Origin of the sequence: Streptomyces sp. DT224 (assembly GCF_049844595.1) — a bacterium.
Taxonomy (GTDB): Bacteria; Actinomycetota; Actinomycetes; order Streptomycetales; family Streptomycetaceae; genus Streptomyces.
Map to the genome: position 1 here is coordinate 1 of NZ_JBNCLI010000003.1, position 454,321 is coordinate 454,321.

A 454,321-nucleotide genomic window follows, 5' to 3' on the forward strand; every position below is an offset into this window, starting at 1 on the left:
CTGCGCGGGCGGGGGGGGGGGGGGGGGGGGGGGGGGGGGGGGGCGGCGCGCCCCCCCCCCCGCCCCCGGGCGGCGCCCTGAAACCGAGCCCCGCCGGCGTTCGAGGCGCGGGGGCCCGGGGCGGGGGCCCGGTTTCGGGAAGGGGCAGGGGAACAGGGCCGCCCGCAGGTGCACCCCCACGGCCCCGCGCCCCCGCCCGCTAGACTGTGCGAGTCGTCATCATGCCCGTTCAGGGGGAAGCCGGTGCGAATCCGGCACTGACCCTTCCCCAAGCTCTCGACTCCGCTCGAGCAGGGGAGACCCCATCCGTGAACCGCCGCGAGGCGGAAGTCGGAATGCCCTGTCCGCGTCGTGACCGGCTCACGCCGCCGGAACCCCGGCGGCCGGCCCCGTCGAGGTAAACGGAGCCGGAGCCTGGTGCCTGTGTGTGCCGGTGTCCGGTTCCCCAGGAGAGGCACCACCCGCCATGACCGTACGCCGCAGCGCCGCCGCGCTCGCCGTCACCGCCGCCGCGCTCTGCGCGGCCGCCGCCCCGGCCGCCGTCGCCGCGCCGTCTCCGTCCCCCTCCCCCTCGGCCGCACTGCCCTCCGGGCTCTACGGCACCGGCGACCCGACCTACGACGGGGTGTGGCGGCAGTCGCTCGCGTTCCTCGCGCAGCAGGCCGTGGGCGTGACCCCGGCCACGAAGGCCGTCGACTGGCTGACCGGCCAGCAGTGCGACAGCGGCGCGTTCCCCGCGTACCGCCCGGACGCCTCCGCGCCCTGCACCGACAAGACCATGGTCGACACCAATGCCACGGCCGCCGCCGCCCAGGCCCTGCGCGCGGTCGGCGGTCACCAGGACGCCCTCGCGAACGCGGTCAGCTGGCTCAAGTCCGTCCAGAACGAGGACGGCGGCTGGGGCTACACCGCCGGCAGCCCCAGCGACGCGAACTCCACGTCCATCGTGATCGGCGCCCTCGCCCGGGCCGGCGAGAAGCTGGGCGACGTGACGACGCCCGGCGGCAAGACCCCCTACACCGCACTGCTCGCGTTCTCCATCCCCTGCGGCGGCAAGGACGGCGGCGCCTTCGCCTACCAGCCCGACAAGGCCGGCAAGCTCGCCGCCAACGGTGACGCCACCGCTGCCGGTGTCCTCGGCGCACTCGGCAAGGGCCTGGTTGTCTCGGACAACGCGGCCGTGAAGGACCCCTCCTGCCACAAGGGCTCCCCGCTCGCACCGGAGCAGGCCGCGCAGAACGGCGCCTCCTACCTCGCCACCGCCCTCGCGAAGAGCGGCCACCTCGACGCGGCCCCGATGCCCGGCGCCGAGGACAGCGAGCCGCAGCCCGACTTCGGCAACACCGCCGACGCGGTCGTCGCCCTGTCCGCCGCCGGCCACAAGGACAAGGCGGCCGGCTCGGTCGCCTGGCTGAAGAAGAACTCCGCCGCCTGGGCGAAGCAGAGCGGCCCCGCCGCCTACGCCCAGCTGATCCTGGCCGCCCACGCGACCGGCGCGGACGTGCACGACTTCGGCGGCGCCGACCTCGTCTCCCAGCTGAACGCGACCGGCCCCGAGCCGGCCGCCGTGAAGAAGCCGGAGCCCACGGCCACGGAGGACGAGGAGAAGAAGGACAGCGGCGACGGCGACGGCATCGGCGGCGTCTGGTGGTTCGTCGGCATCGGCCTCGCGGTCGGCGCGGGCGCCGGGTTCCTGATCAGCGGCCGCCGCAAGAACCAGCTGTGAGGGGCTGCCGGGTGGCCTCGGGCCGGACGAGCGGACGCGGTCCGATGCGTGCGATTCCAAGGCGGAGGAGGGAGTCGACGCGGAGCGTCGCTGACCGACGACAACGCCGGAAGCGTGCGTGCCGGGGCGTGGCCGCCCGGTCCGAGGCCACCCGGCAGCCCCACCGCCGCGTCGCACGGGCCGCCGCGCTCCTGGTCGCCGGTGCCGTCCTGGCCGTGCTCGGCGCGGGCACGGCGCAGGCGGCGGGCTACCGCTACTGGTCGTTCTGGGAGGGCACGGCGAGCGGCTGGTCGTACGCCACGCAAGGGCCCTCGCTCGTCCGGCCCGAGGACGGCTCGGTGCAGGGCTTCCGGTTCTCGGTGAGCGCCGACTCTCAGGACGCCTCCGAGCCGCGCCGCGCCCCCGACTTCGCAGAGGTCTGCGCGGACACCCCGGCGAAGGACGGCAGCAAGCGCGTCGCGGTCGTCATCGACCCGGGCACCGCGGCCGACGCGCCGGACGGGGAGACCCCGCCCCCGCCGCGTACCGCGTGCGCGCGGGTGGCGAAGGACGCGAGCAGCGCGGAGGCCCTGGCGGCGGTCGCCAAGCCGCTGCGCTACGACGCGAGCGCGATGCTCTGCGCGATCTCCGGCTACCCGGCCACCGGCTGCGGCGAGCAGGTCTCCGGCGACAGCGACAGCGGCACGGACGACGGCGGCAAGACGCCCACCCCGGCCGCCTCCGCAGCCTCCACCGGCGGCCACGGCGACGACGGCGGTCCGTCGGCCGGGGTCCTCGTCGGGATCGGCGCCGTGCTGCTCCTCGGCATCGCCGCAGTCGCGCAGGCCCGCCGCCGTCGCGGATGACCGGCCCGACGGCCGGCCGCACGGACACCGCGACACACCGGCTTCCCGCCTGGCGCGCCCCCGCCGCGACCCGCTCCAACGCGGTGCCGGCCGGGGCGTGGTGGCTGTGGGCGCTGGGCCTGGCCACGGCCGCGTCCCGGACCACCAACCCGCTCCTGCTCGGCCTGCTGGTCGGGGTCGCGGGATACGTGGTGGCCGCCCGCCGCACGGACGCGCCGTGGGCCCGGTCGTACGGGATGTTCATCCGGATCGGGCTCTTCGTGATCGCGGTCCGGCTGCTGTTCTCCGTCTTTCTCGGCTCCCCGATCCCCGGCACGCACACCCTGTTCACGCTGCCCGAGCTGCCGCTGCCCGCATGGGCGAAGGGCATCCGGATCGGCGGCCGGGTCACCGCCGAGCAAATGCTGTTCGCGCTGTACGACGGGGCGAAGCTGGCGGCCCTGCTGATCTGCGTCGGCGCGGCGAACTCCCTCGCGAACCCGGCCCGGCTCCTGAAGTCGCTGCCCGGCGCGCTGTACGAGGCCGGGGTCGCCGTCGTCGTGGCGATGACGTTCGCGCCGAACATGGTCGCCGACGTACTGCGGCTGCGCACCGCCCGCCGGCTGCGCGGCCGGCCGACCGGCGGCGTGCGGGCCGTCCTCCAGATCGGGCTGCCGGTCCTGGAGGGTGCCCTCGAACGGTCGGTCTCCGTGGCCGCCTCCATGGACGCGCGCGGTTACGGGCGTACCGCCCGCGTCCCGGCCGCCGTCCGGCACACCACGAACGTGCTGACGCTCGGCGGGCTGCTCGGGGTGTGCGCCGGTACGTACGGGCTGCTGGCCGCCGAGGGCGCCGGCTACGGGGTGCCGCTGCTCGTCGCCGGTCTCCTCGCGGCGATGGCGGGTCTGCGGCTGGGCGGGGCGCGCTCGGTGCGGACCCGCTACCGGCCCGACCGGTGGGGCGTACGGGCCTGGCTGATCGCCGCCTCCGGCGCGGCGGTCGCGGCGGCGATGATCTGGGCCCAGAACGCCGATCCGGCGGCGCTGCACCCCGGGGTCGTACCGCTCACCGCGCCCGTGCTGCCGCTGTGGCCGGCGGCCGCCGTTCTGCTCGGGCTGTGTCCCGCGGCGATCGCGCCCGTCCCGCCTCCCCCCACAGGCTTCCAGGAGCACGCGTGATCCGGTTCGACGATGTTTCGGTACGGTACGAGGGGGCCGGGCGCCCCACCCTGTCGGGGGTCGACCTGACGGTCCCGGAGGGTGAGCTCGTGCTGCTCGTCGGCCCGTCCGGGGTCGGCAAGTCGACGCTGCTCGGCGCCGTCTCGGGTCTGGTGCCGCACTTCACGGGCGGCACCCTGACCGGGCGGGTCACCGTGGACGGGCGCGACACCCGTACGCACAAGCCCAGGGAGCTCGCGGACCTGGTCGGCACGGTGGGCCAGGACCCCCTCGCGCACTTCGTCACCGACACCGTCGAGGACGAGCTGGCCTACGGCATGGAGTCGCTGGGCCTGGCCCCGGACGTGATGCGGCGGCGGGTCGAGGAGACCCTCGACCTGCTGGGCCTCGCCGGGCTGCGCGACCGCCCGATCGCCACCCTGTCCGGCGGCCAGCAGCAGCGGGTCGCGATCGGCTCGGTCCTGACCCCGCACCCCCGCGTCCTGGTCCTGGACGAGCCGACGTCCGCGCTCGACCCGGCGGCGGCCGAGGAGGTCCTCGCGGTCCTCCAACGGCTCGTCCACGACCTGGGCACCACGGTCCTCATGGCGGAACACCGCCTGGAGCGCGTGGTGCAGTACGCGGACCAGGTCGTCCTGCTCCCGTCGCCGGGCGCCGCCCCGGTGATGGGCACGCCCGCCGGGATGATGGCGGTCTCCCCGGTGCACCCCCCGGTCGTCGCGCTCGGCCGCCTCGCGGGCTGGGAGCCGCTGCCCCTCACGGTCCGGGACGCGCGGCGGAGGGCCGGCGCCCTGCGCGACCGGCTGGCGGAGGTGGCGCCCAAGCACCCGGCCCCGGAGTCGCCCGGCTTCCCGGCGGCACCCCTGTCACCCCGCCCCGCTCCGAGCCGGGGCGCCCTCGCCCGGCTGTTCCGGCGTGCCCCGCACGAGGCTCCCGCCCCCGCGCCCGTCACCGGCGCCCCCGCCGCCCGCGTCGAACGGCTCGGGGTGCGGCGGGGCCGGATCGAGGCGTTGCGCCGGGTGTCGCTCACCGTCGGGGCCGGCGAGACCGTGGCCCTGATGGGCCGCAACGGCGCGGGCAAGTCCACACTGCTCGGCGCCCTCGTCGGCATGGTCGAGCCCACCTCCGGCACCGTCCTGACCGGCGGCCTGCCCCCGCACCGGACCCCGCCGCGCGAGATGGTGCGCCGGGTCGGCCTCGTACCGCAGGAGCCGCGCGATCTGCTGTACGCGGACACGGTCGCCGCCGAGTGCGCGGCGGCGGACGCGGACGCCGGGGCGGAGCCGGGCAGCTGCCGGGCCCTGGTCTCGGAGCTGCTGCCGGGGGTCGGGGACGACACGCACCCCCGCGATCTGTCCGAGGGGCAGCGCCTCGCGCTGGCCCTGGCCCTGGTGCTCACCGCCCGGCCGCCGCTGCTGCTCCTGGACGAGCCGACCCGGGGTCTGGACTACGCGGCGAAGGCCCGGCTGGTCGGGGTGTTGCGCGCGCTGGCCGCCGAGGGGCACGCGATCGTGCTCGCCACCCATGACGTGGAGCTGGCCGCCGAGCTGGCGCACCGGGTGGTGATCCTCGCCGACGGGGAGGTCGTCGCGGACGGCCCGACCGCCGAGGTCGTGGTGTCCTCGCCCGCGTTCGCCCCGCAGACCGCCAAGGTCCTCGCCCCGCAGGAATGGCTCACCGTCCCGCAGGTCCGCGCGGCCCTGGGGGGTGGCGCGTGAGCGAGGTGGAGAGGCGGGGCCGCCCGGTCCGGCTGGGCCCCCGGGCGGTCGTCGCGCTGGTGCTGATCAGCGCCGTCGGGGTCGCCGCCTTCGGGTGGCCGCTGCTCGCGGACCGGGACTCGGGGCTCGCGCACGCGCAGGACGCCCCGTGGCTGTTCGCCGCGCTGCTGCCGCTGCTGGTCGGGGTGGTGGTCGCGATGATCGCGGACGCCGGGCTCGACGCGAAGGCGGTCGCGATGCTCGGGGTGCTGGCCGCGGTCGGGGCGGCGCTGCGCCCGCTGGGGGCGGGCACGGCGGGCCTGGAGCCGATGTTCTTCCTGATGGTGCTGAGCGGGCGGGTGCTGGGGCCGGGGTTCGGCTTCGTGCTGGGGTCCGTGACGATGTTCGCGTCCGCGCTGCTGACCGGTGGGGTGGGGCCGTGGATGCCGTTCCAGATGCTGTCGATGAGCTGGTTCACGATGGGCGCCGGGCTGCTGCCCGGCCCGGACCGGCTGCGCGGTCGCGGCGAGCTGCTGATGCTCGCGGCCTACGGGGCCCTCGCCTCGTTCGCGTACGGGACGATCATGAACCTGTACGGCTGGACGATCGTGCCGGGCCTCGCCTCGGGCATCTCGTTCCAGGCCGGTGACCCGTTGGGCGACAACCTGGTCCGCTTCCTCGCGTACTGCGTGACGACCTCGCTCGGCTGGGACCTGGGCCGGGCCGTGCTCACGATCGTGCTGACGCTGGCGGTCGGGGCGCCGCTGCTGAAGGCGCTGCGGCGGGCGACGCGGCGGGCTTCCTTCGAGGCCCAGGTCACATTCGGCGCCCGTGGCGAGTGAGGGCACCCACAGGACCTCGGTCCTGTACGAAGCGGCATAGGAGCCGGGCACGGGGCTTGCCGGACCTCGGCACACCCGGCGCGACCTGCTATGGAGCGGTTTCGGAGGGTTCAGGACCTTCGGCCCCGGGTGCGAGGCGGGGTCGTAACAGGGGTCGTTGCCACGGCTGAACGGCGCCGCTAAGACTGGATCTCGTCGCCGAGCACCGCAGGGTCCTCACCGGGATCGCGGTCTACGAGCGCCGGTCCACGCAGGATGCGGACCGAGCCCGCGACTCCCCCGTTCCCGACAGTCAGGTTCCCTGTGACGTTCGCCCGTAACCTCATCGCCAAGCCCCGCACCACCCGTCGCAAGGCCGCCATCGCAGGCGCCTCCGTGCTGCTGGGCGCCACCGGCATCGGCCTGGGTGTCTCCCCGGCCATGGCGGCCCCGTCCGCCGCACCGACCTCCGCCGGGAGTGCCCAGGACACGGCGAAGCAGATGATCGGTGACGACGCCCAGTTCCAGTGCTTCAGCAACATCGTCAGCCACGAGAGCGGCTGGAACCCGAGCGCGACCAACGCCTCCTCCGGCGCCTACGGCCTGGTCCAGGCGCTGCCCGGTTCGAAGATGGCGTCCGCCGGCTCGGACTGGAAGACCAACCCCGGCACGCAGATCAAGTGGGGCCTGGACTACATGAACTCCCGCTACGGCAGCCCCTGTGGCGCCTGGTCCTTCTGGCAGGCCCACAACTGGTACTGAGCCGGCCCGGCCCGAGCCAGTGACCCCCGAAGCCCCGACCGCACCGCGGCCGGGGCTTCGGCGTGTCCGGACGCGGCACCCGGGGCCGCACCCCCGCCCGCATACCGAACAGGGTCGTGCTGTGCGCGGCGCTGCCCACCGCGCAGAACTCCTTCATCCACGCCCGCGAGTACGGCCTCGGCACCGGGCCCGCCCGCGACGCGATCGTCGCCTCCACGCTGGTGTCGATGGTCACCCTGTCCGTGGCCGCCTGGGCGCTGGGGCCCTGCGCCGTCCGGGCTACACCTTGCCCGCCACCGCCTCGCGGACCGGCTCGCCCTCCGGGAGCCCGTCCTCCCCCTCCCGCAGCCGGCGCGGCCCCGCGAGCACGTACGCGATGAGGAACCCGAGCGCGACGACGGCCGCCCCGCCCACCGCGTCCAGCACCCAGTGATTGGCCGTCGCGACGATCGCGGAGACCGTGAACAGCGGATGCAGCACCCCGAGCACCTTCATCCACACCTTCGGGGCGAGCAGCACGATGATCACCCCGCACCACAGGGACCAGCCGAAGTGCAGCGAGGGCATCGCCGCGTACTGGTTGGTCACCGCCGTCAGCGCCCCGTAGTCGGGCTGCGAGAAGTCCTGCACCCCGTGCACCGTGTCGATGAAGCCGAGCCCGGGCATCAGCCTCGGCGGGGCCAGCGGGTAGAGCCAGAAGCCGATGAGCGCGAGGAGTGTGGCGAAGCCGAGGGTGGACCGGGCCCAGCGGTAGTCGGCGGGGCGGCGCACGTACAGCACGGCGAGGATCGCCAGCGGGACGAAGAAGTGGAACGTCGAGTAGTAGAAGTCGAAGAAGTCCCGCAGCCGGCCGACGCCCGCGACGGCGTGGTTGATCCGGTGCTCGATGTCGATGTGCAGCCACTGTTCGAGCGAGTGGATCTGCCGCCCGTGGCGTTCGGCGGTGCCCCGCCCGGCCGTGGCGGCCAGCCTGACCTGTCCGTACGCGGAGTAGACGACGCGGATCAGGAGGAGTTCCAGGAGCAGGTTGGGGCGGCTGAGCACCCGCCGCCAGAACGGCAGCAGCGGCACCCGGCCCCAGCGGGCCGGGACCGGCTTCGCGTACGCGGTGGGCACGGGCCGCCGCCAGTACGGGGAGGTGCGCGGCAGGAACGGCGTCACGCAGGCGGCCCCGACCGCGGCGATCAGCAGCACGTTGTCGCGTACCGGGAACACCGCTGCGACGTTCGGGAGCAGCATCGTGCCCGGCAGGGTCGTCACCAGGACCACGACGGCCGGCCACACCAGCCGGTCCGAGGCGCTGCGGCCCGCCCGGCCGACCACGGCGAGCAGCACCCAGAGCAGCTGGTGCTGCCAGGCGGTCGGGGAGACGGCGACGACGACGCAGCCGGTCACGGCCGCGGCGAGCAGGAGCTGCCCGTCGCGCGCGTACCGCACGGCGCGGCGCAGGCCGATGGCGCAGACGGCGGCGGCCAGCAGCAGGAACAGCGCGATCTCCAGCGGCCCGGCGAGGCCCAGGCGCAGCAGCGCGCCGTGCAGGGACTGGTTGGCGAGGCTGTCCGCCTGGTCGCCGAGGCCCGCCCCGGCGACGTGGTACACCCAGTACGTCCACGAGTCGTGCGGCATCGCGGCCCACGCCAGCGCCGTGCACGCGGCGAACGCGCCGGCGGCGGTGAGCGCGGAACGCCGTCTTCCGGTGAGCCACAGCAGGAGGGCGAACAGCAGCACGGCCGGCTGGAGGGCCGCGGCCACCCCGATGAGCGCCCCGGCCTCGCGTTCCCCCCGGACGACGAAGAGGCCGACGAGGACCAGGAGGACGGGCAGGATGCTGACCTGGCCGAGGTGGAAGGCGTTGCGCACCGGCAGCGAGACCATCAGCAGGCTGATCGCGACGGGCGCGGCGAGCAGGGCGGTGCGCCGGCCGACCGGCCCCGGCAGGGCGCGGGCGGCGACGAGGCCGAGGGCGGCGACGAGCAGGAGCGAACCGAAGGTCCAGGCGACCCCGAGGCTCTGTTCGGCGGTACGGGTCAGCGGCTTGAGGACGAGCCCGGAGAACGGGGTGCCGGTGAACCGGTCGGCGTCGTACAGCGAACCGGGCACATGGAGCACCCCGTTGTCACCGATCCAGGTCTCCAGATCGGTGAGCCGTTCGCCCGGCGGCTGCCGCAGCACCACCGCCATCTGCCGGACGGCCAGCGCGGCCACGACCAGCCAGAGCACCGCCCGTACCGTTCCGGTTTTCGCTCCCGCCGTCGCGCTTGCACTGCCACTGTGTTCCGCGTTCGCCACGCTGCGCCGACCCTCCCAAGGTCTTTCGCCGGCTGGTTGTCCGGCATGTGTGAAACCTTCGCATTGTGCTCCTGGGTAGACCCAACCAACCTCCTTTACGCCTGACTGTCACCCGGCTTTGGACCGAAAGTCCGCCCGCCCGGGTGCACGGTACGGCCGGAACCGGCAGCGGCCCACTCACGTCTGAGCCCGTGATCAGCAACGACGGGGAGGACGGAAGATGCGGCGCGCGGGGAGAAACGGAAGGACGGGGGGCTGGGCGGTCCGGGCGCTCTCCCTGCTCCTGATGCTGGTGTCGCTGCAGGCGGGGTCGTTGATCGCACCGGCGTACGCCTGCGGCTGCGGGGCGATGGTGGTGGACCAGAACAGTCGGATGGTGGTCGACCAGGAAACGTCGGCGGTCGCCTGGGACGGCCGCACCGAGCAGATCGTCATGCAGCTGAGCGTCCGGGGGAACTCGCGAACCGCGGCCTGGATCATGCCGGTGCCGCACCGCGCCACGGTCGAGCTGGGTGACGCGGCGCTGTTCTCCGAGCTCAAGTCCCTCACCGCCTCGGTCACCGAGAGGCGGCACCACTTCTGGCCGGGCGACGAGGACTGGCCGTTCGGCGAACCCCGGCACCCCATCGTCTACGACGCCGGCCCCAAGGCGAGCGCCCCGGTCGATGTGGTCGGCCGGGAACGGCTCGGCCCGTTCGACGTGGCCCGGCTGGCCTCCACCGACCCGGAGGCGCTGGGGAAGTGGCTGAAGGAGAACGGCTTCGAGCTGCCGGACCGCCTGACCACGGCCCTGACCCCGTACGTCGAGCAGAAGTGGGAGTACGTGGCGGTGCGCCTCGCCCCGGAGGAACGGTGGGCCACGCTGAACGGGACGCTCGACCCGCTGCGGCTGCGGTTCGCGAGCGACCGGCTGGTCTATCCGATGCGCCTGTCCCGGCTGGCCGCCACCCCGCAGTCCCTCAGCCTGTACGTGCTGGCCGACCACCGCATGGAACCGCGCGACGCGATCGGCGGACGGCCCCCGAAGGTCGCGTACGCGGGCCGCGTCGACCCCGCGAAGGAGCCGTACGAGGCGCTGGCGGCGGTCACCGGGGACCAGCCGGTCTTCGTGACGGCGATCGACCAGTACTTCCCGTCGCCGGAGCGGATCGACGGCGACCACGAGCTGCGGGCGACCGCCGAGGACACCCCGTACCGGACCGTGGTGTACCGCGACGCGCTGCTGACCTGGGGCGGCATGCCGGCCTGGCTGCTGACGCTGGTCGGCGGCGCGGTGCTGGTGGTGGCCCTGCCCCTGTTCCTGGTCGTACGCGCCCGGCGGCGGCGCCCGGTACCGCCCCCGCCGCCGGTCTTCACGCCGCCGCCGCTGAGGTGAGTCGCCGGACAGGCCCTCGTGTCCCCAACCTCACAGGCCCTGGTCCTCCGAGGGAGTCTCCGCCTGCCACCCGGCGAAGAGCGGGACCTCCTCGCCCGGGTCCAGGACGGCGATGCCGAAGGGCCGGTCGAAGGCGACGTGCAGGCGGCGCGGGGGCGGGCCCGGCTCCGCCCCGGCCGGTGCGGGCAGCGCCGTCACGGCGGCTGCGGACAGGCCCTCCTCGGTCACCTTCAGCACGGCCTCCTGCACCGCCTCGGAGAGCATGAGCGGGGTGGCCGAGAGCCCGGAGAAGTCGGCGGCGGGGGTCGTCGCGAGGCGGATCCCGAGCGCCGGCAGCTGGTCGGTCGCCCGGATGTGCGCACGGAGAGTGAAGCGCGGGACCGCGATAGTCAGGACGTCCACGTGCAGAGCGGTCCGCGCCTCCTTCGGCGCCCAGGCCGCCGGGAGCACCTCGGCCGCCCCCTCGCCCGGCCGCCCCAGCACGAGGCGCACCTTGACCGGCGGCGGCCCTCCCCGCTGCCCGGAGCAGCGCAGATCCAGGACGAACGCTCCGCCGGTCATCCAGACGTCCATCGCCGGGGGCTTCCCGAACATCGTGGGCACCTCCCGGGTGACGCCCGCCGCGTCGGTGAACGGCCGGTCCCGGGTCACCTCCCGGATGAAGGGGATCGCCCAGTCCGTCCTGAGCGCGAGCGCGTTGACGAGCACCAGCAGCGTCTGGGCGTTCACGGCCACCGGCAGCCGCTCGATGAGCCCGCCGGTCGTCTTCCTGACCCAGGCGTCGGCCCGGTCCGGGTCCATGGGCCCGAAGCCGATGTCCGGCAGCGCCTTCCGGAGCCCGCGGCGCACCGGGGTCCGGGTCCACACCCGGGTCGCCACGCCCAGCCCGTCGGTGGCGGCCAGCGCCCGGGCCGTGGCCGTCGCCGCCCCGGCCGCCTCGTCCCCGGCCACCCCGAGCACCGCCCGCAGCTCCTCGGCGGTCTCCCCGCGCGCCCCGGCCGCGAGCGCGGCCAGCGCCAGCCACAGCCCGGCGGGCGAGCAGACGAAGTCACCGCCCGGCCCGGCCAGCTCCCGGATCCACCGCTCGCCGAGCCGCCGGACCACGTGGGCCCCGTTCTCCTGCGCCACCGCGCCGCCCCCTCGAAATCGCTTGGCTCACACATGTGTGCGGTAGCAAGAATGGCCCAATGACCTGGACCGTGGCACCCGAACCCTTCGATACCCCGGACGCGGCCCTGCTCCGGCGGGACTACTACGCCGAGGTCGCCGGCCGCTACTGGGGGCGTCCGGCGACGGCCGATGAGATCGAGGACGGCCTCACCGACGACGGCGCCGCGCTGCTGACCGCGCCGACCGGTGACTTCGTCGTCGGCCGCTGTGACGGCCGGGCGGCCGCCTGCGCGGGCCTGGTCCTCGTGGCCGCGGACACGGCGGAGCTGACCCGGGTGTACGTCCGCCCGGAGTTCCGGGGCACGGGCGGCGGCGGGCTGGTGCTCGCGGCGCTGGAGGAGCGGGCCCGGGCGCTGGGGGCGGCCCTGCTCCGGCTGGACACCCGGCACGACCTGGTGGAGGCGCGCGGCCTGTACGCGAAGCACGGCTTCCGGGAGGTGCCGGCGTTCAACCGGGGGCCGTACGCGGAGCACTGGTTCGCCAAGGAGGTGGCCCCGGAGGCCCGGGCCTTCCCCGTATGACCGCAGGTCAATCCCGCTGCGGGTGCCCCGCCGCGTGGTCGCGCTTGGGCTCCGGGCTGTGCGGGCGCTCCTTGCTCGACCCGCTGGTCTCCCGCGTCAGCTCGGAGACCAGCGCGACCAGGTCCGTCGGCCGGTCCGGCCCCCACCAGTCGCCCAGCAGCTCGGCGAGGGAGTCCTCGCGGGCCTGGGCGAGCTTCACCACCGCCTCCGCGCCCGGCTCGGTGAGCACCATCTGCACCCCGACCCGCCGGACGAGCCCGCGCCCCTCCAGCTGGCGGGCCGCGTCGTTGATCACCCGCAGCGGCACGGGGGCCACCTCGGCCAGCCGGGCGGGCTCGACCGTGCCGTGGCGCTTGATCCGCAGCAGCATCCAGCTGGCGGCGGGCAGCAGGTCGAAGCCGGCCTTCTCGGTGATCTTGACGTAGACCTCGCGGCGGCCCTCCCGGGTGGCCAGCACGGACAGGGCCCGGGCGCACTCGTCGTACGAGGAGCGCTCGACCGGGTTCGCCGCCAGGGTCTCGCTCGGGTCCGGCGCGGTCACCGATCCGCGCAGCTTGTCCTCCTTGAGCAGCCAGGCGAAGAGGAAGGCGACCAGGACGACGGGTGCCGCGTACAGGAACACATCGGTGATCGACGTCGAGTACGCCTGGAGCACCGGCCCCCGCAGGGAGTCCGGCAGCCGGCCGATGGCGCGCGGGTCGGCGGCCAGGCTGTCCGCGTCGACACCGGGCGGCAGCGGCCGGCCGGAGAGCGCCGTGCCGAGTTTGTCGGTGAGCCGGTTGGTGAAGACGGTGCCGAAGATCGCCACGCCGAACGAGGCGCCGATGGACCGGAAGAACGTCGCGCCCGAGGTCGCCACGCCGAGATCCCGGTACGAGACGGCGTTCTGCACGACCAGGACCAGGACCTGCATCACCAGGCCGAGGCCCGCACCGAACACGAAGAAGTAGGCGCTCATCTCCCAGGTGCCGCTGGACACCGTCAGCCGGTGCAGAAGCAGCAGCCCGATGGCCGTGATGCCGGTGCCGGCGATCGGGAACACCTTCCAGCGCCCCGTGCGGCTGACGATCTGCCCGGACACCGTCGAGGTGATGAGCAGCCCGAACACCATGGGCAGCATGTGGACACCGGACATCGTCGGCGTGATGCCGTGCACGACCTGGAGGAAGGTCGGCAGATAGGTCATCGCGCCGAACATCGCGAACCCCACGACGAAGCTGATCACGGCGACGAGGCTGAAGGTCCTGATCCGGAACAGCTTCAGCGGCAGCACGGGCTCGGTGGCGCGCCGCTCCACGGACACGAACGCGACCAGGAGCACCACGGCGAGCACCGCGAGGCCGATGATCTTCCCCGAGCCCCAGGGCCAGGTGGTGCCGCCGAGGGAGGCGACGAGGACGAGGCAGGTGGCGACCGAGGCGATGAGGAAGGTGCCGAGGTAGTCGATGGTGTGCTTCGTCCGGCGGACCGGGATGTGCAGCACGGCGGCGATCACGAGAAGGGCGACGACGCCGATGGGGAGGTTGATGTAGAAGACCCAGCGCCAGCTGAGGTGCTGGGTGAAGAAGCCGCCGAGCAGCGGCCCGAGGACGCTCGTCGCGCCGAACACGGCACCGAAGAGCCCCTGGTACTTGCCGCGTTCGCGCGGCGGGACGATGTCACCGACGATCGCCATCGACAGCACCATCAGACCGCCGCCGCCGAGCCCCTGGAGGGCGCGGAAGCCGATCAGCTGGGGCATGTTCTGGGCGATGCCGCAGAGCGCGGAGCCGATCAGGAAGATGACGATCGCGGTCTGGAACAGCTTCTTGCGCCCGTACTGGTCGCCCAGCTTCCCCCAGAGCGGGGTCGCGGCGGTCGAGGCCAGCAGATAGGCGGTGACCACCCACGACAGGTGTTCGAGCCCGCCGAGGTCGCTGACGATGGTGGGGAGCGCGGTGGAGACGATGGTCTGGTCGAGTGCCGCGAGCAGCATGCCGAGCAGCAGTGCGCCGATCGCCACCAGGACCGACCGCGTGGAGTGTTCTGCGCCGGGGGCGCTGGGGGCCGGGGGGCTCTGCTGCTGGGCCATGAAACGTCTCCTCGGGTCCGCTACACCCCTATCCTGTCCGTTCTGCTCCGTTATGGCCTGCCGGGGGCCCATCCGATTGGGCTTCTCGGCGGCGGGCTGCATAATCGCAGGCAGTTCAAGGGGAGGGGACCCACGATGGCCGGACATATATGCCCGGGGTGCGGTACGGAGAGCAGACCGGGCGCCGGTCCGGGCTGCGCCTGCGCGGGCCGGAACACCGGCACGCAGGGATACGTCACCGATCCGGAGCGGGCCGCCGAGCAGCAGCGCGTCGCCGACGAGCACCACGCCGGCCGGTCCGCGGAGATGGCTGCGGCGGAGGACTTCGACCCGCTGCGCATCCGCCCGTACGTGACCCTGGGCGGCGACACCGCGACGGCGTCCGCGGCGCCCCCGCCGGGCGCCCCGCAGGTCTACGGCCCCGAGGGTGACGCGGCGAACACCATGCCGCTGTTCCTGCATCCGGCCGGCGCTCCGGACGCCGGCGCCCCGGCCGACGAGGCCGGCCCCGCCGTCCTGCTCACCGGCCCGGACGCGGTGGCGCCGCGCCGCCGCAAGCCGTTCGCCGCGGTGATCGCGGGGGCGGCCGTGATCGCGGTCGTCGGCACGGCGGCCTTCGTCGGCGGGCTGTTCGACGGGGACGGCGGCGGGGAGGCCGATCTGGACCAGGCCCTGCCGTCCACGGTGGCCAGCCTCCCCGAGGAGAGCGACGAGGCCGCCCCCTCCGCCTCGCCCTCCGCCTCCGCTTCGCCCAGCCGTTCCGCCTCCCCCACGTCGTCCGCATCGGCCTCGCCGTCGCCGTCCGCCTCCGCTTCGGCCTCCGCCTCCCCCTCCCACTCCGCCACCGCGTCCTCCGCGGCCCCCGGCGCGGGCGGCGCGGCATCCCCGTCGGCCACCGCGAGCAGCAGCGGCCCGGCCGAGGGCGTCGCCCCGCCGCCTTCGTCGTCGGACGACGCGGGGACGCTGAGGCGGGGCGACCAAGGGCCCGAGGTGGCGGAATTGCAGAACCGGCTTCGGGAAGCCTGGGTATACAACGGTCCGGTCGACTCCGAGTACGGAGAGCGCACGGAACGAGCCGTGAGCGACTACCAGGTCTGGTGGAACATCCAGGGCGATCCGAAGGGCGTCTACGGCCCCAACACCCGGAGCCGCCTGGAGAAGGAGACGACGGGAAGCGGCCGACACTGACGGCGGCCGGCGGGCCTTCCGCCCACCCGCCCCGGACGGGGATTCGCATTCGCGACCGCGTTTTTGTATCGTGGAGAAACAAAGTGGCCCCTGCGCGCACACCCTGACCGGCGGGCGGGGGCCGCTTGATCTCCCGCGCCGCTCACCTGCGCGGCGTTCGCTTCCCCCCGCTCTGGAGCCCGCCCATGCCGGCCACCGCCCTCACCGCCCAAGCACTGCTGCTCGACATGGACGGCACCCTGGTGAACTCCGACGCCGTCGTGGAGCGCTGCTGGCGGCGCTGGGCGCTGCGCAACGGGCTGGACCCGGAAGAGGCGCTGAAGGTGGTCCACGGCCGCCAGGGCTACGCCACGATGGCGGTCCTGCTCCCGGAGCGCCCGATGGAGCAGAACCACGTGGACAACAAGGTGATGCTCGCCGAGGAGACCGCCGACACCGACGGCGTCGTCCCGATCGGCGGCGCCCCCGCGTTCATGGACGCCATCGCCGCCCTGCCGCACGCCCTGGTCACCTCGGCCGACCTGGCGCTGGCGACGGCCCGGATGGGCGCCGCCGGACTGCGGATGCCGGACCTCCGCGTCACCGCCGAGAGCGTCGGGGCCAGCAAGCCGGACCCGGAGGGCTTCCTCAAGGGCGCGGCGGCGCTGGGCTTCGCGCCGGCGGACTGCGTGGTCTTCGAGGACTCCGAGGCGGGCATCGCGGCGGGCCGGGCGGCCGGCATGCGCGTGGTGGGCGTCGGCCCGCGCGCGGGTGCCCACGCGCCGGACGCCCATGTGGCCGACCTGACGCAGCTGCGCGTCGAAGCGGCGGCGGACGGCGCGATCACGCTGCACATCGAGACGCGGTAGTCTCCCGGCGGGACGCGCGGCGCCCCGCCCACCACCCGCGCCGGGACCTCCCGCGCCCGCCCCGGGGCCGCTGACCCCACGTCAAACACCAGCCCCACGAACTTCCGTACGGCCCCCGCCCATCCCGGGCGGGGGCCGTACGCATGCGCCCCCGCGCAGGTCACGGACGTCCGGCGCGGCACCGGACCGGCTCACCGCGCCCGCGCGCACGGATCCGTACGCCCCCCGCACCACGAACCCCTTCGTCAGATCCCTTGATGTGACGTGCCCATGTCGCCACCCTGTTACCTGGCGCCCACCCCACGGAAACCCGGCGCCGCCACGATGGCCGGGCCGTTCACGACAGCCCGGTCACTTCCCCCCACATCCAAGGGAGTTCGCATGTCAGGTGTCTACGCGCGTCGCATAGCCGTCCTCGCCACGTCCGCCGCACTCGCCGCCACCACCGGCCTGCTCACCGCACCGAGCGCCCAGGCCGCCATGCCCACCCCGGTCTCCGCCTCCACCGCCCGCACCTATCTGAGCGAGCTGACCGTGAAGGCGGAGGGCTCCTCCAGCGGGTACAGCCGGGACAAGTTCCCGCACTGGATCACCCAGTCGGGAGCCTGCAACACCCGCGAGGTCGTCCTGAAGCGGGACGGCACGAACGTCACCCAGGACTCCAGCTGCGCGGCGACCGGCGGCAGTTGGTACTCGCCGTACGACGGCGCCACCTGGACCGCCGCCTCCGACCTGGACATCGACCACATGGTGCCGCTCGCCGAGGCGTGGCGCTCGGGCGCGTCCAGCTGGACCACCGCCCAACGGCAGGCGTACGCGAACGACCTGACCCGCCCGCAGCTGATCGCGGTCACGGACAACGTCAACCAGGCCAAGGGCGACCAGGACCCCGCCTCCTGGATGCCGCCGCGCGCCGCGTACAAGTGCACCTACGTGCGCGCCTGGGTCCACGTGAAGCACTACTACAAGCTGTCCGTCGACTCGGCCGAGAAGTCGGCCCTGCAGTCCGCGCTCAGCGGCTGCTGAGCCGGGGAACACCCGGCCGCGCCCCCAACCCCGGTGGCCCCTTTGGCCGTTGCCCGAACGACGGGCCGGCCGGCGGGGCCACCGACGTGTTTTCGGCCTACTACGACTGTCCATGACAAGCCGCTCGGCGCCGTACGGCCGACCGGCGGGGCGGCGGCCCGCCAACGGGGCCCGAGAGGCACAGAACTCCAGCGGGGCTCCAGTGAAAGCCGGGGGTGCCGTGGTGGGAGCGCCGGCCGGCACAACCGGACACCCGTGGCCGGAAAACTGCGCCGCCATTGGTTCAGGCCAAGTAACGGAACGAGGCTGCCCAGTTCGCGGCGTTATTGGCGCACCGAACGGCTCACAACAGCCCATCGGATTTCAGCCAATCGACAAAACGTTGAACTTGCAAGTATTGGTGAGGTCTACCTAATCTTTTGCGCCCAGTCGGTTCACGTCCCCGCCAGACCGAAGGAGCCTCTCCCCCATGACCCCACACCTCCACCGGGCACAGCCCCACGTCCTCGCGCTCTTCCGCATCGTCGTCGGCGGCCTCTTCGCCTGCCACGGCGCTGCCTCGGTCTTCGGCGTCCTCGGCGGCGCCCACGGCGGCGGCTCCATAGCCGCCGGCACCTGGCCGGGCTGGTACGCGGCGGTGATCCAGCTCGTCGGCGGCACCCTCGTGGCCCTGGGCCTCGGTACCCGCCTCGCCGCCCTGATCTCGTCCGGCTCCATGGCCTACGCCTACTTCACGGTCCACCAGTCCCACGCCCTCTTCCCCATCCAGAACGGCGGCGAACCCTCGGCCGTCTACTGCTGGGTCTTCCTGCTGCTCGTCTTCACCGGTCCCGGCGCCTTCGCCCTGGACAGCCTCCTCACCGCCCGCACCCCGGACCGCCGGGATCGGAACCACACCCCGGAACAGAGCTCCCCCGTCGCCGTCTGATCCCTCTCCCCGCTCCACCCGGGCCCGCCGACCGACCGGGCCCCGCACATCCCTCGCGCACCGCCGGAAAAACCGCTCCCCGGCGGTGCGCACCCGGCCCGGCCTCGACCGGGGTGCCCAACATCACGCATATATATGGATCACCGGGTGAACGGCAGGCGTACGCTGTACAGCTGACCCTGCCGCTCCTGCCGCTCCCCTGCGACGTCGCGGCGTTGTTATCGATCGGGGAGTAGAAGGTGCTCGAGAGTGTGGGTGCGCTGACCGGCAGCCCATGGATCTACGTCGCGGTCGCCCTCTCCGTGCTGCTGGACGTCTTCCTCCCCGTACTGCCCAGCGGCGTGCTGGTGATCACCGCCGCCACGGCCGCCGCGGCCGGCACCACCGGTGTCGCCGCCGACGCGGCGGGCGCCGCCCGCCAGGTGACCGAGGTCCCCTCCCTGCTGGCCCTCGTCCTGTGCGCCGCCACCGCCTCGGTGCTCGGCGACTTCGCCGCGTACCGGCTGGCCCGGCACGGCGGCGAGCGGCTGGACCGGGCCATCGCCCGCTCGCGCCGCCTGTCCTCCGCACAGGAGCGCCTCGGCGCCGCCCTGAGCCGGGGCGGCGGCATCCTCGTCGTCATCGCGCGCTTCGCCCCGGCCGGGCGCTCGGTCGTCTCGCTGGGCGCGGGCGCCTCGCACCGCAAGGTGAAGGAATTCCTGCCCTGGTCGGCCGTCGCCGGCGTGGCCTGGGCCGGTTACAGCGTGGGGCTCGGCTACTTCGGCGCCCAGTGGCTGGGCGCGAGCTGGCTGGGAACGGCCGTCTCGGTGCTCGCCCTGTTCCTCGCGGGCTCCTTCGCCGCCCTGCTCATGCGGCGTCCGGCCGCCGCCGCTGCCGCCGCGCCCCCTATGGCGTCCTGACACCACCCCGTATCTCCAGGCCGTCGAGCAGCCGGGTGGTCGCCTCGGCGACCTCGTCCACGGCACGGTCGAAGACTTCCCTGTTGTGCGCGGCCGGGGCACGGAATCCCGACACCTTGCGGACGTACTGCAGGGCGGCGGCCCTGATGTCGTCCTCGGTGGCCTCTTCGGGCAGGGCGGGCGGTCGGAGCGTCTTGATACTGCGGCACATGTCTCCAGTGTGACCCGGGCCACTGACAACGGCACGGAGCCGGCCGGGAGGGGCCGGTCAGATGACCGGCTTCCGTGCCGTGCACAGAGCCCAGATCACGAAGGTGTCGATGGCGAGGGAGACCACGGCCCAGACCGGCTGGTAGGGCAGCCACATGAAGTTGGCGATCATGTTGAGCGCCGCGAGCCCCACACCGGCGCCGCGCGCCCAGGCGGAGCCCCTGAGGATGCCCCAGCCGACGATGGCGATGAGGACGCCGAGGATGAGGTGGATCCAGCCCCAGGCCGTCACGTTGAACTTGAAGACGTAGTCGTTGATCCGCGCGTAGACGTCGTCCGACGCGATACCGGCGATGCCCTTGATCGCGTCGAGCACCCCGTCCACCATCAGCAGCACACCGGCGAACATGACGCCACCGGACGCCCAGGGGTTCTCGTCCCCCGGACGCGGTGCGGAGGGCGACGAGGACGACGAGGACGACGAGGGGGTGCCCGGCGGGGGCGCGGTCTGTGCCATGAGGACTCCAGGGCCGGTGGAACGACAGGTCAGACCGACCTTGCGCCGCCCTTCCCGGCGCGGCTACGTGGCCGCACCCGTGCGGGTGACGCTCCCGGCCTCCGCCCCGGCCCCGCTCCCCGCCTCTTCCGCCGCACCGCGCGGCCGCCCCGACGTCCCCAGGACCACGAGCACCGTGGCGACGAGGAGCACCACCGCCACGACCCGCAGCCCGTCGGACATCGCCGGGGCGAAGGCGGCGGCGTGCGAGGACCCGGCGCCGTCCGCGCCGGCCCGGGAGGCCAGCACGGTGCCGACGACGGCGACGCCGAGCGCCGCCCCGATCTCACGCGCCGCCGTGTTGAGCCCGGAGCCGAGCCCGCTGCGGTGCGCGGGCAGCCCGACGATGACGGCCGAGGTCAGCGCGGGCGCGCAGAGCCCCGTACCGGCGGAGATGACGAGCAGGTACACCGCGTACAGGGCGTACGGGGTGCCGCCGTCGGCGGTCGAGACGAGCAGCAGGCCCAGGCCGATGACCGCGAGCCCGCCGCCCGCCACCGGCCGGATGCCGTACCGGTCCTGCCAGCGCGCCCCGAATTTCGGCATGACGGCCATCCCGACGGTCAGCGGCACGATCGCCACCCCGGCGAGGCCGACCGGGAAGCCCTTCACATACTGGAGGTACTGGGAGTTGACGTAGAACAGCGCGAACAGCCCGAAGAAGGCCGTGGCGATGCCCAGTGTCCCGGCGCGCACCACCGGCGAGGCGAAGATCCGGGGATCGAGCAGCGGCCGTGCGGCGCGCAGCCCGTGCACGGTGAAGACGGTGAGGAGTACGGCTCCGAGGCCGAAGGCGGTCAGCACCCGCGCCGAGCCCCAGCCCTGCGGAGGGCCCTCGATGATCCCGTACACCAGGGCGGTGAGGGCGGTGACGAGCAGCAGCGAGCCGAGCGGGCCGGGCGCGGCGTCCGTCCGTTCGGGGCTGCGCGGCGTGAGGCGGGCGACGGCGAGGGCGAGCAGCGCGGCGAGCGGCACCATGGCCCAGAACAGGGAGCGCCAGGTGGAGAACTGGCCGGCGAGGCCGCCGCCGACGTTGCCCGCGAGGCCGCCGAGGCCGGCGGCGAGCGTCCAGGCCGCCAGTGCCTGGGATCTGCGGGCGGGCGGGGTGAGGGTGATCAGGAGGGACATGGTCGCGGGCATGATCAGCGCGGCCCCGGCCCCGCACACCCCGCGTCCGGCGACGAGTACGGCGGGGACGGTGGCGAGCGCGCTGGTGGCGGCGCCCGCCGCGAAGAGGCCGAGGCCGGTGAGGAGGGCGCCCTTGCGGCCGAAGCGGTCGCCGAGCGCACCGGCCGGGATCAGCAGCCCGGCGAAGACGATGACGTACGCGTCGACCGACCACAGCAGTTCGCCGGCGGACGGATGAAGGGCGGAGGCGGCGAGCTGGGGGATGAGCAGGTTGACGGCGGCGACCATGCCCTGCGCGACGAGCACACAGGCACAGAGCACGTACTGCGCGGCCGGGGTGAGACGCGGGGGCTTCTGGGCATACGGGGACAACGCTCCTCCTGGGAGCCGTGGCGGGTGGGATGTGCTGTCCACCGTAGAGTTGGCGCGACTTGCTTTCCAATGCATCTTTGACAAGGGATGTATGCGCGTGACGCAATCCGCTCTTGACCTCAATCTTCTGGTCGCCCTGGACGTCCTCCTCGACGAATGCAGCGTCTCCGGCGCCGCCGCCCGGCTGCATCTGTCCGAGCCCGCCATGAGCCGCACCCTCGGCCGCATCCGCAGGGCGCTCGGTGATCCGGTGCTGGTGCGCGCCGGACGCGCGATGGTGCCCACGCCGCACGCCCTGGCCATCCACGGCGAGGTGCGCGCGGTCGTGGAGCGGGCGCGCGGGGTCTTCCTGTCGGGCGGCAAGGTCGATCTGCGCGCCCTGTCGCGGACGTTCACGGTGCTGGCCCAGGACACCCTGGCGGCGGTCTCCGGCCCGGCGCTGTTCGCCCGGATCGCCCGGGAGGCACCGGGCGTACGGCTCCGCTTCCTGATGGAGAGCCATGTGGACGGGCCGTTCCTGCGCGAGGGCGCCGCCGATCTGGAGGTGGGGGTGATCGACACGCGTTCCCCGGAGGTCCGCCGCGAACACCTCTACGAGGACCGGATGCTGGGCGTCGTGCGCCCCGGCCATCCCCTCCTGGACGGGGAGATCACCCCGGCCCGGTTCGCCGCCGCCGACCATCTGACGGTGTCCCGGCGCGGCCGGACGAAGGGGCCGGTGGACGCGGCCCTCGCGGAACTCGGCCTGGCCAGGCGGGTGGTGGCCAGTGTGGGTACCCTGCCGTCGTCGCTGTTCATCCTGCTCAGCAGCGATCTGGTCGGCCTCACGTCCCTGCGGACGCGCCCGTTGACCGAGCCCCTGGGTCTGCGGACGTTCGAGATCCCCTTCCCGCTGCCGCCGCTGGCCTTCGGGATGGCCTGGCACCCGCGCCACGACGCGGACCCGGCGCACGCCTGGCTGCGGCAGTGCTTCCGGGACCTGGCCCGCGAGGAGGCGCCGGACGGCGGCGGCGGAAATTCGCTGTTCCCCGTCGCCACGGGCGGTTAACCTCCCTTCACCCGACGACCGGAGGAGGGGAAGTTGCCCGGTAGCCCGCGCACGCGCTGACGTCGTGGACCGACCCGTCATCGCGTGCTGCCTCCGAGCGCGGCACAGCGAGCCTTTCCCGCCGGCCCGCCGGCACACACCTCTGTGCGCGGTGGCGGCGGAGCTTTGCCGTCCGCAGCTCAAGGGGCCCCCGTGCATCCCGTTTCCCGTACCGCCTCCCCCGCACTCCGGCGGGATTCCGCTTTCCTGCGTCTGTGGGCCGGGCAGACCGCGTCCCAGTTCGGCGAGCAGGCACTCCTGGTCGTCCTGCCCCTCGTCGCCGTCGTCTCGCTGCACGCCGACGCGGGCGCGCTCGGCCTGCTGCGCGCGGTGGAGCAGGCGCCGGTCCTGCTGCTGTCGCTGTTCGCGGGCGCGTGGGCCGACCGCCGCCGCACCCGGACGGTGATGGTGGCGGCGGACCTCGGCCGGGCGCTGGCCCTGGCGGTGGTGCCCCTGGCGCTTCTGTTCGGCGTGCTGGGGCTGCCCGTCCTGCTCGTGGTGGCCGCCCTGCTCGGGGTGGGCAGCGTGTTCTTCGACGTGGCGTACCAGGCGTCACTGGTGCGGCTGGTGGACCGCGGGCTGCTGATGCGGGGCAACAGCGCGCTGGAGGGCAGCAGGTCGGCGGCGCGGATCGGCGGCCCGGCGCTCGGCGGGGCGCTGATGTCGGTGTTCTCGCCGCTGCTCGCGGTCGTCACCGGTGCGTGCTTCTTCGTGCTGTCGGCCGTGTCGATCGGCCGCATCCGCCGCCCGGAACGCGTGCCCGCGCCGGCCGCGGCCCCCGCGCCCGTCCTGCGGCGCATCCACGAAGGGCTCCGCTTCGTGGCCCGGCACCCGGCACTGCGTGCGGTGGGGCTGGCGTCGGCCCTGTTCCAGTTCTCGCTCGCCGCGCTGATGACGGTCTATCTGCTGTTCCTGCCGCGCGAACTGGGCCTGTCCGGCGCGGAGGTGGGCCTGGCGCTCGCGGCGACAGGCCCGGGGGCGGTGCTCGGGTCGCTCCTCGCGGCGAGGCTGCCGGAGCGGCTGGGGTACGGCGTGGTGCTGGTGGGGTCGGCGGTGCTGGCGGACGGCGTGATGCTCGGCGTACCGGCACTGCACGGCTCCGGGCCGCTGGTCCTGCCCGCGCTGATGGCCGTCAACCTGGTCTTCGGTACGTTCGGCCAGCTGGTCAACGTCACGGTGATGTCCGTACGGCAGGCCGTCACTCCGGTCCGCATCCAGGCGCGGGTGGTGGCGACGATCAACTTCTCGGGGATGGGCCTCACCCCCTTCGGCTCCCTGCTCGGCGGGTTCCTGGCGGGCACGTGGGGCCTGCGCCCGAGCCTCCTCGTGACGGCGGTCGCGCTCGCCCTCTCCCCGCTGTTCATGGCGCTCTCCCCCTTGGCCCGCCTGGGGAAAGTCCTTCCCGTCGCAGCTCAGGGCGGCCCGTCATATCCGCCGCGCCCTTCGCACCGGCCGCGTACGCCGCCTTCGGTCTGATCTCGATGCTCGGCGACGGGCGGCTGAGCGGGAATCCGGACTTCCTGGTCCCGCTCAGCCACCTCATGGCTGCGACCTGGTGACGCTGTTGGGGGCGGCCCTGGCGCTGGGCGGGCGCTTCGCGGCGGGCGCGCGGTGCGCGTCCGCGGCCACGCCGGTCCAGGAGCTCGCGCTCGTCGTGGTCCCCCTGACGGCCGGGGCGCTGCCCCCGCCCGCCGCCGCCCCGTATCTCCTCGCCCGGCCCTGGCCGTCGTGGCGGCGGGGGTGGCGCTGCGCCTGTGGCGGCTGCGGGACGGGGCGAGCACCGGCTGAGGAGAGGCCCCGGGGTCACGCGGCCCCGGGGTCACACGGCCACACGGCCACACGGCCACACGGCCACACGGCCACGCGGTCACGCGGTCATGCGGTCACGCGGATCTTCGACTGCCCGTGCCCCAGCTTCTCCCAGTCCTCCATGAACCGCGCCCGCAGCCCGTACTCGGCGGCGAGGGCGGTCAGGGTCTCGGTCCGGCAGGAGAAGTCCTCGCGCAGGACGTCGAAGTACGCGTCCGGCAGGAAGTCCGGCGTCAGGTCCTTGGTGAGCGTCAGGTGCGGCACCTTGGCCTGGAGCCCCTGCGCGGTCAGGGTCTGCTTGGCGGCGATCAGGATGTCGGGCGAGATGTCGATGCCGTAGTAGTGCCCGGTCGCGGGCCGCCCGCTTCGGATACGGCGCGATGCGGTCCGGCCGGCTCGCGGCGTGGCGGACCTTGTGGGCGAGGGCCCCCTCACCTCCGCCTGATCCGGCGCACATCGCGCACGCAGGCGTTGGCGGCCCCGGCGGCGAGGATGACGGCCGAGCACACCAGGAGGATGCCTCCGCTGGACCAGTACGCGGACGCGGTCGCGACGACGAGGTAGCCGAGCGGGATGGCGATCTGCTCACCCAAGGAGTTGAAGGCGTTGAGGCGCCCCAACTCCTGGTCGGGAACTTGCTGTTGCATCACGGTGGACCAGGCCACGATGGCCACGTCCATCCCCGCCCCGGCGACGACGGCCGCCCCCAGCACCCAGAGCAGCGGCAGCCCGAGCCCCATCGCGGCCAACGGCAGGAAGAGGCCGGAGCTCGTCACCACGGCGACGAGCACCAGCCGTTGCGGCTTCCACAGCAGACAGACGACTGTCCCCGCCAGCAGCCCCGCCGCGAACGCCCCCTGCACCAGCCCCCAGGAACCGGCGCCCGAGTAGCTGCGCTCCGCCACGAGCGGGCCCAGCAGCTGGTACCCGGCCAGCCAGGCGGCCACGACCGCCGTACCGGACAGCGTGAAACTCCACAGCCAGACCCGGGACCTGAACCCGGCCCACCCGACACGCAGATCGGCCACCAGCCCGGCGCCCGGCCCTCCGGCGGACACGGTCCCCGCGAGCCGCAGCCCCGCCAGCAGGAGCGCGGCCACGACGAAGGTCACGGCATCCCACCCGAGCGCCCAGGCCGGCCCGGTCAGGGCGACGACGAACCCGCCGACGACGGGGCCGACGACCTTGACCGCGTTCCTGGGCACCCGGACCAGCGCGTTGGCCTCCTGGAGCCGCTCCGGCCCCACGAGTCGGGGCACCACCCCCTGGGCCGCCGGCCCGGTGAACGCGGCCGCCGCCCCCGAGGCGCACGCACACAGGCTCATCGCGGCGGTGGTCGCCGTCCCGGTCGCCACGAGGACCGCCACGACCGCCTGTGCGGCCCCCGCACCGAGGTTGCCGAGGAAGAGGATCCGGCTGCGCGAGGCCCGGTCCGCCAGCACCCCGCCGACGAGCAGGAAGACCAGGGCCGGCACGGTGCCGGCGGTCAGCACGATCCCGAGCGACCGCGCTCCCCCGCCCTGCTCGATCACGGCGAACGCCAGCGCGACCGGGGCCATCGCGGACCCGGTCGCGGAGATCAGATGGGCGAGCAGGAACCGCCGGAAAGCGGGCGACCGCAGCGGGGGAGGCGATGTCCTCTCCCGGTCACCGACAGCCATCAGCCCTTCGCGCACGTCACCCATGGCGGCAGGGTAGGGGCGGCACGGCCAAGGAGTCACCCGGGTTACAGGGGCGTTCGACGCACACACACGCCCGTCAGGCCACGCCGAACCACGCCTCGGCGAGCGCGGGCAGCGTCTCCCGGGCGGGACGCGGCATCTCCCGGAGGTACCAGGGAAGATTGCTGTACACGTGCAGCAAGGTGTACGCCAGCAGCGCGGACGGGTCGAAGGTCCGCCCGTACGCCTTGCTCAGCCGCCCCAGCAGGTCCGGGTCCCCGCAGGTGACGAACAGGCCGACGGCCACGAAGTCGTACGCCGGATCCCCGGTCATGGCGGGCTCGAAGTCGATGAGGCCGGTCAGCCGCCACCCGTCCGCATCGGCCAGCAGGTGCTGCCGCATCACCTCGGTGTGCAGCAGGACCGGACGCGGGGCGCGCGGCAGCGGGACCGATGCGAGGAAGTCCGGGATCTGCTCCAGCCAGCCGTCGGACAGCCCGCGCGCCCGTTGCCGCTCGACCACGCCGGCGGACTGCCGGTCCAGGAAGCCGCCCCAGTCCGCCGGCCCGAGGACGTCCGCGAGAGGCGCCGGGTCGAGGGCGTGCAGCGCCGCCAGCATCTCGCCGGCCTCGGTGACGATCCGCTCCCGGTGCGGGCGGGGCACCCGGCCCCAGGCGGGCGCCAGGTCCTCGCCACGCAGCCGGGACATCAGCACGTACCGCCACCCGTCGCCGGCCGGCCCGGCCCCGTACAGCCGGGGAGTCGGCACGGGCAGCCGCCCCCGCACGTGGGCGAGGACCCGTTCCTCGACACGCGCGGGCCGCCCGTCGGCCTCCGGGAACAGCTTGAGCACGTGCGCGTCGCCGACCGCGTAGACGGGTACGGACCCCTCGGCGAACCGGACGACCGGTGCGCCGCCGACGCCGATACGCCGGCACAACTCCTCGACGGCGGCGTGGGGCAAGGTCCGGTCGGCATCCTGGTCGGGCGACATGCCAGGGACGCTAAGGCACGGCACGGCCCGGGACAACGCGTTACCGGCCTCGCCCGTGGTCGGGGTCCGCGTCCAGGCCGGGCAGCTCCTCGTGCCCCTCCGAGTAGTGGTTGACCCACCCGCAGAGCGCACAGGCGTACCGCCCGGCCAGACCGTGCACCTCGGTGCCGCACCGCGCGCAGTCGGTGCGGGTGATCTCGGGAATCGTCGGTTCGGGCTCGCTGGTCACACCGGGACTGTACCGAGTGGAGCGCTCTCCGCGGAGTCCGCGTACGGACTGATCATGGTGTCGGCGTACACCTCGGGCGGCCCCTCCAGGAAGGTCGGCAGGTTGCCGAGAAAGGCGCGCAGCGCGGGCAGGGCGTTGTGCCGGTCCAGGTCCTCCCGCGAGCGCCAGACCTCGTACAGGAAGAACCGCCCGTCCTCCTGCTCGTGGAGGTGGTACGCCAGGTTGCCGGGTTCGCTCCGGGTGGGCCCGACGAGGGCGGACAGCGTACGCCGGACCTCGTCTGCGAATTCCGGGCGCGGCCGCAGGAAACCGTAAAGAGAAAGGGAGTTGGTGCTCTGCTGTGTCATGCCCCCACGCTAGAATCTGACACTGATGTGAGGTTCAAGGGCCCGCGATGCCCGGAGTATGTGAGGTGCACCACATGAAGATCGGCGACCTGGCCGAGGAGACCGACACCTCGGTCCGGCTGCTGCGCTATTACGAGGAACAGGGCCTCCTCGCCTCCCACCGCCTCGCGGGCTGCCACCGCCGCTACGACGCCGACGCCCCCGCTGTGGTCCGCCGCATCCGCGCGCTGCTGGACGCGGGCCTCCCCACCCGGACCATCCGCGATCTGCTCCCGTGCGTACGGCAGGACGGCACGGTGGCCCTGTGCAGGCTGGACACCCTGGAACAGCACCTCCGGGGCCTGGACGACCGCATCTCCGCGCTCCAGGACACCCGCGCGGCCCTGGCGGACCTGGTCACGGCGGCCCGGGCGGAGGGGGCGTGAGGACCACGCTCCGAGGCGTGCCGGTGATCCGCAAGAGGAAGACCGGAGGGCCGCGCGGTCGCCGCAGCCCGCGACGGTGACCGTACGGGGCGGGCGTTCCGTACCGTGGTGAACAGTGCGCAGGCGGCGTCCGCCAGGGCCCGCTGGACACGGCGGAGTTCGCGCGCCACCGGACGACGGCGGACGACCGGCTCCCCGGTACGGGCTACGAGACGGGCGTAGACGCAATCGGCGACAACGGCGCCACGAAACACAGAGCGTCGAAGTGCCGCCCGGCGAAGAAGTGCCGGAGCTCACCAATCCGCTGCCATCCGAGCCGCTCGTACAGCCGGATGGCAGCGGCGTCCTTGGTCAGGACCTCCAGCACCAACGGCAACCCGTGCGCCCGGGCATACCCCTCCGCCGCACCCATGAGCCGCGCACCGGCGGAAGCGCCACGCGCGTCCCGCCCCACGAAGAACCGGGCCAGCACCGCGACGTCCGCGTCCCCCGCACCCCCGCTCTCCCGCCAGAGCCGCGCCACGTCCTCCCCGCGCCGGGCCCGGTTGACCGCGACGTGCCCCACGACCCGCCCGTCGAGCTCGGCGACCCAGGCCGCGATGAGCCCTTCCGGCGACAACCACCCCTCGGGGTCCGCCACCCCTTCGACGGGATACCCGTCGGACTCATGGACACCGGCGAGCACGGCGGCCGCCGCGCCCAGATCAGCGTCCCCCCGGAGACGAATCAGGACTTCGGACACGGGTCTTCCTCCACGGGTGCGGGCCACCACTGCCGGACCACCTTGCCATCCCGCCCCGGTGACCACGACATGGGCCGGCTCCTGGACGCCGGCGGCCGCTCCGGGCGGCGAAGCCACCTGCCACCGCCTCGTGCAGCGGTTGAGCCGATTCCCCCCGAACACCGCACCAGGAACGGCTGGTTCACCCTGGCACCCGACCATGCCCACTTGCGCGCATCGCCGCGAGACCGCACCGTTCACCTACTACTGCTCGTCGTTTCGGCGCTGATCAGGGAGGGGCGGCACCTCGTGGGCTCAGCAAGCGAGTGGGCACGTGCGACGTTCGGCAGCGCGGCCGATGAACTGACGGACCTGATCCCGGCCTGCCTCCTGCGAGCCCACACAAGGGCCCGCAGCGGGCACGAGGGCGTGCACACCCAGACCCTGGAGGCGTACGGGCACGGCCTGTACGCCGCACAGTACGAGGAACTGACCAGCGGCCTGGCCCACTTGGCGGACGCCTCCGCCGTACGCCTCCAGGGCCGCACCGCAGTCATCGTCTCCGGCCACGTCATCTACCCGATCCGCTACGCGAAGAAGGACGTCCCGGTCACAGCCGCCCGCCTTCGCCGGGCGACGGGCTTTCGCGCGGAACTCATCCGCCGCCACGGCCCGGAGCCGAGGCAGCAGATGCTCGACCTGGGCCTGGACGAGCTGGAAGAGCCCGAAGCCCACCCCGACCTCGCACTTCTCCCGGAAGACATCCGCCTGGTCCTCGTCGCCTACGCCTGCTCCATGCACGAAGGTGTGATGCGCGCCGAATGGGGCTCGGCAGAGCTACGCCGCGAGGACCGCTACCTGATCTGGCACCGCCACGAACCCCTGCCGCTCGCCGCCCGCGCTGTCTGAGGCGCGCCTCCGGCACTCGTCATCACCCGCGAGCAACCCCGACCTCCGCCGGAACGGCGACCCGCCGGGCCGTCGCCAGGTACCCGGCAAAGCTCACACCCGGCCTGGCCTCGGCCCACCCGTCCGCCACCCCCTCGACCGGAACCAACACGGTCGTGCCCGGAACGGGGCAGTTCACCCGGTCCGTCGCGCCGGGAGGCACCCCGTAACGGCAGTGCACCTCCACGACGGACACCACTTCCAACGGAACCGGTGGCAGGCCCTCCCCTCCGCCGTGATGCTCCTCGCGAAAGTCGATCCCCTCCGCGCGCTCCCCGCCGACGAGGTCGACGTAGTCCTCGGGATCGACCTCCATCAACGTCCACGACACGACGTCCCCGGGCGCGAAGGGCTCCCCACAGCACTGCATCTGCCAGTCATCGATCCAAACCGTCAACGTCATCCGGCCATTGTGCGCCGTGCGGTCCGGGTCAGCGCAGCCCGAACCGTTCGGCCCAGGCGGTCACATCGGCGGTCGTCGCGTTGCCGCCGCAGACGACCAGGCCGAGCTTGGCACCGTCACCCACGCGCTCGAGCACCTGGCGCGCCGCGGGCAGCAGGCATCCGGCGGCGGGCTCGGCCCAGACCTTGGCGTGGTCAGCCAGGTCGAGGGTGCCCCGCACGGCCTCGGCATCGGTCACGGTGAGGACGTCGGTGACCAGGGCCGAGACGTGTTCGTAGGTGAGTGGTGAGGCGCTCGGGGCGCTCAACGTCGAGACGATCGAGGACAACTCGACCGGCACCGGTCCTCCGGCGGCCAGGGCTTCCGACATGGCTCGCGCGCCTTCGGTCTCCACGCCCCAGATCCGTACACCCGGACGGCGCGCGTGCAGTGCGGTCGCGACACCGGAGATCAATCCCCCGCCACCGATGCTGACGAGTACGTCGGTGAGCTCACCGGCATCCTCCGCCAACTCCAGGCCGACCGTGCCCTGTCCCGCGACGACGACGGGGTCGCCGAAGGGGTGGACCAACGCGAGCCCCGAATCCTGGAGTTCGTCCACGAGGGCGAAGGCGTCACCCATGGTGTCGGCGAGGATGACGCTCGCCCCGGCCGCCTCGGCGACCTCCACGGCGCGACCGGGAGCGGACCGGGGCATGACGACGGTCGCCTTGATGTCCAGCGCACCGGCCATCTCCGCGACCGCGATGCCGTGGTTGCCCCCGCTCACGGCGACGACCCCCGCGGCCCGTTCGGCCTCGCTGAGCGCCAGCAGCTTCGCCGTCGCCCCGCGCGCCTTGAAGGAACCGGTGCGCTGGAGCAGTTCCAGCTTCGTGGTGACGGGCGCGCCCAGGAACGCGGAGAGCCCCGGGCTCGGCACGGTCGGCGTCCGCACCACGTAAGCGGCAATCCGCTCGGCCTCGGCTTCCACGTCAGCGACGGTGATCAGCACATTCCCCTCCACGCTCAGTAGGTCGATAGGAGCAACCTACCGACCTTCCCCGAAGCTCCCCTCCCCGGTAGAGGGCGAGTACCTCGGCGAGATCGCCGTGCGGAGGTCTGCGAGATGATCGCATCATGAGTGAGATCGTCTTGATGTCGGACCCGAAGGTCGCCGCCAGTCTCGGAGTGCGGTGAACGTCTCGTGGACGTGCGCACCACCGGTTCGCTGCTGGTCGACGCACGCAAGCAGGACCCGGCAGACTCCTTCGCCCACCTGCGCGAAGGCGTGCTGGAGCGGCTGCTCAAGGCCCAGGCGGGGCTTCCACAGAACCTGCGGCTGCTGTTCGTCGAGGGCTTTCGGCCCCCTTCTCTTCAGCGGAAGTACTTCGAGGAGTACGCGAGCCAACTGCGGGCTGTCCACCCGGAATGGCCCGCCCAGCGGATCCACTCAGCAGCGAGCCGGTACGTATCACCGCCCGGCATCGCCCCGCACAGCGCCGGTGCGGCCGTCGACCTCACCCTGGCCGACGCCGCTGGAAACGAACTGGACCTGGGCACACGGATGAACGCGGACCCGGAGGAGAGCGAAGGCGCCTGCTACACCCATGCCGACAACATCAGCGAAGAAGCCCGTGCCAACCGAAAACTGCTGGGCTCCGCGCTGACGGCGGCCGGGCTCGTGAACTACCCCACGGAATGGTGGCACTGGTCCTTCGGCGACCGCTACTGGGCTCTGGCCACGAAAAATCCCACCGCTTGCTACGGCCCGAAAGAGATCAACCCACTCGGGTAGCCGGCCGGCCTGGCCTGTCCGACGCGGCAAGTCCTCAGCCACCGGCAGATGCTCTTCCGGCCAGGGCTCACAGCCGCGCTATCAGATCCGCCATGACAGCGAGGGGCAGCGACGGATTGGCGGCTGCCGCCTCCCTCACCTGCCAGTCGGCATCGGTGAGTAGCTCTTCGATGATCGACGGCGGAAGTTCCGCGTGACTGGCGGCTACACGCCTCGTCCGTGCGTCTGCCAGGCAGGCGAGCAGCGCCGGTGCCGACGCATTGCGATGCCGGGCGATCTCGCGGAACGCCTTCCGCACCGGTGGATCGTGCCGGGCAACGTCTTCCAGAAGTGCCGGAGTCGCATCCGGATTGGCAGCCACCCCGGCAACAACCCGGACTCCGTGCCGGTCCAGCATGGTGCGCAGTCGGCCTTCCGAGAGGCCCGGGTGCGGAGCGATGGACTTGACCACTTTTGCGTCGGAGTCGACGGCGAGTGCGTCGCGTGTGGCGGGTGGCAGATCTCGGCGTTGGGCTACGAGCATCCGCACGGCTGGGTTCGGCGACTCGGAAAGCTCCTCGACCTCGTCGGGGGATGCCGAGGCAATCCGCGGCAGCAAAGTGGCCCCGATCTTGGTAGCGCCGGCCAGGTGGGTCAGCAGATCGAGCGGTATGAGCGGGTTATGGGCAAGCCTGCGCCGTACTTCGTGGTCACGATCGGTGGCCAGTACGCGTATCAGGGCCTCATCGGTCGCCGGATTCCCGGCGAGGTCACCTCGAACACCGGGATTCGAATCCACAGCAAGCCGAGCGCAGACCTCCGATGGCAGATCGGGGCGGCCGGCAAGCGCCCAGCGCAGCAGCAGCGAAGGGTTGCCGACGAAGGCCGCGACGGAGTCCGCTGGTGTCGCCGGGTTCCGAATCGCCATCTGCTGCATGTCGTGCCTGGTGGACTCGTGGGAGCCGTCGCAGGAGGCGCCGGACGGCAGATCGCAGTCGAGTCGCGAGCATGGCGGATCGTGCGCGAACGGCGTCTCTTCACGGTCGCAGACCAGGCACCGCTGTGCGGGTGGCAGCCCGTCGCCCGTGAGCAGCGCCGCCAGTACGGCCGGTGGCGTCGCCTCGTTGGCCGCCACCGCGCGACGGACCTCGGCATGCGGATGCGCCGCGAATCTGGTGGCCGTCTCCGGTGTCGTCCACAACGCGAGCTCCGCGACGACCTGTACGTCCGAGTCGGTGGCCAGCGTCTCCACCACGTCGGGCGGAAGGCCGGAGCAGGCGGCCAGCTTCTGCCGACGCTCGACGACTGGATCTTCCGCGAGGAGGCGCGCCCACTCCGGGCGTCCTGCACGCTCGGCCAGCAGGGCGAGCGCGACGTCCGGTTGCGTCGCGGGATCAACATCTGCGGCGGTCAGCAGGCCGGCATACGCGAGCGACACAGCGCTTTCCTCGACACGCGAGGCCAGCACCCTCGCCTGCGCGTGGCCGAGGTCGGCCCGATGCGCGAGGGCCGCAGCGATCTCGGCGTCCGCGACCGCGATCAGCCGGTCGACCAGCTCGGACGGCAGGCTTACGTTGGCGGCAAGCCCGCACAGAACATGGTTCACAGAGGCATCCTGCCTGGAACGGCACCGAGTGGCTTCCGGATTTCGATGCCAGGTGCTATTGGCAGAGAGGTGGCCCGGACCTGCGGTCGCACGTGCCCGTCTGGTCACTCCCGGGGCCTGCGCCGACGAGGCCGAGTACGCCGTGCGCGAGGTGCGACAACACCCGAAGCCCCAGCACCCCGACGTGACAACATGACGTGCACCCGCTGCGACCAGCCGATGCGCCCGGAGGAGTCCGAGGTGCACACCGTCTCCGGCGCCACCGAGGCGGGCGCCACGGTCCGCGTGCACCGGACACGGTGCGAGCCGCCGATGGGCGGCGACGCGGGTGGCCCCGCACTCGGTCTCCGAGGTATGCGGCCGTGGGCCGGGACACGCCCACCTGCTCCTCCCATGAGCGGCGCTCTACGTGCTGGGGGCACGGAATCCGGTCCCTCAATCGAGTGAGCGACAGGAAGGATCCCGTGGGGATGTGGACTCCATGCGGATTCCAGGCACGGGAAGACCCCTCGACCGAACCGGTCGAGGGGTCAAAAGCAGGCTCTGGCCTGCTACTTGTCCTCGGTGGGCGCGGACGGTTTCGAACCGCCGACATCTGCTTTGTAAGAGCAGCGCTCTACCCCTGAGCTACGCACCCGTGGATGAAGGAACAGGGTACATGGCTCGCGGGGCGTGTCGACAATCGGTTCGGGTGGGCTTACGGGGGATAGCCCCACCCCGGAGACGGTAGCCGTCCGGATCGTCCGGGGTGGGCGGCGCTGCCTACCGTGGGGGGCACATCGCAGCGTCGGCCCAGGGGGACCTGATCACCATGACCATCCGTAATCGCAGCGCGCTCGCGGCCGTCGGCGGCGCCGTACTGCTCGTCGCGGCGCTCACCGGGTGCGGGAGCACGGACGTGGACGACGCGCCCGTCGAGCACAAGTCGTTCGCGTTCGAGGGGAAGGCGCTCACCATCGATGCGGAGGACTCCGTGGTGGACGTCGTTCCGGCCGACGTGGACGAGGTCCAGGTGACCCGGAGGGTCGACGGATGGGTCGTCCTCGGGAGCGGGCCGGACCCCGTGTGGAAGCTGGAGGGGGACACGCTCACTCTCCGGGTGAAGTGCAGGGCGATGATCAGCGACTGCGAGGCGCGGCACGAGGTGAAGGTGCCCCGCGGGGTCGCGCTGACCGTGGACGCGGACAACGGCAAGGTCACCGCGTCCGAGTTCACCACGCCGCTCAACCTCCACTCCGACAACGGCGGCATCCTCGTCCGGGACGTCAGCGGGCCCCTGGAACTGAAGAGCGACAACGGGTCCGTCCGGGGTGAGCGGATCTCCGCTCGGTCCGTGGTGGCGCGGTCGGACAACGGGTCCGTGGATCTCGATCTCAAGCACGTCCCGGATCTCGTGGACACGGTCAGCGACAACGGGCGCATCGCCATCGACCTGCCCGCCGGCGCGACCTCGTACGCCGTCTCCGCGTCGGCCGACAACGGGCATGTCGACGTGAAGGTGCCCCGCAGTGACAGCAGCCGGCACGTGGTGAAGGCCCACAGCGACAACGGCGGGGTCGCCGTCCGGCACGCGAGCTGAGAAAGGAGCACGGTCACGGCCGCGGCGTGAACTAACCGGCACGTGTGTTCGTCCTTACTGGTGGGAGAATGTATCCGGCAGGGCGAATCGGCACGGGAGAGGCATGTGACGGCGACAGACGCGCAGCCGCAGGCGGGAGTCGCCGGAGCGGTACGGGAGCGGAGTCGGCGTCGTGCGGACGGGGCGGGTCCGCGTGGCCGGTACGTTCCCGGCCCGCATGAGCGGTATGCCCGGCGCGCTTCGGGCCTGCGCGACCTGTGCGTCCTCGTTCTCGCACCCCTCCCCCTCCTCGCCGTCGCCCTCCCCCTCGCCGTCACCGGCGGCGGTACGCGGCGGTGGTTCGGGGGGCGCGGCGAGGGGCAGCGGGCCGAGGCGCAGGCGGCGAAGGACGCGGCCGCCGAGGCGTTCTACGAGCTGGACACCGCCCAGCGCGACCTCAAGATCTCCATTGAGACCATCACCGCGGTCGACAGTTCGCCGGCCGCCCGCAAGGCCGTGGACGACTTCGCCGCGCTCGGCCGGCGCATCGACGAGGCGAGTCACGCGTACATCACCGCCGTCGATGCCCACGACCTCGACCGCGACGATCTGGAACCGGCCGTCGCGTCCCGGGCACGGGCCGAGCTGACCTCCGCCAAGGAGCAGCTGATACGGGTCAAGGGGGAGCTCGACCGGTTCGGCTCCGGGCTCGGGCCGCTCCTCGGCAGCGCCGAGACGCAGCTCGCCCGGCTCGCCCCGGCCGTCGAGCGTGCGCGACAGGCGCTCCTCGGCGCGAGCAATGCTCTCGATTCGGTGCGGGCGTCCGGGCTGCGGGCGGACGATCTCGCCGCCCGGCTCGCCGCCCTCGCCCCCGAGCTGACCAAGCTCAACCAGGGCGCCGGGCGCCATGGCGTGCCCGAGACCTTGCAACGTGCCGACCGCGTGCTGCGCGACGCCGAAGCCGTACGGGCCGAGGCCGAGAAGCTGCCCGAGCGCGCTGCCGAAATCGACCGTCGGCTGGTGACCCTGCGTACCCGCGCCCAGGCGCTGACCACCCGGTCCGCCTCTGTCGAGCCCGTCCTCAGCGAGCTGCGGCGCCGGTTCTCCGCCGCCTGCTGGCAGGACCTCCAGCCGGTCCCGGAGCAGGCCGCGGTCAATGTGCGCCGGGCCGAGGAGAAGCTGAAGGAGGCGGCCCAGGCCCGTGACGAGCAGCGCTGGGCCGACGCCACGTCCCGGCTGAGCACCGTGCGGGCCCTGCTCAACGCCACCGACGAGGCGGTGTCCGCCGCCGGTGACCGCCTGCGCCGGCTCGATGACGTCGCCAAGGACCCGCAGCAGGAGATCCAGCGCACCCGGTTCGCCATTCGCGACGCCCAGCGTCTCGCCATGGCCGGGCGCCACACCCCCGAGCCGCGGCACGCCCGGCCGCTGGACGACGCGGTGGCCCGTCTGGACCAGGCGATCACGGCCCTGGAGAACCGCCACCCCGACTACTGGCACTTCCTCACCGTGACGGAGGGCCTGCGCGGGATCGCCGCCGATGTCGTCGCCGACATCCGCGAGGAACGCGGCGCGGGGAGCCACTGACGCCGTGCGGCGTCGAGGGGCGTGATTCCGGCGTGCGTCGGGGGAGGTGATTCCGGCGTGCGTCGGGGGCCATGACCTGGCGTGCGACGGGAGGCGTCGTCCCGGCGTGCGGCGGGCGTGACCCCGGCGTGGCGTGACTCCGGCGTGCGTCGGCGCGGGTGCGGTGCCGCCCCTGCCCGGCTCGCTCCGGCCTGGACAGCCAGGGCCCCGTCGCCGATAACCTGGCGTCATGCCTCGTTACGAGTACCGCTGCCGCTCCTGCGGAGACACCTTCGAGCTCAGCCGTCCCATGGCCGAGTCCTCCGCTCCCGCCTCCTGCCCCGCCGGGCACGAGGACACCGTGAAGCTGCTCTCCACCGTCGCCGTCGGCGGCACGGCAGGCGGCGCCTCCCGGCCCGCACCGTCCGCAGGAGGCGGCGGCGGGGGCGGCTGCTGCGGCGGAGGCTGCTGCGGCTGACCCGCCGCCCCGGACGCGCCGAAGCCCGGGAGCCCCCGCCGCCCCCGGGCGCCTACCGCCTGGCCCCTGGGCGGGCTACCGCTTGCGCGACAGCGTCAGCCCGTCCGACACCGTCAGCAGCACGCTGTCCATCCGGGTGTCCGCCGACACATGGTCGTTGAACTCCTGGATGGCCTTCGCCGAGCCCGTCGCGTCCGGGTCCGTCACGCGTCCGTGGAACAGCACGTTGTCCGTGGTGATGACCCCGCCCGGGCGCAGCCTCGGCACCAGTTCCTCCCAGTACGCGATGTAGTTGCCCTTGTCCGCGTCCAGGTAGGCGAAGTCGATGTGGGGTTCCTCCGGCATCGCGCGCAGGGTGTCCAGGGCGGGGGCGATGCGCAGGTCGATGCGGTCGGCGACGCCCGCCTTCTCCCACGCCTCGCGGCCGTACGCCGTCCACTCCTCCGAGACGTCGCAGGCGATCAGCCGTCCGTCCGCCGGGAGGGCCTGGGCCATCGCGAGGGCGGAGAAGCCGGTGAAGGTGCCGACCTCCACGATGTGCCGGGCGCCGGTCAGCCGCACGAGGAACGCGAGCAGCGGGCCCTGCTCCTCCGCCGACTGCATGCCCGCGTGCTCGGGCAGCCGCGCGTAGGTCGTCTCGACCAGTTCGCGCTGCACGGCGTCGAGTGGCGGGTTGTGCGCCAGCATGTACGCGTACAGCTCATCGGTGATCTTGGTGGAGTTTCCCTTGGTCATCGCACAACTCTACGGTCGCCCGCGCGGTTTACCGGGCCTCCGAGGCCCGCAGGAAGCGGCGCAGGATCTCTTCGCCCGCCGCCACGCCCCGTTCGGCGGTGGCCTCGATGTGCGCGGCGTTCCAGCCCGCGTCGGCGAGTTCGCCGTGGCCGGGACGCCAGCCCTGGTCGGCGGCGAGCAGGAGGTCCGCGTCCAGGAGGGAGTCGCCGGCGGCGAGGGTGTGCGTGGCGCCGGTGCGGCGGGCGACCTCGCGCATGGCGGCGCTCTTGGTGAGCGGGCGCGGTACGGCGTAGATCTTCCGGCCCTGGAGCGATACGGTCCAGCCGCGCGGCTCGGCCCAGGCGGCGAGCTCCTTCGTCCACTCCGGGGGCAGTTCGGCGCGGTCGACGACGAGGTAGGCGAACAGGTCCTCGGCGACGCGCTCCTTCAGCAGCCATGCGGGGTCGGCGGTGGCGACGAGGTGGGCGCGCACCTCGGCGAGCGGGGCGCACTCGTCGGCGAGCCGGCCCGCCACCGTCCGCTGCCAGTCGGGGTCGGACTCGCCCTTCACCAGGATGTGGCCGCCGTTGGCGCAGATCGCGAACTCGGCCGGGGCGCCCGGGAGCCGGATGCGGTGGTACTGCTCGCGGGTGCGGGTGGTCGTCGGGACGAACACCGTGGAGGCGGCGGAGGTCAGGTCGGTGAGCAGCCCGGCGGCGGTCTCGGTGACGTAGGACAGGGGCTTGTGGTTGTAGACCTCGACGCACAGCAGCCGGGGCGCCCGCTCGTCCTCCATGGTGAGCTGGAGCGCGGCCGAGGAATAGATGAGGGTGCGGTCGAGGTCGCTGGCGACGAGGGTGACCGGGGAGGCCGTCACGCGGACTCCACCGCCTTGCCGTCGGCGCCTGTCGCCCCGCGTGTGTACTTGGGGTGGATGAGCCCGACGCAGGTGTACGGGAGCGAGTCGACCTCCTCGACGGGTACGCCGCGCTGCTCGGCCAGGAGCCTGATGTGGTCCAGGTCCGGGCCGGCGCCGCGCCGGGCGAGGATCTTCCAGGGGACGCGGCGCAGCAGGACCCGGGTGGTCTCGCCGACGCCGGGCTTCACGAGGTTGACGTCATGGATGCCGTACTCCTCGCTGATGCGCTCCACGGCGGCCCAGCCCTCCCAGGTGGGGGCCCGGTCGGCGGCCAGGAGCTCCTTCACCTCGGCGTCCACGGCGTCCGCGACCTCGCCGAAGCGCTCGGCGACCATGTCGAGGAAGAGGCCGGAGACATCGGAACCGGCCAGCTCGCGGTAGAACTTCGCGCCGTGGAAGTCGTACGGACCCACCAGGTCGGCGCGCAGGACCGTACGCGAAATGAGGCCGGAGACCGTGGAGTTGAGGCATGCGGAGGGGATGAGGAAGTCCTCGCGGGTGCCGTAGGTCCGCACGCAGCCGCCCGGGTCGGCGAGCACCGCGATCTCCGGGTCGAATCCCGCTACTCCCCCGGCCTTCTCGAACTCCGCGACGGCGGCGGCCAGTTCTCGGGTGATCGCGCCCTTGCCGGTCCAGCCGTCCACGAACACGACGTCGGCCGGGTCGTGGTGCTCCGCCAGCCAGCGCAGCGCGTTGGCGTCGATGCCGCGTCCGCGCACGATGGAGACGGCGTAGTGCGGCAGGTCGACGGAGCGCCGCGCCCGGGCCCAGCGGCGCATCAGCACGCCGACCGGCGTACCGGCCCGGGCGAGCGAGACGAGGACCGGGCGCGGGCCGCGCTCGGCGAGGACGGTCTCGGTGACCGTGCCCACGGCGCGGGCGATCCGGGCGGCCGACAGCGCGAGGGCGCTCTTGAAGAGTTCCTGGTACTCGGCGGAGGGCTGGTACTCGACGGGGAGCGATTCCGCGTAGTGCGCGCCCCCGCTCTGTATCGCCTCCTCGCGCTCCTCCGTGGGCGCTTCGAGGCGGGTGTCCGAGAGGTCCTGGAGCAGCCAGCCGACCTCGTCCGGCGCGTACGAGGAGAACGCGGGGCCCCGAAGGGGCTCGGGCAGCTGCATGGGGGCTTCTTCCTGGCGTTCGGAGGCGGGCGCCCCCGGTACGTACGAGGGGATCACCGCGAGCAGGACCTGCTCGGTGTGCGGGGCGAGGCGGTCGAGCAGGCCGCCGGGGGCGTGCAGCGCCGGGGTGTCGGCGGCGGAGTCGACGACGAGGACGACGGCGTCGAAGCCGGCGCCGGCGACGTTGTACGCGTAGCGCTCGCCGGGACCGTCGGCCGGGTCGTCGTGGGCCGGGAAGACCAGCCGGGTGCGTATCGCGTAGCCCGGGTCGTCCACGGCGAGGACCGGGGAGCGGGTGGTCGTGGAGTAGCGGACCTCGGCGTCGGTGCGCTCCTCCAGGGCGGTGGCCAGGCGCAGCGGTGCGTACATCAGCTCTTCGAAGCCGAGGACGAGGACGCGGCGGGGCCCGTCGCCGAGCGTCCGCGCGACGTGGTCGGCGAGTGCGGGGAGCGCGGGCTCCAGGAGGGCGCGGTGGGCGTCGGTGAAGCCGTGGCGCCCGCCGTCGGGGACGCCGGCGGGCCAGGGGAGGTCGAGGCGGGTGTGGGGGCGCGGGTGCGGGGGCCCGTCCTGGGGGGCCTCCCCGTCGGCCTCCCGCTCGGCGACCAGGGCCTGGCCCTTCTCCAGGACGCCGTCCGGGAGGGTGACCGTGCCGGTGTTGCGGGCCACCAGGTCGACGCGGGCGCCGATCTCCGCCGCGAATTCCGTCAGGCGGCCCCGGTCGGCCGGTGAGCGCATGTCGACCAGGGCGACGATGACGTAGTGGTCGCGGGGGTAGCGCTCGTGGAGGGCGCGGATCGTGTTGAGGACGGTGTTGCCGGTGGAGAACTCGTCGTCCACCAGGACCAGCGCCGAGCCGGGCCCGGCCGCCGCCAGCAGCTCCGGGTCCTCGGGGAGCAGCAGGTGGGAGGTGGCGTGCGAGTGGGCCTCCTCGAAGCCGCCCGCCCGGGCCACGCCCGGCACGGGCCTGCGGGTCGAGTGGAGGTAGGGCGCCCGGCCGAGGCCGTCGGCGACCGAGTGGCCGAGGCCGGTGGCCGTCTCCGCGTAGCCGAGGACGACCGCCCGCCGCGCGCCGTCCTCGCCGAGGAGTGCCCGCACCCGGCGGCCGAGCTCGACGCCGGCTCCGTACACCACGGAGGGGCGCTGCGGCACGTGCTTGCCGAGCACGTTGGACACGAGCAGGTGTGCCCGCTTGGGGTTGCGCCGCAGGGCGAGGCCCAGCAGCTCGCGCAGCTCCCCGTCGCCCGCCAGCCCGACGCCCAGTCGCTCCGCCACCCAGCTACCCGACCACACCACGTCCGTCGTCCCTCTTTCCACTCGTCTGCCGGATCCGGTGCCGTGCTCGGCACCGGGTCCCTCTCCGATCGTCCCGCCGGTGCCCCTCACTCCGCGAGGCAGGCCGCCAGCAGGTCCACGAAGCCGACGTCCTCCCGGGCCACGCCGAAGACTTTGGCGCGGATCAGGGTGCGCTCGGCCCAGGCCCGGTGCGGTTTCACCTCGTTCATCTTGTTGGTGTAGGCGGAGCGCAGCACCCCGCCGCCGTCGCGCTCGGGCCGCAGGATGTCCTGGGCGTCGCTGAACTCCTCGTGGCTGACCACGGACAGCGCGTGCACGGGTGCGACGTGCGAGGGGTGGATGCAGGTCTTGCCGAGCAGCCCGTTGGCCCGGTCCAGGTCGATCTCGCGCAGCAGGCCGTCCAGGTCGTGCGCGATGAGCGCGGTGCGCAGCGCCTCGGCCCGGTTCTCCTGGAAGGGGCTGTTCCGCAACTGCGGCTTGAACATGCGCTCCTGGCGGGGGAAGTACTCCCAGACGGGGCCCGTGACCGTGAAGCCCGTCCCGTCGGCCCGCCCGAGCACGTTGACGACGTCCGCGATGACGTGGGCGACGATGCCGACGTCGTACGCCGTCATGTCGGGGGAGCGCCGCAGTCCGTAGGCGGAGCAGAAGTCGGTGACGCCGAGGCGGAGCGCGAGGACCCGGTCGCGGTGCGCGGTGACGGTCTCGGCGATGCCCCGGAGGGTTTCGCGGCGGGTCTCCAGGTGGAGGAGCTCGGGCGATTCGAGCACCGGCATGGCGAAGAGCCGACGGCCTGCGGCGGCCTCGGCCTTGGTCAGGGCCTCCATGAACGGCATGCCGCGGGCGCGCGTGAACTTGGGGAGCACGAAACCGGACAGCAGCCGGACGGAAGCGCCGAGGCGGCGCACCAGGTCGGTGATCTGTTCCGGTTCGCGGACCCGGATGAACAGCAGCGGCGGTTCGATCGCGCGCGCGTCGAGGTCGGCGAACTGCCTGACCAGGTTCTCCTCGGCCCCGGGAACCTCGGAGTCGTCGATCGAGTCCTCCAGGCACAGCACCATCGAGACGACTCCGCGCCCGGCCAGCTTGACGATGTCGTCGGCGAGCCGGGGGCGGGTGGCGGGGCTGTAGAGCGTGGCGCCGAGGGCGGCGGAGAGGAGGGGGGCCGGCGAGTCGGCGTCGAACGCACAGGGTTCCTGGAAGAAGAGCCCGCCCTTCGCAGCAGCTGCAATATGCCCGAAATGACGCATGCAATTCCCCCCGTACTCTCTGACCGGCCGGACAACGTGTGGCCGGTAATAGTACGTACGAACGGGTGTCGGCAGTTCCCACTCGGGGTGAATTCCGGGTGTCATGACCGTTTCGCACGAATTTCAAAAGTGGCGGAGTGGGTGAATCCGCCCGGTCCCCGGGACACGGACTCCGCCCCCCGCGTTGTCCGCACGGGCGGCCAGCAGGCAGGATGACCGGCATGACGCACGCGATGGTGAAAGGCTCGAACGTCCCCCTCGACGCCATGGCCGTACGGGCCGTCCTGCGCTGGACGCCGGGCACCGGGGTGCCCGATGTGGACGCCTCGGCCCTGCTGCTCGGCGCCGGCGGGCGCGTGCGCTCGGACGAGGACTTCGTCTTCTACAACCAGCCTCGCCATCCCTCGGGCCTGGTGCGCAGGCTGCCCAAGCGCAGTCTGCCCGAGGGCCTGACGGACACCATCGAGGCCGACCTGAACGCGCTCGACCCGTCGGTCGACCAGGTGGTCATCGCCGCGTCCTCGGACGGGGCCGCCTTCGGAGCCGTACGCGATCTGCGGATCATGATCCACGACGCGGCGGCGGCCGGCGGCGAACCGCTCGCCGTGTTCGATGTGCGCGCGGAGACCGGCGAGGAGACCGCGATCATCTGCGGCGAGCTGTACCGGCGCGGGGACGGCTGGAAGTTCCGGGCGGTCGGGCAGGGTTATCCGACGGGGCTCATCGGCCTCGCGACCGCGTTCGGCATCTCGGTCGACGAGGCGGAGCCCGAGCCCCAGCAGCCCGCTCCGGCACCGCCCCCGGTCCCGCCCGCCCCGGCTCCCGTACCGGACTCGCAGGCGACCGTGCTGCACCAGCAGCCCTCCTACGGCTACCCGCAGCCCACCGCCGCCCCGGCGCCGCAGCCCGCGTACGGCTATCCCCAGCCGGCCTCCGCGCGGCCCGCCTACGGCTATCCGCAGCCCGCTCCGGAGGCGGCGCCCGCCCCCGACCCGAATTTCGTGCTGCCTCCGCAGGGGCCCCAGTTCATACGCCCCTGAGAACGCCGCGCACGACCTCCCGGAACAGCCCTCAGGCGCGGCTCTTGTAGCCGCGCCCCCACTGCATGCCGAAGCCGTACATCCGGTCCAGCTCGGACTGGAAGCCGTAGACGAACTTCACCTCGCGGCGCACGATCAGCTCGTCCTTGATGTTCTCCACCGTGAACACCGCGCAGGAGCGGGCCTGCGGGGCGCGTTCGTCCAGCTCGATCTCGATGCGCGGCCCGTTGCCCGGGTAGAGCGTCACCTTGGCGTGCGTGCGGTCGAAGGCGGGCGTCTGGTCGTAGATGTAGACGAAGAACAGCAGCCGCTTGATGTGCTCGCGCTGATCGAGATTGACGTAGAGCGTCTCGCCGGAGGGGGCGCCGAAGCGGTCGTCGCCGCTGAGCCTGATGTAGGGCGGCCCGTTCAGATCGCCGAGCAGATTGCCCAGGGGCTGCACCACGCCCCGGGTGCCGTCCGCCAGCTCGTACATGCAGCCGAGGTCCAGGTCGACGTTGACCATCCCCTGGGTGTGCGCCTGGACGGCCTCCGGCTGGAAGAGCTTGAAGGGGCGCAGCAGCCGGCCGCTCTGCCCGGAGCGGCCCCCGATGTCCGAGGTGCGCATGCGCCAGGAGAGGTTGACGCGCAGGTTGCCGCTCAGCGCGCCCTGCTTGGTCAGCGAGACCGTGGCGTGCCGCCGGGTGAGCACGATGGAGTTGGTGGCCGCGCTGCCCGACTCGAACTGTGATTCCCGCCCCGGCCACAGGCTGTTCCAGAACGCCATCCCCGACCCCGCCCTCTCGGTCCCTCACCCGTCGCACGCGGCGCATCCGACGCACGCACCACTGCGGGGCGGCTCCGGGCCGCCTCCGGGTGTGTCCCGGAACCGTCGCCGTACGAGCCGCCCCGCCAAGAGCGTTCCCTCAATTCCTACCGGGTCACACCCCGGCAGTCACTTCGCTCTTGCCTTCCTCGGCCTCCAGCGCCTTGTTGCGGCGGACGGAGGACCAGAAGGACCAGGCGATCAGGACGACGCCGACGAGACCGGTGATGATCTCGTTGATCTCGTACTGGATGGTGACGAGCAGGATGACGGCCAGCGCGCCGATCGCGTAGTGCGCGCCGTGCTCCAGGTAGACGTAGTCGTCCAGGGTGCCCTGGCGGACCAGGTAGACCGTGAGCGAACGGACGTACATGGCACCGATGCCGAGGCCGAGCGCCATGAGCACGATCTCGTTGGTGATGGCGAAGGCGCCGATCACGCCGTCGAACGAGAAGGACGCGTCGAGGACTTCCAGGTAGAGGAACATGAAGAAGGCGGCCTTGCCGGAGAGGGCGACCGCGGAGATCTTCTTGCCGCTCCGCTTGGCCTCTTCCTCCTGCTCGTGCTCGCGCTCCTCCTCCTCTTCGAGTTTGTCCTCGAAGTAGCCGGAGAGCCCGCCGACGATGAGATACGTGATCAGACCCGCGATACCGGCGAGCAGGACGGTCTCCGCCTTGTCCACATGTCCGCCGCCGTGCTGGTGGGCGTGGGTGGCGACGGTCATCGCGGAGATCAGCAGGACGATGAGCGCGATGCAGACCGACAGCATGTCGACCTTGCCCAGCTTGGCCAGCGGGCGCTCCAGCCAGCGGAGCCACTGGATGTCACGGTCCTCGAAGATGAAGTCGAGGAAGATCATGAGCAGGAACATGCCACCGAAGGCGGCGATCGCCGGGTGGGCGTCCGTGACCAGTTCCTTGTAGCGGTCCGGGTCGTTGAACGAGAGATCGATGGCGTCGATCGGATTCAGGCTCGCCGTGATGGCCACGATCACGACGGGGAAGACCAGCCGCATACCGAAGACCGCGATGATCACGCCGATGGTCAGGAAGATCTTCTGCCAGAAGGCGGACATCTTCTTCAGGATTCCGGCGTTGACCACGGCGTTGTCGAAGGACAGCGAGATCTCCAGGACGGAAAGGATCGCCACCACGCCGAAGGCTTCCCACCCCCCGTAGAACCACGCGGCCACGAGGCCGATCACGGTGATCGCGAACGACCACCCGAAGGTTTTCAGAAGCACTGGCTACCCCATCATGTGTGTAACGGGTCTCCCCCGACGTGCACGGGGCTCCCCCGCGCCGTGCGCGGCTTTACGAAACGTTGACCCCGAAGTCTAGAGCGATGCCTCGGAGCCCCGATGCGTACCCCTGACCAACTGCACGGAACTTCCACTCGCCGTTGTAGCGGTAGAGCTCGCCGAAGATCATCGCGGTCTCCGTGGAGGCGTCCTCGGTGAGGTCGTACCGCGCGAGTTCCTGGCCGTCGGCCTGATTGACGACGCGGATGAAAGCGTTGCTGACCTGGCCGAAAGTCTGACCGCGATTGTCGGCCTCGTGAATGGAGACCGGAAAGACGATCTTGTCGCAATGGGCCGGCACCTGCGTGAGGTTCACGATGATCGACTCGTCGTCGCCGTCGCCCTCACCCGTGAGGTTGTCACCGGTGTGCTCCACGGAACCGTCGGGGCTCGTGAGGTTGTTGTAGAACACGAACCACTCGTCGCCGAGGACCCGGCCCGACTGGCACAGCAGCGCGCTGGCGTCCAGGTCGAAGTCGGCCCCCGTCGTGGATCGTGCGTCCCAGCCGAGCCCGACCAGCACCTGGGTGAGATTGGGTGCGGCCTTGGAGAGGGAGACATTGCCTCCCTTGGCGAGCGTGACGCCCATGGTGTGTCCTCCCCGAGTCTATGAACCGTCTTTGTACCGGACGGAGCCGCCGGCCGAACCCGTACGGCCGGAAAAACTGTCCGTCGAGCGCGTCCGGCGCCGCACGTGGTGCGGCGCCGGACGGAAATGCTGGTGCCGGGGCCGGGGCCCCGGGCAGGTCAGACGTTGACGCCGAAGTCCTGCGCGATGCCGCGCAGACCGGAGGCGTAGCCCTGGCCGATGGCGCGGAACTTCCACTCCGCGCCGTTGCGGTAGAGCTCGCCGAAGACCATGGCGGTCTCGGTCGAGGCGTCCTCGGACAGGTCGTAGCGCGCGAGCTCGCTGTTGTCGGCCTGGTTGACGACGCGGATGTACGCGTTGCGGACCTGGCCGAAGCTCTGCTGGCGGCTCTCGGCCTCGTAGATCGAGACCGGGAAGACGATCTTGTCGACGTCGGCCGGTACCGTGGCCAGGTTGACGTTGATGACCTCGTCGTCGCCCTCGCCCTCACCGGTGAGGTTGTCACCGGTGTGCTCGACGGAGCCGTCGGGGCTCTTGAGGTTGTTGAAGAAGACGAAGTTGCCGTCGTTGGCGACCTTGCCCTCGGCGTTCGTCAGCAGAGCACTGGCGTCGAGGTCGAAGTCCCCGCCGGTGGTGGTACGGGCGTCCCAGCCGAGACCCACGATGACCGCGGTCAGGTTGGGCGCGGCCTTGGTCAGCGAGACGTTGCCGCCCTTGCTGAGGCTGACTCCCACGAGTCCTCCCATTGGTTTCTTGGGGGCCGGCCGGTGCCGGCGCCTCCACGTCGTGTTGACATCCGATCAACGAGTGGATCCTAGTGACCGGTTCCCGGCCGAAACAGGCTTTCCGCCCCCGGGTCGGCCCGCGATCCGCCCGAAGCGGATCAGAGGGAGCCGAGCGCCTTGACGTAGTCGTTGAGGTCGCGTGCGTCGGGCAGGCCGTTGACGACCGTCCAGCGCACCACGCCCTCCTTGTCGATGATGAAGGTGCCGCGCACCGCGCAGCCCTTCTCCTCGTCGAAGACGCCGTAGGCCCGCGAGGTCTCGCCGTGCGGCCAGAAGTCGGAGAGCAGCGGGTACTCCAGACCCTCCTGCTCGGCGAAGACGCGCAGGGTGTGGATCGAGTCGTTGGACACGGCCAGCAGCTGCGTGTCGTCGTTCTCGAACGTGGGCAGCTCGTCGCGGAGCGCGCACAGCTCGCCCGTGCAGACGCCGGTGAAGGCGAACGGGTAGAACAGCAGCACCACGTTCTTCTCGCCACGGAAATCGGAGAGCTTCACGGTCCGGCCGTGGTTGTCCTTCAGCTCGAAATCCGGGGCCTGGGTGCCGACCTCGATCGCCATGAAAACGCGTCCCTTCGCTACGTCACCGGGCTGGGCTGTCCGGGTGACCCCCACCCTACGCAGACCGCCCGGGCACCCGTGCGGCACCCGGGAAAGCTTCCCGCGTATGTGCGGATCAAGCCAGTGGGTGACCGGGGTACGGATGTGCGGGCCGGACGTACGAAGGCCCCCGGGATACGGATGTGCGGGGACGTACGAAGGCCCCCGATCGGCGTGATGCCTGTCGGGGGCCTTCAGGGGTTGGTGGGGTCAGCGCTTGGCCTTGGCCGCTTTGGGCGTGACGAGACGGCTTCCCGACCAGTCCTTGCCCGCGTTGACGCTCTTGGTCTGGGCGAGCCCGGCGGTCTGGGCGGCCTCGTTGATGTCGCTCGGCTCGACGTATCCGTCGCGGCCGGTCTTGGGCGTCATCAGCCAGACCACGCCGCCGTCCTCGAGCAGACCGATGGCATCCACCAGCGCGTCCGTAAGGTCGCCGTCCTCGTCGCGGAACCACAGCAGGACGACATCAGCGATGTCGTCGTAGTCCTCATCGACGAGGTCCTGGCCGGTAATGGCCTCAATGCCCTCACGGAGCTCCAGCTCGACGTCGTCGTCGTAGCCGATCTCCTGGACCACCTGTCCGGGCTCGAACCCCAGGCGTGCCGCCGGGTTGGTCCGCTCCTCCGCGTGGTCCGCGGTCGCGCTCACGGGTTGCCTCCTGATCATGTTTCGGAAAATGCTTCAGCCACGCGCGTGCGCGGGGCGTTGGCCGTAGTCCACACGGGAGCGGCGGATCGCGCAAGTACCCAGCGTACGAGACCGCCTAAACGGTGACGTTTCCTGTCACGTCGCCGCCCTTCAGGCAGCCCTCCCGCGAGGGCTCCGCGTCCTCCTCCACTCCTGTCGCGTCCTACGTCCTTGGACAGCTTATGCCGTTTCGGTCCGGCATTCGGAGCCGAGCAGCTTTTGGGAACACTTGCACACCTTGGACGTATGGTGGCGTTCCGTCCCTTCTCACCCCGCCTGCCCCATCCTGTCCGCCACCTTCTGCCTGCACCGATACCCACTCGGCGGCCGTCCATCCACCCCGGCGGAACCGGGCGGGGGACGCGTGCGCGGTTACCTCTCGGTAGAGATGACGTACGCGTTTCAGCGGTACACGATGGGTTGGCGTACACGTACCTCTCGTCCGGGGGCAGGACTCCCGTAGCAGGCCCCGAAGCGCAGCACCGAACAGCGAAGGAACAGCGTGGCTTCCGGATCCGATCGCAACCCGATCATCATTGGCGGCCTTCCGAGCCAGGTCCCGGATTTTGATCCCGAAGAGACCCAGGAATGGCTCGACTCCCTCGACGCCGCCGTCGACGAGCGAGGCCGTGAGCGGGCCCGCTATCTCATGCTCCGGCTCATCGAGCGAGCGCGCGAGAAGCGCGTCGCCGTGCCGGAGATGCGCAGCACGGACTACGTCAACACGATCGCCACGAAGGACGAGCCGTTCTTCCCCGGCGACGAGGAGATCGAGCGCAAGATCCTCAACGCGACCCGCTGGAACGCGGCCGTGATGGTCTCGCGCGCCCAGCGTCCGGGGATCGGCGTGGGCGGCCACATCGCCACGTTCGCCTCCTCGGCCTCGTTGTACGACGTCGGCTTCAACCACTTCTTCCGGGGCAAGGACGACGGTCTGGGCGGCGACCAGATCTTCTTCCAGGGGCACGCCTCGCCCGGGATCTACGCCCGCGCCTTCCTGCTGGACCGGCTGAGCGAGGCGCAGCTCGACGCGTTTCGCCAGGAGAAGTCGAAGGCGCCGAACGGGCTGTCCAGCTATCCGCATCCGCGGCTGATGCCGGACTTCTGGGAGTTCCCGACGGTGTCGATGGGCCTCGGCCCGCTCGGCGCGATCTATCAGGCGCGGATGAACCGGTACATGGAGGCGCGCGGCCTCGCCGACACGTCGAACTCCCATGTGTGGGCGTATCTCGGTGACGGCGAGATGGACGAGCCGGAGTCGCTCGGCCAGCTGTCCATCGCCGCGCGCGAGGGCCTGGACAACCTGACCTTCGTCGTCAACTGCAATCTCCAGCGCCTCGACGGCCCGGTACGCGGCAACGGCAAGGTCATCCAGGAGCTGGAGTCCCAGTTCCGGGGCGCCGGGTGGAACGTGATCAAGCTGGTCTGGGACCGCTCCTGGGACCCGCTGCTGGCACAGGACCGCACGGGCATCCTGGTCAACAAGCTGAACACGACGCCGGACGGGCAGTTCCAGACGTACGCGACGGAGACCGGCGCGTACATCCGGGAGCACTTCTTCGGGGACGACCCGAGGCTGCGCGAGATGGTCAAGGACATGACCGACCAGCAGATCCTGCACCTGGGGCGCGGCGGACACGACCACCGCAAGGTCTACGCGGCCTATGCGGCGGCCAAGGCCCACAAGGGCCAGCCGACGGTGATCCTGGCGCAGACGGTCAAGGGCTGGACCCTCGGGCCGAACTTCGAGGGTCGCAACGCGACCCACCAGATGAAGAAGCTCACCGCCGAGGATCTGAAGCGGTTCCGGGACCGGCTGCACATCCCGATCGCGGACAAGGAGCTGGAGGGCGGCAACCCGCCGTACTACCACCCGGGCCGCGGCTCGGAGGAGATCCAGTACATGCACGACCGCCGCAAGGGCCTGGGCGGTTACGTCCCGACCCGGGTGGTGCGCGCGAAGCCCCTGCCGCTGCCCGAGGACAAGACGTACGCGGCGGCGAAGAAGGGCTCGGGCCAGCAGTCGATCGCCACCACCATGGCGTTCGTCCGCATCCTGAAGGACCTCATGCGGGACAAGGAGATCGGCAAGCGCTTCGTGCTGATCGCACCCGACGAGTACCGCACGTTCGGCATGGACGCCTTCTTCCCGAGCGCGAAGATCTACAACCCGCTCGGGCAGCAGTACGAGTCGGTGGACCGCGACCTGCTGCTCGCGTACAAGGAGTCGCCGACCGGGCAGATGCTGCACGACGGCATCTCGGAGGCGGGCTGCACGGCCTCGCTGGTCGCCGCGGGCTCCGCCTACGCGACGCACGGCGAGCCGCTGATCCCGGTGTACGTCTTCTACTCGATGTTCGGCTTCCAGCGCACCGGTGACCAGTTCTGGCAGATGGCGGACCAGCTGGCGCGCGGCTTCGTGCTGGGCGCGACCGCCGGCCGGACGACGCTGACCGGCGAGGGGCTCCAGCACGCCGACGGGCACTCGCAGCTGCTGGCGTCGACCAACCCGGCCTGCGTGGCCTACGACCCGGCGTTCGGGTACGAGATCGCGCACATCGTGCAGGACGGTCTGCGCCGGATGTACGGCGGGACCCCCGAGGAGAACGAGGACGTCTTCTACTACCTCACCGTCTACAACGAGCCGATCCAGCACCCGGCGGAGCCCGCGGATGTCGATGTCGAGGGCATCCTGAAGGGCGTCTACCGCTACAGCGGCGGGCAGAAGGGCGAGATCCCGGCCCAGATCCTGGCTTCCGGTGTGGCGGTGCCGTGGGCGGTCGAGGCGCAGCGCATCCTCGCCGACGAGTGGAACGTGAAGGCGGACGTCTGGTCGGCGACCTCCTGGAACGAGCTGCGGCGCGAGGCCGTGGACGTGGAGCGGTACAACCTGCTGCACCCGGATGAGGAGCAGCGCGTGCCGTACGTGACGCGCAAGCTGTCCGGGGCGCAGGGGCCGTTCGTGGCGGTGTCGGACTGGATGCGGTCCGTGCCGGACCAGATCGCCCGCTGGGTGCCCGGGGCGTACCAGTCGCTGGGCGCGGACGGGTTCGGGTTCGCGGACACGCGGGGCGCGGCGCGGCGGTACTTCCACATCGACGCGCAGTCGATCGTGCTCGCGGTGCTCACGGAGCTGGCGAAGGACGGGAAGGTGGACCGGTCGGCGCTGAAGACGGCGGTCGACCGCTACGAACTGCTGGACGTGGCCTCGGCGGATCCGGGGGCCGCGGGCGGCGACGCGTAGCGCGGGCGCGGAGACCGGCCCGGTGCGGGGCGGTGGGACCCGGGGAGGGTGCCGCCGCCCCGCGGCGCGTCCGGAGCCGGTCAGTTCTCCCACACCTTGAAGGCGCGCACCTGGTACGGCGACCGCGGCAGCCAGGTGCCGCCGCCCGGGTACGTCTCGAACTCACCGGTCTCCGCGCACTCGGCGGACTGGTAGGTGGTGACGGGCCGGCCGGTGCGGTTGGCGAGGGCCTGGGCGGTGGTGCCGGGTGGCAGCGGGACGCAGCTCTCGATGTCGATGGCGGACAGCTCATGGGTCTGCCGGGCGCCGGTGAAGTCGGGCTTCGCCCAGAGGCACAGCTGCCCGCTCCCGCAGTCCCCGAGCCGGACGGGCGCGGCGGGCTTCGCGGGTGCGGTGGCGCCGGCGGGTGCGGTGGCGCCGGCGGGTGCGGACAGGAACAGGGCGGTGACGGCCAGGACGGCTGCGGCGACGGTCGTACGCATGTGAGTGGAACCCCCGTGTGATGGACATGCCGTGGAACTGCGGATGCGGGTCCTCCACCGATGTGGAGCTCCCGGAACCCACCCTGCATGGTTACGGAGAGTAATCGGAAGGGTCGGAGCCCGAGACCACTCCGAAAGGTGACAACACCCACAGGGTTGACGCGAATGGCGCGGAGCGTGCCACAAGGCCGTACGCAGGGTGAGGCGATCACGGTGTCCTTCCGCACAGTCGAGTGATCTGGGTCACTCCGCTCCCGAACGGGCTCCGCCCGTCTCCTAGGGTGGTCCGGAGTGACTTCCTTCGACTCCTCCCCCAGCCTCACCGCCTGGCGCGCCCTGCTCGCCGTCGCGGTCGTTTTCGTGATGCTCGCAACGACCGGCTGGACCGCCGTGCACCACCAGCGCTCCGGCGACTCCCGCGCGCTCGCGCTGGCCGCCTGGGCCAAGGGGTCGATAGCGGGGCAGCCGCTGCCGGACGCCGACAGCGCTCCGTACAAGCTGGCGCACTTCTTCGCCACGCTGACACCGGGGCAGCGCGCGCACCTCGCCGACAGATACCCGCTCGTCGTGGGGAACCTCAACGGCGCCCCGGTCACCACGCGTTACCGCGCGAACCGGCGGGCGATCGGGCAGGCCGGCGCGGTCGAACGCACACGCGTCCAGGACACCAGACTCTCCGCGTCCGGCCGTGCCGAGGCCCAGCACCGCCTGGACCGCTTCCGTTCGATGCTCGCCCGGGACCGCCACTTCCTGGCGTTCGACCCCTCGGGGCGCGGGCTCGCCGCCGAGGTCTTCGGCGACCTGGACCGGGCGCGGCGGATCTCGCTCGTCGTGCCCGGGGTCGACACGAATCTGCTGACCCTGGAACGCACCGGCGCCAAGACCAACGCCGCGCCCGTCGGCATGGCCAAGTCGCTGTACGCCGCCGAGCGCGGCGCGAACCCCGAGGTGCGCACCGCCGTCATCGCCTGGGCCGACTACACCACGCCCGCCGGCATCGGCATGGACGCCGCCCTCGGCAACCTCGCCGAGCGCGGGGCGGTCCGGCTCGACGCGCTCGTCCGGGCTCTCCCGGGACCGGCTCCCGTCTCACTGTTCTGCCACAGCTACGGCTCCGTTCTGTGCGGGGTCGCCGCGAGCAGGCTGCCCGGCCGGGTCGAGGACATCGCCGTGGCCGGCAGCCCGGGCATGCGGGCGGACAACGCCGGACAGCTGCACACCCGGGCGCACGTCTGGGCGATGCGGGACAGCGGCGACTGGATCGAGGACGTGCCGAACCTGGAGTTCGGGGGCCTCGGGCACGGTGCCGATCCGGTGGACCACGACTTCGGCGCGCGGGTCGTCTCCGCGGACGGCGCGCTCGGCCACAGTGGCTACTTCGAGCCGGGCACCGAGAGCCTGGACAACTTCGCCGCGATCGGAGTTGGCGCATACACGTCGGTGACCTGCGCACCGGCCGACAGCACCTGCAACGACGGGGTGTACGCCAACTCGACAGCCTGACACGCGTAGAGACACCGCCTCCGGCCTCCGGAAGCGGTGGACTCCGAGAGGGGACGGGGCGGGCAAGTGCCGCATACGATGAGGCGCATGGGTGATGTGCTGGCCGGAATTCATGCCACCTGGGAGTTCGACGCCGACTCCGTGCTCATCCGCTACGAACGGGGCATCCGCTCACCGAGGCTCCTCCAGAGCCTCCGTGAGCGTCGCGTTCCGCACGCGGCGCTGTCGTCGGTGACGCTGACCCCGGGCAGGCGGGGCACGGTGGTGCTGCGTGCCGTGCCGCGCCCCGGGGCCGACCCGCTCCTGGAAGCCGCCGCCGGGCAGCTGAAGGACGGCTGCGACCCGTACCGGCTGGTGCTCCCCGCCGCCCGCGAGACCCTTGCCGAGTACTACGCGGACGAGCTGCGGTCCTGCCTCGGCGCGGACGCGGGTGATCCCGCCGACCGTTTCCTGGTCGCGGCCCCAAAGGCCCCGATGCAGTTCAAGGCGTACGACGGGCGGGCCGGCTTCGACGGTGAGCGGATCTCCTTCCGCTGGTTCTGGACGGGCGCCTCGTCGGAGAAGTGGAAGGCCGGCGACCAGACGTTCCCGGTCACGGATCTGTGCGGGGTCGAGTGGCGCTCGCCGGAGGGTCTGGAGGGCTATCTGCGGTTGCTGCCCAAGGGCCCGGACACCGCCGTCCCCGCGTCCGGAGGGCTCACCGCTCCCGCGACGGGCGGGACGGTCACCGGCCTCCAGCCGGTGATACCCAGGCCCGCCCGGGCCGACCAGGACCCCGCGGCGGTGATCTTCGGGCTCGGCTACGGCCCGGTCCACGAGTCGCTGCCCTTCGCGGCGGCCGTCCTGGAGTCCGTACGCAGGAAGCAGTCCGCGCCCCCGGCCGCCGCCGCCCTCGCCGCCGCCGCCCGGCGGGATCCGGCCGACATCGCGGAGCGCATCCACCACCTCGGGGAGCTGCACCGGGCGGGCCTGGTGACCGACGAGGAGTTCAGCGCCAAGAAGGCGCAGCTCCTGGCCGAGCTGTAGCCGGCAGCCGCCCCGGATGACCGAGCCGACACCCGCTTCCGCCCCCGCGCGCACCACTGGTTCCCGGCGGTGGACGAGCTTCCTGCCGCAGGCCGCCGCCGTGGTCCTGACGGTGCTCTTCCTCCCTGTCACCCTGGCCAATCTCCTCAATCAGTACGGGCTCGGCGGCGTGGCCGCCACCACCCTCGCCGTCACCCAGGCCGGGCCTCTGCTGCTGATGGCGCACCGCCCTCTGTGGGCCTGGTGGATCGTCTTCCCGGCGGACGTCGCGGGTGCGCTGGTGCTCCTGGGGCAGCCGGCCCGCGCGTACGACGTGTGGCCGTGGCCGCCCGCGCCCCTCGTCGCCTCTCTCTTCCTGCTCCTCGCACTGGCCCTGCGCAGGTCCCGGCGGGTTCTCGTCGCCGTCTGGCTGGCGACCGGGGCGGCGAGCCTCATCCTCCATCTGGTCCGCCCGGACCGGAGCGACGGCACCGCGCTGCTGCTGCCCCTGTGCGCGGCCGTGGTGCTGGTGATCGGCGCGGCGGTACGGGAACGACGCGTCGCACAGCGCCGGCTCGCCGAGCAGGAGACCGTCAGCGAGGCGGAGCGCGCCCGGCGGACGCTGCTGGAGGAACGGGCCAGGATCGCCCGGGAGCTGCACGACGTGGTCGCCCACCACATGTCCGTGATCACCGTCCAGGCGGACTCCGCGCCCTACCGGCTGCCGGAACTGTCGGACGAGGCACGCGAGGAGTTCGGGACGATCGCGGCGAGCGCCCGGGAGTCGCTGGCCGAGATGCGGCGGCTGCTCGTGGTGCTGCGGGGTGACGGCGCGGAGGGCGAGCGGTCCCCGCAGCCGGGGATCGACCGCTTGCAGCAGTTGGTGGAGTCGACGGTACGGACGGGGCTTCCCGCAGAACTGTCCCTGGCCACCGATCTGGGTGACGTACCGCCGGTCGTTGACTTGTCTGCGTACCGGATCGTGCAAGAGGCGCTGGCGAACGTCATACGGCACGCACCGGGTGCCCGCACCCGGGTCTCGGTCGCCCCGGAGGAGGGGCAGTTGACGGTGCTGGTCGTCAACGGCCCACCGGGGCGGCCCGTTTCGCCGCTGGAGACGGCGGGAACGGGCCATGGTCTGGTGGGGATGCGGGAGCGCGTACGGTTGACGGGCGGCTCGCTGGACGCCGGGCCGCTGCCGGACGGGGGGTTCCGGGTCGCCGCGCGGCTGCCGCTGTCCCCGGCCGGGCCCGACGACGCCCCCCTGAGTCCGGAGGAACCGTGACCATCCGTGTGATCATCGTCGACGACCAGGCCATGGTGCGGGCCGGTTTCGCGGCCCTGCTGGCGGCCCAGGCGGACATCGACGTGGTCGGTGAGGCGCCGGACGGGCGCCAGGGCATCGAGGTCAGCCGCCGTGTCCACCCGGACGTGGTCCTGATGGACGTCCGGATGCCCGAGATGGACGGCCTCGCGGCGGCCCGCGCACTCCTCGACCCGCCGCCGGGCGTGGTCCATGTGCCCAGGGTGCTGATGCTGACCACGTTCGACGTGGACGACTACGTGTACGAGGCGCTGCGGGCCGGGGCGTCCGGCTTCCTGCTGAAGGACGCGCCCCCGGCGGACCTGATCGCGGCGGTCCGGGTGGTGGCGGCCGGCGACGCGCTGCTCGCGCCCTCCGTGACGCGCCGTCTGATCGCCGACTTCGCGAAGCAGGGGCCTTCGGCGGCGTCCCGGGGCGGGGCGACGCTGCGCCTCAACGGGCTGACGCCGCGTGAGACGGAGGTCCTGGAGCTCATCGCGCGCGGCCTGTCGAACCAGGAGATCGCCGGGAAGCTGGTGCTCGCCGAACAGACGGTGAAGACGCACATCGGCCGCGTCCTGGCGAAGCTGTCCCTGCGCGACCGGGCGCAGGCGGTGATCTTCGCGTACGAGGCGGGGCTCGTCGTCCCCGGCTCCGCCTGACGCACCCTGTCAGACCCCCTACCCGGGTACCACACGGCGGTTGGCTCCCCGGTGTGACGCCCGCGCACCCACCGCGTTCCTACCTTCCTCCCGTCGCGCCGAACGGCGTGCGGGGACCGGCTGGTTCGGCCGGAGAGGGAGGGCGGGGCGGATGAGGCGTTACGCGAGGACCCTGGTCACGGCCGCGCCGGCGGTCACCGCGGTGTCGGGGACGGCGGGCTGGGTGTCGGGCAACGCCCAGCAGGCGGTCACGGGTCCGCCGCCGGGCACGGCCTCCTGGCGGGCCGACCACACGCTGGGCCGCGAACTGCCCGACCCGGAGGAGGATCCACCCGCCGACGTCGCCGCGTTCTTCGCGGGGTTGAGCGAGGCCCAACGACAGGCCCTGGCCGCAAGGCATCCGCTCGTCGTCGGCAACCTCGACGGCGCCCCCGTGGAACCCCGCCCGCCGCTTCCTGGCGTTCGACCCGCGCGGCCGGGGGCAGGTCGCGGAGATCTTCGGCGACCTAGCTTGTTCTTTATCTACCAAGATCTTCCGGGCTTGCCGATGGCCTTGAGGGTCTCGGGGCGCTTGACGGTTTTGCCGACGTCGTAGCGGGGTGCCCGGTGTCTGTTCTTGACGCCGGGCGGCCGTCCGGGGCCGGCGCCTCGGGGTTTGGGTACACGGGCCGGGCAGGCGAGGTGAGCGCGGATGTTCCGAAACCCCCGGCGGACCCGGGCCGGAGTGAGCCGGCCGGAGGCGGCGGGCTTCTCCCAGGGCCGGCGGAGGTCGGTAGCCAGCGGCCGGGCGAGCCGGAGCTGGGTGTGGGCGACGATCACGATCCAGGTCCAGCGGTCCGCGGCTTCGGGAGTACGGACTTTCGGAGTGGTCCAGCCGAGGGTCTGCTTCGCGAACCGGAAGGTGTGCTCCAGATCGAAGCGGCGGAGAAATGCCTGCCAGAAGCGGTCCACATCGTCCGGGGTGGCACCGGTCTCGGATGACCACAGCCACACCGGCGGGGCCTCCCGGTCCTTCGACAAGTACTCGACCTTCAACCGCATCAACGTCCCCTCAACCACCGGACGTTCACCGTCGTGGTCGAGCCAGGAGGAGCGGTGCGTGAGCCGGGGATGGGCCCGGTCCCACGCCTGGGCCTCGGCCTTGCCGTGGTTGGTGGTGCTGGTGACCGTGGTGATCGCGGGCTCGGGCCAGGTCTCCGGCTTGGTGAAGCGGAACTCCGGTCCGTGCTTGGGCGGCCGGCCGTTGACACCGGGCATACGCGGCGGCTTCGGCAACCGCATCACACGGTCAGAGCGAACCCGGCCTACCAGCTCGACCGGCAGGTCGCGCAGGACCCAGGCCAGGCGGGTGACGTCGTAGCCGGCATCGCTCACGACCACGATGTGCGGGTCCCCGTCCTACCACTGACCAGCGGCGATGAGCCGCTCAACCACTCCTCTCAGCTGGGCGGCGGTGACCGCGGTCGCGTCGTCGGCGGGTCCCAGCCGGACTGAGTCCAAGACCGCGGTCCAGGATGTGGCACCCGGCTCCAGCACGGCGACGAAGGAGTAGGGCCAACCGGGATGAACTGCGAGGCCGTCTTCGCACGTCCGTAGACGTGGCAGAACAATCGCTCCGCCGAGCACGCGCGTCCGACCGCAACCACGGCGACACATCGACCGCCAGGACCAGGCGCCCGCCATCGAACCGCGGCAGCGACAGTCCGGCCAGCACGGCCCGCAGCCGGCCGACGTCGATCCGGCCGTTGTTCAGGCCGCCGTACATCGCTCCGTGCCCACGACGATGCTCAGGCAGCAGCGTCAGGTCCACCGGGGACCTCACCGCACCGTCCGCACACAGTACGGCGTCGGCCAGTTCGAACAACTCATCCCGCCGGGCGGTCAGACACTCGCAGAACTCGCCCCGGAAGCGTGACGCTTCCGCGAACGCTTCCCTGGGGACAGCTTCAGGCAGCAGACTCACCTCACGGTCTTCGTCGTGGTCCCGTGCACCTTGGTCGGAGCACATGATCAGACGAAGGCCGCCTCCACGTCCGGTGAATCCCCAGGCGAGCGAATCCGTTCGAGGGACCGTTCGAGGTCGTGGCACCATGTACGGCATGACGACCAACCGAAAGGTCCATGCCGCGTAGACGGCCAGGACGCATCCGGGCCAGCATCCCGGACCGACAGCAGTCACAGCACTCAAGGACGGCCATCGACCGCCTCTCCTCGCGAGCGTTGTCCGAGATAGTTCGCCTTGAACGCACTCGGAACTATCTCCAGCCGGGTGACACCAGCGCGGCATTGCGCCTGTGGAAGGACTACGTCCATCGCCCTGCACGCGAACTCGGGCACGACGACGAGTTCGGCAACGTGCACTGGTACTGCTGCGGCAACCCTCTCGATGGCCGTTCCCTACTCGACGGCGTGATCCAAGCAATGTCACCTCTCGGAGCCCGCGAACTCCGAAAGATCATCGAAGATCTGGACTCCTCCATGGGCCCGTCTTACCCGGCCACAGACCACCGAAGATAAAGAACAAGCCTAGGGGCGTGTTTCGAAAGTCCCGCCTGTCCGGCGACGCCTGGCACGCACGCTCGCCGCACCTGACGCCGCTCCTTACCGGGCCAACCTTGGCTGACGCGGCACTGGTGACCGCCCGGCGGGTGTCCGTGGTGGTGCCCGGATCCGGCATCGACGCCGGCACGTTCGACCGTACGGCCGATGTCTACGGCACCCCGGCCGACATGGCCAGGTCGCTGTACGCCCGTACGGGGCCGGGCACCGCCGTGATCGCCTGGGCCGGGTACACCACACCGGTGGGCCTCGGGCTCGACGCGGCGCGGGGGACGCTGGCGGAGGTCGGCTCCGCGCGGCTGGCCCGGTTCACGGACGGGCTGAGGGCCGCCGGGGCGCCCGTCGCCACGGTGTTCTGCCACAGCTACGGCTCGGTCGTCTGCGGCCTGGCCGCGCACCGGCTGCGCGTCGCCGACCTGGTGGTCCTCGGCTCACCCGGGATGCGCGCGGACAGCGTGGCGGGTCTGCGCACCGGGGCGCGGGTGTGGGCGGCGAAGGACCCCGGCGACTGGATCGACAAGGTTCCGCACGTCCAGTTCGCCGGGCTCGGCCACGGCGTGGACCCCGCCTCGCCGGGGTTCGGCGCCCGCCGGGTGCCCGCGGACGACGCGGAGGGGCACACGGGCTGCTTCGCGCCGGGAACGGAGTCGTTGCGCATGTTCGCGGCGATCGCGACGGGTTCGTACGCCTACTGACCCAGCTGCTCCGCCAGGCCGACGATGACGCCGTCCGGGCCGCGCAGGTAGCAGAGCAGGTAGCTGTCCTCGAACCGGGCGATGGAGCCGACGAGTTCGCCGCCGAGAGGGCGCAGCCGGGCGACGGTGTCCTCGATGTCGTCGACGGCGAACATGACGCGGTGCGTGCCGAGCACGTTGTGCGGCCGGTCGCGCGGGGCGTCGATCAGCGCGGGGCTGAGGTACTTCGCCAGCTCCAGGCGGCTGTGCCCGTCCGGGGTCCGGAGCATGGCGATCTCGCAGTGGGTGCCGTCCAGGCCGGTGCACCGGTCGGCGAAGCCGCCCTGGACCTCGCCCTTGCCCTCCAGCTCCATGCCGAGCTCCTGGAAGAACGCGACGGCCGCGTCCAGGTCCTCGACCACGATGCCGACGTTGTCCATCCGCTGGATCGCCATGCTGTTGCCTCCTCCGTCGCTTCTCCGTAGGGCCTGTCCGGCCATTCCCGTCGTCCGCCCGGAGGGCGGACGGGAACGGCCGGACAGGCCCTGGGGACGCTACCCCTCCCTACTCGCGAGCGAGGGAGGTCAGGCTCATGTCCTGGTAACGATCCCCCGCGACCTGTCCGGCGATCGGCTCGAGGAGGGTCAGCTCGTCGTCGGTGAGCGTGAGGCGGGTCGCACCCACGTTCTCCAGGAGGCGGTGGCTCTTGCGGGTGCCCGGGATGGGGACCACGCCGATGCCGTGCACCTGGGCGCGTTGCTGCACCCAGGCGAGCGCGACCTGCCCGGCGGTCGCCCCGCGGCCGGCGGCGATCTTGCGGACGGGCTCCAGGAGCGCCGCGTTGGTCTTCGCGTTCTCGCCGGTCATGCGGGGCTGCGAGGCGCGGAAGTCGCCCGGGGCCAGCTCCTTGCCCGCGTCCGCGAAGGACCCGGTGAGGAAGCCCCGGCCCAGCGGCGAGTACGGCACGACCGTGACGCCCAGTTCGGCGGCGGCGGCGAGCGCGCTGCGCTCCACGTCCCTGCTGAAGAGGGACCACTCGGACTGGAGGGCGGCGATCGGGTGCACGGCGTGCGCCTCGCGCAGTTCGGCGCCGGTGACCTCGCTGAGCCCGAGCTGCTTGACCTTGCCCTCCCGGACCAGCTCGGCCATGGCGCCGACGGACTCCGCGAACGGGACGGCGGGGTCGTGGCGGTGCATGTAGTAGAGGTCGATCACGTCGGTGTCCAGGCGGCGCAGACTCGCCTCGACGGCCTTGCGGATGTACGCGGGGCTGTTGTTGACCCCCCGGTAGCCGGGGTCGTCGTCGCGCCGCTCGATGCCGAATTTGGTGGCGAGGGTGATCTCGTCGCGGTGGGCCCCGACGAACGGCGCGAGGAAGGTCTCGTTGGCTCCGCTGCCGTAGATGTCGGCGGTGTCGAAGAGGGTGACGCCCGCGGCCAGCGCCGTTTCCAGCGTCTCGCGGGCCGACACCTCGTCGGTGTCGCCGTAGAACTCGCTGATGCCCATGCAGCCGAGGCCCTGGACCCCGACCTGAGGGCCGCCGCGGCCGAGTTCCACGGTGGCGATCTTGTTGTCGGTCATCAGGCACCGGGCCCTTCCGGCGCCCTACGGGCGCCCGCATAGAAGTCGATCTTGTAGTCCAGTACGGCCAGGGTGTCCTGGAGCTCCGCGATCCGCGTCCGCACGTCGCGGCGGGTCGCCTCCAGCAGTTCCTGCCGTTCCTCGAAGGTGTGGTCGCCCTCGCGTATGAGCTCGGCGTACCGGACCATGTGCGCGACCGGCATCCCGGTCAGCCGCAGCTTGGTGACGAAGGCGAGCCAGTCGAGGTCCCGGTTGCTGAAGCGGCGCTGACCGGTGTGCGACCGGTCGACGTGCGGCATGAGCCCGATCCGCTCGTACCAGCGCAGGGTGTGGGCGGTCAGGCCGGTGAACGCCGCGACCTCGCTGATCGTGTAGCGGTCCTGCCCCTCGGGGCGCGGGTGCGCCGAGGGGGCGGAGGCGCAGATATCGGCCGGGGTCGAAGTGGTCTCCATCACCGTCATGCCTCCACGCTATGACGTTGGAGTGCACTCGAAGCAAGCGCGACCGGGTGCGGTTTCCCACAGGTGGAACCTGGAATCTACTCTCGTACGCATGCAGAGCCTGGCGATGATCGAGAACTGGCCCGTCCCCACCGCCGCGGCGGCCGTCGTACGAGCGGACGGCACGGTCGTCGGTACGCACGGCCCGACCGCGCACCGCTTCCCGCTCGCCTCCGTCACCAAACCGCTCGCGGCCTACGCGGCGCTGGTGGCGTACGAGGAGGGCGCCGTGGAACTGGACGAACCGGCGGGCCCCGAGGGCTCGACCGTGGGCCACCTCCTCGCCCACACCAGCGGGCTCGCGTTCGACGAGCACCGGGTGATGGCCCCGCCCGGCAACCGGCGCCTCTACTCCAACGCGGGCTTCGAGGTGCTGGGCGACCACATCGCGAAGGCCACCGACATCCCGTTTCCGGAGTACGTGCGACAGGCGGTCCTGGAACCGCTCGGGATGACCGCGACCACCCTGGACGGCTCCCCCGCCAAGGACGGCGTCTCCACGGTCGCCGACCTCGCGCGCTTCGCCGCCGAGGTGCAGGCCCCCCGCCTCCTCGACCCGCGCACCGTGCTCGCCGCGCAGACCGTCGTCCACCCGGGCCTGAAGGGCGTCCTCCCCGGCTACGGCCACCAGAACCCCAACGACTGGGGCCTCGGCTTCGAGATCCGCGACTCCAAGTCCCCGCACTGGACCGGCACCGCCTCCTCCCCCGCGACCTTCGGCCACTTCGGGCAGTCGGGCACGTTCCTCTGGGTCGACCCGGCGGCGGGCGCGGCCTGCGTCGCGCTCACCGACCGGGCCTTCGGTCCGTGGGCGGTCGAGGTGTGGCCGCCGTTCACCGACGCGGTGCTGGCGGAGCTGGCGGGCTGACCGGGGGCGGCACGCGCCGTCTCGTTGACGAGCTCACGACATGACGCGGTTCCGCCAGCGGGACCGCGATTGCGGGGGTCTCCGGGGGCGCAGACCCCCTCCATGACACGACCAGGACACAGACTCCGGTATCTCCCGGCGGCGACCGCGACCGCGCTCGCGCTCAGCGGCGCGCTGCTGGCCTCCCCGCCCGCCTCCGCGCTCGGCACGGCGACGGCGGGCCCGGCGGCGGCCGGGCAGGCCGCCCACGACATCACCCTGGTCACCGGGGACGTGGTCCATTACACGGACCGGCCCGGTGACCAGGACGACGTCACCGTCGACCGGGCCCCGGGCGCCCACGGCGGCGTGAGCGTGCAGAGCTACGGCCACCACACCTATGTGATCCCGACCGAGGCGATGGGGCTCATCGCTTCCGGGAAGCTGGACGCGAAGCTGTTCGACATCACCGGTCTGGTGGCCATGGGCTACGACGACGCCCGCTCCGGCGGCATCCCCGTGATCGCCACCGCGCCCGGGGGCCGTGCGGCCGAGCCGCCCGCCGCGCCGGACGGGACCTCGAAAGTGCGCAGGTTCGACGCGGTGGACGCCACGGCGATGAAGGCCGACGCCGGGCACGGGCGCGCGTTCTGGAAGGACATCGCCCCGGCCGCCCCGGCGAAGGCGCGCGGGTTCGTCGCGGGCAGCGGCATCGGCAAGCTGTGGCTCGACGCCAAGGTGGAGGCGGCGCTCAGCGACTCGGTCGCCCAGGTGCGCGCCCCGGAGGCATGGGCGAAGGGTTTCGACGGGACGGGCAGCAAGGTGGCCGTCCTCGACACCGGGATCGACGCCACCCACCCGGACCTCAAGGACGCGATCGCCGCCGAGAAGAGTTTCGTACCGGGCGAGACGGCCGACGACCGGCACGGCCACGGTACGCATGTGGCGTCCACGATCGCGGGCTCGGGCGCCGCGTCCGGAGGCAAGGAGAAGGGCGTCGCTCCGGGCGCGAAGCTGTACATCGGCAAGGTGCTGTCCAACGCGGGCGAAGGCGCCCAGTCGGGCATCCTCGCCGGGATGGAGTGGGCGAAGGAGCAGGGCGTCGACGTGGTGTCGATGAGTCTGGGCACCGACAGCGCGTCCGATGGGACGGACCCGCTCTCGCAGGCCATCGACCGGCTGTCCGCCGACGGCGGCCCGCTGTTCGTGGTCGCCGCCGGGAACAACCTCTCGGTGGGCTCGGTCGGTTCGCCGGGCGCCGCGGCCTCGGCGCTGACGGTGGGCGCGGTCGACGGGCGCGACGCCCGGGCGGGCTTCTCCAGCCAGGGGCCGGTGCCACGTTCCTACGCCATCAAGCCGGACATCTCCGCGCCGGGCGTGGACATCACCGCGGCGGCGGCGCACCCGGCGGCGGGTGCCTCGATGTACCAGTCGATGAGCGGTACGTCGATGGCCACGCCGCATGTGGCGGGCGGTGCCGCGATCCTGCACCAGGCGCACCCGGACTGGGACGCTGACCGGGTCAAGAACGCGTTGATGTCCACGTCGAAGAAGCTCAACGGCCTGACCCCCTATCAGCAGGGAACCGGCCGCATGGACGTGACCGCGGCCGTGGAGTCCACGATCGTGGCGCCCGGGTCCGTGCCCGCCGCGGCCTTCACGTGGCCGAACGCGGACGCGGCGCCGGCGGACCGGACGATCACGTACCGCAACACCGGTACCGCCGATGTCACCCTGGACCTGAAGACGGACACCACCGGCCCGACAGTGTCGCTGTCCGCGCCATCGGTGACCGTCCCGGCGGGCGGCACCGCCGGCGTCACGCTGCGGCTCGACCCCACGGGCCTGCCCGTGTCCACGCCGGCGAACCTGCTGTCCGGCCTGGTCACCGCAGTGGACCACGCGACCGGCGAGGCCGCCGCGCATACCGCGTACGCCCTGTTCAAGGAGCCCGAGGCGTACGACTACACGATCGAGCTGACCGGCCGGGACGGGAAGCCCGCCACCGGCACGGTCGCGCTGACCTTCCCGGGCAGCCCCGCGCCCGGTTTCGTGGAGGTCTACGGGCGGACGACGCTGCGTCTCCCGGCACGCACCTACAGCGCGTTCGGCTTCCTCGACGTGAACGGCGACGATCCGGACGCCCTCGGCATGGCGGTGCTCGTCGCCCCGGACGTCGCTGTCGGCCCCGGCCACAGCGACGCGACGGCGCGCCTCGACGCCACGAAGGCCCACCGGGTGAGCGCCGTCGCGCCGCGCGAGACGGAGAACGGGCAGATGGTCGTCCAGTACCGGCGCAGCCTCGCCGGCGGGGGCGCCATCGGTTCGGCGTTCGTCCTCGACAGGACCTATACGGAGCTGTACGTCTCACCCACCCCGCAGGCCGAGGGCGGCGTCCAGGACCTCCTGGTCCACTGGCAGTTGCGGCAGAAGTTCCTCGATGCCTCGACGCTCACCGGCCACACGGTCGAGCTCACCGGGCAGGACGGCACCGCCCACCACGACGGTCACCGGCTGCTGCGGACCGTCTACGCGGGCGCCGGCACCCCGGCCGACTACGCCCGGCTGCACGCGAAGGGCCGTGCGGTGATCGTGGACCGCGGCACGTCGAGCCCCGACGAGCGGGCGCGGGCCGCCGCAGACGCGGGCGCCGCCATGCTCATCACCGTGGACGACCAGCTGGGGCGGCTGTACGAGACGTACGGTGACAACCACGGTCTGACGCTCGCCAGTACGGGCGGCACGGACGGGGCGCGCCTGATCAAGGAGGCGAAGACCGGCTTCGGCGTCCTGAGCCTGGACGAGCACCGCTACCCGGAGTATCAGTACGACCTGCTCCAGTACCGGAAGGGCTCGATCCCGGACCAGGACCTCGTCTACCGCCCCGGCACCGCCCGGCTCGCCCGCGTGGACACGGCGTTCTACGCGCTCCGCAAGGAGTCGGGGACCCGCGAGGGCCTCGGCCACCGCCTCTTCTCCCCGGCCTGGGGCCAGGGCGTCGGCGGTACGCAGAAGGAGGGCTACCCGGCCACGCGCACCGATTACGTCACGCCCGCGCCCACCGGGCTCGGCGTGTGGAACGAGGATCACCGGTTCACGCTGAGCGCGCTCGGCGCCGACTCCGTCCTGGAGGTCGCCCCGGGGCAGACGTACACCGCGGGCAAGCGCCACCACGGTGACTGGTTCAAGCCGGTCAACGCGCCCCGCTTCGGCGAGGGTCTGTGGCGGCCGGCCCGCACCAGCAACGGGATCTCCTGGAGCGTGCCGGCCTGGTCCGGCGGCTCGGACGGACACATCGCACGGTCGCCCGGCGGCACCGCGGCCTCCGAACTCCGGCAGGGTGACACGGTGGTGGCCAAGGGCGCCTACGCGGGCTACTCCAGCGGTCTGAAGCCGGCCGAGCAGGAGTACACGCTCTCGCTCAAGGCGGACCGGGACAACGGCACCTGGGCCGGTTCCACCGCCACCGACACCACCTGGACGTTCCGCTCGGCGGCCCCGCCGCAGGGCACGCCCAAGCAGGAGATCCCGGTCCTCGACCTCGGCTACGACGTCGACACCGACCTGCGCGGGCAGGTCCGCGCGGGCAGCCGGGTGGATCTGGGGCTCAGCTCATCCAGCTACACCAGCGGTGTCACCGCCACCGGGGCCGCGCTCCAGGTGTCGTACGACGACGGCAGGACGTGGCAGCCGGTCACGCTGGAGCGGTCGGACGACGGGAAGTGGCGCACGGCCCTCTCCACCCCGCGCCGCCCGGGCGGCTGGGTTTCCTTGCGGGCCACCGCGCAGGGGCCGGACGGCCTGAAGGTCACCCAGGACGTCATCCGGGCGTTCGGCCTGAAGTAGCCCGTGGCGGGGCGGGTCCGGACCGGTCCGGACCCGCCCCGTCCTCAGCGGTCGTTCACCGTCGCCACCCGGCCCGCGTACCGCTGGGTCCAGCCGGTGCCGGTGTCGGCGGTGAGCACCACGTCGTAGTAGCCGTGCTCGGTGGGCCACTCCACGACCGCGGAGTGGCCGCCGGGGACGGTGACCTTACGGGTGCCGCCCGCGTAGTCGTTGGCCTCCAGGGTGTACCGGACGGGGTGGCGGCCGTCGTTGTGCAGGCCCAGGCGGACCACCGGGCGCCTGCCCCGGACCAGCCGGGCCTCGACCCGCGGAAGGCCGATGCGGCGGGTGCTCGCGTCCTCGGGGACGACCTGCCCGGCGAAGGAGCGCAGGAACCCGTCGGGGCCGTACACCGAGAAGGCGTACCTGCCGTCGGTCGCGGTCGTGTCCCAGGTGTACGAGCGCGGGGCCGCCGCGCTCACCGTGTGCGGGATGTTCTCGAACGGGAGGTACCGGTCGGGGAAGACCTGGAGGCTCACGGCCTTGCCCTCCGGACCGCCGGTCAGCGTCATGGTGGCGGTCACCGTGCCGGCGGCCCGGTCCTCGGTGAGCACGGCATGCGGGTGGAAGGAGAGTCCGCGCGGCTCCATCCGGTCGCGGGGCGGCTTCGGCGGGGTGCCGGTGACCGGATCGGCGATGACGACCGGGCCGGGGCGCGGGTGCGCGAAGTCGATCGCGCTGGTCAGGTCGCCGGCGATGGAGCGGCGCCACGGGGTGATGTTCGGGCAGGTGAACGGCTTGCCCAGGTGCGCGGCCCAGGTCTCCAGGAACTTCACGGTCGAGGTGTGGTCGAAGACCTCCGAGGCGACGTAGCCGCCGCGCGTCCACGGTGAGACCAGCAGCATCGGAACGCGGGGCCCGAATCCGTAGGGGGTGGTGCCGGAGTACTCGCCGGGGGTGCCCGCCTCCGGACGCGGCGGCAGGACGTGGTCGAACTTCCCGTCGTTCTCGTCGTACGTGATGATCACGAGGGTGTGGTTCCAGATGTCCTCGTTGCTCTGGAGCGTCTTGAGCACCTTGTTCATGTACCGCTCGCCGTGCACCGTGTCGAAGCCCGGGTGCTCGCTCCACGCCGCGGGCATGACCACCCAGGACACCTCGGGCAGCGGGTGCTCGGCGCCCGGCTCGCAGGCGGCGATCAGGTCGCGCAGGACGGCGTCCAGGTTGGCCTCGGAGTCGTCGTTGGGCGTGGTGGCGCCCGCGTAGACGAAGGAGTTGGCCTTCCAGACCCTGCCGGTGCCCGGTTCGAGCTCGGCCGGGTCGGCGGTGCGGGGGTCGAAGGCGGCGAAGCTGTTGGTGACGTTGCAGCCGTACTCGCCGACGTATCCGCTCTGGAGGCTCTTGCCGACGCCGTTGCCGCTGTTGTCGGAGTAGACCCGCCAGTTGATGCCGGCCTGCTGGAGCTGTTCGGGGACGGTGGTCCAGCGGCGGGTGTAGTTGTTCTGCCCGGCGTTGCCGGTCTCGCCGCCGGCCGTGCCGCTCATCAGGTAGTAGCGGTTGGGGATCGTGGGTCCGTGCAGCGAGCAGAAGTTCATGTCGCAGACGGTGTACTGGGAGGCGAGCGAGTACATCCACGGCATGTAGTCGGGCGTGTAGTACCACATGCAGTGGTCGCCCTTGTCCTGCACCCAGGTGTCCCAGCGCCCGCCGTTGGCACCGTAGAAGTTGTGCTTGTCGCTCCAGGTGGCGGTCGAGACGGCGGGTGTCACGATAGCGCCGGTGGCATCACGCTGCTGGAAGACGGTAGTGCCGTCCTGGAACGTCAGGACCTGCTTGTCGTCGTGGCCGCGCACCCCCTTCAGCTGGCCGAGGTAGTGGTCGAAGGAACGGTTCTCCTGCATGAGGATCACCACGTGCCTCAGGTCGGAGATATCGCCCTTGAATCCTCTGGGCAGGCGGTATTCGGCCGCCTCGGCCTGTGCGCCGCCGAGCGCCTCGGCCACCGGCCCCGCGGCGAGGGCGCCGAGCGACACGGCGGCCGTCCGCAGCATCCCGCGGCGGCTGATGCGCATCTCGTCGGTGAGCTTGCCGGTGTCATCGGCTTCGGTGTCCGCACACGGGATCTCGCTGATCTGAAGGGTCATCGGGGCACCTCTGGGGGAGAGTGGTTCACAAGGGGGAGGAACGTCTGCGCGCCTGCGAAAACTAGGCCGCCGGTGCGAACGGCGGGCGAACCGGGGACGTATTCCTGAGGCACCGGCAGATTTACATGGGCACGCCACGCAGTCGAGATCCCGCACGGTGATAGCCGAAAGTCGTGCCCCATTGGCCGGTCCGCCGGTCTTGCCGGGACGCTGGCCGCCGGTCACGGACGGCCGCTACGCTCCCCGCCCATGACCGACGACATAGTCCGTGCCACCGGGTCCGACGTCCCCGCGCTCGCGGGCGTGCTGGCCAGCGCGTACGCCGAGGACCCGGTCTGGTCCTGGCTGATGCCCCGCGACCGCGACCGGCGGCTGCGGCTGCTGTTCACCGCGCACCTGGCGCAGCAGATCCCGGCGGGCCGGGTGTGGACGGACGAGGATCGCACGGTGGCGGCCGTCTGGGCGGAACCCGGCGCCTGGAAGCTCCCGGCGGCCTACCTGCTGCGCAACGCGGGCACGCTGCTCCGGGCGGGGCGGGCGCAACTCCCCCGTACGGCCGGGCGCTTGCTCGCCCTGGAGCACCGGCATCCGGCCCGCCCCGCGCACTGGTACGTCGAATACATCGGCACCCACGCCGACGCACGCGGTACGGGACGCGGCTCGGTGGTCCTCGGCGGCCTGCTGGAACGGGCGGACGCGGACGGCCGCCCGGTCTTCCTGGAGTCGAGCAACAGCCGCAACCTCACCTTCTACCGCCGCCACGGCTTCGAGGTCCGCGAGGAGATGACGTTCCGCTCGGGGCCGCCGATGTGGTCGATGTGGCGGCGGTAGCCCGCCCCCGCCATCGGATCTCCGTCACCCATCGTGTTTACGGGGCCGGTTTCCGGTTACGACAAGTAGTGACAGACCATCAGTACCCGACGGAAGGCAGGAACATGAACGCCCTCATCGTGCTGATCCTCGTCGCGGTCCTCGCCCCGCTCGCCTTCGTGGCCCTGGCCCCGAAGGTGCCCGCGCGGCGCAACGCGTTTCCCGGCCGGAGCAGCGGCCGAAGCCGCCGGCGTCCGGCGGCGGTGCGGCTGAGTGAGATCCCGCGCCAGCAGGCCGGCCGGCACCACGCCCGCTGACGCGGGCCGGTGGCCGGGGTGCCGGTCAGTCGCACAGCTCCCAGACCAGCACCTCGGCCGCGTCCGCCGCGACCAGTTCGAGGCCCCGTTCAGCGGTGACGCGGGCCGCGTCGCCCGCCCTCAGCTCCTCGGCGCCGATGCGTATCGTGCCGCACACCACGTGGACGTAGACCCGGGGGGCGTCGGGGACCTCCGCACGCCCGCCCTCCGGGAGACGGCGCACATGGAGCATGGCGCCCGCCTCGGGGAGGGCGTACGGGGTGGAGTCGGCGATGCCCGGGACGGTCGTGTACGAGGGCTCGCCGCCGGGCTCCAGGGGCGCGAGCCACATCTGAAGGAACGTCAGCGGGCTTTCACCGTCGTTGCGTTCGACGTGGCGGACGCCGGCAGCGGCGCTGAGGTGCTGGACGTCACCGGCCCGGACCACCGTGGCGTGACCGGCCGAGTCGCGGTGCGTCAGCTCGCCCTCGACGACCCAGGTGACGATCTCCGTATGGCTGTGCGGGTGCTCCTCGAAGCCCGCGCCGGGCGCGAGGCGCTCCTCGTTGCAGGCGAGGACCGGGCCGAAGCGGAGGTTGTCGGGGTCGTAGAAGGTGCCGAAGGAGAACGAGTGCCGGGAAGCGATACCGGCTGCCGCGTCCCCGCCCTCGAACCGGTCGCCCGCGCGGTGTACGGAAATCACCCGTCCACGGTAGCCCGCCGGCCCCCGCACGGCCCCGCCGGCGGTGGAACGGGTCCGCGGTCGCGCCCGCAGGACAGCGGAGAGCCCTCGGAATCCCTTGCTCCGGGCCCGGACCCGGCCGCCACCGGCCCCGGCCATCCGGGCGCGCGTCCGGATAGGGCAGTCTTGTCTACGTGCCCCGACCCGATCCTGAGCAGCCCGCTGCGAACGACGCCCACCTCCATGCCGCGACCCTGAAGCGGCTTGAGCAGTCCTCCGGCCGGCTGGCCGCGAACGCGATCGCCCGCATGGACGAGACGTTGCCGTGGTACCGGGCGATGCCCCCGGAGAACCGGTCCTGGATCGGCCTGGTCGCCCAAGCCGGTATCGCCGCGTTCACCGAGTGGTTCCGGCATCCGGAGACCCCGCAGGCGATCTCGACCGACGTCTTCGGGACCGCCCCGCGCGAGCTGACCCGGGCGATCACGCTGCGGCAGACCGTCGAGATGGTGCGGACCACGATCGAGGTCATGGAGGCCGCGATCGACGAGGTCGCCGCGCCCGGCGACGAGTCGGTACTGCGGGAGGCACTGCTCGTGTACGCCCGCGAGATCGCGTTCGCGACCGCCCAGGTGTACGCGCAGGCGGCCGAGGCCCGGGGCGCCTGGGACGCCCGCCTCGAATCGCTCGTGGTGAACGCGGTGCTGTCCGGCGAGGCCGACGAGGGCGCCGTCTCCCGGGCCGCCGCCCTCGGCTGGAACTCCCCCGAGCACGTCTGCGTGCTGCTCGGCACCGCCCCGGACGGGGACAGCGAGCTGACCGTGGAGGCGATCCGGCGCGCCGCCCGGCACGCCAAGCTCCAGGTCCTCACCGGGGTGCTCGGCCACCGCCTGGTCGTCATCGCGGGCGGCAGCGACAATCCGCTCCAGGTCGCCAAGGCCCTGATCGGGCCGTACGCGGCGGGCCCCGTGGTGGCCGGACCGGTGGTGGCGGACCTGCTGGCCGCGACCCGGTCCGCGCAGGCCGCGGCCGCCGGACTCAAGGCGTGCGGAGCCTGGCAGGACGCGCCGCGGCCGGTGCTCGCGGACGATCTGCTGCCGGAGCGCGCGATGGCGGGCGACCCTGCCGCGCGCGAGCAGTTGGTGGAGGAGATCTACAGACCGCTGGAAGAAGCGGGCTCCGCGCTCCTGGAGACGCTGAGTGTGTATCTGGAACAGGCGAGCAGCCTGGAGGGCGCGGCCAGGATGCTCTTCGTGCATCCCAACACCGTGCGCTACCGGCTTCGACGTGTGACAGACGTCACCGGCTGGTCACCTTCCGATGTGCGCTCGGCGTTCACTCTGCGAATCGCCCTGATCCTGGGGCGCCTGGCCGACCGGGATACGCAGTCCTAGACTTTTGTCGGACATCAACAATTCCCCCTACGGTTCTTCGTCCCTGTCCCCACGGGCATTCCGGACCGTTCACAAGAGAGAGTGTGAGGGTGCTCGTACTCGTCGCTCCCGGCCAAGGCGCTCAGACGCCCGGCTTCCTGACTCCCTGGCTCGACCTCCCCGGTGCCACCGACCGCATCGCGGCCTGGTCCGACGCCATCGAGCTCGACCTCGTCCGCTACGGCACCGAGGCCGACGCGGAGGAGATCCGCGACACCGCGGTGGCCCAGCCGCTGCTGGTCGCCGCCGGTCTGCTCTCGGCCGCCGCACTCGGCGCCTCGCCGGACGTCGTCGCCGGCCACAGCGTCGGTGAGATCACCGCCGCCTCGTTCGCCGGTGTCATCGGCGAGGAGGCCGCGCTCCGCTTCGTCCGTACGCGTGGGCTCGCCATGGCCGAGGCCGCCGCGGTCACCGAGACCGGGATGGCGGCGCTGCTCGGCGGCGACCCCGAGGTCACCGTTGCGCACCTGGAGAAGCTCGGGCTGACCCCGGCGAACGTCAACGGGGCCGGCCAGATCGTCGCCGCGGGCACCGCCGCGCAGATCGCCGCGCTGACCGAGGACAAGCCGGAGGGTGTGCGCCGCGTGGTGCCCCTGAAGGTGGCCGGCGCCTTCCACACGCACCACATGGCACCCGCGGTCGAGCGGCTGCGCGCGGCGGCCGGGGACCTGGACGTCTCCGACCCCTCGGTCACGTACGTCTCGAACGCCGACGGCAAGACCGTCGCCACCGGCCACGAGGTCATCACCCGGCTCGTCGGCCAGGTCGCCAACCCGGTCCGCTGGGACCGGTGCATGGAGACCTTCAAGGAGATGGGCGTCACCGCGCTCATCGAGGTCTGCCCCGGCGGCACGCTCACCGGCCTGGCCAAGCGGGCGCTGCCCGGCGTCCCGACCCTCGCGCTCAAGACCCCCGACGACCTCGACGCGGCCCGCGCGCTCATCGCTGAGCACGCGGGCGCCTAAGGAGCCCGAGAGCATGTCGAAGATCAAGCCCAGCCAGGGCGCTCCGTACGCGCGGATCATGGGTGTCGGCGGCTACCGCCCGACCCGGGTGGTGCCCAACGAGGTCATCCTGGAGACGATCGACTCGTCCGACGAGTGGATCCGTTCCCGCTCCGGCATCGCGACCCGCCACTGGGCCTCCGAGGAGGAGACCGTGGCCGCGATGTCCGTCGAGGCGTCCGGCAAGGCCATCGCGGATGCCGGGATCGCCCCGGAGCAGATCGGCGCGGTCATCGTCTCGACCGTCTCGCACTTCAAGCAGACCCCGGCCATCGCGACCGAGATCGCCCACAAGGTCGGCGCCGGCAAGCCCGCCGCCTTCGACATCTCGGCCGGCTGCGCGGGCTTCGGCTACGGGCTGACCCTGGCCAAGGGCATGATCGTCGAGGGCTCGGCGGAGTACGTGCTCGTCATCGGTGTGGAGCGGCTGAGCGACCTCACCGACCTGACCGACCGGGCCACGGCCTTCCTGTTCGGCGACGGCGCCGGGGCGGTCATCGTCGGCCCCTCCAAGGTGCCCGCCATAGGCCCGACGGTCTGGGGCTCCGAGGGCGACAAGTCCGAGACGATCAAGCAGACCGTGGCGTGGAACGACTTCCAGCTCGGCGATGTCACGAAGCTGCCCCTCAACGACCGCGGCGAGGTCAAGTTCCCCGCCATCACGCAGGAGGGCCAGGCGGTGTTCCGCTGGGCCGTCTTCGAGATGGCGAAGGTCGCCCAGCAGGCGCTGGACGCGGCCGGGATCTCCCCGGAAGACCTGGACGTCTTCATCCCGCACCAGGCCAACATGCGGATCATCGACTCGATGGTGAAGACGCTCAAGCTGCCGGAGAGCGTCACGGTCGCCCGTGACGTGGAGACCACCGGCAACACCTCCGCCGCCTCGATCCCGCTCGCCATGGAGCGGCTCCTGGCGACCGGTCAGGCCAAGAGCGGCGACACCGCGCTCGTCATCGGCTTCGGGGCGGGTCTCGTCTACGCCGCGACGGTCGTTACTCTCCCCTAGGCACACCGGGCTTTTCGCCCGGACGCCCGAACCCAGCAGAAACACATCGAAGGAGCGCCGAAATGGCCGCCACGCAGGAAGAGATCGTCAAGGGTCTCGCCGAGATCGTCAACGAGATCGCCGGTATCCCCGTCGAGGACGTCCAGGCGGACAAGTCCTTCACGGACGACCTGGACGTCGACTCGCTGTCCATGGTCGAGGTCGTCGTCGCCGCCGAGGAGCGCTTCGACGTGAAGATCCCGGACGAGGACGTCAAGAACCTCAAGACCGTCGGCGACGCCACGGACTACATCCTCAAGCACCAGGACTGATCCAGCCGGTTCGTGTGTCGCCACCCGGCGGTGGCGCCGCTGATTCACGACCCCCTACACGTGGAGAAGATTTTCCAGTGAACTCGACCAATCGCACCGTGGTCGTCACCGGTATCGGCGCAACCACTCCGCTGGGTGGCGATTCCGCATCGACCTGGGAAGGTCTGATGGCCGGGCGTTCCGGCGTCAAGCCTCTTGAGGGCGAACGTTTCGCCGAACTGCCTGTCCGGATCGCAGCCCTGGCGGCCGTCGATCCCGCTGACGTCCTGCCCCGTCCGCTCGCCCGCCGCCTGGACCGCTCGGCGCAGTTCGCGCTGATCGCGGCCCGTGAGGCGTGGGCGGACGCGGGTTTCACCGGCAAGGCCGGTGAGGACGAAACGATCCGGCCCGAGCGGCTGGGTTCGGTGATCGCCTCCGGCATCGGCGGCGTGATCACCCTGCTCGACCAGTACGACGTGCTGAAGGAGAAGGGCGTACGCCGCGTCTCCCCGCACACCGTGCCCATGCTCATGCCCAACGGCCCGGCCGCGAATGTGGGCATCGAGGTGAACGCCCAGGCGGGCGTCCACACCCCGGTCTCCGCCTGCGCCTCGGGCGCCGAGGCGATCGGGTACGCCGTCGAGATGATCCGCACCGGCCGCGCCGACGTGGTCCTCGCCGGCGGCACCGAGGCGGCGATCCACCCGCTGCCGATCGCCGCCTTCGCCAACATGATGGCGATGTCCAAGAGCAACGACGAGCCGGAGAAGGCTTCCCGCCCGTACGACGTGGGCCGCGACGGCTTCGTCCTCGGCGAGGGCGCCGGTGTCGTCGTCCTGGAGTCCGCGGAGCACGCGGCGAAGCGGGGCGCCCGGGTCTACTGCGAGGTGCTGGGCCAGGGCCTCTCGGCCGACGCCCACCACATCGCACAGCCGGAGCCGACGGGCCGCGGTATCGCCGCGGCGATGCAGAACCTGCTGGACCAGACGGACCTCAAGGCGTCGGAGATCGCCCACCTGAACGCCCACGCGACGTCCACCCCGCAGGGTGACCTCGCGGAGGTCAAGGCGCTGCGCGCGGTGCTGGGCGATGACCTGGACCACGTCGCGATCTCCGCGACGAAGTCGATGACGGGTCACCTGCTCGGCGGTGCGGGCGGCATCGAGACCGTGGCGACGGTCCTGGCGCTGCACCACCGGATGGCTCCGCCGACGATCAACGTGGACCACCTGGACGAGGAGATCGAGGCGGACATCGTCCGGGACGCGCCCCGGGCGCTGCCGGAGGGGCCGATCGCGGCGATCAACAACTCGTTCGGCTTCGGCGGCCACAACGTGGTGCTGGCGTTCCGCAGCGTCTGACGCGCGAAGCGCGTCGCCTGTAGGTGAAGCCCGTACCCCTCCCGTGGGGGTGCGGGCTTCGTCGTTCTCGGGGGCTCTGCCCCCGGAGCCCCGGGGTCAGACGACCTGGTGGAGCCAGCGGACCGGCGCGCCCTCGCCCGCATGGCGGAACGACTCCAGTTCGTCGTCCCACGGCTTGCCGAGGAGCTTGGCGATCTCCGCCGCCAGGTCCGTCTCGCCGCTCGCGGAGCGGGCCAGCGCGGCGCGGAGACGGTCCTCGGGGACCAGGATGTCGCCGTGCATGCCGGTGACGGCGTGGAAGATACCCAGCGCGGGCGTCGAGCTGTAGCGCTCGCCCTCCGCCGTGGGCGACGGCTCCGCCGTCACCTCGAAACGCAACAGGTCCCAGCCGCGCAGCGCGGACGCCAGCTTGGACGCCGTGCCGGGCCGCGCCTGCCAGGAGAACTCGGAGCGCCAGGTGCCCGGCGCCGCCGGCTGTCTGATCCAGTCGAGCTGCACCCGCCCGCCGAGGACTCCCGCCACCGCCCATTCGACGTGTGGGCAGAGCGCGCGCGGTGCGGAGTGAACGTACAGGACTCCACGTGTCGTCACCGGGACCTCCAGTGTGGGACGAGGTTCGCCTTCCCCAGCGGCCTGTCATCAGTAAACATCATCGGGAGATATTCTCCGGAAAAGCGACAGTATGTGACGCGGTGTGATGTTCGGATGCCACCCGAGTGGAGCCGGGCGCGGCGAAAGCCACTGGTTCGACGGGGAAAAGCTACCGCGCCCCGGTGTCGGAGGTGTGACGTACCGTCGGTCCCGGGGCCCTTCTTCGCTCAGTCTTCACCCGGCGGAGCGGCGGGGCACGAACAGGAGGAGACCAGGCAATGCCGGATCGGTCCGTACGGCACCGCTCACGCACCGCACTGGCGGGGCTGGCCGCTCTGGCCTGCCTCGGCTCGGCGGCGCTGGCCGGCTGCGGCTCGGGGCCCGACGGGACGACGAAGGGCCCGGCGGCCGAGCGCCGTCCGTCCCCGGCGGCGGGCCCGGTCTGGGACCCGCGTCCGAAGTCGATCGCGGCGGTCGGGGACTCCATCACGCGCGGCTTCGACGCGTGTTCGGTGCTGGCCGACTGCCCGGAGGTCTCCTGGTCGACCGGCACGGACAGCTCGGTGCGCAGCCTGGCGGTACGGCTCCTGGGCGCGTCCGGCGCGGCGGACCACAGCTGGAACCACGCGGTGACGGGCGCCCGGATGGCGCAACTGCCGGAGCAGATGGCGCTGGCGGCGGACGATGACCCGGACCTGGTGACCGTGATGATCGGCGCCAACGACGCCTGCCGGGACTCGGTGCGGTCGATGACCCCGGTGGCGGACTTCCGGAGGTCGTTCGAGACGTCGTTGCGCGAGCTGCGTGCCGGGGCGCCGAAGGCTCAGGTGTACGTGTCGAGCGTGCCGGACCTGAAGCGGCTGTGGTCGCAGGGGCGCGCCAATCCGCTGGGCAAGCAGATCTGGAAGCTGGGCATCTGCAAGTCGATGCTGTCCGGCGCGGACGACATGGGCGCGGCGGCGGTGGCCCGGCGCACCGCGGTGCAGGAGCGGGTCGTGGCGTACAACGAGGCGCTGCGCGAGGTGTGCGCGAAGGACCGCCGCTGCCGGTACGACGGCGGGGCGGTGTTCGACTACCGGTTCACCGGCAAGCAGCTCAGCCAGTGGGACTGGTTCCACCCCGGACGCAACGGACAGGCCCGGCTCGCCGAGATCGCCTACCGGAATGTCACGGCGGTGCGACCGCCCGCGTAGAGTCGCTGATCATGGAGACGGGTTCGGGCACGGTGATCGGTACGGAGCATTTCGGCACTCTCGCGGACGGCACCGCAGTGCACCGCTGGACGCTGGAGCGGGACGGCACGCGGGTGCGGGTCCTGACGTACGGCGGCATCGTGCAGTCGGCGGAGGTGCCGGACCGGGACGGCGTACGGGCCGGGATCGCCCTCGGGCTGCCCGACCTGGCCTCGTACCAGGAGTACACGGCGCCGTACTTCGGCGCACTCGTCGGCCGGTACGCGAACCGGATCGGCGGGGCGTCCTTCGAACTGGACGGCCGCAGCCACCACCTCACGCGCAACGAGGGCCGCAACCAGCTGCACGGCGGGGCGCGCGGCTTCGACAAGCGGGTGTGGGACGCGCGCGCGATCTCGGACGGGGTGGAGCTGTCCCTCGTCTCGGCGGACGGCGAGGAGGGCTTCCCGGGGCGCGTCGAGCTGACGGCGGCGTACACGCTGGACGAGGGCGGGGCGCTGCGCATCGCGTACCGGGCGGTGACGGACGCGCCGACCGTGCTGAACCTGACGAACCACACCTACTGGAACCTGGCGGGCGCCGACAGCGGCAGCGCGCTCGGGCAGCGACTGCGGATCGCGGCCGGGGCGGTCACCCCGGTGGACGCGGAGTCGCTGCCGACCGGCGAGTTCCTGCCGGTGGAGGGCACGCGCTTCGACTTCCGCGAACCCCGGCCGGTGGGCAAGGGGTACGACCACAACTTCGTGCTCGACGGCACGGACCCGGCGGCGGAGCTGTACGACGAGGGGTCCGGGCGCGTGCTGACGGTGACGACGACGGAGCCCGGGCTCCAGCTGTACACGGCGGACCACATGGACGGGCGGCCCTTCGGCCCGTGCGCGGGGATCGCCCTGGAGACCCAGCACTTCCCGGACTCCCCCAACCGGCCGGAGTTCCCGAGCACGGTACTGCGGCCGGGCGAGGAGTTCGCGTCCACGACGGTGTACGGGTTCTCGGTGCGCTGAGCGGTTCTCGGTGCGCTGACCGGGCAGCCGCTCAGTCCTCGGCGGCCGTCTCGCCCTTGACCGCGTCGTCCGGCCCTTCGTCGCCGACCAGGCCCCGCGCCAGCAGGGTCGCCCCCGCGACGGCCCCGGGCATGAGGAACACCGCGACGAACGGCAGCATGAACGCCAGCCCCAGCGGTACGCCGAAGCCGAGGGTGCGCAGGCGGTTGCCGCGCAGCAGGGCGAGGCGGTCCTTCAGCACCATGCCCCGGCGCTGGAGCGCGACGGCGGTCAGCTCCTCGGCCAGGAAGTACCCGGTGACGCAGAAGCCGAGGACGGGGACGACGGTCTGCCCGGCGACGGGCACGAATCCGAGGGCGAAGAGCACGATCGCGTACAGCCCGACCCGCACCAGGATGCGCACGCTGTCGCGGGCGGAGATCCACAGCTCCCGCCAGAGCGGCAGTCCGCTTTCGGGGACCGTGCCGCCCTCGGTGCGGTCGACCTCTTCGGACAGGGACTCGTAGAAGGGCTGCCCGACCAGCAGGGTCACAGCGGTGAAGGTGATCACGGCCAGGAACAGGCCGAGGACGAAGACCAGCACGATCAGGGTGTTGCGCAGCAGGCCGAGCCAGGGCGAGGACCAGTCGTCGGCGAACGGCGTCGCCCACGCCACCAGGTCGTCGGCGCCGTAGCCGAGGCCGAAGAGGGCGCCCGCGTACAGCACGAGGGTGATCAGACCGGGCAGCAGTCCTATGCCGAGCCACTTGCCGTGGCCGAAGACCCAGCGCTGGCCCTTGATCAGAAAACCGAGCCCCGCCCCGAGATCACGCATGGCGTCAGCCTAGCGGCGTCCGGGACGGGGCTCGGTTCAGTGGGGCGGGGGCGGTCAGGCGACCGCGAGCTCCACCTTGATGTTGCCGCGCGTGGCGTTCGAGTACGGGCAGACCTGGTGGGCCTTCTCGATGAGCGCCTGCGCGGTCGCCTTGTCGACGTTCGGGATGGTCGCGGTGATGGCGACCTCCAGGCCGAAGCCCCCGGCCTCGGTCTTCCCGATGGAGACGGCCGCGGTCACCGTGGAGCCGGAGATGTCGGCCTTCTCCTGGCGGGCGACGACGCCCAGCGCACCCTGGAAGCAGGCGCTGTAACCGGCGGCGAAGAGCTGCTCCGGGTTGGTGCCGGCGCCGCTGCCGCCCATCTCCTTCGGCGGGTTGACGACGACGTCGAGCTTGCCGTCGTCCGAGGCGACGCGGCCGTCACGGCCGTTCTCGGCGGTGGCGACGGCGGTGTACGCGACGGTTATGTCCTGAATGGTCATGCTGAGGATTCCTCCTGCTGATGCGCCGCGACTCGCGCCCACGATCGCGGCGGCCTGGGGTGAGCCTAACGGGTACGGGAAAGGGTGGTTCAGCCGAGGGAGACGATCATCTTCCCGGTGTTCTCGCCGCGCAGCAGACCGAGGAAGGCGTCGACGCCGTTCTCGATGCCCTCGACGACCGTCTCGCGGTACTTCAGCTCGCCCGAGGCCAGCCAGCCGGCCACCTCCTGGACGAACTGCTGCTGGAGGTCCTGGTGGTCGCCGACGAGCATGCCCTGGAGACGCAGCCGCTTGCCGATGACCAGCGCGAGGTTGCGCGGCGCGGGGGTGGGCTCGGTGGCGTTGTACTGGGCGATCATGCCGCAGATGGTGGCGCGGCCGTGCACGTTGAACGAGGAGATCGCGGCTTCCAGGTGCTCGCCGCCGACGTTGTCGAAGTAGACGTCGATGCCGTCGGGGGCGGCCTCGCGCAGCTGCTCGGCGACGGGGCCGTTCTTGTAGTTGAACGCGGCGTCGAAGCCGTACTCCTCGGTGAGGAGCTTGACCTTCTCGTCGGAGCCCGCGGAGCCGATGACCCGGGACGCGCCCTTGATCTTCGCCATCTGACCGACCTGGCTGCCGACCGCGCCGGCGGCGCCGGAGACGAAGACCGCGTCGCCCTCCTTGAAGGACGCCACGTCGAACAGGCCGGCATAGGCCGTGAGCCCGGTCATGCCGAGCACGCCGAGGTAGGCGGAGAGGGGGGCGATCGAGCCGTCGACCTTCACCGCGTGCTGGGCGGGGACGCTCGCGTACTCGCGCCAGCCGAGGCCGTGCAGGACGTGGTCGCCCACCTGGAAGCCCTCGGCGTTCGACGCGACGACCTCGCCGACGGCGCCGCCGTCCATGGGGTGGTCGAGCTTGAACGGCGGGGTGTACGACTTCACGTCGTTCATCCGGCCGCGCATGTACGGGTCGACGGAGAAGTGCAGGTTGCGCACGAGGACCCGGCCCTCGGCGGGGGCGGTGACCGGGGCCTCACGCAGCGCGAAGTCCTCGGCCTTCGGCCAGCCGTGCGGGCGGGCGGTGAGGTGCCATTCGCGGCCGGAAGCGGGAAGAGCTGCAGACATGGGCTCGGGGTCTCCTCGTGTGGGGTGTCGGTTCCAACGGAAGCAAAAAGCTTCACTACCTGAAACAACCATGCTCCTGGATATTTCATGTTGTCAAGCAACTGCGTATCCTGTGTGTCATGGCCACCTCGCGCACAGACCCCCTGACCCTCGAAGTCATCGAGCTCATCGGCAGCGTCGTCGCGCGTTACTACGAGGAGTACGACCAGGCCGCCGCCGAGCACAGCCTCACGGGCGCGCAGGCCCGTGTCCTGGGGCTGCTGTCCGTCGAGCCGCTTCCCATGCGCAGGATCGCCCAGAAGCTGAAGTGCGAGCCGTCCAACGTGACCGGGATCGTGGACCGGCTGGAGGCGCGCGGCCTGGTGGAGCGGCGCCCGGACCCGGCCGACCGGCGGGTGAAGCTGGCCGCGCCGACCGAGCGGGGCGCGGCGACGGCCGCGCAGCTGCGGGACGCGCTGGACTTCGCGCGGGAGCCGCTGGCGGGGCTGTCCGCGGCGGACCGGACGGTGCTGCGGGATCTGCTGCGGCGGATGCTGGGCGCCTGAGCGGACAGCGGGCACGATGGGGTCCATGAGCGCCGCCGCCCCTTCCGGGCCCCGCTTCGGACCCCGCTTCGGGCCCCGTGAGTTCCAGCTCGTGCTGTTGCGCCGGATGGCGGACCACCAGCCGGGTCTGGTGGAGGACGCCCGGCACGAGCTGGGCGCGTCGCTCGCGGAGATGCGGGAGGCGAACCGGCGGTGGCAGGCGATGGTCCGGGCGCCGCGCGGGCGGGGCGCGCTGCGGCGCTACCGGTCGGTGCTCGGCGAGCCGGAGTCGACGGGCCGCCGGGTCCTCGGTGACCTGGAGTTCGACGTGCTGCTGTGGCCGGTTCCGCTCTGGCCGGAGCTGCGGTTCGAGGTGATGGTGGCGCCGGGCGGCGCGGTGTGGAACGAGTGGCTGGTACGGGCGCGGGGCGCGGCCGCGCCGGTGCTGCGGACGGTGGACGACCTCGTGCCGTGGTCGTGCACGGTGGACGAGGTCGCCCGGGCCTTCGCCCCGGCCCGGCCGATGGAGGGGAGCGCGCCGACGCGGTGGGCGTTGGGGATCGGGACCGGGGCGAGTGCGTGTGTCGCGGAGTTCACGTGGGGGTTGCTGCAGCGGGTGGTGCCGGGGGGCTGAGGGGGCCTCAGCCGTCGGCGGGCTGGGACCTGCCGTCCGGGCGTTGCGCCTTGCCGGCCCGGGCGGTCCGGTTCGGCCGGGTGAGCGCGCGCGGCGCGCTCGACACGCCGTCAGGTTGTCCCTCATCCGGCTCAGTCCAGCGGGCGTGGGGGCCCCGAACGGCGCAGGCTTTCAGGAGAGCCGGCTGTCCGTCGGTCGCCCTCAACGCTCTCGGGAGGAACCCGCCGTGACCGTCAGCCTTGAGCAGTTGCGCCGTTGCCATGTCGCCGTCGACCTGGGGGCCTCCCGTACCCGGGTGTACGTCAAGGGGCCCGGCCTCGTCGTGGACGAGCCGAGTGTGGCCGCCGTCAACACCCGTACGGGCTCACTCATCGCCGTGGGCGCGCTCGCCGAGCAGATGACGGGCCGCACCCCGGACTACATCCGGGTGGCCCGGCCCGTGTCCGGCGGGACCGTCGTGGACATCGAGATGGCCCAGCGCATGCTGCGCCACCTGCTCGGCGAGAAGCTCCGGCGCCAGCTGCGCCGCAAGCCCTGGCTGCGCGCCGCCGCGTGCACCCCGCACGACAGCGACCCGCTCGCGCGGCGGGCCTCCGTGGAGACCCTGGTCGGCCTCGGCGCCCGGCGGGTGGAGCTGGTCGACACCCTGATCGCGGCGGCCGTCGGCTGCGGGCTGCCCGTCGAGCAGCCGACCGCGACCATGATCATGGTGTGCGGGGCCGCGACGACGCAGATCGCGGTGCTCTCGCTCGGCTCGATCGTGACGGCGGTGCGCCTCCCGGTGGGCGGCGACGCGATCGACCACGCGGTGATCCAGCACCTGCGCCAGCACCACGAACTGATGCTGCCGAGCCAGTCCGTGCGCCCCCTCCAGCTCGCCCTGAGCGGCAACGGGCTGACCGCGCAGGGCCCCTCGGTCACCGAGATCCACGGCCGGGACGTCGCCACCGGTCTCGCCCGGTCCGTCCAGGTCGACACCGCCGCGATCCGGCAGGCGATCCACCGCCCGCTCACCGCCGTCCTGGACGGTGTGGGCAAGGTGCTGCGGGACTGCCCGCCCGACCTGGTCGCCGACCTCGCGGACTGCGGGATCACGATGGTCGGCGGGAGCGCCCTGCTGCCCGGCCTCGACCAGATGCTGCGCGACGCGACCGGTGTGCCGGTGCACATCGCGGAGCGGCCCGACACCTGCGCGATCCTCGGTCTCGGCGCCATGATGGAGGGCGAGATCAGCCCCCTGGTGCTCGACCCGCTGGCGAGCTGACCAGGGCGGCGGGAGCGGCGGATGACAAACTGGCCGCCCGGGTCGCTCCCGGACCGCGGCCTGCCCAGGTCGCCGCTGCTGCCGCGGCTGCTGGAGGCCGTGCTGAGCGTCGGCTCGGCCCTCGAACTCCGGGCCACGCTCCAGCAGATCATCGACACCGCGACCGCCCTGACCGATGCCCGGTACGGGGCGCTGGGCGTACTGGACCCCGTACGCGGCACGATCCGCGAGCTGTACGTGTGCGGGATGAGCGAGGACGAGCAGGCGGCGATCGGTGACTTCCCGGACGGGCACACCGGCATGCTCGGCGCGCTCGTGGACGCACCGGGTCCGCTGCGCTGCGACGATCTGACGGCCGATCCGCGCGCCACCGGCATTCCACCCGGGCACCCCCCGATGCGCTCGTTCCTCGGCGCCCCGATCCGGGTGCACCACGAGGTCTTCGGCAACATCTACCTCGCCGAGAAGCACACCGGGCACTTCACCGGGACGGACGCGGGGCTGCTGAAGGTCCTCTCCGCGCAGGCGGGCATCGCGATCGGCAACGCCCGGCTGTACGAGAGCGCCCGCCAGCGGGAACGCTGGATCGAGGGCGCGGCGGCCGTCACCCACACTTTGCTCACCGGCGAGAACATGGCCGACGCGCTGACGACGGTGGCGGAGCGGGCGCGGCTGCTCAGTGACGCCTCGGCCGCAGTGATCCTCCAGCCCACCGAAGCGGGCGGGATGGAGATCGTGGTCGCCTCGACGCACGAGGACCCGGCCGGTCTGGTGGGCACGGCGATCGCCCCCGGCTCCCCCGTCCTCGAACAGCTGCTCGGCGGCGAGGCGGTGTTCATCGAGGACTCGGCCACCGATCCCCGGATGACGACGCCGGTACGGTCGCGGTTCGGGCCGAGCTTGATGCTGCCGTTGCAGAGCGGGGGCCGGCTCATCGGGACGCTCGCCCTGCCCCGGCGGCGCGGAGCCCGCCCGTACACCGGTCTGGACCGGCTGCTGGCCGCCCAGTTCGCCTCGCAGGCCGCGCTGGCCCTGGTGCTGGCGGACTCGCAGCAGGACCGGGAGCGGCTGGCGGTGTACGAGGACCGCGACCGGATCGCGCGGGACCTGCACGATCTGGTCGTCCAGCGGCTGTTCGCCACCGAGATGATGCTGGAGTCGACGCGCCGGAGGGCCGGGGCCGGGGAGACGGGCGAGCTGCTCGGCACGGCCGTCGATGAGCTGGACTCCACGATCCAGGAGGTGCGGACGGCCATCTTCGCGCTCCAGCAGCCGCCTGCCGAGGCCCCCGCCACCTTCCGGGGGCAGGTGCTGCGGGAGACCGGGGGCGCGGCGGCGGTGCTCGGCTTCCAGCCGTCGGTGCGGTTCGCCGGGGCGGTGGACGCGCTGGTGGCGGAGCCGGTCGGCAAGCGGCTGCTCGCGGCGCTGCGCGGCGCGCTGGCGGCGGCGCACCGGCGGGCCGGGGTCTCGGCGATCGAGGTGGAGGTGGACGCGACGGCGACCCTGCCGGACGGGCGGGGCGCGGTCCGCCTCACGGTGGCGGACGACGGGCGCGAGCCGGACGGCTCACCGGCCCGGACGATGACCTGGGAGGCACCGCTGTGAGGGCGCCGGTCACGGACCGGGCGCGGCCCGCAGCGCGACCCGGGTGTGGGAGTGCGCGACGCCCGCCTCCCGCTTGAGGCGGCGCAGAAGGGTGTCGAGGGCGGCGGTGTCGGCGGCTGCGGCGCGTACGAGATAGTCGTGACCGCCCGTCACGTGCACCACTTCGGTGATGCCGGGCAGCGTCAGCACCGCCCGTTCGAACGTCTCGTTGGTGGTGTCCATCCGCAGGGTCACGTCGATGAAGACGACGAGCCCGGTGCGGGTGTCGGCGGCCGGGTCCACGATCACCGTGAAGCCGCGGATGACACCGTCCTTGCGCAGCCGCCGGACCCGGTCGGCCGCCGCGTTGGCGCTGAGTCCGACCCGTACGCCCAGGTCGCGGTACGAGATCCGGGCGTCCTCCTGGAGCACACCGAGGATTTCCCTGTCCAGACGATCCATGGTCCCTATTGTCTCAGCTTCGACACATATGCGAAGAACGGGGACGCGTCCCCCGTATGGAGCAGGCCGACGGGCCCACGGTCCGTGGCCGTCCTTGACTGGCCGTGTGGACACAGCCGCGAAGCAGTCACCCGCACCCGTGAACGCCCCGGGCTCCGCCGCCTACCGGAATCTGATCATGGCCACGATCGGCTTCACGCTCACCTTCTGGGCGTGGAACCTGATCGCGCCGATGTCGGGGGACTACAAGGACCGCCTCGGCCTGAGCTCGTTCCAGCAGTCGCTGCTGGTGGCGGTGCCGGTGCTGGTCGGCTCGCTGGGCCGGATCCCGGTGGGCGCGCTGACCGACAAGTTCGGGGCACGGCTGATGTTCCCGCTGACCTCGGCGCTGACCATCCTGCCGGTGCTGCTGCTGATCCCGGCGAAGAACTCGTACGGGGCGATGCTCGCCGTGGGGTTCCTGCTGGGCATCGGCGGCACGACGTTCGCGATCGGCATCCCGCTGGTCAACTCCTGGTTCCCGCCCGCCAAACGCGGTCTCGCGCTCGGCGTCTTCGGCATGGGCATGGGCGGCGTCGCGCTGTCCGGCTACTTCACGCCGCGCATCGCCAAGCACGGCGACAACCTGCCGTTCCTCGTGGTCGCCGGCGCCCTCGTGGTGTACGCGGCGCTCTCCGGGCTGCTCATCAACGACCACCCGGGCCGCACGGTGCCGACGGATTCGCTGGCCCACCGGCTGGGCTCGGCGGGCCGGCTGCGGGTCACCTGGGAGCTGTCCGCGCTGTACGCGATCGGCTTCGGCGGCATCGTCGCGTTCGGCGTGTACCTGCCGACGTACCTCAAGACGTGGTACGAGCTGACGCCGACCGACGCGGGCACCAAGGCGGCCGGGTTCGCCCTGGTCACGGTCATCTTCCGGCCGATCGGCGGCTGGCTCTCGGACCGGATCCACCCGGCGCTCGTCACCTCGGTGGCGCTGGGTGTGGCCGCCCTGATGGCGATCGTCCAGGCGTTCGACCCAAAGCTGGACCCGACGGGCACGGTCGCACTGCTGGTCATGGCGGCGGGCCTGGGCACGGCGAGCGGCAGCGTGTTCGCGCTCGTCTCGCAGGTCACCCCGCAGGCGAAGGTGGGCAGCGTGACCGGCATCGTCGGAGCGATGGGCGGGCTCGGCGGGTTCGTGCCGCCGCTGGTGATGGGCGCGATCTACAGCGGCAAGGGCTCGTACTCGATCGGCTTCATGCTCCTGTCCGACCTGGCGCTGGCGGGCTGTGTGTACGCGTACGGCCGCATGCGGAACGTGCGGCGGGACGAGTGAGGGGCGCGGCGCTCGCGGGCCGTGAGGCGTGGGGCCGGCGAACCCGGCCGGCCCCGTACCCCGGGGCACCGCACGCGGGTGCGTGAGGCGTGGGCCTCATTCGAGCCGGTTCCCAGGGCCGGGGGCACCGTATCGATCTAGGGTGCGCAGGATGATGCCACTTCTGCCCGCACTCCAGGACCCGTCCGGTCCGGCAGCCGCCCGCGAGGCCGTCCGGTTCGACGACGTCACCCTCACCTACTCCGGGCTGGCCCGCCTCACGGACGCCCTGGCCGCCCGGCTCACCGGCGCGGGCCGGGTCGCCGTCTGGGCCGCACCGACCGCGCGCACCGTCGTCGCGGTCGTCGCCGCCCTCCGGGCCGGGGTGCCGGCCGTCCCGCTGAACCCGAAGACGGGGGAACGGGAGCTGGCCCATATCGTCGCGGACAGCGCGCCCTCGCTGGTGCTCGCCTCGCCCGACGACGTCCTCCCGCCCGCCCTGGCCGGCCTGACGCGCCTGGACGTCACCACCACGCCCCCGGGACCCGCGCCCGCCGCCGCCCTTCCCGAACCGGACCCGGAGTCCCCCGCGCTCGTCGTGTACACCTCCGGGACGACCGGCCCGCCGAAGGGCGCCGTCCTGCCCCGCCGGGCGCTCGCCGCGTCGCTGGACGCGCTGGAGGACGCCTGGGGGTGGACCGCCGACGACGTCCTGGTGCACGCACTCCCCCTCTTCCACGTGCACGGGCTGATCCTCGGCGTCCTGGGCCCCCTGCGCCGGGGCGGCTCGGTGCGCCACCTGGGCCGGTTCTCGCCGCAGGGCGTGGCCAGGGAACTGGGCGCGGGCGGCACGATGCTGTTCGCCGTACCGACGATGTACCACCGGCTCGCGGAGTCACTGGCCGACCCGGACGCGTCGGCCGGGCTCGCGAAGGCCCTGGCGGGCGCCCGGCTGCTGGTCTCCGGGTCGGCCGCGCTGCCGGTCCACGACCACGAGCGCATCGCGGCGGCGACCGGCCGCCGGGTCATCGAGCGGTACGGCATGACGGAGACCCTGATGAACACGGGTGTGCGGGCCGACGGCGCCCCGCGTCCCGGGACGGTCGGCCCGCCCCTGCGCGGGGTGGAGCTGCGCCTGGTCGAGGAGGACGGCACCCCGCTCACCGGCGCGGACGCGATCGGCGAGATCCAGGTGCGCGGCCCCAACCTGTTCACCGGCTATCTGAACCGGCCCGACGCGACGGCCGCCGCGCTCACCGCCGACGGCTGGTTCCGGACGGGCGACATGGCCACGCTCGACCCGGACGGTTATGTGCGCATCGTCGGCCGCAAGGCCACGGACCTGATCAAGAGCGGCGGCCACAGGATCGGCGCCGGCGAGATCGAGAACGCGCTGCTCGACCACCCCGGTGTGCGGGAGGCGGCGGTCACCGGCGAACCCGACGCGGACCTGGGCGAGCGGATCGTGGCCTGGGTGGTGCCCGCCGACCCGGCCGCCCCGCCCACCGCCGAGGAGCTGGCGGACCATGTCACGGCCCAGCTCGCCCCGCACAAGCGGCCGCGCGCCGTCCGCTACCTGGACGCGCTGCCCCGTAACGACCTGGGCAAGATCATGAAGCGGGCGCTCCATGACTGAGCGGCTGACGGCGCGCGGGGCGATCGCCGCGCTCGCCGACGGCTTCACCGAGTCCGCCGCCCCCGCCGGGGACACCGCCGGCGACGGCCCGCTCGGCTGGACCGGCTACGCCGAGTCGCGGGCCCGGGCCACCGCGCGGACCGGCGAGCAGGAGTCCGTCGTCCACGGCACCGCCACGGTCGGCGGCCACCCCTGCGTGCTGATCTCGTTCGAGTTCGGCTTCCTGGGCGGGTCGCTCGGGCAGCGCACCGGGGACCGGCTCGAAGCGGCGTACGAGGAGGCCGTCACCCGGCGGCTGCCGCTCGTCTCGCTCATCGCCACGGGCGGCAGCCGCATGCAGGAGGGCATGATCGCGCTGACCCAGCTCCAGCGGGTGGCCCGCGCCTCGGCCCGGCTGCGGGCGGCGGGCCCGGCACAGCTGGCGGTCCTGCGCGACCCGACGACGGGGGGCGGCTGGGCCACGCTGGGCGCGGGCGCGGATGTGATCCTGGCGGTGCCCGGGGCGCAGATCGGGTTCGCCGGGTCCCGGGTGCGTCCCGCCGGCGCCGACCCCGCCGCGTACACCGCCGAGGGCCAGCTCGCGGCCGGTTCGGTCGACGCGGTCGTGGCGCCCGGGGAGCTGCCGGCCGTGGTGGGCCGCTGGCTCGGCCTGCTCGCCCACCGGGACACCCCGCCCTCCCCCGCCCCGGTCCCGGCGGCGCTCGCGGCGACGGACCCGCCGGAGACGGGCTGGGACGCGGTGCTCCGCGCGCGGGCGGCGGACCGGCCGCGCGCCGGGGCCTATCTGGACGCCTACTTCGACGCGCGCCTTCCGCTGAGCGGCGACCGCTGCGGGGGCACGGACCCGGGGCTGCTCTGCGGATTCGGGCTGCGCGAGGGGCGTGCGGTGGCGTACGTGGCGCAGTGCGGCACGGCGACGCGCCCGGCCGGTTACCGGACGGCGGCCCGCGTGATCCGGCTCGCCGACCGCTTGGGCGTCCCGGTCCTCACGCTGGTCGACACGCCTGGCGCGGCCAACGACGCGGAGGCGGAGCGGGCGGGTGCGGGGGCGGCCATCGCGGACGCGTTCGCGGCGGTGGCCGCGGCCCGGGTCCCGGTCACGACGCTGGTGATCGGTGAGGGCGGCTCGGGCGGGGCGCTCGCGCTGGCCGCTCCGGACAACACCCACGTCACGCCGGACAGCTACTTCTCGGTCATCGCGCCCGAGTCGGCCGCCGCGATCCTGAAGCGCGCCCCGGACCGGGTCCGGGCCACGGCCGGACAGCTGCGGCTGCGCCCGCAGGACCTGGTGGAGCTGGGCGTGGCCCGGTCGGTGGCCGGCCCGCGAGCCGACGGGCAGGGGACGTGAAGGCTGGCTAGCGTGGACAAGGGGTACTCACTCGTACGAGGAGATGACCACGATGCCCGCAGAAGCGACCAAAGGCACACCGTGCTGGGCCGACGCGACGTTCACCGATCTGGAGGGCGCCAAACGCTTCTACGGTGAGCTGCTGGGCTGGACGTTCGGCGACTCGCTGCCGGAGTACGGCAATTACACCCAGGCCCAGGTGGACGGCAAGGCGGTCGCCGCGCTAATGCCGCCGGGCCCGGGCGGGATGCCGACCGGCTGGTGCCTGTACCTGGCCTCGCCGGACGCGGCGGCCACCGCGTCGGAGATCCGCGCCAACGGCGGCACCGTCCTGGTGGAGCCCATGCGGGTCGGCGAGTTCGGCACGATGGTGCTGGCCACCGACCCGGGCGGGGTGACCTTCGGCGTCTGGCAGCCCGGCAGCCATCGGGGCTTCGAGGCCGACAGGGTCCCCGGCGCCTTCGCCTGGGCCGAGGTCTTCACCCGTGCCCCGGAGAAGGCGGACGCCTTCTTCCCTGCGGTCTTCGGGTACGGCGTGCAGCGCATGGTGGACGACGGGGCCGACTTCACGCTCTACGACCTGGGCGCCGACCCGGTCCTGGGCCGCATGAAGATGACGGACGACTTCCCGGCGGAGGTGCCGCCGTACGTGAACGTGTACTTCGGGGTGGACGACTGCGACGCGGCGGTGGAGAAGGCGAAGTCGCTGGGTGCGACGCTCAGGTTCGGCCCGATGACCATCCCGTTCGGCAGGTTCGCCGCGCTCACGGACCCGCAGGGCGCACCGTTCTCGCTGTTCGACAGCGGTACGACGGGCGGCGAGATGCCGAAGCTGGAGAGGGAGGCGTAGGCCCTCCTACGCCTCGGGGCTGCGCGCGTCGTACCGGGCGAACCCGGGCCATCGCAGCGCGAGCAGCCCCACGGCGACGGCGCACGCGATCCCGCCGCCGGTCACGGCGAGACCGGGGGAGGTCAGGTCGGCGGCGGACCCGGCGAGGAAGTCCCCCAGCCGGGGTCCGCCGGCCACCACCACGATGAAGACGCCCTGGAGCCGTCCGCGCAGCTCGTCCGGCACGGCCGCCTGGAGCATGGTGTTGCGGAAGACCATGGACGTGGTGTCGGCGGCCCCGGCGAGCGCGAGGAACAGGATCCCCAGCCAGAGCTGCCGGGTCAGCCCGAAGACGGCGACGGTGGCGCCCCAGCACGCGACGGCGACCAGGACCGCGAGACCGTGCCGCCGGACGCTCCCGAGCCAACCGGAGAACACCCCGCCGAGGAGAGCCCCGAGCGCCGGTGCGGCGACGAGCAGTCCGGTGGTCTTCGCGTCGCCCCCGTACCAGAGGACGGCGACGACGGGGAAGAGCGCGCGGGGCTGGGCGAGGACCATGGCGCACAGGTCGCTGAGGAAGGTCATCCGCAGGTTGGGCCGGGTCCCGAGGAACCGCAGGCCGTCCAGGACGGAGGCCCGCTTCCGGTCCGCCGCGCCGTCCCGCTCGGGCAGCATGGAGGGCAGCCGCCACATCGCGTAGAGGGAGGCCGTGAAGGTGACGGCGTCGACCCCGTAGGCGGCCCGGTACCCCCACCAGCCGACGATGAGGCCGCCGAGCATGGGCCCGACGAGCGTGCCGGTGGTGCTGGTCATCGAGTTCAGCGCGTTGGCGGCGGGCAGCTGCTCGGCCGGCAGCAGCCGGGCGATCATCGAGCTGCGGGCGGGCGAGTTGAGCGCGAAGCAGACGGCCTGGAGCGCGACGACCCCGTACAGCACCCCCACCTGCTCGACCCCGGCCACGGTGACCCCGACGAGCGCCACCGACAGCAGGAACGAGCCGAACGCGCTGACCAGCCCCAGCTTCCGCCGGTCCACGGTGTCCGCCACGGCACCGCCGTACAGCCCGAACACCACGAGCGGCACCAGCGAGCACGCCCCGATGAGCCCCACGGAGAACGCCGACCCGGTCAGGTCGTACACCTGCAACGAGACCGCGAGCGCGGTCATCCCCTGCCCGATCCAGGACACGGTGTTCCCGAACCAGAGCCGCCGGTAGCCGGGGGAGGTCCGCAGCGGGGTCAGGTCGGCGAATATTCGGGTGCGGGATACATCGGATTCGGTCGTTTCGGTCACGGAGCATGGTAGCGACCGGCCCGGAAGAGAGGGCTCGTCCCCTACGCCCGCCACCAGCGACGGAACGTGATGAAAGCGCTTCCGCTGGTACTCTGTCGGGGTGACGAGCAACCGCCCTGACCGGCATTCCACCGCGGCCGACGGCGTGAGACAGCGAGCCGTGACCCTCAGCGACGTGGCGCGGGACGCCGGGGTCTCCCCGGCCACCGCGTCCCGGGTGCTCAGTGGACGATACTCGGTACCCGACGCGACCCGGGCCCGGGTGGAGAGGTCCGTACGGAAGCTGGGGTACGTGGCGAACATGCACGCCCGCGTCCTGGCCGGCGCGCTGTCCCGGATCGTCGCCGTACTGACCTCCGACGTCACCTCCGCCTTCTACGGACGGATCGTGGAGGGGATCGAGCAGGAGGCGGTCGCGGCGGGCCGCATGTGCATCCTCGTCACCACGCAGAACGACCCCGGCCGGGAGAGCGCCATGCTGTCCCTGCTGCGCGAGCAGAACGCCGAGGTGGTCGTCCTGGTCGGCGGCGTGGACGCGGAGAACGAGGCGTACCGGAACCGGATGGCCGAACTGGCCAGGACGCTGGACGCGGCCGGTTCCCGGCTCGTCCTCATCGGCCGCCCCTCACCCTCCCCGGACGCCCCGGTCACCGTCGTCGAGTACGACGCCGTGGGCGGAGCGCTGGCGATCACCAGCCATCTGCTGTCCATGGGGCACCAACGGGTACTGTTCCTCGGCGGCACGCCGGGCAGCACCACGACCAGTGCCCGCGTCGAGGGATACCGCAAGGCGCTCGCCGGCTTCGGGATCGAGGCGGATCCCGAACTCGTCGTCCACGGCCGTTCCACGCGGAACTTCGGGTACGAGACCATCACCCGGCTTCTCGACGCCGGACGGCCCGACTTCACCGCGGTCTTCGCCTGTGACGACCTGGTGGCGGCCGGGGCGATGACGGCGCTGCGCGAGCGGGGGCTGGACGTGCCGGGCGACTTCTCGGTCGCCGGGTACGACGATCTCCCCCAGTCCGTCGATCTGGTACCGCCGCTCACGACCGTGAACGTCCCGCTGGCCCAGCTCGGCCGGGCCGCGGTGCAGCTGGCCCTGCGCCGCACCGAGGACGCGGCCGCCGGACAGCACGTGATGCTCGGCACGCACGTGGTGGTCCGGCACTCGGTGCGTCCGCGCTTCGCGCCCCGCGGCTGACGCGTCGGTGCCCGGGCCGGTCCGGCCTCGGGCGCCACGGTGAACAGCTCTTCCGAAAGCACTACTTGACCGACCCCGCCGTCAGTCCGGAGCGCCAGAAGCGCTGCAGGCTGACGAAGACGATCAGCATCGGGAGGATCGCGAGCAGCGAGCCCATCAGCACCACCGGCAGCAGGGCGGGCGTCTGGACCACGTAGTTGTTCCAGAAGAACAGCCCCAGGCTGACGGGGAAGAGCTTGTCGTCGGTCAGCATCACCATCGCCAGGAAGAAACTGTTCCAGATCGCCGAGAACTGGAACAGGAAGATCGTGGTGAACCCGGAGCGGATCATCGGGAAGCCGATCGAGCGGAACAGCCGCACCTCGCCCGCCCCGTCCATCCGGGCCGCCTCGACGACCTCGTCGGGTATGTAACCGGCGCTGAAGATGCGGGCCAGGTACACGCCGAACGGATTGACCAGCGACGGGATCAGCACGGCCCAGACGGTGTTCACCACGCCGGCCTTCGCCGCGAGCAGGTACAGCGGGATGACGGTGGCGGTGCCGGGCACCAGCACGCCGACCAGCACCAGGCCGAAGAGGTGTTCCTTCCCGCGGAAGTGGTACTTGTCGAAGGCGTAGCCCGCCGCGACGGAGACGACCGCGCTGCCGAGGGCGCCCACGCCCGCGTACAGGATCGAGTTCAGATACCAGCGGCCGTAGATTCCGGCGCCCGGTCCGTGGGTCAGCCGGGTGTCCGCGCCCGAGGTGTCGGTGTGCCACAGACTCGAAAGGTTGTGGTGCAGGTCGAAGCCGCCCAGCGAGAACACGTCGCCGCGCAGGACCCCGTCGGCGCTGCTGATAGCGGCCAGCACCATCCACACCAGCGGGAAGAAGGTGTAGACCGTCGTCAGGACGAGCAGGGTGTTGACCGTCGTCCTCGACATGACGCGCGACCGGCCGGGCCTCTTCGGTGACGGCCGCGACCGGGCGGGCCGTACGACGGGGCGAGCGCTCGGGGGAGCCTCCGGCTCGGTCAGGGTCACAGGTTTCTCCACGGTTTGCCGATACGGGTGACGGCATAGGACAACAGCCCGGCGAGCAGGGCCAGCAGGATCGATCCGGCTGCCGCCAGCCCGGCGTCGTTACGCAGGAACGCCGCCGCCCAGACGTACATGTTGGGCGTCCAGGTGTTACTGATCGCGCCGTGCGACACCTTGTTGAGCAGCATCGGCTCGGCGAACAACTGGAGGGTGCCGACACCCGCGAAGAGGCCGATCAGGCCGATCGAGCTGCGGATCAGCGGGAGTTTGACGCTCCACGCGACCCGCGCCGCACCGGCCCCGTCCAGGGACGCCGACTCCAGCAGCTCGCGCGGGATGGCCTGGAGCGCCGCGTAGAAGACGACGACGTTGTAGCCCAGCGACATCCAGATGCCGATGTTGACGATGGCCGGCAGCACACCGGTGGGCGAGAGGAAGTCGAACCCGATTCCGCCCGAACGCATCGCGGAGACCACGGGGCTCACGCCCGGGGTGTAGAGGTAGCCCCAGACGAGTGCGGCGAGGATGCCCGGCACGACATGCGGCAGGTACAGCGTCAGCTGGAAGAACCTCTTGGCGCGGGCCACCGCCGAGTCGAGCAGCAGGGCCACCGCCAGGGAGACGGCGAGCATCAGCGGGACCAGGAAGGCGGTGTACAGCGCGACGTGGACGAATCCGCTGCGGAACTGCGGGTCGCCGAGTGCCCGGCGGTAGTTGCCCAGCCCGGTGAAGACGGTCTCGGTACCGCCGAAGCCGAGGCCGGAGTTGCGTTCGGTGAACAGGCTGAGCCATATCGCGTAGCCGATCGGAATCAGCGTGACCGCGGTGAAGAGCACGAAGAAGGGGGTGAGGAACAGGGACGCGGCCCGGGCCCTGCCGCCCCGCCCCGCGGTGCTCGCGGAGCGGGGGGCGGCGGGCCGGTCGATGGTGGTGGTCATCGGTGGCTTCCTCAGCCGGCCGAGACGTTCAGACCGCGGTCCTTGAGGTTCCTGACCGTGGCGTCCTGCCCCTCACGCAGCGCACCGGCGATGTCGCCCTTGCGGTCGATCTGCCCGAGCGGGTCGGACAGGGCCTTCCAGGTGGCGGTCATGGACGGGCCGAAGGCCCAGCCGGGCGTCAGGCTGTCGGCGGCCTTGCGGAACACCGGGTAGACGTCGGAGGCGTAGTACGAGGCGTCGTAGCTCTTCTCGGCGACGGCCACCATGTCCGTCGCGGCGGGATAGCTGCTCGCGGTGCCCTCGGCGAGCCGGGTGGTCCAGGCGTCCTTGTGGGTGGTGAGCCAGACGGCGGCCTCGAAGCCCTGGTCCAGGTGGTCGCTGCCCTTGGCTACGGCGAAGGTGCTGCCGCCGTTCATGCCGGAGGCGGGCTTCCCGTCGAAGGTGGGCAGCGGGGCGACCGCCCACGTGCCCTTCTGGTCGGGCAGCTTGGTGGACAGACCGGCGGCGTTCCAGGTCGCGCCGATCTCGCTGACGACCTTGCCGGCGGCTTCGTCCTTGGCCTGCGTCGGCGCCCAGTAGGGCTTGCCCGCGACCAGGTCGTCGTCGAGCATGTCCTGCCAGAAGTCGACCGTTCTGGTCGTCCCGGCGTCGGCGAATCCGACCTTCCAGGTGTCGCCCTCGGTGCCGAACCAGGTGCCGCCGCTCTGCCAGGACAGGCCGGCGACCACGGACGGGTCGTCGATGGGGAAGGTCGCGAGCCGGGCTTCGGGGTCGGCCTTCTTCAGCTTCGCCGCGGCGGCGCGGAACTCGCTCCACGTCCTGGGCACCGTGAGGCCGTACTTCTCGAAGACGTCCTGGCGGTAGAAGTAGACCATCGGGGCGATGTCCATCGGGACGGCCCAGTTCTTGCCGCCCAGCGTGGCCAGTTCCATGGCCTGCGCGTTGAACTTCGCCTTGAGCTCAGGGGTGAACTTCGCGCTCAGGTCCTGGACATAGCCCTGGGACACCAGGTCCGGCAGGTTCTGGTATTCAGGGGCGAACAGGTCGGGTCCGTTACCGGACTTGATCGCGTTGACCAGCTTGGTGTAGCCCTCGGGGCCGCCGGCGAGGTCCGTGTACTCCAGCGTGATCCGCGGGTGCGTGGCGTTGAACTTGTCCACCACCGCCTGCGCGTTCCTGCCTCCGCCCCACACCTGAAGGGTCACCGGCTTGCCGCCCGCGGCGTCCCCCTGGGTCGTGGAGGTGCCGCCCTCACCACAGGCGGTCAGCAGCGCGAGCGCCAGAACCGATCCGCCGGCTGCCCGGAGGAGATGTCGCCGGGAGCGCTTCCCGACCGGACCGTTCGTGCTGGACATGGGACTCCTTGAAAGTCACACCGAGAGGGAAGCGCCGGACAGATTCGGACGTTAGAGCGCTTCCATAGGAACGTCAATACCTTCCACTCGCCCTCTTCGGGCGCCCCATGCATGGCCACAGCGTGTACCGCTGGGGAACTTCCCCTCTCTTGACCGGATCCCGGTTCCGTCCTACGGTCCAGAAAATTAAAGCGCTTCCACAGCTTGGAGTGACCACCTTGCCCGTCCACCCCCGACCAGCCGCCCTGCTGGCCATGGACCCCGCGCTCACCGCCGATGTGCTGCCACTCGACCTCCTGGAACGGCTGGGGGCCGTGACCGAGTTGGCGCCGGGCCCGGCGGTCACCGACTTCGCCGAGGCGCCCGAGGCCCTGGCCCGGACCGAACTGCTGATCACCTGCTGGGGTTGCCCGCCCATCGACGCGTCGGTGCTCGCGGCGGCTCCGCGGCTCAAGGCCGTCGTCCACGCCGCGGGCAGCGTCAAGGACGCCGTGGCCTCCTCCCGGATCTGGGAGCGCGGCATCGTCGTGTCGTCGGCAGCCGCGGCGAACGCCCGCCCGGTGGCGCAGTTCACGCTCGCCACCGTGCTGCTGGCCGGAAAGCGGGCCTTCCCGCTCGCCGCCGCCTATCCGCAGCACGGCTTCCGCGCCTACCCCACCAGCGCGGACACCGGTAACCACGGCCGCACCGTCGGCGTCGTGGGCGCTTCCCGCATCGGCCGCCTGGTGCTGGACATGCTGCGGCCGCACGGATTCCGGCTGTTGGTCACCGACCCGTATCTGGACCCGGCGCAGGCCCGCGAGCTGGGCGCCGAACTGATGCCGCTGGACGAACTGATGGCGACCGCCGACACGGTCACCCTGCACGCACCCCTGCTGCCCGGGACCCGCCGCATGATCAACGCCCGCCGGCTGGGCCTGATGAAGAACGGCGCGGTACTGATCAACACCGCCCGTGGCGCCCTCGTGGACACCGACGCCCTGGTGGCGGCCTGCGCGGACGGGCGTATCGACGCCGTTCTGGACGTGGTGGAGCCCGAGCCGCTGCCCGGCGACCACCCCCTGTTCGCGCTGCCGAACGTCTTCGTCACCCCCCACATCGCCGGAGCCCTGGGCAGCGAACTGCGGCTGCTGGGCGAGTTCGCCGTGCGGGAAGCCGAACGCTGGGCGGCCGGAGAGCCCCTGGCCGGTCAGGTCCACGCCGATGACCTGGAGCGGATCGCATGAGCGCCTGGCGCTGGGAGCAGAGCCGTTTCGGCGGGGGCGGCTACATCACCGGCCTGGCCCTCGACCCCTTCGACCCGCAGCGGCTGTACGCGCGCTGCGATGTGGCGGGCTGTTTCGTGTCCGAGGACGGCGGTGCGCACTGGCAGACCCGTAACGCCGGTCTGACCCGCGCCCACGAGCACATGGTCGCCGCCCTCGTCCCGTCCCCGTCCGAACCGGGGCTGGTGCTCCGCTGCTCCGGCGACGCCCGCGGCGGACGTACGTACGGATCGATCCATCGCAGCGTCGACCACGGCGCGACCTGGACCGAGGTCTGTACCGACGTCGACTTCTACGGCAACGGTCCGACCCGCTGTTTCGGCGAGGTCTGCTCCTTCGACCCCTTCGAACCGTCCCGGGTCCTGGTCGGCGGCTACCGTGCCGGACTGTGGGCCAGCGACGACGCCGGACTGGACTGGCGCCCGCAGGGCCTCGGCGGCGAGCGGATCGGCTGCGTGGTGCACCACCCGGGCGTGCCCGGGCTGGTGTACGCGGGGACGATCGGCGACAACGGGGTCTCCGGACTCTGGGCCATGGGCGACGCCCCGCTCGCCGATGTGATCCTGGAACACGGCGACGTGCCGCGCGGCACCCACGGCTCGCTGTACGTCTCCGCCGACGCGGGCCGGACCTGGACCCTGCAGCACCGGCAGCCGGACTGGTCGGTGAACGGTCTCGCCCTCGACCCCGGCGACCCGGACCTGGTCCTGGCCGCCGCCCGCGACGGCGTGTACCGCTCCACGGACGGCGGGCGCACGTTCACCCGCTGCGCGGACGGTCTGGAGACGGACCTCCAGTACGACTTCGTACGCCGCGACCCGCACCGCCCCGGCCGCTACCTGACGGCCCCGCACTTCGGCGCCCCGGACATCCCCGTCCACGAGACGCTCGACTCCGGCGTCACCTGGCGACCGCTCAAGGAGACGTACACCGACGCGGACATCACCGACTACCCCGCCTATGTCGACGCCCCCGCCGTGCTCGGCGACGCCATCAGCGAGCTCGTCTTCCACCCGGACAAGCCGGAGACGTTCTTCATCACCGGCTACTACGGGGTCTCCCGGACCGACGACAACGGGAGCACCTTCACCGGTCAGGGATTCTCCGGGACCGAGACCACCTGCCTGGAGGCGGTGGTGGCCGACCCCGGTTCCGGACGGCTCTACGTCACGCCGGCCGACCACGTCCCGGCCGTGAGCGAGGACGACGGGCGCAGGTACCGGCCGTTCGGGAAGGGGCACGCCCCGAGCGCCGCTCTCGCGGTCGGCCCGCACGACCCCGGCCTGATCCTGTTCGGCGCGGGCGCCAAACGCCGGAACGTCCGCGACGCGCGCATCCTGCGCTCGACCGACGGCGGCCTGACCAACGAGGTGGTCCGCACCTTCCGCGGCAAGCGCTTCATCCAGGCCCTCGCCGCCTCGCCCACGGAGGAGGGCCGGTTCTACGCGTACGTGGACGGCGACCTGGACGGCAGCCCCGACAGCGCCGGCCTGCAGCGCAGCGACGACGGCGGTCTCACCTGGCACCGGCTGCCCGGGCCCTTCCCGGACACCGTGCACCGGCTGCCGGTCGAGGAGGACTGGATCGAGAGCGAGCTGCTGCCGTGCGTCGTCTACCAGAAGCGCAACGCGGCGGGGGCCAACCAGCTGCTGGCCTGCGACCCCTCGGTGCCCGGCCGGCTCTACGCCGGGGAGTGGTCGCTGGGCGTCTTCCGTTCCGACGACGCCGGCGCGACCTGGCGGCGGGCGGACGCCGGACTGCCGTTCGGCCGCGACCGGCTCGCCGTCCTGTCCCACGTACTGGCCGACCCCGAACGGCCCGGCCGGCTGTACGCCGGGTTCGTCGGCCACGGGCTGTGGCGCAGCGAGGACTCCGGGGAGAGCTGGAGTTGCGTGCTGGCGCCGGATCCCGGCCCGGTCAACGCGACCTCGGTGGCCGTTCGCGGGGGGCGGCTGGCCGTCGTGTGCGAGCCGATGTGGTGGACGGACACCCCGGCCCGGGTCCTGGTCAGTGAGGACGACGGGGGCAGCTGGCAGGACATCCACCCCACCGAGTACGGGGCCGTGCGCTGGAAGGGCGTGGCCATCGACCCCGCCGGCCGCATCCACGCCGTCTCCTGCGGCAACGGTGCGTTCGTGGCCCACCCCGCTCCCCCCGCGTAACCACGGCCGGCCGGGCGCCCGCGGCGTCCGGCCGGGACACCGGGGCGCCGTCCGTCGAGGAACGGCACCCGCCAGACCACACCAGTGACCCGCCACGGGACGGAGCGCCCCGTGGAACGCCACCCTCCCGTCTCCACCGCGCGTAGGGCCGGGACCCACCCCAGGAGAGAGCCATGACCACCCTCTGGTCCCGCCGCGCCTTCCTCCACGCGTCCGGAGCCGCACTCGCCGCAGGCACGCTGTTCACGGCCGCGCGCCCCGCGGCCGCGGCGGACGCGGACGAGTTCGACCGGCTGCGCGGCGTCTGGCGCGACATCGTCCTCGGCCGGGGCATCGACCCCGCCGTCGAACCGTTCCGCACCCGACTCACCGCACTCGCGAACACCGCGGCCGGCCACCGGGACACGATGGCCCGGGCCGCCGGATCGCTCTGGCCGGATCTGCCGCTCCTCACCGACTCGGCCGCGATCACCGGCAGCTACCAGCGGCTGAACGCCCTGGCGCAGGCCTACCACCAGCCCGGGACCGGCCTCACCGGCCACGCCTCCGTCCCGCCGCTCGTCGCCACCGGCCTCGCACACATCCGGGAGACCGTCTACAACCCGTCCACCACCCGCTTCGGCAACAGCTGGGACTGGGACATCGGCACTCCGCTCGCCCTCACCGACGTCCTGGCCCTGATGTACGAGCACCTCCCGGCCGAGGAGATCGCCGCCTCCTGCGCCTCGCTGGACCACTGGCACCCCACCCTCGACGGCTGGACCGGAGGCAATCTCACCGACGGCGCCCGCACCATGGCCGTGCGGGGCGTCGTCGGCAAGGACCCCTCCTGGATCGCCCGCGCCCGCGACGGCCTCTCCCAGGGCTTCCCCTACGTCAGCAGCGGCGACGGGCTCTACGCCGACGGCTCGTTCGTCCAGCACCTGTGGGTGGCGTACACCGGCTCGTACGGCGCGGTGATGCTCGACGGTTACGGCAAGCTCTTCACGCTGCTGGCCGGCTCCAGCTGGGAGGTGACCGACCCGCAGCGCCGTCACGTCTTCGACGCCGTCGACAACGCCTTCGCGCCCTGGCTGTACAACGGTCTGGTCATGGACGCCGTGTGCGGGCGCTCCATCAGCCGCGGGCTGCAGCAGACCGCCACGGTCGCCCAGGACGACCACTCCCGCGGCCAGGGGTTCCTCGGCGGCATCGCGCTGCTCGCCGAGAGCGCCCCGGCCGATGAGCGCGAACGGTGGCGCGGCATGGTCAAGGGCTGGCTGGAGCGCGAGACGGTCCGGCCGGTCCTGACCGATCCCCAGGCGAACCTGCAGACGATCGCCCGGCTATCCGCACTCGTCCGGGACCCCGCCGTACGTGCCCGCCCCGAGCCGGTGGAACACCGCCTCTTCCCGGCCATGGACCGTGCCGTGCACCGGCGCGCGGGCTGGGCGGCCGCGCTGAGCATGTACTCCAGCCGGATCCAGCCGTACGAATGCCTCAACCGCGAGCACCTGCACGGCTGGCACAGCGGCTCGGGGATGCTGCAGTGGTACGGCGCCGACTTCGGCAACGACCAGTACTCCGACGCCTTCTGGCCCACCGTCGATCCGTACCGGCTCCCCGGCACGACCGTCACCGCCAAGCCGCTGGCCGACGGGGCGGGCGGCGGCTGGGGCAACGGCCGCTCGGACCGGTCCTGGGTGGGCGGCACCACGGACGGCGAGTACGCGGCCGTCGGCCAGGACCTCAAGGGCGTGGGCAGCACCCTCACCGCCCGTAAGTCCTGGTTCTTCCTGGACGACGCGATCGTCTGCCTCGGGGCGGGGATCACCGCCGCGGACGGGTACGCCGCGGAGACCGTCGTCGACAACCGCAACCTCGGCGCGTCCAGCACGGCCGCCCTCACGGTGGACGGACGCACCCTGCCCTCCGACCGGGGCCGGCAGGACCGTTTCCCCGGCGCCGGGTGGGCGCACCTGGCGGGCCACGCCGGATACGTCTTCCCCCAGGGTGCGGATCTGTGCACGCTGCGCGACGAACGTACGGGTTCCTGGGCCGACATCAACGCCATGAGCGCGCCGGCCCCCCTGCTCACCCGCGGGTACGCCACGCTCTGGCACGACCACGGACTCGACCCCGTCGACGCCTCGTACGCGCACATCCTCATGCCGGGGGCCGACGCGCGCGCGACCGCCCGGCGCGCCGCCGACCGGGGCTGGCTGCGGACGCTGGCCAACACGGCGGATCAGCAGGGCGTGCGGGTGGCGCGGCTGGGCGTCACCGCGGTGAACTTCTGGCGGCCCGGCACGGTCGGCGCGCTCACCGCGGACACGCCTGCCTCCGTGCTGGTGCGCCTGAACAGGGACGGCACGGCGACGCTCTGCGTCAGCGACCCGACCCACCTGGCGGAGGAGCTCACCGTCGTCTGGCATCACCGGGTGGGGGCGGTGGTGTCCCGCACGGACCGGGTCGCGGAGGTGACCACGGGTGCCGAGATGCGCCTGAAGCTGACGGGCCTCAAGGGGACGATGGGCGCCACCCACCGCGTCACGGTCTCTCTCGGCTGATCCCGGCCCGGCCGGGCCGGCGGCCCGAAGGGGCGGCACCGATACGTCGGGCGCCACCCCTTCGGCCTCCCAGCGGTCCGCAGGTCGATCCGACGCACCGCACCATGGCCCATGGCCGAGCCGGGTGTTGAGATATCGCGCTGAATCCCGACTGCTGCGTCCTACCGCTCCCCTGACCGCCAGGGCGACGGGCAGGGTGCGCCTTTCGCGTCCGGGAGCCCCTGCGTCACCTGAGCGCGGAATCTCCCCAGCCTCTCCCCGCTGAATGTGTCGACGGCCATATCGCGACGCTGCGGCACCACAACGAGCAGGTGCCCGCCCACTTCCCAGGGACCCTGGACTCCGTCGATGCGCGGGTCCACGGCATCGATCGCGATCTGTTCGGCGCCTTGTGCGGGTTTGAGCGTTGCGTAGCGACGAAAGCCTCGTCTGCGCCCATGGCATCGCACATGCGCCGGGGCCGAGTGCAGATCCACCCCGCGTTCGGTGGGTGAGCGGGAGATCGAGCCAGCGTCTCGGCGAGCAGAGATCAGTGGGCGGCCGACCGACTCCACATAGGTCGTGCGTTCCAGCCTCGCTGGATCCCCGTCGAGCGGCCGCAGCCGGACCGGCTGCACCACCAGATCTTCCGGCTCGACCTGGAGCCCAGCCACAATCTCCGGTTCGGGACGGCGCAGCGCGATCCCCTGAAGCCTCTGACCAAGGGCACCCCGTCAGCTCAGCGCTGCGGGTGAAGGAGAGGAACAATTCAGAGAACGCGTGGTAATGACTGACCGGCTACCGCAGACTCAACCACCGCAGCGCACGCCACCCACGCACCTACCTGGCCTTGCCGGGCTCGCCGCAGCCCTTCGCCGCTACAAACGGCTCGCCCGACTCGCCAAAAGGAGCAAGGACTTAGGTGGTCGCGGTACTCGAGCGCGCCTTTTTTACGGTCTGACGCGGCATCTCCGATCCTTCCTGCAGATCGGCGGCGAACACTTCGGCGGTCGCCTCGGCGGCAATGTCACTCAGATCTTCGTTGATCCCGTGAGCGACTCGCCTGGCATCCAGCACCAATTTCACGGAAGACTTAACAGTCCCCCTCGCGATCTTCTTGATGAGAGGCGCCGATACCGCTCCAGCCAAGAAGACAGGAATCAAAGGAAGCATAGTCGGTGCAGCCCTTCTCATAGTCTGTCGGGTTTTCCGACAGTGCCCTCACAGCCCAACCGTAACGCCACGAGGAGACGCCCCACCAGGATGATCCATGATTTTCACCCTTTCGGGTGCACCCTTGCCTTAAGTGATCTTTTCCATCTCCGGCTGGCCTAGCGTGCGCCATGGAGCAAGCTGCTAGGTATCAAAGTCCAGATTGGGGCAGAAGTGTTTACGAAGGCATCCACGCCCGGCGAGTCCTCCACGGTGACCGAAACCACAATCGAGGAAGTTCTGTATTCCGCGGAATTGCGCCACGCGAAAGGAAAATGCACGCTAGTTATCAACGATCACTTGCGCGGAAACGAAGAGGTGTATGTGGTACCGAAGGCGGCCGTGAAGAAGTTCCCATTCTATCTTGCGATGCTCAAGAATAAACTTTCCTGAACAGGTCGCTCTCCCTTTTGCTCGACCGTGCGATGCTCGATCTTCGAACAATCTCGGGTCAACCGCTCCATGGATGGTCTAGCACCTGCACCGGTTTCGGTGGCTTGGGGAGCGCGCCCCGTGAATGCCGAACGCAGGAACGCGGCCACCCCAGACTCAACGGCATCGTGTGGGAGGGGTGGACCGGCTTGACGGGGCGTGCCCGAGCGGTGCGGGCTCCCCGCTGACTCTCTCCCTACCTGCGTGCTCATCAGCAGGATCCGCGACGTCATCAAGCGTTGCCGCAACCATCTGGTGCCATAACGAGGCCTGACCACCCCTACGACAGAGCCCGCACGTCGTAGCGGATCACCATCAGTTCGCAGCGAAGGCATTTCTGCTCGAGTGTTTCGACGTACCGCCATGGGTACCGGAGCTGCGCGGTGAGGCGACATCTGGAAGTTTGCGAGCCGGCCGGTCCTCAGGGCTGTCCCGTCGTCCCTGGCGGGCGCACGACGACAGCTACGGCGCCTCACCGCGTTGCCGGAACGCCCGCATACATCCAGTATGCGGACGCTCCTCCGCCTTGCGAGGCACCGCATCCGACGCCGCGCGCTGACCCACCAGGGAGGAGGGGACAGCCCTTAGCCGGGTGCACGGGCACAACCGGCTTGGGCACCCAGCAAGGACCCTTGTCTGGGCTCAGCAGGCCCCAGGACACGAGCTCCTGCACGGCTCCTTCCGCAGATCACCACCACGCGCAAATCGGCGAACTCTGAGCGATGCAGCGGGCCGCAGCTCATGCTTGGCGCTGAGCCACCAGGGGCACGGCAGGCCGGGACTCGGCAAGCATGGACTGGGCCAGGACGCTGTACAGAGTGTCGTTGGGCCCGTCGGCGATGCGGAGCCCCCGGATGTCCCGAAGGCGCTTCTCCATGGGGGTGCAGCTGGTGTATCCCTCGCTGCCGTGCAGCTGGAGTGCGAGGTCGACGGCGCGATAGGCGGTGTCCGTGGCGAGAGCCTTGGCGGCGGAGCAGGCCGCCACGTCGACGTCGTCTCCGTTCTGTCCCATCCGCTCCAGCAGGGAGAAGCACCAGGCGATGGCCGCTTGGACCTCGGCTGCCGAAGTGCCGAGCCGGGACGCGACAGAGGGAACGTTCGCCAGGGACGTCCGGCCCACACTGCGTCGGCAGGCACGGGCCATCGTCTCCTCGATCGCGGCGGTCGCCGCGCCCAGGCACACCAGTGCCATCATCAGACGCCAGTTGGAGAAGTGCGTATCGAAGATCCAGCGGCCGTCGCCGGGGGCTCCGAGCAGGAGATCCTTGCCAACGCGTACGTGGTTGAAGTGCAGATGGCCCATGCTCCAACCTCGCAGGCCCAAGGGGGTGGTGGTGTCGGTGAAGATGCCGGCAGACGCTGTCGGCACCCAGAGCGCCGACAGGGGCACCTCGCGCAGCCACCCACTGTCGGTGTCATGCGCGGCAGCCTGCCCCGGCCCCACCACCTTGCAGAAGACAACAAATCCGCTGGCCTCTTCCACTCGGCTGACCAGGCCCTTCGTACCGGAGAGCAACAGATGGTCGCCATGGTCGACCGCTACCGTCCGTAGGCCGCGCAGGTCCGACCCGGAGTGTGGTTCGCTCGACGCCACGCCCGCCAGCTCGCCGCGGTGCACCACACGGTCGCGGACCTCCTGGACGACGACGGGTGTGCCGTACCGCAGGGCCATGGCTCCGTGTCCCGAGCTGAAGATCTCCCGTGCGTCGCAGTCCCGTCGCCCGGCCAGAAACATCGCCAGCCCTTGGGCCACTCGCCCGAGGCCCGGGGGAACGTCCGCATGCGCGTCCTGGCCACCCGCCAGGCCAAGGCCGTTGTCCGGCTCGGCCGGTGGCCGCGCGAGATCGAACCCCGTCAAGCCGGCATGAGCGGCGCGCCGGCGAAGATCGAGCCACGGTGGCCGAGCGGTCTCCTCCGTGACGGGGCCAGGCAGGTTCGTGTCGAGAAAGTCGGTGACTCGGGAAGTGAAGTCCTCCAGGCCAGGGTGGCGGGAAAGAGCGACAGAGGATTGTGAGAAAAACACGGCGGTGTCCTAGGCAACTTGAGGATGAGCGGATACAACCGAGGCGAAGACCCCACAGGGCTCGCCAATCAATCACGGCACGGAAACGCACACAGTTGGCGGCCGGCAGCCAAGCGCCCGTGATCTTCAGCTTGTCGTGGTTCTCAGCAGGCCCGGAGAGCCGGGCAGTGGGTAGTTGGCACGCAGGGCAGGCCCAGGCATCGGGCTGCCGGGGAGCTCGTCGCCCTCGCGCCGACGAACGGCGAGGGGTGCGTCGACCGCTACTTGCCGGCCGTTGTTGCCGACCACATCACCGTCCACCGTCCGTGGCCTCGACAAGGCCGCGCGGTCGCATGTCGGTCCACACCTTGTCGATGTACTCAAGACACACCTGCCGGGTCTCCTCCGGACGAGCAACGATCCAGCCGTCGGGTACATCGGCGAAGGCCGGCCACAGCGAGTGCTGGCCCGCGCCATTGACGAGCACCAGAAAACGGGCCTCATCGTCCTCGAACGGATTCGTTACGTGCGTCATAACAGCTCTCCTGGTTCTCCTCACCGGCCCCCGGTGAGCGTGGCGTTGGCAGGCGTCGGCGGCGTGATCGGACGGGCGGGCGTGAGCGTGTCCGGCTCGCGGTTCAGGGGGTTCCGCGCCTCGTCGAACAGCGCCGGCACGTGACCACCCGACCTTCGGTCACCCGCGCATCACCGGTGCCGAGCGGCCGTTGGCGCGCGTTGACGCACCGGCGATCGAAGCAAGGCGGGTGGCAACCTCCTGGGTGTTCGCGACCCTTCGTCCGACGCTCGGCGTGGCTGGCCTCCCAGCACGCTCAACGGCACTGCGATTGTTCGTGCCCTTCCCGCGTGGACGGACGCGTTGGCGCTGCGTGGAACTACACGACCAGGGCCTGCTTCAGACATCCATCACTCCAAGTCAACGGCTGTTCTCCAGCTGCTGTAAGTCGTAGCCACCCGAACGAATGACATGCCTCTCGGAAGACCGGCAGATGCACGGGCCCGGCGTCCAGCGACACGGTGCGCGCCCCACGACCACCGCCTCTCGGCGCTCTCGGTCGCCCACCGCCTTCCACCCACCACGAAGGGGAACAGAGTGTGCTGTGGAGACCTGCTCTCCCCGGCCTCCCGGCCGTGGTGCCCCTTTTTCACGCCGTGGTGTCCATCCCGGATCGCCTGTCACAGCGGTCCACGCTTGGCCAGTTACCCGGTTGCGGTAAGTCCCTTCTGCGTTCCCCGGCGTCAGGCAAGGGCCGGTTTGCCGGCCTGCAGCTTCCACAGGGTGGTGTAGGTGCCGCCGCGCGTCACAAGCTCCTCGTGCGGACCTTCTTCGGCCACGACTCCGCCGGGCCCCATGACGTAGATCTGGTCGGCGCTTTGGACGGTGGACAGCCGGTGGGCGATGACGATCATCGTGCGGTCCGCCCCGAATACCTGTAGGGCCTGCTGAATGACGGCCTCGGTCTCGTTGTCGACGGCGGAGGTGGCCTCGTCGAGGATGATGACCGGTGGATCGCTCAGGATGGTACGGGCCAGCGCGATGCGCTGTTTCTGCCCACCGGACAGTGCGGCGCCGCGTTCACCGACCCGCGTGGCGTAGCCGTCGGGCAGGGTGTCGATGAAGGCGTCGGCCCCAGCGGTGCGGGCGGCAGCGACCAGTTGATCGTCGGTGGCGTGGAAAGCGCCGTAGCGGATGTTCTCCGCGATCGTCGCGTCGAACAGGAACGGTTCCTGGGTGACATATCCGATCGCGCGGCGCAGATCGGGGAGGGCGAGGGTGCGTACGTCGGCACCGTCGAGCAGTACCTGTCCATGGTCGGGATGGTGGAAGCGCATAAGCAACTTGGCGAGGGTGGTCTTGCCTGCGCCGCTGGTGCCGACGATGCCGGTGGTACGGCCGGGAGGGATGACCAAGGAGGTGCCGCGGAGTGCCGGTGGCCGACCGGGGTAGGCGAAGGACACCTTCCGGACTTCGATCTCCCCTTTCACCTGTTGGGCCGGCATCCGACGGCCCTCCTCGGCGGGTTCGACAGGCAGGTCGTGCAGACGCTCCACCCGGCGCAGGGCGGTGACGGTGCGCTGATACTGGTCGGTCGTGCTGCCCAGTCGGGACAGCCGCAGCATGGTGATGCCCGGCATTTCGATCAGCGGACCGAAGGCCGCGGTCGACAGCGTGCCCCGGAGAACCGACCGGCCGCCCAGGAACACCGTGCCGACCAGAGCCGAACCACCGGCCAGTCGCAGGATCTGGGGCGGAATCGCCGCGCTACGTCCGGTCGAGCGATTGGCCTCACTGCACTTTCGATTCAGGTCGGCGATACGTGCGATCTCGTGGTCTTCGGTGACCGCGGATTTGATGGTGGTATGAGCATGGAGGTTCTCGGTCACCCGGCTGTTCAGCCGTGCTCGCTGCTTGTCGGAGGTGGCCTGGTTGGCGACCGCACGCTCGTGAAAGCGGAAGGACAGCCACGCGATGAGCGGGATGGGCATGAAGGCGATCCAGGCGATCTGCGGAGCGAGCAGCAGGAAGGTCGGAACCAGCAACGCGATGCTCGTACCCATCTGGACGACGTCGTGCATGCTCGAACCGACAAAGGCACCGATCTGACCGATGTCCTCGGACAGGACGGCGTTGACCCGGCTGACGCGCTCGTTCTCCAGGTCGGCCGGCGCCACCCGCTGGACGTGCTCGTACGTGCGGATGCGCCAGTCGTCCTCGATGTCCTGCGCCAACTGGCGCCAGACGACGCTTGCGCCGTAGCCGGAAGCCGCCATCACGAGGCAGGCCGCCCCTGCGACGCCGACGAGAACGGACAACTGGGCGGTGACGCCGGCTACGCCCAGCCCGGCCAGGGTGGCGCTCCCGCCCTTGGCGAGCAACAGCACGATCGAAGGGCTCAGGGCGAAAAGCGCCATCTCCCCCAGCTGCGCGATCCCGGACAGCAACGCTGCCCAGCGAAACTTCCGCTTGTGCGGGCCGATGATGCGCCGTAAGGCGTGACGGTCCGAAGCGGATTCGTCCGACTCCTGGTGTGCGCTGTCCGATCTGCGCCACGCACGCCGGACGACGGCTGCCGTCGCCGCGGCTGCCAGTCCGAGAGTGATCAGCGGGCGGCTGAGCAGCCCCAGGAGGAGAGGCCCACCGGCAACGGCCGCTGCTGCCACGCCTCCGGCCCCGATCGCCCTCGGAAGCCAGCGTCCGGAGCCGCCTCCGTCGCCGCGGTGTCCTGCTCCGGAGCTGCTGTGGGGGCCGGTGCGCCTGTGACGCGTTCCCGCCCCGTCGGTCCCCTTCGGCTGTCGGGCGGAGTCGAGGCCCCGCACGTCTGCTGGGGTGCTGCGCAGGGCTGCCAGTGTCCATTCGACTGCCCGGCGCAGCAACTGGGCGACTTCCCGCGCACCGAGGGTGCGGTCGTGCCGCACCAGCACCCGGCCGGTGACGGGGTTGACGTGCACCTCCTCGATGCCCGGGGCCTGGAGGAGTGCGGTCTGGGCCAGGCGCGCCGCGGCGGGTCTGCCGCGGACGTGGTCGACTTCCCATCGCTGGCGGCCGGGCACGATCGAGCGCGGCCGCATTCTCGCTCTCGTACCAGCACGATGTGTCATCGGGGGGTCAGCGGGTGGACTTCCACGCAAGGCCATCGCCACAATCATTGGTTCTGGGCGGGCATGCCGCCCTCGGAGTACGGTGCTGTTGCTTCAACGGACGCGCCGGTGGGTGCGCGGCGGCACGGCAGTGACTCGGGCCTCTGCCGCCGCCCGTGGACGTCGTGCACTGATGGATTTCGCGGTGGCAGCCGAGGCGATGCCGTGACCGGCTCCCTGCGGCTCGCCTCACCGTTCAACGAAGCCCCAGAAGTTCGAGACCGCGGCGTCGTCGATCTCAGGGATCGCGATCCCCAGCCTCCGCAGCCGGTGGACGGTCTTGGTGTTCTCGAACTTCAGAGTCGGCTGCTGACCGGCTCGTGCTGCGTTGACTTGCTCCTCGAAATACGCCTGGTAGGGCAGGATCGGCAAGTCCTGCCCTCGTTCGCTCGCGCGGCGCAGGCGCTTCAGCCATACGGTCAGCGGGACCTCTTCGGAGCACGTCCCGTTCATCCGGTCGTAACCGGCCATGAAGGCACCCGGCCCCACGCTGCATGGGTGGTGAAGGTGGTGTACGAGGTCGGCTCGGTCGCCTTCGCGCAGTAGCTCGACGAGGGCGCCGGCGAGGACATCGACGGGAAGAACGGCTTCCTGGAACTGAGGTTCCGCCGGATAACAGCCGAGAGCCGCGCAGCTGGTGAGCAGCCGGGAGAACATATCGTCCGGACTGACGGCGCCGGTCGAGGTGTGGGCCCAGATGCGGCCGAGCCGGTAGATGCCACCACTCGCCCCCCGCTCGAACGCACGCTCCACCAGTCGGTCGGCGACCCACTTGCTCGCTGCGTACCCTCTCCCGTACGGGTGCAGTTCACCGTCGATCGGACAATCCTCCGTGACCAGTCGGGAGGAATCCTGGCCAGGCCGGAACACTCCGAGGGTCGAGAGGTGGTGGAACGTCTTCGGCCGCCCTTCGCCCGCCAGGCGCAGCAAGGTCCGGGTGCCCTCCACGTTGGCAGGTTTCAGCCGTGCGTATGGCAAGAGGTGGTGTACGTGCGCGCCGCTGTGGACGATCGTGTCGATCGTCTCGCGCAGCTGTGCCCAGCGTGTCGGTTCGACGCCGAGACCGGGGGCACTCAGGTCTCCTCGGACGATGTTCAGCCGCGGATCGTCCAGCGTTGCCTCAATGCCGTAGGTCCGCATGGTCTCGCCCAGACGCTCACGCGCCTGGGCGTCGGTCCGCGCACGGACGAGACAGTGGACCCGGGCCGCCGTCCTGTGCAGCAACTCGGACAGGACGAAGGCCCCGACGAAACCGGTGGCCCCGGTCAGCAGAATCTCGCGCGGGTCACCGGCCAGCTGCGCAACGGAGGTGAAACGCAGGGCAGGGCTCAGTTCCGCTTCCGAATCCGGCACCCATGAGGAGACGGTGCGAGGGTCGTCCGCGGTCAGGCGCCTGGCCAGTCCCGCCGGGGTCGGTGCCTCAAGGAGAGCCGACAGGCTGAAGGGGACGGCCAGGGTCTCGCCGATCCGGCTTGCCAGTCGGGTGGCGAGCAGGGAGTGACCGCCCAGAGCGAAGAAGTCATCGTCGACGCCGACTGCGGGCACGTCCAGTACCTCGGCGAACAGTTCACACAGGGCTCGCTCCTCGGGGGTGCCCGCGGAACGGGTACTTCCGGCGGTCGTGGCGTACTCCGGCGCGGGCAGGGCATCACGGTGGAGCTTGCCGTTGGGAGTCAGGGGCAGGGCGTCCAGGGCCACGAACGCGGACGGCACCATGTAGGCGGGGAAGCGTTCCAGGAGGAAGGAGCGCATGTCGGCCGGGAGGATCTCGGACCCGGTGACGGGCACCGCGTAGGCGACCAGGCGGGTCTCTCCGAGGCGGTCGCTGCGGGCGGTCACCACGGCGTGGGCGACGCGGGGGTGGGAAGAGAGAACGGCTTCGACCTCACCGGGTTCGATGCGGTGGCCACGGACCTTGACCTGGTCGTCCACCCGACCGCCGAAGACGAGTTGTCCGTCGGTGCGCCGGCGGGCCAGGTCGCCGGTGCGGTACATCCTTGTTCCCGGCGGGCCGTACGGGTCGGCCACGAATCGCTGCGCCGTCAAGCCCGGACGGCGCAGATAACCGCGCGCCAGGCCGGCACCGGCCACATACAGCTCGCCGGTCACGCCGATCGGCACCGGCCGCAACGCAGTGTCCAGTACATAGGCGCGGGTGCCGGGGACCGAGTGTCCGAGCACCGGGGTCACGGTGGTCTCCAGCCTCGCCTGTACCGCGTCGACGGTGCATTCGGTCGGCCCGTACATGTTGTAGGCCGCCAGCCCGTCCACCGCCCGCAGTTCTGCCCACAGCTGGTCCGGCAGGTCCTCCCCGCCGAGCACGGCCACGCTCGGCCGCCACCGCTCGTTGGTGAACAGGCCGCGGTCGGACAGGATGCGCATGTACGAGGGCGTGGCGTCGACCGTGTCGATCCGGTGTCGGGTCAGCCATGCCTCACACCGGTCCGCGTCGGCCCAGGTGGCGGAGTCGGGGACATGGAGCTCGTGGCCGTCCAGCAGTGCCGCCAACTGCCCCCAGGAGGCGTCGAAGGAGACCGAGGCGGTCAGGGCGACCCGCAGGCTTCGGCCTCCGACGCGCTCGGCTGCGGGTCCGAACACCTGGTTCCGGTACTGGGCGGCCACGTTGACCACGCTCGAGTGGCGGGCGACGACTCCCTTGGGTGTACCGGTCGATCCCGACGTGTAGATCACGTACGCCGCGTTGTCGGGCGCCACCTCCGTCATCGGGTCGTCGTCCGGCAGCCGCTGCAACAGCGCCTTGGTCTCCGGTGTGTCCAGCAGCAGACGCGGAGTGCCCGTACCGAGATCGCCGGCCGCGGCGGTGGTCGTGTCCGTGAGCAGCAGCGCGGGCCGTGCGTCCGCGAACATGGCCGCGATGCGCCGGACCGGGTACTCCGGGTCCAGCGGCAGGTAGGCAGCCCCCGCTTTGAGTACGGCGAGGACAGCCACGACGAGGTCCCCCGAACGCGGCAGCGCGAGGGCGACGACGTCCTCGACACCCACGCCGCGAGCGGTCAGCGCGTGCGCAAGTCGGTTCGCCCGGGCGTTCAGCTGAGCGTAGGTCAGGGTCGCATCGTCCGCCACAACGGCGACCGTGTCCGGGGCGGCGCGCACCTGCGTGCGGAACACCTCGTGAATCGTGCCCGCCGGCGGGCGTGCCGTCGTGCTCCGGGCGGTGTCCCCGAGGAGGAGACGGCGCTCGCTGTCGGACAGTACGTCGATGCGGCTGACCCGACGGTCCGGATGCTGGACGACCGCTTCCAGCAGCCGTACCCAACGCGCGGCCAGGTCCTGGACCGTGCTGTGGTCGAACAGGTCGGTGGCGTAGTCGATGGTTCCGTGCAGACCGAGGCACTCGCCCTTCTCGGAGCGTTGTTCGTGGACGCCGATGTCCAGATCGAACTTGGCGGTCGCGGTCGACACCGGGATCCTGGTCGTTCGCAGCCCCGGGAGAGCGAACGACGTGGCTTCGTCTGCGTCGAGGGAGAGCGCGATCTGGAACAGCGGGTGGCGGGCCGGTGACCGCGGCGGATTCAGCGTCTCCACGAGCCGCTCGAACGGCACTTCCTGGTGCGCGTAGGCCGCCAGCGCGGTGCTGCGGACACGTGCCAGCAGCTCGGTGAAGGCGGGGTCGCCGGAGGTGTCGGTACGCAGCACCAAGGTATTGACGAAGAATCCCACCAGCTCGTCCAGGGCCTGGTCGGTGCGGCCGGCGATCACACTGCCGACAGGAATGTCAGTGCCCGCCCCCAGCTTGGTCAGGAGGGTTGCCAAACCCGCGTGGAGCACCATGAAGAGGCTCGCTCCGGACCGGCGCGCCAGCTCTGTCAGCGCCGCGTGCAGTTCCGCGTCGATGCGCAGGGGGACTCGGGCACCGCTGTATGACGCGACGGCAGGGCGTTGCCTGTCGTAGGGAAGTTCGAGTTCGACGGGCAGTCCCGCCAACGCGGATGACCAGTGAGCGAGCTGGCGGTTCAGAAGCCCGTCCGGGTCGTCGGGGTCACCTTGCAGGCGGCGCTGCCACAAGGTGTAGTCGGTGTACCGCACAGGCAGTGGCTCCCAGGCCGGCTCCCGCCCCTGGCACCGGGCTGCGTAGGCGGTCGCCAGGTCTTGAGTCAGAGGAGCCATGGACCAGCCGTCGGCGGCGATGTGGTGGATCACGATGGCCAGTACGTGTTCGGCGGGGCCCCGTACGAACAGGTCCGCGCGCAGCGGTGACTCGGCCGACAGGTCGAACCGGTAACGGGCGGCTTCCCGCAGCCGCGACTGCAGCGACTCCTCGTCGTCCACCTCGGTGACGGGCAGCAGCGGGCGCGCTGCGGACGCGTCGATGATCCGCTGGAAGGGCTCACCACCGACGTTCGGGAAGACCGTGCGCAGGCTCTCGTGCCGGCCCACCACATCGCCCATCGCCCGCTCCAGCGCCCCCCGGTCGAGCTCGCCGGTCAGACGGTGCACCAGAGAGATGTTGTAGGTGGCACTCGGACCCAGCGCACGGTCCAGGAACCACAGCCGCTGCTGGGCGAACGACAGCGGGGCGGGGACCGGTCGTTCCCGGACGGTCAGTGCCGGGCGTTCCTGTCGGTCCGCACGGTCCAGCCGAGCCGCCAAGCGGGCCACCGTGGGCGCTTCGAACAACACGCTCAGGCTCAGGTCCACGTCCAGCACGGCACGGATCCTGGACGCCAGGCGGATCGCCAGCAGCGAGTGCCCGCCCGCTTCGAAGAAGTCCGAGTCCATGCCGACCTGCCGCAGACCGAGCACCTCGGCGAACAGCTCGCACAGCAGCTGTTCACGAGGGGTGCGCGGTGGCCTTGCTACGGACGCGCCGGGCTCGTCGCCGGGCTCCGGCAGGGCGTCTCGGTCCAGTTTTCCGTTCGGGGTCAGCGGCAGCTCATCGAGCAGCACGAACGCCGAGGGGACCATGTGACCGGGCAGTCGCTCGCGCAGCTGCTCGCGCAGCAGCCTCGGCCGTGTCCCGTCCTCACCGGCCACGACGTAGGCGACGAGCCGGACTTCATCCCGTTGCGGGTCCGGGCGGGCGAGCACTGCGGCCTGCTCCACCCCGGGGCACGCGGTCAGCGCGCCCTCCACCTCTCCGAGCTCGATGCGGAACCCGCGGACCTTGACCTGGTGGTCGGCGCGTCCGAGGTACTCCAACTCGCCGTCCGCCGACCATCGCACCACGTCGCCCGTCCGGTACATCCGTGTTCCCGGAGGACCGTACGGGTCGGCCACGAACCGCTCGGCCGTCAGGGCCGGGCGGCGCAGATAGCCGCGCGCCAGAGAGGCGCCGGCGACATACAGTTCCCCGGCAGTCCCCGAGGGCACCGGGTGCAGCATGCCGTTCAGCACGTAGAGGCGGCTGCCGGGGACGGACTGTCCGATCGGTGGTGCCGAGTCCGACGGGACCAGCGGCTTGCTCAGGGAGGCCATGATCGTGGTTTCCGTCGGCCCGTAGGCGTTCAGCATGCGCCGATGCGGCGCCCACCGCGCCACCAACCCCGGCGGGCATGACTCGCCAGCCACCACCAACGTCGGAACACGCACGTCCATCTCGGACACCACGGCCAGTGCCGACGGCGGCACGACCGCATGCGTGAGGCGCGTACCGGGGTCGGTGAGTGCCGACACGGGGTCGACCACAGGGGCGAGAACCAGCGCGGCCCCGTTCATCAGGGCGGCACACAGATCCCACGTGGAGGCGTCGAAGCTGGGCGAGGCGAACTGCAGCACCCTGCTGTCGGAGGTGATCTCCAGGCACTTCGCCTGGCACATCACCAGGGAGGCGATGCCCGTGTGGGTCACCACCACCCCCTTGGGCCGCCCGGTCGAACCCGAGGTATAGATCACGTACGCCGGGTGCCGCGGATCCACGGCGATCCCCGGGTCGGTGACCGGCTGTCCCTCCGACAGCTCGGCCACGGCCCGCGGACTGTCGATCACCAGGGCCGGGCGGGCGTCGGCGAGCATGTACTCCCTCCGCGCCTCCGGATACGCCGGATCCACCGGCAAGTAGGCGGCCCCGGCCTTGAGCACGGCGAGCACGGCCACCACGAGGTCGACCGAACGCGGCAGAGCGAGGGCGACGACGTCCTCGGCCCCGATGCCCTGAGCGGTCAGGGCATGCGCCAGCCGGTTGGCGCGCGCGTTCAACTCCCCGTACGTCAGCGTCGTGTCGCCGGCCACCACCGCATCGGCACCCGGCGTGCGGCGCACTTGGTCCTCGAACAGCGTCGGCAGGGGAACGGCGGGAACGCCTGCCGCGGAGGCGTCCCCCTGGTCCAGCAGGCTCTTTCGCTCGCCGCCCGACAGCACGTCGAGCAGACCGACCGGGAGACCGGGGTCGAAGTCCGCCAGGTTCGCCAGGAAGTGCAGGAGACGCCGCTGGGAATCCACGAGGTCGGATTCGCCGTACGCTCCGGGCGCCGCATGCAGTCTCATGTGCGGGCCGGTGCCGTCCCGGCGGTCCCACACCATGATCATCAGATCGCTGCCCAGCGGGAAGGAGAGGTTGTGCGCGATGCACCGGTGGCCGGCGAAGGAGATGTTGTAGTCGAACCCGATGAGGTTGACCGTCGGCGAGATCGTCGCGCCGGAGTCTCGAGACAGTCCGAGGTCGCGGTACAAGTCCTCGCCTCGGTAACGCTGGTGTTCCACCGCTTCGCGCATCCGGTCGTCGACCTGGGTCAGCAGGTCTCTCAGCGGCATGTCGGGCCGGATCGTCAGGCGTACGGGAACACTGTTGGCGAGCATGCCGGGCGTCGTGCGGGACACCTCGTCCGTCCGGCCGGCCACGGTCAGCCCGACCACCACGTCCCGCCCGCCCGTCAGGTGATGCGTGTACAGCGCCATGGCGGCGAACACGAATCGGAAACGGGAGACCTCGGCGCGCGAAGCCGCTGCCTTCAGTGCCTGCGGACGCAGGAGCGGACGCAACTCCGTCCTCGGGATGGGCACAAGGGCCCGGCTTCCTGAAGACCGCCCCTGCCCCGCCGGGCCGGGAACGGCTGCCGTGCCCTTGGGGCCGGGCGAAGGCGCGGCGGTCCTCGTCCATCCGGACAGTTGCCGCATCCAGTACGCACGGTCGGCTGCATGTTCCTCGGACACACGGTAGTCCTGGTCGGCCCGGACCAGTGCCGACAACGGGCCGAAGGGACTGGGGCCGGTCTGCCGCCCCTCCGTCAGCGCCGTGTAGACGTCCGCTACCCGCCGCGCCACGAGGGCGTAGCCGAAAGCGTCCACGGCCCCATGGTGGTAGGTGTGGTACCACCAGAATTGGTCCGGCGCCAGCTGTAGAAGGGCGTAGCTGAACAACGGACCGGAGGCCAGGTCCATGGGCCTGGCCATATCGGCTGCGACCCACGCGCGTGCGGCGGCCTCCGGGTCGGGTTCGTCGCTGACGTCGACGAACGAAAGGGTCCAGGGCAGCTCACGCTCCAGGACCTGGACAGGACCGTCCTCACCGGGCACCAGGCGCACCCGCAACGCGTCTGTTTCAGCCACCACTTGGCGCAGTGCTGCCTCGAAAGTCGCCGGATCGACCGGTCCGCAGATTTCCAGGTACTCCCCCAGACGCAGTGCCTGACGCGTGTCCGGGGAGCGCTGCTCTGCGAGCCAGATCTCACGCTGCGCTGCGGTGACCGGCAGGACCTCGACCGGCGAATCCGCCGCTCCGTCGAGGTGCAGCACATGGCCACCACCGTGCTGAGCTGCTGACTGACGATGAGACAACGAGGAACCTCCTGCAAGGGGGCCGGGAACCCCTGATCACGACCGCTGAGTACCCATCTCTTGCATACTCACGGCGAAGAGAAAGCGTCCGCAGACCGCTTGGTGGCGCAGTAGTAACGCGTGCGATCGAGCAGGGCTGAGTACCTGCATGATCAAATCCTTTGCCGTAAGTCATCGTGCCAGCTACCGGGGCATGCCCCGGTACCCTCGGGGATTACGCCACCCGAAGGAATGACATGGTGAACAGTTTCGGGTTCGGTTGGGACAACATGGGCTTCTCCACACCCGACGCCAAGTTCACCAGCGCCTTAGCCCGCAGAGGACTCATCGCCGAGTACGGTGCCGCGGGGATCCTGCCGCGCCTCCTCGAACCCGCGCCCTCGGCCTGCTGCGACGGCTACTGACCAGCCGACCGACCGCCCCGGGGGATGCGTGCCGGCCTGTCGCGAAGTGATGAGTGGCGACCTGTCCCATCTCACCGGCGCTGCCGACCAAGTGGGCCGAGGTGGCGGGCAAGTCAAGACGATCGAGAGCCAGCACGAACGGGATGTCCATGACGTCTCACTCGGAGAGTCGTGGGTCGGCCGGAGCACCACCCCGGCTACCAGAAAAGCGTGCGCGCGCAGGTGGGCCGATCTCCTCGACCAGGCGTTCCAGGCGGTCACGGTCACTGACGCCGACGACGACATCAGGCCGGCCCTCGCAAGCCGTGGTGGTCGACTCCGACATCAGGGTCGGGACCATGAACGGCTTCAAACAGAAGCCCTGTGAAGAGCCTTTATCCCTCACGGGAGGGGCTGGCAAGGCCGCCGGCATGCCGAAGGGTCGCCTGGCAGAGGGGTGGCGAGATCTCGCTCCTGCCACCCGCAGCATCCGGCTGCGAGAGCGCGGCGACGACCGTCGAGAAGCAGGGATCATGGCCCCGCTGTACGAGTGGAGTCCGGCCGACGCGGGCTCGGGAGCATTCGACACGGAGACCTCACGGAACTCAGGATCGCACTCCGACGCTTCTCCGCTGCCCTGCCGAGCAGGAGGCCGGGGCCCGCCGCAGCGCCTGGTCAAGCAGGCCGATGCCGATGCCCAGCGCTGCCGCCTGACCGGTGAGGGCGAGAAGGCGCACCGCGCCGCCGCACTCGGAGACGCCGTACGCATCGGGTGAGGCGGAAACCGCCGCGAGCGACACGAAGGGCGCGACGCGCCACCCACACGCGCGATTGGTTAAACCAAAGTGTTGACCTCTCGGTTTCCAGCGTCGTAACCTCGCCAAATTGGTTAAACCAATGCGTTTGGTGGCTCTGGCGGTCACCGGTGTGAGGAGGCTTTGATGGCCATGGACCTGGCCCAGTTGGTGCGTGCGCTCTCGGAGCAGAGCACCCCGGACGGCGGCGAAGGGCGGCTGCGGCTGCCCACCGAGCGCGCGCTCGTGGACAGCCTGGAGATCAGCCGCGGGGCGCTGCGCGAGCAACTGTCGATCCTGGAGCACCTCGGCTTCCTGGACCGCACCCAGGGCCGCGGCTCCTACCTGACGGCGCCCGGCACCGGCTTCCTCCAGCTCTACTTCGACCTGGCGGGCCAGCTCGGGCACCTCAGCCAGCCGCAGTTCCGCGACGCGCGGGAGATCCTGGAGATCGCGCTGGCCGAGGCCGCGGCCCGCCGCGCCACCGCGGACGACGTCGACGCCTTGCGCGCACTCGTGGACGAGATGGTCCGGGCCACCACCGCGGGCGAACACGGCGCCGCGCTCGAAGCCGACCTCGATTTCCACCACCGCCTGTGCGACATCGTGGGCAACCCGGTGTTCAGCATGCTGCACGACGCCCTCAGCCACGCGCTCCGCAGCGAACTCGTCGAACGGCGCGAGCGCGCCGGGCAGGTCCCGCTGCCGCCCGGCCGCAGCCTGGTCATCGACACCGTGCACTACGGAATCGTCGAGGCCATAGACGGGCGCGACGCCGAGGGTACGCGCGCCGCCATGCGCCGCCACTTCGAGGTCTGGTCCTCGTTCACCGACGCCTCGGCCCACGAGGCCGTCCGCCCCTGACCCACTTCGGATCCCTGCCCCCGCGGGTCCGGCTGATCATGAGCCGGCCGCAGTCGGGCACCGATCCCGCCCGGGCCGCTGAAAGGAACCACCTCATGACCCCCCAATCCCTCACCTTCGTCGGTATCGGCGCCATCGGGCTGCCCATGGCCGCGCGCATCGCCGCCGCCGGACACCGCGTCACCGGCGTCGACCCCGCCCCCGGCGCGATCGACCGCGCCCGTGATGCCGGACTCGCCGGCGCCGTCGGCTCCGTCGCCCAGGCGCCGGAGGCCCCGGTGACCGTCGTGATGGTCGCCACGCCCGACCAACTGGCCACCCTCGTGGACACCGCCCTCGACGCCCGCCCCGACCAGGCCGGACGTCACTGGGTGATCATGAGTACGGTCGGCCCGGAGACGGTGCGCCGTGAGGGCCGACGACTCGCCGAGGCCGGCGCGCATGTCATCGACGCACCCGTGACCGGCGGCGTCGCCCGTGCCCGTACCGGCGAACTCACCATCTTCGCCGCCGGTGACACCGCGGACGTGACCACCGTGATCCCTGTGCTGGGCGCCTGCGGCACCGTGCGCACGGTCGGTGACCGGCTCGGCGAGGGCCAGGCCATCAAAATAGTCAACCAGCACCTGTGCTCGGTCCACATCGTCGCCGCGGCCGAGGCCCTCAACCTCGCCGGCGCCCTCGGCCTCGACCGCCACACAGTCCTCGGACTGATCGAGACCGGGGCTGCAGGGTCGTTCATGCTCTCCGACCGCGGGCCGCGGATGCTCGAAGGCACCGACACCGAAGTCACCAGCACCGTCTCGATCTTCGTCAAGGACAGCGGCCTGGTCGCCGATGCGGCCCGTGCCGCCGACGCGGACACCCCGCTCCTCGACCTCTCCCGCGACCGCTACCTGGCCGCCGCCGAGCGCGGACTCGCCGCCCGCGACGACTCCCGCGTCATCGAGACGTACCAGAAGACCCCCTGATCGCCCCTCAGGGCACCGGCGCCACCCCCGAGCGCCGGGCCGGAGTGCCTCCGTCTCTCCCTCGGGCCGAACCCGGACCGCACCCCGGGCAGAACAAGGAGCCGCCGATGAGTGCCGTCAGCAACGCCGCCGACGCGTCCCACCGCGACAACCCCGCCAAAGTCTCTCTCGCCTCCATGGTCGGATCGGCGGTGGAGAGCTATGACTTCTTCATCTACGGAACAGCCTCCGCCGCCTACTTCGGCACCGCCTTCTTCCACACCGACAACAAGCTCGTCGGTGTTCTCGCGTCCTTCGCCACCCTCGCCGTCGGCTTCTTCTTCCGGCCCCTCGGCGGTTATCTCGCCGGTCACTTCGGCGACCGCATCGGGCGCAAGACCGTCCTCAACGCCTCCCTACTCCTGATGGGAACGGCCACGGTCCTCGTCGGCGCGCTCCCCACCTACGCCCAGGCGGGCATCGCCGCACCGCTGCTGCTGATCCTGCTGCGCATCCTGCAGGGCATCGGTTTCGGGGCCGAGTGGGGCGGCGCCGTCCTGATGGCCGTCGAACACGCGCCACCGCGCCGCCGAGGCTGGTTCGGAGCCGTCCCGCAGATCGGCATCCCTGCAGGTCTCCTCCTGGCCAACGGCACCTTCCTGATCAGCGAGCAACTGTTCACCGGAAACTGGGTGTGGCGCGCGCCGTTCCTGCTGTCAATCGTGATGGTAGTCGTCGGGCTCTTCATCCGGCTGCGGATCGAGGAGTCCCCGGAGTTCACCGAGATGAAGGAGCGCGGTGAGATCCGCAAGACGCCCGCGCTCGATGTGCTGCGCCGCGACTGGCGGCTCATCCTGCGCATCACCGCGCTGCGGCTCGCCGAGACCGGCGGCTACTACATCGCCACCAGCTTCGTCCTCTCCTACGTCGGTCTCGCCGAGCTCGGCACCAGCAACGACGTACTCCTGGGAACGGTCATCGGCTCCGCCGTCGGCCTCGGCAGCCACCTCTTCTTCGGCGCCCTGTCCGACCGCATCGGCCGCAAGCCGGTGTTCCTCATCGGGGCTGTCTTCACCATCGCCTTCGGCTTCCCGCTGTTCCTTCTGGTCAACACCGGTGTCACCGCCCTGATCGTGACAGCCGTCGTGCTCGCCCTGGTGCTGAGCCACGACCCGATCTTCGCCGTCGAATCCTCGTGGTTCTCCGAGCAGTTCCCGCGCGAGGTCCGCTCCTCCGGCATCTCGCTCGGCTACAACCTGGCCTCCCTCGTCGCCGGTCTACTGCCGTTCGCCGCCACCGCCCTGTATGGCTGGATCGGCTGGGCGGGTCCCGCCGCCCTGTTCTGCCTCCTCGGCATCGCCTCCGTGTCCGCCGCGATCGGCGCTCCGGAGACGGCCCCGGCCAGGACCGGCCTCGACGAGGGCACCCCGTCCGCTTCCGCCGATTCATCCGCCACCCCCATCCCCGAGAAGGTCCGATGACTGCCACAACCGTGACCGGGGCCCGCCACACGGCCCGCACCCTGCCCGAGCGCGTCGCCCATGTCAGCGAGGCCGCGTACCGCATGCGCCACCACGTCCTGACCATGGGCGAAGGACAGGGCCAGGGCTACGTCGGCCAGGCCCTCGGCGCCGCCGACACGCTCGCCGCCGTCTACACCGACCAGCTGCGGCTGCGCCCCGAGGACCCCGAGTGGTCCGGCCGCGACCGCTTCCTGCTCTCCACCGGCCACTACGCGATCGGCCTGTACGCCGCGCTCGCCGAGGCCGGAACCATCCCCGTCGACGAACTCGCCACGTACGGCACCGACGACTCCCGCCTGCCGATGTCCGGGATGGCCTCGTACACGCCCGGCATGGAGATATCCGGCGGCTCCCTCGGCCACGGCCTGACCGTCGCTGTGGGCATCGCCCTCGGCCTGCGCCACCAGAACAATCCCGCCCGGGTGTTCAACTTCCTCTCCGACGGCGAACTCGACGAGGGCTCCACGTGGGAGGCGGCCATGGGCGCCCACCACCACAAGCTCGGCCACCTCACCGCCCTGGTCGACATGAACGCCCTGCAGGCCGACGGCGCCACCAACACCGTGCTCTCCATCGAGCCGGCCGACGACAAGTGGCGGGCCTGCGGCTGGTTCACCCAGCGCGTCGACGGCAACGACGTCGAAGCCCTGCTGCGTGCCCTGGACGCGGCCACCGAACAGGCCGCCGCCGAAGGCCGGCCCTCCGTGATCCTGTGCGACACCCGCGTCGGCCGCGGGGTCCCACTCCTGGAGAACCGCGAGAAGGCCCACTTCATGCGGATCGAGCAGCACGAATGGGAGATCTGCCGACAGCAGCTGACGGCCGGTCACGACGCCGTGGCCGCCAACGGAACGGAAGCCTGACCATGACGACCACCACCGCAGCCCAGCCGAAGCGCCTCACCACCTCGGCGATGATCGCCTCCTTCGCCGACCCCGGCCAGCGCACCTCCCCGGCCCCCTTCGGCAAGGCGCTCGCCGAACTCGCCGGGAGCGACCGGCGGATCGTCGGCCTCACCGCCGACCTCGGCAAGTACACCGACATGCACGTCTTCGCGCAGGCCCACCCCGACCGGTTCTTCCAGATGGGCATGGCCGAACAGCTGCTGTTCGGCGCGGCGGCCGGCATGGCGGAGACGGGCCTCGTCCCGTTCGCGTCGACGTACTCGGTGTTCGCGGCCCGTCGCGCGTACGACTTCATCTGCCTGGACATCGCCGAGCCGAACCTCAACGTCAACATCGTCGGCGGCCTGCCCGGCCTGACCACCGGCTACGGGCCGAGCCATCAGGCTACCGAGGACGTCGCGATCTTCCGCGGCATGCCCAACCTGACCATCGTCGACCCGTGCGACGCCCTCGACATCGAGCAGGCCGTCCCGCAGCTCGCCGCCCACGACGGCCCCACCTACCTGCGCCTGCTACGCGGCAAGGTGCCCCTCGTGCTCGACGAGTACGACTACACCTTCGAGCTCGGCAAGGCCAAGATCCTGCGCGGCGGCCGGGATGTCGTCCTCGTCTCCAGCGGCCTGATGACCATGCGCGCCCTGCAAGCGGCGGAGAAGCTCGCCGCCCACAACGTCGACGCGGCCGTGGTTCACAGCCCCACCCTCAAGCCGTTCGACAAGGAGACGGTCCTGCGCGAAGTCGCCGGTGACCGACTTGCGGTGACCCTGGAGAACCACACCGTCGTGGGCGGCCTGTTCGAGACGGTCGCCTCCGCCGCCGCCCGCACCGGCCTCGGCAAGCAGATCCTCCCCGTCGCTCTGCCTGACGAGTTCATCGACGCCGGCGCCCTGCCCACCCTCCACAACCGCTACGGCCTCGCGGCGGACCGGGTGGTCGAGCGAGTTCTCGCCGCGATGTGACACACCGCCGGGTGCCTACCCGGCAGCACGGCGGCCCCCCTTCCCCGCGGACGATGACCCGCAGGGAGGGGGCCCCTTTTCCCTGACGTCGACGTGGACCAGGTCGTCGAGCCGGTTGTGCTCATAGCGGATGACCTCGTGCGGCTGCTCGCCGGCCGGTGGATCGAGGTCCCGGAGCCGGTTCAGTCCTCGTCTCACCGGGATGCGGTGGGCGGTCGCCGGCGCGAGTGTGACGCCGTGCAGCCGCTGTAGGTCGGCTGCGAGCCGGGCCGGCCCGTGCTTGGTCTGCCGCCGCAGCGCCTCCACCAGGTCGGCGATGTCCTCGGGGGTGCGGGCGGGGCTGGTAGCGGGGCGGGAGGAGTGTGGTCGAGCAGTCCGTTCTCGCCGTGCGCCCGCCAGCGGGCGTACCACTTGGCCAGGCAACGGCGCGAGATCCCGGCTTCCGCAGCGACGTGCGCGATCGGACGTCCGGCGTCGATCCGCAGGCACAAGCGCAGACGTCCTTCGGGGGTCAGCGGTGCCCCCTGCTGGTGGCCCTCCTGGACTCGGCGGCCGCGTTCACCGGGAACCCTGGGCTCTCAGGGCTCCCCCGTGAGCGGCTGTGCGTGGCGTCAGCTGCGAACTTTTCGATAGCCGCCGGGGCAGTGCTGTCCCGAATCGGACATCCCCAAGTGCGGGGCGTCTCGCCATCAAGGCCGTGGGAGCAAACACCACGCATCCCACGGACAGATGACCGAAACACCAGGTCACAGCCCCATGAAAACTCGCGAGCGATCAGAACGCCGCACATCCGCTGCACCGATTCGAGGTGCCGGAGGGCGCAAAGACCAATATTTCCGCAGGTCAGAACGTTTCCGCAGGGTGAAACTGGTGGGGCGGGTGGGACTCGAACCCACGGCCGACGGATTATGAGTCCGCTGCTCTAACCGGCTGAGCTACCGCCCCGTCTCGGCGTGGCGCGTACAAGTGTGCGCACCGTCTGCCGCAGCATAGCCGGTCATACGATCTCCCGCTGCGGCTGCCCGGCTGTTGATGACCATGAAGACGGCGCTGCTCGCCGCCCGGTTCCGGGCACACGAAAAAGGACCCTCAAGGGGTCCTCTTCCGATCGCTCCCCCGACTGGACTCGAACCAGTAACCCTCCGGTTAACAGCCGAATGCTCTGCCAATTGAGCTACAGGGGATCGCGCTCCCCCGACTGGACTCGAACCAGTAACCTGCCGGTTAACAGCCGGCTGCTCTGCCAATTGAGCTACAGGGGATTGCTGCGGTGCCTCGAACGTACCTGCCTGGCGGATGCCGGGCGGCGCGCGCTCGCTGCGACACATACATTAGCGCAAGCAGGGGGGTGCTTCGCCAATCGGTATCGGCCGGGGTGATCTCGGCCGTCTGCGGGTAGGCGGGCAGCACACGTCGCACGGAGCGAAGGAAGGGTGGCAGCCATGCGGTACCGGCTCACGTTCATCGCCGGAGTGGCCCTCGGATACGTGCTCGGCACGCGGGCCGGGCGCGAGCGTTACGAGCAGCTGAAGAAGTCCGCGCGCCAGTTCGCCCAGAACCCGGCCGTGCGCAACACCTGCGAGACGGCGGCCCAGAGCGGCCGGGAGTTCGCGGGGAAGGCGTACCACGCCGTGGGCGAGAAGGTCGGCGACAAGGTGCCGGCGTCCGTGACCGAGCGGGTCCGGTCCTTCCGGGGACGCGGGAACGGCGTCGAGGACGACTGGGGGACCACCAACACCTAGAGGGCCGGTCCGGCCCCGCCGTCGCTTCTGCCGCGCCACCGGTACGGGAAACCTCCGGGGGTGCGGCAGAATCTGTGCATGGGCATAGTCGCCGGCTTGGACAGTTCTTCCGCGTTCACACACATCGTGGTCTGCGATACGGACACGGGCGCCGTACTGCGCGAGGGGTACGCCCCGCACCCCGTCGAGGCCAAGGCCACCGAGGCCGACCCGCAGGCATGGCTGCTCTCGCTCGGTGAGGCCGCCGCCGGCGGGCTGCTCGAAGGGGTGCAGGCCATCGGCGTCTCCGCGCAGCAGCACGGGCTCGTACCCCTGGACCACCAGGGCAACCTCGTACGCCCGGCGCTGCTCGGCAACGACAAGCGGGCGCAGGCCGCCGCGGCCGACCTGATCGACGGGCTGGGCGGGCGGCAGGCGTGGGCCGAGGCGGTCGGCGCGGTGCCGCAGTCCGCGCAGCCGGTGGCGAAGCTGCGCTGGCTGGCGCGGTCCGAGCCGGAGCAGGCGCAGCGGGTGGCGGCGGTGCTCCAGCCGCACGACTGGCTGGTGTGGCAGCTGCTCGGGCGGCCGGCCCGGCGGACCACCGACCGGGGTGCCGCGTCCGGCACGGGTTACTGGTCGGCGGGGACCGAGTCCTACCGGCCGGACCTGGTGGAGCTGGCGCTCGGCCGTCAGGCGGCGCTGCCCGAGGTGCTGGGCCCGTCCGAGGCGGCCGGGATGACTCCGGAGGGGCTGCTGATCTCCGCGGGGACCGGCGAGACCATGGCGGCGGCCTTCGGCCTGGGCGTCGGGGTCGGGGACGCGGTCGTGTCGCTGGGGGCCTCGGGCTCCGTGATGGCCGTGCACCACGAGGCGCTGGCCGATCCGACCGGGATGATCACCTCGTTCGCCGACGCGACGGGCATGCACCTGCCGGTGGTGCACACGTCGAACGCGGTGCGCGCGCTGCGCGGGACCGCCGAGATGCTGGACGTGGAGGGGCTGGACGCCCTGTCCGCGCTGGCCCTGAAGTCGACGCCCGGCTCCTCGGGGCTCGTGCTGCTCCCGTATCTGGAGGGCGAGCGCACCCCGCAGCTGCCGCACACCGCCGGGACGCTGTGCGGGCTGCGGCGGGAGTCGATGAAGCCGGAGCACCTGGCGCGGGCCGCGTTCGAGGGGATGCTGTGCTCGCTCGCGGACGCGCTCGACGTGCTGCGGGGCCGGGGCGTGGAGGTGCGGCGGGTCTTCCTGCTGGGCGCGGCGGCCGAGCTGCCGGCCGTCCAGCAGCTGGCGCCCGCGCTGCTGGGGACGCAGGTGGTCGTGCCGCAGCCCGCCCAGTACGCGGCGCTGGGCGCGGCCCGGCAGGCGGCGTGGGCGCTCGGCGTCTCGCAGGGGGCTCTCGACGGGCGTACTCCCCCGCCCTGGCAGGGCGCGGCGGCGCAGGTCCTGGAGCCCGGCGAGGAGCTGGCCGTGGGGCAGGCGGTACGCCAGCAGTACATCGCGACGCGGGACCAGATTCACCCGGGAGCGTTCGACTCGACACGCTGAGTGCGGAGGGACCGCGAAATTATGGACCGGGTCCGTTTTTTGACCTGGACTTGAATAAAAACGTTCGCGGTCCCGGTGAGCGGTGCCGGAAGATGGGTCGGCTCCCCCGACCTACGCCGACTCCGAGAGACACGCGTGCTCATAAAAATCCTGCGGGCCTATCTCGGTCCGTACAAGAAACCGATCGCGGTGCTGGTCGTCTTCCAGCTGCTGCAGACCTGCGCCACGCTCTATCTGCCGACCCTCAACGCCGACATCATCGACAACGGTGTCGTGCGGGGGGACACGGGCTACATCCTCCAGTACGGCGGCGTGATGATCGTCGTCAGCATCGCCCAGGTGGTCTGCAACATCGGGGCCGTCTACATCGGCGCCCGCACCGCGTCCGCGCTCGGGCGGGACGTGCGGGCGTCGGTCTTCGACCGGGTGCAGTCCTTCTCCGCGCGCGAGGTCGGGCGGTTCGGCGCCCCGTCGCTGATCACCCGTACGACCAATGACGTCCAGCAGATACAGATGCTGGTCCTGATGACGTTCACGCTGATGGTGTCGGCGCCGATCATGTGTGTCGGCGGCGTCATCATGGCGCTGGGCCAGGACGTGCCGCTCTCGGCGGTACTGCTCGCGGTGGTGCCGGTCCTCGGGGTCGCGGTCAGCCTGATCGTGCGGAAGATGCGCCCGCTGTTCCGCCAGATGCAGAAGCGCCTCGACACGGTGAACCGGGTGCTGCGCGAGCAGATCACCGGCAACCGGGTCATCCGCGCGTTCGTGCGCGACGCGTACGAAGAGGGGCGCTTCCGGGGTGCCAACACCGAGCTGACGGACGTGGCGCTGTCCACGGGCCGGCTGATGGCCCTGATGTTCCCGACGGTGATGACCGTCGTGAACGTGTCGTCCATCGCCGTGGTCTGGTTCGGTGCGCACCGCATCGACAGCGGCGGGATGGAGATCGGCGCGCTGACCGCGTTCCTCGCCTATCTGATGCAGATCGTCATGTCCGTGATGATGGCGACCTTCATGTTCATGATGGTGCCGCGCGCCGAGGTGTGCGCGGAGCGCATCCAGGAGGTCCTGGAGACGGATTCCAGCGTCGTCCCGCCCGTCGAGCCGGTGCGCGAGCTGCGCGCCCACGGGCACCTGGAGGTGCGCGGCGCGGACTTCCGCTACCCGGGCGCCGAGGAGCCGGTGCTGCGGGCCGTCGACCTGGTGGCGCGGCCGGGCGAGACGACCGCGATCATCGGGTCGACGGGCAGCGGGAAGTCGACGCTGCTCGGGCTCGTACCCCGGCTGTTCGACGTGACGGACGGCCAGGTGCTGGTCGACGGGACGGACGTGCGGACGCTGGACCCGGCACTGCTGGCCAAAACGGTGAGCCTGGTCCCGCAGAAGCCGTACCTGTTCTCCGGGACGGTCGCGACGAACCTGCGGTACGGGAATCCGGACGCGACCGACGAGGAGCTGTGGCACGCGCTGGAGGTGGCCCAGGCGAAGGAGTTCGTCCAGGGCCTGGAGCACGGGCTCGACGCGCCGATCGCGCAGGGCGGCACCAATGTCTCCGGCGGTCAGCGCCAGCGGCTCTCGATCGCGCGGACGCTGGTGCAGCGCCCGGAGATCTACCTCTTCGACGACTCGTTCTCGGCGCTGGACTACGCGACCGACGCGGCGCTGCGTACCGCGCTCGGGCGGGAGACCGCCGAGGCGACCGTGGTGATCGTGGCCCAGCGGGTGTCCACCATCCGGGAGGCCGACCGGATCATCGTGCTGGACGAGGGGCGGGTCGTCGGAACCGGCACCCATCACGAGCTGATGGAAGGCAATGACACGTACCGGGAGATCGTGCTCTCCCAGCTGACGGAAGCGGAGGCCGCGTAATGGCCGGGCCTGGCGGACGCATGATGGCGGGCGGGGCGCCGACCGAGCGGTCCATGGACTTCAAGGGGTCCTCGAAGCGGCTGCTGAAGCGCTTCGCCGTCGAGAAGAACACCCTGTACGGGATGCTGGTCGCGGTCGCGTTCAGCGTCGGGCTCTCCGTGTTCGGTCCGAAGATCCTCGGCAAGGCGACCGACCTGGTCTTCGCCGGGGTCATCGGCCGGTCCATGGACGCGGGCACGACGAAGGAGCAGGCGGTCGAGGGCCTGCGCAGGAGCAACAGCGGCCTGGCCGACATGCTGTCCGGGGTGGACTTCACGCCGGGGCAGGGCATCGACTTCGGCGCGGTCGGCGACGTCCTGCTGATGGCGCTGGCGGTCTACGTCGGCGCGGGGCTGCTGATGCTGGTGTCGACGCGGCTGTCGATCCGGGTGATCAACCGGGTCGTGTTCCAGCTGCGCGAGGACATCCAGACCAAGCTGTCGCGGCTGCCGCTCTCGTACTTCGACCGAGCCAAGCGCGGCGAGGTGCTGAGCCGGGCGACGAACGACATCGACAACATCTCGCAGACGATGCAGCAGACGATGGGCCAGCTCATCAACTCGCTGCTGACGATCATCGGCGTGCTGGTGATGATGTTCTGGATCTCGCCGCTGCTGGCGCTGGTCGCGCTGGTGACCGTGCCGCTGTCGGTGGTCGTGGCGACGAAGGTCGGCAAGCGCTCGCAGCCGCAGTTCGTGCAGCAGTGGAAGGTGACGGGCAAGCTCAACGCCCACATCGAGGAGATGTACACCGGCCACACCCTGGTGAAGGTCTTCGGCCGGCAGCAGGAGTCCGCGAGGGACTTCGCCGAGCAGAACGAGGCGCTGTACGAGGCCGGGTTCAAGGCGCAGTTCAACAGCGGGATCATGCAGCCGCTGATGATGTTCGTGTCGAACCTGAACTACGTGCTGATCGCCGTGGTCGGCGGGCTCCGGGTCGCGTCCGGCTCGCTGTCGATCGGTGACGTGCAGGCGTTCATCCAGTACTCGCGGCAGTTCTCGATGCCGCTGACCCAGGTCGCCTCGATGGCGAACCTGGTGCAGTCCGGTGTCGCCTCGGCGGAGCGGATCTTCGAACTGCTGGACGCCGAGGAGCAGGAGGCCGACCCGGCGAAGGGCGAGGGCGAGCACCCCGGCGTCCTGCGCGGCAGCGTCGCGCTGGAGCACGTGTCGTTCCGCTACGACCCGGAGAAGCCGCTCATCGAGGACCTGTCGCTGAACGTCGAACCGGGCCACACGGTCGCGATCGTCGGCCCGACGGGCGCCGGCAAGACGACGCTGGTCAACCTGCTGATGCGGTTCTACGAGGTGACGGGCGGCCGGATCACGCTGGACGGCGTGGACATCGCGAAGATGTCGCGGGCGGACCTGCGCTCCGGCATCGGCATGGTCCTCCAGGACACCTGGCTGTTCGGCGGGACCATCGCGGAGAACATCGCCTACGGCGCCTCCGGTGACGTCAGCCGGGAGCGGATCGAGGAGGCGGCGCGGGCGGCCCACGCGGACCGCTTCATCCGGACCCTGCCGGACGGCTACGACACGGTGATCGACGACGAGGGCTCCGGGGTCAGCGCGGGCGAGAAGCAGCTGATCACGATCGCCCGGGCGTTCCTGTCCGACCCGGTGATACTCGTGCTGGACGAGGCGACCAGCTCCGTGGACACCCGGACCGAGGTGCTGATCCAGAAGGCGATGGCGGGCCTGGCGCACGGCCGTACCAGCTTCGTGATCGCGCACCGGCTCTCCACCATCCGGGACGCCGACGTCATCCTGGTCATGGAGAACGGCTCGATCGTGGAGCAGGGCACGCACGACGAACTGCTGGACGCGAAGGGCGCCTACGCCCGGCTGTACGCGGCGCAGTTCGCCCAGGCGGTCGCCGAGGTCGACTGAGCGGTACGGCCGCTTCGCGGCTGCCCCGGGTGTACGCGTCCGCGCGTCAGTCGAGGTAGCCGCGGAGCTGGCCGGCGGAGGCGTGGTCGCGGAGTCTGTTGAGGGTCCTGGACTCGATCTGGCGGATGCGTTCGCGGGTCACGCCGAAGAGGCGGCCGATCTCCTCCAGGGTGCGCGGCCGTCCGTCGACCAGCCCGTAGCGCAGCTGGACCACCTCGCGTTCGCGCTCGCCCAGCGTGGAGAGCACATCCTCCAGGTGCCGGCGCAGCAGCAGGAAGGCGGCGGACTCCACGGGGGACGCGGCGTCGCCGTCCTCGATGAGGTCGCCGAGCGAGACGTCGTCCTCCTCGCCGACCGGGGCGTGCAGCGAGATGGGTTCCTGGGCGAGGCGCAGGATCTCGCCGACCCGCTCGGGCGTCAGGTCGAGGTGGGCGGCGATCTCCTCGGGCGTGGGCTCGTAGCCGCGTTCCTGGAGCATGCGGCGCTGGACCCGGACGACGCGGTTGATCAGCTCCACGACGTGGACCGGGACGCGTATGGTGCGCGCCTGGTCCGCGAGGGCGCGGGACATGGCCTGCCGGATCCACCAGGTCGCGTACGTGGAGAACTTGTAGCCGCGCGCGTAGTCGAACTTCTCAACGGCGCGGATCAGCCCGAGGTTCCCCTCCTGGACGAGGTCGAGCATGGTCAGGCCGCGGCCCACGTAGCGCTTGGCGACGGAGACGACGAGGCGCAGGTTGGCCTCGATCAGGCGGCGCTTGGCCGTGCGGCCCATGACGACGAGCCGGTCCAGGTCGACGGCGAGGCGGGTGTCGGGGTCCGGGGTGCGGGCGAGGCGTTCCTCGGCGAACAGGCCGGCCTCGATGCGCCGGGCGAGCTCCACCTCGTCGGCTGCGGTGAGCAGCGGGATGCGCCCGATCTCGCGCAGGTACTGGCGGAACAGGTCCGAGGTGGGCCCGGCCTCCGGTCTGCCGCGCGGCTCCGGGGGCTCGTCGGGCTCCTCCATGACCCCTTCGGGATGGCGCGCGGCCATGGCCTGCACGGGGACGGCCGGGGCGCGTTCGGCTTCGGTGACGGTCCGGGTCTGCACGGGGGCGACCTCCAGGTGATCGCTGCCGGACCGCGGGGGTGGGGCCGCGCTCCGATGACTCAGGGCACCGCCATCCAGTGTGGGGTACGACACACAGCCGCCACGAGGGGCGTGCGGTGACTTTCTGAGTCCGCTCCGTTACAGGCCCTGGGTCAGAGCGCGGCGGCGCCGTGGTTGCGCAGGGTCTGGGCGTACTGCTGGAGGACCCAGACCTCGTTCTGCGCGGCTGCGAGGTGGTCGGGGGCCACATTGCTGCCGAGGCGGGCCAGGCTGCTCTGGACGTCGTTGATCCGGCGGTCCACGGCGCGCAGGCGGACCTTGACCAGGTGCTCGCCGGCGTAGGCCTCGTCGATGGACTTGCCGTGGAAGACCTCGACCGCGAGCTCGGTGATCAGCTTGCGCACGGCTTCGTTGGGCGTGGCGTCGAGGACCCGGACGAGATATTCGCGGCTGTCGGCGAGGCCCTGTTCGGCGCCGCCCGCTTCTTCGATGCACTGGCGCACGGCGGTGTAGGGGGGTGCCGTGAACTCGTCGGCCCCGTAGGCGTCGAAGGCGGGCGCGACCAGCTCGGGGCGCTGGAGGGCGAGCTTGAGCAGTTCGCGCTCGGTGCGGTGGGCGGGGCTGCGGAGGTTGAGCGCGGGTCCCGAGGGGACGGGCTGGGCCTGGACCTGCTGGTGGCGGGCGCCACCGCGGGAGGCGGGGGCGGGACCGCGCCGGTCGCCGCCCCGGCCCCGGGCCCACTGGGCGAGCTGGTTGATCCGGTGGACGACGTACTCCTGGTCCAGGATGCCGATGAAGCCGGCCAGCTGGACGGCGACCTCGCGCTGGACGCTGCCCGTCTTGATCTTGGCGACGACGGGGGCGGCCTCGTCCAGCGCGGCGGCGCGGCCGGCCGGCGTTTCCAGGTCGTACCGCCCGACGATCTGGCGCAGCGCGAACTCGAAGAGCGGGGTGCGCGGTTCGACCAGGTCGCGGACGGCGTCGTCGCCCTTGACCAGGCGCAGGTCGCACGGGTCCATGTTGTCCGGGGCGATGGCGATGTACGTCTCGGCGGCGAACTTCTGGTCGTCCTCGAAGGCGCGCAGGGCGGCCTTCTGGCCGGCCGCGTCGCCGTCGAAGGTGAAGATCACGCGGGCGCTGCCGTTGTCCATGAGGAGGCGGCGGAGGATCTTGATGTGGTCGCCGCCGAAGGCGGTCCCGCAGGTGGCGATGGCGGTGGTGACCCCGGCGAGGTGGCAGGCCATCACGTCGGTGTAGCCCTCGACCACGACGGCCCGGCTGGACTTGGCGATGTCCTTCTTGGCCAGGTCGATGCCGTACAGCACCTGGGACTTCTTGTAGATCGGGGTCTCGGGGGTGTTGAGGTACTTCGGGCCGTTGTCGTCGTCCCGGAGCTTGCGGGCGCCGAAGCCGACGACGTCCCCGGCGGTGTCGCGGATGGGCCACATCAGGCGGCCCCGGAAGCGGTCGATGGGGCCGCGCCTGCCGTCCTGGGAGAGGCCGGAGGTGATCAGCTCCTTGTCGCTGAAGCCCTTACCGCGCAGGAAGCGGGTGAGGTGGTCCCAGCCGGCCGGGCTGTAACCGACGCCGAAGTGGGCGGCGGCGGCCTGGTCGAAGCCCCGGTCCGCGAGGAACGCGCGGCCGATCTCGGCCTCGGGGCCGTTCAGCTGGTCCACGTAGAACTGGGCGGCCGCCTTGTGCGCCTCGACCAGCCTGATCCGCTCGCCGCGCTGGTGGGAGGGGTTGTAGCCGCCCTCCTCGTAGCGCAGGGTGATGCCGGCCTTGGCGGCGAGCCGCTCGACGACCTCCGCGAACGTCAGGTGGTCGATCTTCTGCACGAAGGCGATCGTGTCGCCGCCCTCCTGGCAGCCGAAGCAGTGGAAGAGACCCTTGCTCGGACTGACCTGGAAGGAGGGGGACTTCTCGTCGTGGAAGGGGCAGAGGCCCTTGAGGTTGCCCCCGCCCGCGTTGCGCAGCTGGAGGTACTCGGAAACGACGGCGTCGATCGGGACCGCGTCCCGTACCGCCTTCACATCGTCGTCATTGATCCTGCCTGCCACGCGTTGAAGTCTACGGGTGGCATCGGACAGGGACGCCGCGGGCGGGGGCGGTCCCGGGCCGGCGCGGGGTGCGGGGGCTGATGCCCGCGCACCGGCCCGGGGCCGCTCAGAGCAGGCTTTCCAGGGGGACCGAAGGGTCGGCCAGGGCGTCCGGGTCGACGGGCCGGCCGGCCCGGATCAGCTTCTGCACGTGCTCCGTGACGTCCCACACGTTGACGTTCATCCCGGCGAGTACGGTGCGGTCCTTCAGCCAGAACGCGATGAACCGGCGCTTGCCCGCGTCGCCCCGGATGACCACCTGGTCGTAGGAGCCGGGTGGGGCCCAGCCGGAGTACTCCAGGCCCAGGTCGTACTGGTCGGAGAAGAAGTAGGGCACCCGGTCGTAGGCGACGTCCTGGCCGAGCATGGCCCGGGCCGCGGCCGGGCCGCCGTTCAGCGCGTTGGCCCAGTGCTCGACCCGCAGCCGGGTCCCGAGCAGCGGATGGGCGGCGCACGCGACGTCGCCGGCGGCGTGGATGTGCGGGTCGCTGGTGCGCAGCGAGGCGTCGACGGCGATGCCGCCGCCCGCTTCGCGCGGGGCGATCTCCAGGCCGGCGGCCTCGGCGAGCCCGGTGCGGGGGGCGGCGCCGATGGCGGCGAGGACGTCGTGGGCGGGGTGCTCCTCGCCGTCGTCGGTGCGCACGGCGAGGACCATGCCGTCCTGGCCGACGATCTCGGTGAGCCGGCCGCCGAAGTGGAAGCGGACGCCGTGGTCGCTGTGGAGCTCGGTGAAGATCTGGCCGACCTCCGGTCCGACGACCCGGAGCAGCGGGGTCGCCTCCGGTTCGACCACGGTGACCTCGGCGCCGTAGCCGCGGGCGGCGGCCGCGACCTCCAGGCCGATCCAGCCGGCCCCGGCGATGACCAGGTGGCCGTTGTCGCGGCCGAGGGCGGCGAGGACGTTGCGCAGCCGGTCGGCGTGGGCGAGGCGGCGCAGGTGGTGGACGCCGGCCAGTTCGGTGCCGGGGACGTCGAGGCGGCGGGGTTCGGCGCCGGTGGCCAGGAGCAGCTTGTCGTAGTGGATGACGGTGCCGTCGCCCGTCTCCACGGTGCGCGCTTCGCGGTTCAGGGCGGTGACGGTCTGGCCGAGATGGAGCTCGATCTCCGCGCCCGCGTACCAGGCGGTCTCGTGGACGAAGACGCTGTCGCGGTCCTCCTTCCCGGTCAGGTAGCCCTTGGACAGCGGCGGGCGTTCGTACGGATGGTCGCGCTCGTCGCCGATCAGGATGACCCGGCCGCTGAACCCCTCCGACCGGAGCGTCTGGGCTGCCTTCGCCCCGGCCAGCCCTCCGCCGACGATGACGAACGTCCGATGTGCGTCGACCACGTGTTGCCTCCTCGGTGCTTGCTGCGCGGCGCCAACTGCGAGCGTCCCGCACGCAGCGTAGTGGGGGAAGGGGGTGTGGCCCGATCAGGTCACTCCCGGTGGCGGGCGCCCTCCCGGGTGAGGTGGGCGTGCAGGGCGCGGGCGGAGGCGTCGGTGAGGGCGGCGATCTGGTCCACGAGGACCCGCTTGCGGGCGCGGTCGTCGGGCGCCGCCTCGTACAGCGCGCGCAGCTGCGGTTCGAGCCCTTCGGGGGCGCGGGCGGTGAGCGCGGCGGCCAGCTCGGCGATGACGACGCGCTGGTCGGCGCGGATCTCCTCCTGCTCGGCGCGCTGCATCACGTAGCGGTCGGCGATGGCCTTGAGTACCGCGCACTCGTTGCGCGCGTCGCGCGGGACGACCAGCTCGGCGGCGTACCGGGTGAGGCGTCCGGTGCCGTACGCCTGGCGGGTGGCGGTCTCGGCGGCGAGGCAGAAGCGGCCGATCAGCTGGCTGGTGGCGTCCTTCAGTCGGGCCTGGGCGACGGCCGATCCGTCGTAGCCGTGCGGCCACCACTCCTGGGCGGTGAGCCGGTCGAGCGCGTCGGCCAGCTCCTGCGGGTCGGTGTCGGCGGGGACGTAGCGGCCGACGGCGACGTCCCAGATGTCGCGGCGCTCCGGCTCGGCCTCCAGGCAGTCGGGGTCGATGTGCCCGGCGTGCAGCCCGTCCTCGAAGTCGTGCACGGAGTACGCCACGTCGTCGGACCAGTCCATGACCTGGGCCTCGAAGCACGTGCGGTCGCGGGGCGCGCCCTCGCGGAACCACCGGAAGACCGGCAGGTCGTCCTCGTAGACCCCGAATTTGGGCGAGCCGGGAACGGTGGGGTGGGCGTCCCTGGGCCAGGGGTACTTGGTGGCGGCGTCGAGGGCGGCGCGGGTGAGGTTGAGGCCGACGCTGGCCAGGTCGCCGGTGCGGGTGTCGGGGACGAAGCGCTTGGGTTCGAGGCGGGTGAGCAGCCGCAGCGACTGGGCGTTGCCCTCGAAGCCGCCGCAGTCGGAGGCGAAGTCGTTGAGCGCCTGTTCGCCGTTGTGGCCGAAAGGCGGGTGTCCCATGTCGTGGGAGAGGCAGGCCGCCTCCACCAGGTCGGGGTCGCAGCCGAGGGCGGCGCCGAGCTCGCGACCGACCTGGGCGCACTCCAGGGAGTGGGTGAGCCGGGTGCGCGGGCTGGCGTCCCAGGCGGGGCCGCGGGTGCCGGGCGTGACGACCTGGGTCTTCCCGGCGAGCCTGCGCAGCGCCGCGGAGTGCAGCACGCGGGCGCGGTCGCGCTGGAAGGCGGTGCGGCCGGGGCGTTTGTCCGGCTCGGGGTCCCAGCGCTCGGCGTCGGCGGGGCCGTAGGGCGCCGTACCGGGGTGCTGTGTGCCGTCCGTGCCGTTCATGGGTCCGACAGTAATCCGCCGCACCGACAGGACGGGTCAGGCGGAGGCCGGAAAACGTGTGTTCATGGGTATGTCGTACGCGGCGGCTCCGGCCGCGCGCGCCTGGTCGTAGCGGTGCAGGAGCAGCCGGGCCAGCGCGGGGTGGGCGCCGAGCGGCGCGGCGGCGATCCAGGGCGCGTGGGCGGCGGCGGCGGAGGCGAAGCGGCCGGGCGCGGTGAAGTACGAGGCGACGGCGATCCTGCGGTGGCCCCGGGCGGCGAGCGCGCGCACGGCGGCCGGCACGGTGGGCGAGGCGGCGGAGGCGTAGGCGGGCACGACGGGCACGCCGCCGAGCCGTTCCCCGAGGAGCCGTGCGGTGTGCCGGGTGTCGGCGGCCGATTCCGGGTCGCGCGACCCGGCGGCGGCGAGCACGACGGCGCTGTCGCGGTTCCCCCGGTCCGAAGCGTGCCACCCGGCCTCGGTGAGCCGGTCGTGCAACGCCTCCACCAGCAGCGGGTGCGGCCCGAGGGGCGCGGCGACCCGGGCCCGCAGGGCGGGGGCGGCGGCGACGGACGCGGGGATGTCGTGTTTGACGTGGTGCCCGCGCCCGAGCAGCAGCGGTACGAGGACGGCCTCACCGGCGCCGAGGGCGTGCAGGGCGTCCGGCAGGAGCGGCGCGTTGAGCTCTATGTGGCCGAGGCGGACGTCGAGCCCGGGGCGCAGTTCGCGGACCCGGTCCAGGAGCGCGGCCACGGCGCGCGGGGTGCGGAGGTCCCGGCTGCCGTGGGCGACGGCGACCAGGGCGGGGGCGGCGGACGCCGGGGGGTTGGCGGGGAGGTGCCGGATGCGGTGCATGGGGTGATGGTGGCGGACGGACGTTGCCGGGGCGTTGCGTGCCGGTCACGGGGCTTTGCCGGCGGCTCACGGGCGGCCTTCAGGGCGAGGTGCTCCGGGGCGCGTGGCTCCGGTCCGCCGCGAACAGGTGCTCGATGACCTGGGCCACCCCGTCCTCCTCGTTGGTCCGGGCGTGCGTCGGTACGGCGGCGAGCACCGCCGGGTGGGCGTTGGCCATGGCGTAGCCCGTCCCGGCCCAGGTGAGGACGGTGAGATCGTTGGGCATGTCGCCGAACGCGATGACGTCCGCCGCCTCGATGCCGCGCTGCGCGCACAGCGCCGCGAGCGCGCCGGCCTTGTGGACGCCGGGCGCGCTGATCTCCAGCAGCCCGCGCCCGCCGGAGTGGGTCAGCTGGACGGTGTCGCCGGCGCCCTGGCGGGCGGCGGCGAGCAGGGTGTCCGCGTCGAGCTGTTCCGACCAGGCGAGCAGCTTGGTGACGGGGGCGTCGGTGAGCCACAGCTCGGCGAGGGAGGCGACGGGGAGTTCGGCGCCCTCGTCCTCGGACAGGCGCAGCCGGTAGGCGGGTTCGTAGAAGACCCGGTCACCGGTCTCCAGGGCGAAGCCGACGCCCGGGACGGCCGCAGCGAGCGCGGTGGCGACCTGCCGGGCCACGGCCAGGGGCAGCACCTGGGAGGAGACGACGCTGCGGCTCGCCATGTCGTAGACGAGGGCGCCGTTGCTGCACACCGCCGTGCCCACGAGTCCGGTGGCTTCGGCCAGCCGGTCCACGAAGCGCGGCGGCCGGGCGGTCACGATGACGATCTCCGCCCCGGCCTCCTCGGCGGTGCGCAGGGCGCGCAGGGTGCGGGGCGAGAGCGTGCCGTCACCGCGCAGAAGGGTGCCGTCGAGATCGGAGGCGATCAACCGTGGAAGCGACATCGCCCGATGGTACGCGGACCGTGCGGGCCGGGTGGAGAACCCTTTCGGCCGTCGGATCGTCCAGTAGAGCGGGGGCGGTCGGACCCCCGAGGCAGGGGGCGGACAAGTGAGGGCATGGATGCGGCGGACGCCGGGGAGCGAGCGGGTGGGTGCCCGGCTGCGGGGGGCCGCCCGCCGGCTGCGGCCCCGGCTGCCGAGGACCCGTCGGGGGCGGCGGCGGGCCGTGCAGGGGCTGATGGCCGCGTGTGTGCTGGCCCTCGCGCCGGCGACCTGGCTGCACGTGGTGGCCGATGCCCGGATCAGGACCGTCGAGGACGTGCCCGCCCGGCAGGTCGCGGTGGTGTTCGGGGCGGGGCTGTGGGACGGGAAGCCGTCCCCGTACCTCGCGAACCGGCTGCGGACGGCCGCCGCGCTCTACCGGGACGGGAAGGTGGAGGTCGTCCTGGTGACCGGGGACAACAGCCGCGCGGAGTACGACGAGCCGGACGCGATGCGGGCGTTCCTGGTCGGGAAGGGCGTGCCGGACGACCGGATCGTCAGCGACTTCGCGGGGTTCGACACCTGGGACTCGTGCGTGCGGGCGAAGAAGATCTTCGGCGTCGACCGGGCGGTGCTGGTGAGCCAGGGGTTCCACATCCGCCGGGCCATCGCGCTGTGCCGGGCGGCGGGGATCGACGCGTACGGGGTCGGGGTGGACGACAAGCACGACGTCACCTGGTACTACGGCGGGACGCGGGAGGTGTTCGCGGCGGGCAAGGCGGCGCTCGACGCCCTGTTCGAGCCGGACCCGCACTTCCTGGGCCCCCGGGAACCGGGCGTGGGCGACGCACTGGCGGCGGCCTCCCGCTGACCGCCCCTCAGACCGAGGTGACCGGGGCCGTCTCGGCGGAGACCCAGCCCAGATAGCGGGCGCTGCCCCGGAGGACCGGCAGGGCGATGATCTCCGGGGTGTCGTAGTCGTGCGCCTCCTGGAGGTGGGCCTCCAACTCCTCGTACCGCTCGGCCGTCGTCTTGCAGAACAGCTGCCACTCCTCGGTGGCCTCGATGGCGCCCTGCCAGCGGTAGACGGAGGTGACGGGCGCGGAGATCTGGACGCACGCGGCGAGCCGCGCCTCGACCATGCCCCGCGCCAGTTCCCTGGCCTTCTCCTCGCTGTCCGTCGTGGTCAGTACGGTCAGCCATGCCGGCGGCGTCGTCACTTCGTCCTCTTCTCGCAGCGGTCGGCGGTCCCTCCCGATTGTGGGGCCCCGCCTCCCGCCGCGCCATCAGCCGCCGTACGGGTGGGCCCTCTTGGCGTCCCGCAGTGCGCGGCCCCACCAGACGAGCTGGTCGAGCAGCGTCTTCACGGCGGCGTCCGGCCCGGCGGGGTCGCGGTGCCTGCCCTCGTCGTCGAACTGGGCGCCGGCGTTGTGGAAGGAGACGGTGTCGCGGATCGACACGGTGTGCAGCTCCGCGAAGACCTGCCGCAGGTGCTCGACCGCGCGCAGTCCGCCGGAGACCCCTCCGTAGGAGACGAACGCGACGGGCTTGGCCTGCCACTCGTCGCGGTGCCAGTCGATGAGGTTCTTCAGGGGCGCCGGGTAGGAGTGGTTGTACTCGGGGGTGACGACGACGAAGGCGTCCGCCCGGGCCAGCCTGGCCGAGACCCCGGCCAGCACCTCCCTGGCCCCGGGTTCCAGGCGGTAGGAGAGCGCGGTCGGCAGGTCGAGGCCGGCGACGTCGAGCACGTCCGTCTCCATCGCGGGATGGGCGTCGGCGTGGGCGAGGAACCAGTCGGCGATGACGGGGGCGAACCGGCCCTCGCGGTTGCTGGCGAGGATGACGGCCACCTTCAGGGGGGCGGTCTCGGGCAGGGCGGTGGCGGTGGATTCCGCGGTGATGAGGTCCATGGCGAAGACGTTCGTACATCAACCATGGTTGAGGTCAAGCGCGGCCGGGAACGCGCCTCCCGCCGGGTGCCGACGCCCGCATACCGTGGCCGCATGACGACTCCAGCAGCGGCGGCCCTCCCGTACGCAGAGTTCGACGGCCGGCCCGCCACCCAGGACGATCTGAGCCAGGCACTGTTCTTCAACTACGGCCATTTCACGGCGATGCAGGTACGCGAGGGCCGGGTGCGCGGCCTGGACCTGCACCTGGCCCGGCTGGACGCGGCCAACCGCGAGCTGTTCGGACTCCCTCTGGACGGGGCCCTGGTGCGCCGGCTGATCCGGCACGCGTCAAAGAGCGCGGGCATGGCGGACGCCTCGGTGCGGGTACACGCGTATCTGCCGCCGGGGAGCACCGCGACGACCGTCATGGTGACGGTACGGGAGCCGGGCGGGATGCCCCCGGAGCCCAAGGCCCTGATGTCCGTCCCGTTCGCCCGGACCGCCGCGCACCTCAAGCGGCCCGGCGAGTTCGGCCAGACCTACTACGCGAACCTGGCCCGCCGCGCCGGTTACGACGACGCGCTGCTGACCCTGCCCGACGGCTCGGTGACCGAGGGCGCGTTCACCAACATCGGGTTCTGGGACGGCACCGCGATCACCTGGCCGCAGGCCCCCGCCCTGTCCGGCGTGACCATGGGTGTCCTGGAACGCGAGCTTCCGGGCGTGGGCCTGGAGTCGTCGCGCCGGACCGTGACCCTGGACGGCCTCGGGGCGTTCCGGTCGGCGTTCCTCACCAACTCGCTGGGCATGGCCCCGGTCGCCCGGATCGACGACACCGCGTTCACGGTCGACGCCGAGCTGATGGAACGACTGGCGGCGGCGTACGACGGCGCGCCGGGCGAGGCGGTCTGACCCATGGAGACTCCCCTGCTGATCCACATCGAGGGATCACGCCCGCCCGGGCGATCCTGCCCGGCCGGGCCCGGCTTCCCCGGCTACGAGAACATCCACGTGGGCGTCCAGCGCAAGGACGGCCCGGGCGAAGTCATCGGCCTGCACCCGGGCGACGCGCCCGGCGCCCGCTGGACCCTGGAGTGCACGGCGAGCGAGGACGCGGACGGGGTCGCGGTGCGGGGGCCGTACGTGCAGAACCGGCTCGGCGGGCGCTTCGTGTACCTGTCCTGGGGCACGGTCGACGCGGACGGTCTGTTCACGATGTTCCGGCGGGCCAAGCTGATGTTCGCCGACGTCGACCCGGCCGTCCTGGCGGCGGCCGTGCGCGCGCGGCATCTCACCGCCCGGCTTCCGCTCTCGGACGCCGGGGCGCGGCCGCTCTGCGCCCGCGTCCGGCCGCCGGTGGTCGAGTGGTCGGCCGCCGCTCCTGGGCGCCCCTGACGCAGTCCGCCCCCTCCGGGCCCAGGGGGGAGAGGTCCGGAGGGGGCGGCGGCCGGGGGCGGCTGTGCACGCCGTCCCGTGGGGGGTTGTGATGCGTGTTCCCGCTCAGCGGCGCCTCACGCATGTGATCTACGCCACATCATCCGGCGTGGCCGTCACCCGAACGGCACCCGGACACCTCGGACTGCGGACACCACCTGCCGACCCCCCTGTGACCTGCGCAGACACCGGGTGGCAAGGAGGCCGCGCCGGGCCGGACGGGTGACAGCTGACTTGGTGTCAGCAGGCATGGGAGCCGGTCCGGCTGTTGGCTCGGAGCCAGGACACACCCGCCAGCGCCCCCGTTCCGGAGGAAACCCCATGCGCCGTCCTGCCCGACTCGTGACCGGCACCGCCGCCGCGGCCCTGGCCGCCGCCGCGGTCGGCCTCGGCGCCGCCGCCCCGTCCGCGTACGGGGACGAGCCGGCACCCCTGCGGATCACCCCCGCCAGCGCCGCGCCGGGCGCCACGGTGACCGTGGACACCACCGCCTGCGGCGGCGCCGGCGCCGCCACCGGCGACGCGAGCGCGCTGGACGCCCCGGAGTTCCCGCTGGCGCCCGCCTCCCTCGAAGAGGCCCTGGCCGGCTCCTTCCGGGTGCCGGGCGGCGTCGCGCCCGGGTCGTACGGCATCGGCGTGGACTGCGCGAACGGCAAGAAGGCCACCGGCGAGATCGAGGTGAAGGCCGCGGACCGGGCGGCGGGCACCGAGGACCCCGCCGGGACCGCCGACTCGCCCACGTACGACTTCTCCGACCTCGACGGCCTGGGCGGCGACGAGGACACGGAGGGCCTGGACGGTCTCGACGCCGAGGCCGCCGGCTCCGGCCTCGTCCCGGACGCCCCCGCCGAGGCCGGCCGCACCACGCCCACCGAGCGCCCGACCGGGGCCGGGAGGGACGAGACCGGGGCCGGCCGTGAGACGCCCTCCGGGCACCGCACCTCGGCCGCCCCCACCGCCCCCTCGGGGCACGTGAAGACCGGAGTCGGCGGCAGCGTCGGCCCGGACACCACCCAGATCGCGGCGGGAGCCGGCGTACTCGCCGCTGCCGCCGTCGGCGGAGCCTGGCTCCTGCGTCGCCGGGCGAGCGGCACGCGGGACGCCGGCTGACGGAGGCATCCACCCCTCCGTACCGCCCGGTGTCCGTCCCGGTGGCCCCGCGCCACCGGGACGGGACCGTTTTCCGCTTCCGTACCCCGGAGGACCCCCGTGTCCCAGAAGGCCAAGGGCTGGCTGCTCGTCGTCGTGGCGCTGGCCGGTGTCTGGCTGATCCAGAACGGCGCGGGCACCCGGCTCACCCCGCCGGGCCCGGCCGCCGCCCAGGCGTTCGCCGCCGGGCCCGCCCTGCTGCCCGGCTCCCCGGTCGCCGAGCCGCTGCGCCCCTCCGCGCCGGTACGCATCCGGATTCCCGCCATCCGGGTCGACGCGCCGATGATGCGGCTCGGGCTCGGGGCCGACGGCAGCCTGGACGTGCCGCCGGCCGGGAACACGGACATCGTCGGCTGGTACAAGGACGGCACGCCGCCGGGCGCCAGGGGCACCGCGATCGTCGCCGGCCACGTCGACAACGCGGAGGGACCGTCCGTCTTCTACGACCTGGGCTCACTGAAGAAGGGCAGCACCGTCGAGGTGGACCGGCAGGACGGCCGCACCGCCGTCTTCACGCTCGACGCGATCGAGGTGTACGAGAACGACGACTTCCCCGACCAGCGGGTCTACGGCGCCTCCGCGCACGCCTCACTGCGGCTGATCACCTGCGGCGGCGGGTACTCCGAGGCGACCGGCTACCGGGGGAACGTGGTGGCGTACGCCCACCTCACGAGCGTGCGCTGAGCCCCGCCGTACAGGGAATCAGCTCTGCCACTGGTCGAACCCGAGCTTCGCCACCAGCGAGAACACCACCACCAGCAGGACCCCGCGGACGAACTCGCTGCCCTTGCGCAGCGCCATCCGCGCGCCCAGCAGCCCGCCCGCCAGGTTGAACACCGCCATCAGCGCCGCCAGCTGCCACAGGACGTTGCCCTGGTGGGCGAACATCGCCAGCGCCCCGGCGTTGGTGCAGACGTTGACGATCTTCGCGGTGGCCGACGCGGTCACCAGGTCGAGGTGGAGCACGGCGGTCAGGGCGAGCACCAGGAAGGTTCCCGTACCGGGTCCGAACAGGCCGTCGTACAGGCCGATGCCGCCGCCCACCAGGACGATCGCGGTGATCCTGCGGGCCCGGGTGACCAGCGGCGGGACGCCTTCCCCGGCGGCCCGGCCGAACTGGGGCCGCAGCATCACGAACGCGGCGACGGCCAGCAGCACCACCATGATCACCGGGCGCAGCACCTCGCTGCTGATCCCGGCGGCGAAGAACGCACCGGTCATCGAACCGGCCAGGGCCGCGAGCCCGATCCGGACCGCCGTGCCCACCTTCACGGGCGCCTTGCGCGCGTAGGTGACGGCGGCGCCCGAGGTGCCGACGATGGCGACCGCCTTGTTGGTGCCGAGGATCTGCGCGGCGGGGAGGTGCGGCAGACCGAGCAGCAGCGCGGGCAGCAGGAGCAGTCCGCCGCCGCCGACCACCGCGTCGACCCAGCCCGCCGCGGCGGCGGCGAGGCACAGCACGACCAGGGTGGTCAGAGTGATGTCCGGCATGAGCACGACCCTATGGAGGGGACGCGTGCATAGTCCAACCATCCCGGGGCCGGACCGGGAAAGTTGAGCCAAGTCTGAGGTTTCCGCAGGACAAGGCCCCTTTTCCGGCCTCCGCCGGCCGCCTCACAGACCTTTTCGGCGGGTGCTGAGCGCAAGGTTCCTCCCGGGAAACAGCGGGGAACCGGCCGGGTAACACCGCCGGGACACGCTTGCGGTCATGAGCACACAGGCCCGGCGCCTGTGGCCCTGCCGAATCTGCTCACCGACGACGGAGGCCCCGAGATGCCGGTGTCCACTCCCCCGACCGCCCCCACCTCAGGCCCTGCCGCCGTGCCGACGCTCGTGGTCGTCGGGCACGGGATGGTCGGCCAGCGCTTCCTGGAGGCCCTGGCCGAGCGCGGTCTCACCGGCGCCGCCGGGACCGCCCGGGTCGTCGTCCTGTGCGAGGAGCCCCGCGCCGCCTACGACCGCGTCCAGCTGACCTCGTACTTCGCGGGGAAGACCCCGGACGAGCTGTCGCTGGCCGAGGACGGCTTCATGGAGCGGCACGGCTTCGAGCTGCGGCTCGGGGACCCGGCGGTCGCCGTGGACCGCTCGGCCCGTACGGTCACCGCGCGGTCCGGCGAGGTCTTCGCGTACGACACGCTGGTGCTCGCGACCGGGTCGTACCCGTTCGTACCGCCGGTCCCCGGCAAGGACAGCACCGGCTGCTTCGTCTACCGGACGATCGAGGACCTGCTCGCCATCGAGGAGTACGCGAAGGGCGCGACGACCGGCGCGGTGGTCGGCGGCGGGCTGCTGGGGCTGGAGGCGGCCGGCGCGCTGAAGGGCCTCGGCCTGGACACGCACGTGGTGGAGTTCGCGCCCCGGCTGATGCCGGTCCAAGTGGACGAGGGCGGCGGCGCCGCGCTGCTGCGCACCATCGAGGACATGGGCCTGACCGTCCACACCGGGGTCGGCACGCAGGAGGTGACCGCGGGCGAGGACGGCGCGGTGACCGGGATGGCGCTCTCCGACGGCTCCGCGCTGGCCACGGACCTGGTGGTGTTCTCGGCCGGGGTGCGCCCCCGCGACCAGCTGGCCCGGGAGTGCGGGCTCGCCGTCGGGCCGCGCGGCGGGATCGTCGTGGACGAGGAGTGCCGGACCTCCGACCCGGCGGTCTTCGCCATCGGCGAGTGCGCGCTCGCCTCGGACGGCCGGGTGTACGGGCTGGTGGCGCCGGGTTACGAGATGGCTTTGACGGCCGCCGAGGTGATCGCCGGCAAGGCGGCCGCGTTCACGGGCGCCGACCTGTCGACCAAGCTGAAGCTGCTCGGGGTGGACGTGGCCTCGTTCGGCGACGCGCACGGCACCACCGAGGGCTGCCTCGACGTGGTGTACTCGGACGCCCGGTCCGGCGTCTACAAGAAGCTGGTGGTGGCGGCGGACGGCACCCTGCTGGGCGGGGTCCTCGTCGGCGACGCCGACCAGTACGGCACGCTGCGCCCGATGACCGGGAGCGTGCTGCCGGTCGCCCCGGAGCAGCTGGTGCTCCCGGCGGGGGCGGGCGGCCCGGTGGCGCTCGGCCCGTCCGCGCTGCCCGACGAGGCGGTGATCTGCTCCTGCCACAACGTCACCAAGGGCGCGATCTGCGAGCACACCACGCTGCCCGAGGTGAAGAAGTGCACCAAGGCGGGCACCGGCTGCGGCAGCTGCGTCAAGGTGATCGGCCAGCTGCTCCCGCAGAGCGCGGACGCGGGCCTGTGCGGCTGCTTCGCGTACACCCGCAGCGAGCTGTACGAGATCGTCCGCACCCTGCGCATCACCTCGTACGCGGACCTCCTCGACTCCCACGGGCGGGAGGAGGCACGGGGCGGCGACGGCTGCGAGGTCTGCAAGCCGGCGGTCGGCTCGGTCATCGCCTCGCTCGCCCCGACGGTCGGCGCCAGCGGGTACGTCCTGGACGGCGAGCAGGCGGCCCTGCAGGACACCAACGACCACTTCCTGGCCAACCTCCAGCGCAACGGCTCGTACTCGATCGTGCCGCGCATACCCGGCGGCGAGATCACCCCGGAGAAGCTGATCGTGATCGGCGAGGTGGCCCGCGACTTCGGGCTCTACACCAAGATCACCGGAGGTCAGCGCATCGACCTCTTCGGCGCCCGCGTCGACCAGTTGCCGCTGATCTGGACCCGGCTCGTCGACGCCGGCTTCGAGTCCGGGCACGCGTACGGGAAGTCGCTGCGCACGGTCAAGTCCTGTGTCGGGCAGACCTGGTGCCGCTACGGCGTGCAGGACTCCGTGAAGATGGCGATCGACCTGGAGCTGCGCTACCGGGGGCTGCGCTCCCCGCACAAGCTGAAGTCGGCGGTCTCGGGATGTGCCCGGGAGTGCGCGGAGGCCCGGGGCAAGGACTTCGGGATCATCGCCACGGCCGGCGGCTGGAACCTCTACGTGGGCGGCAACGGCGGCGCCACCCCGCGCCACGCCGACCTGCTCGCCCAGGACCTGTCCGACGCCGAACTGGTCCGGCTCATCGACCGGTTCCTGATGTTCTACATCCGCACCGCGGACCGGCTGGAGCGCACCTCGGCCTGGCTGGAGCGCATCGAGGGCGGCCTGGAACACGTCCGGGACGTCGTCGTGCACGACAAGCTGGGGCTCTGCGAGGAGCTGGAGCGGCTGATGGCCGACCACGTCCGCGGCTACCGCGACGAGTGGGCCGAGACCATCAACGACCCCGAGCGGCTGCGCCGGTTCGTCACCTTCGTCAACGCGCCCGACGCGCCCGACCCGTCGGTGAAGTTCGTCCCGGAACGCGACCAGGTCAAGCCGGACCTGGACATCCTCGCGGGCCCGGTTCTCGCCATCCGCACTCTTGAAGGGACCGCCTCCTGATGACCACGCAGACGCTGGAGACCGCGCAGGACACCCGGACCGTCCGGCTCGCCGCCGGGGACGGCTGGCTCACGGTGTGCGACCGCTCGCTGCTGACCCCCGGCCGCGGGGTCGCCGCCCTCCTCCCGGACGGCCGGCAGGTCGCGCTCTTCCTGGACCGGGCGGGGCGGACGTACGCCATCGACAACCGCGACCCGTTCACCGGGGCGTACGTCCTCTCGCGCGGCCTGGTCGGCTCGGAGGGCGGGCAGCCGTTCGTCGCGTCGCCCCTGCTCAAGCAGCGCTTCGACCTGGCGACGGGCGTCTGCCTGGACGACGAGGAGGTCTCCGTGCCGGTCTTCGAGGTACGCGCGGACTGAGTCGCTCCGTTCATGCCGAGCGGCCGGAAGTACCCCCGGACGGGTGCTTCCGGCCGTCCGTGGCCCCGGTCGTACGCTTGATCCATGACCCACGGCTGGAGCGCGCGCGACATACCCGACCAGAGCGGCCGCACGGCCGTGGTGACGGGGGCCAACAGCGGGATCGGGCTCGTCACCGCCCGCGAGCTGGCCCGTTGCGGAGCCAGGGTGCTGCTCGCCTGCCGCGACGAGCGGCGCGGCGAGGAGGCCGCGGCCCGCATCCGGTACGCGGTGCGCGGCGCGGACGTGGAGTTCGCCCCGCTCGATCTGGCCGACCTGTCCTCCGTGCGCGCGTTCGCCGAGGACTTCCGGGCCGACCGGCTCGACCTGCTGATCAACAACGCCGGGGTGATGGCCCTTCCGTACGGGCGGACCGCCGACGGTTTCGAGACCCAGTTCGGCGTCAACCACCTCGGGCACTTCGCGCTCACCGGGCTGCTGCTGCCGAAGCTGCTGGCCGCCGCGGGCGCCCGGGTGGTGACCGTCTCCAGCGGGCTGCACGCCCTGGGCGACATCGACATGGGCGACCTCAACAGCGAGCGGAACTACCGCCGCTGGACCGCCTACGGCCGCTCGAAGACCGCGAACCTGCTCTTCGTCCACGAGCTGGCCCGGCGGCTCGCGGCGGCCGGCAGCGCACTGGTCGCCGCCGCCGCGCACCCGGGCTACGCCTCGACCAACCTCCAGACGGCGGCGGCCCGGATGGAGAACCGCAGGGCGGCGGAGCGGGTCATGGGGATCGCCAACCGCCTCGTCGCCCAGCCGGCATCGGCGGGCGCCCTGCCCACGCTGTACGCGGCCACCGCGCCGGGCGTGCGCCCCGACTCCTTCACCGGCCCCCGGGTGCTGGGCTGGCGCGGCGCCCCCGCACCGTCCTGGCGGGCGGGCCGGACACGCGGCGATGTGGCGGGCGAGCGCCTGTGGGTGGCCTCGGAGCAGCTGACCGGGGTGACGTACCCGGGGCTGTAGCCCAGCCCGCCGCGGCTCAGCCCTCGACGGCGGACGGGTCCATCCAGATGACCTCCCACATGTGGTGGTCGGGGTCCTGGAAGGAGCGGCCGTACATGAAGCCGAGGTCCTGCGTCTCGTTGGCGGGCGATCCGCCGTTGGCGAGCGCGGCGTCGGCCAGCTCGTCCACCTTCTCGCGGCTGTCCGCGCTGAGCGCGAGAATCATCTCGGTGGACGAGGCGGCGTCCGCGATCTCCTTCTTGGTGAAGTCCTTGAAGCGCTCCTCCTGGAGGAGCATGGCGAAGATCGTGTCGCTGATGACGAGGCAGGCGGTGCGCTCGTCGCTGAACTGCGGGTTGAAGGAGTAGCCCAGCTTCGCGAAGAAGTTCTTCGACGTCTCCAGGTCCTTGACCGGCAGGTTCACGAAGATCATCTGGGGCATGGCCGTCTCGCTCTCTCGGTGCTCTGGCTCCGTGTGCTTCTGTCGCGCGCTTCTCGACAGGTAGACGCCGGGGGCGCCCGGAACTCATCGGTGCGGCCGGGGATCCTTTCCGTACGCGGTCCCTCACGAAACCGCGACCGGCGCCCCGCCCCTCAGCAACGAGCCGCCCAGCGGGGTCAGGGTGTGCTGGACGGAGCTGCCGTGCCGCAGGGTGTGGACGAGCCCCGCCTCGCGCAGGACGCAGGCGTGCTGGCTGGCCGAGGCGAGGGAGACCCCGGCGCGCCGGGCCAGTTCGCTGGTGGTGCAGCCGTCGCCGATGGCCCGCAGGACCGTGGAGCGGGTCTGCCCGAGGAGCCGGCCGAGCGAGGGGCCGGGGTCGGCGAAGGCGGGGGCGGCGGGGTGGGCGACCGGGTAGACCAGGACCGGCGGGAGCAGGGGGTCGCGCAGGACGACGGGGGTGCCCCGGCAGAAGTAGGACGGCTGGAGGAGCAGTCCGCGCCCGTCCAGGTGGAGGTCGCGGTCCACGGGGTAGTCCGCCTCCAGGACGGGCGCCCGCCACCGGATGACCGGGGGGAGCGTGGCGAGCAGTTCGTCGGCGCCGCCGTCCAGGAGGGCGCGGCCGCGGATCGCCCGGTCGGCCTCGACGGCGGAGCGGATGTGCGGCCAGTAGGGCTCGACGGCGGCGCGGTGGTAGTCCCGTAAGGCGCCGACGAGGCGGGCCACGGGCTCGGCGCCGCCCTGGCGCAGGGGGCCGAGGCGGGCGGCGCGCCGGGCGCCGGGGTCGTCCAGGAGGGCGATCTCGGCCCGGAGGCGGTCGGGCGGAGTGGCGCGCACGGCTTCCATTCCGGCTTCCAGGCCGAGCGGGTCGGAGTTCTCCTGAGAAGGCGTCAGGAAGTCGGGGAAATAGCCGCGCTGCGGGACCACCGCGGACAGCAGACGCACTTCACCGCTCAACCGTGGGCGGGTTTCGGTGCGCCATTTCCCGAAGACCGTGGAAGCCCTCCGGTCCCTCAGCCGGTGAAAGCTGAGAATGGTCTCCCACAGCGGGTCCGGCCCGGAGGCCATCCGCACCCGGGAAAGATCCCATCCGGAGACATGGATACGCAGCACCGAACTCCCACCCCTTGCACCTGCAATTCCCCCTCGCAAGAGTATGCGAATCGTAACAGCACGTCACCACGGGGTTTCGGCCAGAGGTGAAACGCCTCGCCCGGACCGGCCGCCGGACGAAAAGCTGTACGGCGTCGGGTGCGATTCCGGAGCCACCGGAAGAGCGAGTGAAGGCCGTGGGGGGTTTTGCTCGTTCGGCGGCGGTTGGCAAAGGTGCGGCTCCGCACTCGATGGGGGTAAGCCGGGTGCGGCCCGTGGATGGGGATCCACGGGCCGCACCCCGGTTCGTTCCACTCGATTTCTTTGCGCATTAAACGAAGCAATGGGCGCCACTCACCCTATTTACCAGGACATGACAACAACGCCCGCTCGGTCGCGTACGGCAAGGCGGCGGCACCCCCGCACAGGGTGCCGCCGCCTCCGTAATTCCGCGTCAGCGGCTGTCGCTGGCCCGCGCCCCGGCCGCCGCCCGGCCCGCCTCGAGGCGCGCCACGGGAATGCGGAACGGCGAGCAGGAGACGTAGTCGAGACCGGCCTCGTGGAAGAAGTGGACCGACTCGGGGTCGCCGCCGTGCTCCCCGCAGATGCCCAGCTTCAGGTCGGGGCGGGTGACCCGGCCGGCCGCGACGGCGTTCTTGACCAGCGAGCCGACGCCGTCCTTGTCGATCGTCTCGAACGGCGACACCCCGAAGATGCCCTTCTCCAGGTAGGCGGTGAAGAACGACGCCTCCACGTCGTCGCGGGAGAAGCCCCACACCGTCTGGGTCAGGTCGTTGGTGCCGAAGGAGAAGAACTCCGCCGCCTCCGCGATCTGCCCGGCGGTCAGCGCGGCGCGCGGCAGCTCGATCATGGTGCCGATCTTCAGCTTGAGGTCGGTGCCGGTGGCGGCCTGGACCTCGGCGATGACCCGGTCCGCCTCCTCGCGGACGATCTCCAGCTCCTGGACCGTGCCGACGAGCGGGATCATGATCTCGGCGCGGGGGTCGCCCTTGGCGTTCTTGCGGGCGGCGGCCGCCTCGGCGATGGCCCGCACCTGCATGGCGAACAGGCCGGGGATGACCAGGCCGAGCCGCACCCCGCGCAGCCCCAGCATCGGGTTCTGCTCGTGCAGCTTGTGCACGGCCTGGAGGAGCCTGAGGTCGTTCTCGTTGGCGTCCTTGCGGGCCTCGGCGAGGGCCACGCGTACCGACAGCTCCGTGATGTCCGGCAGGAACTCGTGCAGCGGCGGGTCCAGCAGCCGTACGGTGACCGGGAGTCCGTCCATCGCCTCGAACAGCTCGATGAAGTCCGCCTTCTGGAGCGGGAGCAGCTGCTCCAGGGCGGTCTCGCGCTCCTGGTCGGTGTCGGCCAGGATCAGCTTCTCGACCATCTCGCGGCGCTCGCCGAGGAACATGTGCTCGGTGCGGCACAGGCCGATGCCCTGGGCGCCGAAGCGGCGGGCGCGCAGGGCGTCCTCCGCGCTGTCCGCGTTCGCCCGCACCCGCAGCCGGCGCACCCGGTCCGCGTACGCCATGATCCGGTGCACGGCGGCGACCAGCTCGTCGGCGTCGTCGGCGCCCGCGTGCATCCGGCCCTCGAAGTACTCGACCACCGGGGACGGTACGACGGGGACCTCGCCGAGGTACACCTTGCCGGTGGAGCCGTCGACGGAGACGATGTCGCCCTCCTCCACGACGATGTCGCCGACCGTCAGGCGCCGGCGCTTGGTGTCCACCTCGATCTCCTCGGCGCCGCAGACGCAGGTCTTGCCCATGCCCCGGGCGACGACGGCGGCGTGCGAGGTCTTCCCGCCGCGCGAGGTGAGGATGCCCTCGGCGGCGATCATGCCGTCCAGGTCGTCCGGGTTGGTCTCGCGGCGGATCAGGATGACCTTCTCGCCGGACCGGGACCACTTGACGGCGGTGTACGAGTCGAAGACCGCCTTGCCGACCGCCGCGCCGGGCGAGGCGGCGATGCCCCGGCCGAGCCGCCGGGTCTTCGCGGTGTCGTCGAAGCGCGGGAACATCAGCTGGGCGAGCTGGGCGCCGTTGACCCGCTGGAGGGCCTCGGCCTCGTCGATGAGCCCCTGGTCCACCAGTTGGGTCGCGATCCGGAAGGCGGCACCGGCGGTGCGCTTGCCGACCCGGGTCTGGAGCATCCACAGGTGGCCGCGCTCGATGGTGAACTCGATGTCGCAGAGGTCCTTGTAGTGGGTCTCCAGCGTCTCCATGATCGTCAGCAGCTGGTCGTACGACTGCTTGTCGATCGCCTCCAGTTCGGCGAGCGGCACGGTGTTGCGGATGCCGGCGACGACGTCCTCGCCCTGCGCGTTCTGCAGGTAGTCGCCGTACACGCCCTGGTGGCCGCCGGCCGGGTCACGGGTGAAGGCGACGCCCGTACCGGAGTCGGGGCCGAGGTTGCCGAAGACCATCGAGCAGACGTTGACGGCGGTGCCGAGGTCGCCGGGGATGCGCTCCTGACGGCGGTAGAGCTTGGCCCGGTCGGTGTTCCACGAGTCGAAGACCGCCTTTATGGCCAGGTCCATCTGCTCGCGCGCGTCCTGCGGGAAGTCGCGGCCGGCGTCCCGGGCGACGATCTTCTTGAACTCCTTGACCAGCTTCTTCAGGTCGCCCGCGTCGAGGTCCACGTCGACCTTGACGCCCTTGGCCTCCTTCGCGGCCTCCAGCGCCTCCTCGAAGAGCTCGCCGTCCACCCCGAGGACCGTCTTGCCGAACATCTGGATCAGCCGGCGGTAGGAGTCCCACGCGAACCGCTCGTCGCCGGCCTGGGCGGCGAGGCCCGCCACGGAGGCGTCGGAGAGGCCGATGTTGAGGACGGTGTCCATCATTCCGGGCATCGAGAACTTGGCGCCGGAGCGTACGGAGACCAGGAGCGGGTCGTCGGCCTGGCCGAGCCTCTTGCCCATCCGCTTCTCCAGGGCGTCGAGGTGCGCACTCACCTCGTCGCGGAGGGCGGCCGGCTCCTCACCGCTGTCCAGGTAGACCTTGCACGCCTCGGTGGTGATGGTGAAGCCGGGCGGGACGGGGAGCCCGAGGTTGGTCATCTCGGCGAGGTTGGCCCCCTTCCCGCCGAGGAGGTCCTTCAGATCCTTGTTGCCTTCGGTGAAGTCGTAGACGAACTTCTGCACATCTTTGTTTTCCGACACGGTCTCGACTCCTCGAAGACGCGGTGGCTGCCCTGACGGCGAGGAACATACCCAGATCGAAGGTGTCTGGGTACGTCCACTTGCGCGTCGTGCGGCCGTAACCACCCGTCCGCCAGCAGATCGAAAGTCGGCCGCCCGGAAGCCCTCCCGAAGGGCGTGTTCAGGAGTCGTACGCAGGATGACGCAGCGCCCACCGGATCCCCGGATTCGGTGGCTGAAAGTGATCGACGCGTCGATCGATCAAAGTAAGGGCATCTGGCACTCAGTGCCACCCTTTGAGAAATGCAGACCCGGATTTCGCGCTCATTTGAGCGCCACCACTCTCAAGGTGGCGAGAATCACTCGATCGGAGGCCCGCTCACCTGAGCGAAAATGCGGATGGGGGCACTGAGTGCCCCCATCCGCCGGCCGCCTTCTCAGCCGCCGGACGTGTCCAGCTCCGCGTCGGCGCCGACGCCCGCGCAGTCGTACGGGTCCTTCAGCCAGCCGTCCGGGAGGGCCACCCGGTTGTTGCCCGAGGTGCGCCCGCGCGGTCCGTCGGCGCCGTCCGGCCAGGGCTGGTCGAGGTCCAGCTCCTGGAGCTGGGAGCCCAGCTCCTCCAGCGAGGAGGTGATCGCCAGCTTCTTGCGCATCTCGGAGCCCACCGCGAAGCCCTTGAGGTACCAGGCGACGTGCTTGCGGAAGTCGATCACGCCCCGCGACTCGTCGCCGATCCACTCCCCCAGCAGCGTCGCGTGCCGCAGCATCACGTCGGCGACGGTGCGCAGGGTGGGCGCCTGCCGCGCCTCCGTCCCCTCGAACGCGCTGACCAGGTCGCCGAAGAGCCAGGGGCGGCCCAGGCAGCCGCGCCCCACGACCACGCCGTCGCAGCCGGTCTCGCGCATCATGCGCAGGGCGTCGTCCGCGCACCAGATGTCGCCGTTGCCGAGCACCGGGATCTCCGGGACGTGCTCCTTGAGCCGGGCGATGGCGTCCCAGTCGGCGGTGCCGCCGTAGTGCTGGGCGGTGGTCCTGCCGTGCAGGGCGACCGCCGTGACGCCCTCCTCGACGGCGATCCGGCCGGCGTCCAGGTAGGTCAGGTGGTCGTCGTCGATGCCCTTGCGCATCTTGATCGTGACGGGCAGGTCCCCGGCCCGGGAGACCGCCTCGTGCAGGATCGCGCGCAGCAGGGGCCGCTTGTACGGGAGGGCCGAGCCGCCGCCCTTGCGGGTGACCTTGGGGACCGGGCAGCCGAAGTTCAGGTCGATGTGGTCGGCGAGGTTCTCGTCGACGATCATGCTGACCGCCTTGCCGACCGTGTCCGGGTCCACTCCGTACAGCTGGATCGAGCGCGGGGTCTCGCTCGCGTCGAAGTGGATGAGCTGCATGGTCTTCTCGTTGCGCTCGACCAGGGCCCTCGTCGTGATCATCTCGCTGACGAACAGCCCCTTGCCGCCCGAGAACTCCCGGCACAGCGTGCGGAAGGGGGCGTTGGTGATGCCGGCCATGGGCGCGAGGACCACCGGCGGCTGCACGGTGTGGGGGCCGATGCGGAGCAGTGAGGGCGAGGGGGCGAGCGTGGTCATGGCCCCATTGTCCCGTACCCCGCGGACTGCTCCGGAGGCGGTCGCGCCCCGCCGGGACGGGGGGAGGAGGGAGCGCTGTCCGACCCCCGCCGTAGCGTGGGGATTCCGGCGACGAGCCGGTGGACGAAGGAGAGGAAGCTCATGACGACCCCCATGTCCCGCTTAACCCTTGGCTCCCCCGGCCGTCGACGGCTGCTCGCGCTCGGTGGCGCCGGTGCCGCCGGGGCGTTGCTCCTCGGCGCGGGCCCCGCCCGCGCGGCGGCCGGCCCCACGACGGCCCGGCTGCGCGAGCTGGAGCGGACGCACGGCGCCCGCGTCGGCGCGTTCGCGTACAACGTGGCCACCGGGGTCGCGGTGCGCCACCGGGCCGACGAGCGCTTCCCGATGCTGTCGACGTTCAAGACGCTCGCCGCGGCGGCCGTCCTGCGGGATCTGGACCGGGACGGCGAGGTGCTGGAGAAGGTGGTCCACTACACCAAGGCGGACTGCGTCTCGGATTCGCCGGTCACCGACACCCCGGAGCACATCGCGAGCGGGCTGAGCATCGCCCGGCTCTGCGACGCCGCCATCGGGGACAGCGACAACACCGCGGGCAATCTGCTGCTGCGCGAGCTCGGCGGCCCGCATGCCGTCACCCGCTTCACCCGTTCCCTGGGCGACCGGGCGACCCGGCTGGACCGCTGGGAGCCCGACCTGAATTCCGCCGAGCCCGGCCGGGTCACGGACACCACGACCCCCGCGGCGATCGCCCGCGACTACGCCCGGCTCGTCCTGGGGAACGTGCTGGAGCCCCGGGACCGGGAGCTGCTGACCCACTGGCTGCTGAACTGCCGGACGAGCGGTACGCGGTTCCGGGCCGGGCTGCCGCCGGAGTGGACGGTCGCCGACAAGACGGGCGGCGGCTCGTACGCCTCGTGCAACGACGTGGGCGTCGCGTGGACGCAGGAAGGCGCGCCGGTGGTCCTGGCGGTGCTGACGACGAAGCCGGCGGGCGCTTCCGGCGCGGCGGGCGACCACCCGCTGGTGCGGGACGCGGCGAAAATCCTGGCGGCGGCAGTCGTTAGTTAGGCGTACTATCGATGGATGCCTGACCTCAGTCACCGACGTCGGATGCTGGTGCTGGCGATCTGCTGCATGAGCCTGTTGATCGTCAGTCTCGACACCACCGCCCTGAATGTCGCCCTGCCCGTCATGCGCCGGGAACTGGACGCGAGCGTCGCGGGGATGCAGTGGACGATCGACGCGTACACGCTCGTCCTCGCATCCCTGCTGATGCTCGCCGGTTCCACCGCCGACCGGATCGGCCGGCGGAAGGTCTTCATGGCCGGCCTGGTCCTGTTCACCCTGGGTTCGGCGCTGTGCTCGCTGGCGCCGAACCTGGAGGCTCTGATCGCCTTCCGGATGGTGCAGGCCGTGGGCGGCTCGATGCTCAACCCGGTCGCGATGTCGATCATCACCAACACCTTCACCGACCCCCGCGAGCGCGCCCGCGCGATCGGCGTCTGGGGCGGGGTCGTCGGCATCTCCATGGCGGCGGGTCCGGTGGTCGGCGGCGGTCTGGTCGACTCCGTCGGCTGGCGGTCGATCTTCTGGGTCAACCTCCCGGTGGGCCTCGCCGCCCTGTTCCTGACCTGGCGTTACGTCCCCGAGTCGCGCGCCCGGCGGGCCCGCCGCCCGGACCCGCTGGGCCAGGTCCTGGTGATCACGCTGCTGGGCTCGCTGACGTACGCGATCATCGAGGCCCCGCAGAAGGGGTGGACCTCCGGCGAGATCCTGCTCTTCGCGGGGCTCGCGGCGGCGGCCCTGGCGGGGCTGCTGGTGTACGAGCCCCGGCGCGCCGATCCGCTGATCGACCTGCGGTTCTTCCACAGCGTCCCGTTCAGCGGTGCGACGGTCATCGCGGTCTGCGCCTTCGCCGCGCTCGGCGGCTTCCTCTTCCTCAACACGCTCTACCTCCAGGACGTCCGGGGCCTGAGCGCGCTGGACGCCGGTCTCTACACGCTGCCCATGGCGGCCGTGGTGTGCCTGCTCTCGCCGCTGTCCGGGCGGCTCGTGGCCAGTCGCGGGCCGCGCGTACCGCTGCTGGTCGCGGGCGGTGCGATGGCGGTGAGCGGGCTGATGCTGGCGGCGTTCGACGCGGAGACCGGGACGGTCTCGATGTTCGCCGCGTATGTGCTGTTCGGCCTGGGCTTCGGCTCGGTGAACGCGCCCATCACCAACACCGCCGTCTCCGGCATGCCCCGCTCCCAGGCGGGTGTCGCGGCGGCCGTCGCCTCCACCAGCCGGCAGATCGGGCAGACTCTCGGGGTCGCCGTGATCGGCGCGGTCCTGGCGGCGGGCATGGCGGACCCGGGCGGGTCGGACGGCTTCGTGGCGGCGAGCAGGCCGGGCTGGTGGATCGTCACCGGCTGCGGGCTCGCCGTTCTGCTGGTCGGCGCCCTGAGCAGCGGCCGGTGGGCCCGTTCCACCGCCCGCCGGACGGCGGAACGGCTGGCGGAACCGGTGGCCGGGGACGTGGCCGCCGCGCCGGCCGCTCAGTCCTCGGCGGCGCGCACCAGTTCCTGAAGGCGCGCCAGCCGCTCGTACGTCTCGTCGTCGCGGGGCGCGTAGCTGACCAGGCGCGGCCCGGCCGAGGGGCCGAGCCAGAGGTCGGTGGCCTCCACCCGGAGCAGCCCCACCCAGGCGTTGCGGAAGACCTTGGCCCGGCTGCCGGCCCCGACGACCTCGTGCCGGGCCCAGTTCTCGCGGAACTCCTCCGAGGCCGCCTCCAGGCGCCCCAGCAGCTCCTTCCATGCGGGCTCGGCGAGGTGTTCGGCCATCGCCGCGCGGAACTTGGCGGTGATGTAGCGGGTCACCTCCGCGGTGTCCATGACGGAGGAGCGCCACTGCTCGTTGGTGTGGGCGAGCAGCATGACGTTGCGGTCCTCGGGCGCGACCGCCTCCAGGTCGCAGAGCAGCCGCCCGTAGGTGCGGTTGTGGGCGAGGATGTCGTACCGGCTGTTCTGCACGCAGGCGGGGATCGGCTCCAGCTGCCGCAGCATGGTCCGCAGCGCCGGGGTGAGGTGCGGGCACTCCGCGCCGGGGGCCGGGTCGATGGCCGCCGCGAGCGAGAAGAGGTGGCTGCGCTCGCTGCGGTCCAGGAGGAGGGCGCGGGCGAGGGCGTCGAGGACCTGGGGCGATACCTGGATGTCCCGGGCCTGTTCGAGCCAGGTGTACCAGGTGACGCCGACGGCGGAGAGCTGGGCGACCTCCTCGCGGCGCAGCCCCGGCGTGCGCCGGCGGCGGCCCCGGACGAGGCCGACCTGCTCGGGGGTGATCCGTTCGCGGCGGCTGCGCAGGAAGTTCGCCAGCTCGTGCCGCCGGATGTCGGGCTCGCTCCCGCCGGGGGCGGCCGTCTGCGTCGTAGGCGTCGCCATCGTCGTCATTCCTCCAGGGTGCGGGCCCGGCACGGGCACCGGGCGGCCGGTGCCTGGTGGTACTTGTACCAGGATAAGGACACTCTGGTACCAGGCTGCGGGCGGAGCGATGGTCGGTGGCGTGAGTGAATCCTCTGTACGGACGACAACGGCAAGCGCCACCGCCTCCCCGGTGGTGCGGCACGACCATCCCGCCCCGGTGCTCGGCGCGCTGGGGCTGTTCACCGTGCTGCTGGGCGCGGCCCTCCCCCTCATCGACTTCTTCATCGTCAACGTGGCCCTGCCCACCATCGACCACGACCTGGCGGCGGGCCCCGCCCTGCTGGAACTGGTCGTCGCGGGTTACGGGCTCGCCTACGCCGTGCTGCTCGTCCTCGGCGGGCGGCTCGGTGACATGGCCGGCCGGCGCCGGCTCTTCCTGGCCGGGATCGCGGCCTTCGGGCTCACCTCGCTGGCCTGCGGGCTCGCCCCGACCGCCTGGACCCTGGTCGGGGCGCGGGTGGCCCAGGGCGCCTCGGCCGCGCTGATGCTGCCGCAGGTCCTCGCCACCATCCAGGCGGCCACCTCCGGCCACCGCAGGGCCCGGGCGATGAGCCTGTACGGGGCGACGGCCGGGCTCTCCATGGTCGCGGGCCAGATCCTGGGCGGGGCGCTGGTCGCCGCCGCGCCGCTCTCCTCGGTGTTCGGCGAGAGCGCGGGCTGGCGGTCGGTGTTTCTGGTCAACGTGCCCGTCGCGGCGATCGGTCTGGTGCTGGCGGCGCGCGCGGTCCCGGAGACGCGGGCGGACCGGCCCGCGCCCGTCGACGTACCGGGCACGCTGCTGCTCGCGGTGTCGCTGCTGACGCTGCTGGCCCCGCTCACCGAGGGACGGGCGGCAGGCTGGCCGCTGTGGACCTGGGTGTCCCTCGCGCTGTTCCCGTTCGCGGCGGCGGCGTTCTACCGGGTGGAGCGGCGGGCGGACCGGCGCGGGCTCGTCCCGCTGGTACCGCCGAGCCTGCTGCGCCTGGAGTCGCTGCGGCGCGGTCTCGCCCTCGTGGTGCCGTTCTCGGTGGGCTTCGGCGGCTTCATGTTCGTCATCGCGGTCGCGCTCCAGCAGGGCCTGGAGCTCGGCCCGGCGCGGTCCGGCCTGTCGATGGCCCCGATGGCGGTGGCCTTCTTCGTGGCGTCGCTGGCCGGTCCCCGGCTGGTACGGCGCTACGGCAGCCGGGTCGTGACGGCCGGCGGGCTGATCCAGGCGGCGGGCGTGGCGGTGCTCGCCCTCACCGTGTGGCGGGGCTGGCCGGACCTCGGCATGGCGGGCCTGCTGCCGGGCATGGCGGTCGCCGGTTTCGGCCAGGGCCTCCAGCTGCCCGTCATCTTCCGCATCATCCTGTCGGACGTGCCGCCGGACCGGGCCGGGGTCGGCGGCGGTGTCATGACGACGACCCAGCAGGCGACGCTGACGCTGGGGGTGGCGACGCTCGGCTCGCTGTTCCTGGCCCTGGTGCCGGGGTCGGGGATGCGGGACGCCCTGATCGTGACGCTGCTCGTCCAGCTGGCGGCGGTGGCCCTGACCACCGCGCTGAGCCTGCGGCTGCCGCGCACGGTGGGGTAGGGCGGCAGCCGACAGCACGACGGCCCCGGCGGACGGACCTGGTGGTCGGTCCGCCGGGGCCTCAGGCCGTGCGCGGGCGTCAGCTCTGGGCCGGGGCCTCCGGCTCCGCGGCCGGCGCGTCGGCTTCCGCGGTGTCGGGCTGCTCGGTGCCGGCGGCCCGCTCCCGCATCTTGCGGAGCAGCTCCTGCTTCTGGTCGGCGGCCGTCCTGCGGTCGGCCTCGCGGGCGGGGCCGGCGCCCTGGGCCCCGTTGCGGGACAGCTTCTTGCGCTGTCCGCCGACGCCGAGGAGGTTGTTGCGGCTCTTGGCCATGGGGTTCTCCCAATGTGTGGTCTCGGTGAGGTCTCTGGCGACCTCGGATCGATCCGGGGGGCGGCGGGTGGTCGGGCCCGCCGCGCTCTCACTCGTAGATCTGGAAGAACGCATACATGGGCGCGACGTTACCCACACCGGACGCCCGCCTCACCCGGTTTTCCGCCTCCGGTCCCCCGGACGCACGGGGCCCCCGGTTCCGCGGCGGGCGCGGAACCGGGGGCCCCGGTCGGCGGTGCGGGCGTCAGCAGCCGAGCAGACGGGAGGCGAGGTAGCCCTGGATCTGGTCCAGGGAGACGCGCTCCTGCTTCATCGTGTCGCGCTCGCGGACGGTGACCGCGTTGTCGTCGAGGGTGTCGAAGTCGACGGTGACGCAGAACGGCGTGCCGATCTCGTCCTGGCGGCGGTAGCGGCGGCCGATGGCGCCGGCGTCGTCGAACTCGATGTTCCAGTTCTGCCGGAGGTCGGCCGCGAGGCCCTTGGCCTTCGGCGAGAGCTGCGGGTTGCGGGAGAGCGGGAGGACCGCGACCTTGACCGGCGCCAGACGCGGGTCGAGGCGCATCACGGCGCGCTTCTCCATGACGCCCTTGGCGTTCGGCGCCTCGTCCTCGCTGTACGCGTCGAGGAGGAAGGCCAGCAGCGAGCGGCCGACACCGGCCGCGGGCTCGATGACGTACGGGGTGTAGCGCTCGCCCTTCTCCTGGTCGAAGAAGGAGAGGTCCGTGCCCGACGCCTTGGAGTGGGCGGTGAGGTCGTAGTCGGTGCGGTTGGCGACGCCCTCCAGCTCGCCCCACTCGCTGCCGCCGAAGCGGAAGCGGTACTCGATGTCAGCGGTGCGCTTGGAGTAGTGGGAGAGCTTCTCCTGCGGGTGCTCGAACCACCGCATGTTCTCCTCGCGCAGGCCGAGACCGGTGTACCAGTTCCAGCGCTGCTCCATCCAGTACTCCTGCCACTGCTCGTCCTCGCCCGGCTTGACGAAGAACTCCATCTCCATCTGCTCGAACTCGCGCGTGCGGAAGATGAAGTTGCCCGGAGTGATCTCGTTGCGGAAGGACTTGCCCATCTGCGCGATGCCGAACGGGGGCTTCTTGCGCGCGGTGGTCAGCACCTGGGAGAAGTTGGTGAAGATGCCCTGGGCGGTCTCGGGGCGCAGATAGGCGACCGAGCCGGAGTCCTGGGTCGGGCCGAGGTGCGTGGAGAGCAGGCCGGAGAACTGCTTGGGCTCGGTGAAGGTGCCTTTGTTGCCGCAGTTGGGGCAGTTGAGGTCGGCGAGGCCGTTCGCGGGCGCCTTGCCGTGCTTCTCCTCGTACGCCTCCTCCAGGTGGTCCGCGCGGTAGCGCTTGTGGCAGGAGGTGCACTCGGTCAGCGGGTCCGAGAACGTGGCGACGTGGCCGGAGGCGACCCACACCTCGGGGGCCAGGATGACCGACGAGTCGATGCCGACGACGTCCTCGCGGGAGGTGACCATGTAGCGCCACCACTGGCGCTTCAGGTTCTCCTTGAGCTCGACGCCCAGCGGCCCGTAGTCCCAGGCGGCCTTCTGACCACCGTAGATCTCGCTGCAGGGGTAGACGAAGCCACGGCGCTTGCTCAGGCTGACGATGGTGTCGATCTTGTCGGCGGCCACGGTGCTCTCTTCATTACGACGGAACGGGCGGGCGAAGAGCCCAGATTACCGGCGGCGCCTCCCCTTCGATCAAATCGGTACCGGTCCCGTTCACGAACCCCGCTTGTTGACAATCGTTTCCACTTTTGTTGAAAATGAGTGTCATGAACATACGCCGCCTCATACCGGCCGCCGCCGTCACCGGCGCGGTCGCCCTCGGCCTCACCGCCGTGACCGCCTGCTCGTCGTCCGGCACCTCCGACCACAAGAGCGACGGCCGGCTGGACGTGGTGGCGTCCTTCTATCCGATGCAGTTCCTGGCCGAGCGCATAGGCGGCGACCACGTCTCGGTCACCACGCTCACCAAGCCCAACATGGAGCCCCACGACCTGGAGCTGAGCCCCCGGCAGACCGGCAGGCTCAGCGACGCGGACCTCATCCTCTACCTCAAGGGCCTCCAGCCCGCCGTCGACGAGGCGATCAAGCAGTCCGGCGCCTCCCACACCCTGGACGCCGCGACGCTGACCTCGCTGGAGGACCACGGCACCGAGACCGGCGGCGAGGAGCACGGCCACGAGCACGAGGGCGACGAGGCCGGCGCCGACCCGCACATCTGGCTGGACCCGGTGAAGTACACCGAGGTCGCCAAGGGCGTCGGCAGGTCCCTGGAGAAGACCGACCCGGACCACGCGGCGGACTACCGCAAGAACACCGACGCCCTGGTCAAGGAGCTGGGCGCGCTCGACATCGCGTACCGGACCGGGCTCAGGAACACCGCGACGAAGACGTTCATCACCACGCACTCCGCCTTCGGCTACCTCGCCGAGCGCTACGGACTCACCCAGGAGGGCATCGCCGGCATCGACCCCGAGGCCGAGCCCAGCCCCGCCCGCATCGGCGCCCTGCACTCCATCGCCGAGGAGAAGAAGGTCACCACCGTCTTCTTCGAGACGCTCGCCAGTGACAAGACGGCGAAGACCGTCGCCCGCGACACCGGCCTGAAGACCGACGTCCTGGACCCGCTGGAGGGAATCACCGACAGCTCCAAGGGCGATGACTACATCGAGGTCATGAAGTCCAACCTCACCGCTCTGCGCACGGCACTCGGCGCGAAGTGAGCGACGACCCCACCGCACCCGACGGCCCCACCGCACCCGTCGGCCCGAACCGCGCAGCAGCACCGGAGGCGCTCATGCCCGAGCCCCAGCACCCCACCAGCGAACCCGTGATCGCCGTACGCGACGCCACCGCCGTCCTGGGCGCGCGCCCCGTACTGCGCGGCGTCGACCTGACCGTGCGCCGGGGCGAGGTCGTCGCCCTGCTCGGCGCCAACGGCTCCGGCAAGTCCACCGCCGTCCGCTCCGTCATCGGCCAGGTCCCCCTGACCGGCGGCGCCGTCGAGCTCTTCGGCACTCCGCTGCGCCGCTTCCGCGACTGGGCCCGGGTCGGCTACGTACCGCAGCGCACCACGGCGGCCGGCGGCGTGCCCGCCACGATCCGCGAGGTCGTCTCCGCCGGGCGGCTCTCCCGCACCCGCCTCGGCATCCCCCGCAAGGCGGACCGCGCCGCCGTCGACCGCGCCATCGAGCTCGTCGGCCTCGCCGACCGGGCGAAGGACTCGGTGAACGCCCTCTCCGGCGGCCAGCACCAGCGGGTGCTCATCGCCCGCGCGCTCGCCGCCGAACCCGAGCTCCTGATCATGGACGAGCCGATGGCGGGCGTGGACCTGGCCAGCCAGGAGATCCTGGCCGCCACCCTGCGCGAGCAGGTCGCCGCCGGCACCACCGTGCTCCTCGTCCTGCACGAGCTGGGCCCGCTGGAGCCCCTGATCGACCGGGCGGTCGTCCTGCGCGACGGCTGCGTGCTGCACGACGGGCCGCCCCCGAAGGCCGTCGGCCAGCACGCCCTGCCCGGCCACGACCACGTACACCCCCACGCGGCTTCCGAGCCCGTCCGGACGGGACTGCTGAGCTGACCATGGAATTCCTCGACCCTCCCTTCATGCAGCGGGCCCTGCTCGCCGCCGTACTGGTCGGCGTCATCGCGCCCGCCGTCGGCATCTACCTCGTGCAGCGCCGGCAGGCCCTGATGGGCGACGGCATCGGCCACATCGCGATGACCGGCGTCGGCCTCGGCTTCCTGCTCTCCACCAGCCCGGTCTGGATGGCCACCGCCGTCGCCGTCGCGGGCGCGGTCGTCATGGAGCTGATCCGCTGGTACGGCCGCACCCGGGGCGACATCGCGCTGGCCATGCTCTTCTACGGCGGCATGGCGGGCGGTGTCCTGCTGATCAACCTCTCCGACACCGGCTCGAACGCCAACCTGACCTCGTACCTCTTCGGTTCGCTGTCCACGGTCTCCTCCGAGGACATCACCGCGATCTCGCTGCTCGCCGCGTTCGTGCTGCTGGTGACGGTGGGGCTGCGGCGGCAGCTGTTCGCCGTCAGCCAGGACGAGGAGTTCGCCCGGGTGACCGGCCTGCCGGTGCGGATGCTGAACCTGCTCGTCGCGGTCACCGCCGCCGTGACCGTCACGGTCGCGATGCGGGTCGTGGGGCTGCTGCTGGTCAGCGCCCTGATGGTGGTCCCGGTCGCCGCCGCGCAGCAGATCACCCGGTCCTTCAAGGTGACGTTCGTGCTCTCCGTCGTCATCGGCGTCGGCGTCACCCTGTCCGGCACCATCACCTCGTACTACCAGGACGTCCCGCCCGGCGCGACGATCGTGCTGCTGGCCATCGGGGTCTTCGTCGTCCTGACGCTGCTCGCCGCCCCGCTCGCCCGCGTCCGCGCCCGGCGCGGCGAGACAGAGGCGGACCGGTGCACCCTGGAAGTACCGGGGGCCCGCCCGGCACCGGACGACGTCCGAGTCTGATCCCCCGGAAGGGGCGGGCTGGCACAATGGCCCGACAGATGTACGGGCGACACGAGGAGGCTCCTGTGGCGACGGCGCCGATCAGTGGTACGAACGCGGCTCCGGTACGCGGCCGCTCGACCCGGCAGCGGGCAGCCGTCGCGGCGGCGCTCGACGAGGTCGATGAGTTCCGCAGCGCCCAGGAGCTGCACGACGTCCTCAAGCACCGGGGGGACTCGGTCGGCCTGACGACCGTCTACCGCACCCTCCAGTCCCTCGCCGACGCCGGCGAGGTGGACGTCCTGCGCACCACGGAGGGCGAGTCCGTCTACCGGCGCTGCTCGACCGGCGAGCACCACCACCACCTGGTGTGCCGCGTGTGCGGCAAGGCGGTCGAGGTCGAGGGGCCCGTGGTCGAGCAGTGGGCGGAGACCATCGCCACGCAGCACGGCTTCGTCAACGTGGCGCACACGGTCGAGGTCTTCGGCACCTGCGCGGACTGCGCGAGCGGCGAGCGGTAGGGAACGGGCCGGCGGGGGCACCCCGGCCGGCCCTTCCGTTCAGCTCCCCGAGGCCGCGACCTCCTCCGCGCCGCCGAACCGGCGGTCGCGCTGGGCGAATTCCAGACAGGCGCGCCACAGGTCGCGGCGGTCGAAGTCCGGCCACAGCACGTCCTGGAAGACCATCTCGGCGTACGCGCTCTGCCAGATCAGGTAGTTCGAGGTGCGCTGTTCGCCGCTGGGCCGCACGAACAGGTCCACGTCCGGCATGTCCGGGTAGTAGATGTACTTCGCGAACGTCTTCTCGTTGACCTTCGAGGGGTCGAGCCGCCCGGCGGCGACGTCCTGCGCGATCCGCTGCGCCGCGTCCGCGATCTCGGCCCGGCCGCCGTAGTTGACGCAGAAGTACAGCGTCATCCTGTCGTTGTCCTTGGTCTGCTCCTGGGCGACCTGGAGCTCCTGGACGACGGACTTCCACAGCTTGGGCATGCGGCCCACCCAGCGGATGCGGATGCCGAGTTCGTCCATCTCGTCACGGCGGCGGCGGATGACGTCCCGGTTGAAGTTCATCAGGAACTTCACCTCCTCCGGGGACCGCTTCCAGTTCTCCGTCGAGAAGGCGTACAGCGAGAGGTTCTTGACGCCCATCTCGATGCAGCCCTTGAGCACGTCCATGACGACGCCCTCGCCGACCTTGTGCCCCTCGGTGCGCGGCAGACCGCGCTCCTTCGCCCAGCGGCCGTTGCCGTCCATCACGATGGCGACGTGCTTGGGCACCAGCTCACCGGGGATCTTCGGGGGCACGGCACCGGACGGGTGCGGCTCCGGGGTCTTGTAGTCGCGCCGGTTACGGCCGCCGAGCATCCCGCGTACTGCCATGAGCTTCAGTCTCCCTGTGTCACTTCTCTACGTACCGCAGTGAACGCAGCCCGCGCTCCAGATGCCAGTGCAGATACGCGGACACCAGCCCGCTCCCCTCCCTGACATGACGCGCCTCGCACGCGTCCGCCGTCTCCCAGTCGCCGGTGAGCAGGGCGCTCAGCAGGGCGACGGCCTCAGCCGAGGGTACGACGCTGCCGGGCACCCGGCAGTCGCCGCATACGACCCCGCCCGCCGCCACCGAGAAGAAACGGTTCGGTCCCGGCAGCCCGCAGCGGGCGCAGTCGTCGAAGCTGGGGGCGTAGCCGTTGACCGCGAGGGAACGCAGCAGGAAGGCGTCCAGGATGAGATGCGGCTCGTGCTCGCCCCGGGCCAGCGTGCGCAGCCCGCCCACCAGCAGCAGGTACTGCTGGACCGCGGGTTCGCCCTCGTGGTCGGTGAAGCGCTCGGCGGTCTCCAGCATCGCGGTCCCGGCGGTGTAGCGCCCGTAGTCGGTGACGATCCCGCCGCCGTACGGGGCGATCGTCTCGCTCTGGGTGCACAGCGGCAGCCCGCGCCCGACCAGCTCGCTGCCGCGCGCGAAGAACTGCACGTCCACGTGGGAGAACGGTTCGAGGCGGGCCCCGAACTTCGACTTGGTGCGCCGCACACCGCGCGCGACGGCCCGCACCCGGCCGTGGCCCCGGGTCAGCAGCGTGATGATCCGGTCGGCCTCGCCCAGCTTCTGCGTGCGCAGCACCACGCCGTCGTCCCGGAACAAGCTCATGCGTCCCATTGTCCGGTACGCCACCGACACCCGGGGCCCGCCCCCGGGCGGCGGACCCCGTCAGCCTCCCCTGGCGGGCACCACGAGCCCCGATTCGTAGGCGGCGATGACCAGCTGGGCCCGGTCCCGCGCGCCCAGTTTGCCCATGGTCCGGCTGACGGGGGTCTTGGCGGTGAGCGGTGCCCAGGGGCGAGCGGCCGGAAGACGCGGCGGCCCAGCGGGACCAGGACGGCCGGCAGCAGCGTCAGCATGGCCAGGAGGGCGCACAGCACGCCGACGGCGGCGATCGGGCCCCTGCCCCGGCTGCTGGCGAGATCGGCCGCCAGTGCCGCGTCAGCCAAGGTTCGCCCCGTCGGGGCGGGGGAACTTCGTCGCGCCGGAGATCAGGAGGGCGTACGCGCCGCCTCGGCGAGCAGCCGGGCGGTGTCCTCGGCGCACAGCCTCAGCGCCCCGCCGACGGTGGTCAGCACCTCGCGCTCGGCGGTGCTGTACGCGCCGTCCGCGAGGGCGATCCGGGCGCCCTGGAGCAGAATCGATTCGCGTCCGGTGGGGGCGAGGTGCGGGGCGAGCGGTTCCAGCGCCTCGTGCAGTTCGATGGCGAGGGCCGCGCCGCACGCCTCGGCCGCCGGGTCGAACGCGGAGCCCTGGCCGATGTCGGCGGACAGTACCTCGACCACGGTGGCGAGCTGTTCGGGCGTGCAGTCCTCGAACCCGGCGCCGCGCACGGTCTCGGCGGCGCTCTCCAGGACCGTACGGGAGGTGCTGCCGCCGGCCGCGAGGACGCCGAGGGCCACGGTGTGCACGGCGTCCCTGAGCATCGCGGAGAACCGGGTGGTGGTGGGGTGGTCGAGCGCTTCCGGGTCGAAGTGCTGGTGGCAGGCGGCGCACTCGGCCACCGGGTCCGTGGTGCCGCGCCGCAGCAGGGGCACGCCCAGCACGGCGAAGCGGCGACGGCCGGTAAGGAGGCGGTAGTTGCGGTCACCGCCGCAGCCGGGGCAGAAGAACTCCCCGTCGCCGGTGGTGTCCCACAGCGTACGGATGCCGCAGATACGCAGCTTCATGGCGCGTTGTCCCAGGGCTGACCGCACGTCGCACACCTCCGTAACACTCCGGCAACACTGCCGTGTCGACGTGATGTTAACCACATCACCGTTGTGCCGTCAGCACCCCGCCCGTCACAACCGTCCGGAGAATGGCCGAACCCCGCCCCCCGAAGCGGGTGGGCGGGGTTCGCGGACCGTACGGCTGCGGGCCCTTCCGGGCGCCGGGTCAGCGGGTGGCGCGGTTGACGGCCGAGACGACCGCCTTCAGCGAGGCGCGGGTGGTGTTGGCGTCGATGCCGATGCCCCACAGCACCTTTCCGTCGATGGCGCACTCGATGTACGAGGCGGCCTGCGCGCTCGCGCCCTCGCTCATGGTGTGCTCGGTGTAGTCCAGCAGCCGGGCGTCGATGCCGATGGCCTGCAGCGCTTCGAAGAACGCCGAGATCGGGCCGTTGCCGGTGCCGGTCAGCACGGTGTCCGTGCCGTCCACGGTCGCCTCGACGGTGATCGTGTCACGGCCGTCGGAGCCGGTCGTGCTCTGGCCGGAGCGGATCTGGACGCGTCCCCAGGCGTTCTGCGGGTTGGGCAGGTACTCGTCCTGGAAGACGCTCCAGATCTGCGTCGGCGTGACCTCGCCGCCCTCGGCGTCGGTCTTGGCCTGAATGATCCGGGAGAACTCGATCTGCATCCGGCGGGGCAGGTCCAGCTTGTGGTCGTTCTTCAGGACGTACGCGATGCCGCCCTTGCCGGACTGCGAGTTGACCCGGATGACCGCCTCGTAGGAGCGGCCGACGTCCTTCGGGTCGATCGGCAGGTAGGGCACGGCCCACTCGATGTCGTCCACGGTCTTGCCCAGGGCGGCCGCGTCGGCCTCCATGGCGTCGAAGCCCTTCTTGATGGCGTCCTGGTGGGAGCCGGAGAAGGCGGTGTAGACCAGGTCGCCCGCGTAGGGGTGGCGCGGGTGGACCTCCATCTGGTTGCAGTACTCGCTGGTGCGGCGGATCTCGTCGATCTGCGAGAAGTCGATCTGCGGGTCGACGCCCTGCGAGAACAGGTTCATGCCCAGCGTCACCAGGTCGACGTTGCCGGTGCGCTCGCCCTGGCCGAACAGGCAGCCCTCGATGCGGTCCGCCCCGGCCATCAGGGCCAGTTCGGCGGCGGCGACAGCGGTGCCGCGGTCGTTGTGCGGGTGGACGGACAGGCAGACGAACTCGCGCCGCGACAGGTTGCGCGACATCCACTCGAACCGGTCCGCGTGCGTGGACGGCGTCGAACGCTCCACGGTGGCGGGCAGGTTGAGGATGATCTCGCGGCCCTCCTCGGGCTGCCAGACGTCACAGACCGCCTCGCAGACCTCCAGGGCGAAGTCCAGCTCGGTGTCGGTGAAGATCTCGGGGCTGTACTGGTAGCCGAAGACCGTCTCCTCGCCCAGGATCTTGTCGGCGTACTCCATGACCAGCCGGGTGCCGTCCACCGCGATCTGCTTGACCTCCTCGCGGGAGCCGCGGAAGACCACGCGGCGGAAGGTCGGGGCGGTCGCGTTGTACAGGTGGACGGTGGCCCGTCGAGCACCGACCAGTGATTCGACGGTCCGCTCGATCAGTTCCTCGCGGGCCTGCGTCAGGACGGAGATCGTCACGTCCTCGGGGATCGCGCCCTCTTCGATGATGGAGCGGACGAAGGCGAAATCGGTCTCGCCGGAGGACGGGAAGCCGACCTCGATCTCCTTGTACCCCATGCGTACGAGCAGGTCGAACATCTCGCGCTTACGGGCCGGCGACATCGGGTCGATCAGGGCCTGGTTACCGTCGCGCAGGTCGGTGGAGAGCCAGCGCGGCGCCTTGGTGATCCGCTTCTCGGGCCAGGTGCGGTCGGGGATGTCGACGGCCTCGTAGCGGCCGTACTTGTGGACCGGCATCCCGGACGGCTTCTGCAGCACCGTGGCGTTGGTGATCGGCGTGGGGCGGCCGACGGCGTGCGATGCGGGGGTCTGGGCGGGGTTCACTTCGGTCATGGCGCAGGGCTCCTCGGGTGTCCTTCTCCGGGACGGCCGACTGTGTTACTGCAACACCAGACTCCGCGGGGAGGGGGTCGGCCTCGACTACAGGCCCTCGCCGCGGCAGCTAAGAAGAAGCAGCCCGAAACGCATGATGCGTCGAGACTAGCCGAGGGGCGCCCGAGACGTGGGTGTCGTATCAGTATGCGGGATCGGCGCCCACGCTTGCCGGTCGCGAACGACTTAAACACCCAACAGTGACCAATCACTCCATTTCATCAACCGCGGTTGCAAGCAGTGACATTGCACTCACGGACTGCCACAGTCGTGTGTATGCAGCCTCTTTCACAGCAGGGGTTCCACCCCGTCTTCTGCACCATCGTCCCGCCCCACGTCCTCGACAAGCTGTCCCAGTCCGACGACCCCGTCCTCGCCGATCCGGCCCGCCGCACGCTGGAGTCCGACGCGGCCCGCCGGACCCGCCGCCAGGTGACGACCGTCTCCCGGCCCACCGCCCCCGCCGAGCCGGACGACGAGGGCACCGCCAAGCCCGACCGCACCCTCTACGACTGCCGCCACGGCACGGACCTGCCGGGCACCAAGGTCCGCGGCGAGGGCGAGAAGCCCACGAAGGACGCCAGCGTCAACCGCGCGTACGCGGGCCTCGGCGCCACGTTCGACCTCCTGCTCACCGCCTACGGCCGGCGCTCCATCGACGGCCGCGGACTGCCGCTGATCGGGTCCGTCCACTACGACGAGAAGTACAACAACGCCTTCTGGGACGGCGAACAGATGGTCTTCGGAGACGGGGACGGGGAGATCTTCCTCGACTTCACCGTCGCCCTCGACGTGATCGCCCACGAACTGGCCCACGGGCTCACGCAGTACACGGCCAACCTGAGCTACTACGGCCAGTCCGGGGCGCTCAACGAGTCGGTCTCGGACGTCTTCGGCTCCCTCGTGAAGCAGTACTCGCTGGGCCAGACCGCCGACCAGGCGGACTGGCTGATCGGCGAGGGGCTGCTCGCGCCCCGGGTCCAGGGCGTGGCGCTGCGCTCGATGAAGGCACCCGGCACGGCGTACGACGACGACGTGCTCGGCAAGGACCCGCAGCCGGCGTCCATGGACGACTACGTCCACACCGGCGACGACAACGGCGGGGTCCACCTCAACTCCGGCATCCCCAACCGCGCGTTCTACCTCCTGGCGACCGCGCTGGGCGGCAACTCCTGGGAGCGGGCGGGCCAGCTCTGGTTCGATGTGCTCACAGGTGGTGAACTGGCGGTCGACGCGGACTTCGCGGACTTCGCCCGGCTGACCGTGGCGGCGGCGCGCAGCCGCTTCGGCGAGGGCGACGAGGTGGAGGCCGTTCTCAAGGCGTGGTCGGAGGTGGGCGTTCCGACCGACCAGGAGAGGTAGGGACGCACGCATGCGGATCCAGGTGAGCAGGACCGGCGGCTTCGCCGGCATCGCGCGCCACCGCGAGATCGACACCGCCGGACGGGCCGACGCCCAGGAGTGGGAGGCCCTGGCCGGATCGGCGCTCGCCGACGGCCAGGGCGCGGCGCCCCGGGGCGTCCCGGACGGCTTCAGCTACCGGATAACGGTCGACGGCAGGACCGTGCACTGCGCGGACCCCCGCCTGACCGAGGCGCAGCGCGCCCTGATCTCACGCGTCCTGAAGGAGGGCGCGTGAGACGGGACGGCGGCTGAAGGGGACCGCGGTCGCGCCGGCCTCCGGCCTCCGGTCCGCGGTGCCGCTCAGAACCCGAGCTTCCGCAGCTGTTTCGGGTCGCGCTGCCAGTCCTTGGCGACCTTGACGTGCAGGTCGAGGTAGACGGGGGTGCCGAGCAGGGCCTCGATGTGCTTGCGGGACTTGGTGCCGACGTCCTTCAGCCGCTTGCCCTTCGGGCCGATGATGATGCCCTTCTGGCTGGGGCGCTCGATGTAGACGTTGGCGTGGATGTCCAGCAGCGGCTTGTCCGCCGGCCGGTCCTCGCGCGGCAGCATCTCCTCCACGACGACGGCGATGGAGTGCGGCAGCTCGTCGCGTACGCCTTCGAGCGCGGCCTCGCGGATCAGCTCCGCGACCATCACCATCTCCGGCTCGTCGGTGAGGTCGCCCTCGGGGTAGAGCGGCGGGCTCTCGGGCAGGAGCGGGGCGATCAGGTCGGAGAGCAGGTCGACCTGCTGGTCCTTGACGGCCGAGACCGGGATGATCTCCGCCCACTCGAAGCCGAGCTCCTCGCCGAGCCGGGAGACGGCCAGCAGCTGTTCGGCCAGCTGCTTCGACTCGACCAGGTCGGTCTTGGTGATGATCGCGATCTTGGGCGTCTTCCTGATGCCCGCGAGCTCCTTGACGATGTACTTGTCGCCGGGGCCGAGCTTCTGGTCGGCGGGCAGGCAGAAGCCGATCACGTCGACCTCGGCCCAGGTGGTGCGCACGACGTCGTTCAGCCGCTCGCCCAGCAGGGTGCGCGGCTTGTGGAGTCCGGGGGTGTCGACCAGGATCAGCTGGGCGTCCGGCCGGTGCACGATGCCGCGCACGGTGTGCCGGGTCGTCTGCGGACGGTTGGAGGTGATGGCCACCTTCCGCCCGACCAGAGCGTTCGTCAGGGTGGACTTGCCCGCGTTGGGGCGGCCCACGAAGCAGGCGAAGCCGGCCCGGTGGGGGGCGGGGTTCTCGGCCTGCCGCGCGGCGGCTTCAGGGTTAGGTCGAACGCTCATGGCGCCCATTGTCCCCGATCCCGGGAGCTGCGGGGCACCGAGGCGTCCCCCACGGCCTCCGGGCCCGGTCCGGACGGCCCCGGGCCCGCCCCGTACGGCGGTCAGCCGGCCGTGACGCTGAGCCGCAGCTGCCCGTCCGGCCCGGCGAGCAGCACCGGCGTGCCGGCCCCGCCCAGGTCCCGTACGGCGGCCCGGTCCTCGTCGGAGGGGGCGTCCGCCTCAGAGACGATCGCGGCGGCCTCCAGGGACTTCGCCCCGCTGGCCACCGCCATCGCGACGGCCGTCCGCAGCGCGCTGAGCTTCAGCGACTCCAGCTCCACGGTCCCCGCCACATAGGTGCGTCCGGTCTCGTCCCGGACGGCCGCGCCCTCGGGGACGCCGTTGCGGGCGCGGGCGCTGCGCGCCAGGGTGACGATCTTGCGGTCCTCGGCGCCGAGGTCGGTGGTGCCGGTGCTCTCAGTCATGTGCCGAGCATACGAAGCCCGGCACGGGCCGGGGCGGGTGGGAGGCCCCGCCGACGCGGCCTACCGACGGTCCAGCCGCAGCCGCTCCGCCTTCGGGAGGCCGGCCACCACCAGGTCGTAGCTGTCCTCGATGAGCTCGCGCAGCTTCGCGTCGGGCAGTCCGGAGACGGTGACGGTGTTCCAGTGGCGCTTGTTCATGTGCCAGCCGGGCTCCACCGCCTCGTACTCCTCGCGCAGCCGCACCGCCTCGTCGGGGTCGCACTTGAGGTTCACCGTCAGCGGCCGGGCGTCCAGCGCGCTGAGCGCGAACATCTTGCCGAGCACCTTGAAGACGGACGCCTCGGGCCCGAACGGGAACTCCTCGACGCTTGCGTTGAAGCCCAGGCAGAAGGCCCTCAGCTGCTGCGGGGTCATTCCGGCGTCTCCTCCTCGTCGGGAGCCACCGGCTCCACCAGTACCGTGACGATCTTGTTGCGCCGGCCCGCCGGGGACTCCGCGGTCAGCCGCAGCCGCCGCCCGTCGGGCAGTTCGACCTCGGAGGACGCGCCGGCGATCGGGACCCGGCCCAGCGCCTTCGCGAGGAGGCCGCCGACGGTCTCGACGTCCTCGTCGTCGTACTCGTCGAGGCCGAACAGCTCGCCGAGGTCGCCGATGTCGAGCCGGGCGGTCACCCGGAAGCAGCCGTTCTCCAGCTCCTGGACGGGCGGCAGCTCGCGGTCGTACTCGTCGGTGATCTCGCCGACGATCTCCTCCAGGATGTCCTCGATGGTGACGATGCCCGCCGTGCCGCCGTACTCGTCGATGACGACGGCGACGTGGCTGCGTTCCTGCTGCATCTCGCGCAGCAGGTCTCCGGCGTTCTTGGTGTCGGGCACGAACGCGGCCGGGCGCATCGCCGTGGAGACCGGGTCGGCCTCCGAGTCCCGGTTGATGTGCGTCTTGCGGACCAGGTCCTTGAGGTAGACGATCCCGACGATGTCGTCCTCGTTCTCGCCGGTGACCGGAATGCGCGAGAAGCCGGAGCGCAGCGCGAGGGTGAGCGCCTGACGGATCGTCTTGTAGCGCTCGATGCAGACGAGGTCGGTGCGCGGGACCATCACCTCGCGGACGAGCGTGTCGCCGAGCTCGAAGACGGAGTGCACCATGCGGCGCTCCTCGTCCTCGATCAGCGACTCCTGCTCGGCGAGGTCCACCATGGCCCGCAGTTCGGCCTCGCTGGCGAACGGGCCCTTGCGGAACCCCTTGCCGGGGGTCAGCGCGTTGCCGATGAGGATCAGCAGCTGCGGGATCGGCCCCATGATCCGGGCCAGCGGCAGCAGCACGTACGCCGACGCGGTCGCCGTGTTCAGCGGGTGCTGGCGGCCGATGGTGCGCGGCGAGACGCCGATCGCGACGTAGGAGACGAGGACCATCACGCCGATGGCGACGGTCAGCGCCTCCCAGGTCTCCGGGAACTCCTTCAGGCAGGCGTACGTGACGAGCACCCCGGCGGCCATCTCGCAGGCGACCCGCACCAGCAGGGCGACGTTGAGATAACGCGTCGGGTCGGCCGCGACCTGTTCCAGCTTGGCGCTGCCGCGCCGGCCCGAGCGGACCGCCTCGGCGGCCCGGAAGCTCGACGTACGGGCGATGCCCGCCTCGGCGCAGGCGGCCAGCCAGCCCACGACGACCAGCAGGACGACGCCGAAGATCAGGGGCAGGCTCACGAGACGGTCGGGGCGGGGGACGGACCGGTCAGCCCGCGCTCACCGCGCCAGCCGTCCACGATGGCCGCCTGGAGGCCGAACATCTCGGCCTTCTCGTCCGGCTCCTCGTGGTCGTAACCCAGCAGGTGCAGCACCCCGTGGACGGTGAGCAGCTGGAGCTCCTCGTCCATGGAGTGCCCGGTCTCGGCTTCCTCGCCCTGCCTCTTGGCGACCTCGGGGCAGAGCACGATGTCACCGAGGAGCCCCTGCGGGGGCTCCTCGTCGTCCTTGGCCGGCGGACGCAGCTCGTCCATCGGGAAGGACATGACATCGGTCGGGCCCGGGAGGTCCATCCACTGGATGTGCAGCTGCTCCATGGCCGCGGAGTCCACCACGATCACCGAGAGCTCGGAGAGCGGGTGGATCCGCATGCGCGCGAGCGCGTAGCGGGCGATGTCGAGGATCGCCTGCTCGTCGACCTCGGTTCCGGACTCGTTGTTGACGTCGATCGACATGGTGCGCTGCTACTGCTTCCCGTTGTGGCGGCCGCGGCCCCGATGGCCCCCGCCGTCCTGCTCGCCCTTGCTGCTGTCGTACTTCTCGTACGCGTCGACAATACGGCCGACCAGCTTGTGCCGGACGACATCCTGCGAGGTGAGCCGGGAGAAGTGCACGTCGTCGATGCCCTCCAGGATCTCCTGCACCTGACGCAGACCGCTCTTGGTCCCCGTCGGCAGGTCGACCTGGGTGATGTCACCGGTGACGACGATCTTGGAGTCGAAGCCGAGCCGGGTGAGGAACATCTTCATCTGCTCGGCGCTGGTGTTCTGCGCCTCGTCCAGGATGATAAAAGCATCATTCAAGGTGCGCCCGCGCATGTACGCCAGGGGCGCGACCTCGATCGTGCCCGCCGCCATCAGGCGCGGGATCGAGTCGGGGTCGAGCATGTCGTGCAGGGCGTCGTAGAGCGGGCGCAGATACGGGTCGATCTTGTCGAACAGCGTGCCCGGGAGGAAGCCCAGGCGCTCGCCCGCCTCGACGGCCGGGCGGGTCAGGATGATGCGGCTGACCTGCTTGGACTGGAGGGCCTGGACCGCCTTGGCCATGGCCAGGTAGGTCTTGCCCGTACCGGCGGGGCCGATGCCGAAGACGATCGTGTGCTTGTCGATCGCGTCGACGTACCGCTTCTGGTTGAGCGTCTTGGGGCGGATCGTGCGGCCCCGGTTGGACAGGATGTTCTGCGTCAGCACCTCGGCCGGGGTCTCCGTGCCGTCCGCCTGGCCGTTGTCGGTGGCCTTGAGCATCGCGATCGACCGTTCCACGGCGTCCTCCGTCATCGGCTGCCCGGTGCGGAGCACGAGCACCATCTCGTCGAACAGGCGCTGGATCAGGGCGATGTCCGCCGTGTTGCCCGTCGCGCTTATGTCATTTCCCCGGACGTGGATGTCGGCCGCCGGGAACGCCGCTTCGATCACGCGCAGCAGCGAGTCGCCCGCTCCCAGGAGCATCACCATCGGGTGAGCGGCCGGGATGCTGATGTGGGCACGCGCCTGCGGCTGTGTGGGTGACTGAGTCATGGGCCGGCCCTCGGGCCTGCGCATACCTCCCGTTGCAGGGTTCTCGCTGCTCGAAAACCTCGTGTTCCTCAAGCCTACGACTCCGCACCGACAACACCAGAGGTTTTACCGGGCGGTACGAAGCCGGGGAGGTTACGCGCGGAAGCCGATCGTGGGCAGGGCCCGGCGCAGCGGCCAGGGCCGGGCGGCGGCCGGCAGCAGGTCGTCCAGGAAGGCGTAGCGCCGCAGCGCGGCCGGGTCCTGCCCGGCGCAGGTGCGCACCTGCTGCCACCAGGCGGCGATCTCCGCCCAGCCGGGGGCCGAGAGCGAGCCGCCGAACTCCTGGACGGAGAGGGCCGCGGTCAGCCCGGCGAAGGCGAGGCGGTCGGCGAGGGGCCAGCCGGCCAGGGTGCCGGTGACGAAGCCGGCCACGAAGACGTCGCCGGCGCCGGTCGGGTCCAGTGCCTCGACCTCGATGGCCGGGACCTCGGCGGCCGTGCCGGTGGCGGCGTCGACCGCGTAGGCGCCCTCGGAGCCCAGGGTGACGACGGCGAGCGGTACGCGTTCGGCGAGGGCGTGCGCGGCGGCCCGGGGGCAGTCGGTGCGGGTGTAGCGCATCGCCTCCTCGGCGTTGGGCAGGAAGGCGTGGCAGTGTTCCAGGCCGCTCAGGGCGTCCAGGTCCCAGCGCCCGGTCTCGTCCCAGCCGACGTCCCCGAAGATCAGGGCCCCCCGGCGGGCGGCCTCGGCGACCCAGGGTTCGGTGCGTCCTGGCACCAGCGAGGTGACGGCGGCCCGCGCCCTGGGCGGGCAGCGGGGGAACGCGGGGGCCTCGGGCGAGGCGGTGGTGGGGAGCGACGGGGCCTCGTGGCCGTGCGAGACCATCGTCCGCTCGCCTTCGTACGCCATGGAGACGGTCACCGGGGAGTGCCAGCCGCGGACCGTGTGCGACCGGGAGAGGTCGATGCCCTCGCCCTGTTCGAGCGCGTCCCAGCAGTACTCGCCGTAGTGGTCGTCGCCGAACGCGGCGGCCAGCGAGGTGCGCAGGCCCAGGCGGGCCAGCGCGGTGGCCATGTTGGCGACGCCGCCGGGGCTGGAACCCATGCCGCGCGCCCAGGACTCGGTGCCCCGCACGGGGGCGCTGTCCAGGCCGGTGAAGATGATGTCCAGGAAGACCGTGCCGGTGAGGAAGACGTCGCAGTCGGGGTCCTGCGGGGCGCGCAGCCCGTCCAGCGGGTCGATCTGCGGAATGTCAGCGCTCACCTTGCACTCCCCGGTCGTGGCGGTTGCGGCCAGTGTGCCCGATACGCGGCGGTGATGGACGAGTGCGCGCCGTGCGTGTGTTCACGGTCCCTGACCTGCGTAAACATCCGCGAATACCCATCCGTGAACCCCGTAAACACAAAAGTGACTCAGATCACTTAACACCGGCTTTCGGTGGCCCGGGAGCACTTGATACAAATTGGCCCGCGAGCACCGTTGGAGACGTACCCGACGGAAGCGCCGATTTCTCGTATTTCCCCCCTCCCTTCTGCCTCTTCTCGGCATGTCCTCAGGAACGCCCATGTCCTCGCGCCCTCGCGCCGCGTGGCCCCTGGTCGCCGTGTTCACCGCCGGCTACCTCGCCGCCTATCTCCTCCCCACCATCGTGGGACGGCTCTCCGTCTATCTGGGCCTCAGCACGGCCCAGGCCGGGCTCGTCGGCAGCGCGCTGCTGCTCAGCTCCGCCTCCGCGGGCTTCTCCCTGGCGGGACGCGTGGAGACGTACGGGCCGTGCAGACCGGCACGCGTGGGACTGGTCCTGTGCGTGGTGGGGTACGGCTGCGCGGCGCTGGCCGGCACCGTGCCGCTGGTGGTCGCGGGCGCGGTGGTCGGCGGCTTCGGCTCCGGTACGGCGACCGCCGTCGCGGCGGCGGGCATCGCCGCCCAGAGCGACCCGCACCGCACCTCGTCGCTCGGCCTGCTGAGCGTCTCGGCGACCGCGGGCGCCCTGTACCTGACGGTCCCGCACCTGGGCGGCGGCCACCGGCTGCCGTTCGCCTCGATCGCCCTGGTCGCGCTCCTGGTCTGGCCGGCCACCTCCCGGCTCGGCGGCTCGGCCGCGGCCGGCCCGGCCGCCCCCTCGGCGGGCCGGCTGCCGCACCGCCGCTCCGGACTGGTCCTCGCAGGCGGCATGCTCGTCTGGTCGATGGCGCAGAACGCGCTGTGGGGCGTCAGCAGCCGGATCGGCGTGGACCAGGTCGGGCTGTCCGAGGTGACGATCGGCGCCGTGTTCGCCGCCGCGCTCGGCGCCGGGCTGCTCGGTGTGATGGGCGCCGGGGTGCTGGGCTCGAAGCTGGGGCGCGCGGTCCCGATCGGTGTGGGCACGGCCGTCATCGCGGGGAGCATCGTGCTCAGCTCGTCCGCCGGGAGCCTCGGCTCCTTCGCGACCGGCGAGATCCTGTGGAACACCGTCTATCCGGTGGTCCTGTCGTATCTGATCGGTCTGGCCGCCTCCCTCGACGTACGCGGCCGCTGGGCGGTCCTCGCGGGCTCCGCCTCGTCCGTGGGCGTCGCCTGCGGACCGGTGCTCGGCAGTGTGCTGTCGGAGGAGGCCGGGTTCACGGGGATGGGTCTGATCCTGGGCGCGACGACCCTGCTGATAGCGCTCCCGGTGACCGCGGTCGCCCTGCACATCGGCGGCCGTCCGCTGGTGCCCGGTTCGGTACGCCGCCGGGGCGGAGCGCCCGCGGCCCTGCTCGCCGTCACCACGGGTGCGGTGCCGGGCGCGGTGCCCAAGGTGGGCGCGCCCGAGCAGGCCGTCACGGAGATCAGCATCCCGGCCCTGCGCCGCAGGCGCCTCGGCAGGAGCGCGTTCCGCACGGCCGGCCCGGAGGGCGGTCAGTCGAACACGTACGCCTCGACCTCGGACAGGTAGCGCGCCCTGCGCTCCTCGTCTTGGTCGAGGAAGGCCGCCTCGAAGGAGTTGCGGGCCAGGGTGCGCAGCTGCTCACGGTCCAGGCCGAGCGCTTCGTGGACCGCGTGGAAGGTGTCTCCGACGTACCCGCCGAAGTAGGCGGGGTCGTCGGAGTTGACCGTGCAGAGCAGCCCGGCCTCCAGCATCGCGGGCAGCGGGTGCTGCTCCAGGGTGTCGACCGCGCGCAGCCGTACGTTGGACAGCGGGCACAGCGTGAGCGGGACGCGCTCGGCGACCAGCCGCTTCACCAGGTCCGGGTCCTCCATGCAGCGCAGCCCGTGGTCGATCCGCTCCACGCCCAGCACGTCGAGCGCCTCGCGGATGTAGGAGGGCGGGCCTTCCTCGCCCGCGTGGGCGACCTTGCGCAGGCCGAGCTCCCCGGCCCGTTCGTACACCTCGCGGAACTTCACGGGCGGGTGGCCGACCTCGGCGGAGTCCAGGCCGACGGCGCTGATCCGGTGCAGGTGCGGCCGGGCGGCCTCCAGGGTCTCCAGGGCCGATGCGGCGGACTGGTCGCGCAGGAAGCACATGATCAGCTGGGTGGAGACGCCGTGCTTCTCCTCGCTGCGCTCCAGCGCCCGCCCCAGGCCCTCGATCACGGTGCCGATGGGCACGCCGCGCGCGGTGTGGGCCTGCGGGTCGAAGAAGATCTCTGCGTGGCGGACGCCCTGGGCGGCGGCGCGGGTGAGGTAGGCGTCGGCGAGTTCGGCGAAGTCGTCCTCGGTCCGCAGCACGGCCATCAGCGCGTAGTAGAGGTCCAGGAAGCTCTGGAGGTCCTCGAAGAGGTACGCGGTGCGCAGGGCCTCGGTGTCCGCGTGGGGCAGGGTCACGCCGTTGCGCGCGGCGAGCGCGAAGGCCAGTTCCGGTTCGAGGGTTCCCTCGATGTGGAGGTGGAGTTCGGCTTTGGGGAGGTGCACGGTGATCTCAATCGTGTGGGGGTGGTGCGTAGTGCTACGCGTGCCGGCTGGGGACGGGTACGCGCATCAGGTCCTGGGCGACGGTCAGCTCGCCCTCGTAACCGGCCGCCCTGGCCTCGGCCTCGAACGCCTCCGGTTCCGGATAGCGCTGCGAGAAGTGCGTCAGGACGAGGTGCCGTACGCCGGCCTCCCGGGCGACCCGGGCCGCCTGGGAGGCGGTCAGGTGGCCGTGGTCGGCGGCCAGCGTCCGGTCGGCGTCGAGGAACGTCGACTCGATGACCAGCAGGTCGCAGCCCTCGGCGAGGGCGTACACGCCGTCGCAGAGCCTGGTGTCCATGATGAACGCGAACCGCTGTCCGCGCCTGGGCTCGGACACGTCGGCGAGCGTGATCCCGCCGAGGCGGCCCTCGCGCTGGACGCGTCCGACGTCCGGCCCCCGGATGCCGTGCTCGGCGAGCTTCGCGGGCAGCATCCGCCGCCCGTCCGGCTCGGTGAGCCGGTAGCCGTACGACTCGACGGGGTGCGAGAGCCGGTGGCCGTCGAGCGTGTACGCGGCGGTGGTGGCCAGCGGTCCGTCGGCGGCGACCGGGGCCTCGGTCAGCTTCACGGTCTCGCGGTAGGCGGTCGCGTACCGCAGCCGGTCGAAGAAGCGCTGCCCGCTCGCCGGGTAGTGGGCGGTCACCGGGTGCGGGACCCGGTCGAGGTTGATCCGCTGGATCACCCCGGCCAGGCCCAGCGAGTGGTCGCCGTGGAAGTGCGTGACGCAGATCCGGTTGATGTCGTGCGCGGCGACTCCGGCCCGCAGCATCTGGCGCTGGGTGCCCTCGCCGGGGTCGAAGAGGATGCCCTCGCCGTCCCAGCGCAGCAGATAGCCGTTGTGGTTCCGGTGCCGCGTCGGGACCTGGCTGGCGGTCCCGAGCACGACGAGTTCACGGGCGGACATTACCCGGGGGGCCATTCCAGACCCCGGCCGCCCAGGACGTGCGCGTGCGCGTGGAACACGGTCTGGCCGGCGCCGGCACCGGTGTTGAACACGACGCGGTACCCGGTCCCGTCGATCTTCTCGTCGGCGGCGACCTGGCCCGCCTCGCCCAGCACGTCGGCGAGCACCTGCGGTTCGGCTGCGGCGAGCGATGCGGCGTCCGGGTAGTGCAGGCGCGGGATGACGAGTACGTGGGTGGGGGCCTGGGGGTTGATGTCGCGGAACGCGACGGTGGTGCCGGTCTCGCGGACGAGCGTGGCCGGGATCTCCCCCGCGACGATCTTGCAGAACAGGCAGTCGGGCTGCGGTTCTCCTGCCATTCGCTTACGCGCTCCTTGGGCCTCGGGTGATCCGTTGCGGGCCAGCCTATCCGGGCGGCCCCGGGCCCGACGCCCTTCGGGGGCTCTGCCCCCGTACCCCCGCTCCTCAATCGCCGGAGGGGCTTGATCTCGCCGCTGTCGTCGCAGATGCGCGGCGGCAGGAGCGAAATGCAGCCCCGCCGGCGATTGAGGAGCGGGGTCCGGGGGCGGAGTCCCGGGTTCGGGAAGGGGCGGGGTGGGGAACAGGCCCGCCGCAGGCGCACCCGCCCCCACCCCGGTCAGCTCACTCCGGGAGCCCCGGCAGCTCGGGCGCCACCTTCGCCGGCGCCCGCTCCAGCGACTCCAGGGCGATCCGGATCGCCTCGTCCAGCTGCGGATCACGCCCTTCGGCGTGATCGCGCGGCGTCATCACGACCTCCACGTCCGGGTCGACGCCGTGGTTCTCGACGCCCCACCCGTACCCCTCCAGCCAGAACGCGTACTTCGGCTGCGTGACCAGCGTCCCGTCGACCAGCCGGTACCGGCTGTCGATGCCGACGACGCCGCCCCACGTCCGGACCCCGACCACCGGCCCGATCTTCAGCGCCTTGATCGCCGCGTTCACGATGTCGCCGTCCGACCCGGAGAACTCGTTCGCCACGGCCACCACCGGCCCCCGCGGCGCGTTGCCCGGGTAGCTCGTGGGGCGCATGCCGCGCGGCAGGTCCCAGCCGACGATGCGGCGGGCCAGCTTCTCCACGACGAGCTGCGAGGTGTGGCCGCCCCGGTTCTCCCGGACGTCCACGACCAGGCCCTCGCGCGCCATCTCGGTGCGCAGGTCGCGGTGGATCTGGGCCCAGCCGCCGCCGACCATGTCGGGGACGTGGAGGTAGCCGATGCGCCCCCCGGACCGCTCGTGCACGTAGGCCCGCCGGTCGGCGACCCACGCGTGGTAGCGCAGGGCCTCCTCGTCGGCGACGGGCACGACGACGACGTGGCGCCGGTCGCCCCCGTCCGCCGGCGAGACCGTCAGCTCGACGGGCTTCCCGGCCGAGCCGGTGAGCAGCGGCGCGGGGCCGGTGAGCGGGTCGACGGGGTGTCCGTCGACGGCCACGATCGCGTCCCCCGCCCGGACCGCCACGCCCGGCGCGGCGAGCGGCGAGCGGGCCGCCGGGTCCGACGTCTCGGAGGGCAGCACGCGGTCGACGCGCCAGCTGCCGTCCTGCGCGCGCGAGAGGTCCGCCCCGAGCAGCCCCTGCCGGGCCGCGTCGTCGCGCCACCCGCCGGGCGGGGTGACGTAGGCGTGCGAGGTGCCCAGCTCGCCCTGGACCTCCCAGAGCAGGTCCATGAGGTCGTCGTGGGTGGCGACGCGCTCCAGGACCGGGCGGTAGCGGTCGAGGACCCCGGCCCAGTCGACGCCGCCCATGTCGGGGCGCCAGAAGTTGTCCCGCATGACGCGCCCGGCCTCGTCGTACATCTGGCGCCACTCGGCGGCCGGGTCGAGGGTGCGGCGGATGCGGGAGAGGTCGACGGTCACGGCGTCGTCGTGGTCGTCGTCGCCCGCGGGCACCCGGCTGTCGGAGGGGACGACGGACAGCTTGCCGTGGCTGACGACCGCCAGCCGCTTCCCGTCACCGCTGACCGCGAAACGGCTGACGTCCGAGGACAGCTCCTCGCAGCGCAGCTTCTCCAGGTCGTACCGCTCCAGGACGGTGTCCGGCCGGCGGGCGTCCGGACCGGCACCGCTGGTGCCGAGGACCCCGGTGAGCGGGTGGCGCAGCCAGAGCAGCCCGTCGCGCGCGGTGCGCAGCGAGGAGTAGACGGCGGCCTCGACGGGAAGGGGCACGATCCGGTCGGCGAGGCCGTCCAGGTCGATGCGGGTGATGGGGAGCGCGGTGGGGTTGTCCTCGCCGTCGCCGCCCTTCTCCTTCTCCGTGGGCCGGCCGTGCAGCTGCGGCCCGAACGGGGAAGGCGTGGTCGCCGCGAGGGTGAGCAGATGCGGCCGGCAGGAGCCGATGAACGCCATGTCGAAGACGTGGGCGTCGTAAACGGGGTCGAAGGCGCGCTCGGAGAGGAAGGCCAGGTGCTTTCCGTCGGCGGTGAAGGCGGGTGCGAAGTCCCGGAACCGCAGCGGGGTCGCTTCGGAGACCGAGAGGTCGGCGATGTGGGCCAGCTTGAGCTGGCTGAGCGGCTCGGGGCCGGGGTGCGACCAGGCAAGCCAGGCGGAGTCGGGCGACCAGGCGAGGCCGGAGGCATCGCCGTTCTCGCTGCGGTCCACCTCGTGGATCTCGCCGCTCTCCCGCTCGACGATCAGCACCCGCCCGTCGTGCGCGGCGACCGCGAACCGGCTGCCGTCGGGGGCCGGGGCGAGGTCCAGGACGCGGCCCAGCCGGCCGGCCGCGAGGCGGCGGGGCGCGGCGCCGGGGGCGGTGCCGGTGGCGGGGGCGATCTCCAGCGCGTCGTCGCCCTCGGCGTCGGTGACCCAGACGACGTGCTGGTCCCCGTCGGCCTGGAAGGTGCGCGGCAGCCTGGCCCGTACGCCCGGCTCGGCGGCGAGCGCGCGGGCGGGGCCCTCGCGGTGGGTGACCCAGTGGACGGCGCCCCGCGACAGGACCGCGCTGCCGCGGCCGGTGCGGTCGGGCGACGCGCTGGTCAGGTGGCTGTCGGCGTGCAGCGGGTAGGGCTGGAGGTCGGCGCGCTGGCCGCCGAGCCGGACCTCGACGCGGCGGGGCTCGTCGCTCTCCAGGCTGTCCAGGAGCCACAGTTCGCCGGCCGAGGCGTAGGCGACCCGGGTGCCGTCGGTGGTGGCCTGCCGGGCGTAGAAGCCGTCGACGAGGGTGTGCCGGCGCAGGTCCGCGCCGTCGGGGAGCGAGGAGTAGAGGGCGCCGGTGCCCTCGTGGTCGGAGAGGAACGCGATGCGCTCCCCCACCCACATCGGGCACTCGATGTTGCCGTCGAGGTCCTGGTGGAGACGGGCGAATTCGAGCGGGTCGTCCTCGGCCGCGATCCAGAGCTTGCCGGCGGTGCCGCCCCGGTAGCGCTTCCAGGCGGCGGCTTCACGCCCCATGGTGGCCGAGAGCAGCAGGACGCGCCCGGCGGGCCCGTAGGCGAGGGAGCCGACGGGGCCGTACGGAAGGGTCCGCGCGGGGCCGCCGTCGACCGGGACGGCCCGGGCCCAGGTGCGGCGCAGGGAGACCTGGCCCTGGGTGCTGGTCACCAGGACGTCGCCTTCGGGGGTCCAGCCGCGCACGGTGGTGCGGGCGTCGCCCCAGTGGGTGAGCCGCCGGGAGGGCCCGCCGTCGGCGGGGGCGATGTGCACCTCGGGCGCCCCGTCGCGGGTGGACGTCCAGGCGACGAGGGTGCCGTCGGGAGATATGCGCGGCTGGGTGACGGGACGGTTGTCTGCGCTGACCCGCCACGCCCGGCCGCCGTCGAGTGGGGCGAGCCAGACGTCGTCCTCGGCGGTGAAGGCGATCACATCACCTTGGACATGGGGGTACCTGAGGTAGGAAGGCTGTGTCACACGATCACCCTAGGCCGCGGGCGTGCCGGGTGGCACAGGGTTGGCCGGAGTACGTCGTGCGGTGCGGATCCGCCACCGGCACACGCGAACCGGCGGCGCCCGCCAACTCCCCCGCCCCGGGACTCACTTGCCGGGGTACGCGGTGACCGTCACCGTCACGGTGGCCGTCGGACCGTCGCCCCGGCCCGGGGGTCCGGCGGGCGGCGCGGTCGTGGCCGGGGCGGTGCAGTCGCCGAGCAGGGTGGCCCGGAAGACTGCGCGGCCACCGCTCTTCGCGGTCATGTCGCCGCGTACGCACCGGCCTTCGACCGCGTAGGTCACCTGCCCGTCCAGTGCGATGTCGCCGCCGGACTTCGTCTGGCCGTCGCAGTGGACCTCGGCCGTCCGGCGCGCGGCGGAGGGCGCCGCCGAGCCGGTGGCGCCTCCGTCGAGCGAGGCCGTGCAGGTCAGCCAGCGCACCCGGACGCCTTCGTGCTCCAGGGCGCGGGTGGCGGTCCGGTCCGTGGTGAAGGCGACGGACGCGGTGTTCAACGCGCCGGTGGCGTCGCCCGGTTCACAGGCGGTGAGCCCGGCGACGGCGGCCGCGGCGAGGCAGAGCGCGGCCGGAAAACGACGGGCCGCACGACGGCCCCCTGCCCTTGATGTCCCCATACGGGCAGCCTCCCACCGCATGTGACGGCGCGGTAGACCGATTCCGGGCACAACCACCCCATCGGGGACGGTTCACGACCAGCGCCCCGTGCGTCCCAGGAGCAGCGCCGTCGCCGCGGTGCCCGCCGTCGAGGTGCGCAGGACCGTGGGGCCGAGGCGGCAGGTGCGGGCACCGGCGGCGGCGAACGCGGCCAGCTCGTCCGGGGACACACCGCCCTCGGGGCCGACGACCAGCACGATCTCGCCCTCGTCGGGCAGGGCGACGGTGGCCAGCGGCTCGCTCGGGTAGTCGCGGTCCTCGTGCAGGACGGCCGCGAAGTCCGCCGCGGCCAGCAGGCCGGCGACCTGCTTGGTGGTGGCCAGGTCCGCCACGTCGGGGAACAGCACCCGGCGCGACTGCTTGCCGGCCTCCCGGGCCGTGGCGCGCCATTTGGCCAGGGACTTGAGGCCGCGGTCGCCCTTCCACTGGGTGATGCAGCGCGCCGCCTGCCACGGGACGACCGCGTCGACGCCGGTCTCGGTCATCGTCTCCACGGCGACCTCGCCCCGGTCCCCCTTGGGCAGGGCCTGGACGACGGTGATCCGCAGCGCGGGGCGCGGCTCCTCGTGGACCTGGGCCAGGTCGCCGACGACCAGCCGGTCCTTGCCCTCGGCGGCGCGCACGACGCCCTGGGCCCACCGGCCGCGGCCGTCCGTGAGGACGACCTCCTCGCCGGTGCGCAGCCGCTTCACGGAGACGGCGTGGCGCCCCTCGGGCCCGTCGAGGACGAACTCGGGGGCGTCCGGCAGGTGGTCGACGACGAAGACGGGTGCAGTCACTGCGCGCTCCTTGTGCTCACTGCCGTCCGTGCGGCGTCCAGTTCGTCGGCGAGCAGCCGGACCAGCCGGCCGGCGGGCAGCTCGCGGGCCATCCGGTGCCCCTGCCCGGCCCACAGCGCCATGCCCTGGGCGTCCCCGACGCGGGCGGCGGCCTTGCGCAGCACGGAGGTCATGTGGTGGACCTGGGGGTAGGCGGCGGGGGCGTACGGACCGTGCTCGCGCACGAAGCGGTTGACCAGGCCGCGTGCCGGGCGCCCGGAGAACGCCCTGGTCAAGGTGGTCCGGACGAACAGCGGGTTGGTCAGGGCCTGCTTGTGCAGGACGTGGGCGCCGGACTCCGGGCAGGCCAGGAAGGCCGTGCCGAGCTGGGCGGCGTCGGCGCCCGCCGCGAGGACGGCGGCGATCTGGGCGCCGCGCATCAGGCCGCCGGCGGCGACGACCGGTATCTGCACGGTCTCGCGGACCTGGGTGACCAGGCTCAGCAGCCCCGTCCCGCCGTCCTCGGTCACCGGGTCGTCGTGGAACGTGGAGCGGTGGCCGCCCGCCTCGGTGCCCTGGGCGCAGACGGCGTCGGCCCCCGCCCACTCGGCAGCCTGGGCCTCCTCCGGCGAGGTGACCGTGACGACGGTGTACGTCCCGGCGGCCGCGAACGCGTCGAGCGTGTCGCGCGAGGGGCAGCCGAAGGTGAAGGAGACGACCGGGACCGGGGCGGCGAGGAGGACGGCGAGCTTGTCCTCGTAACCGTCGTCGCCGGGGACGTCCGGGTCACCGAGCGCGGTCTCGTAAGCGGTGGCCTCGCCCGTGAGCCGGCGGCGGTAGTCCGCCAGTGCGGCGGGGTCCGCCGGTTCGCACTGCGGCATGAACAGGTTGACGCCGAAGGGCTGCCCGGTCAGGCCGCGCACCTGCTGGACCTCGTCCCGCAGGGCGTCCGCCGTCTTGTAGCCGGCGGCCAGGAAGCCGAGCCCGCCGGCCTCGGAGACCGCGGCGGCGAGCTGCGGGCAGGACGGACCGCCGGCCATGGGGGCCTGCACGATGGGGTACCGGCACAGAGCGGTCAGCGCGGAGGGCATGACCGCATCGTGTCATGTCCTTCCTGTCCCGTGATGCCCGCCCCGCGACAGCGTCCGAGCGCAGCGCGGTACGGACCCGGAGGCCGAGCCCGTACCGCAAACACGCGGTCCGTCAGCGGCCGTTGAAGGCGTCCTTCAGTCGGGAGAACAGGCCCTGCTGGCCCGGCTGGAACTGGCCGGTGGGCCGCTCCTCGCCGCGCAGCTCGGCCAGTTCGCGCAGGAGGCGTTCCTGCTCGGGGTCCAGCTTCATCGGGGTGGTCACCTCGACGTGCACGATGAGGTCGCCGCGCCCCCCGCCCCGCAGGTGGGTGATGCCGCGCCCGTGCAGCGGGACGGACTGGCCGGACTGGGTGCCCGGCCGGATGTCGACCTCCTCCAGGCCGTCCAGCGTCTCCAGCGGCACCTTGGTGCCGAGGGCCGCCGCCGTCATGGGGATGGTGACCGTGCAGTGCAGGTCGTCGCCGCGGCGCTGGAACACCGCGTGCGGCAGCTCGTGGATCTCGACGTAGAGGTCGCCGGCGGGGCCGCCGCCGGGACCGACCTCGCCCTCGCCCGCGAGCTGGATGCGGGTGCCGTTGTCGACACCGGCGGGGATCTTCACGGTCAGCGTGCGCCGCGAGCGGATGCGGCCGTCGCCGGCGCACTCCGGGCACGGGGTCGGCACGACCGTACCGAAGCCCTGGCACTGCGGGCAGGGGCGGGAGGTCATGACCTGGCCGAGGAAGGACCGGGTGACCTGGGAGACCTCACCGCGGCCGCGGCACATGTCACAGGTCTGCGCCGAGGTGCCGGGGGCCGCGCCCTCGCCGCTGCACGTGGTGCAGACGACGGCGGTGTCGACCTGGATGTCCTTGGTGGTCCCGAAGGCGGCCTCGGAGAGGTCGATCTCCAGCCGGATCATGGCGTCCTGGCCGCGCCGGGTGCGCGAGCGGGGCCCGCGCTGCGACGACGTACCGAAGAACGCGTCCATGATGTCGGAGAAGTTGCCGAAGCCGCCCTGGCCGAAACCGCCCGCGCCGGCGCCGCCGGACTGCGAGAGCGGATCGCCGCCGAGGTCGTAGACCTGCTTCTTCTGCGCGTCCGACAGGACCTCGTAAGCGGCGTTGATCTCCTTGAACCGCTCCTGGGTCTTCGGATCGGGGTTGACGTCCGGGTGCAGCTCGCGGGCGAGCCTCCGGAATGCCTTCTTGATCTCGTCCTGGGAAGCGTCGCGGCGCACGCCGAGTACGGCGTAGTAGTCCGTGGCCACTTACGACTCCGCCAGGATCTGTCCGACGTAACGTGCCACTGCGCGTACCGCTCCCATCGTTCCGGGGTAGTCCATGCGGGTCGGTCCGACCACGCCGAGTTTGGCGACTGCCTCGTCGCCCGAACCGTAGCCGACCGCGACGACGGACGTGGAGTTGAGCCCCTCGTGGGCGTTCTCGTGCCCGATGCGTACGGTCATGCCCGAGTCCTTGGCCTCGCCGAGCAGCTTCAGCAGCACGACCTGCTCCTCCAGTGCCTCCAGCACCGGCCGGATCATCACCGGGAAGTCGTGTCCGAAGCGGGTGAGGTTGGAGGTGCCGCCGATCATCAGCCGCTCCTCCGTCTCCTCGACGAGGGTTTCGAGCAGGATCGAGAGGACGGTGGACACGGTTCCCCGGTCCTCGCTCTCGAAGGATTCCGGCAGGTCCTGCACCAGCTGCGGGACGTCCGCGAACCGGCGGCCCACCACCCGGCTGTTGAGCCGGGCCCGAAGATCGGCGAGGGAGGTCTCGCCGAACGGCGCCGGGCAGTCCACCAGCCGCTGTTCGACCCGGCCGGTGTCCGTGATGAGCACGAGCATCAGCCGCGCCGGGGCCAGGGACAGCAGTTCCACATGCCGCACCGTCGAACGGGTCAGCGAGGGGTACTGCACGACGGCGACCTGCCGGGTCAGCTGCGCGAGCAGCCGTACGGTACGGCCCACGACGTCGTCCAGGTCGACGGCGCCGTCGAGGAAGTTCTGGATGGCGCGGCGCTCCGGCGACGAGAGGGGCTTGACGCCCGCCAGCTTGTCCACGAAGAGCCGGTAGCCCTTGTCCGTCGGGATGCGCCCGGCGCTGGTGTGGGGCTGGGCGATGAAGCCCTCCTCCTCCAGCACCGCCATGTCGTTGCGGACGGTCGCCGGGGACACCCCCAGCTTGTGCCGCTCGGTGAGCGCCTTGGAGCCGACGGGCTCCTCGGTCCCGACGTAGTCCTGGACGATCGCGCGCAGCACTTCGAGTCTGCGTTCGCTGAGCATCGCGCGCACACCTCCAGCTGTCCACGTCGGTGTCCCGGGCCGTTCCCGGGATTCCTCCTGGCACTCGGTGCGTACGAGTGCCAGTGATCCCCGGCCAGTGTACGGCGACGGGGTGGTGCCCTAGCAAGGGCGACCGGCCACCGTGCCGCCCGATCGCGCAGGTCGCTGCCGATAGCGTCGCCGCGTGGATGCTTCTTGGGAAGACTTCGGATGGGAGCGGCTGGGTCACGGAACGGGCCGCAGGCGCCTTCCCGTCTGGGACGCGACGGCCCTGCTGGTGGCCGGTCCGGACGGGGCGCTGCTCTGCGACACCGGCTCGTCACTGCGCGAGGGTGTGGAACTGCGCACCCAGGCAGAGGCACTGCTGGGCCGGAGGGTGACGCACATCGCACTCAGCCATCCCCATTTCGACCATGTCCTGGGTACGGCGGCGTTCGCCGGTGCGCGGGTGTACGGCTCCGAGGGCACGGCGAAGCTGCTGCGGCGCGGCGCGGACGAGCTGTACGCGGACGCGGTGGCCCAGGGCCTGCCCGAGGCGGACGCGGCCGGGTCCCTCGACGTGCTGGTCGCCCCGGACCACGAGGTGCGCGGGGAGCTGGTGGTGGACCTGGGCGGCGGCCGGGAGGCGGTCCTGGTGAACATGGGCGCGGCACACAGCGGCCACGACCTCGCGGTGCTGGTCCCGGGCTCCCCCGCCCTGGTGTTCTGCGGCGACCTGGTCGAGGAGTCCGGCGAACCCCAGGCGGGCCCGGACGCCCGCCCGGCGTGCTGGCCGGCGGCGCTGGACCGGCTGCTGGAGCTGGGCGGGGACGACGCGCTGTACGTGCCGGGGCACGGGGCGGTGGTGGACGCGGCGTTCGTCCGCGCCCAGCGGGAGGCGCTGGCCGGGCGGTTCGGCGTGTCGTAGAGGGCTTCGGGGTTCGGCGCGTCGTGTGCGGGGAAGGGGGACGGCCGGACCGCCTCCCGGTTCGGCGTGTCGCGGGTCTTCCCCGCTTATCGTCGTGCGATGCGCAGCTACCAGCCCGATCTGACCCCGCCGTGGAAGAAGTCCGCCCCCGCCCCGGAGGTGCCCGCCGAGACCGACCTGGTCGTGGAGGAGGCGGTCACCGGATTCTGCGGCGCGGTCATCCGGTGCGAGAAGACCGCCGAGGGGCCGACGGTGACCCTGGAGGACCGGTTCGGCAGGTGCCGGGTCTTCCCGATGGCGCCGCGCGGCTTCCTGCTGGAGGGCAAGGTCGTCACGCTGGTGCGCCCGCCGGCCGGGGGGCCGGTGCGGCCCACGCGCACGGCGTCCGGTTCGGTGGCGGTGCCCGGGGCGCGGGCGCGGGTGGCGCGGGCCGGGCGGATCTATGTGGAGGGACGGCACGACGCGGAGCTGGTCGAGCGGGTCTGGGGGGACGACCTCCGCGTCGAGGGCGTGGTCGTGGAGTACCTGGAGGGCATCGACGACCTGCCGGCGATCGTGCGGGAGTTCTCGCCCGCGCCGGACGCCCGCCTCGGGGTGCTCGTCGACCATCTGGTGCCCGGCTCCAAGGAGTCCCGGATCGCGGCCCAGGTGTCGGACGGCGACGTGCTGGTGGTCGGGCACCCGTACATCGACGTGTGGGAGGCCGTGAAGCCCGCGTCGGTGGGGATCGCCGGATGGCCGGTGGTGCCGCGCGGGCAGGACTGGAAGACGGGTGTGTGCCGGGCGCTGGGCTGGCCGGAGAACACCGGCGCGGCCTGGCGGCGCATCCTGTCCTCGGTCCGCTCCTATCGGGACCTTCAGCCCGAACTCCTTGGCCGGGTCGAGGAATTGATCGATTTCGTCACCCTTCCGGACTGATGTCCGGCGGTCCTTCCCGTCGATCCGGCACCGATCCGGACGAATGCCTGCGCCTCGCACACATCATCGGTTATTGAGTGGGGCCAGGCTCTTTCGCGAGGGAAGGACGGGGGCGATGGCACGCGAGGTTTGGCGGGACACGGCGGAGAACGAGGCGGCCTCCGCCGTCTTCCACTTCGTGCAGCAGCTCATCGACGGCTACCGCGACAACCGGCCCGTGATGCCCCTGGTGGTCCTCCAGGCCGCCGACGCCGACGTACCGGCCGACGTGGACGCCCGGGTCGAGCAGATCGTGCGCCAGGTCCACCGGGCCAACCAGCCGCGCCGCGTCCCCCTGCGACTGCTCGACGGGCGCGGCGAGACCCCGTACGACGCGGCGCTCGACATGGTCCGCACGCTGACCGAGAAGCCGTGGGAGACCCGGGGCGGGTCGCAGTACAAGCCGTTCGCCTTCCCCCGTTCCCGGCTGCTCGGCGCCATCGAGCAGGCCACCGAGGCCGTGCTGCGGGACCCGGACCCGGGCTGCTCCCGGGACCAGCGCGACGAGCGGATCCTGGAGGAGCTGAGCGCGCTGCGCTGGCGGGCCGGGCGGCGCGGCCGGGGCACCTGGTGGACCGCGTTCCGTGAGTCGGTGCGGCCGGAGACGTTCGTGGGGGCCGTGGTCATCGCGGTCCTGGGTGTGCTGCTCGGCGAGATCGGCTGGCTGCCGACCGTGCTGGTGGCCCTGGGGGCGGTCCTCGGGCTCGCGGTGGTCCGGCTGGTGTCGACGTCGGCGCCGCCCCTGCTGTGGCTGCGCCGGGCCAGCAAGTGGTTCGCCACCACCTCGTCGCTGGCCGCCGCCAGTACCGGCTATCCGTCGGACGGCTGGTCCCGGTTCTCCCCGAGCGGTTCGTGGCGGGTGATCCGGGCGCGGGCGGCGGTGGTCGCCGGGCGGGTGGCCGACGCGGCGGCGGGCGACGAGCGGTCCCGCCAGTTCCACCTGGAGCTGCGGGTCCAGGCGCTGCTGGAGGACCTGCGCAACAACTACCGGCCGCATGCGCCGGACTGGCGGCGCGGCAAGCGGACCGTGCCGCCGGTGGTCTTCCTGCCGAGGGCCGTCCAGAGCAACGGCGGCGTCCAGCTGATCAACGCGGTCAACAACGTCCGCTCCCGGCGCAGCGAGGTCGATCCGCTGCTGCTCCTGGCCTCCCTGCCGGCGGCCGAGATCCTGCGGCACACCCCGCCGCTGCCGCCCGACCCGCCGCCCGCGCACACGGGTGCGGCGCGGGCCCGGTACGAGGACTGGGTCGGCCACCTCAGCGTGGGCCAGTCGCCCTCGGCCACCGCCACGCCCGCCTGGGTGCTGCGGCTGCCGCTGTCGACGGCGCAGCTGACCCATGAGCACGCGCACGCGCAGCTGTCCACGGAGCGGGTGCGCAGGACGTGGGTGTGGTGGGTGATGTCGCGGACGACGGTCGCCTGCCTGATGGCCGCCGCGCTGCTGGGGACCATGCTGCTGAGCAACCACCTGGCGAACCGCTACTGCCACGGGCCCCTCACGGACGTCGACACCGACTCGGTGCGGCTGGACGGTCCGGGCGGCGGGGACAAGGAGTGCGTCGGCGTGGCGACGACCACCCGGGTGCGCTTCGCGGAGGGCAACGACCTGGAGCTGGACGGGGCGGGGGCGGGGGTCACCTTCGACCGGATCGAGCGGGCGGTGGCCGAGGAGAACGCCTCGATCGAGCCGGGCGACAAGTACGTCACGCTGATCTACACGGGGCCGTTCACCGCCCCCTCCCCGGAGCGCACCCGCAAGGCCCTGGAGGAGCTGACCGGCGTCTACCTCTACCAGCACCACACCAACACGCTGGACTTCTCCGTCAAGCTGCGGGTGCTGACCGCCAACGGCGGGCAGGACATGCTCCAGCAGATACCCGCGGTGAAGAAGATCATCGAGGTGGCCGAAAGGGACCCCTCGGTCGTCGGCGTGGTCGGGCTCGGCCGCGACACCACCGACAGCCCGGAGGCCACCGCGCTCCTTCAGCAGGCGGGCCTGCCCGTGGTGGACACCACCAACTCCGGCGGCTACCTGGCGACGGACTACTCCAACTACTTCGGCCTGGCGGCCACCGACCGGGAGCAGGCCGACGCCCTCGGCCTCGTCGCCGAGCAGGTGGCCGCGAGGGCGGCCGGCAAGCACAAGCCGCAGGCCTTGGTCCTCTCACGCAAGCTCGTCAACAACGACAAGGACCGCTACACGGTGGAGCAGCGCAAGGCGGGCAGCGCGATGCTGGAGGAGTCGGGCTTCGAGCTGTCGGATCCGGTGGAGTACGACCTCGGCCGCCGCAGCAGCGCCGACCTGGACCGGCCGGTCCAGCGGATCTGCGCCGCGGACCCGGCGCCGGACGCCCTGTACTTCGCGGGCCGGGTCGAGGACGTCGCCAACCTGATGAGCCGGCTCACCCACAGCTGTTCGCGCCGCCCCATCACCGTCTTCACGGGCGACGACCTCACCAAGGCCCGGCTCGACGCGAGCACGGACACCACGAAGAACGTCACGCTCTACCACACGGCCCTGGCGCCGATGAGCCGCGGCCGCGCCGACGGCTTCTACGAGGAGTCGCACCGGGCCCTGGGGAAGCTGCTGCCCGAGGGTGCGACGCTTCCCCGCCTGCCGGCGTCGAAACCGTACGAGGACCCGCTCTTCGCGAGCGGCCAGTCGGTGATGTCGTACAGCGCCACGGCCGCGCTGTACGACGCGGCGAGCCACGGCGACGCGGCGAACAGCGCCGCGGAGACCTGGGCGAACCTCTACGCGGTGAATCTGCGGAAGATGCCCACGGGGACGGTCACCTTCCGCGGCTTCATCCCGTACGAGGCCCAGGCGGGCCATGGTCTGGACGTCGTGCAGATCACCTACCCGGACGGCCGGAGCCGCGCCCGGATCATCTGCGGCCGGGCGGCGGGGGCGCGGGCGCTGACACCGGCGGGGTGCCCGCTGAAGTGAGCGGGACGTGCTCGGGGGCGTACGCCTTGATGCGCGGACGTGCTCGCGGGCATACGCCTTGGTACGCGTACGGGACGTGCTCGGGGGCGTACACCTTGATGCGCGTACGCCCCCCGGGTGCGCGCCCCGCTCAGTCCACCAGGTCGCGCACCACCGCGTCGGCCAGCAGCCGCCCGCGCAGCGTCAGCACGGCCCGCCCGTCCTCGAAGGGCGCCGGTGCCAGGAGGCCGTCCGCCACCGCCCGGCGGGCCGCCGCGAGGCCCGCGGGGGCCAGCAGGGAGAGCGGGCAGCCGTCCACGAGCCGCAGTTCCAGCAGGATGCGCTCGACGCGGCGGTCCTCGGCGGACAGGATCTCGCGCCCTGCCCCCGGCGAACGCCCCTCGGCGAGAGCCTGCGCGTACGCCCCGGGGTGCTTCACGTTCCACCAGCGCACGCCCCCGACGTGGCTGTGCGCGCCCGGCCCGGCGCCCCACCAGTCGGCACCCCGCCAGTACAGCTCGTTGTGCAGGCAGCGGCCCTCGGGCGTACGGGCCCAGTTCGACACCTCGTACCAGGAGTAGCCGGCCGCGGCCATCGCCTCGTCGGCGATGAGGTAGCGGTCGGCGTGCGTGTCGTCGTCGGTCATCGGGATCTCGCCGCGCTTGATGCGGCGCGCGAGGCCGGTGCCCTCCTCCACGATCAGCGCGTACGCGGAGACGTGATCGGGCCCGGCGCCGATCGCCGCGTCCAGGGAGGCGCGCCAGTCGTCGTCGGACTCGCCGGGGGTGCCGTAGATCAGGTCCAGGTTGATGTGCTCGAAGCCGGCCGCACGCGCCTCGGCCACGCACGCCTCGGGCCTGCCCGGGGTGTGGGTGCGGTCGAGGATCTTCAGGACGTGCTGCCGGGCGCTCTGCATGCCGAAGGAGATCCGGTTGAAGCCGCCCTCGCGCAGCTCGGCCAGGTAGGCGGGGCCGACGGACTCCGGGTTGGCCTCGGTGGTGATCTCGGCGTCGTCCGCGAGCCCGAACTCCTCGCGGACCGACGCCAGCATCCGGACCAGGTCGGCCGCGGCGAGCAGGGTCGGTGTGCCGCCGCCGACGAAGACGGTACGCACCGGACGCGGGTCGTCGCCGAGGACCTTGCGGGCCTGGCGGATCTCACCGACGAGGTGGGAGGCGTAGTTGTCGCGGGAGGCCAGCGCGCCGCCGGAACCGCGCAGCTCGGTCGCCGTGTAGGTGTTGAAGTCGCAGTAGCCGCAGCGGGTCGCGCAGTACGGCACGTGCAGGTAGAAGCCGAGCGGGCGGCCGGCTGCGCCTTCCAGGGCGTGGCGGGGCAGCGCCCCGTCGTCGGGCACGGGTTCACCATCGGGCAGTACGGAAGGCATACCGCCCATTGTCGCGCGCCGCCCGGCGAACGGACGCCACGCCCCGGACCGGAGCTACTCGGCCTGGAGCACCAGCAGCGCCAGGTCGTCGTCCGGCGGGCGCTCGGCGAAGTCGTGCACGGCGTGCTTGATGCGCTCCGCGATCTCCTCCGCGCTCAGCCCCGCGCACCCCGACAGCGCCTTGGCCAGCCCGTCCCCGTCGTCGAACATCACGCCGCCCGAGCGCCGCTCCGTGACCCCGTCGGTGACGCAGAGCAGGCTGTCACCGGGCGCCAGGTCGAAGCTCTGGGTCCCGTAGACGGCGTCGTCCATCAGTCCGAGCAGCAGCTGCGGCTCGGCGGCGGGCCGCACGGTGCCGTCCGGGCGCAGCAGCAGCGGCAGCGGATGCCCGGCGCTGGCCAGGGTGCAGCGCGCGCCGCCGCCGGGCAGCGGCACCAGCTCCCCGTACAGCAGGGACAGGAAGCGGGACTGTCCGCCGTTGTCCGCGGAGTGCTGGCCGCCGGCGGCGGCGACCATGAGCGCGGCGGCCTCGGCGGCCTCCATGGCGTCGTCCAGGAGCAGCCGGTTGAGGCGGACCAGCACCTCGTCGGCCTGGAAGCCCTCGCGGGCCAGCAGCCGCAGCCAGGGGCGGGCCAGACCGGTGACGACGGCGGCCTCCGGGCCGCTGCCCTGGACGTCGCCGAGGACGAAGCACCAGCGGTCGCCGGGGCACGGGAAGATGTCGTAGAAGTCACCGCCGACGACGCCGTCGTCGCTCGGTTCGTAGACGAGGGAGCTGGCCACACCCGGTATCCGGGCGACCTTGCTGGGCAGCAGCCCGCGCTGGAGGATGCGGCTGATGGTGGCCTGGCGGGTGTAGGCGCGGGCGGCGCCGACCGCGAGGCCGACCCGGCGCACGAAGTCCTCGACGAGGGCCGTCAGCTCGTCGGGCAGGCGGTCGGTGGACTCGCGGCCCAGGAGTACGGCTCCGAGGGTGCGGCCGCCCGAGGTGATCCGGTAGGCGAAGGCGACGCCCTCCTCCTCGTCCGGCGGTTCGCCGTCCTCCGCGCTGCCGGGCCACGGCATGGAGACGGCACCGGTGCCGACGCGCTCGGGCAGCCGGAGCGGGTCGCCCTCCAGCAGGGCGCGCAGCGTCCCGATCCGCTCCTCGTCCACGTGCCAGACCTTGGCGAGGCGGGGGACGGCCGCGGGGCCGCCGCTCTCGGGCTCCAGCCAGATCGCGCACCAGTCGGCGAGGCGGGGGACGAGTAACTGCCCGGCGAGGGCCGCCACGATGTCCTCGTCCAGCTGCCCGGCCAGCAGGTCGGACGCCTCGGCGAGGAAGGAGAGCGCGCCGCGCCCGGCCCAGTCCCCGTCGTCGCGGGCGGGGCGCCGGGCGGTGGGGGCGAGCAGTTCGGCGGCGCGCAGCCCGCGGTCGAGCCCGGTCTCGCCGCGCCCCTCGGGGAACGGGTTCCAGTCGTCCACGGGGAGCCGGGCCCAGACGGTCTTCGTGCCGGTGCGGTAGGTGATGCCCCACCGCTCGGCGAGGGCGGCGACGATGTCCAGGCCGCGCCCGTAGTCGGCCGGCTCGCCCACGTGCTCGGCGCTGTGGGCGTGGTCGCCGCGGACGGTGCGGCCGGGGTGGTGGTCGGCGACCTCCAGGACCAGTGCGGCCTCCTCGTCCTCGGTGGCCTCCTCCAGCCGGAAGAGCAGTTCGACCGCGGTGCCCGCGTGGACGACGGCGTTGGTCACCAGCTCGCTGACGATCATCGCCGCGTCGTCGGACAGCCGCTCGCTGAACCCGACCGCGGCGGGCAGCCCGAGCCCGGTCCACTCGTCCAGCGCGGCGGTGACGAACCGCCGGGCCGCGGCGGGCGCGAGGAGGTTGCCGGGCAGGCTGGTCCGGGCGACCGGCTGTGTGCCTGTGGCGGCGGTGGTTCCGGGACGCTGCACGATGTCCCGCTGCAAGGGAATGGACCCCACAGGGCGGCTCCTGACCTGTTCTCGCTCTGCCTGTTTCTCCGTGGTGCGCCGCTGACGACACGGACAGAGTGACAGATCGGCCCTTCACATACGCGCCGAGTTACCGAAGTGGGTGGTCACGATGTTGCGGCGAGAACGCGCCAGCCCCCCGCGCCGGAGCACGCGGGGGGCTTTCGGGGGGCGTACGGAGGTACGGCGGGCGCCGGTCAGGCTTCGCGGGAGCCCGCGTACATCTCCTCGATCAAATCCTTGTACGCGCGCTCCACGACCGGCCGCTTGAGCTTGAGGCTGGGCGTGACCTCGCCGTGCTCGATGTCGAGGTCGCGCGGGAGCAGCCGGAACTTCTTGATGGTCTGCCAGCGCTGAAGGCCCTCGTTGAGGCGCTTGACGTAGCCGTCGATCAGCTCGACGGTCTTCGGGGAGGCCACGACGTCCGCGTACGACGTGCCCGCCATGCCGTTCTCGGCGGCCCAGCCGAGGATGGTGGGCTCGTCCAGCGCGATCAGCGCGGTGCAGAAGTTACGGTCCGCGCCGTGCACGAGGATGTTGGAGACGAACGGGCACACGGCCTTGAACTGGCCCTCGACCTCGGCGGGCGCGATGTACTTGCCGCCCGACGTCTTGATCAGGTCCTTCTTGCGGTCGGTGATCCGGAGGTAGCCGTCCACGGAGAGCTCGCCGATGTCGCCGGTGTGGAACCAGCCGTCGGCCTCCAGCACCTCGGCGGTCTTGTCCGGCAGCCCCTGGTAGCCCTGCATGATGCCGGGGCCGCGCAGCAGGATCTCGCCGTCGTCGGCGATCCGCACCTCGGTGCCGGGCAGCGGTTTGCCGACCGTGCCGGTGCGATAGCTCTCGCCCGGGTTGACGAAGGAGGCGGCGCTCGACTCGGTGAGGCCGTAGCCCTCCAGGATGTGGATGCCGGCGCCGGAGAAGAAGAGCCCGATGTCGGGGGCGAGCGCGGCGGAGCCGGAGACGCAGGCGCGGAGCCGGCCGCCGAACGCCTCGCGGATCTTGGCGAAGACCAGTGCGTCGGCGACCTTGTGCTTGCTGCCGAGCGCGAAGGGCACGGACGCCTTGCCGGTGCGCCGGAAGTTGTCCTGGGAGACCCTGGCGTATTCGCGGGAGACGCCGGCCGCCCACTGGAAGATCTTGTACTTGGCGGCGCCGCCCGCGCGCGCCTTGGCCGCGACCCCGTTGTAGACCTTCTCGAAGATGCGCGGCACGGCGGCCATGTAGGTCGGCTGGACGACCGGCAGGTTCTCGATGATCTTGTCCACGCGGCCGTCGACGGCGGTGACGTGGCCGACCTCGATCTGCCCGGAGGTGAGGACCTTGCCGAAGACGTGGGCGAGCGGCAGCCAGAGGTACTGGACGTCGTCCTTGGTGATCAGGCCGGTGGAGACGGTGGCCTTGGCCATGTACGACCAGTTGTCGTGCGGCAGCCGTACGCCCTTGGGGCGGCCGGTGGTGCCCGAGGTGTAGATGAGGGTCGCCAGCTGTTCGGAGGTGATGGCGTCGACGCGCTCGCGGACCGCCTCCGGGTTCTTCGCCAGGTGCTCGGCGCCCAGGGCCTCCAGCTCGGCCAGGGTGAGCACCCAGCCCTCGGGGTCGCCCTCGGCCGGTCCGGCGCCCTCCGCGTCGATGACCACGACGTGGGCCAGGTGCGGGAGCTCGGCGCGGCGTTCGCGGGCCTTGGCCAGCTGGCCGGCGTCCTCGGCGATCAGGACCCGGCTCTCGGAGTCGGCGAGGATGAACGCCGACTCCTCGGCGTTGGTGGAGGGGTAGACCGTGGTCGTCGCGGCGCCCGCGCACATGACGCCGAGGTCGACGAGGATCCACTCGACCCGGGTGGACGAGGCGAGAGCGACGCGCTCCTCCGGGTTCACGCCGAGCGCGATCAGCCCGGCGGCCACGGCGTACACCCGCTCGGCGGCCTGCGCCCAGCTGAGCGACTTCCACTCGTCGGGGCCCTCGCCGCCGGCCGCGGGCACGGGGTAGCGGTACGCCTCCCCGTCCGGGGTGGCCGCCACCCGGTCGACGAAGAGGGTCGCCACGGAGGGCGGACGGTTATCGATCATGGTCTGTGTGTCGCTCACGACATCCTCCGGGCCTGCGGCGGTGGTGCTTGCTGCTGTCTGCGTCTGCGTGCTGCGATCCTGCTTGCTTAACTGGCGAGTAACTAGGAAGTCGTGATCAGGGTAGAGCGCCCGCACGCCCCGCGTAAGAGGCAATCGGACCCCGCTTGATAACGAACGGGCCCCCGTATCGCAGCGTGCTGCGATACGGGGGCCGCCGTCTCTGCCTGCCAGGACTACTTCTTGGCCTTGCCTTCCCCGGCGGACTCGTCGGTCGACAGCACGGAGATGAACGCGTCCTGCGGCACCTCCACGTTGCCGACCATCTTCATCCGCTTCTTGCCTTCCTTCTGCTTCTCCAGCAGCTTGCGCTTACGGGAGATGTCGCCGCCGTAGCACTTGGCGAGCACGTCCTTGCGGATGGCCCGGACCGTCTCACGGGCGATCACCCGGGAGCCGATGGCCGCCTGGATCGGCACCTCGAAGTTCTGCCGGGGGATGAGCTTCTGCAGCTTGGCGACGAGGCGCACGCCGTACGCGTACGCCTTGTCCTTGTGGGTGACCGCGGAGAACGCGTCGACCTTGTCGCCGTGCAGCAGGATGTCGACCTTGACGAGCTGGGCCGACTGCTCGCCGGTGGGCTCGTAGTCGAGGGAGGCGTAACCGCGGGTCTTGGACTTCAGCTGGTCGAAGAAGTCGAAGACGATCTCCGCGAGCGGCAGCGTGTAACGGATCTCGACCCGGTCCTCGGAGAGGTAGTCCATGCCGAGGAGGGTGCCGCGGCGCTGCTGGCACAGCTCCATGATCGCGCCGATGAACTCGCTGGGCGCCAGGACCGTGGCCCGGACGACCGGCTCGTGCACCTTGTCGATCTTGCCCTCGGGGAATTCACTCGGGTTGGTGACGACGTGCTCGCTGCCGTCCTCCATCTCGACCCGGTAGACCACGTTGGGCGCGGTGGCGATGAGGTCGAGGCCGAACTCGCGCTCCAGCCGCTCGCGGACCACGTCCAGGTGGAGCAGGCCGAGGAAACCGACGCGGAAGCCGAAGCCGAGCGCCGCGGAGGTCTCCGGCTCGTACACCAGGGCGGCGTCGTTGAGCTGGAGCTTGTCCAGGGCCTCGCGCAGGTCCGGGTAGTCCGATCCGTCCAGCGGGTAGAGCCCGGAGAACACCATCGGCTTGGGGTCCTTGTAGCCGCCCAGCGCCTCGGTCGCCCCGTTGTTCAGCGAGGTGATCGTGTCACCGACCTTGGACTGCCGGACGTCCTTCACACCGGTGATGATGTAGCCGACCTCGCCGACGCCGATGCCGTCGGAGGGCGTCATCTCGGGCGAGGAGACGCCGATCTCCAGCAGCTCGTGCGTGGCGCCGGTCGACATCATCCGGATCCGCTCGCGCTTGTTCAGCGAGCCGTCGACGACACGGACATACGTGACGACGCCCCGGTACGAGTCGTAGACCGAGTCGAAGATCATCGCGCGGGCGGGCGCGTCGGCGTCACCGACCGGCGCCGGGACGTCCCGGACGACGCGGTCGAGCAGCGCGTCCACCCCCATGCCGGTCTTCGCGGAGACCTTGAGCACGTCCTCCGGCTGGCAGCCGATGAGGTGGGCCAGCTCCTCGGAGAACTTCTCGGGCTGGGCGGCCGGCAGGTCGATCTTGTTGAGCACCGGGACGATGGTGAGGTCGTTCTCCATCGCCAGGTAGAGGTTGGCCAGGGTCTGGGCCTCGATGCCCTGCGCGGCGTCGACCAGCAGGATCGTGCCCTCGCAGGCGGCCAGCGACCGGGAGACCTCGTACGTGAAGTCGACGTGGCCCGGCGTGTCGATCATGTTGAGGACATGGGTGCTGCCCTGGCCCTCACCGGTGGTAGGCGCCCAGGGCAGCCGGACCGCCTGGGACTTGATGGTGATGCCGCGCTCGCGCTCGATGTCCATCCGGTCGAGGTACTGAGCGCGCATCTGCCGCTGGTCGACCACCCCGGTGAGCTGCAGCATCCGGTCGGCAAGGGTCGACTTGCCGTGGTCGATGTGCGCGATGATGCAGAAGTTGCGGATCAGCGCCGGGTCGGTACGGCTCGGCTCGGGCACGTGGAGAGGAGTCGCGGGCACGCAGGGTCCTGATTCTTGAGACGCCGGACGCCGTGTCTCGGGTCGGTTCGGGTCGGGTCGGATCTGTACGTAGCCTCCATCGTCCCACGCCTGCGGGGCGGCGACCGGTTTGGGCCGGTCGGACCGCTCCTGCTACCGTGGACAGCTGTGCCATGTGGCTCTCGGGCCGCACGGACACACATCGAAGATCCAACGAACCTGAAAAGGCTCTTTCGTGGCGAACATCAAGTCCCAGATCAAGCGGAACAAGACGAACGAGAAGGCGCGCCTGCGCAACAAGGCCGTCAAGTCGTCGCTCAAGACCGCGATCCGCAAGGCCCGCGAGGCCGTCGCCGCCGGCGACGTCGAGAAGGCCACCGTCGCCGTGCGCGCCGCGTCCCGCCAGCTGGACAAGGCCGTCTCGAAGGGTGTCATCCACAAGAACGCCGCCGCCAACAAGAAGTCGGCGCTGGCCTCCAAGGCTGCCACCCTCCAGGGCTGAGCGATCTGATCCCATCGCCGGAACGGACCAAGCGGGCCCTCTACCCCGCTCCTGCCCGGCCCCCGCGCCGCACACCGAACCTGCGTTCGCCACGCGGGTGCGACGCACCAGTCTGAACCCGAGGCCCCGCCACCCTTTCCCCAGGGAGCGGGGCCTTCGGCATGGGCTGTCCTTCTTTCAAGCCCGCACGGCGAACCAGCCGGTTCGGCGAAGCCGGTCGGCACGGCACTCGAGGACGCCCGAGCCTGCACGGCCACGGCCCGCACGGCAGAACCCAGCCCGTCCGGCGCTGGGGACGCCCGAACGGCAAGCTCAAGCCCGTCCGGCGCACGAGGAGAGCCGCAGCGCACAGGGGCCCCGCCGCACCGCAACTACCGCGGGCTACGCCCGCCCCGCGCCGCCCCCGCTACGGCCACCACCGCCTTCTCCAACGCGTACTCGGGGTCGTCCCCGCCCCCCTTCACCCCCGCGTCCGCCTCCGCGACCGCCCGCAGCGCCACCGCGACCCCGTCCGGCGTCCACCCCCGCATCTGCTGCCGCACCCGGTCGATCTTCCAGGGCGGCATGCCCAGCTCACGCGCGAGGTCCGCCGGCCGCCCCCCGCGCGCCGAGGACAGCTTGCCGATCGCCCGTACGCCCTGCGCCAGCGCACTGGTGATCAGGACGGGCGCCACGCCCGTGGACAGGGACCACCGCAGGGCCTCCAGGGCCTCCGCCGCCCGCCCCTCGACCGCCCGGTCGGCGACCGTGAAGCTGGACGCCTCGGCCCGCCCCGTGTAGTAGCGCCCGACGACCGTCTCGTCGATCGTGCCCTCGATGTCCGCGACGAGCTGCGACACCGCGCTCGCCAGCTCCCGCAGGTCGCTCCCGATGGAGTCGACCAGCGCCTGGCACGCCTCCGACGTCGCGGACCGTCCCAGCGTGCGGAACTCACCCCGTACGAAGGACAGCCGTTCGGCCGGCTTCGTCGTCTTCGGGCACGCGACCTCGCGGGCCCCCGCCTTGCGGGCCGCGTCGAGCAGTCCCTTGCCCTTGGCACCGCCCGCGTGGAGCAGGACGAGGGTGATCTCCTCGACCGGGTCGTCCAGGTACTTCTTGACGTCCTTGACCGTGTCCGCGCTCAGGTCCTGCGCGTTGCGCACGATCACGACCTTGCGCTCGGCGAACAGCGAAGGGCTGGTCAGCTCGGCCAGCGTGCCCGGCTGGAGCTGGTCGGGGGTGAGGTCCCGGACGTCCGTGTCGGCGTCGGCGGCGCGCGCGGCCGCCACCACCTGCTGCACGGCTCGGTCGAGGAGCAGGTCCTCCTGCCCCACGGCGAGCGTGAGCGGGGCGAGCGGGTCGTCGGTGGAATTCCTTCTGGTGGCCATCGCCGTCCAGCATCCCACGGGCCACTGACAGCCCGGTCGCGGCCGGTTCCGCCGCATCCTCCCCCGTATCCGAGAATGGGCACGTGAGCGATGAGAGACACGTGCTGGTGCTGCCCGACCGCGATGGAGCCGAGGAGGCGGCGGAGGAACTCGCCGAGCGGTTCGGCGTCACCGACGAACCGCTGCTCGTGCGTGACGCCCTGGCGGGCGAGGACGACGCCGAGGACGCTCAGTGGCTGCTCGTCGTGGAGGACCCGGACCGCCGTCTCGACCCGGCGGCGCTCGACGCGTTCGCCGCGGAGTACGAGGGGTGGCTGGAGGCGCCGTAGGGCGCCCCCGGGCCCCGCCCCGTGGGGCGAGGACTCAGCCCTTCGGGACGATCTGGATGTCCATCTCGATGGAGATGCTCGGGCCGACCACCGCGATGCCGCGCGCCAGCATCGTCTGCCAGGTCAGGGTGAAGTCCTCGCGGTGCAGTTGGGTGGTGGCACGGCAGGCGGCCCGGCGCTCGCCCTCCATGCCGTTGCCGAGCCCGAGGTACTGGGTGTCGAGGGTCACCGTACGGCTCACCCCGTGCAGCGTGAGCGCACCGCTCACACCCCAGCGGGTCCCGCCCCGGTGCACGAAGCGTTCGCTGTAGAACTCCAGCGTCGGGTAGCGCCCGACGTCCAGGAAGTCGCTGGAACGCAGGTGGTCGTCGCGCATCTGGACGTTCGTGTCGATCGACGCGGCGTCCATGACCACGTGCATCGCCGAGTCCTCCATGCGGTCGGCGATCCGCACCACCCCCGCGAAGGTGTTGAACCGGCCGTGGATACGGGCCATCCCGATGTGCCGGGCGGTGAAACCGATCTGGGAGTGCGTCGGTTCGATCTCCCAGTCGCCCGGCTCGGGCAGCTGCGGCGGGGCGGCGACCTGGAGGGTCACATCGCCGAGACTCGCATGGCCGCCCTCGGTGACCGTGGCCGAGCCGTGGAAGGGGGTGAATCCCTCCGCCGTGACGGCCAGCCGGTACTCCCCCGCCGGAACCGTGGCCATGACACTGCCGTACGGGTCGGTCTCGCCCCCGACCACCTTGCGCCCCGCCCGGTCCGTCAGCACGAACTCCGCCAGCGGCACGGGCTCGTTGACCGGGTCGAGCACCCGGCAGCTGAGGACACCCGCCGAGTCCGGCACCACCAGTCCGGCGAGGGCATTGCCCCGAGCGGCGCCCGTCGCACCTTTGTTTCCGAACCAACGGCCGAACATCTCCACACACTCCCGGGCACTCGCTCACCTCGGGCCGGAGGGCAGACGTCGTTGTCGGAGCAGCGGCCCGCCGACGAGCATGCATTCGACCACCATTGGGGCGTTCGAGGCAAACAGAGCGGCTGGTAGCGGCTTGGGTACAGGTGTTACCGAAGGTCCTGATCTCCCGGAAGCCGGTCCGGGTGAAGGCCGAAGTGGTCCCGGTAGGCCGCCAGCACCTCGTCGCCGCCCAGCGGTGTCTCGTGCCGCTCGCCGCCCACCATCGTGAGGAGCTTGCGGCCGCTGAGGGTGATCCGTCCGTCGTCCGTGCAGCGCGAGCAGACCGGGGCCGGGGTGAAGTGGGAGTCGGGCGAGGTGCGGTGGTACCAGGCGCCGGCCCGGAAGCCGGCCAGTTCCCTGCCCCGCCGCTCCAGCCGGAGTCGGGGCCTGCCGTCGGACAGGACGTCGAGGTCCCCGAGCCCCCCGCCGCCGGCCTCGGCCGGGGCGATCCGGAAGACGCTGCCCGGGCCCTCCTGGTCGGCGCGGTCGTCGAGCGCGAGCGGGTACCTGGCGTGGTCGCCGAAGCCGACGTCGGCGAGCCACGGCCCGGTCCCGTCCACCATCTCGACACGCGGTGCCAGATGGTCGTACGGGATGCCGAGCCGTCCCCCGACGCCGTGGACCCGGGCCTGGAGGAGGGTGACGTGGAAACCGGGCGCCCGCAGCAGTACGGCGAACGCGCCGTTGAGTTCGTAGCAGAAGCCGCCGCGCTCGCGGGCCACGATCTTGTCCAGGAGCTGGATGTACTCGGATAATTCGGGCGTGCGGCGAGAGTATGTACCAGGCGTCGTGGGCCCACGAAGATCCGCCGGGCAGGCCCTGGGTGTACCTCCGCTTCACCCCGTACGCGGTCAGAGCGTGGCGGGAGTCCAACGAGCAGCCCGGCCGCGACCTGATGACGGACGGGCGCTGGCTGGTCCGAGGCCGGGGCCCGGACGCCCCCCGGCCGGACCGGCGCGTCGGACGCGGCCCGCCGCCCCGCCGCGTACGCCCTCATGACCGCCCCACCGCCCGCAGCGCGCTCCCCCCACCGGCCACCGCGATCGCCCCGTCCCTGTCGGTGCGCAGCACCACCGCCCCCGCCTCCGCGAGCGCGTCGACCGTCCGGGGCGCCGGGTGCCCGTACGGGTTGTCCCGGCCCACGCTCACCAGCGCGAACCTGGGCCGGACGGCCCGCAGCAGGGCACTGTCCTGGTGCGCGGAGCCGTGGTGGGCGACCTTGAGCACGTCCACCCGGGGCAGCTCCGGATGGCTGAGCAGCAGCGCCTGCTGGGCGGGCGGTTCCAGGTCGCCCGGCAGCAGCAGGGTCAGCCCGCCGGTCCGCACGAACAGGGTGACGCTGGCATCGTTCGGGTCCTGCGGCACGTCGTACGCGAGGGGGCGGGCCGCCGGGGCCGCGCCCGCCGTGCCCGGTGGCCACAGCACCTGCCAGTCCAGCGCGCCGATCCGCCGCCGTTCCCCGGGGGCGGAGCGCAGGACGGGCACGCCGGCCGCCGCCGCCGTTCTCCGGACGAACGCGGCCTGCTCCGGCGGCTCGTCCAGGCCCGTCGTCTGGATCGCGCCCACCGCCCTGCCGCGCAGCACCCCGGGGAGGCCCCGCACATGGTCGGCGTGGAAGTGGGTGAGCAGGAGCAACGGCACGCGGCTCACGCCCAGTTCGCGCAGGCACCGGTCGACGGGCCGGGGATCGGGGCCGGCGTCCACGACCACGCCGGAGCCCCGCCCCGCCGCGAGCACCAGGGCGTCGCCCTGCCCGACGTCGCACATGGCGAACGCCCAGCCGGGCGGCGGCCACCCGGTCAGCACCCGGGTCAGCGGCACCGGCCGGAGCACCGCGAGGACCAGCAGCAGCGCGGCGGCCGTGCAGACCCACGGGCGGCGTCCGGCCCAGCGCGCGGCCGGTACCAGGACGAGGATCACGGCAGCCAGCAGCGCGGCCCCGGAGAGGCCGTCGGGCCAGTCGGTCTCCGCCCCGGGGAACGCCGCTCCGGCCCTGGCCACCGAGGCGATCCACCCGGCCGGCCACCCCGCGACCACGGCGAGCAGCCCGGCCGCCCCCATCGCCACCGGCGCCAGGGCCAGCGCGGCGAACCCGAGGACCGTGGCCGGCGCCACGGCGAACTCCGCCAGCAGATTGCACGGCACCGCCACGAGACTCACCCGGGAGGCGAGCAGCACCACCACGGGCGAGCACACCGCCTGCGCGGCGGCCGCGGCGGCCAGCGCCTCCGCAAGCCGTGGCGGCACCCGACGCCGGCGCAGCGCCTCGCTCCAGCGCGGGGCCAGGGTCAGCAGGGCGCCGGTGGCCAGCACCGACAGCACGAAGCCGTAACTGCGCGCCAGCCACGGGTCGTAGAGCACCAGCAGCAGCACGGCGGCACACAGTGCGGGGATCAGCGTCCGGCGTCGGCCGGTGCCGATGGCGAGGAGTGTGATCAGCCCGCACGCGGCGGCCCTCAGCACACTCGGTTCGGGCCGGCAGACCAGGACGAAGGCGAGCGTGAGCCCGCCGCCGAGCAGTGCGGTCATCCGCAAGGAGATCCCCAGCCGGGGGGCCAGTCCCCCGCGTTCGGCCCGCAGCGCCCGGCCGGGCGGCCCGATGAGCAGAACGAGCATGATCGCCAGATTGGATCCCGATAATCTCGCGCAGACAGATGGGTGACTAGGAGAGATCACTGCAGGTGGCGCACGCTCTCACCCCTGGGCGATCTCGCTGACGACTGAGAGAACCTCGTCGAGGCGGCCCCGCAAGCGCTCGACGAGCACGATCAGCCCCGGCTCCCCCAGAGTCGCAAGATCGGCTGTCCGTGCCTCTGCGAGATCAGCGCGCGCAAACTCCAAGCGCGACGTCTGGCTGGGCGTGAGCTCAACGAGATCGGAGGGGGGCACTGGTATCACCTGTCTGGGTGCTCGCGGGGATCTTACTCGGGAGTCAGCCCAGAGCGGATCATGGCAACAGTTAAGCCTTCAAGTGTCTGCGTCCAGTATCACTCGAACGTGTGCACGAGTGAACATGGTATTCCGCTCACTGGAAAAGTACGTTATCTGATACAGACAAATGATCATGAGCGGGCAACCGTTGAACGGTGCCGCCGACCGAACCACCCCCCGAGTGGGTCCTCACCCACCGACGGCTGATCGGCACCCGCATCCGAGACGCCCGCCGGCAGCGGCGCCTCTCTCAGGAACGGCTCGGAGAACTCGCTGGCGTCGACCGGCAAACGATCAACCGGATCGAGCTCGGTCACGTGAACACCGGAATCGACACCCTCGTACGCATCGCGGCCGTCGTGGGCGTCAACGTCGGCGACCTCATACGGACATAGCCCCGGCCGTGGGCGGCCGGGGCCGAGAACAGTTCAGCCCCCCATCGGGCGCCGGTTGAACGCATGCCCCGGCGCGCTCATCCTGGCCCGCGCGAGCCGGTCGAACGCTCCGGGCTCCACGCCCAGCTCGACGGCGAGCTCCTCCCACTCGTCGCGCTCGATGTACGACCAGCAGCGGGCGCAGGCGAACCACTGCTGCGCCGCGTGGGCGATGACTCGGACCGTCCCCTCGGCGTCGACCTGCCGCGGGTACGTCACCGCGTTCAGCGGGTAGGCCCAGGCGAGTTGCGGCTCGTGGCATGTGTCGCAGTCCTTCGGCCCCCAGCTCATCTCGAACGGGGACGTCAGAGGGGTGTAGGCGTAGTAGCGCTCGTGATTGCCCATCTGCGGAGGGTAGCGCTCGGCGGTCATCTCGGACATGGGGTCGCTCCTACGGGTGACGGGGCGGGACAAGTGAGCCAGTCAGCGACGGCCTGCGCAATCGGCGCCCCCGTGGTGATCTCCACGAAACCGAACTGCCCGCCGGCGTTTGCCTCCAGGAACCAGTGCCGGCCGTCGCTGTCCACGGCGAAATCCAGCGCCGCGTACACCAGGTCGGCGGCCGCCATGTACCGGCGCACCGCCTTGGCCAGCGCAGGTGGGATCTCGCCCAGCGACCAGCCGCATTCCTCGGGCGGGAGGAACCGCCAGTCGAGCGTGCCGTCTGCGGTGATGAGGCAGGGGAACATGCGGTCGCCGACCACGGTCAGTCGCAGATCGGCCACCTTGGCGACCTCCCGCTGCAGGCACGTCGCCGAGGCCGCGACCCCGGAGAAGTCCGCGTGGGCCGGGACGCGCACGGTGGGCAGCGTGACGGGTGGGCTCTCCGGGTGACGGCCGCTGACGCTCTTCACGATGGCCGAGCCGCCGACCGCAAACTGGGCAGCGCCCTCGGGCTCGGTCGTGACGAGCGTGTCGGGGATCAGCAGCCCGGCTTCGGCGGCGACGCGCAACTGCCAGAGCTTGTAGCGGCTCCGGTTGACCGCGTCGGGGTCGTTCATCCAAGGGGCACCGGTGGCGCGCAGCGCCCCGTAGAAGGCGCGCTCGGTCTCCAGCGAGACCCACTCGCGTTGCTCGGTCGCTTCGGCCCCGGGGGTGCCGGGGCGGCGCAGCCATACGGACCGGATGTCGGCGAGGGCCAGGCGGTGGCGACCGGTGTCGATGTGGCCGGCCACCTCGCCGCCCGCGGTGATGCGGGCGGCGAGGGCCACACGGCCAGGGATGTCGGCGGGGTCCAGGCGCAGGACCGGAGTCCCCTGCTGGACCAGGCGGTGAATCACCATGTCCGCCGTGACGTCGTCCTCGGACGTGAGGATGAGGGCGGTCATGTCAGTCGTCGTCGTTGTGCGTCGCGCTGCCCGCGGTCGAGGACGTCGTCTCGGTCCGCAGGAGGATGGGGTAAGCCGTTGCGGCCGGGGAGCCGTCCGGGCAGACCGACAGCTGGCGCTCGGGGTCGTACGTGAACGGCGTCACCGGCTCCGGCTTGCGGGGCTGGGTGAACTGAAGAGCGAAGGGTGCGGTCACTGCTACCTCCATGGGTGCGTGGTGCTCGGCTTCATCTCTGTGCATCCCGGTCCGGCTCGGTGGCCGGCCGGGAGAACTGGGGCCCCATCGGGGCCGCGTGCTGCAGGAACCTGACGCCGTGCTCCGCGCAGTACGCCTCGCCGTCGTCCTCGAACGCGAGGGCGTGGTCGCTATCGAGGGGGCAGCGGCTCACCGGCGCGCCTCCCGCCAGGCGCGCCCGAGCTGAACGGCGGTGGCGCACGAAAACCCGGCGCGGCAGGTGGCGCAGCTGGCGGTGTGAGTCACGTACGTGCGGTAGGCGGTGTCGGCGCGGTGGCGCGGGCACTGGCAGTCGGGGTAGGCAGCAGTGCGGTCTGCCTGAGCGACGGGCACGACCTCGGCCGTGGGCCGTAACTCTCGGACGCTGCCAGCCCGGTTCACCTCGTACACCCTCAAAGTCATCATGATCGCCCCAGGTGATCGTCGCGCTACCGACTGCTGACGACCAGGGTGCACCCACGACAAGGCCCCGACTATCACGACATGTTGATAGTCGGGGCCAAAGGGTGACGTACGGTTATGCGCTCAGCCAGGACCCGTAGGACAGGAACGAGTCGGGCAGCTGACGGCGTGCCGCCTCCAGCCCCGCGTACGTCTCCCGCACCGTCTGGTGATACCTCGCCTGCTGCGGCGCAGCCTTTCGCGCCTGCAGCAGGCTCGCGAACGACGCGTCGAGCTGCCCTGTCCACATCTGCGCACGGGCCATCTCAGCGTGATGGTGGCTGCGTCGAGACGCCGGCCAGTCCCGCGGGATTACGAGCTCGCGGCCGGCGTCGGACGCGGCCGCGTACTCGTCGAGTTCGGCGAGCACGCTGACCCGGTGCACGCGGACATTCGTCGGGCCGAACGACAGCCAGTGGACGCGGGCGGCCTCGCCCGTCGACTGCGCGATGCGGTCCGCCTCGGCGAGGTGGGCCTCGGCCGTGCCACGGTCCTGCGCCCGGCCGGCCATGACGGCGGCGCCGAGGTACAGCTGCCCCGTGACGACGTCCCGTTCGCGGCCGGGCTCGGCCTGGTCCAGGATGCCGAGGCCGGCGGTGATGAGCCGGGCCCCGGTCCGGTACTGCCCGCTGCGGAGGTACGTAAGTGCGCGCATGTAGCGGTACATGCCGCCGATGATGGCGTTGGACCCGCGCTCGGCAGCCCACTCCATGCGGGCGAGCGCGATCGTCGCGAGGTCGTGATAGCCCAGTTTCCACGCCACGTCATAGGCGGTTCGGCAGACCACCGCCAGGCGCAGCCACCCCTCGGTGGTGCGGTCAAGGTGCGCCGCCGTGGTGACCTCGACCAGGAGCGCGGGCACCTCGCCCGCGACGCGCTTGATCTCTCCGGCCCGGACGGCGACGCACAGTGCCTCGACGTCCGCGTCGAGTAGCTGAGCGGGGCGAGGGGCGATGTCCGGGTCGGGGCCGAGGTCGTAGACGTCGAGCGCCTCGCGGATCGGGGCGATCAGTATGTCGAGCTCGTCGGCGCGCAGTTCGGCAGCGTAGGGCTGCCCAGTTACCGTGGCGACCTCGACGCGCAGTGCCTGAGCGACTCGGGCGATCAGGTGCGGTGAGGCGGGCAAAATGCCCTGCTCGGTCTTGGTGAGGGTGGAGTACGGCACCTGCGAGAGATTGGACAGGTCGCGCTGCGTGAGGTGGCGTTCAAGGCGTAGGCGCCTGATGCGTGCGCCGGTGTGGTCATGCGGAAGAGCGTGCATACTGGCTCCCATGTTCTGACTCGACACCAGAACGGTACCGCCGCCGCGGTGGTTGGTCCCTCTCGAAGGCCCCAACGCCCGTAGCAGTTGGGGCCTTCGCGCGTTGTCCGGAGACGCGCGAAAGCGCCCCCGCCGCCGGCCGTAGCCGGGGCGGGGGCGCATGGTCAGACTCCGGTTCGGTTGTGCTCCTCGACCAGCGGGTGCGGGGGGACAGGCTCGATCCCGGCGTCGTACATCTGTCTCGACCAGCGGTCCATCGTCCACGTGCACGCCCGCACCAGCGATTCGAGCCGTGACTGCCGCGTCCGTAGCTCGGTGTTCTCCCGGTCGACCCGGTTGACGGTGGCCTGCAGCACCGTGAACTGATTCTGTTCGGCGGTCGGCCTCGCCGCGATCGCAGCCGCCGTCCGCGTCCCCCGATAGGTGAACCATCCCGTGACGGTGACCCCCACCACCGACACGACCATCCCCACTATGCCCATCCACCCGCTCAATCCGGGCTCCCCTCTACAGCCCTTCCGACGAGCGGGCGGCGGCCGCCGCCGGGAGGGACGCGCGACGCGCACCAGATCACGCCACAGTGCGACGTGATGTACCACAGGAAAATGAACACGCCTCGCGGATAGTGGCCCAGCAGGGCAGCCCACCCGTACACCCACGCCCACAGCGCGGGCGGTACTGACGCGGCGAGGAACCCGAACCGGTCCTGCCCGAACCGCACCCATGCCGAGCCGAACGTCACCGTCCCGGCGATGATCCACACCCATGCCCAGCAGTGCAGCGGGCCGAACCGTGTCAGCAGCTCCAGCCCCTCGGGCGCGGGCGGTTCCACGATCAGCCCAACCCCCCAGCAGACTTTGCCGACGCCCATGAACGCGAGGAAGCGACCGCGGCGGCCCAGATGGGCGTTGACCCGCCGGGCCGCAGCGGCGTACCTCATGCGAACGGTCGGGCGTCGTCCCCGTAAGGGCGCGGGTCGACCGGGTCGAGGGACGGCTCGGTGTCCGGGTAGTTCGGCGGCCGCGCCCAGCCGAGGAACATGCCGGCGAGGTTCTGCAGGAACGTGCCGGACGCGCGCTGTCCGATGATCTCCAGGACCCTGAACAGCAGGTAGTAGACGATGGTGATCGCGAGGGTCACGGCGGTCGTCACGGACGTCGAGTCGATGTCGAGTCCGGCGCGGGCGAGCAGGGTGAGCAGCCACCCGGCGACGAGCGGCACTGCGGTGCGCATGGTGGAGATGAACAGACCGGCCATGACCGGCCCCCTTCCGATGGGTTGGGTCCCGGCCGCCGGCGAGCTGCCGGCGGCGGGCAGGAGAACTCGAGCGTTGTCGTCACTGTGACGAGAATTCTCGAGGATTTTTGTCACGCACTCAGGCGGTGACGGTGAAGCCGTGCGCCTTGCCGAGCGCGGTGAGCGTCGTCATGCCGGGGATGCCGTCGGCGTCCTTCCCGTGGAACCCGCGCCGCTGCTGGTACAGGGTGTAGGCGCTGCGCGTGGCGGTCCCGGCGTGCCCGTCGGCGTACCGGCTCGCGAGCAGCCCCTCGGCGACGAGCGCGTCCTCGACGTACCGGGTCGGCTCGTACGAGACGGGCGTGCCGGCCTTGGGCGGGTCGGCCTTGAACGCCTTGACCAGCTTGGCCAGGCTGACGGACTTCTTGGCCGGGGCCGTCGGCAGTTTGAGCTTCTGTCCGGCGCTCAGCTTGTTGGGGTCCTTGATCCCGTTCAGGGACGCGAGGGCCGCCGTCGTGGTGCCGTGCGCGGCCGCGATCTCCGACAGGGTGTCGCCGCTCTTCACCGTGTAGGTGCCGGTCGTCGACGGGGACGGGGCGGCCTTGTACTTGGGCCGGCCGAACCCGGCGATCTCGTGCACGGTGCGGACGCGGCGGGCGGACACGTTCGCCGTGTTGCCCTCGACCGTGTACACGTACCGATGGTCGGCGGACACGCCGGTGACGATCCCAACGTGATCGATCGCGCCGATACTCGACGAGCCGTCCCAGTCGAAGAACACGATGTCACCGCGCCGGATGCCGGAGCCCTTGATGCCGTTCGTCATGGCGTGCCACTCCCCGGCGTCCTTGAACCGCTGGGCGTGGGCGACGGTGTACGCGAAGTCGGTGCCGTGGCAGACCGCGTCGTACTCGCCGGCGTCGACGGCGGCCCGGGTGATGTTGGCGTCGCACCACGCGAAGTTCCCGCCGTACGCCGCCCCGTTTCGGTCCCGGTACCAGCGCTGTATCGCGTTCGGCTCGCCGGTCCCGAGCCACCGCTCCATCTGAGCGATCATGCCCTCGCGGCTCATGCCTGCTCGCCCCCGTCCGCGGTGTCGTCGGCGGCCTGGTCGTCCGCCTCGGCGGTGTCCTGGTCGACTGCGGGGCCGGTGTAGAACCCGGCCATGTCGGGGGCGCCGTACGCCTCGGCGAGCAGCTGCTGCTCGTCCTCGACGGTCGGGCCGTTCCCGGTCCGGCGCAGGTGCTGCGCCTGCTCTGTCTGGTCCCCGAGCCGTTCGGGGATCGGTCGTTCTGCTCCCATGGGTGAGCCCCTCTCTGGGCATGAAAAAGGCCCCGGCCGGGCGGCGCGGGGCGTACAGGGGTGGGGTTGGTCAGGACGCGCGTGTCAGCTGCCCGACCTGCGCAGTCGCCGTATTGGAGGCACTGGCCACCGACCACTGGGCGGTGACCACCAACGTCTGACTGCTGGTGCTGTCCCGCGTCACGGTGCCGTCGGCGATCTCGTGCTGCACTGTCCCGGTCGTCGCGGACAGGTGGTGCACGAGCGTCGCGCCACCGGCCCATGTTGCAGTTGCTGATCCGGGGACGACTGGCAGCAGCGAGCCCTCGACCCGCCACCCGCGCCCTGTGATCGCACTGCTCGTAGTCACGGCGGTGAACGCTGCGAGGACCGCCCCGGTCAGACCGCCGAGGCGTACCCGGATGGTGAGCGTCGGCGTGCCCGTGGTGCTGGCCACGCCCTGCGCCACGTACCGGTACGCCGTATGGTCGGCCGCGTCCCCGGCCGGGATGGACCAGGACGCGAGGATGCCCTCGGCCGTACTGTTCGCCACGGCCGCGACGGAGCGCGCCGTGGGGGCGTCGCCGGTGTTGCCCCAACGCACGCATCCCGTCACGGTGCTCGACACGCTGATGTTCGCCGAGCTGCAGTTCCGCGTCTTGTTGTCATGAATGACCGGGCGTGCGGTGTTGGAGCTGATCTGGATTCCGGCCCCTGTCAGGTCATGCAGTTCACAGTCGCGGACGACGATGTCGGCCCCGTCCCAGACCGAGGCGCCGTTCGCTGTGGTGCCCGTCACCGAGCAGTCCGAGATCGTCACGTCGGTTGCCGTGGCGGCCAGCGTGTCTCGGCTGTCCAGGGCGATTCCGGCCCCGGCCGCGCCGTTGACGGTGCAGCCTGAGATGCGGCCGCGCCGCACGCCCAGCGTGCTGATCGCGGAGGACCCGCAGTTGACGGCCGCGATGTTGTCCAGGACGAAGTCCTCCACCTTGATGAGCCGAACTGCCCAGTTCGCGACGTCCCGGACGACGATGCCCGAGGCGGTCAGGGTGCCGATGTAACCGGTGTCCTCTCCATCCGCTCTCAGGGCTGCGTCGTAGGTGCCGCCGCCGGTCATCGTCACGTTGCTGATCGCGTAGCCGCGGACGGGCTGCGAGCCGGGGATCGTCGGCGTGGTCCCGCCGGCGGGGGTGCGGTCGACGTCGGCGGTGGACGAGATGGGCCGGATACGGATGCCGCCCCCGCAGCCCCGCAGGGTCAGGCCCGAGATGGTGACGCCGTCCCAGATGTACGTGCTGACCGCGTACTGCAGCACCGAGTCGAACTCGCAGTCGACGATGCGGATATCGCGGTGGGTGCGGTCGGGGGACGCGCTGTGCGAGCCGATGCCGCGCGGCCAGGACGTCGTGCCTGCGGTGCCGCTCGGCCCGAAACTGCAGCCGGAGATCAACACGTCCTGACACACAGTGTCGTCATAGGGCCCAAATCCCCCAAAAACATCACTGCTCTTGGCGAGGTCAAGCTGAATCGCCTCGGAGCCGGGCCGGCCGCCGGGGTCGATGTAGCCAAGGAAGTTGCAGTTCAGCACACGGCCGCGCCGGACCGCGTTGTACTCGATCCCGTGGAATCCCGGCACGTCGAGCACGGTCGCGTTCTTGACGGTGATGTTCTCGCCGTGCCCGAACGACATGCACATGTTGCTCGACGTGACGACGGTGCCCTGCATGTCCCAGGTGCCGCCCTCCACGGTGATGTTCCCGTGACCGGTGTACAGCCCGAAGTTCTGGGAGGAGTCGCCGTTGAGGAGCATCGTCGCCGCGGTGGCGCGGACCAGGCGGGCACCGGGCAGGGCCCACAGGTGCGTATTGCGGTAGATCCGCAGCGGCAGCGTCGCGAGCCGGTACGTTCCCGCCGGGACCAGGACCGTGCCACCACCAGCGTCGCGTGCGGCGGTCAGCGCGGCCTGAATCGCCGCAGCGTCGTCGGTGACGCCGTCACCGCGCGCCCCCCGGTCGCGGACATTGAAGATTTTCGCGGCGAGCAACCCCCCGGCACCGGCCGGAGCGCCGTTCACGGTCAGCAGCCCCGCAATGTCCAGGTTCCCGCTGACCGTGCCACCGGTCTTATCGAGCTTCCCTGCGAGCCCGTTGAGGGCGGCCGCGGCAACCTCGCGCCCCTGCTCCCACCAACGGACAGGGCCCTGCAGCCCGTTGTACTCGTAGTCGATCGCGACCACGTTGGGGATCTTGAACCGTCGAATCGCACCAGGAGTGTCGCTGCTGGCGGGGTTGCTGCGCAGCTGCGCAATCGGGGTGACCCCGTCCGCCTCGTACATTTCCGTGATGGCGGTGCCGGTGTCGGCAATCCGGACGGTCACGGGGTAGTCCGGTACCGCGTTGCCGTTCGCGTCGACGAGCACCGCCGAGGCGGTACCGCCGTATGTGTAAAGGGTCATCAGGCTCTCTCAGTCCAAGTCGTAGCCGCCGGACAGGTCCACCCAGGCGGTGCCGGGCGGGTCCTGAAACCACCAAATGACGTCCCCGGCTTGGCCGTACGCCGAGCTGGTGTTCAGGCCGATGACCTCAAGGCGGCCCGTCGCCTGAATCGTGGCCCCGTTCAGCGAGCAGCTCGCGGGCCAGCTCCGCAGCCCGACGGGGATGCAGTCGGACGGGACAGCGCCGAGATTCACCGCATAGTCCGCGACCAGGTTCGTGCCGTCGCTCTTGGCGACGCGGCCCTTCAGCCGGACGCGCATGCCCTCGCGGCGGACGCCGAGCGTGATGTCGCCGGTCGTCATGCCGGACGCGGGAGTGAACGGCCGCCACGCCGGAAGCGGTTCCCACATCGTGATCCACGTGTTCGCGGTGCCCGAGGTCTTGAGCCAGGTCGTGCCGTCCCGCGCGATGGCGAGGGTCTGCGCCGGGGCGTCGGCCAGCTTGTTGTTCCGGTCGGCGAGGTCGACCGGGGTCTGAACCAGGTGCGGATCGATCGCCGCAGCGAGCTCGGCAATGTCGGCCGGGACCGTGGGGCTGTCGCCCCCTGCGGGCACGGGCAGTTGGGCGTATCCGATGGTGGCCATACGGCTCCCCTTACGCTGAGAATGTGATCTTGATGGAGCCGCCGGTCACGCCCATGTAGTCGGCGCTGCCGGTGCTGTAGATCGCGAGGCCGCGCGCCGTGCCGGCCGCGAGCGCCGTGCACCAGCTCGCTGGGAGCGAGGCGGTGCCCTCGGCGCCCACGGACAGGCTGAGCAGCTCCTCGGGGCCGGTTCCGAGGGAGAGCTGCCCGGATGGCGGCGAGGTGTAGCCGTGCAGGTACAGGTGCAGCGGCCTCTTGCCGTTGACGCCGGAACCGCGCTTGCGGGTGAACGTGACGCGCATGCCCGCGACGGTCTTGCCCGCGCAGGCGTCCGCGATCTTCGTGTCGTAGAACCAGCCGCCGCGCCGGTTCCCGCCGCCGGTCCAGTCCCCCTGCATGGGGGTGGACGCGTACTCGTCCTGTCTCTGATTCCGCCACGATCCGGAGTCCGTCGCCGTGACCGTGACCGGGTTCGGGGCCCGGCCGGCCGGGGCGTCGGGGGACGTGTCGGTCGGGGCGCCGATCTGCGCGTAGAGCTCGACCTTGCCGTTCACCTTGCGGACGTACAGCTGCGAGGTGGTCTGCCATCCGGAGCCGGCCGGGGCGTCGGTGCCCCAGGTGACGGCACGTACGACCTGGACGTCATGGGCGACGTCGTCGGCTATCTCGCTGATCCGGTTGTCGTCGACACTGCTCGGGTCGTCGCCGAGCCGCCACATCACGACCGGCTGCACGCCGGGGCGCATGGCTACGGAATCGCCGGCCTCCCGGTTGCGGTAGGCGTCGGTGCACGGCACGTCCAACAGGAGCGCGCCGTTGTAGTTGACGTTCACCGTTCCGGTGTCCGTGACGTCGACCACCTGCACTGTCACCGTCTTGAAGCCGCCCTGCCCGCTGCCCGCCGCGGCGGCGAGGTCGGCGCCGAGGTCTTCTCGGATGCCCATGTCACAGCCTCCTCGTGGACGTGCGGGTCTGGCACTGCATGGACGCGGCGCCGAGCGTGCGCGGGCACGAGTCGATGATGTGGAGCTCCCACACCCCCGGCTCGACCTCGACCTCGACGACGTCGCCCGGCTCGATCCCCGGATGGCTGTACGCGTCGAACGACAGCGACGCCTGCACGCCGAGGCTGTCCGCGAGGCGGGCCCGGCCGACGGTGTACGCCTGCTCTGTCGTTGTGATGAGCGGCGACGAGTACCGGGCCGTGCGCAGCCGCACCCCGGCGAGTCCGAGGCGCTGCGGCGCGAGGGGATCGCCGACCGGGTCCGGGCCCGCGTACGTGAGGCTGCCCGGGTCGTCGTCCCACACCGCGACCGGACCGATAGCCGGGCTGCCGTCGCCGCTGTCGCCGGAGATCATCCAGCAGTTGACGAGTCCTTCAGCGGACTGCTCGCGTGCGGGCCACGCCCGGCCCTGCCCGTACGGCAGCCGCCACACCACCGGGTCGGTGAGCGTGGGCACCGGGCCCACTGTGGGGATGCCCCGGGCGTCGCACCACATCTCTGCGCCGAGCGCGGCCGCGATGCCCGTCGACGTGCCCGAGGTGTCGGTGCCGCCGCTGAGCGCCTGCCACCGGTCCTCGTCGACGACCATGCGCGGCACCTTGCGGTCGGCGTTCACGCCCGGCCGCCACGACACGACCGCCCCCGGCAGCGCCTCGCCGACGAGCCCGGCCGCGATCACGCGCGCCGTGTCCCGCTCGATGCTCCGGGGCACGGGCAGGCTCGCGTCCGTCAGGACCGATTCCAGCCCGAGCAGCTCGACCGTGGTAGCCGTCCGTCCTTCCTTCAGCCGTTCGACTGCGTACACCCCGGCGGGCACCCACTCGGTGTCGGTGCGGGGTGCGGCAATCCCCTCCCACAGCCGCACCCACGTCGCCACCGCGTTGACGCCGGCGCGGCCGGTCGGCACGCCGATGAGGTCGGCGGTCGCGGACCACCGGCACTCGGCGGTCCGGTCCGGCCGCACCTGCGCGGCCCCGACCCGGCACGGCACCCAGGTCCGGCCGCCGTCGTTGCTCCACTCGGCCCGCTTGGTCCGCCGGACCGCCCGGGGCAGGGCCGCAGCGGTCTGGGGTGGCAGCTCGATCATGTGACCCCGTCCGTACTGAGCGCCGCGTACGTCGGGTAGCTGGCCGCCACGGTGTCGTACGTCGCGAACCGCGCTGCGACGGTGTCGTACGACCATCCCGGCATGCGCATGCGCTGCCCCTCGGTGTGGGGGCGCTCGACGGGCTCGACCGTGAACGTGTACCGGTAGCCCTCGGACGAGCCGAGCTTGCCGGTCGGGGTCGGGCCGACGATGTCCCCCGGCACGAAATAGCTGTCCGGGGTCAGGTACTCCGGCCGGACCTGTGCGAGCAGCACCCCGGCCCGCAGCAGCTCACGCATGTGCTCGACCTGCTCGGGCGGAACGTCGACGGTCACCGCGTACGTCTCGGCGCCGTGGACATCCCACGACACGACCCGGTACGGGCTGCCCGCCGCGTCGAGGGCGTCGAGGCGGCCGGCGCTGCTAGGGCCGGGCCAGTCCACGATCATGGCTCGCATGGACAGGCCCGGCTCGTCGACGCTCTTGATCCACAGGTCGCGGTCCTCGCCGGGCTGGGGCGCCGGGACTGTCACCGCCAGAGACGATGCCGGGCCCGTCGTCCCGTCCGCGTAGATGGGTGTGGCCGTGTACACGACCGGCCGTCCGAGCGGCGCCTCATGGTCGTACGCGGTGCCTCGGCCCTCGACGGCCCACGCCGTGTCGGCGCTGCGCACCGGGACGATTGAGCCGCCCGGGTCCTGACGCACGATCCGGACCTTCCGGATCGCGGATGGGTTCGCGGTCGAGGTGACGCGGCGGGAGGTTGAGGCGTTCGGGGCGCCGTCCCACACGCATCCGGGTTGGCCGCCGTCGACATACGGGTGCGCCTCGCTGCCCACCTCGGCCATGCACCCATCAGCCCACCAGACCACGCCCGCTGCTGAGGTAGCCGCGGCCACCCCCACTCGATCGCAGGTCTGCCCTGCGGCGATCGTGTAGGTGGCCGTGAGCTGCGCCCACTCACCGGGAGCGACGAGCTGAGGGAAATTGCGGGTGAACAGGGCGACCGACCCGGAGCGCCAGTTGACCAGCAGGTTCGTGACGCCACTGGCCGGGATTTTCACCCACACGCTGATCGTGATGGTGGTTCCCGCACCCTGCGGGGGGATGGACCAGGTGGTGCCGGCTGTCCCGGTGCCGAGGCTCGTGTGCTGCACACACGCTGCCCCGTACCGAGCGTCCGTCGTCACGCGAGCCCGCGTGCTGCTGCCGTATGCCTGCGTATCGGCCAAATCCACCTCCACGCTGGGGTTCAGCGCGAAATTTCGGGCGGTGTCGGCGGGGGTGGCGGCGTCGTACGACAGCACCACCCCCGCCCACAGACTGTCCACCGTGGCGGCCAGCCACCCGTCCGGGGACACCACCCGCGCCGGTGGCGTGATCTGCGGCGCGGACGGGTTCACAATCATCGGCACAGTGGTGTCACCTTCCTCTCGTTCCTGCGCGGCTCCGGCGGCGCACGTCGCCGAGGCCGGCATCGACCCGGGTATCGACGTACGCGTCGAGTTGCGTTCCGTCCGCGAGGACGAGCGCCAGCTGCTGCCCGTGCTGCAGACCGGACTCGGGCGCTGCCGCCCGGGCAGCGGCCGCCGGGATTGCTGCGGCCGCCGAGCGGACCGACGGCCTGTCGGCCAGCGGTGTCGAGGCGACGGCGCGGCCGACGAGCTGCGCGCCGACCTCGGCGGCTGCGATCCGCATCGACGACTCGTGGTCGATGACGCGGCCGCCGCCCCCGAACTGGTAGAGCTCGGGGCCGTGTTCGCCTACCCAGGCGAGCTCGCCGGGGCGGGGCCGGCCGCCGCGGGCGTAGCCCTTGAACCCGTAGACGTCGGTGAACAGGGGGTCGTGGTACGAGCGGGCTCGGGCGCCGATCACGACGCCGTCGCCGCCCCGGCTCTCGACGTTGGTCCCGTTGATCGTTCCGGCCGTGTGGCCGACGCCCGAGTTAGTAATCCCGATCATGTACGGGCTGCGCCGGTTGCGGACCCACCCGGCCGGCGCGTGACTGCCGGAGAACGCGCCGGTGGCCCACCGCCGATGCGGGCGCTCGCCGCGCACAACGGACTCGATCGCGGAGACGAGACCGCTGCAGTCCCAGCTCGGGTTGCCGTTGCCGCCCCACTGGTACTTTTTCCCGTTCTGCGTACGGGCCCAGGTGAGCCCAGCCTTGTACCCCTTGCCGCCGATGCCCGCCTTCTCCATCTGGGTGTCGGCCTGGCCCGAGTAGCCAATGATCGCCTTGATCATCCGCTTCGGAACGCCAGTCACCATGTCGCGGTACAGGCTCGCGTCGCCCGCGATCTTCTTGAGCAGCGGGCGCACCACGGTGTTGAGACCAGCCTCGGCGGACTCCTTGATTCCGTCCTTCAGCCAGGACACACCGCTCTTCGCGAGGTCGACGCCCCTGGACGCTGTCGACTTCACCCAGTCGAAGATGCCGCCCTTGCTGAACCCCTCGCCGCCCTGGAACGGGGCGAGGGACTGGCCGCGCATCGCCGCCGAGTTGACCGCGTGCAGCCGGGCCCGCTCGTACGGGTCGGACATCGCCTCGGAGACGTATACGCCCTCGCCGAGGCGCATCGGGACCAGGTGGGAGTCGCCCTGCCGCCAGGACGACGTACCGGGCAGCACACCGCCCCGCGCGAAGCCCTCGAACTTCGGCAGCTTGGGCGCGCCGAAAGCCCCGGCAACTTCATTCCAGACGCCGCGAATCCCCTTGTTGTAGACGGTGTCGACGATGAACTCGATCGGGGCTTTCGCGATGTTCTTGAGCTTGTCCCACTGCTCTTTAATGTTCTCCTTCGCGGATTTGAACGCTTCACCAAATGCTTTGACACCGGCTTTTCCGAAGTCAAGCGCTGGCTTCAGCGCCTTTTCCCACAACCACGTCGCCTTGTCGCCAATCGACTGCAAGGCGGGCTGAGCGTAGTCACTCCACAGCTGCTGAACCTTGTCGCCGAGAAGACCGGCCCCAACCTTGATGAAATCCCAGGCAGGTTTGATCTTCTGCGACCAGAGCCACGCCGCTTTTTCGCCGATCCACCCAAATACCGGGCTGATCACGGAACTCCAGAGCCAGGACGCCATCGCGCCAAGGGCCTGGAATCCGATTTGCATACTGCTCCAGGCGGGCTTGATTGCGCTGTCCCACAGCCATACAGCTTTTTCGCCGATCCACCCGAATACCGGACCTAGGACGGTAGACCAGAGCCATGACGCCGTTGCAGCCACCAGCTTGAACATGGCGATCATCGGCAACAGTGCGAGCGTAACGACCGCAGTGACAAGGATTTTCGCGGCGATACCAATGAAAGTAAACGTGGGCGACAGCACGGTCGACCACAGCCACGCCGCCGCGTCACCGATCGCGCGCAACCCCGTCATGAACCCATCGACGCCGGGTTTCAGGACGGACCACAGCGCGGACCATCCGGTCTGGATCCCCGACCAGGTTGCCTGAACGATCCCCCGGAACGTGTCCGACTTCTTGTACGCGACGACGAGCAGCACGGCCAGGGCCGCGATACCGGTGATGATCAACCCCACCGGGTTCGCGGACATCACCGCGTTGAGCACGCCCTGCACGACCGCGTACCCGCGGGTGACGGCGGCCGCCGCGAGGATCACCCCGCGGTAAATGCTGAACGTGGCGGTTACCGCGCTGGTCGCAATCGCCGACGCGCCCATCGTGAGAGCGAGTCCGCCGACCGCGACGCCGAGCGGGAGCAGCCATGCCCCGTACTCGCGTACCCATGACACACCCGCGGAGAACGCTGCCCCAGTCCGCTCAACGGCGGGCACGAGCACATCGATAGCCGCCCGACCCGTGGACTTCAGGGGGGGCAGTACGTTATTCAGCAGGATGTCGCCGAGGCGGGCAGCGGCCGGTAGCGCGTACTTATCTGCCGCGTTCGCAAGGCCCTGCAGCGCCTGCCGCTTGAAAACCTCGAAATCGTTTGTCGCAGTGTCGTGGAGGGTCTTGCCCATCTTCTCGGCCGCGCCCCCGACTTTCCCGAGCTTGTCTGCGGCACTCGACGGATCCATCGCGAACAACGCGGCGCCGAGGTCCTCGGCCTGCGTGCCGAAAAGTGCGACCGCTGCGGCGTTCTGTTTCACCGGGTCGGGGATCGCCCTCAGCTTGTCGAGCGTGACATCGAGCGCGGCCGTTGCCGAGCTCCCACCCTTGGCGAATTTTTTCGCCATGGTGTCAGCCGACAGCCCGAGCAGCTTGTACCCATCCGCGGTTGTTTTCGACCCGTCGACTGCCCGGATCGAGAACTCTTTGATCGCGTCGGCAGCGATATCGCCGTCGCGGGCGCCTGCCTGCAGGGCCTGCGAGATCAGCCCGATCGACGTAGCCCCGTCCAAACCCGCCTTACGGAACTGCGTGCCGTACTCGTTCAGTGTGTCCAGGAAATCCCCGGACTTGTCCGCGCCGGACTGGAACCCAGCAGTGATCAGATCGAACGCCTCTTTGCCATTTTTGGCTAGGCCCGTTTTGATCATCTGCCCGGCGGACGCCGCGGCTGCCCCCACTTCAACATCGAACGTCTCGGCCAAATTGAGCGCCGACTTTGAAAGCTCGGCAAGATCCTTCTTCGGAGCATTGACCGCGGCGACACCGTTCTGCGCGAGCCCGCGCAGCGACTCGTTCACCTGGTCGATGCTCTCGCCGTACCCCTTGCCGAACACCTTCCCGGCCACTTTGCCGAGCCGGGCCGACTCCTTCTCCGTGAGCCCGAGCTGTGCACCGAGACGCGCGTTGCTCTTGTCCTGCGCAGCCGCCTCGGTGAACCCGACCGCGAACAATGCGCCGGCCGCCGCTGCTACCCCGGCAACGCCGGCTTTCAGGGCGCCACCCATCCCGGACAGGAATCCGGAACCAGACTGCCGGCCTGCGGCGGCGCCGGCGTCCGCCGAGGGGCCGGTGATCTGCCGCTGCAGCTCGGGCCCGAACCCCCTGGTTTCGGGGACCACGGACACGTACCCGACACCGACCTCGACCGGCACGACGGATCACCTCTTCTCGGGGAGCATCTGCGAGTTGATCCGCTCGTACGTGGCGCGGGCGCGGGCGCGTTTCTCTTCGTCCGCCGCGGCTGCCGTCTCCGGCAGGGGGTCGCCTGGCCGCCACGACGGCTCGGGCCACGGAATCGGCGGCGATCCCTCTTTCGCGTTGACGCGGGCATACATGACGAGCAGCAGCTCGGTCATGTCGCGGACATCAGCCGCGGTCCAATCGCCCTGTGTCCATGCGTGGCCGGCCACAGCCCGCGCGAGCGCACCCGTCGGTGGCAGACCCTCGACCATGACGCGCAGCCACCGCAGCGTGATCTCGCCCCGCCAGTACGCGGCGACCGGGCCGCCGGGCCCGTACTCGGGGTAGTGGTGGGCGAGGTCTGCCTCGACGGCCTCGGGGTGGTCGCCGAGGACGTCGAGGACGGTGTACGTGACGAGCTCGGGCTCGTCGTCCGGGTCGCCGCCGTCTACTTGTGCGGCGGCCGGTGCTTTCCCACTGTGTCCTGCGACTCGGTGCGCACCGCCATGTGTACGAGCATCAGCGAGTTGGCGTCGCCGCCGCTCTTGACGTAGTCGTCCCACTGGTCGCCGAGCAGCACGCGCGCCTTGCCGAGGTCGCCCTCGGCGGCGTTGATCTTCTCGGCCAGTTCGTCACTGGTGAACAGCGGGTGCGGGAACGTGTAGACCTTCCCGTCGTCGGTCTCGACCTCGACGGAATCGCCGCCGACTGCCTCCGCGTACGACGCACGCACGGCGGACAGACGGAACCGGGCCTTGTTGGGCTTGCTCATGATCGTGCCTTTCATGGGTGAGCAGTGGGTGAGCATTGGAGAGCGGAGGGCGGTGGGGCTCACCCAGAACCGCCGCCCCCCGCCCGTTCATTGGGAGGGGTCAGGGCGTGATGGGCGCCGCCATCGCGCGCCAGCCGGGCCCGTCGACCCACTCCATCTCGGCGGTCTTCAGGACCGGGTCGCGGTACGCCTGCACCGTGACCGGCCACTGCGACTCGGTGCTGCGGGCCCACTGCTGCGAGTCCTTGCTCGTCGGCCGGGCCTTCGGGTAGAACTTCGCGACGTAGATCTCGCCGCCGTCGTCGCCGTAGTCGACGCCCAGGAAAAGCATTCGGTAGTACGGCACCTTCGGCACGGCCGGGCGCTTCATCTCCCACGCCTCACCTATCTCCGGCAGCGCGTCGGCGCCCGAGAGCGACAATCCCTTGTACATGGCCACGGTCGCCCGGTTCGTCTCCTGCGGCGCGTACTGGCCGGTGAGCACCTCGGTCTCGACGTCCGAGCGGGTGGGCTCGATGCTCTGGCTGGACGTGGTGTCGACCATCGACAGATCCGAGGTGAACGTCAGCCCGTCGTCCGTGGTGTAGCCCACGGCCACGTACCCGGCCGGGAGCGCGGCGAGCGCCCCGGTCTCCGTGAACGGGCTCGTGATCGCGGCGGCCGTGTAGTCCGCAGCGTAGATCGCCTGCAGCAGCTGCTTGCGGATCAGGTTGTTGCGGAGCCCGTCCTCCAGGACGGGCGGGGTCGGGGTGCTCATAGGGCCCTCCATGGGGAAGCCCCCGGCGGTCGGCGCGGGGGCGTGCGGTCTGCGGCGGGTGAGCCGGTCATACAGGGGCGAGCTCGGTACCGCGGATGGACACCTCCACTGCGAACGCGTACCGCGGCGAGGATGTCTCGGGGTCGGGCAAGAGGTTCGGGCCGCCGACCTCGGCGACGTCGTACACCGTGGCGCCACGCCACCCGGGCATGCCGAACGTGAGCGCCCGCACGAGCTGCACCAGGTCGGACGCTTCCTCTTCGGCCGGGGCCCAGCAGTGAATGTCGAGGCGGGGCCGGTCGGTGATCCGGTCGAGGCGGGCCCCGCCGATCCGCTCGACGCGCACCAGCCGGGCCGGGCGCGGGCTCGGCACGCGGGTGCCGACGGTGGCCGTGTCACCGCGGGCGAGCAGCTGCTCGCGCAGGTACCGGACGTAGACGGCGGTGGCGTCGCGGAACTCCATCGGGCGCATCAGTCCTGCGCCCGCGCCGCGTCGAGGCCGGCCAGCAGCGCCTTCCGCGACACTGCCGGGTACGGCGTCGAGTAGTCACCGATCACAGCGCCGCGCACCCGCCGACCTTCGGTGGACAGGTCCGTGCGGAACTCTCCGCGCCACCCGTCCGCCTGCGCGGCAGCGGACGCGGCGGCCTCGGCGGCCCGGGTCTTGCGCTCGATCAGGGCCTGCGTCCGCGGCCCCTTCAGGAACGACGCGACGCCCTGCCGGTTGACGATGAGCCTCATGTCTCAGCCCTCCACGGTCTTGAGACGGATCTCGTAGTGATGGAGCGCGGCCGGCTCGTACGCCGGGCCCGGGGGCCCGATCACCTCGAACACGGCGCCGTTCCAGTGGACCCGGTCGGCGCCGTGCACGGTGAGCGCAGCCCCGTCCGTCGACCAGGGATTGCACATCAGCAGCCACTCGCCGATCTGCGCGTTCCGCTGGTCGGTCTCCTCGCCCCCGGTGTTCTGCTGCATCCACCCCTGCACCGGGGCCCGGGTCGACGCCGACCAGTCGTCGACCGTGTTGCCGTAACGGTCAGTTGTCCGGCCCGGCGTCTCGACCTCGACCAGATGCGGCAGGAGGTCGTCGGGGATCACAGCAGCCGCCGGCAGTAGTCGGCCGGGTCATCCCGCCAGCCGGGCCCGCCGACCAGGTCGACCGTGTACGCCGCGTCGGCGTCCGGGTCGGTCTGGTCGTCGGGCTGCAGCTGCTCGACCTCGTCGGCGGTGAGGTACAGCCCGCCGTTCTCGCCGAGCGTCTCGGAGTACTGCCCGATCGTCCGCTGCCGGTACCCGCCGCCGTTCGCGACGACCCGGCGGGTCACCGCGACGGCGATCGCCCGGGTCGTCTCCGCGTCCGGGGTGTACCCGTCCGGGATGTGCCGCCGCATCAGCGCCGACGCGTCGTCGAGGTACGCCTCGACCTGGTCGCGCTTCGGCCCGGCGAGGGTGACGGCGGCGCGCCGTTCGTAGTCCTCGACCGTCGCGAACGCCGCCATCCTTCTACCCCTCTTCTCGCTCGATCAGCTCAGCCGTCTCGGCGGCCGCGATGATGTCCTCGCGGCTCGCGTCGGCGTCGACGTCGAGCTCGTGCTGAGCGGCGAACTCCCTCCACGCCTCGACGCCCGAGCCTCGGCCCGACCGCGGCGGGGCCTCGACGGGCGGCTGCTGAGTCGTGGGGTCCTTGAACCCCACCCCCTCGGGCCCCTCCTCGCCCCGCCACTCGTCGTCCTCCCATGCGTGGTCACCGATCCGAGCGGCCACCGCCGAGGGCACCCGGTCGTCGGGCCCGTAGGCCACACCGTCGATGTGCACGAACGTCTTCAGCCTGCGCCCCATCAGCGCACCACCGCCTTGAACGTCAGGTTCGGCGTCCGCAGCACCGGCATACCGACCGCGGCCGCGTGCGTCCACAGCCGGATCGGCTCCTTGGTCTTGTACGTCGCCGCCACGATCCCGGCACGCCCGTCAACCGACTCGTACTCGGGTTCCAGCGCCTCGGCAGTCGTGCCCAGCAGGAACCCGCCGAGGTCGGACGGCTGCGCCGCGTCCGTCGGCCCCGGTGCGGGGACGAACACGATCGCGTTCGCGGGCATGATCCGAGTCGCGACACCGTCGACGGACACCCGCGCGTCGTTGATCTCGATCGGCGGCAGGTCCATGCCCGACAGCACCGTGTTCAGCTGCTCGACGGACACCATGGGAGCGGACCCGGCCGGGGCGAGCGGGAAGACCTGCCGCACGACCTGGTCGCACTGCCGCATGTCGGCGAGCACCGTGCGGGGCATCAGCATGCGGTCCGGCGGCACACCGTTCGTGTCGATGTACGTCTGCACCCACGATTCGAGATCGGTGATCGGCGTCGCGTTCGCGTGGTCGGTCCACAGCGTCGCCGCCGTGACGCTGTGCTCCGGCTTGCGGCCGAACACGACCGGCGGCAGATCGATACCGTTCTCGTTGATCGTGAACTGCGCGTCGGCGAGGGCCTGCCCCTTGCCGACCTCGAACCGGGCGGCGATCTTCGACGCGATCCGGTTCGCGTCACGGGCGATCAGCCGGCGCATCGGGTCGTTGTCGTCCATGTTGCGGATGCGCAGCCGGTCGTACTCGTTCAGCGGGATCTTCTCGGAGATCGGGGGCAGCTCGCCCATGACGTCCGAGACGCCCTCGCGGCGTCCGATGCGTGACTCGGTGTCCCACGACCGGTAGACCGCGGTCTCGGTGAGACCGCCCTCCCCGCCCTTCTGGTACGAGTACACGATGTCGTCCAGGACGACGTTCGGCAGCCAGCGGGCGAGCGTGAACGCGTTCACCTGCTGCTCGGCGAGAGCCACGCGCGTGAGCGGCGTGAGCTCTTCCGGAGTGATGTACTGCGTGTCAAGGACCCAGCTCATGTCAGGTCACCCCCCTTTCAGTTGTCGAGGTAGCGGATGGAGCCGGCGACGTCGGCACGGCCGGCGGCATCGACCGCAGCGGGAACCGGGAGCCGAGACACACGGACCTTCCCGTGCGTGAGGATGGCTGCGGCCACGTCGACCGTGTTGTCGCTCGGGGCGCCGACTGCCGCGAACAGGTGGCCGACGAGCTTCTCTCGGCCGTCGGTTGCCGCGTTGTCGTAGGGGCCGAACTTCTTCGTGGCGGTGATCTGCCCGAGGGGCGTGCCACTCTTGAAGTACCCGGCCGGGTAGTGAGTTGCCGGGGTGAACGTCGAGGTGTCGAGCGTGCACGACTCGGTCGCCCGAGTTCCGTGCTCGCTGCCGAGCCACGACTGATCGTCCATCCCGAAGGTACGAACCGTCTGCTGAAGGTTCATGTCGGTCTCCTTGGGTCAGCTCTTCGAGGTGCGCGGACCGATGAGCTCCTCGTACAGAGAAACTCCGTCTGCCGCGCCGCTCTTGGTCTTGCTGCGTCCGCTGCCGCTGCGCGCGCCCTGAAAGCCGCCGGTGCGACGCCGGCGGCGCGTGTCGCGCTCGTCCTGGTCGTCGCTGTCGTCCTTGTCGGACCTCTTCGGGGCGAGCTTGTCGACGAGCTCGGCGATCGCGTCTTCGTCGACGTCGCCCTCTTCGTCGACGTACTTCTTCAGGTTGAGCTCGTCGGCGACGTCCTTCGCGTTCTCCAGCCGGCCGGACGCCGAGGCGAGGAACGCCTGCCGAGCCACTCGCACGCCGGACTTGACGCGTTCCTCGGCGCGGGCCGCTGCGACCGCTTCGTCGACCTTCTTGTCGAGGTCGCTCATTCCCTCGCGCTTGATCTTCGCGAGTTCCTTCGCGGCCGCCGCGTTCGCCTTGGCCCGGGCCTCCTGCTTACGCATGAGCGCCTTGTACTTCTCGGCCTCGGCCTTGTGGTCGACCTTGTCGTCGTCGTTGTCCGTGTCGGACTCGTCGTCGGTGTTGTCGTCCTCGTCGTCGTCCTGGTCGTCCCCGCCGTCGTCGTCCTCGGCGCCGCCGAGGATCGGCCACACCGGGTACAGCTCTGCGGGATCCTCGCCGGGCCGCGGCTTGCGCCATCCGACGGCGGTCTGCCCGGTACGGGCGTGACGGGGCAGGGTACGCATGGGCATGGTGGTGTCTCCCGTGTCGGGGTGGGTGAGCGTGTGGACGCGCCGTGTCGGCGCCGTACGGTCACGCGGCCGGGATGTCGTCCGGGCCCGTGAAGTTCTGGCGGCGGACGGCCAGCAGGGGCCCATACTCGCCGTGCTCGCGCGTGATGATCACGTCGCGGTAGTCCGGGGACCGGCCGCCCGCATCGGACTGGCCAACGCCCTTGGCGACAGCGGCGTGCGCCTCGCGCAGCAGCTGCTCATCGATGACCTGCCCCGGGTCCTGGTTGCCCGGCAAGGGCTCGGGCTTGCAGTGACAGCCCGGGTGAATCGGCATCAGGCTCTCGACCCGGTACCGCTGCGTCGAGGCGATCGTGCACAACGCGCAGTTCTTCCCCGACGACAACCGCCGCCGGAAGAACTGCACCCGGCCCCGCTCCATCGAGGCACGCGCCGCATGCGTACGCGCGAGCTGCAGATCCGTCTCCGTGATCGACAGCAGCCGGGTCCGGCCCTGATCGATCGCGTCGACCAGGTCGTGCCCACGGCTAAGCGCTGTCCACATTTGCACAAACGGCCGCCGGTACACCTCGCTCGGCGGCACCCCCCGCAGCTCCTCGGACAGGGCAACACCGGCCGGGGCCGCGGCCCCGCCCATCATGTCCGCGATCATCTGCGACAGGTACGCGTCGGTGAGCTGCCCCATCTGCTGCTGCGTGGCCAGGACCACCGGCAGCACCCGCTCGGCGAACGCCGCGGCGTCCCGGTCGCGGTAGTCGCCGAGCGAGTCGAATGCGGACAGCACGAACGAGATCAGCCGATCGCGCAGCCCACCGGACAGGGCGTCGTACCGGTCGGTGAGCGCGGCCCGAAGATCCTCACCCATCGAGCGCCCCGCCGTCGTCGTCCTCGGGCAGGTTGCCCGCCGTCGGCGCCGCACCCGGGGCCGGGAGCAGCGACGCGGCGAGCAGCTGCTGCGCGGCCGCGCCCGCCGTGATCCTGCGGACCGTGGCCGGCGTTTCGCCCATCTCCTCGGCGATCACGTCGAGGGGATAGCCGATGCTCTTGAGCTTGGTCGCCGCGTCGGCCTTGACCGCGAGACTCGCGTGCGCCGGGTTCGCCCACCGCACCTCGGCCTCGATGTAGTCCTCCGGCACCCCGGCCTGCGCGGCACACAGCTCCATGACCATCTCAAGGCCCTCGCCGAACGCGGCGATGTGCTCGCGCATCTTGGCCACGTGCAGGATGTCGAGCGCCCCGATCGTGTCCGCCGAGATGTTCACGAGCTGCCCGGCGTAGTAGTACGCGGGGGTGTGCGACAGGATCAGAGCGTCGCGCACATCGCTTTCGTGCTCCTTCAGGAACCCGCTCAAGTCGGCGGCGGGCAGCTGCCCGAACATGGCGTCGGGGGACTCGCTCGCCCAGATCGCCGAGGGGCCCGGCACGAACGGCTGCTCGACGGTGACAAGTCCCGTGTTCGGGTCCTTCTTCTTCGCGAACTTGTGGCCCTTGACCCACGTACGCGGAAAGCCCATGTTCCGGGATGTCGACATGCGGTTGAGCACCCCGAGGTTGAGCCGGTCCTGAATGTCCATGACCCCGGCGAACTCGGGTTCCGGGTCCTCCCCGAGGTCGGGCATCCGCGCGAACTCGACCAGCTGCAGCATGCCGAGATCGTGCGGCTCGCCCTGGTCCCCACCGACCGGCACCCATGAGTCGGGCCCCCACGGCAGCCGCCGCCCGCACCGCTCCCGGGTCCGGTAATGGAATCGGACGTCGTCGAAGAACACCACCGCGTACCCGTAGCCGTCCACGTCGTTCGCGTACGCCTTCAGCCCGACAAGCGGTTCACCCGTCTCGGGGTCGTACTCGACGATGCACTCGCGCGGGTGTTCGGCGGTGATCAGCGGCGACGGCCGGCCGTTGTCCTCGGTCCGGGTCGGGTGCTCGCCGACGAGCATGTACCCGACCGACTGGCTCATCGCGACCCGCCACACCTGCTTCTGCCGGGAGTCGAGCCGGTTCTGCTGCCACCACCGCGACGCCCGAGTGTCCGGCTCGCCGTCCGGGCCGGTCACCCCGAGCGCGGTCAGGCGGTGCACGGACGCGTTCGCGATCAGCTGGCATACGTTGGTCCGCGCCTTGCGCTGGAAGTCCATGAACGCCTGCTCGATGTTTTTCGGCAGCTCCGGCAGCGGCGGCCGCCCGCGGTAGTACCGCCACCACTCGTCGAGCAGCCGCTCGCGCCGCCGCATCTGCCGGCCGAGGCGCAGCAGCCAGTAGTCCGGATTGTCGATCTCCGGTGTCTCGTCGAGCACGTCGCCCCCTCTCGGGCTCAGAAGGTGTAGCCGCCGACTTCCTCGGGCTCGGCCGTGATGCCCTTAGCGATCGCGTCGAGGCGGCACTGCCACGCGAGGACAGCCGCGACCGCGGCGTCGATCTTGTTGGGGCTGTCGGGGTTCTCCTTCATGATCTGAATGCCCGACCGGGTCTTGCGCCGCCGGGAGTTGAGCAGGTGCCGCACGAGCGCAGCCGCGCCGTCGATCGTGAGCTCCCGCTCGGTGAGCGCCGTGTGGAACTTCTCCAGCGCCCGCACGATGAGCGTCGACCGGCCGCCGGTCATCCACCACTCGATGGGGTGGTTCCGCGTCGACTGCACCTTGAGGCGCGGCCCGTACGCCGCTTCCCAGTCCGCGACGTGGCTCTCCCACTTCGCGGGGTCGGCGTACATGCCGATCACGTCGTACGTCGCGAACGCCTCATGCACCGCGGCGAGCACCTCGACGACCGGTACCTGCCACCCCTCGCCGTCCGGCCCCGGCCGCCAGTTCTGCGGCTGCTCCCACACACCGATCGTGAACAGATGCCCGTCGGACAGGCGGCAGCCGATCAGGGCCGTCGCGTCCGTCACCCCGCGGCTGCGCTTCCGTGAGCCGTCGAACCCGAGCACAATCCGGTCGCCCGGCTCGACCACCCGGTCGAGGTCGGACGCGGCGCGCACCTCGGGCTGCGACAGCCACGCGTCCGAGGCGTGCGTGATCTGGTTCAGCAGGTCTGCCCGCAGGTCCTGCACTTCGTTCGAGGTGTCGTAAAACTCGGACGTCAGCCGCTCTATCGGCGACCAGCCCGGCTCGCACGGCGGATCATGCAGCACGCACCCGTCGGGGTGATCGCTGCTGTCCCCGTACGCGTACCGCAGCCCGGCGACGAGCGACTCCTCGTCGAGCAGGTCCGTCTCGGGCGGCGCCTCGCGGTGGTCGACCAGGATGCCGCGCGCCCGCGACCGGCCCTCGATGATCGCCTGATAGTCGGACGCCGACCGCTCCGCGACGGATCCCTCGCCCGGCGTGAACGCGTTCGGGGTCTCGATGATCGAACCGCCGAGCTTGGCCGCGTTGAACCTGAGCACTTTCGCGAACTTGGTCCCGCCGTTCGAGTCCTTCCACTCCTCGGTCTGGTCGAGGGACGCGAAGCAGGCCGGGTCGCCCTTGGCCGACGTCGCGCTCGACGTGATCGGCGACACCTGACCGCGCGGCAGGTAGATCACGGTGTCGAGGACGTCGAGACCGTAGTCGGTCGAGAGCGCCCGGCCGCGCGCCATCTCCAGCAACGGAATCCACGTGTTGTCGGTCTGCTGCTCCGTCACCGCGGCGATACGGACGAGCGGCGTACGGATCGAGTGCCACGGCCGGCCGACCGGTTCGCCGTACGCGTCGAACCCATCCGGGACCACATCGGCGCACGCCTCGGTAAGCGCGATCGCCCCGACAAACGGGCTCTTCCCCCAGCCTCGCGGGCGGCTGAGCAGCGCGCGGTGAACGATTCGCTTGCCGGTCACCGGGTGCAGCTCGTAGAACGCGAGCAGGAAATCGGCCTCTTCCTGCGTCGGGATGAACGGGGCGCCGTCGTCCCGGCCGGGCTGGGCGAGGTTCTGCATCATCCAGTCGATGGCGTAGTACCCCAACGTCGGGCGCTCGCCCTCGAACTCAGAGCCGCGCCACGGCATGAGCCCTACCCCCCGTCGGCTGTCTTCCCGCCGGGCAGCGACCGCAGCTTCGCCGTACCGAACCGCTCACGCGCAGACGGCCCCCCGGACCGGCCGCGCCCCTGATCGGCGCCGTCCGCCTCGGCGAACACCATGCGCAGCCGGGCCCGGTCAGCCGGCGTCGCACCGAACGCAGCAACACGCAGCCGCAGTTCGCCCGCCGCCGACAGGTCGCCGTTCCACAGCCGGGCGTGAATCAGGGCAGTGTCGAGCAGGTACTGCCAGTCGCTCGCCCCGAAATGATCGGCCTGCGGGCTGTCGATCCACATCTGCCACCACTCGCGGGTGCGCTCTGGCCAGACGAACTCGACGAGCTGCCCGTCGCGCTCGATGCGGAACTCGGGGAGCTCGGGCGCCTCGGCCGGCTCCCACCTGAGAACGGTCTGCTGGATCGTGTCTTTGTTCCGCCGCGCCTTGCGGTCGGCCGGCTTCGGGGCCGGACCCATGCCTGCCATGGCTGTACCTCCCGTGTCGGGTGCGCCGCAGCGCGCCCGTGTCGGGCCGCTACAGCAGAGCGTCGATGACGTGCTGCAGGTCGCCGAGCCGACGCGGCGTGTCGCCGAACGTCGCCCCGGTAACCGCGATGTACCGGCCATCGGCGTACAGCTCGACGCTGCCGCCCCGGTACGTGATGCGGCGCCCGGCCTCCAACGAGCCGAGCCCCCAGACGTGCAGCCCCGTGCCGGAACGGGACACCTCCACCCACGTGCCGACCGCGGCATCGAGGATCGTCTGCGCCCACGCGGCGACCTCGCCGTCGATGTCGACGCAGTGGTCGAGGTCGAGGCAGACGACGCCGTCGCCGTCGAGGACGAACCCGAAGCCGGCGCCCACCGTCGAGCGGGCGGCGTCGCGGTGGCGCGACCAGGTCGACGGGTCGGTGCTGCTCGCGACCGAGCCGCCCACGGTGAGCGGGACCTTGCGGTCGGAGTGCCGGACCCACCGCGGCCGGCGCGTGAGCTCGGCGGGGACCGTCTGCCGACGGCGAGCAGCAGCTGCTCGGCACCGCGGCGCGCAGTACCGGGCGTGGCTCCGGGCCGTAAGCGGCATGGGCCCCCGGCAGTGCTCGCAGTCTCGGCTCGTCGGCATGGCCCCAGTCTACAGCCGCGTACGCTTTCAGGTCCCTGACCTGTGCGTATCAACTTCGCATCGGTGAGGCGGCGGGGTGAGACGCTCTGTGCGGACCCTCAGCCGCACGGCATCAAATCACCCCACCGCACCCACGCTCGCCCGCCAGCGAGCCGCCCACGCCCCGCAGCGTGGCCGTATCCCCAGACCCGTACAGAACCAGGCCCGCAGCACCTCCCGAGCGCCAAGGGGCCCCGGGAGGGGGAGTCACCCCCCACCCCCTGGGGGCCGTAGGCGCCGATCTGTTGGCCGTTCAGGGTCGGATGAGCCCGGGATGCCGTTCGGGCTGCCGTTGGGCCCTCTCGCGCCAGCGTGCGGCGTTGCCCTCGCGGCTGCTCTTGATCGCGTGGTGGTGCTGGCAGAGCGCTTGCAGGTTCTCGTACCTGTGGTCGTTGCCTGCCCTGATGTGGTCAACCTGGTTCGCGTGGTGTCCGCACACGGTGCGTCCCTCGCGCCAGCGGCAGCGGTACTCGTCGCGGTGGAGGACGTACGGCCGGATCTCGGTGTACCAGTTGTCGGGCAGTTCGTTGCGTCTGGTGCTGTCGGCCCATCCGCCGCTCAAGGTCGGTGCTCCTGGTCGTCGTACTCGTCGTCGTCCCGGCCGGGCTCGATGTACGGCTCGGCTCGCTCAAGGTCGCTGCCGAGGCTGGTGCCGTCGAGGTCAGCGGGTGGCTGGTAGCCGAAGGGGACGGGGGTGTCGTCGCCGGGGTGGGGGTCGGCGTAGGTGTGGGGGGTTGTGCGTGGGGGGAGTGCCTGCATCAGCCGTAGGGCGGTGGCCTCGATCTGGTCGAGGGGGAGGTGTTCGCGGGGCTCGGTGCTGATGTCGACGGTGCGGGTGCCGTCCGTGAGGCGTACGCGCATGGGCGGCTCCTCCCGGATGAGCGGCTACTCGTCGGTGTCGGCTTCGGTGGTGTCGGCGGTGCCGTTGACGATGGTGGCGAGGACGCGGGCGGCCGGCTCTTTCTTCACGGGGACGGGGCAGAGCATGACCTGCGGCCCGTTCTCGATGGTGATGAAGAGTTGCGTGCGGTCCTTCTTCAGCGCGAGGGCGAAGATCCCGGTCAGCAGTACGCGGGTGGCAGTGACACGCTTCCCGGCGTCCTCGCCGCGCTCGACGGTAATGGTCGCGCCGTCGACGGGGATGGGTTCCTGGTTCGGGGCCCTGAACTTGCCGCCGATGACGGTGAGGCCGGCGGATGCGGCGGCGGCGGTGATCTGGCGGGTGCGTCGGGCCGCGGCCTTCTCGGCGTCGGTCTTGCGGCTTCCGAACACGGTGAGACCCCTTGCGAGTTGGCGGTGTGTGGGGGGTCGTTCTGCTTTTTGGGCAGGGTGGACTGCGGCCAATGGTGCGACACGGTTTGGTGATCGTCAAGCGTGGTGGTGGGGAGAGAGAGCGCGCGTGTGCGTCGCGCGCTGGTTGCTGTGGATCTCTCTCTACATCAGCCACATGTAGGTAGTGGATTGGAGTGGAGTGGACCCCGCGCGCGCGAGTCCCCGGGGAGTCCCCTGGGGACAGAATCGGGTGACCTGCGGAAACGCCGAAAAGTCGTCAGAGAATCGATCGCGTTTCTTCTTCGATTCGTCTGCGATTCGTGTGAGAAACGCGCGCGATTCTGCTGCGAAAGCGCGGCGAAAGGATGCGGAACAACGGCAACGCCCCGCGCGGCGGGGGCCGGGCGGGGCGTCGGAGAACGTGTCAGAAGTGTTACGGACGTCACTGCTTGCGATGCGGAGGATCGGTGATGCGGCGGCCGGGTGACAGGTAGACGAGTGTCGAGTCCTCATAGCCCTTAGACGGCGGGAGAACTCCACCGGACGGACGTCGGTGCGGGAGTGCGGTCAGGGTGCGCAGGAACTTCACCAAGCCGTTCATGCCCCGATCCTCTCGCGACGGCGCCCCGTACCGCGAGGGATGCGGTACGGGGCGCAGAACGGCGCGCGGCTATTCGTGCTCGACCTCTACGACGAGCTTCTGTAGACGCCCGCTGAACGACAGCCGGGCCGTGGGGACGTCGTCACCGTGCGCGCCGGCCGCGTAGGCGTCGGCGACGAACGCGGCGAGTTCTTCGAGGGTCAGGTGCTTGCCCGCAGGGGCGTGCTCGATCTTCTTCGGCATGGTGGTCATCGTCCCCTCTTGAGCCAGCCTCCGCGGCTGCTCTGATACGTCGTCTCGTGGCTGGCCGTACGCGGGTCGTCGGCGGGCAGGCGGGCGGGCATGGTCGTGGGGAGCGTCCCGGCCGGGGTGGCGGGCTGCTGCTGCTCGGTCTTGCGTCGGCCGAATGCCATGATGCGGGGTCCTGTCTCTGTGATGGGGATAGGGGCCCCGGGGCGGCCGGCTCACTGCCAGGCGAACGGCCGCCCCGGGGGTCAGTGCTTCGCGGGTGCGGGGCGCCACCGGTACGACCGTGCGGTCAGGAGTTCCGCGCGTGCGGCCAGCCGGTGGGCTGTGGCCTTGCGGGAGTTCGTCTCCGGGGTGTCGGGCGGTGTCGCTTCCATGAGGGCCATGGCGTGGGTGTAGAGCGCCAGTGCGTCGGCTGCGAGTGCATCGGCTCGGGACTCGCGTACGCGGGCGATAAGGGCGCCGAGAGACTGCATGGGGGGCTCCTGCCGTAGGGGTAGACCGGCGGTAGAGCCGCCGGAAAACGTGGGTAGAGGGCGGGGGACGGGACGGTAGACGTGCAGGTCAGACGGTGGGGGACGGGGTGGTAGACGGTTCCGTCTCCTCGGGTTGGGAGAGGGGCGGCAGGGCCGCCTTAAGGACCCCGCGGGTCGGCCCCTTCCGACCGACCTTGACCTTGAGCTCGACGGGGATACCGAGGGCCTCCAGTCGGGCCCGCAGGTCGGCCACCTTCCAGCCCTTCCCCTGCCCCTTGGACTGGAGGTGTTCCAGGACCTCGGACAGGTGCACGGCGGGGCGGTCGCCGAGGACCTCGTGCAGGAGTTGAACCACGGCGTCGCGGGTGGCCACCGGCGGGGGCTCCTCGGCGGTGGCCTCCTTCTCGTCGTGGTCCAGGGCGCGTACGGCGGCCCAGAGCCAGAGGGGGACGGCGGCCCAGAGGATGACGGGCCAGCGGCGGACCAGCCACCACGCCCCGTACGCGGCGCCGCCGAGGATGGCCACGCGGAGGATGCAGCCGAGGATCGCGGCGACGCCGTCGAGGTCGTCGCGGCGGCCGGCGCGGACCCAGGCCGTGGCCCGGGTGCTGAGGCGGCGGACGAGGATGCGCTGCCCGGCGACGAGGGTGCGGGCGCGGCGCTGCGCTTTCGTGGGCTCGTTCATCAGACGTTCCCTTCCAGGGCGTTGCGGCCGGACAGGCCGAGGCCGTTGACGAGTTCGGGGAGGCCGTCGAGCATTCCGGCGACGCCGGCGGTGACGCACAGGACCATCCCGGCGAAGAGGAACCCGGCGAGCCGGCCCTTGTCCTCCTTGTTCGCGGCCTTGTAGGAGAGGAGGAGGAGCACGAAGAGCAGGAAGACGACGCCGCCGCCTTCGGGGCTGAGCTGGCCGAGTGAGGCGGTGGCCATGGGGGTTCCGGCGTCCGTACCCGTGGTGGTGCTGATGACCTTGCCGCCTACGCCTCCGGCGGTCTGGCGGGCGCATCCGGCGAGCCATCCGCCGAGGCCGCCGAGGCAGATCGTGGACAACGCCCCGTTGATGAAGCCCTGGGCCATAGCGAGGAGGTCTTTCACCGCGCGGCCGCCGGTCCACCATTTCCGGAGGTAGACGGCCATGACCGCGAGGGCGATGAGGCAGGCGGCGAAGGTGGCGCCGGTGAGGGTCGTTTTCATCGGTGGTGGACTCCGGTGTATGCGGTGACGAGGTCGAACGGGTCAAGGACGCCCAGGACGCCGCCGCTGGCGATGACGATGCAGCAGAGGCGCAGGACGGTGGCGCCGTGGCGGCCGGCGCGAGTGCAGGCCCAGGCGAGGGGGACCAGGGCGAGGGCGTAGCCGGTCGGGGCGCCCCACTCGGCCCGGGCCTGGCCGGTGGCGTAGGCCCAGGTCGCAGCGGCGCTGTAGTGGGTGCCGGGGAAGGGGAGCACGGTCAGGAGCAGCGCGCCGCTGACCTGCCAGGGACGGCCGAGGCGGCGACGCACCCAGGCGGTGACGCGCTCGCGCCAGGTGGGGGCGGGCGGCTCGTAGTACGGGCCGGGCTGCAGGGTGACGTGGACGTGGACCGGGGCCGGTACGGGGGCGGACGGCGGTACGGGGACGACCGGTGGGGTGGGCGGTGAGGGCGGTCCGGCAGGCGGGGCGGCGGCCGCGGGGCGCTCCCACCACGGGGGTACCTCCCCCGGCAGAGGGCCGCGGTCCGGGAGCGGCGCCCCGGCCGGGATGATCCGGGTCGGGGTGAGCGGGCGATCGGTCACGGGGTGGTCTCCAGGGTGAGGGTGTCGCGGATCAGTTGGGCGCGGCGCTGCCCGATGCCGTACTGCGCCTTGAGGGCCTTGATGCCGGGAACGCGGGTGCCGTGGTCCGCGCGTACCTGCTCGATGAGCGGGTCGGGGTCGGGCACGTCGAGGTCCCCCTCGGGTACCTCGTCGTCGGGTACCTCGGGCACGGGTACCTCGGTCGGGTCGGGTACCTCTCGGGGTGTGGGGGCGGGTACCTGGGTGTCGGGTACCGCCGTGTGTTCGGGTTCGGCCTCGGCGGCCGGGGCCGGAATGCGGACGTGGACGTGCGGGGTCCGCGCGTCGGCGGCGAGCACGGGTACTCGGACGGGTACCTGCGGGCTGGCCAGCACGGACGGGGCGAGCGCGGGTACCTCGGGTACGGGTACCTCGGGGCTCGGGTTGCCCGCCCGGGTAGCTACCCGCACCTGCGTCTCGGAGACGGGTACCCCGTACTCGGTGCACAGCGCGGCGAGCTCGGCCGGGGTGGCCTCGGGGTGCGCGGACCGCACCTGGTGGACGGCGGCGAGCGGGTCCATGCGGCGCAGCTGTGCTCCGGTGACACCGAGAGGGGTGGCCGGGTACCCGGGTTCGGGTACAGGGGTACCCCACGGTGAGGCGAGGGCCAGGGTGGCGAGCTGCCCCGAGGTACGGCGGGCGGCGAGCAGCTGAAGAAGTTGGTGGCGCTGCTCCCCGTTCGTGCCGGCGCCGGACCGGGCGACGGCGGCCGCCAGGCGGCGGCGGCGCAGGGTGCCGAGCGGTCCGCCGGGGCGCAGCTCCAGGAGCGCGGCGAGGCGTACGGCCCGGGCGGTGGCGCGGTCGCGGGTGATCTGCTCCGCGGTACGGTCCCGGGCGGCCAGGCCGAGGCGGGAGAGCAGGCGCTCGCGGAGTTCGCGACCGATGACGGCGGGCAGCCCGGTGGACAGGGCGTCGGGGCGGATGACGCGGATTTCCAGGCCCATGGCGAGGTGCCACAGCAGCCCGGCCATGACGGGGCCGAAGAACGCCCGGACGGTGCCGCCGAGAGGCCCGGACTCGGTGTAGGCCGGCAGGATCTGCACTCCTGTGATGAGCCAGACGAGCACGCCCGGCACGCCGGCGGTGCCTGCGGCGGTGGCGGTGGCGGTGGCGGCCTTGTTGGCGCGGGCCATGACGGCGCAGGCGAGGAGCGCGAGCTCCCCGGCCGCGAACATCACGGCCCGCTCGTTGAGGTTGGCCATGCCGAGGTGGTGCTCGGCGAACCGCCACGACGTGTCCGCGCTGTAGGCGGTGCACACCATGGCGCCGAGCCCGGCAACGAGCACCGAGCCGGGCGGGAGAGCGAGGCGCCGCGCGGCCCGGGTGAGCAGCCAGACAGGCGCGGCGGCAAGTAGGGCTGCCACGATGGCGAGCCCGGCGGCCGACCACGGGTGGGTGAGCGCCCAGGGGGTGAGCTGGTGAAGCACGGTGCTCCTCCGGGAGCAGGAAGGGGGCCGGGGCCGCAACGGGTGTGCGGCCCCGGCGGGTTACTGGGTGGCGGCCGCGTTGGCGGCGGCGGCGCGGGCATCCGCGTCGGCCTCGGCGACCGCGCGGCGACGCTCGGCCTCGGCGCGCATCTGTTCCTGCGCGCGCTGGTACGCGGCGGCGGCATCGGTGTCGCTGACCGAGGGCTGCTTAGCCACGGGTGTCACCCCCCTGCTGCTCCCGGGTGGCGTAGGGGATGGTGCCGTTGGCCCTGCGGAGCAGCCACTGGGTGTCGAAGGCCAGGCCCTGCGTCGGGTCGGCGAGGAGGTCGACCAGGCTGGCGCGAACGCTGCGCACGCGGTCCTCGAGGATCGTGAGGTAGGCCGTGGTGTCTGCGGTCGTGGCCGGGGGCGGGACGTCCAGCGCGGCGTTGAGGGCCTGCAGGAAGGCGGCGGTGGCCGGGTCGATGGCGCCAGTCAGCTGGTCGCGGACGCGGTCGGCGGCGGCGCCGACGAGGGGTTCGCGGGTCGGGTCGCTCATCGGCCGGCCGCCTTCAGGAGGCGCATGCCGTACTCGGCGCGGGTGATCGGGGCCTCGCCGGTCGGGGTGTCGACGCGGGGCATGTGGCGCAGCAGGCGGCCGGTGGCGGCGACGGCGTGGGGGGTGCCGAAGCCGTGGACGTCGGCGGCGGCGCGGCCGGCGTACGCGAGGCGGGTGACCTCACGCATCAGCAGCGTCGGCTCGGTCGCGCAGAGGGCGGTGCCGATGTCGGCCATGAGGGCGCGGGTGGCCCGGTCGGGGGCGGTGAGGGCCTGGGCGAGGGCCAGGTCCATGTCGGGGTCCGAGGCGTAGGCCGTGGTGGCGCGGATACGATCGCGCATAAGTCATTCCTCCTGGTGAAGACAGGCGGTTTGGCTGGCCCCGGCCGGGAGGTGCGAACTCCTTGCCGGGGCCGTGTTGTTGGCGAGTACGACCGTAGCGAGAAGTGTGGACAATGTCCACACTTCTTCGAGAGGATGTCCCCATGCCCGAGCCACCCGAGGGGCCCCCGCCGGAGAAGAGGACCATGACCATCCCCAAGCTGGCCGCGCGCGTCGGCCGCAGCCGCACCCTGATCCACCGGCTCGCGACGAACCCCGCCGAGGGATGGCCGGCCCCCGTCTACCAGCCAGGCAGCAGCCGCCCCGAGTACGACGTCGCCTGGTTCGACCGGTACTGGGAGCAGCGACAGGCGAACATGCGGCAGGGCCGCCGCACTGACCTGCAGGGTCCGGACGCCTGAGCCGCCGAGCAGTTGCGCCCCGCCCATGACAGTTGGGCGGGGCGCAGTCGTGCCCGGAGCGTACCGGCGGTCAGGCGGCGGCCAGGCGCCCCTCGGCGGTCGTCACGTTGGCCGCGGACTGCTCGATCCCGATGAAGTGCCGGCCCTCGGCGAGCGCTGCTACGCCCGTAGTGCCGGACCCGGCGAACGGGTCCAGGACCGTGCCACCCTCGGGGGCAATGCGGACCAGCTGGCGCATGACGTCGACCGGCTTCTGCGTGATGTGCACGCGGTCCTTCCCGCGCGGCTGTGAGCCCTCGAGCCACCCGGGCAGGTAGATGGCGGGGGCGTGGCGGAGCGGGTCGCCGCGCGAGCCCCACAGCACGTACTCGCACTCGCGCTTGAAACCATCCTTCACCGGGCGGCTGATGGGCTTGCGCCACGGGATGATCCCCCGCCACGTCCACCCGGCGGCCTGTAGGGCGTCGCTCGTCGCGGGCAGCTGCGCCCAGTCCGTGAAGACGAGCAGTGAGCCGCCGGGGCGGGTGAGTCGGTATGCCTCGGCGAGGACCAGGCCGAGCCAGTGGGTGTAGCCGCGCTGGTCCCGGGTGTCCCCGTCGAAGTCGCCCAGGTCGTGCTGGGCGTCCCCCGACACGTACTTGTCGCGGGCGCCCTGGGCGCGGCGCTCGGCGTTGGTGCGGCCGCCGGAGTTGTACGGCGGGTCGCAGACCACGGCGTCCACGAGGTCGTTGAGCGTGGGAAGCAGGGTCAGGGCATCACCGCAATGCAACGTCCACTCGGTCATATGGGCCTCCTGGTACTTGCACTCATCCTCCCTGCACCAGAGGCTCAACGCAGTACCGCATATGTCGCACTCCGATGCCCCGGTCAGAACGACCGGGGCATCGGGACAAGCCTGTGCTACGCCGCTGCGGGCCGCTCCCGCGCCGCCGCCCGCTGCCGGCGCCGAGCCTCCGCCCGCCGCGCCCGCTTCTCCGCCGCGCTCAGTGCCTGGTACAGGGCGGCGAGCTGCTCAACGCTCGACCACACCCGGGCACGCCGCTCGATGTCGAACGGAACCGGGGCGTGGCAGTCGATCAGCCCGGTCGCGCACGACACGCTCATCACTGTGCCGGCCTCGGAGTGCATGACCAGGTCGCCCCCGCACCAGGGGCACGGCATGTCCGGGAGCACTGCGACGGTTCGCCCGAGCCCGAGGACTCGGTCGATCCGCGCTGCGGCGTCCCGGGCGTACGAGCCGATCCTCGCCCAGTCGGCGTCGTGGGTGGCGCAGCACGGCCCGTCGCCGAGCTGGTCCAGCAGCCATTGTGCGGCCGTCGGCGCGGTGCGCTGGGCGCGGTCGGACCCGTACCAGTCGGCCGGGTCGGTCGCGGACCGGGCGGCGATCTGGTCCGCGAGGGCGCAGAGCCCGAGCTTGACCGCGCGCATGGTGTCGACGATGTGGAGGCGGACGGGCACGGGGCGCTCGCCGAGCTGTGCATGGTCGCGGTCGGGGCGCACCGGGTGGGTGTGTCCCTCGCCGACGTGGGTGCAGAACGCGCACTCGTAGTAGAGCTGCCCGGTGTGGTGCCGGGTGGTGACGAGCCGCTGTGGGTGGTGGATGGCGTGGGCGATCGCGGCGGCGAGGGACTGCTCGGCGGACACGGCGGCGGCGTCCTGGTCGTCGAGGGCGCGCAGGTACTCGGCGCCCGGCCGGTTGGGGGGCCAGGCGGGGCCGGGGCCGGTGCTGTCGAGGGCGGCGGTGAGGTGGTCCCAGTGGTCGAGGATGTGCTGCAGGTTCTCGGCGGGGGTGCGGTGAGGGTGGGTCATGGCGGGGTGTCTCCTGTGGTGCGTAGGGTGATCTCACCGCGTTGGGGCGCCCCGGACATCTGGCCGGATGGGGGCGCCCCGTCGTTGCGTCAGGGGCTCGGGTGGTAGGCGTCTATCGCCGGGACGTCATCAACCTCGCGGTACACGTCCAGCAACCGCGGGGGCCGGGTCGCGGGTCGGCCGTAACCGGGAAGTACCGGGCGCAGGGTGTACGGGTCGTGCAGCATCGCGATGTCGATCTCGGCCGGCTCGCCGCAGTCGTCGATCCACATGTCGTCGTCCCACAGCCCGTCGTCGGTCGGCGTCGTCACGGCAGCCACCGGGACACCGCCGAGATGATGGCGTCGACGCGGCCCTCGCTGCGCGACGCCTCACACGGGCAGGCCATCGTGCGCCCGCAGTCGGGGCAGGCGACCGGCGCGGTCAGGGCCCGGTCGATCGCCCGGCGCAGCGCGAGCGGCGCGGTGCCCGTTTCCGCCGGTTCGGCCGGCTCGTCGTCGGGCTCTTCGTTGTCGAGCCAGCGCACCTCGGTCGCGCCGACGTGCCCGTGCACGAACTCGACGGACACGCGGCCTCGGTCCCAGAACACGGCGCTCGGGTGCTCGCCGCGCCACCGCACCGAGGCGGTGCCGTCCGGCCAGAGCACGCCGTCGGCGACGTACCCCTCGCCGGAGATGCCCGTGACGTCCTCGTGCCGGACAAGGACGAACCGGCGCGGGCGGGCGTGCTGGTCGCGGTGTACGACGGTGCGCCCTGTGAGTTCCGTGGTGACGTCGTCGAGGAGCTGCTGCACTACGGGGCCGGGGGCGTGTTGCAGGGCGATGGCGCGCAGCGTGTCGACTGCAGTCGGCTGGTCGGTCATCGGCGGTGGCCCTTCTTCTTCAGGGTGCGGGCGTAGGCGCGGCGTGCGGCCCGGTTTGGTGGGGGTGCGGGGTCGGGGGCGTCGTCGTCGACGTACTGCTCGCCGAGGCTCGGGGCTTGGTTGGCGGGGCCGGGGTCGTGCCAGCCGGGCGGGAGTCGGCGCGGGCCGGTCACGGCTGCGGCTCCTTGGTCGCGGCGGTGGCCGGCAGCTGGTTGAGCAGGGTCAGGGCGTGCGCCAGGTCGGCTTCCGTGGGGTGCGGCTCGCGCCGCTCCTCGGTCGTGTCGGGCCCGGGGGCGGTGTTGTGTCCGTGCTGCGCTTCGGCGATCAGCCGCCACGTACTGCACGCGGTCTCGACGGCGGCCAGCGCCTCGGCGGGTGTGGCCCCGGGGGTGGCGACGGCGTGCTCGATCTCGGCGAGGAACTCGGCGAGGTCTTCGGTGTCCATGAGCGTGGCCCAGGGGAACGCGGGCGGCCGCAGTGCCCCGGGCAGGGCGTCGCGGCCGAACGTCGCCCGCCACTGCCCCACCTCGGTGTCCAGCTCCCGGATGCGGGCGTCGGCGTTCCGTACCTCGTAGTGCCAGTAGGCGCGGTCGTCCTTCACCCGGGCCAGCTCGGCCCGCAGCGCGGCCTGCTCGGTGTCGGCGACGGCCATGGCGGCGTCGGCCTCCGTGCGGTAGCTCGCGGCGTCGTCCGGGTAGTTGGCGACGAGGTTGTCCCATCCGAAGCCGCCCGCAGTAGCCAGCGCTGCCGCGTACCGGTCGCGGCGGTCGGCGGGCGCGGCCGGGGCAGGCGCGGGGGTGCCGTAGACGGGGTGCCGGGACGCGTACACCCCGGAGTGCGTGCCGCCCACCACCAGCTCCAGCCGGGCCCCGGCGGTCTGCCGGTCCCAGCTGTAGTCCGGGCACGCGGGCTCGTCCTCCTCCCAGAAGTCGACCATGCCCTGCCGTGCGGCAGCCTCGGTGACGTAGTGACCGTAGGGGGCCTCGTCCTCGCGCCACACCTGCCACACCTCGGCCAGCGGAGCGGCGGTCGCGGGGGCCGTGGTCGGGGTGTCGAGCACCTGCCGGGCCACCGTGGCAGCGGGGTCGGGTCCGGTGCAGCCCAGCAGCTCACGGGTACGCCCCGTGTGGCGGGGGTTGGTGCACGGTTCCGACGGCGGCAGAGCTACGGCGTCCGGCCGCTCACGGCGCAGACGGTCGACGATCTCGCGCATGGTCATCGCGGGCATGATGGTTCTCCTTTGGTGAGTTGGGTGGGGGTTCAGGCGGCAGCCGACGGCCGGGCCGGACCACGTGAGACACGGGGCGGTGCGCACATCACCTCGGCCCCGAGGTGCCAGTGCCAGCCCTCGCGGGCGAGCTCGGCCACCGCGAGCCGGCCGATCGCGTCGGGTCCGGCGTTCGGGTGGTCCTCGATCACCGCAGCGACGATCGCGGCGACTGCGTCGGGGATGCGAGAGCGCTGCGTGCTCGGGTACGTCATGACGCCGCCCCCTGGTTCGCGATCATCTGCTCCAGCCGGGCCAACGCCACCGCGCGCCGCTGCTCGATCGCCTCGGGCGTCTCCCGTTCGATGACCTCGCCACGGGCCAGACGGGCACGCGCCGAGTGCGGAACACGCAGCGTCCGCGTACGGCCCTCGGCGCCGAGCGAACCGATCTTCTGGCAGGGGCGGCCGATCGCCGCCGAGCAGCTCGGGCACTCCACACCGAGTGGCCCTGGCCGCCGCACCGCAGCGACCACCGGGTCAACGGCCGGCGGCTCGTCGTCCGGGATCTCCCGCCCGACCGCGTTGTCACCGAACCGGCGGGCGAGCTCCTGCGTGAAGTTGTGCGCCGGGCCACCCGTCAGCCGGCCGACCGGTGCGCCGACCATGCGGCCGGACGCGACCGCGTCGAGCTGCGCCCGGCGGCGGCGAACGAACTCGGCACCGGTCTCGACCTCGGCCGGGGGCACGTACGCGGGCAGCGTCGTCCCGAGCCGCTCCTGCCGGATCGCGAGGCGTCCGGACCGTACGTGGTGCGGCTGAATCCACAGCCGTTCACCGGCCCGCTCGGGGGCGGTGCCGTAGTACCGGGCGACGGCGGCGGTGGTGTCGGCGTCGTACGGGACGTCGTGGAGTGCGGCGGCCCACGCGGTGGCGTCGACCTCGCCGACGGTGCGGTTGTCGAACGCTGCGCAGTAGCCGAGGAGTTCGGCGGCGTCGGCCTTGTCCATGATCACTGATTCCCTTCGGCTCGGAGTCGCTGAGAGAGTGCGAATGCCTCGGCGGCCCGCCGGTCGGCGGTCGACATCGGCGGCCCGCTGGCGCGGCCGGCGGGGAGGTGGACGACGACCCCGCCGCCGCTCTGGGGCTGGTTGGGGCGTTCGTTCTCCGCCCACTGCCGCCACCGTCCGCCGAACCCGGCCGCCCGCACCTGGTCGTCGCTCATGCGGCGGACGAACTTGCGCGTGACAGCGTCGAGCTCGTCCGCGGTGAGCGGTGCCCTGCCCACATCCGTGCGGGCGACCTGTGCCGCGTGGACGTCCTCGGCGGACGGCGCCCAGTCCGCGGCGATCGGCTCCGGCCGGGGCGGCGCCGGGGGCGGCGGCTCCTCCTCGGCCGGTGGCTCCTCGTCGCTGAAGTCGAACGGGGCCTGCGCCGCGGGGCGGGGGCGCTTCGGTGCGCCCCGCTGCTGCCGCTTTTTCTCGGCGGCCTTTTCCCGGCGGGCCAGCACCTCGGCGCGCGACGGGTTACCCGACTCCGCGTAGTCGTGCATGTAGTAGTCGCCCTCGCGGACGGCCGGGCACCGCGGGCAGGTGTGCCCGTGCTCGTGCCACAGCCGCACCTCGACGAGCCGCCGGATTTGCGGGGTGCTGCCATACATCTTGGCGACCTCGCCGGGCACGTGCCCGTCGGTCAGTTGACGGGCCACGTACGAGCCGACGCGCGTCCACAGCCCCACCGCGGCGTTCTTCGCGCGGATCATCTTCGGGTGGCTGTCCGCCCCATCGTCAACGACGAAGTACGGCATCGGAATCTCCTGGTTCAGAGCGTGAGTTGCCCGTCAGGGACGGACGTGGTCGTGCTGGTCCGGCGCTGCGCGGCCGGCGGCGGGGCGGTGCACTGGTGGTCGATGACGTGCTCGTGCGGGCACGGCCCGTCCCGGCGGTGGCAGTCCGCCCACCGCAGCTCGGGCCCGTCCCGGGTGGTCCGCACGCACCAGTCGAGCCGGTTCGCTTCGCGCAGCCGCCCGGCGGCCGCCGCCGTCACCCGGCCCTCGTCCGCGGTCACATCGAGCGCGGCACGGCGCCCGACGAGCTGCCGCAGGACGGGGGCACCGCAGCGGGTGCAGCGCGTACGCCGCGCCCCGCTGCCGGTCGACGGCGGCCGGGGCATCAGTGCTGCTCGACTCGGCTACGCCGGGCGGCCCTGCGGTCCTCGTGCGCCTGGTACTCGTCCTCGGTCGGCATGTTCCCGAGCGCCTCGGACACCGCCGCTTCGACGTCCCGCGACCCGCCGCCGAGCTCGTCCAACGTGCCGTCCATCCGGCGGCGGCGCATCATCGCCCGCATGACCTCGGCGACGAGCTGCGCCTGCTCGTTGTCCTGCGCGACCTCGGCGAGCGTCACCCGCACCTTGACCTGCGGCGACTTGTCCTCGCCCGGCGCGTGCCCGGTGTACGCCTTGCTCGTCAGCTCGACGACGGCGTACACCGCCATGCCAGGGTGCTCGAACAGTCCTCGGCGCTGCTCCTGAGTGGCGGTGGCTTCCACCGCGGCGGCCCCGCTGTCGAGCTTGAGCTCGACCTCGGCGTCCTTGTCCAGCTTTGGCATGGTCACTTCCTTCTCTTGCTGGGGTGCTTACGGCGGTGGTCCCTCATGGCGGCCGCCTGCCGTACGTCCTTGTTGGTGCAGGTGTCCCGCCGGTGCCGCTCGGCCCTGAGCACCAGCTGCTGCACCGCGTCAGGGCCGATGGCGTCCTCGGACGGGGCGCCGCAGGCACAGGACCAGTCGGCGGACACCATCGACTTCGAGCCGTCGAAACGGACCCGCAGGCCGGGGCCCGGTGACGGGTTGCCGATCGTCGGCCCGAACCCGGTCATGCCCGCACGCTCGCCTTCGCAGCCCGCCGATGTTCCGACCGAGCCGCATTGCACGGCGGGTAACGGCCGTAGCCGTGTGGGCGGTTACTCATCGCGCAACCTCCGGCCACTCGACCTTGAGCAGTCGGTCGCGCTGCGCCTGCGGCATCCCGAACAGTGGCTGCCCGTAGTGGTCGTGGCCGGCCGCGCGCAGCCACCACGCGTCGCACTGGTCGCCGCCCGCGTCGTCCGCGAACTCGACACCGGCCACGAGATACGCCGCCGCCGCAAGACGCGCCTTGTCCGCGTTGCCGTGGTCGGCTGCGTACTGCTTGAGCGTCGCCGGAGAGACGTACGCGTATGGCACGTCAGCGTCGAGCAGCGCGCCGACGACGACACCGTGCAGCTTCCCGATGATCTTCAGGGCGGTGGCGTGCATCTTCGTCGGCAGATCCTCGATCACAGCAAGGTGCGGCCGGTGCTCGGCGAGCTCGGCGGCGAGCGCGTCGCGGATCTGCAGCAGCCTGCGGTCGGCATCGGCGGACCGGGTCTTGATCCGGTACGTCGCACCGGTCGGCAGGCACACGCCCGTCGACGTGATCGACAGATCCAACCCGATCACGCGCAGCCCGCCCGGGGCCGCGACCAGGTCGGCGGTCGGCGACAGCGCGCCGGGGGCGATCAGTCCGGGGATGCTCACGACTCCCCACCGCCCGTCACGTGCTCGCACCGTGAGCACTCCCACCCGCCGGACGGATGCGGGCGGTGCGGGACCGTCCGGTGTGCGCACTTCAGCGCGTCGCAGACCAGCCACCGCACACCCGGCTCGGGCTCGGTGAACACCGGCGCCGGGGCGGGGGCGGGGCGGGAGGGTGCGAGCCGCGCCGCCCACGTCACCGCAGCGGCACCGGCCACGGCCACAGCCCCCAGGTACGGGACGAGTTCGGCGCTCACGAACGCTCACCCGCCACCGGGGCCAGCGGCCCGTACAGCGACCACACGACGTCGAGGGTCTGCTCGGTCGGCCCGGAACCGGCCCGCATCACCGGCACACCGTCGCCGCTGCACCGGTCGGTCCACCGCCACTCAACCCCGTCGACGGCACGCCAAGTGATGGACAGGTCCCACGCGTGGCCGCTGCCGTCCGTCCACACCCGGCGCTCAGTGTCGAGCGTCCCGCCGGCGGGCATCGAGGGTGGGGCGTGGTGGCGGCAGGCGTCCGGTCCGTGCGAAGCCTCTACCCGGTCGGCGAGCTCCCGCAGAAGGGCGGCGGCCCCCTCGCCACAGAGCCCCGGGAATTCCAGAGTGGAGCGGCCATCGTTCGTGACGGTCAGGACGAGCACGTGCTCGTCCATGTCGACAATTCGGATACTCACGAGTCCCCCAGGGGTTTCATCGGCCATGACCCGTCGACGACGGCGGCCGGGTCGGTCTTCCGGAACCACTCCTGCAGCGAGGCGGCCTGCGCGGCGGCCCACTCGATCTGAGCGGCATGCAACTCGGCGAGGCTCAGCCCGCCGAGGTGGTGCAGCTGCGCCTTGCGGTGGTGCTTGATGCGCTCGGGCCAGTCCATGCGCCGCATGTGCGCGAGCGTCCCGATCCGGTACAGCACCCGCGCCGACATCAGCGCGTCGTACGAGCAGCCGTGCGCTGCCGACTCGTCCCACGGCAGGTCGTAGACCTGCGCGAGCGTGATCAGCTGCCGGGCGCCCTGCGTCTCCGACGGCCGCTTGCGGTATGGCAGGCACTGCTGGTCGAGGACCCGGGTGTCGAGGACCTGCAGCGGGACATCGCCGAGCAGGTCGTGCAGGGTCGACAGGCCGTGGCGGCGGCACTCCCGGTCCAGCAGGGTCAGGTCGTACGGGACGTTGTGCCCGACGATCGGCGCCCCGTTCCGGACCCGGGCGGCGAGCTCCTCCGCGATGTGGCCGACGACTTCGTGCGCAGGCGTCCCGTGCTCGCGGGCGTGCTCGGTGGTGATGTGGTGCACGGCCGTCGCCTCGGCCGGGATCTCGATCCCAGGGTCGGCGAGCCACTCGTGCGTTTCGGTCTGCTCGCCACCGCCGAGGCCGATCACCGCGGCGGTGACGATGCGGTCCTGCTCGACGTCAACACCGGTCGTCTCCAAGTCGAACGCGCACAGGCGCCCCAGGTGCCACGTCATCGCGCACCCCCGCCCGGCGTCGCGACCTCGGGCCACCCACCAGCGGCGTGTGCGTCGGCCGGCGGCTCGTCGTCGAGCACCTCGACCGGGTACGCGCCGTCGCCGTCGGGGCCGTATTCGTCGTCGCCCTGGTCGTCGTCCTCGCCGACCTCGCCGGTCGCGGTGTCGACGCCGGCCGCGATGTCGTCCGCGATCCGGATCAGCTCACGCGACAGCGGGTCGGTGCCCTTGGGGTCGACGTGCCCTGCAGCGCGGGCCCGTCGCCAGACGTCGCGGGCGTCCTCGACGGTGGCGCACGCCTTGGCCTCGGTCACGTAGTCCGGCACCGCCGCGGCCTCGATCGCCGGGCGGTCCAGCGACGCCGGATCGAGAGCGGCCGCCGTGCTGATCGGCCCCGACAGGGCGTGCCGCAGCTTGGGCAGCGCGGGCACGAGCATCACGACTTGGAACTGCTTGGTCTTCCCGTTGCGGACCGCGGTGCGCTGCTCGATCCACATCCGGACCGGGAGCAGCCCGGCCCCGCCCGTCGCCTGCAGCACGGTGTCGAGACCGCCCGCCATCGCGTCGGCGGCGTAGTAGCTCTTGGTTTCCAGCCGCCACACGCCGAGATCGGGCAGGTCCGGCAGGAACACCCCGATCCTCGACGTCGGCCGGCACACCTGCTCGGCCGACCGCTCGTGCCAGTCCTCGCCGAACCGGGCCAGGCAGATGCACGGCTGCCTGCTGATCGACTCCGTCTCGCCATCGCAGCGCCGTTCGCAGCCGCCGCCGCCCCACTTCTCGTACGACACGCTGAGCGGGTCGCCCGCCGGGACGATTGCCTTCAGCTCCTTGGCGTCGGTGATCACCCGCCACTGCGCGATGCTCGACCGCTGCGGCGTCCACTGCTCCACCGTGCCGCCGTACAGTTCGGCGGCCGCCGCCACGTAGTCCCGCGAGTGCGAGGTGAGCACGAACGTCTTCGACTTGACCGGGATCGGTCCCTTGCCGGGGTTCGGGTTCGGCCGGCTGTAGCCGGTGCGGATGCGGCCGAGCTCGGCGGCCTGCCGCTTCATGGTCATGATCCGGCGCCCCATCAGGCAGCCGCCTTTCGTTCAGGTGATCCCGGCGCCCAGTCGGGCAGGATCGTCGGGTACGCGCTCGGCGCGGTGTGGAGGTAGCGGGAGGTACGCGTCGCCGCGAGGAACGCCCGGAACTGCGCCTGGCCGGACGGAACCTCGATCAGCCGGTGCGACCGGGGCCGCAGGTTCAGCAGCGCGGTCCGGCGGACCCGGGGCGCCTCGCCGTCCGTGTCGTCCGGGAGCAGCCACACCGGGGCGTGCCGCAACGCAGCAAGCTGCAGGGGCTGCTCGTCGTACACGACCGTGTCCGGCTTCTTCATCGACGTCTTGTAGTCGATGAGCCACAGCTGCCGCCGACCGTGCGGGCCGGACCGCAGCCACACCCACAGGTCACCGGTCCCGGCGTACCCGTAGCGGCGGTGCACGACGGTCGTCTCGATCGCCTCGACGTCCCGCTCGACGTTGATGCGCCACAGTCGGAACCAGCTGGCGAGCTGGATCGCGTACGGCTCGACCTCGGGGTCGTACGGGTAGGGCGTGTTCAGTACCAGGGCGACCGCCCGCAGGTGCACGCGGGTGCCGAGGTCCCGGGCCCGGTCGGTGTACTCGCGGTGCGCGGCGACCAGGTCGCGGCGCAGTGCGGTCGGTTCGTTCCGGGCCCGGCGGGCAACCGCGATGGGCTCGGCGAGGACCCGGTCGGCGGCCATCCCGGCGGCCCACGGGAGCAGTGCGGGTTTCGCGATTGCGGACAGGGCGTTGGTCACGGAGATGAGATCCGGGCCCCCGGCGGGGTCGCGGTAGTAGCGACCCCGCTCGGTTGCCACGGCGTGGCGAGGATCAGCCACCGCACACCGCCCGGCCGTTGCGGGCCCCGGCGAGGAACGCCGCCACCTTCGACGGCCGGCCAGGCGCCGAGCTCCGCCCCGGCCGGTACTTCAGCGGGTTACCGACGGGCATCGGCAGCGCGCCCATGGCGGCAACGGCCGCGGCGAGCTTCTCGTGCTCGTTCATGCCGCACCCCCACTTCGAGGGGCGGGCACGGCGAGCAGGTGACGCACCCGCCGGTACGCGGGGTGCCGCAGCTCGGCCGCCTGCCGGCCGCATCGCGCGCAGGAGCGCGGGGTGTGACGCTCGCTCACTCCGGCTCACCGCCCGCCGTGTCAGCGTGCAGCAGCTCGACCAGGTACGCGCCGATGATGTGCGAGTCGACCTCGATGACCGGCTCGGGGCAGCAGGTGTACACCGTCGGGTCGTTCGGGTCGTGGGAGTCGTCGAGACAGACCGGCGCGATCGCGTTCGGGTGCTCGCTGCCGTCCAGCTCGGTGAAGCACTGCCGCCAACCGATCCGGGCGTCGCCCGTCTCGGCGAGCAGCAGCGCGCGGGCTGCCTCGCGGGCAGTGTCGAGGTTGCTCATGCCGCACCCCCGAGCTGCACGGCCGGGATGCCGCGCTCGGTACGGAACTCGACGATCGCCTTGTCGCAGCACACCGGTTCGCCCTCGACGCTGTACGCGTCGATGTTGGCCGAGTCGTCGGCCGCCTCTTCGGCGGTCAGCACCTCCCACCCGTAGCCGCAGAACGAACACGTGTGCGTCTCCGTGCAGATGACGGTCACGTCCTCGATGTGCGGGCGGCTACGCAGCTCGGTGGCGATCTCCTCGCAGCGGCGCCGGTAGTCGCCCTCGACGTCGCGGCTGATCATGCGGTCGCTCACCGACATGCCCGCGCTCAGCTTGCCGAGGCGGCGCGGGAGCACGGCGACGGTGATCGGCTGCACGGGCGGGGCGATGAACTCGGCGAGGTCGTCGAGCCCGGTGAGACCGAGGTCGGCCGGGCGGCGGGGCTTGATGGTGACCATCACGCGCCACTCGTCACGGTACGTCTTCTTCATGCGTCCGCCTCCGGGTCGTACTCGGCGGCGACCTCGATGCGCGTAACGGTGTAATCCGTGGTGCTCTCGGCGCCGTTCTTCTGGATGAGCAGCTCGGACGGGTCGTCCGGCTCGGACTCGTCGCCGAACCACTCGAACGTGCCGCCCCCGGCGTCCGCGTCGTGGTTGAGGACGTCGGCCTCGCAGTGCTTCCGCGCGGCCTCGGCGTTGGTGTACGTGCCGAGCGGGGTCATGCCCCACGCGGCGCGGTACACGTAGACGGCAGCGGGCGCGGTCTCGGCCGGTGCGGCACCGGTGGCGGCGGCGAGCGCGAGGGTGGCGTGCACCTGCGCCTCGGCGATGGTGCGGTCGGCCTCGCACGGGCCCTCGTCGTTCGGCCGCAGGATGTCGCGTGACTCGATGAGCAGACGCTCGGCGGCGCGGTAGTGCTCGGGACCGTTCACGCTGCAGCACCACCCTTGACCGCCGCACGGGCCTCGGCCAGCGCCTCGGCCTCGCCCCTGATCGCCTGCCACACCCACAGCGCGTCCGCACCCCAGTGACCGGCAGGCAGCGACTGCACCGCCGCCACCGCGACCCGCTCAGCCAGCACGAGACCTCGCCCCCCGTACACGTGCGTGTGCGTGCTCGCCCGCGCCGCGAGATCCGTGACCAACTCCTCGTACGGCATCCGGTGCTCCGGCAGCAGCGCCCGCTCGGACGGCTCCAACTCGGCCAGCGCGACGAGCCGCTCGTACAGGTCGCTGCCCGGGTCCGTCGACAACAGCGCGTCGAGGACGTCCTCGATCACCGCCTGCGTGAACGCGTCCAGCAGCAGCCGGGCACCGCCGGGGATCGCCCGCACGCCAACTGCGATGGGGGCAGGGATGAATTCGTCAGACACGGGAGGAACCTCCGTAGACCTCGGCGAACAGGGCGGGAACACCGACACCGATCAGCCGGCCGCGCACACCGCCGACCTCGAACCGGACGACCATCTGCGCGCCGGTGCTCGAACCGCGGTGACCGTGGACGCCGAGCGCGACGGTCCAGCGGACCCAGTCGGCGAGCGAGGTGGGGCGGACGATGAACTGCACCTCGCCGCCGGCCGCGGTGGCCTCGGCGGTGGTGGGCAGGTGCCCGAATCGGGTGGGGGCGTCGTCGGCGAGGGCCTTGGCCTTGCGGCACTGGGCGGCGAGGGCGACGGCGGCCGGGCTCGGCGCCGGGCGGCGGGTGAGGGGAGCGGTCGTCACGACGTCACCTCGCACGCGTCCTCGTAGCCGTCCCAGTTGTCGACACCACCGGCGTGCAGCGCGGCCAGCAGGCGGGAGTCGTCCTCCAGCTCGGCCACCCGCCGACGCAGCGCCTCCAGCTCGGTCGCCGACTCGGGCGACTGCAGCAGCCCCGCCGCCTCCAACGCGGCCGCGACCCCGGCCGCCGACGAGTCCGTACCGGCCAGCGCCCCGAGGATCACCCCCGTCGCCGCTTGCACGCGGTGCGCGTTCACTCGGCCACCGCCACGGCCCGCAGCTCGGCGAGGACGTCCTCGCCGGACACGACCGGGACGTGCACCAGAATCCGCACCGTGCTGCCGTTCAGGCGCCGTGGCGTCTCCGTGCGCAGCGTCCACAGCGACGCACCGTCGATCTCGATGCCGCGCCGCACCTCGCCGCCGAGCTCGTACACCCACTGCGCGAGGTCGTCGACGTCCGCGAGGGTGACGTGCACGGCGTCCGGGCGGGCGACGAGCGTCGGGGCCGGAAGCCCCATGTTGTCGATCAGCACCTGCACGGCGAGACGGTTGTCGCTGCTGACCGCGTAGGAGTCGGGCGGGGGTTCGATAGGCTGAGCGCTCATGGTGGGCGCCTCACTTTCTGTGTGAGTGGGGTGGTCCGCCGGGGTGGGGTCGCTCGGGCCGGGAAGTCGGAGCGGCCCCATCGCTATGCGGCGCGCTGCGCGGCGGGGGTGTCGACGGCGGGGCCGGCGGGGTGGGTCAGGATGCGCCGGAGACCCGGGATCACGTCGTCGGGTGCGTCCGGTGCCTGCGCCACGCGCTTGTGGATTTGCTCGATCACCGCGTCGCCGAGCAGTTGCCGGCGCTCCTCGCGGGTCATGCCGGAACGCTCTCGGCGTCGACGGCGGGTTCCATGAGGTCTTCGACGGTGGTGCCGTACGCGGCGGCGATCCGTAGGGCCGAATTCAAGTCAGGCTGCGACGTGCCGTCGATGTACCGGTAGATCGAGGATTCGGCGATTCCGGTCCGCCGCGCGATCGCCGCTCTCGTGCGGTCGCCGTGTTCGTTGGCGATCTGCCGCAGTCGGCCGATCCGCAGTCGGTACATGGCTCCCCCTTCGGTGCAGGTAGGCGGTGGGTTCTCCCTAACGAGGGAGACTCTGCCACAGTCCTTCCTCCCTAGCAAGGGAGGTTCCGCTTAAGTGAGGGTTAATTTTTCCTCGAACCTCTGTTCGAGAATGCATGTGTGCAGGTCGAACGCCTAAGGGTGGCCGAACTCCCACTCTTGCGGGGCAGGGATTTTGTAGATACTCCCTAGCTAGGGAAGTAGGTTGACGTCCATGACAGACGCCCCCACGCGCGCGCGACGCTTCGCCGACATCGTCGCGCCCGCTGCCCAGCGAGCCGGATACACCGGCCACGGCTCAAACGCGAGACTTGCGCGAGATACCGGCATGTCCGAGAGCAGCGTCTCGCGCATGCTCAAGGGCCAGGCCGTGCCCGAGCTCAAGTTCTTCGCGCCCCTCTCCGAGGTGGTCGGCGTCGCCGTCATCGACCTGCTGGAAGCGATGGGCTTGCCACCCCAGTCACTTCAGCCACTGTCCGAAACCACGCCATCACAGGTAGGCTCTCGCTCTATCTCACCCGAAGAGGCCGCCGCCCGCTTGGGCATCACCGACCCCGTCGGCGTGCATATGCTCGCGGCAACCATCGAGCGGCTCAGGCGTCTACAAGAGCAGAGCGACAACGATCAGCCCGGCGACGACGAGCGCGGGGGCACAGCAGCACAGATGTAACGGGGGCTACATGGACCTGACAGCGGGAACCCGAGCCACTGCCGTGTGCGCGGCGCTCATCACGAGCGCCGGCCTCGCCATCGTGCTGTGCGGCATCTTCACCCACAACCTGAAGACGTCCATCGGCGGCGCCATCTTCATGATGACCGCGCTCACTCTCGTAGCCCTCGTCGCGATTCGGAAGTGGATCACCGACACCAGCGCTGAACGCAACCGCCTCAACACCGCCGTACGCGAGGCCGAGGCAGACCGCATCCGCTACGTCGTCGCGCAGGCCACCCTCGAAGGTGAGCGCACCAGGCTCCGTCGCGACGTCACCGCCGAGCGCGAGCTTCTCGCCGCCCGCCTCGACTCCGAACGCACCGCCATGCAGAACGCGTTCGAGGAAGAGAAGAACCAACTGGTGTGCGACACCGTCGAGGCCACAGTCGCCATGGTTCGCGAGGGCCTGCTCGACCCTGCCGCCCCGCGCAGCACGTACGCGCGCGTCATCGGCTTTCCGTCTCCGGCTCATCAGCGAGCCGCCGAAGAACCGGCCCGGGGCGCCACCCGATAAAGCCGGGCTCCCCTACGAACGTCAGCCGGATACGGCCGGGCTCGATCGTCCGCACCCCCTGCGCCCGAGCCTTCATCAGCCGGATGTCCACCACAGTTCGCAGCACGGACCGTCGCTGCTCCAACGACATGTTGTGCCAGATGGCGTCCACGTCGGAGCGTCCGATGATTCCGCGTAGGACCGGCGGCACACCGACCAGCACCCCGGCCTGCGCGCGCGCCTCCTCGATCAGCGGCAGCAGACTTGTCTCAAGAGCTGCCAGCGACTCAATGGACAGCTTCGGTTTCCCGTCCGGCCCGAACTTCGCCGCCTTCGCCCGCGCCTCGTCGAGCTGCGCCTGCATCTGCGCATGCCGCAACCGTGCCGCCTCGACCTTCCGCTGCCCGTCCTCCGACGCGAACGCCGCAGCCGGGGCTTTCGACTGCAGCCACTCAATGACGGCCTCTTCGACGTAGGCGTCGAGCTTCTCCTCGCGCATCACCGTGTCGAACTTCTCGGAGCACTGATACGCCTTGTAGCCCCGGCACTTCAAGACCCTGAGCGGGGGCGCGGTGGGGCACTCTCCGCACCGGCTCAGACCGGAGAGCAGATGCACGATCTCCGACGACCCCATCGTGCGGCGCTCTGGCCGCTTGATGATCGCCTGCACGGCTTCATAGGTCTCGGCATCGACGAGCCCGGGCCACTTTGCCTCGCCCAGCTCGGCACCCTGGAAGACGCGGGACCCCTTGTAGGAGGGGTTCCGCAGCATGGACCGAAGATGGTGGTTTTCCCACCTCAGGCCCGGCAGGCGGTCGCCCTTGGCCCGTAGGGTCTGCAAGATCGAGTACTCGGTTTCGCCCGCCGCGATGCGTTCGAAGATCGATGTCACGACGGCCGCTCGTTCCGGGTGAGGGTACTGCTCGACCAGGTCGCCGGTGTCCGGGTCGTACCGGCGTGCGTACCCCCACAAGATGCGCCCGTGGGGCATGCCAGCCTTGGCGTTCAGCCTCGCGGTGCGCAGATTCCGGTCGCGGATGCCTTCCGCCTCGTCCTCGGCCTGCAGAGCGTCTTGGGCGGTGGCCTTACGGTCGGCGCGCTTGGACAGATCGTAGACGGTGCCGTTGTAGCAGAGCAGCACGCCAGCCTGCATGCAGACGTTTCGGAGGCGCACGTACACCTCCAGGTCCCGGTAGTACCGGGACGCCTCCCAGGCTACGAGGATGCGGCAGTCGCCGGCCTCGATGCCCGCGATCATCTCCTCGAACTCCTTGCGCTCCCGCTTTGCGTATCGGGAAGCGGAGCGGCCAACGTCGGTGAACTCGCGCTTGATGGGCCACCCGTTGTCGTTGCAGATTTCGCGGCCCTCATGCATCTGGTCGTCGACGCTGCTCCCCTTCATCTTGGGGTCACGCGAGTTTCGACCGTAGAGGTAGGCGTCGAACGGGCCTGTGTACAGCAGGGCGAGGTGCTCCGGTGCAATCGGCATGAAGGGATTCTACGGGCACCCATCTGCCTGCAGTAGATTGTCGCCGGATACGGCCATCAAGTGGGTGAGGTCCGTCGCCCGGAACGCGTCGTGCAGTTCGGGGGTGACCCGTGACGTGTCGCCGACCACCAGCCCGGGCAGCAACGCCCGCGCGTCGGGGCCCAGTCCGTCGGTGGCCTCGCGCAGCCCGGCGCGCAGCCGGCCCGCCGTGCGCTGGAGGAGGCTGGGCGGCCCGGTCACCCTGGGCGGGGCCTTGCCGTCGGGCCGTAGGACGGCGGCGACCCGTTCGCCCTTGTGGGACGGGGGCGCCAGCCGCCCGGCGACGCGCAGGCTGGTGGAGGGCAGCAGCCGCTGCCAGGCCGCCGCCGCGCCGCCCGGCGGGACGATGACCAGGACCGGCGTCCGCAGCCGTACGGCCGTGCCGTCGGCCCGCGTCAGCCGGGTGACCTCCGCGTCCAGGAGCAGGGAGGCGGGCGTGCTGGGGTCGCCGCTCACCCGGGGGAACGTGCGCCGGGCGTCGGAGGTGAGGGTGATCTCCGCCTGGACGCGCGCGAACTGCCGGGCCAGCCCGGGCAGGGGGCCTCGGCGCACATCGGCACCGTGCAGGCCGGCGGACGCCGCCCCGGCCGCCGCGCAGAGCAGCACCGCCGCGACGGCCGTCGCCTGCAACCGCCCCGGCCCCCGCCCGCGTCCGCGCACGGCACCGGATGCGGGGCCGGCACCGGATGCGCGCCCGGCGCCAACCACGCCCTCCGCCCCGGCCTCTCCGCCCGAACCACCCCCGCCCCTCACCCCGGCCTCTCCACCCGAACCACCCCCGCCCCTCACCCCGGCCTCTCCACCCGAACCACCCCCGCCCCTCACCCCGGCGTCACCGACCGCGCCACCCCCGCCCGCTGTACGGGAGCTTCGCAGTCCCACCGCGAGGAGCACCATCGCAGTCCCCAGGCAGAGCATGACCCCCATCGCCGCCCAGTGCCCGGGAGCGCCCAGCGCGAGCCCGGCACCTGCCCAGGCAGCCGCTGCGGGCGCGAGCAGCCGGAGGTCGGCCGGGCCCTCCTGCCGGGGGTCGGAAAGCCCCAGTCGCCGGCCCGACGCCGCGTGGATGTCCGGCTCCGTGCGGGCCTCGGGGTCCCTCTGGGCCCCCGGCACCGCGGGCGCCTCCGGCTCCGTGCGCGGACCCGGCACGGCGCGCAGGCCCGACGCCCCGAGGGCGTCCCCCGCGTTCACGGCCGCACCCGCGGCCGCAGGTCCGCGAACCGGCGGTCGCCGATCCCGTTGACCTCGCGGAGTTCGTCCACGGACCGGAATCCCCCGTGCTGTGTGCGGTAGTCCACGATGTGCTGGGCGAGAACGGGGCCGACGCCCGGAAGCCCCTCCAGCTGTTCCGACGTCGCGGTGTTCAGGCTCACCGGCCCGCCCCCACCCTCCTCGGCAGCGGGACCGCCCACCCCGGGAGCCGAGGCGGCGGCCGGCGGGGCGCCCACCACGATCTGCTCGCCGTCCATGAGCACCCGGGCCCGGTTGAGCCCCGCCAGGTCCGCACCCGGCCGCGCCCCGCCCGCTGCCGTCAGCGCGTCGTCCACCCGCGACCCGGCGGGCAGCCTGCGCAGCCCCGGGTTCCGCACCTTCCCGCTGACGTCCACCACGATCTGACTGCCCGGACCGGCGGCGGGACCGGGAGACGGCTCGGGCCGCACCCTGCCCTCCGCCGGCTCCTCGTCCGCCTCCGGCGCGGGCGCGTGCACCGCCCCACCGACCATGTCCGGAGCCCTCACGCCCTCCGGCCGGGCGGACCAGAAGTGCATCCCGGCGAACACGGCGGCCGCGACCAGGATCACGGCGAGCGCGGCAAGGGTCTTCGGTTCCAGGCCGCATCTGAGCTGCACCCACATCGGCAGCCGCTCCCGCACCGCGAGCACGGCCGCCGCCCACCGCCCGACGGGCGCCGCGCTCGCCACGGACGCCGCGCTCGCCCCGACCGGAGGAGAAGCCTCCCCGGCACGGGGCGCCGCACCCGGCGCCGCGGCAACAGGCCCCCCGGCGGCCCCCCACCGCGCGACACGTCCCCCGGACCCGCCCGCCATCAGCGCGTCGGCTCTGCTGCGCGCCGCCGCGGCCACCTCCGAGCGGGCCGTCGTCCGGCGCCGGCGGCCCGGTCCGGGGCGCGCCGCTCGTCGCATGCGCCCGTCGGAATCCGGGGCGCGGCCGGGGCCGGCACCCGCTCCGCCGGGCCCGCTGGTTGCACGATGTGATCGGGAAGCCATGGGTCAGGACGCTAGGCAGTCCCGCGGAACCCCGCTGAGCACAGGCGATTTCCGTGGACAACGGACCCATTGTGCATAACTCGGCCACTCCGGGGAGTGACGTGCCCGCCCAGCAACGTGCCCGCCGAGTGACGTGCCCGCCCCGTGACGTGCCCGCCCTGTGACGTGCCCGCCCCGTGACGTGCCCGCCCTGTGACGTGCCCGCCCCGTGACGTACCCGCCCCGTGACATGTCCGCAGGGCGGCGGAGCCTCAGCGGGGCGAGACCACCGCTCCCAGCAGCCCGGGCCCGGTGTGCGCGCCGATCACCGCGCCGACCTCGCTGACGTGCAGGTCGACGAGCCCGGGCACGCGTTCCCGCAGCCGCTCGGCCAGCCGGTCCGCCCGCTCGGACGCCGCGAGGTGGTGCACCGCGATGTCCACGGCCCCGCTGCCCGCGCGGTCGGCGACGATCTCCTCCAGCCGCGCGATCGCTTTGGAGGCCGTCCGTACCTTCTCCAGCAGCTCGATCCGGCCGCCGTCGAGCTGGAGCAGGGGCTTGACCGCGAGGGCCGAGCCGAGCAGCGCCTGCGCGGCGCCGATCCGGCCGCCGCGGCGCAGGTAGTCCAGGGTGTCGACGTAGAAGTACGCGGAGGTGCCCGAGGCGCGCTTCTCGGCCGCCGCCACCGCCTCGTCCAGGCCGCCGCCCGCCTCGGCCGTCTCGGCGGCGGACAGCGCGCAGAAGCCGAGGGCCATCGCGACCATGCCCGTGTCGACCACGCGCACCGGCACCGGGGCGTCCTTCGCCGCGAGCACCGCCGCGTCGTACGTGCCGGAGAACTCGGCCGACAGATGAAGCGAGACGATGCCGCTCGCACCGGCCTCCGCGACGGCCCGGTAGGTGGCGGCGAAGACTTCGGGGCTGGGCCTGGACGTCGTCACGGAACGACGTTTCTGCAGGGCCAGAGCCAGCGAGCGGGCCGAGATCTCGGTGCCCTCCTCCAGCGCCTGATCGCCCAGCACCACGGTCAGCGGCACCGCCGTGATGCCGTGCCGCCGCATCGCGTCGGGCGGCAGGTAGGCCGTGGAATCGGTGACGATCGCGACATGGCGGGACATGCCCCGGAGGTTACCCGCAGGGACGCGGGGCAGGCAGTCCGACCCCGCGCGAGTGATCAGTCGCGGTCGCTTCGCATCGCATCCTGCCACCCTCGGTCACCCGTGGTCGCCCCGTCCCCAGGCGCGTCCCGGCCGCCGGGCGTTCACCGGTCAGTTGGTGGTCTCGGGCCGGGCCGTCTTCTGCCACGGGGAGGCGGTGCTCCGCCGGGGATCGCGGGCGGTGATGGCCTCGGGCGGCTTCCGCCTGTCCCCTTCCGGCGCGTCGGAGGACGGCCGGTGGTCCGCGTCCGCCTCGCCGCCCCACTCCGGCGAGGGGCCCGGCCCCTCCTCGACCGTGGTCCAGTGCCGCAGCGCCCCTGCCTCCACGTCGATCTGCGCGTTCAGCGCCGACAGCTCGTCGTCGGCGAACTTGCGGGCCCGGTCCCGAGCGGCCCAGCGCAGCGAGTCGGCGGAACGGGTGATCTGCGCGGTGCGCTCCTTGAGGCCCGGCAGCCGTGAGGTCACCGTCGCCTTGTCGGGCTCGCGCTCCAGCGCCTTCAGCTCCGCGTCCAGCTCGTGTCCGTGTGCGCTGAGCCGGTCGAACAGCCCCAGGGACTCCGACAGCGACGCGTCCTCGGCCACGCCCGTCCGCAGGGCCTCCTGGGTGGCGCGCATCGAGGTGCGCAGCGAGAGGCGCAGCTGCGCCAGCTCACCGCCGACGCCCAGCTGTCCGTAGCTCTTGGCCCGCAGGGTGCTGTCCTCGACGGTCCGGCGCGCCTGCGTGATCGTGCGGTCCACGCCGCGCCTGGCCGCCCCGACGACCTTGACCGTCGCATACACGCCCAGGGCCATGAAGGCGACGACGAGCAGCCCCAGGATCAGGATCACGGCTTCCATGAGCGCCCCTCGGATGGTGTGACGGCCTCCGGTACAGGTACACCGGCCCTCTCCACCGTAAACGCAACGGGCAGGTTGGGGGTTCCGCCGGAACCCCCAACCTGCCCGTAGGGGAAAGCCCCCACCCGAAGCGGTGACTACGCGGGAACGATGTTCACCAGCTTCGGCGCGCGCACGATGACCTTGCGGATGCCGGCGCCGCCCAGCGCGGCGACGACGGCCGGGTCGGCCAGGGCCAGGGCCTCCAGCTCGGCGTCGGTGATCGACGGGGAGATCTCCAGGCGTGCCTTGACCTTGCCCTTCACCTGCACCACGCAGGTCACGGTCTCGTCCACCACGTACGCCGGGTCGGCCACCGGGAAGTCCTGGTGCACGACCGACTCCGTGTGGCCCAGCCGGTGCCACAGCTCCTCGGCGATGTGCGGAGCCAGCGGCGCCACCAGCAGCACCAGGGCCTCGGCGACCGGGCGGGGCAGCGGGCCGCCCGCCTTGGTGAGGTGGTTGTTCAGCTCGGTGACCTTGGCGATCGCCGTGTTGAAGCGCATGCCGGCCATGTCGCCGCCGACGCCGTCGATGGCCTTGTGCAGCGCGCGCAGCGTGTCCTCGCCGGGCTCGGAGTCGACCACGGTGACCTCGCCGGTCTCCTCGTCGACGATGTTGCGCCACAGCCGCTGCAGCAGCCGGTACTGGCCGACGACCGCACGCGTGTCCCACGGCCGCGACACGTCCAGGGGGCCCATGGCCATCTCGTACAGGCGCAGTGTGTCCGCGCCGAACTCGGCGCAGATCTCGTCCGGCGTGACGGCGTTCTTCAGGGACTTGCCCATCTTGCCCAGGACGCGGGAGACCTTCTCGCCCTGGTAGTAGAACGCCCCGTCGCGCTCCTCGACCTCGACCGCCGGGACCGCGATGCCGCGGCTGTCCCGGTAGACGAACGCCTGGATCATGCCCTGGTTGTACAGCTTGTGGAACGGCTCGGCGGAGGAGACGTGGCCCAGGTCGTGCAGGACCTTGGACCAGAAGCGCGCGTACAGCAGGTGCAGCACGGCGTGCTCGGCACCGCCCACGTACAGGTCGACGCCGCCGGTCGGCTGCCCCTCGCGCGGGCCCATCCAGTACTCCTCGATCGCCGGGTCGACCAGCTTCTCGGAGTTGTTCGGGTCCAGGTAGCGCAGCTCGTACCAGCAGGAACCGGCCCAGTTGGGCATGGTGTTGGTCTCGCGGCGGTACTTCCGCGGACCGGACCCGTCACCCAGGTCCAGCGTGACGTTGACCCACTCGGCGTTGCGCGAGAGCGGGGTCTCGGGCTGGGTGTCGGCGTCGTCCGGGTCGAAGGTGCGCGGCGAGTAGTCGTCGACCTCGGGCAGTTCCAGCGGCAGCATCGACTCGGGCAGCGGGTGGGCGATGCCCTCCTCGTCGTACACGATCGGGAAGGGCTCGCCCCAGTAGCGCTGGCGGCTGAACAGCCAGTCGCGCAGCCGGAAGTTGACGGTGCCCTCGCCGACGCCGTGCTCCTTGAGCCATTCGGTGATACGGGCCTTGGCGTCGGCGACGCCCAGACCGTTCAGCGAGATCTCGTCGTTGGCGGAGTTGACCAGCTTCGCGTCGTACGAGGCGAAGGCGTCCTCCCACGTCGAGGCGTCGGTGCCGCGGTCGTCCGAGGGCTGGACCACGCAGCGCATCGGCAGCTCGAAGGCGCGCGCGAACGCGAAGTCGCGCGCGTCGTGCGCCGGTACGGCCATGATCGCGCCGGTGCCGTAGCCCATCAGGACGTAGTCGGCGATGAAGACGGGGATCTGCTCGCCGCTGACGGGGTTGGTGGCGTACGCACCGGTGAAGACACCGGTCTTGTCCTTGGCCTCGGCCTGCCGCTCGACGTCCGACTTCGAGGCGGCCTGCTTGCGGTACGCGGTGACCGCCTCGGCCGGGGAGGCGTGGCCGCCCGTCCAGACCGGGTGGGTGCCCTCGGGCCAGGCGGCGGGAATGATCCGCTCGACCAGCTCGTGCTCCGGCGCCAGCACCATGTAGGTGGCGCCGAACAGGGTGTCCTGGCGGGTCGTGAAGACGGTGACGCTGCCCGCGCCGTCGACCGGGAAGTCGACCCGTGCGCCCTCGGAGCGGCCGATCCAGTTGCGCTGCTGCAGCTTGATGGCCTCGGGCCAGTCCAGCCCGTCCAGGTCGTTCAGCAGCCGGTCGGCGTAGGCGGTGATGCGCATGTTCCACTGGCGCAGCTTCGCCTTGAAGACGGGGAAGTTCCCGCGCTCGGAGCGGCCGTCGGCGGTGACCTCCTCGTTGGCCAGGACGGTGCCCAGGCCGGGCGACCAGTTGACCGGCGCGTCGGACGCGTAGGCCAGCCGGTACTCGCCCAGGACGTCGGCGCGCTCGGCGGGGCTCAGGGCGGACCAGTCACGGCCGTCGGGGGTGGCGCGCTCGCCGCCCTCGAACTGGGCGACCAGCTCGGCGATGGGCCGGGCGCGGTCCGCCTCGGTGTCGTACCAGGAGTTGAAGATCTGCAGGAAGATCCACTGGGTCCACTTGTAGTACTCGGACTCGATCGTGGCGAACGAGCGGCGCTTGTCGTGGCCCAGGCCCAGCCGGCGCAGCTGCGCCGTCATGTTCTCGATGTTGGCCTCGGTGGAGACCCGCGGGTGCGTGCCGGTCTGCACGGCGTACTGCTCGGCGGGCAGGCCGAAGGCGTCGAAGCCCAGGGTGTGCAGGACGTTGTGCCCGGTCATCCGCTGGTGGCGGGCGAAGACGTCGGTGGCGATGTAGCCCAGCGGGTGGCCGACGTGCAGCCCCGCGCCCGAGGGGTACGGGAACATGTCCATGATGAACTTCTTGGGCCTGGCGGCCAGCTCCGGGTCGCCCGCCAGGTCACCGGTCGGGTTGGGCGCCTCGTACGTGCCCTCGGCGTCCCAAAAGTCCTGCCAGCGTGCCTCGATGTCGGCGGCCATCGCTGCCGTGTAGCGGTGCGGCGCAGCGGCGTCCGCTGCGGTATTCGTCTCGCTCATGATCCTCAAAGCTCCATCGATCGTCATCTGCCGGCATCCACGTCTACGGACACACGTCCTTGGAAACGAAAAATCCCCTCGCACAGGAGGGGACGCCGCGCTGATGCCGACCAGGCGTTCTCACCGGTCGGGACTGATCAGCGCGGCTCGCTAAGCAGAAGGGCTACGGCACGCATGGCGTCAGGGTACCGCACCGAGCCGGACCCCCTCCGGGCAATAGCCGCCGGCCGGCCCCCGCACACAGAACGGCGGGCCATCCGATTCGGATGACCCGCCGTTCCTTCTTCACTGTGGAGCTAAGGAGAATTGAACTCCTGACCTCTTGCATGCCATGCAAGCGCTCTACCAACTGAGCTATAGCCCCTCGTTGCGCCGCCCGGTCTCCCTGGCGACATCGAGAACAGTACCGGTCACCCGGGCCGTCCACCAAATCGATTCCCCTCCGTCCGGTTTTCACCCGCCGGAGGAGGGGAAGCGGTCAGGCCGTGGCGAAGGAGTAGAAGCGCTTGAGGGTGCAGTGCTCCTCCAGGAGCCGGCCGTAGATCGGCTCTCCTTCGAGCTCCCGGTAGGTCTCGATGGGGTCGCCTTTTATGATCAGCGCCCGCGCGCATTCCTCGCACCAGTACTGAAAGTCCGCGTTGACCGGGTCCATGTCCCTGACGATGGGCGTACCGCTGCCGCACCAGTCGCACTTCCGCCTGTGTGCACCCATGGCTCAGCTCCGGCCCCGGCGGAAGAAGGGCGGCTGCGGGACCTCGTGGCGGCTCCCAGGCATCGCGCACACCCTCCCGTTCGGTCCGTCGCCCCCTCCGGCGGTCCGATTCTGCCATGACCCCGCAAGGGGGTCAGCCGACCGCCGTTCCCGCCCGCCGCCGCCGTACGAGCCCCGCCACCGCCCCCGCGCACGCCACGGCGGCCAGGGACAGCTCGCAGACCCACAGCGCGTGCCCCGACCCCTGCGGCCCCGGCGTACCGAGGCGGTTGAGGTAGAGGGTGCCGATGGCGGCGACGCCCATGACCTGCCCGAGCTGGGTCACGGTCACCAGCACACCGCTGGCATCGGCTGCGTCCTGTGGCCGTACGTCCGCCAGGGCGCCCGCGAGATTGGGGCTGAACGCGAGAGCCATACCCACGCCGATGAGCACGAAACCCGCGTACAGGGCGACGCTCCCGCCGTCACCACCCCGCAGTACGAGCCCGGTCAGCACCTCACCCGCGGCCAGCACCGCGAACCCGCCGGGCACCAGGTGCCGCCGGAGCCGGACCGGCCACCGCCGCCAGGTCAGCCCGGCCGCGCCGAAGGCCACCGCGGTCGGCGCGCACATCAGCCCCGCGTGCAGCGCCGAGTACCCGAGGCCGCCCTGGAGGTGCAGGGTCAGCGTGAAGAGGAAGCCCGCGTTGGCCGCCATCACCAGCAGGAGGCGCGCCGACGCCACCGCGATTCCGGGCAACCGGAGCACGCGGGGCGCGATCAGGGGCGCACCGCCGCGCGCGGCGAGCCTCGTCTCGTACGCCACGAAGCCGGCGAGGACCCCCGCGCAGGCGAGCAGGCAGGCCCCTGTCCAGTCCCGCCAGCCCAGCTCCTGGCCGAGCACCAGCGGCACGGTCAGCAGCGTGACGGCCACCGCCAGGAGCACCAGGCCCACCGGGTCGAACCCGCGCGCCCGCGCCTTGCTCCGGGCCGCCCCGGTACGCGGCTCCCCCGGGAGCACGCGCGCGCCGATCACCAGCAAGGCGAGCCCGATCGGGACGTTGACCAGGAAGACGGGCCGCCAGCCCGCCCCGAACAGGTCGACGCTGACCAGCACCCCGCCCACGACCTGACCGGCGGCGGCCCCGGTGGCCAGCACGGCGCTGTAGGCACCGATCGCTCGCACCCGGGCCGCCCCGGTGAAGTGCTGCTGGATCAGGCTGAGCACCTGCGGGATCATCACCGCCGCGCCCGCCCCCTGGATCACCCGGAAGGCGATCAGCTGCCCCGAGTCCGCGGCCAGTCCGCAGGCGAGCGAGGCCGCGGTGAAGACGGCGAGCCCTGCCAGATGCGCGCGGCCGTGGCCGAACACGCCTCCGAGCCGGGCGCCGGCGACGAGGAGGACGGCGTACGAGATGGTGTACCCCGCCACCACCAGCTGCAACTGGGCTCCCGAGGAGCCGAGTTCGGTACGGATCGCCGGAGCGGCGACATTCACGATGAAGATGTCGAGCATGGCCATGAACTGGGCCGTCAGTACGACGGCGAGCAGCCGGGCTGGGGCCTTGTCAGTGGTGTGGGTTCTACTGGTGACGGAGCGTGATGCCGCCGTCTCGGATGTCGCGGTCATGGGCTCCAGGCTGGTGCCGTACGCATACGGGTAACGAGAGCCCGCTGATGCTGGTACTGGCAGCACCTGGCAACAGCCGGGCGCAGCACCGACGATGGGGGCGTGACGACGGTGACGGCACAACAGCGCACGCGGCGGAGCGGTCCGGCGACGGACAGGCGGCCGGAGCTCGCCGCCTTCCTGCGCGGCCGCCGGGCCCGGGTGACCCCGGCCGACGTGGGCATGGCCCCGGGCTTACGACGGCGTACGCCAGGGCTGCGCCGCGAGGAGGTCGCCCAGCTCTCCGGAGTCGGTGTGACCTGGTACACCTGGCTGGAGCAGGGCCGCCCGATCAACGCGTCCCCGCAGGTCCTGGACGCGGTGGCGAGGACGCTGCGGCTGGACCCCCCGGAGCGCGAGCACCTGTACGAACTGGCGGGGGTCGCCTTCCTGCCGGGGAGGGAATCCGACACCTTCGAGGCCGGCGAGGAGATCCAGGGCATCATCGAAGCGCTCGACCCGCTGCCCGCGGCCGTCTACAACGCGCGCTACGACGTACTGGCGACCAATCCGGGGTACCGGGACATCTTCGACATCCCCACCATGCGGGGCACCAAGGTCCGCAACGCGCTGTGGTCGCTGTTCACGGCCTCCGAGGAGGACTGCCCGGTCGTGCACCGCTCCCAGGAGCTGCCCCTGATGGCGGCGACCCTGCGCAGCGGATACGGGCGCCATGTGGGCGAGCCCGCGTGGGAGACGTTCATCGCGGCGCTGTCGGAGGCCAGCCCCTACTTCGCGCGGCTGTGGCGCAGCGGGGACGTCGTCCCGCCGGGGCGGCGCGTGAAGACCTTCCGGCACTGGGCGGTGGCCGGTGACATACGGATGACCTCGGTGTCGCTGACCATCAACGGGCTGCCCGAGTGCCGGATCGTCACGTACACCCCGGCCGACGAGGAAAGCAGGGCGCTGCTCGCCGCGCTGCGGGCACACCGCCGGGGCACTGAGGACCGCTGACCGCACATGAGGACATCCCGCCCCCCTGACGGGGACGGGATGTCCGATTGTGGAGCTAAGGAGAATTGAACTCCTGACCTCTTGCATGCCATGCAAGCGCTCTACCAACTGAGCTATAGCCCCGCTGTCCGCTGTGTTTCCCTGCGCTTCCGCGCTGCGAACAAGAAGAACTTTAGCCTGTGACCAGCCGGAAAGTGAAATCCGGCCCCCGCTGCCCCTAGGGGCGGCGGGATCAGGTGTCGTCGCCGAGCACCGGTTCCGGCAGGGTGCCGGCGTTGTGCTCCAGCAGCCGCCAGCCGCGGGCGCCCTCGCCGAGCACGGACCAGCAGCAGTTGGTCAGCCCGCCGAGCCCTTCCCAGTGGTGCGCCTCCAGGCCCAGCAGCCGGCCGATGGTGGTCCGGATGGTGCCACCGTGGCTGACGACGACCAGCGTGCCGCCGTCGGGCAGCTTGTCGGCCTGCCCGAGAACCACGGGGGCGGCCCGGTCGGCGACCTCGGTCTCCAGCTCGCCGCCGCCGCGCCGCACGGGCTCGCCACGCTTCCAGGCGGCGTACTGCTCGCCGTACCGCTCCACGATCTCCTCGTGGGTCAGACCCTGCCAGGCGCCCGCGTAGGTCTCACGCAGCCCCGTGTCGTGCACCACGTCGAGCCCGGTGATCGCGGCGAGCTCGGCTGCCGTGGCCGCGGCCCGCCGCAGGTCGGAGGCCACGATCGCGTCCGGCTTCAGCGAGGCGAGCAGCCGGGCGGCCCGGCGGGCCTGCGCCACGCCGGTCTCGGTCAGCTCGATGTCCGTGGAGCCCTGGAAACGGCGTTCCAGATTCCATGCCGTCTGGCCGTGCCGCCAGAGGACGATCCTGCGGCCCCTGCCGCTCCTGCTGCCGTTCAGCTCTGCTCACCTTCCGTACCGCCGTTGAGCTGCGCGTGCTCGGCGGCCTTGCCGCGGGTCTTCACCGCGTCCTCGGGCAGGTCGAGCTCGGGGCAGTCCTTCCACAGGCGCTCCAGCGCGTAGAAGACGCGCTCCTCGCTGTGCTGGACGTGGATGACGATGTCGACGTAGTCGAGGAGGATCCACCGGGCGTCGCGGTCGCCCTCGCGGCGGACCGGCTTGGCGCCGAGTTCCTTCTGCAGCCGCTCCTCGATCTCGTCGACGATCGACTTGACCTGGCGGTCGTTGGGGGCCGAGGCCAGCAGGAAGGCGTCGGTGATCGACAGCACGTCGCTGACGTCGTAGGCGATGATGTCGTGCGCGAGCCGGTCGGCGGCCGCCTGGGCGGCGGCGTTGATGAGCTCGATGGAGCGGTCAGTGGCGGTCACAAGCAGGCTTTCGTCGTCGGTCGGATAGCCCCCTAGGGGGTGTCCTGTCGGTCAGGGGCGGTCGGGCCGCGGCGTCCGGTGCGGTGCATCGCAAGGCGCCGGAGCGCCCTCATCGCGGAGCGATTAGGGCGGTTCGGCAACGCTGCGAGGTGCCGTTCCCGACGCCGCGGCCCCGGTCCTGACCGACAGGACATCCCCTAGGGTCTCACGGGGAACCGCCCGGCCACGCAGCCATATTCCGTGGCCCGTCCCGGGGCCGTCCGGGGAGGCCCGGGCCGCTCGGCTCCGGACCTCCCGGCCTCCGCCGCTACTCGGCCTTGTAGTCCTGGCCGAGGAGGACGGATACGTCCGCGTTCCCGGCCGGCTTGCCCTTCTCGACCGAGCTCGCCGGCAGCCCGAGGGTCTTGGCGACCTGGGTCGCCTTCTCCTTGTCGGCCGCTTCGGCGTAGACCACCTGCGAGGAGGCGACCGCGTCGGCCTTCCCGCTGTTGACGAAGGCGAAACCGCCGTTGACCAGCTTGCCCCTGGCGGACTCGGTGGAGCCGGTGTCACCGGTGGCGTTCTTGATCCCGACCCGGATCACCCCGTCGGCCGACGGCGCCTTGACCGTGCCGCCGAGGATGTCCTTGACCACGCTCTCGGTGGCCGCGTCGGTGAGGGTGCCGTCGTCCTGCACCGGCAGCAGCGCCGTCTTGTAGTCGCCGATCTTGGCGTGTTCGGCCAGCTTCGCCAGCGAGGCGCCGAGGTCCTTCTCGGGCAACGACGGGTCGAGGATCTGGGCCAGCGTCTGGACGGTGACCGTGGCTGCCTGCGGGTCGTCGGACATCTTGCGCAGCACTCCGCGCATGACCTGGCCGAACCGCATCAGCTGCTTGGCCTCGGCCTCACCGGGTGCGCGGTACGTGGCGTACGCGACGGCCATCTGGCCGCTGAGGGTCTGCGCCTCGCCCTTCTTCACCAGGTCGCCGGAGCCCTTCTTGGCGCCCGGCACCGCGATGTCGGTGTCGACCTCGATGTTGCCGACGAGGTCGACCAGGTTCTCCAGGTACGGCGTGTCGAGCCGCCAGGTCCCGCTGATGTCGGTGCCGAGCAGGGTGTCCAGGGACTCCCGCGTCCCGGACGTGCCGTCGTCCTCGACCGACTTGCCCAGCGTGGTGGTGGTGCCGTCCTCTTCGGAGACGGCGAGGGAGTTGGGGAGCAGGACCGTGGTGCCCTGCTTGGTGGTGACGTTGTCGACGAGCAGGGCGGTGGACGTGCCGCCGGACTTGGTGTTGTGGAGATGGACCACGATGACGTCCCGGCGCTGCGGACCGGTCGTCGCGGTGTTCGCCTTCTCGCCGCCGGACATGCCGGGGAGCTTGTCCGCCGACCACAGGTAGCCGACGCCGCCGAGAACGGCCAGGACCCCGACGACTATCAGCGCGACGATCCGGTTGCGGCCCCGGCGGCGCGCCTCCTCGCGGCGCTCGCTGCGGCTCTCGGTGAACTTGAGCCAGTCGATGACGTCCTCGGAGTCCTCGTCGGGCTCCTCGATGAAGGCGAACTGCTCGGTGCGGTAGTCGTCGCCACCCCGGCGCTGCCCGGGCACGGCCGCGTCCGGCGCCGGCCGCGGCTCGGGCTCCCGGGGCGGGGCGGGGGCGGCGGCCGGGGCGGGTGCGGGGGCCTGCTGCGGGATGCTCCACTGCTGGGCTGTGTCGACGGCGGCGGGCTGCTGTCCGGTGTCGTGGACGGGCTGCTGCTGCCCGGTGTCGTACCCGTACCGGTCGTAGCCGTAGTCCTGCTGCGGGGCCTGCTGGGGCTGGGCCGCGTAGGGGTCGTACGGCTGCGGCGGGGCGGGGGGCCGCTGCTGGGCGTACGGGTCGTAGCCGTAGCCCTGCCCGCCGCCCTGGGACTCCTGGCCGCCGTAAGGGTCGGGCTGCTGCTGCGCGTACGGGTCGTACTGCGGCTGCCCCGGCTGCTGGTACACCGGCTGCCCGTACTCGTCGTAGCCGATGATCTGCGGCTGCTGGTAGTACGGGTCGTACGGGTTCTGTCGGTCGTTCACCGGTGCCCCTTTCCGTGGCTCACTCGCCGCGGTACAGCTGGCGCTTGTCGATGTAGCGGACCACGCCGTCGGGCACGAGGTACCAGACCGGTTCGCCCTGGGCGACCCTCGCGCGGCAGTCCGTCGAGGAGATCGCGAGCGCGGGGACCTCCACCAGGGAGACGCCTCCCTCGGGCAGCCCGTCGTCCGTGAGCACATGGCCCGGCCGGGTGACGCCGATGAAGTGGGAGAGCGAGAACAGCTCGTCGGCGTTGCGCCAGGTGAGGATCTGGGCGAGCGCGTCGGCGCCGGTGATGAAGAAGAGATCCGCGTCGACGTGGACCTCGCGCAGGTCCCGCAGCGTGTCGATCGTGTACGTGGGGCCCTTGCGGTCGATGTCGCTCCGGCTGACCGAGAACTGCGGGTTGGACGCCGTCGCGATGACCGTCATCAGATAACGGTCCTCCGCCGGGGACACGTGCTTGTGGCTCTTCTGCCACGGCTGCCCGGTCGGTACGAAGATCACCTCGTCGAGGTGGAACTGGGCGGCCACTTCACTGGCCGCCACCAGGTGTCCATGATGGATCGGGTCAAACGTCCCGCCCATCACGCCGAGTCGGCGTTTTCCGCGGCCGGTAGGCACTTCCTGCTCTCCCATGCGTGCAGAGCCTACTGGCACAGCTGTACGCCTCGGCCTCAGCGGTCGCGGTTGAAGCGCGTGGTGATCCACAGAAGGAGGAGAAGCACGACAAAGGCACCGCCACCGGTGAGGTAGGGGCTGAGGCTTTCGTGATTGCCGCCGTGCTCGCCCTCGGCGGCGACGGTGACCAGCTGCTGTGCGGTGCTCGTGAGGCTCATCTTCGGCAGGACCTATCGATCGGGAGTCGGGGGAAGACGTCGCGGACATCGTATGCGGGTGCCCCGGGCACGCTCACGCCGACTCAGTCGTTGTTGTCGTCGTTGCGGTATCCGCGGAGCAGGAACCAGGCCAGCAGTGCGGCTCCCAGCAGGGAGGCGACCAGCACGATGCGGATCGTGTTGCCCGGCCCCTGGTCCCCGGATGCGGCGGCGAACAGAGCAACGGTGTGCGGCATGTCGGGCGTCTCCTCAGTTATCCACAGCCCCCCGCACACCGTAGCCCCAGCACCTACGCTGGGCGGCGTCAGGGGGCGAGCGACGTCTCGTACGAACACAGGGGGCCCATGTCATGACCAGCAACCACGAGAGCCAGGACCGCGTACCGAGCAGGCAGCGCAAGCGTTTTCCGGGGATCTCCTCCCGGGCCTACGAGCACCCCGCGGACCGCTCCGCGCTGGTCGCGCTGCGCAAGCTCAGCGGCTTCGACACCGTCTTCAAGGCGCTGAGCGGACTGCTGCCGGAGCGCAGCCTGCGCCTCCTCTTCCTGTCGGACTCCGTCCGGGTGAGCGACGCCCAGTTCGCGCACCTCAACGACATGCTCCGCGACGCCTGTTACATCCTGGACCTGGAGAAGGTCCCGCCGATGTACGTCAACCAGGACCCCAAGCCCAACGCCATGTGCATCGGGCTGGACGAGCCGATCATCGTGGTGACCACGGGCCTGGTCGAGCTGCTGGACGAGGAGGAGATGCGGGCGGTCATCGGCCACGAGGCCGGACACGCCCTGTCGGGTCACGCGGTGTACCGCACGATCCTCCTCTTCCTCACCGGCCTGGCCCTCAAGGTCGCCTGGATCCCGCTGGGCAACGTCGCGATCATGGCGATCGTGACGGCGCTGCGCGAGTGGTTCCGCAAGTCGGAGCTGTCGGCGGACCGCGCCGGGCTCCTGGTCGGCCAGGACATACAGGCGTCGATGCGCGGCCTGATGAAGATCGCCGGCGGCAACCACCTCCACGAGATGAACGTGGACGCGTTCCTCGCCCAGGCCGACGAGTACGAGAAGTCCGGCGACCTGCGCGACTCGGTGCTCAAGATCCTCAACGTACTGCCCCGCACGCACCCGTTCACCACGGTCCGCGCCGCCGAGCTGAAGAAGTGGTCGGAGACCCGCGACTACCAGCGGATCATGGACGGCCACTACCCGCGCCGGGACGAGGACAAGGACACCTCGGTGACGGACTCGTTCAAGGAGTCCGCCTCGCATTACGCCGATTCGGTGCGCAACAGCAAGGATCCGCTGATGAAGCTCGTCGGCGACATAGCGGGCGGCGCCGGGGACCTGGGCGGCAAGCTGCGTGACAAGTTCACCGGCGGGGGCGGCGCTACGGGCGGCTCCGCGCGGCCGTCGGGGACGGAGCGGACGGAGGGCCCTGAGGGCTCGCAGGGGCCTTCGGCGGAAGGGAGCTGACCTCCAGCGTCCCGCAGAGCGCGGCGACGGGCCGGCCCGTGGCGTACGGGTCGGTGCCCGCCGGTCCGCGCGAGACCGCCCGCTGGCCGGCGAGCAGCGGCCGCAGGGCTCCCGAGGCGTCGGCCGGGCAGGACTGCGGGCCCGCTTGGAGGTAGCTGGTCTGCACCTCCAGCCGGTGCAGCCTCAGGTCCTCCCGGTCGAACCGGAAGCCCATCTCCCGCCGCACGGTGAAGAGGGAGGCCCCGCCCTTCGGCTGAGGGCCCGGCTCGGCGGGCCGCAGGGCGTACGTGAAGGTGTGGTCCGAGACGACCTCCAGGGCGTCGGAGCCCGTCTGGGTGTAGCGCAGGGTGCCCCGGACCCGGACTTCGGGGTCCGGGGTGACCTCGGCCGGGTCGAAGCGGACGAGCCAGCCGGTCGCGGCGTGCTGCCCGTCGTCGTAGGGCTCGTCGACACTGTGGTCGAACTGCTCCATCTGGTCCGGGTCGAGCAGCGCTTCCACGGGGCGCACGGCGTTCCCGCTGAGCACGTCGGGGTCGAGCGAGGAGGCTGCCAGGTAGTCCTTCACGGTCGCCAGGGCGGCGCTCACCTCGCTCGCCGAGAAGTCGGCGGTGTGCCGGGCGGGCGGCGGGTTGATGCCGTCCCTGCCCTTCGCGTAGTCGGCGGCGGGGCTGCTCGCGAAGAGGGTGGCGGGAGTGCCCGCGGGGACGGCGCCGCGCGGGGCGAGCGGGACGAGGGTCATCCTCAGCGGTTCGGGCTTCCGGGCGGCGGCCGGAGTCTCGTAGGGGTGGCTCAGGCCCATGAAGACGGCCGTGCCGAAGGCCAGGGCGATGAGGATCATCAGGGCGAGGGCGATCCGGGAGCCGCTGCGGTAGGCCCGCCCGGGCAGACTGCGGACGGCGCGGGCGTGCCGGCCCATGCGTTCCTGGGCGGAGAATTCCTGCAGCCGGGCGGCCCGCACGAAGGACTCGTCGAAGACGAGTGAGCCGTACTCGTCGTCCGGGCCGTGCGCGCCGTTCTCCGCCGGACCGTCGGGTGGATCTCCGCGGTGTGCCATGACTTCTCCCGACTCCGTGAGAAGTCCCCTCTTCGGGCGGAGGAGGGGTCATACCTTCAGGGTGGGTCGAACACGACGACGGTAAACGCGGTGACGCCCGGCAACCACCGGGGAGTTCCGATGGGCCGCCGGACGGAGGACGGGGCCGTCCGGGCGAGGGGGGTGCGGGTCAGGGGGTGCGCGGGACGGCGGAGACCATCGGGCGGGAGTGGTCGTCCGCGTCGGAGGGGGCGGAGCCGGGGCCGGGGCCCGGCGCGCTGTCCACACCGGTGGAGGCCGGGGGCGGGACCTGGTCCTGCCGGTCCCCCGAGCTGTTGCGGTAGACGGCGCTGAAGGCCAGGGCGACCATGCCGACGCCCATCAGGACGGCCAGCAGCCAGGCGACCGGCCGGTGCCAGCGGGCCGCCCCCCGGTACGGGCGCAGCGCGCCGCCGTGGCGCCCGTAGGGGCCGTGCTCGTGGAAGTCGTCCGCGTCGAGCGGGTCGTAGCCGTCCGGGCCGCCGTAGCCGCCCGGACCGTAGCCCTCGTCGTACAGCTCGTCGTCGAAGGGGCCGCCGCGGGCGCCGGCGTGCCGGGCGTCGGCCTCCGCACGCGCCTCGGCCGCTGCCAGCAGCCGCTCGACGGCAGTCGGTTCGTGGAACTCGGCGGCCCGTACGAAGTCCTCGTCGAACACCACGGAGGCGAAGTCCTCGTCCGCGCCCCCGCGGTCGTCGTCGGGCTCCCAGCCGTTCGGGTACGGCCTGCCCCCCGCGTCGTCCGCCACGGTTTCAGACTAGCCCCGGCGGACCGCTTTGGGCAGAGAGACGGCGCATTCGCCTGTCACCGGGTCACCTCACGTGGCCGTCGCCGGTGACGATGTACTTGGTCGACGTCAGTTCGGGCAGGCCCATGGGGCCCCTGGCGTGCAGCTTCTGCGTGGAGATGCCGATCTCGGCGCCGAAACCGAACTGCCCTCCGTCGGTGAACCGGGTCGAGGCGTTGACGGCCACCGTGGTGGAGTCCACCAGCTGGGTGAAGCGGCGGGCGGCGGCCTGCGAGGTGGTCACGATGGCCTCGGTGTGGCCGGACGACCAGAGCCGGATGTGCGCCACGGCCGCGTCCAGCGACTCCACGACGGCCGCCGCGATGTCGTACGAGAGGTACTCGGTCTCCCAGTCCTCCGGGGTCGCCGCCACCACGGTCGCCTTGGAGCCCTCGGCGTACTCCAGCACCCGTTCGTCGCCGTGCACGGTCACGCCGGCCTCGGCCAGGGCGTCCAGCGCGCGCGGCAGGAAGGCGTCGGCCACGTCCTTGTGGACGAGCAGGGTCTCGGCGGCGTTGCAGACGCTGGGGCGCTGGGCCTTGGAGTTGACCAGGATCTCCACGGCCATGTCCAGGTCGGTCTGCGCGTCGACGTACACATGGCAGTTTCCGGTGCCGGTCTCGATGACGGGGACGGTGGACTCCTCGACCACCGTGCGGATCAGCGAGGCGCCGCCGCGCGGGATGAGCACGTCCACGAGGCCCCGGGCGCGCATCAGCTCGCGCACCGAGTCACGGCTCTCGCCCGGGACCAACTGCACCGCGTCGGCCGGCAGTCCGGAGCCGCCCACGGCGTCGCGCAGCACCCGCACCAGGGCGGTGTTCGACGCGAAGGCGGAGGATGAGCCGCGCAGCAGGACGGCGTTGCCCGACTTCAGGCAGAGGGCCGCGGCGTCCACGGTCACGTTGGGCCGGGCCTCGTAGATGATCCCGACGACGCCGAGCGGCACCCGGACCTGGCGCAGGTCGATGCCGTTGGGCAGGGTCGAGCCCCGCACCACCTCGCCGACCGGGTCGGGCAGGGCGGCGACGTGCCGTACGTCGGCGGCGATGGCGCGGATGCGCTCCGGAGTGAGGGTCAGCCGGTCCACGACGGATTCGCTGGTGCCCGCCTCGCGGGCGCGCGCCACGTCCTCCGCGTTGGCCGCGAGGATGTCGCTCGTCCGCACTTCCAGCGCGTCGGCGATCGCCAGGAGAGCGTCGTCCTTCGCCGCGCGCGGAAGTGGCGCGATGTCGGCGGCGGCGGAGCGGGCCCGGTAGGCGGCCTGGGCCACGGGAGACATGTTGTCGTACGGCGAGAGCGTGGTCATGCCCGCAGAGTAGTGCGCGCCCTGCGGGCATTCCGCACGCATCCCGTGATGCGAGACGGCCGTTCCACCGGCGGGGGCCGGTCAGTACGGGTGGACGCCGACCGGGGCTGCCGGAGGGGGCCCGTATCCCTCGGCGACGCGCTGGTGGTAGGTCTCGCGGTCGATGACTTCGAGGCCGACGATCGCCCAGGGCGGCAGGCCGGCCGTGGAGCGGTGCTCGCCCCACAGCCGCAGGGCCACCGCCGCCGCGTCGTGCAGGTCGCGGGCCTCCTCCCAGTAGCGGATCTCCGCGTGGTCGTTGGCATAACGGCTGGTCAGCAGGAAGGGGTGGTCGTGCGCGAGCTGTTCGAGCCCGCGCCTGACCTCCTTCAGCGGGAACTCGGTCCCCGAGACGCAGAGGGTGACGTGCCACAGCTTCGACGGGGTGTGCTCCCGGCCGGCAGGTCTCGGCTCGGGCCGGGCGGGGCGCTCGTCCCTCCGGTCCGCGGGCCCGCTCCCGTCGAAGCCGGCCCCCGCTCCCACACTGGTCAGGGTGCGGCCACCCGTTCCTCGGGGCGGCGCCCCCGGGCGCGCTCGTCTCACCGGCGGCCTCCTGTGATGTGTTGCTTTTGCTGTACCCCGCAGTTTCCCTGCTACAAAGTGGACCAGCCCGCGGCCCGGTCTGGGGCGGTTTTCGTGAAGGTCTCGGTCCGAAGGCTGGACTTTCAGCCGTTTCGGGGGGCGTCAGCCGTGCAGGAGGACGAGATCGTCCCTGTGTACGACCTCGCGTTCGTAGGCGGGCCCGAGGTCCCGGGCGAGGTCCCGGGTGGAGCGGCCGAGGAGCCGCGGCATCTCCTTGGCGTCGAAGTTGACGAGCCCGCGCGCCACGGGCCGCCCCCGCAGGTCGCGCAGCTCCACCGGGTCCCCCGCGGTGAACTCGCCCTCCACCGAAGCGATCCCGGCCGGCAGCAGCGAGCTGTGGCGCTCCACGACCGCCTGCACCGCCCCGTCGTCCAGGGTCAGCGAGCCGCGCGGGGTCGAGGCGTGGGCGAGCCAGAGGAGCCGATCGGCGGAGCGGCGGCCGGTGCGGTGGAAGTAGGTGCCGGTGTCGCGGCCGGCGAGCGCGTCGGCGGCGTGGCTCGCGGAGGTGAGGACGACGGGGATTCCGGCGGCGGTGGCGATCCGGGCGGCCTCGACCTTGGTGACCATGCCGCCGGTGCCGACGCCCGCCTTGCCCGCGCTGCCGATGCTGACCCCGGCCAGGTCGGCGGGGCCGGTGACCTGGGCGATGCGGGTGGTGCCGGGGATGCTCGGGTCGCCGTCGTAGAGGCCGTCCACGTCGGAGAGGAGGACCAGCAGGTCGGCGCGGACCAGGTGGGCGACGAGGGCGGCGAGCCGGTCGTTGTCGCCGAACCGGATCTCGTCCGTGGCGACGGTGTCGTTCTCGTTGACGACGGGCAGCGCGCCCATGTCCAGGAGCTGGTCGAGGGTGCGGTAGGCGTTGCGGTAGTGGGCGCGGCGGCTGGTGTCGTTGCTGGTGAGCAGAACCTGGCCGACGCGGATGCCGTAGCGGGCGAAGGAGGCGGTGTAACGGGCGACGAGCAGCCCCTGGCCGACGCTGGCGGCGGCCTGCTGGCGGGCCAGGTCCTTGGGCCTGCGGTGCAGTCCGAGCGGGGCGAGTCCGGCCGCGATGGCGCCGGAGGAGACGAGGACGACCTCGCGTTCGCCGCCGTCGCGGACCTTGGCCAGTACGTCGACCAGGGCGTCGACGCGGTCGGCGTCGAGGCCGCCGGCGGCGGTGGTGAGGGAGGAGGAACCGACCTTGACCACGATCCTGCGGGCTTCCGTCACGCCCTGCCTTGCCCCTGACACCCGGTCCCCCGCATTCGCTCGCTGGACCCCGCAATCTACGCGAGAGCTGAATCCGGCGCCTTCGCGTTCCGCGCAGTGGAAGCCTTTTCGTCGCCTTATATCCCGTTCCGTGTCTGTTCGCCCCCTGGACTCGTTGGGCAGAGACACCGGGGCCGGCAGGAGGCCCCGCGGACTGCGAACAGGATGTGATCGCATGCGACGGCTCTCCGTTCCCGGGGCCTGGGTGCACGAGCCCACGGTCTTCCCGGACGGCCGCGGCAGCTTCCACGAGTGGTTCAGGGCCGCGGACCTGGGGGCGGCGTCCGGCCACACGCTGGGGCTCGCGCAGGCCAACTTCTCCAGCTCGCGGCGGGGCACGCTGCGCGGGATCCACTTCGCGGACGTGCCGCCGGGCCAGGCGAAGTACGTCAAGTGCGTGCGGGGCGCGGTGCTGGACGTGATCGTGGACGTACGCACCGGCTCGCCCACGTACCAGCGGTGGGAGGCGGTCCGGCTGGACGACACCGACCACCGGGCGGTCTATCTCGCGGAGGGGCTCGGGCACGGGTTCATGGCGCTGACCGACGACGCGTGCGTGCTCTATCTCTGCTCCGAGGGGTACGCGCCGGAGCGGGAGCACGGCGTCGACCCGCTCGACCCGGCCCTGGGCATCGAGTGGCCCGCGGACATCGCGCCGCTGCTCTCACCGAAGGACGCCGCGGCCCCGAAGCTCGCCGAGGCCGAGGAGCGCGGGCTGCTGCCCTCGTACGCGGCGTGCGAGGCGTACTACGCGCGGCTGCGCGCGGACGGTCCGGTGGCCCGGGGGGCCCTGGCCGACGAGCCGTCGCTCAGCCCGGCCGGGCGCTGACCGGGGCGTTCGGCGGCGAGGAGCGCGGGGAAGGCCGCGTGCAGCGCCTCCCGCCAGTCCCGGACGGGGTCGATCCCGGCGGCCCGGAAGCGGTCGTGCGCGAGCACGCTGTACGCGGGCCGGGGCGCGGGTCTGGCGAAGGCGGCGCTGCTGACCGGGCGGACGCGGGCCGGGTCGGCGCCCAGCAGCCGGAAGACCTCGCGGGCCAGGCCGCACCAGGTCGTCGCGGAGCCGCTGGTGCCGTGGTAGACGCCCGCCGGGGCGGTGCCGTCCAGCGCGGCGCGGCCCAGCAGCACCAGCCGGGAGGCGAGGTCGGCGGTCCAGGTGGGCTGTCCGTGCTGGTCGTCCACCACGTCGAGGGTGCCCTTGACGGCTTCCAGCCTGATCATCGTACGGACGAAGTTGGCGCCGCCCGCGCCGTAGAGCCAGGCCGTCCGCACGACGTACCCGGTGTCCGGCAGGGTCTCCAGGACCGCGCGCTCCCCGGCCAGTTTGGTGCGGCCGTACGCGCTGCGGGGGGCGGTCGGGGCGTCCTCCGGGTACGGCCGGTCGGCGTCGCCCGCGAACACGTAGTCGGTGGAGACGTGCAGCAGCACGCTGCCGTGGGCGCGGCAGGCGTCGGCGAGGACGGCGGGTCCGGTGCCGTTGACGCGGAGTGCCTCGGCCTCCCGGCTCTCCGCGTCGTCCACGGCGGTCCAGGCGGCGCAGTTCACGACGACGGCGGGCCGGTGGGCGTCGAACACGGCGCGGACCTGCGCCGGGTCGGCGATGTCCAGGGCCGCGCGGTCCGCCGCGACGACGGTGGCGCCCTCGCGGGCCAGAGCGTGCGTCAGGTCCCGGCCGAGCATGCCGCCGGCCCCGGTGACCAGCCAGCGCGGCCTCACAGGGCGGCCCTCTCCTTGAGCGGTTCCCACCAGGAGCGGTTCTCGCGGTACCAGCGGACGGTCTCGGCGAGGCTGGCCGCGAAGTCCTTGCGGGGCGCGTAACCCAGCTCCTCGCGGATCTTGGTGCAGTCGACGGAGTACCGCCGGTCGTGGCCCTTGCGGTCCTCGACGTGGATCACATCGGTGTCCCAGTCGGCGTCGCACGCCTCCAGGAGCAGCCGGGTGAGCTCCTTGTTGGAGAGTTCGGTGCCGCCGCCGATGTTGTAGACCTCGCCGGGACGGCCCTTGGTGCGGACGAGTTCGAGGCCCTGGACGTGGTCGTCGATGTGCAGCCAGTCGCGGACATGGGCGCCGTCGCCGTAGAGCGGGACGGGCCGGCCCTCCAGGAGGTTGGTGACGAAGAGCGGGATGACCTTCTCGGGGAAGTGGTGGTGCCCGTAGTTGTTGGAGCAGCGGGTGACGCGCACGTCGAGGCCGTGGGTGCGGTGGTACGCCAGGGCGATGAGGTCGCTCGACGCCTTGGACGCGGAGTACGGGGAGTTGGGCGCGAGGGGTTCCTCCTCGGTCCAGGAGCCCTCGTCGATCGAACCGTAGACCTCGTCGGTGGAGACGTGGACGAAGGTGCGGACGCCCGCCTCGTGCGCGGCGCTGACCAGCGTGTGGGTGCCCACGACATTCGTACGCACGAAGGCGGCGCCGCCGTCGATGGAGCGGTCCACGTGGGACTCGGCGGCGAAGTGCACCACCTGGTCGTGCCCGGCCATGAGCCGCCCCACCAGCTCCGCGTCGCAGATGTCACCGTGCACGAAGGCGAAGCCCGGACGGCCCCGGACCTCGTCCAGGTTGGCCGGGTTGCCCGCATAGGTGAGGGCGTCGAGCACGGTGACGGAGACGTCGCCGGGGCCGTCCGGGCCGAGCAGCGTACGGACGTAGTGGGAGCCGATGAAGCCGGCGCCTCCGGTGACGAGGATGCGCGTACCGGTCATGAGGAGATCTGCACCTTGCTGTGGTCGCCGAGGACGAGTCGGTGGGCGGACGGGCTGCGGGGCGCGGGCGTCACCTCGACGTCGTGGCCGATCAGCGATGCCTCCACGCGCCTCACCCCGTCGATGGAGGCGCCCCCGAGGACGATGGAGTACTCGATCTCGCTGTCCTCGATGCGGCAGTTCTGGGCGACCGAGGTGAACGGGCCGACATAGGCGTCGCTGATCACCGACCCGGTCCCGATGACGGCGGGCCCGACGATCCGGCTGCGGGTGACCCGGGCGCCCGGTTCGACCAGCACGCGGCCGATGATCTCGCTCTCGGCGTCGACGTACGCGCCGTCGGTGCACGGCTCGACGCCCTCCAGCACGGTCCGGTTGACCTCCAGCATGTCGGTGACGTTGCCGGTGTCCTTCCAGTAGCCGCGGATGATCGTGGAGCGCACATCGCGTTCCCGGTCGATGAGCCACTGGATGGCGTGGGTGATCTCCAGCTCGCCGCGCCAGGAGGGGCGGATCGAGCGGACGGCCTCGTGGACGGCCGGGGTGAAGAGGTAGACGCCGACGAGCGCGAGGTCGCTCTTGGGGTGCTCCGGCTTCTCCTCCAGGGCCACCACCCTGCCGTCACCGTCCAGTTCCGCGACGCCGAACGAGGTCGGGTCGGGCACCCGGGTCAGCAGGATCTGCGCGTCGGGCCGGTCCGCGCGGAACTCCTCGACCAGGTCCGCGATCCCCCCGACGATGAAGTTGTCGCCCAGGTACATCACGAAGTCGTCGTTCCCCAGGAAGCGCTGCGCGACGAGGACCGCGTGGGCGAGGCCGAGGGGTTCGGCCTGCCGGATGTAGGTGACGTCGATACCGAAGCGCGAACCGTCGCCGACCGCCGCGCGGATCTCCTCCTCGGTGTCGCCCACGATGATGCCGACCTCGGTGATGCCGGCCTCCGCGATGGCCTCCAGGCCGTAGAACAGCACCGGCTTGTTCGCCACCGGCACCAGCTGTTTCGCCGAGGTATGGGTGATGGGACGAAGCCGGGTGCCGGCCCCACCGGAAAGTACGAGAGCCTTCACAGTTCCTGCCCCCACGATGAGATGTGACCGATGAGACGGCGGCGGCCTGGAGCCGCGCCCTGGGGCGACCTTACTGAGATTCGGCGGCGCTTCCGCGAACAAAACGGTCCTTGCCCGCCCATTGCCGCCACATCCGGAGGAAAAGTGACGGCACCCCGTAACCCGGACCGCCTGCGGCACGCGAAGGGCCCGGCACCGCCCCCTCGGGGAGCGGTGCCGGGCCCTTCGTACGGCCGTGCCTTACGGGTGGCGCAGGCGCCAGCCCTGCCAGGCGGACTCGATCATCTCGTCCACGCCGTACCGCGCCGACCAGCCCAGCTCCTCGCGGATGCGCTCGGCGGAGGCGACCACCCGCGCCGGGTCGCCGGGGCGGCGGGCGGAGACCTCGACGGCGGCGTCCTCGTTGCCCGTGACCTTGAGGATGCGGTCGACCATCTCGCGGACCGAGCTGCCCTCGCCGCGGCCGATGTTCAGCGTGAGGTCCGTACCGGCCTCGGCCTCCTCCAGCCGGCGGGCGGCGGCGAGGTGCGCGGAGGCGATGTCCTCGACGTGGATGTAGTCGCGGACGCAGGTGCCGTCGGGCGTGTCGTAGTCGTCGCCGAAGACGCGCGGGGCCTCGCCGGCCTCCAGGCGCTCGAAGACCATCGGGACGAGGTTGAAGACGCCCGCGTCGGCCAGCTCCGGCGATGCGGCGCCCGCCACGTTGAAGTAGCGCAGCGAGGCGGCGCGCAGCCCGTGGGCCTTGGCGGCGGCGTGGATCAGCCACTCGCCGACCAGCTTGGTCTCGCCGTACGGGCTCATCGGCGCGCAGGGAGTCGTCTCGGTGACGAGGTCGACGTCGGGCATGCCGTAGACGGCGGCCGACGAGGAGAACACCAGCCGGTCGACGCCCGCGGCGACCATGCTCTCCAGCAGGATCTCCAGGCCGGTGACGTTCTCCTTGTAGTAGTACAGGGGCCGCTCGACGGACTCGCCGACCTGCTTCTTGCCCGCGACGTGCACCACGCCGGTCACCCCGTGCTCGCGGATCGCCGCGTCCAGCGCCTCGCGGTCGAGGACCGTGCCGGTCACCAGGGGCACTCCGTCGGGCACCTTGTCGGCGCTGCCGGTCGACAGGTCGTCGAACACGACCACCCGCTGACCACCGGCGACCATCGCGCGCACCACGTGCGCGCCGATGAACCCCGCCCCACCCGTAACCATCCAGGTCATGTTCGTGCGTCTCCTCATCAGCTGCTGCGCCCCGTCGGCGTTCCACCCTACGCGGAAGGCCCCCCGGCACCCCCGGAGGCGGCCGGGGCGATCAATTACGCTGTCCGGGTGCCGGACGCCGACCACTGTCGCACGGTCCGACCGCGCCCCTCGTACAGCCCCTGCGGACAGCCCTCTGGAACTGGTGGACGATGCCTCGACTGACACTCATCGTGCCTGCGTACAACGTGCAGGGGTACATCGGGGAGTGTCTGGACTCCGTGCTCGGGCAGGACTTCTCCGACTTCGAGGTCATCGGCGTCGACGACTGCTCCCCGGACGGTTCCGGCGCGATCCTCGACACCTACGCGGCCCGCGACGAACGGCTGCGTGTGCTGCACCTCACGGAGAACGTCGGCCTGGGCCGTGCGCGCAACGCAGGTCTCGAACAGGCGACCGGTGACTACGTCCTCTTCCTGGACAGCGACGACACCCTGGCACCCGGCTCGCTGTCGGCCATCGCGGCCCGGCTCGACGCGACCGGCGACCCGGACATCCTGATCTACGACTACACCCGGACCTACTGGGACGGGCGGCTGCTGCGCAACAAGCGCTCCGACCTGATGACCGAGGACGGCCCGGACGTCTTCTCGCTCGCCGAGCGCCCGGAGCTCCTGGACCTGCTCCAGATCGTGTGGAACAAGGCGTACCGCCGTGATTTCGTCACCCGGTACGGGTTCCAGTTCCCGCCCGGTTATTACGAGGACGCGCCGTGGACGTACAGCTCGCTCATCGCGGCGGAGCGCATCGCGGTGCTCGACCGCTCCTGCGTGATGTACCGGCAGCGGCGTGAGGGCGGCAACATCCTGCGCACGGTCAGCCGGAAGCACTTCGACGTCTTCGACCAGTACGACCGCGTGTTCGCGTTCCTGGACGAGCGGCCGGATCTCGGCTCCTGGCGCCCGGCGCTGTTCCGGAAGATGGTCGACCACTTCCTGACCGTGCTGGAGAAGCCGGGCAGGCTGCCGCGCAACGCGCGCGCCGAGTTCTTCCACCGGGCCGCGAAGGACTACCGCGCCCGGCTCCCGGAGGGCTTCGAGCGGCCGCCGGGCGGGCGCGGTTACAAGTACGCGCTGCTCGGCGTCGACTCGTACTCCGCGTTCTTCGGCCTGACCCGCGCCAACAACGTCCGCCACCGTGCGCGGCTGGGCGGGCAGGCCCGTATCGGCCGGGCCAAGCGCGCGGCCCTCGGCATGTTCTACCGGTCCCAGCTGCGGATGCCGGTGGACGAGAACCTGGCCGTGTTCTCCGCGTACTGGGGCCGCGGCTACTCCTGCAACCCCGCGGCCGTCGAGGCCGAGCTGGGCCGGCTCGCGCCGCAGGTGCGCCGGGTCTGGGCGGTGCGCGCCGAGCACCGCGACCGGGTGCCCGAGGGCGTCGAGAAGGTGATCGTCGGCTCCCGCGAGTACTGGGCGGTCATGGCCCGCGCCAAGTACCTGACGAACAACGTCAACTTCGGCGACACCATCGTCAAGCGCGAGGGCCAGATCCACCTCCAGACCCACCACGGCACCCCGCTGAAGACGATGGGCCTGGACCAGGCGCAGTACCCGGCGTCCACCAACATGGACATGGAGAAGCTGCTCCGCCGGTGCGACCGCTGGGACTTCAGCCTCTCGTCCAACCGGTTCTCGACCACCGTCTGGGAGCGGGTCTACCCCTGCCGGTACAAGACGCTGGAGACCGGCTACCCGCGCAACGACGTGCTGGTCAACGCCACCGCGGCGGACGTCCTGGCGGCCCGGCGGGAGCTGGGCCTCGCGGACGGCACGACCGCCTTCCTGTACATGCCGACCCACCGCGAGTACGAGAAGTCGTTCGCGCCCCGGCTCGACCTGTCGAAGCTGGCCGAGGACCTTGGCCCGGACGTCACCCTCCTGGTGCGCGGGCACTACTTCTACAAGCCCACCGGCCGACTGGCCGAGCTCCAGGCCGGCGGCCGGATCATCGACGTCTCCGCGCACGGCGACGTCGAACGGCTCTACCTCGCCGCCGACGCCCTGATCACCGACTACTCCTCGGCGATGTTCGACTACGCGAACCTGGACCGGCCCATCGTCATCCACGCGGACGACTGGGAGACCTACCGGGTGGTACGCGGCACCTACTTCGACCTGATGGCCGAGCCCCCGGGCGCCGTCGCGACGACCCAGGAGCGGCTGACCGAGATCCTGGGCTCGAAGGAGTGGTGCGACGAGAAGGCGGCGGCACTGCGCGCGGTGTTCCGGGAGCGCTACTGCGACTACGACGACGGGCGGGCCGCCGAGCGCGTGGTGCGCAAGGTGTTCCTGGGCGAGGAGGCCCTGCTGCCGGTGGTCCCGCTCGCCGAGCGCACCCCGGCCCCCTCCCCCGCCGAGGCGTCGGCCCGGGTCTGAGGCTCCGGAGAGACGACCGCGGGCCCGGTCCCTTCCGAACGTCGGAAGGGACCGGGCCCGCGGTCGTTGCCGGGCTCTACGAGAACGGGTCGAAGTCCCGGTACTCCTCGGCGACCTCGTCGCGCTCCGCCTCGCGGTCGCGGCGGCGCTGAGCGGCCGGACGCGGCTCCTCCAGGCGGTGGTCCTCGCCACGGCGGCCCAGCATCTCCGCGCCGGCGGTCACCGTCGGCTCCCAGTCGAAGACGACCGCGTTGTCCTCGGCGCCGATCGCCACGCCGTCGCCCGCCCGGGCCCCGGCCTTGCGCAGCTGGTCCTCGACACCGAGCCGGGCGAGCCGGTCCGCGAGGTAGCCGACGGCCTCGTCGTTGTTGAAGTCGGTCTGACGCACCCAGCGCTCCGGCTTCTCGCCGCGCACCCGGTAGATGCCGTCCTCCTCCAGCGTGACGCTGAACCCGGCGTCGTCCACGGCCTTGGGCCGGATGACGATACGGGTGGCCTCCTCCGTCGGCTTGGCGGCGCGCGCCTCGGCGATGATGCCGGCCAGGGCGAAGGACAGCTCCTTGAGCCCGGTCCTGGCGACGGCGGACGCCTCGAAGACACGGTAGCCGCGCGCCTCCAGGTCGGGGCGGATCATGTCCGCGAGGTCCTGCCCGTCCGGGATGTCGATCTTGTTGAGGACGACGATGCGGGGCCGGTCCTCAAGGCCCCCGTACAGCTTCAGCTCCTCCTCGATCATGTCGAGGTCGGAGACCGGGTCGCGGTCGGACTCCAGCGTCGCCGTGTCCAGTACGTGGACGAGCACCGAGCAGCGCTCGACGTGGCGCAGGAACTCCAGGCCGAGGCCCTTGCCCTGGCTGGCGCCCGGGATCAGGCCGGGGACGTCCGCGATGGTGTAGACGGTCTCGCCGGCGGTGACCACGCCCAGGTTCGGGACGAGGGTGGTGAACGGGTAGTCCGCGATCTTCGGCTTCGCGGCCGAGAGGACCGAGATCAGCGAGGACTTGCCGGCGCTCGGGTAGCCCACGAGGGCCACGTCGGCGACGGTCTTGAGCTCCAGGACGATGTCGCGGGCCTCGCCGGGCTCCCCGAGCAGCGCGAAGCCGGGGGCCTTGCGCCGGGCGGAGGCCAGCGCGGCGTTGCCGAGGCCGCCGCGGCCGCCCTGGCCCGCGACGAAGGCGGTGCCCTGGCCGACCAGGTCGGCGAGCACGTTGCCCTGGCGGTCGAGGACGACGGTGCCGTCCGGAACGGGCAGGACGAGGTCCTGGCCCTCCTTGCCGGTGCGGTGGTCGCCGCCGCCGGGCTGACCGTTGGTGGCCTTGCGGTGGGGGTGGTGGTGGTAGTCGAGGAGCGTGGTGACGGCCTGGTCGACGACCAGGGTCACATCGCCACCACGTCCGCCGTTGCCGCCGTCCGGGCCGCCGAGCGGCTTGAACTTCTCACGGTGAACGGAGGCACAGCCGTGGCCTCCGTTACCCGCGGCGACATGCAGTTCGACGCGGTCCACGAAGGTGGTCATGGGTGGAACCTCCAGTTGCATACCTGCGGAAAAACTTCGCTCGCCCCCGTAAGGGCAACACGCGAAAGGCGGACCCACTTCCCTCTTCGGGAAGTGAGGTCCGCCTCCACGTCAAACCGCTCTACGAGCGCCGGGAATTCAGCCGGCGATCGGAACGATGTTCACGACCTTGCGGCCACGGTGCGTGCCGAACTCGACCGCACCGGCGGCGAGGGCGAACAGCGTGTCGTCGCCGCCACGGCCGACGCCCGTGCCCGGGTGGAAGTGGGTGCCGCGCTGGCGGACCAGGATCTCACCGGCGTTGACGGCCTGGCCGCCGAAGCGCTTCACGCCGAGCCGCTGAGCATTGGAGTCGCGCCCGTTCCGGGTGGACGATGCGCCCTTCTTGTGTGCCATGTGTTCTCAGTCCCTTACTTCGCAGCCGCGGGAATACCGGTGACCTTGATCGCCGTGTACTGCTGGCGGTGACCCTGGCGACGGCGGTAGCCGGTCTTGTTCTTGTAGCGAAGGATGTCGATCTTCGCGCCCTTGTGGTGGTCCACGACCTCGGCCTGGACCTTGATGCCGTCGAGCACCCACGGGTCGCTGGTCACGGCGTCGCCGTCGACAACGAGCAGGGTAGAGAGCTCTACCGTGTCGCCAACCTTGGCAGTGGAAATCTTGTCAACCTCAACGATGTCGCCGACAGCAACCTTGTGCTGGCGACCACCGCTGCGCACGATGGCGTACACGCGGATCTCACTCTCACTCGAAGCGGAAACCCCTGATGCCAGCCGCTCACACGGGTCCGTGAACCCGTGACGATCCGGAGTGGACGAGCGGCCTCTCCCGTACGAGCGGGAGGTCGGTGCTCAGAGGTGTGGCGAACAAACGCCGACGGTCCAGGTTACGGGGCCTCGCACAGCCGGTCAAACCGGGCCCCGCTCAGAGGGCGGCGCTCCTGACGTACTCGGCGTACGCGTCCCTGATCCCGTCCTCCGACAGGTTCAGGTGTTCCAGGATCGTGTACCGGCCCGGCCGGGTCTTCGGCGCGAACGCGACCACCTGTACGAACTCCTCCACGTCGAAACCCATGTCCTCGGCGGTGACCGGCAGCCCGTGGCGCCGCAGCACCCGGGTCATGCGTACGGACTCCTGGACGGCGCCGCGCAGATGCATCGCGAACGCCGCGCCGAGCCCGCACTGCTCGCCGTGGCTGGCGGCCCGCTTGGGGAAGAGCAGGTCGAAGGCGTGGTTGATCTCGTGGCAGGCGCCGGAGGCCGGGCGGCTGTCACCGGCCACCGACATCGAGATCCCGGTGAGCACCAGGCCCTCCGCCAGCACCTGGAGGAACGCGTCGTCGCCCAGGCCGCCGGGGTGGCGCAGCACGGCCTCGCCGGCCTGCCGGGCCATCGCGGCGGCCAGGCCGTCGATGTCCTCGCCGTTGACCCGGTGGGCCAGCTCCCAGTCGGCCACGGCCGAGATGTTGGACAGCGCGTCCCCGATCCCGGACCGCACGAAGCGGACGGGGGCCTCGCGGATGACGTCGAGGTCGATGACCACGGCGATCGGGTTCGGCACCCCGTACGAGCCCCGGCCCGCGTCGTTGTCCAGCGTCGCGACCGGGGAGCACAGCCCGTCGTGGGACAGGTTCGTCGCCACGGCCACCAGGGGCAGGCCGACACGCGCCGCGGCGAACTTGGCGCAGTCGATGATCTTGCCGCCGCCGAGGCCGACCACGGCGTCGTACCGCCCGGACTTCATGGCCTCGGCGAGCTTCACGGCGTCGTTCAGCGTGCCGCCGCCCACCTCGAACCAGGAGGCGCCCGGCAGGGTGTCCGTGAGCCGTTCCCGCAGGGCCCGGCCGGAACCCCCGCTGATCGCGACCGCCAGCTTGCCCGAGCCGGAGATCCGCTGATCGGCGAGGACGCCCGCCAGATCCGCGAGGGCCCCGGCCCGGATGTCGACGACGACCGGCGCGGGTATCAGCCGGGTCAGTACTGGCACGCGATCTTCCTGCCCTTGGCCAGGTCCTCGTGGTTGTCGATCTCGACCCACTTGACGTCGCCGATCGGCTCCACGTCGACCTTGAAGCCGCGGTTGACGAGCTCCTGGTAGCCGTCCTCGTAGTAGAGGTCCGGGTCGCGCTCGAAGGTGGTCTTCAGCGCGTCGGCCAGCTCCTCGGCCGCCTCGCCCTCGATGAGGGTGACGCCGATGTACTCACCGGTGGCCTCGGCCGGGTCCATCAGCTTCGTGATCCGCCGGACGCCCTTGCCGTCCTCCACGACGACCTTCATCTCCTCGTCGGCGAGGGACTTCACCGTGTCGAGGGCAAGGATGATCTTCTTGCCGTCGCCGCGGGCGGCCAGCAGCGTCTTCTCGACGGAGACCGGGTGCACGGTGTCGCCGTTGGCGAGGATGACGCCGTTCTTGAGGGCGTCCCGGCCGCACCACAGGGAGTAGGCGTTGTTCCACTCCTCGGCCTTGTCGTTGTCGATCAGCGTGATACTGACGCCGTACTTGGCCTCCAGCGCCGCCTTGCGCTCGTACAGGGCCTCCTTGCGGTAGCCCACGATGATCGCGACCTCGGTCAGGCCGACCTCGGCGAAGTTGCCGAGCGTCAGATCGACGACGGTCAGGCTCTCCTCGTCGCCCTCGGGGCCGACGGGCACGAGCGCCTTGGGCAGCGTGTCGGTGTAGGGGCGCAGACGACGGCCGGCGCCGGCGGCCAGAATCATGCCGATCATGGGGTTCTCCTCGGTGCGGTGTTACGGGTGTCCGGAATCAGGTGTACGGGGCGCGCCGGGCGGGTCAGAGTTCCGACGCCACGTAGGCGCGCAACCAGGTACGGAAGTCGGGGCCCAGGTCCTCGCGCTCGCAGGCGAGGCGGACGATGGCACGCAGATAGTCGCCGCGGTCGCCGGTGTCGTAGCGCCGGCCCCGGAAGACCACGCCGTGCACCGGGCCGCCGAGCTTCTCGTCGGCGGCGAGCTGCTGGAGCGCGTCGGTCAGCTGGATCTCGCCGCCCCGGCCCGGCTCGGTCTCGCGCAGCACGGCGAAGACGGCGGGGTCCAGGACGTAGCGGCCGATGACCGCGAGGTTGCTGGGCGCGTCGCCCGGCTCCGGCTTCTCGACCAGGCCGGTGACCCGGACGATGCCGTCCTCGGGCGTGGGCTCCACCGCCGCGCACCCGTAGAGGTGGCTCTGTTCGGGCGCCACCTCCATCAGCGCGACGACGCTGCCGCCCTCGCGCTCCTGGATCTCGGTCATCCTGGTCAGCAGCGGGTCGCGCGGGTCGATCAGGTCGTCGCCCAGGAGCACCGCGAAGGGCTCGTCGCCCACATGGGGCTCCGCGCACAGGACGGCGTGGCCGAGGCCGCGCGGGTCGCCCTGGCGTACGTAGTGCATGGTCGCGAGGTCGCTCGACTCCTGGACCCGGACCAGCCGCTCGGCGTCGCCCTTGCGGGTCAGCGCCGACTCCAGCTCGTAGTTCCGGTCGAAGTGGTCCTCCAGCGCGCGCTTGTTGCGCCCGGTGATCATCAGTACGTCGCTCAGCCCCGCGGCGGCGGCCTCCTCCACGACGTACTGGATCGCCGGCTTGTCCACGACCGGCAGCATCTCCTTGGGAGTCGCCTTCGTCGCCGGCAGGAACCGGGTACCGAGCCCGGCGGCCGGTATGACGGCCTTCTGGATCTTGCGCATGTGGGGCTTTCGTGTCGGGGGCGGGAGGGCCCGGCGCCGTGACGCGGCCGGCCGGTCCCGGGGGACGGGACCGGCCGGACCGTGTCACGTGAGGCGGATCAGTCCTCGTCGGCCGTGGCCGTGACGGCCGGGGCGGTCTGCTGCTCCGCCGCCACCGTCTTCTTCGCCGCCGCCTTCTTGGCCGTCGTCTTCTTCGCGGCCGTCTTCTTGGCCGCGGTCTTCTTGACGGCCGCCTTCTTGGCCGTGGCCTTCTTGGCGGTCTTGCGGGCCGCCTTCTTGGCCGGAGCCGTCTCGGCCTCGGGCTCCGCCTCGGGGGCCTCGGGGGCCTCCGGGGTTTCCACGACGACGACGGCGGCCTCCTCGGCTCCCGCGGGGGAACCGGCGGGCGCGCTGACCTTACGGGTGGCGCGGCGCCGGACACGCGGCGGCGCGGCCGGCTCCTCGGCCGGGGCCTCGGCGTGCGACGCCTCGACCACCGGGTCCTCGGCGGCCACCGGGTCCGGGCCGGGGACCGGCTCCTCGGCGGCCGGCGCGGGCTCGGCCGGCTGGGCCGGGGCCGGCTCGGTCACGGCCGCCTCGGCCGGGGCCGGCGAACCCGCCGGGGCGGTCGCCTTCCGGGTGGCCCGGCGGCGCGTCCGGCCCTGCGGGGCCTCGGGCGTCTCGGCCACCGGCTCCGGGGCCGCGACGGGCTCCGGCTCGGCGGCCGGCTCGGCCACGATCTCCTCCACCGGGGCGGCGGAGGTCTTCGGGGCGCCGGCCGGGGCCGACGCCTTGCGGGTGGCCCGGCGGCGGCCACGGCCGCGTGCGACGGCGGCCTCGGCCTCGGCGGCGCTGCTGTACAGCTCCTCGTCCGGGACGAACTCGGGCTCGGGCAGGGCCACCGGCGCGGCGACCTCCGCCGCCACCTCGGCCTCGGTCTCGGCCTCGGTGTGCTCCTGGACATGGTCGTGCTCGTGGTCCTGACCACCGCCGCGGCGCTTCTTCGAGCGCTTGCCACCGCCACCGCCGCCGCCCACGGACGTGGGCTGCTCCATGTGGACGATGACACCGCGGCCGTTGCAGTGGACGCAGGTCTCGGAGAACGACTCCAGCAGCCCCTGGCCGACCCGCTTGCGGGTCATCTGGACCAGGCCGAGCGAGGTGACCTCGGCGACCTGGTGCTTTGTACGGTCGCGGCCCAGGCACTCCAGCAGACGCCGCAGCACCAGGTCCCGGTTGGACTCCAGCACCATGTCGATGAAGTCGACCACCACGATGCCGCCGAGGTCGCGCAGCCGGAGCTGGCGCACGATCTCCTCGGCCGCCTCCAGGTTGTTCTTGGTGACCGTCTCCTCCAGGTTGCCGCCCTGGCCGGTGAACTTGCCGGTGTTGACGTCGACCACGACCATCGCCTCGGTCTTGTCGATCACCAGCGAGCCGCCGCTCGGCAGGTAGACCTTGCGGTCCAGCGCCTTCATGAGCTGCTCGTCGATCCGGTACGTCGCGAAGATGTCGACCTCGGAGGTCCACCGCGACAGCCGGTCCACCAGGTCGGGCGCCACGTGCGAGACGTAGCCGTGGATGGTCTCCCACGCGTCGTCGCCGCTGACGATGACCTTGGAGAAGTCCTCGTTGAAGATGTCCCGGACCACCCGGACGGTCATGTCCGGCTCGCCGTACAGGAGCGTCGGGGCGTTGGAGCTGCCGGTGCCCTTCGCCTTCTTCTGGATGTCCTCCCACTGCTGTTGCAGCCGCTCGACGTCACGGCGCAGCTCGTCCTCGCTCGCGCCCTCGGCGGCGGTGCGCACGATGACGCCCGCGTCCTCGGGGACGATCTTCTTGAGGATGGTCTTGAGCCGGGCGCGCTCGGTGTCGGGCAGCTTGCGGCTGATCCCGGTCATCGAGCCCTCGGGCACGTAGACCAGGTAGCGGCCGGGCAGCGAGACCTGGCTGGTCAGGCGGGCGCCCTTGTGGCCGATCGGGTCCTTGGTGACCTGCACCAGGACGGACTGGCCGGACTTGAGCGCGCTCTCGATACGGCGGGGCCCGTGGGCCATGCCGAGCGCCTCGAAGTTGACCTCACCGGCGTACAGGACGGCGTTGCGGCCCTTGCCGATGTCGACGAAGGCGGCCTCCATGGACGGCAGCACGTTCTGGACCTTGCCCAGGTAGACGTTGCCGACGTAGCTGGTGGCCTGCTCCTTGTTGACGTAGTGCTCCACGAGCACGTTGTCCTCGAGGACGCCGATCTGGGTGCGCTCGCCGCTCTGGCGGACGACCATGACGCGCTCGACGGCCTCGCGGCGCGCCAGGAACTCGGCCTCGGTGATGATCGGCACCCGGCGGCGGCCCTGCTCGCGGCCCTCGCGGCGGCGCTGCTTCTTGGCCTCCATGCGGGTCGAGCCCTTGATGGACTGGACCTCGTCGAAGCCGGTGCCGAGCTCCCGCTCCTCCTTCTTGCGGGGCTCGCGGACCTTGACGACGGTGCGCTCCGGGTCGTCCGAGCCGTTCTCGGCCTCGGCGACCGCGTCACCGCTGCGACGACGGCGGCGCCGGCGACGGCGGCTGCTGCTCGTGCCGGAGGCGGCGGACTCGCGCTCGTCGTCCTCCTCGTCGGCCTCGTCCCCGGTCTCCTGGGCGGCCTCGGCTTCGTCCTCGGCCTCGTCGTCCGGGTGCTGCTCGGCGCCCTCGTCCTCGGCGGCCTCGCCCCGGCGACGGCGACGGCCGCCCCGGCGACGGCGGCGCGACGGACGGTCGCCGTACTCGTCGGTGTCCTCGCCGTCCTGCCCGGCCTCGGCCGCGGCCTCCGGCTCCTGCTCGTCCTCGGCCTGCTCCTGCGCCGGGGCGGCGGTCACGGTCTCGGCGGCGTCGGCCTCGGCGGCCTCACCGCGACGGCGGCGACGGCGGCGCGAACCGCCCTGGGACGCGGCCTCGGCGGGCGCGGGCGCCTCCTCGCGGACCGGGGCGATCTCGTCCTCGGGCTCCTCGTGCGAGGCGGCGGCCGCGGCGGCGGCCGCGGTCTCCGGGGTCTGGAACATCGGCTCGGCGAAGACCGGTGCCTGGAAGACGGCCACGGCCGGGCGGGCGGCCCGGCGACCGCGGCGCGCGGGCTCTGCCGGCTCGGCGGTGAACTCGGGGCGGCCGGCGGCTGCGGTGGCCCGGCGGCGCTGACGGCCGCGCGGGGCCGCCTCCTCGACCTCGACGGGCTCGGCGGCCAGCTCCTCCACGGCGGCCTCGGGCAGGCTCTCACCGTTCTGGGCCTCGACGGGCTGCTCGACGGCGGCCTTCGGCGCACCGGCCGGCGAGGTCGCCTTGCGCGTGGCGCGGCGGCGGCTGCGGGGGGTTTCGGCGGGCGTCTCGACGACGGCCGGCTCGGCGGGCGTCTCGACGGCCTCTTCGGCCTCTTCCTCCGCCTCGTCGGCGACCTCGGCGGCCGGCGCCACGGGCGCGGCGGCCTGCGGGGCACCGGCCGGGGCGGAGGCCCGGCGGCGGGTACGGCCGCGCGGGGCCTCGGCGGGCTCGGCGACGGCTTCGGCGACCGGCTCGGCGGCGGCCTCCTCGGCCTCCGTCACGCTCTCGGCTGCCTTCGGCGCACCGGCGGGCGACGTGGCCTTGCGCACGGCACGGCGGCGACGGGGGGCCTCGGCGGCCGGCTCGGCGACGGGCTCGGGGCTCTCCGCCACGGGGGCCTCCTCGACGATCTCGACCGGCTCGGCGGCCTTCGGCGCGCCGGCGGGCGAGGTGGCCTTGCGGACGGCACGGCGGCGCGGGCGCGCCGGAGCGGCGCTCTCGGCGGCAGACTCGGGGCTCTCCACGACGGGGGCCTCCTCAACGGTCTCGGCCGGCTCGGCGGCCTCGGGCGCGCCGGCGGGCGATGTGGCCTTGCGCACGGCACGGCGGCGGCGGGGGGTCTCGGCGGCCGGCTCGGCGGCGGGCTCCGCCACGGGCTCGGCGGCGGCCGGCACGGCGGTCACGGGCGCCACGGCCTCGGCCGGCTCGGTGGCCTTCGGCGCGCCGGCCGGGGACGTGGCCTTGCGGACCGCGCGGCGGCGGGGGCGGGCAGGCGCGGCCTCGGCGGCGGCCGGTTCCGCGCTGCTCGGGGACTCCGCGGCGTCAACGGCCGGTATGGCCGACGCGTCGGTGGCGGCCTGCGCCCCGGCCGACGGCGGGCCGGCGGGGCGGGAGGCGGCGCGGCGCCTGCGGCGCGGGGGCAGCTTGTCCCCGGGGGTGTTGTTGTCTTCTGCGTTCCCGGCGGTGCCGGGTTCGTTCGGCTGGGGCATGCGGGCGTTTCTCCCGTCGCGCTCCCGGGCGCCGCACCTGATTCCGGTCCGGTCCGGTCCGCGGGTGGCCGCGGCACCGCCGTCCGGGGCGCGGGCGCCGCACGGGAGCTGAATCTTGGCTCGCCGGTTCCGTACGCGGTGTGCGGACGGCCTGGCGAAAGTCTTATGGGTCAGCGCGCGGCCCGGCCCAGGTGGCTCCCGAGCGCGAGGGCTGCGCTACGACGACCGCCTTACGCGGAACCTGCACCTTCGGGCGCCGTCGCGGCGGCGGTCCCGGTGGCCGTGGTTGATGCGGCCGGGGCTGCCTCGCGGTCGGGCGCGAGCGGGTCGGTCACCGTGCCGGACTCCTCGTCGAAGAGCCCCTGCGCCAGCCTGGTCACCGCTGCGGGGACCGGCGGCGCCAGGTCGGCCACAACGCGGAGACCGGACAGGACGTCGTCAGGTCGTACGGCAGGTGTCACGTGCCGAACAACCAGCCGCAGTATCGCACAGGCCCTGTCACCGGGCCTATCAGCCGGAAGCTCAAGGGTCCGGAGGTCGACCACGGCGGAACGGGCGTCGAAGGTCCGCATGCCGTTCTTCGTACGGCGCTCGACCTCGACGGTCTTGGCCGCGTTGAAGGCGGACACGGCCTTCTCCGCCTCCTGCGGGGTCACCCCGTCCAGGCGGATCTCCCAGACGGAGGCGGTCAGCCGGTCGGCGAGACCCGAGGTGCGGGCCTCGACGGCGTCCGTGATGTCCAGGCCGTCCGGCATCGATTCGTTGAGCAGCTCACGCAGGACACCCGGGTCACGGGGCTCGGTGAGGGCGATCTCCAGGAACTCGGCCTCGCTGCCCGTACCGGTGGGGGCGGCGTTGGCGTACGACACCTTGGGGTGCGGGGTGAAGCCCGCCGAGTAGGCCATGGGCACCTGGGAGCGGCGCAGCGCCCGCTCGAAGGCACGCTGGAAGTCACGGTGGCTGGTGAACCGGAGGCGGCCGCGCTTGGTGTAGCGCAGTCGGATGCGCTGCACCGCCGGTGCGGGCGGCGGGCCTTCGGGCTGTCGCTTGCCCAGTGGTTCTTCTCCTCGGTGCGGGGCGGGCGCGGTGGCGCGCCGCCCTCGAAATACGGGTGGCCCGGCGGCCCGGCCCGGCTCACCCCTGCTGTGCGGATTTCTCCGGGAGCGGGGAGAACTCTGGTCCTGGTGCCGCGCTGGGCACGGTCGTTGTACTACCCAGAGTACGCGCAAGGGGGCTTCCGGGTTCCCCGGGCTCGGGTTCGGCGGGCGTGCCGACCAGGGCGCGCCAGGCGTCGCGCCTGGCCCGGCGGACCGTTTCCCGGGCCGCGCGCAGCGTCTGGCGGGTCGTTCGGCCCACCGCGCGCAGGGCCCGCCCGACGGGTGCCAGGAAGGCGTCGCGCACGAAGCGGCCGACCGGGACGCACACCGTGCGGTACGCCCAGCGCACCGGCGCGGCGATCAGGTTTCGGGCGAGCCAGGCGAGCGCCCGGCCGACCGCCCGGGAAAGGAGTCCCGCGACCTGCCAGGCGATGCCGAGCGCGGCGGCGATCTCCCTGCCGACCGGGGTCAGGACACGCCGGTACACCCAGACGACGGGCGTGACGAGAAGCACGACGACGAGCCACCGCAGCACGACGCCGAGGCCCCGGAAGAACGCCTCGATCCCCCGGATCGCCAGATCCACCACCCAGGCGATGCCGTGGCCCAGCGGGGTGAGCACCCGCCGGTACACCCAGACGAGCGGGACCACCACGAGGTACCGGACCAGCCAGGCCACGGCGAGCCCGACGGGCACCAGGACGTACCGCCACAGCAGCACCACCGGCATGACGAACACCATGGCGAGCAGCCACTTCAGGGCGGAGCCCAGCCACCGCGCCGCCGGGACCAGCACCTCCCGGTACAGCCACCGCAGCCCGCGTCCGAGCGGGGTGAGCAGGTGCGCGTACACCCATCGGAGCGGCACCACGACCCCGTACCGGACCACGGGCACCACGACGTGGCGCCAGAGCGCGACCCACGGCCAGACGAACACCGCCCGCGCCAGCCACGCCAGCGCGTGCCCCAGCGGGACGCACACGCAGCGCCACAGCCATCGCGCCGGGATCACCACCAGGACGTCGAACAGCCAGGCCAGGGCGCGCCCGAGCGGGCGGAACAGCACCCGTTCGGCGGCACGGGCGGTGACGACGAGGGCGTCCCACACCATCCGTACCGGCAGGACGACGAGGAGCACCACGATCCGGACCGGGATCCGGATGAGCGTGGTCAGGCAGCCGTCGCCGCCCTCGTAGTGCGCGGGCGCCTGGTGGGCGCCGTACTCCGCCGGCGCCCGGTGCTTTCCCTGTTCCATGCCCCCAATGACGCGAAGGCCCGGCCGGGAGTTTCCCCGGACCGGGCCATCGTCACCGACCTGTCACACGCAGGCGCGCTACTTCACGACCGTGAGCGGCAGGAGCTTCTTGCCGGTCGGACCGATCTGGATACTCGTGGAGAGCTGCGGACACACCCCGCAGTCGAAGCACGGCGTCCAGCGGCAGTCCTCGACCTCGGTCTCGTCCAGCGAGTCCTGCCAGTCCTCCCAGAGCCAGTCCTTGTCGAGGCCCGAGTCCAGGTGGTCCCAGGGCAGGACCTCCTCGTAGGTCCGCTCGCGGGTGGTGTACCAGTCGACGTCCACGCCGAACTCCGGCAGGGTCGCCTCGGCGCTCTTCATCCACAGGTCGTAGCTGAAGTACTCGCGCCAGCCGTCGAACCGGCCGCCGGCCTCGTAGACCGCGCGGATGACGGAGCCGACCCGGCGGTCGCCGCGCGAGAGCAGGCCCTCCACGATGCCGGGCTTGCCGTCGTGGTAGCGGAAGCCGATCGAGCGGCCGTACTTCTTGTCGCCGCGGATCTTGTCCCGCAGCTTGGCGAGGCGGGCGTCGGTCTCCTCGGCGCTGAGCTGCGGCGCCCACTGGAACGGCGTGTGCGGCTTGGGCACGAAGCCGCCGATGGAGACCGTGCAGCGGATGTCGTTCTGGCCGGAGACCTCGCGGCCCTTGGCGATCACGTTGACCGCCATGTCGCCGATCTGGAGGACGTCCTCGTCGGTCTCGGTGGGCAGCCCGCACATGAAGTACAGCTTCACCTGGCGCCAGCCGTTGCCGTACGCGGTGGCGACCGTGCGGATCAGGTCCTCCTCCGAGACCATCTTGTTGATGACCTTGCGCATGCGCTCGGAGCCGCCCTCGGGGGCGAAGGTGAGACCGGAGCGGCGCCCGTTGCGGGTCAGCTCGTTGGCCAGGTCCACGTTGAACGCGTCGACGCGGGTGGACGGCAGCGAGAGGCCGATCTTGTCGTCGGTGTAGCGGTCGGCGAGGCCCTTGGCGATCTCACCGATCTCGGTGTGGTCGGCGGAGGACAGCGAGAGCAGGCCGACCTCCTCGAAGCCGGTCGCCTTGAGGCCCTTCTCCACCATCTCGCCGATGCCGGTGATGCTTCGCTCCCGCACGGGGCGCGTGATCATGCCGGCCTGGCAGAAGCGGCAGCCGCGGGTGCAGCCGCGGAAGATCTCCACGGACATCCGCTCGTGGACGGTCTCGGCAAGCGGGACGAGGGGCTGCTTGGGGTAGGGCCACTCGTCGAGGTCCATGACGGTGTGCTTGGACACCCGCCACGGCACGCCCGACCTGTTGGGTACGACGCGGCCGATGCGGCCGTCCGGGAGGTACTCCACGTCGTAGAAGCCGGGGACGTACACGCCGCCGGTCTTCGCGAGGCGGAACAGCACCTCCTCGCGGCCGCCGGGGCGGCCCTCGGCCTTCCAGGCGCGGACGATCTCGGTGATCTCCAGGACCGCCTGCTCGCCGTCGCCGATGACCGCGCAGTCGATGAACTCCGCGATCGGCTCCGGGTTGAACGCGGCGTGGCCGCCCGCGAGGACGATCGGGTCGTCGATGTCCCGGTCCTTCGCGGCGAGCGGGATGCCGGCCAGGTCCAGGGCGGTGAGCATGTTGGTGTAGCCCAGCTCGGTGGAGAAGCTGAGCCCGAAGACGTCGAACGCCTTGACCGGGCGGTGGCTGTCCACGGTGAACTGCGGCACCTGGTGCTCACGCATCAGCGCTTCCAGGTCCGGCCAGACGCTGTAGGTGCGCTCGGCGAGGACGCCCTGGCGCTCGTTGAGTACCTCGTAGAGGATCATGACGCCCTGGTTGGGCAGCCCGACCTCGTACGCGTCCGGGTACATCAGCGCCCAGCGGACGTCGCACTCGTCCCACGGCTTGACGGTGGAGTTCAGCTCACCGCCGACGTACTGGATGGGCTTCTGCACATGCGGGAGCAGAGCTTCGAGCTGTGGGAAGACCGAATCGACAGACATCGCGAACTTTCGAGAGCCGGCAGGGGTGACCATCCAGCGTACCTCGCTGCTCAGCCTCCCGGCGCCCGCCGGATGCGGGCCCGGTGCGCCCGTTGCCAGACCCCGGGCAGCTGGCGCTCGGTCGCGGCGGCGGCCGCCTCCTCCCGCCCGTACACCAGTCCCCAGGTGAAGGACGGCTCCCCCGCCGCGTGCGCCTGTACGGCGAGGGCGCGCAGGGTGTCGCGGGCGACGACGCCGTCCTGGTGGTCGCCGAGGAGGCTCTGGAGGGCCTTGAGCCGCTTGGCCGCCTTCTTCGCGGGCTTACCGAGGGCGGGGCGGGCGGCCTCCGCCGCGTACCGCGCCCGTTTCGCGGCCTTGCGGGCGCGGTGCAGGGCTGCGTCCCGGTCGGGGCCGGGCTCCAGCTCCAGGGCCCGCGCCACCCGTCCGGCGAGGCGCTTGTGGTCCTTGCGGACCGCGCGGACCAGCTCCTCGTCCGGCGCGGCGTCGGCTCCGGGCAGCAGCGGCGGAGCGGCGAGCAGCGCGTCCAGGGCGCGCAGCAGGTCCAGGTGGCGCGCGGAGTCCAGGACGGCGGTGGTGCGCCGGCGCGCGTCCTCGTGGTCCGCCGCCGACCGGAGGCGCAGCCGCGCCCTGGCCGGTCCGATGACCAGCGTGGCGGGCAGCTCGTCGAGCCGGGCGCTCAGCCGGGCGTCCAGGACCTCCTGGTCCCGGTCGACCCCCAGCTCCCCCGCGAGCCACTTCAGCTCGGCGCCCAGGGGGCGGGTGGCCTCACGGTCCAGGACGCGGCGGTACGTGCGCAGGGCGCTGCGCAGCCGCCGGGTGGCGACGCGCATCGTGTGCACGGAGTCGGGCAGTCCCCGCCGCACCGCCGGGTCGAGGGCCACGATCGCCTCGGCCTGGCGGCGTACGTAGGCGAGGACGTGGTCGCCGGCGGTGCGCGGTTCCGCGGGGCCGCCCCGCTCCGGGGCCGGCGCCGTCTCCTCCAGTGCGCGGGCCAGTTTGGAGTGGGAGGCGGCGGGCCGGATGCCGGCCTCCTCCAGCGCGCGGCCGAGGGTGTCGAGGAAGGCGGGGTCGCCGTCGTCGGCGAGTTCGGTCTCGATCTCGGTCCAGGCCGCGGTGCGGTCGCCGCCGTGCAGCCGCTCCGCGAGGACCTCGTCCACACTGAGCTCGGCCAGCGGGGTGCCGTCGTCGCCGGTGAGTACGTGGACGTCGCGGACGGAGACCAGCCGGACCACGGGGACGACGGGGGCGTCCAGGACGCGGGAGCGGATCAGGGCGGTGAGGCGGGCCGGCACGTGGTCGGAGAGCGGGGCCCGGATCTCGTCGCGGACGCCCTGGGCGACGGGGAGTTTCAGGTGCCAGCCGGCGTCGGAGCCGCCGGTGCGGCGGCGCAGGGTGACGTTTCCGGCGGCGAGGCGCAGGTCCTCGGTGTCGTAGTAGACGGCGTCCAGCTCCATGACGCCCTCGTGCGCGACGGACCCGACGCCGGCCACCCGGCCCAGGTCGGGCAGCCGGGTGGCGTCGGTGGCTTCGTACTTCCGCTCGATCTCGCGCTTGGAGTCCGCCATACGACGAATCTAACGCGCTGCCGGGAAGCCGCTCAGGCCGTTATCGGCCGTTGCACCCGGATCGACTGGAGCAGGCCGATGGCCACCCAGACGGCGAACATCGAGGAGCCGCCGTAGGAGACGAACGGCAGCGGGAGTCCGGCGACCGGCATGATGCCGAGTGTCATGCCGATGTTCTCGAAGGACTGGAAGGCGAACCAGGCGATGATCCCAGCGGCGACGACCGTGCCGTACAGCTCGGTGGTCTCGCGGGCGATGCGGCAGGCGCGCCACAGGACGACGCCGAGCAGGACGAGGATGAGCCCGGCGCCGAGGAAGCCCAGTTCCTCGCCGGCGACCGTGAAGACGAAGTCGGTCTGCTGCTCGGGGACGAACTGCCCGGTGGTCTGGGTGCCCTGGAAGAGGCCGGTGCCGTGCAGGCCGCCGGAGCCGATCGCGATGCGGGCCTGGTTGGTGTTGTAGCCGACGCCGGCCGGGTCGAGCGCCGGGTTGGCGAACGCGGCGAAGCGGGCGATCTGGTAGTCGTCGAGCAGTCCGAGCTGCCAGATGGCGACCGCCCCGGCCACGCCCGCGCCGAGGAGCCCGAAGACCCAGCGGTTGGACGCGCCGGAGGCCAGGAGCACACCGAGCACGATGACCACCATGACCATCACGGAGCCGAGGTCCGGCATCCCCATGACGATCACCATGGGGAGCGCCGCGAGGCCCAGGGCCTTGGCGACGGTCCGGTGGTCGGGGTGGGCCTGGTCGCCGGCGTCGACGCGGGCGGCGAGCAGCATCGCCATGCCCAGGATGATGGTGATCTTGGTGAACTCGGAGGGCTGGATGGAGAAGCCGCCGGGCAGCAGGATCCAGGCGTGGGCGCCGTTGACGGTGGCGCCCAGCGGGGTGAGGACCGCCAGGACGAGGAGCACGGAGAGCCCGTAGAGGATCGGCACCGCGCCGCGCAGGGTGCGGTGGCCGAGCCAGATCGTGCCGATCATCAGCGCCATGCCGATGCCGGTGTTGAGCGCGTGCCGGAACAGGAAGTAGTACGGGTCGCCGTGGGTCAGCGAGTCGCGTCCCCGGGTCGCCGACCAGACCAGCAGCGAGCCGATGAAGGAGAGCGCGACCGCCGAGCCGAGGAGCGGCCAGTCGAGGCGGCGCACGACGGAGTCGCGGGCCATGAGCCGGCCCCAGCCGGACCGCTCGGGCCCGTAGCGCGGGACGGAGAATCCGGCCATCAGTCGCGCCTCCCCAGCACCGCGGCGAGCGTCTGCTCGGCGGCGGGCTTCTGGGAGGCGGGGTTGTACGGCTTGATCGTCGGGGCGTCGATGGTGCCGTCCGTCCGGACCTTCGGCAGCCCCTTCTGCGGGGTCGGCAGGAGGGCCTTCTTGAGGTCCTGCTTGCCGGTGGCGTCGAGCCCGTACAGCGCGTTGTAGATGTTGCGGACGGCGGGCCCGGAGGCTCCGGAACCCGTACCGCCCTGAGAGATCGTCATGACGATCGAGTAGTCCTTGGTGTACGTGGCGAACCAGGAGGTCGTCTGCTTGCCGTAGACCTCGGCGGTACCCGTCTTGGCGTGCATCGGGATCTTGTCCTGCGGCCAGCCGCCGAATCGCCAGGCGGCCGAACCGCGGGTCGCGACACCCGCGAGGGCTTCGTCTATCTCGTCGCGCGTCTTCTTGGTGAAGGGCAGCTTGCCGTGCGACTCGGGCTCGATCGTCTGGACGGTCTTGCCGTCGCCGCTGACGATCGCCTTGCCGACGGTGGGGTCGTAGAGCGTGCCGCCGTTGGAGATGGCCGCGTAGATGGTGGCCATCTGGATCGGGGTGACGAGGGTGTCGCCCTGGCCGATGGAGTAGTTGACGGAGTCACCGGCGCGCATCTTGTCGCCTTCGAGGCAGTTCTCGTAGGCGATCTTCTCGACGTAGGTGCCGTCCTTCTTGCCCTGCTTGCACCAGGCGTCGTGGTTGGCCTTGGCGAAGTTCTTCTTCCACTCGCGGTCGGGGACGCGGCCGCTGACCTCGTTGGGGAGGTCGATGCCGGTCTCCTTGCCCAGGCCGAACTGGTGGGCGGTCTTGTAGAACCAGTCCTTGGGGTGCTTCTTCGGGTTGTTCCCGCCGTCCTTCGCCCACTCCTTGTGCGCGATGCCGTAGTACACGGTGTCGCAGGAGACCTCCAGGGCGCGGCCGATGGTGATGTCGCCGTAGCCCTGGGACTCGAAGTTCTTGAAGGTCTGCCCGCCGATGGAGTACGAGCTGGGGCAGGGGTAGTGGCCGTCGAAGGGGTACCCGGCGTTGACCGCGGCGGTCGAGGAGATGACCTTGAAGATCGAGCCAGGGGCGGCCTGGCCCTGGATGGCCCGGTTCAGCAGCGGGAAGTTGGACTTCTTGCCGGTGAGCTTGGCGTAGTCCTTGGCGGAGATGCCGCCGACCCAGGAGTTCGGGTCGTAGTTGGGCAGGGACGCCATGGCGACGACCCGGCCGGTCTTGGCCTCCATGACGACGACGGCCCCGGAGTCCGCCTTGTAGTTCTCACCGGTGTTGGTGTCGAACTCCAGGCGGGCCTTCTTCATGGCGTCGTTGAGCTCGTACTCGGCGACGGCCTGGACGCGGGCGTCGATCGAGGTGACGACGCTGGCGCCGGCTTCGGCCTTGTCGTTCTTGGCCTGGCCGATGACCCGGCCCAGGTTGTCGACCTCGTAGCGGGTGACGCCCGCCTTGCCGCGCAGTTCCTTGTCGTAGGTGCGCTCCAGGCCGGAGCGGCCGACCATGTCGGAGCGCAGGTAGGGCGAGTCGCTGTCCTGGGCCTTGGTGATCTCCTCGTCGGTGACGGGCGAGAGGTAGCCGAGGACCTGGGCGGTGTTGGCCTTGCCGGGCGCCGGGTAGCGGCGGACCGCGGTGGGCTCGGCGGTGATGCCGGGGAAGTCCTCGGCGCGTTCGCGGATCGTCAGGGCCTGCTGGGTGGTGGCCTCGTCGGTCACCGGGATCGGCTGGTAGGGCGAGCCGTTCCAGCAGGGCTGCGGGGTCTTGGCGTCGCAGAGCCGCACCTTGTCGAAGACGTCCTTCGGCTTCATGTCGAGTACGCCGGCGAGCCGGGTGAGCACGGCCTTGCCGTCGTCGTCCATCTTCAGCAGCTCGGTGCGGCTGGCGGAGACGACGAGGCGGGTCTCGTTGTCGGCGAGCGGGACGCCGCGCGCGTCGAGGATGGAGCCGCGGGCGGCGGGCTGGACGACCTGCTGGACGTGGTTGTTCTTCGCCTCGTCCGCGTACTCCTGGCCGTTGCGGATCTGGAGGTACCAGAGGCGGCCGCCGAGGGTGAGGAGCAGGGAGAAGACGAGGACCTGGATGACGATCAGCCGGATCTGGACGCGCTGGGTGCGGCCCGTCTCGGGGATGTTGCTCACGGGGCGCCCCCGGTGGTGGTGCGGGGGCGGGGCCCGGCGGAATGCTGCCTCACAGTCGCTTGACTCCCTTGATCCGTCCGGCGCGTGCCGCCCGGTTGCGGGCCGCCTTCACGCGCAGTCCGCCGCGCTGGCCGCCGATCCGCAGCCCGGTCCCCGCCGCCAGCCACCCGGCCGCCACGTCGCCGCGCCCCGAGGAGGACTCGGTGACGGGGTCGTTCACGGTACGTCTGGCGAGCGCCATGATCAGCGGCACGGTGAACGGCGCCAGGAGGAGGTCGTACACCGCGGCGGTGAACAGCAGGCTGCCGAGGCCCACGTGACGGGCCGCCGTGTCGCCGACGAGCGCGCCGACGCCCGCGTACAGCAGGGTCGACCCGATCGCCGCGGCGACGACCACGGCCATGGGCAGGAAAGCGGACTTCAGCTGGCCGTTCTCCGGCCGGGCCAGGCCCGCGAGGTAGCCGATGACGCAGAGGACCAGGGCGTAGCGCCCGGCGGCGTGGTCGGCCGGGGGCGCCAGGTCCGCGAGGAGGCCGGCGCCGAAGCCGATGAGGGCGCCGGCGACGTGCCCGTACACGAAGGCCAGGCCGAGGACGACCATGAGCAGCAGGTCGGGCACGGCGCCGGGGAGCTGGAGCCGGGCCAGTACGGAGACCTGGACGACGAGGGCGAAGACGACCAGAACGATGGAGAGCAGGGTCCGGTTGACGTGCATGGGGATCAGCTCTACCTCTGTTCGTTGACCGCGTTGTCGGCGTTCGGAGTGGCGTTCCCGCTGGGGTCCGGGCTGGGGCTCTCGTGGATGTTGCCGACCACGTTGCCCTCGGTGTCCACGATGTCGCCGTTGGGCGAGATGGTGACGGTGACGGTCGGCGTGGGCTTCGGTTTGGCGGGCGCCTTCGGCTTCTTCGGCAGGACCATGTCGCGGGGGTCCTCGCGCGGGGCCTGGACGACGATGCCGACGATGTCCAGCTTGGTGAACGAGACGTACGGGCGTACGTAGACGGTGCGGGTGAGGTCGCCGCCGGAGGGGTCGACGCGGACGACCTGGCCGACCGGGACGCCGGGCACGAACGGCTTGTCCTTGCTGGAGCCGAACGTGACGAGCCGGTCGCCCTTCTTGACCCGGGCCTTGCCGTTCAGGAACTGCACGGCCAGCGGGCGCGAGCCCTGGCCGGTGGCGAAGCCCAGCTCGTCGGTGGACTCCATCCGGGTGCCGACGGTGAAGTCGGGGTCGTTGGCGAGGAGCACGGTCGAGGTGTCCGGGCCGACGGTGGTGACGCGGCCGACGAGCCCGTCCCCGTTGAGGACGGTCATGTCGCGCTTGACGCCGTCCTTGGTGCCCGCGTCGATGGTGACTGTCCAGGAGAAGCCCTGGGCCGCTCCTATGGCGATGACCTCGGCCGCCTTGATGCCGTACTGGCCGGTGGCCGACTTCTTCAGCATCTCGTCCAGCTGGCGGACCCGGCTGCGGTTGCGGTCGTCGCTGCCGAGCTTCGCCTTCAGTTCGGCGTTCTGCTTCTCCAGCGCGGCGATCTTGTCGTGGCGGGCGCCGGAGGCGCGGACCGCCCCTATGGCGTTGCCCACCGGGTCGACCGCCGACGCCACGCCGTTCTCCACGGGTCCGAAGACCGTGGCGGCGGCCTGCCGGGCGCCGTCCACCGGTGACGCCTCACCGCCTCGGATGTCCACCGTGATCAACGCGAACGCGATGGCGATCAGCAGCACCAGGAGCAGCCGGCTCTCTCGTGTGTCCCTCACAGTGCGGCGGCCGTGCCTTCCTCGTAGGAATGATCGTGCCTGTATGTCGGCGGTTCCCCGCGCGAAGCGGCAGCGTCCGCGCGGGGGCCGTGGGGTTACTACCGTCGGGGCTGGGCGTCCAGGACCTGCTGGAGCGCCTCGAACTCCTCGACGCACTTGCCGGAGCCGAGCGCCACCGAGTCCAGCGGGTCCTCGGCGATGTGGATCGGCATGCCCGTCTCGTTGCGCAGCCGCTCGTCCAGACCGCGCAGCAGCGCGCCGCCGCCGGTGAGGACGATGCCGCGGTCCATGACGTCGCCGGACAGCTCCGGCGGGCACTTGTCGAGCGTCGTCTTGACCGCGTCGACGATCGCGTTGACCGGCTCCTCGATGGCCTTGCGGACCTCACCGGCCGAGATGACGACGGTCTTGGGGAGGCCCGAGACCAGGTCGCGGCCGCGGATCTCGGTGTGCTCGTCCTTCTCCAGGTCGTACGCCGAGCCGATGGTGATCTTGATCTGTTCGGCGGTGCGCTCCCCGAGGAGGAGCGAGTACTCCTTCTTGATGTGCTGGATGATCGCGTTGTCCAGCTCGTCACCGGCGACCCGGATGGACTGGGCGGTGACGATCCCGCCGAGCGAGATCACCGCGACCTCGGTGGTGCCGCCGCCGATGTCGACCACCATGTTGCCGGTGGCCTCGTGGACCGGGAGGCCCGAGCCGATGGCCGCCGCCATGGGCTCCTCGATGATGTGCACCTGGCGGGCGCCGGCCTGCGTCGACGCCTCGATCACGGCGCGTCGCTCGACCCCGGTGATGCCGGAGGGCACGCAGACCACGACGCGGGGGCGGGCCAGGTAGCGGCGCTTGTGGATCTTCAGGATGAAGTAGCGGAGCATCCGCTCGGTGATTTCGAAGTCGGCGATGACGCCGTCCTTCAGGGGCCGTACGGCGACGATGTTGCCGGGCGTACGGCCGATCATCTTCTTGGCCTCGGCGCCGACCGCCAGAATTCCGCCGGTGTTGGTGTTGATGGCCACGACGGACGGCTCGTTCAGAACGATGCCGCGCCCCCTGACGTACACCAGCGTGTTGGCAGTCCCGAGGTCGATAGCCATGTCACGGCCGATGAACGACATTGAGTTCCCCTTGTTCCCCATGAGGATGCGTCGGGCCTCCCAAGTGAAAGCCGTGATGGCTTGATTTGGTAGGCAGGATGGGCGCTGCAGGCGTGGAAGGTTCCATCGTAGTGCCGGATGTGCCGGCACAGCGCGAGGGTACGCCGCCTTGCTGGGCAGAACGGGTGGCCGTTCCACTCATGGTGACGTTACGTCGGGGGGATGCGTTCCCGCGATCGGACACCCTATGCCGAAGGGCGACCGAATTAATTCGGTCGCCCCAGGTCGCGAGCGCTGTTCGGCTGATCCGCGTTCAGGAAAGTCCGGGGAAGAACAGCTTCATTTCCCGCTCCGCGGACTCCTCCGAGTCCGAGGCGTGGATGAGGTTCTCGCGGGTGATCGTGCCGAAGTCACCGCGGATCGAGCCGGGCGCGGCGGCGATCGGGTCGGTGGGGCCGGCGAGGGCGCGGACGCCCTCGATGACCCGCTCGCCTTCGGCCACCAGCGCGACGATCGGACCCGACTGCATGAACTCGACCAGCGGCTCGTAGAAGGGGCGGCCCACGTGCTCGGCGTAGTGCTGTTCCAGCGTGGCGCGGTCGAGGGTACGCAGCTCCAGCGCCGTGATCTTCCAGCCGGCCTTGCGCTCGATGCGGCCGACGATCTCGCCGACCAGACCGCGACGGACGGCGTCGGGCTTGAGAAGAACGAGGGTGCGCTGGGTCATGTGCGGCTCCTTGCAGGCATACGGGTGCGGTGAGGCGACATTACAGGGGCCCGGCGACGGGCCCGCCGCCGGGTTTGCCGGGGTGGGGCGCGGTCAGCCGCCGGCGGGCGACTCCGCCTCGGCCTGGGCCGCCCAGCGGGCCTTCACCTCGTCGATCCGGCGGCCGTAGTGCACCGAGGCCCACCACAGCGCGCCGAAGGCCAGGCCCAGGACGAACATCACCGGGATCACGAAGCCGCTCGCGACCAGCGCGACCTGGAGGGCCCAGCCGAGCTGGACGCCGCCGGGCCGGGTGAGCATGCCGCAGAGCAGCACGGAGAGGAGCATCCCGATGCCGCACACCGTCCAGACCGTGGCGTTCGTCAGGTCGTCCGACTTCATCGCGACGAGTCCGGCGAACCCGATCACGAAGAACTCGCCGATCAGCGTGGACGCACAGAGCATGCGCATGGTCAGCGCCTTCCCAGGAGCAGCCGGGCCTCGCCGACCGTGATCACGGAACCGGTCACCAGGACACCGGCGCCCGCGTACTCGTCCTCTTCCTCGGCGAGCGTGATCGCCGCCTCCAGCGCGTCGTCGAGGCGGGGTTCGACCTGCACCCGGTCGTGGCCGAAGACCTCGACGGCGACGGCCGCGAGGGCGTCGGCGTCCATGGCGCGCGCGGTGGAGTTCTGCGTGACGACGACCTCGGCGAAGATCGGCTCGAAGGCTTCCAGGAGCCCCCGCACGTCCTTGTCGCCGCTGGCGCCGACCACCCCGATCAGCCGGGAGAAGCCGAACGCCTCGGACAGGCCCTCGGCCGTGGCGCGGGCGCCCGCCGGGTTGTGCGCGGCGTCCAGGACGACGGTCGGGCTGGAGCGGACGACTTCGAGGCGGCCGGGCGAGATCACCGAGGCGAACGCGGAGCGCACGATGTCGGCGTCCAGCGTGCGGGGCTGCTCGGCGCCGATGCCGAAGAACGCCTCGACCGCGCAGAGCGCCACCACCGCGTTGTGCGCCTGGTGGGCGCCGTACAGCGGGAGGAAGATGTTGTCGTACTCGCCGCCGAGGCCGCGCAGGGTCAGCAGCTGGCCGCCGACCGCGATCTCCCGGGAGACCACGCCGAACTCCATGCCCTCGCGGGCCACGGTGGCGTCGGCCTCGACGGCCTTCTTCAGCATGACCTGGGCGGCGTCGACGGGCTGCTGGGCCAGGATGACCGTGGCGCCCCGCTTGATGATCCCGGACTTCTCGGCCGCGATCTCGCCGGGTGTGGAGCCCAGGCGGTCGGTGTGGTCGAGCGAGATGGGGGTGACCACGGCGACCGAGGCGTCGATGACGTTGGTCGCGTCCCAGGTGCCGCCCATGCCGACCTCGACGACGGCGACGTCGACCGGCGCGTCGGCGAAGGCCGCGTACGCCATGCCGGTCAGCACCTCGAAGAAGGACAGCCGGTAGGACTGCTGGGCGTCGGTCATCTCGACGTACGGCTTGATGTCCTCGTACGTGGAGATGAACCGCTCCGGGTCCACCGGGGCGCCGTCCAGGCTGATCCGCTCGGTGATCGACTGGACGTGCGGGGAGGTGTACCGCCCGGTGCGCAGGTCGAAGGCGCCGAGCAGGGCCTCGATCATGCGGGCGGTGCTCGTCTTGCCGTTGGTGCCGGTGATGTGGATCGAGGGGTACGCGCGCTGCGGCTCGCCGAGCACGTCCATCAGGGCGGCGATGCGCGTGACGGACGGCTCCAGCTTGGTCTCGCCCCAGCGGCCGGCGAGCTCCTGCTCCACCGCGCGCAGCGCCTTGTCGACCTCGGGGTCGGCGGGGCGGGCGGGGAGCTCCTCGGCACGGGGCGGCCCGGAGGCGGCGCGCAGCGTGCGGCTCCCGGCCTCGATCACCGCCAGGTCGGGGTCGCGCTGGGTCGCTTCGTCCACGATCTCCGCGAAGGTGTCGTCGGGGTCGGACGCGTCGGGCCGGTCGGGGCGGGGCTCACTCACGGGCCCCAGTCTACGGATGGCCGCGGACATCGTGCGCAGCCGCCCGGCGGCCGGACACGCCGGAGCCCCCGCGCCCCTCGGGTGAGGGGGGCGGGGGCTCCGGGGCGTCGGCTCAGCTCTGCGGCAGGGCCGCCAGCTGACCGGTGATGCGCTCGATGTCGGCCTCGGCCTTGGTGAGCCGGCCGCGGATCTTGTCGACCACGTTGTCCGGGGCCTTGGCGAGGAACGCCTCGTTGCCGAGCTTGCCCTCGGCCTGGCCCTTCTCCTTGCGGGCTGCCTCCAGGTCCTTCGTCAGCCGCTTGCGCTCGGCGTCCACGTCGATCGTGCCCGACAGGTCCAGGGCGACGGTCGCCCCGGCGACGGGCAGCGAGGCGGTGGCGTGGAAGCCGTCCCCGGCCGGCTGGAGCCTCAGCAGCTGCCGCATGGCCGTCTCGTGCGGGGCGAGCGGGGTGCCGGTCAGGGTGAGCTCGGCCGGGACCTTCTGGCCGGGCTGGAGGCCCTGGTCGGAGCGGAAGCGGCGGACCTCGGTGACGACCTGCTGGACGAGCTCGATCTCCCGCTCGGCGGCGTCGTCGCGGAAGCCGGAGTCCTTCGGCCAGTCCGCGATGACGACGGACTCGCGGCCGGTGAGCGCGGTCCACAGGGTCTCGGTGACGAAGGGGACGACGGGGTGCAGCAGGCGCAGCATCACGTCGAGGACCTCGCCCAGGACCCGGCCGGAGACCTCGGCCGGGCGGCCGCCGCCGAAGAAGGTGGTCTTGGACAGCTCGACGTACCAGTCGAAGACCTCGTCCCAGGCGAAGTGCCGAAGCGCCTCGCTGAGCTTGGAGAACTGGAAGTCGTCGTAGTACGCGTCGACTTCGGCGACCGTCTTGTTCAGGCGGGAGAGGATCCAGCGGTCGGTCACCGACATCTCGTCGGCGGACGGCAGCTCGCCCTCGATCGTCGCCCCGTTCATCAGGGCGAACCGGGTCGCGTTCCAGATCTTGTTGGAGAACTTCGCGGAACCCTGGACCCAGTCCTCGCCGATCGGGACGTCGGTGCCCGGGTTGGCGCCGCGCGCGAGCGTGAAGCGCAGCGCGTCGGAGCCGTACTTGTCCATCCAGTCCAGCGGGTTGACGACGTTGCCGAAGGACTTCGACATCTTCTTGCCGTGCTCGTCGCGGACCATGCCGTGCAGGACGATCTTCTCGAACGGCGGGACGTCCTTGTTGACGTACAGGCCGAACATCATCATCCGGGCGACCCAGAAGAAGAGGATGTCGTAGCCGGTGACCAGGACGGAGTTCGGGTAGAACTTCGCGAGGCTCTCGGTCTGTTCGGGCCAGCCGAGCGTGGAGAACGGCCACAGGCCGGAGGAGAACCAGGTGTCCAGGACGTCGCTGTCCTGCGTCCAGCCCTCGCCGGTGGGCGGCTCCTCGTCGGGTCCGACGCAGACCATCTCGCCGTCGGGGCCGTGCCAGACGGGGATGCGGTGGCCCCACCAGAGCTGACGCGAGATGCACCAGTCGTGGAGGTTGTCGACCCAGTCGAAGTAGCGCTTCTCCATCTCCTGGGGGTGGATCTGGACCTTGCCGTCGCGGACGGCGTCACCGGCCGCCTTGGCGAGCGGGGCGACCTTGACCCACCACTGCATGGAGAGCCGGGGCTCGACGGTGGTCTTGCAGCGCGAGCAGTGGCCGACGGAGTGGACGTACGGCCGCTTCTCGGCGACGATCCGGCCCTCGGCGCGCAGGGCGGCGACGATCGCGGAGCGGGCCTCCATCCGGTCCAGTCCCTCGAACGGGCCGGGGACGGTGATGACCGCGCGCTCGTCCAGGACAGTGAGGAAGGGCAGGTCGTGGCGCTGCCCGATCTCGAAGTCGTTCGGGTCGTGGGCGGGGGTGACCTTGACGGCACCGGTGCCGAACGACGGGTCGACGTGGTGATCGGCGACGACGGGGATCGTGCGGTCGGTCAGCGGCAGCCTGATCTGCTTGCCGACCAGGTGCTTGTACCGCTCGTCGTCGGGGTGGACGGCGACGGCGGTGTCACCGAGCATCGTCTCGGCGCGGGTGGTGGCGACGACGATGGTCTCCTCGCCCTCGCCGTAGGTCATGGAGACGAGCTCGCCGTCGTCCTCCTGGTACTCGACCTCGATGTCCGAGATCGCGGTGAGGCACCGGGGGCACCAGTTGACGATGCGCTCGCGGCGGTAGATGAGCTCGTCGTCGTACATCCGCTTGAAGATGGTCTGGACGGCCTTGGACAGGCCCTCGTCCATGGTGAACCGCTCGCGGGTCCAGTCGACGCCCTCGCCGAGGCGGCGCATCTGGCCGGAGATCTGGCCGCCGGACTCGTTCTTCCACTGCCAGACGCGCTCCACGAACGCCTCGCGGCCCAGGTCGTGGCGGGACTTGCCCTCCTTGCCGAGCTCGCGCTCGACGACGTTCTGGGTGGCGATGCCGGCGTGGTCCATGCCCGGCTGGTACAGCGCCTCGAAGCCCTGCATGCGCTTGCGGCGGACGAGGGCGTCGATCAGCGTGTGCTCGAAGGCGTGGCCGAGGTGCAGGGAGCCCGTGACGTTCGGCGGCGGGATGACGATCGTGAACGGCGGCTTGTCGCTCTTCGCGTCCGCCTCGAAGTACCCGCGTTCTACCCAGCGCTCGTACAGCTTCCCCTCTACCTCGGCCGGCGTGTACTGGGTCGGCAGTTCGGGGTTGCTGGCTGGCTGCTGCGCTGGGTTCTCGGTCACGCGGACAGTTTAGAGCCTGTGTTGAGTTCCCCGTCTGCGCCCCGACGCCCGGCACGCACGCTCGGCGTGCGTGCCGACCGCCGCTGCGCCCGCCCTCCGGGCGGACGACGGGGAACTCAACACAGGCCCTTGGAGCCGTCACAGGAGTGCCCCGAACCCGGTTTGTTCCGTAACGGTGTGCCTCCCGGTGGTCCGCGCGCGCGAGCCTTCCGTCAGGATGTTCGCAACGCGTAAGTATCACGAACAGGGGACACCGCAGATGAGCTACAACCAGCCGGGTCCGTACGGTGGCCAGCCGCCGCAGGGCCAGCCCGGACCGTACGGCCAGCAGCCGGGCCCGTACGGCGGTCAGCCGCCGCAGGGCCAGCCCGGCTACGGCTACCCGCAGCAGGCCCCCCAGGGCGTTCCGCCCCAGCAGCAGCCCCAGCCGGGTTACGGCTACCCGCAGGCGCAGCCGCCGGGCCCGTACGGCCAGCAGCCGCCCACCCCGCCGTACGGCGGCCAGCCGGCCTACGGCCAGCAGCCGGGCTTCCCGCCGCCGGCCCCCGCGAAGAAGAAGACGGGCCTGATCGTGGCGGCGGCGGTCGTGGCGCTGGCGGTCGTCGCGGGCGGGGTGTACTTCTTCACCTCGGACGGCGGCAGCTCCTCCGTCGCGTCCTCCACCAAGGGCTACAAGCTGACGCCGCCGGAGTCGGTGGGCGAGTACAAGCACGACAAGACCGACTCCGACAACAAGACCGGGCCGCTGACCGGCAAGGACAAGACCGAGACCGAGGAGATGGGCGTCAAGTCGCCCGTCGAGGCCAGCGCCGTCTACGGCAGCGGGGACCTCGAGAAGAACCCGCTCACCACGAAGATGCTGATGCTCAAGGGCGTCTGGGGCCAGGTCGACGACCCGGAGAAGACGCTGGACGCGGCCTTCGCCGGGGCCAAGGACGAGATGGCGAAGGACGAGGGCGACGACGACAGCGAGGCGACCCTCGTCGGCTCGCCCGAGAGCGTCACGCCCAAGGGCTTCGACGGCGCCCTGATGAAGTGCCAGACGATCAAGACGGTCAACAAGAAGTCCGACGGCTCGCTCCAGAACGGCCCCAAGGAAGTCAACATCCCCGTCTGCATCTGGACCGACTACAGCACCGTCGGCATCGTGTTCGCCGTCGACCTGGGCGCGGCCATGACCACCGGCAAGAGCATGCCGACCGACGAGGTCGCCGACCTCGCCGCCAAGCTCTACAACACCTCCCGCACCAAGATCTGACCCGCGGCAGCACGAAGGGGCGCCCGGCCGGTCGAACCCGCCGGGCGCCCCTTCGTATGCGTCACACCGCGCTTACGCGGACTTCTCGTGGCGGCCCTCGTCGCCCTTGCCGATCGTGCGCGGCTCGCGCGGGACCAGCGTCGGGTTGACGTTGTTGCGGACCACGTCGGCGGTGATGACCACGCGGGCCACGTCCTTGCGGGACGGGACCTCGTACATCACCGACTGGAGGACCTCCTCCATGATCGCGCGCAGGCCGCGCGCGCCGGTCTGGCGCAGGATCGCCTGGTCGGCGATGGCCTCCAGCGCCTCGCGCTCGAAGTCCAGCTCCACGCCGTCGAGTTCGAACAGGCGCTGGTACTGCTTGACCAGGGCGTTGCGCGGCTCGATGAGGATCTGGAGCAGGGCCTCGCGGTCCAGGTTGTGGACCGAGGTCAGGACGGGCAGGCGGCCGATGAACTCGGGGATCATCCCGAACTTCACCAGGTCCTCCGGCATGACCTCCTGGAACTGGTCGCTGGCCTGGATCTCCCGCTTGGAGCGGATGGTGGCGCCGAAGCCGATGCCCTTGGCGCCGGCCCGGGACTCGATGATCTTCTCCAGGCCGGAGAAGGCGCCGCCCACGATGAACAGTACGTTCGTCGTGTCGATCTGGATGAACTCCTGGTGCGGGTGCTTGCGGCCGCCCTGGGGCGGCACGGAGGCGGTGGTGCCCTCCAGGATCTTCAGCAGCGCCTGCTGGACGCCCTCGCCGGAGACGTCACGGGTGATCGACGGGTTCTCGCTCTTGCGGGCGACCTTGTCGATCTCGTCGATGTAGATGATTCCGGTCTCGGCCTTCTTGACGTCGTAGTCGGCGGCCTGGATCAGCTTCAGCAGGATGTTCTCGACGTCCTCGCCGACATAGCCGGCCTCCGTCAGCGCCGTCGCGTCCGCGATGGCGAACGGGACGTTGAGCATGCGGGCCAGCGTCTGCGCCAGCAGCGTCTTGCCGGAGCCCGTGGGGCCCAGCAGCAGGATGTTGGACTTGGCGAGCTCGATCGCGTCGTCGCGGCCCGCCCCGCCGCCGTTCTCGCCGGCCTGGACCCGCTTGTAGTGGTTGTACACAGCGACCGAGAGGGCCTTCTTCGCGGGCTCCTGCCCGACGACGTACCCCTCGAGGAACTCGTAGATCTCGCGGGGCTTGGGAAGCTCTTCCCAGCGGACCTCGCTCGTCTCGGCGAGCTCCTCCTCGATGATCTCGTTGCAGAGATCGATGCACTCGTCGCAGATGTACACACCGGGACCCGCGATGAGCTTCTTCACCTGCTTCTGGCTCTTTCCGCAGAACGAGCACTTGAGCAGGTCGCCGCCATCACCGATGCGTGCCACGAGGTGCTTCCCCTTCGCCTGGGAGACGCCTGGTTCAGCGGCTCCTGTGCCTCTATCCGACGGTACCTTGCCCGGCCCCCCATGCGGGCCCCCCTTGGCACGGTTCACACGGCCGGAGCCGGGTGCCGCAGCCGTGCCAAGGGGCCAGGGCGGGTCAGGCGAGCGCGCCGGCCGCGCTCTTGCGGGTCGACACGATCTGGTCGACAAGGCCGTAGGCCAGGGAGTCCTCGGCGGTGAGGATCTTGTCGCGCTCGATGTCGTCGCGGATCTTCTCGATCGGCGTGGTGGAGTGCTTGGCCAGCAGCTCCTCCAGCTGGGTCCGCATGCGCAGGATCTCGTTGGCCGCGATCTCCAGGTCGGAGAGCTGCTCGCGGCCGGTCTGCGAGGACGGCTGGTGGATCAGCACGCGGGCGTTCGGCAGTGCCATGCGCTTGCCCGGGGTGCCGGCGGCGAGCAGGACCGCGGCGGCGGAGGCCGCCTGGCCCATGCAGACCGTCTGGATGTCCGGCTTCACGAACTGCATCGTGTCGTAGATCGCGGTGAGCGCGGTGAACGAGCCGCCGGGGCTGTTGATGTAGATGGAGATGTCCCGGTCCGGGTCCATCGACTCCAGGCACAGCAGCTGCGCCATCACGTCGTTCGCGGACGCGTCGTCGATCTGCACGCCGAGGAAGATCACGCGCTCCTCGAAGAGCTTCGCGTACGGGTCGTACTCGCGCACGCCCTGCGAGGTGCGCTCCACGAAGCGCGGGACGATGTAGCGGTTGTCCACCTGCGGGCCCGTGTAGAGGCCGCTCGCGGAGGCGCCGGGGAAGTTGTTCATGTGGGTGTTCACCATCCTGGTGGCGTTCTGTGGCTGGGTGTCTCGGCGTACGAGAGATGCGCGGTGCGGTACGGGCGCTGTCCGGTGGTCCGGATCAGGCGCCGGTGCCGCCGCCGCCCGGAACGCCCGACGCGATCGAGATGATCTCGTCAATGAGGCCGTACTCCTTGGCCTCTTCCGCGGTGTACCAGCGGTCGCGGTCGCCGTCGCGGATGATCGTCTCCACGGTCTGGCCGGAGTGGCGGGCGGTGATCTCCGCCATGCGCTGCTTGGTGCGCAGCAGGTACTGGGCCTGGATCTTGATGTCCGAGGCCGTACCGCCGATGCCGGCCGATCCCTGGTGCATGAGGATGTCGGTGTTCGGGAGCGCGAAGCGCTTGCCGGCGGTGCCGCCGGTGAGCAGGAACTGGCCCATCGAGGCCGCCATGCCCATACCGATGGTGACGACGTCGTTCGGGATGTACTGCATGGTGTCGTAGACCGCCATGCCGGCCGTCACCGAACCGCCGGGGCTGTTGATGTAGAGGTAGATGTCCTTCTCGGGCTCGGCCGCGAGGAGGAGGAGCTGCGCGGTGATCTTGTTGGCGATGTCATCGTCCACCTGCTGGCCGAGGAAGATGATGCGCTCGCCGAGCAGCCGGCTGTAGACCTGGTCGCCGAGGCCACCACCGAGGGACGGCTCTCCGGCGGCGTAGGGCATCAGATTCGTCACGTATCCACCTGCTCGTCTCTGACGGCTCCGGCCGTCTCAGCGTCTTCGTACCGGGTGGGCCGGGACTACCCGACCCTTCCTCTTCATGGACCCTAACGCGCAGGTGGAACAACGCCATCCCGCTTCCGCGACTGTTCGCTGGGAGCGCAAGGTCCGCAGTTGGCACAAGGGTTGTGGCGTCCCGTCCGCCGGTACGACGACGGGCTCCGGACGCGGTGGCGTCCGGAGCCCGTCGTACGGGGTCAGCGCGAGGTTCAGCCCTCGGTCTTCTCCTCGGCGGCGGCCTCGGTGGCCTCAGCGGCCTCCGTGGTCTCCTCCGCCGCGTCCTCGTCGTCCTCCAGCTCGACGACCTCACCGTTGGTGTCGACGACCTTGGCGGCCTCGACCACGACGGCGAGCGCCTTGCCGCGGGCGACCTCGCCGACGAGCATCGGCACCTGGCCGCCCTCGACGACGGCCTGGGCGAACTGGTCCGGGCTCATGCCGGAGGAAGCGGCGCGCCGCATGAGGTGCTCGGTGAGCTCCTCCTGGTTGACGTTCAGCTTCTCCTTGTTGACGAGCTCGTCGAGGATGAACTGGGTCTTGATGCCCTTGACGGCCTGCTCGGAGGTCTCGGCCTCGAACTCCTCGGCGGTCTTGCCCTGGATCTCCAGGTACTTGTCGAGGGTGAGCCCCATCTGGCCGAGCTGGTGGTGCTCCAGGTTGTGCTTGCGGGTCTGGACCTCGTCCGCGAGCAGCTTCTCCGGGATCGGGACCTCGGCGAGCTTGAGCAGCTCCTCCAGGACGCGCTCCTGGGCCTGGGTGGCCTGGTCGTACTGCTTGGTGTTCTCGAGGCGCTTGCGGCTGTCGGCCTTCAGCTCCTCCAGCGTGTCGAACTCGCTGGCCATCTGGGCGAAGTCGTCGTCCAGCTCGGGGAGCTCACGGGCGGCGACGGCGGTGACCTTGACGGTGACCTCGGCGTCCTTGCCCTCGGCGGAGCCGCCCTTCAGCTGCGAGGTGAAGGTGGCCTCGCCACCGGCCTCCAGGCCGGTCACGGCCTCGTCGATGCCTTCGAGGAGCTCGCCGGAACCGATGGTGTACGAGACACCCTCGGCCACGCCGTCCTCCAGGACCTCGCCGTCGACCTTGGCCTCCAGGTCGATCGTGACGACGTCGCCCTCGGCGGCGGCGCGCTCGACCGGGTTGGTGGAGGCGAAGCGGCCGCGCAGCTGCTCGACGGCGTTCTCGACGTCCTCGTCGGTGACCTCGATGGCGTCGACGGTGACCTCGATGCCGGAGTAGTCCGGGATCTCGATCTCGGGGCGCACGTCCACCTCGGCGGTGAAGGCCAGCAGCTCGCCGTCCTTCAGCTCCGTGATGTCGACCTCGGGCTGGCCGAGGACGTTGAGCTCACCCTCGTTGACGGCCTCGGTGTAGAACTTCGGGAGCGCGTCGTTGACGGCCTCCTCCAGCACCGCACCACGGCCGAACCGCTGGTCGATGACCCGGCTGGGGATCTTGCCCTTGCGGAACCCCTTCACCGTGACCTGCTGGTTGATCTTCTTGTACGCCGCGTCGAGGCTGTCCTTGAGCTCCTCGAAGGGCACCTCGATGCTGAGCCGAACCCGGGTCGGGTTCAGGGTCTCCACGGCGCTCTTCACGGTTCGGTCTCCTTGGTGGCTGACTTCTTGGGGTTCTGCTCCGCCGCACGGGGGGCGGCTTCGCGGACCGAGCCCGGTACATCAGACACACGGGCACGCATTTTGCATAGTAACGGCAAGGGAGAGAACTCCCGCAACGCGATCTTGTCCACGCGATCTTGCCGGTGGTCGGGGTGGCCGGATTCGAACCGACGACCTTCCGCTCCCAAAGCGGACGCGCTACCAAGCTGCGCCACACCCCGTCGGTGCGACACGTAGGGTACATGCAGGAAGGCGCCGGGTCGGTCGCTTTCGGCCGGGCGGCGTCATGGGGTGTGCGGGCAGGGCCCGTGACCCGCTACGATGCTTGTCGTGCCGGGGTCCGTTCGACCTGCGGTGCCGCGCATGCGGGCGTAGCTCAATGGTAGAGCCCTAGTCTTCCAAACTAGCTACGCGGGTTCGATTCCCGTCGCCCGCTCCAATCGCCGAAGGGCCCGGTCCGGTGGACCGGGCCCTTCGCGTTGCGGCCGGGCGGCTCAGAAGTTGATCTGGCCCACCGAGTCGATGATCGAGTGCATGAAGCGGTTGATCGACGGCCCCATGCCCGTCGGCGCCAGGAAGAAGCCGAAGAGCGCCGCGACGATCGCGGGGCCCGCCTTTATGGAACCGCTCCGGATCATGACGACCAGGACGATCCCCAACAGAAGCACCACAGACAACGAAATGGCCACGACTGCTCACACCCTCGGTCGGTCCGCCTTGCCGGCCCGGAGATGTGCGGCCGTGCACCCTCCGTCGCCTCCATCGTGCCACCAACTCCCGCCGGGGTGCTGCCGGGTGACGTATCGACCTGTCGATATCGCGCCATCTTGCGCCCCTTGCCCCCCCCCCTGTGCGCCGGACCGGGGCGGGGCCGGCGCGCGGCGGCCGTGGCGCGGCCACGTGATCTCCTGAAATATGCGACGGTGATCGTTTCTGTATCCACACACTTCGTTCACAGGGAAATTCGACGCCGAAAGCGAGGTAATTCACTTCGGTCAACTGCCTGATGGATTGCCCCATTTAGTGGGGATTAAATAGGTCATAACGGGCACATTCTGCTGGTTTGCCATTTGATATGCAGGGAAGACGCGCTATTCAACGGCGGTTTTACGGATGGCAATCGAGACGTCTAGGGTGCCTGAGATGTTCCACGCTCCGAACGCAATGCAGAGGGCCACACTCCCCCCGGCGACCGAGGAGGCGGAGCCCAGACACCCTGCGCCGACGGCGCCCCGGGAGGTCCCCGCGCCGGTATGGGACCGGCCTGCTCGGAGCGGCGGGGCCAAGCAGCGTGACGCCTTCTTCGACAACGCCAAGTACCTCGCCATCGTGCTGGTCGCGGTGGCGCACTCCTGGGTCCCGGTCATGGACGGGAGCCGGACCGCCCGGGCGCTCTACATGGTCGTCTACACGTTCCACATGCCCGCCTTCATCCTCATCTCGGGCTATTTCTCCCGGTCGTTCGACCTGAGCCCGGCGAAGGTGAAGCGGCTCGTCACCGGTGTCGCCGTGCCCTACGTGGTGTTCGAGACGGCGTACTCGCTCTTCCGGCGCTACGCGAACGACCAGCCGGACGCGGCCGTCAGCCTGCTGGAGCCCTGGTATCTGACCTGGTTCCTGGCCGCCCTGTTCATCTGGCGGCTCACCACCCCGATCTGGCGCAACCTCCGCCACCCGCTGGCCGTTTCGCTCGCGATCGCCGTCCTCGCCTCGCTCGCGCCCAGCATCGGCGACGACCTCGACCTGCCGCGCGTCCTGCAGTTCCTGCCCTTCTTCGTGCTCGGACTCCAGCTGAAGCCCGAGCACTTCGCGCTGGTCCGCCGCCGCGAGGCGCGGCTGTTCGCGCTGCCACTCTTCGCCGGTGCGCTGGTCTTCGCGTACTGGGCGGCGCCCCGGATGCAGCTGGGCTGGTTCCTGCGGGACTCCAGCGCCCAGGACATGGGGGCGCCGTGGTGGTCGGGCGCGGTGATGACCCTGGCGATGTTCGGCTGCGCGACGCTGCTGACGGCCGGGTTCCTCGCCCTGGTCCCGCAGCGGCACATGTGGTTCACGGTGCTCGGCGCCGGCACCATCTGCGGTTACCTGCTGCACGGCTTCCTGGTGAAGGGCGCCGACTACGCGGGGATCTTCGACGACCACACGTGGCTGGTCGGTCCGGCGGGCCTGGTGATCGTGACCGTGGTCGCCTCCACCGCCGTCACGCTGCTGTGCACGCCGCCGGTGCGGCGCGTCCTGCGCTGTGTGACCGAGCCGGACATGAACTGGGCGTTCCGCCGGGACGCCGCCAAGATCTGACGCCTCCGCACTCCCCGAAGCCCGGCCCCGGTGGCCGGGCTTCGTCGTGCCGTCGGGCGGTGTTGGCTCAATCCCGACGTTCCGAGGGCGTCTTCGGTGCGGTGAGCCCCAGCAGCTCCCGTATCCGCGCATACTTCGCGGTCAGCCGGGTACGGGTGGCCGGTTCCAGCACCGCCAGGCGGGCCGGGTCGGCATTGTGGGCGAGGTCCGCCTCCTTGACCAGCAGGGCGCCGGGGGTGGCCAGGATGCGCCTGGCGTACGCCTCCGGCTCCTCGCCGGCCCGCTTGGTGACGGCGAGCACCATGTCCTTGACCGCCTGCGGCAGCGCGGCCCCGGCCAGCCACTCGGCCGACAGCGCGTCGTCCTCCACCGCGTCGTGCAGCCAGGCCGCGGCGATCTGCTCGTCGCTGCCGCCTCGGCTCCGTACCCCCTCCGCGACGGCCGCGAGGTGTTCCGTGTAGGGGCGGCCGGCCTTGTCCCGCTGGGCGGCGTGGGCCTCGCGGGCCAGGGCCTCGACCTCGGCGAGGGTCAGCTGAGCCTGTGATGCGGTCATGGCGAGAACTCTAGGCGCACCTCGGAAACCCGGTCCGAGAGTTGCGATGCCAATCGTTCGGTAAACTAACTTCTGACCATTCCTTGACGATCTCTTGACTCTTCGAGGTCAGGCTCATCGGACACGCAGACACGCTCATCGCCATGGGCGGCGCCTTCCTCGCCGCCGCGGTCCTCGCCCGCGCCGGCCGCCGCATCGGACTGCCCACCATCCCCCTGTTCATCCTGGCCGGAATCCTGCTCGGCCCGCACACCCCCGGCATCGTCCTCGTCGCCGACCCGCACGACCTGGAGATGCTCTCCGCGCTCGGCCTGGTGCTGCTCCTCTTCTACCTGGGCCTGGAATTCCACCTGGACGACCTCAAAGCGGGCGGCCGCAAGATGGCTCTCGCCGGGGGCACCTATCTCGCCCTGAACGTCGGCGCGGGGCTCGGCTTCGGCTTCGCGCTCGGCTGGGGCACCTCCGAGGCGCTGGTCCTCGCCGGGGTGCTCGGGATCTCCTCGTCGGCCATCGTCACCAAGGTGCTGGTGGACCTCGGGCGGATCGGCAATCCGGAGACCCGGCCCATCCTCGGCATCATCGTCGTGGAGGACGTCTTCCTCGCCCTGTATCTGGCGGCCCTCCAGCCCATCCTGTCCGGCGCCGACAGCCTCGCCGCGGCGGTGACCGACGGCGGCAAGGCGTTCGGCTTCCTGCTGCTGCTCGCCCTGGCCGCCCGGTTCGGCACCCGGGTCGTCGGCAAGCTGATCGGGACCAAGGACGACGAGCTCCTGGTCATCTCGTTCCTCGGCGCCGCCGTCCTGGTGGCCGGGATCTCGGAGTGGTTCGGCGTCGCGGACGCGATCGGCGCCTTCGTGGTCGGGCTGATGCTCAGCAGTACGTCGTCGGGCGAGCGCATCCTCAAGCTGGTGCACCCGCTGCGCGACGCGTTCGGTGCGATCTTCTTCTTCGCGTTCGGGCTCTCCATCGACCCGGGCGACCTGCCCCCCGTGCTCTGGCCGGTGCTGGCCGCAGTCGCGGTCACCCTCGCGATGAACGTGTGCGCCGGGATCGCCGCCGCCAGGGTGTACCGCTTCGGCCCGCGGGCCACCGCGAACATCTCGACCACCCTGGTGGCGCGCGGCGAGTTCGCCCTGATCCTCGCCACGATGGCGGCGGGCGCCGGTCTTGACGAGCGGCTCTCCCCGTTCATCGCGGGCTATGTGCTCGTCCTCGCCGTGCTGGCCCCGCTGGCCGCCGGGCGCTCGCACTGGCTGGCCCGCCTTCTGCCGGGCCGAGCGGAACCGGCGCTCCGCGAGTCCGAGCCGGTCGGGGCCGGGTCAGGACTTCCGTGAAGTCAGGAGCCCGTTAGTTCAGGGCTTCCGTGAGTTCAGGACTTCCGTGACAGGAGCAGCAGCGCCCGGTCGTCGTTGACGTCCTTGGCGCACGCCTCGATCAGGTGCCAGGCCGCGCCCTCGAAACCGGTGCTGACGTAGCGGTCGGCCTCGCCGGTGAGCCGGTCGATGCCCTCCGCGATGTCCCGGTCGGACGCCTCCACCAGTCCGTCGGTGAACAGCATCAGCACGTCACCGGGGGCGAGATGGCCCTTGACCGGGTCGAACTCGGCGCCGTCGTACACCCCGAGCAGCGGGCCCTCCGCCGCCATCTCCTCCCACTGGCCGCTGCCGGCGTGGAGCTGGAGGGCCGGCGGATGGCCCGCCGAGAGGAGTTCGTAGTCGCCGGTCTCCAGGTCGAGGACCAGGTGGATCGAGGTGGCGAAGCCCTCGTCCCAGTCCTGGCGCAGCAGATAGCCGTTGGCGGCGGGCAGGAAGCCGTGCGGGGGCAGCGAGCCGAGCAGCCCGCCGAAGGCGCCGGACAGCAGCAGGGCGCGGGAACCGGCGTCCATGCCCTTGCCGGAGACGTCGGTCAGGACGGCTTCCAGGGTGCGGCCGCCGTGGGTGCGCGCCGCGACGACGAAGTCGCCGGAGAAGGACTGCCCGCCGGCCGGGCGGAGCGCCATCTCGCGGTGCCAGCCCTGCGGGAGGCGGGGCAGCGAACTCTGGACGCGGATGCGTTCGCGCAGGTCGAAGAGCATGGTGCCGCCGCGCCGCCAGGGCACCCCGACCCGGGCGCGGAACTGGGCGAGGACCAGCCCGAACAACCCGCAGGCGGCGACGGTGAGCACGGTGCCGGGGGTGACCCTGGCCGGGCCGTCCTCGTACGGGCCGAGCCAGAGGGACTCCACGATGAGGGCGACGGCGGCCGCCGCGTACAGGCCGAGGAGGCTGGCGGGGCGCAGCAGCAGGCCGCCCGCGACGATCGGCAGGACGAGCATGGTGGGCGCGCACCAGACCGGGTCGGCCAGGGTGAGGCAGGTGATGACCGGGATGACCAGGAACAGTCCGGCCAGGGCGATCCAGTCGGAGCCGTCGCCGCGGAAGTAGTCGACCCCGGACCGGCGCAGCGTGGTGTAGACCCGGTGCGCCGATTTCCGCCATCGGGCCGGGTATGTCTCTGCTCCTGCGCGTCGGGCCATTGCGGGGACCTTATCCACCCGGCGGCCTCCGGTGCAGGGGGACCCCGTGACAATGTGTTCGAAATCGGCCCGCCCGGTGCCGTACTCCTGGGTAGGACGTGCGGATTACGCGGACTGGCAGCCGGGGCACCAGAAGAGGTTGCGGGCGGCCAGGTCGGCGGTGCGGATCTCGGTGCCGCAGATGTGGCAGCCCTGGCGGGCGCGCCGGTAGACGTAGACCTCGCCGCCGTGGTCGTCCACGCGGGGCGGGCGGCCCATCGCCTCGGGCAGGTGCTCGGGGCGGACGGTGTCGATCCGGTTGTTCCGTACGCCCTCGCGCATCAGCGCGCGCAGGTCCGCCCAGATCGCGTCCCACTCGCGGCGGGTGAGGTCCCTGCCCGCCCGGTACGGGTCGATGCCGAGCCGGAACAGCACCTCGGCGCGGTAGACGTTGCCGACACCCGCGATGACCTTCTGGTCCATCAGCAGGGCGGCGACGGTGATCCGGCTGCGGGAGATCCGCTGCCAGGCGCGTTCGCCGTCCTCACCGTCGCGCAGCGGGTCGGGGCCGAGCCGGTCGTGTATCGCGCGCTTCTCGGCGTCCGTGATCAGGGCGCAGGTGGTGGGGCCGCGCAGGTCCGCGTGGTGCGCGTCGCTGACCAGGCGCAGCCGGACGGTGTCGGTGGGCGGCGGGGCCGGCACCGTACCGAAGTTCAGCTTGCCGAAGAGGCCGAGGTGGATGTGGACCCAGCCGGTGTCGCCGAAGCCGAGGAAGAGGTGCTTGCCGTGCGCGTCGGCCGTGTCCAGGACGTGCCCGTCGAGCAGGGCGGCGCTGCCGGAGAACTTGCCCTGCGGACTGCTCGCCCGTACCGGCCGGCCGGCGAAGCGCTCGCGGTGGTCGTCGGCGAGGCGGTGGATCGTGTGTCCCTCAGGCACGGTTGCCGGTCTCCTGGGTGGTGCGGGGGGGGGCGGACATGGCTGTGCCGCCGGAGGGACCGGCGGCACAGGAAGCTGGTCAGCCCTGCTGCGGGTGGTGGGCGGGGATCGGGGGGAGCTCGCCGGTGTTCTCGTACGCCGTGAGCATGTCGATGCGGCGGGTGTGCCGCTCCTCGCCGGAGTACGGGGTGGAGAGGAAGATCTCCACGAACTTCGTGGACTCCTCGACCGTATGCATCCGGCCGCCGATGGCGATCACGTTGGCGTCGTTGTGCTCGCGGCCGAGCGCGGCGGTCTGCTCGCTCCAGGCGAGTGCGGCGCGGACGCCCTTCACCTTGTTGGCGGCGATCTGCTCGCCGTTGCCGGAGCCGCCGATCACGATGCCGAGGCTGTCCGGGTCGGCGGCCGTCTTCTCGGCGGCGCGGAAGCAGAACGGCGGGTAGTCGTCCTGGGCGTCGTAGATGTGGGGACCGCAGTCGACGGCCTCGTGGCCCTGGGCCTTGAGCCACTCGACGAGGTGGTTCTTGAGTTCGTAACCGGCATGGTCGGATCCGAGGTACACGCGCATGGGAGGAGTGTGGCATGGGCGGCGCCCGCGCGCGGACGACGGGGTGCGGTGTACCCGGTGCCGGGCAGACGTGCGGAGGCCCGCCGTACCGCGGTGCGGTCGGCGGGCCTCCGTGGAGTGTGCGCGGGGTCAGCCCCGGCGGCCCAGGAGCTTCCAGGAGGCGGGCAGCGCGCCCATGGCCAGCGCCGCCTTCAGCGCGTCGCCGAGCAGGAACGGCGTCAGGCCCGCGGCGATCGCGGCGCTCGCCGGCATGCCGGTGGACAGGGCCAGGTACGGCACGCCGACCGCGTAGATGATCGCCGAGCCGAGGACCATCGTCCCGGCCGTGCGCAGCGCCGAGCGGTCGCCGCCGCGCCGGGCAAGGCCGCCGACGACGGTGGCGGCCAGGAGCATGCCGAGCACGTAGCCGAAGGAGGCGCCGCCCGGGCCGGAGCTGCCGGCCGAGAACCACGGCATGCCCGCCATGCCGACGAGGGCGTACACGGCGAGGGAGAGGAAGCCGCGGCGGGCGCCGAGCGCGGTGCCGACGAGGAGGGCCGCGAAGGTCTGGCCGGTGACCGGGACCGGGGAGCCCGGGACCGGCACGGCGATCTGGGCGGCTATGCCGGTGAGCGCGGCGCCACCGAGCACCAGGGCGGTGTCCACGGCGTAGCGGTGCCGGGCGGCGGGCAGCAGGTCGGCGAGGACCGCTCCGGTGCGGGCGGGGGCGGCAGCAGTGCTCATCGGGGACTCCGCGGGGTGAGGGTCGGGACGGACTGACCGTGACGCTATCCGACCGGACCGCGCCCGATCACCATCAGCGGCCCACAAAGCGGCGATCGGGGCGTTGGTGGGATTCACACAAGGAGGGTGGCGCAATCATCGTGGAGCGTGATGCTGGTCACGGAGGTGAACGGGTATGCGCCCCGGGAGATCCGGGAAGGCGCGCGGAAGTGGGACTGTGAAGTCCCTCTAAAAGCGCGGTCCGTGACGGTGACCCACCACCCGGCGCCGCGTGCGCGCACGGTGTGGACCCGGTGACCGTACAGCGGACGGTGGTTACCGGCGAGCGGATCGCGTGGCCAGACTGGGAGGACGTCCCCGTCTCACCGACCGAACAGAGCCCGTCCATGTCCCGGACCTCCGCGCCCTCCCCCACCGGCTCCCCGGCCACCGCGCCGGACACCGGCCCCGACTCGCCCCTGTCGCACGGGCTGAAGCAGCGCCATCTCTCGATGATCGCCCTGGGCGGTGTCATCGGCGCCGGGCTCTTCGTCGGCTCCGGCGCGGGCATCGCAGCCGCGGGCCCCTCGATCGTCATCGCGTACGCGGTATCGGGCCTGCTGGTGATGCTCGTGATGCGGATGCTCGGCGAGATGTCGGCGGCCAATCCGGCGTCCGGCTCGTTCTCGGTGCATGCCGAGCGGGCGATCGGGCCGTGGGCCGGGTTCACGGCGGGCTGGGCGTTCTGGGTGCTGCTGTGCACGGCCGTCGGCCTGGAGGGGATCGGCGCGGCCAAGATCGTGACGGGCTGGCTGCCGGGGACCCCGGAGTGGGCCTGGGTGGCGCTGTTCATGGTGGTGTTCCTGGGCACGAACCTGGCCTCGGTGACGAAGTTCGGCGAGTTCGAGTTCTGGTTCGCCGCGCTCAAGGTCACCGCGATCACGCTGTTCCTGGTGCTGGGCGTGCTGGCGGTGCTGGGCGTGCTGCCGGGCACGGACGCGCCGGGTTCCGCCAACCTCAGCGGCGAGGGCGGCTTCCTGCCGAACGGCCCGGACGGCCTGGTCGTGGGACTGCTCGCCTCCGTCTTCGCGTACGGCGGCCTGGAGACGGTCACCATCGCCGCCGCGGAGTCCGAGGACCCGGTGCGGGGCGTCGCGAAGGCCGTGCGGACGGCGATGTGGCGGATCGCGCTGTTCTACGTGGGCTCGATGGCGGTCGTCGTCACGCTGGTGCCCTGGGACGACCCGAAGGTGGTCGAGGTGGGGCCGTTCTACGCGGCGCTGGACCACCTCGGCATCGGGCAGGCGGCGCAGATCATGAACGTCGTCATCCTGGTCGCCCTGCTCTCCGCGATGAACGCCAACGTCTACGGCGCCTCGCGCATGGCCTGCTCGCTGGTGGCGCGCGGCCAGGGCCCGAAGCGGCTGGGCCGGGTCTCCGGCGGGGTGCCGCGCCCGGCGGTCCTGGTCTCGTCCGCCTTCGGCTTCCTCTGCGTGCTGCTGAGCTACTGGCGGCCGGACGACGTCTTCCCCTGGCTGCTGAACATGACCGGTGCGGTGATCCTGGTCGTCTGGATCTTCATCGCCGTCTCCCAGCTGATCCTGCGCGCCCGTCTGGAGCGCGAGGCGCCGGAGAAGCTGGTGGTGCGGATGTGGCTGTTCCCGGGGCTGACGGTGGTGGCACTCATCGCCATGGCCGGCATCTTCGTCCTGATGCTCCGCCAGCCCTCCACCCGGGACCAGCTCCTGGCGTCGGGTGCGCTGACGGTCGCCCTGGCGGCGATCGGGGCGGTACGCCGGCGGCGGCGCGTCGCCCGAGCCTGAACGAACCCTCGTAAAGCCGTACGAAACACCGGGTCCTCAGCCGAAGGGCTGACCCGGTGTTCGGCATTCCTGCTGTTAGCCTGCTCTTGCATAGAGGTTGCAATAACAACTTGTCAGCAGTTGGAGGGTTCGAAACCAATGGCCACGTACACGCTCCCGGAACTCCCGTACGACTACGCCGCGCTCGAACCGGTCATCAATCCGCAGATCATCGAGCTCCACCACGACAAGCACCACGCCGCCTACGTCAAGGGCGCCAACGACACCCTGGAGCAGCTGGAGGAGGCGCGGGACAAGGAGGCGTGGGGAGCGATCAACGGCCTCCAGAAGAACCTCGCCTTTCACCTCTCCGGCCACATCCTGCACTCGATCTACTGGCACAACATGACCGGTGACGGCGGCGGGGAGCCCTTGGCCGCGGACGGTGTCGGCGACCTCGCGGACGCGATCACCGAGTCCTTCGGCTCCTTCGCCGGCTTCAAGTCCCAGCTGACGAAGGCCGCGGCCACCACGCAGGGCTCGGGCTGGGGCGTCCTGGCGTACGAGCCGGTCAGCGGCAAGCTGATCGTGGAGCAGGTCTACGACCACCAGGGCAACGTGGGCCAGGGCTCCACCCCGATCCTGGTCTTCGACGCCTGGGAGCACGCCTTCTACCTCCAGTACAAGAACCAGAAGGTCGACTTCATCGAGGCGATGTGGGCCGTCGTCAACTGGCAGGACGTGGCCAAGCGCTACGCCGCCGCCAAGGAACGCGCGGACGTGCTGCTGCTCGCCCCCTGAGCGAGGGCCGCGCGGCCGTACACACGGACGTCCTGCCTCGTGATCGTCTTCTCACCCTTCACCTGGCAGGCGGTTGAAGGGGAGGCCCCCGCCTGGACGTGACAGGCGGGGGCCTCTCTGTCGTCCCGCCCCGGCTGCCATGATGTCCGGCATGAGGAGCACGTCATGACGATCACTGTCCACGAGCTGGTGTACTACCCGGTCAAGGGCTGCGCCGGGATCCGGGTCGACTCCGCGCGGGTCACCGCCACCGGCCTCGCACACGACCGGACGTTCATGGTGGTCGACGCGGCCGACGGCACGTTCCGCAGCCAGCGCACCCACCCCGCGATGGCCGCGCTCCGGGCCGAGGTGCTGGACTCCGGCGCGGTCCTCGCCCTGTCCGCCGAGTCCACCGGCCCCCTGCGCCTGGACGTGGTCCCGGACGGGCCCCGCCGCGAGGTCAGCATGTTCGGCCGGGACCTCGGGGAGGCCGTCGACCAGGGCGACGCGGCGGCGGAATGGTTCTCCGAGGCGCTCGGGGCCGCGTCGCGGCTCGTCCGGGTGGTCCCCGGCTTCGACCGGGACGGCTGGGGCGAGACCCCCGGCAAGGTCAACTTCGGCGACGCGCACGCGGTCCTGGTCACCTCGACCGCCTCGCTGGCCGGTCTCAACGCCCGCATCGCGGCCCGGGGCGACGCCGCACCCGTGCCCATGGACCGCTTCCGGCCCAACATCGTGCTGACCGGCGACGACGAGCCGCACTTCGAGGACCGGGCGGCGCGGATGAGCGTGGGCACCGCCGAACTCGCCTACTCGGTGAAGGCGATCCGGTGCGGCGTCCCGCTCGTCGACCAGCGGACCGGGCGGCGCGCCGGACCGGAGCCGGTGCGCACCCTGGCCACGTACCGCAGGGAGCCGGAGTTCGGCAACAAGCTCAGCTTCGGCGCGAAGAACGCGGTGGTCCGCGAGGGCGTGGTGCGGGCCGGCGACCCGGTCTCCGTTTACGGCCCGGCGGGCGGCTGAGCCCCGTACGGTCCTCTACCCCCGGGGGACGCCCGCGTCCGCCGGGGTCTTCGTCCACGGGCTGACCCCGAGCCGGCCCGTGGTGCCGAGGTCCAGCTCCGGGGTGACCGTCACGGGCTTGGCGCCCGGCTTCGCGGTGACCTCGACGTAGGGGGCGTCGACCGGGTCGCCGTCCGTGGTGGTGTTGCGCCAGGCGAGGTTGGCGTACGCGCTCTCGCCCGGGCGCAGCGTGACGGGGCGGGGCTCGGCGTCCCCGCCGATGCCGGTGGAGATCGCGGTGGTGCCGTGCAGGATCTCGACCCCGCTCACCGGATCGCGGTCCTCGTCGAGGAGCCGGAGCGCGGGGTAGCCGTTCAGCCGGTAGTCGGTGGTGGAGCAGTTGGTGAGGTGGATGCCCACGACGCGCAGCCCCATCGCGGCGTCGCCCCGGTCGTCGGTGACGCGGACCCCCGAGGGCGGGCAGGCGCCGTCCTCAGTGGGCGCCTCGTCCGCCGGGACGGCCCGCACCTTGGTGATCCGGGCCCGGTAGGTGCGGGCCGAGCCCGGTCCGTCCCCGGCGTCCAGGGGCCGCCGCACGGTCTGGCCGGGTTCGACCGCCTCGACGGTGCGCGTGATGCTGTCCATGGCCTCACCGAACCCGTTGACCAGGGTGAACGTGAGGGTGAAGGTGAGCGGTTCGCTGTCCGTGTTGGTGACCTCGAACCCGGTGGACGGGGCGCCGGAGGGGCCGCACTCGCCGCTGACGACCCGGACGTTGTCCCAGGTCCGCCCGGCGGGGTCGGCGAGCGGCGCGAGGGAGGCGCAGGTCGCCCCGGGCGAGGCCGGGGCCCCGGCGGTCTCCGTCCCGCATCCGGTGAGCAGCGCGGTGCTCGCGAGGGCGGCACACAGGGCGAGGGCGGTGGCGGGGCGCATCCCCCCAGAAGATCAAAGGGGGGCCGGTCCGGGCTGTGCCCCAGGTCACATGTGGCGTCACGGTGGGGTAACCAGTCGGCGGCGGGGAGGGCTCCCCGCCGCCGGGCGGGTGTCAGTCGAAGACCGGGCCCTGGGTGCGGGTGCGCTTGATCTCGTAGAAGCCGGGGATCGAGGCGACCATCAGGGTGCCGTCCCAGAGCTTCGCGGCCTCCTCGCCCTTGGGGGCCGGGGTGACGACCGGGCCGAAGAAGGCGATCTGTTCGCCGTCGGCGCCGGGGACGGCGATGACGGGGGTGCCGACCTCCTGGCCCACCTTCTCGATGCCCTCCTTGTGGGAGGCGCGCAGCTCGGTGTCGTAGGTGTCGGAGTCCGCGTGGCCCGCGAGTTCGACGGGGAGGCCGACGTCCTTCAGGGCGTTCTCGACGGCTTCGCGGGTCGGGCCCTCGCCGCGGTTGTGGAAGCGGGTGCCGAGCGCGGTGTAGAGGGGGCCGACGACCTCGTCACCGTGCAGCTGCTGGGCGGCGACGACGACGCGGACCGGGCCCCACGCCTTGTTCTCCAGCATGTCGCGGTACTCGGCGGGCAGTTCGTCGAGCCGGTCCTCGTTGAGCACGGCCAGGCTCATCACGTGCCAGCGGACCTCGACGTCGCGGACCTTCTCCACCTCCAGCATCCAGCGGGAGGTCATCCAGGCCCAGGGGCAGAGCGGGTCGAACCAGAAGTCGACGGGGGTCCTGCCGGTCGCCGTGCTGTTGTCAGACATCTCTCTCCTCGAACGGGCGGATCGCGCGGGTGGGCACGTCTTGCCCGACAACACCGGACGACGCTCCGGCCATTCCCGCCCGCGGGTCCGGAGGGCGGCATGGGAGGATCAAACTATTCGAACGTGACACAAAGGAGTGTGCCGTGCCCGGCCAGAACCTGTCCCGAGACGAGGCCCGCGAGCGGGCCGAGCTGCTGACCGTCGACGGTTACGACGTCGAACTCGACGTGCGTTCCGCGACCGGCGGCCCCGGCCGGGACGCGGAGGACGGTCCGCTGACCTTCCGCTCGGTGACGACGATCCGCTTCCGCGCGGCACGCGGCGGCGCGTCGACCTTCGCGGACCTCATCGCCCCCTCCGTCGACGCGGTGACGCTGGACGGCACCGCGCTGGACCCGGCGGCCGTGTTCGACGGGGCGCGGATCGCGCTGACGGACCTGGCGGAGGGCGAACACGTCCTGGTGGTCGACGCGCGGTGCGCGTACAGCCGGACCGGCGAGGGCATGCACCGGTTCGTGGACCCGGAGGACGGCGAGGTCTACCTCTACACCCAGTACGAGCCGGCGGACGCCCGCCGCGTCTTCGCCAACTTCGAGCAGCCCGACCTCAAGGCGCCGTACCGCTTCCAGGTGACCGCGCCCGCCGAGTGGACGGTGTGGAGCAACGGCGCGGAGGAGTCCCGCGAGGGCGGGGTGTGGCGGTTCGCGGAGACCGAGCCGATCTCCACGTACATCACGGCGGTCGTCGCCGGTCCGTACCACTACGTCACCGACTCCTACAGCCGGACCTTCGAGGACGGCACGACGCTGGAGATCCCGCTCGGCGCGATGTGCCGCAAGGGGCTCGCCAAGCACTTCGACGCCGACGACATCTTCCTGATCACCAAGCAGGGCCTCGACTTCTTCCACGACAACTTCGACTACCCGTACCCGTTCGGGAAGTACGACCAGGCGTTCGTGCCGGAGTACAACCTGGGCGCGATGGAGAACCCGGGCTGTGTCACGTTCCGCGAGGAGTACATCTTCCGCGGCAAGGTGACGCAGGCGGCGTACGAGGGCCGGGCCAACGTCATCCTGCACGAGATGGCGCACATGTGGTTCGGGGACCTCGTCACCATGCAGTGGTGGGACGACCTGTGGCTGAAGGAGTCCTTCGCGGACTTCATGGGCGTCTTCGCGATGACCGGCGCGACCCGCTTCGAGGACGGCTGGATCACCTTCGCCAACAACCGCAAGTCCTGGGCGTACCGCGCCGACCAGCTGCCCTCCACGCACCCGGTCACGGCCGACATCCGTGACCTGGAGGACGCCAAGCTGAACTTCGACGGCATCACGTACGCCAAGGGCGCCTCCGTGCTCAAGCAGCTCGTGGCGTACGTGGGGCGGGAGGCGTTCCTGGAGGGCGCCCGGCGCTACTTCAAGAAGCACGCGTACGGGAACACCCGGCTCGGGGACCTGCTGTCGGTGCTGTCCGAGACGTCCGGGCGGGACATGACCGCCTGGTCGCGCTCCTGGCTCCAGACCGCGGGCGTCAACTCGCTGACCCCGGTCGCCACGTACGACGCGGCCGGCCGGATCACCGAGCTGGCCATCCTCCAGGAGGCCGCGGAGTCCCACCCGGAGCTGCGGCCCCACCGGGTCGCCGTCGGCCTGTACCGCCGCACCCCCGAAGGGGAGCTGGTGCGTTACGCGCGTGCGGAGGCGGACGTGTCGGGTCCGCGCACCGTGATCGGGGAGCTGGCGGGGGCCGAGCGGCCCGAGCTGATCCTGGTCAACGACGACGACCTGACGTACTGCAAGGTCCGCTTCGACGAGGTGTCGCTCGCCACCCTGCGCGCGCACCTGGGCGACATCACGGACCCGCTGGCCCGCGCCCTGTGCTGGTCGGCGCTGTGGAACCTCACTCGCGACGGGCTGATGCCGGCCCGCGACTTCGTCTCCCTGGTCCTGGCCTTCGCCGGGCGCGAGACGGACATCGGGGTGCTCCAGATGCTGCACGCCTGGACGCGCGGCGCGCTCGTGAACTACGCGGCTCCCGCGTGGCGCGAGGAGGGCGGCCGGGCGCTGGCCGAGGGCGCGCTCGGCGAACTGCGGCTCGCCGAGCCGGGCAGTGAGCACCAGCTCGCCTGGGCCCGGTTCTTCGCGTCGGTCGCCGCGTCGGACACCGACTTCCAGCTGCTGGCCGGACTCCTCGACGGCACCGCCAGGATCGACGGGCTCGACGTCGACCAGGAGCTGCGCTGGGCGTTCCTGTCGCCGCTGATCGCCCACGGCGCGGCCGACGAGGCGGCCGTCGACGCGGAGCTGGCCCGGGACGACACGGCCTCCGGCAGGCGGCACCATGTGCGGTGCCTGGCCTCGCGGCCGTCCGCCGAGGTGAAGGCCCGGGCGTGGGCGGACGTCGTGGAGTCGGACGCGCTGTCCAACGCGCTGGTGGAGGCGACGATCGCGGGCTTCGCGCAGTCCTCCCAGCGGGAGCTGCTGGCGCCGTACGCCGCGCGGTACTTCGAGGCGATCGAGCGGGTCTGGGCCGAGCGGTCGATCCAGATCGGGATGGCCGTGGTCAAGGGACTGTTCCCGGCACTCCAGGACGACCCGGCGACGCTGGAGGCGACCGACGCGTGGCTGGAGTCCCGGGCGGACGCGCCGCCGGCGCTGCGGCGGCTGGTGCTGGAGGCCCGGGACGACCTGGCTCGGGCGCTGCGGGCGCAGGCCACGGACGCGGTGGCGTAGGGCGTCCGGCTCATGACCCTTGCCCGGTCGCGCCGGTCCCGGGCAAGGGTCCCGTCCTCGGACGCCGGACGGGCCGGGGGGCGGTGCGGGCGGATCCGGCGTTTTTCGGATGCCGGACGCCCGGGCTTCAGGACGGTGTTGTCCGGGTATGTCGACGGCCCTGTAACAGGGGTTAAGGTCGCGGCCGTTGGCGGGATACACCGGAGCATGACCCAGAACACCCCGCTTCAGTCCGGCCGCCCCGCTCCCACCCGCGGGCGTCAACGCGTCCTCTCCGCCGCCCAGTTGAAGACGATGGGCGTGTCCGCCGGGCGGGCCGCGGAGCGGTGCCGGGGCGGTGGTCCGTGGCAGCAGCCGCTACCCGGGGTCTTCGTCCTGCACCCCGGTCCGCTCAGCGGCCGGGAGCGGCTGCGGTCGGCCCTGCTGTACGCGGGCCGGCCACCGGCCTCCGGGCGGCGCCCGGCCCCCACGCGGAGCGTCGATCCGGCGTACGGCGACGCGGTGCTCACCGGGCTCGCCGCGCTCTCGTTGCACGGCTTCACCGCCGCGCCGCCCGCCGCCGCCGTGGAGCGGGTGGACGTGCTGGTGCCCCGGGTGCGGCGGCTGCGCTCGGCCGGTTACGCCCGGCTGCTGCGGACCGCCGAACTGCCGGGCCCGGAGTGGGTGGACGGGCTGCCGGTGGCCCCGGTGGCCCGGGCGCTGGCGGACGCGGTGGCCGGGCCGGAGGACGCGGTGACGGTGCGCCGGCTGCTGACCGAGGCGGTGCGCGGCGGCCACTGCGAGCCGGCGGTGCTGGTGGGCGAGCTGAACCGGGCCAAGGTGCTCGGCCGGCCCCAGGTGGTCGACGCGGTCGACTCGCTGCTCGCCGAGGGCCGGGCGATGGCGGAGGAGCGGCTGTACGCGATGGTGCGCGCGCACGGGCTGGAGGAGCCGCTGTGGAACGTGGACCTGCGGCTGCCCGGCGGCCCGCACCTGGGCCGCGTGGACGCCTACTGGCCCGATGAGGCGGTCGCGGTGGAGCTGGACACGAGGGCCCCGCGCCACAGCCGGCAGGACGAAGAGCACGAGGCCGAGTGGTCGGCGTACGCGGTGCGGCGCGAGCACCTGGAACGGCTCGGCGTCACCGTCGTGCACCTCTCGCCGAAGAAGCTGCGGGACGCGCCCGGGCAGCAGGCGGCCGTGGTCCGGACAGCGCTGATGGCCGCGGTGGACCGGGAGCCGGCGGCGTACGTGATGATCCTGCCCCGCTGAACGGGGGCCGAACACCTCCGCATGGCCGGATTCACGTCACGTATCAGCCCGTTCGTCCCCACTGGCGCTTTCACCCCGGTGGCGGGATCCCGCCAGGTATTCAACAAGGCCCCCACAACTCTCCACAAACCCCTGTCATTTACGAAAGGGTGAGCGGTCATCCGGTACCGATTTCCGGACTCTCTCTTTCACATACAGGGATGCTGATGACCTCCGAATCCCCCGGCTCCATATCCGGAGCGAGACGAGCGGCCAGAGTGGCGGCCGCCGCCGGTCTGGTGGCCGCGCTGGCCGCCACCGGTGTCGCCCCCGTCTTCGCCGCCGACGACCCGGCCACCGCACCCGTCAAGGCCGCCGGCACCGCTCCTGCGGACAAGCTGGGTTCCGCCGACGCCGAGGTCCTGACCAAGGCCAAGGCCAGGGGCGAGAAGACCGTCACGATGATGGTCGCGACCGCCCCCGGCGCGACCGAGCAGGTCACCGAGCAGCTGGACGCCGTCAAGGGCTCCGTGCTGGGGCGCGCCTACGACAAGCTCGGTTACGTACGGGCGACCGTGCCGACCGCGACCGCCGAGGCCACGATCAAGGCGGCGTCCAAGCTCAGCTCCGTCCACGGCATCGATCTCAAGCAGGAGATCGTGCTGGACGACCCGACGCCCGCCGCGGACCGGGCCACCGGCGCGAAGAGCAGGGTGAAGTCCACCGGCAGCTACCCGGCCCCCGGGAAGAAGACGCCCGCGAAGAACCCGTACAACCCGTCCTTCGAGACGGGTGCGGTCGACTTCGTGAAGCAGCACCCGAAGGCGGACGGCCGCGGGATCACCATCGGCGTCCTGGACGCGGGCGTCGACATCGCGCACCCCGCGCTCCAGAAGACCACCACCGGTGAGCGCAAGATCACCGACTGGGTGACCGCCACCGACCCGGTCAGCGACGACGACGACACCTGGCTGCGGATGACGGACACCGTCACCGGCCCGGTGTTCACGTACAAGGGGCGTACGTACAACGCGCCCCAGGGCTCGTACCGGATCAGCCTGTTCGCCGAGGCCGCCACCAAGGGCGGCGACATGGCGGGCGACCTGAACCGCGACGGCGACACCACCGACACCTGGGCCGTGCTCTACGACCCGGTCAGCGGCGCCTCCCGGGTCGACCTGAACAACAACGGCGACTTCCGCGACGACACCGCCCTCCAGCCGTACAAGGAGAAGCACCAGGTCTCCTACTTCGGCGAGGACGACCCGCGCACGGACGTCGTGGAGCGCATCCCGTTCGTCGTGGAGAACCGCGAGGACGTCGTCTACAACGCGGCCGGCGACACCTCCGACTACGTCTCCATCGGGGTCATCGAGTCCGAGCACGGGACGCACGTCGCCGGCATCACCGCCGCCAACGGCCTCTTCGGCGGCGAGATGAACGGTGCCGCGCCCGGCGCGAAGATCGTCTCCTCGCGCGCCTGCACCTGGTCCGGCGGCTGCACCAACATCGCACTCACCGAGGGCATGATCGACCTCGTGGTGAACCGCGGCGTCGACGTCGTCAACATGTCGATCGGCGGCCTGCCGCCGCTGAACGACGGCAACAACGCCCGCTCCGAGCTGTACAAGCGGCTGGTCGACATCTACGGCGTCCAGCTGGTCATCTCGGCCGGCAACGACGGCCCCGGCGTCAACACCATCGGTGACCCCGGCCTCGCCGACCACGTCATCTCGGTCGGCGCGTCGATCTCCAAGGAGACCTGGGCCGCCAACTACGGCTCGAACGTCACCAAGAAGTACGACATGATGCCGTTCTCCTCGCGCGGCCCGCGTGAGGACGGCGGCTTCGCGCCGACCCTGACCGCGCCCGGCGCGTCGATCAACTCGACGCAGACCTGGCTGCCCGGTTCGCCGGTCAAGGAGGCCGGCTACTCCCTCCCGGCCGGCTACTCCATGCTCCAGGGCACGTCGATGGCCTCCCCGCAGGCCGCCGGCGCGACCGCCCTGCTGCTGTCCGCCGCGAAGCAGAAGCACATCGAGCTGCCCCCGGCCGACCTGCGCACCGCGCTGACCAGCACCGCCACCAAGATCAAGGACGTGCCCGCGCACGCCCAGGGCGCCGGTCTGATCAACATCGTGGACGCCTGGAAGCTGATCTCCCAGCAGGGCGCCCCGGCACACGAGTACACGGTCAAGGCGCCCGTCGACACCGCGATCGACTTCGCGCTGAAGACCCCGGGCTTCGGCACCGGCCTGTACGACCGCGAGGGCGGCCTCCAGGCCGGCCAGAAGAAGACCTACGACGTCACGGTCACCCGCACCACGGGCCCGGACAAGAAGGTCGAGCACAAGCTCTCCTGGAAGTACGACGACGGCACCTTCTCGCTGGTCGGCCCCACGAAGGTCGCGCTGCCGCTGGGCAAGCCGGTCACGGTCGAGGTCCAGGCGAAGCCGGGCAGCGCGGGCGTACACAGCGCGATCCTCCAGCTGGACGACAGGAAGACCGCCGGCACCGACCAGCAGATCCTGACGACGGTCGTCGTCTCCAAGGCGCTGGCGAAGCCGTCCTACGCGTTCAAGGCGTCCGGCTCGGTGCAGCGCAACGGCACCACGTCGTACTTCGTGACCGTGCCGGAGGGCGCCAAGACCCTCGAGGTCGCGATGAGCGCCCTGCGCTCGGGCAGCCAGACCCGCTTCATCTCCATCCACCCGTACGGGGTGCCGGTGGACGACAGCGGTACGCCGAACTGCTACCCGAACTACGAGAACCCGGCCAACACCTGCCGCCCGGACGCGCGCTCCTACCCGGACCCGCAGCCCGGCGTCTGGGAGATCGAGGTCGAGGCCCGGCGCACGTCGCCGCTGCTGGACAACCCGTACAAGCTGGACGTGGCGCTGCTCGGCGCGACCTTCGACCCGGCGGTGCGGACCATCGCCGAGGCGAAGATCGGCACCCCGGCCTCGGTCGACTGGACGGTGACCAACGACGCGGGCGCCCTGGAGGGCACGCTCAAGGGCGGTTCGCTGGGCTCGGCCGACGTCGAGCGCCCGTCGATCTCCACCGGTGGCTCGTACACCAAGGAGGTCACCATCGGTGAGGGCGTCGAGAAGCTGGACGTCGCCATCGGCGGGACGAGCGACGCCAACGCCGACCTCGACCTGTACGTGTACAAGGGGAGCGCCGAGGTCGGCGCCTCCACCACGGCCGGTTCCGAGGAGGCCGTCAGCCTGGTGAAGCCGGCCGCCGGCACGTACACCGTCGTCGTCGAGGGGTACGACGTCCCGGCCGGGACCACCGCGTACGACTACCGCGACGTGTACTACTCCGCGTCGCTCGGCACGATCTCGGTGGACGAGTCGAAGGCCGTGAACCTGGCCCCCGGCGCGTCGGCCACGGTCGGCGCGCAGGTGAAGGTGGCCGGTGCGGCCCCCGAGGGCCGGCAGTTCTTCGGCGAGGTCGGCCTCGTGAACGCCCGCGGCACCGCGGCGGGCACCGGCAGCGTCGTGATCGAGAAGGTCACGCCGTGACCACACGGTGCTGAACATGTGATCCGTACGGCAGTGGGGCGGGTGCTCACCGGGCACCCGCCCCACTGTGCTGGGCGCCACTCGTCCGCAGGCCGGACAATGGATTGGACAAGGCGGGCGTGGACATACGCATCATGGACCGGCAACCGTGCCCGTTCGTACGTCTGAGGGAGTTCCTGTGAAGGTCGGAATCGTCGGCGCCACCGGTCAGGTAGGCACAGTCATGCGCGGCATCCTGGCCGAGCGGAAGTTCCCGGTCGACGAGCTGCGGCTGTTCGCCTCCGCGCGCTCGGCGGGTTCCGTCATCGAGTGGCAGGGCCGCGGGATCACCGTCGAGGACGCCTCCACGGCCGACTACACGGGCCTGGACATCGTGCTGTTCTCGGCCGGCGGCTCCACCTCGAAGGCGCTCGCCGAGAAGGTCGCCTCGCAGGGCGCCGTCGTGATCGACAACTCCTCCGCCTGGCGCAAGGACCCCGAGGTCCCGCTGGTCGTCTCCGAGGTCAACCCGCACGCGATCGCGGACCGCCCCAAGGGCATCATCGCCAACCCGAACTGCACCACGATGGCCGCCATGCCCGTGCTGCGCCCGCTGCACGAGGAGGCGGGGCTCGAAGCGCTGACCGTCGCCACGTACCAGGCGGTCTCCGGGTCCGGTCTCGCCGGTGTCGCCGAGCTGCACGGCCAGGCGTCCAAGGTCGTCGCCGACGCGGACAAGCTCACGCACGACGGCTCGGCCGTGGACTTCCCGGAGCCGGGCGTCTACAAGCGCCCCATCGCCTTCAACGTGCTGCCGCTGGCCGGCTCGATCGTGGACGACGGTTCCTTCGAGACGGACGAGGAGCAGAAGCTCCGCAACGAGTCCCGCAAGATCCTGGAGATCCCGGAGCTGAAGGTCTCCGGCACCTGCGTCCGCGTCCCGGTCTTCTCCGGCCACTCCCTCCAGGTCAACGCCCGCTTCGCGCGCCCGGTCTCCGTGGAGCGCGCGTACGAGCTGCTGAAGGACGCGCCGGGCGTCGAGCTGTCCGAGATCCCGACGCCGCTCCAGGCCGCGGGGAAGGACGCGTCCTACGTGGGCCGCATCCGCAACGACGAGACCGTCGAGAACGGTCTCGCGCTGTTCGTCTCCAACGACAACCTGCGCAAGGGCGCGGCGCTGAACGCGGTGCAGATCGCGGAGCTGGTCGCGGCGGAGCTCGCCGGCTGACCTTGTGTGTCCTCAATCGCCGGACGGGCTGAATTTCCAGCCCCTCCGGCGATTGAGGAGCGGGTCCGGGGCAGCGCCCCGGGCGGGGGCTCAGGGGCGCCGCACCTCGAAGTGCCAGCAGCCGTACTCCACCGCGCGTACGTGCACCAGCGTCACCGCCGGGTCCGCGAACGCCTCCGCCAGGGCCTCGTCGTACCCGCGCTCCTCGTCCGCCGGGATCTCCAGGAGCCGGCCGCCCACGATGCGGCCGTCCACGTCGTAACGCCGTACGGTCCGCAGCGCGCCGGCCCGCGAGAACGGATAGCCCTTCCGGGCCGGGTCCGGTCCCCCGCACTCCTCGGCGTGGATGAAGACCGGGCCCTGCTCGTCGTACGCCCCCGGCCGGGCCCGGGTCGCCGCCGCCCAGCGGCGCAGCGGGGCGTAGGAGACGAGGGCGATGCGCTCCCCCGGTTCGCCGCCGCGCAGGCAGCACCGCAGCGGGGCGCCGCCCTCGGTGGCGGTGTACGGGACGCAGGGCTGCCCGGCGTCGTCGGTCTCCCGGAGTTCCTTCAGCGCGTCCGGTTCGATCGCGCGAGCCTCATACGTGGTCATGGTCCGAGCGTGCCGCGCCGGAACTCCCCGGTCCGGCGGAAAACGGACATCGCCCTGGGTGCGGGTCCCGTGGAAGGATGGCGGGAAACATCACAGAGCAAGGAGATGACCGCGTGCCTGGCACGAATCTGACCCGCGAAGAGGCACAGGAGCGGGCGCGCCTGCTGACCGTGGACGCGTACGAGATCGATCTCGACCTCTCCGGAGCGCAGGAGGGCGGGACCTACCGGTCCGTCACCGTCGTGCGCTTCGACTCCGCCGAGGCCGGCGCGGAGACCTTCATCGACCTCGTCGCCCCCGCCGTGCACGAGGTCGAGCTGAACGGCCGGACCTTGGACGTCGCGGCGGTGTTCCGCGACTCGCGCATCACCCTGCCGCAGCTCCGGGGTGGGGCCAACGAGCTCAAGGTCGTCGCGGACTGCGCGTACACCAACACCGGTGAGGGCCTGCACCGCTTCGTCGACCCGGTCGACCAGCAGGCGTACCTGTACACCCAGTTCGAGGTGCCGGACGCGCGCCGCGTCTTCGCGAGCTTCGAACAGCCCGACCTGAAGGCGACCTTCCGGTTCACCGTGAAGGCCCCGTCGGGCTGGACCGTGATCTCGAACTCGCCGACGCCGGAGCCGAAGGACGACGTCTGGTCGTTCGAGCCGACGCCGCGCATCTCCTCGTACATCACCGCGCTGATCGTCGGTCCGTACCACTCGGTGCACAGCAGCTACGAGAAGGACGGCCGGACCGTCCCGCTGGGCATCTACTGCCGGCCCTCGCTCGCCGAGTACCTGGACGCGGACGCGATCTTCGACGTGACCCGGATGGGCTTCGACTGGTTCCAGGAGAAGTTCGACTACGCGTACCCGTTCACCAAGTACGACCAGCTCTTCGTGCCGGAGTTCAACGCGGGCGCGATGGAGAACGCGGGCGCGGTCACCATCCGCGACCAGTACGTCTTCCGGTCCAAGGTGACGGACGCGGCGTACGAGACGCGCGCCGAGACCATCCTGCACGAGCTGGCCCACATGTGGTTCGGCGACCTCGTCACGATGGAGTGGTGGAACGACCTCTGGCTGAACGAGTCGTTCGCCACGTACACCTCGGTCGCCTGCCTGGCGTACGCCGAGGGCTCCGGGTGGCCGCACTCCTGGACCACGTTCGCCAACTCCATGAAGACGTGGGCCTACCGGCAGGACCAGCTGCCCTCGACCCACCCGATCATGGCCGACATCCGCGACCTGGACGACGTCCTGGTCAACTTCGACGGCATCACGTACGCCAAGGGCGCCTCGGTCCTGAAGCAGCTGGTGGCGTACGTCGGCATGGACGAGTTCTTCAAGGGCGTCCAGGCGTACTTCAAGGCGCACGCCTTCGGCAACACGCGGCTGGCCGACCTGCTGGGCGCGCTGGAGGAGACCTCCGGCCGCGACCTGAAGACCTGGTCGAAGGCGTGGCTGGAGACGGCCGGGATCAACATCCTGCGCCCGGAGATCGAGACCGACGAGAACGGTCACGTCACCTCGTTCACCGTGCTCCAGGAGGCGCCCGCGCTGCCCGCCGGCGCGAAGGGCGAGCCGACGCTGCGTCCGCACCGGATCGCCATCGGCTGCTACGACCTCGACGAGGCCGGCAAGCTGGTGCGTACGGACCGGATCGAGCTCGACGTCGACGGCGAGCGCACCACCGTGCCGTTCCCGGCCGGCTCCGCGCGCCCGGCCGTCATCCTGCTCAACGACGACGACCTGTCGTACGCGAAGGTCCGCCTGGACGAGGAGTCGCTGCGGGGCGTCACCGAGCACCTGGGCGACTTCACCGAGTCGCTGCCGCGCGCCCTGTGCTGGGCGTCCGCCTGGGACATGACCCGCGACGGCGAGCTGGCCACCCGCGACTACCTCGCCCTCGTCCTGTCGGGGATCGGCAAGGAGTCGGACATCGGTGTCGTGCAGTCGCTGCACCGTCAGGTCAAGACGGCGATCGACCTGTACGCGACGCCGGAGTGGCGCGAGGCGGGCCTGACGCAGTGGACCGACGCGACGCTCGCGCACCTGCGCGCGGCGGAGCCGGGCAGCGACCACCAGCTGGCCTGGGCGCGCGCCTTCGCGGCCACCGCCCGCACCCCCCAGCAGCTGGACCTGCTGCGCTCGCTGCTCGACGGCACGGAGGCGGTCGAGGGCCTGGCCGTGGACACCGAACTGCGCTGGGCGTTCGTCCAGCGGCTCGCCGCCACCGGGCTCATCGACGAGGAGGAGATCGACGCCGAGTACGAGCGGGACCGCACGGCGGCGGGCGAGCGGCACGCGGCCTCCGCCCGGGCCGCACGGCCCAGCGAGGAGGCGAAGGCCGAGGCGTGGGCGTCGGTCGTGGAGTCCGACAAGCTGCCGAACTCCCTCCAGGAGGCGGTCATCGCCGGCTTCGTGCAGACGGACCAGCGCGAGCTGCTGGCCCCGTACACCGAGAAGTTCTTCGCCTCGGTGAAGGGCGTCTGGGACTCGCGGAGCCACGAGATGGCCCAGCAGATCGCGATCGGCCTGTACCCGGCGCTCCAGGTCTCGCAGGAGACCCTGGACGCCACGGACGCCTGGCTGGCCTCGGCCGGGCCGGGCGCGGGTCTGCGCCGGCTGATCTCGGAGTCCCGCTCGGGCGTGGAGCGCGCTCTGCGGGCCCGTGCGGCGGACGCGGCGGCCGCGACCGCGTGACTGGAAACCGCCCGGCGGACAGGCGCTGAAGCGCAGCCGTCCGCCGGGCGGGAGCGGGCGAGGTTACGAGGCCGACGCCTCGTATCGGGCCGCGAGACCGGCCGCGCCGGTCTCGGTCAGGGAGCCGTGCAGGCGCATCCGGGCGACGCCGCCGTCGGGGAAGGCGTCGAGCCGTACGTGGGTGACCACGGCCTCCGCCGGCAGCGGGAAGCGGTGCAGGGTGTCGGGCTGGAGGCGGGTGCGCGGGATGATCTCGAACCACTCGCCGCTCTCGCCGTCCCTGCCGTGCAGGGCGATCCAGCCGGCCGCGTTGCCCTTGAGATAGGCGGTGTCGATCTCGACCGCGCGGACGGCGCCCTGGGCGGGCAGCCGGAAGCGGACCCAGTCGTTGGTGTCGCGGACCCGGCGGCGGCGGTTCTCCCAGCCGTCGTCCATCTTGCGGGAAGTGCCGGGCAGGATGATCTGGGTCGGCGAGGAGTAGAACCGGTCCGAGGCGTCCTCGTAACTGCCGCCGTTGAGGACCGAGATCAGGTCGAACGTGCCGAGCGTGGCCAGCCAGGCCGGGTCGGGGATTACCTCGCCGTGCACGCGGAGGCGGGCGATGCCGCCGTCGGGGTGCTGGCAGAGGCGGATGTGGGTGTAGCGCCGCCCGCCGGTGATCTCGAAGCCGTTGGCGGCGTGGCCGCGCACGGGGGTCGGGGGGACGATCTCCTCCCACTTCACGTCGTCGGCGAGCAGTTCCTCCGGGCCGGGTGCGCCCTCGACGCAGGTGGCCTGGACGGAGACGCGCTGCGGGTAGTTGCCGCGGAAGTGGGCGGTGTCCACGACGATGCCGCGGATGACGCCGGGGGCGCCGAGCCGGATCAGCGCCCAGTCGTGCTCGTCGGGGGCCGGGAAGGGGTGCTCGGCGTCCGCGCCGCGCCGGCGGCGGGTCTCCCAGCCGTCCATGATCTTGCCCTTGTGGCCGAAGTGCTCGGGGTCGAAGACCGCGCGCTCCCGCAGGAGCAGGTTCTCGCGCTGGGCGAAGAACTCGTCGTTGGCGGCGATCACGCCCGCGCCGAGCCGCCGGTCGGCGAGGTCCACGAGGCCGGTGAAGGGGAGGTCGGCGGTGCGGTAGTCGGCGTAGGGGTCACCGCCGCCGTACGGGGCCGCGTCATTGGCGTGGGGGTCGTCGTGCCGGATCTCGTCCTGGTCGGTGGTCATGCGTTCACTGTCGTACGCCGGAAGCCGACAGGTCCATCGAAAGTTTCCGCACGAATCGTTCAGCCGGGCTGAACGGTCGCGCCGTCCCCGTGCGCTTCCGCCGCCTCGCGCAGCGCTGCGAGGACCCGGGCCACCGCCGGGGCGTCCTCTCCCCCGCGCCGGACGGCGGCCACGACGTGGCGGCGGGGCCGGTCCGCGTCGAGGGTCCGCATCACCACGCCCTCCCGGCCGTGCCGTTCCGCCGAGGCCATGCGCGGGACCAGGGCGACCCCCAGACCGGCGGCGACCATGGCGAGGATCGCCGTCCAGCCGGACGCGCTGTGCGCCTGCTCGGGTACGAAGCCCGCCGCCCGGCACGCGGAGACGGTGATCTCCGACCAGGGGCCCGAGCCGCCGTAGATCCAGGGCTCGGCGGACAGGTCGGCGAGGCGCAGCCCGGGCGCGTCCGCGAGGCGGTGGCCGGCCGGCAGCGCCACGTCGAGCGGGTCGGCGAGCAGCGGCAGGACGGTGAACCGGGGGTCGCGGGCCGTCGGGGCGTCGGCGGCCAGCGACAGGGCGAGGTCGGCCTCGGCGGCGGCGAGCAGTTCGTACGCCTGTGCGGCCTCCGCCTCGCGCACCCGGACGCACGGGCCGGGGCGGGCGTCGGCGCGCAGCCGCTGCACGGCCGGGACGACGAGGGCGGGCACGGCGGTGGCGAAGGCGGCGACCCGGACCTCGCCCGCCTCGCCGCGCAGATAGCCGGTCAGTTCGGCGTCGGCGCGCTCCAGTTGGGCGAAGACCGCCTCGGCGTGGCGCAGGACGAGATGGGCGGCGTCGGTGAGGCGGACGCGCCGGCCCTGGGCCTCCAGCAGCGGTACGCCGAGCTGCCTGGCCAGGTTGGAGAGCTGTTGCGAGACCGCCGAGGGGGTCATCAGCAGGGCGTCGGCGGTCGCGGTGACCGTGCCCCGGTCGCGCAGGGTGCGCAGGATGCGGAGCTTCTTGACGTCCCACTCGGTCATGGGCGCAACCTACCGCCGCGTCCGGGTCCGGACACGCGTGTGCGCCGCGCGGTGATGGTCACCGTGCGGCGCACCCTGGGCGTGCGGGGCGGGACCGGGGGCGTGACCCCGGTCGCCGGGCAGGTGGGTCAGGCCTGCTTCTTGGACTTGTCGAGCACCATGACCAGGCCCGCGATGACCCCGAACAGGACGAGGGGCGCCAGGACGAACAGGCCGAGCGTGTCGAGCACGCTCAGGCCGGTACCCGGGTCGTCGCCGTCGTCGCGGGTGAGCGCGAGCGCGGGGGACGACATCAGCAGCATCATCAGCGTCGTTCCGGCGGCGACGGCGCCGGCGCGCATAGCGTTCTTCTTGTCCACGGTGCAAACGTAGCGAACGCCCGCGCGGGCCGCGCGCCCGGGGGTGCCGTACGGGTCCCGTTCACGGCACGCGGACCTCCCCGGGCTCCCGCGGGGCGCGCAGGACGTCCATCAGGCGGTGCAGCCGGGGCGAGGCGGCCAGTTGCTCCAGCGTGACCGGGACGCCCTCCGCGTCGGCGATCGGCAGCCGCCAGTTGGGGTACTGGTCCCAGGTGCCCGGGAGGTTCTGCGGGCGGCGGTCGCCGACGGTGTCGGGCAGCCAGATCCCGGTCATCCGGGCGGGCGTGCGCAGCAGGAAGCGGTGGACGGCCCGGACGGCCGCCTCCTCCCCGCCGCCGTCCTCTGCGAGCGCACCGCCCTCGGGGAGCATCCCGAGCCTGGTGAGCAGGGCCAGCCACTCGGCGGTCTCCGCGCCGTCCTCCCTCAGCTCCTCGTCGAGGGGGCGGGTGAGCAGGCCGAGGCGGTGGCGCAGTGTCACATGGTCGCCGGTCAGCCGGGCCGCGGTGGAGGGCAGGTCGTGGGTGGTCGCGGTGGCCAGGCAGTCCCGGCGCCACCGCTCGGGCGCCAGGGGGCGCCCGTCCCCCGCCCAGTCCCGCTCGAACCAGAGCACCGAGGTGCCCAGGACGCCGCGCCGGGCCAGCGCCTCGCGGACGCCGGGCTCCACCGTCCCCAGGTCCTCGCCGACGACGACGGTGCCGGCCCGGTGCGCCTCCAGGACGAGGACGGCGAGCATCGCCTCCGCGTCGTGCGAGACGTAGGTGCCCTCGGTGGGCGGGCGGCCCTCGGGCACCCACCAGAGCCGGAACAGGCCCATCACGTGGTCGATGCGCAGGGCGCCCGCGTGGGCGAGGGCGCCGCGCAGGAGGCCGCGGTACGGGGCGTAGCCGGAGGCGGCGAGGGCGTCGGGGCGCCAGGGCGGCAGCCCCCAGTCCTGGCCGCGCGCGTTGAACGCGTCCGGGGGCGCGCCGACGGACATGCCGTGGGCGAAGGCGTCCTGCTGGGCCCAGGTGTCGGCGCCGCCGGGGTGCACGCCCACCGCGAGGTCGTGGACGACGCCGACGGCCATCCCGGCTTCCCGGGCGGCCCGTTGGGCGTCGGCGAGCTGGGTGTCGGTCAGCCAGGCGAGCCGGCAGTGGTGGTCGACCCGGTCCAGCAGCTCGGCGCGGGCGCGGGCGGTGGCGTCGGAGCGGGGGTCGCGCAGCCCGTCGGGCCAGCCGTGCCAGTCGGGGCCGTGCACCTCCGCGAGCGCGCACCACAGGGCGTGGTCCTCCAGGGCGCGCCCCTGGGCGGCGAGGAAGTCGCAGTACTCGGCGTGCCGGCCGGGGGTGAGGGGGACCGCGAGGACCAGGTCGAGGGCCCGCTGCTTGAGGGCCCACACGGCGTCCCGGTCGATGAGGGCGCCCTTGTCCAGAACGGCTTCCCGCAGCTCGGCGCCCTTGCGGCGCAGCGTGTCGAGCGCGACCGGGTCGGGCACGTGCCCGTACTCCGGGACGGACTCGACGCGCAGGTGCACCGGGTCGGGGAAGCGCCGGGAGGACGGGCGGTAGGGCGAGGGGTCGGTGGGTTCGCCGGGTACCGCCGCGTGCAGCGGGTTCACCTGGACGAAGCCGGCGCCGAGCCGGCGGCCGGACCAGGAGGCGAGGTCGGCGAGGTCGCCGAGGTCGCCCATGCCCCAGGAGCGGGCGGAGAGCAGGGAGTAGAGCTGGACGAGGAAGCCGTGGGTGCGGGCGAGCGGCTGGGGGGCGCGGGCCGGGGCGACGACGAGCGTGCAGGACCGCGCCTCGCGGTCCGGCGCGCGGACGGTGAGCCGGTGCACGCCGAGCGGGGGCTCGGCCCACCAGCGGGGGGCGGTTCCCGGCCCGCCTGGACCGGGCTCCCCGACGTCACCCGGAGCGCTTCCCGGATCGGCCGGATTCGCACCCCCCGGGGCGGTCCCGGGGGTCTTCGGTTCAGGCGCCCCGGCGGGCACCCGCATCCTGGCCGGCTCCGCCTGCTCGTCGCCCCCTTCCAGCCGGACGTCCAGCTCCGTGCCGGGCGGCAGCCCGGTCAGCGCGGGTGGCAGCGGTTCGCCGGACCACACCACCAGTGTCTGGGGGAGGAGCCGGGTGCGGGCGGCCGACTCGGCGGCGGCGAGGGCGTCGCGTACCGCCGCGGGCGTCGTGGCGTCGACGCCGAGCGCGCCGAGCACGGCGACGACCGTGGTCTCGGGGACGGGTGCGGTGACACCGGCGGACGGGGAGAAGGAGGTGGCGACGCCGTGCAGTGCGGCGAGCCGGGACAAGCCCATTCAGACTCCTGGGGACTCCGTGCCCCATGCGCAGCCGGACGCGGCCGGTTCGCTGGTCAGCGGGGCGAGGACGGCGAGCGGCGGCTCGCTGGTCAGGGGGGTGGCCTCGGCGAGCGGGGGCTCGCTGGTCAGGGGTATGGCGTCGGCGAGCGGCGGTTCGCTCGTGAGCGGGCCGGGCAGGGTGGCGGGGGACGCGCTGATCAGCGGGGCGGGACCGGATGCCTGTTTGGAGAGGGCGGAGAGCGGGCGCTGCGCGGTGGCGGGCATGGTGGCCTCCTGGCCGTGGAGAACAGGACAGTGACGGCCTACCCAACGGACGCTGCCGCAGACGTAGGCGTTACGACAACGAGTTCAACGTGTCCCGGGTCACATTCCGTTCCCGAAGGGCCGGTTGCCCGCAAGACGTTCGCCTTTTTCGGCCATTCGGCGCTGTCTTTCGCGTGGCCCCCCGTCACACGCACCTCGTTCATCACACCGGTCATACCAGGTCATTTCCGTACCGAACACCTCGCGCGTTGACACCCCCGCGCGCGGGGTGGTGGGCTCGGAACCCACTGGTGGGGCGAGGGGAGAGACAGGGATGCGGCTCAGTGGGAGGACGCGGGCGACGGCCGTCGCCGTGGCCGTGCTCGGCGGGCTGCTCGCCGCCGGGCTTCCGCCCGCGCTCGCCGCTCCCCCGGACCCGGCGTCCGGGTCCGCGGCCGGCCGGAGCCGCGCGGCGGACTCCGCGCTCCCCGCCGTGTGGCCGCGCCCGCAGAGCATGGCGGCGGCCGGGCCCGCCGTCGCCCTGGGCCGCGAGGTCACCCTGATCGCGGACGCGGAGGCCGACCCGTACGCCGTGAAGGCGCTGCGCGCGGTCCTGGCGGACGCCGGGGTGCGCACGGTCCACGAGACGCTGCCGGGCGCCGGGCCCGTCCTGCGGCTGGGCGGCGACGGGGCGGCGGACGCGCTCCGCGCCCTGGGCGCCCCGGACCGCGCGGATCTGGCGGCGGGCGGTTACCGGCTGGCGGCCGGGCGGACCGCGAAGCGGGACACCGTGGCCCTGGAGGGCGTCGGCGACGACGGGCTGTTCCACGCGGTGCAGACGCTGCGCCAGCTGGTCCGGGGCGGGAAGATCGCCGGGGTCACCGTCCGGGACTGGCCGGCCACCGCCGTACGCGGGCTGACCGAGGGGTTCTACGGGCAGCCCTGGACCCAGGAGGAACGGCTCGCGCAGCTCGGCTTCCTGGGGCGCACCAAGCAGAACCGCTATCTGTACGCGGCGGGCGACGACCCGTACCGCCAGGCCCGCTGGCGCGACCCGTACCCGGCGGCGCGGAAGGCCGGCATCCGGGCGCTGGCCGAACGGGCCGCGGCCGAGCACGTGACACTCGGCTGGGCGGTCGCGCCCGGCCAGTCGATGTGCCTGTCGTCGGACCGCGACCTCAAGGCGCTGACCCGCAAGATCGACGCGATGTGGGACCTGGGGGTGCGGGTCTTCCAGGTGCAGTTCCAGGACGTCAGCTACAGCGAGTGGCACTGCGCGGCCGACGCGGACGCCTTCGGCAGCGGCCCCGGGGCGGCGGCCCGGGCGCAGGCCCGCGTCGTGAACGGCGTGGCCCGCCATCTGGCGGAGCGCCACCCGGACGCCCTGCCGCTGTCGGTGATGCCGACGGAGTACTACCAGGACGGCGCGACCGCCTACCGCACGGCGCTCGCCCGGGAGCTGGCGCCCGGGACCGAGGTCGCCTGGACGGGCGTCGGAGTCGTGCCGAGGACCATCACCGGCGGTGAACTGGCCGAGGCGCGTGCCGCGTTCGGGCACCCGCTGGTGACCATGGACAACTACCCGGTCAACGACTACGCGCAGGACCGGCTCTTCCTCGGGCCGTACACCGGCCGTGACCCGGCGGTGGCGTCCGGTTCGGCGGCGCTGCTGGCCAACGCGATGGAGCAGCCCGCCGCCTCCCGCATCCCGCTGTTCACGGCCGCCGACTTCGCGTGGAACCCGAAGGGCTACGACCCCGCGAAGTCCTGGGAGGCCGCGATCGACGACCTCGCGGGCGGCGGCCGGAGCGCCGACGCGCTGCGGGCGCTCGCGGGCAACAGCGCGGGCTCCGTACTCGGCTCCACCGAGTCCGCGTACCTGCGGCCGTTGATCGCCGCGTTCCGCACGGCGTACGCGGACGGCGACGGCAAGGCGTTCGACGCGGCGGCGGACCGGCTGAGGGAGGCGTTCGGCGGGATGCGGGCGGCCCCGGCGCGGCTCGCGGACGTCGCCGGGGGGCGGCTCGGGGCCGAGGTCCGCCCGTGGACCGCGCAGCTGTCCCGCTACGGCCACGCGGGCGAGCTGGCCGTGGACCTGCTGCGCGCCCAGGCCCGGGGCGACGGGGCCGCCGCCTGGCGGGCGTCCCTGGCGCTGGAACAGGTCCGGAAGGACATCGCGGCGGGCGGCGCGAAGGTCGGCGAGGGCGTCCTCGACGCGTTCCTCGACCGGGTCCGCGAGAACGCCCGCTCCTGGACCGGCACGGACCGGCCGGGCGGCGAGGTGTCCGAGGCCCCGGGCAGCTACACGGTGCGCCTCGACCGGGTCCGCCCGCTGGAGGCGGTCACCGCGACGACCGTTACGGACGACGGTGCGGCGGCGGGCGCGACGGTCCAGGCGCACGTCCCGGGCCAGGGGTGGCGCGCGCTCGGCCCGTTGTCGGCGAGCGGGTGGACCCAGGCGGCGGGCGAGGGGGTGCGGGCCGACGCGGTCCGGATCAGCTGGCCGGCCGCGACCCCGCTGGCGGGCGGTGCCCCGCCCCTGGTCATCCCGCCGCTGGCCGGCGCGTCCGTCCGCGCGGGGACCGCCCCGGACGTGCGCTCCCTGGTGCCCTGGTTCGGCGACGAGCCGGCCGCCCGGCTGGACCTGGCGCGCGGCGAGACGGACGCGGTCATCGGCGGCGGGCCGCAGGAGGTCCGGGCCCGGCTGACCGCCCGGCGCCCGGCCGAGGTGCGGGGCAGGCTGACCGCGAAGGCGCCCGAGGGCATCGAGGTCCGGGTGCCGAAGCGGACGACCGTGCCGCGCGGGACGCGGACCGAGGTCCCGGTGGAGATCACGGTCCCCGAGGACACCCCGGCCGGCGCGTACGAGGTGCCGTTCGCCTTCGGCGACGAGCGGACCACCCTGACCGTGCGGGCCTACCCGCGCACCGCCGGGCCCGACCTGCTGCGCGGGGCCACCGCCTCCTCGTCGGGCGACGAGACCGCCGACTTCCCGGCGTCCGCCGCGTCCGACGGCGACCCGGAGACCCGCTGGTCCTCACCGGCCGAGGACGGGGCGTGGTGGCAGGCAAAGCTGCCCGCCCCGGTCCGCCTCGGCCGGGTGGTGCTGCACTGGCAGGACGCGTACGCGTCGCGCTACCGCGTCCAGGTCTCGTCGGACGGCCGCGCCTGGCGCACCGCCGCGACCGTCCGCCAGGGCCGGGGCGGCCGCGAGTCGGTGCGGATGGACGCGCAGGACACCCGGTTCGTGCGCGTCGTGGGCGACGAGCGGGCCACGAAGTACGGCATCTCGCTCTGGTCGGCCGAGGCGTACGCGGTGGCGGAGGACGGCTGACGGGGCACGGCGACGGGGCGGGGCACGGCAGGCCGGAGCCCCGGTGCGGCGGACCGCCCCGGGAAGCACGCGGGCCCGGTCTCAGGCTGAGATGCCGTCGATCCGGGCCATCGCGTCGTCCGCGCCGAACGGTTGCAGATAGGGCAGCCAGCGCGGGTCGCGGTGCCCCGTGCCGATGATCCGCCAGGCCAGTCCGGTCGGCGGGGCGGGCTGCTGGTGCAGCCGCCAGCCGAGCTCGGGCAGATGGCGGTCGGCCTTGACGTGGTTGCAGCGGCGGCAGGCCGCCACCACGTTGTCCCAGGCGTGCCGGCCGCCCCGGCTGCGCGGGATGACGTGGTCGACGCTGGTCGCCGCGGCCCCGCAGTACATGCAGCGCCCGCCGTCCCTGGCGAACAGGGCCCGCCGGGTCAGCGGCACCGGACCGCGGTAGGGGACGCGAACGAACCGCTTGAGCCGGACGACGCTGGGGGCCGGGACGGCCCGGGTTGCACTGTGCATGAGGGCGCCGGACTCCTCAAGACAGATGGCCTTGTTCTCGAGGACGAGGACGAGTGCGCGGCGGAGCGGTACGACGCCGAGCGGCTCGTACGACGCGTTGAGAACCAGGACATGCGGCACGGATGCCTCCTTGTACGCCGGCGGCGCGTGGCTCGCGCCGGGACGATCTCCGCTCTCAGTCTCCCCTCACGCCTGGTCGAAGCGCCACCACGTGCGGGTAACGGGCCGGAAGGAATTTTTCTCCCGCGCTCGTGCCCGGCGGCTCCCGCGGCCGCCCCGGCGCCTTATCCGTTCCGTATCTCCGGGTGAGCCGTGTCTCTCCCCCCGTTCACGGCAACGGAGCACGGGTGATGCCCCGTTAGTGTGGTTGTTCAGCGCTCTTCCGCTCAGCGCTCGCCCCTGGAGGTTTCGCCGTGTCCCTGTCCGCCCTGTTGGCCGCAGCCCCGTCACCGGAGCCCGGCGGCTCGCTGGACGAAGCCGCGAGGCAGGCCGGAGACGCCGCGGGCTGGGTGGAGGAGAACTGGTCCACCTGGCTGAACACGGGCCTGCGGATCATCCTCATCGCGGCGGTCGCGGTCGTTCTGCGCATCGCGGTCCGCCGCGCCCTGACCAAGCTCATAGAACGGATGAACCGCAGCGCGCAGGCAGTCGAGGGCACCGCGCTCGGCGGTCTCCTGGTCAACGCGGAGCGCCGCCGCCAGCGGTCGGAGGCGATCGGCTCGGTGCTCCGTTCGGTGGCCTCGTTCCTGATCCTGGGCACCGCGGCCCTGATGATCCTGGGCGCGTTCCAGATCAACCTGGCCCCGCTCCTCGCCTCCGCCGGGGTCGCCGGTGTCGCGCTCGGTTTCGGCGCCCGGAACCTGGTCACCGACTTCCTCTCGGGGGTCTTCATGATCCTGGAGGACCAGTACGGGGTCGGCGACCAGATCGACGCGGGCGTCGCCTCCGGCGAGGTCATCGAGGTGGGCCTGCGCGTCACCAAGCTGCGCGGCGAGAACGGCGCGATCTGGTACGTCCGCAACGGCGAGGTCAAGCGGATCGGCAACCTCAGCCAGGGCTGGTCGACGGCCAACGTGGACGTCCAGGTCCGCCCCACGGAGGACTTGGAGAAGATCCGTGCCGTCATCACCGAGGCCGCCCAGGAGATGGCCAAGGAGGAGCCCTGGAGCGAGCGCCTGTGGGGCCCGGTCGAGATCCTGGGCCTGGACACGGTGTTGATCGACTCGATGACGGTCCGGGTGAGCGCGAAGACCATGCCGGGCCAGGCGGTCGGCGTGGAGCGCGAGCTGCGCTGGCGCATCAAGACGGCGCTGGACGCGGCCGGCGTCAGCATGGTGGCGGGCGCCCCGGAGGACGCGCCGCAGGCCGATCCCACGGCCGGGATGGCCGCCCCCTCCGCGTACGCGTCGGCGACCTCCCCGCAGTCCCTCGCCGCGACCCCGATCCCGCCGCCGAGCACCACGAAGTAGCCGGCCCGGCCGGGGACCCGAGCGGTCCCCGGCCGTTGTCGTTCCCGGCCCGCTCCCGTCCCAGGTAACGCTTTGGTTGCCACCGGCGGTCAGGTCATTGACGCCTCCGCGGCCCGGGCCCTACGTTCCTCACCGAACAGGAAAGTTTCCTAACAGAGGGGCGGGTGCCACACTCATGGCCGGAAACACGCCGGGCACCCCCAGGGTGCTGCGCGCCATGAACGACCGCGCCGCCCTCGATCTGCTCCTGGAGCACGGCCCCCTGTCGCGGACCCGGATCGGGAAGCTCACCGGGCTCTCCAAGCCCACCGCCTCCCAGCTGCTGGTCCGCCTCGAAGCCGCCGGACTGGTCGTCGCCACCGGGACCGCCGCCGGGCGCCCCGGCCCCAACGCCCAGCTGTACGCCGTCAACGCCTCCGCCGCCCATGTCGCCGGGCTCGATGTGAACACCCACCGGATCGTCGCCGCCGTCGCCGATGTGACCGGCGAGACGGTCGGGGAGTTCGAGCTGCGGACCCCCGGGCGGCGCGCCGACAGCGTGGTGCGGGAGGTGACCGAGGCGCTGGACGGCGCGGTGGCGGCCGCCGGGCTGACCCGGGCCGGCGTGCACCGGGTGGTCATCGGCACGCCGGGCGCCTTCGACCCGAACACGGGCCGGCTGCGCTACGCCTCGCACCTGCCGGGCTGGCACTCCGCCACGCTGCTCGACGAGCTGGCGGCCGTGTTGCCGATGCCCGTCGAGTACGAGAACGACGTCAACCTCGTGGCGGTGGCCGAGCAGCGGCGCGGCGCGGCCCGGGGCCACGACGACTTCGTGCTGCTGTGGAACGAGGAGGGACTGGGCGCCGCCCTCGTCATCAACGGCCGGCTGCACCGCGGCTTCACCGGGGGCGCCGGCGAGGTCGGCTTCCTGCCGGTGCCGGGGGCGCCGCTGGTCCGCCAGGTCACCAAGGCCAACGCGGGCGGCTTCCAGGAGCTGGCGGGCGCCCAGGTGCTCGCGCGCCTGGCCCGGGAGCTGGGCATCGAGGACGCGCCGGGCTCCGGCACCCACCACGAGATCGCCGCCGAGCTGGTGGGCCGGGCCGCCGAGGCCGTGGAGCGGGGCGAGGGCGGGCCGTACGCCACGCTGCTCGACCGGTTCGCCACCGGCCTCGCGACCGGCCTCGCCTCCCTGGTCGCCGTTCTCGACCCGGAGATCGTCGTGCTCTCCGGCGCGCTGTTCTCGCGCGGCGGGGAGCAACTGCGCTCCCGGGTCGCGGCCGAGCTGGCCGAACTCGCCGCGTCCAGGCCCCGGCTGCTCGCCGGGGACGTCACCCACCGGCCCGTACTGCGCGGTGCGCTGGAGAGCGCGCTCGCGACGACCCGCGACGAAGTGTTCGACACCTCGCGCTGACCCCTTACGTCACCTCTTCCCCCCGCACACCCCGTCCCTGACCGACACCCTTCACCGGGAGACACCACCATGTCCGGAAACCGCCGGAAGCCGGCCGTCGCACTCGCCGCGACCGCCGCCATAGCCCTGTTCGCCTCCGCCTGTACCGGGCAGAGCGGCTCGGGGGCCAATGATGACGCGTCCAAGGAGACGACCATCACGTTCTGGCACGGCTGGAGCGCGCCGGGCGAGGTGAAGGGGATCGAGGCCACGATCGCCGCCTTCGAGAAGGCCCACCCCAACATCCACGTGAAGGTCGTCGGCAACATGACCGACGACAAGATCAACCAGGCGCTGCGCGCCGGCGGGTCCAAGGCGCCGGACGTGGTCTCGTCGTTCACCACGAACAACGTGGGCAAGTTCTGCTCCTCGAAGGCGTTCGTGGACCTCAACCCGTTCCTGAAGAAGGACGGCATCGACCCCGGGGCGACCTTCCCGAAGGCGATGAACGAGTACACCCAGTACGACGGGGTGCGCTGCACGGTCCCGCTGCTGGGTGACGCGTACGGGCTCTACTACAACAAGGACGCCTTCGAGAAGGCCGGGATCGCCACCCCGCCGAAGACCTGGTCCGAATTCGCGGCCGACGCCAAGAAGCTGACGAAGACCAAGGGCGACACGTACGAGCAGCTGGGCTTCATGCCGACGTACCACGGCTACGAGGCGACCACCGAGCACTACCTCGGCGGCTGGAACCCCACCTACTTCGACGCGGACGGCAAGTCGAACATCGCGAAGGACCCGGCGTTCGCCGCGATGCTCACCACCCAGAAGAAGCTGGTCGACTCGCTCGGCGGCTACGCGAAGCTGGAGAAGTTCCGTACCGGCTTCGGTGACGAGTGGGGCGCCAAGCACCCGTTCCACACCGGCCAGGTCGCCATGCAGCTGGACGGCGAGTGGCGGCTCGGCATGGCCGAGGACGCCAAACCCGGGTTCGAGATCGGGGTGGCACCGATGCCGGTCGCGGACGATGAGGCCGACACCTACGGCAAGGGCTATCTGACCGGCACCATCGCGGGCATCGCGGCCACCTCCGGCAAGCAGAACGCCGCCTGGGAGCTGGTCAAGTTCATGACGACCGACACCGACGCGGTCGTGAACTTCGCCAACGCCATCCACAACGTGCCCTCCACGCTGGCCGCGCTGAAGTCGCCGAAGCTGAAGTACGACCCGCGCTTCAAGACGTTCCTGGACATCGCCGCGAACCCGAAGTCCACCACCACCCCGCCCTCGGTGAACGGCGGCGCGTACCTGACGTCCCTGCAGAATCTCGGCTACGACGTCGAGAAGGGCAAGCAGAAGGACATCAAGGCGGGGCTGGAGCAGACCGCGAAGGAGATCGACGCGGCGATCGCCCAGGCGAAGTAGAGCCGCCGCGATGAGCACGTACACACTCCGCTCGAAGCGCCGCAGGTCGGCGCTTCGCACGGCGGCCTTCATGTCGCCCTGGCTGATCGGGTTCTGCGTCTTCTTCGCCTACCCGCTGATCTCCACGGTCTACTTCTCGTTCACCAGTTACGACGGTTTCGCCGCCCCCGAGTTCAGCGGCTTCAAGAACTGGTCGTACGTCTTCGAGGACTACCCGCTGTTCTGGCCGGCGCTGCGCAACACGCTGTGGCTGGTCGTCGTGATGGTCGCCTGCCGGGTGGTCTTCGGACTCGGTGTCGGGCTGCTGATCACCAAGATCAAGACGGGTACGGGTGTCTTCCGGACGCTGTTCTACCTGCCGTACCTGGCCCCGCCGGTCGCCGCCACGCTGGGCTTCGTCTTCCTGCTCAACCCGGGCACCGGGCCGGTCAACTCGATCCTCGGCGACCTCGGGATGGGCACGCCCGGCTGGTTCACCGACGCCACCTGGTCCAAGCCCGCGCTGACCGCGCTCGCGGTGTGGGGGGTGGGCGACCTGATGGTGATCTTCATGGCCGCGCTGCTCGACGTACCGAAGGAGCAGTACGAGGCGGCGGAGCTGGACGGGGCGACCGCGTACCACCGGTTCCGCTACGTCACGCTGCCGAACATCTCGCCGATCATCATGTTCGCCGTGGTCACCGGCATCATCCAGACGATGCAGTACTACACCCAGCCGCTGGTGGCCGGGAAGGTCGCGTCCGGGGTCATGGGCGGTTCGGGCCAGCAGTTCGAACCCGGCTATCCCGACAAGTCGACACTGACGCTTCCGCAGCTCGTCTACAACCTCGGTTTCCAGCGCTTCGACTACGGCTCCGCCTGTGTGGTCGCGCTCGTACTCTTCGTCCTCGCCATGGCGTTCACCGCACTGCTGATGCGGCGCCGCAGCGGACTGATCCAGGCAGGTGAGTGACATGGCGCAGGTTCTCGACATCCCGGCGACGGCGGGCCCGGCGGGCGAGCCCGTCTCCCCCGCCCAGCGCGTCGCGCGCCGCAAGGCGCTGCTGCACTGGATCGCCGTGCACGCGCTCGGCGTGGCGGCGGCCCTCTTCTTCGTGCTGCCGTTCGTCTTCCTCGTGCTCACCTCGCTGATGAGCGACCAGCAGGCCCTCACCCGGGACCTGTGGCCGCACCCCTTCGAGTGGGCCAACTACACGAGGGTGTTCGACACCCCGGGCTTCCTGACCTGGTGGCGGAACACCCTGCTGTACGCGGGTCTGGGCACCGTCCTCACCGTCGTGTCCTCGCTGCCCGTGGCGTACGCGCTCGCCAAGTTCCGCTTCCGCGGCCGGCGTCTGTCGCTGATGCTCGTCATCTCGATGATGATGCTGCCGCCGCAGGTCGTGGTCATCCCGATGTACCTGTTCTGGGCCAAGCAGCTGGACCTGTCCGGCACGCTCTGGCCGCTGATCATCCCGATGGCCTTCGGCGACGCGTTCTCCATCTTCCTGCTGCGGCAGTTCCTGCTGACCATCCCCGACGAGTACCTCGACGCGGCGAAGGTCGACGGCTGCGGTGAACTGCGCGCCCTGCTGCGCGTGGTGGTGCCGATGGCCAGGCCGGGAATCGCCGCCGTCGCCCTCTTCCAGTTCTTCTACGCCTGGAACGACTACTTCGGCCCGCAGATCTACGCCTCCGAGAACCCGGGTGCCTGGACACTGAGTTACGGACTGGAGTCCTTCAAGGGCGCGCACCACACCGACTGGAACCTGACCATGGCCGCGACCGTTCTGGTCATGGCCCCTGTGATCGTCGTCTTCTTCTTCGCGCAGAAGGCTTTTGTCGAGGGCGTCACACTGACCGGAGTAAAGGGCTGAACCATGAAGCTCGCTGTAGTGGGTGGCGGGTCCACCTACACCCCCGAACTGATCGACGGATTCGCCCGGCTGCGTGACACGCTGCCGGTCGAGGAGCTGGTCCTCGTCGACCCGGCCGCCGACCGGCTCGACCTCGTGGGCGGCCTCGCCCGGCGGATCTTCGCCAAGCAGGGCCACCCGGGCCGCATCGTCACCACCTCGGACGTCGACGCGGGCGTCGCCGGAGCGGACGCCGTCCTGCTCCAGCTGCGTGTCGGCGGCCAGGCCGCCCGCGACCAGGACGAGACCTGGCCCCTGGAATGCGGCTGCGTCGGCCAGGAGACCACCGGAGCCGGCGGCCTCGCCAAGGCGCTGCGCACCGTCCCGGTCGTCCTGGACATCGCCGAGCGGGTCCGGCGCGCCAACCCGGACGCCTGGATCATCGACTTCACCAACCCGGTGGGCATCGTCACCCGCGCCCTGCTCCAGGCCGGGCACAAGGCCGTCGGCCTGTGCAACGTGGCGATCGGCTTCCAGCGCAAGTTCGCGGCGCTGCTCGACGTGGCCCCCGGCGAGGTGCACCTCGACCACGTCGGGCTGAACCACCTCACCTGGGAACTGGGGGCGCGCCTCGGCGGCCCGCAGGGCGAGGACGTGCTGCCCCGGCTGATCGCCGAGCACGGCGACGCCCTCGCGGACGACCTGCACCTGCCGCGCGCGGTCGTGGACCGGCTCGGCGTCGTCCCCTCGTACTACCTGCGGTACTTCTACGCGCACGACGAGGTCGTCCGCGAGCTCGGCACCAAGCCCTCCCGGGCCGCCGAGGTCGCCGCCATGGAGAAGGAGCTCCTGGCCATGTACGGCGACCCGGCGCTGGACGAGAAGCCCGCGCTGCTCGCCAAGCGCGGCGGCGCCTTCTACTCGGAGGCCGCCGTGGACCTGGCGGCGGCGCTCCTGGGCGGCGGCGGCTCGGCGCACCAGGTGGTCAACACGTACAACAACGGCACCCTGCCGTTCCTGCCGGACGACGCGGTGATCGAGGTCCAGGCGAAGGTCGACGGCTCCGGCGCCACGCCGCTCGCCGTGCCCGCCCTGGACCCGCTGTACGCGGGGCTCATCGCCAACGTCACGGCGTACGAGGACCTGGCGCTCGACGCCGCGCTGCACGGCGGCCGGGACCGGGTGTTCAAGGCGCTGCTGGCGCACCCCCTGATCGGCCAGTTCGAGTACGCCGAGGCGCTGACCGACAAGCTCGTCGCGCACAACCGGGAGCACCTCGCGTGGGCGTGAACGGTTCCGTCCTCGCGATCGACGCGGGGAACAGCAAGACCGATGTGGCCCTCATCGGTGCGGACGGCACGGTGCTGTCCACGGCCAGGGGCGGCGGGTTCCAGCCGCCGGTGGTCGGTGTGGAGGTGGCCGTCGACGTGCTCGGCGCGGCGGTGGAGCGGGCGTTCACCGAGGCCGGGGCGGACGCCGGGCAGGTCGCCCATGTGTCCGCCTGCCTCGCCAACGCGGACCTGCCGGTCGAGGAGGAGCAGCTGACGGCGGCGCTGGCCGCGCGCGGCTGGGGCCGGACCGTCGAGGTGCGCAACGACACCTTCGCGATCCTGCGGGCCGGGATCGACGAGCCGCGCGGCGTGGCCGTGGTGTGCGGTGCGGGCATCAACTGCGTCGGCATGGTCCCGGACGGGCGCACCGCGCGCTTCCCGGCGATCGGGCGGATCTCCGGTGACTGGGGCGGCGGTTCGGGTCTGTCCGAGGAGGCGCTGTGGTTCGCCGCACGTGCCGAGGACGGCCGCGGCGAGCCGACCGAGCTGGCCCGGACGCTCCCCGCGCACTTCGGGCTCGACTCGATGTACGCGCTGATCGAGGCGCTGCACCTGGGCCGCATCGCGCCGGAGCGCCGGCACGAGCTGGCCCCGGTGCTCTTCGCGACGGGCGCGGCCGGCGACCCGGTGGCGCGGGCCCTGGTGGACCGGCTGGCCGAGGAGGTCGTGGCGCTGGCCTCGGTCGCGCTGACCCGCCTCGGGCTGCTGGACGAGGAGGCGCCGGTGCTCCTCGGCGGCAGCGTTCTGGCGGCGCGCCATCCGCGGCTGGACGACCGGATCCGCGAACTCCTCGCGGCGCGGGCCCCGAAGGCCGTGGTGCGCGTGGTGCAGGAGTCACCGGTCCTCGGCGCGGGGCTCCTGGGCCTGGATCACACGGGCGCGGCGCCGGAGGTGCACGCGAGACTGCGGGCGCGGTACTCCTGAGTGGCCGCCCGTCACAGGCGCCCCGTAGCCTGCCGGTTGCGGGGCGCCTTTCGCATTCGGGAACCGATCGGGCGTCCCGGACGTGTTGTTGAGGGGGAGGACGGCCCGTGGGGGATCGTGCCGTTCGCCTTGATCAACGGCGCCGGTCTTGATCGAATGCGGTGACCGCGGCCGGTCACGGCCGGCCGCTGCGTGGTCCGGTGCCCGATCCAGGCGTTCTGGATGTGGGGTGCCGGTCCCTGAGGCCATACTTCTGGCCGGGCACCAGTCCTCCGATCGGCCGGGGGGCGGGCCGTCGTCAGTGACCGAGGGGGAGGTCGAGTGACACACCCGCCGAGTGCGCGTGAGGCGCCGCAACGCGCCCAGGGGAAGCCGCCTGCGCCGGAGGCCGTGCCCGCGTCCGCACCCGTGCCGCAGCAGCCGAGTACCCGGGCCGCCGTCGCGGGGCGGCTGCGCGCTGCCGCGACCACCGAACCGGGCCGGCTGCGCGTCATCGGGGCCGTCCTGGCGCTCCTGGTCCTGGCGTTCGGGGCGGTGACGGCGCTCCAGATCAGCGACCGGGCCGCCTCCGCCGACGACGTGGTGGAGCGCAGCCAGCCGCTCAGCGCGGACGCGGCGGGCATCTACCGCTCGCTGGCGGACGCGGACGCGGCGGCGGCGAGCGGCTTCCTGGCCGGGCCGCAGGAGCCGCGCGCGGTGCACGAGCAGTACGTGAAGGACATCGAGGAGGCGTCGCGGCTGCTGGTGAAGGCCGCGGCGAACACGGACGCGACCACGGCGTCCGGCCGCGAGATCACCACGCTCAACGAAGGGCTCCCCCGCTACACGGGCCTGATCGAGCGTGCCCGCGCCAACAACCGGCAGGGGCTCCCGCTGGGCGGCGCCTACCTGCGGTACGCGAACCAGACGATGTCCGGCGAGCTGCTGCCGGCCGCCGAGCGGCTGTACGCGGCGGAGACCGGCCGGCTCGGCGAGGACCAGAGTTCCGCGCGCGGGTGGCCGCTGTTCTCGCTCGGCGCGGGTGTCGTCGCGCTGGCCGTGCTGGTCTGGGCGCAGCGCCGGAACTACCGCCGGACGAACCGGGTGTTCAACCACGGCCTGCTGGCCGCGACGGCCGCGACGACGGTGCTGCTGCTGTGGCTGGCGGTCGGGCACACGGTGGCCAGGTCCGGTCTGGCCGAGGCTGATGCGCACGGGCAGCGGCCGATGGACGTGCTCAACCGGGCGCGCATCGACTCGCTGAAGGCACGCGCCGACGAGAACCTGACGGTGGTCGCCCGGGGTGCGGTGCTCACCGCGGACGGCAGGAACGACAAGTACGAGACCGATTACACGGCGGGCATGAAGGCGCTCGGCGAGGAGCTGGCCACGGCGGCGAAGCTGGCCGAGGACACCGGGGACGGCGAGGGCGGCAAGCCGGTCGCCGCGGCGGCCGGGGCGGTCGAGGAGTGGCAGGGCCGCCACCGTACGGCCCGCAGGACCGATGACGCCGGGGACTACGAATCGGCCCTGGAGCAGATCATCGGCCAGGAGAACTCCACGGGCGAGTCCTTCAAGAAGGTGGACGACGCGCTGCGCGACGCCCTGGCGCACGAGCAGGACGACTTCACCCGGGCCGCGCGGGACGGCCGCGGCGCGCTGGGCGGCCTGCCCGTCGGCGCGGCGGTCCTGGCCGTGCTGGGTGCGGTCGCGGCGATCGTCGGGGTCAACCGCAGGCTCTCGGAGTTCCGGTGACAGGGGGAGCGATGACAGCGAAGAACCCGAAGGGCATCGGCCGGCTGCGCGGCTGGGGCGGGGTGACCGCGATGGCCGCCGCCTGCGCGCTGACCGCGTCGCTGACCCTGCTGCCCCTCTCCCACCCGGGCGACGACGTCTTCGGCCCCCAGGTGACGGGGCCCGGCGCGGCGCACGCCCTCCAGGCGAAGGCCGACGCCTGCACGGACCCGGAGGCCAGTCTGCGGCCGGGCGAGGCGGACGGGGACGCGGTCCGCAGGATCAAGGAGCGCGGCAAGCTCATCGCGGGCGTCGACCAGAACAGCTTCCAATGGGGCTTCCGCAATCCGGCGACCGGTGACCTCGAAGGCTTCGACATCGACCTGGTCCGCGCCCTCGCGAAGGACATCCTCGGCGACGGCGGCAAGGTGATCTTCCGGGCCATCCCGACCAACCAGCGCATCGCCGCGCTGGAGAACGACAAGGTCGACGTGGTCGTGCGGACGATGACGATCAACTGCGCCCGGCTGAAGCAGGTCTCGTTCTCCACGGCCTACTTCCAGGCGGGCCAGCAGGTCCTCGCCGCGAAGGAGGACCGCTCGATCACCGGTTTCAACTCCACCCTGGCCGGCAAGCGGGTCTGCACCGCCGAGGGCTCCACGGCGTACGAGGCGCTGGAGAAGAAGTCGTTCGGCTCGGTCTTCAAGGACGAGCACGACGGCACGGCGGCCGACGAGGACCGGCTGACCGTCCCCAATCAACTGGACTGCCTGGTACGGCTCCAGCTGGGCGAGGTGGACGCGGTCGTCACGGACAACGCGCTGGCCGCCGGACAGGCGGCCCAGGACCCGGCGGTCGAGCTCAAGGGCGACCCGTTCACCACCGAGTACTACGGCGTGGCCACGAAGAAGGGTGCGGACGACCTGGTGTCCCGGGTCAACAAGGTCCTGGTCGACTACCGGGCGGGCGGCGCGGACAGCCTCTGGATGAAGTCGTACCGCGCCTGGCTCCAGAAGGGCCTGCCGGGGGTCCAGGGGCCGCCGGAGCCGAAGTACCGGGACTAGGCCCCGCCGGGCCTGGGCCCGGCGGCACTGATCCCGCCGGGCCCAGGCCCGGCGGGGAGAGCGGAGAGGTGATCGATGGGCGTCGCTGGCCCCTTCCCCAGCTACGCGGCCCGGCCCCCCGGTCCGGTCATGGACCGGGACGAGGCCGACCGTGCGCTGTCCCGGCTCGGCGCGGAGCACGAGGCGATCGAGACCTCGCTCCTCGCCCTCCAGGACCACGCGGGCCGCAGGCTCCTGGAGGGCGCCGAGCTGTCCGGTGTCACCAGGGAGCGGTGGGCCGTCACCGAGCGGTCGGTCACGCTGCTGTGGAGCTACTTCGACGCGTACACGGGTGTGCTGAACCGGGCCCGTGAGGTGCGGGCCAGGCGCCGCCACCCCAACCGCGAGGACCTGACGGTCCTGACCGAGCTGCTGCGCGGCCAGGGCGTCACCGTGGCGCACGCCGCCGCCGGGCACGACCCGTCCGTCAGCGGCCCGGCCCGCCTCTCCGAGCGGTTCACGCTGGAGGAGCTGGTCTCCCGGATGAACGGCCTGTACGCGAGCGCCCTGGACATGGTCGTGGCCTCGGACAGCGTGTGGTCGGCGATGCCCGCCCGCATAGACCTCCTCGCCGCCGAACTGCGCCGCACGCACTCGCTGGCGCACTCGGTGGGCGTCCGCCCCGGTGAGCACCCCGCGGGCGACGAGCTGGAGGCGATCACCGCGGAGCTGGCCACGCTGCGGGAGCAGGTGATCTCGGACCCGCTGGCGTTCTGGCTGCCGGGCCCCGGCAGCGCGGCGCCGGGCGGCGGGCGCCCCGACACGACGCGCTACGACCGGGCGGCCCGGGCGCTGGAAGAGGTGCGGCGCGAGGTCGAGGCGGTGCTCGCCGTACGGCAGGACGCCGAGCAGCGGCTGGTGCACCTGCGCGACGTGCTGTCCCGGGCCGACCGCACACTGGCCGAGGCCCGGGTGGCGCGCGGCGAGGTGCTGGCCAAGATCGCCGCGTCGGAGGTGCCCGTGGTCAACGGACCGCCGACCGCCCTCCAGGAGCGTCTGGCCGCCGCGTCGGAGCACCGCAGGCACGCCCGCTGGCACCGCCTCTCGCCGCTCCTGGAGACCCTGGAGCGGGAGGCCGAGGAGGAGCTGCTGCGGGCCCGTGAGCAGCTGACGGCGGTGACCGCGCCGCTGGCCGTCCGGGCGGAACTGCGCGGCCGGCTCGACGCGTACAAGGCGAAGGTGGCCCGCAACGGCCTGGCGGAGGACCCGGTCCTGATCGAGCGGTACGACGCGGCGCGGCGGATGCTGTGGAGCGCGCCGTGCGATCTGCGGGTGGCGGCGCAGGCGGTGCAGCGCTACCAGGACGCGGCGCTGGAGCTGCTGGGCAGAGGTGACCAACCGTCGTGGCGGCGGGGCGAAGAGGGGGAACGGACATGAGTACGCAGTGCCAGCGCCCCGCGTGCGAGGGCAGTTACGAGGACATGGGCGGCGGTGAGCTGTACTGCGACACCTGCGGCCTGGCGCCCGTCGTCTCCCCGAACGGGATGGTGAGTTCACCGCCCACCGGGGTCGCGGCCGGCGGGCGGGGCAGCCGCGGGTCCAACAGCGCTTCGGCGCGGAGCAGTTCGCAGTCCTCCTCGCGGGCGTCCTCGCGGTCCTCGTCGCGTTCCTCGACCTCGCGGCGTTCGGTGTCGGGGCGGCTCTCGCGGTCGCTGTCGCTGTCCGGCCGGGCCGGCACGCAGTCGGTGTCGGTGCGCTCCTCCGCGAAGTCGACCAACGCCTCGGGCCGCAACCGGCTGGGCGCGGGCCTGGTGCAGGTGCCGGACGTGCCGCGCCCCGATCCGCGTACGGCCGTGATGGAGAACCCGGAGGTGCCCGAGCGCAAGCGGTTCTGCTCGCGCTCCGACTGCGGGGCGCCGGTGGGCCGGGCCCGGGGCGACCGGCCGGGCCGCACCGAGGGGTTCTGCACCAAGTGCGGCCACCCGTACTCGTTCATGCCGAAGCTTGAGGCGGGCGACGTCGTCCACGGGCAGTACGAGGTCGCGGGCTGTCTGGCGCACGGCGGGCTCGGCTGGGTCTACCTCGCGGTGGACAAGGCGGTGTCGGACCGCTGGGTGGTGCTCAAGGGCCTGCTCGACACGGGTGACCAGGACGCCATGGCGGCGGCGATCTCGGAGCGGCGGTTCCTCGCGGAGATCGAGCACTCCAACATCGTCCGCATCTACAACTTCGTGGAGCACCTGGACCAGCGGACCGGTTCGCTCGACGGCTACATCGTCATGGAGTACGTCGGCGGCAAGTCACTCAAGGAGATCGCCAACGAGCGCCGCACGCCGGCCGGGAAGCGCGATCCGCTGCCGGTCGAGCAGGCGTGCGCGTTCGGCATCGAGGCCCTGGAGGCGCTGGGCCATCTGCACAGCCGCAACCTGCTGTACTGCGACTTCAAGGTCGACAACGCGATCCAGACCGAGGACCAGCTGAAGCTGATCGACATGGGCGCGGTCCGCCGGATGGACGACGAGGAGTCGGCGATCTACGGCACCGTCGGCTACCAGGCGCCCGAGGTCGCGGAACTGGGCCCGTCGGTCGCCTCCGACCTGTACACGGTGGCCCGCACGCTCGCGGTGCTCACCTTCGACTTCCAGGGGTACACGAACGTCTTCGTGGACTCGCTGCCGGATCCGGACAACATCGAGGTGTTCCGGAGCTACGAGTCGTTCTACCGGCTCCTGGTACGCGCCACCGACCCCGACCCGGCCCGCCGGTTCGCCTCGGCGGCGGAGATGGCCGAGCAGCTGACGGGCGTGCTGCGCGAGGTGGTCTCGCTCCAGACGGGACGCCCGCGCCCGGCGCTGTCCACGCTGTTCGGCGCGGAGCTGAGGGTCACCGACACGGAGCTGTTCGCGGACGGTTCGGGCGAGGTGTCGCGCCTGGGCGCACGGGCCGCCGCCGGGTCCGGGGGCCTCTTCGGCCGCCGCCGGAGCGGGGCGGGCGCCCCGGCGCCGGCCGCCGCGACACCGCCCGGGGGCGTACCGGGCGCGCTGCCCGCCGGGCCGCCTCCCGCCCCGCCCACGGGTGCCGCACCGGTGCCCTCGGCCGCCACCCACGCCCGTACGCCGGGCGGCGCGGGCACCGGCCCGGGCCCCCTGCCGTACGCGCCCGCCGCGAGCGTCCCCGCTCCGCGCAGCCCGGTCCCCTCCCCCGCCGCCGCACCGGTGCCGGCGGGTCCGGGGGCGCCCCGGCTGGCCGGGCTCGACGTGCGGGGGACCTCGCTCGCGCTGCCCGTGCCCCGGGTCGACGCGAGCGACCCGAACGCGGGGTTCCTGGCCGGGGTGATGGCGTCGGCGCCCGCCGAGCTGATCGCCGCGTTGCAGGCGGTGCCGGCCGCCTCCCTGGAGACCCGGCTGCGCGAGCTGCGCGCCTATCTGGAGATGGGCGACCTCGCCGCCGCCGCGAGGACCCTGGCCGCGCTGGAGGGGCAGCACGCCGACGACTGGCGCGTGGTCTGGTACCGGGGCCTCACCTCGCTGGTGACCGGCGACAAGGAGAACGCGGCGCTGTCGTTCGACGCGGTCTACGACGCGTTCCCCGGGGAGCCCGCGCCGAAGCTGGCCCTCGGCATCTGCGCGGAGGTCCTCGGGCAGCTGGACAACGCCGCCGAGTACTACCGGCTGGTGTGGCTGACCGACCCGAGCTTCGTGAGCGCCGCCTTCGGTCTGGCCCGGGTGCAGATCGCGGCCGGTGACCGGGGGGCGGCGGTCCGGACGCTGGAGTCGGTGCCGGAGGCGTCGATCCACTACACGGCCGCCCGGATCGCCGCCGTCCGGGCCCGGCTGCGCGAACGGGCCCCGCACGAGCCGCTGATGGCGGACCTGACGGCCGCTTCGGCCCAGGTGTCGGCGCTGTCGGGGCTGGGGCTCGACGCGGTCCGGCGGGAACGGCTCTCGACCGAGGTGCTGGGTACGGCGCTGGACTGGGTACTCTCCGGTAGCCCCTCGGGCCCGCCGGCCGGGACACCCGGCCCGGGGACGCTGCTCGGCAGCGAGCTGGACGAGCGCGGACTGCGGTTCGGCCTGGAGCGTGCGTACCGGATGCTCGCCCGGCTCGCGGAGCCCGGGGCCGAGAGGATCGAACTGGTGGAGCGGGCCAACCGTTTCCGCCCCCGAACGTGGGTGTGAACATGTCGCAGAACCACCAGGAGACGGCCTTGCCGAGGTGCCCCGGCTGCGAGGAGCCGCTGGAGCGGGGCGACCTGTTCTGCGGCGCCTGCGGGTACGACCTGTCGGCCGTGCCCGAGCCGCCCCGCGACCGCCCCACGGTCGCCATCCCCACCCCGGGAGCGGCGGCCGCCTCGGGGGTCCGTCACGACGGCCCGGGCGCTTCCGGCGACTTCGAGCTGGCCGCCCCGGGCGCGGCGCCCGATCCCCGTACGGCCCCGGAGCCTCCGCAGGCCCCCGTCCCCGCCCCGGCCCCGGCGGCCGGCGGCAAGGTGTGCGTGGCCTGCCGGGCCGGTCGGGTCGACGGCGACGGCTACTGCGAGAACTGCGGCCACGCGCAGCCGCGCGAGCGCGACCACATGGAGCAGGAGCTGGGTTCGGTCGCCGCGGTGAGTGACCGGGGGCTGCGCCACCACCGCAACGAGGACGCGTTCGCGGTGTCCACGACGGCCCTGCCGGACGGCTCGGCGGCCGTCGTGGCGATCGTCTGCGACGGGGTGTCGTCGGCCAGCCGGCCCGACGAGGCGTCGGCGGCGGCGGCGAGCGCGGCCAACGAGTCCCTGCTGGAGTCGCTGCCGCGCGGCACGCATCCGCAGCAGGCGATGCACGAGGCGATCGTGGCGGCCTCGGAGGCGGTCAACCGGCTGGCCCAGGAGCCCGGAGGCCCGGAGCGCGAACCGCACCGCCACCAGAACTCCCCGGCGTGCACCCTGGTCGGCGCGGTCATGGCGAGCGGCCTGCTCGTCGTCGGCTGGGTCGGCGACAGCCGCGTGTACTGGGTGCCCGAGGACCGCTCCACCGCCCCCGCCCGGCTCACCGAGGACGACTCGTGGGCCGCGCAGATGGTGGCGACGGGCCTGATGAACGAGGCGGAGGCGTACGCGGACGAGCGCGCCCACGCCATCACGGGCTGGCTCGGCGCCGACGCGTACGAACTGGAGCCGCACACGGCCTCGTTCAAGCCGGACCGGCCGGGCCTCGTGGTGGTCTGCACGGACGGCCTGTGGAACTACGCGGAGTCCGCCGCCGAGATGGCCGCCGCGGTGCCCGGGGACGCGTACGCCCACCCGCTGCACGGCGCGCAGGTCCTGGTCGGCCATGCCCTGGACGGCGGCGGCCACGACAACGTAACAGTGGCCCTGCTGCCGTTCGCCGTGTCACCGCAAGGGGGTGCCTGACACATGCCCGTGACGCCGCGGGGATTTGTCAGGCACCCCCTGGGGGCAGGCTCCGCCTGATGCCTGGGCGGTTTTCCGCCCTCCTACGCCTTTGTCCGTACCTCTGGCTTCATCCGACACGTGGAGCCTCAAGGAGCCGATCAGATGGCCAACTTCTCCAAGTCGAACGTGCCGCAGTTCTCCGTCGAGGTGTACCAGAACGAGTTCCTGCCCGAGGGCGGCCGGGAGGTCAACGGCATCATCACGGTCACCTCGACCGGCGGCGGCACCACCGGGGGCGTACCGCTGCCGGGTCGGGCCGCAGGGGCCGCGGTGGTGATCATGGTGGACTGCTCGGGTTCGATGGACTATCCGCCGACCAAGATGCGCAACGCCCGCGACGCGACGGCGGCGGCCGTGGACACCCTGCGCGACGGCACCTCGTTCGCCGTGGTCGCCGGGACGCACGTGGCCAAGGAGGTCTACCCCGGCAACGGCCGGCTGGCGGTCGCCGACGCGCGGACCCGGGCCGAGGCCAAGGGGGCGCTGCGCCGGCTGAGCGCGGGCGGCGGTACGGCGATCGGGACCTGGCTGCGGCTGGCGGACCGGCTGCTCGGCGCGGCGGACGTGGACATCCGGCACGGCATCCTGCTCACCGACGGGCGCAACGAGCACGAGGCGCCCGAGGACCTGCGCGCGGCGCTCGACGCCTGCGCGGGCCGGTTCACCTGTGACGCCCGCGGGGTCGGCACCGACTGGGAGGTGAAAGAAGTCACAGCCATCTCCTCGGCCCTCCTCGGCACCGCGGACATCGTCGCCGACCCGGCCGGGCTCGCGGCGGACTTCACGCGGATGATGGAGAACGCCATGGGCAAGGAGGTCGCGGACGTGGCGCTGCGGCTGTGGACCCCGGTCGGCGTGGAGATCCAGTTCGTGAAGCAGGTGGCGCCGACGGTCGCCGACCTGACCGGCCGCCGCACCGAGGCGGGCCCCCGCGCCGGGGACTACCCGACCGGTTCCTGGGGCGACGAGTCCCGCGACTACCACGTGTGCGTCCGGGTGCCGGAGGCCGGCATCGGGCAGGAGATGCTCGCCGCCCGGGTCTCGCTGATCCTTCCGGACCCGTCGGGCGGGGCGCCGCAGACCCTCTCGCAGGGGCTCGTCCGGGCGGTGTGGACGGACGACATGGTGGCCTCGACCTCCATCAATCCGCAGGTCGCGCACTACACGGGTCAGGCCGAACTGGCACAAGTCATCCAGCAGGGGCTCGATGCCCGCAAGTCGGGAGACTTCGACGGCGCCACGGCCAAACTCGGCCGGGCGGTGCAGTTGGCGTCGGCGTCCGGGAACGAGGACACTGCGAAACTGCTTTCGAAGGTGGTAGACGTCGTCGATGCGGCGACGGGTACTGTGCGACTGAAGGCGAAGGTCGCGGAAGCGGACGAGATGACTCTCGAAACGCGCTCCACGAAGACGGTTCGCGTCAAGAAATAACCACACATCCGCAACGAGCAGCCGCCCGCCGGTTCAAGTCCGCCGGGCGGCGGAGCACGCCACGTAACGGCCTGCGGGCCGGAGAAGGAGAGGGGGAAGCGCCGACATGCCGACCTGCCCGAACGGACACCAGTCGGGTTCCGAGGACTGGTGCGAGGTCTGCGGCCACCGCATGACCGGACCGGGCGCGCCTGCGGGTGCGGTCCCCCCGCCGCCTCCCCCGCCGCCCGCACACGGTTACGGCTACCCCCGGCCGCACGACCCGGACGCGACCGCCCAGGCCGAGCTGTGCCCGCAGTGCCGCACGCCCCGTGAGGCGATGGCGCCGTACTGCGAGGAGTGCCGCTGGAACTTCCTCACGAACACGGCGACCTCCTACACCCCGCTGGCACCCCGGCACAACCTCCCGGGTGACCCCGGTCCCGCCGGCGGCCGGCCGCCGGGCTTCCCGGCGCAGCAGCAGCCGGGCCCGCCGCCGCGCGACCCCTTCGACTACCAGGGCTCCCGCCCCTCTCAGGTGAACCGGTCCGCCGAGCCCCTCTCCACGGGCCCCGGCCAGTCCGGCCACCAGGGCGGCCCGGGGCAGCCGCCGTTCGGCCAGGGCCCGCAGGGCGGCCCGCCGCCGTTCGGCCAGGGCGGCCCCGGTCCGCAGGGCCCCGGCGGCCCTCAGGGCCCCGGTCAGGGACCCGGCGGTCCGCAGGGCCCCGGTCCGCAGGGCCCCGGTCCGCAGGGCCGGCAGGGTCCGCCGCCCCCGCCCCCCTACCAGCAGGGTCCGCAGGGCTCGCCGCCGCCGTTCCAGCAGCAGGGCGCGCCGCCCGCCTTCCAGCAGCAGACGGCGCCCCCGCCGGCCCCGCCGCGCACCGACGGCGACGACTGGCTGCTGTCCCCGCCCTCGCGCCCCGCGCCCCCGCAGGGCCCGGGCCCGCAGCCGTCGTTCCCGGGGCAGCAGGGGCCCGGCCCGCAGGGACCCGGCCCGCAGCACGGCGGCCCCGGACAGCACGGCCCCGGTCCGCAGGGCCCCGGCCCCGGTCCGCACGGCGACCACGGTCAGCAGCACGGTCCCGGGCCCGGCCGGCCCCCGCTGTCCAACAACTGGACCGCGTTCATCGCGCCCGACCGTGAGTACTTCCTGGCGATGATGCAGCGCAGCGGCCCCGAGGCGACCGGGCTCAACCTGCCCGCGTACTCCCCGGAGCAGCAGCTCGCGCTCACCGGCGGGCAGATCACGATCGGCCGCCGCCGGCACAGCACGGGCGAGTCCCCGGACATCGACCTGTCGGTGCCGCCGGAGGACCCGGGCGTCTCCCACCAGCACGCCGTGCTGGTGCAGCAGCCGGACGGCAGCTGGGCCGTGGTGGACCAGAACTCCACCAACGGCACGACGGTCAACGGCGCCGAGGAGCCGATCCAGCCCTACGTCCCCGTCCCGCTCCAGGACGGCGATCAGGTGCACGTCGGCGCGTGGACGACGATCACGGTCCGCCGGGACTGACGAACCGCGCGTGGAAGAGCGGCCGGTGAGGGGACGTCCCTTCACCGGCCGCTCTTCCATGCGGTAGTTCGGGCCACGAACGTCCGGTCCGGGCGCGGTCCGTACCGCTCACGCCTGTCATATTCTGTTCACATGCGAAAGGCCGACGAGGGGCAGATGGGGATCGCCACCGCATTGGTGCGCTCCGCATTCCTGGTGAATGCCGTGTACGCCGATTCCGGCCGCGACCACGGGATCACCGCCCAGCAGGGCCAGCTGCTCTGCGTGCTGATGGTGAAGCCGTACGGCATGCGCGAGCTGGGCACCGTGCTGGGCCTGGCGAAGTCCAGCCTCACCGGCCTGGTGGACCGGAGCGTGCAGCGCGGCCTGGTGCGCCGGGAGGCCGACCCGGAGGACGGGCGCGCGGTCCGGGTCGCCCCGACCGCGGCCGGGAGCGAGCTCGCCGAGGTGTTCTACGCGGAGACCTGCCGGCGCGTCGAGGCCCTGACGGAAGGGCTCGACGCGGCCGACCGCGAGCAGCTGACCGCACTCCTGGGCCGTCTGGTGCTGGAGAACAAGGTGCCGATGGTCTTCCGCGAGTCCTGCGAGAACGCCCCGGCGGCCGCCCCCGGCTGCTGAGTGAGGGACCGCCCTCGCCGCCGGGAGATCAGCGCACGACGCCGAAGAGCTCCGCGAAGCGCCCGGTGAACAGGTCCCTGCCCTTGTACGCGCTGACCCCCTCCGCCGGCAGCAGCACCGGCCCGCCCGGCGAGGGAACCTGTCCGACACCGCCGCCGGGCCCGAGCGGGAGCAACGCGGACGGGACCGGGGACGGCAGATAGACGGCCGCCGGCTCCTCGCCGCGCACCTGGGCGAGGATGTTGGCCGCGACCACCTCGGCGTGCTTCATCGCGTACCCGGCCATCTTGGCCTCGGCCAGGTCGGTGAGGTCGCCGAGGGCGTAGACGTGCCGGTGTCCCGTGACGTTGAGCCGTTCGCCCACCGGCACCCGGCCCTGCGCGTCGCGCTCGGCGATCCGGCCGTCGGCGAGGTAGTCGCCGTTGGAGCGCACGCCGTAGCAGCGGAACCAGAGGTCCGCCGCGATGCGCTCACCGCCGTCGGTGGTCACCGTGAACGGGTCGAGCCGCCCGGGGGCGGCCGGCGGCTCGCCGGTGAGCGCGGTGGAGAGCCGCAGCTCCACGCCGAGCGCGTCCAGCTGGCGCAGCAGCTCCTCGCGGACCTCGGGCAGGAAGCCCGGCAGCAGCTCATCGGCCGGGTCGATGATGACCACGTGCTTCTCGGGCCAGACCGCCTTGATCTCGCCGGAGAGTTCGAGGCCGACCGGTCCGGCGCCGGTGATCAGGACCCGCCCGGCCCCGGCCAGCTCCCGGTGCGCCTCCCTGATCCGGGCCAGCGCCTCGCCCGCCAGGTCGGTGTCGGTCTTGGCCGGGAACGGGTAGTCGGACCCGGAGGCGAGCACCAGGTAGTCGGCGTCGACGCGCTCGCCGCCGGCCAGGGTGACCCCGCCGGGGTCCACGGCGACGGCCCGCTCGCGGCGGACGGTGCCGCGCTTCAGCAGGGTGTCGTACGGGAAGAAGATGTTCTCTGCCCAGTCGGGCCTGACCAGTGCCCGCAGGGAGCCCGCCGCGTGGACGAATGCGTCCTTCGGGTCGATCAGCACCACATCGGTTTCCTCGTCGAGCGCCTTCGCGACGGCGGAGCCGCCGTATCCGCCGCCGATGACGACGACGGTGCGATTCCCTGTTCCGTTTGCCATGCCGACCCCAGCCGTTGAATGGAGATCCTATTTGGTTCGTTACACGAACCATAGTAGTTCGCGCAACGAACTGACAAGACGGAAAGGGCCCCGCAGGGAGAGGTTCCCCCGAGCCCGTCCCGCCGCGCCGCGCGTCTGCGACCATGGACGGGTGACTGAGATGCCGCGCGACACGGTGCAGGAGCTGACCTTCTACGAGCAGGTCGGCGGCGAGGAGACCTTCAGGCGCCTGGTCCACCGCTTCTACCAGGGCGTCGCCGAGGACCCGCTGCTGCGGCCGATGTACCCGGAGGAGGACCTCGGGCCGGCCGAGGAGCGGTTCGCGCTGTTCCTCATGCAGTACTGGGGCGGACCGCGCACCTACAGCGACCGGCGCGGGCACCCCCGGCTGCGGATGCGGCACGCGCCCTTCCGGGTGGACCGCGCCGCGCACGACGCCTGGCTGAGCCATATGCGCGTCGCGCTGGACGAGCTGGACCTCGCCCCCGAGCACGAGCGGCAGCTGTGGGACTACCTCACCTACGCCGCCGCCTCGATGGTGAACACCGACGGCTGACCTCCGGTCACGGACCGCCCACATCCGTGCGGAATGCGGTACTCCATGGCCGGATACCGGTCACGAATGCATCAAGTTGTACCCGTAAGCGGTTTCCACGGACACAGCCGTCTGAAAGCATCCTGAGCGACGCCGGGGGCGGGCGTGCGGTGAGTGGTGGTGACGAGGGGGCCAGGTGACGGGGTTCGTCTTTCTGCGGGTGAGGGCGCACCGGCTCCTCCTCGCGGCGGCCGTGCTGGCCGTGCTCCTGACCACCTCGGTCCTGGCCGCGCTCACCGCGTTCTCCGGTTCCGTCGGCGACGCCGCGCTGCGCCACACGCTCACCCACCGCTCCGCCGTGCCGGCCGCCCTGGTCGTCTCCGCACAGCTGGACCCGGACGAGCGGCAGGCGGCCGACGCGGCGACGCGCAAGGCCGCCCGGCAGACGTTCGACGGCCTGCCGGTGACCGTGCGGAAGCTGGAGGCGTCCGGTCCGTACGCGCTGCCGCGCAGCCTCCAGGCCCCGGCCGCCCGGCGCGGCGACCCCGACCTGACGCACTTCGCCTCGCTGGACCGCAGCCGCGTCCGCCTCACCGCCGGACGCATGCCCGCCGCCGGGACGGGGAAGAGCGGCGCCCCCGTCGAGGTGGCCCTGCCCGCGTCCGCCGCCGAGACGCTGTCGCTGAAGCCCGGCGCCCGGCTGAGGCTGACCGACCGGCTGGGCGGCAAGCCGGTGGACGTCGTGATCACCGGGCTCTACAAGGCCGCCGACCTGGCCGACCCGTACTGGCAGCTGGACGCGCTGAGCGGACGCGGCGTCCGCAAGGTGGCCTTCACCACGTACGGCCCCCTGCTCACCGACCCCGCCGTGCTCGGCTCGGGCCGGACGACCGCGGGCGAGGTGTCCTGGCTGGCGTCCGCCGACTTCCGCTCGGTCACCACGGACCGGATGGAGGCGCTGCGCGACGCGGCGGCCACCGGCCCGAAGAAGCTGCTGGCCGCCCCCGCGTTCAAGGGCGGAGGCACCGCGCGGACCTCGCTGCCCACCGTCCTCGAACAGATCGACCGCGCCCTGCTGGTCTCCCGCTCGACGCTGACGATCGTGGCCGTGCAACTGGTCCTGCTCGCCGGGTACGCCCTGCTCCTCGTGGCCCGGCTGCTCAGCAGCGAGCGCGCGGGCGAGACCGAACTCCTGCGGGCGCGCGGCGGTTCGCGGGCCCGGATCACCTGGCTCGCGTCCGCCGAGGCGCTGCTCCTCGCGCTGCCCGCGGCCGTCGTCGCCCCCCTGCTCTCCGGCCCGCTGACCCGGCTCCTGGCCGACCGCAGCGAGCTCTCCCGCATCGGGCTCCGCCTGGACACCGGCGTCACCGGCCAGGTGTGGCTGGTCGCCGCCGTCACCGCGCTGGCCTGCGCGCTCGCCGTCGTGGCGCCCGCCCTGGCCGCGGGCGGCGGGGTCCGCCGCACCACGCGCTCCGCCGCGCTGCCGGGTCCGGTGCGGGCGGGAGCCGACCTCGCTCTGCTGCTCGTCGCGGCGGTGGCGTACTGGCAGCTGGACCGGCAGACGAAGGGCTCGGGCGGCGGCGCGCTCAGCGGGGACCGCTCGGGCGGGCTCGGGGTCGACCCGCTGCTCGTGGCCGCGCCCGCACTGGCCCTGCTCGCCGGCACCGTACTGACGCTGCGCCTGCTGCCGCCCGCCGCCAGGCTCGCGGAGCGCCGCGCGTCCGGCGGGCGGGGGCTGACGACCGCGCTGGCGGGCTGGCAGTTCAGCCGCCGGCCGCTGCGGGGCGCCGGGCCCGTGCTGCTGCTGGTCCTCTCCGTGGCGATGGGCATGCTGGCGATCGGGCAGAGCGCGTCGTGGAACCGCTCGCAGAGCGACCAGGCCGACTTCAGGTCCGGCGCCTCGGTCCGCGTCACCGGCGCCATCAACGCGGACCCGGCGAAGGCGCCCGCGTACGGGCAGCTGCCGGGCGTACGCGAGGCCGCGCCCGCCTTCCGTACGACGGTGGGTCTCTCCGGCGAGCGCACGGCCGAGATCCTGGCCCTGGACACCGCGCACGCCGACGAGCGGATGCTGATGCGCGACGACCTGGGGGACGGCCCGGTGGCGGGGCTCTTCGACACCCTGGCCCCGCCGAAGGCCACCCGCGCCGGACTGCCGCTGCCGGAGCACAGCACCCGTCTCCTCCTCGACGTACGGATATCCGCCGGCAACGCCCCCGGGAACGTCTCCCCGTCCGGCATGGCCCCCCGGGTCTCCGTCCTCCTGGAGGACCGCTACGGCCTGCCCTACCAGGCCGTAGCCGGGTCCGTCCCGGTCGACGGGAAGGCGCACCCGCTCTCCGTCGCCGTGTCGGCCGCCGGCGGGTTCGCCCTCACCGGGATCGAGCTGAGCGGCAAGGAGCCCGTGGGCCGCGCGGAATCGCACCGGCTGGCCGTGACCGCGCTGCGCACCGCCGCCGCCGACGGCACCGAGCGTCCCGTCCCGGTCCCCGAGGGCTTCCGCTGGCAGGGCGAGCAGACCCAGGACTCCCTCCTCGCCGAGCCGAAGCCGGGCGTGCCGCTCACCCCCGCCGCATCGGCCGCCACCCCCCTCTCCGTCGGATACTCCACCGGATCGGTCACCGCCGAGGACGCGGCGTACTCGGGCGCCGCGGTCGGGGTACGGCTCACCGCCGCCCGCCCCGAGGCAAAGGGCCTGAACGCCGTGGCCACGGACGCGTACCTCAGGGCGACCGGGGCCGAGCCGGGCCAGAAGATCGACGTGACCCTGGCCGGCGAGACGGTCCGGGTCACGATCACCCGCGCCGTGCACCGGCTGCCCACCACCGGACCCGGCTCCTCCGCGGCACCGGCCGAGTCCCGGCGGGCCGGAGACGGCGGGGCGCTCCTGCTGGACCTGCGCGCCCTCGCCCAGGTCTTCGCCGACCGCCCGACCGCCCGGCTGACCGCCATGGAGTGGTGGCTGAGCACCGAGCCCGGCCGGTCGGCCGAGGTGGCCGCCGCGCTGCGCGCGCAGCCGGACACCGACCCCGCCCAGGTCCAGGTGCGCGACGAGATCGCCGACGAGCTGGTCACCGACCCGCTGGGGGCGGGCCCGCAGTCGGCGCTGCTCGCCGTCGCGGTGATCGCCGCCGCGCTGGCCGCGGTCGGCTTCGCGGTGGCCGCGGTCGGTTCGCAGCGGGAACGTTCCGCCGAGTTCGCCGTGCTGCGGGCGCTGGGCACCCCGCGCCGCCAGCTGGCCCGGATGACCGCCGCCGAGCAGGGCGTCCTGATCGCGATCGCGCTGCTGGTCGGGGCGCTGCTCGGGGCCCTGCTGACCCGGGCGGTCGTGCCGTTGATCGTGCTGACCGGGCAGGCGGCCCAGCCGGTGCCGCCGGTCCTGGTGCGGCTGCCGCCCGGACAGGTCGCCGCGCTGCTGGCCGGAGTCGCCGCGCTGCCCCTGCTCATCGTCGCCGTCCTGGCCCTCCGCCGCGCCGACCCCGCGACCTCGCTGCGCACCCAGGGGGACAACTGACATGAGTGCCCGCCCCGCGAATCCCTGCGCCCCCTGGGTACGCACCCGGCTGCGGACGGCCCCCGGCGCCGCCTGCGCGTTCGCGCTGCTCGTGCTGGTGACCGCGTTCCTCGCCGCCGCCTTCCCCCGCTCCGTCGACGCGTACGAGACGAAGGGCCTGCGCCACGACCTCGGCGCGGCGGCCCCGGCGCGCGGCGTGCTGGAGCTGAAGGGCCCCCAGCCCGGCCTGGAGCTGGGGGCGGCGGCGCGCGAGGCCGCGGTGCGCGGGGACACGATGGCCGCCGTCAACGGGCAGGTCGTGAAGCGGCTTCCCGCTCCGCTGCGCGCCGACACCGCCGAGTCGGCGTACGGGGTCCGCACCTCCACGCCGATCGCCGCCCGCGAACCGTGGCTCCCGCGGCCGTACGGCCTGGACCCGACGTTGACGTACGTCGCCCAGTCCGGTCTCTCCGACCACGCCACCCTGCGCACCGGCAGCTGGCCGGCCACGCCCGGCAAGGTGTCCCTGACCACCCGGGAGGTCGAGGCCGCCGTCACCGAGGAGACCGCGAAGGCGCTGCGGATCGAGGCGGGCGCCACCATCGCCGTCCCCACCCAGGGCGACGACACCCTGACCGTACGGATCACCGGCATCGTCGCCCCCGAGAACCCGCGGGGCTCCTACTGGTCGGTCGAGCCGCTGCTGCGGACGCCCTCGCTGGTGGCCAAGCCCAGCAAGGACACGCCCCGCTACTACTGGATCGCCGCCCTGCTGCTGCCGCCGGACGCCGCGCCCGCCCTCCTCTCCACCGCCGGACAACCCGAGCGGTACTGGCGGATCGCGCCGGACGTGTCGCGGCTCACCGCGCTCGACGCGCCGGAGCTGCGGACCTCCGTGGCCTCGCTGGAGGGCGGTCCGGGGCTGCTGGCCATGCGCGACGTGGCCGGGGCCACGGTGAACATGGCGACGGACCTGGACGAGGTCCTGACGGGGTACGACGGGATGCGGTCCGCGATCCAGCCGGTCGTCACCGTCGCCGCCGTCGGCATCGGCGCGGTCGCCGTCGTCGTCCTCCTGATGACGGGCGGTCTCCTGGCCGGCCGCAGACACGCCGAACTCGCCCTCCTGCGGGCCCGGGGCGGCTCCCTGCGGGGCATCGGGGGCCGGCTCCTCGCCGAGACCGCGATCACCGCCGTGCCCGCCGGGGCGCTGGGCCTGCTGCTCGCCGTGCTCACCGTGGGCGAGGCCCGGCTGTGGCCCGCCGCGGTCGGCGCCGGCGCGGTCGTCGCCCTGGTCTGCGTCGCGCTCCCGCTGCGCACGACCGTCCGGCACCGCACCCCGCAGACCCACGCCGGCCGGGACGACCTGGCGACCGCCCGCCCCTCCCGGCGGCGCACCGTCGCCGAACTCACCCTGCTCGTCCTGGCCGTCGGCGCCGTCGCCGCGCTGCGCCGGCGCGGCACGGACGCCGAGGGCGGCACCGACCTGCTGGTCAGCGCCGCGCCGGTGCTGGTCGCCCTGATCGCGGCGGTGGTACTGGTCCGGCTCTACCCACTGCCGCTGCGCCTGGCCCTGCGCTCCGTGTCCCGGCTGCGCGGCGCGGTCGGCTTCCTGTCGCTCGCCCGGGCCGGCCGCACCTCGGCCGCCGGCACCCTGCCGCTGCTCGCCCTGCTGGTCGCGCTCAGCACGGCCGCGTTCGGCGGTTCCGTGCTGGCGGGGGTCGCCGACGCCCGCGACGACGCCGTCGTCCGGGCCGTCGGCGCGGACGCCCGGGTCACCGGCGAGGCCGACGCCGCACCGCTGCCGGCCGGCCTGGTCCGCGCGGTGGAGAAGGCCGGGGGTGTACGCGGTTCGGTCCGGGTCCAGGTCGAGTACGGGGTGGACCTGCCGGCCACGGGCGACGGCGTCCAGGACGCCAGGAGCACGACCCTGATCGGCGTCGACCCCGCCGCGTACGCCGCGCTGGCCCGCTCCACCGGGCTCGGCCCGTTCTCCGCCGACCGGCTGCGGGCGAAGGGCGCGGCGGTCCGCGAGGGGACGCGGCCGGACGAGGACCGGGTCGTGCCGGCCCTCGTCTCGCCGTCCGTCGCCGCACGCCTCGGCGACCGGCCGCTCGGCCTCCGGTCACTGGCCGGGAACTTCAAGGTGAGGGCCGCCGCCACCCTCACGCGCACGCCCGCCGTGGACGGCAGCTCCTTCATCGTCGTGGACGCCGCCGCGCTCACCCGCCGGCAGACCACGGCCCTGCTGCTGACCGGATCCGGGCTGGACGCGAAGGAACTGCGCGCGGCGGCCCGGCAGTCGGACGAGACGGCATCCGTACGGCTGCGCTCCGAGGAGCGGGCCGCTTACGTCGACACCCCGATGCAGTCGGGGGCGGAGCGGATCTATCTGGCGGCGATCATCGCCGGCGCCGGATACGCCCTGCTCGCCGTCCTGCTGTCGCTGCTCCAGACCGCACCCGAGCGCACCACGCTGCTGGCCCGGCTGCGCACCATGGGCCTGACCTCCCGGCAGGGCGGCCGGCTCCTGGGCTTCGAGGCCCTGCCCCAGGCGCTGCTGGCGGCCGGCGGCGGGCTCCTCGTCGGCTGGGCGACCATCGCCCTGCTGGCCCCGGGGGTCGACCTCGTACGCCTGGCACTCGCGTCCGGCCCCGGCACCGGCCCGCTGGACACCGCGTCACTGCGCACCGACCCGTGGTCGCTGGTCCTCCCGGCGCTCGGCGTCATCGTGCTGACCGGGGCGGTGGCCGGTGCGCAGGCGTGGTGGGCCGGCCGCCGCGGATCGATCACCGAACTCAGGGCAGGAGACTCCCGATGACGACGCCGTCGACCGATTCCACGCTGGCGGAGCTCGAACAGCGGGCCACCGCCCGGCGCGACCGGCCCTCCTACGGGCACGACGCGCTGATCGCCTGCGACCGGCTGGTGCGCATCTTCACCACGGACGGGGTGGAGGTGCAGGCCCTCCAGGGACTCGATCTGCTGGTACAGGAGGGCGAGTTGCTGGCGCTGGTCGGCGCCTCCGGCAGCGGCAAGTCGACGCTGATGAACATCCTGGCGGGCCTGGACGAGCCGACGGCCGGGGCGGCGAAGGTGGCGGGCTGCGACCTGCTGTCCATGGGGCAGAAGGAACGCCTCCGCTACCGCCGGGACGTGGTCGGCTTCGTCTGGCAGCAGACCTCCCGCAACCTGCTGCCGTATCTCACGGCGATCCAGAACGTCACCCTGCCCATGCAGCTGCGCGGCCGGGGCCGGAGCCGCGAACGGGCCGCGCGGGCCGAGGCCCTGCTGAAGATGCTGGAGGTCGAGGACTGCCGCGACCGGCGCCCGCGGCAGATGTCGGGCGGCCAGCAGCAGCGGGTGGCCATCGCCGTCTCGCTCGCCAACTCCCCCTCGGTGCTGCTCGCCGACGAGCCGACGGGCGAACTCGACTCGGCGACCGGCGAGCAGGTCTTCGCCGCGTTCCGCCGCGCCAACGAGGAGCTGGGCACGACCATCGTGATCGTCACCCACGACCAGGCGGTCGCCAGTGAGGTACGGCGTACGGTCGCGATCCGCGACGGCCGCACGTCCTTCGAGGTGCTGCGCCGCACCGAGGTCGACGCGGCGACCGGCCAGGAGTCCCAGGTCGCCCGCGAGTACGCGATGCTCGACCGCGCCGGCCGGCTCCAGCTGCCCGCCGACTACACCGAGGCGCTGGGCATGGAGCACCGGGTGATGCTGGAGCTGGAGCAGGACCACATCGGGGTGTGGCCGGACGGCCCGAAGGGCGGGTGACCGGCCCCCGGAACGCCGCGTGACGGGCCGTGAGGATCCGCCCATGACGACGTTCGAAGGCGAGATCACCGCGCCGGTCGGCCTGTCCCTTCCCGCCGGCCGCCTCGCCCCGGCCGCGGTCGGCCGGACGCGGACCCCGCCGCACCGCGCCGACCTGCGCGGCTGGGGTGGGGCAGCGGTGCTCGAAACCTGTCCCCGCTGAGCCGGCTCTCAGCCGTTCACGGAGACCGCGAGATTCCCCAGACCGCCCGCCGCACCGGCCCGGCGCAGGGCGACGGAGCCGTACGGGGTGCGCAGGCGCAGCCAGCTGCCGGCCGTCAGGAGGGCGACCGGGAAGGCGGGGTCGTCGCGCAGGAAGCCGAGGGACTGCGCGGCGTGCACCGCGCGGAGCGGGAGTTCGGTGTCCGCGAGGGTGCGCGACCAGATGTCGTGGCCGATGCGGTCCCGCTCGGCGCGGGTGCGCCGGTCCTCGGGGAGGGCCTCGTCGCGGTCCCGGAATTCGGTGACGGCGGCGGTGAGCGCGGCGCGCAGGGCGACGGGCCCGGGCAGCCCGGGCCGCTCCCGCCAGCCGCCGCGCGGGGGGAGGACGCCGGCCCAGGGCGGGCCGGTGACCGGGGCGGGCAGGGCGGCGGCGTCCGGCCCGCCGTCCGGCAGGGCTTCCAGGAGGTCGCCGGCCGACACGGTGACGTCGACGTCGTGCGCGTCGGCGAGCCGGGCCGTGCGGATCGCCAGCACGTCGAAGGACGGGGGCCTGCCGAACACGGCGAGCGCGCCGCCGCCCGCCTGGAGGCGTACGGCGGCGGCGCGGTCGTAGTGGAGCAGCCGCCCGAGGAAGGCGCCGAGATCGGCGGCCTCCCTCGCGTCGGCGAACCGCAGCGACTGTACGGACACGGTCATACCGCGGCGGGCTCCTCGGCCAGATACTCCTGGAGGAACCGCTTCTCCTCCGGGGAGATGCGCCGGGGGCGCTCGGCGGCCAGGTCGTACGGCACGACGACGGTCGAGGCGCGTACGTACACCTGGTCCGGGTCCTTGATCTCGTAGGCGATCGTCAGGGACGCGGCGCCTATCTTCGTGACCCAGGACTCGACGGTCACCGGCCGGTGCCGGTGGACCAGGGGCCGCACGTAGTCGATCTCGTGCCGCGCCACGACGGAACCGCCCGCGAAGGACGGCGAACCGTCCCCCGGCGCCAGCCGGAACATGAAGTCGATGCGCGCCTCCTCCAGATAGCGGAGGAAGACCACGTTGTTGACGTGGCCGAAGGCGTCCATGTCCGACCAGCGCAGCGGGCAGCTGTAGATGTGACGAGCCAAGACGATCAGCCTCGCGTGAGCTTCTTGTACGTGGCGCGGTGCGGACGGGCCGCGTCGGCGCCGAGGCGGTCGATCTTGTTCTTCTCGTACGACTCGAAGTTGCCCTCGAACCAGTACCACTTGGAGTCGCCCTCGTACGCCAGGATGTGCGTGGCGACGCGGTCCAGGAACCAGCGGTCGTGGGAGATGACCACGGCCGCGCCCGGGAACTCCAGCAGGGCGTTCTCCAGCGAGGACAGGGTCTCGACGTCGAGGTCGTTGGTGGGCTCGTCGAGGAGCAGCAGGTTGCCGCCCTCCTTGAGCGTCAGCGCCAGGTTGAGGCGGTTGCGCTCACCACCGGAGAGGACCCCGGCCGGCTTCTGCTGGTCCGGGCCCTTGAAGCCGAACGCGGAGACGTACGCCCGCGAGGGCATCTCGACCTGGCCGACGTTGATGTAGTCCAGCTCGTCCGAGACGACGGCCCAGAGGGTCTTCTTCGGGTCGATGTTGGCGCGGGACTGGTCGACGTAGCTGATCTTGACGGTGTCGCCGACCTTGATGGAGCCGCTGTCCGGCGTCTCCAGGCCCTGGATCATCTTGAACAGCGTGGTCTTGCCGGCACCGTTCGGACCGATGACGCCGACGATGCCGTTGCGCGGCAGCGTGAACGACAGGTCGTCGATGAGGACCTTGTCGCCGAACGCCTTCGAGAGGTTCTCGACCTCGACCACGATGGACCCGAGGCGCGGCCCCGGCGGGATCTGGATCTCCTCGAAGTCCAGCTTCCGCATCTTGTCCGCCTCGGCGGCCATCTCCTCGTACCGGGCGAGACGGGCCTTGGACTTGGTCTGGCGCCCCTTGGCGTTGGACCGCACCCACTCCAGCTCTTCCTTGAGCCGCTTCTGGCGCTTCTCGTCCTTGCGGCCCTCGACCTTGAGGCGGGCGGCCTTCTTGTCGAGGTACGTGGAGTAGTTGCCCTCGTACGGGAGCGCGCGGCCGCGGTCCAGTTCGAGGATCCACTCGGCGACGTTGTTCAGGAAGTAGCGGTCGTGGGTGACGGCCACGACGGCGCCCGCGTACTTGGAGAGGTGCTGCTCCAGCCAGTTCACCGACTCGGCGTCGAGGTGGTTGGTGGGCTCGTCGAGGAGCAGCAGGTCGGGCGCCTCGATGAGGAGCTTGCAGAGCGCGACGCGGCGCTTCTCGCCACCGGAGAGGTTGACGACGGGCCAGTCGCCGGGCGGGCAGCCCAGGGCGTCCATGGCCTGCTCCAGCTGGGCGTCCAGGTCCCACGCGTTGGCGTGGTCCAGGTCCTCCTGGAGCTTGCCCATCTCGTCCATGAGCGCGTCGGAGTAGTCGGTCGCCATCAGCTCGGCGACCTCGTTGAACCGCTTGAGCTTGCCCATGATCTCGGCGGCGCCGTCCTGCACGTTCTCCAGGACCGTCTTGTTCTCGTCGAGCTCCGGCTCCTGCATGAGGATGCCGACGCTGAAGCCGGGCGACAGGAACGCGTCACCGTTGGACGGCTGCTCCAGGCCCGCCATGATCTTCAGCACCGTGGACTTACCGGCGCCGTTGGGCCCCACGACACCGATCTTCGCGCCGGGCAGGAAGTTCAGGGTGACGTCATCGAGGATCACCTTGTCGCCGTGCGCCTTGCGCGTCTTGCGCATGGTGTAGATGAACTCAGCCAAGAGAAACCGTCCGGCAATCGATGTGTGGGCAGATACACCCCATCTTGCCTGACGGCCGGCCCCGGACGGAAACCCGTATCGGCTGGCGGCCCTGACCTGGGCCCGCGCGTGCCGGGCGGCCGGCCTGTCACCGGCTGTCGCGCCCGGCCGTTCCCGGGCCGTCCGCGCACGGCCCACGGCGCACGGCCCGGGAACGGCTGCCGGGCCGTGCGCCGTCCTCGGCTAGCCGACCTGCTGCGGGGTCCAGTAGTGCGGCTCGATGGGAGCCCGCCTCACCACGATCCGGCCGGTGACGCCGGGATCGTCGACCAGCTTCCCCCAGGAGCCGGATCCGTCGCCGGGGGTGTGCTCGATGTCGGCCCACACGACGCTGCCGGGTCCGGCGGAGCCGATGGAGACGGTCCACTCGGCGTACCTGCCGGCACACTCGTTGGCCGCCACTCGGTAATTGTCATTCAGGCTCAGACAGGTGCGGGGGTCCGAGCCCACCGTGGAGACCTCCATCGTTCCGTTGGGGCGCACCCGGACCCGCCAGTTCGCCGAGGTGTTCGCGTTGTCCGTGCAGTCGCCCAGAGACACCGCACCCCTGTTCCCGCCCGGTTTGGGGTAGATAAGACACCTGCCGTCCTGGAGGGCCGCGAACCGGTAGACCCCGTCGACGAGCGGGGCGGCGTGGGCGGGTTGCGCGAGTACCGCGGTGGACGCGGCCGCGGCGGCCATGACAGCGATGACGCGTGAACGCATGGGATCGGACTCCTCGAACAGCCTGGGCCGCGCCGTTCACACGGCACGGGCCAGGTCGACGCACATACCGCCGGAGCCGGCGGCGGCACCGATCCTGGAGCACCGGCCGGCCCGGCGGCAGCCCGCGACGGCGGCTGTCACCCGCCTGGCTGAGCCGTGTCACCCGCCGGCGCCGCGCTCCGGACACGACACGGCCCCGGCCGGCCGAAGCCGTACCGGGGCCGTGATCAGGTCGGGGCGGTCGTGCGCCCGTCCTTCGTTACTTGCCCGCGGTCTGTCCCTTGCGGCCGCGGAGGAAGAAGACCGCGCCGCCGCCGAGGACGACCAGGGCGATGGCGATGCCCGCGATCATCGGGGTGGCGCTGGAGCTGCCGGTCTCGGCGAGGTTGGTGTCGTCGCCGCCCGTGTTGCCGCCGGCCGTGGCCGTGGTCGGGGTGGGCTCGCCACCACCGGTCTGGGTCTCCGTGCCACCGGCGCCGCCGGTGCCGCTGCTGGTGGTCTTGCAGTCCAGGACGCCCTTGAAGGTCTTGGAGAAGCCGCCCGGGCCGGTGACCGTGACGTCGTACGCCTGGTCCTCGGCGACGGGCACGGTGACGGTCACGGTCTTGCCGGCCTCGACGGTGTTCTCCTTGCCGTCGAGTTCGAAGGTGAACGCCTCATCGCCCTTGTTGCCGACGGTGATGTCCACGCCGCCCTTGGCGCAGTTCTTCTCGGCGGTGGCCGTCGGGATCGGGCCCTGCTTGGCCCAGGTGGCGCTGGCGGCCGCGGAGACCGTCGACTCGCTGGAGCCGGCCAGGATCTGGGTCTGACTCTTGGTGACGCCGGCGAAGGCGCGGCCGACCGGGACGGAGGTGGCGGCCTGGACGGTCAGCGCGGCGGTGCCCTCCTCGGAGCCGGCGGGCACGTCGAAGTAGAGCTGGTCGCCGTCGGACGCCGTGGTGACGGGCTTGCCCGCCTTGTCGGTGACCTTCACGCCGCTGGCGAGGTCCGCCGGCGGGGTCACCGTGGCCTGGCCGGCGTTGGTGCGGACGGTGACCGGGCCGACGCGCTCACCGGAGCGGCCGGAGACCGCGACCGGGTCGAGCGTCAGGGACGCCTTGGGCTCGGCGATGACGGTGGCGGACTTCTCCAGCCAGTCCGCGAGCTTCTCCGCCTGCTCGTCCTGGGCGGTCACGTCGACGTGGTCGGAGAACCGCCAGATGGCGACCTGCGTACCGGCCGCCGCGGTCTTCTCGGTGAGCGTGCCGGTGCCGGCCGCCTTGGCGAGCGCGGAGAGGTCGTTCACCTGCGGGAAGGAGTGCTGCAGGACCCAGAGGATCTTGCCGGCGTCCTTGTTGCCGCCGAGCGAGGTCTGGTCCCAGGGGGTCTCCAGGTACTTCGCCCGGTCCTGGGTGTGGTTGTGGATGTCGATGCAGTACGTCTTGAGCGTGCCGCCGCCGTCGACGTTCATCTCGAACAGACCCGCGGACACCGTGTCCTTCTTGCCGTCCGCGTGGACGTAGGCGGTGTCGTAGGTCTTCAGCCCGTCCAGGACGGCGGTGGCCCCGCCCTGGTGCGCGGGCACCTCGTCGGCCGTCGCGCTGCCCGCGCCGACGAGGGCTCCGGCCACGACCAGGCCGGACGCCATCGCGGAAGCGGCCAGCCTGGCTATGCGCCCGCGCCGTGCGGTCAGGGCCGTCGCCCTGGATGACGAAGCGATCGCTGAAGAAGCAGAAAACACTTATTTCCCCTCCGGGCGAGACCCTCGCGCCCGGTACGCGTGTGGGGATTGTCCCGCCTGCTACTCAAGTGCCTTGTGAGTACGGGGAGATCCTATGGAGCGGGCCAAGGACAGTCCCCCGTCGTACCGTCCGACAACCATTCCGAATCGGAATCGTTATCCCGGGTAACTCGCGCCCCGTTGCGACCACCCGCCTTGGCACACCCGGTCGTCAGGCGGTCACCAGATCGGAGTCGGGCTGCCGGGGCGCCGCACCGCCCTTCTGACGCATCGTCCGCCGCCGGGCCGCCGGCCGCTCCCGCACCGGCGCCCCCTCCGACGGCTCCGCTCCCACCGGTTCACCGCCCCCCTCCGGCTCCCCGCCCGCCCGTTCCGGCGACTCCCGCACCGCCCATGGATCGGGCCCCTCCGCGACCGGCGCCGGACCGTACCTCGACGTCAGCCCCGGCTCGCCCCTGACCACCCGGCGGAACGCGGCCGTGCCCCGGGTCAGATCGTGGCCCACCGCCACCGCCTCGATGTCCACGAAGGTCCGGCGCCGGCCCTCCAGTTCCTCCTCGCGCACCTTCAGCCTGCCGTGCACCACCAGCGGCTCCCCCACCGCGACCGAGCCCGTCAGATTCGCGGCCAGCGTGCGCCACGCCCACACGGTGTAGAAGCTCGTGTGCCCGTCGGCCCAGACCTCCTTCACCCGGTCCCACCGCCGGGGCGTCACCGCGAACCTGAAGCGGGCCATCCCGCCGCTCGCCGTCTCCCGGAACTCCACCGCCGTCGCCGCGTTGCCCACCAGCGTCACCAGGGTCTCGTTCATGACTCCGCCTCCCCTTCGCCCGGATCCCGTGGCCGCGCCGTGCGCGCGGTCACCGGTTCCATGCTGGAGGGGAGGCGGAAATCCCGCTGGGGGCTGTGGACTAACGGCCTGTTGTGGAAAACTCCGTCACCGCCACGTAGCGTTCCCGCACTTCGCGGTAGCGCATCAGCTCGGCCGCGACCGGGTCGAGCACCCGGGCCCGGCCGCAGGCCGCCGCCGCCTCGCGCAGCCGCCGTTCGGCCTCCTGTCCGTACCTCCGGGCAGGCCCCCGGGCCGCCGCCGCGCACGACCACTCGACGAGCGGGCCGCCCACGATGCCCCCGAGCATCACCAGGGCGGGCGTCAGCAGCCCCGGCTCCAGCACCCCGATGATCTGGCCGGCCAGCCACAGGCCGCCGAACACCTGCAGCAGCGTCATCGCGACCTGCGCCAGCACCGCCGCCGGCCACCACGCGGGACGCGGCGGCCTCCCGGCCGCGCGCCCGCTCCGGCCCTCGCCCGCACCCCGGCCCGACGGGCCCGCGGCCTCCGAGGCCGACGCGCACACCGCGGCGCCGCCCGCACCCCGCACGCCGCCCTCGGCACCCGCGCCCCCGCCCGCCACGCGCTCCGCCAGTTCGTCCAGCGCGTCCGGCAGCCCCTTCGCCCCGTGCACCGCGGCCTCCCGCACCGCCTGCGCCCAGGGCCCGGGCAGTCCGGCCGCAGCGTCCTCCGCGACTGTGCGCACGGCCTGCTCGACGCGCTGGCGCGCGGTGAGCCGTTCCTCGGGCGGGGCGGCGAGCGGGACGCGGTCCCGGCTGCCACCGGGCTGACGCGTGGCCTCGTACCAGCGCCACAGCCGCAGCCACGGCGTGCCGCAGGCCCGTCCGGCGTTGCGGCGCCACTCGCGTTCGGCCGCCTGGCCCGCCGCCGCCGCGCCCACCGCCTCCGCGAGCCGGTCCGTGAACTCCTCCCGGGCCCGCTCCCCCAGACCGGGCCGCCCCTCGGCGACGTACACCGGGCGGAGCCTGGCCGCCGCCGCGTCCACGTCGGCGGACAGGCGCCGCGTCGCCGCCGTGCGGTCCTGGACGAACCGGCCCAGCAGTTCGCGCAGTTCGCCGACGCCCTCGCCGGTGAGGGCGGACAGGGGCAGGACGGTCGCCCCGGGCTCGCCGTGCTCGCCGAGCGCCATGCCGTCCTCGTCCAGCAGCCGCCGCAGGTCGTCCAGGACCTGGTCGGCGGCCTCGCCCGGCAGCCGGTCGATCTGGTTGAGCACGACGAAGGTGACCTCGGCGTGGCCGGCGAGGGGCCGCAGGTAGCGCTCGTGCAGGGCGGCGTCCGCGTACTTCTCCGGGTCCACCACCCAGATCACCGCGTCCACCAGGGCAAGCACCCGGTCCACCTGGTCGCGGTGGCCCTTCGCCGCCGAGTCGTGGTCGGGCAGGTCGACCAGGACCAGGCCTTGGAGCGCCTCGTCGGCCGCCGCGCCCGGCGCCGGCCTGCGCCGGAGCCTGCCGGGCACGGCGAGGCGGTCCAGCAGCCCGGCGGCCCCGTCGGTCCAGGAGCAGGCGAGCGGGGAGGACGTGGTGGGGCGGCGCAGGCCGGTCTCGGAGAGCTGGGCGCCGGCGAGCGCGTTGAAGAGGGCCGACTTCCCGCTGCCGCTCGCCCCGGCGATGGCGACGACGGTGTGCCGGGAGGAGAGCCGCTGGCGGGCCGCCGCCTCGTCCAGCACCCGGCCCGCCTCGGCGAGCGCGGCCCGGTCCAGGCGTGCGCGGGAGAGGCCGACGAGCTCGCGCAGGGCGTCCAGGCGGGGCCGGAGCGGGCTGTCGGAGTCCACGTACGCCTCGACCTGCGGCCGTCCGTCGTCCTCTTCCCCGGGGGCCTCGTCCGGGGTCTGCTCCGCCTCCTTCCGGGCGGCCTGCGCGCGCCGGGCGATCAGCCCGTCGTCCCAGCCGGTGCCGGGGCGCGCCGCGTCGGACAGCTGCTCCCCGGCCCCGCCCTGCCCCGGATTCTCGTCAGTGACGGCAGTCATCGCTGCCACCTCTCCTTCTGCAGTAGGGACAGCGCGGCGATCAGTTCGGCCTGCGGTTCGGGGGCGATGTCGAGGGCGTCCAGGGGGGCGAGCCGCCGGTCGCGTTCACCGTTCAGCACGTGGTCGAGGCAGTTGGTGAGCAGCGCGCCGCCCTTGTCGCGCAGCCGCAGCGCGCCCTGCGCCCCGATGCGTTCGGCGAGCTGTTCGCCGGCGGTGCGGGCGCGGCGTCCGCCGAGCAGGGCGGCGGCCAGCAGGGTGGCGACGGTCTCCGGGTCCGGGGCGGTGCTGCGCTCCATCAGGCGCAGTTCCTCCTCGGCCAGTTCCTCCAGGATCCGGCGCCATCTGCGTACGGTCATGGCGATCCGGCCCCGGATGTCCTCGGCCGGCCCCCAGCCGCCCTCCTCGCGGCCCGCCGCCTCGAAGGCGAAGGCCGCCGCGGCGGGCTCCTTGCGCCAGACGGCGCGGATCTGCTCGTCGGCGGCGGCGACACCGCACTCCAGGAGCGCGGCCAGGCTCTCGACGAGCGCGTCGAGCACTTCCTCGGAGGTGCTGTACGTGGGGTAGCCGCGCCACCGGGTCCGGGCGTCGCCGGCGAGCGCGCCGCCGTTCTTCAGCCTGCGCCGGAGCCGGACGCCCTCCTTCCCGTACGCCTCCTCGACCACACCCGTCAGCCGTACGGCGGCGGCGTACTGCGCGGCGACGGCGCCGGCGAGCGCGGGCATGCGGACGTCCAGGGAGTCGATGACCCCGGCGGCGGTCCGGCCGACGGCCTGCTGGCGGGCGGCCGGGTCCTGGGCTCGGTGCGCGAGCCAGGCGCGCAGCGGGGCGACCGCGGTGGTGGGCAGGAGTCCGCTGCCGCCGCCCGCCGACTCGGGCAGCTCGGGAATGGTGAACCGGGGCACCTCGCCGAGACCGGCCTTGGTGAGCAGGGCCCCGTACTGGCGGGAGACCTCGGCGATCACCTGGTGCGGGACGCGGTCGAGGACGGTGACGAGCGAGGCGTTGTACTCCTTGGCGGTGCGGAGCAGATGCCAGGGCACGGCGTCGGCGTACCGGGAGGCCGTCGTGACCATGACCCAGATGTCGGCGGCGCAGATGAGTTCGGCGGCCAGGACCCGGTTGCGGACGACGAGGGAGTCGATGTCGGGGGCGTCCAGCAGGGCGAGCCCGCGCGGCAGCCCGGCCGCGGTCTCGACGCGCAGCGCGGTGCCCTCCTCGGCGGCGTGGCCGTCGGGCCCTTCGAGGTCGTCGCACTGGCCGGGCTCGGCGTACTCCTCGGGCGGCAGCCAGACCCGGGTGAGCTGCGGCAGCACCCGTACACCCGCGAACCAGTGCTGGTCGTCCGGGTGGCAGACGAGGACGGGCGTGCGGGTGGTGGGCCGCAGCACCCCGGCCTCGCTGACCCGGCGGCCCACCAGCGAATTGACGAGCGTCGACTTGCCGGCGCCGGTCGATCCGCCGATGACGGCGAGCAGGGGCGCCTCGGGGTCCTTGAGCCGGGGCAGCAGGTAGTCGTCCAGCTGGGCGAGCAGCTCGGTCCGGGTCTGCCTGGCGCGGGGGGCCCCTGGGAGCGGGAGTGGAAGACGCACGGCGGCGACACTGTCGCGCAGGGCGGAGAGTGCGTCGATGAGCTGAGGCCGTACGTCCAAGGTCACCACATGCGAAGAATGCCCAATTTTGGCGCCTTTTTGAAGCGTATAGCCACCTCTGCGCGCCGGTTCCTCCGTCCGGACAGAGGGGATGAGTGGGACGCAGGCATAACGAGTGCACAACACCCGTGGCGTGGAGCGTCAAAAGCGGTGCGCGATCCGCACCTACCTGCGATTATCGTCTCGCTTCACCGAACCTCCACATCGTGCCACGCAGGTGAAGCAACGAGGTCGAGCCGATCGGAGCCCTATCCTTGTCCCGGCATGGTCACGGACCGCCCGGGCCCCGGGGCTCCCGACCACCGCAGCCACCACCCGGCCCCCGTAGCTCAGTGGATAGAGCAGGCGCCTTCTAAGCGCTTGGCCGCAGGTTCGAGTCCTGCCGGGGGCGCATACTTATGCGGGCCAGAGGCGGTTTTAAGCCCTCCGCAAGATCACTCGCGGAGGGCTTTTCGCTGCCCGGGAGCACGCTTTGCCCCGTATTGCGACGCCTACGCCGAAGGCGGACTGTTCGGTTTCCGCCTCTGACTCGACCATCGCACCTCACTGGCGGCACACGGCCCACACCATCTTGTCTCCGCAGTGGTGCGAGCGCACGCCCCAGCCGCCTGCGAGCGCCTCGAGAAGGGGCGGTCCGTGCCCCGACTCGGCGGAACTGCCAGGGTGTTGTGGCGTCGGCCACCTGTCGCCGCAGACGTCAGTGTCCTCGATCCGCAGTTCACTCCCCCGTCCAGGCGGACGTCGAGGCGGGCTCATGACTGCGCACCCGGCCATGCAGGCGGCGTTCGCGGTCGACTCGGCGATAAGGAGGGGGACCGCGGTGATGAGGCCGCCGTCCCGAGGACCGTCCGGAGACTGGTGCACAGCGCGCCTGCCCCCGGCGGGACGGCAGACGCGCGGGTGCCGCGACGCATAGTGGTGCGGAGAGCCGGGACGCTCAAGATGTCGGCTTGCGCGCCTGATCGAGGGGGCCATGGCCCCGGCTTCCTGGTTCACATGACCGAGAGCGACGCGCCCCATCTTCGGACCTGGAAAGCCTCGCTCGAACTCCCCTCCAAGGCGCCGGACGACCGTCCGGCCCACGCCGGCGACGGTCGGAGGCGGCTTGCCACCCGGCTCCCCGAACGCGGCGACCCGGCAGCCGCGCTCACCCCCTGAGCCGAGGTCGACCCACTGCGCCCTTCCGGCGCCCGACGCACGTCCGATCCACTCATGGGCAAGACCCTCACGACCGAGACGGCCGGAATGATGCTTACACCCACCACCTGCGCAGCAGGAGGGGCTGCACGCCACACGCCACAGCCAGAACCCACAGAAGCGACAGAGCTGCGGGCAGGGGCGAGGAATCACATGAGCGCCGGATTGACTCCGTGACACAATTATCGTGTCATGGAGTCATGCTGTACGAAACACCTTCCCTGGACGCTGACGACCGCCGCACCCTCGACGAGATCGAGAGCATGCGCCGCTCCCTGCGCCACATGCTCCGGGCCACCCCGCGCTGGACCCGCCAGCTGCGCCGCAACCTCACCGCCCGGGCGATCGTCGGATCGAACACCATCGAGGGGTACGCGGCGACGGTCGACGACGTGGAAGCCCTCATGTCGGGTGAGGAACCTCTGGAGACCGGGGAGAAGACCCGTGCCGAGCTGGAGGGCTACCAGCGCGGCATGACCTACATCCAGGCCCTCGCCGACGCCGGAGGCGACTTCCGCTACGACGCCGGCCTGCTCAACGGCCTGCACTTCATGCTCCAGGGCCACCACCTCGACAAACGCCCTGGCCGCTGGCGCGACGGGCCCGTCTACGTCACCAGCCCCGACGACCCCCTGGTCCCTGCCTACACCGCACCGGACCAGGCGGACGTCCCCGCTCTGATGTCGGAGTTCATCGACTGGCTCAACGGGGGCGACCTCGACGCACCCGTCCACGTCCGCGCCTCCATGGCCCACCTCAACCTCGTCAAGATCCATCCGTGGAAGGACGGCAACGGGCGCATGTCCCGCGCTCTGTCCACTCTGGTGTTCTCCCGCGAGGCCCTGATGCCGCCCGAGTTCTCCTCCATCGAGGAATGGCTCGGCCGGGGACAGAACACGTACGCCTACTACCAGATCCTGGAGGAGGTGGGCGGAACGCACTGGAGCCCCGAACGGGACACCCGCCCCTGGGTCCGGTTCTGCCTGACCGCCCACCATCGTCAGGCCCAACAGGCCCAGCGCCGCTTCGACGTCATGTCGCGAGCCTGGACCCGCCTGGTCGAAGGCGTCGAGGCCGCGGGTTTGGACGAGCGGGTGGTCTATGCCCTTCTGCCCGCCTTCTCGGACGCGAAGGTGCGACGCACCGTCTACCAGCAAGACGCCGACCTCAGCGACCAGCAAGCCATCCGCGACATCCGGGAGCTCGTGGCCCGTGGTTGGCTCGTCCCCCACGGCAAGGCCCGCGCCCGCTATTACGCCCCCGGGCCCCTCATGGACCCAGTCCGGGACGAGGTCCGCCAGTCCATGGAGCCCTATACGGACCCCTACCGGCGGGAGCGGTGACCCTCACCACTTCACGGACGAAGCAGCCGCCCGTCTCCCGTCCAGCAGCTCCGCTCGGAACCGTCGGCCAGCGCGAACGCCTGGACCGCCGAAACCAGCTGATGACGCGTCACTGCACAATACGAGGCAAGGGCAAAGCGGTAGATGGATCCTCAGACCAGGCGCCTTCTAAGCGCTTGGCCGCAGGTTCGAGTCCTGCCGGGGGTGCATCGGCCCAGCCGCCCGCGCCGGACCTCCCCCAAGGGGGGTCCCTTCTGCTCGCGGAGCACAGCACGCCAGCGCGGTCCGTGTAGTGACGGCGTAAACACCGCCGGGGTCCCGGGGGGAGCGGACCGCTCCCCCCGGCTCCCCCCGTCAGTCCATCTCCCCCTCCCCCGTGTCGCCCCCGCCGTCCCGCTCGCCGCCCTTCAGCCGGTCCGCGCGGGTGATCGCGTCGGCCAGCTTCGTCACCGAGGCGTCCTCGGTCGCCGTGGCCAGCTTCTCGGCCCGTTCGGCGAGTTCGCCGAGGCCCGGGGCGCCGGGCAGGCCGGTGCCGCGCAGGTGCTCCGCGAAGTAGGCGGCGACCGCCGTCACCTGGAGGCGGGTGCTCCGGCCGTCCCAGAGCCTGCCGGTGATCGCCCCGGTCGCCACGGAGCCGGTCTTCTCGTGCGGCTCGCGGGTCTTCGGGTCGAGCCAGCGCACGGTGGCGGTGGCGACATGACCGGAGGCGCCGTCGCGCAGCTGCACGGCGTACAGGGCGGTGACAGTGTGGCCGGGCCCGACCTCACCGCCGTCCACGGTGTCGTCGCGGAAGTCGTCGTCGGCGACCTTGCGGTCCTCGTAGCCGATCAGCTTGAACTTCTCGACGGTCTTCGAGTCGAAGGCGACCTGCGCCTTGGCGTCCCGGGCGGTCAGTTCGAGGTGGGCGGGGAGCTGGTCCACGAAGACCTTGCGGGCCTGCTCCTCGTCGGCGATGTACGTGGTGTGGCCGTCGCCCTTGTTCGTCAGCTCCTCCATGAACGCGTCGCCGTAGTCGCTGCCGACGCCCACCCCGAACAGGGTGATGCCGTACTCGCGGCGGGCCGAGTCGATCCGTTCGAGGATGTCGTCCGCCTCGGTGTCGCCGGTGTTGGCCAGCGCGTCGGAGAGCAGAACGACACGGTTGTTGACGCCCTTGCGGCGGCCCTCCACCGCTTCCTCGTACCCGCGCTCGATGCCCGCCCCGACATTGGTGGAGGCGCCGGGTTCCAGCGAGTCGACCGCGTCGCGGATCCTGCTCCGGTGGCCGCTCAGCCGGGTCATCGGCAGGACGGTCTCCGCCTCGTCGCTGAAGGTCACCAGGCTGATCGAGTCGTCGTCGCGCAGCTCGTCCGTGAGGATGCCCAGCGAGGTCTTGACCAGGCCGAGCCGGTCGGGCGAGTTCATCGAGCCGGAGACGTCGACCACGAAGGTGAGGGCGGCCGGGGGCCGTTCGTCGGTGCTGGGCGCGGCCTTGGTGGCCAGGCCGACCCGGACCAGCGACCAGTCGCCGTCCTCGCCGGCGGCCCTGGCTCCGTCGACGGAGACCGAGAAGCCGTTGCCCTCGGGGCGGTGGTAGCCCTGGCGGAAGCTGTTGACGAACTCCTCGGGCCGCACGGTCTCCGGTCCGGGCAGCCGGCCGTCGGCGAGGGTGCGGCGGGCGTAGCCGTACGAGGCGGTGTCGACGTCCAGCGCGAAGGTGGAGAGGTAGTCGGGCGGTGCGGTCTCCTTGAGCCGGTCCGCCTCGCCTCCCCCCTCCTTCGCCCCACCCGTGTAGGCGGGCGCGGGCGCCCCCGCGCGCCGTTCGTCGGACGTCGCCTTGCCGCCCCCGTCGTCCGTCCCCGAGCAGCCGGTGAGCAGCACGCCCGCCGCGAGCAACAGCCCTACTGCGCCCCGGTACTTCCCCGTGCGGTGTTCCATCCCCGTACCCCCTGTGTCGTCACGTCAGCACTTGTGAATGTGACGCGCGAGCGGGCGGTCCGGACCGGACGAAAGCGTTGCGGAACGATCTCGATGCGGCAACGACGAGCGCGCAGCCGGCGGAATGTCAAGGTCAGGACACGATGTCCTTACGGCTGAACCCACGGAACGCGAAAGCGAACAGGATCAGGGCATACGTCACCGATACGGCCGCGCCCTTCGCCATGCCGCCCCACTCGATCGTGGGCTGGAGCGCGTCCGCCCAGGCGAACTGCCAGTGGGCGGGCAGGAAGTCGCGCCAGGAGCCGAGCGCGGTCACGGCGTCGAGCACATTGCCGACGATGGTCAGCCCGACCGCCCCGCCCACCGCGCCGAGCGGGGCGTCCGTCCTGGTCGACAGCCAGAACGCGAGCCCCGCGGTCACGAGTTGGGACACGAAGACGAACGCGACGACCAGCGCGAGGCGCACCACCGCGTCCCCGGCCGGCAGCGTTCCCCCGGTCGGCAGATGGAGGGGCCCCCAGCCGTAGGCCGCCGCCCCCGCCGCGAGCGCGACGAGCGGCAGCAGCACCATCGCGGCGAGGCTGAAGCCCAGCGCGACGACGAGCTTGCTCCACAGCAGCCTGGCCCGGGGCACGGGCGCGGCCAGCAGATAGCGCAGCGAGGACCAGCTCGCCTCGGAGGCCACGGTGTCGCCGCAGAACAGCGCGACCGGGACGACGAGCAGGAAGCCCGCCGAGACGAACAGGCAGGTCGCGGCGAAGTTCGCGGCGGACGCGGTCGCCGTGTCCATCAGCGTGATCCGGTCGCCGCCGCCGGGCCCGCCGTCCGGGGTGCCGCCGATCGCGAACGCGATGATCAGGACGAACGGCAGCGCGGCCAGCACCCCGCCCATGAGCAGGGTCCGGCGCCGCCGCAGCTGCCGGACCGCCTCGACGCGCAGCGGGAGGGTGTGGCGGGCCCGGTAGCCGGGCGCCTCGGGGGCCTCGGTGAGGCCGGCTGCGGTGCTCATGCGGAGCCTCCGGAGATCAGGGTGAGGAAGGCGTCCTCCAGGCGGCGGTGCGGGCCGACGCCGGTCAGCGGCACGTCGAGGCGGACCAGCTCGGCGATCAGCTGCGGCGAGGTCGCCCCGTCGAGGCCGACCAGCAGCCCGTGCCCGTCGTCGGTGCGGACGGCGGAGCCGATGCCCGGAAGGGCGGCGACCTTCTCCACGAGGGGTTCGGTGAGCGGGTCGGCGGCGGTGATCAGGAGCATGTCGCCGGAGCCGGTGATCTCGGCGACGGGGCCCGCCTGGACGAGCCTGCCCCGGTCCATGACGACCAGATGCGTGCAGGACTGCTCGACCTCGGACAGGAGGTGGCTGGAGACGATCACGGTGCGGCCGCCGGCCGCATACCGGATCATCACGTCCCGCATCTCGCGGATCTGCGGCGGGTCCAGCCCGTTGGTCGGCTCGTCCAGGATCAGCAGGTCCGGCATGCCGAGCATGGCCTGGGCGATGGCGAGCCGCTGCCGCATGCCCTGGGAGTACGTGCGCACAGCGCGGGCCAGGGCGTCACCGAGCCCGGCGATCTCCAGGGCCTCGTCGATGCGCGCGTCCTCGTCGGGGCGGCCGGTGGCCTTCCAGTACAGCTCCAGGTTGGCCCGTCCGGACAGGTGCGGCAGGAAGCCCGCGCCCTCCACGAAACAGCCGACCCGGGACAGCACGGTCGCGCCGGGGCGGATGGCCCGCCCGAAGACGCGGATCTCTCCGTCGTCGGGGGTGATGAGCCCCATGAGCATGCGCAGGGTGGTGGTCTTCCCGGCGCCGTTGGGGCCCAGCAGGCCGAGCACCTGTCCCTTCTCGACGCGGAAGGAGAGGTCGCGCACGGCGTACCTGTCGGCGGACTTGGCGTACTTCTTCGACAGGCCGGTGATCTGGAGCGGTACGTCGGTGAGCGCGGGATCGGGTGCCGGCGTCGCGGTTCGGCGCCGTGCGGTGAGCAGCAGGACGGCCGCGATCACCAGGGCGGCGGCCGGCAGCCCCCAGGTCCACCAGGGCAGTGCGGCCGAGGCGGTTTTCAGACCGGGTGCGGTGGGAAGCGTGAGGGGCCCGTCGAGGGAGACGGTGTACGTGGCCGGCTCGGCCGGGGACGCGTAGCCGAGGTCGGTCGCGGCGAGGACGAGGCGGAGGCGGTGGCCCGCGTCGAGTTCGTGGTCGACGGCGGGCAGGGTCAGCTCCAGCGGCTTGCCCTGCTGCGAGGGCGTGATCCGGTACGGGGCGACGAGTTGGGCGGGCAGCACCTGCCGCTTCCCGTCCGGCGACACGTCGTACACCTTGCCGAACAGGACCGCGTCACCGTGGTCGGCCTTCACCGTCACCCGGACCGTGGGGGCGCCGGTGACGCGGCGGGGGGCGGGCAGCGGGGCGGAGTCGAAGCGGGCGTACTGGCCGGGGAAGTCGAGGGCGAGGCCACCGACGCCGAGGGTCGAGAGCTGGGCGAGTGAGCCGCCGACGCCGGGTACGGCGGAGATCGACGGCGGGTTGGCCCCCGCGGGGTTGCCGATCTTCTGGGTGCGTCCGTGCAGTTCGACGGCCTCGGGGCCGCTGTGCAGACCCGGGTAGGTGTCGCCGCTCGCGCCGCGGGTGAGGGCGGCGCCGTCCGTGGACTCGATGCCGCCGGTCCGGGTGACGCGGAAGGCGGGGCCGGTGTCGGCGCCCTCTTCCCCCTTCAGGTAGCGGTCGAACCAGGTGGTGATCCTCTTCTGTACCCGGCCGGTCTCCATGTCACCCCCGTCGTGCCCGCCGGCCGCCCAGTCGACGGAGACGGGAGCCCCGTTGGCGGCGATGGCCTTCGCCATGGCGTCGGCCTGGCCGAGCGGGAACAGGGAGTCGGTCTGGCCCTGCACGATGAGCGCGGGGGCCTCGATACGGGCGGCGACGGCGCTCGGAGAGCGCTTCGTCAGCAGGGCGCGCGCGGCGGCGTCCGGCTTGCCGCTGACGGCGACCCGCTCGTACAGGTCGCACAGCTCCTTCTCGAAGTTGCCGCAGCCGCCGCCGGAGTTGACGAAGATCCCGGCCCAGAGTTTCTTGAACACCCCGTCCGGGAAGAGCGCGTCGGCGAGGTTCCAGTAGGTGATCTGCGGGGCGATCGCGTCGACGCGGTGGTCGTAGCCGGCGGCGAGCAGGGAGACCGCGCCGCCGTAGGACGCCCCGGTGATGCCGACGCGCGGGTCGCCCTCGGCGTCGAGCCGTACCTCGGGGCGGCCGGCGAGCCAGTCGATCAGCCGGGACACGTCCTTGACCTCGCGGTCGGGCGCGTTCAGCCCGATCTCGCCGCCCGACCTGCCGAAGCCGCGCGCGGACCAGGTGAGGACGGCGTATCCGTCGCGGGCCAGCTGCTCGGCCTGCGCCCGGGTCTCCGCCTTGCTGCCGCCGAATCCGTGGCCGACGAGCACGGCGGGCCGGCGCCCACCGCCCCCCGCCGTGAAGTACGACGTGTCCAGGGACACCCCGTCGGCGCGCATCATCCGGTCCTGGCGGTGCACGGCCGGGCCGCTGTCGCCGGCCACCGCCGTCCAGGTGCCCGCACCGGCGAGCACGAGGAGCGCGGCGCCGGCCGCCGCCCACCGGCCTCGGGTGCGGGGCAGCAGGCGCCGCCACCGGGACGTGCGCGCGTCGGGGGAGTCCATGCACCGAGCCTATGCGGCCCGCCACCCCGCCCCACCTGCCTCCGGGCGGAACTCCCGGGCATCCTCAAGGCGTACGGGACCCGTCCCCGTACTGCGTACGCGGTACGCGCCGGAGGCCCGCGCCCCGGCGGGCGGTGATTCACAGCGTGGGCAGCGGGGTGCCCTGGGGCAGCGGATACGGCGTCTCGGCGGGGAGCAGCGCGGTCGCGGCCTCCGTCTCGCCCGCCCTCGCCAGCGCGTGGATCTCCTGGGCGAGCGGGGTGACATCGCGGATCGAGACCGTCCACTCGTCCGCGTACCGCCGTGACGCCTCCCCCGCGAGGCCGAGTTGCAGCGAGCGGTGCGCGAGCCGGTTCAGGTGCAGGTCGCGCTCGGGGTCCCACTGGACGCGGGCGGGGGCCCGACGCAGGTCGCGCTGCCAGGTGGCGTGGTCCGGATGCACGCCCCGTTCGTAGTGGGAGAGTTCGGCGTGGCCGAGGGCCCAGTCGAAGCCCTCGCGGGTGATCTCGACGGCGAGGACGGTCTCCTGGCCCTCCTTCGTTCCCCAGCCGCAGCGGTACATCATCCACAGGAAGCTCGGCTTTATCCACGTCATGCGGTCGCGTTTCCAGGCGGCCGGGAACCGCCCGTCCCGGGCGGCGGGCAGCCCGAGCGACGGCGTGTACGCCTGGTAGACGGTCACGGTGCCGGCGGTGTGGAGCGCGCGGATCTGGTGCTGTGGCGGCGTGGATGCGGTCATACGAGCATCACAGCACCGTGCGGCGGGGGACGGCGAACGGGTTTCTACCGCGCGGCGTGCATCACGCGGACGCCGGACCACACGATGACGTGGTCCCCGGTCGAGGCCTTCGCGCCGGAGGTGTCGTTGCCGTAGTACTTCCACCGCCAGGTGCCCGACTTGGCGGCCGTCACGGTGGTATTGAGCGATCCCGTCGAGCCGGACGTCACCTTCTTGACCGTCGTGTACGAGGACGCGCCGTCCGCCTTGAACTGCAGGCTGACCGTGCGGCCCGCGTACCCCTGGTAGGTGTGCGTGTCCCAGTTCGCCCGGGTGACCTTGCCGGTCACGGTGATGGTCCTGCCCTTCACGACGGACTCGGGCGCGGCGTTGACGGTGACGCGGGTGGCGCGCTGGACCTGGACCGGGATGTTCATGTCGTCGATATCGCTGCCGCCACCGACAAGGATCGCTATCCGAGCAGCGGTCCGCCAGGTGCCCGCGTCCTCGTTCCCGAAGTCGAGGTTCCGCGGGTCGATGTACACCCACTCCTCGAAGTCGCAGATCCCCTTCGCCTTGTCCACGACGTGGCAGTCGCTGGTGATGATGGCGCTCTGGAGGGTTTCGGTGTTGTCGAGCTTCCCCCGGTAGGGGAACACCGTCGGCCCGTACTCGTACTTGAGGGTCGTCGTCATCCGGAAGGTCGCATGCACCTCGACCTCTTCCTGGACTCCGATCACGATCGGCTTCCCGGCGTTGAGCGAGACCCGAGAGAAGGAGACACCGCCCTCCGCCGCGCCTGCCGGCACCGCCGCTACCCCCACAAAGAGGGCCGCCGCCCCAGCGGCCACCACTGCGTTCCACATCGTCTTCGTCATGAACTCGCTCTCCTCCAGGAAACCGGACCGCCAGTGGGACCGGAGAGGGCGGCGCGCGGTTGTACGCCGCACGGCAACGATCCGGTCACGCGCTCGGAGCCGTACAACTGCACCTGAACGCCATGACATTCGTCATGCGGAGGTCAGTACACGCGGCTCTGCCGGGGAGGGGGCCCCGATCGGCAGTCTGTAGGTGTCGAGAGCGGGAGCCACGAAGGCGCCGCCGCAACGGGAGGAACCGACATGAGCAGCCCGGCCGCCACACTCAGCGCCCCCACCGTCGACACCCCGGCCGGCGCCACCCCGATCGCACCCCGCAAGGCCCTCGTGGACAGCCTGAAGCCGCTGCTGGTGGACGTCGCACTGCCGCTCGCCGCGTACTACGCGCTGAAGGGGGCGGGGTTCTCCACCTTCGCCGCGCTGGCCTGGAGCAGTGTGGTTCCGGCGGTCCGCACCGTGTGGGGCGCGGTGCGCGAGCGCCGGCTCAACGGCCTCGCGGCGCTGATGGTCTCGGTCAACGTGGTCTCGCTCCTGCTCGGTCTGGTGGCCGGTGACCCGCGGCTGATGCTCCTCAAGGACAGCGGGGTGAGCAGCATCATCGGGCTGGCGTTCCTGGTGACGGCGCTGCGCGGCCGGCCGATGCTGTCGGCGGGCCTGCGGCCGTGGCTGACCCGGGGCGAGGCCGCCAAGACGGCCGCCTGGGAACGGCTCTCCGCCGGTTCGCCGGCGTTCCGCAAGGCCGAGACCCGGTTCTCGGCAGTGTGGGGCGGGGCGCTGCTCGCCGAGTGCGCGGTGCGGGCCGTGGGCGCGTACACCGTGCCGGTCGAGACGATGGTGTGGGCCGGGACGGTGCTCATGGTCGTCTCGATGGTGCTGGCCTTCCTCGTCTCGGGCCGCTTCGGGGTCGTCCCCATGGAGCACATGATCGCGGCCGAGGCCGCCGCCTCCTCGGACCGCTGACCGCCCGTCAGGACTCCGCAGGGCCGCTCCGGGGGAGTGGCCCTGCGGTCGTTCGCGCGTTTCTCCGGGTGACGGCCGCCACTTCATCGGGGCCACCGCCACCCGCCGGATCTATTTCCGGGAGGGGCGCGAGAAGATCAGGTAGAGGATGAATCCCATCGGAAGGTGCACTTCCAGCGTCGCTGCCGGAGAGAGAACCACCGATAACTCGATCAGATCGAACATTTCCGGACCTCCGCCTCAGGATGTCTCCATGACACCGCTGGGGAGAGGCAGGTGCGCAGGGCTCACAAGGGGGCTCACAACTCGCCTGCAGAGCCCATAGACCCTGGTGCGTCGGTATCCTTCGAGAGAAGGGAGGCGATATGACGGAAAGCCGGGTGGACGAACGACAGGGAAATGCACTTCTCGAACGCGTCGTGGCCGAATCGGGCGCCAGCCATAAACGGCTCGCCCACCGGGTGAACGAACTCGCCTCTTTCGAGGGGCAGGCCGTCCGGTACACGCACACGTCCGTCGCGAACTGGTGCCGGCGCGGCATGATCCCGAAATGGCCGACCCCGCGACTGCTCTGCCGGTGTTTATCCGAACTACTGGGCAGGCCGGTGACGCTGGCGGACATCGGGATGCAGAGCGCGGAGCGTGACGCGGGGCGGCTCGGTCTGGAGTTCGCCCGGAGTCAGGGCGACGCAGTGACCGAAGCATCAGCCTATTGGAGCGCAGTGAACCGCCGTCAGTTCCTCACCAGCCAGACGTTCGCCATTTCGGCGTTCGCCACCCCGTTCACCCGCTGGCTCATCGATCCGACGGAGCCCACCCGCGCGCGGGACACCGGACCGACAGTCGGCCGGGAACACATCGACGAGCTCAGGGCGGCGGCCGACAGCGCCCGGTTGTGGGACTCCCGTTTCGGCGGGGCGAACAGGAAGTCCACGTCTCTCACGGAGTACTTGTACGGGCGCGTGGCGCCGCTGCTCCGCGGCAGCTACTCGCAGGACGTGGGGCGTGATCTGTTCCGGGTCACCGCGGAGATGGCGCGGCTGGCGGGCTGGACGGCGTTCGACGCGGGCCAGCACAGCATCGCCCAGCGCCACTTCATCCAAGCGCTGAGGCTGGCGCGGGCCGGTGGCGATGCCGATCTCGGCTCGTACATCCTGACCACCATGGCCATGCAGTCGCTGATGCGCGGGTTCACCTCGGAAGCCATCGACATGGCTCAGGGCGCGTACCAGCGCGGGCGGACCCTCGATCCGCGGGTGGCCGGCTTCGCCAAGCTGATCGAAGCCAGGTCACACGCCCGCGCGGGCGACGAGAGGGCGACGAGCGCCTGCATCGCGCAGTCGGAGCGGCTGGCCGAGAGGGGCGCGGGCAGCGAGGGTCCGGCCTGGATCGGGTTCTTCACCCAGCAGCGGATCGTCACCGACGCGACCGAGGCGTTCCGGGACCTGGGCAACCACCGCGCCACCTTCGCCTGGAACGCCCAGGCGCCCATGCCGTCGGACGCCTTCGTCCGGTCGCGCAGCGTCCGGCTCTCGGTGCTCGCCTCGGCGCACGCCCAGAACGGGGATCTGGCGCAGAGCCTGCGCATGGGCCGCGAGTCGTTGACCCTCTTCACCCGGCTGGGGAGCCTGCGCGGGATGGAGTACTTGCGCGTCTACGGCAGGTCGCTGGAGCCGTGGCGCAGGGCCCCGCAGGTGGTCGCCTATCTGTCGGACGTCCGGAAGGCGACGCGGTCACTGGCCGCGGCCTGACCCGGCGGCGCCCCGGAATCCGGTTGACCTCGGCGTTTACCGTTTTCGTATGACTACTTCGCTGAGCCTGGCCGAGGTCACCGCCGACAACGTCGATGACGCCATCGGGCTGCGGGTGCGGCCCGACCAGGAGCACCTGGTGGCGCCGGTCGTGAAGTCCCTCGCCGAGGCGTACGCGCATCGGGAGGCCGCCTGGCCCCGGCTCGTCCTCGACGGGGACCGGCTCGTCGGCTTCCTCATGGCCTTCCTGGACATCGACTTCGCGGGTGACGGCACCGGGCGGGACATCCGCTCGGGGCTGTGGCGCCTCAACATCGCGGCGGGCGAACAGGGGCGCGGCTACGGGCGGTTCGCGGTCGAGTCCGTCGCCGACGAGATCCGCCGGCGTGGCGGCACGCGCATGTACGTCACCTGGCACCCGGGCGACGACGGTCCCGAGGGCTTCTACCTCGGGCTCGGCTTCCGGCCCACGGGCGAGACGAGCGGGGGCCAGACGGTCGGGGTGCTGGAGCTGGGCTGAGTACGGGCCGGGGCCCCGGCCCGTATCGCGGGTTCAGTGATTCCTGGGGAAGCCCAGGTCCACGCCTGCCGGGGCGTCGGCCGGGTCGGGCCAGCGGGTCGTGGTGACCTTGCCTCGGGTGTAGAAGTGCACGCCGTCGTTCCCGTAGATGTGGTGGTCGCCGAAGAGGGAGTCCTTCCAGCCGCCGAAGGAGTGGTAGCCGACCGGCACCGGGATCGGCACGTTGACGCCCACCATGCCGGCCTCGATCTCCAGCTGGAAGCGGCGGGCCGCGCCGCCGTCGCGGGTGAAGATCGCGGTGCCGTTGCCGTACGGCGAGGCGTTCATGAGGGCGACGCCCTCCTCGTACGTCTCCACGCGCAGCACGCACAGGACCGGGCCGAAGATCTCGTCCCGGTACGCGTCGGAGTCGGTGGAGACGTGGTCGAGGAGCGAGAGGCCGATCCAGTGGCCGTCCTCGAAGCCGTCGACGGTGAATCCGGTGCCGTCGAGGACCACTTCGGCGCCCTGGGCCGCCGCGCCGGTGACGTAGGAGGCGACCTTGTCGCGGTGGGCGGCGGTGATGAGCGGGCCCATCTCGGACGCGGGGTCCGTGCCGGGGCCGATCCTGATCCGGGCGGCCCGCTCCTTGATCCGGGCGACCAGCTCGTCGCCGACGGCGCCCACGGCGACGACGGCGGAGATCGCCATGCAGCGCTCCCCCGCCGAGCCGTACGCGGCCGAGACGGCGGCGTCGGCGGCGGCGTCCAGGTCCGCGTCGGGCAGCACCAGCATGTGGTTCTTCGCGCCGCCGAGCGCCTGCACGCGCTTGCCGTTGGCCGAGGCGGTGGCGTGGATGTGGCGGGCGACGGGCGTCGAGCCGACGAAGGAGACGGCGGCGACGTCCGGGTGGTTCAGGAGGGCGTCGACCGCGACCCGGTCCCCGTGCAGCACGTTGAGCACGCCGTCCGGAAGCCCGGCCTCGGCGGCCAGCTCGGCCAGCAGGTTGGCGGCTGACGGGTCCTTCTCGCTGGGCTTGAGCACGAAGGTGTTGCCGCAGGCGACGGCCAGCGGGAACATCCACATCGGCACCATGGCCGGGAAGTTGAACGGTGTGATCCCCGCGACGACACCCAGCGGCTGACGGATCGAGGACACGTCGACCCGGTTGGAGACCTGGGTGGACAGCTCGCCCTTGAGCTGCGTCGTGATCCCGCAGGCCAGCTCGACGATCTCCAGGCCGCGCGCCACCTCGCCCAGCGCGTCGGAGTGCACCTTGCCGTGCTCGGCGGTGATCAGCGCGGCGATCTGGTCGCGGTGGGCGTCCAGCAGCGCGCGGTAGCGGAAGAGGACCGCCGTGCGGGCGGACAGCGAGGAGTCGCGCCAGGTCCGGTACGCGTCCTTCGCGGCGGCCACCGCCGTATCGGCCTCGTCGGGCGAGGCGAACGCGACCCGGGTGGTGACGGCGCCGGTGGCGGGGTCGGTGACCTCGCCGTAGTTGCCCGAGGTGCCCTCGACGGTCTTGCCACCGATCCAGTGGTTCACGGTCTTCATGCTGTGGCTCCTTCAGAGGTGACGGCGTCGGCCGGCGCTGTGTCTTTCGTACTCTTTCCGTGCTTCGACCGCCGCGGGGCGGGTGGCCGCCTCGGCCACGGGAACATCCCACCACGCCTGCGCCTCCGGGGGCCCCTGTCCGGCGCCGGGTGTTTCCGTCTCGACGTGTACGCAGACGGGCCGGTCGGCGGCGCGGGCCTCGGCGAGGGCCGCCCGCAGTTCGGCCACCGTCCCGGCGCGCAGCACCCGCATGCCGAGCGAGGCGGCGTTGGCGGCGAGGTCCACGGGGAGCGGGGGGCCGGTGAAGTCCCCGTCCGCCGACCGGTGGCGGTAGTCCGTGCCGAAGCGTTCGCCGCCCGTCGCCTCGGAGAGGCCGCCGATCGAGGCGTAGCCGTGGTTCTGGAGGACGACCAGCTTGACCGGCAGGCCCTCCTGGACGGCGGTGACGATCTCGGTGGGGTTCATGAGGTAGGTGCCGTCGCCGACGAGCGCCCAGACGGGCCGGTCCGGGGCCGCCATCCGGACGCCGATCGCGGCCGGGATCTCGTAGCCCATGCAGGAGTAGCCGTATTCCACGTGGTACTGGCGCGGGGAGCGGGTCCGCCAGAGCTTGTGCAGGTCGCCGGGGAGCGAACCGGCCGCGTTGACGAGGATGTCCTCGTCGGTGACCAGCTCGTCCAGGAGGCCGAGGACCTGGGTCTGCGTGGGGCGGGCCCCCGGGTCGGGCGTGGCGTACGCGGCGTCGACGCGCCGCTCCCAGCGGGCCTTGGCCTCGGTGTACTCGGTCACGTAGGCGGGGTCCGCACGGTGTCCGGCCAGGGCGGCGGTGAGGGCTTCGAGGGCGGTGCGGGCGTCGGCGACGAGCGGGAGCGCGGCGAGCTTGTGGGCGTCGAAGCCGGTGAGGTTGACGTTGAGGAAGCGGACGCCGGGGTCCGCGAAGAGGGTCGCGGACGCGGTGGTGAAGTCGGTGTACCGGGTGCCGATTCCGATGACGAGGTCGGCGGCGCGGGCGAGGTCGTCGGCGGTGGCGGTCCCGGTGTGGCCGATGCCGCCGACGTCGGCGGGGTGGTCGTGGCGCAGTGAACCCTTGCCTGCCTGGGTGGAGGCGACGGGGATGCCGGTGGCGGCGGCGAACGCGGCGAGGGCGTCCTCGGCGGCGCTGTGGTGCACCCCGCCGCCCGCGATGATCAGGGGGCGGCGGGCGGCGCGCACGGCCCGTACGGCCCGGTCGAGTTCGTACGGGTCGGGGGCGGGGCGGCGTACGTGCCAGACGCGCTCCGCGAAGAACTCCGCCGGCCAGTCGTACGCCTCGGTCTGGACGTCCTGCGGCAGCGCGAGGGTGACCGCGCCGGTCTCCGCCGGGTCGGCGAGGACCCGCATGGCGTGCAGCGCGGCCGGGATCAGGGCCTCGGGGCGGGTGACCCGGTCGAAGTAGCGGGAGACGGGGCGCAGGCAGTCGTTGACGGAGACGTCGCCCGCGTACGCCACTTCCAGCTGCTGGAGCACGGGGTCGGCGGGGCGGGTCGCGAAGGTGTCGCCGGGCAGCAGCAGGACGGGGAGGTGGTTGACGGTGGCGAGGGCGGCGCCGGTGACGAGGTTGGTGGCGCCGGGGCCGATGGACGTGGTGACGGCCTGGGCGGACAGCCTGCCCGACTGGCGGGCGTAGCCCACGGCCGCGTGGACCATGGCCTGTTCGTTGCGGCCCTGGAGGTACGGCATCGCGGGGCCGGTCTCCAGGAGCGCCTGGCCGACGCCGGCGACGTTGCCGTGGCCGAAGATGCCCCAGGTGGCGGCGATCAGCCGGTGGCGCTCGCCGTCGCGTTCGGCGTACTGGCTCGCGAGGAAGGCGACGAGTGCCTGGGCGGTGGTGAGGCGGCGGGTGGCCTCCCCGGCCGGTCCGGCCGTGCCGGGCGTCGCGGTCATGCGTGGTCCTCCGGTCCGTGGAGCGGCAGCCGGGGGTCGACCGGCTGGGACGGCCAGGTGTCGCGGACCCAGGTGTGGTCGGGGTGGTCGCGGATCAGCCACTCCCGCTTCTCGCCGGGGCCCGCCATGACGTTGAGGTAGTACAGGGTGCGGCCGGGCTGGGCGATGGACGGGCCGTGCCAGCCGTCCGGGATGAGGACCGCGTCGCCGCTGCGGACCTCGGCCAGCACGTCCGTGCCGCCGGGGCGGGACGGGGAGACCCGGTGGTAGCCGAGGCCGCCGTCCTCGACCTCGAAGTAGTAGATCTCCTCCAGGACGGATTCCTCGCCCGGGTGGTGCTCGTCGTGTTTGTGCGGCGGGTAGGACGACCAGTTGCCGCCGGGGGTGAGGACTTCCACGGCGATCAGCCGGTCGCAGTCGAAGGCGTCGGCGGCGGCGAAGTTGTTGACCTGGCGGGAGCAGCTGCCGGCGCCGCGCAGTTCCACGCGTACCTCCGGCGCGGGGCCGTAGCGAGCGGGGAGTCGTCGCTCGCACTTCGCTCCTGCCAGGGCGAAGCGGCCGCCTGCGCCGGAGGCGATCTGTGCGTGGGCATCGCGTGGTACATAGGCGAAATCGGAAACGCCGCTGAACACGCTCCTACGGCCCAGCAGTTCAAAGATCTCATCTGAGATGTGCACCGTACAGCTGCCGGTCAACGGCAGGACGATCCACTCACTCTCCCCGGTGACGAGTGTGTGAACTCCTCCCGGCTCCAGCTCCAGGACGCGCAGCCCCGACCGCTCCCAGCCGGCCTGGTCCGGGCCGATGTCCAGGGCGTACGGGCCGTGCGCGGTGGAGCCCGCCGGGAGGTGGTACGCCGGTTCACCTCGCATGGTCACGCCCCTTCGCCGTGTACGGTGACCGCGCCCTCGGCGAGGGCGGCCTCGACCTCGTGCGGGAACGGCATGGCGGAGGAGCAGGCGAGGCGGGCGGCGACGATGGCGCCCGCGGCGTTGGCGTAGCGCATGGTGTGCGCGAGGTCCCAGCCGCTGAGCAGCCCGTGGCAGAGGGCGCCGCCGAACGCGTCCCCCGCGCCGAGGCCGTTGACCACGTCGACGGGGAGCGGCGGCACATCGGCGACGGTCCCGTCGCGGTGGACCGCGAGGACGCCGGCGGGGCCCTGTTTGACGACGGCCAGCTCGACGCCGGCCTCGATGAGGGCGCGGGCCGCCGCGTACGGTTCGCGCTCGCCAGTGGCGATCTCGCACTCGTCCAGATTGCCGACGGCGACCGTCGCGTACGCCAGGGCCTCGCGGTAACGGGCGGACGCGCTCGGCCCGGATGCGTCCGGCGGCCAGAACATCGGGCGCCAGTCGAGGTCGAAGACGGTGATGCCGGAGCGGTCGCGGGCGCGGAGGGCGGTGAGCGTCGCCGTACGGCTCGGCTCGGCGCACAGGCCGGTGCCGGTCATCCAGAACACCCGGGCGGCCCGGACCGCTCCGAGATCCAGCTCGCAGGCACGGATCTCCAGGTCGGGGGCCTTGGGCTGCCGATAGAAGTACAGCGGGAAGTCGTCGGGCGGGAAGACCTCGCAGAAGGTGACCGGGGTCGGGTAGGCGGCGACGGGCGTCACCCACCGGTCGTCGACCCCGAACTCCCGCAACTGCTCGCGCAGATAGCCGCCGAAGGGGTCATCGCCGGTCCGGGTCACCACGGCGGTGCGCCGGCCGAGGCGGGCGGCGGCGACGGCCACGTTGGACGGGGAGCCGCCGAGGAACTTCCCGAAGGTGTCGACCCGGGCCAGCGGCACCCCCGTCCGCAGCGGGTAGAGGTCCACCCCGATCCGCCCCATGGTGATCACGTCGTACGGCTGCTCAGGCATGCGACATCCCTCCGGCTGGGCGCCTGTACCTGGATCATCTCCGCTTGGATCACCGTCAATCATCTGTACGGACGTACGGACGTACCCCTGACACGCGTCCCCGCGTGGTGAGGCTCGGGCATGACGTCCTCCCCGTCCTCCGCTTCGCCCCGCATCCGCAGCGGCTGCGCCGCCGCGCTCCTGGGGCCCCGGCCATCCCCGGCAGGGGCCGTTACGGCGCTTCCTGGACGAGGTCTCCGCCGCGGGCCACGAGTGGATCGGGGCGGGTCCGTGCGGTTGTCCCCGACCGATCCGGCCCGCCTCGCGGACGAGACCCGCAGCCGGGGCCCTCCGTCTCGGCGGGCACCGACTTCACCGGATTGCACCACGGACCGGACCTCTGGGACCGGACCTGGGCCATGTCGCCGGTATCGCGGCACTCAGCCGGACGAGGGGCGCCGTCCGCCTCGTGGTCATGCCCTCCTTCCGACGCGACGGCAAGGCGGGCGAGATGCTGGAGGACCGGGTCCTCACCGCCGGTCAGCGGCGCCACCTCACCCCGGTCGCCCGCCGCACCCGCGCCTGCCTGGCTCGCACGGGCCCTGGCCCTTCCGGGACCCGCCCGGCCCGGGCAGTGACGTGAGGCCCTTCCGGGCTGTTGTCCTCGGTGAGACCGGGCCCCCGGGCCCGCCCCCCGCACTCACCGAGGAGCGATCATCATGTCCCGCACCCCCTTGTCCCCGCAGTCCCCGCGCCGGGCCGCCGGCGCCTCGGCCCTGGCCACCGGCCTCCTGGCCGCCCTCGCGCTCGCCGCCGCCGTGGCCGCGGCTCCAGGGGCCGCCGCCGACGCCGAGAACGTGCCGCCGGCCGGCTCCAGCCCCGTGTGCGCCTTCTACGACGGGGACGGGCTCACCGTCTTCGGCGACCGGGGCGACCGCGCCTTCCAGGTGCAGTGCATGCTGGCCAACCGGCGCTACCTGCCGTGGGACGCGGTGGACGGGACGTTCGGCCTGCGCACCCTGGACGCCGTCCGGCGCTTCCAGGCCGACCACCCGCCCCTGCTCAGCACCGGCCTGGTCGACGCGGACACCTGGGCCGCGCTCTGGCGGGGCGACGTCCCGGTCGACGCCGGGGCGTGACAACGGCGGGGCGTGACGACGGCGGGGCGAGGGGCCGACCGGGCGCAGTCACCCGTACCGGCTCTCCGCCCCGCCGCCCTCTCCAGCTCACGCCCCGCTGGGCACCCGCTCCGTCTCGGCGTCCCGCTTCGGTAGGGACGCCGGCGCCTCCGGCCGCCCCGGCTCGCCCTCGCTCAGGCCGAACCGCTGGTGGAACCTCCGCAGCGGACCCGGGGCCCACCAGCTCGCCCGGCCCATCAGCTTCATGACCGTCGGGACGAGGAGGCTGCGGACCACCATCGCGTCCATGAGCACCGCGAGCGCGATGCCGAGGCCGAGCATCTTGGTGTTGGTCACCCGCGAGGTGCCGATGGCGACCATCACGACGGCCAGGATCACGGCCGCCGCGGTGATCAGCCCGCCGGTGCGCCGCAGTCCGAAGGAGACCGGTACCTCGAACCCCTGATCCCCGACGACACGACGGCCGGGCCCCACTCGCGTCATACCCCCTAGGGGTATAAACTGGGGATCGTGGAGGCGCACCGGCGTGCGCCCCTCCGCCCCGTGTGCCCGTCGAAGAGGAGAACACCATGACCGCCGAGACCCAGCTCCCCCAGGCGACCAGCTCCTGCTGCTCGCCCAGCGGTTCCTGCCACGACAGCGCGGGCGCCGACGCCGGGCAGTCCGGCGTGACCACCGTCTACCAGGTGACCGGCATGACCTGCGGCCACTGCGAGGGCGCCGTCTCCGAGGAGGTCTCCGCCATCGAGGGTGTCACCTCCGTGAAGGCCGTGGCGTCCACCGGGCAGGTGACGGTGGTCTCGCAGGGCCCCCTGGACGACGAGGCCGTACGCGCCGCCGTCGACGAGGCCGGTTACGAGCTCACCGGCCGCGCCTGACCGCCCCGGGAACCACCCACCCCCATCCCGTCCCGGCCGGGCCGCACCGACCAGCAGATTCTGGTGGGGTCCGGCCCGGCCGGCGTTCCAGGAGCTCGGACATGCACAGCGCATCGGACACCCACAGCGCGACGGAGGCCGGCGCCCCGGAGGCGGAGCCCTCCCGGGCCGAGTTCATGATCGGCGGGATGACCTGCGCCTCGTGCGCGGCCCGCGTCGAGAAGAAGCTCAACCGGATGGACGGCGTCACGGCCACCGTGAACTACGCCACGGAGAAGGCCCGCGTCAGCTATGACGGTGCCGCCGTCTCCGTCAACGATCTCGTCGCCACGGTGGAGAGGACCGGCTATACGGCGAAGCCGCTGCCCGGGGCCGTCGCGCAGGCTCCCGAACCCGCCGCCACAGAAACCCCGCGGGCCCCGCAGTCCCCCGAGCCCGCACCCCACGCACCCCGACCGGAACCGGAACCGGAAGCCCCGCCCGACCCCGACGCCACCCCCGACCCCGCCCTCACCGCCCTCCGTCAGCGGCTGGTCGTCTCCGCCGTGCTCGCCGCCCCCGTGGTCGCCCTGGCGATGATCCCCGCCCTCCAGTTCGACTTCTGGCAGTGGCTCTCGCTCACCCTCGCCGCGCCCGTCGTGGTCTGGGGCGGGCTGCCCTTCCACCGGGCCACGTGGACCAACCTGAGGCACGGCGCGGCCACCATGGACACCCTCGTGTCCGTCGGGACTCTCGCCGCCTTCGGCTGGTCGCTGTGGGCGCTGTTCCTGGGGGACGCCGGGATGCCCGGCATGCGGCACGGCTTCGACCTGACGGCCTCCCGGGCCGACGCCTCGGCCACCCTCTACCTGGAGGTCGCGGCGGGCGTCGTCACCTTCATCCTGCTGGGCCGCTATCTGGAGGCGAAGTCGAAGCGGAGGGCCGGGGCCGCGCTGCGGGCCCTGATGCACCTCGGCGCCAAGGACGTGACGGTCCTGCGTGACGGCACCGAAGTCCGCGTGCCCGTCGGCCGGCTCCTCGTGGGCGACCGGTTCCTGGTCCGGCCGGGCGAGAAGATCGCGACGGACGGCACCGTGGTCGAGGGTTCCTCGGCCGTGGACGCGTCCATGCTCACCGGCGAGTCCGTCCCCGTGGACGTGGGCGCGGGCGACGCGGTGACCGGTGCGACCCTCAACGCGGGCGGCCGCCTCGTGGTCGAGGCGACCCGCGTCGGCGCGGACACCCAGCTGGCCCGGATGGCGAAGCTGGTCGAGGACGCGCAGAACGGCAAGGCCGAGGTGCAGCGCCTCGCGGACCGGATCTCGGCGGTGTTCGTCCCGGTCGTCCTGCTCATCGCCCTCGCCACGCTCGTCGGATGGCTGCTGGCCACCGACGACGTGACGGCCGCGTTCACGGCGGCGGTCGCGGTCCTGATCATCGCCTGCCCGTGCGCGCTGGGCCTGGCCACACCCACCGCGCTCATGGTCGGCACCGGACGCGGCGCCCAGCTCGGCATCCTGATCAAGGGCCCCGAAGTCCTGGAGTCCACCCGCCGCGTCGACACGATCGTCCTGGACAAGACCGGCACCGCCACCACCGGCCGGATGACCCTCCAGACCGTCCACACCACCCCCGGAACCACCGAATCCGACGCCCTCCGCCTCGCCGGCGCCCTGGAACACGCCTCCGAACACCCCATCGCCCAGGCCGTGGCGACCGGAGCCGCCGAACGCACCGGCGCCGCTCTCCCCACCCCGGAGGAATTCACCAACGTCCCCGGCCTCGGCGTACAGGGCGTGGTTGAGGGTCACACCGTCCTCGTCGGGCGCCCCCGGCTGCTCACCGAGGCCGGATTCACCCTCCCCGACGCCCTGGCCGCCGCCGTCGCGGACGCCGCCGCTCAAGGGCGTACGGCCATCGCGGTCGGCTGGGACGGCGAGGCGCGCGCGGTCCTGGAAGTCGCCGACGCGATCAAGGACACCAGTGCGGAGGCCGTCGCAGCGCTCCGGAATCTCGGCCTCACACCGATCCTGCTGACCGGCGACAACCGCTCCGTGGCGGAGTCCGTGGCCCGGGAAGCCGGGATCGAGGAGGTCCGCGCCGAGGTGCTGCCGGAGGAGAAGGCGCACGTCATCCGGGGTCTCCAGGAGCGGGGACGGGTCGTCGCCATGGTCGGCGACGGGGTCAACGACGCCGCCGCGCTGGCCCAGGCCGACCTGGGCCTGGCCATGGGCACGGGCACCGACGCGGCCATCGAGGCGAGCGACCTGACCCTGGTTCGTGGAGATCTCAAGGTGACAGCAGACGCCATCCGCCTCTCCCGGCGCACCCTCACCACCATCAGGGGCAACCTCTTCTGGGCATTCGGCTACAACGTGGCCGCCCTACCCCTTGCGGCATTTGGGCTGCTCAACCCTATGATTGCCGGAGCGGCGATGGCCTTCTCATCGGTCTTCGTCGTGACGAACAGCCTGCGCCTGCGCTCCTTCACGTAATATCCACAATGAGATCCAGATCACATCGGTTTCAGGGTAACCATTCGATGGGTTCGTAAGTCTTAGAGTGCGATGCCAAGGATGTCTTGGGGGACGTCCTGCGGAGCATCTTGGGGGATGCTCCGGGCAAGAGTGGGCCGGGGCACGTACACCGGGGAGCTTTGAGCGGCCCTCCCGTCGGTACGTACCCCGGCAGACCACAGCGCGGTGAGCAGGACAAGCAGTACCGAGGCACAGCCCAGGAGCTACGGCTCCCACTGAACGCCCGGCCGGATCCCGTGGGGGGAATCCGCTCCGGGACATGGGAAGCGCCTCGCCGTCGGCCCGTGGGGGGATCGATGGCGAGGCGCTTCTCTCTTGCGCGGGAGCGCTCCCGGACCGGCGCACACGCCGGCGTACGCACCCAGCCAGCTCCTGTACGCCCCCTCCCGTACGCCCCCCCGGAACGCCACACGCCCCCGCCCGCCGCGTCGCTCGGGGCGAGGACGCGGCAGACAGGGGCGCGGGGATCCGGCGTCAGTCAGGGCCGGGTGATGCGGGAGGGGGCGTTCAGCGGCCCTCGACCGGGACGAAGTCGCGCAGGACCTCGCCGGTGTAGATCTGGCGCGGGCGGCCGATGCGGGAGCCGGGCTCCTTGATCATCTCGTGCCACTGGGCGATCCAGCCGGGGAGCCGGCCGAGCGCGAAGAGCACGGTGAACATCTCGGTCGGGAAGCCCATCGCGCGGTAGATGAGGCCCGTGTAGAAGTCCACGTTCGGGTAGAGGTTGCGCGAGACGAAGTACTCGTCGGAGAGCGCGTGCTCCTCCAGCTTGAGCGCGATGTCGAGCAGCTCGTCGGACTTGCCGAGGGCGGAGAGCACATCGTGCGCGGCGGCCTTGATGATCTTGGCGCGCGGGTCGAAGGACTTGTACACCCGGTGGCCGAAGCCCATCAGGCGGACGCCGTCCTCCTTGTTCTTCACCTTGCGGATGAAGGAGTCGACGTCGCCGCCGTTGGCCTGGATGCCTTCCAGCATCTCCAGCACGGACTGGTTGGCGCCGCCGTGCAGGGGGCCCCACAGCGCCGAGATGCCGGCGGAGATCGAGGCGAACATGTTCGCCTGCGAGGAGCCGACCAGGCGCACGGTGGAGGTCGAGCAGTTCTGCTCGTGGTCCGCGTGCAGGATGAGCAGCTTGTCGAGCGCCGAGACGACGACCGGGTCCAGCTCGTACTCCTGGGCCGGCACCGAGAAGGTCATGCGCAGGAAGTTCTCGACGTAGCCGAGGTCGTTGCGCGGGTAGACGAACGGGTGACCGATCGACTTCTTGTACGCGTACGCGGCGATGGTCGGGAGCTTGGCGAGCAGCCGGATGGTCGAGAGGTGGCGCTGCTCCTCGTCGAACGGGTTGTGGCTGTCCTGGTAGAACGTGGACAGCGCGCTGACGACCGAGGACAGCATGGCCATCGGGTGGGCGTCGCGCGGGAAGCCGTCGAAGAACCGCTTGACGTCCTCGTGCAGCAGCGTGTGCTGGGTGATCTCGTTCTTGAAGGTCGACAGCTCGTCGACCTTGGGGAGCTCACCGTTGATCAGCGTGTACGCGACCTCGAGGAAGGTCGAACGCTCCGCGAGCTGCTCGATCGGGTAGCCGCGGTAGCGCAGGATGCCCTGCTCGCCGTCGAGGTAGGTGATGGCCGATTTATAGGCAGCGGTGTTGCCGTATCCGCTGTCCAGCGTCACCAGGCCGGTGTTCGCCCGGAGCTTCCCGATGTCGAAGCCCTTGTCGCCGACGGTGCTGTCGATCACCGGGTAGGTGTACTCGCCATCGCCGTACCGCAGTACCACAGCGTTGTTGGTGTGCTCGCTCACGTCATCCCTCACCGACGTAGTGCCTCTTCTTCGAGGTTCCCTGACTGTCTCCACCCTCCCCCATTTGGCTCAGGAGAGTGCACTCGGGGTCGTCCATTGGACCTACTCGCGGCACTGAGTGCCGCGAACTTAGCCATCCTGCCCCCTTGACTGCGGTTCCGGAAGACCTCCGTGATGTTTCCCACCGTTTTGATCGATCATTTTTACCGACGATCCTCCGTCGCCGCCTCCGCGGAGCCGGTGATCCAGCGCCGTACAGCGCCTGCCTGCGGAAACCGTGCGGACCGCCTGGCCGATCGCCTGCCGTGAGCCGACCAGGACGACGAGCTTCTTGGCCCGGGTCACGGCGGTGTAGAGCAGGTTCCGCTGGAGCATCATCCAGGCGCTCTTCGTCACCGGAATGACGACGGCGGGGTACTCGCTGCCCTGCGAACGGTGGATCGTCATGGCGTACGCGTGGGCCAGCTCGTCCAGCTCGTCGAAGTCGTAGCCGATCTCCTCGTCCTCGTCGGTCAGGACCGTCAGCCGCTGTTCGTCCAGGTCAAGGCCGGTGACGACGCCCACCGTGCCGTTGAAGACCCCGTTCTCCCCCTTGTCATAGTTGTTACGGATCTGAGTGACCTTGTCCCCGACGCGGAAGACCCGGCCGCCGAACCGCTTCTCGGGCACGCCCGGCCGGCCCGGGGTGATCGCCTGCTGGAGCAGACCGTTGAGATGCCCGGCCCCGGCCGGGCCCCGGTGCATGGGGGCGAGCACCTGCACGTCCCGGCGCGGGTTGAGCCCGAACTTGGCCGGAATACGCCGGGCCGCGACGTCCACCGCGAGCACCCCGGCGTCCTCCGTCTCGTCCTCCACGAAGAGGAAGAAGTCGCTGAGCCCCTGAGTGAGGGGCAGTACGCCGGAATTGATGCGGTGCGCGTTGGTGACGACGCCCGACTGCTGGGCCTGGCGGAAAATCGTGGTCAGCCGGACCGCCGGCACCGGGCCGCCCTCGGCGAGGAGGTCCCGCAGCACCTCCCCCGCCCCCACCGAGGGCAGCTGGTCCACATCGCCGACGAGCAACAGGTGGGCACCCGGTGCCACGGCCTTCACCAGCTTGTTGGCGAGCAGCAGGTCGAGCATCGACGCCTCGTCCACGACGACCAGATCGGCGTCGAGCGGGCGGTCCTTGTCGTACGCCGCGTCGCCCCCCGGCTTCAGTTCCAGCAGCCGGTGCACGGTGGAGGCTTCGGCCCCGGTCAGCTCGGACAGCCGCTTGGCGGCCCGCCCGGTCGGCGCGGCCAGCACCACTTTCGCCTTCTTGGCCCGGGCCAGCTCCACGATGGACCGGACCGTGAACGACTTGCCGCAGCCGGGGCCGCCGGTGAGCACGGCGACCTTCCGGGTCAGCGCGAGCCGCACGGCGTCCTCCTGCTCGGGCGCCAGCGTGGCCCCGGTCCGGCCCGCGAGCCACTTCAGTGCCTTGTCCCAGTCCACGTCCGCGAAGGCGGGCATCCGTTCCTCCGGCGTCCGCAGCAGCCGTCGCACCTGGGCGGCGAGCGAGATCTCCGCCCGGTGGAACGGCACCAGATACACCGCCGTGACCGGCTCGCCGCCCTCGGGCGACGGCACCTTCTCCCGTACGACGCCCTCCGGCTCCTCGGCCAGCTCCGCCAGGCACTCGATGACGAGCCCGGTGTCCACCTGGAGCAACTTCACCCCGTCCGCGATCAGCCGCTCCTCGGGCAGGAAGCAGTGGCCCTGGTCGGTGGACTGCGACAGCGCGTACTGCAAGCCCGCCTTGACGCGTTCCGGGCTGTCGTGCGGGATGCCCACGGCCTGGGCGATCCTGTCGGCGGTCAGGAAGCCGATGCCCCAGACGTCGGCGGCCAGCCGGTAGGGCTGGTTCCTCACGACGGAGATCGAGGCGTCCTCGTACTTCTTGTAGATCCGCACGGCGATGGACGTCGAGACGCCGACGCCCTGGAGGAAGACCATGACCTCCTTGATCGCCTTCTGCTCCTCCCAGGCGGCGGCGATCATCTTCGTCCGCTTGGGGCCGAGCCCGGGAACCTCGATGAGCCGCTTGGGCTCCCGCTCGATGATGTCGAGGGTGTCGACCCCGAAGTGGGTGGTGATCCGGTCCGCCATGACCGGCCCGATGCCCTTGATCAGCCCGGAGCCGAGGTAGCGGCGGATGCCCTGGATCGTGGCGGGGAGGACGGTCCGGTAGTTCTCCACGTGGAACTGCTTGCCGTACTGCGAGTGGGACCCCCAACGCCCCTCCATCCGCAAGGACTCCCCGGGCTGCGCCCCGAGCAGCGCCCCGACGACGGTGAGCAGGTCGTTGGCCCCGCGCCCGGTGTCGACGCGGGCGACGGTGTAGCCGTTCTCCTCGTTGGAGTACGTGATCCGTTCGAGGACGCCTTCGAGGACGGCCAGGTTGGGGGTGTGGGGCGTGGTGGTGGCCATGGGGCGACGGTATCGGGCGGGTGCGACAGCGCGGTCCCCGCACGACAGGCGTTCTACTGGTACCATAAGCGGTACCAGTTAGGGTGCAGTGAAAGAGGTCCGCGATGTCGATAACGGCCAGTGAAGCCCGGAAGCACCTGTTCCCGCTGATCGAGCAGGTCAACGCGGACCACGCCCCCGTGCACATCACCTCACGCAAGGGCAACGCGGTCCTCATGTCCGAAGAGGACTTCAGCTCCTGGCAGGAGACGATCTACTTGCTGCGCTCCCCCGCCAACGCGCGCCGGCTTCTCGACTCCATCGCGGAAGCCGAGACGGGCGGGACGGAGTACCACGAACTGGCGGATGTGCCCGACGACAGCGAGGACCACGCGTGAAGCTCGCGTTCACCACGCGCGGTTGGGACGACTACACCTTCTGGTCGGAGAGCGACCGTCGCATGACACGTCGCATCAACAGGCTCATCACCGAAGCTCTGCGCGATCCCTTCGACGGCATCGGGAAACCCGAACCTCTGCGTGGCGACCTGAGCGGCTACTGGTCAAGGCGCATCGATGACGAGCACCGGCTGGTCTACAGAGCAACCGAGTCGGAACTCGTCATCGTGCAAGCCCGGTACCACTACACCTGACCTCGCGGCGCGGTCAGGAGGCCACCGCGGTCAGCGTACGGCTGTGCTTCGGGGTCTCGATCTCGTCGACGAGCGCGACCGCCAGGTCCGCGTAGGAGAGGAAGTCGGCGTCCGGCAACAATGCGTTGCCGCCCGTCCGGTAGCGGCCGGTGCGGTCGGCCTCGTCGTCCAGGAAGACCGCCGGCGGGGCGAGCACCACCCAGTCGACGGGGGTCTCGGCGGCGCGCAGCACGTCCAGTTCCGCCGCGTGGCCGAGCGAGAAGGTCCGGGCGTCCTCCGGGAATCCGGGGGTGTCGTGGAGCATCACGCCCGGCGCCGCCTCCAACGTCGTGCCGATCCCGACCAGCACCAGCCGGGGCACGCCCGCCCGCTCCAGCCCGCCCAGCAGCGCGTGGGCCGCGCTCACGAAGAACTCGGCGGACGGCATGTCCCTCGGCGCCGCCGCCCCGATCGCCGCGTCATGCCCCTCCGCCACGGCCGCCACGCTCTCCGCGTCGGTCACGTCCCCGGCGACCACGTCCACCCCGGGTCCGCCGAGCCCCGCATACGCGGCGGGGTCCCGCACCACGGCCGTGACCCGGTGCCCCCGCTCCACGGCCTCCGCGACCGCCCGCCGCCCCGCGCGTCCACCGGCTCCGAACACAACGATCCTGCTCATGGGTCGCCCCCTTGGCCAGGGCCCGCGTCCTCCGTGGGCCGTTGCCGCGACGCTAGACCGGCACCCCATGGTTTCCGCAACGATAGTTACGTACGCTCGACGGCGTGAGCCAACCCCTTGACGCCGAGATGTTCACCGCCTGCGACCACACCGAATCGCCGTTCCGGCTGGGCGGCAAGTGGACGGCGAAGATCGTCCGGTGCCTGGAGGACGGCCCCCGCCGCTTCTCCGAGCTGGCGGCCCCCCTGCGCGGCATCACCCCGAAGGTCCTCACCGAGACCCTCCGCTCCATGGAACGGGACGGCCTGGTCACCCGTACCGTCGGCGACGGCATCCCGCCCCGCGTCGACTACGCGCTCTCCCCGCTCGGCCGATCGCTCCTCGCCCCCATGGCCGCCTGCTGCGCCTGGGCCGCCGCGCATCTCCCGGAGGTGGAGGGCGCCCGTGAGGCGTACGAGCAGGTGGCCGGCTCAGCCGTCCGCTGAGCGCGCCGCCGCCCCCGTCATGCGCGAGCCCCTGCTCTCCGCGACGCGCCGTACGTCCCGCAGGGACTCGGTCAGGCGGCTCGCCAGGAAGTGGAGTTCCGGGCCCGTCACCTTCTGGTCGGCCAGGAGGTCGGCCGCGTGGCCCAGCAGTTCGTCGGCCATGCCGAGTTGGACGCTCTCGATGTTGTCGGCCAGCCGCGAGACGTAGCCGTTGCCGTCCCCGAGGACGTAACAGGGCTTGCCGCCCTGGCTCTCCCAGGGCAGCAGCCTGATCGTCTGCGCCTCGTTTTCCTTCACGTCTGCCTGCTTCCTTCCGGGGGCCTGCGTTCTGTAGCGAACCCATCACAGAGTGGGGTTACGCGTCGCTACGCTGCCAGGGGGTCGGGGATGACAGCGGGCACGTCAAGACGAGGAGTTGAGCCGCATGGATATGAGGCGGGTGCCGCGTTCACCACGGCAGAAGTACGGCGCGGAGCTGCGGCTGCAACGCGTCGCGGCGAACCTGACTCAGGAGGCGCTGAGCGAGATGGTGGTCTGCTCGCCCACGCTGATCAGCCACTGGGAGGCGGGCCGGCGGCTGCCGGGCCCGGAGGACGCGGCGAGGATCGACCGGGCGTTGGACACGGGCGGGTTCTTCGTGCGGTGGCTTGAGGACCTGGACTCGAAGTTCGTCCAGTACTTCGCGCACGTGGCCGAGCTGGAGCGGCAGGCCACCGAGGTGCGCCTGTACGGGTTGTCGCTCATCCCCGGGCTCCTCCAGACCGGCCCGTACGCCCGTGCCGTCTTCGAGGCGTACAGAACCAACTACCAGCCGGACGAGATTGACACGTTCGTCGTCAACCGCCTGGAGCGCGGCCGGATGCTCGCGGAGTCGGCGCGTCCGGTGGTCTGGGCACTTCTCGACGAAGCGGCTCTCCGACGGCGTGTCGGTGGCCCGCAGATCATGGCGGAGCAATTGCGGAAGATCGCGGACATGGCGGCCTCCGGACGGCTGCGTCTGCACGTGCTGCCCTTTGCTGTAGGGGCCCACGCGCTCATGGAGAGCGCGCTCTACATGCTCGACTTCGATGACGGCCCTCCCCTCGCTTATGTAGAGGGACTTCAGACGGGCAATCTGATGGATGATCCGGCGTTGGTGGCCGCCTGCCAGGAGTCCTACACTCTCGCCCTGGGTGACGCGGCGCCCCAACGGGCTTCGATCGATCTCATCCGGGCCATCGCAGAGGAGCACGAAAATGCACAGCCACAACCGCCCCTACGCTGACTCCCGTTCCTTGTCCGGATGGTTCAAGTCCAGCTACAGCGGTGGCAACAACGGAGACTGCCTCGAAGCCGCGCGCGGCCACGCCTCCGTCCCCGTCCGCGACAGCAAGGCCGTTACCGGGCCCGCCATCGTGTTCTCCGCCGACGGCTGGGCCTCCTTCGTCACCGCGGTCAAGGGCCGCCGACTCGGATGAGCGGCAGCCGACGACGGCTGCCAGAAGTCCGGCCGGGCGCTTCGCGGAGATGGTGATCCGCTTTCCGGAAGTCGGCGGGAGAGGGAGTGCCCGGCGCGATCCTGATCAATGACGGGATGGGACCGGCTCGCCATCAGAGTCCAGCGGCAGCTTGGAGTTACTCGCGGCGAGGCGGGACATCGGCAGGTCCCGGGATCGCCGGATCGGGGAGAAGAGCAGGACCAGTGCGGCGAGCGGGACCCCCGCCGTCGTGATGGCCATGGCGGTGCGGAGGCCGAGTGCGGTTCCGAGTGCACCGCCGAGCAGTGCTCCGATGGGGATCGTTCCGTAGCTGAGGAATGCGGTGCTCGCGGTGAGGCGACCGAGGAGATCGGGCGAGCAGTAGCGCTGCTGGAAGCTCGCCTTGATGATGTTGCCGGCGACCACGCCGGCGACGACGCTGAAGCCACCTGCCACAAAGAGCAGGATCCCGGCTCCGCCGATGGTCAGCGGGATGAGCAGACCGAGTGTGGGAAGTCCCAGTTCGAACAGCAGTGTCGCGCGGGCCGTGCCGATCCGGTGAGCGACCCGGCGTGCGGCGAATGCCCCGGCTACACCTCCGGCACTGGTCGCCGCGATGAGTACGCCGACCGTCCCCGGGGCCAGGCCGACGCTCCGAACCAGAAATGCCACCTGGATCGACTGGTACCCCATAAGAGCCAGGTTCGAGGCGGCTCCGAAGAGCGTGAACGTGCGGAACCAGGGGTCGTAGGCGATCAGCCGCATCCCTTCGCGGACTTCACTGACCAGTGAAGTGGGGCGATCCTCGGTTCTGATAACGCGTGGTTCGCGATGCCGGATGGCTGCGAGACACAGGAGGGAGACGAAGAAGGTGGCGGCGTGGGCGAACATCCCGTTCACCGCACCTGCCAGCTGCGCGATCAGACCGCCGGAGCCGAGCCCGGCAATTTGCGCGGCAGAGGCGCTGCCGTGCAGTTTGGCGTTGCCCTCGGGCTGGTCATCAGGTTCCAGAATGCTGGGGAGATAGGCGGTGTAGGCGGTCTGGAAGAACACCGCTGCCGTGCCCGTCAGCAGGGCGACGGCCAGGAGGAGTCCGATACTCAGCCGGCCGGACCATGCGGCGACCGGGACGCCGGCGAAGAGTACGAGGGAGACCGCGGCGGCGGCCAGCATGATCGGTCTGCGGCGCAGCCGGTCCACCCAGACACCGACCGGGAGACCGATGATCAGCCAAGGGGCCCAGGCTGCGGCGCTCAGCAGGCCGACCTCGAACGTGCTGGCGTGCAAGGTGGAGACGGCGACCAGCGGCATCGCCACCCCGGTGACGGACGCACCGAACTTGCCGGCGGTCTCGCCGCACCACAGCAGGCGGAAATCGCGGTGCCGACGCAGGAGGCCACCGCGTATGCCGCAGCTCATGCGGAGCCACGCTCCTTGCGGGGGAAGGACTGGAGCTGCACGACGACAGGGAGCGCGTCCGGAGCGGGTTCGACGTCCGGAGCGGGGGAATGGCGCGCGATGACAGCCATCAGCTCCGCGTTGAGTGCCTCCAACTGCTTCGGAGTCATCCGCAGGTCACTCCAGTCCGAGACAGTGCCGGCGCTCCGCCACCTGTCGTCCCAGTCCTCGCCGATGTAGTTCACGACCCGGCTGAAGTGCTGCTGCAGCAGTTCGTGCACATAGACCGACAGCGTCCCCCGAGTGTCGGGATCGTCGCGGAAATCGGCGGTGTTCAGCTCGTTCGAGACATCGACCTGCCTCCACCAACGCTCGCGTTTCGTGCCCCGCCCGGTTTCCTCCACGATGAAGCCGTGCTCGGCGAGGTGGCGCAAGTGCCAACTGATGGTGCCGGTGTTCTCCCCGAGGCGTTCGGCCAGCCTGGTGGCGGTAGCAGGCCCGTCCAGGCCGAGCAGTTCGTAGATGCTCATCCGCAGTGGATGGGCCAGCCCCCGCAGGCTGCGCGCGTCGAGGCGCCGAGTGGGTTTGGCGGGCTGCGACGTGCTTTCGAGTTCGTCGGACATGTCACCAGCCTAAATAGCAGAGGTTCCTCTGCACAGGACTCTCTGCAGAGAAACCTCTGCAGAGAGCGCCACGTGGAGCCTCGGCCAACCTGGAGGCGCAGGTCACCGAGCAGGGGCGGTTGGTCCTGCCTGTCATGTTCCGAGAGCAGCGCCGCTCAGCCGACTGCCCGGCACGAAGCGGGCGTCACGCGACTACGCCGTATCCCTGCCCTCGCCACAGCTCTCATGCAGGAATCCAGGAATCTACGCAGCGAGCCGCATACCCGGCGCACCGGCGAATACCCTTGATCCGCTACAGCCTATTTGCGAAAGCGCATGCGCCTCCCAGAAAGAAGGAGGAATCAAAGAAAGAGGGGATTGATGCGCGGCATCTCTTACGTGCCCAGGACAATCGCCGTGGCAGCCGTAGCCTTCTTCGCCTCAGCGACAGTGGCTCTCCCAGTTGAAGCCGCTCCAAATCCCCACCCGATCGATTGGCGGGTGTATGCGACTTTTGGGTCGAACATGAAGCTGGACATCGATTCGACGCTCGACCATGGAACCTGCAAGCCCCAAGGGAGCAAGGTTACTTGCAAGCCGCAAAGTCGCACCTTCCGTAACGTCAACGCCGGCGGTATGAAGGTTGTCTTCGCGGAGCGCGTCGACTCCCGTTCGAAAGACCATCGCCCTGTCGGCGTCATCACGGCCTACTGTTGCGACTGTGGCTGCTGAGACCGGAAAGAACGACATGCTGACCGCCTATTCGGACTACCTCGGCGAGTTCAAAGGCGAGGTGGAAGCGCAGCTGGCCGGCGGCCCGGATGAGGGCGGGCTCTCCCTGCGGGAGATCAGCTTCCACGAGGATGCCGAAGGCGTATGGGTCGTGGCCCTGGTCAGCGGCTCGCGCGCACAGGGGGCGTTCGAGCGTAAACGCCTGATCCTTCCGGTGAGTGGACCGGACAAGGACGGATGGCTGGCCGCCACCGTCTTCACCTCGGCCCTTGTCGAAGACTTCGACAAGGGCGAGATGCTTCCGTAAACCTCTGCGGTGCATTCCCGGGACCCGCACCGCACAGGCGGGCCCCGGGGCGGACCGGGTTCAGCAGGCGTGTTCCGCGTAGCGGGACGCCACCTCCGCCAGGACCTCCGCGCCGTCGCGCGCCCACAGCGCCTCGTTGAAGATCTCCACCTCGACCGGGCCGTCGAAGCCCGTGGCCTCCACCGCCTCGCGGAAGAAGCGGAAGTCGACGCTGCCGTCGCCGAGTTGGCCCCGGCCGAGCAGGACGCCCGCCGGGAGCGGGGTGATCCAGTCCGCGAGCTGGAAGGAGTGGATGCGGCCCGTCGCGCCGGCCCGCGCGATCTGGGCGGGGGCCTGGTCGTCCCACCAGAGGTGGTACGTGTCCACGACCACGCCCACCCGGTCGGCCGGGAAGCGCTCGGCGAGGTCCAGGGCCTGGGAGAGGGTCGAGACCACGCAGCGGTCCGAGGCGAACATGGGGTGCAGGGGCTCGATGGCCAGGCGCACCCCGCGTTCGGCGGCGTACGGGGCCAGCTCGGCCAGGGCGTCCGCGATGCGTTCGCGGGCGCCGTACAGGTCCTTGCTGCCCTCCGGGAGGCCGCCCGAGACGAGGACCAGGGTGTCCGTGCCCACGCCCGCCGCCTCGTCGAGGGCGGCGCGGTTGTCGTCCAGGGCGCGGGCGCGCCCGGCCGGGTCCGGGGCGGTGAGGAAGCCGCCCCGGCACAGGCTGGTGACGGTCAGGCCGTGGTCGGACAGCAACCGGGCCGTCGCCTCGACCCCGTACGCCTGCACCGGGGCCCGCCAGAGGCCGACCTTGTCGATGCCCGCCTTCGCGCAGCCCTCGGCCAGCTCCGGCAGCGACCACTGCTTGATGGTCTCCTGGTTGATGGAGAGACGGCCGTCGCTCATCGGGTGCCTCCCTGCACGGTCAGCAGCGCGCGCATCCTCGACTCCGCGAGCTCCGGGTCCGGGAACAGGCCGAGCCGGTCGGCGAGTTCGTACGCCTTCGCCAGGTGCGGGAGCGAGCGGGCCGACTGGAGGCCGCCCACCATCGTGAAGTGGTCCTGGTGGCCGGCCAGCCAGGCCAGGAACACCACGCCCGTCTTGTAGAAGCGCGTCGGCGCCTGGAAGAGGTGCCGGGACAACTCGACCGTGGGGTCGAGCAGTTCGCGGAAGCCCTTCGTGTCGCCCGTGTCCAGCACCCGTACCGCGTGCGCGGCCAGCGGGCCCAGCGGGTCGAAGATGCCGAGCAGCGCGTGGCTGAAGCCCCGGTCGTCGCCCGCGATCAGCTCCGGGTAGTTGAAGTCGTCGCCGGTGTAGCAGCGGACGCCGCTCGGCAGCCGGCGGCGCACGTCGATCTCGCGGTCCGCGTCGAGCAGCGACATCTTGATGCCGTCGACCTTGTCCGGGTGTTCCGCGATGACCTGGAGGAAGGTGTCGGTGGCCAGGTCCAGGTCGGTGGAGCCCCAGTAGCCCTCCAGCGCCGGGTCGAACATCGGGCCCAGCCAGTGCAGGACGACCGGTTCGGTGGCCTGGCGCAGCAGATGGGCGTACGTGTCCAGGTAGTCCTGGGGGCCCTTCGCGGCGGCGGCGAGCGCCCGGGAGGCCATCAGGATGGCCTGGGCGCCGCTCTCCTCGACGACGGCGAGCTGTTCCTCGTACGCGGAACGCACCTCGGCGAGCGTCGCCGGGCCCGGCGGCAGCTGGTCCGTGCCGACGCCGCAGGCGATGCGGCCGCCGACCGCCTTGGCCTCGGCGGCCGAGCGGCGGATCAGCTCCTCGGCGCCCGCCCAGTCCAGGCCCATGCCGCGCTGCGCGGTGTCCATGGCCTCGGCCACGCCCAGGCCGTGCGACCAGAGGTGGCGGCGGAAGGCGAGGGTGGCGTCCCAGTCGACGGCGGCCGGGGAGTCCGGCGTGACGTCGGCGTACGGGTCGGCCACCACGTGCGCGGCGGAGAAGACCGTACGGGAGGCGAGCGGCGTCCCCGTGGGGGCGAGGTCGAGCGGGGTGGCCCGGGGTTCGTAGGGGCCCTGCGGGAGATGGATGGTCACGGTGACGGCTCCTCGGGGCGGAGAGGGGGGCGGCTGGTCACAGCGAGAGCTCCGGGACGTCCAGGCGGCGGCCCTCCGCGTGGGACTTCAGGCCCAGCTCCGCGAGCTGCACGCCGCGGGCGCCCGCCATCAGGTCCCAGGTGTAGGGCTCGTCCAGCACGATGTGGCGGAGGAACAGCTCCCACTGGGCCTTGAAGCCGTTGTCGAACACCGCGTTGTCCGGGACCTCCTGCCACTGGTCGCGGAAGGACTCGGTGACCGGCAGGTCCGGGTTCCAGACCGGCTTCGGGGTGGCCGAGCGGTGCTGGACGCGGCAGTTGCGCAGGCCCGCGACGGCGGAGCCGTGGGTGCCGTCCACCTGGAACTCGACCAGCTCGTCGCGGTTGACCCGGACCGCCCAGGAGGAGTTGATCTGGGCGACGGCGCCGCCCTCCAGCTGGAAGATGCCGTAGGCGGCGTCGTCGGCGGTCGCCGCGTACGGCTCGCCGCGCTCGTCCCGGCGCTCCGGGATGTGGGTCTGGACGTGCGCCTGGACCGTGGTGACCCGGCCGAACAGCTCGTGGAGCACGTACTCCCAGTGCGGGAACATGTCCACGACGATGCCGCCGCCGTCCTCCGCGCGGTAGTTCCAGGAGGGGCGCTGGGCTTCCTGCCAGTCGCCCTCGAAGACCCAGTAGCCGAACTCGCCGCGCACGGACAGGATCTCGCCGAAGAAGCCGCCGTCGATGAGGCGCTTCAGCTTCAGCAGGCCCGGCAGGAAGATCTTGTCCTGGACGACGCCGTGCTTGATGCCGGCCTCCTGGGCCAGGCGGGCCAGGTCGAGCGCGCCCTCGACGTCCGTGGCCGTGGGCTTCTCGGTGTAGATGTGCTTGCCGGCGGCGACGGCCTTCTTGATCGCCTCGACGCGGGCCTGGGTGACCTGGGCGTCGAAGTAGATGTCGACGGTGTCGTCCGCGAGGACCGCGTCCAGGTCGGTCGACCACTCGGTCAGACCGTGGCGGGCGGCCAGCTCCTCCAGGGCGTGGGCGCGGCGGCCGACGAGGATCGGTTCGGGCCACAGCACGTCGCCGTCGCCGAGGTCGAGGCCGCCCTGCTCGCGGATCGCGAGGATCGAGCGCACCAGGTGCTGCCGGTATCCCATGCGTCCCGTCACGCCGTTCATGGCGATGCGCACTGTCCTGCGTGTCACGAAAATTCCCTCCGTACAGCCGTAGCAAGCGCTTTCTATGCGGGATGACGCTAGCCTGCCGACAGCGGCCCGGACAAGAGGGGGCCCGTCAATCGGTCACCGGCCACGGAGGAAAGCGATGACAGTCACCCTGGCGGACGTGGCGGCCCGCGCCCGGGTGTCCCCGGCCACCGTCTCCCGTGTGCTGAACGGCAATTACCCGGTGGCGGCGTCCACCCGGGAACGGGTCCTGCGCGCGGTGGACGACCTGGACTACGTGCTGAACGGGCAGGCCAGCGCCCTGGCGGCGGCCACCTCGGACCTGGTCGGCGTCCTCGTCAACGACATCGCCGACCCGTTCTTCGGGATCATGGCGGGCGCCGCGCAGAACGAGATCGGCGGGCCCGGCGACGGGTCCGGCCGGGCGGGCGGCGAGAAACTGGCGGTCGTCTGCAACACCGGCGGCTCCCCCGCCCGCGAGCTGACCTACCTCACCCTGCTCCAGCGCCAGCGCGCCGCCGCCGTCATCCTCACCGGGGGCGCGGTGGAGGACCCGGAGCACCAGACGGCGATGGCCGCGAAGCTCGCCAAGCTCGCGGAGGCGGGGACCCGGGTCGTGCTCTGCGGACGGCCCCCGCTGCCGGACGGGGCGTCCGTGGTGGCCGCGCTGGCCTTCGACAACCAGGGCGGCGCCCGGCGCCTGACGAGTCACCTGCTCTCGCTGGGCCACCGCCGGATCGGCTATGTCGCGGGCCCGCTGGAACGGACCACCACCCGCCACCGCCTGGCCGGCCACCGGGAGGCGATGCGGGCGGCGGGGGCGGCCGGGGACGAGGACCGGCTGACCGTCCACGGCTCGTACGCCCGGGGCTCCGGCTACGACGCCACCGTCGAACTCCTGCGCCGCGAACCGGAGATCACCGCCGTCGTCGCCGCGAACGACACCGTGGCGCTCGGCGCGGCGGCGGCGGTCCGCGACCGGGGGCTGCGTATCCCCGAGGACATCTCGGTCGCCGGCTTCGACGACCTGCCGTTCTCCGTGGACGTGGTCCCGGCCCTGACGACCGTACGGCTGCCGCTCTTCGAGGCCGGGGCGCGGGCGGGCCGGCTGGCCTTGGGCAAGGAGGACCCGCCGCCGGGCGGCATCGCGCTGATCCCGGCCGAGCTGATGGTGCGCGGCTCGACGGCGGCACCCCGGGGGTGAGTCCGGGCCGGGGGCTGGGTACACGTGAGGGCGCCCGCCCTCGTGGAACGACGGAAGGAACACGCACGTGAAGCTCGCTTTCTCCACCCTCGGGGTGCCGGGGCTGCCCATGCCCGAGGTCGTCCGGCTGGCCGCCGGCAACGGCTACCAGGGGGTCGAACTGCGCGCCCACCCCGAAGAGCCGGTGCACCTCGGACTCGGGCAGGCCGAACGGTCCGCCGTGCGCGCGGAGTTCGAGCGCGGCGGGGTCGAGATCCTGACCGTGGCCGGGTACGCGAAGGTCGCCGCCGAGGGGTACGACCAGCCGGTCCTGGACGAGCTGGCCGCGCTGACCGAACTGGCCCGGGACCTGGGCGCGTCGTACGTCCGGGTGTTCCCCGGCGCCGGTGACGGGGACCCGGAGGAGGCGGACGCGGCCGCCGCGCGCAGGCTCGGGGCGGCCGCTCCGTACGCCGCCGACCTGGGCGTGAGCATCCTGCTGGAGACCCACGACTCACACCGGGCGGGGGTCGATGTGGCCCGGGTGGTGGGGAAGGTGGGGCACAAGAGCGTCGGCGCGCTGTGGGACGTCATGCACACCTGGCTGGCGGGCGAGGAGCCGGTGGCCAGCCACGCGGTGCTGGCCCCGCACCTCGGCTACGTACAGGTGAAGGACATCGCCTCGACCGACGACACCACGCCGCTGGCCCTGGGCGCGGGGGTGCTGCCGCTGCGGGCGTGCCTGGACACCGTGGACCCGGACGGCTGGGTGTGCTGGGAGTACGAGAAGCGGTGGTACCCGGGGGCGGCGGAGCTGCCGGGGCTGCTGGGCGCGGGGCGCGAGCATCTGCTGCGGCTGGGCGCGCCGAAGCAGTAGCCCGGGGCGGGCGGCGGCGCACAACGAGACCCAACGACCGGAAGGGACGCGCTCAAAAACGGCCCGCACCCTTGACCGGAAGTTATTTTCTGGATATCCGTGCTCCTTGGAAGTTTCTTTCACCCCCTCGTCACCGAGAACGGCCGAAGGAGCTCACGTGCACCACCGCACCTCCAGACGCACCCTCCTCACCGCCACCGCCGCCACCGCCGTCGCGGCGGCAGCCGGCATGGCGACCGCCCCGGGGGCCGCCGCCTCCCAGGGCACCGGCGCCGCACACAGCAGTCACACCTCCGCCGCCACGACCCGGCGGCTGAAGCGGCTCATCTCCGGGATGAGCCTGGAGGAGAAGGTCGGCCAGCTCTTCGTCATGCGGGTCTACGGGCACTCGGCCACCGACCCGGACCAGGCCGACATCGACGCCAACCTCGCCGAGATCGGGGTGCGTACGGCCGCCGAGATGATCGCCAAGTACCACGTCGGCGGGATCATCTACTTCGCCTGGGCCCACAACACCCGCGACCCGCACCAGATCGCCGAGCTCTCCAACGGCATCCAGCGCGCGGGCCTCGCGGGCCCGTCCCGCATCCCGCTGCTGATCTCCACCGACCAGGAGCACGGCATCGTCTGCCGCGTCGGCGAGCCGGCCACGCTGATGCCGGGCGCGATGGCGCTGGGCGCGGGCGGTTCGCGCTCCGACGCCCGCAGGGCCGGGCAGATCGCGGGCGCCGAGCTGGCGGCGATCGGCATCAACCAGAACTACGCGCCGGATGCCGACGTCAACGTGAACCCGGCCAACCCGGTCATCGGCGTCCGCTCCTTCGGCTCGGACCCGCAGTCCGTGGCCGGGATGGTCGCCGCGCAGGTGAAGGGGTACCAGAGCGCCGGGATCGCCTCCACGGCCAAGCACTTCCCGGGCCACGGCGACACGAGCACCGACAGCCACACGGGCCTGCCGGTCATCGGCCACACCCGGGAGCAGTGGGCGGAGCTGGACGCGCCCCCGTTCCGGGCGGCCATCGCGGCGGGCATCGACTCGATCATGACCGCGCACATCGTGGTGCCCGCGCTCGATCCGGCCGAGGACCCGGCGACCCTCTCGAAGCCGATCCTCACCGGCATCCTGCGCGAGGAGCTGGGCTACGACGGGGTCGTGGTCACCGACTCGCTCGGCATGCAGGGCGTGCGCACGAAGTACGGGGACGAGCGGGTGCCGGTGCTCGCGCTCCAGGCGGGCGTGGACCAGCTGCTGAACCCGCCGAGCCTGGACGTCTCGTGGAACGCGCTGCTGGCGGCCGTGAAGAGCGGCGAGGTCAGCGAGGCCCGGCTCGACGAATCGATCCTGCGCATCCTGCGCCTCAAGACGAAGCTGGGGCTGTTCGACCAGCCGTTCGTCTCCGGGCACGGGGTGGACCGTACGGTCGGCACCCGGGCGCACCTGGCCGCCGCCGACCGGATCGCCGAGCACACGACGACCCTGCTGGCCAACGAGGGCCGGCTGCTGCCGCTGTCGCGCCGCTCGCACCGGAACCTGCTGGTGGTGGGCGCCGACCCGGCGTCCCCCTCGGGCACCACGGGCCCGCCGACGACGACGCTGGCCGAGGCGTTCGGCGAGCTGGGCTTCGCCGCGACCGCGCTGTCCACCGGGACCGCGCCGAGCAAGGCGGCCATCGACGCGGCGGTGGCCGCGGCGCGGGGCAAGGACGCGGTGGTGGTGGGGACGTACAACGTCTCGGCGACCAGTTCGCAGCGCACCCTGGTCAGCGCGCTGGCCGCGACGGGCGTCCCGGTGATCACGATCGCCATCCGCAACCCGTACGACATCGCGCAGCTGGCGGGCACGGGGCACCGGGCGCACCTGGCCGCGTACTCCTGGACCGACGTGGAACTGCGCGCGGCGGCCCGGGTGATCGCGGGCCGGGTCCGGCCGGAGGGCAAGCTGCCGGTGCCGGTGCAGCGGGCGGACGACCCGTCGAAGGTGCTGTACCCGGTGGGGTACGGACTGACGTACTAGGCGTCCTGTCCACGAAGGCTGTGGACGGTGATGCAGGTCTCGGTTTGGCGACCTGGACCGAATGAGGGTCTTCCGGGTCCGGTGTGGATCGTGACATCTGCACCGGCCCGGAAGGCCCTCCCTCATGCCCAGCCGCGCATGGCCGGCCTCGCAGGCGGCGAGATCTGTTCGCCCGGTGGTCAGGCATCGGCCGCACGTGAAAGCGGCCTTCGTCCGAACAGGTGCTCCAACCAGGCACAACGACGCTGCCCAAGGCTGTCGGCCGGGCAGATGGCGGGGACTGACACGCTTACCTGACTCTCATGAACGCAGATCATGGGAACCGGCCTTCGGTGTACGGACAGTCAAGGGGCGTGGACATACAACTGAGGCCGCGCATCAGAGCCGGCGACCACGAGGCGTTCGGAGAACTGTTCGACACGTGCTCCCGCTCCGTCTACAACCACGCGTACCGGCTGACGGGTGACTGGGCGCTCGCCGAGGACATCGTCTCGCTGACCTTCCTGGAGGCGTGGCGGCTACGCGGAACGGTGGAGGAGGAAGGCGGATCGCTGCGGCCGTGGCTGCTCGGAGTCGCGACCAACGTCACCCGCAACACCCGTCGCGCCGCGCGCCGGCACTCGGCGGCCCTGGCGCGGCTGCCGCGCGAGCAGAGCGTGCGGGACTTCGCGGACGAGGTCGTGGGACGGATCGATGACGCCGAGCAGCTCACCCTCGTGCGGACGGCCCTCGACGCCCTGCGCACGCCGGAGCGCGAGGTGCTGGCCCTCTGCGTCTGGGCGGGCCTGGGCTACGCGGCGGCCGCGCTGGCGCTCGGCGTGCCGGTGGGAACGGTCAGGTCCCGGCTGTCGAGGGCCCGCACGAAACTCGCGCTCGCCCTGGAACCGGACGGCGCGCGCGGACAGGCAAGAGATGACCGCACCACTGCGGTCAAGCCCAGGCCCGTTCAGGAGGGAAACCGATGAACCACGTTCCCCAGCTCCCCGAGAGGGAGCTCCCCCCGGGTCGCCACCACGTTCTGAAGGAGCATCTGATGCGTGAGATCCGTGAGGACGCAGCCACTGGCACCGAGCCCCGAGCGGGCCGTGCGCGGTGGCTGCGCCCGGCAATCGCCGTGCCCGCGGTCGCTGTCCTGGCTGCTGCGGTGGCCTTCACAGGGGTGCAGGTGACCAGCCCTGACGCGGAAGGCACGAGAGCGGAGCCGACGCAGGTCGTGCAACTCCTCGATGGCATCGCGCTCGCCGCCGAGAAGTCGGAGGCGCCGGGGGCGATTCGCGACGACCAGTACGTGTACGTCGACAGCAAGGTGGCGTACGCCTCCATGGCGGCGGACGGCAGTACCGCGCCGAAGCTCGACCCGGTGCACCGGCGCCAGGCGTGGAAGTCGGTGGACGGTGCCCGCAGCGGGCTGGTCCGGGAGAAGCTGTCATACCTGCCCGGCAAGGGCGAGACGAAGCTGGAACGCGACACGCCCGGTGTCGCGAGCAACACCAACTACCGTCACCTCCAGACCCTGCCGACCGACCCCGCCAAGATGCTCGACTGGCTCCACAAGGCGAGCAGCGGCGGCAAGAGCGCGGAGCAGAACGCGTTCGCACTGGTCGGTACCCTCTCGCGCGAATCGCTCATGCCGCCCGAGGTGGCTGCCGCGCTCTACCGGGCCACCGCGAGGATCCCGGGAGTCGTCGTCGTCCAGGACGCGGTGGACGCGGCCGGGCGGCACGGAGTCGCGATCGGGCGCGAGGACGCCGGAACCATGGAACAGCTCATCTTCGACAAGAAGACCAAGGCGTTCCTGGGGGAGCGCGAAGTCGCGGTGCGAGATGCCGGCCACGTGAAGAAGGGTGATCTGCTCGGTGTGAGCGCGGTCATGCACCGCACGGTGGTCGACGGGCTCGGTCAGCAGCCGTAGGAATCCTCGAAGTGAACGGTCCCGCCGCCTGTCGGCGGGACCGTTCTCAGGGAGCAGTTGAGGTCACGGGCGCCGGACGCCGAGGCGGTGGTCGGTCGTCAGCTCCTTGTTGTCGAGGCGCGCGTCGAACTTCGCGAGCGGCTTCGCCTTGGACTCGTCCTGCTGGACGGCGGCCGGTGCGACGCCCGCCCAGCGCAGGATCGCGGCGGTGGCCGTGGCGTTCTCCGACGGCGCGAGGCCCGCGACGTTCGACCCGTGGTTCCCGCCGGGCGCGGTGAACACATAGCTGTCACGGGCGCCCGCCCCGAGCCGGAAGCGCTCGGCGCCCCACGGGTCGTTCTCGCCGTAGACGTACAGCATGTGCGTGGCGTGGTGCTTGACCCAGGTGTCGACGTCGCGCATCACGGACGGCTGGAACTTCATGGGGATGGAGCGCGGTACGAAGGTGCGCGGCGGCTGGTAGCCGTAGCGGCTCAGCTCGCCGAGCCAGGGCTGCTCGATGTCGGGTGACCCGAGCTGGGTGCCCGCCTGGTAGTAGTACGGGGTGTAGGTGGCCAGGCCCTGGTCGGTGTAGGCGGAGAAGCCGGAGATCTCGTCGACCGAGTCCCAGATCTCCTGGTCGGTCGCCTTCTTCGCGTCGGCCGGGAGGCTGTCGCAGTCGGCCAGCAGGCTGTACTGCCAGAAAGCCCACACGTAGTCCATGACGACGGCCTCGTACGCCTTGTCCAGGGAGCCGACGGTGTCGAAGGTGTAGCCGTTGCCGGCGGCGTACCGCGCGTACTTCTCCTCCAGCGGGGCGCGGCGGATCAGGGCCTCGCGCTGGACGCCGCCGAGCTTGTCGCGGCACTCCTCGGTGCCGACCTCCGCGAAGAACCGGTCGTACGCCGAGTCCTCCTTGTTCACCACGTCGTTGGGGGCGACATAGGCGACGACGCCGTCCATGTCCTTCGGGTAGAAGCGCTCGTAGTACGTGGCGGTCATGCCGCCCTTGGAGCCTCCGGTGGTCAGCCAGTTCTCGGAGTAGATCCGCTTGAGCGCGGTGAAGACGCGGTGCTCGTCGCTGGCCGCCTGCCAGATGTCGAGCTTGGACCAGTCGGCGGGCGAGGGGCGCGACGGGGTGAAGAACCGGTACTCCAGCGAGACCTGGTTGCCGTCGATGATCCGGGTGGGCTCGGAGCGGCTGGGGTTGGTCGAGACGTTGTAGCCGCCGGTGTAGAAGACCGTGGGGCGGGAGGTGTCCTTGTGCAGCAGGGTGATCCGCTGCTGGAACGTTCCCTTGGACGGGTGGCGGTGGTCGACCGGCTGGGTGTAGTTCAGGACGAAGTAGCGGTAGCCCGCGTAGGGCTTCTCCTCGATGAGACTCATGCCCGGGATGGCCAGGATGCGGTCCTTGATGTCCGTGCTCGTTCCGCTGTCGCTCACGGCGGTGCGGAGCGAGGCCGGTCCGGCGGCGGTGGCCGCCCCGGCCGAGGCACCCGTCGCGCTCACCGTGCCGATGAGCACCGCGAGCGACAGGATTCCTCTGAGCGCCTTGCGCATGCGTGTCCTCCCCTGAGCCGTCTCCGGAGTCCCGCGAGACGCCTCTTGGTCCACAGCTGACGCGGTGAACCTAGCGGGGCAACACGCGTACCACCAGACCTCCTTGCCGGGGCCCGGGAGGCGTCACCCGCTCAGCAGAGGATCCAGCTCGTGCGGGCGCCCTTGCCCCCGACCGAGCCGGAGACCCGCACGCACCGGTTCAGGGCGTGCACGGTCACCGGGCCCGCCCGCCGGGTGTAGCGGCCGCTGTCCGTGACGGGGAGGCCGCCGCGCGGCTGGATGGTCACGGACATGGGGCGGCGCTTGCCGGGTCTGGCGGCGACGGCGGTGACGCAGGCATAGGCACGCGATGTGTAGACGCGGAGCTCACCCGTCGCGAACTTCACCGTCTTCTTCGGGCGGCCCGCGCACACCGAGGCGGCGTCCGCGCTCCCCGCGACCGCCCCGCCGGTCACCAGTGCGAAGGCGGTGGCCAGGGCGAGGACCACCGTATGACGGCGGAGCCCGCGCCGCACGCCCCGGGCATGTCCTTCGGTCCCTCTGGTCACAGCAGCCCCATCGCCTCATCGAACATCCGCGCCTCTACCCGACACCTGGGCGCATATGCCTGTACTTGCGTACGACGCGGGAGGCCATCCGGAGGTTGCATCCGGCGGGCCCGGCACCCGCGCGGGCCGCAGCGGCCCACCATGGAGCCGGACAGGACAGACCACCACGAAAGGCAGGAACCGCCATGACCCGAACCCGCTCCGTCCGGCGCACCGCCGGCCGTAAGCTGCTCGCCTCGACGCTCCTCGCCGCCGCCGTCGCCGTGCCCGCCGCCGCCACGGCCGCCCCGCGCGAGGCGTCCGCCGGGGCGACGGTCCGGGACGAGACGTCGACCCGGGAATCGCGGCTGGTGGACGACTTCTACCGCGCGTACACCGACGCGGTGGCCGCCGAGGACGGCGGGGACCTCGCCACCGCGCTGCGCGGCTTCTACCTCACCCCCGGGCTGCGCGCCCGCCTCGCCGACTGGGAGGCGGCGAACCACGCGGACGGCGTGCTCCTCGCCCAGGACGTCCCGGTGGACCACCAGGTCACCCCGGGCCACAGCGGCGCCGGACACACCTGGTCCACGGTCCGGCTCACCTGGGGTACGCCCGAGGACCCCGCGTACACCTACCTGACCGTGCGCTCCGACCTGGAGACCGGGAAGATCTCGGGGATCCGCGACGGCGCGTAGCCTCACACCCCGGCCGGCTCGTCCTCCCCTATGAACGTGCGCCACAGCACCGCGTAATGCCCGTCGCGGGCGAGGAGTTCGTCGTGGGTGCCGTCCTCGACGACCCGGCCGTGGTCCATCACCACGACCCGGTCCGCGCGGGCGGCGGTGGTCAGGCGGTGGGCGACGACGAGCGTGGTGCGGCGGCCCGCGAGGCGGTCGGTCGCCTGGTTGACCTGCGCCTCGCTGGCCAGGTCGAGCGAGGCGGTCGCCTCGTCCAGGAGCAGGATGTCCGGGTCGACCAGCTCGGCGCGGGCGAGCGCGATCAGCTGGCGCTGTCCGGCCGAGAGGTTGCGGCCCCGCTCGGCGACCTCGTGGAGGTAGCCGCCGTCCAGCGTGGCGATCATGTCGTGCGCGCCGACGGCCCTGGCGGCCGCCTCCACCTCCGCGTCGGTGGCGTCCGGCCGCCCGTAGGCGATGGCGTCCCGCACGGTCCCGGCGAAGAGGTACGCCTCCTGGGGTACGACTCCGAGCCGGCGCCGGTACGCGGTGAGACCGAGGCCGCGCAGGTCGGCGCCGTCCACCGTGATCCGGCCCTCCGTCGGGTCGTAGTACCGGGCGACCAGCTTGACCAGGGTCGACTTCCCGGCCCCGGTCTCCCCGACGAACGCGACGGTCTGCCCGGCCGGGATGCGCAGGTCGACGCCCCGCAGGGCCGTCTCCTCGTCCCCGTAGGCGAACGACACGTCCTCGAAGGCGATCTCGCCGCGCAGTGCGCGGACGTGCCGTGCCTCGTCGCGGTCGGTGGTGGAGGCGGGCTCGCGCAGGAGTTCCTGGATGCGGCCGAGGGAGACGGCGGCCTGCTGATAGCCGTCGAAGACCTGGGAGAGCTGCTGGACGGGCGCGAAGAACAGGTCGATGTAGAGCAGGTAGGCGACCAGCGCGCCCGCGGTGAGCGTGCCGTTGTCGACCCGGCCGGCGCCGACGATCAGCACCGCCGCAGCGGCCACCGACGACAGCAGCTGGACGAACGGGAAGTAGACGGAGATCAGCCACTGCCCGCGCACCCGCGCCTCGCGGTACTCGCCGCTGCGGGCGGCGAACGCGTCGGCCCCGTCCCGCTCGCGCCGGAACGCCTGCACGATGCGGAGGCCGGCGACGGACTCCTGGAGGTCGGCGTTCACGACGCTGATCCGCTCCCGGGCCAGCTCGTACGCCTTGACGCTCTTGCGGCGGAAGAAGACGGTCCCGACGACGAGGACGGGCAGGGTCGCGAAGACGACCAGGGCCAGCTCCACATCGAGGACCAGCAGCGCGACCATGATGCCGAGGAAGGTGACGACGGAGACGAAGGCGGTGACCAGGCCGGTCTGGAGGAACGTGGACAGCGCGTCCACGTCCGTCGTCATCCGGGTCATGATGCGGCCGGTCAGCTCGCGCTCGTAGTAGTCGAGCCCCAGGCGCTGGAGCTGGGCGAAGATCTTCAGCCGCAGCGCGTACAGCACCCGCTCGCCGGTGCGTCCGGTCATCCGGGTCTCGCCGATCTGGGCCGCCCACTGCACGAGGACGACGACCAGGGCGAAGGCGGACGCCGTCCAGACCGCGCCCAGCGCGAGCTGGGTGACCCCGTCGTCGATGCCGTTCCGGATCAGTACCGGGAGCAGCAGTCCGGCCCCGGCGTCCACGGCGACCAGGCCGAGGCTGACCAGCAGCGGCAGCCCGAAGCCGCGCAGCAGCCGGCGCAGCCCGTAGGAGTCCTCGGGGTGCACGGCACGGGCCTCGTCCACGTCCGGGGTGTCGTTCGCCGGGGGCAGGGCGTCCACCTGGGCGAGCAGCTCGGGCGTGGCGGGCGTGCCCGCCGTGTCGGTCCCCCGGTCCTCCTCCCTGCGCACCCACAGCTCGGGCGTGATGCCGCGCTCGGCGTCGAACGCGGCGTCGATCTCCTCCTGGAGCGCGCGGTCCCGCACGGGGTCCTCGACGGCTTCCGGGACGCCGGCCGGGCGGTGGCCGGGCGAGGGGGTCCCCAGCTCGTCCGGGTCGGTGAGCAGGCGCCGGTAGAGGGCGCAGCGGCGCTCCAGCTCCTCGTGGGTGCCGAGGTCGGCGAGGCGGCCGTCGTCGAGGACGGCGATCCGGTCCGCGAGGTTGAGGGTGGAGCGGCGGTGGGCGATGAGCAGCGTCGTGCGGCCGGCCATCACCTGGCGCAGGGCCTCGTGGATCTCGTGCTCGACGCGGGCGTCCACGGCGGAGGTGGCGTCGTCGAGGACCAGGAGGCGGGGGTCGGTGAGGATGGCGCGGGCGAGGGCGATGCGCTGGCGCTGGCCGCCGGAGAGGGTGAGCCCGTGCTCGCCGACCTTGGTGTCGTAGCCGTTCGGCAGCTCGGCGATGAAGCGGTGGGCCTGGGCGGAGCGGGCGGCCCGTTCGATCTGCTCGTCGGTGGCGCCGGGCAGGCCGTACGCGATATTGGCGCGGACGGTGTCGGAGAACAGGAAGCTGTCCTCCGGGACGAGTCCGATCGCGGCGCGCAGCGAGTCGAGGGTGAGCTCCCGCACGTCGTGGCCGCCGACGAGGACCGCGCCGTGCGTCACGTCGTAGAAGCGCGGCAGGAGCAGCGAGACGGTGGACTTGCCGCTGCCGGAGGCGCCGACGACGGCGACGGTCTCGCCGGGTTCGACGGTCAGCGAGAAGCCGTCGAGGACCGGGCGGCGGGTTTCGTCGTAGCCGAACCGGACGTCCTCGAACTCGACGCTCGCCGGCGCGTCGGCGGGCAGCTCCTTGGTGCCGTCCTCGAGGGAGGGCTCGGTGTCGATGAGCTCCAGGACGCGTTCGACGCCGGCGCGGGCCTGCTGGCCGACGGTGAGGACCATGGCGAGCATCCGGACCGGGCCGACGAGCTGCGCGAGGTACGTGGAGAACGCGACGAACGTGCCGAGGGTGATCTCGCCCCGGGTGGCCAGCCAGCCGCCGAGGGCCAGCATCGCGACCTGGCCGAGGGCGGGCACGGCCTGGAGGGCGGGGGTGTAGCGGGAGTTCAGCCGGATGGTGCGCAGCCGGCCCGCGAACAGCCTGCGGCCGACCTCGCGCAGCTTGCCGGTCTCCTGCTCCTCCTGCCCGAAGCCCTTGACGACGCGGACGCCGGAGACGGCTCCGTCCACGACACCGGCGACGGCGGCCGCCTGCGACTGGGCGTACCAGGTGGCGGGGAAGAGGCGGGCGCGGGAGCGGCGGGCGATGTACCAGAGGGCGGGGGCGACGGCGACGGCGACGAGCGTCAGCAGCGGCGACAGCCAGGCCATGATGACCAGGGAGATCAGGAACAGGAGCACGTTCCCGATGGTCATCGGGAGCATGAAGAGCAGGCTCTGGATGAGCTGGAGGTCGCTGGTGGCGCGTCCGACGACCTGTCCGGTGGACAGCTCGTCCTGGCGCCTGCCGTCGAGCCGGGTGATCGTCCCGTACATGCCGGTCCGCAGGTCGTGCTGGACGTCGAGGGCGAGCCGGCCGCCGTAGTAGCGGCGGATGTAGGTGGAGGCGTAGACGAGGACGGCCGCCACGATCAGCAGGCCGGTCCAGACGGCGAGGGAGCGGGTGTGGCCGACGACCACGTCGTCGATGATCACCTTGGTGATCAGGGGGACGAGGGCCATCACGGCCATGCCCGCGAGCGAGGAGCCGAGCGCCAGCAGGACGTTGCGCCGGTAGCGCCAGGCGTAACCGCTCAGTCTCCGCGCCCAGCCGCCCCGCTGCCCGCTTTCCGTCTCCCGTGCGTCCGCCACCCGGTGCCTCCCGTCCGACCTGATCCGACGGAAGGCACCAACGCGGTGTGCTGCGGATTTCATCCCTCCGCAACAAATACGGGACCTGGGACCTAGGTCTCCCTCGGCGGCCGGCCGCCGGCAGGGGGTCCGCCCTCGTGGTCGGCCTGGGCGTTCAGTCGGCGGTGCCGGACTCCCCGCCCCGGGCCGCTTCCGTCTTCCCGGCCCGGCCGGGCGGTTGCCGGGAGGACTCGCTCGCCGTGGCGCTCGGGGACGCCGGTGCCGGCGTGGTCGTCGCTTCGCCCGGTGTGGCGGATGTGGTGGGGGAGGCCTTCGAGGGGGTGGGTGCCGTGCTCCGGGAGGGCGCCGCCGTGGGGGTCGTCCCGTCCGGGCCGGTGCCGGGAGTGGACGCGCGGGTCGCGTCGGGCGAGGCGGTGGAGGCGCCGGGTGCGGGCGGGTCGGCGCTACGGGTCCCGGCCGCGGCATGCGGGCGGCCGGTGGACTGCGGCGTCGCCGGCGGGGCGCTCGTCGTGCCGCGCGCGCCCCCGTCGTCGGGGGCGTGAGCGCCGGCGGTGGGAGCGGTGGAGGCGCGGGGCGCGTCCGGGCCGGCGTCGTACGGGGCGGAGCTGCCCGTGACGGCGAGGACGACCGCGGCGACGGCGGCGAGCGCGACGCCGCCGCCGGCCATGGCGGTGCGCCCTCGTGGACCGCGGGCGTGGCCGTCCCCGGCGGGCGGCGGGTCCGCGTGCGCGGGTCCTGCCGTCGCGGTCGGCTGCGGCTCGCTGCCGGGAGGCGGGGCGGGGACCGGCGGGGCGGCCGTCGCGGGCGGCGTGCCGGCCAGTGCCGTCAGGGCGCGGGCGCAGTCGCGGGCCGTCGGGCGGGCCTCGTCGTCCTTGGCCGTCATCCGGCCGAGCAGGGCGCGGAACTCCTCCGGCGCGTCGAGCGGCAGGGCGGGTGGGCGGTGCAGCCGTGCGATCGCGGCCTCGACGGGGCCGCCGCCGTACTCCAGCCTGCCGGTGAGGCATTCGAGGAGCACCAGGCCGAGGGCGTAGATGTCGGCGGGCCGCCCCACGGTCCGGCCGAGTACCTGCTCCGGGGACAGGTAGGCGGCGGTGCCCACGAGTGTGTCGGGTGCTGTCCGGGTCGTGGCGTCCAGGGGCCTCGATATGCCGAAGTCGGCCAGGTACGGACGGCGTGCGGTGTCCAGGAGGATGTTGGACGGCTTGACGTCGCGGTGGACGATGCCGGCCTCGTGTGCGTGAGCCAGCGCCCGGGCGAGGTCGGCTCCGAGTGCGGCGGCGGCGCCGGCGGACAGCGGGCCCTGCGCGATGTGGTTCTTCAGCGTGGTGCCTTCGATCAGCTGCATGACCAGGAAGGCGCGTCCGTCGTGGTGCCCGGCGTCGAAGGCCGTGACCAGGCCGGGGTGGTGCAGCCGGGCCAGGATCTCCGCTTCGCCCCGCCAGCTCTCCTCCGCGTCGAGGGAGGTGTCGGGCCGGAACACCTTGACGGCCACGGCTCGTCTCATCCTCAGGTCGAAGCCCCGGTAGACGTCCGCCGCACCGCCCGAACCGAGAGACTCGTCAAGGCGGTACCGGCCGCTGAGCACCTCGGCGTGAAGCCGGGAAGCGGTGGCCTGAGCAGATTCGCGAAGCCTCATTCCCTCTCCTACTGCGTTGGAGGGCTTACGCCAGTCGGTGATCCGGACCCGACGCTCCTTGAGACGCCGCGTACCCGGAAGAGCCGCGTGCAGCCCTGCCCATCGCCGTCCGCCGGCGACCCGGCCCGAGCACGGTGTGCGGCTCTCGCGTCTCCCCCGCCCCGGCCCGGGCCCGGCAGGAGGCGGGCCCGGGCCGGGGCGAGGGGCCCCTGGTGCCGCCCGCTACCGCGGCCTGGCGGTGAGCATCCGGCCGGCGGGCGCCTCCGGGACCGGCGGGACGGCTTCCTGCGGGGCGGCCGGGACGGAGACGACCCTGCGGTGCATGATGCGCGGGTTGAGGTCCTTGTGGACGACCCGGGCGACGGCCTGAATGGTGTTGATGCCGTCGTTCATCGTCTTGTTGTCCTGGGTGAGCACGGTCAGTCCGTAGTCGTGGCCGTTGCCCGTGAAGGCGCCGATGCTGTGGACCCGCCAGCCGTGCGTGGAGCGCGACAGCCAGCCGTTCTTCACCTGGACGGTGGTCCCGGTCACGGCGCCGGCCGGGGTGCCCCAGCGCTGCGAGGAGACGACCTTCTTCATCAGCCCCAGCTCGTAGGAGCGGGCGCTGTCGGTGAGCACGGAGTTCTTCGAGGTGAGCAGGGTCAGCAGCCGCTGCTCGTCCTGGGCGGTGATCTGGGTCAGACCCCAGTAGCCGCCGGAACCGGGCACGGTGTGGGTCATCCCGGCCGCCTTGAGGAAGGCGTTGACCTTGCTGACGCCGAGCTGCTTCCACAGGCTGGTGGTCGCGTCGTTGTCGGACTTGGTGATCATCTTGGTGCTGAGGTCGATCTCGCGCTGGGTCAGGTAGCGGTTGTGCTTGGCGTTGTCCCACAGGAGCGTGGCCAGCACGGTCGCCTTCACGACGCTCGCGGAGTCGTACGTGCTCGTCGCGCGCAGCGTGCACGTGGTGGCGGTGGACCGGTCGTAGAGCGCCAGCGCGACGGTGGACTTGCGGCCCTTGAGCGCGGCGGTGATGTCCTTGGTCAGCTGGGCGGCGAGCCCGGCCCGCTTGGAGGTGCAGCTCACCTGCGCGGTCGCGGCGGACGCCGGCGCCGCGGCGAGTGCGACGGGCGCGAGGACCCCGGCGGCGACGGCGGCGCAGAGCGCGGCGCGGGCGCGCCCGGTGGTACGGGACATGGTCATGGTGCGTTCCCCCTGGAAGGTTCCTGCGGGCGGCCCCCCGGCACGCCCGCAGGAGATGACTCGCGGGGAGCCGGAAGGTTGTACGCCCCCGCGACGCGGGGTTCGCCGCCGGTCCGGGGCGGGTAGTCATGAGAGCCCGCCGGTGGATCAAGGGAGGGCACATGGCCGACGGTCAGCTCACGGACGCCTATCGCTGCGGACAGCTGTACGCGGCACTCGCGGCGCTCGAACGGCTCGGCTCATCGAACGGAAAGGTCGCGCTGGACGACAAGGACGTCCGGTCGAAGGCGGCGGAGAACCCGCGAGGCACATTGCCCAACTACTTGAAGCAGGCGGTCGCTTACCTCATGGCGGCCCAGCACCGCCGCAAGGGGGCCGAGGCGGCGACCGTCTTCCGGGCGATTCCCGATCTGCTGCCGCGCACGAAGGAGCTGCCGGGAAGCCTGAGCTACGCGCAGCGCGACGACTTCTATATGGGGTGGTGCGCGCAGGTGAAGGCGCTGGAGGCCGCAGCGGGCTGAGCCCGGACGGGGCCCGGGGCCGTCACGGCTCCGGGCGGCCCCTACAGGTGCGTCGGCTCGAACATCTTCAGCAGGGCCGGGAGTACGACCACCGAGGGCCCCGGCCGTCCGAACGCCTCGGCCAGGTCGGCGGCGAGCGTTTCGGGGCTCGTACGGACGGCGGGGACGCCGAAGGACTCGGCGAGGGCCGTGAAGTCCGGGCGGGCCAGCTCCGTACCGGTGGTCTCGCCGAAGGCACCGGTCAGGTACTCGCGCAGGATGCCGTAGCCGCCGTCGTCCACGATCAGCCAGGTCACCGGCAGGCCGTACTGCCGGGCGGTGGCCAGTTCCGCGACCGAGTACATCGCGCCGCCGTCGCCGGAGACCGCGAGGACCGGCCGCGTCGGGTCCGCCACCGCCGCGCCGAGCGCCGCCGGGAACGCGTAGCCGAGGCCGCCCGCGCCCTGGGCGGAGTGCATGGTGTTGGGGCGGCGGGCGTCGAACGCGGCCCAGGCCCAGTAGCCGAGGATCGTCATGTCCCAGAAGCTGGGCGAGGCGTCGGGCAGGGCGGTCCGGATCGCCGCGAGAAGGCCCTGTTCCAGGTCCCGGCCCTGGCCGGCGATCCGGTCCCGGACCCGGGCGAGGACCGCGGCGGCCCGGTCGGCGGCGGCCGGGTCCTCGCGCGGGGTGACCGCGTCGATGAGGCCGGCGAGCGCGTCGCGGGCGTCCGCGTGGATGCCGAGCGCGGGGAGGTTGGCCTCCAGCTTGCCGGCGTCCGCCTCGATCTGGATCACCCGGCCGCGCGGGGCGAACGTGTAGTAGTTCGAGGAGAGTTCGCCGAGTCCGGAGCCGACGACGAGCAGGACGTCGGCGTCCTCCAGGAAGTCGGTGACGTGCCGGTCCTCCACCCACGACCGGAGCGAGAGCGGGTGGTCCCAGGGGAAGGCGCCCTTCCCGCCGTACGTCGTGACGACCGGGGCGTCGAGCTTCTCGGCCAGCGCCCGCAGCTTCCCGGAGGCGTCCGACCGTACGACTCCGCCGCCCGCGACGATCGCCGGGCGCTCGGCCCGGGACAGCAGATCGGCGGCGACCGCGATCAGTTCGGGGCGGGCGTGGAGTTCGCGCGGGGTGGCGTCGGGGGCCACGACGACGGGCAGCGCCGTCGCGGCGTCCAGCACGTCCTGCGGGATCTCGACCCAGACGGGGCCGTGCGGGGCCGTCAGCGCGGACTCCCAGGCGGCGGCGATCGCGGACGGGATCTGGGAGGCGGCGCGCACGGTGTGGACGGACTTCACCACGTCCCGGAAGGACGCCTGCTGGTCGCGCAGCTCGTGCAGATGTCCGTGGCGCCCGCCGCCCAGCCCGCGCACCGGGATCTGGCTGGAGACCGCGAGCACCGGCGCGGAGGCGGCCGCCGCCTCCTGGAGCGCGGCGAGCGAGGTCAGCGCGCCGGGCCCGGTCGACAGGAAGAGCGGGGCGACCTCGCCCGTGATCCGCCCGTAGGCGTCGGCCGCGAAGCCCGCGTTGTTCTCGACGCGCAGTCCCACGTACTCCAGCGACGAGCGGCGCAGCGCGTCGAACAGCGCCAGCGCGTGCTGTCCGGGCAGCCCGAAGACCGTGGTCGCGCCGAGCCCGCGCAGCGTCTCGACGACGAGGTCGCCGCCGGTGCGCCCGGGGATGGGGTCTCCCCTGCTCGAACGAAGCTGAGAGCTTGGGGAAGGATTCAGCGCGGCCTCGATCTGCGCCGGGGTGAGCGCGGGCCGCTCGTCGTGGTCGTGACTCACTGCTGGCGGGCCTCCGCGATCTGGCGGGTCATGATCGTCGTCAGCTCGTACGCGGTGTGCGAGGCGGCGACGGAGGTGATCTCCGCGTGATCGTACGCGGGGGCGACCTCGACCAGGTCGGCGGAGACCAGGTGGCAGGAGGACAGGCCGCGCACGATCTCCAGGAGCTCGCGGGAGGTGAGGCCGCCGGCCTCGGGCGTGCCGGTGCCGGGGGCGTGCGCCGGGTCCAGCACGTCGATGTCGATGGAGATGTACAGCGGCCGGTCGCCGATGCGCTGGCGCAGCTGGTCGGCGACCTCGTCCACGCCGCGCCGCATCACGTCGGCCGAGGTGACGATCCCGAAGCCCATCTTGGCGTCGTCGGTCAGGTCCTGCTTGCCGTAGAGCGGGCCGCGGGTGCCGACGTGGGAGAGCGCCGAGGTGTCGAGGATGCCTTCCTCGACGGCCCGGCGGAACGGTGTGCCGTGGGTGTAGGCGGCGCCGAAGTAGGTGTCCCAGGTGTCGAGGTGGGCGTCGAAGTGGAGCAGCGCGACCGGGCCGTGCTTCTTGGCGACGGACCGCAGCAGCGGCAGCGCGATGGTGTGGTCGCCGCCGAGCGTCATCAGCCGGGCGCCCGTGGACAGCAGCTCGTCGGCCGCCGCCTCGACGGTCTCCACGGCCTCCTCGATGTCGAACGGGTTGGCCGCGATGTCCCCCGCGTCGGCGACCTGCGCCAGGGCGAACGGCGAGGCGTCCTGCGCCGGGTTGTACGGGCGCAGCAGGCGCGACGCCTCACGGATCGCGTTGCCGCCGAAGCGGGCGCCGGGCCGGTAGGAGACACCCGAGTCGAACGGCACCCCGACGACGGCCACGTCCGCCGCGCCGACCTCGTCCAGGCGGGGCAGCCGGGCGAACGTCGCGGGCCCGGCGTACCGGGGGATGCGCGAGGAGTCGATGGGGCCGCGCGGCGCGTCGTTGCTGCTCATGGTGGGTGGTGCCCTTTCCATCGGGTGCGGGTGCCGGGGTCTTCCGGCACGTGTGCCGAAGCGACGCTAGGCGGCCGCGGGCCCGGACTGAAGTGTACGTTTCGTCCACTCACCCACCGGAACGGATGAATCGCCCACGCCCGCCCCGCGCCCCCTGATCCGGCCACCCTGAGGTGTCCCCCGCGGCACCTCATGGCTTATGTTGCAGTGGCAAAGGGGGGTCGCATGGCACGGGATTACGACAGTCAGCTGCTGGAGTCGGTGGGAGTACGCCGCCGGCGGATGCGCGACGCGCTCCTGTTCGGCACCGGCCGTGCGCGGCGGACGGCCGACGAGCGCCTGGGCAAGGTGTTCGCGGGCATCGCGATCACCGCCGTGCTGTGCGCGGGCTGCGTCGGCTGGTCCTTCCTCCAGCACACCCTGGACAAGCAGAAGGCCGAGCAGGAGAAGCAGCAGCGGCAGTACCAGCAGTACAACCGCTGACCGGTTGGCCCCGACATTCCTGGACGACGCGATGATTGGTTTTCGTCAGTGAGTACGGCAACGGCTTCTCGAGCGGAAATGAGCCGGGTGACCCTGGTCGGCGAGCGGCGCCGCGCCGATCTCGTCCTGCCGTCCGACACCCCTGTCGGGCAGCTGCTTCCGGACATCCTCCGGCTGCTGGACGACCGGGCCGCGTCCCGCCCGCTGACCAGGCAGCTGCTCACCGCCGACGGCTCGGCGCTGCCGCACGACGCCACCCTGGCCTCGGCGGGCATCGGTGACGGGGCCGTGCTCCGGCTGGTCCGCATCCACGCGGCCCCGCCGGCCCCGGTGGTCCACGACGTCACGGACCAGGTGGCCGACAGCCTGGACCTCCAGACCTGGCGCTGGCGTCCGGCCGCCCGCCGTGCCGGCGCGGGCGCGGCGACCGTGGTCTTCGCGGTGGTCGCCGCGCTGCTCGCCCGCCGCGAGTTCGCGCTGGGCGCCCTGGCCGGGGCGCTGGCGGGCGTCACGGCCCTGCTGGTGGTGGCCGGCGCGCTGGTCGCCCGGCTCGGCCGGGGCAACCGCTCGCTGGCGACCGCGCTGCTCCTCGTCTCGGCCGGGCTGGGCGTCCTCACGGCGTGGACGGCCGCCGACGCCCACGACTGGTCCGGTGCGCTGCGACTGGCGGCCGTGGCCGGGGCGGTCGCGCTGTCGCTGGTGCTGCTGGGGCTGCTGTCGCCGCTCGGCCGGGGCGGGCTGATCGGCGCGCTGGCCACGGCCGTGGTGACGGGGGTCTGGGAGGTCGTCGCCGCCGTGGCGGAGGACCAGGCCCGGCTCGGCGCCGTGATGGCCGTGTTCTCCGTAGTCCTGCTCGGCCTGCTCCCCCGGCTCGCCCTGATGGCGTCGGGCCTCACGGGGCTGGACGACCGCCGCTCGGGCGGCGCCTCGGTCAGCCGCCACGACGTGGGCAACGCGCTGGCCGCCACGCACCGGGGCCTGGCCCTGGCGACGCTCGTCACGGCGGCGTCGGCCGCCGCCGGGGGCTGGCTCCTGGCCACGGCGGACCGGCCGACGGTGTGGACGGTCCTGCTGCCGTGCCTGGTGGCGGTGGTTCTGCTGTCCCGGGCGCGGGCGTTCCCGCTGGTGGCGGAGGTGGTGGCGCTGTTCGCCGCCGCCGCGGTCGTGGCGGTGCGGCTGGTGGTGCTGTGGCTGGACCACTCCGGGGGCGCGGGGCCCGTCGCGGTCCTGTGCGCGGCCGCGCTGCTGCCCCTGCTCGCGCTGGTGGCGGAGCCGCCGGAGCACGTACGGGTACGGCTGCGGCGGACGGCCGACCTCGTCGAGTCCATCGGCGTCGTGGGGCTCTTCCCGCTCGCCGTCGGGGTGTTCGGGGTCTACGGGCAGCTGCTGAACAAGTTCTGACGACTCCGAGACCACTGAAGCGGGCGCTCCCGGCGGGGCATCGAAGCGGCGAAGAAGGGCAGACATGCCGAACGCGGACCACAACTGGCAGGGCGACCTCCTGCGCGACCTGAAAGGGCCGGGCCCGGCCGGGGCCGGCGACACCGGGACCCCGTCGGCCCCGGAGACCACCCCGCGCCCCGCGGTCCCGCCCGCGCGGCCGGAGCCCGAGGCGCACCCCGGGCCCGCCCCCGCCGCCCGTGCCTGGCCCGGGACGCCGGCGCCTGCGCCCACCCCCGACTCGCTCCCCGTCCTCGACCGGGCGATGGCCGCCGTGGCGCGGCGGCCGGTGCGCGGTGAGGCCGTCGTCGTACGGGCCGCGCGCGCCGTGCGCCGGATCGTCTCCGGGTCCGCCGCCCGGGAGGTCGCCGCGCTCACCCGTACCGCCGAGGTGCTCCAGCAGCCGGTGACGACGGGGCGGCAGATCGCGGTCACGTCCATCCGGGGCGGCTCCGGCAAGACGACGGTGACCGCGCTGCTCGGCACCACGTACGCGCACTACCGGCACGACCCGGTCCTTTTCGTGGAGGCCGACCCGGCGCTGGGGTCGCTGCCGTTGCGACTGGGCGCCGAGGCGCTGCGGTGGACCACGGCCGACCTGGCGGACATCGCCGCACCGCAGATGTCGCTGCTCGACGTCACCGGCTATCTCGTCCAGCTCCCGGACAACGCCTGGCTGCTGCCCGGCAGCCAGGGCCGGATCGGGGCCATGGTCGACACCGTCACGTACGAACGGGTGATGGTCGCCCTGCGCCGCTACTTCGGGGTGACCGTGGTGGACTGCGAGACGCTGCCCGCCGAGGTCGCCCGGGTCGCCCTGTCCGCCGCGCAGGCCCGGGTGCTCGCGGCCCCCGCCACGCTCGACGGCGTGACCAGCACGTACGCCGTGCTGCAATGGCTCCGGGCACTCCCCCCGCACGTCATCGAAGGGACCGTCGTCGCGCTCTCCGTGACGACCCCGCGCCTCGGCATCGACGTCGACGCGGCGGCCGAACGCCTCGCGACGACGGGCGCCCGCGTCCACGTCCTGCCGTACGACCGGCACCTGGCGGCCGGCGGACCGCTGCGCACCGGACTGCTCTCCCGCCCGGCCCGGCTGGCCGCCACCCGCCTCGCCGCCGAGGTCTTCGAGCTGTCCCAGAAGCGCCGGTGACCCCGGTGCCGAGGGCCTGTCCCGCCCCTCCCGTCTGCCGCACGGCACCGTGCCCGTACCCGTACGCCCACCCGGCCGAGATCCCCGGACGGAGCCGATGAGCACCCGCCTGATCCACCGCCCCGCCCGCACCACGCGCCCGCCGGCCCCTTCCGAGCCGCGCACCATCGAGGCGCCGCCCAACCTGCCCGAGGGCAAGTCCGGGAACATCGCGATGTCGCTGCTCCCGGTCGCCGGGGTCATGTCGTCCGTGGTGATGATGACGGTGGTCCGCAACAGCCAGTTCGCCGGGCTGGGCGCGATCATCCTCGTCGTCACGGTCATCGGCTCGGTGGTGCTGCTGCTCTCCCAGCGCGGCAAGGCGCAGCGGACCCGGCGCACCCAGCGCGAGGCGTATCTCGCCTATGTGGAGGACCTGCGCGAGGAGTTGTCGGCCGAGGAGCGGGCCCGGCGCGAGCAGGCGGACGTGCTGAACCCGTCCCCGTACGCCCTCTACGACATCGTGCGCGACCCGGCCCGGCTCTGGGAGCGGCGCAGGGCCGACGACGACTTCCTGCGGATACGGGCCGGCACGGGCGAGATGCCGCTGCGGGACCTCCGGATCGGCGAGCAGGGCTCGTCCGTCCTCACTCCGCCCGACCTCTTCATGCTCAACGAGGCGTCGGCCGTGGTGAAGCGGTTCCGCAACGGCACCGAACTCCCCCTGACCGTCCCGCTGGACCGGGCCGGGAACGTCAGCGTGGTCGGCCCCCGCGAGGACGGCCTGCGGGTCGTGCGCGCCCTGCTCGTCCAGGCGGCGGCCCTGCACGCGCCGGACGACGTGGCGATCGCGGTCGCCGCCTCCGGTGAGCGGATGGCCGACTGGGAGTGGGCCAAGTGGCTGCCGCACCTGCTCGACCCCGAGCAGTCCGACGGCCCGGTCGCCGCCCGCCGCATCGCGCCCTCCGCCGCTCAGCTGGCCCGCCTCCTCGGGCCCGAGCTGCGCCGCCGCGCCTCGTACGCCGCCGAGGTGCGCCGGGGGCTGGCCGGGCGGGACGCGCTCGCGATGAACTCCCGGCTGCTCGTGGTGGTCGACGGGCACGGCGAGGACGCCGTGGACCTGCCGCGCCCCGACGACGCGGTCGGGCTGCGCGAGATGGGCGTGACCGTGGTGCACCTGCTCGGCCGGCGGGTCCAGGAGCCGGACCACGTCAACGTGCGCCTCACCGTGGACGGCACCGACGTGGTGGTGGAGGACCTGCGTGGGGCGGAGACCGTCGAGTCCCACGGCACGGTGGACGAGGTCGGGGTGGACTTCGCGGAGGGCCTGGCCCGGATGATCGCCCCGCTGCGGCAGTCCGCCGAGTCCCTCGCCGACGCGCCGCTGGCCGGTCCCGTCGAGTTCGCCGCGATGCTCGGCATCAGGGACGTGGCGGCGCTGGACCTGGACCGGCTGTGGGCGCCGCGCGGCGAACGGGCCTTCCTGCGGGTGCCGATCGGGATCAGCGACGCGCACGAGTCGGTGCTCCTGGACCTCAAGGAGTCCTCCGAGCTGGGCATGGGCCCGCACGGGCTGTGCGTGGGCGCGACGGGCTCCGGCAAGTCGGAGCTGCTGCGCACCCTGGTCCTCGGTCTCGCGGCCACCCATCCGCCGGAGGATCTGGCGCTCGTCCTGGTCGACTACAAGGGCGGCGCCACGTTCGCCCCGTTCGCGGACCTGCCGCACGTGGCGGGGGTCATCACGAACCTGGAGAACCAGGCGGGCCTGGTCGAGCGCGTCCACTCCTCGCTCGCCGGCGAGGTCAAGCGCCGCCAGCAGGCCCTGAAGGACGCGGGCAACGTCGCGGACATCGGGGACTACGCGGCGCTGCGCGCGCGGAAGCGGCCGGACCTGGAGCCGCTGCCGCACCTGTTCGTGGTGATCGACGAGTTCGGCGAACTGCTCACCGCCAAGCCGGACTTCATTGACCTGTTCCTGTCCATCGGCCGGATCGGCCGCTCCATCGGCGTGCACCTGCTGCTGTCCAGCCAGCGCATCGAGAGCGGCAAGCTCAAGGGTCTGGAGACCTACCTCTCCTACCGGCTCGGGCTGCGCACCTTCTCCGCGGACGAGTCGCGGATGGTCCTGGACACCACGGACGCCTTCCACCTTCCGCCGCTGCCCGGCTTCGGCTTCCTCAAGGTGGACACCAGCCACTACACGCGCTTCAAGGCGGGTTACGTCTCCGGCGCGTACCGGGGGCCCGTCCGGACCGCCGACGAGGAGGAGACCGGGCCGCTCGCCCTCCCGTACGAGGCGTACAACTCCCTCTCCGGGCCGGACAGCACCCCGCAGGACCGCGAGCCGTCGGCCCGCCGCCGCGAGACCGGGCCGACCGAACTCGCGGTCATGGTCGACCAGCTGACCGGCGCCGCGCCCGGGGTACGGAGCATCTGGCTGCCCCCGCTGCCGCCGGCGATCACCCTCGATGCCGTCGCCGGACCGGTGGACGCCGGACCGCGCGGCATGCGGCTGACCGGGGTGCGCCCGGACGCGGGCCGGCCGGGCACCCGGCAGCGCGGCCCGCTCCTGGTGCCGCTCGGGCTCCTGGACGACCCGGCCAAGCAGTGGCAGGGGCAGTGGCTCCTGGACCTCACGGTGGCAGGCGGGCACGCGGCCGTCATCGGCGGCCCCCAGTCCGGCAAGACGACGCTGCTGCGCACCCTGGTCCTCTCGCTGGCCCTCACGCACACCCCGCAGGAGGTCGGCGTCTACGGCCTCGACCTGGTCGGCGGCGGCCTCCAGGCCCTCGCCGGGCTGCCGCACGTCGGCGGCGTCGCCGGCCGGGCCGACAGGGAGCGGGCCGCGCGCACGGTCGAGGAGGTGCGCGCGATGCTCACCCTGCGCGAGGAGCTGTTCCGCGAGCACGGCATCGACTCG

The 454,321-nt window shown here is 72.0% G+C and carries 402 protein-coding genes, 9 tRNA genes and 13 pseudogenes (1 of these 424 cut by a window edge); 154 read left to right on the forward strand and 270 right to left on the reverse strand.

Features of this window, described 5'->3' with window-relative positions; translation table 11 throughout:
• Positions 1-466: 466 nt before the first annotated feature.
• From ACLQ2N_RS07190 to ACLQ2N_RS07215, 6 genes are all read left to right on the forward strand, one after another.
• Positions 467-1,726 (forward strand): prenyltransferase/squalene oxidase repeat-containing protein, encoded by a 1,260-nt coding sequence (locus ACLQ2N_RS07190; RefSeq protein WP_425810247.1) that lies wholly within the window; start codon positions 467-469, stop codon positions 1,724-1,726.
• 44 nt (positions 1,727-1,770) lie between these two features.
• Positions 1,771-2,571, forward strand: coding sequence for an SCO2322 family protein (locus ACLQ2N_RS07195; RefSeq protein ID WP_425810249.1), 801 nt, complete (start codon positions 1,771-1,773; stop codon positions 2,569-2,571).
• Positions 2,568-3,728: an energy-coupling factor transporter transmembrane protein EcfT gene (locus ACLQ2N_RS07200; protein ID WP_425810251.1), complete on the forward strand. Its 1,161-nt coding sequence runs from the start codon at positions 2,568-2,570 to the stop codon at positions 3,726-3,728. Before ACLQ2N_RS07195 ends, ACLQ2N_RS07200 begins: the two co-directional genes overlap by 4 nt.
• Positions 3,725-5,446, forward strand: a complete 1,722-nt coding sequence (locus ACLQ2N_RS07205; RefSeq protein WP_425810253.1) for an ABC transporter ATP-binding protein — start codon at positions 3,725-3,727, stop codon at positions 5,444-5,446. Before ACLQ2N_RS07200 ends, ACLQ2N_RS07205 begins: the two co-directional genes overlap by 4 nt.
• The gene (locus tag ACLQ2N_RS07210) at positions 5,398-6,267 is read left to right on the forward strand and encodes an ECF transporter S component (RefSeq protein WP_425810255.1); all 870 of its coding nucleotides are present in this window, start codon (positions 5,398-5,400) and stop codon (positions 6,265-6,267) included. The genes ACLQ2N_RS07205 and ACLQ2N_RS07210 overlap by 49 nt, the downstream gene beginning before the upstream one ends.
• A gap of 303 nt (positions 6,268-6,570) precedes the next feature.
• Positions 6,571-7,008, forward strand: coding sequence for a transglycosylase SLT domain-containing protein (locus ACLQ2N_RS07215; protein WP_365679741.1), 438 nt, complete (start codon positions 6,571-6,573; stop codon positions 7,006-7,008).
• A 279-nt stretch (positions 7,009-7,287) separates the two neighbouring features.
• Here the strand turns inward: ACLQ2N_RS07215 and ACLQ2N_RS07220 are convergent, their stop codons facing one another.
• Positions 7,288-9,228, reverse strand: a complete 1,941-nt coding sequence (locus tag ACLQ2N_RS07220; protein WP_425810257.1) for a bifunctional glycosyltransferase 87/phosphatase PAP2 family protein — start codon at positions 9,226-9,228, stop codon at positions 7,288-7,290.
• Positions 9,229-9,583: 355 nt separating this feature from the next.
• Here ACLQ2N_RS07220 and ACLQ2N_RS07225 point away from each other — a divergent pair, with 355 nt between their 5' ends.
• Positions 9,584-10,672, forward strand: coding sequence for a DUF2330 domain-containing protein (locus tag ACLQ2N_RS07225; RefSeq protein ID WP_425810259.1), 1,089 nt, complete (start codon positions 9,584-9,586; stop codon positions 10,670-10,672).
• A 30-nt stretch (positions 10,673-10,702) separates the two neighbouring features.
• Here ACLQ2N_RS07225 and ACLQ2N_RS07230 read toward each other — a convergent pair whose 3' ends face one another.
• Complete coding sequence (locus ACLQ2N_RS07230; RefSeq protein WP_425810261.1) at positions 10,703-11,800, reverse strand: serpin family protein; 1,098 nt, start codon at positions 11,798-11,800, stop codon at positions 10,703-10,705.
• 59 nt (positions 11,801-11,859) lie between these two features.
• On the opposite strand from ACLQ2N_RS07230, the gene ACLQ2N_RS07235 reads away from it, so the two are divergent.
• Complete coding sequence (locus ACLQ2N_RS07235; protein ID WP_425810263.1) at positions 11,860-12,363, forward strand: GNAT family N-acetyltransferase; 504 nt, start codon at positions 11,860-11,862, stop codon at positions 12,361-12,363.
• Between the two features lie 7 nt (positions 12,364-12,370).
• Here the strand turns inward: ACLQ2N_RS07235 and ACLQ2N_RS07240 are convergent, their stop codons facing one another.
• Positions 12,371-14,581, reverse strand: a complete 2,211-nt coding sequence (locus tag ACLQ2N_RS07240; RefSeq protein ID WP_425810265.1) for a DHA2 family efflux MFS transporter permease subunit — start codon at positions 14,579-14,581, stop codon at positions 12,371-12,373.
• Here ACLQ2N_RS07240 and ACLQ2N_RS07245 point away from each other — a divergent pair.
• From ACLQ2N_RS07245 to ACLQ2N_RS07265, 5 genes are all read left to right on the forward strand, one after another.
• Complete coding sequence (locus tag ACLQ2N_RS07245; RefSeq protein ID WP_425810267.1) at positions 14,570-15,622, forward strand: peptidoglycan-binding domain-containing protein; 1,053 nt, start codon at positions 14,570-14,572, stop codon at positions 15,620-15,622. The two genes, ACLQ2N_RS07240 and ACLQ2N_RS07245, sit on opposite strands and share 12 nt — an antisense overlap.
• A 185-nt stretch (positions 15,623-15,807) precedes the next feature.
• Positions 15,808-16,470 carry an HAD-IA family hydrolase gene (locus tag ACLQ2N_RS07250; protein ID WP_425810269.1) on the forward strand — a complete coding sequence of 221 codons (663 nt, stop codon included), beginning with the start codon at positions 15,808-15,810 and terminating at the stop codon, positions 16,468-16,470.
• 381 nt (positions 16,471-16,851) lie between these two features.
• The gene (locus ACLQ2N_RS07255) at positions 16,852-17,496 is read left to right on the forward strand and encodes an HNH endonuclease family protein (RefSeq protein WP_425810271.1); all 645 of its coding nucleotides are present in this window, start codon (positions 16,852-16,854) and stop codon (positions 17,494-17,496) included.
• A gap of 469 nt (positions 17,497-17,965) precedes the next feature.
• Positions 17,966-18,424, forward strand: coding sequence for a DoxX family protein (locus ACLQ2N_RS07260; protein WP_425810273.1), 459 nt, complete (start codon positions 17,966-17,968; stop codon positions 18,422-18,424).
• A gap of 239 nt (positions 18,425-18,663) precedes the next feature.
• Positions 18,664-19,323 carry a DedA family protein gene (locus tag ACLQ2N_RS07265; RefSeq protein ID WP_425810275.1) on the forward strand — a complete coding sequence of 220 codons (660 nt, stop codon included), beginning with the start codon at positions 18,664-18,666 and terminating at the stop codon, positions 19,321-19,323.
• On the opposite strand, the gene ACLQ2N_RS07270 is transcribed toward ACLQ2N_RS07265, so the two are convergent.
• The 3 genes from ACLQ2N_RS07270 to ACLQ2N_RS07280 all read right to left on the reverse strand — a co-directional run bounded on the left by ACLQ2N_RS07270 (position 19,310) and on the right by ACLQ2N_RS07280 (position 21,589).
• Positions 19,310-19,534, reverse strand: coding sequence for a DUF2277 domain-containing protein (locus tag ACLQ2N_RS07270; RefSeq protein ID WP_425810277.1), 225 nt, complete (start codon positions 19,532-19,534; stop codon positions 19,310-19,312). The genes ACLQ2N_RS07265 and ACLQ2N_RS07270 overlap by 14 nt on opposite strands.
• Before the next feature lie 57 nt (positions 19,535-19,591).
• Positions 19,592-20,050, reverse strand: a complete 459-nt coding sequence (locus ACLQ2N_RS07275; protein ID WP_425810279.1) for a DUF7144 family membrane protein — start codon at positions 20,048-20,050, stop codon at positions 19,592-19,594.
• A 63-nt stretch (positions 20,051-20,113) separates the two neighbouring features.
• On the reverse strand, positions 20,114-21,589 hold the full coding sequence (locus tag ACLQ2N_RS07280; RefSeq protein WP_425810281.1) for an MFS transporter: 1,476 nt from the start codon (positions 21,587-21,589) through the stop codon (positions 20,114-20,116).
• Between the two features lie 91 nt (positions 21,590-21,680).
• Between ACLQ2N_RS07280 and ACLQ2N_RS07285 the strand changes: the two genes are divergently transcribed.
• Entirely contained in the window at positions 21,681-22,637 is a 957-nt protein-coding gene (locus tag ACLQ2N_RS07285; RefSeq protein ID WP_425810283.1) for a LysR family transcriptional regulator, read from the forward strand.
• Positions 22,638-22,829: 192 nt separating this feature from the next.
• Positions 22,830-24,152 (forward strand): MFS transporter, encoded by a 1,323-nt coding sequence (locus ACLQ2N_RS07290; RefSeq protein ID WP_425810285.1) that lies wholly within the window; start codon positions 22,830-22,832, stop codon positions 24,150-24,152.
• Positions 24,153-24,551: 399 nt separating this feature from the next.
• On the opposite strand, the pseudogene ACLQ2N_RS07295 reads toward ACLQ2N_RS07290, so the two are convergent.
• From ACLQ2N_RS07295 to ACLQ2N_RS07315, 5 genes and pseudogenes are all read right to left on the reverse strand, one after another.
• Positions 24,552-24,833: pseudogene (locus ACLQ2N_RS07295) on the reverse strand (methyltransferase); the annotation flags it as partial.
• Positions 24,834-24,916: 83 nt separating this feature from the next.
• Entirely contained in the window at positions 24,917-26,146 is a 1,230-nt protein-coding gene (locus tag ACLQ2N_RS07300) for an MFS transporter (RefSeq protein WP_425811300.1), read from the reverse strand.
• 97 nt (positions 26,147-26,243) lie between these two features.
• The gene (locus ACLQ2N_RS07305; RefSeq protein ID WP_425810287.1) at positions 26,244-27,140 is read right to left on the reverse strand and encodes a phosphotransferase family protein; all 897 of its coding nucleotides are present in this window, start codon (positions 27,138-27,140) and stop codon (positions 26,244-26,246) included.
• Between the two features lie 40 nt (positions 27,141-27,180).
• Positions 27,181-27,369, reverse strand: a complete 189-nt coding sequence (locus ACLQ2N_RS07310) for a hypothetical protein (RefSeq protein ID WP_330311880.1) — start codon at positions 27,367-27,369, stop codon at positions 27,181-27,183.
• Positions 27,366-27,716, reverse strand: a complete 351-nt coding sequence (locus tag ACLQ2N_RS07315) for a putative quinol monooxygenase (protein ID WP_425810289.1) — start codon at positions 27,714-27,716, stop codon at positions 27,366-27,368. The genes ACLQ2N_RS07310 and ACLQ2N_RS07315 overlap by 4 nt, the downstream gene beginning before the upstream one ends.
• A 74-nt stretch (positions 27,717-27,790) precedes the next feature.
• On the opposite strand from ACLQ2N_RS07315, the gene ACLQ2N_RS07320 reads away from it, so the two are divergent.
• Positions 27,791-28,141, forward strand: a complete 351-nt coding sequence (locus ACLQ2N_RS07320; protein ID WP_425810291.1) for a MerR family transcriptional regulator — start codon at positions 27,791-27,793, stop codon at positions 28,139-28,141.
• A gap of 205 nt (positions 28,142-28,346) precedes the next feature.
• Here the strand turns inward: ACLQ2N_RS07320 and ACLQ2N_RS07325 are convergent, their stop codons facing one another.
• Complete coding sequence (locus ACLQ2N_RS07325; RefSeq protein WP_425810293.1) at positions 28,347-28,883, reverse strand: GNAT family N-acetyltransferase; 537 nt, start codon at positions 28,881-28,883, stop codon at positions 28,347-28,349.
• A gap of 288 nt (positions 28,884-29,171) precedes the next feature.
• Between ACLQ2N_RS07325 and ACLQ2N_RS07330 the strand changes: the two genes are divergently transcribed.
• A complete protein-coding gene (locus tag ACLQ2N_RS07330) occupies positions 29,172-29,771 on the forward strand; it encodes a hypothetical protein (RefSeq protein ID WP_425810295.1) in 600 nt (199 codons plus the stop codon).
• Between the two features lie 22 nt (positions 29,772-29,793).
• On the opposite strand, the gene ACLQ2N_RS07335 is transcribed toward ACLQ2N_RS07330, so the two are convergent.
• A complete protein-coding gene (locus ACLQ2N_RS07335) occupies positions 29,794-30,213 on the reverse strand; it encodes a DUF6578 domain-containing protein (protein WP_425810297.1) in 420 nt (139 codons plus the stop codon).
• A gap of 28 nt (positions 30,214-30,241) precedes the next feature.
• Positions 30,242-31,216 carry a pyridoxal-phosphate dependent enzyme gene (locus ACLQ2N_RS07340; RefSeq protein WP_425810299.1) on the reverse strand — a complete coding sequence of 325 codons (975 nt, stop codon included), beginning with the start codon at positions 31,214-31,216 and terminating at the stop codon, positions 30,242-30,244.
• Between the two features lie 113 nt (positions 31,217-31,329).
• Between ACLQ2N_RS07340 and ACLQ2N_RS07345 the strand changes: the two are divergent.
• Positions 31,330-31,987, forward strand: a pseudogene (locus ACLQ2N_RS07345) (M15 family metallopeptidase).
• 67 nt (positions 31,988-32,054) lie between these two features.
• Here the strand turns inward: ACLQ2N_RS07345 and ACLQ2N_RS07350 are convergent.
• On the reverse strand, positions 32,055-33,572 hold the full coding sequence (locus ACLQ2N_RS07350; RefSeq protein ID WP_425810301.1) for a hypothetical protein: 1,518 nt from the start codon (positions 33,570-33,572) through the stop codon (positions 32,055-32,057).
• Positions 33,573-34,137: 565 nt separating this feature from the next.
• A tRNA-Val gene (locus ACLQ2N_RS07355) sits at positions 34,138-34,209 on the reverse strand.
• A gap of 174 nt (positions 34,210-34,383) precedes the next feature.
• On the opposite strand from ACLQ2N_RS07355, the gene ACLQ2N_RS07360 reads away from it, so the two are divergent.
• The 3 genes from ACLQ2N_RS07360 to ACLQ2N_RS07370 all read left to right on the forward strand — a co-directional run bounded on the left by ACLQ2N_RS07360 (position 34,384) and on the right by ACLQ2N_RS07370 (position 37,174).
• Complete coding sequence (locus ACLQ2N_RS07360) at positions 34,384-35,151, forward strand: DUF4097 family beta strand repeat-containing protein (protein ID WP_425810303.1); 768 nt, start codon at positions 34,384-34,386, stop codon at positions 35,149-35,151.
• 105 nt (positions 35,152-35,256) lie between these two features.
• The gene (locus tag ACLQ2N_RS07365; RefSeq protein WP_425810305.1) at positions 35,257-36,717 is read left to right on the forward strand and encodes a hypothetical protein; all 1,461 of its coding nucleotides are present in this window, start codon (positions 35,257-35,259) and stop codon (positions 36,715-36,717) included.
• 229 nt (positions 36,718-36,946) lie between these two features.
• Positions 36,947-37,174 (forward strand): FmdB family zinc ribbon protein, encoded by a 228-nt coding sequence (locus tag ACLQ2N_RS07370; RefSeq protein ID WP_425810307.1) that lies wholly within the window; start codon positions 36,947-36,949, stop codon positions 37,172-37,174.
• 75 nt (positions 37,175-37,249) lie between these two features.
• Here the strand turns inward: ACLQ2N_RS07370 and ACLQ2N_RS07375 are convergent, their stop codons facing one another.
• The 4 genes from ACLQ2N_RS07375 to ACLQ2N_RS07390 form a co-directional block, all read right to left on the reverse strand.
• Positions 37,250-37,909: an O-methyltransferase gene (locus ACLQ2N_RS07375; protein WP_425810309.1), complete on the reverse strand. Its 660-nt coding sequence runs from the start codon at positions 37,907-37,909 to the stop codon at positions 37,250-37,252.
• 28 nt (positions 37,910-37,937) lie between these two features.
• Complete coding sequence (locus ACLQ2N_RS07380; protein ID WP_425810311.1) at positions 37,938-38,765, reverse strand: HAD family hydrolase; 828 nt, start codon at positions 38,763-38,765, stop codon at positions 37,938-37,940.
• On the reverse strand, positions 38,762-41,239 hold the full coding sequence (locus tag ACLQ2N_RS07385) for a phosphoribosyltransferase (protein WP_425810313.1): 2,478 nt from the start codon (positions 41,237-41,239) through the stop codon (positions 38,762-38,764). Before ACLQ2N_RS07385 ends, ACLQ2N_RS07380 begins: the two co-directional genes overlap by 4 nt.
• 65 nt (positions 41,240-41,304) lie before the next feature.
• Positions 41,305-42,468, reverse strand: coding sequence for an HpcH/HpaI aldolase/citrate lyase family protein (locus ACLQ2N_RS07390; protein ID WP_425810315.1), 1,164 nt, complete (start codon positions 42,466-42,468; stop codon positions 41,305-41,307).
• A 221-nt stretch (positions 42,469-42,689) separates the two neighbouring features.
• Here ACLQ2N_RS07390 and ACLQ2N_RS07395 point away from each other — a divergent pair, with 221 nt between their 5' ends.
• The gene (locus tag ACLQ2N_RS07395; protein ID WP_425810317.1) at positions 42,690-43,508 is read left to right on the forward strand and encodes a TerD family protein; all 819 of its coding nucleotides are present in this window, start codon (positions 42,690-42,692) and stop codon (positions 43,506-43,508) included.
• Positions 43,509-43,539: 31 nt separating this feature from the next.
• Here the strand turns inward: ACLQ2N_RS07395 and ACLQ2N_RS07400 are convergent, their stop codons facing one another.
• The 6 genes from ACLQ2N_RS07400 to ACLQ2N_RS07425 all read right to left on the reverse strand — a co-directional run bounded on the left by ACLQ2N_RS07400 (position 43,540) and on the right by ACLQ2N_RS07425 (position 48,231).
• Positions 43,540-44,274: a TerD family protein gene (locus ACLQ2N_RS07400; RefSeq protein WP_425810319.1), complete on the reverse strand. Its 735-nt coding sequence runs from the start codon at positions 44,272-44,274 to the stop codon at positions 43,540-43,542.
• Between the two features lie 154 nt (positions 44,275-44,428).
• On the reverse strand, positions 44,429-45,556 hold the full coding sequence (locus ACLQ2N_RS07405) for a DUF475 domain-containing protein (RefSeq protein WP_425810321.1): 1,128 nt from the start codon (positions 45,554-45,556) through the stop codon (positions 44,429-44,431).
• Between the two features lie 70 nt (positions 45,557-45,626).
• Complete coding sequence (locus tag ACLQ2N_RS07410) at positions 45,627-46,202, reverse strand: TerD family protein (protein WP_164643397.1); 576 nt, start codon at positions 46,200-46,202, stop codon at positions 45,627-45,629.
• 158 nt (positions 46,203-46,360) lie between these two features.
• Positions 46,361-46,936 carry a TerD family protein gene (locus ACLQ2N_RS07415; protein ID WP_164402590.1) on the reverse strand — a complete coding sequence of 192 codons (576 nt, stop codon included), beginning with the start codon at positions 46,934-46,936 and terminating at the stop codon, positions 46,361-46,363.
• Between the two features lie 149 nt (positions 46,937-47,085).
• Positions 47,086-47,544, reverse strand: coding sequence for a peroxiredoxin (locus ACLQ2N_RS07420; protein ID WP_425810324.1), 459 nt, complete (start codon positions 47,542-47,544; stop codon positions 47,086-47,088).
• A gap of 249 nt (positions 47,545-47,793) precedes the next feature.
• The gene (locus ACLQ2N_RS07425; protein WP_018103344.1) at positions 47,794-48,231 is read right to left on the reverse strand and encodes a DUF3052 domain-containing protein; all 438 of its coding nucleotides are present in this window, start codon (positions 48,229-48,231) and stop codon (positions 47,794-47,796) included.
• Between the two features lie 541 nt (positions 48,232-48,772).
• Here ACLQ2N_RS07425 and aceE point away from each other — a divergent pair.
• The gene (aceE, locus tag ACLQ2N_RS07430; protein WP_425810326.1) at positions 48,773-51,514 is read left to right on the forward strand and encodes a pyruvate dehydrogenase (acetyl-transferring), homodimeric type; all 2,742 of its coding nucleotides are present in this window, start codon (positions 48,773-48,775) and stop codon (positions 51,512-51,514) included.
• Positions 51,515-51,594: 80 nt separating this feature from the next.
• Here the strand turns inward: aceE and ACLQ2N_RS07435 are convergent, their stop codons facing one another.
• Complete coding sequence (locus tag ACLQ2N_RS07435; RefSeq protein WP_425810328.1) at positions 51,595-51,996, reverse strand: peptidase inhibitor family I36 protein; 402 nt, start codon at positions 51,994-51,996, stop codon at positions 51,595-51,597.
• A gap of 291 nt (positions 51,997-52,287) precedes the next feature.
• On the opposite strand from ACLQ2N_RS07435, the gene ACLQ2N_RS07440 reads away from it, so the two are divergent.
• From ACLQ2N_RS07440 to ACLQ2N_RS07460, 5 genes and pseudogenes are all read left to right on the forward strand, one after another.
• Entirely contained in the window at positions 52,288-53,499 is a 1,212-nt protein-coding gene (locus ACLQ2N_RS07440; protein ID WP_425810330.1) for an alpha/beta hydrolase, read from the forward strand.
• 87 nt (positions 53,500-53,586) lie between these two features.
• Entirely contained in the window at positions 53,587-54,525 is a 939-nt protein-coding gene (locus tag ACLQ2N_RS07445) for a DUF4429 domain-containing protein (RefSeq protein WP_425810332.1), read from the forward strand.
• Between the two features lie 16 nt (positions 54,526-54,541).
• Complete coding sequence (locus ACLQ2N_RS07450; RefSeq protein ID WP_425810334.1) at positions 54,542-55,789, forward strand: sensor histidine kinase; 1,248 nt, start codon at positions 54,542-54,544, stop codon at positions 55,787-55,789.
• Positions 55,786-56,469: a response regulator gene (locus ACLQ2N_RS07455; protein WP_164402583.1), complete on the forward strand. Its 684-nt coding sequence runs from the start codon at positions 55,786-55,788 to the stop codon at positions 56,467-56,469. The genes ACLQ2N_RS07450 and ACLQ2N_RS07455 overlap by 4 nt, the downstream gene beginning before the upstream one ends.
• A gap of 151 nt (positions 56,470-56,620) precedes the next feature.
• Positions 56,621-56,981, forward strand: a pseudogene (locus ACLQ2N_RS07460) (alpha/beta hydrolase); the annotation flags it as partial.
• A 10-nt stretch (positions 56,982-56,991) separates the two neighbouring features.
• On the opposite strand, the pseudogene ACLQ2N_RS07465 reads toward ACLQ2N_RS07460, so the two are convergent.
• Positions 56,992-58,477, reverse strand: a pseudogene (locus tag ACLQ2N_RS07465) (NF041680 family putative transposase).
• A gap of 622 nt (positions 58,478-59,099) precedes the next feature.
• Between ACLQ2N_RS07465 and ACLQ2N_RS07470 the strand changes: the two are divergent.
• Positions 59,100-59,723: pseudogene (locus tag ACLQ2N_RS07470) on the forward strand (alpha/beta hydrolase); the annotation flags it as partial.
• Here ACLQ2N_RS07470 and ACLQ2N_RS07475 read toward each other — a convergent pair.
• From ACLQ2N_RS07475 to ACLQ2N_RS07485, 3 genes are all read right to left on the reverse strand, one after another.
• Positions 59,717-60,157 (reverse strand): VOC family protein, encoded by a 441-nt coding sequence (locus tag ACLQ2N_RS07475; RefSeq protein WP_425810336.1) that lies wholly within the window; start codon positions 60,155-60,157, stop codon positions 59,717-59,719. The pseudogene ACLQ2N_RS07470 and the gene ACLQ2N_RS07475 overlap by 7 nt on opposite strands.
• Before the next feature lie 109 nt (positions 60,158-60,266).
• Positions 60,267-61,283, reverse strand: coding sequence for an aldo/keto reductase (locus tag ACLQ2N_RS07480; protein WP_425810338.1), 1,017 nt, complete (start codon positions 61,281-61,283; stop codon positions 60,267-60,269).
• A complete protein-coding gene (locus ACLQ2N_RS07485) occupies positions 61,283-61,744 on the reverse strand; it encodes a MerR family transcriptional regulator (RefSeq protein ID WP_425810340.1) in 462 nt (153 codons plus the stop codon). The genes ACLQ2N_RS07480 and ACLQ2N_RS07485 overlap by 1 nt, the downstream gene beginning before the upstream one ends.
• Before the next feature lie 91 nt (positions 61,745-61,835).
• Between ACLQ2N_RS07485 and ACLQ2N_RS07490 the strand changes: the two genes are divergently transcribed.
• Both ACLQ2N_RS07490 and ACLQ2N_RS07495 read left to right on the forward strand, forming a co-directional pair.
• On the forward strand, positions 61,836-62,651 hold the full coding sequence (locus ACLQ2N_RS07490; RefSeq protein ID WP_425810342.1) for a serine hydrolase domain-containing protein: 816 nt from the start codon (positions 61,836-61,838) through the stop codon (positions 62,649-62,651).
• Between the two features lie 102 nt (positions 62,652-62,753).
• Positions 62,754-66,476, forward strand: a complete 3,723-nt coding sequence (locus ACLQ2N_RS07495) for a S8 family peptidase (RefSeq protein ID WP_425810344.1) — start codon at positions 62,754-62,756, stop codon at positions 66,474-66,476.
• A 44-nt stretch (positions 66,477-66,520) separates the two neighbouring features.
• Here the strand turns inward: ACLQ2N_RS07495 and ACLQ2N_RS07500 are convergent, their stop codons facing one another.
• Positions 66,521-68,599: an alkaline phosphatase family protein gene (locus ACLQ2N_RS07500; RefSeq protein WP_425810346.1), complete on the reverse strand. Its 2,079-nt coding sequence runs from the start codon at positions 68,597-68,599 to the stop codon at positions 66,521-66,523.
• A gap of 249 nt (positions 68,600-68,848) precedes the next feature.
• On the opposite strand from ACLQ2N_RS07500, the gene ACLQ2N_RS07505 reads away from it, so the two are divergent.
• Positions 68,849-69,430, forward strand: coding sequence for a GNAT family N-acetyltransferase (locus tag ACLQ2N_RS07505; protein WP_425810348.1), 582 nt, complete (start codon positions 68,849-68,851; stop codon positions 69,428-69,430).
• Between the two features lie 104 nt (positions 69,431-69,534).
• On the forward strand, positions 69,535-69,726 hold the full coding sequence (locus ACLQ2N_RS07510) for a hypothetical protein (protein WP_425810350.1): 192 nt from the start codon (positions 69,535-69,537) through the stop codon (positions 69,724-69,726).
• Between the two features lie 25 nt (positions 69,727-69,751).
• Here the strand turns inward: ACLQ2N_RS07510 and ACLQ2N_RS07515 are convergent, their stop codons facing one another.
• Positions 69,752-70,408, reverse strand: a complete 657-nt coding sequence (locus ACLQ2N_RS07515) for a pirin family protein (RefSeq protein ID WP_425810352.1) — start codon at positions 70,406-70,408, stop codon at positions 69,752-69,754.
• A 173-nt stretch (positions 70,409-70,581) separates the two neighbouring features.
• Between ACLQ2N_RS07515 and ACLQ2N_RS07520 the strand changes: the two genes are divergently transcribed.
• The 5 genes from ACLQ2N_RS07520 to fabF all read left to right on the forward strand — a co-directional run bounded on the left by ACLQ2N_RS07520 (position 70,582) and on the right by fabF (position 75,481).
• Positions 70,582-71,781, forward strand: coding sequence for a PucR family transcriptional regulator (locus ACLQ2N_RS07520; RefSeq protein WP_425810354.1), 1,200 nt, complete (start codon positions 70,582-70,584; stop codon positions 71,779-71,781).
• An 89-nt stretch (positions 71,782-71,870) separates the two neighbouring features.
• Positions 71,871-72,785 (forward strand): ACP S-malonyltransferase, encoded by a 915-nt coding sequence (locus ACLQ2N_RS07525; RefSeq protein WP_425810356.1) that lies wholly within the window; start codon positions 71,871-71,873, stop codon positions 72,783-72,785.
• Positions 72,786-72,798: 13 nt separating this feature from the next.
• The gene (locus ACLQ2N_RS07530) at positions 72,799-73,830 is read left to right on the forward strand and encodes a ketoacyl-ACP synthase III (protein WP_164402573.1); all 1,032 of its coding nucleotides are present in this window, start codon (positions 72,799-72,801) and stop codon (positions 73,828-73,830) included.
• Positions 73,831-73,892: 62 nt separating this feature from the next.
• A complete protein-coding gene (locus ACLQ2N_RS07535) occupies positions 73,893-74,141 on the forward strand; it encodes an acyl carrier protein (RefSeq protein ID WP_425810358.1) in 249 nt (82 codons plus the stop codon).
• A 77-nt stretch (positions 74,142-74,218) separates the two neighbouring features.
• Entirely contained in the window at positions 74,219-75,481 is a 1,263-nt protein-coding gene (gene fabF / locus ACLQ2N_RS07540) for a beta-ketoacyl-ACP synthase II (protein WP_425810360.1), read from the forward strand.
• Positions 75,482-75,577: 96 nt separating this feature from the next.
• Here the strand turns inward: fabF and ACLQ2N_RS07545 are convergent, their stop codons facing one another.
• Positions 75,578-76,072 (reverse strand): DUF3145 domain-containing protein, encoded by a 495-nt coding sequence (locus ACLQ2N_RS07545; protein ID WP_425810362.1) that lies wholly within the window; start codon positions 76,070-76,072, stop codon positions 75,578-75,580.
• Between the two features lie 278 nt (positions 76,073-76,350).
• Here ACLQ2N_RS07545 and ACLQ2N_RS07550 point away from each other — a divergent pair, with 278 nt between their 5' ends.
• Both ACLQ2N_RS07550 and ACLQ2N_RS07555 read left to right on the forward strand, forming a co-directional pair.
• Positions 76,351-77,265, forward strand: coding sequence for an SGNH/GDSL hydrolase family protein (locus ACLQ2N_RS07550; protein ID WP_425810364.1), 915 nt, complete (start codon positions 76,351-76,353; stop codon positions 77,263-77,265).
• 11 nt (positions 77,266-77,276) lie between these two features.
• Entirely contained in the window at positions 77,277-78,269 is a 993-nt protein-coding gene (locus tag ACLQ2N_RS07555; RefSeq protein WP_425810366.1) for an aldose epimerase family protein, read from the forward strand.
• A 31-nt stretch (positions 78,270-78,300) separates the two neighbouring features.
• Here the strand turns inward: ACLQ2N_RS07555 and ACLQ2N_RS07560 are convergent, their stop codons facing one another.
• The 3 genes from ACLQ2N_RS07560 to ACLQ2N_RS07570 all read right to left on the reverse strand — a co-directional run bounded on the left by ACLQ2N_RS07560 (position 78,301) and on the right by ACLQ2N_RS07570 (position 80,675).
• On the reverse strand, positions 78,301-79,083 hold the full coding sequence (locus ACLQ2N_RS07560) for an EI24 domain-containing protein (protein ID WP_425810368.1): 783 nt from the start codon (positions 79,081-79,083) through the stop codon (positions 78,301-78,303).
• 54 nt (positions 79,084-79,137) lie between these two features.
• Entirely contained in the window at positions 79,138-79,566 is a 429-nt protein-coding gene (locus tag ACLQ2N_RS07565) for an organic hydroperoxide resistance protein (protein WP_425810370.1), read from the reverse strand.
• Positions 79,567-79,655: 89 nt separating this feature from the next.
• A complete protein-coding gene (locus tag ACLQ2N_RS07570; RefSeq protein WP_425810372.1) occupies positions 79,656-80,675 on the reverse strand; it encodes an NADP-dependent oxidoreductase in 1,020 nt (339 codons plus the stop codon).
• A 119-nt stretch (positions 80,676-80,794) separates the two neighbouring features.
• Between ACLQ2N_RS07570 and ACLQ2N_RS07575 the strand changes: the two genes are divergently transcribed.
• The 4 genes from ACLQ2N_RS07575 (at position 80,795) to ACLQ2N_RS07590 (ending at position 84,702) form a co-directional block, all read left to right on the forward strand.
• Entirely contained in the window at positions 80,795-81,220 is a 426-nt protein-coding gene (locus tag ACLQ2N_RS07575; protein ID WP_383303975.1) for a MarR family winged helix-turn-helix transcriptional regulator, read from the forward strand.
• Between the two features lie 25 nt (positions 81,221-81,245).
• Positions 81,246-81,833, forward strand: a complete 588-nt coding sequence (locus tag ACLQ2N_RS07580) for a hypothetical protein (protein WP_425810374.1) — start codon at positions 81,246-81,248, stop codon at positions 81,831-81,833.
• Positions 81,834-82,059: 226 nt separating this feature from the next.
• Positions 82,060-83,097 carry a rod shape-determining protein gene (locus ACLQ2N_RS07585; RefSeq protein WP_425810376.1) on the forward strand — a complete coding sequence of 346 codons (1,038 nt, stop codon included), beginning with the start codon at positions 82,060-82,062 and terminating at the stop codon, positions 83,095-83,097.
• Between the two features lie 21 nt (positions 83,098-83,118).
• A complete protein-coding gene (locus ACLQ2N_RS07590; RefSeq protein WP_425810378.1) occupies positions 83,119-84,702 on the forward strand; it encodes a GAF domain-containing sensor histidine kinase in 1,584 nt (527 codons plus the stop codon).
• 9 nt (positions 84,703-84,711) lie between these two features.
• Here ACLQ2N_RS07590 and ACLQ2N_RS07595 read toward each other — a convergent pair whose 3' ends face one another.
• Positions 84,712-85,143 carry an Lrp/AsnC family transcriptional regulator gene (locus ACLQ2N_RS07595; protein WP_425810380.1) on the reverse strand — a complete coding sequence of 144 codons (432 nt, stop codon included), beginning with the start codon at positions 85,141-85,143 and terminating at the stop codon, positions 84,712-84,714.
• Between the two features lie 106 nt (positions 85,144-85,249).
• Between ACLQ2N_RS07595 and ACLQ2N_RS07600 the strand changes: the two genes are divergently transcribed.
• The 4 genes from ACLQ2N_RS07600 (at position 85,250) to ACLQ2N_RS07615 (ending at position 90,274) form a co-directional block, all read left to right on the forward strand.
• Positions 85,250-86,461: an MFS transporter gene (locus tag ACLQ2N_RS07600; protein ID WP_425810382.1), complete on the forward strand. Its 1,212-nt coding sequence runs from the start codon at positions 85,250-85,252 to the stop codon at positions 86,459-86,461.
• A 151-nt stretch (positions 86,462-86,612) separates the two neighbouring features.
• The gene (locus ACLQ2N_RS07605) at positions 86,613-88,076 is read left to right on the forward strand and encodes an acyl-CoA synthetase (protein ID WP_425810384.1); all 1,464 of its coding nucleotides are present in this window, start codon (positions 86,613-86,615) and stop codon (positions 88,074-88,076) included.
• Positions 88,069-89,424, forward strand: coding sequence for a carboxyl transferase domain-containing protein (locus ACLQ2N_RS07610; RefSeq protein WP_425810386.1), 1,356 nt, complete (start codon positions 88,069-88,071; stop codon positions 89,422-89,424). The genes ACLQ2N_RS07605 and ACLQ2N_RS07610 overlap by 8 nt, the downstream gene beginning before the upstream one ends.
• Positions 89,425-89,467: 43 nt before the next feature.
• Positions 89,468-90,274, forward strand: coding sequence for a VOC family protein (locus ACLQ2N_RS07615; protein WP_425810388.1), 807 nt, complete (start codon positions 89,468-89,470; stop codon positions 90,272-90,274).
• 6 nt (positions 90,275-90,280) lie between these two features.
• Here ACLQ2N_RS07615 and ACLQ2N_RS07620 read toward each other — a convergent pair whose 3' ends face one another.
• The gene (locus ACLQ2N_RS07620; RefSeq protein WP_425810390.1) at positions 90,281-91,546 is read right to left on the reverse strand and encodes an MFS transporter; all 1,266 of its coding nucleotides are present in this window, start codon (positions 91,544-91,546) and stop codon (positions 90,281-90,283) included.
• A 160-nt stretch (positions 91,547-91,706) separates the two neighbouring features.
• On the opposite strand from ACLQ2N_RS07620, the gene ACLQ2N_RS07625 reads away from it, so the two are divergent.
• A complete protein-coding gene (locus tag ACLQ2N_RS07625; protein WP_425810392.1) occupies positions 91,707-92,750 on the forward strand; it encodes a LacI family DNA-binding transcriptional regulator in 1,044 nt (347 codons plus the stop codon).
• Between the two features lie 61 nt (positions 92,751-92,811).
• Here the strand turns inward: ACLQ2N_RS07625 and ACLQ2N_RS07630 are convergent, their stop codons facing one another.
• The 3 genes from ACLQ2N_RS07630 to ACLQ2N_RS07640 form a co-directional block, all read right to left on the reverse strand.
• On the reverse strand, positions 92,812-93,675 hold the full coding sequence (locus ACLQ2N_RS07630) for a carbohydrate ABC transporter permease (protein WP_425810394.1): 864 nt from the start codon (positions 93,673-93,675) through the stop codon (positions 92,812-92,814).
• A 95-nt stretch (positions 93,676-93,770) separates the two neighbouring features.
• Positions 93,771-94,709 (reverse strand): carbohydrate ABC transporter permease, encoded by a 939-nt coding sequence (locus ACLQ2N_RS07635; protein WP_425810396.1) that lies wholly within the window; start codon positions 94,707-94,709, stop codon positions 93,771-93,773.
• A gap of 11 nt (positions 94,710-94,720) precedes the next feature.
• Positions 94,721-96,064 carry an ABC transporter substrate-binding protein gene (locus tag ACLQ2N_RS07640; protein ID WP_425810398.1) on the reverse strand — a complete coding sequence of 448 codons (1,344 nt, stop codon included), beginning with the start codon at positions 96,062-96,064 and terminating at the stop codon, positions 94,721-94,723.
• Positions 96,065-96,273: 209 nt separating this feature from the next.
• Between ACLQ2N_RS07640 and ACLQ2N_RS07645 the strand changes: the two genes are divergently transcribed.
• The 3 genes from ACLQ2N_RS07645 to ACLQ2N_RS07655 all read left to right on the forward strand — a co-directional run bounded on the left by ACLQ2N_RS07645 (position 96,274) and on the right by ACLQ2N_RS07655 (position 102,040).
• Positions 96,274-97,290, forward strand: a complete 1,017-nt coding sequence (locus ACLQ2N_RS07645) for a hydroxyacid dehydrogenase (RefSeq protein ID WP_425810400.1) — start codon at positions 96,274-96,276, stop codon at positions 97,288-97,290.
• Positions 97,287-99,491 (forward strand): hypothetical protein, encoded by a 2,205-nt coding sequence (locus tag ACLQ2N_RS07650; RefSeq protein WP_425810402.1) that lies wholly within the window; start codon positions 97,287-97,289, stop codon positions 99,489-99,491. Before ACLQ2N_RS07645 ends, ACLQ2N_RS07650 begins: the two co-directional genes overlap by 4 nt.
• 173 nt (positions 99,492-99,664) lie before the next feature.
• Entirely contained in the window at positions 99,665-102,040 is a 2,376-nt protein-coding gene (locus ACLQ2N_RS07655; protein WP_425810404.1) for a polysaccharide lyase 8 family protein, read from the forward strand.
• Between the two features lie 897 nt (positions 102,041-102,937).
• On the opposite strand, the gene ACLQ2N_RS07660 is transcribed toward ACLQ2N_RS07655, so the two are convergent.
• From ACLQ2N_RS07660 to ACLQ2N_RS07680, 5 genes are all read right to left on the reverse strand, one after another.
• Positions 102,938-103,168: a DUF5132 domain-containing protein gene (locus tag ACLQ2N_RS07660; RefSeq protein WP_425811302.1), complete on the reverse strand. Its 231-nt coding sequence runs from the start codon at positions 103,166-103,168 to the stop codon at positions 102,938-102,940.
• 1,234 nt (positions 103,169-104,402) lie between these two features.
• Positions 104,403-105,335: an acyl-CoA dehydrogenase family protein gene (locus tag ACLQ2N_RS07665; RefSeq protein ID WP_425810406.1), complete on the reverse strand. Its 933-nt coding sequence runs from the start codon at positions 105,333-105,335 to the stop codon at positions 104,403-104,405.
• Positions 105,336-105,975: 640 nt separating this feature from the next.
• Complete coding sequence (locus ACLQ2N_RS07670; protein ID WP_425810408.1) at positions 105,976-106,200, reverse strand: MbtH family protein; 225 nt, start codon at positions 106,198-106,200, stop codon at positions 105,976-105,978.
• 722 nt (positions 106,201-106,922) lie between these two features.
• Entirely contained in the window at positions 106,923-109,253 is a 2,331-nt protein-coding gene (locus ACLQ2N_RS07675) for an ATP-binding cassette domain-containing protein (RefSeq protein WP_425810410.1), read from the reverse strand.
• Positions 109,254-109,511: 258 nt separating this feature from the next.
• Positions 109,512-117,014, reverse strand: coding sequence for an amino acid adenylation domain-containing protein (locus ACLQ2N_RS07680; protein WP_425810412.1), 7,503 nt, complete (start codon positions 117,012-117,014; stop codon positions 109,512-109,514).
• A 278-nt stretch (positions 117,015-117,292) separates the two neighbouring features.
• On the opposite strand from ACLQ2N_RS07680, the gene ACLQ2N_RS07685 reads away from it, so the two are divergent.
• The 7 genes from ACLQ2N_RS07685 (at position 117,293) to ACLQ2N_RS07715 (ending at position 123,434) form a co-directional block, all read left to right on the forward strand.
• Positions 117,293-117,460 (forward strand): hypothetical protein, encoded by a 168-nt coding sequence (locus ACLQ2N_RS07685; protein WP_425810414.1) that lies wholly within the window; start codon positions 117,293-117,295, stop codon positions 117,458-117,460.
• Positions 117,461-117,972: 512 nt separating this feature from the next.
• A complete protein-coding gene (locus tag ACLQ2N_RS07690; RefSeq protein WP_425810416.1) occupies positions 117,973-118,215 on the forward strand; it encodes a hypothetical protein in 243 nt (80 codons plus the stop codon).
• 165 nt (positions 118,216-118,380) lie between these two features.
• Positions 118,381-119,097 carry a FadR/GntR family transcriptional regulator gene (locus ACLQ2N_RS07695; protein WP_425810417.1) on the forward strand — a complete coding sequence of 239 codons (717 nt, stop codon included), beginning with the start codon at positions 118,381-118,383 and terminating at the stop codon, positions 119,095-119,097.
• 95 nt (positions 119,098-119,192) lie between these two features.
• Complete coding sequence (locus ACLQ2N_RS07700) at positions 119,193-120,068, forward strand: NAD(P)-dependent oxidoreductase (RefSeq protein ID WP_425810419.1); 876 nt, start codon at positions 119,193-119,195, stop codon at positions 120,066-120,068.
• A gap of 107 nt (positions 120,069-120,175) precedes the next feature.
• Entirely contained in the window at positions 120,176-121,528 is a 1,353-nt protein-coding gene (locus ACLQ2N_RS07705) for an MFS transporter (RefSeq protein ID WP_425810421.1), read from the forward strand.
• On the forward strand, positions 121,525-122,433 hold the full coding sequence (locus ACLQ2N_RS07710) for a transketolase (RefSeq protein ID WP_425810423.1): 909 nt from the start codon (positions 121,525-121,527) through the stop codon (positions 122,431-122,433). Before ACLQ2N_RS07705 ends, ACLQ2N_RS07710 begins: the two co-directional genes overlap by 4 nt.
• A gap of 2 nt (positions 122,434-122,435) precedes the next feature.
• Positions 122,436-123,434: a transketolase family protein gene (locus ACLQ2N_RS07715; protein WP_425810425.1), complete on the forward strand. Its 999-nt coding sequence runs from the start codon at positions 122,436-122,438 to the stop codon at positions 123,432-123,434.
• Between the two features lie 194 nt (positions 123,435-123,628).
• Here ACLQ2N_RS07715 and ACLQ2N_RS07720 read toward each other — a convergent pair whose 3' ends face one another.
• From ACLQ2N_RS07720 to ACLQ2N_RS07735, 4 genes are all read right to left on the reverse strand, one after another.
• Positions 123,629-123,925, reverse strand: a complete 297-nt coding sequence (locus tag ACLQ2N_RS07720) for a helix-turn-helix domain-containing protein (protein ID WP_425810427.1) — start codon at positions 123,923-123,925, stop codon at positions 123,629-123,631.
• A 377-nt stretch (positions 123,926-124,302) separates the two neighbouring features.
• Positions 124,303-124,379 (reverse strand) — tRNA-Ile (locus tag ACLQ2N_RS07725).
• Between the two features lie 166 nt (positions 124,380-124,545).
• Positions 124,546-124,618 (reverse strand) — tRNA-Asn (locus ACLQ2N_RS07730).
• A 5-nt stretch (positions 124,619-124,623) separates the two neighbouring features.
• Positions 124,624-124,696, reverse strand: a tRNA-Asn gene (locus ACLQ2N_RS07735).
• Between the two features lie 180 nt (positions 124,697-124,876).
• Between ACLQ2N_RS07735 and ACLQ2N_RS07740 the strand changes: the two genes are divergently transcribed.
• The 4 genes from ACLQ2N_RS07740 (at position 124,877) to ACLQ2N_RS07755 (ending at position 130,500) form a co-directional block, all read left to right on the forward strand.
• On the forward strand, positions 124,877-125,176 hold the full coding sequence (locus tag ACLQ2N_RS07740) for a YtxH domain-containing protein (protein WP_425811304.1): 300 nt from the start codon (positions 124,877-124,879) through the stop codon (positions 125,174-125,176).
• Between the two features lie 78 nt (positions 125,177-125,254).
• A complete protein-coding gene (locus ACLQ2N_RS07745) occupies positions 125,255-126,700 on the forward strand; it encodes an FGGY family carbohydrate kinase (protein ID WP_425810429.1) in 1,446 nt (481 codons plus the stop codon).
• A 135-nt stretch (positions 126,701-126,835) separates the two neighbouring features.
• On the forward strand, positions 126,836-128,569 hold the full coding sequence (locus ACLQ2N_RS07750; protein WP_425810431.1) for an ABC transporter ATP-binding protein: 1,734 nt from the start codon (positions 126,836-126,838) through the stop codon (positions 128,567-128,569).
• Complete coding sequence (locus tag ACLQ2N_RS07755) at positions 128,569-130,500, forward strand: ABC transporter ATP-binding protein (RefSeq protein ID WP_425810433.1); 1,932 nt, start codon at positions 128,569-128,571, stop codon at positions 130,498-130,500. Before ACLQ2N_RS07750 ends, ACLQ2N_RS07755 begins: the two co-directional genes overlap by 1 nt.
• A 46-nt stretch (positions 130,501-130,546) precedes the next feature.
• On the opposite strand, the gene ACLQ2N_RS07760 is transcribed toward ACLQ2N_RS07755, so the two are convergent.
• From ACLQ2N_RS07760 to ACLQ2N_RS07785, 6 genes are all read right to left on the reverse strand, one after another.
• Positions 130,547-131,590: an RNA polymerase sigma factor gene (locus ACLQ2N_RS07760; protein ID WP_425810435.1), complete on the reverse strand. Its 1,044-nt coding sequence runs from the start codon at positions 131,588-131,590 to the stop codon at positions 130,547-130,549.
• A 152-nt stretch (positions 131,591-131,742) separates the two neighbouring features.
• Positions 131,743-133,650, reverse strand: coding sequence for a DNA primase (gene dnaG / locus ACLQ2N_RS07765; protein WP_425810437.1), 1,908 nt, complete (start codon positions 133,648-133,650; stop codon positions 131,743-131,745).
• Between the two features lie 106 nt (positions 133,651-133,756).
• Positions 133,757-135,016 (reverse strand): NAD(P)/FAD-dependent oxidoreductase, encoded by a 1,260-nt coding sequence (locus ACLQ2N_RS07770; protein ID WP_425810439.1) that lies wholly within the window; start codon positions 135,014-135,016, stop codon positions 133,757-133,759.
• Between the two features lie 89 nt (positions 135,017-135,105).
• Positions 135,106-136,428, reverse strand: a complete 1,323-nt coding sequence (locus ACLQ2N_RS07775; RefSeq protein ID WP_425810440.1) for a deoxyguanosinetriphosphate triphosphohydrolase — start codon at positions 136,426-136,428, stop codon at positions 135,106-135,108.
• Positions 136,429-136,464: 36 nt separating this feature from the next.
• Positions 136,465-137,262: a sirohydrochlorin chelatase gene (locus ACLQ2N_RS07780; RefSeq protein WP_425810442.1), complete on the reverse strand. Its 798-nt coding sequence runs from the start codon at positions 137,260-137,262 to the stop codon at positions 136,465-136,467.
• Between the two features lie 79 nt (positions 137,263-137,341).
• A complete protein-coding gene (locus tag ACLQ2N_RS07785; RefSeq protein WP_425811306.1) occupies positions 137,342-138,166 on the reverse strand; it encodes a Cof-type HAD-IIB family hydrolase in 825 nt (274 codons plus the stop codon).
• 133 nt (positions 138,167-138,299) lie between these two features.
• Between ACLQ2N_RS07785 and ACLQ2N_RS07790 the strand changes: the two genes are divergently transcribed.
• Positions 138,300-139,031 carry a SanA/YdcF family protein gene (locus ACLQ2N_RS07790; RefSeq protein ID WP_425810444.1) on the forward strand — a complete coding sequence of 244 codons (732 nt, stop codon included), beginning with the start codon at positions 138,300-138,302 and terminating at the stop codon, positions 139,029-139,031.
• 7 nt (positions 139,032-139,038) lie between these two features.
• Here ACLQ2N_RS07790 and cutA read toward each other — a convergent pair whose 3' ends face one another.
• Together cutA and ACLQ2N_RS07800 are read right to left on the reverse strand one after the other, a co-directional pair.
• The gene (gene cutA, locus ACLQ2N_RS07795; protein WP_425810446.1) at positions 139,039-139,380 is read right to left on the reverse strand and encodes a divalent-cation tolerance protein CutA; all 342 of its coding nucleotides are present in this window, start codon (positions 139,378-139,380) and stop codon (positions 139,039-139,041) included.
• Between the two features lie 66 nt (positions 139,381-139,446).
• Complete coding sequence (locus ACLQ2N_RS07800) at positions 139,447-140,070, reverse strand: NADPH-dependent FMN reductase (protein ID WP_425810448.1); 624 nt, start codon at positions 140,068-140,070, stop codon at positions 139,447-139,449.
• 93 nt (positions 140,071-140,163) lie between these two features.
• Here ACLQ2N_RS07800 and ACLQ2N_RS07805 point away from each other — a divergent pair, with 93 nt between their 5' ends.
• The 4 genes from ACLQ2N_RS07805 (at position 140,164) to ACLQ2N_RS07820 (ending at position 143,319) form a co-directional block, all read left to right on the forward strand.
• Positions 140,164-140,964, forward strand: a complete 801-nt coding sequence (locus ACLQ2N_RS07805; protein ID WP_425810450.1) for an aminotransferase class IV — start codon at positions 140,164-140,166, stop codon at positions 140,962-140,964.
• A gap of 3 nt (positions 140,965-140,967) precedes the next feature.
• Positions 140,968-141,447, forward strand: coding sequence for a DUF5990 family protein (locus ACLQ2N_RS07810; RefSeq protein ID WP_425810452.1), 480 nt, complete (start codon positions 140,968-140,970; stop codon positions 141,445-141,447).
• A 360-nt stretch (positions 141,448-141,807) separates the two neighbouring features.
• Positions 141,808-142,596, forward strand: coding sequence for a hypothetical protein (locus ACLQ2N_RS07815; RefSeq protein ID WP_425810454.1), 789 nt, complete (start codon positions 141,808-141,810; stop codon positions 142,594-142,596).
• A 99-nt stretch (positions 142,597-142,695) separates the two neighbouring features.
• Positions 142,696-143,319 (forward strand): class F sortase, encoded by a 624-nt coding sequence (locus tag ACLQ2N_RS07820; RefSeq protein WP_425810456.1) that lies wholly within the window; start codon positions 142,696-142,698, stop codon positions 143,317-143,319.
• Between the two features lie 18 nt (positions 143,320-143,337).
• On the opposite strand, the gene ACLQ2N_RS07825 is transcribed toward ACLQ2N_RS07820, so the two are convergent.
• Positions 143,338-144,126, reverse strand: a complete 789-nt coding sequence (locus ACLQ2N_RS07825; protein WP_425810458.1) for a sulfite exporter TauE/SafE family protein — start codon at positions 144,124-144,126, stop codon at positions 143,338-143,340.
• A 282-nt stretch (positions 144,127-144,408) separates the two neighbouring features.
• Here ACLQ2N_RS07825 and nirB point away from each other — a divergent pair, with 282 nt between their 5' ends.
• From nirB to ACLQ2N_RS07840, 3 genes are all read left to right on the forward strand, one after another.
• Positions 144,409-147,003, forward strand: a complete 2,595-nt coding sequence (gene nirB, locus ACLQ2N_RS07830) for a nitrite reductase large subunit NirB (RefSeq protein ID WP_425811308.1) — start codon at positions 144,409-144,411, stop codon at positions 147,001-147,003.
• Entirely contained in the window at positions 147,003-147,362 is a 360-nt protein-coding gene (nirD, locus tag ACLQ2N_RS07835) for a nitrite reductase small subunit NirD (protein WP_425810460.1), read from the forward strand. Before nirB ends, nirD begins: the two co-directional genes overlap by 1 nt.
• A gap of 84 nt (positions 147,363-147,446) precedes the next feature.
• Positions 147,447-148,370: an oxidoreductase gene (locus ACLQ2N_RS07840; protein ID WP_425810462.1), complete on the forward strand. Its 924-nt coding sequence runs from the start codon at positions 147,447-147,449 to the stop codon at positions 148,368-148,370.
• Between the two features lie 16 nt (positions 148,371-148,386).
• Here ACLQ2N_RS07840 and ACLQ2N_RS07845 read toward each other — a convergent pair whose 3' ends face one another.
• The 4 genes from ACLQ2N_RS07845 to dusB form a co-directional block, all read right to left on the reverse strand.
• Positions 148,387-148,791 (reverse strand): VOC family protein, encoded by a 405-nt coding sequence (locus ACLQ2N_RS07845; RefSeq protein ID WP_425810463.1) that lies wholly within the window; start codon positions 148,789-148,791, stop codon positions 148,387-148,389.
• A 123-nt stretch (positions 148,792-148,914) separates the two neighbouring features.
• A complete protein-coding gene (locus ACLQ2N_RS07850) occupies positions 148,915-149,901 on the reverse strand; it encodes a helix-turn-helix domain-containing protein (RefSeq protein WP_425810465.1) in 987 nt (328 codons plus the stop codon).
• A 433-nt stretch (positions 149,902-150,334) separates the two neighbouring features.
• Positions 150,335-153,046: a pyruvate, phosphate dikinase gene (gene ppdK, locus ACLQ2N_RS07855; protein WP_425810466.1), complete on the reverse strand. Its 2,712-nt coding sequence runs from the start codon at positions 153,044-153,046 to the stop codon at positions 150,335-150,337.
• A gap of 416 nt (positions 153,047-153,462) precedes the next feature.
• Entirely contained in the window at positions 153,463-154,611 is a 1,149-nt protein-coding gene (dusB, locus tag ACLQ2N_RS07860) for a tRNA dihydrouridine synthase DusB (RefSeq protein WP_425810467.1), read from the reverse strand.
• 141 nt (positions 154,612-154,752) lie between these two features.
• On the opposite strand from dusB, the gene bla reads away from it, so the two are divergent.
• Positions 154,753-155,679: a class A beta-lactamase gene (gene bla, locus ACLQ2N_RS07865; RefSeq protein WP_425810469.1), complete on the forward strand. Its 927-nt coding sequence runs from the start codon at positions 154,753-154,755 to the stop codon at positions 155,677-155,679.
• 15 nt (positions 155,680-155,694) lie between these two features.
• Complete coding sequence (locus ACLQ2N_RS07870) at positions 155,695-157,176, forward strand: MFS transporter (RefSeq protein ID WP_425810471.1); 1,482 nt, start codon at positions 155,695-155,697, stop codon at positions 157,174-157,176.
• Here the strand turns inward: ACLQ2N_RS07870 and ACLQ2N_RS07875 are convergent.
• Positions 157,146-158,036, reverse strand: a complete 891-nt coding sequence (locus ACLQ2N_RS07875; protein WP_425810473.1) for a helix-turn-helix domain-containing protein — start codon at positions 158,034-158,036, stop codon at positions 157,146-157,148. The genes ACLQ2N_RS07870 and ACLQ2N_RS07875 overlap by 31 nt on opposite strands.
• 112 nt (positions 158,037-158,148) lie before the next feature.
• Here ACLQ2N_RS07875 and ACLQ2N_RS07880 point away from each other — a divergent pair, with 112 nt between their 5' ends.
• Positions 158,149-159,621 carry an MFS transporter gene (locus ACLQ2N_RS07880; RefSeq protein WP_425810475.1) on the forward strand — a complete coding sequence of 491 codons (1,473 nt, stop codon included), beginning with the start codon at positions 158,149-158,151 and terminating at the stop codon, positions 159,619-159,621.
• A gap of 79 nt (positions 159,622-159,700) precedes the next feature.
• Here ACLQ2N_RS07880 and ACLQ2N_RS07885 read toward each other — a convergent pair whose 3' ends face one another.
• Both ACLQ2N_RS07885 and ACLQ2N_RS07890 read right to left on the reverse strand, forming a co-directional pair.
• On the reverse strand, positions 159,701-159,931 hold the full coding sequence (locus ACLQ2N_RS07885; RefSeq protein WP_425810477.1) for a DUF6243 family protein: 231 nt from the start codon (positions 159,929-159,931) through the stop codon (positions 159,701-159,703).
• Positions 159,932-160,175: 244 nt separating this feature from the next.
• Positions 160,176-161,558 carry a glycine--tRNA ligase gene (locus tag ACLQ2N_RS07890; protein WP_425810479.1) on the reverse strand — a complete coding sequence of 461 codons (1,383 nt, stop codon included), beginning with the start codon at positions 161,556-161,558 and terminating at the stop codon, positions 160,176-160,178.
• A gap of 143 nt (positions 161,559-161,701) precedes the next feature.
• On the opposite strand from ACLQ2N_RS07890, the gene ACLQ2N_RS07895 reads away from it, so the two are divergent.
• From ACLQ2N_RS07895 to ACLQ2N_RS07910, 4 genes are all read left to right on the forward strand, one after another.
• The gene (locus ACLQ2N_RS07895; RefSeq protein ID WP_425810481.1) at positions 161,702-162,655 is read left to right on the forward strand and encodes a metal ABC transporter substrate-binding protein; all 954 of its coding nucleotides are present in this window, start codon (positions 161,702-161,704) and stop codon (positions 162,653-162,655) included.
• 74 nt (positions 162,656-162,729) lie between these two features.
• Positions 162,730-163,512, forward strand: coding sequence for a metal ABC transporter ATP-binding protein (locus ACLQ2N_RS07900; RefSeq protein ID WP_425811310.1), 783 nt, complete (start codon positions 162,730-162,732; stop codon positions 163,510-163,512).
• 2 nt (positions 163,513-163,514) lie between these two features.
• Entirely contained in the window at positions 163,515-164,408 is an 894-nt protein-coding gene (locus ACLQ2N_RS07905; RefSeq protein WP_425810483.1) for a metal ABC transporter permease, read from the forward strand.
• Positions 164,409-164,473: 65 nt separating this feature from the next.
• Positions 164,474-164,908, forward strand: coding sequence for a Fur family transcriptional regulator (locus tag ACLQ2N_RS07910; RefSeq protein ID WP_425810485.1), 435 nt, complete (start codon positions 164,474-164,476; stop codon positions 164,906-164,908).
• A 39-nt stretch (positions 164,909-164,947) separates the two neighbouring features.
• Here the strand turns inward: ACLQ2N_RS07910 and ACLQ2N_RS07915 are convergent, their stop codons facing one another.
• The 6 genes and pseudogenes from ACLQ2N_RS07915 to leuA form a co-directional block, all read right to left on the reverse strand.
• On the reverse strand, positions 164,948-165,766 hold the full coding sequence (locus ACLQ2N_RS07915; protein ID WP_073965271.1) for an isoprenyl transferase: 819 nt from the start codon (positions 165,764-165,766) through the stop codon (positions 164,948-164,950).
• Between the two features lie 19 nt (positions 165,767-165,785).
• Entirely contained in the window at positions 165,786-166,532 is a 747-nt protein-coding gene (gene recO, locus ACLQ2N_RS07920) for a DNA repair protein RecO (RefSeq protein WP_425810487.1), read from the reverse strand.
• Positions 166,533-166,592: 60 nt separating this feature from the next.
• Positions 166,593-166,715 (reverse strand): annotated as a pseudogene (locus tag ACLQ2N_RS07925) (DNA-binding response regulator); the annotation flags it as partial.
• Positions 166,697-166,858: pseudogene (locus ACLQ2N_RS07930) on the reverse strand (MMPL family transporter); the annotation flags it as partial. The pseudogenes ACLQ2N_RS07925 and ACLQ2N_RS07930, both read right to left, overlap by 19 nt.
• A gap of 57 nt (positions 166,859-166,915) precedes the next feature.
• The gene (locus ACLQ2N_RS07935) at positions 166,916-167,593 is read right to left on the reverse strand and encodes a TerB family tellurite resistance protein (RefSeq protein WP_425810489.1); all 678 of its coding nucleotides are present in this window, start codon (positions 167,591-167,593) and stop codon (positions 166,916-166,918) included.
• 208 nt (positions 167,594-167,801) lie between these two features.
• Positions 167,802-169,589 carry a 2-isopropylmalate synthase gene (gene leuA / locus ACLQ2N_RS07940; RefSeq protein WP_425810491.1) on the reverse strand — a complete coding sequence of 596 codons (1,788 nt, stop codon included), beginning with the start codon at positions 169,587-169,589 and terminating at the stop codon, positions 167,802-167,804.
• 315 nt (positions 169,590-169,904) lie between these two features.
• On the opposite strand from leuA, the gene ACLQ2N_RS07945 reads away from it, so the two are divergent.
• Positions 169,905-170,990 (forward strand): M4 family metallopeptidase, encoded by a 1,086-nt coding sequence (locus tag ACLQ2N_RS07945; protein WP_425810493.1) that lies wholly within the window; start codon positions 169,905-169,907, stop codon positions 170,988-170,990.
• A gap of 10 nt (positions 170,991-171,000) precedes the next feature.
• Entirely contained in the window at positions 171,001-171,267 is a 267-nt protein-coding gene (locus ACLQ2N_RS07950) for a protealysin inhibitor emfourin (RefSeq protein WP_425810495.1), read from the forward strand.
• Between the two features lie 65 nt (positions 171,268-171,332).
• On the opposite strand, the gene era is transcribed toward ACLQ2N_RS07950, so the two are convergent.
• The 7 genes from era to ACLQ2N_RS07985 form a co-directional block, all read right to left on the reverse strand.
• Entirely contained in the window at positions 171,333-172,307 is a 975-nt protein-coding gene (gene era / locus ACLQ2N_RS07955; RefSeq protein WP_425810497.1) for a GTPase Era, read from the reverse strand.
• 92 nt (positions 172,308-172,399) lie between these two features.
• The gene (locus ACLQ2N_RS07960; RefSeq protein ID WP_018103262.1) at positions 172,400-172,762 is read right to left on the reverse strand and encodes a cytidine deaminase; all 363 of its coding nucleotides are present in this window, start codon (positions 172,760-172,762) and stop codon (positions 172,400-172,402) included.
• Between the two features lie 60 nt (positions 172,763-172,822).
• On the reverse strand, positions 172,823-173,176 hold the full coding sequence (locus ACLQ2N_RS07965; protein WP_425810499.1) for an MmcQ/YjbR family DNA-binding protein: 354 nt from the start codon (positions 173,174-173,176) through the stop codon (positions 172,823-172,825).
• A complete protein-coding gene (locus tag ACLQ2N_RS07970; protein ID WP_425810501.1) occupies positions 173,173-174,468 on the reverse strand; it encodes a hemolysin family protein in 1,296 nt (431 codons plus the stop codon). The genes ACLQ2N_RS07965 and ACLQ2N_RS07970 overlap by 4 nt, the downstream gene beginning before the upstream one ends.
• Positions 174,465-174,962: an rRNA maturation RNase YbeY gene (gene ybeY / locus ACLQ2N_RS07975; RefSeq protein WP_425810503.1), complete on the reverse strand. Its 498-nt coding sequence runs from the start codon at positions 174,960-174,962 to the stop codon at positions 174,465-174,467. Before ybeY ends, ACLQ2N_RS07970 begins: the two co-directional genes overlap by 4 nt.
• 9 nt (positions 174,963-174,971) lie before the next feature.
• Complete coding sequence (locus ACLQ2N_RS07980; protein ID WP_425810505.1) at positions 174,972-176,024, reverse strand: PhoH family protein; 1,053 nt, start codon at positions 176,022-176,024, stop codon at positions 174,972-174,974.
• Between the two features lie 132 nt (positions 176,025-176,156).
• Positions 176,157-177,263, reverse strand: coding sequence for a PfkB family carbohydrate kinase (locus ACLQ2N_RS07985; protein WP_425810507.1), 1,107 nt, complete (start codon positions 177,261-177,263; stop codon positions 176,157-176,159).
• A gap of 301 nt (positions 177,264-177,564) precedes the next feature.
• Here ACLQ2N_RS07985 and ACLQ2N_RS07990 point away from each other — a divergent pair, with 301 nt between their 5' ends.
• Positions 177,565-178,917: an MFS transporter gene (locus ACLQ2N_RS07990; protein ID WP_425810509.1), complete on the forward strand. Its 1,353-nt coding sequence runs from the start codon at positions 177,565-177,567 to the stop codon at positions 178,915-178,917.
• Here ACLQ2N_RS07990 and ACLQ2N_RS07995 read toward each other — a convergent pair.
• From ACLQ2N_RS07995 to hrcA, 9 genes are all read right to left on the reverse strand, one after another.
• Positions 178,881-179,873, reverse strand: a complete 993-nt coding sequence (locus tag ACLQ2N_RS07995) for an adenosine deaminase (protein WP_425810511.1) — start codon at positions 179,871-179,873, stop codon at positions 178,881-178,883. The two genes, ACLQ2N_RS07990 and ACLQ2N_RS07995, sit on opposite strands and share 37 nt — an antisense overlap.
• Positions 179,874-179,907: 34 nt before the next feature.
• Entirely contained in the window at positions 179,908-180,816 is a 909-nt protein-coding gene (locus ACLQ2N_RS08000) for a ribonuclease Z (protein WP_425810512.1), read from the reverse strand.
• Positions 180,816-181,175 (reverse strand): histidine triad nucleotide-binding protein, encoded by a 360-nt coding sequence (locus ACLQ2N_RS08005; RefSeq protein WP_425810514.1) that lies wholly within the window; start codon positions 181,173-181,175, stop codon positions 180,816-180,818. The genes ACLQ2N_RS08000 and ACLQ2N_RS08005 overlap by 1 nt, the downstream gene beginning before the upstream one ends.
• Before the next feature lie 283 nt (positions 181,176-181,458).
• The gene (locus ACLQ2N_RS08010) at positions 181,459-184,677 is read right to left on the reverse strand and encodes a S41 family peptidase (protein ID WP_425810516.1); all 3,219 of its coding nucleotides are present in this window, start codon (positions 184,675-184,677) and stop codon (positions 181,459-181,461) included.
• A gap of 123 nt (positions 184,678-184,800) precedes the next feature.
• The gene (locus ACLQ2N_RS08015) at positions 184,801-185,328 is read right to left on the reverse strand and encodes a hypothetical protein (RefSeq protein ID WP_425810518.1); all 528 of its coding nucleotides are present in this window, start codon (positions 185,326-185,328) and stop codon (positions 184,801-184,803) included.
• A gap of 72 nt (positions 185,329-185,400) precedes the next feature.
• Positions 185,401-186,147: a 16S rRNA (uracil(1498)-N(3))-methyltransferase gene (locus tag ACLQ2N_RS08020; RefSeq protein ID WP_425810519.1), complete on the reverse strand. Its 747-nt coding sequence runs from the start codon at positions 186,145-186,147 to the stop codon at positions 185,401-185,403.
• Positions 186,144-187,217: a nitronate monooxygenase gene (locus ACLQ2N_RS08025; RefSeq protein ID WP_425810521.1), complete on the reverse strand. Its 1,074-nt coding sequence runs from the start codon at positions 187,215-187,217 to the stop codon at positions 186,144-186,146. The genes ACLQ2N_RS08020 and ACLQ2N_RS08025 overlap by 4 nt, the downstream gene beginning before the upstream one ends.
• A gap of 112 nt (positions 187,218-187,329) precedes the next feature.
• Complete coding sequence (gene dnaJ, locus ACLQ2N_RS08030; protein WP_425810523.1) at positions 187,330-188,466, reverse strand: molecular chaperone DnaJ; 1,137 nt, start codon at positions 188,464-188,466, stop codon at positions 187,330-187,332.
• Complete coding sequence (gene hrcA, locus ACLQ2N_RS08035; RefSeq protein ID WP_018103247.1) at positions 188,467-189,483, reverse strand: heat-inducible transcriptional repressor HrcA; 1,017 nt, start codon at positions 189,481-189,483, stop codon at positions 188,467-188,469.
• 184 nt (positions 189,484-189,667) lie between these two features.
• Between hrcA and ACLQ2N_RS08040 the strand changes: the two genes are divergently transcribed.
• From ACLQ2N_RS08040 to ACLQ2N_RS08050, 3 genes are all read left to right on the forward strand, one after another.
• The gene (locus ACLQ2N_RS08040; protein ID WP_425810525.1) at positions 189,668-190,390 is read left to right on the forward strand and encodes an MBL fold metallo-hydrolase; all 723 of its coding nucleotides are present in this window, start codon (positions 189,668-189,670) and stop codon (positions 190,388-190,390) included.
• 99 nt (positions 190,391-190,489) lie between these two features.
• A complete protein-coding gene (locus ACLQ2N_RS08045; protein WP_425810527.1) occupies positions 190,490-191,308 on the forward strand; it encodes a DUF3097 domain-containing protein in 819 nt (272 codons plus the stop codon).
• A 115-nt stretch (positions 191,309-191,423) separates the two neighbouring features.
• Positions 191,424-194,297 (forward strand): hypothetical protein, encoded by a 2,874-nt coding sequence (locus ACLQ2N_RS08050; RefSeq protein WP_425810528.1) that lies wholly within the window; start codon positions 191,424-191,426, stop codon positions 194,295-194,297.
• Positions 194,298-194,427: 130 nt separating this feature from the next.
• Here the strand turns inward: ACLQ2N_RS08050 and hemW are convergent, their stop codons facing one another.
• The 4 genes from hemW to lepA all read right to left on the reverse strand — a co-directional run bounded on the left by hemW (position 194,428) and on the right by lepA (position 201,808).
• Entirely contained in the window at positions 194,428-195,660 is a 1,233-nt protein-coding gene (gene hemW, locus ACLQ2N_RS08055) for a radical SAM family heme chaperone HemW (RefSeq protein ID WP_425810530.1), read from the reverse strand.
• 54 nt (positions 195,661-195,714) lie between these two features.
• Complete coding sequence (locus tag ACLQ2N_RS08060; protein ID WP_425811312.1) at positions 195,715-197,607, reverse strand: SpoIIE family protein phosphatase; 1,893 nt, start codon at positions 197,605-197,607, stop codon at positions 195,715-195,717.
• A gap of 221 nt (positions 197,608-197,828) precedes the next feature.
• Complete coding sequence (locus ACLQ2N_RS08065; RefSeq protein WP_425810532.1) at positions 197,829-199,718, reverse strand: AMP-dependent synthetase/ligase; 1,890 nt, start codon at positions 199,716-199,718, stop codon at positions 197,829-197,831.
• Between the two features lie 215 nt (positions 199,719-199,933).
• The gene (gene lepA, locus ACLQ2N_RS08070; protein WP_425810534.1) at positions 199,934-201,808 is read right to left on the reverse strand and encodes a translation elongation factor 4; all 1,875 of its coding nucleotides are present in this window, start codon (positions 201,806-201,808) and stop codon (positions 199,934-199,936) included.
• 214 nt (positions 201,809-202,022) lie between these two features.
• Here lepA and rpsT point away from each other — a divergent pair, with 214 nt between their 5' ends.
• Entirely contained in the window at positions 202,023-202,289 is a 267-nt protein-coding gene (gene rpsT, locus ACLQ2N_RS08075) for a 30S ribosomal protein S20 (protein ID WP_018103239.1), read from the forward strand.
• Between the two features lie 371 nt (positions 202,290-202,660).
• Here rpsT and holA read toward each other — a convergent pair whose 3' ends face one another.
• Complete coding sequence (holA, locus tag ACLQ2N_RS08080) at positions 202,661-203,656, reverse strand: DNA polymerase III subunit delta (RefSeq protein ID WP_425810536.1); 996 nt, start codon at positions 203,654-203,656, stop codon at positions 202,661-202,663.
• Between the two features lie 83 nt (positions 203,657-203,739).
• Here holA and ACLQ2N_RS08085 point away from each other — a divergent pair, with 83 nt between their 5' ends.
• Positions 203,740-203,985 (forward strand): hypothetical protein, encoded by a 246-nt coding sequence (locus ACLQ2N_RS08085; RefSeq protein ID WP_425810538.1) that lies wholly within the window; start codon positions 203,740-203,742, stop codon positions 203,983-203,985.
• Positions 203,986-204,019: 34 nt separating this feature from the next.
• On the opposite strand, the gene ACLQ2N_RS08090 is transcribed toward ACLQ2N_RS08085, so the two are convergent.
• The 3 genes and pseudogenes from ACLQ2N_RS08090 to ACLQ2N_RS08100 form a co-directional block, all read right to left on the reverse strand.
• Positions 204,020-204,904 (reverse strand): YceI family protein, encoded by an 885-nt coding sequence (locus ACLQ2N_RS08090; protein WP_425810540.1) that lies wholly within the window; start codon positions 204,902-204,904, stop codon positions 204,020-204,022.
• A 146-nt stretch (positions 204,905-205,050) separates the two neighbouring features.
• Positions 205,051-205,680: pseudogene (locus ACLQ2N_RS08095) on the reverse strand (arylamine N-acetyltransferase family protein); the annotation flags it as partial.
• 256 nt (positions 205,681-205,936) lie between these two features.
• A pseudogene (locus tag ACLQ2N_RS08100) lies at positions 205,937-207,583 on the reverse strand (ComEC/Rec2 family competence protein); the annotation flags it as partial.
• Between the two features lie 446 nt (positions 207,584-208,029).
• Here ACLQ2N_RS08100 and ACLQ2N_RS08105 point away from each other — a divergent pair.
• On the forward strand, positions 208,030-208,269 hold the full coding sequence (locus ACLQ2N_RS08105) for a helix-turn-helix transcriptional regulator (RefSeq protein WP_425810542.1): 240 nt from the start codon (positions 208,030-208,032) through the stop codon (positions 208,267-208,269).
• Positions 208,270-208,302: 33 nt separating this feature from the next.
• Here ACLQ2N_RS08105 and ACLQ2N_RS08110 read toward each other — a convergent pair whose 3' ends face one another.
• From ACLQ2N_RS08110 to ACLQ2N_RS08325, 44 genes are all read right to left on the reverse strand, one after another.
• Positions 208,303-208,689 carry a hypothetical protein gene (locus tag ACLQ2N_RS08110; protein WP_425810544.1) on the reverse strand — a complete coding sequence of 129 codons (387 nt, stop codon included), beginning with the start codon at positions 208,687-208,689 and terminating at the stop codon, positions 208,303-208,305.
• The gene (locus ACLQ2N_RS08115; protein WP_425810546.1) at positions 208,677-209,636 is read right to left on the reverse strand and encodes an MvdC/MvdD family ATP grasp protein; all 960 of its coding nucleotides are present in this window, start codon (positions 209,634-209,636) and stop codon (positions 208,677-208,679) included. The genes ACLQ2N_RS08110 and ACLQ2N_RS08115 overlap by 13 nt, the downstream gene beginning before the upstream one ends.
• A 1-nt stretch (position 209,637) precedes the next feature.
• Positions 209,638-209,832, reverse strand: a complete 195-nt coding sequence (gene tgmA / locus ACLQ2N_RS08120; protein ID WP_425810548.1) for a putative ATP-grasp-modified RiPP — start codon at positions 209,830-209,832, stop codon at positions 209,638-209,640.
• Positions 209,833-210,388: 556 nt separating this feature from the next.
• A complete protein-coding gene (locus ACLQ2N_RS08125) occupies positions 210,389-211,573 on the reverse strand; it encodes a helix-turn-helix domain-containing protein (RefSeq protein ID WP_425811314.1) in 1,185 nt (394 codons plus the stop codon).
• Between the two features lie 164 nt (positions 211,574-211,737).
• Positions 211,738-212,055: a hypothetical protein gene (locus ACLQ2N_RS08130; protein WP_425810550.1), complete on the reverse strand. Its 318-nt coding sequence runs from the start codon at positions 212,053-212,055 to the stop codon at positions 211,738-211,740.
• Between the two features lie 8 nt (positions 212,056-212,063).
• Positions 212,064-212,513 carry a hypothetical protein gene (locus ACLQ2N_RS08135; RefSeq protein ID WP_425810552.1) on the reverse strand — a complete coding sequence of 150 codons (450 nt, stop codon included), beginning with the start codon at positions 212,511-212,513 and terminating at the stop codon, positions 212,064-212,066.
• Positions 212,510-212,830 carry a hypothetical protein gene (locus tag ACLQ2N_RS08140; RefSeq protein WP_425810554.1) on the reverse strand — a complete coding sequence of 107 codons (321 nt, stop codon included), beginning with the start codon at positions 212,828-212,830 and terminating at the stop codon, positions 212,510-212,512. Before ACLQ2N_RS08140 ends, ACLQ2N_RS08135 begins: the two co-directional genes overlap by 4 nt.
• Positions 212,831-212,948: 118 nt before the next feature.
• Positions 212,949-213,881, reverse strand: coding sequence for a LysM peptidoglycan-binding domain-containing protein (locus ACLQ2N_RS08145; RefSeq protein ID WP_425810556.1), 933 nt, complete (start codon positions 213,879-213,881; stop codon positions 212,949-212,951).
• Complete coding sequence (locus ACLQ2N_RS08150; RefSeq protein ID WP_425810558.1) at positions 213,878-214,111, reverse strand: hypothetical protein; 234 nt, start codon at positions 214,109-214,111, stop codon at positions 213,878-213,880. Before ACLQ2N_RS08150 ends, ACLQ2N_RS08145 begins: the two co-directional genes overlap by 4 nt.
• 70 nt (positions 214,112-214,181) lie before the next feature.
• On the reverse strand, positions 214,182-216,545 hold the full coding sequence (locus ACLQ2N_RS08155) for a glycosyl hydrolase family 28-related protein (RefSeq protein ID WP_425810560.1): 2,364 nt from the start codon (positions 216,543-216,545) through the stop codon (positions 214,182-214,184).
• 9 nt (positions 216,546-216,554) lie between these two features.
• A complete protein-coding gene (locus tag ACLQ2N_RS08160; protein ID WP_425810562.1) occupies positions 216,555-217,169 on the reverse strand; it encodes a hypothetical protein in 615 nt (204 codons plus the stop codon).
• Between the two features lie 10 nt (positions 217,170-217,179).
• A complete protein-coding gene (locus tag ACLQ2N_RS08165) occupies positions 217,180-218,112 on the reverse strand; it encodes a hypothetical protein (protein WP_425810564.1) in 933 nt (310 codons plus the stop codon).
• Position 218,113: 1 nt separating this feature from the next.
• The gene (locus ACLQ2N_RS08170) at positions 218,114-219,259 is read right to left on the reverse strand and encodes a phage tail protein (protein WP_425810566.1); all 1,146 of its coding nucleotides are present in this window, start codon (positions 219,257-219,259) and stop codon (positions 218,114-218,116) included.
• Positions 219,256-220,674: a hypothetical protein gene (locus ACLQ2N_RS08175; RefSeq protein ID WP_425810568.1), complete on the reverse strand. Its 1,419-nt coding sequence runs from the start codon at positions 220,672-220,674 to the stop codon at positions 219,256-219,258. The genes ACLQ2N_RS08170 and ACLQ2N_RS08175 overlap by 4 nt, the downstream gene beginning before the upstream one ends.
• Positions 220,675-220,681: 7 nt before the next feature.
• On the reverse strand, positions 220,682-224,269 hold the full coding sequence (locus tag ACLQ2N_RS08180) for a phage tail tape measure protein (RefSeq protein WP_425810570.1): 3,588 nt from the start codon (positions 224,267-224,269) through the stop codon (positions 220,682-220,684).
• Between the two features lie 6 nt (positions 224,270-224,275).
• Positions 224,276-224,473 carry a hypothetical protein gene (locus ACLQ2N_RS08185; protein ID WP_425810572.1) on the reverse strand — a complete coding sequence of 66 codons (198 nt, stop codon included), beginning with the start codon at positions 224,471-224,473 and terminating at the stop codon, positions 224,276-224,278.
• A 272-nt stretch (positions 224,474-224,745) separates the two neighbouring features.
• Positions 224,746-225,069: a hypothetical protein gene (locus ACLQ2N_RS08190; RefSeq protein ID WP_425810574.1), complete on the reverse strand. Its 324-nt coding sequence runs from the start codon at positions 225,067-225,069 to the stop codon at positions 224,746-224,748.
• Between the two features lie 100 nt (positions 225,070-225,169).
• Positions 225,170-225,826: a phage tail protein gene (locus ACLQ2N_RS08195; RefSeq protein WP_425810576.1), complete on the reverse strand. Its 657-nt coding sequence runs from the start codon at positions 225,824-225,826 to the stop codon at positions 225,170-225,172.
• Positions 225,827-225,893: 67 nt separating this feature from the next.
• A complete protein-coding gene (locus ACLQ2N_RS08200; RefSeq protein WP_425810578.1) occupies positions 225,894-226,289 on the reverse strand; it encodes a hypothetical protein in 396 nt (131 codons plus the stop codon).
• An 8-nt stretch (positions 226,290-226,297) separates the two neighbouring features.
• Entirely contained in the window at positions 226,298-226,567 is a 270-nt protein-coding gene (locus tag ACLQ2N_RS08205; RefSeq protein WP_425810580.1) for a hypothetical protein, read from the reverse strand.
• A 3-nt stretch (positions 226,568-226,570) separates the two neighbouring features.
• The gene (locus ACLQ2N_RS08210) at positions 226,571-226,924 is read right to left on the reverse strand and encodes a hypothetical protein (RefSeq protein ID WP_425810582.1); all 354 of its coding nucleotides are present in this window, start codon (positions 226,922-226,924) and stop codon (positions 226,571-226,573) included.
• Complete coding sequence (locus tag ACLQ2N_RS08215) at positions 226,921-227,325, reverse strand: hypothetical protein (protein WP_425810584.1); 405 nt, start codon at positions 227,323-227,325, stop codon at positions 226,921-226,923. Before ACLQ2N_RS08215 ends, ACLQ2N_RS08210 begins: the two co-directional genes overlap by 4 nt.
• Before the next feature lie 4 nt (positions 227,326-227,329).
• Positions 227,330-227,665 (reverse strand): hypothetical protein, encoded by a 336-nt coding sequence (locus ACLQ2N_RS08220; RefSeq protein WP_425810586.1) that lies wholly within the window; start codon positions 227,663-227,665, stop codon positions 227,330-227,332.
• Positions 227,665-228,720: a major capsid protein gene (locus ACLQ2N_RS08225; RefSeq protein ID WP_425810588.1), complete on the reverse strand. Its 1,056-nt coding sequence runs from the start codon at positions 228,718-228,720 to the stop codon at positions 227,665-227,667. Before ACLQ2N_RS08225 ends, ACLQ2N_RS08220 begins: the two co-directional genes overlap by 1 nt.
• Before the next feature lie 17 nt (positions 228,721-228,737).
• Complete coding sequence (locus tag ACLQ2N_RS08230) at positions 228,738-229,139, reverse strand: head decoration protein (RefSeq protein ID WP_425810590.1); 402 nt, start codon at positions 229,137-229,139, stop codon at positions 228,738-228,740.
• 15 nt (positions 229,140-229,154) lie between these two features.
• Positions 229,155-229,886 carry a hypothetical protein gene (locus ACLQ2N_RS08235; RefSeq protein ID WP_425810591.1) on the reverse strand — a complete coding sequence of 244 codons (732 nt, stop codon included), beginning with the start codon at positions 229,884-229,886 and terminating at the stop codon, positions 229,155-229,157.
• Between the two features lie 61 nt (positions 229,887-229,947).
• Complete coding sequence (locus tag ACLQ2N_RS08240; protein WP_425810593.1) at positions 229,948-230,751, reverse strand: hypothetical protein; 804 nt, start codon at positions 230,749-230,751, stop codon at positions 229,948-229,950.
• Entirely contained in the window at positions 230,744-232,183 is a 1,440-nt protein-coding gene (locus ACLQ2N_RS08245) for a phage portal protein (RefSeq protein WP_425810595.1), read from the reverse strand. Before ACLQ2N_RS08245 ends, ACLQ2N_RS08240 begins: the two co-directional genes overlap by 8 nt.
• Positions 232,184-232,200: 17 nt before the next feature.
• Entirely contained in the window at positions 232,201-233,871 is a 1,671-nt protein-coding gene (locus tag ACLQ2N_RS08250; RefSeq protein WP_425810597.1) for a terminase, read from the reverse strand.
• 5 nt (positions 233,872-233,876) lie between these two features.
• Positions 233,877-234,365 carry a hypothetical protein gene (locus ACLQ2N_RS08255; RefSeq protein ID WP_425810599.1) on the reverse strand — a complete coding sequence of 163 codons (489 nt, stop codon included), beginning with the start codon at positions 234,363-234,365 and terminating at the stop codon, positions 233,877-233,879.
• A 49-nt stretch (positions 234,366-234,414) separates the two neighbouring features.
• Positions 234,415-234,999 carry a bifunctional DNA primase/polymerase gene (locus ACLQ2N_RS08260; protein WP_425810601.1) on the reverse strand — a complete coding sequence of 195 codons (585 nt, stop codon included), beginning with the start codon at positions 234,997-234,999 and terminating at the stop codon, positions 234,415-234,417.
• Positions 235,000-235,291: 292 nt separating this feature from the next.
• Positions 235,292-235,600, reverse strand: a complete 309-nt coding sequence (locus ACLQ2N_RS08265) for an HNH endonuclease (protein ID WP_425810603.1) — start codon at positions 235,598-235,600, stop codon at positions 235,292-235,294.
• Positions 235,597-235,899, reverse strand: coding sequence for a hypothetical protein (locus ACLQ2N_RS08270; protein WP_425810605.1), 303 nt, complete (start codon positions 235,897-235,899; stop codon positions 235,597-235,599). The genes ACLQ2N_RS08265 and ACLQ2N_RS08270 overlap by 4 nt, the downstream gene beginning before the upstream one ends.
• 24 nt (positions 235,900-235,923) lie before the next feature.
• Entirely contained in the window at positions 235,924-236,310 is a 387-nt protein-coding gene (locus ACLQ2N_RS08275; RefSeq protein WP_425810607.1) for a hypothetical protein, read from the reverse strand.
• A gap of 670 nt (positions 236,311-236,980) precedes the next feature.
• A complete protein-coding gene (locus ACLQ2N_RS08280) occupies positions 236,981-237,163 on the reverse strand; it encodes a hypothetical protein (RefSeq protein ID WP_425810609.1) in 183 nt (60 codons plus the stop codon).
• Positions 237,160-237,324, reverse strand: coding sequence for a hypothetical protein (locus ACLQ2N_RS08285; RefSeq protein WP_425810611.1), 165 nt, complete (start codon positions 237,322-237,324; stop codon positions 237,160-237,162). The genes ACLQ2N_RS08280 and ACLQ2N_RS08285 overlap by 4 nt, the downstream gene beginning before the upstream one ends.
• Positions 237,325-237,405: 81 nt before the next feature.
• Positions 237,406-237,633: a hypothetical protein gene (locus tag ACLQ2N_RS08290; RefSeq protein ID WP_425810613.1), complete on the reverse strand. Its 228-nt coding sequence runs from the start codon at positions 237,631-237,633 to the stop codon at positions 237,406-237,408.
• Between the two features lie 88 nt (positions 237,634-237,721).
• Positions 237,722-238,318 carry a hypothetical protein gene (locus ACLQ2N_RS08295; protein ID WP_425810615.1) on the reverse strand — a complete coding sequence of 199 codons (597 nt, stop codon included), beginning with the start codon at positions 238,316-238,318 and terminating at the stop codon, positions 237,722-237,724.
• A complete protein-coding gene (locus tag ACLQ2N_RS08300; protein WP_425810617.1) occupies positions 238,318-238,827 on the reverse strand; it encodes a hypothetical protein in 510 nt (169 codons plus the stop codon). The genes ACLQ2N_RS08295 and ACLQ2N_RS08300 overlap by 1 nt, the downstream gene beginning before the upstream one ends.
• A complete protein-coding gene (locus ACLQ2N_RS08305; RefSeq protein ID WP_425810619.1) occupies positions 238,824-239,408 on the reverse strand; it encodes a hypothetical protein in 585 nt (194 codons plus the stop codon). The genes ACLQ2N_RS08300 and ACLQ2N_RS08305 overlap by 4 nt, the downstream gene beginning before the upstream one ends.
• On the reverse strand, positions 239,405-240,874 hold the full coding sequence (locus tag ACLQ2N_RS08310) for a hypothetical protein (protein WP_425810621.1): 1,470 nt from the start codon (positions 240,872-240,874) through the stop codon (positions 239,405-239,407). The genes ACLQ2N_RS08305 and ACLQ2N_RS08310 overlap by 4 nt, the downstream gene beginning before the upstream one ends.
• Positions 240,875-240,934: 60 nt before the next feature.
• A complete protein-coding gene (locus ACLQ2N_RS08315; RefSeq protein WP_425810623.1) occupies positions 240,935-241,090 on the reverse strand; it encodes a hypothetical protein in 156 nt (51 codons plus the stop codon).
• Positions 241,083-241,412 carry a hypothetical protein gene (locus ACLQ2N_RS08320; RefSeq protein WP_425810624.1) on the reverse strand — a complete coding sequence of 110 codons (330 nt, stop codon included), beginning with the start codon at positions 241,410-241,412 and terminating at the stop codon, positions 241,083-241,085. The genes ACLQ2N_RS08315 and ACLQ2N_RS08320 overlap by 8 nt, the downstream gene beginning before the upstream one ends.
• Positions 241,409-241,753 (reverse strand): hypothetical protein, encoded by a 345-nt coding sequence (locus ACLQ2N_RS08325; RefSeq protein ID WP_425810626.1) that lies wholly within the window; start codon positions 241,751-241,753, stop codon positions 241,409-241,411. Before ACLQ2N_RS08325 ends, ACLQ2N_RS08320 begins: the two co-directional genes overlap by 4 nt.
• A 143-nt stretch (positions 241,754-241,896) precedes the next feature.
• Between ACLQ2N_RS08325 and ACLQ2N_RS08330 the strand changes: the two genes are divergently transcribed.
• Positions 241,897-242,154 carry a hypothetical protein gene (locus ACLQ2N_RS08330; protein ID WP_425810628.1) on the forward strand — a complete coding sequence of 86 codons (258 nt, stop codon included), beginning with the start codon at positions 241,897-241,899 and terminating at the stop codon, positions 242,152-242,154.
• Positions 242,155-242,224: 70 nt separating this feature from the next.
• Here ACLQ2N_RS08330 and ACLQ2N_RS08335 read toward each other — a convergent pair whose 3' ends face one another.
• The 28 genes from ACLQ2N_RS08335 to ACLQ2N_RS08470 form a co-directional block, all read right to left on the reverse strand.
• Positions 242,225-242,938, reverse strand: coding sequence for a DNA-methyltransferase (locus tag ACLQ2N_RS08335; RefSeq protein ID WP_425810630.1), 714 nt, complete (start codon positions 242,936-242,938; stop codon positions 242,225-242,227).
• A gap of 116 nt (positions 242,939-243,054) precedes the next feature.
• Positions 243,055-243,963, reverse strand: coding sequence for a hypothetical protein (locus tag ACLQ2N_RS08340; protein WP_425810632.1), 909 nt, complete (start codon positions 243,961-243,963; stop codon positions 243,055-243,057).
• An 89-nt stretch (positions 243,964-244,052) separates the two neighbouring features.
• On the reverse strand, positions 244,053-244,274 hold the full coding sequence (locus tag ACLQ2N_RS08345; RefSeq protein ID WP_425810633.1) for a hypothetical protein: 222 nt from the start codon (positions 244,272-244,274) through the stop codon (positions 244,053-244,055).
• Positions 244,271-244,825 (reverse strand): hypothetical protein, encoded by a 555-nt coding sequence (locus ACLQ2N_RS08350; protein WP_425810635.1) that lies wholly within the window; start codon positions 244,823-244,825, stop codon positions 244,271-244,273. The genes ACLQ2N_RS08345 and ACLQ2N_RS08350 overlap by 4 nt, the downstream gene beginning before the upstream one ends.
• A complete protein-coding gene (locus ACLQ2N_RS08355) occupies positions 244,822-244,998 on the reverse strand; it encodes a hypothetical protein (protein ID WP_425810637.1) in 177 nt (58 codons plus the stop codon). The genes ACLQ2N_RS08350 and ACLQ2N_RS08355 overlap by 4 nt, the downstream gene beginning before the upstream one ends.
• The gene (locus ACLQ2N_RS08360) at positions 244,995-246,053 is read right to left on the reverse strand and encodes a hypothetical protein (protein ID WP_425810639.1); all 1,059 of its coding nucleotides are present in this window, start codon (positions 246,051-246,053) and stop codon (positions 244,995-244,997) included. Before ACLQ2N_RS08360 ends, ACLQ2N_RS08355 begins: the two co-directional genes overlap by 4 nt.
• 32 nt (positions 246,054-246,085) lie before the next feature.
• Positions 246,086-246,307, reverse strand: a complete 222-nt coding sequence (locus ACLQ2N_RS08365) for a hypothetical protein (RefSeq protein WP_425810641.1) — start codon at positions 246,305-246,307, stop codon at positions 246,086-246,088.
• Positions 246,304-247,041, reverse strand: a complete 738-nt coding sequence (locus tag ACLQ2N_RS08370; RefSeq protein ID WP_425810643.1) for a zinc finger domain-containing protein — start codon at positions 247,039-247,041, stop codon at positions 246,304-246,306. The genes ACLQ2N_RS08365 and ACLQ2N_RS08370 overlap by 4 nt, the downstream gene beginning before the upstream one ends.
• A 2-nt stretch (positions 247,042-247,043) precedes the next feature.
• The gene (locus tag ACLQ2N_RS08375; RefSeq protein WP_425810645.1) at positions 247,044-247,838 is read right to left on the reverse strand and encodes a hypothetical protein; all 795 of its coding nucleotides are present in this window, start codon (positions 247,836-247,838) and stop codon (positions 247,044-247,046) included.
• Between the two features lie 14 nt (positions 247,839-247,852).
• The gene (locus ACLQ2N_RS08380; protein WP_425810647.1) at positions 247,853-248,203 is read right to left on the reverse strand and encodes a hypothetical protein; all 351 of its coding nucleotides are present in this window, start codon (positions 248,201-248,203) and stop codon (positions 247,853-247,855) included.
• A complete protein-coding gene (locus ACLQ2N_RS08385) occupies positions 248,203-248,640 on the reverse strand; it encodes a hypothetical protein (protein WP_425810649.1) in 438 nt (145 codons plus the stop codon). The genes ACLQ2N_RS08380 and ACLQ2N_RS08385 overlap by 1 nt, the downstream gene beginning before the upstream one ends.
• Before the next feature lie 2 nt (positions 248,641-248,642).
• Complete coding sequence (locus ACLQ2N_RS08390; protein ID WP_425810651.1) at positions 248,643-248,909, reverse strand: hypothetical protein; 267 nt, start codon at positions 248,907-248,909, stop codon at positions 248,643-248,645.
• Positions 248,910-248,997: 88 nt separating this feature from the next.
• Positions 248,998-249,588 carry a crossover junction endodeoxyribonuclease RuvC gene (locus ACLQ2N_RS08395; protein WP_425810653.1) on the reverse strand — a complete coding sequence of 197 codons (591 nt, stop codon included), beginning with the start codon at positions 249,586-249,588 and terminating at the stop codon, positions 248,998-249,000.
• Positions 249,585-249,842 (reverse strand): hypothetical protein, encoded by a 258-nt coding sequence (locus ACLQ2N_RS08400; RefSeq protein WP_425810655.1) that lies wholly within the window; start codon positions 249,840-249,842, stop codon positions 249,585-249,587. The genes ACLQ2N_RS08395 and ACLQ2N_RS08400 overlap by 4 nt, the downstream gene beginning before the upstream one ends.
• Positions 249,839-250,264 carry a phiSA1p31-related protein gene (locus ACLQ2N_RS08405; RefSeq protein ID WP_425810657.1) on the reverse strand — a complete coding sequence of 142 codons (426 nt, stop codon included), beginning with the start codon at positions 250,262-250,264 and terminating at the stop codon, positions 249,839-249,841. The genes ACLQ2N_RS08400 and ACLQ2N_RS08405 overlap by 4 nt, the downstream gene beginning before the upstream one ends.
• Positions 250,261-251,052: an exonuclease domain-containing protein gene (locus ACLQ2N_RS08410; protein WP_425810659.1), complete on the reverse strand. Its 792-nt coding sequence runs from the start codon at positions 251,050-251,052 to the stop codon at positions 250,261-250,263. Before ACLQ2N_RS08410 ends, ACLQ2N_RS08405 begins: the two co-directional genes overlap by 4 nt.
• On the reverse strand, positions 251,049-252,113 hold the full coding sequence (locus ACLQ2N_RS08415) for a hypothetical protein (protein WP_425810660.1): 1,065 nt from the start codon (positions 252,111-252,113) through the stop codon (positions 251,049-251,051). The genes ACLQ2N_RS08410 and ACLQ2N_RS08415 overlap by 4 nt, the downstream gene beginning before the upstream one ends.
• Positions 252,114-252,127: 14 nt before the next feature.
• Positions 252,128-252,937, reverse strand: coding sequence for a hypothetical protein (locus ACLQ2N_RS08420; protein WP_425810662.1), 810 nt, complete (start codon positions 252,935-252,937; stop codon positions 252,128-252,130).
• Between the two features lie 13 nt (positions 252,938-252,950).
• Positions 252,951-253,124: a hypothetical protein gene (locus tag ACLQ2N_RS08425; RefSeq protein WP_425810664.1), complete on the reverse strand. Its 174-nt coding sequence runs from the start codon at positions 253,122-253,124 to the stop codon at positions 252,951-252,953.
• Between the two features lie 124 nt (positions 253,125-253,248).
• On the reverse strand, positions 253,249-253,527 hold the full coding sequence (locus ACLQ2N_RS08430; protein ID WP_425810666.1) for a hypothetical protein: 279 nt from the start codon (positions 253,525-253,527) through the stop codon (positions 253,249-253,251).
• Complete coding sequence (locus tag ACLQ2N_RS08435; RefSeq protein WP_425810668.1) at positions 253,524-254,003, reverse strand: hypothetical protein; 480 nt, start codon at positions 254,001-254,003, stop codon at positions 253,524-253,526. Before ACLQ2N_RS08435 ends, ACLQ2N_RS08430 begins: the two co-directional genes overlap by 4 nt.
• Positions 254,000-254,446 (reverse strand): hypothetical protein, encoded by a 447-nt coding sequence (locus ACLQ2N_RS08440; RefSeq protein ID WP_425810669.1) that lies wholly within the window; start codon positions 254,444-254,446, stop codon positions 254,000-254,002. The genes ACLQ2N_RS08435 and ACLQ2N_RS08440 overlap by 4 nt, the downstream gene beginning before the upstream one ends.
• Positions 254,443-254,886, reverse strand: a complete 444-nt coding sequence (locus ACLQ2N_RS08445) for a hypothetical protein (protein ID WP_425810671.1) — start codon at positions 254,884-254,886, stop codon at positions 254,443-254,445. The genes ACLQ2N_RS08440 and ACLQ2N_RS08445 overlap by 4 nt, the downstream gene beginning before the upstream one ends.
• Positions 254,879-255,235, reverse strand: coding sequence for a hypothetical protein (locus tag ACLQ2N_RS08450; protein WP_425810673.1), 357 nt, complete (start codon positions 255,233-255,235; stop codon positions 254,879-254,881). The genes ACLQ2N_RS08445 and ACLQ2N_RS08450 overlap by 8 nt, the downstream gene beginning before the upstream one ends.
• Complete coding sequence (locus tag ACLQ2N_RS08455) at positions 255,232-255,489, reverse strand: hypothetical protein (protein ID WP_425810675.1); 258 nt, start codon at positions 255,487-255,489, stop codon at positions 255,232-255,234. Before ACLQ2N_RS08455 ends, ACLQ2N_RS08450 begins: the two co-directional genes overlap by 4 nt.
• Positions 255,486-255,839, reverse strand: coding sequence for a hypothetical protein (locus ACLQ2N_RS08460; RefSeq protein ID WP_425810677.1), 354 nt, complete (start codon positions 255,837-255,839; stop codon positions 255,486-255,488). Before ACLQ2N_RS08460 ends, ACLQ2N_RS08455 begins: the two co-directional genes overlap by 4 nt.
• Before the next feature lie 83 nt (positions 255,840-255,922).
• The gene (locus ACLQ2N_RS08465) at positions 255,923-256,096 is read right to left on the reverse strand and encodes a hypothetical protein (RefSeq protein WP_425810679.1); all 174 of its coding nucleotides are present in this window, start codon (positions 256,094-256,096) and stop codon (positions 255,923-255,925) included.
• A complete protein-coding gene (locus tag ACLQ2N_RS08470; RefSeq protein ID WP_425810681.1) occupies positions 256,093-256,323 on the reverse strand; it encodes a helix-turn-helix domain-containing protein in 231 nt (76 codons plus the stop codon). The genes ACLQ2N_RS08465 and ACLQ2N_RS08470 overlap by 4 nt, the downstream gene beginning before the upstream one ends.
• Positions 256,324-256,555: 232 nt before the next feature.
• Here ACLQ2N_RS08470 and ACLQ2N_RS08475 point away from each other — a divergent pair, with 232 nt between their 5' ends.
• Both ACLQ2N_RS08475 and ACLQ2N_RS08480 read left to right on the forward strand, forming a co-directional pair.
• Positions 256,556-257,011: a helix-turn-helix domain-containing protein gene (locus tag ACLQ2N_RS08475; RefSeq protein ID WP_425810683.1), complete on the forward strand. Its 456-nt coding sequence runs from the start codon at positions 256,556-256,558 to the stop codon at positions 257,009-257,011.
• A gap of 10 nt (positions 257,012-257,021) precedes the next feature.
• Positions 257,022-257,567, forward strand: coding sequence for a hypothetical protein (locus ACLQ2N_RS08480; RefSeq protein ID WP_425810685.1), 546 nt, complete (start codon positions 257,022-257,024; stop codon positions 257,565-257,567).
• Here ACLQ2N_RS08480 and ACLQ2N_RS08485 read toward each other — a convergent pair.
• The 9 genes and pseudogenes from ACLQ2N_RS08485 to ACLQ2N_RS08525 all read right to left on the reverse strand — a co-directional run bounded on the left by ACLQ2N_RS08485 (position 257,500) and on the right by ACLQ2N_RS08525 (position 268,607).
• Positions 257,500-259,035 (reverse strand): recombinase family protein, encoded by a 1,536-nt coding sequence (locus tag ACLQ2N_RS08485; protein WP_425810687.1) that lies wholly within the window; start codon positions 259,033-259,035, stop codon positions 257,500-257,502. The genes ACLQ2N_RS08480 and ACLQ2N_RS08485 overlap by 68 nt on opposite strands.
• Before the next feature lie 33 nt (positions 259,036-259,068).
• Positions 259,069-260,187, reverse strand: a pseudogene (locus tag ACLQ2N_RS08490) (ComEC/Rec2 family competence protein); the annotation flags it as partial.
• 74 nt (positions 260,188-260,261) lie between these two features.
• On the reverse strand, positions 260,262-260,996 hold the full coding sequence (locus tag ACLQ2N_RS08495) for a helix-hairpin-helix domain-containing protein (RefSeq protein ID WP_425810689.1): 735 nt from the start codon (positions 260,994-260,996) through the stop codon (positions 260,262-260,264).
• Between the two features lie 557 nt (positions 260,997-261,553).
• The gene (locus ACLQ2N_RS08500; RefSeq protein ID WP_425810691.1) at positions 261,554-262,399 is read right to left on the reverse strand and encodes a DegV family protein; all 846 of its coding nucleotides are present in this window, start codon (positions 262,397-262,399) and stop codon (positions 261,554-261,556) included.
• Positions 262,400-262,549: 150 nt separating this feature from the next.
• Positions 262,550-263,275, reverse strand: coding sequence for a hypothetical protein (locus tag ACLQ2N_RS08505; protein WP_425810693.1), 726 nt, complete (start codon positions 263,273-263,275; stop codon positions 262,550-262,552).
• 137 nt (positions 263,276-263,412) lie between these two features.
• The gene (gene leuS, locus ACLQ2N_RS08510) at positions 263,413-266,286 is read right to left on the reverse strand and encodes a leucine--tRNA ligase (RefSeq protein WP_425810694.1); all 2,874 of its coding nucleotides are present in this window, start codon (positions 266,284-266,286) and stop codon (positions 263,413-263,415) included.
• A 291-nt stretch (positions 266,287-266,577) separates the two neighbouring features.
• Positions 266,578-266,650: transfer RNA gene (locus ACLQ2N_RS08515), tRNA-Ala, on the reverse strand.
• A 114-nt stretch (positions 266,651-266,764) separates the two neighbouring features.
• Complete coding sequence (locus ACLQ2N_RS08520; RefSeq protein ID WP_056785441.1) at positions 266,765-266,998, reverse strand: hypothetical protein; 234 nt, start codon at positions 266,996-266,998, stop codon at positions 266,765-266,767.
• Between the two features lie 133 nt (positions 266,999-267,131).
• A complete protein-coding gene (locus ACLQ2N_RS08525; protein WP_425810696.1) occupies positions 267,132-268,607 on the reverse strand; it encodes an MFS transporter in 1,476 nt (491 codons plus the stop codon).
• A 102-nt stretch (positions 268,608-268,709) separates the two neighbouring features.
• Between ACLQ2N_RS08525 and ACLQ2N_RS08530 the strand changes: the two genes are divergently transcribed.
• On the forward strand, positions 268,710-269,600 hold the full coding sequence (locus ACLQ2N_RS08530; RefSeq protein WP_425810698.1) for a helix-turn-helix transcriptional regulator: 891 nt from the start codon (positions 268,710-268,712) through the stop codon (positions 269,598-269,600).
• 50 nt (positions 269,601-269,650) lie between these two features.
• Here the strand turns inward: ACLQ2N_RS08530 and ACLQ2N_RS08535 are convergent.
• From ACLQ2N_RS08535 to ACLQ2N_RS08565, 7 genes are all read right to left on the reverse strand, one after another.
• A tRNA-Ala gene (locus tag ACLQ2N_RS08535) sits at positions 269,651-269,723 on the reverse strand.
• A 109-nt stretch (positions 269,724-269,832) separates the two neighbouring features.
• The gene (locus ACLQ2N_RS08540; protein WP_425811316.1) at positions 269,833-270,486 is read right to left on the reverse strand and encodes a histidine phosphatase family protein; all 654 of its coding nucleotides are present in this window, start codon (positions 270,484-270,486) and stop codon (positions 269,833-269,835) included.
• Complete coding sequence (gene rsfS, locus ACLQ2N_RS08545) at positions 270,483-270,914, reverse strand: ribosome silencing factor (protein WP_018103223.1); 432 nt, start codon at positions 270,912-270,914, stop codon at positions 270,483-270,485. Before rsfS ends, ACLQ2N_RS08540 begins: the two co-directional genes overlap by 4 nt.
• Positions 270,915-271,221: 307 nt before the next feature.
• On the reverse strand, positions 271,222-272,958 hold the full coding sequence (locus ACLQ2N_RS08550; RefSeq protein ID WP_425810700.1) for a LytR C-terminal domain-containing protein: 1,737 nt from the start codon (positions 272,956-272,958) through the stop codon (positions 271,222-271,224).
• Positions 272,959-272,977: 19 nt separating this feature from the next.
• Positions 272,978-273,595, reverse strand: coding sequence for a nicotinate-nucleotide adenylyltransferase (gene nadD / locus ACLQ2N_RS08555; RefSeq protein ID WP_425810702.1), 618 nt, complete (start codon positions 273,593-273,595; stop codon positions 272,978-272,980).
• Positions 273,596-273,633: 38 nt separating this feature from the next.
• Positions 273,634-273,795 carry a hypothetical protein gene (locus ACLQ2N_RS08560; protein WP_191134123.1) on the reverse strand — a complete coding sequence of 54 codons (162 nt, stop codon included), beginning with the start codon at positions 273,793-273,795 and terminating at the stop codon, positions 273,634-273,636.
• 83 nt (positions 273,796-273,878) lie between these two features.
• Positions 273,879-274,031, reverse strand: coding sequence for a hypothetical protein (locus ACLQ2N_RS08565; RefSeq protein ID WP_185992685.1), 153 nt, complete (start codon positions 274,029-274,031; stop codon positions 273,879-273,881).
• 113 nt (positions 274,032-274,144) lie between these two features.
• On the opposite strand from ACLQ2N_RS08565, the gene ACLQ2N_RS08570 reads away from it, so the two are divergent.
• Complete coding sequence (locus ACLQ2N_RS08570) at positions 274,145-275,263, forward strand: M48 family metallopeptidase (RefSeq protein WP_425810705.1); 1,119 nt, start codon at positions 274,145-274,147, stop codon at positions 275,261-275,263.
• On the opposite strand, the gene ACLQ2N_RS08575 is transcribed toward ACLQ2N_RS08570, so the two are convergent.
• The 5 genes from ACLQ2N_RS08575 to proB form a co-directional block, all read right to left on the reverse strand.
• A complete protein-coding gene (locus ACLQ2N_RS08575; protein ID WP_425810707.1) occupies positions 275,178-276,317 on the reverse strand; it encodes a hypothetical protein in 1,140 nt (379 codons plus the stop codon). The two genes, ACLQ2N_RS08570 and ACLQ2N_RS08575, sit on opposite strands and share 86 nt — an antisense overlap.
• 169 nt (positions 276,318-276,486) lie before the next feature.
• Complete coding sequence (locus ACLQ2N_RS08580; RefSeq protein WP_425810709.1) at positions 276,487-277,080, reverse strand: hypothetical protein; 594 nt, start codon at positions 277,078-277,080, stop codon at positions 276,487-276,489.
• Positions 277,081-277,144: 64 nt separating this feature from the next.
• The gene (locus tag ACLQ2N_RS08585) at positions 277,145-278,428 is read right to left on the reverse strand and encodes a glutamate-5-semialdehyde dehydrogenase (protein WP_164404472.1); all 1,284 of its coding nucleotides are present in this window, start codon (positions 278,426-278,428) and stop codon (positions 277,145-277,147) included.
• An 81-nt stretch (positions 278,429-278,509) separates the two neighbouring features.
• Entirely contained in the window at positions 278,510-279,010 is a 501-nt protein-coding gene (locus ACLQ2N_RS08590) for a hypothetical protein (protein WP_164404473.1), read from the reverse strand.
• A 141-nt stretch (positions 279,011-279,151) separates the two neighbouring features.
• Positions 279,152-280,258 carry a glutamate 5-kinase gene (gene proB / locus ACLQ2N_RS08595; protein WP_425810711.1) on the reverse strand — a complete coding sequence of 369 codons (1,107 nt, stop codon included), beginning with the start codon at positions 280,256-280,258 and terminating at the stop codon, positions 279,152-279,154.
• A 214-nt stretch (positions 280,259-280,472) separates the two neighbouring features.
• Here proB and rfbC point away from each other — a divergent pair, with 214 nt between their 5' ends.
• Positions 280,473-281,126, forward strand: coding sequence for a dTDP-4-dehydrorhamnose 3,5-epimerase (gene rfbC, locus ACLQ2N_RS08600; RefSeq protein ID WP_425810713.1), 654 nt, complete (start codon positions 280,473-280,475; stop codon positions 281,124-281,126).
• On the opposite strand, the gene rfbD is transcribed toward rfbC, so the two are convergent.
• The 4 genes from rfbD to galE form a co-directional block, all read right to left on the reverse strand.
• On the reverse strand, positions 281,045-282,010 hold the full coding sequence (gene rfbD, locus ACLQ2N_RS08605; protein WP_425810715.1) for a dTDP-4-dehydrorhamnose reductase: 966 nt from the start codon (positions 282,008-282,010) through the stop codon (positions 281,045-281,047). The two genes, rfbC and rfbD, sit on opposite strands and share 82 nt — an antisense overlap.
• On the reverse strand, positions 282,007-282,996 hold the full coding sequence (gene rfbB, locus ACLQ2N_RS08610; RefSeq protein ID WP_425810717.1) for a dTDP-glucose 4,6-dehydratase: 990 nt from the start codon (positions 282,994-282,996) through the stop codon (positions 282,007-282,009). Before rfbB ends, rfbD begins: the two co-directional genes overlap by 4 nt.
• Positions 282,993-284,063: a glucose-1-phosphate thymidylyltransferase gene (locus ACLQ2N_RS08615; RefSeq protein ID WP_425810719.1), complete on the reverse strand. Its 1,071-nt coding sequence runs from the start codon at positions 284,061-284,063 to the stop codon at positions 282,993-282,995. The genes rfbB and ACLQ2N_RS08615 overlap by 4 nt, the downstream gene beginning before the upstream one ends.
• 240 nt (positions 284,064-284,303) lie before the next feature.
• Entirely contained in the window at positions 284,304-285,275 is a 972-nt protein-coding gene (gene galE / locus ACLQ2N_RS08620) for a UDP-glucose 4-epimerase GalE (RefSeq protein WP_425810721.1), read from the reverse strand.
• 191 nt (positions 285,276-285,466) lie between these two features.
• Between galE and ACLQ2N_RS08625 the strand changes: the two genes are divergently transcribed.
• Positions 285,467-287,689 (forward strand): bifunctional glycosyltransferase/CDP-glycerol:glycerophosphate glycerophosphotransferase, encoded by a 2,223-nt coding sequence (locus tag ACLQ2N_RS08625; RefSeq protein WP_425810723.1) that lies wholly within the window; start codon positions 285,467-285,469, stop codon positions 287,687-287,689.
• A gap of 76 nt (positions 287,690-287,765) precedes the next feature.
• Here ACLQ2N_RS08625 and obgE read toward each other — a convergent pair whose 3' ends face one another.
• From obgE to ACLQ2N_RS08725, 20 genes are all read right to left on the reverse strand, one after another.
• The gene (gene obgE / locus ACLQ2N_RS08630) at positions 287,766-289,205 is read right to left on the reverse strand and encodes a GTPase ObgE (RefSeq protein WP_425810725.1); all 1,440 of its coding nucleotides are present in this window, start codon (positions 289,203-289,205) and stop codon (positions 287,766-287,768) included.
• Between the two features lie 138 nt (positions 289,206-289,343).
• On the reverse strand, positions 289,344-289,601 hold the full coding sequence (gene rpmA / locus ACLQ2N_RS08635) for a 50S ribosomal protein L27 (RefSeq protein ID WP_018103204.1): 258 nt from the start codon (positions 289,599-289,601) through the stop codon (positions 289,344-289,346).
• Positions 289,602-289,615: 14 nt separating this feature from the next.
• Complete coding sequence (gene rplU, locus ACLQ2N_RS08640; protein ID WP_014045903.1) at positions 289,616-289,936, reverse strand: 50S ribosomal protein L21; 321 nt, start codon at positions 289,934-289,936, stop codon at positions 289,616-289,618.
• Positions 289,937-290,129: 193 nt separating this feature from the next.
• On the reverse strand, positions 290,130-291,191 hold the full coding sequence (locus tag ACLQ2N_RS08645) for an iron-containing alcohol dehydrogenase family protein (protein WP_425810729.1): 1,062 nt from the start codon (positions 291,189-291,191) through the stop codon (positions 290,130-290,132).
• Positions 291,179-291,931: a sugar phosphate nucleotidyltransferase gene (locus ACLQ2N_RS08650; RefSeq protein ID WP_425810731.1), complete on the reverse strand. Its 753-nt coding sequence runs from the start codon at positions 291,929-291,931 to the stop codon at positions 291,179-291,181. The genes ACLQ2N_RS08645 and ACLQ2N_RS08650 overlap by 13 nt, the downstream gene beginning before the upstream one ends.
• A gap of 64 nt (positions 291,932-291,995) precedes the next feature.
• Positions 291,996-292,886, reverse strand: a complete 891-nt coding sequence (galU, locus tag ACLQ2N_RS08655; protein ID WP_425810733.1) for a UTP--glucose-1-phosphate uridylyltransferase GalU — start codon at positions 292,884-292,886, stop codon at positions 291,996-291,998.
• 98 nt (positions 292,887-292,984) lie between these two features.
• Positions 292,985-297,145: an Rne/Rng family ribonuclease gene (locus tag ACLQ2N_RS08660; protein ID WP_425810735.1), complete on the reverse strand. Its 4,161-nt coding sequence runs from the start codon at positions 297,143-297,145 to the stop codon at positions 292,985-292,987.
• 230 nt (positions 297,146-297,375) lie between these two features.
• Complete coding sequence (locus tag ACLQ2N_RS08665) at positions 297,376-298,158, reverse strand: TIGR03936 family radical SAM-associated protein (RefSeq protein ID WP_425810737.1); 783 nt, start codon at positions 298,156-298,158, stop codon at positions 297,376-297,378.
• A 121-nt stretch (positions 298,159-298,279) separates the two neighbouring features.
• Entirely contained in the window at positions 298,280-299,497 is a 1,218-nt protein-coding gene (locus tag ACLQ2N_RS08670) for a hypothetical protein (RefSeq protein ID WP_425810739.1), read from the reverse strand.
• A gap of 78 nt (positions 299,498-299,575) precedes the next feature.
• Positions 299,576-301,501: a TIGR03960 family B12-binding radical SAM protein gene (locus ACLQ2N_RS08675; RefSeq protein WP_425810741.1), complete on the reverse strand. Its 1,926-nt coding sequence runs from the start codon at positions 301,499-301,501 to the stop codon at positions 299,576-299,578.
• Between the two features lie 50 nt (positions 301,502-301,551).
• Positions 301,552-303,066, reverse strand: coding sequence for a CHAD domain-containing protein (locus ACLQ2N_RS08680; RefSeq protein WP_425810743.1), 1,515 nt, complete (start codon positions 303,064-303,066; stop codon positions 301,552-301,554).
• 32 nt (positions 303,067-303,098) lie between these two features.
• Positions 303,099-304,289, reverse strand: a complete 1,191-nt coding sequence (rodA, locus tag ACLQ2N_RS08685; RefSeq protein ID WP_425810745.1) for a rod shape-determining protein RodA — start codon at positions 304,287-304,289, stop codon at positions 303,099-303,101.
• Positions 304,289-306,454 carry a penicillin-binding protein 2 gene (mrdA, locus tag ACLQ2N_RS08690; protein ID WP_425810747.1) on the reverse strand — a complete coding sequence of 722 codons (2,166 nt, stop codon included), beginning with the start codon at positions 306,452-306,454 and terminating at the stop codon, positions 304,289-304,291. The genes rodA and mrdA overlap by 1 nt, the downstream gene beginning before the upstream one ends.
• 49 nt (positions 306,455-306,503) lie before the next feature.
• On the reverse strand, positions 306,504-307,169 hold the full coding sequence (gene mreD / locus ACLQ2N_RS08695) for a rod shape-determining protein MreD (protein ID WP_425810749.1): 666 nt from the start codon (positions 307,167-307,169) through the stop codon (positions 306,504-306,506).
• 11 nt (positions 307,170-307,180) lie between these two features.
• Positions 307,181-308,215, reverse strand: a complete 1,035-nt coding sequence (gene mreC / locus ACLQ2N_RS08700) for a rod shape-determining protein MreC (RefSeq protein ID WP_425810751.1) — start codon at positions 308,213-308,215, stop codon at positions 307,181-307,183.
• 98 nt (positions 308,216-308,313) lie between these two features.
• Positions 308,314-309,333 carry a rod shape-determining protein gene (locus ACLQ2N_RS08705; RefSeq protein WP_018103191.1) on the reverse strand — a complete coding sequence of 340 codons (1,020 nt, stop codon included), beginning with the start codon at positions 309,331-309,333 and terminating at the stop codon, positions 308,314-308,316.
• Between the two features lie 292 nt (positions 309,334-309,625).
• Positions 309,626-310,039 (reverse strand): nucleoside-diphosphate kinase, encoded by a 414-nt coding sequence (gene ndk, locus ACLQ2N_RS08710; protein ID WP_018103190.1) that lies wholly within the window; start codon positions 310,037-310,039, stop codon positions 309,626-309,628.
• Positions 310,040-310,132: 93 nt separating this feature from the next.
• Positions 310,133-310,489 (reverse strand): DUF4233 domain-containing protein, encoded by a 357-nt coding sequence (locus tag ACLQ2N_RS08715; protein ID WP_425810753.1) that lies wholly within the window; start codon positions 310,487-310,489, stop codon positions 310,133-310,135.
• Positions 310,490-310,491: 2 nt separating this feature from the next.
• Complete coding sequence (gene folC / locus ACLQ2N_RS08720) at positions 310,492-312,012, reverse strand: bifunctional tetrahydrofolate synthase/dihydrofolate synthase (protein ID WP_425810755.1); 1,521 nt, start codon at positions 312,010-312,012, stop codon at positions 310,492-310,494.
• Positions 312,013-312,124: 112 nt separating this feature from the next.
• Positions 312,125-314,746 carry a valine--tRNA ligase gene (locus tag ACLQ2N_RS08725; RefSeq protein ID WP_425810757.1) on the reverse strand — a complete coding sequence of 874 codons (2,622 nt, stop codon included), beginning with the start codon at positions 314,744-314,746 and terminating at the stop codon, positions 312,125-312,127.
• 259 nt (positions 314,747-315,005) lie between these two features.
• Here ACLQ2N_RS08725 and ACLQ2N_RS08730 point away from each other — a divergent pair, with 259 nt between their 5' ends.
• Positions 315,006-316,004, forward strand: coding sequence for a hypothetical protein (locus tag ACLQ2N_RS08730; RefSeq protein ID WP_425810759.1), 999 nt, complete (start codon positions 315,006-315,008; stop codon positions 316,002-316,004).
• Between the two features lie 72 nt (positions 316,005-316,076).
• On the opposite strand, the gene clpX is transcribed toward ACLQ2N_RS08730, so the two are convergent.
• The 5 genes from clpX to ACLQ2N_RS08755 form a co-directional block, all read right to left on the reverse strand.
• On the reverse strand, positions 316,077-317,375 hold the full coding sequence (gene clpX / locus ACLQ2N_RS08735; protein ID WP_018103185.1) for an ATP-dependent Clp protease ATP-binding subunit ClpX: 1,299 nt from the start codon (positions 317,373-317,375) through the stop codon (positions 316,077-316,079).
• A gap of 154 nt (positions 317,376-317,529) precedes the next feature.
• On the reverse strand, positions 317,530-318,213 hold the full coding sequence (locus ACLQ2N_RS08740) for an ATP-dependent Clp protease proteolytic subunit (protein WP_018518168.1): 684 nt from the start codon (positions 318,211-318,213) through the stop codon (positions 317,530-317,532).
• A 79-nt stretch (positions 318,214-318,292) separates the two neighbouring features.
• Positions 318,293-318,898 (reverse strand): ATP-dependent Clp protease proteolytic subunit, encoded by a 606-nt coding sequence (locus ACLQ2N_RS08745; protein WP_203601903.1) that lies wholly within the window; start codon positions 318,896-318,898, stop codon positions 318,293-318,295.
• Positions 318,899-319,164: 266 nt separating this feature from the next.
• Entirely contained in the window at positions 319,165-320,550 is a 1,386-nt protein-coding gene (tig, locus tag ACLQ2N_RS08750) for a trigger factor (RefSeq protein WP_425810762.1), read from the reverse strand.
• 165 nt (positions 320,551-320,715) lie between these two features.
• Positions 320,716-320,792: transfer RNA gene (locus ACLQ2N_RS08755), tRNA-Pro, on the reverse strand.
• A gap of 144 nt (positions 320,793-320,936) precedes the next feature.
• Here ACLQ2N_RS08755 and ACLQ2N_RS08760 point away from each other — a divergent pair.
• A tRNA-Gly gene (locus tag ACLQ2N_RS08760) sits at positions 320,937-321,010 on the forward strand.
• Between the two features lie 55 nt (positions 321,011-321,065).
• Here the strand turns inward: ACLQ2N_RS08760 and ACLQ2N_RS08765 are convergent.
• Positions 321,066-321,260: a hypothetical protein gene (locus tag ACLQ2N_RS08765; protein WP_018103181.1), complete on the reverse strand. Its 195-nt coding sequence runs from the start codon at positions 321,258-321,260 to the stop codon at positions 321,066-321,068.
• A gap of 454 nt (positions 321,261-321,714) precedes the next feature.
• Here ACLQ2N_RS08765 and ACLQ2N_RS08770 point away from each other — a divergent pair, with 454 nt between their 5' ends.
• A complete protein-coding gene (locus ACLQ2N_RS08770; protein WP_425810764.1) occupies positions 321,715-322,866 on the forward strand; it encodes an acyltransferase family protein in 1,152 nt (383 codons plus the stop codon).
• Positions 322,867-322,933: 67 nt separating this feature from the next.
• On the opposite strand, the gene ACLQ2N_RS08775 is transcribed toward ACLQ2N_RS08770, so the two are convergent.
• The gene (locus tag ACLQ2N_RS08775) at positions 322,934-323,419 is read right to left on the reverse strand and encodes an HD domain-containing protein (RefSeq protein WP_425810766.1); all 486 of its coding nucleotides are present in this window, start codon (positions 323,417-323,419) and stop codon (positions 322,934-322,936) included.
• A gap of 143 nt (positions 323,420-323,562) precedes the next feature.
• On the opposite strand from ACLQ2N_RS08775, the gene ACLQ2N_RS08780 reads away from it, so the two are divergent.
• A complete protein-coding gene (locus ACLQ2N_RS08780) occupies positions 323,563-324,753 on the forward strand; it encodes a cation:proton antiporter (RefSeq protein ID WP_425810768.1) in 1,191 nt (396 codons plus the stop codon).
• A gap of 35 nt (positions 324,754-324,788) precedes the next feature.
• Here the strand turns inward: ACLQ2N_RS08780 and ACLQ2N_RS08785 are convergent, their stop codons facing one another.
• From ACLQ2N_RS08785 to ACLQ2N_RS08800, 4 genes are all read right to left on the reverse strand, one after another.
• Entirely contained in the window at positions 324,789-325,934 is a 1,146-nt protein-coding gene (locus ACLQ2N_RS08785) for a PP2C family protein-serine/threonine phosphatase (protein ID WP_425810770.1), read from the reverse strand.
• Positions 325,935-326,039: 105 nt separating this feature from the next.
• On the reverse strand, positions 326,040-326,849 hold the full coding sequence (locus ACLQ2N_RS08790) for an Fpg/Nei family DNA glycosylase (protein WP_425810772.1): 810 nt from the start codon (positions 326,847-326,849) through the stop codon (positions 326,040-326,042).
• 79 nt (positions 326,850-326,928) lie between these two features.
• Positions 326,929-327,417 (reverse strand): ribose-5-phosphate isomerase, encoded by a 489-nt coding sequence (locus ACLQ2N_RS08795; protein ID WP_425810774.1) that lies wholly within the window; start codon positions 327,415-327,417, stop codon positions 326,929-326,931.
• Positions 327,418-327,546: 129 nt separating this feature from the next.
• Complete coding sequence (locus ACLQ2N_RS08800; protein WP_425810776.1) at positions 327,547-328,140, reverse strand: biotin transporter BioY; 594 nt, start codon at positions 328,138-328,140, stop codon at positions 327,547-327,549.
• Positions 328,141-328,526: 386 nt separating this feature from the next.
• Between ACLQ2N_RS08800 and ACLQ2N_RS08805 the strand changes: the two genes are divergently transcribed.
• The 3 genes from ACLQ2N_RS08805 (at position 328,527) to ACLQ2N_RS08815 (ending at position 331,727) form a co-directional block, all read left to right on the forward strand.
• Complete coding sequence (locus tag ACLQ2N_RS08805) at positions 328,527-329,942, forward strand: amino acid permease (RefSeq protein WP_425810778.1); 1,416 nt, start codon at positions 328,527-328,529, stop codon at positions 329,940-329,942.
• A gap of 138 nt (positions 329,943-330,080) precedes the next feature.
• Positions 330,081-330,722, forward strand: a complete 642-nt coding sequence (locus tag ACLQ2N_RS08810; RefSeq protein ID WP_073965192.1) for a superoxide dismutase — start codon at positions 330,081-330,083, stop codon at positions 330,720-330,722.
• A gap of 165 nt (positions 330,723-330,887) precedes the next feature.
• Positions 330,888-331,727: an MOSC domain-containing protein gene (locus ACLQ2N_RS08815; protein ID WP_425810780.1), complete on the forward strand. Its 840-nt coding sequence runs from the start codon at positions 330,888-330,890 to the stop codon at positions 331,725-331,727.
• 15 nt (positions 331,728-331,742) lie between these two features.
• Here ACLQ2N_RS08815 and ACLQ2N_RS08820 read toward each other — a convergent pair whose 3' ends face one another.
• Together ACLQ2N_RS08820 and ACLQ2N_RS08825 are read right to left on the reverse strand one after the other, a co-directional pair.
• Positions 331,743-332,639, reverse strand: coding sequence for a DUF4232 domain-containing protein (locus ACLQ2N_RS08820; protein WP_425810782.1), 897 nt, complete (start codon positions 332,637-332,639; stop codon positions 331,743-331,745).
• A 112-nt stretch (positions 332,640-332,751) separates the two neighbouring features.
• On the reverse strand, positions 332,752-333,402 hold the full coding sequence (locus ACLQ2N_RS08825; protein WP_391265210.1) for a DsbA family protein: 651 nt from the start codon (positions 333,400-333,402) through the stop codon (positions 332,752-332,754).
• Between the two features lie 143 nt (positions 333,403-333,545).
• On the opposite strand from ACLQ2N_RS08825, the gene pepN (ACLQ2N_RS08830) reads away from it, so the two are divergent.
• The 4 genes from pepN (ACLQ2N_RS08830) to ACLQ2N_RS08845 all read left to right on the forward strand — a co-directional run bounded on the left by pepN (ACLQ2N_RS08830) (position 333,546) and on the right by ACLQ2N_RS08845 (position 342,101).
• Positions 333,546-336,134 carry an aminopeptidase N gene (pepN, locus tag ACLQ2N_RS08830; RefSeq protein ID WP_425810784.1) on the forward strand — a complete coding sequence of 863 codons (2,589 nt, stop codon included), beginning with the start codon at positions 333,546-333,548 and terminating at the stop codon, positions 336,132-336,134.
• A gap of 207 nt (positions 336,135-336,341) precedes the next feature.
• On the forward strand, positions 336,342-337,385 hold the full coding sequence (locus ACLQ2N_RS08835; RefSeq protein ID WP_425810786.1) for a hypothetical protein: 1,044 nt from the start codon (positions 336,342-336,344) through the stop codon (positions 337,383-337,385).
• Between the two features lie 200 nt (positions 337,386-337,585).
• On the forward strand, positions 337,586-340,894 hold the full coding sequence (locus ACLQ2N_RS08840) for a S8 family serine peptidase (RefSeq protein WP_425810787.1): 3,309 nt from the start codon (positions 337,586-337,588) through the stop codon (positions 340,892-340,894).
• A 178-nt stretch (positions 340,895-341,072) separates the two neighbouring features.
• Positions 341,073-342,101, forward strand: coding sequence for an aspartate-semialdehyde dehydrogenase (locus tag ACLQ2N_RS08845; RefSeq protein WP_425810789.1), 1,029 nt, complete (start codon positions 341,073-341,075; stop codon positions 342,099-342,101).
• 90 nt (positions 342,102-342,191) lie between these two features.
• On the opposite strand, the gene ACLQ2N_RS08850 is transcribed toward ACLQ2N_RS08845, so the two are convergent.
• On the reverse strand, positions 342,192-342,692 hold the full coding sequence (locus ACLQ2N_RS08850) for a DUF1203 domain-containing protein (RefSeq protein ID WP_425810791.1): 501 nt from the start codon (positions 342,690-342,692) through the stop codon (positions 342,192-342,194).
• Between the two features lie 113 nt (positions 342,693-342,805).
• Here ACLQ2N_RS08850 and pepN (ACLQ2N_RS08855) point away from each other — a divergent pair, with 113 nt between their 5' ends.
• Positions 342,806-345,382, forward strand: a complete 2,577-nt coding sequence (pepN, locus tag ACLQ2N_RS08855; RefSeq protein WP_425810793.1) for an aminopeptidase N — start codon at positions 342,806-342,808, stop codon at positions 345,380-345,382.
• A 63-nt stretch (positions 345,383-345,445) separates the two neighbouring features.
• Here the strand turns inward: pepN (ACLQ2N_RS08855) and alc are convergent, their stop codons facing one another.
• From alc to ACLQ2N_RS08880, 5 genes and pseudogenes are all read right to left on the reverse strand, one after another.
• Positions 345,446-346,585 (reverse strand): allantoicase, encoded by a 1,140-nt coding sequence (gene alc, locus ACLQ2N_RS08860; protein WP_425810795.1) that lies wholly within the window; start codon positions 346,583-346,585, stop codon positions 345,446-345,448.
• A gap of 59 nt (positions 346,586-346,644) precedes the next feature.
• Complete coding sequence (locus ACLQ2N_RS08865) at positions 346,645-347,583, reverse strand: LysR substrate-binding domain-containing protein (protein WP_425810797.1); 939 nt, start codon at positions 347,581-347,583, stop codon at positions 346,645-346,647.
• A 128-nt stretch (positions 347,584-347,711) separates the two neighbouring features.
• Entirely contained in the window at positions 347,712-347,942 is a 231-nt protein-coding gene (locus ACLQ2N_RS08870) for a hypothetical protein (protein WP_365681448.1), read from the reverse strand.
• A pseudogene (gene malQ / locus ACLQ2N_RS08875) lies at positions 347,888-350,229 on the reverse strand (4-alpha-glucanotransferase). The gene ACLQ2N_RS08870 and the pseudogene malQ overlap by 55 nt, the downstream one beginning before the upstream one ends.
• Complete coding sequence (locus ACLQ2N_RS08880) at positions 350,230-350,496, reverse strand: hypothetical protein (protein ID WP_425810799.1); 267 nt, start codon at positions 350,494-350,496, stop codon at positions 350,230-350,232. It abuts the pseudogene before it with no gap.
• A 313-nt stretch (positions 350,497-350,809) separates the two neighbouring features.
• On the opposite strand from ACLQ2N_RS08880, the gene ACLQ2N_RS08885 reads away from it, so the two are divergent.
• Positions 350,810-353,809, forward strand: a complete 3,000-nt coding sequence (locus ACLQ2N_RS08885; RefSeq protein ID WP_425810801.1) for a beta-N-acetylglucosaminidase domain-containing protein — start codon at positions 350,810-350,812, stop codon at positions 353,807-353,809.
• An 81-nt stretch (positions 353,810-353,890) separates the two neighbouring features.
• Here the strand turns inward: ACLQ2N_RS08885 and ACLQ2N_RS08890 are convergent, their stop codons facing one another.
• Positions 353,891-354,427, reverse strand: a complete 537-nt coding sequence (locus tag ACLQ2N_RS08890) for an HNH endonuclease (protein ID WP_073965171.1) — start codon at positions 354,425-354,427, stop codon at positions 353,891-353,893.
• A 293-nt stretch (positions 354,428-354,720) separates the two neighbouring features.
• On the opposite strand from ACLQ2N_RS08890, the gene ACLQ2N_RS08895 reads away from it, so the two are divergent.
• The 10 genes from ACLQ2N_RS08895 to ACLQ2N_RS08940 all read left to right on the forward strand — a co-directional run bounded on the left by ACLQ2N_RS08895 (position 354,721) and on the right by ACLQ2N_RS08940 (position 366,859).
• Positions 354,721-355,776 carry a mechanosensitive ion channel family protein gene (locus tag ACLQ2N_RS08895; protein ID WP_425810803.1) on the forward strand — a complete coding sequence of 352 codons (1,056 nt, stop codon included), beginning with the start codon at positions 354,721-354,723 and terminating at the stop codon, positions 355,774-355,776.
• A gap of 175 nt (positions 355,777-355,951) precedes the next feature.
• The gene (locus ACLQ2N_RS08900) at positions 355,952-357,169 is read left to right on the forward strand and encodes an ROK family protein (RefSeq protein WP_425810805.1); all 1,218 of its coding nucleotides are present in this window, start codon (positions 355,952-355,954) and stop codon (positions 357,167-357,169) included.
• A gap of 69 nt (positions 357,170-357,238) precedes the next feature.
• Positions 357,239-358,576, forward strand: coding sequence for an ABC transporter substrate-binding protein (locus ACLQ2N_RS08905; protein ID WP_425810807.1), 1,338 nt, complete (start codon positions 357,239-357,241; stop codon positions 358,574-358,576).
• 10 nt (positions 358,577-358,586) lie between these two features.
• Positions 358,587-359,528: a carbohydrate ABC transporter permease gene (locus tag ACLQ2N_RS08910; RefSeq protein ID WP_425810809.1), complete on the forward strand. Its 942-nt coding sequence runs from the start codon at positions 358,587-358,589 to the stop codon at positions 359,526-359,528.
• A 1-nt stretch (position 359,529) separates the two neighbouring features.
• Entirely contained in the window at positions 359,530-360,432 is a 903-nt protein-coding gene (locus tag ACLQ2N_RS08915) for a carbohydrate ABC transporter permease (protein WP_425810811.1), read from the forward strand.
• Between the two features lie 3 nt (positions 360,433-360,435).
• Positions 360,436-361,701, forward strand: coding sequence for a 6-phospho-beta-glucosidase (locus ACLQ2N_RS08920; protein WP_425810813.1), 1,266 nt, complete (start codon positions 360,436-360,438; stop codon positions 361,699-361,701).
• The gene (locus tag ACLQ2N_RS08925) at positions 361,692-362,666 is read left to right on the forward strand and encodes an N-acetylglucosamine kinase (RefSeq protein ID WP_425810815.1); all 975 of its coding nucleotides are present in this window, start codon (positions 361,692-361,694) and stop codon (positions 362,664-362,666) included. The genes ACLQ2N_RS08920 and ACLQ2N_RS08925 overlap by 10 nt, the downstream gene beginning before the upstream one ends.
• Before the next feature lie 390 nt (positions 362,667-363,056).
• On the forward strand, positions 363,057-364,400 hold the full coding sequence (locus tag ACLQ2N_RS08930) for a hypothetical protein (protein WP_425810817.1): 1,344 nt from the start codon (positions 363,057-363,059) through the stop codon (positions 364,398-364,400).
• Positions 364,401-364,411: 11 nt separating this feature from the next.
• The gene (locus ACLQ2N_RS08935; RefSeq protein ID WP_425810819.1) at positions 364,412-365,443 is read left to right on the forward strand and encodes a glutamate ABC transporter substrate-binding protein; all 1,032 of its coding nucleotides are present in this window, start codon (positions 364,412-364,414) and stop codon (positions 365,441-365,443) included.
• A gap of 75 nt (positions 365,444-365,518) precedes the next feature.
• Positions 365,519-366,859 carry a hypothetical protein gene (locus ACLQ2N_RS08940; protein ID WP_425810821.1) on the forward strand — a complete coding sequence of 447 codons (1,341 nt, stop codon included), beginning with the start codon at positions 365,519-365,521 and terminating at the stop codon, positions 366,857-366,859.
• A gap of 34 nt (positions 366,860-366,893) precedes the next feature.
• Here ACLQ2N_RS08940 and ACLQ2N_RS08945 read toward each other — a convergent pair whose 3' ends face one another.
• A complete protein-coding gene (locus tag ACLQ2N_RS08945) occupies positions 366,894-367,307 on the reverse strand; it encodes a hypothetical protein (RefSeq protein ID WP_425811357.1) in 414 nt (137 codons plus the stop codon).
• On the opposite strand from ACLQ2N_RS08945, the gene ACLQ2N_RS08950 reads away from it, so the two are divergent.
• The 5 genes from ACLQ2N_RS08950 (at position 367,234) to ACLQ2N_RS08970 (ending at position 374,400) form a co-directional block, all read left to right on the forward strand.
• Positions 367,234-369,600 (forward strand): tetratricopeptide repeat protein, encoded by a 2,367-nt coding sequence (locus tag ACLQ2N_RS08950; RefSeq protein ID WP_425811318.1) that lies wholly within the window; start codon positions 367,234-367,236, stop codon positions 369,598-369,600. The genes ACLQ2N_RS08945 and ACLQ2N_RS08950 overlap by 74 nt on opposite strands.
• Positions 369,597-370,817 (forward strand): protein phosphatase 2C domain-containing protein, encoded by a 1,221-nt coding sequence (locus tag ACLQ2N_RS08955; RefSeq protein WP_425811320.1) that lies wholly within the window; start codon positions 369,597-369,599, stop codon positions 370,815-370,817. The genes ACLQ2N_RS08950 and ACLQ2N_RS08955 overlap by 4 nt, the downstream gene beginning before the upstream one ends.
• 144 nt (positions 370,818-370,961) lie before the next feature.
• On the forward strand, positions 370,962-372,290 hold the full coding sequence (locus tag ACLQ2N_RS08960; protein ID WP_164400341.1) for a vWA domain-containing protein: 1,329 nt from the start codon (positions 370,962-370,964) through the stop codon (positions 372,288-372,290).
• Positions 372,291-372,396: 106 nt separating this feature from the next.
• Complete coding sequence (locus ACLQ2N_RS08965) at positions 372,397-373,782, forward strand: FHA domain-containing protein (RefSeq protein WP_425810823.1); 1,386 nt, start codon at positions 372,397-372,399, stop codon at positions 373,780-373,782.
• Positions 373,783-373,938: 156 nt separating this feature from the next.
• Positions 373,939-374,400, forward strand: a complete 462-nt coding sequence (locus ACLQ2N_RS08970; protein WP_425811322.1) for a MarR family winged helix-turn-helix transcriptional regulator — start codon at positions 373,939-373,941, stop codon at positions 374,398-374,400.
• Between the two features lie 28 nt (positions 374,401-374,428).
• Here ACLQ2N_RS08970 and ACLQ2N_RS08975 read toward each other — a convergent pair whose 3' ends face one another.
• Entirely contained in the window at positions 374,429-375,538 is a 1,110-nt protein-coding gene (locus tag ACLQ2N_RS08975) for an NAD(P)/FAD-dependent oxidoreductase (RefSeq protein ID WP_425810825.1), read from the reverse strand.
• 151 nt (positions 375,539-375,689) lie between these two features.
• Here ACLQ2N_RS08975 and ACLQ2N_RS08980 point away from each other — a divergent pair, with 151 nt between their 5' ends.
• The 5 genes from ACLQ2N_RS08980 (at position 375,690) to ACLQ2N_RS09000 (ending at position 383,548) form a co-directional block, all read left to right on the forward strand.
• Complete coding sequence (locus ACLQ2N_RS08980) at positions 375,690-376,094, forward strand: globin (RefSeq protein ID WP_425810827.1); 405 nt, start codon at positions 375,690-375,692, stop codon at positions 376,092-376,094.
• A gap of 175 nt (positions 376,095-376,269) precedes the next feature.
• Positions 376,270-379,587 (forward strand): FtsX-like permease family protein, encoded by a 3,318-nt coding sequence (locus ACLQ2N_RS08985; RefSeq protein WP_425810829.1) that lies wholly within the window; start codon positions 376,270-376,272, stop codon positions 379,585-379,587.
• Between the two features lies 1 nt (position 379,588).
• On the forward strand, positions 379,589-382,387 hold the full coding sequence (locus tag ACLQ2N_RS08990; protein ID WP_425810830.1) for an ABC transporter permease: 2,799 nt from the start codon (positions 379,589-379,591) through the stop codon (positions 382,385-382,387).
• Positions 382,384-383,346, forward strand: coding sequence for an ABC transporter ATP-binding protein (locus ACLQ2N_RS08995; protein ID WP_425810832.1), 963 nt, complete (start codon positions 382,384-382,386; stop codon positions 383,344-383,346). The genes ACLQ2N_RS08990 and ACLQ2N_RS08995 overlap by 4 nt, the downstream gene beginning before the upstream one ends.
• Positions 383,347-383,389: 43 nt before the next feature.
• Positions 383,390-383,548, forward strand: coding sequence for a hypothetical protein (locus tag ACLQ2N_RS09000; protein ID WP_425810834.1), 159 nt, complete (start codon positions 383,390-383,392; stop codon positions 383,546-383,548).
• Positions 383,549-383,556: 8 nt separating this feature from the next.
• Here the strand turns inward: ACLQ2N_RS09000 and ACLQ2N_RS09005 are convergent, their stop codons facing one another.
• From ACLQ2N_RS09005 to ACLQ2N_RS09040, 8 genes are all read right to left on the reverse strand, one after another.
• Positions 383,557-384,243, reverse strand: a complete 687-nt coding sequence (locus ACLQ2N_RS09005; RefSeq protein ID WP_425810836.1) for a hypothetical protein — start codon at positions 384,241-384,243, stop codon at positions 383,557-383,559.
• Positions 384,240-384,662: an acyl-CoA thioesterase gene (locus ACLQ2N_RS09010; protein WP_026171908.1), complete on the reverse strand. Its 423-nt coding sequence runs from the start codon at positions 384,660-384,662 to the stop codon at positions 384,240-384,242. The genes ACLQ2N_RS09005 and ACLQ2N_RS09010 overlap by 4 nt, the downstream gene beginning before the upstream one ends.
• A gap of 5 nt (positions 384,663-384,667) precedes the next feature.
• Complete coding sequence (gene ettA, locus ACLQ2N_RS09015) at positions 384,668-386,332, reverse strand: energy-dependent translational throttle protein EttA (protein ID WP_425810838.1); 1,665 nt, start codon at positions 386,330-386,332, stop codon at positions 384,668-384,670.
• A gap of 222 nt (positions 386,333-386,554) precedes the next feature.
• The gene (locus tag ACLQ2N_RS09020; RefSeq protein WP_425810840.1) at positions 386,555-387,076 is read right to left on the reverse strand and encodes a hypothetical protein; all 522 of its coding nucleotides are present in this window, start codon (positions 387,074-387,076) and stop codon (positions 386,555-386,557) included.
• 259 nt (positions 387,077-387,335) lie between these two features.
• Positions 387,336-388,703, reverse strand: coding sequence for a Cys-Gln thioester bond-forming surface protein (locus tag ACLQ2N_RS09025; RefSeq protein WP_425810842.1), 1,368 nt, complete (start codon positions 388,701-388,703; stop codon positions 387,336-387,338).
• A gap of 304 nt (positions 388,704-389,007) precedes the next feature.
• Positions 389,008-389,607 (reverse strand): single-stranded DNA-binding protein, encoded by a 600-nt coding sequence (locus tag ACLQ2N_RS09030; protein WP_425810844.1) that lies wholly within the window; start codon positions 389,605-389,607, stop codon positions 389,008-389,010.
• A gap of 100 nt (positions 389,608-389,707) precedes the next feature.
• Complete coding sequence (locus ACLQ2N_RS09035) at positions 389,708-391,618, reverse strand: GTPase (RefSeq protein ID WP_425810846.1); 1,911 nt, start codon at positions 391,616-391,618, stop codon at positions 389,708-389,710.
• On the reverse strand, positions 391,615-393,267 hold the full coding sequence (locus ACLQ2N_RS09040; RefSeq protein ID WP_425811324.1) for a dynamin family protein: 1,653 nt from the start codon (positions 393,265-393,267) through the stop codon (positions 391,615-391,617). Before ACLQ2N_RS09040 ends, ACLQ2N_RS09035 begins: the two co-directional genes overlap by 4 nt.
• A 318-nt stretch (positions 393,268-393,585) precedes the next feature.
• On the opposite strand from ACLQ2N_RS09040, the gene ACLQ2N_RS09045 reads away from it, so the two are divergent.
• From ACLQ2N_RS09045 to ACLQ2N_RS09055, 3 genes are all read left to right on the forward strand, one after another.
• Positions 393,586-393,658 (forward strand) — tRNA-Arg (locus tag ACLQ2N_RS09045).
• A 605-nt stretch (positions 393,659-394,263) separates the two neighbouring features.
• Positions 394,264-394,425, forward strand: a complete 162-nt coding sequence (locus ACLQ2N_RS09050; protein ID WP_425810848.1) for a hypothetical protein — start codon at positions 394,264-394,266, stop codon at positions 394,423-394,425.
• A 239-nt stretch (positions 394,426-394,664) separates the two neighbouring features.
• Complete coding sequence (locus ACLQ2N_RS09055; RefSeq protein ID WP_425810850.1) at positions 394,665-395,807, forward strand: Fic family protein; 1,143 nt, start codon at positions 394,665-394,667, stop codon at positions 395,805-395,807.
• 354 nt (positions 395,808-396,161) lie between these two features.
• Here the strand turns inward: ACLQ2N_RS09055 and ACLQ2N_RS09060 are convergent, their stop codons facing one another.
• The 5 genes from ACLQ2N_RS09060 to ACLQ2N_RS09080 all read right to left on the reverse strand — a co-directional run bounded on the left by ACLQ2N_RS09060 (position 396,162) and on the right by ACLQ2N_RS09080 (position 402,992).
• Positions 396,162-397,724, reverse strand: a complete 1,563-nt coding sequence (locus ACLQ2N_RS09060; RefSeq protein WP_425810852.1) for a YfbK domain-containing protein — start codon at positions 397,722-397,724, stop codon at positions 396,162-396,164.
• A gap of 133 nt (positions 397,725-397,857) precedes the next feature.
• Positions 397,858-398,736 (reverse strand): ABC transporter permease, encoded by an 879-nt coding sequence (locus ACLQ2N_RS09065; protein ID WP_425810854.1) that lies wholly within the window; start codon positions 398,734-398,736, stop codon positions 397,858-397,860.
• Positions 398,733-401,396, reverse strand: coding sequence for an alpha/beta fold hydrolase (locus ACLQ2N_RS09070; protein WP_425810856.1), 2,664 nt, complete (start codon positions 401,394-401,396; stop codon positions 398,733-398,735). The genes ACLQ2N_RS09065 and ACLQ2N_RS09070 overlap by 4 nt, the downstream gene beginning before the upstream one ends.
• A 139-nt stretch (positions 401,397-401,535) precedes the next feature.
• Positions 401,536-402,135 carry a DUF4291 domain-containing protein gene (locus ACLQ2N_RS09075; RefSeq protein ID WP_425810858.1) on the reverse strand — a complete coding sequence of 200 codons (600 nt, stop codon included), beginning with the start codon at positions 402,133-402,135 and terminating at the stop codon, positions 401,536-401,538.
• A 44-nt stretch (positions 402,136-402,179) separates the two neighbouring features.
• The gene (locus ACLQ2N_RS09080) at positions 402,180-402,992 is read right to left on the reverse strand and encodes a hypothetical protein (protein ID WP_425810860.1); all 813 of its coding nucleotides are present in this window, start codon (positions 402,990-402,992) and stop codon (positions 402,180-402,182) included.
• 243 nt (positions 402,993-403,235) lie between these two features.
• Between ACLQ2N_RS09080 and ACLQ2N_RS09085 the strand changes: the two genes are divergently transcribed.
• The 3 genes from ACLQ2N_RS09085 to ACLQ2N_RS09095 all read left to right on the forward strand — a co-directional run bounded on the left by ACLQ2N_RS09085 (position 403,236) and on the right by ACLQ2N_RS09095 (position 406,223).
• Entirely contained in the window at positions 403,236-403,952 is a 717-nt protein-coding gene (locus tag ACLQ2N_RS09085; RefSeq protein ID WP_425810862.1) for a VC0807 family protein, read from the forward strand.
• 365 nt (positions 403,953-404,317) lie between these two features.
• Positions 404,318-405,703: a sporulation protein gene (locus ACLQ2N_RS09090; RefSeq protein ID WP_425810864.1), complete on the forward strand. Its 1,386-nt coding sequence runs from the start codon at positions 404,318-404,320 to the stop codon at positions 405,701-405,703.
• 49 nt (positions 405,704-405,752) lie between these two features.
• Positions 405,753-406,223, forward strand: a complete 471-nt coding sequence (locus ACLQ2N_RS09095) for a GNAT family N-acetyltransferase (RefSeq protein ID WP_425810866.1) — start codon at positions 405,753-405,755, stop codon at positions 406,221-406,223.
• A gap of 33 nt (positions 406,224-406,256) precedes the next feature.
• On the opposite strand, the gene ACLQ2N_RS09100 is transcribed toward ACLQ2N_RS09095, so the two are convergent.
• Genes ACLQ2N_RS09100 through iolC form a run of 4 tightly spaced genes read right to left on the reverse strand, consistent with a single transcriptional unit; the run spans position 406,257 to position 411,540 of the window.
• Positions 406,257-407,756 (reverse strand): CoA-acylating methylmalonate-semialdehyde dehydrogenase, encoded by a 1,500-nt coding sequence (locus ACLQ2N_RS09100; RefSeq protein WP_425810868.1) that lies wholly within the window; start codon positions 407,754-407,756, stop codon positions 406,257-406,259.
• Between the two features lie 12 nt (positions 407,757-407,768).
• Positions 407,769-409,679, reverse strand: coding sequence for a 3D-(3,5/4)-trihydroxycyclohexane-1,2-dione acylhydrolase (decyclizing) (gene iolD / locus ACLQ2N_RS09105; RefSeq protein WP_425810870.1), 1,911 nt, complete (start codon positions 409,677-409,679; stop codon positions 407,769-407,771).
• Entirely contained in the window at positions 409,676-410,551 is an 876-nt protein-coding gene (gene iolB / locus ACLQ2N_RS09110; RefSeq protein WP_425810872.1) for a 5-deoxy-glucuronate isomerase, read from the reverse strand. Before iolB ends, iolD begins: the two co-directional genes overlap by 4 nt.
• A gap of 2 nt (positions 410,552-410,553) precedes the next feature.
• Positions 410,554-411,540 carry a 5-dehydro-2-deoxygluconokinase gene (gene iolC, locus ACLQ2N_RS09115; RefSeq protein ID WP_425810874.1) on the reverse strand — a complete coding sequence of 329 codons (987 nt, stop codon included), beginning with the start codon at positions 411,538-411,540 and terminating at the stop codon, positions 410,554-410,556.
• A gap of 120 nt (positions 411,541-411,660) precedes the next feature.
• On the opposite strand from iolC, the pseudogene ACLQ2N_RS09120 reads away from it, so the two are divergent.
• Positions 411,661-412,093 (forward strand): annotated as a pseudogene (locus tag ACLQ2N_RS09120) (2-keto-myo-inositol dehydratase); the annotation flags it as partial.
• A gap of 145 nt (positions 412,094-412,238) precedes the next feature.
• Positions 412,239-412,658 (forward strand): peptidoglycan-binding domain-containing protein, encoded by a 420-nt coding sequence (locus tag ACLQ2N_RS09125; RefSeq protein WP_425810876.1) that lies wholly within the window; start codon positions 412,239-412,241, stop codon positions 412,656-412,658.
• Positions 412,659-412,745: 87 nt separating this feature from the next.
• On the opposite strand, the pseudogene ACLQ2N_RS09130 reads toward ACLQ2N_RS09125, so the two are convergent.
• Positions 412,746-413,093 (reverse strand): annotated as a pseudogene (locus tag ACLQ2N_RS09130) (MMPL family transporter); the annotation flags it as partial.
• A 134-nt stretch (positions 413,094-413,227) separates the two neighbouring features.
• Between ACLQ2N_RS09130 and ACLQ2N_RS09135 the strand changes: the two are divergent.
• The gene (locus ACLQ2N_RS09135; RefSeq protein ID WP_425810878.1) at positions 413,228-413,536 is read left to right on the forward strand and encodes a heavy-metal-associated domain-containing protein; all 309 of its coding nucleotides are present in this window, start codon (positions 413,228-413,230) and stop codon (positions 413,534-413,536) included.
• A gap of 101 nt (positions 413,537-413,637) precedes the next feature.
• Complete coding sequence (locus ACLQ2N_RS09140; RefSeq protein WP_425810880.1) at positions 413,638-416,010, forward strand: heavy metal translocating P-type ATPase; 2,373 nt, start codon at positions 413,638-413,640, stop codon at positions 416,008-416,010.
• Positions 416,011-416,559: 549 nt separating this feature from the next.
• On the opposite strand, the gene ACLQ2N_RS09145 is transcribed toward ACLQ2N_RS09140, so the two are convergent.
• Both ACLQ2N_RS09145 and recD2 read right to left on the reverse strand, forming a co-directional pair.
• Complete coding sequence (locus tag ACLQ2N_RS09145; RefSeq protein WP_018518088.1) at positions 416,560-417,858, reverse strand: citrate synthase; 1,299 nt, start codon at positions 417,856-417,858, stop codon at positions 416,560-416,562.
• 129 nt (positions 417,859-417,987) lie between these two features.
• Positions 417,988-420,309 carry an SF1B family DNA helicase RecD2 gene (recD2, locus tag ACLQ2N_RS09150; RefSeq protein ID WP_425810883.1) on the reverse strand — a complete coding sequence of 774 codons (2,322 nt, stop codon included), beginning with the start codon at positions 420,307-420,309 and terminating at the stop codon, positions 417,988-417,990.
• Positions 420,310-420,413: 104 nt separating this feature from the next.
• Here recD2 and ACLQ2N_RS09155 point away from each other — a divergent pair, with 104 nt between their 5' ends.
• Together ACLQ2N_RS09155 and ACLQ2N_RS09160 are read left to right on the forward strand one after the other, a co-directional pair.
• Entirely contained in the window at positions 420,414-420,686 is a 273-nt protein-coding gene (locus ACLQ2N_RS09155; protein ID WP_425810885.1) for a type II toxin-antitoxin system Phd/YefM family antitoxin, read from the forward strand.
• Positions 420,683-420,940, forward strand: coding sequence for a Txe/YoeB family addiction module toxin (locus ACLQ2N_RS09160; protein WP_425810887.1), 258 nt, complete (start codon positions 420,683-420,685; stop codon positions 420,938-420,940). Before ACLQ2N_RS09155 ends, ACLQ2N_RS09160 begins: the two co-directional genes overlap by 4 nt.
• 13 nt (positions 420,941-420,953) lie before the next feature.
• On the opposite strand, the gene ACLQ2N_RS09165 is transcribed toward ACLQ2N_RS09160, so the two are convergent.
• Complete coding sequence (locus ACLQ2N_RS09165) at positions 420,954-421,598, reverse strand: NAD(P)-dependent oxidoreductase (RefSeq protein ID WP_425810889.1); 645 nt, start codon at positions 421,596-421,598, stop codon at positions 420,954-420,956.
• Between the two features lie 128 nt (positions 421,599-421,726).
• Between ACLQ2N_RS09165 and ACLQ2N_RS09170 the strand changes: the two genes are divergently transcribed.
• Complete coding sequence (locus tag ACLQ2N_RS09170) at positions 421,727-422,083, forward strand: winged helix-turn-helix transcriptional regulator (protein ID WP_425811326.1); 357 nt, start codon at positions 421,727-421,729, stop codon at positions 422,081-422,083.
• Here the strand turns inward: ACLQ2N_RS09170 and ACLQ2N_RS09175 are convergent.
• The gene (locus ACLQ2N_RS09175) at positions 422,069-422,380 is read right to left on the reverse strand and encodes a hypothetical protein (RefSeq protein WP_425810891.1); all 312 of its coding nucleotides are present in this window, start codon (positions 422,378-422,380) and stop codon (positions 422,069-422,071) included. The genes ACLQ2N_RS09170 and ACLQ2N_RS09175 overlap by 15 nt on opposite strands.
• 127 nt (positions 422,381-422,507) lie before the next feature.
• On the opposite strand from ACLQ2N_RS09175, the gene ACLQ2N_RS09180 reads away from it, so the two are divergent.
• Positions 422,508-423,347, forward strand: a complete 840-nt coding sequence (locus ACLQ2N_RS09180) for a helix-turn-helix domain-containing protein (protein WP_425810893.1) — start codon at positions 422,508-422,510, stop codon at positions 423,345-423,347.
• Positions 423,319-423,540 (forward strand): DUF397 domain-containing protein, encoded by a 222-nt coding sequence (locus ACLQ2N_RS09185; protein WP_425810894.1) that lies wholly within the window; start codon positions 423,319-423,321, stop codon positions 423,538-423,540. Before ACLQ2N_RS09180 ends, ACLQ2N_RS09185 begins: the two co-directional genes overlap by 29 nt.
• A gap of 105 nt (positions 423,541-423,645) precedes the next feature.
• On the opposite strand, the gene ACLQ2N_RS09190 is transcribed toward ACLQ2N_RS09185, so the two are convergent.
• Together ACLQ2N_RS09190 and ACLQ2N_RS09195 are read right to left on the reverse strand one after the other, a co-directional pair.
• Positions 423,646-424,959: an MFS transporter gene (locus ACLQ2N_RS09190; protein WP_425810896.1), complete on the reverse strand. Its 1,314-nt coding sequence runs from the start codon at positions 424,957-424,959 to the stop codon at positions 423,646-423,648.
• Positions 424,956-425,561 (reverse strand): helix-turn-helix domain-containing protein, encoded by a 606-nt coding sequence (locus tag ACLQ2N_RS09195; protein WP_425810898.1) that lies wholly within the window; start codon positions 425,559-425,561, stop codon positions 424,956-424,958. The genes ACLQ2N_RS09190 and ACLQ2N_RS09195 overlap by 4 nt, the downstream gene beginning before the upstream one ends.
• 700 nt (positions 425,562-426,261) lie before the next feature.
• Between ACLQ2N_RS09195 and ACLQ2N_RS09200 the strand changes: the two genes are divergently transcribed.
• Entirely contained in the window at positions 426,262-426,579 is a 318-nt protein-coding gene (locus ACLQ2N_RS09200) for a hypothetical protein (protein ID WP_425810900.1), read from the forward strand.
• Between the two features lie 60 nt (positions 426,580-426,639).
• Here the strand turns inward: ACLQ2N_RS09200 and ACLQ2N_RS09205 are convergent, their stop codons facing one another.
• Genes ACLQ2N_RS09205 through ACLQ2N_RS09215 form a run of 3 tightly spaced genes read right to left on the reverse strand, consistent with a single transcriptional unit; the run spans position 426,640 to position 429,798 of the window.
• Entirely contained in the window at positions 426,640-427,467 is an 828-nt protein-coding gene (locus tag ACLQ2N_RS09205) for a sugar phosphate isomerase/epimerase family protein (protein WP_425810902.1), read from the reverse strand.
• On the reverse strand, positions 427,464-428,609 hold the full coding sequence (locus ACLQ2N_RS09210) for a dihydrodipicolinate synthase family protein (protein ID WP_425810904.1): 1,146 nt from the start codon (positions 428,607-428,609) through the stop codon (positions 427,464-427,466). Before ACLQ2N_RS09210 ends, ACLQ2N_RS09205 begins: the two co-directional genes overlap by 4 nt.
• Before the next feature lie 37 nt (positions 428,610-428,646).
• Positions 428,647-429,798: a Gfo/Idh/MocA family protein gene (locus tag ACLQ2N_RS09215; RefSeq protein ID WP_361024573.1), complete on the reverse strand. Its 1,152-nt coding sequence runs from the start codon at positions 429,796-429,798 to the stop codon at positions 428,647-428,649.
• Positions 429,799-429,916: 118 nt separating this feature from the next.
• Here ACLQ2N_RS09215 and ACLQ2N_RS09220 point away from each other — a divergent pair, with 118 nt between their 5' ends.
• From ACLQ2N_RS09220 to ACLQ2N_RS09240, 5 genes are all read left to right on the forward strand, one after another.
• Positions 429,917-430,981: a LacI family DNA-binding transcriptional regulator gene (locus ACLQ2N_RS09220; RefSeq protein ID WP_425810906.1), complete on the forward strand. Its 1,065-nt coding sequence runs from the start codon at positions 429,917-429,919 to the stop codon at positions 430,979-430,981.
• Positions 430,982-431,048: 67 nt separating this feature from the next.
• Positions 431,049-431,837 carry a sugar phosphate isomerase/epimerase family protein gene (locus ACLQ2N_RS09225; protein ID WP_425810908.1) on the forward strand — a complete coding sequence of 263 codons (789 nt, stop codon included), beginning with the start codon at positions 431,049-431,051 and terminating at the stop codon, positions 431,835-431,837.
• Positions 431,838-431,994: 157 nt separating this feature from the next.
• A complete protein-coding gene (locus tag ACLQ2N_RS09230; protein WP_425810910.1) occupies positions 431,995-433,851 on the forward strand; it encodes a glycoside hydrolase family 3 protein in 1,857 nt (618 codons plus the stop codon).
• A 365-nt stretch (positions 433,852-434,216) separates the two neighbouring features.
• The gene (locus tag ACLQ2N_RS09235; protein WP_425811328.1) at positions 434,217-434,816 is read left to right on the forward strand and encodes an RNA polymerase sigma factor; all 600 of its coding nucleotides are present in this window, start codon (positions 434,217-434,219) and stop codon (positions 434,814-434,816) included.
• A gap of 68 nt (positions 434,817-434,884) precedes the next feature.
• Entirely contained in the window at positions 434,885-435,763 is an 879-nt protein-coding gene (locus ACLQ2N_RS09240) for a CU044_5270 family protein (RefSeq protein WP_425810912.1), read from the forward strand.
• Between the two features lie 63 nt (positions 435,764-435,826).
• Here ACLQ2N_RS09240 and ACLQ2N_RS09245 read toward each other — a convergent pair whose 3' ends face one another.
• Both ACLQ2N_RS09245 and ACLQ2N_RS09250 read right to left on the reverse strand, forming a co-directional pair.
• Positions 435,827-437,302, reverse strand: coding sequence for a S28 family serine protease (locus ACLQ2N_RS09245; RefSeq protein ID WP_425810914.1), 1,476 nt, complete (start codon positions 437,300-437,302; stop codon positions 435,827-435,829).
• Between the two features lie 131 nt (positions 437,303-437,433).
• A complete protein-coding gene (locus ACLQ2N_RS09250) occupies positions 437,434-437,850 on the reverse strand; it encodes a hypothetical protein (RefSeq protein WP_425810916.1) in 417 nt (138 codons plus the stop codon).
• Between the two features lie 185 nt (positions 437,851-438,035).
• On the opposite strand from ACLQ2N_RS09250, the gene ACLQ2N_RS09255 reads away from it, so the two are divergent.
• Positions 438,036-438,527, forward strand: a complete 492-nt coding sequence (locus ACLQ2N_RS09255; RefSeq protein ID WP_425810918.1) for a hypothetical protein — start codon at positions 438,036-438,038, stop codon at positions 438,525-438,527.
• 2 nt (positions 438,528-438,529) lie between these two features.
• On the opposite strand, the gene ACLQ2N_RS09260 is transcribed toward ACLQ2N_RS09255, so the two are convergent.
• The 3 genes from ACLQ2N_RS09260 to ACLQ2N_RS09270 all read right to left on the reverse strand — a co-directional run bounded on the left by ACLQ2N_RS09260 (position 438,530) and on the right by ACLQ2N_RS09270 (position 445,097).
• Entirely contained in the window at positions 438,530-442,279 is a 3,750-nt protein-coding gene (locus tag ACLQ2N_RS09260; protein ID WP_425810920.1) for an ABC transporter ATP-binding protein, read from the reverse strand.
• Between the two features lie 154 nt (positions 442,280-442,433).
• Positions 442,434-443,915, reverse strand: a complete 1,482-nt coding sequence (locus ACLQ2N_RS09265) for a protein kinase domain-containing protein (protein WP_425810922.1) — start codon at positions 443,913-443,915, stop codon at positions 442,434-442,436.
• A gap of 222 nt (positions 443,916-444,137) precedes the next feature.
• Complete coding sequence (locus ACLQ2N_RS09270; RefSeq protein WP_425810924.1) at positions 444,138-445,097, reverse strand: serine hydrolase; 960 nt, start codon at positions 445,095-445,097, stop codon at positions 444,138-444,140.
• 161 nt (positions 445,098-445,258) lie between these two features.
• On the opposite strand from ACLQ2N_RS09270, the gene ACLQ2N_RS09275 reads away from it, so the two are divergent.
• A complete protein-coding gene (locus ACLQ2N_RS09275) occupies positions 445,259-445,618 on the forward strand; it encodes a hypothetical protein (RefSeq protein ID WP_425810926.1) in 360 nt (119 codons plus the stop codon).
• A 41-nt stretch (positions 445,619-445,659) separates the two neighbouring features.
• On the opposite strand, the gene ACLQ2N_RS09280 is transcribed toward ACLQ2N_RS09275, so the two are convergent.
• Positions 445,660-447,381 (reverse strand): thiamine pyrophosphate-binding protein, encoded by a 1,722-nt coding sequence (locus ACLQ2N_RS09280; RefSeq protein WP_425810928.1) that lies wholly within the window; start codon positions 447,379-447,381, stop codon positions 445,660-445,662.
• A complete protein-coding gene (speB, locus tag ACLQ2N_RS09285; protein ID WP_425810930.1) occupies positions 447,378-448,346 on the reverse strand; it encodes an agmatinase in 969 nt (322 codons plus the stop codon). The genes ACLQ2N_RS09280 and speB overlap by 4 nt, the downstream gene beginning before the upstream one ends.
• Positions 448,347-448,571: 225 nt before the next feature.
• On the opposite strand from speB, the gene ACLQ2N_RS09290 reads away from it, so the two are divergent.
• The 4 genes from ACLQ2N_RS09290 to eccCa all read left to right on the forward strand — a co-directional run.
• Entirely contained in the window at positions 448,572-448,829 is a 258-nt protein-coding gene (locus ACLQ2N_RS09290; RefSeq protein ID WP_161212351.1) for a hypothetical protein, read from the forward strand.
• A gap of 78 nt (positions 448,830-448,907) precedes the next feature.
• Positions 448,908-450,230, forward strand: coding sequence for a type VII secretion integral membrane protein EccD (gene eccD, locus ACLQ2N_RS09295; RefSeq protein ID WP_425810932.1), 1,323 nt, complete (start codon positions 448,908-448,910; stop codon positions 450,228-450,230).
• Positions 450,231-450,294: 64 nt separating this feature from the next.
• Positions 450,295-451,422 (forward strand): MinD/ParA family protein, encoded by a 1,128-nt coding sequence (locus ACLQ2N_RS09300; protein ID WP_425810934.1) that lies wholly within the window; start codon positions 450,295-450,297, stop codon positions 451,420-451,422.
• Between the two features lie 97 nt (positions 451,423-451,519).
• On the forward strand, positions 451,520-454,321 hold the 5' portion of the coding sequence (eccCa, locus tag ACLQ2N_RS09305) for a type VII secretion protein EccCa (protein WP_425810936.1). The gene runs 1,209 nt beyond the window's last position; 2,802 of the gene's 4,011 nt are visible here — the first part of the coding sequence; the start codon lies at positions 451,520-451,522; the stop codon falls past the right edge of the window.

Bases quoted from the DNA above. Each gene is read 5' to 3' on its own strand.
- ACLQ2N_RS07190 (WP_425810247.1), top strand. From the start codon at position 467: ATGACCGTACGCCGCAGCGCCGCCGCGCTCGCCGTCACCGCCGCCGCG.
- ACLQ2N_RS07195 (WP_425810249.1), top strand. From the start codon at position 1,771: ATGCGTGCGATTCCAAGGCGGAGGAGGGAGTCGACGCGGAGCGTCGCT.
- ACLQ2N_RS07200 (WP_425810251.1), top strand. From the start codon at position 2,568: ATGACCGGCCCGACGGCCGGCCGCACGGACACCGCGACACACCGGCTT.
- ACLQ2N_RS07210 (WP_425810255.1), top strand. From the start codon at position 5,398: ATGGCTCACCGTCCCGCAGGTCCGCGCGGCCCTGGGGGGTGGCGCGTG.
- ACLQ2N_RS07225 (WP_425810259.1), top strand. From the start codon at position 9,584: ATGCTGGTGTCGCTGCAGGCGGGGTCGTTGATCGCACCGGCGTACGCC.
- ACLQ2N_RS07235 (WP_425810263.1), top strand. From the start codon at position 11,860: ATGACCTGGACCGTGGCACCCGAACCCTTCGATACCCCGGACGCGGCC.
- ACLQ2N_RS07245 (WP_425810267.1), top strand. From the start codon at position 14,570: ATGGCCGGACATATATGCCCGGGGTGCGGTACGGAGAGCAGACCGGGC.
- ACLQ2N_RS07240 (WP_425810265.1), bottom strand. From the start codon at position 14,581: ATGTCCGGCCATCGTGGGTCCCCTCCCCTTGAACTGCCTGCGATTATG.
- ACLQ2N_RS07250 (WP_425810269.1), top strand. From the start codon at position 15,808: ATGCCGGCCACCGCCCTCACCGCCCAAGCACTGCTGCTCGACATGGAC.
- ACLQ2N_RS07255 (WP_425810271.1), top strand. From the start codon at position 16,852: ATGTCAGGTGTCTACGCGCGTCGCATAGCCGTCCTCGCCACGTCCGCC.
- ACLQ2N_RS07260 (WP_425810273.1), top strand. From the start codon at position 17,966: ATGACCCCACACCTCCACCGGGCACAGCCCCACGTCCTCGCGCTCTTC.
- ACLQ2N_RS07270 (WP_425810277.1), bottom strand. From the start codon at position 19,534: ATGTGCCGCAGTATCAAGACGCTCCGACCGCCCGCCCTGCCCGAAGAG.
- ACLQ2N_RS07275 (WP_425810279.1), bottom strand. From the start codon at position 20,050: ATGGCACAGACCGCGCCCCCGCCGGGCACCCCCTCGTCGTCCTCGTCG.
- ACLQ2N_RS07285 (WP_425810283.1), top strand. From the start codon at position 21,681: ATGCGCGTGACGCAATCCGCTCTTGACCTCAATCTTCTGGTCGCCCTG.
- ACLQ2N_RS07300 (WP_425811300.1), bottom strand. From the start codon at position 26,146: ATGGCTGTCGGTGACCGGGAGAGGACATCGCCTCCCCCGCTGCGGTCG.
- ACLQ2N_RS07305 (WP_425810287.1), bottom strand. From the start codon at position 27,140: ATGTCGCCCGACCAGGATGCCGACCGGACCTTGCCCCACGCCGCCGTC.
- ACLQ2N_RS07315 (WP_425810289.1), bottom strand. From the start codon at position 27,716: ATGACACAGCAGAGCACCAACTCCCTTTCTCTTTACGGTTTCCTGCGG.
- ACLQ2N_RS07320 (WP_425810291.1), top strand. From the start codon at position 27,791: ATGAAGATCGGCGACCTGGCCGAGGAGACCGACACCTCGGTCCGGCTG.
- ACLQ2N_RS07335 (WP_425810297.1), bottom strand. From the start codon at position 30,213: ATGACGTTGACGGTTTGGATCGATGACTGGCAGATGCAGTGCTGTGGG.
- ACLQ2N_RS07360 (WP_425810303.1), top strand. From the start codon at position 34,384: ATGACCATCCGTAATCGCAGCGCGCTCGCGGCCGTCGGCGGCGCCGTA.
- ACLQ2N_RS07370 (WP_425810307.1), top strand. From the start codon at position 36,947: ATGCCTCGTTACGAGTACCGCTGCCGCTCCTGCGGAGACACCTTCGAG.
- ACLQ2N_RS07375 (WP_425810309.1), bottom strand. From the start codon at position 37,909: ATGACCAAGGGAAACTCCACCAAGATCACCGATGAGCTGTACGCGTAC.
- ACLQ2N_RS07390 (WP_425810315.1), bottom strand. From the start codon at position 42,468: ATGCGTCATTTCGGGCATATTGCAGCTGCTGCGAAGGGCGGGCTCTTC.
- ACLQ2N_RS07395 (WP_425810317.1), top strand. From the start codon at position 42,690: ATGACGCACGCGATGGTGAAAGGCTCGAACGTCCCCCTCGACGCCATG.
- ACLQ2N_RS07400 (WP_425810319.1), bottom strand. From the start codon at position 44,274: ATGGCGTTCTGGAACAGCCTGTGGCCGGGGCGGGAATCACAGTTCGAG.
- ACLQ2N_RS07410 (WP_164643397.1), bottom strand. From the start codon at position 46,202: ATGGGCGTCACGCTCGCCAAGGGAGGCAATGTCTCCCTCTCCAAGGCC.
- ACLQ2N_RS07420 (WP_425810324.1), bottom strand. From the start codon at position 47,544: ATGGCGATCGAGGTCGGCACCCAGGCCCCGGATTTCGAGCTGAAGGAC.
- ACLQ2N_RS07435 (WP_425810328.1), bottom strand. From the start codon at position 51,996: ATGCGTACGACCGTCGCCGCAGCCGTCCTGGCCGTCACCGCCCTGTTC.
- ACLQ2N_RS07445 (WP_425810332.1), top strand. From the start codon at position 53,587: ATGGGTGATGTGCTGGCCGGAATTCATGCCACCTGGGAGTTCGACGCC.
- ACLQ2N_RS07450 (WP_425810334.1), top strand. From the start codon at position 54,542: ATGACCGAGCCGACACCCGCTTCCGCCCCCGCGCGCACCACTGGTTCC.
- ACLQ2N_RS07475 (WP_425810336.1), bottom strand. From the start codon at position 60,157: ATGGCGATCCAGCGGATGGACAACGTCGGCATCGTGGTCGAGGACCTG.
- ACLQ2N_RS07480 (WP_425810338.1), bottom strand. From the start codon at position 61,283: ATGACCGACAACAAGATCGCCACCGTGGAACTCGGCCGCGGCGGCCCT.
- ACLQ2N_RS07485 (WP_425810340.1), bottom strand. From the start codon at position 61,744: ATGACGGTGATGGAGACCACTTCGACCCCGGCCGATATCTGCGCCTCC.
- ACLQ2N_RS07490 (WP_425810342.1), top strand. From the start codon at position 61,836: ATGCAGAGCCTGGCGATGATCGAGAACTGGCCCGTCCCCACCGCCGCG.
- ACLQ2N_RS07495 (WP_425810344.1), top strand. From the start codon at position 62,754: ATGACACGACCAGGACACAGACTCCGGTATCTCCCGGCGGCGACCGCG.
- ACLQ2N_RS07500 (WP_425810346.1), bottom strand. From the start codon at position 68,599: ATGACCCTTCAGATCAGCGAGATCCCGTGTGCGGACACCGAAGCCGAT.
- ACLQ2N_RS07505 (WP_425810348.1), top strand. From the start codon at position 68,849: ATGACCGACGACATAGTCCGTGCCACCGGGTCCGACGTCCCCGCGCTC.
- ACLQ2N_RS07510 (WP_425810350.1), top strand. From the start codon at position 69,535: ATGAACGCCCTCATCGTGCTGATCCTCGTCGCGGTCCTCGCCCCGCTC.
- ACLQ2N_RS07530 (WP_164402573.1), top strand. From the start codon at position 72,799: ATGTCGAAGATCAAGCCCAGCCAGGGCGCTCCGTACGCGCGGATCATG.
- ACLQ2N_RS07535 (WP_425810358.1), top strand. From the start codon at position 73,893: ATGGCCGCCACGCAGGAAGAGATCGTCAAGGGTCTCGCCGAGATCGTC.
- ACLQ2N_RS07550 (WP_425810364.1), top strand. From the start codon at position 76,351: ATGCCGGATCGGTCCGTACGGCACCGCTCACGCACCGCACTGGCGGGG.
- ACLQ2N_RS07555 (WP_425810366.1), top strand. From the start codon at position 77,277: ATGGAGACGGGTTCGGGCACGGTGATCGGTACGGAGCATTTCGGCACT.
- ACLQ2N_RS07560 (WP_425810368.1), bottom strand. From the start codon at position 79,083: ATGCGTGATCTCGGGGCGGGGCTCGGTTTTCTGATCAAGGGCCAGCGC.
- ACLQ2N_RS07565 (WP_425810370.1), bottom strand. From the start codon at position 79,566: ATGACCATTCAGGACATAACCGTCGCGTACACCGCCGTCGCCACCGCC.
- ACLQ2N_RS07570 (WP_425810372.1), bottom strand. From the start codon at position 80,675: ATGTCTGCAGCTCTTCCCGCTTCCGGCCGCGAATGGCACCTCACCGCC.
- ACLQ2N_RS07575 (WP_383303975.1), top strand. From the start codon at position 80,795: ATGGCCACCTCGCGCACAGACCCCCTGACCCTCGAAGTCATCGAGCTC.
- ACLQ2N_RS07580 (WP_425810374.1), top strand. From the start codon at position 81,246: ATGAGCGCCGCCGCCCCTTCCGGGCCCCGCTTCGGACCCCGCTTCGGG.
- ACLQ2N_RS07590 (WP_425810378.1), top strand. From the start codon at position 83,119: ATGACAAACTGGCCGCCCGGGTCGCTCCCGGACCGCGGCCTGCCCAGG.
- ACLQ2N_RS07595 (WP_425810380.1), bottom strand. From the start codon at position 85,143: ATGGATCGTCTGGACAGGGAAATCCTCGGTGTGCTCCAGGAGGACGCC.
- ACLQ2N_RS07605 (WP_425810384.1), top strand. From the start codon at position 86,613: ATGATGCCACTTCTGCCCGCACTCCAGGACCCGTCCGGTCCGGCAGCC.
- ACLQ2N_RS07610 (WP_425810386.1), top strand. From the start codon at position 88,069: ATGACTGAGCGGCTGACGGCGCGCGGGGCGATCGCCGCGCTCGCCGAC.
- ACLQ2N_RS07615 (WP_425810388.1), top strand. From the start codon at position 89,468: ATGACCACGATGCCCGCAGAAGCGACCAAAGGCACACCGTGCTGGGCC.
- ACLQ2N_RS07630 (WP_425810394.1), bottom strand. From the start codon at position 93,675: ATGTCGAGGACGACGGTCAACACCCTGCTCGTCCTGACGACGGTCTAC.
- ACLQ2N_RS07635 (WP_425810396.1), bottom strand. From the start codon at position 94,709: ATGACCACCACCATCGACCGGCCCGCCGCCCCCCGCTCCGCGAGCACC.
- ACLQ2N_RS07640 (WP_425810398.1), bottom strand. From the start codon at position 96,064: ATGTCCAGCACGAACGGTCCGGTCGGGAAGCGCTCCCGGCGACATCTC.
- ACLQ2N_RS07650 (WP_425810402.1), top strand. From the start codon at position 97,287: ATGAGCGCCTGGCGCTGGGAGCAGAGCCGTTTCGGCGGGGGCGGCTAC.
- ACLQ2N_RS07655 (WP_425810404.1), top strand. From the start codon at position 99,665: ATGACCACCCTCTGGTCCCGCCGCGCCTTCCTCCACGCGTCCGGAGCC.
- ACLQ2N_RS07665 (WP_425810406.1), bottom strand. From the start codon at position 105,335: ATGGCCCTGCGGTACGGCACACCCGTCGTCGTCCAGGAGGTCCGCGAC.
- ACLQ2N_RS07670 (WP_425810408.1), bottom strand. From the start codon at position 106,200: ATGACGCACGTAACGAATCCGTTCGAGGACGATGAGGCCCGTTTTCTG.
- ACLQ2N_RS07675 (WP_425810410.1), bottom strand. From the start codon at position 109,253: ATGCGGCCGCGCTCGATCGTGCCCGGCCGCCAGCGATGGGAAGTCGAC.
- ACLQ2N_RS07685 (WP_425810414.1), top strand. From the start codon at position 117,293: ATGGTGAACAGTTTCGGGTTCGGTTGGGACAACATGGGCTTCTCCACA.
- ACLQ2N_RS07690 (WP_425810416.1), top strand. From the start codon at position 117,973: ATGGCCCCGCTGTACGAGTGGAGTCCGGCCGACGCGGGCTCGGGAGCA.
- ACLQ2N_RS07695 (WP_425810417.1), top strand. From the start codon at position 118,381: ATGGCCATGGACCTGGCCCAGTTGGTGCGTGCGCTCTCGGAGCAGAGC.
- ACLQ2N_RS07700 (WP_425810419.1), top strand. From the start codon at position 119,193: ATGACCCCCCAATCCCTCACCTTCGTCGGTATCGGCGCCATCGGGCTG.
- ACLQ2N_RS07705 (WP_425810421.1), top strand. From the start codon at position 120,176: ATGAGTGCCGTCAGCAACGCCGCCGACGCGTCCCACCGCGACAACCCC.
- ACLQ2N_RS07710 (WP_425810423.1), top strand. From the start codon at position 121,525: ATGACTGCCACAACCGTGACCGGGGCCCGCCACACGGCCCGCACCCTG.
- ACLQ2N_RS07715 (WP_425810425.1), top strand. From the start codon at position 122,436: ATGACGACCACCACCGCAGCCCAGCCGAAGCGCCTCACCACCTCGGCG.
- ACLQ2N_RS07740 (WP_425811304.1), top strand. From the start codon at position 124,877: ATGCGGTACCGGCTCACGTTCATCGCCGGAGTGGCCCTCGGATACGTG.
- ACLQ2N_RS07745 (WP_425810429.1), top strand. From the start codon at position 125,255: ATGGGCATAGTCGCCGGCTTGGACAGTTCTTCCGCGTTCACACACATC.
- ACLQ2N_RS07755 (WP_425810433.1), top strand. From the start codon at position 128,569: ATGGCCGGGCCTGGCGGACGCATGATGGCGGGCGGGGCGCCGACCGAG.
- ACLQ2N_RS07775 (WP_425810440.1), bottom strand. From the start codon at position 136,428: ATGAACGGCACGGACGGCACACAGCACCCCGGTACGGCGCCCTACGGC.
- ACLQ2N_RS07780 (WP_425810442.1), bottom strand. From the start codon at position 137,262: ATGCACCGCATCCGGCACCTCCCCGCCAACCCCCCGGCGTCCGCCGCC.
- ACLQ2N_RS07790 (WP_425810444.1), top strand. From the start codon at position 138,300: ATGCGGCGGACGCCGGGGAGCGAGCGGGTGGGTGCCCGGCTGCGGGGG.
- ACLQ2N_RS07800 (WP_425810448.1), bottom strand. From the start codon at position 140,070: ATGGACCTCATCACCGCGGAATCCACCGCCACCGCCCTGCCCGAGACC.
- ACLQ2N_RS07805 (WP_425810450.1), top strand. From the start codon at position 140,164: ATGACGACTCCAGCAGCGGCGGCCCTCCCGTACGCAGAGTTCGACGGC.
- ACLQ2N_RS07810 (WP_425810452.1), top strand. From the start codon at position 140,968: ATGGAGACTCCCCTGCTGATCCACATCGAGGGATCACGCCCGCCCGGG.
- ACLQ2N_RS07815 (WP_425810454.1), top strand. From the start codon at position 141,808: ATGCGCCGTCCTGCCCGACTCGTGACCGGCACCGCCGCCGCGGCCCTG.
- ACLQ2N_RS07825 (WP_425810458.1), bottom strand. From the start codon at position 144,126: ATGCCGGACATCACTCTGACCACCCTGGTCGTGCTGTGCCTCGCCGCC.
- nirB (WP_425811308.1), top strand. From the start codon at position 144,409: ATGCCGGTGTCCACTCCCCCGACCGCCCCCACCTCAGGCCCTGCCGCC.
- nirD (WP_425810460.1), top strand. From the start codon at position 147,003: ATGACCACGCAGACGCTGGAGACCGCGCAGGACACCCGGACCGTCCGG.
- ACLQ2N_RS07840 (WP_425810462.1), top strand. From the start codon at position 147,447: ATGACCCACGGCTGGAGCGCGCGCGACATACCCGACCAGAGCGGCCGC.
- ACLQ2N_RS07845 (WP_425810463.1), bottom strand. From the start codon at position 148,791: ATGCCCCAGATGATCTTCGTGAACCTGCCGGTCAAGGACCTGGAGACG.
- dusB (WP_425810467.1), bottom strand. From the start codon at position 154,611: ATGACCACGCTCGCCCCCTCGCCCTCACTGCTCCGCATCGGCCCCCAC.
- bla (WP_425810469.1), top strand. From the start codon at position 154,753: ATGACGACCCCCATGTCCCGCTTAACCCTTGGCTCCCCCGGCCGTCGA.
- ACLQ2N_RS07870 (WP_425810471.1), top strand. From the start codon at position 155,695: ATGCCTGACCTCAGTCACCGACGTCGGATGCTGGTGCTGGCGATCTGC.
- ACLQ2N_RS07875 (WP_425810473.1), bottom strand. From the start codon at position 158,036: ATGACGACGATGGCGACGCCTACGACGCAGACGGCCGCCCCCGGCGGG.
- ACLQ2N_RS07885 (WP_425810477.1), bottom strand. From the start codon at position 159,931: ATGGCCAAGAGCCGCAACAACCTCCTCGGCGTCGGCGGACAGCGCAAG.
- ACLQ2N_RS07895 (WP_425810481.1), top strand. From the start codon at position 161,702: ATGAACATACGCCGCCTCATACCGGCCGCCGCCGTCACCGGCGCGGTC.
- ACLQ2N_RS07900 (WP_425811310.1), top strand. From the start codon at position 162,730: ATGCCCGAGCCCCAGCACCCCACCAGCGAACCCGTGATCGCCGTACGC.
- ACLQ2N_RS07905 (WP_425810483.1), top strand. From the start codon at position 163,515: ATGGAATTCCTCGACCCTCCCTTCATGCAGCGGGCCCTGCTCGCCGCC.
- ACLQ2N_RS07915 (WP_073965271.1), bottom strand. From the start codon at position 165,766: ATGGCAGTACGCGGGATGCTCGGCGGCCGTAACCGGCGCGACTACAAG.
- recO (WP_425810487.1), bottom strand. From the start codon at position 166,532: ATGAGCTTGTTCCGGGACGACGGCGTGGTGCTGCGCACGCAGAAGCTG.
- ACLQ2N_RS07935 (WP_425810489.1), bottom strand. From the start codon at position 167,593: ATGAAGCTGCGTATCTGCGGCATCCGTACGCTGTGGGACACCACCGGC.
- leuA (WP_425810491.1), bottom strand. From the start codon at position 169,589: ATGACCGAAGTGAACCCCGCCCAGACCCCCGCATCGCACGCCGTCGGC.
- ACLQ2N_RS07945 (WP_425810493.1), top strand. From the start codon at position 169,905: ATGCAGCCTCTTTCACAGCAGGGGTTCCACCCCGTCTTCTGCACCATC.
- ACLQ2N_RS07950 (WP_425810495.1), top strand. From the start codon at position 171,001: ATGCGGATCCAGGTGAGCAGGACCGGCGGCTTCGCCGGCATCGCGCGC.
- era (WP_425810497.1), bottom strand. From the start codon at position 172,307: ATGGGCGCCATGAGCGTTCGACCTAACCCTGAAGCCGCCGCGCGGCAG.
- ACLQ2N_RS07960 (WP_018103262.1), bottom strand. From the start codon at position 172,762: ATGACTGAGAGCACCGGCACCACCGACCTCGGCGCCGAGGACCGCAAG.
- ACLQ2N_RS07965 (WP_425810499.1), bottom strand. From the start codon at position 173,176: ATGACCCCGCAGCAGCTGAGGGCCTTCTGCCTGGGCTTCAACGCAAGC.
- ybeY (WP_425810503.1), bottom strand. From the start codon at position 174,962: ATGTCGATCGACGTCAACAACGAGTCCGGAACCGAGGTCGACGAGCAG.
- ACLQ2N_RS07980 (WP_425810505.1), bottom strand. From the start codon at position 176,024: ATGACTCAGTCACCCACACAGCCGCAGGCGCGTGCCCACATCAGCATC.
- ACLQ2N_RS07990 (WP_425810509.1), top strand. From the start codon at position 177,565: ATGTCCTCGCGCCCTCGCGCCGCGTGGCCCCTGGTCGCCGTGTTCACC.
- ACLQ2N_RS08000 (WP_425810512.1), bottom strand. From the start codon at position 180,816: ATGTCCGCCCGTGAACTCGTCGTGCTCGGGACCGCCAGCCAGGTCCCG.
- ACLQ2N_RS08005 (WP_425810514.1), bottom strand. From the start codon at position 181,175: ATGGCAGGAGAACCGCAGCCCGACTGCCTGTTCTGCAAGATCGTCGCG.
- ACLQ2N_RS08015 (WP_425810518.1), bottom strand. From the start codon at position 185,328: ATGGGGACATCAAGGGCAGGGGGCCGTCGTGCGGCCCGTCGTTTTCCG.
- ACLQ2N_RS08025 (WP_425810521.1), bottom strand. From the start codon at position 187,217: ATGCCCTCCGCGCTGACCGCTCTGTGCCGGTACCCCATCGTGCAGGCC.
- hrcA (WP_018103247.1), bottom strand. From the start codon at position 189,483: ATGCTCAGCGAACGCAGACTCGAAGTGCTGCGCGCGATCGTCCAGGAC.
- ACLQ2N_RS08045 (WP_425810527.1), top strand. From the start codon at position 190,490: ATGCGCAGCTACCAGCCCGATCTGACCCCGCCGTGGAAGAAGTCCGCC.
- ACLQ2N_RS08050 (WP_425810528.1), top strand. From the start codon at position 191,424: ATGGCACGCGAGGTTTGGCGGGACACGGCGGAGAACGAGGCGGCCTCC.
- hemW (WP_425810530.1), bottom strand. From the start codon at position 195,660: ATGCCTTCCGTACTGCCCGATGGTGAACCCGTGCCCGACGACGGGGCG.
- holA (WP_425810536.1), bottom strand. From the start codon at position 203,656: ATGGCCACCAGAAGGAATTCCACCGACGACCCGCTCGCCCCGCTCACG.
- ACLQ2N_RS08090 (WP_425810540.1), bottom strand. From the start codon at position 204,904: ATGTTCGGCCGTTGGTTCGGAAACAAAGGTGCGACGGGCGCCGCTCGG.
- ACLQ2N_RS08110 (WP_425810544.1), bottom strand. From the start codon at position 208,689: ATGTCCGAGATGACCGCCGAGCGCTACCCTCCGCAGATGGGCAATCAC.
- ACLQ2N_RS08115 (WP_425810546.1), bottom strand. From the start codon at position 209,636: ATGACCGCCCTCATCCTCACGTCCGAGGACGACGTCACGGCGGACATG.
- ACLQ2N_RS08125 (WP_425811314.1), bottom strand. From the start codon at position 211,573: ATGCACGCTCTTCCGCATGACCACACCGGCGCACGCATCAGGCGCCTA.
- ACLQ2N_RS08130 (WP_425810550.1), bottom strand. From the start codon at position 212,055: ATGGGCATAGTGGGGATGGTCGTGTCGGTGGTGGGGGTCACCGTCACG.
- ACLQ2N_RS08135 (WP_425810552.1), bottom strand. From the start codon at position 212,513: ATGAGGTACGCCGCTGCGGCCCGGCGGGTCAACGCCCATCTGGGCCGC.
- ACLQ2N_RS08140 (WP_425810554.1), bottom strand. From the start codon at position 212,830: ATGGCCGGTCTGTTCATCTCCACCATGCGCACCGCAGTGCCGCTCGTC.
- ACLQ2N_RS08145 (WP_425810556.1), bottom strand. From the start codon at position 213,881: ATGAGCCGCGAGGGCATGATCGCTCAGATGGAGCGGTGGCTCGGGACC.
- ACLQ2N_RS08150 (WP_425810558.1), bottom strand. From the start codon at position 214,111: ATGGGAGCAGAACGACCGATCCCCGAACGGCTCGGGGACCAGACAGAG.
- ACLQ2N_RS08155 (WP_425810560.1), bottom strand. From the start codon at position 216,545: ATGACCCTTTACACATACGGCGGTACCGCCTCGGCGGTGCTCGTCGAC.
- ACLQ2N_RS08160 (WP_425810562.1), bottom strand. From the start codon at position 217,169: ATGGCCACCATCGGATACGCCCAACTGCCCGTGCCCGCAGGGGGCGAC.
- ACLQ2N_RS08165 (WP_425810564.1), bottom strand. From the start codon at position 218,112: ATGGGCATCCGAGAAGACCTCGGCGCCGACCTCGCCGCCGCGGCGGGC.
- ACLQ2N_RS08170 (WP_425810566.1), bottom strand. From the start codon at position 219,259: ATGATCGAGCTGCCACCCCAGACCGCTGCGGCCCTGCCCCGGGCGGTC.
- ACLQ2N_RS08185 (WP_425810572.1), bottom strand. From the start codon at position 224,473: ATGACCGAGCTGCTGCTCGTCATGTATGCCCGCGTCAACGCGAAAGAG.
- ACLQ2N_RS08190 (WP_425810574.1), bottom strand. From the start codon at position 225,069: ATGAGCAAGCCCAACAAGGCCCGGTTCCGTCTGTCCGCCGTGCGTGCG.
- ACLQ2N_RS08195 (WP_425810576.1), bottom strand. From the start codon at position 225,826: ATGAGCACCCCGACCCCGCCCGTCCTGGAGGACGGGCTCCGCAACAAC.
- ACLQ2N_RS08200 (WP_425810578.1), bottom strand. From the start codon at position 226,289: ATGGAGTTCCGCGACGCCACCGCCGTCTACGTCCGGTACCTGCGCGAG.
- ACLQ2N_RS08205 (WP_425810580.1), bottom strand. From the start codon at position 226,567: ATGAGGCTCATCGTCAACCGGCAGGGCGTCGCGTCGTTCCTGAAGGGG.
- ACLQ2N_RS08215 (WP_425810584.1), bottom strand. From the start codon at position 227,325: ATGGCGGCGTTCGCGACGGTCGAGGACTACGAACGGCGCGCCGCCGTC.
- ACLQ2N_RS08220 (WP_425810586.1), bottom strand. From the start codon at position 227,665: ATGGGGCGCAGGCTGAAGACGTTCGTGCACATCGACGGTGTGGCCTAC.
- ACLQ2N_RS08225 (WP_425810588.1), bottom strand. From the start codon at position 228,720: ATGAGCTGGGTCCTTGACACGCAGTACATCACTCCGGAAGAGCTCACG.
- ACLQ2N_RS08230 (WP_425810590.1), bottom strand. From the start codon at position 229,139: ATGAACCTTCAGCAGACGGTTCGTACCTTCGGGATGGACGATCAGTCG.
- ACLQ2N_RS08235 (WP_425810591.1), bottom strand. From the start codon at position 229,886: ATGCCCATGCGTACCCTGCCCCGTCACGCCCGTACCGGGCAGACCGCC.
- ACLQ2N_RS08240 (WP_425810593.1), bottom strand. From the start codon at position 230,751: ATGGGTGAGGATCTTCGGGCCGCGCTCACCGACCGGTACGACGCCCTG.
- ACLQ2N_RS08250 (WP_425810597.1), bottom strand. From the start codon at position 233,871: ATGCCGTGGCGCGGCTCTGAGTTCGAGGGCGAGCGCCCGACGTTGGGG.
- ACLQ2N_RS08255 (WP_425810599.1), bottom strand. From the start codon at position 234,365: ATGGCAGGCATGGGTCCGGCCCCGAAGCCGGCCGACCGCAAGGCGCGG.
- ACLQ2N_RS08260 (WP_425810601.1), bottom strand. From the start codon at position 234,999: ATGCCGACGAGCCGAGACTGCGAGCACTGCCGGGGGCCCATGCCGCTT.
- ACLQ2N_RS08270 (WP_425810605.1), bottom strand. From the start codon at position 235,899: ATGCGCGTACGCCTCACGGACGGCACCCGCACCGTCGACATCAGCACC.
- ACLQ2N_RS08280 (WP_425810609.1), bottom strand. From the start codon at position 237,163: ATGACCACCATGCCGAAGAAGATCGAGCACGCCCCTGCGGGCAAGCAC.
- ACLQ2N_RS08285 (WP_425810611.1), bottom strand. From the start codon at position 237,324: ATGGCATTCGGCCGACGCAAGACCGAGCAGCAGCAGCCCGCCACCCCG.
- ACLQ2N_RS08290 (WP_425810613.1), bottom strand. From the start codon at position 237,633: ATGCAGTCTCTCGGCGCCCTTATCGCCCGCGTACGCGAGTCCCGAGCC.
- ACLQ2N_RS08295 (WP_425810615.1), bottom strand. From the start codon at position 238,318: ATGAACGAGCCCACGAAAGCGCAGCGCCGCGCCCGCACCCTCGTCGCC.
- ACLQ2N_RS08300 (WP_425810617.1), bottom strand. From the start codon at position 238,827: ATGAAAACGACCCTCACCGGCGCCACCTTCGCCGCCTGCCTCATCGCC.
- ACLQ2N_RS08320 (WP_425810624.1), bottom strand. From the start codon at position 241,412: ATGAGCGACCCGACCCGCGAACCCCTCGTCGGCGCCGCCGCCGACCGC.
- ACLQ2N_RS08325 (WP_425810626.1), bottom strand. From the start codon at position 241,753: ATGCGCGATCGTATCCGCGCCACCACGGCCTACGCCTCGGACCCCGAC.
- ACLQ2N_RS08330 (WP_425810628.1), top strand. From the start codon at position 241,897: ATGCCCGAGCCACCCGAGGGGCCCCCGCCGGAGAAGAGGACCATGACC.
- ACLQ2N_RS08335 (WP_425810630.1), bottom strand. From the start codon at position 242,938: ATGACCGAGTGGACGTTGCATTGCGGTGATGCCCTGACCCTGCTTCCC.
- ACLQ2N_RS08340 (WP_425810632.1), bottom strand. From the start codon at position 243,963: ATGACCCACCCTCACCGCACCCCCGCCGAGAACCTGCAGCACATCCTC.
- ACLQ2N_RS08350 (WP_425810635.1), bottom strand. From the start codon at position 244,825: ATGACCGACCAGCCGACTGCAGTCGACACGCTGCGCGCCATCGCCCTG.
- ACLQ2N_RS08360 (WP_425810639.1), bottom strand. From the start codon at position 246,053: ATGCCCGCGATGACCATGCGCGAGATCGTCGACCGTCTGCGCCGTGAG.
- ACLQ2N_RS08365 (WP_425810641.1), bottom strand. From the start codon at position 246,307: ATGACGTACCCGAGCACGCAGCGCTCTCGCATCCCCGACGCAGTCGCC.
- ACLQ2N_RS08370 (WP_425810643.1), bottom strand. From the start codon at position 247,041: ATGGACAAGGCCGACGCCGCCGAACTCCTCGGCTACTGCGCAGCGTTC.
- ACLQ2N_RS08375 (WP_425810645.1), bottom strand. From the start codon at position 247,838: ATGCCGTACTTCGTCGTTGACGATGGGGCGGACAGCCACCCGAAGATG.
- ACLQ2N_RS08380 (WP_425810647.1), bottom strand. From the start codon at position 248,203: ATGCCCCGGCCGCCGTCGACCGGCAGCGGGGCGCGGCGTACGCGCTGC.
- ACLQ2N_RS08385 (WP_425810649.1), bottom strand. From the start codon at position 248,640: ATGCCAAAGCTGGACAAGGACGCCGAGGTCGAGCTCAAGCTCGACAGC.
- ACLQ2N_RS08390 (WP_425810651.1), bottom strand. From the start codon at position 248,909: ATGACCGGGTTCGGGCCGACGATCGGCAACCCGTCACCGGGCCCCGGC.
- ACLQ2N_RS08410 (WP_425810659.1), bottom strand. From the start codon at position 251,052: ATGACGTGGCACCTGGGGCGCCTGTGCGCGTTCGACTTGGAGACGACC.
- ACLQ2N_RS08415 (WP_425810660.1), bottom strand. From the start codon at position 252,113: ATGACCATGAAGCGGCAGGCCGCCGAGCTCGGCCGCATCCGCACCGGC.
- ACLQ2N_RS08425 (WP_425810664.1), bottom strand. From the start codon at position 253,124: ATGAACGAGCACGAGAAGCTCGCCGCGGCCGTTGCCGCCATGGGCGCG.
- ACLQ2N_RS08430 (WP_425810666.1), bottom strand. From the start codon at position 253,527: ATGAGCAACCTCGACACTGCCCGCGAGGCAGCCCGCGCGCTGCTGCTC.
- ACLQ2N_RS08435 (WP_425810668.1), bottom strand. From the start codon at position 254,003: ATGAAGAAGACGTACCGTGACGAGTGGCGCGTGATGGTCACCATCAAG.
- ACLQ2N_RS08460 (WP_425810677.1), bottom strand. From the start codon at position 255,839: ATGAGCGCTCAGCCTATCGAACCCCCGCCCGACTCCTACGCGGTCAGC.
- ACLQ2N_RS08465 (WP_425810679.1), bottom strand. From the start codon at position 256,096: ATGACCCGCGAGGAGCGCCGGCAACTGCTCGGCGACGCGGTGATCGAG.
- ACLQ2N_RS08470 (WP_425810681.1), bottom strand. From the start codon at position 256,323: ATGTACCGACTGCGGATCGGCCGACTGCGGCAGATCGCCAACGAACAC.
- ACLQ2N_RS08475 (WP_425810683.1), top strand. From the start codon at position 256,556: ATGACAGACGCCCCCACGCGCGCGCGACGCTTCGCCGACATCGTCGCG.
- ACLQ2N_RS08480 (WP_425810685.1), top strand. From the start codon at position 257,022: ATGGACCTGACAGCGGGAACCCGAGCCACTGCCGTGTGCGCGGCGCTC.
- ACLQ2N_RS08485 (WP_425810687.1), bottom strand. From the start codon at position 259,035: ATGCCGATTGCACCGGAGCACCTCGCCCTGCTGTACACAGGCCCGTTC.
- ACLQ2N_RS08500 (WP_425810691.1), bottom strand. From the start codon at position 262,399: ATGTCCCGCCATGTCGCGATCGTCACCGATTCCACGGCCTACCTGCCG.
- ACLQ2N_RS08505 (WP_425810693.1), bottom strand. From the start codon at position 263,275: ATGGAAGCCGTGATCCTGATCCTGGGGCTGCTCGTCGTCGCCTTCATG.
- leuS (WP_425810694.1), bottom strand. From the start codon at position 266,286: ATGAGCGAGACGAATACCGCAGCGGACGCCGCTGCGCCGCACCGCTAC.
- ACLQ2N_RS08520 (WP_056785441.1), bottom strand. From the start codon at position 266,998: ATGGGTGCACACAGGCGGAAGTGCGACTGGTGCGGCAGCGGTACGCCC.
- ACLQ2N_RS08525 (WP_425810696.1), bottom strand. From the start codon at position 268,607: ATGACCGCGACATCCGAGACGGCGGCATCACGCTCCGTCACCAGTAGA.
- nadD (WP_425810702.1), bottom strand. From the start codon at position 273,595: ATGGGAGAGCAGGAAGTGCCTACCGGCCGCGGAAAACGCCGACTCGGC.
- ACLQ2N_RS08560 (WP_191134123.1), bottom strand. From the start codon at position 273,795: ATGAGCCTCACGAGCACCGCACAGCAGCTGGTCACCGTCGCCGCCGAG.
- ACLQ2N_RS08565 (WP_185992685.1), bottom strand. From the start codon at position 274,031: ATGCCGCACACCGTTGCTCTGTTCGCCGCCGCATCCGGGGACCAGGGG.
- ACLQ2N_RS08570 (WP_425810705.1), top strand. From the start codon at position 274,145: ATGACCAGCAACCACGAGAGCCAGGACCGCGTACCGAGCAGGCAGCGC.
- ACLQ2N_RS08575 (WP_425810707.1), bottom strand. From the start codon at position 276,317: ATGGCACACCGCGGAGATCCACCCGACGGTCCGGCGGAGAACGGCGCG.
- ACLQ2N_RS08585 (WP_164404472.1), bottom strand. From the start codon at position 278,428: ATGACCACGCTCTCGCCGTACGACAACATGTCTCCCGTGGCCCAGGCC.
- rfbC (WP_425810713.1), top strand. From the start codon at position 280,473: ATGCGACGGCTCTCCGTTCCCGGGGCCTGGGTGCACGAGCCCACGGTC.
- rfbB (WP_425810717.1), bottom strand. From the start codon at position 282,996: ATGACCGGTACGCGCATCCTCGTCACCGGAGGCGCCGGCTTCATCGGC.
- galE (WP_425810721.1), bottom strand. From the start codon at position 285,275: ATGACCTGGATGGTTACGGGTGGGGCGGGGTTCATCGGCGCGCACGTG.
- ACLQ2N_RS08625 (WP_425810723.1), top strand. From the start codon at position 285,467: ATGCCTCGACTGACACTCATCGTGCCTGCGTACAACGTGCAGGGGTAC.
- obgE (WP_425810725.1), bottom strand. From the start codon at position 289,205: ATGACCACCTTCGTGGACCGCGTCGAACTGCATGTCGCCGCGGGTAAC.
- rpmA (WP_018103204.1), bottom strand. From the start codon at position 289,601: ATGGCACACAAGAAGGGCGCATCGTCCACCCGGAACGGGCGCGACTCC.
- ACLQ2N_RS08650 (WP_425810731.1), bottom strand. From the start codon at position 291,931: ATGATCGGCATGATTCTGGCCGCCGGCGCCGGCCGTCGTCTGCGCCCC.
- galU (WP_425810733.1), bottom strand. From the start codon at position 292,886: ATGCGCAAGATCCAGAAGGCCGTCATACCGGCCGCCGGGCTCGGTACC.
- ACLQ2N_RS08660 (WP_425810735.1), bottom strand. From the start codon at position 297,145: ATGCCCCAGCCGAACGAACCCGGCACCGCCGGGAACGCAGAAGACAAC.
- ACLQ2N_RS08670 (WP_425810739.1), bottom strand. From the start codon at position 299,497: ATGGAACAGGGAAAGCACCGGGCGCCGGCGGAGTACGGCGCCCACCAG.
- ACLQ2N_RS08675 (WP_425810741.1), bottom strand. From the start codon at position 301,501: ATGTCTGTCGATTCGGTCTTCCCACAGCTCGAAGCTCTGCTCCCGCAT.
- ACLQ2N_RS08680 (WP_425810743.1), bottom strand. From the start codon at position 303,066: ATGGCGGACTCCAAGCGCGAGATCGAGCGGAAGTACGAAGCCACCGAC.
- rodA (WP_425810745.1), bottom strand. From the start codon at position 304,289: ATGGCCGGATTCTCCGTCCCGCGCTACGGGCCCGAGCGGTCCGGCTGG.
- mreD (WP_425810749.1), bottom strand. From the start codon at position 307,169: ATGCACGTCAACCGGACCCTGCTCTCCATCGTTCTGGTCGTCTTCGCC.
- ACLQ2N_RS08705 (WP_018103191.1), bottom strand. From the start codon at position 309,333: ATGTCGTTCATCGGCCGTGACATGGCTATCGACCTCGGGACTGCCAAC.
- ndk (WP_018103190.1), bottom strand. From the start codon at position 310,039: ATGACCCAGCGCACCCTCGTTCTTCTCAAGCCCGACGCCGTCCGTCGC.
- ACLQ2N_RS08715 (WP_425810753.1), bottom strand. From the start codon at position 310,489: ATGCGCATGCTCTGTGCGTCCACGCTGATCGGCGAGTTCTTCGTGATC.
- ACLQ2N_RS08730 (WP_425810759.1), top strand. From the start codon at position 315,006: ATGAGCTACAACCAGCCGGGTCCGTACGGTGGCCAGCCGCCGCAGGGC.
- ACLQ2N_RS08740 (WP_018518168.1), bottom strand. From the start codon at position 318,213: ATGGTGAACACCCACATGAACAACTTCCCCGGCGCCTCCGCGAGCGGC.
- ACLQ2N_RS08745 (WP_203601903.1), bottom strand. From the start codon at position 318,898: ATGCCCTACGCCGCCGGAGAGCCGTCCCTCGGTGGTGGCCTCGGCGAC.
- ACLQ2N_RS08770 (WP_425810764.1), top strand. From the start codon at position 321,715: ATGTTCCACGCTCCGAACGCAATGCAGAGGGCCACACTCCCCCCGGCG.
- ACLQ2N_RS08775 (WP_425810766.1), bottom strand. From the start codon at position 323,419: ATGACCGCATCACAGGCTCAGCTGACCCTCGCCGAGGTCGAGGCCCTG.
- ACLQ2N_RS08780 (WP_425810768.1), top strand. From the start codon at position 323,563: ATGGGCGGCGCCTTCCTCGCCGCCGCGGTCCTCGCCCGCGCCGGCCGC.
- ACLQ2N_RS08785 (WP_425810770.1), bottom strand. From the start codon at position 325,934: ATGGCCCGACGCGCAGGAGCAGAGACATACCCGGCCCGATGGCGGAAA.
- ACLQ2N_RS08795 (WP_425810774.1), bottom strand. From the start codon at position 327,417: ATGCGCGTGTACCTCGGATCCGACCATGCCGGTTACGAACTCAAGAAC.
- ACLQ2N_RS08800 (WP_425810776.1), bottom strand. From the start codon at position 328,140: ATGAGCACTGCTGCCGCCCCCGCCCGCACCGGAGCGGTCCTCGCCGAC.
- ACLQ2N_RS08805 (WP_425810778.1), top strand. From the start codon at position 328,527: ATGTCCCGGACCTCCGCGCCCTCCCCCACCGGCTCCCCGGCCACCGCG.
- ACLQ2N_RS08810 (WP_073965192.1), top strand. From the start codon at position 330,081: ATGGCCACGTACACGCTCCCGGAACTCCCGTACGACTACGCCGCGCTC.
- ACLQ2N_RS08815 (WP_425810780.1), top strand. From the start codon at position 330,888: ATGACGATCACTGTCCACGAGCTGGTGTACTACCCGGTCAAGGGCTGC.
- ACLQ2N_RS08820 (WP_425810782.1), bottom strand. From the start codon at position 332,639: ATGCGCCCCGCCACCGCCCTCGCCCTGTGTGCCGCCCTCGCGAGCACC.
- ACLQ2N_RS08825 (WP_391265210.1), bottom strand. From the start codon at position 333,402: ATGTCTGACAACAGCACGGCGACCGGCAGGACCCCCGTCGACTTCTGG.
- ACLQ2N_RS08835 (WP_425810786.1), top strand. From the start codon at position 336,342: ATGACCCAGAACACCCCGCTTCAGTCCGGCCGCCCCGCTCCCACCCGC.
- ACLQ2N_RS08840 (WP_425810787.1), top strand. From the start codon at position 337,586: ATGCTGATGACCTCCGAATCCCCCGGCTCCATATCCGGAGCGAGACGA.
- ACLQ2N_RS08850 (WP_425810791.1), bottom strand. From the start codon at position 342,692: ATGACCACGTATGAGGCTCGCGCGATCGAACCGGACGCGCTGAAGGAA.
- alc (WP_425810795.1), bottom strand. From the start codon at position 346,585: ATGACCACCGACCAGGACGAGATCCGGCACGACGACCCCCACGCCAAT.
- ACLQ2N_RS08865 (WP_425810797.1), bottom strand. From the start codon at position 347,583: ATGACCGAGTGGGACGTCAAGAAGCTCCGCATCCTGCGCACCCTGCGC.
- ACLQ2N_RS08880 (WP_425810799.1), bottom strand. From the start codon at position 350,496: ATGCCCGCCACCGCGCAGCGCCCGCTCTCCGCCCTCTCCAAACAGGCA.
- ACLQ2N_RS08885 (WP_425810801.1), top strand. From the start codon at position 350,810: ATGCGGCTCAGTGGGAGGACGCGGGCGACGGCCGTCGCCGTGGCCGTG.
- ACLQ2N_RS08900 (WP_425810805.1), top strand. From the start codon at position 355,952: ATGGCCGGAAACACGCCGGGCACCCCCAGGGTGCTGCGCGCCATGAAC.
- ACLQ2N_RS08905 (WP_425810807.1), top strand. From the start codon at position 357,239: ATGTCCGGAAACCGCCGGAAGCCGGCCGTCGCACTCGCCGCGACCGCC.
- ACLQ2N_RS08910 (WP_425810809.1), top strand. From the start codon at position 358,587: ATGAGCACGTACACACTCCGCTCGAAGCGCCGCAGGTCGGCGCTTCGC.
- ACLQ2N_RS08915 (WP_425810811.1), top strand. From the start codon at position 359,530: ATGGCGCAGGTTCTCGACATCCCGGCGACGGCGGGCCCGGCGGGCGAG.
- ACLQ2N_RS08920 (WP_425810813.1), top strand. From the start codon at position 360,436: ATGAAGCTCGCTGTAGTGGGTGGCGGGTCCACCTACACCCCCGAACTG.
- ACLQ2N_RS08935 (WP_425810819.1), top strand. From the start codon at position 364,412: ATGACAGCGAAGAACCCGAAGGGCATCGGCCGGCTGCGCGGCTGGGGC.
- ACLQ2N_RS08940 (WP_425810821.1), top strand. From the start codon at position 365,519: ATGGGCGTCGCTGGCCCCTTCCCCAGCTACGCGGCCCGGCCCCCCGGT.
- ACLQ2N_RS08960 (WP_164400341.1), top strand. From the start codon at position 370,962: ATGGCCAACTTCTCCAAGTCGAACGTGCCGCAGTTCTCCGTCGAGGTG.
- ACLQ2N_RS08965 (WP_425810823.1), top strand. From the start codon at position 372,397: ATGCCGACCTGCCCGAACGGACACCAGTCGGGTTCCGAGGACTGGTGC.
- ACLQ2N_RS08970 (WP_425811322.1), top strand. From the start codon at position 373,939: ATGGGGATCGCCACCGCATTGGTGCGCTCCGCATTCCTGGTGAATGCC.
- ACLQ2N_RS08975 (WP_425810825.1), bottom strand. From the start codon at position 375,538: ATGGCAAACGGAACAGGGAATCGCACCGTCGTCGTCATCGGCGGCGGA.
- ACLQ2N_RS08990 (WP_425810830.1), top strand. From the start codon at position 379,589: ATGAGTGCCCGCCCCGCGAATCCCTGCGCCCCCTGGGTACGCACCCGG.
- ACLQ2N_RS08995 (WP_425810832.1), top strand. From the start codon at position 382,384: ATGACGACGCCGTCGACCGATTCCACGCTGGCGGAGCTCGAACAGCGG.
- ACLQ2N_RS09000 (WP_425810834.1), top strand. From the start codon at position 383,390: ATGACGACGTTCGAAGGCGAGATCACCGCGCCGGTCGGCCTGTCCCTT.
- ACLQ2N_RS09005 (WP_425810836.1), bottom strand. From the start codon at position 384,243: ATGACCGTGTCCGTACAGTCGCTGCGGTTCGCCGACGCGAGGGAGGCC.
- ACLQ2N_RS09020 (WP_425810840.1), bottom strand. From the start codon at position 387,076: ATGCGTTCACGCGTCATCGCTGTCATGGCCGCCGCGGCCGCGTCCACC.
- ACLQ2N_RS09025 (WP_425810842.1), bottom strand. From the start codon at position 388,703: ATGGCGTCCGGCCTGGTCGTGGCCGGAGCCCTCGTCGGCGCGGGCAGC.
- ACLQ2N_RS09030 (WP_425810844.1), bottom strand. From the start codon at position 389,607: ATGAACGAGACCCTGGTGACGCTGGTGGGCAACGCGGCGACGGCGGTG.
- ACLQ2N_RS09035 (WP_425810846.1), bottom strand. From the start codon at position 391,618: ATGACTGCCGTCACTGACGAGAATCCGGGGCAGGGCGGGGCCGGGGAG.
- ACLQ2N_RS09050 (WP_425810848.1), top strand. From the start codon at position 394,264: ATGACCGAGAGCGACGCGCCCCATCTTCGGACCTGGAAAGCCTCGCTC.
- ACLQ2N_RS09055 (WP_425810850.1), top strand. From the start codon at position 394,665: ATGCTGTACGAAACACCTTCCCTGGACGCTGACGACCGCCGCACCCTC.
- ACLQ2N_RS09060 (WP_425810852.1), bottom strand. From the start codon at position 397,724: ATGGAACACCGCACGGGGAAGTACCGGGGCGCAGTAGGGCTGTTGCTC.
- ACLQ2N_RS09065 (WP_425810854.1), bottom strand. From the start codon at position 398,736: ATGAGCACCGCAGCCGGCCTCACCGAGGCCCCCGAGGCGCCCGGCTAC.
- ACLQ2N_RS09070 (WP_425810856.1), bottom strand. From the start codon at position 401,396: ATGGACTCCCCCGACGCGCGCACGTCCCGGTGGCGGCGCCTGCTGCCC.
- ACLQ2N_RS09075 (WP_425810858.1), bottom strand. From the start codon at position 402,135: ATGACCGCATCCACGCCGCCACAGCACCAGATCCGCGCGCTCCACACC.
- ACLQ2N_RS09080 (WP_425810860.1), bottom strand. From the start codon at position 402,992: ATGACGAAGACGATGTGGAACGCAGTGGTGGCCGCTGGGGCGGCGGCC.
- ACLQ2N_RS09085 (WP_425810862.1), top strand. From the start codon at position 403,236: ATGAGCAGCCCGGCCGCCACACTCAGCGCCCCCACCGTCGACACCCCG.
- ACLQ2N_RS09090 (WP_425810864.1), top strand. From the start codon at position 404,318: ATGACGGAAAGCCGGGTGGACGAACGACAGGGAAATGCACTTCTCGAA.
- ACLQ2N_RS09095 (WP_425810866.1), top strand. From the start codon at position 405,753: ATGACTACTTCGCTGAGCCTGGCCGAGGTCACCGCCGACAACGTCGAT.
- ACLQ2N_RS09100 (WP_425810868.1), bottom strand. From the start codon at position 407,756: ATGAAGACCGTGAACCACTGGATCGGTGGCAAGACCGTCGAGGGCACC.
- iolD (WP_425810870.1), bottom strand. From the start codon at position 409,679: ATGACCGCGACGCCCGGCACGGCCGGACCGGCCGGGGAGGCCACCCGC.
- iolB (WP_425810872.1), bottom strand. From the start codon at position 410,551: ATGCGAGGTGAACCGGCGTACCACCTCCCGGCGGGCTCCACCGCGCAC.
- iolC (WP_425810874.1), bottom strand. From the start codon at position 411,540: ATGCCTGAGCAGCCGTACGACGTGATCACCATGGGGCGGATCGGGGTG.
- ACLQ2N_RS09125 (WP_425810876.1), top strand. From the start codon at position 412,239: ATGTCCCGCACCCCCTTGTCCCCGCAGTCCCCGCGCCGGGCCGCCGGC.
- ACLQ2N_RS09135 (WP_425810878.1), top strand. From the start codon at position 413,228: ATGACCGCCGAGACCCAGCTCCCCCAGGCGACCAGCTCCTGCTGCTCG.
- ACLQ2N_RS09140 (WP_425810880.1), top strand. From the start codon at position 413,638: ATGCACAGCGCATCGGACACCCACAGCGCGACGGAGGCCGGCGCCCCG.
- recD2 (WP_425810883.1), bottom strand. From the start codon at position 420,309: ATGGCCACCACCACGCCCCACACCCCCAACCTGGCCGTCCTCGAAGGC.
- ACLQ2N_RS09155 (WP_425810885.1), top strand. From the start codon at position 420,414: ATGTCGATAACGGCCAGTGAAGCCCGGAAGCACCTGTTCCCGCTGATC.
- ACLQ2N_RS09165 (WP_425810889.1), bottom strand. From the start codon at position 421,598: ATGAGCAGGATCGTTGTGTTCGGAGCCGGTGGACGCGCGGGGCGGCGG.
- ACLQ2N_RS09170 (WP_425811326.1), top strand. From the start codon at position 421,727: ATGTTCACCGCCTGCGACCACACCGAATCGCCGTTCCGGCTGGGCGGC.
- ACLQ2N_RS09180 (WP_425810893.1), top strand. From the start codon at position 422,508: ATGGATATGAGGCGGGTGCCGCGTTCACCACGGCAGAAGTACGGCGCG.
- ACLQ2N_RS09185 (WP_425810894.1), top strand. From the start codon at position 423,319: ATGCACAGCCACAACCGCCCCTACGCTGACTCCCGTTCCTTGTCCGGA.
- ACLQ2N_RS09190 (WP_425810896.1), bottom strand. From the start codon at position 424,959: ATGAGCTGCGGCATACGCGGTGGCCTCCTGCGTCGGCACCGCGATTTC.
- ACLQ2N_RS09195 (WP_425810898.1), bottom strand. From the start codon at position 425,561: ATGTCCGACGAACTCGAAAGCACGTCGCAGCCCGCCAAACCCACTCGG.
- ACLQ2N_RS09205 (WP_425810902.1), bottom strand. From the start codon at position 427,467: ATGAGCGACGGCCGTCTCTCCATCAACCAGGAGACCATCAAGCAGTGG.
- ACLQ2N_RS09220 (WP_425810906.1), top strand. From the start codon at position 429,917: ATGACAGTCACCCTGGCGGACGTGGCGGCCCGCGCCCGGGTGTCCCCG.
- ACLQ2N_RS09240 (WP_425810912.1), top strand. From the start codon at position 434,885: ATGCGTGAGATCCGTGAGGACGCAGCCACTGGCACCGAGCCCCGAGCG.
- ACLQ2N_RS09245 (WP_425810914.1), bottom strand. From the start codon at position 437,302: ATGCGCAAGGCGCTCAGAGGAATCCTGTCGCTCGCGGTGCTCATCGGC.
- ACLQ2N_RS09255 (WP_425810918.1), top strand. From the start codon at position 438,036: ATGACCCGAACCCGCTCCGTCCGGCGCACCGCCGGCCGTAAGCTGCTC.
- ACLQ2N_RS09265 (WP_425810922.1), bottom strand. From the start codon at position 443,915: ATGAGGCTTCGCGAATCTGCTCAGGCCACCGCTTCCCGGCTTCACGCC.
- ACLQ2N_RS09270 (WP_425810924.1), bottom strand. From the start codon at position 445,097: ATGACCATGTCCCGTACCACCGGGCGCGCCCGCGCCGCGCTCTGCGCC.
- ACLQ2N_RS09275 (WP_425810926.1), top strand. From the start codon at position 445,259: ATGGCCGACGGTCAGCTCACGGACGCCTATCGCTGCGGACAGCTGTAC.
- speB (WP_425810930.1), bottom strand. From the start codon at position 448,346: ATGAGCAGCAACGACGCGCCGCGCGGCCCCATCGACTCCTCGCGCATC.
- ACLQ2N_RS09290 (WP_161212351.1), top strand. From the start codon at position 448,572: ATGGCACGGGATTACGACAGTCAGCTGCTGGAGTCGGTGGGAGTACGC.
- eccD (WP_425810932.1), top strand. From the start codon at position 448,908: ATGAGCCGGGTGACCCTGGTCGGCGAGCGGCGCCGCGCCGATCTCGTC.
- ACLQ2N_RS09300 (WP_425810934.1), top strand. From the start codon at position 450,295: ATGCCGAACGCGGACCACAACTGGCAGGGCGACCTCCTGCGCGACCTG.